The organism is Paenibacillus sonchi (assembly GCF_016772475.1).
Lineage (GTDB): Bacteria > Bacillota > Bacilli > Paenibacillales > Paenibacillaceae > Paenibacillus_AQ > Paenibacillus_AQ sonchi.
This window is the reverse complement of the sequence record NZ_CP068595.1, coordinates 3,746,625-4,207,997: the sequence shown is the minus strand read 5'-3', so window position 1 is coordinate 4,207,997 and position 461,373 is coordinate 3,746,625. Positions and strand designations below refer to the sequence as shown.

General features: G+C 52.5%; 322 protein-coding genes, 1 tRNA gene, 25 pseudogenes and 1 riboswitch (2 of these 349 running past the window's edge). Of the genes and pseudogenes, 74 read left to right on the top strand and 274 right to left on the bottom strand.

Annotated elements, in window-relative coordinates; all coding sequences use genetic code 11:
• From JI735_RS18520 to JI735_RS18510, 3 genes are all read right to left on the bottom strand, one after another.
• Positions 1-527: the 5' portion of a hypothetical protein gene (locus JI735_RS18520; RefSeq protein WP_039838128.1), read on the bottom strand. The gene continues 19 nt to the left of window position 1, outside the view; 527 of the gene's 546 nt are visible here — the first part of the coding sequence; the start codon lies at positions 525-527; its stop codon lies beyond the left edge, outside the window.
• Between the two features lie 130 nt (positions 528-657).
• Positions 658-1,077, bottom strand: coding sequence for a DUF350 domain-containing protein (locus JI735_RS18515; protein ID WP_025708003.1), 420 nt, complete (start codon positions 1,075-1,077; stop codon positions 658-660).
• A gap of 31 nt (positions 1,078-1,108) precedes the next feature.
• The gene (locus JI735_RS18510; RefSeq protein ID WP_202676280.1) at positions 1,109-3,475 is read right to left on the bottom strand and encodes an endonuclease MutS2; all 2,367 of its coding nucleotides are present in this window, start codon (positions 3,473-3,475) and stop codon (positions 1,109-1,111) included.
• 153 nt (positions 3,476-3,628) lie between these two features.
• Here JI735_RS18510 and JI735_RS18505 point away from each other — a divergent pair, with 153 nt between their 5' ends.
• The gene (locus JI735_RS18505) at positions 3,629-3,976 is read left to right on the top strand and encodes a phage holin family protein (protein WP_020432741.1); all 348 of its coding nucleotides are present in this window, start codon (positions 3,629-3,631) and stop codon (positions 3,974-3,976) included.
• Positions 3,977-4,056: 80 nt separating this feature from the next.
• Here JI735_RS18505 and JI735_RS18500 read toward each other — a convergent pair whose 3' ends face one another.
• Positions 4,057-5,085: a GGDEF domain-containing protein gene (locus JI735_RS18500; protein ID WP_202676279.1), complete on the bottom strand. Its 1,029-nt coding sequence runs from the start codon at positions 5,083-5,085 to the stop codon at positions 4,057-4,059.
• Between the two features lie 317 nt (positions 5,086-5,402).
• Here JI735_RS18500 and JI735_RS18495 point away from each other — a divergent pair, with 317 nt between their 5' ends.
• Positions 5,403-5,795 carry a cupredoxin domain-containing protein gene (locus JI735_RS18495; protein WP_039838133.1) on the top strand — a complete coding sequence of 131 codons (393 nt, stop codon included), beginning with the start codon at positions 5,403-5,405 and terminating at the stop codon, positions 5,793-5,795.
• A 648-nt stretch (positions 5,796-6,443) separates the two neighbouring features.
• On the opposite strand, the gene tnpA (JI735_RS18490) is transcribed toward JI735_RS18495, so the two are convergent.
• From tnpA (JI735_RS18490) to pheS, 4 genes are all read right to left on the bottom strand, one after another.
• Positions 6,444-6,878, bottom strand: a complete 435-nt coding sequence (gene tnpA / locus JI735_RS18490; RefSeq protein WP_202677603.1) for an IS200/IS605 family transposase — start codon at positions 6,876-6,878, stop codon at positions 6,444-6,446.
• Between the two features lie 240 nt (positions 6,879-7,118).
• Positions 7,119-9,290 (bottom strand): cell division protein ZapA, encoded by a 2,172-nt coding sequence (locus JI735_RS18485; protein ID WP_202676278.1) that lies wholly within the window; start codon positions 9,288-9,290, stop codon positions 7,119-7,121.
• A gap of 196 nt (positions 9,291-9,486) precedes the next feature.
• Positions 9,487-11,934 (bottom strand): phenylalanine--tRNA ligase subunit beta, encoded by a 2,448-nt coding sequence (gene pheT / locus JI735_RS18480; RefSeq protein WP_039838249.1) that lies wholly within the window; start codon positions 11,932-11,934, stop codon positions 9,487-9,489.
• Positions 11,935-12,272: 338 nt separating this feature from the next.
• Positions 12,273-13,307 (bottom strand): phenylalanine--tRNA ligase subunit alpha, encoded by a 1,035-nt coding sequence (gene pheS / locus JI735_RS18475; protein WP_039838247.1) that lies wholly within the window; start codon positions 13,305-13,307, stop codon positions 12,273-12,275.
• A 1,000-nt stretch (positions 13,308-14,307) separates the two neighbouring features.
• Between pheS and JI735_RS18470 the strand changes: the two genes are divergently transcribed.
• Positions 14,308-15,912: a diguanylate cyclase domain-containing protein gene (locus JI735_RS18470; protein ID WP_051052183.1), complete on the top strand. Its 1,605-nt coding sequence runs from the start codon at positions 14,308-14,310 to the stop codon at positions 15,910-15,912.
• Positions 15,913-16,048: 136 nt separating this feature from the next.
• Here JI735_RS18470 and JI735_RS18465 read toward each other — a convergent pair whose 3' ends face one another.
• The 20 genes and pseudogenes from JI735_RS18465 to JI735_RS18380 form a co-directional block, all read right to left on the bottom strand.
• Positions 16,049-18,028 (bottom strand): pullulanase-associated domain-containing protein, encoded by a 1,980-nt coding sequence (locus tag JI735_RS18465; RefSeq protein WP_233475960.1) that lies wholly within the window; start codon positions 18,026-18,028, stop codon positions 16,049-16,051.
• Entirely contained in the window at positions 18,004-18,183 is a 180-nt protein-coding gene (locus JI735_RS36025) for a hypothetical protein (protein ID WP_233475959.1), read from the bottom strand. Before JI735_RS36025 ends, JI735_RS18465 begins: the two co-directional genes overlap by 25 nt.
• Positions 18,184-18,188: 5 nt before the next feature.
• A complete protein-coding gene (locus JI735_RS36020) occupies positions 18,189-18,446 on the bottom strand; it encodes an early set domain-containing protein (RefSeq protein ID WP_233475958.1) in 258 nt (85 codons plus the stop codon).
• Between the two features lie 381 nt (positions 18,447-18,827).
• Positions 18,828-19,970: a DUF4367 domain-containing protein gene (locus JI735_RS18460; RefSeq protein ID WP_039838246.1), complete on the bottom strand. Its 1,143-nt coding sequence runs from the start codon at positions 19,968-19,970 to the stop codon at positions 18,828-18,830.
• The gene (locus JI735_RS18455; RefSeq protein WP_202676277.1) at positions 19,921-20,508 is read right to left on the bottom strand and encodes an RNA polymerase sigma factor; all 588 of its coding nucleotides are present in this window, start codon (positions 20,506-20,508) and stop codon (positions 19,921-19,923) included. Before JI735_RS18455 ends, JI735_RS18460 begins: the two co-directional genes overlap by 50 nt.
• Before the next feature lie 135 nt (positions 20,509-20,643).
• Positions 20,644-21,246, bottom strand: coding sequence for a hypothetical protein (locus tag JI735_RS18450; RefSeq protein ID WP_202676276.1), 603 nt, complete (start codon positions 21,244-21,246; stop codon positions 20,644-20,646).
• A 527-nt stretch (positions 21,247-21,773) separates the two neighbouring features.
• Positions 21,774-22,568, bottom strand: a complete 795-nt coding sequence (locus JI735_RS18445; protein WP_039838241.1) for a DUF4367 domain-containing protein — start codon at positions 22,566-22,568, stop codon at positions 21,774-21,776.
• Between the two features lie 269 nt (positions 22,569-22,837).
• Positions 22,838-24,550, bottom strand: a complete 1,713-nt coding sequence (gene ptsP, locus JI735_RS18440; RefSeq protein ID WP_202676275.1) for a phosphoenolpyruvate--protein phosphotransferase — start codon at positions 24,548-24,550, stop codon at positions 22,838-22,840.
• Complete coding sequence (locus JI735_RS18435; RefSeq protein WP_039790804.1) at positions 24,543-24,818, bottom strand: HPr family phosphocarrier protein; 276 nt, start codon at positions 24,816-24,818, stop codon at positions 24,543-24,545. The genes ptsP and JI735_RS18435 overlap by 8 nt, the downstream gene beginning before the upstream one ends.
• Positions 24,819-24,911: 93 nt before the next feature.
• Positions 24,912-26,975, bottom strand: coding sequence for a glucose-specific PTS transporter subunit IIBC (ptsG, locus tag JI735_RS18430; RefSeq protein WP_202676274.1), 2,064 nt, complete (start codon positions 26,973-26,975; stop codon positions 24,912-24,914).
• A 322-nt stretch (positions 26,976-27,297) separates the two neighbouring features.
• Entirely contained in the window at positions 27,298-28,167 is an 870-nt protein-coding gene (gene glcT, locus JI735_RS18425; RefSeq protein ID WP_039838233.1) for a glucose PTS transporter transcription antiterminator GlcT, read from the bottom strand.
• A 135-nt stretch (positions 28,168-28,302) separates the two neighbouring features.
• Entirely contained in the window at positions 28,303-29,928 is a 1,626-nt protein-coding gene (locus JI735_RS18420) for a hypothetical protein (RefSeq protein WP_202676273.1), read from the bottom strand.
• Positions 29,912-30,628 (bottom strand): ABC transporter ATP-binding protein, encoded by a 717-nt coding sequence (locus JI735_RS18415; RefSeq protein ID WP_233182405.1) that lies wholly within the window; start codon positions 30,626-30,628, stop codon positions 29,912-29,914. Before JI735_RS18415 ends, JI735_RS18420 begins: the two co-directional genes overlap by 17 nt.
• Positions 30,629-30,713: 85 nt before the next feature.
• Positions 30,714-32,256 (bottom strand): annotated as a pseudogene (locus JI735_RS18410) (flotillin family protein).
• Positions 32,256-32,792, bottom strand: coding sequence for an NfeD family membrane protein (locus JI735_RS18405; RefSeq protein WP_020428142.1), 537 nt, complete (start codon positions 32,790-32,792; stop codon positions 32,256-32,258). Before JI735_RS18405 ends, JI735_RS18410 begins: the two are co-directional and overlap by 1 nt.
• 428 nt (positions 32,793-33,220) lie before the next feature.
• The gene (locus tag JI735_RS18400; RefSeq protein WP_020427311.1) at positions 33,221-34,384 is read right to left on the bottom strand and encodes an iron-containing alcohol dehydrogenase; all 1,164 of its coding nucleotides are present in this window, start codon (positions 34,382-34,384) and stop codon (positions 33,221-33,223) included.
• A gap of 226 nt (positions 34,385-34,610) precedes the next feature.
• Positions 34,611-34,832 (bottom strand): hypothetical protein, encoded by a 222-nt coding sequence (locus tag JI735_RS18395; RefSeq protein WP_233475957.1) that lies wholly within the window; start codon positions 34,830-34,832, stop codon positions 34,611-34,613.
• Between the two features lie 789 nt (positions 34,833-35,621).
• Positions 35,622-37,202 carry a UDP-glucose--hexose-1-phosphate uridylyltransferase gene (locus tag JI735_RS18390; protein WP_039838227.1) on the bottom strand — a complete coding sequence of 527 codons (1,581 nt, stop codon included), beginning with the start codon at positions 37,200-37,202 and terminating at the stop codon, positions 35,622-35,624.
• A 64-nt stretch (positions 37,203-37,266) separates the two neighbouring features.
• Positions 37,267-38,253, bottom strand: coding sequence for a UDP-glucose 4-epimerase GalE (galE, locus tag JI735_RS18385; protein WP_039838226.1), 987 nt, complete (start codon positions 38,251-38,253; stop codon positions 37,267-37,269).
• Position 38,254: 1 nt separating this feature from the next.
• Positions 38,255-39,433 (bottom strand): galactokinase, encoded by a 1,179-nt coding sequence (locus JI735_RS18380; protein ID WP_039838224.1) that lies wholly within the window; start codon positions 39,431-39,433, stop codon positions 38,255-38,257.
• 235 nt (positions 39,434-39,668) lie between these two features.
• Here JI735_RS18380 and JI735_RS18375 point away from each other — a divergent pair, with 235 nt between their 5' ends.
• Positions 39,669-40,526 (top strand): AraC family transcriptional regulator, encoded by an 858-nt coding sequence (locus JI735_RS18375; protein WP_039838223.1) that lies wholly within the window; start codon positions 39,669-39,671, stop codon positions 40,524-40,526.
• 997 nt (positions 40,527-41,523) lie between these two features.
• Here JI735_RS18375 and mgrA read toward each other — a convergent pair.
• From mgrA to JI735_RS18355, 4 genes are all read right to left on the bottom strand, one after another.
• Positions 41,524-42,525: an L-glyceraldehyde 3-phosphate reductase gene (gene mgrA / locus JI735_RS18370; protein ID WP_039838568.1), complete on the bottom strand. Its 1,002-nt coding sequence runs from the start codon at positions 42,523-42,525 to the stop codon at positions 41,524-41,526.
• A gap of 391 nt (positions 42,526-42,916) precedes the next feature.
• On the bottom strand, positions 42,917-43,654 hold the full coding sequence (locus JI735_RS18365; RefSeq protein WP_039838569.1) for an NAD-dependent protein deacylase: 738 nt from the start codon (positions 43,652-43,654) through the stop codon (positions 42,917-42,919).
• 32 nt (positions 43,655-43,686) lie between these two features.
• A complete protein-coding gene (locus JI735_RS18360; RefSeq protein WP_039838570.1) occupies positions 43,687-44,460 on the bottom strand; it encodes an HAD family hydrolase in 774 nt (257 codons plus the stop codon).
• A 32-nt stretch (positions 44,461-44,492) separates the two neighbouring features.
• Complete coding sequence (locus JI735_RS18355; protein ID WP_051052233.1) at positions 44,493-45,233, bottom strand: alpha/beta hydrolase; 741 nt, start codon at positions 45,231-45,233, stop codon at positions 44,493-44,495.
• 204 nt (positions 45,234-45,437) lie between these two features.
• Here JI735_RS18355 and JI735_RS18350 point away from each other — a divergent pair, with 204 nt between their 5' ends.
• The gene (locus JI735_RS18350; protein ID WP_039838572.1) at positions 45,438-46,478 is read left to right on the top strand and encodes an acyltransferase family protein; all 1,041 of its coding nucleotides are present in this window, start codon (positions 45,438-45,440) and stop codon (positions 46,476-46,478) included.
• Between the two features lie 302 nt (positions 46,479-46,780).
• Positions 46,781-48,466: a dihydroxy-acid dehydratase gene (ilvD, locus tag JI735_RS18345; protein ID WP_020426883.1), complete on the top strand. Its 1,686-nt coding sequence runs from the start codon at positions 46,781-46,783 to the stop codon at positions 48,464-48,466.
• A gap of 926 nt (positions 48,467-49,392) precedes the next feature.
• On the opposite strand, the pseudogene JI735_RS18340 reads toward ilvD, so the two are convergent.
• The 7 genes and pseudogenes from JI735_RS18340 to JI735_RS18305 all read right to left on the bottom strand — a co-directional run bounded on the left by JI735_RS18340 (position 49,393) and on the right by JI735_RS18305 (position 61,692).
• Positions 49,393-51,698: pseudogene (locus JI735_RS18340) on the bottom strand (glycoside hydrolase family 3 C-terminal domain-containing protein).
• Positions 51,699-52,163: 465 nt separating this feature from the next.
• Positions 52,164-55,541 (bottom strand): response regulator, encoded by a 3,378-nt coding sequence (locus JI735_RS36010; protein ID WP_233475954.1) that lies wholly within the window; start codon positions 55,539-55,541, stop codon positions 52,164-52,166.
• Positions 55,542-55,614: 73 nt separating this feature from the next.
• The gene (locus tag JI735_RS18325; RefSeq protein WP_039838581.1) at positions 55,615-56,445 is read right to left on the bottom strand and encodes a carbohydrate ABC transporter permease; all 831 of its coding nucleotides are present in this window, start codon (positions 56,443-56,445) and stop codon (positions 55,615-55,617) included.
• Between the two features lie 49 nt (positions 56,446-56,494).
• Positions 56,495-57,370: a carbohydrate ABC transporter permease gene (locus JI735_RS18320; RefSeq protein WP_039838582.1), complete on the bottom strand. Its 876-nt coding sequence runs from the start codon at positions 57,368-57,370 to the stop codon at positions 56,495-56,497.
• 101 nt (positions 57,371-57,471) lie between these two features.
• Positions 57,472-58,794, bottom strand: a complete 1,323-nt coding sequence (locus JI735_RS18315; RefSeq protein WP_202676272.1) for an extracellular solute-binding protein — start codon at positions 58,792-58,794, stop codon at positions 57,472-57,474.
• 288 nt (positions 58,795-59,082) lie between these two features.
• Complete coding sequence (locus JI735_RS18310; RefSeq protein WP_039838585.1) at positions 59,083-60,099, bottom strand: glycoside hydrolase family 130 protein; 1,017 nt, start codon at positions 60,097-60,099, stop codon at positions 59,083-59,085.
• Between the two features lie 213 nt (positions 60,100-60,312).
• Positions 60,313-61,692: a polysaccharide deacetylase family protein gene (locus JI735_RS18305; protein ID WP_039838586.1), complete on the bottom strand. Its 1,380-nt coding sequence runs from the start codon at positions 61,690-61,692 to the stop codon at positions 60,313-60,315.
• Between the two features lie 242 nt (positions 61,693-61,934).
• Between JI735_RS18305 and JI735_RS18300 the strand changes: the two genes are divergently transcribed.
• On the top strand, positions 61,935-63,134 hold the full coding sequence (locus JI735_RS18300) for an AI-2E family transporter (protein WP_039838587.1): 1,200 nt from the start codon (positions 61,935-61,937) through the stop codon (positions 63,132-63,134).
• Here the strand turns inward: JI735_RS18300 and JI735_RS18295 are convergent.
• From JI735_RS18295 to JI735_RS18260, 10 genes are all read right to left on the bottom strand, one after another.
• The gene (locus JI735_RS18295) at positions 63,095-64,654 is read right to left on the bottom strand and encodes a peptidoglycan D,D-transpeptidase FtsI family protein (RefSeq protein WP_233475953.1); all 1,560 of its coding nucleotides are present in this window, start codon (positions 64,652-64,654) and stop codon (positions 63,095-63,097) included. The two genes, JI735_RS18300 and JI735_RS18295, sit on opposite strands and share 40 nt — an antisense overlap.
• Entirely contained in the window at positions 64,552-64,899 is a 348-nt protein-coding gene (locus JI735_RS36005) for a hypothetical protein (protein ID WP_233475952.1), read from the bottom strand. The genes JI735_RS18295 and JI735_RS36005 overlap by 103 nt, the downstream gene beginning before the upstream one ends.
• A gap of 1,015 nt (positions 64,900-65,914) precedes the next feature.
• Positions 65,915-67,981 carry a methyl-accepting chemotaxis protein gene (locus JI735_RS18290; protein WP_051052234.1) on the bottom strand — a complete coding sequence of 689 codons (2,067 nt, stop codon included), beginning with the start codon at positions 67,979-67,981 and terminating at the stop codon, positions 65,915-65,917.
• 43 nt (positions 67,982-68,024) lie between these two features.
• On the bottom strand, positions 68,025-68,987 hold the full coding sequence (locus JI735_RS18285; RefSeq protein ID WP_039838592.1) for an acetylxylan esterase: 963 nt from the start codon (positions 68,985-68,987) through the stop codon (positions 68,025-68,027).
• 299 nt (positions 68,988-69,286) lie between these two features.
• A complete protein-coding gene (locus tag JI735_RS18280) occupies positions 69,287-70,312 on the bottom strand; it encodes a glycoside hydrolase family 130 protein (RefSeq protein ID WP_039838601.1) in 1,026 nt (341 codons plus the stop codon).
• A gap of 108 nt (positions 70,313-70,420) precedes the next feature.
• Entirely contained in the window at positions 70,421-71,254 is an 834-nt protein-coding gene (locus JI735_RS18275) for a carbohydrate ABC transporter permease (protein ID WP_039838593.1), read from the bottom strand.
• Positions 71,255-71,259: 5 nt separating this feature from the next.
• Complete coding sequence (locus JI735_RS18270) at positions 71,260-72,141, bottom strand: carbohydrate ABC transporter permease (protein ID WP_020428272.1); 882 nt, start codon at positions 72,139-72,141, stop codon at positions 71,260-71,262.
• A 137-nt stretch (positions 72,142-72,278) separates the two neighbouring features.
• Positions 72,279-73,652, bottom strand: a complete 1,374-nt coding sequence (locus JI735_RS18265) for an ABC transporter substrate-binding protein (protein ID WP_202676271.1) — start codon at positions 73,650-73,652, stop codon at positions 72,279-72,281.
• 302 nt (positions 73,653-73,954) lie between these two features.
• The gene (locus JI735_RS36950; RefSeq protein WP_267918910.1) at positions 73,955-74,083 is read right to left on the bottom strand and encodes a hypothetical protein; all 129 of its coding nucleotides are present in this window, start codon (positions 74,081-74,083) and stop codon (positions 73,955-73,957) included.
• Positions 74,084-74,087: 4 nt separating this feature from the next.
• Positions 74,088-74,849 carry a response regulator transcription factor gene (locus JI735_RS18260; RefSeq protein WP_039838603.1) on the bottom strand — a complete coding sequence of 254 codons (762 nt, stop codon included), beginning with the start codon at positions 74,847-74,849 and terminating at the stop codon, positions 74,088-74,090.
• Positions 74,850-75,125: 276 nt separating this feature from the next.
• On the opposite strand from JI735_RS18260, the gene JI735_RS18255 reads away from it, so the two are divergent.
• From JI735_RS18255 to JI735_RS18245, 3 genes are read left to right on the top strand one after another with little or no spacing between them, the layout of a single operon-like run.
• Entirely contained in the window at positions 75,126-76,076 is a 951-nt protein-coding gene (locus JI735_RS18255) for a glycoside hydrolase family 113 (RefSeq protein WP_039838596.1), read from the top strand.
• A 22-nt stretch (positions 76,077-76,098) separates the two neighbouring features.
• Positions 76,099-77,319, top strand: a complete 1,221-nt coding sequence (locus JI735_RS18250; RefSeq protein WP_202676270.1) for an AGE family epimerase/isomerase — start codon at positions 76,099-76,101, stop codon at positions 77,317-77,319.
• Positions 77,319-78,494 carry a glycoside hydrolase family 130 protein gene (locus tag JI735_RS18245; RefSeq protein ID WP_039838606.1) on the top strand — a complete coding sequence of 392 codons (1,176 nt, stop codon included), beginning with the start codon at positions 77,319-77,321 and terminating at the stop codon, positions 78,492-78,494. The genes JI735_RS18250 and JI735_RS18245 overlap by 1 nt, the downstream gene beginning before the upstream one ends.
• Before the next feature lie 392 nt (positions 78,495-78,886).
• On the opposite strand, the gene JI735_RS18240 is transcribed toward JI735_RS18245, so the two are convergent.
• From JI735_RS18240 to alaS, 13 genes are all read right to left on the bottom strand, one after another.
• Complete coding sequence (locus JI735_RS18240; RefSeq protein WP_039838607.1) at positions 78,887-79,951, bottom strand: substrate-binding domain-containing protein; 1,065 nt, start codon at positions 79,949-79,951, stop codon at positions 78,887-78,889.
• Between the two features lie 18 nt (positions 79,952-79,969).
• Positions 79,970-80,914 (bottom strand): ABC transporter substrate-binding protein, encoded by a 945-nt coding sequence (locus JI735_RS18235; protein WP_233475951.1) that lies wholly within the window; start codon positions 80,912-80,914, stop codon positions 79,970-79,972.
• An 8-nt stretch (positions 80,915-80,922) separates the two neighbouring features.
• Positions 80,923-81,294, bottom strand: a complete 372-nt coding sequence (locus JI735_RS36000) for a hypothetical protein (protein WP_233475950.1) — start codon at positions 81,292-81,294, stop codon at positions 80,923-80,925.
• Positions 81,295-81,321: 27 nt separating this feature from the next.
• Positions 81,322-83,193: a sensor histidine kinase gene (locus JI735_RS18230; RefSeq protein ID WP_039838608.1), complete on the bottom strand. Its 1,872-nt coding sequence runs from the start codon at positions 83,191-83,193 to the stop codon at positions 81,322-81,324.
• Positions 83,194-83,396: 203 nt separating this feature from the next.
• Positions 83,397-85,634, bottom strand: a complete 2,238-nt coding sequence (locus JI735_RS18225; RefSeq protein ID WP_039838611.1) for a methyl-accepting chemotaxis protein — start codon at positions 85,632-85,634, stop codon at positions 83,397-83,399.
• A 255-nt stretch (positions 85,635-85,889) separates the two neighbouring features.
• Positions 85,890-87,221: a peptidase U32 family protein gene (locus tag JI735_RS18220; protein ID WP_202676269.1), complete on the bottom strand. Its 1,332-nt coding sequence runs from the start codon at positions 87,219-87,221 to the stop codon at positions 85,890-85,892.
• Between the two features lie 263 nt (positions 87,222-87,484).
• The gene (locus JI735_RS18215; RefSeq protein WP_039838615.1) at positions 87,485-88,417 is read right to left on the bottom strand and encodes a peptidase U32 family protein; all 933 of its coding nucleotides are present in this window, start codon (positions 88,415-88,417) and stop codon (positions 87,485-87,487) included.
• A gap of 65 nt (positions 88,418-88,482) precedes the next feature.
• Positions 88,483-89,523 carry an endolytic transglycosylase MltG gene (gene mltG / locus JI735_RS18210; protein ID WP_083886923.1) on the bottom strand — a complete coding sequence of 347 codons (1,041 nt, stop codon included), beginning with the start codon at positions 89,521-89,523 and terminating at the stop codon, positions 88,483-88,485.
• 155 nt (positions 89,524-89,678) lie between these two features.
• On the bottom strand, positions 89,679-89,987 hold the full coding sequence (locus JI735_RS18205) for a DUF1292 domain-containing protein (RefSeq protein ID WP_020428256.1): 309 nt from the start codon (positions 89,985-89,987) through the stop codon (positions 89,679-89,681).
• Positions 89,980-90,288, bottom strand: a complete 309-nt coding sequence (locus JI735_RS18200) for a DUF1292 domain-containing protein (RefSeq protein ID WP_019912423.1) — start codon at positions 90,286-90,288, stop codon at positions 89,980-89,982. Before JI735_RS18200 ends, JI735_RS18205 begins: the two co-directional genes overlap by 8 nt.
• Positions 90,289-90,301: 13 nt before the next feature.
• Positions 90,302-90,718 carry a Holliday junction resolvase RuvX gene (gene ruvX, locus JI735_RS18195; RefSeq protein WP_039788023.1) on the bottom strand — a complete coding sequence of 139 codons (417 nt, stop codon included), beginning with the start codon at positions 90,716-90,718 and terminating at the stop codon, positions 90,302-90,304.
• On the bottom strand, positions 90,718-90,993 hold the full coding sequence (locus JI735_RS18190) for an IreB family regulatory phosphoprotein (protein ID WP_020428254.1): 276 nt from the start codon (positions 90,991-90,993) through the stop codon (positions 90,718-90,720). Before JI735_RS18190 ends, ruvX begins: the two co-directional genes overlap by 1 nt.
• A gap of 391 nt (positions 90,994-91,384) precedes the next feature.
• On the bottom strand, positions 91,385-94,018 hold the full coding sequence (alaS, locus tag JI735_RS18185; protein WP_039838616.1) for an alanine--tRNA ligase: 2,634 nt from the start codon (positions 94,016-94,018) through the stop codon (positions 91,385-91,387).
• A gap of 106 nt (positions 94,019-94,124) precedes the next feature.
• On the opposite strand from alaS, the gene JI735_RS18180 reads away from it, so the two are divergent.
• On the top strand, positions 94,125-94,268 hold the full coding sequence (locus JI735_RS18180) for a hypothetical protein (protein WP_157771485.1): 144 nt from the start codon (positions 94,125-94,127) through the stop codon (positions 94,266-94,268).
• A gap of 316 nt (positions 94,269-94,584) precedes the next feature.
• Positions 94,585-94,658 (top strand) — tRNA-Pro (locus JI735_RS18170).
• Positions 94,659-94,782: 124 nt separating this feature from the next.
• On the opposite strand, the gene JI735_RS18165 is transcribed toward JI735_RS18170, so the two are convergent.
• Both JI735_RS18165 and JI735_RS18160 read right to left on the bottom strand, forming a co-directional pair.
• Positions 94,783-94,944, bottom strand: coding sequence for a hypothetical protein (locus tag JI735_RS18165; RefSeq protein WP_157771486.1), 162 nt, complete (start codon positions 94,942-94,944; stop codon positions 94,783-94,785).
• A gap of 313 nt (positions 94,945-95,257) precedes the next feature.
• The gene (locus tag JI735_RS18160; protein WP_233475949.1) at positions 95,258-96,103 is read right to left on the bottom strand and encodes a hypothetical protein; all 846 of its coding nucleotides are present in this window, start codon (positions 96,101-96,103) and stop codon (positions 95,258-95,260) included.
• 174 nt (positions 96,104-96,277) lie between these two features.
• Between JI735_RS18160 and JI735_RS18155 the strand changes: the two genes are divergently transcribed.
• The 4 genes from JI735_RS18155 (at position 96,278) to JI735_RS18140 (ending at position 99,901) form a co-directional block, all read left to right on the top strand.
• Positions 96,278-97,219, top strand: coding sequence for a zinc-binding dehydrogenase (locus JI735_RS18155; protein ID WP_039838618.1), 942 nt, complete (start codon positions 96,278-96,280; stop codon positions 97,217-97,219).
• Positions 97,220-97,380: 161 nt separating this feature from the next.
• Positions 97,381-98,328 carry a LytTR family transcriptional regulator DNA-binding domain-containing protein gene (locus JI735_RS18150; RefSeq protein ID WP_202676267.1) on the top strand — a complete coding sequence of 316 codons (948 nt, stop codon included), beginning with the start codon at positions 97,381-97,383 and terminating at the stop codon, positions 98,326-98,328.
• Between the two features lie 132 nt (positions 98,329-98,460).
• Entirely contained in the window at positions 98,461-99,156 is a 696-nt protein-coding gene (locus JI735_RS18145) for an ABC transporter permease (protein WP_039838621.1), read from the top strand.
• A gap of 61 nt (positions 99,157-99,217) precedes the next feature.
• Positions 99,218-99,901: a CPBP family intramembrane glutamic endopeptidase gene (locus JI735_RS18140; protein ID WP_039838623.1), complete on the top strand. Its 684-nt coding sequence runs from the start codon at positions 99,218-99,220 to the stop codon at positions 99,899-99,901.
• Between the two features lie 489 nt (positions 99,902-100,390).
• On the opposite strand, the gene JI735_RS18135 is transcribed toward JI735_RS18140, so the two are convergent.
• The 11 genes and pseudogenes from JI735_RS18135 to JI735_RS18105 all read right to left on the bottom strand — a co-directional run bounded on the left by JI735_RS18135 (position 100,391) and on the right by JI735_RS18105 (position 121,030).
• Positions 100,391-101,581, bottom strand: a complete 1,191-nt coding sequence (locus JI735_RS18135) for an Acg family FMN-binding oxidoreductase (protein ID WP_083886924.1) — start codon at positions 101,579-101,581, stop codon at positions 100,391-100,393.
• Between the two features lie 11 nt (positions 101,582-101,592).
• A complete protein-coding gene (locus tag JI735_RS37910) occupies positions 101,593-107,403 on the bottom strand; it encodes an SDR family NAD(P)-dependent oxidoreductase (protein WP_411830132.1) in 5,811 nt (1,936 codons plus the stop codon).
• A 75-nt stretch (positions 107,404-107,478) separates the two neighbouring features.
• A pseudogene (locus JI735_RS37905) lies at positions 107,479-110,684 on the bottom strand (beta-ketoacyl synthase N-terminal-like domain-containing protein); the annotation flags it as partial.
• A gap of 77 nt (positions 110,685-110,761) precedes the next feature.
• Complete coding sequence (locus JI735_RS18125; protein ID WP_233475948.1) at positions 110,762-111,820, bottom strand: MFS transporter; 1,059 nt, start codon at positions 111,818-111,820, stop codon at positions 110,762-110,764.
• Positions 111,821-111,961: 141 nt separating this feature from the next.
• Positions 111,962-115,782 (bottom strand): annotated as a pseudogene (locus JI735_RS35985) (amino acid adenylation domain-containing protein).
• An 18-nt stretch (positions 115,783-115,800) separates the two neighbouring features.
• Positions 115,801-116,010, bottom strand: a pseudogene (locus JI735_RS37900) (phosphopantetheine-binding protein); the annotation flags it as partial.
• A 515-nt stretch (positions 116,011-116,525) separates the two neighbouring features.
• Complete coding sequence (locus JI735_RS35980; protein WP_233476491.1) at positions 116,526-118,091, bottom strand: condensation domain-containing protein; 1,566 nt, start codon at positions 118,089-118,091, stop codon at positions 116,526-116,528.
• Positions 118,092-118,440: 349 nt separating this feature from the next.
• Positions 118,441-119,262 carry a M4 family metallopeptidase gene (locus JI735_RS18115; RefSeq protein WP_233475947.1) on the bottom strand — a complete coding sequence of 274 codons (822 nt, stop codon included), beginning with the start codon at positions 119,260-119,262 and terminating at the stop codon, positions 118,441-118,443.
• Positions 119,263-119,360: 98 nt separating this feature from the next.
• Positions 119,361-119,510 carry a hypothetical protein gene (locus JI735_RS35975; protein ID WP_233475946.1) on the bottom strand — a complete coding sequence of 50 codons (150 nt, stop codon included), beginning with the start codon at positions 119,508-119,510 and terminating at the stop codon, positions 119,361-119,363.
• A 59-nt stretch (positions 119,511-119,569) separates the two neighbouring features.
• A complete protein-coding gene (locus tag JI735_RS18110; protein ID WP_039838641.1) occupies positions 119,570-120,568 on the bottom strand; it encodes a S8 family peptidase in 999 nt (332 codons plus the stop codon).
• A 33-nt stretch (positions 120,569-120,601) separates the two neighbouring features.
• Positions 120,602-121,030 (bottom strand): endonuclease, encoded by a 429-nt coding sequence (locus tag JI735_RS18105; protein ID WP_202676266.1) that lies wholly within the window; start codon positions 121,028-121,030, stop codon positions 120,602-120,604.
• Positions 121,031-121,737: 707 nt separating this feature from the next.
• Here JI735_RS18105 and JI735_RS18100 point away from each other — a divergent pair.
• The 3 genes from JI735_RS18100 to JI735_RS18090 all read left to right on the top strand — a co-directional run bounded on the left by JI735_RS18100 (position 121,738) and on the right by JI735_RS18090 (position 125,580).
• The gene (locus tag JI735_RS18100) at positions 121,738-123,303 is read left to right on the top strand and encodes a S8 family serine peptidase (RefSeq protein ID WP_051052238.1); all 1,566 of its coding nucleotides are present in this window, start codon (positions 121,738-121,740) and stop codon (positions 123,301-123,303) included.
• Entirely contained in the window at positions 123,300-124,709 is a 1,410-nt protein-coding gene (locus JI735_RS18095) for a M14 family metallopeptidase (RefSeq protein WP_051052239.1), read from the top strand. Before JI735_RS18100 ends, JI735_RS18095 begins: the two co-directional genes overlap by 4 nt.
• 289 nt (positions 124,710-124,998) lie before the next feature.
• Positions 124,999-125,580, top strand: coding sequence for an LOG family protein (locus JI735_RS18090; protein ID WP_020427795.1), 582 nt, complete (start codon positions 124,999-125,001; stop codon positions 125,578-125,580).
• A 794-nt stretch (positions 125,581-126,374) separates the two neighbouring features.
• Here JI735_RS18090 and tyrS read toward each other — a convergent pair.
• The 8 genes and pseudogenes from tyrS to JI735_RS35970 form a co-directional block, all read right to left on the bottom strand.
• Positions 126,375-127,634, bottom strand: a complete 1,260-nt coding sequence (tyrS, locus tag JI735_RS18085; RefSeq protein ID WP_039838643.1) for a tyrosine--tRNA ligase — start codon at positions 127,632-127,634, stop codon at positions 126,375-126,377.
• Between the two features lie 485 nt (positions 127,635-128,119).
• Complete coding sequence (locus JI735_RS18080; protein ID WP_202676265.1) at positions 128,120-128,911, bottom strand: hypothetical protein; 792 nt, start codon at positions 128,909-128,911, stop codon at positions 128,120-128,122.
• 39 nt (positions 128,912-128,950) lie between these two features.
• Positions 128,951-129,804 (bottom strand): annotated as a pseudogene (locus tag JI735_RS18075) (ABC transporter ATP-binding protein).
• Between the two features lie 22 nt (positions 129,805-129,826).
• Positions 129,827-130,818, bottom strand: a pseudogene (locus JI735_RS18070) (FecCD family ABC transporter permease).
• A gap of 47 nt (positions 130,819-130,865) precedes the next feature.
• A complete protein-coding gene (locus JI735_RS18065) occupies positions 130,866-131,861 on the bottom strand; it encodes a FecCD family ABC transporter permease (protein ID WP_039838652.1) in 996 nt (331 codons plus the stop codon).
• Entirely contained in the window at positions 131,858-132,892 is a 1,035-nt protein-coding gene (locus JI735_RS18060; RefSeq protein WP_039838653.1) for an ABC transporter substrate-binding protein, read from the bottom strand. The genes JI735_RS18065 and JI735_RS18060 overlap by 4 nt, the downstream gene beginning before the upstream one ends.
• Before the next feature lie 111 nt (positions 132,893-133,003).
• Positions 133,004-133,999, bottom strand: coding sequence for an ABC transporter substrate-binding protein (locus JI735_RS18055; protein ID WP_267919291.1), 996 nt, complete (start codon positions 133,997-133,999; stop codon positions 133,004-133,006).
• Positions 133,957-134,577 carry a hypothetical protein gene (locus JI735_RS35970; RefSeq protein ID WP_233475945.1) on the bottom strand — a complete coding sequence of 207 codons (621 nt, stop codon included), beginning with the start codon at positions 134,575-134,577 and terminating at the stop codon, positions 133,957-133,959. The genes JI735_RS18055 and JI735_RS35970 overlap by 43 nt, the downstream gene beginning before the upstream one ends.
• Positions 134,578-134,826: 249 nt before the next feature.
• On the opposite strand from JI735_RS35970, the gene JI735_RS18045 reads away from it, so the two are divergent.
• On the top strand, positions 134,827-136,479 hold the full coding sequence (locus JI735_RS18045; protein WP_039838655.1) for a cellulose binding domain-containing protein: 1,653 nt from the start codon (positions 134,827-134,829) through the stop codon (positions 136,477-136,479).
• Positions 136,480-136,766: 287 nt separating this feature from the next.
• Entirely contained in the window at positions 136,767-138,266 is a 1,500-nt protein-coding gene (locus JI735_RS18040) for an amidase (RefSeq protein WP_202676263.1), read from the top strand.
• 246 nt (positions 138,267-138,512) lie between these two features.
• Here JI735_RS18040 and JI735_RS18035 read toward each other — a convergent pair whose 3' ends face one another.
• The 11 genes from JI735_RS18035 to JI735_RS17985 all read right to left on the bottom strand — a co-directional run bounded on the left by JI735_RS18035 (position 138,513) and on the right by JI735_RS17985 (position 155,237).
• Positions 138,513-138,968: a GNAT family N-acetyltransferase gene (locus JI735_RS18035; protein ID WP_157771489.1), complete on the bottom strand. Its 456-nt coding sequence runs from the start codon at positions 138,966-138,968 to the stop codon at positions 138,513-138,515.
• 585 nt (positions 138,969-139,553) lie between these two features.
• Entirely contained in the window at positions 139,554-141,881 is a 2,328-nt protein-coding gene (locus JI735_RS18030; protein ID WP_202676262.1) for a glycoside hydrolase family 95 protein, read from the bottom strand.
• 150 nt (positions 141,882-142,031) lie between these two features.
• Positions 142,032-143,174 (bottom strand): SGNH/GDSL hydrolase family protein, encoded by a 1,143-nt coding sequence (locus tag JI735_RS18025; protein ID WP_202676261.1) that lies wholly within the window; start codon positions 143,172-143,174, stop codon positions 142,032-142,034.
• A gap of 266 nt (positions 143,175-143,440) precedes the next feature.
• Positions 143,441-145,108, bottom strand: a complete 1,668-nt coding sequence (locus JI735_RS18020) for an extracellular solute-binding protein (RefSeq protein WP_039838665.1) — start codon at positions 145,106-145,108, stop codon at positions 143,441-143,443.
• A gap of 91 nt (positions 145,109-145,199) precedes the next feature.
• Positions 145,200-146,105 (bottom strand): carbohydrate ABC transporter permease, encoded by a 906-nt coding sequence (locus JI735_RS18015; protein WP_039838666.1) that lies wholly within the window; start codon positions 146,103-146,105, stop codon positions 145,200-145,202.
• A 15-nt stretch (positions 146,106-146,120) separates the two neighbouring features.
• On the bottom strand, positions 146,121-147,068 hold the full coding sequence (locus JI735_RS18010; protein WP_083886927.1) for an ABC transporter permease: 948 nt from the start codon (positions 147,066-147,068) through the stop codon (positions 146,121-146,123).
• A gap of 720 nt (positions 147,069-147,788) precedes the next feature.
• A complete protein-coding gene (locus JI735_RS18005) occupies positions 147,789-150,077 on the bottom strand; it encodes a helix-turn-helix domain-containing protein (RefSeq protein WP_039838668.1) in 2,289 nt (762 codons plus the stop codon).
• A 308-nt stretch (positions 150,078-150,385) separates the two neighbouring features.
• On the bottom strand, positions 150,386-152,953 hold the full coding sequence (locus JI735_RS18000; protein WP_233475944.1) for a X2-like carbohydrate binding domain-containing protein: 2,568 nt from the start codon (positions 152,951-152,953) through the stop codon (positions 150,386-150,388).
• On the bottom strand, positions 152,941-154,272 hold the full coding sequence (locus JI735_RS17995; protein WP_202676259.1) for a glycoside hydrolase family 27 protein: 1,332 nt from the start codon (positions 154,270-154,272) through the stop codon (positions 152,941-152,943). Before JI735_RS17995 ends, JI735_RS18000 begins: the two co-directional genes overlap by 13 nt.
• Before the next feature lie 447 nt (positions 154,273-154,719).
• Positions 154,720-155,061, bottom strand: a complete 342-nt coding sequence (locus tag JI735_RS17990; RefSeq protein WP_233476490.1) for a MarR family winged helix-turn-helix transcriptional regulator — start codon at positions 155,059-155,061, stop codon at positions 154,720-154,722.
• A complete protein-coding gene (locus tag JI735_RS17985; protein WP_202676257.1) occupies positions 155,061-155,237 on the bottom strand; it encodes a hypothetical protein in 177 nt (58 codons plus the stop codon). The genes JI735_RS17990 and JI735_RS17985 overlap by 1 nt, the downstream gene beginning before the upstream one ends.
• 198 nt (positions 155,238-155,435) lie before the next feature.
• Here JI735_RS17985 and JI735_RS17980 point away from each other — a divergent pair, with 198 nt between their 5' ends.
• Positions 155,436-157,067: an MDR family MFS transporter gene (locus JI735_RS17980; protein ID WP_039838675.1), complete on the top strand. Its 1,632-nt coding sequence runs from the start codon at positions 155,436-155,438 to the stop codon at positions 157,065-157,067.
• Between the two features lie 74 nt (positions 157,068-157,141).
• On the opposite strand, the gene JI735_RS17975 is transcribed toward JI735_RS17980, so the two are convergent.
• A complete protein-coding gene (locus JI735_RS17975; protein ID WP_051052243.1) occupies positions 157,142-157,615 on the bottom strand; it encodes a MarR family winged helix-turn-helix transcriptional regulator in 474 nt (157 codons plus the stop codon).
• A 91-nt stretch (positions 157,616-157,706) separates the two neighbouring features.
• The gene (locus tag JI735_RS17970; RefSeq protein ID WP_039838676.1) at positions 157,707-158,141 is read right to left on the bottom strand and encodes a MarR family winged helix-turn-helix transcriptional regulator; all 435 of its coding nucleotides are present in this window, start codon (positions 158,139-158,141) and stop codon (positions 157,707-157,709) included.
• Positions 158,142-158,276: 135 nt separating this feature from the next.
• Here JI735_RS17970 and JI735_RS17965 point away from each other — a divergent pair.
• Positions 158,277-158,731 (top strand): annotated as a pseudogene (locus tag JI735_RS17965) (CBS domain-containing protein).
• A 129-nt stretch (positions 158,732-158,860) separates the two neighbouring features.
• Here the strand turns inward: JI735_RS17965 and JI735_RS17960 are convergent.
• Positions 158,861-159,463, bottom strand: a complete 603-nt coding sequence (locus JI735_RS17960) for a TetR/AcrR family transcriptional regulator (RefSeq protein WP_039838678.1) — start codon at positions 159,461-159,463, stop codon at positions 158,861-158,863.
• 167 nt (positions 159,464-159,630) lie between these two features.
• On the opposite strand from JI735_RS17960, the gene JI735_RS17955 reads away from it, so the two are divergent.
• The 4 genes from JI735_RS17955 to JI735_RS36940 all read left to right on the top strand — a co-directional run bounded on the left by JI735_RS17955 (position 159,631) and on the right by JI735_RS36940 (position 162,762).
• Entirely contained in the window at positions 159,631-160,524 is an 894-nt protein-coding gene (locus JI735_RS17955) for an ABC transporter ATP-binding protein (RefSeq protein WP_039838680.1), read from the top strand.
• Positions 160,521-161,333, top strand: a complete 813-nt coding sequence (locus JI735_RS17950; RefSeq protein WP_046502036.1) for an ABC transporter permease subunit — start codon at positions 160,521-160,523, stop codon at positions 161,331-161,333. The genes JI735_RS17955 and JI735_RS17950 overlap by 4 nt, the downstream gene beginning before the upstream one ends.
• Before the next feature lie 222 nt (positions 161,334-161,555).
• Positions 161,556-162,356 (top strand): ROK family protein, encoded by an 801-nt coding sequence (locus JI735_RS36945; RefSeq protein ID WP_267918909.1) that lies wholly within the window; start codon positions 161,556-161,558, stop codon positions 162,354-162,356.
• 22 nt (positions 162,357-162,378) lie between these two features.
• Positions 162,379-162,762 (top strand): ROK family protein, encoded by a 384-nt coding sequence (locus JI735_RS36940; protein ID WP_267918908.1) that lies wholly within the window; start codon positions 162,379-162,381, stop codon positions 162,760-162,762.
• Here JI735_RS36940 and JI735_RS17940 read toward each other — a convergent pair.
• The 27 genes from JI735_RS17940 to JI735_RS17810 all read right to left on the bottom strand — a co-directional run bounded on the left by JI735_RS17940 (position 162,752) and on the right by JI735_RS17810 (position 200,534).
• Positions 162,752-164,446, bottom strand: coding sequence for a DUF6138 family protein (locus tag JI735_RS17940; RefSeq protein WP_233475943.1), 1,695 nt, complete (start codon positions 164,444-164,446; stop codon positions 162,752-162,754). The genes JI735_RS36940 and JI735_RS17940 overlap by 11 nt on opposite strands.
• 884 nt (positions 164,447-165,330) lie before the next feature.
• On the bottom strand, positions 165,331-166,350 hold the full coding sequence (locus tag JI735_RS17935) for an SGNH/GDSL hydrolase family protein (protein WP_202676256.1): 1,020 nt from the start codon (positions 166,348-166,350) through the stop codon (positions 165,331-165,333).
• On the bottom strand, positions 166,347-167,735 hold the full coding sequence (locus tag JI735_RS17930) for an FAD-dependent oxidoreductase (RefSeq protein ID WP_202676255.1): 1,389 nt from the start codon (positions 167,733-167,735) through the stop codon (positions 166,347-166,349). The genes JI735_RS17935 and JI735_RS17930 overlap by 4 nt, the downstream gene beginning before the upstream one ends.
• Positions 167,736-167,797: 62 nt before the next feature.
• The gene (locus tag JI735_RS17925) at positions 167,798-168,811 is read right to left on the bottom strand and encodes a glycoside hydrolase family 130 protein (protein ID WP_039838689.1); all 1,014 of its coding nucleotides are present in this window, start codon (positions 168,809-168,811) and stop codon (positions 167,798-167,800) included.
• Between the two features lie 46 nt (positions 168,812-168,857).
• The gene (locus JI735_RS17920) at positions 168,858-169,757 is read right to left on the bottom strand and encodes a carbohydrate ABC transporter permease (protein ID WP_039838690.1); all 900 of its coding nucleotides are present in this window, start codon (positions 169,755-169,757) and stop codon (positions 168,858-168,860) included.
• A 102-nt stretch (positions 169,758-169,859) separates the two neighbouring features.
• The gene (locus tag JI735_RS17915) at positions 169,860-170,759 is read right to left on the bottom strand and encodes a carbohydrate ABC transporter permease (protein WP_202676254.1); all 900 of its coding nucleotides are present in this window, start codon (positions 170,757-170,759) and stop codon (positions 169,860-169,862) included.
• A gap of 71 nt (positions 170,760-170,830) precedes the next feature.
• Positions 170,831-172,255, bottom strand: coding sequence for an ABC transporter substrate-binding protein (locus JI735_RS17910; RefSeq protein ID WP_039838694.1), 1,425 nt, complete (start codon positions 172,253-172,255; stop codon positions 170,831-170,833).
• 128 nt (positions 172,256-172,383) lie between these two features.
• Positions 172,384-174,009, bottom strand: a complete 1,626-nt coding sequence (locus tag JI735_RS17905) for a response regulator (protein ID WP_202676253.1) — start codon at positions 174,007-174,009, stop codon at positions 172,384-172,386.
• Position 174,010: 1 nt separating this feature from the next.
• Entirely contained in the window at positions 174,011-175,759 is a 1,749-nt protein-coding gene (locus tag JI735_RS17900) for a cache domain-containing sensor histidine kinase (protein WP_233475942.1), read from the bottom strand.
• A 211-nt stretch (positions 175,760-175,970) separates the two neighbouring features.
• On the bottom strand, positions 175,971-176,996 hold the full coding sequence (locus JI735_RS17895) for a CapA family protein (protein WP_051052246.1): 1,026 nt from the start codon (positions 176,994-176,996) through the stop codon (positions 175,971-175,973).
• Between the two features lie 62 nt (positions 176,997-177,058).
• Positions 177,059-177,931, bottom strand: a complete 873-nt coding sequence (locus tag JI735_RS17890) for a PhzF family phenazine biosynthesis protein (RefSeq protein ID WP_039838700.1) — start codon at positions 177,929-177,931, stop codon at positions 177,059-177,061.
• Positions 177,932-178,334: 403 nt separating this feature from the next.
• Positions 178,335-181,547: a glycosyl hydrolase gene (locus JI735_RS17885; protein ID WP_202676252.1), complete on the bottom strand. Its 3,213-nt coding sequence runs from the start codon at positions 181,545-181,547 to the stop codon at positions 178,335-178,337.
• Positions 181,548-181,579: 32 nt separating this feature from the next.
• Positions 181,580-182,581: a glycoside hydrolase family 130 protein gene (locus JI735_RS17880; RefSeq protein ID WP_020429622.1), complete on the bottom strand. Its 1,002-nt coding sequence runs from the start codon at positions 182,579-182,581 to the stop codon at positions 181,580-181,582.
• A gap of 121 nt (positions 182,582-182,702) precedes the next feature.
• The gene (locus JI735_RS17875) at positions 182,703-183,539 is read right to left on the bottom strand and encodes a carbohydrate ABC transporter permease (RefSeq protein WP_039838703.1); all 837 of its coding nucleotides are present in this window, start codon (positions 183,537-183,539) and stop codon (positions 182,703-182,705) included.
• Between the two features lie 13 nt (positions 183,540-183,552).
• Positions 183,553-184,455, bottom strand: coding sequence for a carbohydrate ABC transporter permease (locus JI735_RS17870; RefSeq protein ID WP_020429624.1), 903 nt, complete (start codon positions 184,453-184,455; stop codon positions 183,553-183,555).
• Between the two features lie 106 nt (positions 184,456-184,561).
• Positions 184,562-185,959: an ABC transporter substrate-binding protein gene (locus JI735_RS17865; protein WP_039838704.1), complete on the bottom strand. Its 1,398-nt coding sequence runs from the start codon at positions 185,957-185,959 to the stop codon at positions 184,562-184,564.
• A 62-nt stretch (positions 185,960-186,021) separates the two neighbouring features.
• Positions 186,022-186,654 carry a hypothetical protein gene (locus JI735_RS17860; protein WP_202676251.1) on the bottom strand — a complete coding sequence of 211 codons (633 nt, stop codon included), beginning with the start codon at positions 186,652-186,654 and terminating at the stop codon, positions 186,022-186,024.
• A gap of 136 nt (positions 186,655-186,790) precedes the next feature.
• Entirely contained in the window at positions 186,791-188,416 is a 1,626-nt protein-coding gene (locus tag JI735_RS17855; protein WP_039838706.1) for a response regulator, read from the bottom strand.
• The gene (locus JI735_RS17850) at positions 188,403-190,232 is read right to left on the bottom strand and encodes a sensor histidine kinase (RefSeq protein ID WP_202676250.1); all 1,830 of its coding nucleotides are present in this window, start codon (positions 190,230-190,232) and stop codon (positions 188,403-188,405) included. Before JI735_RS17850 ends, JI735_RS17855 begins: the two co-directional genes overlap by 14 nt.
• Positions 190,233-190,250: 18 nt before the next feature.
• Complete coding sequence (locus JI735_RS17845) at positions 190,251-190,910, bottom strand: SGNH/GDSL hydrolase family protein (protein ID WP_039838710.1); 660 nt, start codon at positions 190,908-190,910, stop codon at positions 190,251-190,253.
• Between the two features lie 743 nt (positions 190,911-191,653).
• Positions 191,654-192,319 (bottom strand): SGNH/GDSL hydrolase family protein, encoded by a 666-nt coding sequence (locus JI735_RS17840; protein ID WP_202676249.1) that lies wholly within the window; start codon positions 192,317-192,319, stop codon positions 191,654-191,656.
• 208 nt (positions 192,320-192,527) lie between these two features.
• On the bottom strand, positions 192,528-193,862 hold the full coding sequence (locus JI735_RS17835) for an erythromycin esterase family protein (protein ID WP_039838713.1): 1,335 nt from the start codon (positions 193,860-193,862) through the stop codon (positions 192,528-192,530).
• A gap of 335 nt (positions 193,863-194,197) precedes the next feature.
• A complete protein-coding gene (locus tag JI735_RS17830; RefSeq protein WP_039838714.1) occupies positions 194,198-194,608 on the bottom strand; it encodes a GNAT family N-acetyltransferase in 411 nt (136 codons plus the stop codon).
• A 233-nt stretch (positions 194,609-194,841) separates the two neighbouring features.
• Complete coding sequence (locus JI735_RS17825; protein WP_051052248.1) at positions 194,842-195,291, bottom strand: DUF3888 domain-containing protein; 450 nt, start codon at positions 195,289-195,291, stop codon at positions 194,842-194,844.
• A gap of 278 nt (positions 195,292-195,569) precedes the next feature.
• Positions 195,570-195,965, bottom strand: a complete 396-nt coding sequence (locus tag JI735_RS17820) for a VOC family protein (protein ID WP_039838715.1) — start codon at positions 195,963-195,965, stop codon at positions 195,570-195,572.
• A 343-nt stretch (positions 195,966-196,308) separates the two neighbouring features.
• On the bottom strand, positions 196,309-197,706 hold the full coding sequence (locus tag JI735_RS17815; protein ID WP_039838716.1) for a helix-turn-helix domain-containing protein: 1,398 nt from the start codon (positions 197,704-197,706) through the stop codon (positions 196,309-196,311).
• A gap of 149 nt (positions 197,707-197,855) precedes the next feature.
• The gene (locus tag JI735_RS17810; RefSeq protein WP_202676248.1) at positions 197,856-200,534 is read right to left on the bottom strand and encodes a YhgE/Pip domain-containing protein; all 2,679 of its coding nucleotides are present in this window, start codon (positions 200,532-200,534) and stop codon (positions 197,856-197,858) included.
• 223 nt (positions 200,535-200,757) lie between these two features.
• Here JI735_RS17810 and JI735_RS17805 point away from each other — a divergent pair, with 223 nt between their 5' ends.
• On the top strand, positions 200,758-201,291 hold the full coding sequence (locus JI735_RS17805) for a hypothetical protein (protein ID WP_039837992.1): 534 nt from the start codon (positions 200,758-200,760) through the stop codon (positions 201,289-201,291).
• A gap of 701 nt (positions 201,292-201,992) precedes the next feature.
• Here JI735_RS17805 and JI735_RS17800 read toward each other — a convergent pair.
• From JI735_RS17800 to JI735_RS17780, 5 genes and pseudogenes are all read right to left on the bottom strand, one after another.
• Positions 201,993-202,955, bottom strand: a complete 963-nt coding sequence (locus tag JI735_RS17800) for a glycoside hydrolase family 43 protein (protein ID WP_039837993.1) — start codon at positions 202,953-202,955, stop codon at positions 201,993-201,995.
• 208 nt (positions 202,956-203,163) lie between these two features.
• The gene (locus JI735_RS17795) at positions 203,164-204,585 is read right to left on the bottom strand and encodes an alpha-N-arabinofuranosidase (protein WP_202677663.1); all 1,422 of its coding nucleotides are present in this window, start codon (positions 204,583-204,585) and stop codon (positions 203,164-203,166) included.
• A gap of 83 nt (positions 204,586-204,668) precedes the next feature.
• Positions 204,669-205,583, bottom strand: coding sequence for a carbohydrate ABC transporter permease (locus JI735_RS17790; protein WP_020429503.1), 915 nt, complete (start codon positions 205,581-205,583; stop codon positions 204,669-204,671).
• A gap of 54 nt (positions 205,584-205,637) precedes the next feature.
• Positions 205,638-206,514: pseudogene (locus tag JI735_RS17785) on the bottom strand (carbohydrate ABC transporter permease).
• Positions 206,515-206,594: 80 nt separating this feature from the next.
• On the bottom strand, positions 206,595-207,797 hold the full coding sequence (locus JI735_RS17780; RefSeq protein WP_051052142.1) for an extracellular solute-binding protein: 1,203 nt from the start codon (positions 207,795-207,797) through the stop codon (positions 206,595-206,597).
• Between the two features lie 467 nt (positions 207,798-208,264).
• Here JI735_RS17780 and JI735_RS17775 point away from each other — a divergent pair.
• Together JI735_RS17775 and JI735_RS17770 are read left to right on the top strand one after the other, a co-directional pair.
• Positions 208,265-209,217, top strand: a pseudogene (locus JI735_RS17775) (ArsR/SmtB family transcription factor).
• 148 nt (positions 209,218-209,365) lie between these two features.
• On the top strand, positions 209,366-209,524 hold the full coding sequence (locus JI735_RS17770; protein WP_020429499.1) for a hypothetical protein: 159 nt from the start codon (positions 209,366-209,368) through the stop codon (positions 209,522-209,524).
• Positions 209,525-209,883: 359 nt separating this feature from the next.
• On the opposite strand, the pseudogene JI735_RS17765 reads toward JI735_RS17770, so the two are convergent.
• Together JI735_RS17765 and JI735_RS17760 are read right to left on the bottom strand one after the other, a co-directional pair.
• Positions 209,884-210,132, bottom strand: a pseudogene (locus JI735_RS17765) (DUF2975 domain-containing protein); the annotation flags it as partial.
• 104 nt (positions 210,133-210,236) lie between these two features.
• Positions 210,237-210,905 (bottom strand): TetR/AcrR family transcriptional regulator, encoded by a 669-nt coding sequence (locus JI735_RS17760; protein WP_051052140.1) that lies wholly within the window; start codon positions 210,903-210,905, stop codon positions 210,237-210,239.
• Between the two features lie 19 nt (positions 210,906-210,924).
• Here JI735_RS17760 and JI735_RS17755 point away from each other — a divergent pair, with 19 nt between their 5' ends.
• Positions 210,925-211,917, top strand: coding sequence for an aldo/keto reductase (locus tag JI735_RS17755; RefSeq protein WP_039837998.1), 993 nt, complete (start codon positions 210,925-210,927; stop codon positions 211,915-211,917).
• A gap of 86 nt (positions 211,918-212,003) precedes the next feature.
• Here JI735_RS17755 and JI735_RS17750 read toward each other — a convergent pair whose 3' ends face one another.
• The 13 genes and pseudogenes from JI735_RS17750 to JI735_RS17695 all read right to left on the bottom strand — a co-directional run bounded on the left by JI735_RS17750 (position 212,004) and on the right by JI735_RS17695 (position 222,900).
• Complete coding sequence (locus JI735_RS17750) at positions 212,004-212,774, bottom strand: class I SAM-dependent DNA methyltransferase (RefSeq protein ID WP_039837999.1); 771 nt, start codon at positions 212,772-212,774, stop codon at positions 212,004-212,006.
• Between the two features lie 129 nt (positions 212,775-212,903).
• The gene (locus JI735_RS17745; protein WP_039838000.1) at positions 212,904-213,839 is read right to left on the bottom strand and encodes a CvfB family protein; all 936 of its coding nucleotides are present in this window, start codon (positions 213,837-213,839) and stop codon (positions 212,904-212,906) included.
• Entirely contained in the window at positions 213,836-214,183 is a 348-nt protein-coding gene (gene rsfS / locus JI735_RS17740; protein WP_039838002.1) for a ribosome silencing factor, read from the bottom strand. Before rsfS ends, JI735_RS17745 begins: the two co-directional genes overlap by 4 nt.
• A complete protein-coding gene (yqeK, locus tag JI735_RS17735; RefSeq protein WP_020432883.1) occupies positions 214,180-214,758 on the bottom strand; it encodes a bis(5'-nucleosyl)-tetraphosphatase (symmetrical) YqeK in 579 nt (192 codons plus the stop codon). The genes rsfS and yqeK overlap by 4 nt, the downstream gene beginning before the upstream one ends.
• The gene (locus JI735_RS17730; protein WP_039838003.1) at positions 214,730-215,332 is read right to left on the bottom strand and encodes a nicotinate-nucleotide adenylyltransferase; all 603 of its coding nucleotides are present in this window, start codon (positions 215,330-215,332) and stop codon (positions 214,730-214,732) included. The genes yqeK and JI735_RS17730 overlap by 29 nt, the downstream gene beginning before the upstream one ends.
• Positions 215,333-215,394: 62 nt before the next feature.
• Positions 215,395-215,688 (bottom strand): ribosome assembly RNA-binding protein YhbY, encoded by a 294-nt coding sequence (yhbY, locus tag JI735_RS17725; protein WP_039838004.1) that lies wholly within the window; start codon positions 215,686-215,688, stop codon positions 215,395-215,397.
• 133 nt (positions 215,689-215,821) lie between these two features.
• The gene (aroE, locus tag JI735_RS17720) at positions 215,822-216,691 is read right to left on the bottom strand and encodes a shikimate dehydrogenase (RefSeq protein ID WP_202676247.1); all 870 of its coding nucleotides are present in this window, start codon (positions 216,689-216,691) and stop codon (positions 215,822-215,824) included.
• A 22-nt stretch (positions 216,692-216,713) separates the two neighbouring features.
• Positions 216,714-217,832: a ribosome biogenesis GTPase YqeH gene (gene yqeH / locus JI735_RS17715; protein WP_039838009.1), complete on the bottom strand. Its 1,119-nt coding sequence runs from the start codon at positions 217,830-217,832 to the stop codon at positions 216,714-216,716.
• A 5-nt stretch (positions 217,833-217,837) separates the two neighbouring features.
• Positions 217,838-218,365 carry a YqeG family HAD IIIA-type phosphatase gene (locus JI735_RS17710; RefSeq protein ID WP_020432894.1) on the bottom strand — a complete coding sequence of 176 codons (528 nt, stop codon included), beginning with the start codon at positions 218,363-218,365 and terminating at the stop codon, positions 217,838-217,840.
• 89 nt (positions 218,366-218,454) lie between these two features.
• Positions 218,455-219,645: a DUF4129 domain-containing transglutaminase family protein gene (locus JI735_RS35965; RefSeq protein ID WP_233475941.1), complete on the bottom strand. Its 1,191-nt coding sequence runs from the start codon at positions 219,643-219,645 to the stop codon at positions 218,455-218,457.
• Entirely contained in the window at positions 219,611-220,696 is a 1,086-nt protein-coding gene (locus JI735_RS35960; protein WP_233475940.1) for a hypothetical protein, read from the bottom strand. Before JI735_RS35960 ends, JI735_RS35965 begins: the two co-directional genes overlap by 35 nt.
• A pseudogene (locus tag JI735_RS17700) lies at positions 220,693-221,942 on the bottom strand (DUF58 domain-containing protein). Before JI735_RS17700 ends, JI735_RS35960 begins: the two are co-directional and overlap by 4 nt.
• A gap of 1 nt (position 221,943) precedes the next feature.
• Complete coding sequence (locus tag JI735_RS17695) at positions 221,944-222,900, bottom strand: AAA family ATPase (protein ID WP_020432898.1); 957 nt, start codon at positions 222,898-222,900, stop codon at positions 221,944-221,946.
• Positions 222,901-223,113: 213 nt separating this feature from the next.
• Here JI735_RS17695 and JI735_RS17690 point away from each other — a divergent pair, with 213 nt between their 5' ends.
• Positions 223,114-224,040, top strand: coding sequence for a hypothetical protein (locus JI735_RS17690; RefSeq protein WP_039838011.1), 927 nt, complete (start codon positions 223,114-223,116; stop codon positions 224,038-224,040).
• 565 nt (positions 224,041-224,605) lie between these two features.
• Here JI735_RS17690 and JI735_RS17685 read toward each other — a convergent pair.
• From JI735_RS17685 to JI735_RS17665, 5 genes are all read right to left on the bottom strand, one after another.
• Positions 224,606-226,057: a methyl-accepting chemotaxis protein gene (locus tag JI735_RS17685; RefSeq protein WP_039838014.1), complete on the bottom strand. Its 1,452-nt coding sequence runs from the start codon at positions 226,055-226,057 to the stop codon at positions 224,606-224,608.
• A 586-nt stretch (positions 226,058-226,643) separates the two neighbouring features.
• A complete protein-coding gene (gene spoVAE, locus JI735_RS17680) occupies positions 226,644-226,994 on the bottom strand; it encodes a stage V sporulation protein AE (protein ID WP_039838012.1) in 351 nt (116 codons plus the stop codon).
• Entirely contained in the window at positions 226,991-228,025 is a 1,035-nt protein-coding gene (gene spoVAD, locus JI735_RS17675; protein WP_202676246.1) for a stage V sporulation protein AD, read from the bottom strand. The genes spoVAE and spoVAD overlap by 4 nt, the downstream gene beginning before the upstream one ends.
• Complete coding sequence (spoVAC, locus tag JI735_RS17670) at positions 228,022-228,522, bottom strand: stage V sporulation protein AC (RefSeq protein ID WP_039838016.1); 501 nt, start codon at positions 228,520-228,522, stop codon at positions 228,022-228,024. Before spoVAC ends, spoVAD begins: the two co-directional genes overlap by 4 nt.
• A gap of 126 nt (positions 228,523-228,648) precedes the next feature.
• Positions 228,649-228,819 (bottom strand): hypothetical protein, encoded by a 171-nt coding sequence (locus JI735_RS17665; RefSeq protein ID WP_157771455.1) that lies wholly within the window; start codon positions 228,817-228,819, stop codon positions 228,649-228,651.
• A gap of 112 nt (positions 228,820-228,931) precedes the next feature.
• Here JI735_RS17665 and JI735_RS17660 point away from each other — a divergent pair.
• Positions 228,932-230,043, top strand: a pseudogene (locus tag JI735_RS17660) (M42 family metallopeptidase).
• Between the two features lie 901 nt (positions 230,044-230,944).
• Here the strand turns inward: JI735_RS17660 and JI735_RS17655 are convergent.
• The 14 genes and pseudogenes from JI735_RS17655 to JI735_RS17600 form a co-directional block, all read right to left on the bottom strand.
• Entirely contained in the window at positions 230,945-232,090 is a 1,146-nt protein-coding gene (locus JI735_RS17655) for a mannitol-1-phosphate 5-dehydrogenase (protein ID WP_039838019.1), read from the bottom strand.
• Positions 232,090-232,524: a PTS mannitol transporter subunit IIA gene (locus tag JI735_RS17650; protein ID WP_020432921.1), complete on the bottom strand. Its 435-nt coding sequence runs from the start codon at positions 232,522-232,524 to the stop codon at positions 232,090-232,092. Before JI735_RS17650 ends, JI735_RS17655 begins: the two co-directional genes overlap by 1 nt.
• Before the next feature lie 16 nt (positions 232,525-232,540).
• Positions 232,541-234,610, bottom strand: a complete 2,070-nt coding sequence (locus JI735_RS17645; RefSeq protein WP_325175520.1) for a BglG family transcription antiterminator — start codon at positions 234,608-234,610, stop codon at positions 232,541-232,543.
• A 98-nt stretch (positions 234,611-234,708) separates the two neighbouring features.
• Positions 234,709-236,168 (bottom strand): annotated as a pseudogene (locus tag JI735_RS17640) (PTS mannitol transporter subunit IICB).
• Between the two features lie 482 nt (positions 236,169-236,650).
• On the bottom strand, positions 236,651-236,890 hold the full coding sequence (locus JI735_RS17635) for a hypothetical protein (protein ID WP_202676245.1): 240 nt from the start codon (positions 236,888-236,890) through the stop codon (positions 236,651-236,653).
• Between the two features lie 151 nt (positions 236,891-237,041).
• Positions 237,042-237,491: a group II intron maturase-specific domain-containing protein gene (locus JI735_RS35955; protein WP_233475939.1), complete on the bottom strand. Its 450-nt coding sequence runs from the start codon at positions 237,489-237,491 to the stop codon at positions 237,042-237,044.
• 16 nt (positions 237,492-237,507) lie between these two features.
• Positions 237,508-238,095: a group II intron reverse transcriptase/maturase gene (gene ltrA, locus JI735_RS35950; protein WP_233475938.1), complete on the bottom strand. Its 588-nt coding sequence runs from the start codon at positions 238,093-238,095 to the stop codon at positions 237,508-237,510.
• A complete protein-coding gene (locus JI735_RS35945; RefSeq protein ID WP_233475937.1) occupies positions 238,080-238,334 on the bottom strand; it encodes a TetR family transcriptional regulator in 255 nt (84 codons plus the stop codon). The genes ltrA (JI735_RS35950) and JI735_RS35945 overlap by 16 nt, the downstream gene beginning before the upstream one ends.
• Before the next feature lie 638 nt (positions 238,335-238,972).
• On the bottom strand, positions 238,973-240,265 hold the full coding sequence (gene ltrA / locus JI735_RS17625; protein ID WP_202676244.1) for a group II intron reverse transcriptase/maturase: 1,293 nt from the start codon (positions 240,263-240,265) through the stop codon (positions 238,973-238,975).
• Positions 240,266-240,903: 638 nt separating this feature from the next.
• On the bottom strand, positions 240,904-241,944 hold the full coding sequence (ltrA, locus tag JI735_RS17620; RefSeq protein ID WP_233475936.1) for a group II intron reverse transcriptase/maturase: 1,041 nt from the start codon (positions 241,942-241,944) through the stop codon (positions 240,904-240,906).
• Positions 241,945-242,783: 839 nt separating this feature from the next.
• The gene (locus JI735_RS17615) at positions 242,784-243,647 is read right to left on the bottom strand and encodes an aldo/keto reductase (RefSeq protein WP_051051553.1); all 864 of its coding nucleotides are present in this window, start codon (positions 243,645-243,647) and stop codon (positions 242,784-242,786) included.
• A gap of 442 nt (positions 243,648-244,089) precedes the next feature.
• On the bottom strand, positions 244,090-244,404 hold the full coding sequence (locus tag JI735_RS17610; RefSeq protein WP_039833524.1) for a DMT family transporter: 315 nt from the start codon (positions 244,402-244,404) through the stop codon (positions 244,090-244,092).
• A 1-nt stretch (position 244,405) separates the two neighbouring features.
• Positions 244,406-244,750: a DMT family transporter gene (locus JI735_RS17605; RefSeq protein ID WP_051051552.1), complete on the bottom strand. Its 345-nt coding sequence runs from the start codon at positions 244,748-244,750 to the stop codon at positions 244,406-244,408.
• A 61-nt stretch (positions 244,751-244,811) separates the two neighbouring features.
• Positions 244,812-244,918: riboswitch (guanidine-I (ykkC/yxkD leader) on the bottom strand.
• Positions 244,919-245,142: 224 nt separating this feature from the next.
• Positions 245,143-245,823, bottom strand: a complete 681-nt coding sequence (locus tag JI735_RS17600; RefSeq protein ID WP_411830131.1) for a beta-galactosidase trimerization domain-containing protein — start codon at positions 245,821-245,823, stop codon at positions 245,143-245,145.
• On the opposite strand from JI735_RS17600, the gene JI735_RS17595 reads away from it, so the two are divergent.
• From JI735_RS17595 to JI735_RS17585, 3 genes are all read left to right on the top strand, one after another.
• Positions 245,728-245,934 carry an AraC family transcriptional regulator gene (locus JI735_RS17595; protein ID WP_085979243.1) on the top strand — a complete coding sequence of 69 codons (207 nt, stop codon included), beginning with the start codon at positions 245,728-245,730 and terminating at the stop codon, positions 245,932-245,934. The two genes, JI735_RS17600 and JI735_RS17595, sit on opposite strands and share 96 nt — an antisense overlap.
• Positions 245,935-245,948: 14 nt before the next feature.
• Complete coding sequence (locus tag JI735_RS17590; RefSeq protein WP_202676243.1) at positions 245,949-246,209, top strand: hypothetical protein; 261 nt, start codon at positions 245,949-245,951, stop codon at positions 246,207-246,209.
• A gap of 291 nt (positions 246,210-246,500) precedes the next feature.
• Positions 246,501-246,875, top strand: a complete 375-nt coding sequence (locus JI735_RS17585; protein ID WP_202676242.1) for a hypothetical protein — start codon at positions 246,501-246,503, stop codon at positions 246,873-246,875.
• Positions 246,876-246,935: 60 nt separating this feature from the next.
• Here JI735_RS17585 and JI735_RS17580 read toward each other — a convergent pair whose 3' ends face one another.
• From JI735_RS17580 to JI735_RS17565, 4 genes are all read right to left on the bottom strand, one after another.
• Entirely contained in the window at positions 246,936-247,247 is a 312-nt protein-coding gene (locus JI735_RS17580; protein ID WP_267919289.1) for a DUF5680 domain-containing protein, read from the bottom strand.
• 38 nt (positions 247,248-247,285) lie between these two features.
• The gene (locus JI735_RS17575) at positions 247,286-250,111 is read right to left on the bottom strand and encodes a glycoside hydrolase family 3 protein (protein ID WP_039833513.1); all 2,826 of its coding nucleotides are present in this window, start codon (positions 250,109-250,111) and stop codon (positions 247,286-247,288) included.
• Between the two features lie 372 nt (positions 250,112-250,483).
• Entirely contained in the window at positions 250,484-251,083 is a 600-nt protein-coding gene (locus tag JI735_RS17570; protein WP_233475935.1) for a hypothetical protein, read from the bottom strand.
• 270 nt (positions 251,084-251,353) lie between these two features.
• Positions 251,354-251,542, bottom strand: coding sequence for a TetR-like C-terminal domain-containing protein (locus JI735_RS17565; RefSeq protein ID WP_267919288.1), 189 nt, complete (start codon positions 251,540-251,542; stop codon positions 251,354-251,356).
• A gap of 370 nt (positions 251,543-251,912) precedes the next feature.
• Between JI735_RS17565 and JI735_RS36935 the strand changes: the two genes are divergently transcribed.
• Together JI735_RS36935 and JI735_RS17555 are read left to right on the top strand one after the other, a co-directional pair.
• Positions 251,913-252,035, top strand: coding sequence for a hypothetical protein (locus tag JI735_RS36935; RefSeq protein ID WP_267918906.1), 123 nt, complete (start codon positions 251,913-251,915; stop codon positions 252,033-252,035).
• A 45-nt stretch (positions 252,036-252,080) separates the two neighbouring features.
• Entirely contained in the window at positions 252,081-252,488 is a 408-nt protein-coding gene (locus JI735_RS17555; RefSeq protein ID WP_039833511.1) for a cupin domain-containing protein, read from the top strand.
• 30 nt (positions 252,489-252,518) lie between these two features.
• On the opposite strand, the gene JI735_RS17550 is transcribed toward JI735_RS17555, so the two are convergent.
• Positions 252,519-253,451: an AraC family transcriptional regulator gene (locus tag JI735_RS17550; protein WP_051051549.1), complete on the bottom strand. Its 933-nt coding sequence runs from the start codon at positions 253,449-253,451 to the stop codon at positions 252,519-252,521.
• A gap of 85 nt (positions 253,452-253,536) precedes the next feature.
• Between JI735_RS17550 and JI735_RS17545 the strand changes: the two genes are divergently transcribed.
• Entirely contained in the window at positions 253,537-254,787 is a 1,251-nt protein-coding gene (locus tag JI735_RS17545; RefSeq protein WP_233475933.1) for a sugar efflux transporter, read from the top strand.
• Complete coding sequence (locus tag JI735_RS17540) at positions 254,768-255,169, top strand: LytR/AlgR family response regulator transcription factor (RefSeq protein ID WP_039833509.1); 402 nt, start codon at positions 254,768-254,770, stop codon at positions 255,167-255,169. The genes JI735_RS17545 and JI735_RS17540 overlap by 20 nt, the downstream gene beginning before the upstream one ends.
• Before the next feature lie 491 nt (positions 255,170-255,660).
• On the opposite strand, the gene JI735_RS17535 is transcribed toward JI735_RS17540, so the two are convergent.
• Together JI735_RS17535 and JI735_RS17530 are read right to left on the bottom strand one after the other, a co-directional pair.
• The gene (locus JI735_RS17535; RefSeq protein ID WP_039833508.1) at positions 255,661-256,455 is read right to left on the bottom strand and encodes an SDR family oxidoreductase; all 795 of its coding nucleotides are present in this window, start codon (positions 256,453-256,455) and stop codon (positions 255,661-255,663) included.
• Positions 256,456-256,468: 13 nt separating this feature from the next.
• On the bottom strand, positions 256,469-256,777 hold the full coding sequence (locus JI735_RS17530; protein WP_039833507.1) for a DUF1330 domain-containing protein: 309 nt from the start codon (positions 256,775-256,777) through the stop codon (positions 256,469-256,471).
• 136 nt (positions 256,778-256,913) lie between these two features.
• Between JI735_RS17530 and JI735_RS17525 the strand changes: the two are divergent.
• A pseudogene (locus JI735_RS17525) lies at positions 256,914-257,827 on the top strand (LysR family transcriptional regulator).
• Here JI735_RS17525 and JI735_RS17520 read toward each other — a convergent pair.
• The 6 genes from JI735_RS17520 to JI735_RS17495 all read right to left on the bottom strand — a co-directional run bounded on the left by JI735_RS17520 (position 257,814) and on the right by JI735_RS17495 (position 262,679).
• Positions 257,814-258,647, bottom strand: coding sequence for a metallophosphoesterase family protein (locus tag JI735_RS17520; protein WP_039833506.1), 834 nt, complete (start codon positions 258,645-258,647; stop codon positions 257,814-257,816). The pseudogene JI735_RS17525 and the gene JI735_RS17520 sit on opposite strands and share 14 nt — an antisense overlap.
• A gap of 128 nt (positions 258,648-258,775) precedes the next feature.
• Positions 258,776-259,795 (bottom strand): alpha/beta hydrolase family protein, encoded by a 1,020-nt coding sequence (locus JI735_RS17515; RefSeq protein WP_039833505.1) that lies wholly within the window; start codon positions 259,793-259,795, stop codon positions 258,776-258,778.
• Positions 259,795-260,475, bottom strand: coding sequence for a GNAT family N-acetyltransferase (locus JI735_RS17510; protein ID WP_233475931.1), 681 nt, complete (start codon positions 260,473-260,475; stop codon positions 259,795-259,797). The genes JI735_RS17515 and JI735_RS17510 overlap by 1 nt, the downstream gene beginning before the upstream one ends.
• Positions 260,472-261,236 carry a MerR family transcriptional regulator gene (locus tag JI735_RS17505; RefSeq protein ID WP_039833503.1) on the bottom strand — a complete coding sequence of 255 codons (765 nt, stop codon included), beginning with the start codon at positions 261,234-261,236 and terminating at the stop codon, positions 260,472-260,474. The genes JI735_RS17510 and JI735_RS17505 overlap by 4 nt, the downstream gene beginning before the upstream one ends.
• A gap of 209 nt (positions 261,237-261,445) precedes the next feature.
• On the bottom strand, positions 261,446-262,012 hold the full coding sequence (locus tag JI735_RS17500) for a TetR/AcrR family transcriptional regulator (RefSeq protein ID WP_039833502.1): 567 nt from the start codon (positions 262,010-262,012) through the stop codon (positions 261,446-261,448).
• A 46-nt stretch (positions 262,013-262,058) separates the two neighbouring features.
• Positions 262,059-262,679 (bottom strand): GNAT family N-acetyltransferase, encoded by a 621-nt coding sequence (locus tag JI735_RS17495; protein ID WP_039833501.1) that lies wholly within the window; start codon positions 262,677-262,679, stop codon positions 262,059-262,061.
• 340 nt (positions 262,680-263,019) lie between these two features.
• Between JI735_RS17495 and JI735_RS17490 the strand changes: the two genes are divergently transcribed.
• The 4 genes from JI735_RS17490 (at position 263,020) to JI735_RS37380 (ending at position 266,058) form a co-directional block, all read left to right on the top strand.
• On the top strand, positions 263,020-263,214 hold the full coding sequence (locus JI735_RS17490; protein ID WP_202676241.1) for a hypothetical protein: 195 nt from the start codon (positions 263,020-263,022) through the stop codon (positions 263,212-263,214).
• Positions 263,215-263,428: 214 nt separating this feature from the next.
• Positions 263,429-263,950, top strand: coding sequence for a DUF3231 family protein (locus JI735_RS17485; protein WP_039833500.1), 522 nt, complete (start codon positions 263,429-263,431; stop codon positions 263,948-263,950).
• A 261-nt stretch (positions 263,951-264,211) separates the two neighbouring features.
• The gene (locus JI735_RS37385) at positions 264,212-265,018 is read left to right on the top strand and encodes an alpha amylase N-terminal ig-like domain-containing protein (protein ID WP_325175519.1); all 807 of its coding nucleotides are present in this window, start codon (positions 264,212-264,214) and stop codon (positions 265,016-265,018) included.
• On the top strand, positions 265,015-266,058 hold the full coding sequence (locus tag JI735_RS37380; RefSeq protein ID WP_325175518.1) for a glycoside hydrolase family 13 protein: 1,044 nt from the start codon (positions 265,015-265,017) through the stop codon (positions 266,056-266,058). The genes JI735_RS37385 and JI735_RS37380 overlap by 4 nt, the downstream gene beginning before the upstream one ends.
• Here the strand turns inward: JI735_RS37380 and JI735_RS17475 are convergent.
• Positions 265,988-267,262: an erythromycin esterase family protein gene (locus JI735_RS17475; RefSeq protein ID WP_039833499.1), complete on the bottom strand. Its 1,275-nt coding sequence runs from the start codon at positions 267,260-267,262 to the stop codon at positions 265,988-265,990. The genes JI735_RS37380 and JI735_RS17475 overlap by 71 nt on opposite strands.
• 351 nt (positions 267,263-267,613) lie before the next feature.
• On the opposite strand from JI735_RS17475, the gene JI735_RS17470 reads away from it, so the two are divergent.
• The 3 genes from JI735_RS17470 (at position 267,614) to JI735_RS17460 (ending at position 269,200) form a co-directional block, all read left to right on the top strand.
• The gene (locus tag JI735_RS17470; RefSeq protein WP_202676240.1) at positions 267,614-267,757 is read left to right on the top strand and encodes a hypothetical protein; all 144 of its coding nucleotides are present in this window, start codon (positions 267,614-267,616) and stop codon (positions 267,755-267,757) included.
• A 169-nt stretch (positions 267,758-267,926) separates the two neighbouring features.
• A complete protein-coding gene (locus JI735_RS17465) occupies positions 267,927-268,829 on the top strand; it encodes an IS4 family transposase (RefSeq protein WP_202676239.1) in 903 nt (300 codons plus the stop codon).
• Between the two features lie 23 nt (positions 268,830-268,852).
• A complete protein-coding gene (locus JI735_RS17460; protein ID WP_202676238.1) occupies positions 268,853-269,200 on the top strand; it encodes a hypothetical protein in 348 nt (115 codons plus the stop codon).
• A 331-nt stretch (positions 269,201-269,531) separates the two neighbouring features.
• Here the strand turns inward: JI735_RS17460 and JI735_RS17455 are convergent, their stop codons facing one another.
• The 4 genes from JI735_RS17455 to JI735_RS17440 form a co-directional block, all read right to left on the bottom strand.
• Complete coding sequence (locus JI735_RS17455) at positions 269,532-269,834, bottom strand: spore coat protein (RefSeq protein ID WP_039836712.1); 303 nt, start codon at positions 269,832-269,834, stop codon at positions 269,532-269,534.
• 16 nt (positions 269,835-269,850) lie between these two features.
• Positions 269,851-270,039: a hypothetical protein gene (locus JI735_RS17450; RefSeq protein WP_039836711.1), complete on the bottom strand. Its 189-nt coding sequence runs from the start codon at positions 270,037-270,039 to the stop codon at positions 269,851-269,853.
• A 52-nt stretch (positions 270,040-270,091) separates the two neighbouring features.
• Positions 270,092-271,330 carry an LTA synthase family protein gene (locus JI735_RS17445; RefSeq protein ID WP_051051971.1) on the bottom strand — a complete coding sequence of 413 codons (1,239 nt, stop codon included), beginning with the start codon at positions 271,328-271,330 and terminating at the stop codon, positions 270,092-270,094.
• Positions 271,331-271,395: 65 nt separating this feature from the next.
• Positions 271,396-272,670 carry a bacillibactin exporter BcbE gene (locus tag JI735_RS17440; protein ID WP_051051969.1) on the bottom strand — a complete coding sequence of 425 codons (1,275 nt, stop codon included), beginning with the start codon at positions 272,668-272,670 and terminating at the stop codon, positions 271,396-271,398.
• A 167-nt stretch (positions 272,671-272,837) separates the two neighbouring features.
• On the opposite strand from JI735_RS17440, the gene JI735_RS17435 reads away from it, so the two are divergent.
• The gene (locus tag JI735_RS17435) at positions 272,838-273,470 is read left to right on the top strand and encodes a LysE family transporter (protein ID WP_039836710.1); all 633 of its coding nucleotides are present in this window, start codon (positions 272,838-272,840) and stop codon (positions 273,468-273,470) included.
• On the opposite strand, the gene JI735_RS17430 is transcribed toward JI735_RS17435, so the two are convergent.
• The gene (locus tag JI735_RS17430; protein ID WP_083886798.1) at positions 273,467-274,915 is read right to left on the bottom strand and encodes an amino acid permease; all 1,449 of its coding nucleotides are present in this window, start codon (positions 274,913-274,915) and stop codon (positions 273,467-273,469) included. The genes JI735_RS17435 and JI735_RS17430 overlap by 4 nt on opposite strands.
• A 137-nt stretch (positions 274,916-275,052) precedes the next feature.
• On the opposite strand from JI735_RS17430, the gene JI735_RS17425 reads away from it, so the two are divergent.
• Positions 275,053-275,832 (top strand): helix-turn-helix transcriptional regulator, encoded by a 780-nt coding sequence (locus tag JI735_RS17425; RefSeq protein ID WP_051051963.1) that lies wholly within the window; start codon positions 275,053-275,055, stop codon positions 275,830-275,832.
• A 56-nt stretch (positions 275,833-275,888) separates the two neighbouring features.
• On the opposite strand, the gene JI735_RS17420 is transcribed toward JI735_RS17425, so the two are convergent.
• The 3 genes from JI735_RS17420 to JI735_RS17410 form a co-directional block, all read right to left on the bottom strand.
• Positions 275,889-278,831 carry a glycosyl hydrolase 115 family protein gene (locus tag JI735_RS17420; protein WP_083886797.1) on the bottom strand — a complete coding sequence of 981 codons (2,943 nt, stop codon included), beginning with the start codon at positions 278,829-278,831 and terminating at the stop codon, positions 275,889-275,891.
• Between the two features lie 965 nt (positions 278,832-279,796).
• Positions 279,797-280,495, bottom strand: coding sequence for an SDR family oxidoreductase (locus JI735_RS17415; protein WP_039836709.1), 699 nt, complete (start codon positions 280,493-280,495; stop codon positions 279,797-279,799).
• A gap of 26 nt (positions 280,496-280,521) precedes the next feature.
• Complete coding sequence (locus JI735_RS17410) at positions 280,522-280,977, bottom strand: VOC family protein (RefSeq protein WP_039836708.1); 456 nt, start codon at positions 280,975-280,977, stop codon at positions 280,522-280,524.
• Between the two features lie 191 nt (positions 280,978-281,168).
• Here JI735_RS17410 and JI735_RS17405 point away from each other — a divergent pair, with 191 nt between their 5' ends.
• From JI735_RS17405 to JI735_RS17390, 4 genes and pseudogenes are all read left to right on the top strand, one after another.
• On the top strand, positions 281,169-282,050 hold the full coding sequence (locus tag JI735_RS17405; protein ID WP_039836706.1) for a carbohydrate ABC transporter permease: 882 nt from the start codon (positions 281,169-281,171) through the stop codon (positions 282,048-282,050).
• Positions 282,050-282,889: a carbohydrate ABC transporter permease gene (locus tag JI735_RS17400; protein ID WP_039836705.1), complete on the top strand. Its 840-nt coding sequence runs from the start codon at positions 282,050-282,052 to the stop codon at positions 282,887-282,889. Before JI735_RS17405 ends, JI735_RS17400 begins: the two co-directional genes overlap by 1 nt.
• Positions 282,890-282,927: 38 nt before the next feature.
• Positions 282,928-284,192, top strand: a pseudogene (locus JI735_RS17395) (ABC transporter substrate-binding protein).
• A 310-nt stretch (positions 284,193-284,502) separates the two neighbouring features.
• Positions 284,503-284,685, top strand: a complete 183-nt coding sequence (locus JI735_RS17390) for a hypothetical protein (protein WP_039836698.1) — start codon at positions 284,503-284,505, stop codon at positions 284,683-284,685.
• Between the two features lie 17 nt (positions 284,686-284,702).
• Here JI735_RS17390 and JI735_RS17385 read toward each other — a convergent pair whose 3' ends face one another.
• Complete coding sequence (locus JI735_RS17385; protein ID WP_039836697.1) at positions 284,703-285,479, bottom strand: NAD-dependent epimerase/dehydratase family protein; 777 nt, start codon at positions 285,477-285,479, stop codon at positions 284,703-284,705.
• Between the two features lie 131 nt (positions 285,480-285,610).
• On the bottom strand, positions 285,611-286,195 hold the full coding sequence (locus JI735_RS17380) for a TetR/AcrR family transcriptional regulator (protein WP_039836695.1): 585 nt from the start codon (positions 286,193-286,195) through the stop codon (positions 285,611-285,613).
• A 203-nt stretch (positions 286,196-286,398) separates the two neighbouring features.
• Here JI735_RS17380 and JI735_RS17375 point away from each other — a divergent pair.
• Positions 286,399-287,924 (top strand): annotated as a pseudogene (locus JI735_RS17375) (DHA2 family efflux MFS transporter permease subunit).
• Between the two features lie 170 nt (positions 287,925-288,094).
• Here JI735_RS17375 and tnpA (JI735_RS17370) read toward each other — a convergent pair.
• The 9 genes and pseudogenes from tnpA (JI735_RS17370) to JI735_RS17320 all read right to left on the bottom strand — a co-directional run bounded on the left by tnpA (JI735_RS17370) (position 288,095) and on the right by JI735_RS17320 (position 301,476).
• Entirely contained in the window at positions 288,095-288,529 is a 435-nt protein-coding gene (tnpA, locus tag JI735_RS17370) for an IS200/IS605 family transposase (RefSeq protein WP_039836700.1), read from the bottom strand.
• Positions 288,530-288,860: 331 nt separating this feature from the next.
• Positions 288,861-289,295 (bottom strand): IS200/IS605 family transposase, encoded by a 435-nt coding sequence (gene tnpA / locus JI735_RS17365; RefSeq protein WP_202677613.1) that lies wholly within the window; start codon positions 289,293-289,295, stop codon positions 288,861-288,863.
• Between the two features lie 622 nt (positions 289,296-289,917).
• Positions 289,918-291,091, bottom strand: a pseudogene (locus JI735_RS38145) (IS3 family transposase).
• Positions 291,092-291,532: 441 nt separating this feature from the next.
• A complete protein-coding gene (locus JI735_RS17345) occupies positions 291,533-295,387 on the bottom strand; it encodes a GH32 C-terminal domain-containing protein (RefSeq protein ID WP_202676235.1) in 3,855 nt (1,284 codons plus the stop codon).
• A 144-nt stretch (positions 295,388-295,531) separates the two neighbouring features.
• Positions 295,532-296,418: pseudogene (locus JI735_RS17340) on the bottom strand (ROK family protein).
• Positions 296,419-296,422: 4 nt separating this feature from the next.
• Positions 296,423-297,919: a glycoside hydrolase family 32 protein gene (locus tag JI735_RS17335; RefSeq protein ID WP_039833711.1), complete on the bottom strand. Its 1,497-nt coding sequence runs from the start codon at positions 297,917-297,919 to the stop codon at positions 296,423-296,425.
• Between the two features lie 31 nt (positions 297,920-297,950).
• Complete coding sequence (locus tag JI735_RS17330) at positions 297,951-299,564, bottom strand: ABC transporter substrate-binding protein (protein ID WP_039833710.1); 1,614 nt, start codon at positions 299,562-299,564, stop codon at positions 297,951-297,953.
• 59 nt (positions 299,565-299,623) lie between these two features.
• Positions 299,624-300,505, bottom strand: coding sequence for a carbohydrate ABC transporter permease (locus JI735_RS17325; RefSeq protein ID WP_039833709.1), 882 nt, complete (start codon positions 300,503-300,505; stop codon positions 299,624-299,626).
• A gap of 17 nt (positions 300,506-300,522) precedes the next feature.
• Entirely contained in the window at positions 300,523-301,476 is a 954-nt protein-coding gene (locus JI735_RS17320; RefSeq protein WP_020432432.1) for an ABC transporter permease, read from the bottom strand.
• Positions 301,477-301,888: 412 nt separating this feature from the next.
• Between JI735_RS17320 and JI735_RS17315 the strand changes: the two genes are divergently transcribed.
• Entirely contained in the window at positions 301,889-302,926 is a 1,038-nt protein-coding gene (locus tag JI735_RS17315; protein WP_039833708.1) for a LacI family DNA-binding transcriptional regulator, read from the top strand.
• 139 nt (positions 302,927-303,065) lie between these two features.
• Here the strand turns inward: JI735_RS17315 and JI735_RS17310 are convergent, their stop codons facing one another.
• Entirely contained in the window at positions 303,066-304,202 is a 1,137-nt protein-coding gene (locus JI735_RS17310; protein WP_233475929.1) for a serine hydrolase domain-containing protein, read from the bottom strand.
• A gap of 43 nt (positions 304,203-304,245) precedes the next feature.
• Positions 304,246-306,219 (bottom strand): beta-galactosidase trimerization domain-containing protein, encoded by a 1,974-nt coding sequence (locus tag JI735_RS17305; protein WP_202676234.1) that lies wholly within the window; start codon positions 306,217-306,219, stop codon positions 304,246-304,248.
• A 166-nt stretch (positions 306,220-306,385) separates the two neighbouring features.
• Here JI735_RS17305 and JI735_RS17300 point away from each other — a divergent pair, with 166 nt between their 5' ends.
• Positions 306,386-307,249 (top strand): helix-turn-helix transcriptional regulator, encoded by an 864-nt coding sequence (locus JI735_RS17300; RefSeq protein ID WP_202676233.1) that lies wholly within the window; start codon positions 306,386-306,388, stop codon positions 307,247-307,249.
• A gap of 60 nt (positions 307,250-307,309) precedes the next feature.
• On the opposite strand, the gene JI735_RS17295 is transcribed toward JI735_RS17300, so the two are convergent.
• Positions 307,310-308,194, bottom strand: coding sequence for an AraC family transcriptional regulator (locus JI735_RS17295; protein WP_051051580.1), 885 nt, complete (start codon positions 308,192-308,194; stop codon positions 307,310-307,312).
• A 118-nt stretch (positions 308,195-308,312) separates the two neighbouring features.
• On the opposite strand from JI735_RS17295, the pseudogene JI735_RS17290 reads away from it, so the two are divergent.
• The 7 genes and pseudogenes from JI735_RS17290 to JI735_RS17260 all read left to right on the top strand — a co-directional run bounded on the left by JI735_RS17290 (position 308,313) and on the right by JI735_RS17260 (position 314,901).
• Positions 308,313-309,444: pseudogene (locus JI735_RS17290) on the top strand (glycoside hydrolase family 88 protein).
• Positions 309,445-309,534: 90 nt separating this feature from the next.
• Positions 309,535-310,452, top strand: coding sequence for an alginate lyase family protein (locus JI735_RS17285; protein ID WP_202676232.1), 918 nt, complete (start codon positions 309,535-309,537; stop codon positions 310,450-310,452).
• Between the two features lie 409 nt (positions 310,453-310,861).
• Positions 310,862-311,785, top strand: coding sequence for a helix-turn-helix domain-containing protein (locus JI735_RS17280; RefSeq protein WP_051051579.1), 924 nt, complete (start codon positions 310,862-310,864; stop codon positions 311,783-311,785).
• A gap of 276 nt (positions 311,786-312,061) precedes the next feature.
• A complete protein-coding gene (locus JI735_RS17275) occupies positions 312,062-312,334 on the top strand; it encodes a YidC/Oxa1 family membrane protein insertase (protein ID WP_083886471.1) in 273 nt (90 codons plus the stop codon).
• A 273-nt stretch (positions 312,335-312,607) separates the two neighbouring features.
• Positions 312,608-313,576 (top strand): helix-turn-helix transcriptional regulator, encoded by a 969-nt coding sequence (locus tag JI735_RS17270; protein WP_039833700.1) that lies wholly within the window; start codon positions 312,608-312,610, stop codon positions 313,574-313,576.
• Between the two features lie 334 nt (positions 313,577-313,910).
• Positions 313,911-314,145, top strand: a pseudogene (locus tag JI735_RS35935) (aminoglycoside 6-adenylyltransferase).
• A gap of 501 nt (positions 314,146-314,646) precedes the next feature.
• Complete coding sequence (locus tag JI735_RS17260) at positions 314,647-314,901, top strand: hypothetical protein (protein ID WP_039833699.1); 255 nt, start codon at positions 314,647-314,649, stop codon at positions 314,899-314,901.
• Between the two features lie 147 nt (positions 314,902-315,048).
• Here JI735_RS17260 and JI735_RS17255 read toward each other — a convergent pair whose 3' ends face one another.
• From JI735_RS17255 to JI735_RS17240, 4 genes are all read right to left on the bottom strand, one after another.
• Positions 315,049-319,575: an OmpL47-type beta-barrel domain-containing protein gene (locus JI735_RS17255; RefSeq protein WP_202676231.1), complete on the bottom strand. Its 4,527-nt coding sequence runs from the start codon at positions 319,573-319,575 to the stop codon at positions 315,049-315,051.
• A gap of 69 nt (positions 319,576-319,644) precedes the next feature.
• On the bottom strand, positions 319,645-320,514 hold the full coding sequence (locus JI735_RS17250) for a carbohydrate ABC transporter permease (RefSeq protein ID WP_020432009.1): 870 nt from the start codon (positions 320,512-320,514) through the stop codon (positions 319,645-319,647).
• 19 nt (positions 320,515-320,533) lie between these two features.
• On the bottom strand, positions 320,534-321,433 hold the full coding sequence (locus tag JI735_RS17245; RefSeq protein ID WP_039833695.1) for an ABC transporter permease: 900 nt from the start codon (positions 321,431-321,433) through the stop codon (positions 320,534-320,536).
• A 23-nt stretch (positions 321,434-321,456) separates the two neighbouring features.
• Entirely contained in the window at positions 321,457-323,022 is a 1,566-nt protein-coding gene (locus JI735_RS17240) for an extracellular solute-binding protein (RefSeq protein ID WP_039833694.1), read from the bottom strand.
• Positions 323,023-323,329: 307 nt separating this feature from the next.
• Between JI735_RS17240 and JI735_RS17235 the strand changes: the two genes are divergently transcribed.
• The gene (locus JI735_RS17235; RefSeq protein ID WP_202676230.1) at positions 323,330-325,915 is read left to right on the top strand and encodes a helix-turn-helix domain-containing protein; all 2,586 of its coding nucleotides are present in this window, start codon (positions 323,330-323,332) and stop codon (positions 325,913-325,915) included.
• A 557-nt stretch (positions 325,916-326,472) separates the two neighbouring features.
• Here JI735_RS17235 and aroA read toward each other — a convergent pair.
• From aroA to JI735_RS17190, 9 genes are all read right to left on the bottom strand, one after another.
• The gene (aroA, locus tag JI735_RS17230; RefSeq protein ID WP_083886469.1) at positions 326,473-327,843 is read right to left on the bottom strand and encodes a 3-phosphoshikimate 1-carboxyvinyltransferase; all 1,371 of its coding nucleotides are present in this window, start codon (positions 327,841-327,843) and stop codon (positions 326,473-326,475) included.
• On the bottom strand, positions 327,800-329,038 hold the full coding sequence (locus tag JI735_RS17225; protein WP_039833685.1) for a Coenzyme F420 hydrogenase/dehydrogenase, beta subunit C-terminal domain: 1,239 nt from the start codon (positions 329,036-329,038) through the stop codon (positions 327,800-327,802). The genes aroA and JI735_RS17225 overlap by 44 nt, the downstream gene beginning before the upstream one ends.
• Positions 329,039-329,056: 18 nt before the next feature.
• Positions 329,057-330,235 carry a glycosyltransferase family 4 protein gene (locus JI735_RS17220; RefSeq protein WP_051051576.1) on the bottom strand — a complete coding sequence of 393 codons (1,179 nt, stop codon included), beginning with the start codon at positions 330,233-330,235 and terminating at the stop codon, positions 329,057-329,059.
• 21 nt (positions 330,236-330,256) lie between these two features.
• Positions 330,257-330,691, bottom strand: a complete 435-nt coding sequence (locus JI735_RS17215; RefSeq protein WP_039833684.1) for a hypothetical protein — start codon at positions 330,689-330,691, stop codon at positions 330,257-330,259.
• Complete coding sequence (locus tag JI735_RS17210; protein WP_039833683.1) at positions 330,684-331,022, bottom strand: carbohydrate-binding module family 20 domain-containing protein; 339 nt, start codon at positions 331,020-331,022, stop codon at positions 330,684-330,686. Before JI735_RS17210 ends, JI735_RS17215 begins: the two co-directional genes overlap by 8 nt.
• 58 nt (positions 331,023-331,080) lie before the next feature.
• On the bottom strand, positions 331,081-331,428 hold the full coding sequence (locus tag JI735_RS17205; RefSeq protein ID WP_039833682.1) for an alpha-amylase family glycosyl hydrolase: 348 nt from the start codon (positions 331,426-331,428) through the stop codon (positions 331,081-331,083).
• Between the two features lie 71 nt (positions 331,429-331,499).
• Positions 331,500-331,832 carry an alpha-amylase family glycosyl hydrolase gene (locus JI735_RS17200; RefSeq protein WP_157771277.1) on the bottom strand — a complete coding sequence of 111 codons (333 nt, stop codon included), beginning with the start codon at positions 331,830-331,832 and terminating at the stop codon, positions 331,500-331,502.
• Positions 331,833-331,847: 15 nt separating this feature from the next.
• Positions 331,848-332,987, bottom strand: coding sequence for a DUF1611 domain-containing protein (locus JI735_RS17195; protein WP_039833679.1), 1,140 nt, complete (start codon positions 332,985-332,987; stop codon positions 331,848-331,850).
• A gap of 20 nt (positions 332,988-333,007) precedes the next feature.
• The gene (locus JI735_RS17190; protein WP_039833677.1) at positions 333,008-334,150 is read right to left on the bottom strand and encodes a DUF1611 domain-containing protein; all 1,143 of its coding nucleotides are present in this window, start codon (positions 334,148-334,150) and stop codon (positions 333,008-333,010) included.
• A gap of 198 nt (positions 334,151-334,348) precedes the next feature.
• Here JI735_RS17190 and JI735_RS17185 point away from each other — a divergent pair, with 198 nt between their 5' ends.
• Together JI735_RS17185 and JI735_RS17180 are read left to right on the top strand one after the other, a co-directional pair.
• A complete protein-coding gene (locus JI735_RS17185; protein WP_039833676.1) occupies positions 334,349-335,260 on the top strand; it encodes a LacI family DNA-binding transcriptional regulator in 912 nt (303 codons plus the stop codon).
• Positions 335,261-335,309: 49 nt separating this feature from the next.
• Positions 335,310-336,575, top strand: coding sequence for an MFS transporter (locus JI735_RS17180; protein ID WP_039833675.1), 1,266 nt, complete (start codon positions 335,310-335,312; stop codon positions 336,573-336,575).
• Between the two features lie 112 nt (positions 336,576-336,687).
• Here the strand turns inward: JI735_RS17180 and JI735_RS35930 are convergent, their stop codons facing one another.
• The 8 genes from JI735_RS35930 to JI735_RS35915 all read right to left on the bottom strand — a co-directional run bounded on the left by JI735_RS35930 (position 336,688) and on the right by JI735_RS35915 (position 343,108).
• Positions 336,688-336,978, bottom strand: a complete 291-nt coding sequence (locus JI735_RS35930; protein ID WP_233475928.1) for an ABC transporter permease subunit — start codon at positions 336,976-336,978, stop codon at positions 336,688-336,690.
• A complete protein-coding gene (locus tag JI735_RS17175; RefSeq protein ID WP_233475927.1) occupies positions 336,909-337,529 on the bottom strand; it encodes a carbohydrate ABC transporter permease in 621 nt (206 codons plus the stop codon). The genes JI735_RS35930 and JI735_RS17175 overlap by 70 nt, the downstream gene beginning before the upstream one ends.
• 23 nt (positions 337,530-337,552) lie before the next feature.
• Entirely contained in the window at positions 337,553-338,431 is an 879-nt protein-coding gene (locus JI735_RS17170; protein ID WP_020428886.1) for a carbohydrate ABC transporter permease, read from the bottom strand.
• A gap of 74 nt (positions 338,432-338,505) precedes the next feature.
• Positions 338,506-339,831 (bottom strand): ABC transporter substrate-binding protein, encoded by a 1,326-nt coding sequence (locus tag JI735_RS17165; protein ID WP_039833674.1) that lies wholly within the window; start codon positions 339,829-339,831, stop codon positions 338,506-338,508.
• Positions 339,832-340,184: 353 nt separating this feature from the next.
• Positions 340,185-341,294 carry a response regulator transcription factor gene (locus tag JI735_RS17160; protein ID WP_039833673.1) on the bottom strand — a complete coding sequence of 370 codons (1,110 nt, stop codon included), beginning with the start codon at positions 341,292-341,294 and terminating at the stop codon, positions 340,185-340,187.
• Positions 341,272-341,532 carry a sensor histidine kinase gene (locus tag JI735_RS35925; RefSeq protein ID WP_233475926.1) on the bottom strand — a complete coding sequence of 87 codons (261 nt, stop codon included), beginning with the start codon at positions 341,530-341,532 and terminating at the stop codon, positions 341,272-341,274. Before JI735_RS35925 ends, JI735_RS17160 begins: the two co-directional genes overlap by 23 nt.
• Positions 341,517-342,113: a sensor histidine kinase gene (locus JI735_RS35920; RefSeq protein WP_233475925.1), complete on the bottom strand. Its 597-nt coding sequence runs from the start codon at positions 342,111-342,113 to the stop codon at positions 341,517-341,519. Before JI735_RS35920 ends, JI735_RS35925 begins: the two co-directional genes overlap by 16 nt.
• A complete protein-coding gene (locus JI735_RS35915) occupies positions 342,086-343,108 on the bottom strand; it encodes a cache domain-containing protein (RefSeq protein WP_233475924.1) in 1,023 nt (340 codons plus the stop codon). The genes JI735_RS35920 and JI735_RS35915 overlap by 28 nt, the downstream gene beginning before the upstream one ends.
• A gap of 188 nt (positions 343,109-343,296) precedes the next feature.
• Here JI735_RS35915 and JI735_RS17150 point away from each other — a divergent pair, with 188 nt between their 5' ends.
• From JI735_RS17150 to JI735_RS36930, 3 genes are all read left to right on the top strand, one after another.
• Positions 343,297-344,313: a LacI family DNA-binding transcriptional regulator gene (locus JI735_RS17150; RefSeq protein WP_039833671.1), complete on the top strand. Its 1,017-nt coding sequence runs from the start codon at positions 343,297-343,299 to the stop codon at positions 344,311-344,313.
• A 60-nt stretch (positions 344,314-344,373) separates the two neighbouring features.
• A complete protein-coding gene (locus JI735_RS17145) occupies positions 344,374-346,668 on the top strand; it encodes an alpha-galactosidase (RefSeq protein ID WP_039833670.1) in 2,295 nt (764 codons plus the stop codon).
• A 119-nt stretch (positions 346,669-346,787) separates the two neighbouring features.
• Positions 346,788-346,916 (top strand): hypothetical protein, encoded by a 129-nt coding sequence (locus JI735_RS36930; protein WP_267918902.1) that lies wholly within the window; start codon positions 346,788-346,790, stop codon positions 346,914-346,916.
• 229 nt (positions 346,917-347,145) lie between these two features.
• On the opposite strand, the gene JI735_RS17135 is transcribed toward JI735_RS36930, so the two are convergent.
• Entirely contained in the window at positions 347,146-347,379 is a 234-nt protein-coding gene (locus tag JI735_RS17135; RefSeq protein ID WP_039833668.1) for a hypothetical protein, read from the bottom strand.
• A gap of 161 nt (positions 347,380-347,540) precedes the next feature.
• Between JI735_RS17135 and JI735_RS17130 the strand changes: the two genes are divergently transcribed.
• Positions 347,541-348,893, top strand: a complete 1,353-nt coding sequence (locus JI735_RS17130; RefSeq protein WP_039833667.1) for an outer membrane protein assembly factor BamB family protein — start codon at positions 347,541-347,543, stop codon at positions 348,891-348,893.
• A gap of 130 nt (positions 348,894-349,023) precedes the next feature.
• Here the strand turns inward: JI735_RS17130 and JI735_RS17125 are convergent, their stop codons facing one another.
• The 3 genes from JI735_RS17125 to JI735_RS17115 all read right to left on the bottom strand — a co-directional run bounded on the left by JI735_RS17125 (position 349,024) and on the right by JI735_RS17115 (position 350,695).
• Positions 349,024-349,587 carry a DUF4367 domain-containing protein gene (locus tag JI735_RS17125; RefSeq protein ID WP_233475923.1) on the bottom strand — a complete coding sequence of 188 codons (564 nt, stop codon included), beginning with the start codon at positions 349,585-349,587 and terminating at the stop codon, positions 349,024-349,026.
• Between the two features lie 71 nt (positions 349,588-349,658).
• A complete protein-coding gene (locus tag JI735_RS17120) occupies positions 349,659-350,156 on the bottom strand; it encodes a hypothetical protein (RefSeq protein WP_202676227.1) in 498 nt (165 codons plus the stop codon).
• Positions 350,138-350,695, bottom strand: a complete 558-nt coding sequence (locus JI735_RS17115; RefSeq protein WP_039833689.1) for an RNA polymerase sigma factor — start codon at positions 350,693-350,695, stop codon at positions 350,138-350,140. The genes JI735_RS17120 and JI735_RS17115 overlap by 19 nt, the downstream gene beginning before the upstream one ends.
• Positions 350,696-350,932: 237 nt before the next feature.
• Between JI735_RS17115 and JI735_RS17110 the strand changes: the two genes are divergently transcribed.
• From JI735_RS17110 to JI735_RS17100, 3 genes are all read left to right on the top strand, one after another.
• Positions 350,933-354,520 carry a M14 family metallopeptidase gene (locus tag JI735_RS17110; RefSeq protein WP_051051572.1) on the top strand — a complete coding sequence of 1,196 codons (3,588 nt, stop codon included), beginning with the start codon at positions 350,933-350,935 and terminating at the stop codon, positions 354,518-354,520.
• 348 nt (positions 354,521-354,868) lie between these two features.
• Positions 354,869-355,477, top strand: a complete 609-nt coding sequence (gene loaP / locus JI735_RS17105) for an antiterminator LoaP (RefSeq protein ID WP_039833665.1) — start codon at positions 354,869-354,871, stop codon at positions 355,475-355,477.
• 7 nt (positions 355,478-355,484) lie between these two features.
• The gene (locus tag JI735_RS17100) at positions 355,485-356,273 is read left to right on the top strand and encodes a 4'-phosphopantetheinyl transferase family protein (RefSeq protein ID WP_083886459.1); all 789 of its coding nucleotides are present in this window, start codon (positions 355,485-355,487) and stop codon (positions 356,271-356,273) included.
• A 69-nt stretch (positions 356,274-356,342) separates the two neighbouring features.
• On the opposite strand, the gene JI735_RS17095 is transcribed toward JI735_RS17100, so the two are convergent.
• The 50 genes and pseudogenes from JI735_RS17095 to JI735_RS16880 form a co-directional block, all read right to left on the bottom strand.
• Complete coding sequence (locus tag JI735_RS17095) at positions 356,343-356,951, bottom strand: GNAT family N-acetyltransferase (protein ID WP_051051571.1); 609 nt, start codon at positions 356,949-356,951, stop codon at positions 356,343-356,345.
• Between the two features lie 12 nt (positions 356,952-356,963).
• On the bottom strand, positions 356,964-358,394 hold the full coding sequence (locus JI735_RS17090; RefSeq protein ID WP_233475922.1) for a condensation domain-containing protein: 1,431 nt from the start codon (positions 358,392-358,394) through the stop codon (positions 356,964-356,966).
• Complete coding sequence (locus JI735_RS17085; protein ID WP_202676225.1) at positions 358,349-359,587, bottom strand: condensation domain-containing protein; 1,239 nt, start codon at positions 359,585-359,587, stop codon at positions 358,349-358,351. Before JI735_RS17085 ends, JI735_RS17090 begins: the two co-directional genes overlap by 46 nt.
• Positions 359,588-359,714: 127 nt before the next feature.
• Positions 359,715-362,771 (bottom strand): non-ribosomal peptide synthetase, encoded by a 3,057-nt coding sequence (locus JI735_RS17080; protein WP_202676224.1) that lies wholly within the window; start codon positions 362,769-362,771, stop codon positions 359,715-359,717.
• A 127-nt stretch (positions 362,772-362,898) separates the two neighbouring features.
• On the bottom strand, positions 362,899-365,433 hold the full coding sequence (locus tag JI735_RS17075) for a non-ribosomal peptide synthetase (RefSeq protein ID WP_202676223.1): 2,535 nt from the start codon (positions 365,431-365,433) through the stop codon (positions 362,899-362,901).
• A 43-nt stretch (positions 365,434-365,476) separates the two neighbouring features.
• Complete coding sequence (locus JI735_RS35910) at positions 365,477-366,232, bottom strand: thioesterase domain-containing protein (RefSeq protein ID WP_233476486.1); 756 nt, start codon at positions 366,230-366,232, stop codon at positions 365,477-365,479.
• Positions 366,233-366,431: 199 nt separating this feature from the next.
• A pseudogene (locus tag JI735_RS17070) lies at positions 366,432-369,769 on the bottom strand (non-ribosomal peptide synthetase); the annotation flags it as partial.
• Between the two features lie 26 nt (positions 369,770-369,795).
• Positions 369,796-370,977 carry a DegT/DnrJ/EryC1/StrS family aminotransferase gene (locus tag JI735_RS17065; RefSeq protein WP_039837510.1) on the bottom strand — a complete coding sequence of 394 codons (1,182 nt, stop codon included), beginning with the start codon at positions 370,975-370,977 and terminating at the stop codon, positions 369,796-369,798.
• 20 nt (positions 370,978-370,997) lie between these two features.
• Complete coding sequence (locus JI735_RS17060) at positions 370,998-371,918, bottom strand: ROK family protein (RefSeq protein ID WP_039837509.1); 921 nt, start codon at positions 371,916-371,918, stop codon at positions 370,998-371,000.
• A complete protein-coding gene (locus tag JI735_RS17055; RefSeq protein WP_411830130.1) occupies positions 371,915-372,556 on the bottom strand; it encodes a Gfo/Idh/MocA family protein in 642 nt (213 codons plus the stop codon). Before JI735_RS17055 ends, JI735_RS17060 begins: the two co-directional genes overlap by 4 nt.
• The gene (locus JI735_RS17050; RefSeq protein ID WP_202676221.1) at positions 372,456-372,995 is read right to left on the bottom strand and encodes a Gfo/Idh/MocA family protein; all 540 of its coding nucleotides are present in this window, start codon (positions 372,993-372,995) and stop codon (positions 372,456-372,458) included. The genes JI735_RS17055 and JI735_RS17050 overlap by 101 nt, the downstream gene beginning before the upstream one ends.
• Positions 372,996-373,043: 48 nt before the next feature.
• Positions 373,044-374,135: a hypothetical protein gene (locus tag JI735_RS17045; RefSeq protein WP_039837507.1), complete on the bottom strand. Its 1,092-nt coding sequence runs from the start codon at positions 374,133-374,135 to the stop codon at positions 373,044-373,046.
• A 24-nt stretch (positions 374,136-374,159) separates the two neighbouring features.
• Entirely contained in the window at positions 374,160-374,801 is a 642-nt protein-coding gene (locus tag JI735_RS35900) for an acyl carrier protein (protein WP_233475921.1), read from the bottom strand.
• The gene (locus tag JI735_RS35895) at positions 374,690-375,907 is read right to left on the bottom strand and encodes an SDR family NAD(P)-dependent oxidoreductase (RefSeq protein WP_233475920.1); all 1,218 of its coding nucleotides are present in this window, start codon (positions 375,905-375,907) and stop codon (positions 374,690-374,692) included. Before JI735_RS35895 ends, JI735_RS35900 begins: the two co-directional genes overlap by 112 nt.
• Entirely contained in the window at positions 375,907-378,879 is a 2,973-nt protein-coding gene (locus JI735_RS17035; RefSeq protein ID WP_202676220.1) for a type I polyketide synthase, read from the bottom strand. Before JI735_RS17035 ends, JI735_RS35895 begins: the two co-directional genes overlap by 1 nt.
• Positions 378,876-381,599, bottom strand: coding sequence for a KR domain-containing protein (locus JI735_RS17030; protein WP_202676219.1), 2,724 nt, complete (start codon positions 381,597-381,599; stop codon positions 378,876-378,878). The genes JI735_RS17035 and JI735_RS17030 overlap by 4 nt, the downstream gene beginning before the upstream one ends.
• Positions 381,518-383,518: a type I polyketide synthase gene (locus JI735_RS17025; protein WP_202676218.1), complete on the bottom strand. Its 2,001-nt coding sequence runs from the start codon at positions 383,516-383,518 to the stop codon at positions 381,518-381,520. Before JI735_RS17025 ends, JI735_RS17030 begins: the two co-directional genes overlap by 82 nt.
• A gap of 4 nt (positions 383,519-383,522) precedes the next feature.
• Entirely contained in the window at positions 383,523-383,894 is a 372-nt protein-coding gene (locus JI735_RS37890) for a phosphopantetheine-binding protein (RefSeq protein ID WP_411830129.1), read from the bottom strand.
• Between the two features lie 294 nt (positions 383,895-384,188).
• A pseudogene (locus JI735_RS37885) lies at positions 384,189-386,773 on the bottom strand (non-ribosomal peptide synthetase); the annotation flags it as partial.
• A 117-nt stretch (positions 386,774-386,890) separates the two neighbouring features.
• Positions 386,891-387,079, bottom strand: a pseudogene (locus tag JI735_RS37880) (acyl carrier protein); the annotation flags it as partial.
• Between the two features lie 5 nt (positions 387,080-387,084).
• Positions 387,085-389,772 carry an SDR family NAD(P)-dependent oxidoreductase gene (locus JI735_RS37375; RefSeq protein ID WP_411830128.1) on the bottom strand — a complete coding sequence of 896 codons (2,688 nt, stop codon included), beginning with the start codon at positions 389,770-389,772 and terminating at the stop codon, positions 387,085-387,087.
• 90 nt (positions 389,773-389,862) lie between these two features.
• Positions 389,863-391,490, bottom strand: a pseudogene (locus tag JI735_RS35885) (type I polyketide synthase); the annotation flags it as partial.
• The gene (locus JI735_RS17000; RefSeq protein ID WP_039837487.1) at positions 391,483-396,240 is read right to left on the bottom strand and encodes an SDR family NAD(P)-dependent oxidoreductase; all 4,758 of its coding nucleotides are present in this window, start codon (positions 396,238-396,240) and stop codon (positions 391,483-391,485) included. The pseudogene JI735_RS35885 and the gene JI735_RS17000, both read right to left, overlap by 8 nt.
• Positions 396,237-400,985 (bottom strand): type I polyketide synthase, encoded by a 4,749-nt coding sequence (locus tag JI735_RS16995; protein ID WP_051052071.1) that lies wholly within the window; start codon positions 400,983-400,985, stop codon positions 396,237-396,239. The genes JI735_RS17000 and JI735_RS16995 overlap by 4 nt, the downstream gene beginning before the upstream one ends.
• Positions 400,975-401,859 carry an ACP S-malonyltransferase gene (locus JI735_RS16990; RefSeq protein ID WP_202676213.1) on the bottom strand — a complete coding sequence of 295 codons (885 nt, stop codon included), beginning with the start codon at positions 401,857-401,859 and terminating at the stop codon, positions 400,975-400,977. Before JI735_RS16990 ends, JI735_RS16995 begins: the two co-directional genes overlap by 11 nt.
• On the bottom strand, positions 401,745-402,251 hold the full coding sequence (locus tag JI735_RS36925) for an ACP S-malonyltransferase (protein ID WP_202676212.1): 507 nt from the start codon (positions 402,249-402,251) through the stop codon (positions 401,745-401,747). Before JI735_RS36925 ends, JI735_RS16990 begins: the two co-directional genes overlap by 115 nt.
• A 71-nt stretch (positions 402,252-402,322) precedes the next feature.
• Positions 402,323-407,017 carry a non-ribosomal peptide synthetase gene (locus tag JI735_RS16980; RefSeq protein ID WP_267919287.1) on the bottom strand — a complete coding sequence of 1,565 codons (4,695 nt, stop codon included), beginning with the start codon at positions 407,015-407,017 and terminating at the stop codon, positions 402,323-402,325.
• Entirely contained in the window at positions 406,978-409,311 is a 2,334-nt protein-coding gene (locus JI735_RS16975) for an acyltransferase domain-containing protein (protein WP_202676210.1), read from the bottom strand. The genes JI735_RS16980 and JI735_RS16975 overlap by 40 nt, the downstream gene beginning before the upstream one ends.
• Positions 409,308-410,576: a type I polyketide synthase gene (locus JI735_RS16970; RefSeq protein ID WP_202676209.1), complete on the bottom strand. Its 1,269-nt coding sequence runs from the start codon at positions 410,574-410,576 to the stop codon at positions 409,308-409,310. Before JI735_RS16970 ends, JI735_RS16975 begins: the two co-directional genes overlap by 4 nt.
• On the bottom strand, positions 410,569-412,293 hold the full coding sequence (locus JI735_RS16965; RefSeq protein WP_325175629.1) for a beta-ketoacyl reductase: 1,725 nt from the start codon (positions 412,291-412,293) through the stop codon (positions 410,569-410,571). The genes JI735_RS16970 and JI735_RS16965 overlap by 8 nt, the downstream gene beginning before the upstream one ends.
• A complete protein-coding gene (locus JI735_RS16960) occupies positions 412,290-414,863 on the bottom strand; it encodes a type I polyketide synthase (protein ID WP_202676207.1) in 2,574 nt (857 codons plus the stop codon). Before JI735_RS16960 ends, JI735_RS16965 begins: the two co-directional genes overlap by 4 nt.
• Positions 414,864-414,881: 18 nt before the next feature.
• Positions 414,882-415,538 carry an HAD family hydrolase gene (locus JI735_RS16955; RefSeq protein ID WP_039837483.1) on the bottom strand — a complete coding sequence of 219 codons (657 nt, stop codon included), beginning with the start codon at positions 415,536-415,538 and terminating at the stop codon, positions 414,882-414,884.
• Positions 415,531-416,004, bottom strand: a complete 474-nt coding sequence (locus JI735_RS16950) for a phosphopantetheine-binding protein (protein ID WP_202676206.1) — start codon at positions 416,002-416,004, stop codon at positions 415,531-415,533. Before JI735_RS16950 ends, JI735_RS16955 begins: the two co-directional genes overlap by 8 nt.
• A gap of 32 nt (positions 416,005-416,036) precedes the next feature.
• Positions 416,037-423,935, bottom strand: coding sequence for a type I polyketide synthase (locus JI735_RS16945; RefSeq protein WP_202676205.1), 7,899 nt, complete (start codon positions 423,933-423,935; stop codon positions 416,037-416,039).
• 149 nt (positions 423,936-424,084) lie between these two features.
• A complete protein-coding gene (locus tag JI735_RS16940; protein ID WP_051052068.1) occupies positions 424,085-424,807 on the bottom strand; it encodes a thioesterase II family protein in 723 nt (240 codons plus the stop codon).
• 299 nt (positions 424,808-425,106) lie between these two features.
• Complete coding sequence (locus tag JI735_RS16935) at positions 425,107-425,409, bottom strand: phosphopantetheine-binding protein (RefSeq protein WP_039837471.1); 303 nt, start codon at positions 425,407-425,409, stop codon at positions 425,107-425,109.
• Positions 425,410-425,474: 65 nt separating this feature from the next.
• Positions 425,475-426,503 (bottom strand): hypothetical protein, encoded by a 1,029-nt coding sequence (locus tag JI735_RS16930; protein ID WP_039837469.1) that lies wholly within the window; start codon positions 426,501-426,503, stop codon positions 425,475-425,477.
• Positions 426,504-426,772: 269 nt separating this feature from the next.
• Positions 426,773-427,645 (bottom strand): excinuclease ABC subunit UvrA, encoded by an 873-nt coding sequence (locus JI735_RS35880; protein WP_233475918.1) that lies wholly within the window; start codon positions 427,643-427,645, stop codon positions 426,773-426,775.
• A complete protein-coding gene (locus JI735_RS16925; protein WP_233475917.1) occupies positions 427,584-429,197 on the bottom strand; it encodes an excinuclease ABC subunit UvrA in 1,614 nt (537 codons plus the stop codon). Before JI735_RS16925 ends, JI735_RS35880 begins: the two co-directional genes overlap by 62 nt.
• On the bottom strand, positions 429,197-431,797 hold the full coding sequence (locus tag JI735_RS35875) for a condensation domain-containing protein (protein ID WP_233475916.1): 2,601 nt from the start codon (positions 431,795-431,797) through the stop codon (positions 429,197-429,199). The genes JI735_RS16925 and JI735_RS35875 overlap by 1 nt, the downstream gene beginning before the upstream one ends.
• A 47-nt stretch (positions 431,798-431,844) precedes the next feature.
• The gene (locus tag JI735_RS35870; protein WP_233475915.1) at positions 431,845-433,446 is read right to left on the bottom strand and encodes a type I polyketide synthase; all 1,602 of its coding nucleotides are present in this window, start codon (positions 433,444-433,446) and stop codon (positions 431,845-431,847) included.
• A 28-nt stretch (positions 433,447-433,474) separates the two neighbouring features.
• Positions 433,475-440,278, bottom strand: coding sequence for a non-ribosomal peptide synthetase (locus JI735_RS16915; protein ID WP_233475914.1), 6,804 nt, complete (start codon positions 440,276-440,278; stop codon positions 433,475-433,477).
• Between the two features lie 183 nt (positions 440,279-440,461).
• Positions 440,462-448,114 (bottom strand): SDR family NAD(P)-dependent oxidoreductase, encoded by a 7,653-nt coding sequence (locus JI735_RS16910; protein WP_039837476.1) that lies wholly within the window; start codon positions 448,112-448,114, stop codon positions 440,462-440,464.
• Between the two features lie 37 nt (positions 448,115-448,151).
• The gene (locus tag JI735_RS16905; RefSeq protein WP_039837463.1) at positions 448,152-448,964 is read right to left on the bottom strand and encodes a transglutaminase domain-containing protein; all 813 of its coding nucleotides are present in this window, start codon (positions 448,962-448,964) and stop codon (positions 448,152-448,154) included.
• Positions 448,957-453,507 (bottom strand): non-ribosomal peptide synthetase, encoded by a 4,551-nt coding sequence (locus JI735_RS16900; RefSeq protein ID WP_233475913.1) that lies wholly within the window; start codon positions 453,505-453,507, stop codon positions 448,957-448,959. The genes JI735_RS16905 and JI735_RS16900 overlap by 8 nt, the downstream gene beginning before the upstream one ends.
• Complete coding sequence (locus tag JI735_RS35865; RefSeq protein WP_233475912.1) at positions 453,444-455,249, bottom strand: condensation domain-containing protein; 1,806 nt, start codon at positions 455,247-455,249, stop codon at positions 453,444-453,446. The genes JI735_RS16900 and JI735_RS35865 overlap by 64 nt, the downstream gene beginning before the upstream one ends.
• Positions 455,250-455,284: 35 nt before the next feature.
• On the bottom strand, positions 455,285-456,403 hold the full coding sequence (locus tag JI735_RS16895; protein ID WP_233475911.1) for a KR domain-containing protein: 1,119 nt from the start codon (positions 456,401-456,403) through the stop codon (positions 455,285-455,287).
• 26 nt (positions 456,404-456,429) lie between these two features.
• Positions 456,430-458,664, bottom strand: coding sequence for a KR prefix domain-containing protein (locus JI735_RS16890; protein WP_267919286.1), 2,235 nt, complete (start codon positions 458,662-458,664; stop codon positions 456,430-456,432).
• A gap of 47 nt (positions 458,665-458,711) precedes the next feature.
• Positions 458,712-459,461: a beta-ketoacyl synthase N-terminal-like domain-containing protein gene (locus JI735_RS16885; protein WP_202676202.1), complete on the bottom strand. Its 750-nt coding sequence runs from the start codon at positions 459,459-459,461 to the stop codon at positions 458,712-458,714.
• A 10-nt stretch (positions 459,462-459,471) separates the two neighbouring features.
• Positions 459,472-461,373, bottom strand: partial view of a non-ribosomal peptide synthetase gene (locus JI735_RS16880; protein ID WP_051052065.1) — the 3' portion only. 747 nt of this gene lie beyond the right edge of the window; 1,902 of the gene's 2,649 nt are visible here — the last part of the coding sequence; its start codon lies off the right edge, out of view; the stop codon is at positions 459,472-459,474.

Below are 461,373 nucleotides of genomic sequence, written 5' to 3'. Positions count from 1 at the left end.
AGATTGCGCACCAGCTGAATGCGGTCTTCCTGCGCCAGACTGTGCTGCACATGGAAGCATGAAGGACAGACGAAGAGATTAAGCGCGAATGGCGGTTTCAGCACCGGCCCGCCCAGCTCTTCCGGGGACGACGGCTCAAAACCCTCTACTTTTTGCGTGCCGGACAGCAGCATCAGCTCATGGCACTGCGGACATTCAGGCGCTTCCAGCTGAGCTGCCAGAATAGCCGCCACTTTGGACTCGTAGTGCTTCAGGTCATAATCTTCACCGAATTGAACCAGGGTATTGAAGATCGGCACTACACTTTCCTTATCCTCATCATCCCATAGATTGTCGTCACTAACCGAATCTTGGTCCGGCTCCCCGGCCATTTCCGGTTCATCTTCATCTTCCAGGTCATCGATCCCCAGGGTCACCGTACGGTAGCCGCTAAGCTCATTGTTGCAATGGGGACAGGTATCCTCCGGCCCGAACTCCTCGTCCCATACAATCTCTGTATGACACCAAGGACAAACTGTTGTTTCCATCTTGACTATCTCCTTCTTACCTCACATTTGAATTCAGTTGATCATTAGATAAATTATACCGGCCGCCAGAAAAGTCAGGGCAGAAAGGAACAGAACCCGAACCAAGATCTTCATGTTTTCTACCCCCGCTTCAGAAAATTGCAGCACCAATGACATAGGAAAGGGACACGGAAATTATCATGGCAGTCAAGCCCACAGCCCGGTTATCTTTGGCGATCTCATCGTCAATGGAAAAAACCGGAGTCAGAAACTCGAACAGGAAATACGCCAGAATCAGCAGCAGAAACCCCACAACCGACCATTTCATCGTTTCGTAGATCGAGACGCCTGCTGAAATGCTGAAGCGCAGAATATTGCAGATGCCGAAGATTTTGCCTCCGGTTGCCATAGCCACCGCCACGTTCCCCTTGCGGATTTCTTCCCAGCAGTTATATTTGGTCACCATTTCAAAGAAAGACAGGAATACCACCAGGCCAAGAATGGCCACAGTGAAGTAGCCGAGCAGCGCTCCCAGCGGATGATCCAGCAAAAGATCAATATTTTCTTGCATCCTTCTCCCTCTTTCTGCTGGACTCCAGCCGCTATTGCAGTTCAGCCACGGTTACACCCGCGCCGCCTTCATTGTAATTTCCGAGCCGGTAGCTCTTTACATGCTTATGCTTGCGCAGATATTCCTGAATACCGGTGCGCAGTACTCCGGTTCCCTTGCCGTGAATGATGGAGATTTGCCCCAAATTGCCCAGAAAAGCCTCGTCAATGAAGCGGTCTGTTTCCATGATGGCTTCCTCCAGATTCGTCCCGCGCAGGTCCAGCTCACTGCGGATGTTCTCATCACGGGTACGTTTTACCGTAGTTGCCCGGCGGAGCGCAGGAGGCGGTGAATCCGGTGCGGAAGCCAGAAATTCCAGATCCTCCAGATTGACCTTCATCTTCATAATGCCAAACTGGACAATGGCTTCCTTGGGGCCGCTAAGCTCCACAACATAGCCTTTCTGGTTCACATTCTGCACCTTCACCTCATCGCCGGGCTGAATCTTCCGCGGCGCCTTGACGCTGCTGCGGGCCGCTGTCTTCTTGCGGGGCGCGGGCTCCGCTTCATCCAGACGGCGGCGGGCTTCAATCAGCTTATGCTCCTTGACGGAAGCCCCTTCCTCCAGAGCCAGGCGGCGCAGGTCGCTGATGATCTGCTCCGCTTCCTTGCGGGCCTTGTCAAGGATGGCGCTGGCGTCCTTCTCGGCCTTCTCCAGCCGCTTGTCACGCTGGCTCTCCAGCTTCTCCAGCTCCAGCTGCTGCCGCTTGCGGAATTCCTCCGCTTCACGGCGGACCGCTTCGGCGCGTTCACGCTCGTTCTCCGCACCCAGGCGGTTTTCTTCCAGCGAGGCAATCATATGCTCGACGCGCAGGTCCTCTTCCTTGACCTCTCCGCGCGCGTGTTCCAGTATCGCATTCGGCAGGCCCAGACGCTCGGCAATAGCAAATGCATTGCTTCGTCCAGGCACACCGACCAGCAGCCGGTAGGTGGGGCTTAAAGTCTGTACATCAAACTCCATGCTGGCATTGATGACGCCTTTGCGTTCATAAGCATAGGCCTTCAGCTCACTGTAATGGGTGGTGGCCACCATCCGGCATTCCGTCCGGTGAATATTCTCCAGAATCGCAATCGCCAGCGCCGAGCCTTCTGCGGGATCGGTACCTGCACCTACCTCATCCAGGAGAATCAGACTCTTCGGAGTCATTCTGCGCAGAATGGAGATAATATTAGTCATATGGCTGGAAAAGGTACTGAGGCTCTGCTCAATACTCTGCTCGTCGCCAATATCGGCATAAATAGCATCAAATACACACATCTGGCTGCCTTCTTCCGCCGGGATGAACAATCCCGACATCGACATCAGGCTGAGCAGGCCAATGGTCTTCAGCGTCACCGTCTTACCGCCCGTATTGGGGCCGGTTACGATGATGGAGCTGTACTGGTTGCCAAGCTCCACGTCCAGCGGCACGACCTGCTCCGCCGGAATCAGCGGATGCCGGCCCTTGCGCAGCTTGAGGTAGCCCCGGTCATTCATCCGCGGCTGGGTCGCCTTCATGTCACGGGCCAGACGGGCTTTGGCGAAGATGAAGTCCAGCTCGCCCAGGATATCCACATCATAGGCCATTTCCTCGGCAATATCGCCAACGAGCGCGGTCAACCGATGCAGGATGATCTCAATCTCCCGCTCCTCGCGCAGCCGGGTCTCGCGGAGCTTGTTGTTCATGGCCACAATCGATTCGGGCTCGATAAAGAGCGTGGCACCGGAACCCGACTGGTCATGAACAATGCCGCCGAAGTGGGCGCGGTATTCCGCTTTGACCGGAATGACGAAGCGGTCACCACGGATAGTTACCAGCTGGTCCTGCAGCATTTTGGCTACCGAGGAAGAACGGATCATGGAATCCAGCTTCTCCCGGATACGCGTCTCGCCTCCACGCAGCTCGCGGCGGATGGCGGCCAGCTCAGGGCTTGCCGTATCCAGCACATCAGCGTTCTCGTCAATGCAGGCGCGGATGGCATCCTCCACATGCTTCTGCTCCGAGAGCAGATCGCTCTGCGCGAACAGAAGCGGGATATTCTCATCTTCATGCATCGCCGCCAAAAACCGCTTGACCCTGCGCGCCCCGCCGATCGTGTTCCCCACAGACAGCAGCTCGCTGGTCCCCAGCAACCCTCCGATGGAAGCACGCTTCAAGGCCATCTTGATGTCCGTTACGCCGCCAAAGGAAGGAATGCCCTTCAGCCGGTCTACGTTCGCCGCCTCATCCGTAGCCTGAAGCAGCTTTTTCACGCCTTCAAAATCACCGGATGGCTTCAGACTTTCCGCCTCTAGCCGCCCCATCGGGGTCTGCGTATATTGCGTCAATTTATTTAAAATCTTGCGATATTCAAGCGTATGCAAAATTTTGTCGTCCAATTACAGTCACAGCTCCCTTCATAGATGGTTACATTATACCTAATTCAGCCGGGTTTCGCTATTTGGGTATGTTTTCAGGGAATAGAAATTTTGCGGCAGGCCACAATAACAACTGCACATATCCTTATGCGAAGGCCAAAGGAGGTTAGTTCAGTGAGATTTTTAGGTCATGTGGTCCGTTTTATCGTGGCAGCGATTGTGCTGATGGTGGTTGGCTGGATTGTTCCGCAGTTTACGGTTGGCGGTTTCTGGAGCGCGCTTGTTCTTGCCCTGGTCATCGCACTTCTCGGCTGGGTGATTGAGGGCATCTTCGGCAAAAAAACAACGCCCTTCGGCCGAGGCATCGTCGGCTTCCTGGTCAGCGCACTGGTCATTTGGATTGCCCAGTTCATCGTGAGCGGTGTCAGCGTCACCGTCCTTGGAGCACTTCTGGCAGCACTGGTCATTGGGATTATCGACCTGTTCCTGCCGGTATCCACACCGTTTGAAGCCGGGAAATAACAGCAAACTGCACAGCTTTCTGCAGACACAAAACCCCCTGCTCCGGAATTCACCGGAAATAGGGGGTTTGTTGTATTCTTTTAGGCATAGGAGAGAATATTGTCATCGTCATGGGCAGCGGAAGCAGTAACTACGGCATTCTTACCCGAATGTTTGGCGGCATACAAGGCATGGTCCGTCTTGCGGAACAGTTTCTCCTTGCCGTCCCCGAGCTGGTAGTCGCATAACCCGATACTGACGGTAATCGGCTTGCCCCCGGCATAAGGATGCTCCATCGCCGCAATCTTCAGACGCAGTTCCTCGGCAGCGGCGTAGGCTTCGTGAATGCTTTTATCCGTAAAAATAACCGCAAATTCTTCCCCGCCGTATCTGGCCGCAAAATCATTTAACCCGATCAATCCGCCTACCTTGGCTGCAACCTCCTTCAATACAAGGTCCCCGACCCAGTGGCCGTAGGTATCATTCACCCGCTTGAAGTTATCTATATCGAACAATGCGAGCTGCAGCCTGAGGCCATTGCTCTCACACTGCTCCAGCAGCGAAACCAGATATTCGTGAAAGGTCTTATGGTTGTACAGTCCAGTCAGCGCGTCAATCTTCAGAAGCTTGTCGGAAATCGCCCGCTCCACCATCAGCTCCTGCTCGGACTTGGTCAGCTGCTCCAGATGCTCGCGCACCTCACGGGCACGGATGATAACCGCCTGGGCCATGACAACGAACACGATAAACACACATTCCACCATCAGAAACTCCAGCAGCGGCTTGTCCAGCAGCCTCTGCTCCAGCCCCAAATAAATCGCGGCATAGAACAGCAGGCTGAAGGCTCCCAGAGCATTAAGCAGCCGCTGGTCAAAATAGACAAGTGAAATCATTATAGGCATCATAAGAGTCATCTGTGCACCGTCGACAAATGGCTCAAGCACAAAATACATCAGATAAGAGACCGCAAATCCGCAGACCACAACCGCCTGCTTGTGGTACAGCGAGGTCGACCGCAGCCACATTTCCGCCGTGGTCATGGCAATCACAATCATCAGATTGCAGCCGATGAACAAATGGCCTTTACTGGGAAGCAGGATGGATCTGACTTCAATGACATGATTCGACAAAACATATAAAAGCTGGGCCACCAGCATACAAAACACTATGATCCAGTAACCGGTCAATATTTTACGGTGCCATTTCTCCGTATTCGGCGAATATTCGGCGATATTAATATGATCCCCTACTTCTCAACCTAATGATATATAGCATTAAGTATAATAAATTTTAATGATTATTGCATCATATTTTTGCATATTTCGACAAACTTTGGAGTCCCTTCGACAGTAGAAAAAACCTCATTCAATTTCTCAAGACATCTTTGCCGAATTAAGTTATGCTAGGGGCACGCAAGGCTTAATATGATTCCAGGAGGAGGATAAAGATGATCCGAAGATTTGCCATGCTGCTGTCCATCGGCTCCCTGCTTATTCTCGCGGCTTGCGGCGGGACAGGCAATAACACCGGGACCGCAAACAACAAGGATGGAGCAGCTGAAGCCGGCCTCACCGCAGACGAGGAACTCATGATTTCGGCAACCAATTACAGCTTTGACCAAAAAGAATACCATTTGAAAAAAGGGGTTCCGGTCAATATTGTGTTTAAAAATGAAAGCGGCAATCATGGCATCCTTGTTCCGGAGCTGAACCTGCGGCTGGACGGAAAAGATTCCTCACAGGTCATTGTCCCGGAGGAAGCCGGAACGTTCGAAATGACCTGTGCGATCATGTGCGGCTCAGGCCACAGCGGCATGAGCGCCAAGGTGATTGTCGAGTAGGGTGATGGCTTTGAGAGTTAGGGGCCGGAAAGTATGGAGCTGCCTCTTTCGCTTCTGAGGACAAGTAAACAGTAATTCCGGACAGGAGAAACGTGTCCCAACACCATGAACAAATAAGGCTACGCCGTCCTTTACCGGATAACGTAGCTGCTTGGGATTTCAATTTAGCGTTTGCCTGCGGGGCCATTCCTGAGTCCAGCGGCAGTTCCAAGTGGAAAAAGGATCACTAATTCAGCTTATATCGCTTCCTAAAGGAGTAAATTGTCCCATTAAGTTCCCTTTTTCCACCTAAATCCCTCATTTGTTGATTTGGAGGGGAAATAAGTTCCCTTTTTCCACCTAGCGGTTGTTTCACCTGTTTAATAGCCAGCTTGAGTTGGAAAAAGGCTATCGAAGCTGGCTGATTTTCCGCCTAAATGTGCGAATTCACGTCGGTCTATTTACCCCCTACCTTATGCATCTTATTTCCTTAGATGGAGGCAATCATAATTAAGAACAAATCATAACCACCCGTCCAACGGGTGGTTTGCTCTGAGGCTATAAGCCTCTGGTGCCGGCTAGCGTCTAAAGGCGCTGGCTTTCACTTCGTTCAAGCCACTATGCCTTTGCCTCTTTTGCCTACCCCTGAAGGGGTGCTTGGACTACCAGCTACCCCTTAAAGGGGTTTTCATACTCTTTCACACTCAGCTTATCCAGTGCAATATCGTGACTTTCCTGCTCCTGGATATACTTTTTAATCGTTGCTTCATTGAGACCTACCGTGCTTACATAGTACCCTTCTGCCCAAAAATGGCGATTCCCGTACTTATACTTCAAGTTTGCATGCTTATCGAAGATCATGAGCGCACTTTTCCCTTTCAGATATCCCATAAAACTCGAGACGCTCATTTTCGGTGGAATACTCACCAACATATGAATATGATCGGGCATGAGGTGTCCTTCGATAATCTCTACTCCTTTGTAGCCACAGAGTTGCTTTAGGATATCTCGGATACTTTCTTTGTATTGATTGTAGATCACCTTTCGTCTATACTTTGGGGTGAATACGATAGGGTACTTGCACATCCACTTGGGTTGTGCCATGCCTTCTCTGGCTTGTGCCACAAAAACCACCTTCTCCTTTCGTTAGACATAGTAGCTTGAACACTCCTATTATAACGATCGCATCAGGTGGTTTTTTGCTATAAGCATCACTACACCACCCGCATAGCAGGTGGTTTTTTGTTTCGCACGCTTCGCGTACTCAACTGGCTAAAGCCACTAATAAAGCGGGCCCCAGGCAGTAGGAACTGCCTGGGGCCCTTCTCTTCATGCGTCCGCCATTCAACTGTCCTGTTCGATCAGTTGAATCCATTCATTATATTCACGCTGCAGCTTGGCATATTCCGCCTGCAGGCTCTGGTGCTCCTGGGACAGCTTGTCTAGTTCCCCCTGCCGCATTTCAGACTGCGCCTGCATCAGGCGCAGCTGGCCCTGGACCAGCTCATAGCTCTCGCCGATCTCGTCGAGCTGCTGCTGCACCTGGGAGTGCTCCCGGTTCATGGATTCAGCTTCCGCTTCCGCCTTGCTCGCTTCCTGCTCCCAAATCTCGATCTCTTCGCGGAGCTGCGCTTCCGTCTCGCTCCACTCCTGCTGGCTCTGCAAGAGTTCCTCGTATTTACGCTTCCAGGAAGCTTCGACCTCGCGGGTCTCCCGCAGCGCTTCCTGCTGCTCTGCCGCCGCAGCGGCGGCTTCACGTCCAGTCTCGTACAGCTCTTCCAGGCGGCGGGCCGTTTCTTCGCCTTCCGCCTCCAGCAGCTCATATCTTTCCTTCAGCTGCTCGCCATCCTGCAGCACCTCGTCATACTGTGCGATAAGCTCTTCGTAACGGCCCCGCAGCGCGGCCAGCTCCTTGCGGGCAGCTTCCGCCTCCGCCTGGTGTTGCCGGCTCTCGGCTTCCGCTTCAGCCCGCAGGCCGGATTCACGGTCAAGCTGCTGAACCATGCCGTCCGCCTGCCCGCGCAGCGTATCAATCTCTGTCTGCAGCGCCGAAGACTTCTCTTCCGCTTCCAGCAGCTTCATTTCCAGTTCTCCGATATCCTCCATGTGCTTGTCGGCCAGCTCATGCCAGGTGGCGGCTTCCGAAGCAGCCTGGGTAAGCTCACCTCCCAGCTGATGCAGGCTGCTCTTCGTTTCTTCCAGTGATTGGTGAAGCACAGCAGCCTCTTCCTGCTTCCTGCTATGACGCTGGCGCAGTTCCTCCAGCTCATCACTGAGAAGATCTCCAAGCTCATTGGCAGAATGCAGCTCAGCCTCTACCCGGCTCAGGTTCTCTGCGGTTCCCCGCAGCGATTCCTTAAGCCCGGCAGCCTCCTGCTGCACAGCCTCATAACGCTGGCGGAGCGCCTCAAGCTCTTCTTGCCGCAACGCTCCCTGCTCGGCAGCAGCACGAAGCTCTTCCGTCAGCTGCTCTTCACGCTTCAGCACCGCCTCGTATTGGGCGAGCAGCGTCAAACGGCCCTCACGCTCGCTCTTCAGTCCAGCTTCGGCCGCGCGCAGCCTGGATTGCAGCTGCCCGGTGCCGCCGCGCAGCTCGCCAATCTGCTTCTCCATCTCCTGCATTTGCTGCTTATGGCGGTGCTCCTGCGTGCCTTGCGACTGCCGCAGCTCCTTGTTCTTAGCAAGCTCTTTCTGCAGCGCCTCACGTTCCTCCGCAAGCTCCTTCTCAAGCGTGGATTTGGTATCCGCCAGCTCCTTGCTGAGCGCCGAACGGATCTCCACAATCTCCCCTCCGAGCGAATCGCGGGTCTCTGCAAGCTCCTCCTGAAGCCGGGACAGCGATTCCGCCTTCTCCTTGTCCAGCGTTTCGCGCAGATGCTCCAGCTCCTGCTGATGAGCAGCCTTCAGCTCTTCCAGCTGCTGCAGACGGGCCGCTTCGGCGGCTGCCAGCTCCTGCCGGTGGCTCTCACGCCCGGCTGCCTGCTCCTGCTCATAGCGCTCCCGGAGCGATTTCAGCTCCGCTTCACGGGCCTTCAGCTCTTCAGCCAGCTGCTCACGGGCCGCGGCCGCAGCCGTCTCCGCTTCCAGCAGTGCCTCGGCATGAAGCTTCCGCTCCTGCTCCTGAATCTCCAGGTGCCGCCTGCGCTCCTCTTCGGCTTCAGCGGCCAGGCGGGCCGCTTCCTCCCGGGCTGCCGCTTCCAGCCGTTCATATTCTTCCTGCCGTTCTTTCTGCGCCTCCGTGAGGCGTGCGACTTCTACACGCAGCTCCGTGCGTTCCCCGGTCAGCATGTTCAGCTCGTTCTTAAAGTCCTGTACCTGAATAGCCTGTTCCGCCATATGTACGGCAGCAAGCACTGCAATCCGCGGGGTATCCAGTCTCGTATGTGATTTGGAAATTGCCCGCATATGCTCGTCTACATAACGGGCAACCTGTTTCATATATTCAGTGCTGCTTCCGACAAGTTTATAAGAAGTTCCATATATCTCCACGGCGACACGAGTCCGGTCCATAGCCACAGTTGTGCCCTCCTTTGTATGTGTGCGGATTCTAAGCTGGTCTCTCTGCTCCTATTGTAGCGTGATTCATTCTCTTTTGCCAAAAAGCGCTGATTTCATAGATTTTCCGGTAACTGCCGCAGCTCAAAAAAAGTGAAAAAAAGCCGCTGCGAATTCCGTTTGTAAATGGATTCGCTGCGGCTTTGCACAATTCCTGCTACTTTCTTAATTCTGCGCCAAAAGTTTGCTGAAGTGCGGAAACTACCTTGTCATGCACCTCTACAACCTCTTCGTCGGTCAGTGTATGGTCAGTATGACGGTACAGCAGCGAAATGGCTATGCTTTTCTTGCCGCTCTCCATCTTGCCGCCTGTATACACATCGAATACCTGAACGTTTTGCAGCAGAGTCCCGCCGTTCTCACGGATGGAAGCCAGCAGGTGCCCGGCAGGCACTGCGGAATCCACTACAACAGCGATATCCCGCTCCATTCCCGGGAAGCGCTGCAGCTCAGTGTACTGCAGATTGGTGCGTGCGGCGCTGTAGAGCGGCTGAAGCAGCAGCTCGGCCACGTAGGTATCTTCCAGGTCCAGCTCACGCTGCAATTCCGGATGGAGCTGGCCGAGGGTTCCCAGCTTCATGCGCCCTTCAGGGCCCTGCAAATAGATGGAGGCGGAACGGCCCGGGTGGTAATTCTCCGGCGCATCGCCTTCATAGCTTACGCTGTCGCCAAGGCCCAGATAGTTAAACACGGTTTCCAGCGCACCTTTCAGGTCGAAGAAATCCACAGGCTGCTCTTCCACATTCCACTGCTTGGATGCCCGGCTGCCGCTCAGCAAAAGGCCCAGCACCGGCAATTCACGCGGCTGGCGGGTCAGCTGCTCTTCGTCCGTGAAGAAGACATTCCCGATCTCGAACAGCGCCAGATCACTTTGGCGGCGGTTCGTATTATAGCGGGCAATGTCCAGCAGCTGGGGAATCAGGCTGGTGCGCAGAACGCTGCGTTCCTCGCTCATCGGCATCGCCAGCTTCACCGGTAGAAGGCCATCCGCAAGTGCCGGGAACAGCTTGCTCTGTTCCGGCTGAATGAAGGAATACCCCATAACCTCCTGGAAGCCCCCATCTGCCAGCAGGCGCCGCAATTCACGGCGCTGGAACTGCCGGCTGGTCAATGCTCCCGGTGTAGTCACACCCTCAATCAGGGTTGTAGGAATATTGTCATAGCCGTATAAACGGGCGACTTCTTCAATCAAATCGACATCATAGCTGATATCACCGCGTCTTGTCGGCACCTGCACCTCGACGAGCCCTTGATCCGCATCTCCGCACTTGAAGTGCAGACGGGTCAGCAAGGTTTTCACTTCCAGCAGCGACAGGTCTGTACCGAGATAACGGTTCAGCTTCTCCAGGGATAAGGTCAGCACCTTCTCCTCCGCAGCCGCAGTCCCGGCCTGCATAATCCCCGTGTGCACAGTGCCTCCGGCATAACGGGCAATCAGGGCAGCGGCACGGTCCAATGCGGGGATCACGGCATTCGGATCAACTTCCTTCTCGAAGCGGAGGGAAGCTTCGGAGCGCAGGCCCAGCTGGCGCGAGGTTTTACGGACCGTTCCTCCGTCGAACTTGGCTGATTCCAGAACAAGGTTCACGGTAGCTTCCGTTACTTCCGTCTCCAGACCGCCCATGACTCCGGCCAGAGCCACAGCCTTGCCGGCACCGTCGGCAATAACCAGCATCTGCGGCTCCAGCTTGCGTTCCTGCCCGTCAAGCGTGGTCAGCAGCTCGCCTTCGCGGGCAAACCGCACACCCAGCACTCCACCTTCCACTTTATCGCCGTCGAACGCATGCAGCGGCTGTCCGTACTCCAGCATCACATAGTTGGTAATATCCACAATGTTATTGATCGGACGCACACCCGCCGCCATCAGGCGGTTCTGAATCCAGAGCGGTGACGGGGCAGGCTTCACCCCGGAAATATAGCGCACTGAGTAATGCTTGCAGTAATCTTCATTCTCGATCTTGACCGAGATGGAGTCAGAGGCTAAACCGCCTGCTTCTACCAAGTCCGCTGCCGGATCCGGCAGCTTGAGGTCACGGCCCAGAATCGCACTCACTTCATAAGCGGCCCCGATCATGCTGAGGCAATCGGAACGGTTCGGGGTCAGATCGAAATCCAGGATCTCGTCGTTCAGACCCAGCACCTTCAGTATATCCTGGCCAATATCCGTGTTCTCGGGCAGTACCAGAATACCTTCCTGAAGCTCCTTAGGGAGCAGCTTGTCATTAAGGCCCAGCTCTTTAGCGGAACAGATCATGCCCTGCGACAGCACGCCGCGAAGCTTGGCCTTCTTGATCTCCAGGCCCGGCAGCTTGGCGCCCACCAGGGCAACCGGAACCTTTTGGCCTGCGGCTACATTCTTGGCTCCGCAGACAATCTGCAGATCCTCGCCCTGTCCGGCGTCCACGATGCACACATTCAGCTTGTCGGCGTCAGGGTGCTTTTCTTTCGATTTCACATAGCCGACAACAATGCCGGAAAGGCCTTTATTGCGGCGCTCCACACCGTCGATCTCGATGCCGGCGGTGGTGATTCTATCTGCCAGCTCAGCTGCGGTCACGCCTTCAAGCGAGATATAATCCGCGAGCCAGGAGGTTGATACTTTCATGTTCGCACACTTCCTTTTTGTTTCAGATGTATTTATCTACGTGCCGGGTTTGCCTGGATATGGGGAAACAGAGAGCAGCGAGCGGAACTTTTAATTCTATTTAAAAATACGTCTGTTAATAGGGTCCCTGCGTGGAATGTTTGGACTTCCGGCCGCTGTTGTATCCAGATTTCTTGATTTATACCGCTCTTAGCGGATGAAATCCGGATACAAAGGCGAACGCTAACGCTCCTCCAGTTCCAAACTTCCCCTCCGGTCCATTTTTAACAGATTGTTAAACAGAAACAAAGATCCTCGACAGTTGCTTCTGCCCCCAGTCCCGCAAGCCCGCCAAAAATCTAAATCCCCTTGAACTGCTTCACAAACGCCATATCGTTCGTGTAGAAATAGCGGATGTCATCGATGCCGTATTTCAGCATTGCAACCCGCTCCACGCCCATACCGAAGGCAAAGCCGCTGTACTCGGCAGGATCATAGCCGCCCTTTTCCAGCACGTTCGGATGAACCATGCCTGCGCCGAGAATCTCCAGCCAGCCGCTCTGCTTGCAAAGGCGGCAGCCGTGGCCGCCGCATTTGAAGCAGCTCACATCCACCTCAACACTAGGCTCCGTGAACGGGAAGAAACTTGGACGCAGGCGGATGCCTGTGTTGGGTCCGAACATTTCCTGCACGAACTGCTGCAGCGTGCCCTTCAGATCGCTCATGCGGATATGGCGGCCGATTACAAGACCTTCGATCTGGTGGAACTGGAAGGAGTGGGTCGCATCGTCGTCATCGCGGCGGAATACCTTGCCCGGGCAGATGATTTTGACGGGTGTTTCCCCCTTCATCGCCTGCATGGTGCGGATCTGCACCGGAGAGGTCTGTGTGCGCATCAGGATATCCTCCGTCAAATAGAAGGAATCCTGCATGTCGCGGGCCGGGTGGTTCTTCGGCAGGTTGAGCGCTTCAAAGTTATAATAATCCGTTTCTACCTCCGGACCTTCAGCCACCCGGTAGCCCATTCCGATGAAAATATCCTCGATTTCCCGGACGACCCGGCTCACAGGGTGAATCCCGCCTTGCGGCAGTCTGCGGCCCGGCAGGGTTACGTCTACCTTTTCAGCGTTCAGCCGGTTTAGCGTTTCCTGCTGCTGGAAGGCCTCCTGCTTCGTGCTGATAATCTCCTCAATGGCGCTCCGCACCAGATTGGCCACCTGGCCGATCACCGGGCGCTCCTCCGCGCTGAGCCCGCCCATGCCGCGCAGGACTTCTGTAAGTTCACCTTTTTTCCCCAGATACTTTACGCGCAAATCATTCAGAAGCTGCGGATCGGTAACTTCCTGCAGCTTCGCCAATGCTTCGACCTTCAATGCTTCAAGCTTTTCCTTCATGGCCGTGTACTGCCTCCTTATCATGATGTTATTCAACAAAAAAAGGCCTTTCCTCCCGGTAAGGGACGAAAAGACCGTGGTACCACCCTTGTTAGACCGCCCTGAACCGCATACCCCAAGAGCATTATTCCCCTTATGGCATGACAGAGACCTGTCTCACTTTAGCAGAAATAACGGTCTGCGGCCGGTTTCCCCTACGCTTTCCTTCCATATAGAACGGAAAAAAATTCAGGGAACTGCTCCGGAGTGAACTTCGGCAGCTCTGCTCTCCTAGAAACGCTCTCAATCTGCGGCGTCTCCTCCCTGTAAGCCAGGCACTGCGTACTCTTCTCCATCAATGCATTTCACATGGATGCTGCTGAATCAATGGCATCTTCTGCTTAAGAAGATATGTCCATTTATTATATGCATAATCAGCCGTTTTGACAAGTGGGACAAATTCCGGCCGACTTATGCCCTGGGCAATGACTAGCTGGATTACTGTAACCAATTTAAGTGTAAACCACATTTTACTGGGGCTTGCGGTATAGTTCTTTCAAGACTTCTGCCTTATGCCTAAGGCAACCCGGGACCGATATCAGCGGATTATTCCGGGGAGGGTATCGTTTGCAGCTAAGTTGGGTAATAGGACTCAAGGGCTGGAATATTCATAGGGTAGCAGGTTATACATACTCTTTTAGAAGATAAGATTTGTGGAGAATGGCCTATTCTTGGTCCGAAACAGCGGAAGTCTCTGAGATTATTACGCGGTATCCATTAAATCCCGGGCAATTGCCCCGCATGAGTGCTTCCTACATACTGATGAGAAGAAACTTCGATCATACCGGGAGATTCCCATTTCTGCCACCTCAACCTTCCCCAGCTCTGTATGACTCGCTTGGATCGTTATCTCTTCAATGTCCTGCACACATAGCAATTGGTCCCCAATATGGATATACTTCGCGTGTTCATGTACACAGCAATAGAGAACACTTAATTGTTATTGCAGGGGGTGGATGAAGTGGCAGGTTTTCCCGAGTTCAAAAACACACGCAGATTAATCCTTTTATTCACCGCTATCTCCGTTCTTCTGGTCGGCATCAGTGTTGCTTCCCTTTTGTATCTGAATCATACGATGAACAAATTGTCCGACTCTTTATACAGCGATGTCTATCAGAATTCCCAGCTTATTCTGAACGCCGACCGCGACCTGTACCAGGCCTCCCTGGCCTTCCATACGGCGATGAACGGGAATCTGACCAGCGGGGAGTACAGCAGGCTGTCCCGGGATTTTCAGGAGAACAATGCCCAGGCAGAGCGGCGTCTCCGAATGGCCGGCGATAACATCAATTCCGTGAAGAACCCGTTCAGCAAGATGAAGCAGAGCGAACTGGTGCTAAACAAGCTGAGGGAGGTACTGGACAGTATTGATGCCCCTTTTCAAATCTGGAAGGATACAGGCACGAATCTTATGGCCCAGCGGGTCCGGAGCGGCTGGAATCCTGAATCTTACTCTGCCCTGGAAGCCAATGTCCTTCTAAAAAATGTGCGGGAGCCTCTCGATAATTCCGAGCGGTTGATTGACGCCTACGCCCGCCAGGTTACCCAGGAATTCCGGGACCAAAAAAGCTCATTATTCGCGCTGTATTCACTCTTCCTGTTTTTACTGGTTCTTGTCATTATCTATCTCTGCCGCAAGCTGATTGACCTCCAGAACGAAATGCTTGAGGAGAAGTCGCTGTATCAATTAATCGGAGAGACGATGTCCGACTTTATTATTTTGACCGACTCAAACGGGCAGATCCTGTATGCTTCACCCTCCCATTCAAGCTTGCTCGGCTATCTTCCCGGCAGGGGGACTCCGCTTTCCAATTATATCCGCGAGGCGGAAATCACCTGGGTGAAGCTCAAAAGTGTAGTACAGTCCACTCCGCGGATTTCCGAGCTGCGCATGCGTGCAGGGGATGGCCACTGGGTATGGCTGGAAACCAAGGTTACCCCCATTAAGGGGGGCGGCGCTGTTCCTGCGCAGTTTATGCTGGTCTCCCGCGAGATCACCGAACGGAAGCAGCATGAAGAACGCCTGCATAAGCTGGCCTTCTACGATCACTTGACCGCCATCCCCAACAGGGCCCATTTCAAAATGTACATGGAGAATCTGATCAGCCAGCCGGAGGAACGCAAACAGGAAATTGCGCTTGCCCTGCTCGATTGCGACCGGTTCAAGCAGCTCAATGACACCCTTGGCCATCTCGCCGGGGATGAATTCCTGCAGCTGCTCTCACGGGAGCTGCAGCAGACCGTGAAGGGCACCGGCCAGGCATTCCGGATCGGTGGGGATGAATTCGCCGTCGTGCTTCACCGCTTTGCCAGTCCCGAGATGCTGGATGAAATCCTGGACCGGCTGCTGCAGCTTTTCAATAAGTCCTGGTCGGTCAACAAAGGCTCCAGCTTCCATACTTCAGCCAGCATCGGCGTCGCGCTGTATCCGCAGCACGGCAGCAGCATCAATGAGCTTCTGCGCGCCGCCGATCTGGCGATGTACCGTTCCAAAAAACACGGCGGCAACGAAGCCAATCTCTACAGTGAGCTTGTGGATGAAGAATATAAGGACCAGCCTAAATAAACTTTCCCCACACCAGGCCTTACCTGAAGTCTGCTCAGGTGCATGGCGTAGAGAAACCCTAAAATATTACAAAGGAGCTGTTCTGCCAGCCCCCTCTAAGAGGGAGGCCGTACAGAACAGCTCCTTTGCTTGCAGCCTAACTGGTCATCTGCAGCGGATCATTCTTATCCCCGCTGTTCTCCTGCCTACGGTCGCGGATGGTCACTTTAACCCTTTCCCTGCTGCCGGAGCAGTCGATGAAACGGTCTCCGGCGCCGTCTTTCTCTTCCCAGTCATTCAGCCGGAGAATATAGCCTACCGACGAAGTCTCCGGGAGCACTTCGATCCGCGCCACCGCACCACCGTCTTCCATCTGCCGGAAATCATGTTGTCCATCCTGAATGCCTGTACCCCATACCCATAGATTCCAGCCCCGATAATCGCCATCCGGACGTTCATAACGGATTTCAACCATCTTGGACCTTGGCTCAGGCTGGCCGTATTTATCGTAGAGTACCATCATGGACAACCCTTCGATCTGTACCTCCGGGTCCTGGACACTGCGGAAGGCATCGGCCCTGGCAGCGGTATGGTCAACGACAATATTCCAGCAGCTGTCCGTTTCAGGAAGCCTTTGGCTGACTGGTCCGGGATTGGCATTAAAGATCACCACGATATTATTCCAGACGTCACCGCCTGCGTTATTCTTCAGCAGATAAGCTACGACTCCGCCGTCACAGCGAAGGAATTCCAGAGAACGCTCAATTTCCTGTCGTCCATGCAGCCGGAAGGCCGGATGCCCGCTGCGCAGCGCAATCAGCCCTTTATAATACTCAAAAACAGGGAGGAACTTATCCTTGTTCTCCCAGCGGATGGCATTAACCGCATCGGGACTGCGGTAGCTGTTGTGGTCACCATACTTGCTGCGGAGGAGTTCATCACCGGCCTGCAGAAATGGAATCCCCTGCGAGGTCAGGATAATCCCGTTGGCCAGCAGTGTCCGGCGCACCGTCTCATTGCCGAGAATGTCATCCGGATCAATCCCAATGTAAGGATCAGCTGCGGCAACCGCCGCTTCCACGGAGCCTCCGTACTTCAGCCGCCCATTTTCCAGTTCAGGCAGCCTTGCTGCCTGGCGCAGCCCTTGGGTGGCAAGCACCTTATCCCACAAATTCAGATTGTCGTGGGCGGTAACATAATTCACCGTCTCCACCGGGGAGTCGGTGAATTCATGAATCGCTCCTTTGATTCCGGAAGCAACCGCACCTTCCTTGCCATACTCTCCGGTTGCGAACCCTTTGCCCCAGCCGTCGCTGTCGCCTTTGATCGCAGAACGGAAATTGTCATTGAAGACGGCATAACCCTTGCCTTTTTGCACACCCTTAAGAGTTTTGGTTGCCAGCGGAGAGTCGCCTCCGGTCCACGGTTCACCATAGAGCAGAAGATCGGAGTTAACCTCCAGCCGCAGCTCTTCCGCAATTTCACGCATGGTCACACTGTCCATCAGTCCCATAAGATCAAAACGGAAGCCGTCGATGTGATATTCAGAAGCCCAGTAGGCCAATGAATCCTTGATATATTTGCGTACCATCGGACGTTCCGTAGCCAGCTCGTTGCCGACACCGGAGCCGTTGGAGAGTCTGCCAGTATAGTCATGCCGGTAGAAATAGTCCGGCACCAGCGGCTGAAAAGGCCCTTTTTCCACAGAATAGGTATGGTTGTATACGACATCCATAATCACAGATATGCCCTTACTGTGCAGCGCCTGCACCATTTCCTTCATTTCACGGATACGGGTGCCTGGATCAGACGCGTTGGTGCTGTAAGACCCCTCCGGCACGTTATAGTGCTGCGGATCATATCCCCAGTTATATTCGGTAAAAAAAGGCTCGGCAGACCGTTCGCTGTTCACTCCGAGTTCGTTTACGGTCTGAAAATCGGCTACCGGCATCAGATGTACATGGGTGATGCCCAGCTCAGCCAAATGATCAATCCCAATAGCTTGCCCTGCGGAATTTGTCAGCCCGAATTCAGTGAAAGCCTTGAATTTGCCCTTGTACCGCATGCCCGAGTCCGCAGCCGCCGAGAAGTCCCGCACATGCAGCTCATAAATCACAGCATCGGCGGGATGCGGCAAGGCCGGGATACATCCCGGTCCCAGCCTTCCGGGTCAGTGTCCTGCAGATCCACAATGGCCGAGCGTACACCGTTTGCCGACACCGCCTTGGCGTAAGGATCTGCGGCTTCATTAAGCGTGCCGTCTTCAAATACGGCACGATACATGTAATACATGCCCTTCAGATCTTCATGGAGACGGGCCTGCCAGATCCCCCCTCCTGACGCTGCATGTTCACGATCCGGCCGCTGTCGCGGGCCGCCTGTTCTCGGCCGTACGCAACCGCGCTGCCACCGGTCTTGTACAGCACGAGGGACACGGTGAACGCTGTTGGCGCCCATATTTTGAACACCACGCCGTCAGCTGCATAGCTCAGCCCCAAATCCTTACCTTCATACATCTCTTCCAATAATTCCGCATTTATAATATGGCTGTTCATTTCCATTCACCATCCCTACTGCTCCTGATCCAAACCCGCGGGCCGATAAGTCCATATATTTCCACTTCGTACTAGAATAAACCTTGCAGCGCAGTCCGGCGCCCCCTGCAGCAAACTACGAGCCGGCAGAGAATTGGCTTTTTCTGCTTATCCTATAATATGTCACAACATGTTCACAGGCTTGGGTTCCCGCAGACCCTTTTGCCTACTCTATATATCGACGCGAAATGCAGTCCAGTTAATCTTATAACGTAAAAGCCGCTTTTTTCAAGAGATGCACGTTCAACACTGTATCCCTCGGAGGAATAAAACACAAAAAAAGAGTTATCCCAAAGCCTTTGACAGCTATGGAATCACTCCTTTCCAGGTTCAATGAGGCAACTATTTAAACATACTGGCCGCGATCTTGAGCATTTCTTCTTTTGACAACTTGCTGTTTCTATTATCGGACAGACTGTAATACGTGCCGGACTTCGGTTCCAGCCAATACAGGCTATGTCTATAGTCCCACCAACTGTTGCTTGCACTCTTCGTGTAGAGCAGTTTTCTACCCTCCATTTGTATTGTTTCAACTACAGAATGGCCCAATCTCTGATGTTCGATTTTCCTGCGACCTTCTACCCGATCTGCTCTAATCGTTACTAACTGGTTGCCGTCTGCATACGTTAAAATAGAGTAAGCCTGTTCATTAAATTCACTTCCTTTTTTCCATTTTAGTTCATACCCGTCTCCCAAATCCCGAGCTGTAAATGCATCGAGTTTCTGGACCCTTTTCTTGGACGAGTCTACATTTGCAGTGCCTGAGGAATAAGGGTAGAAGAAGCCTTCCTTGAAAGAAAACCCATTTGGCAAATAATCAGGCTGCTCCAGCATTGGAGTGGCCATTTCCGCTTGCTTGGACAAATATGCAGGATAGTCTTCATAGCGAAAAGGAACGGAGTGGGTGAAGACCACGTCTTCCCCGTTAACCGCAGCTTTCGTCCTAATCACAAAACTGGCCTTTTCCCCTGGGAGCAGCTGCTTGTCCAAAAATGCAACAGCTAGCTTGTTCTTCTCATTACGTATTTTCTCCTCGGTACTCAGCGGTTCCTGCGGTACTCCTTCCGGCTTTTCTTTCATACTAAAGCGGAAACCCGACACAGGATCAACCAGAGGCTCATAGGCTATTACTGTATAATGAATGTCTCCCTTCTGCTTCATTTCGCTTTGACTGTCTTGCAGGTATCCAACAGCCAAAGACAAGAGCAATAGAAAGGGCGCAGCATAGGCCAGCCCCCGTTTCTTTAGTACACTGCGTTTGGAGGGAGATATCACCACCACCGTTTCTCCTACTTTTTGCATGGTGTCCGGCATGTAATCATTCACTATTCCATTCTTTCCCATCCGATGTTCATCTCTAAGGCTGCCGTATTTTTGCTCGATAACTTCCATTACGGATGCGTGGACATTGATAGTTTTTGCCCCAACGGCATTGTCATATTTCTTTAGGCGCTGCTCCGCCAAGGTTAATCGACTTTCGGGCATGGCTCTCCCCCCTGATCTCCATTGTGTTCTTCATTTTCTGTCTGACACGCCCATACTTCTTCGTGACAGCATCCATACTTTTGCCGAGAATCTCACCAATTTCTTCGAATGTTTTTTCTTCAAAAACACGCAAAATGAGCAGATTACGTTCCTCCGTCGTCAACATGCTCAAGGCATCAGCGACCGGTTCGCTGACCATCTTCTTTACTACGCTCTGCTCGGCACTCTCTGCGGTAACTTCTTGCCTGAACAACCAGTTGAATTGCTGCCGGATACGACGCTTGCGAAGCAGGTTCAAACAATGGTTATAAGCCACTTTATACATCCATGATGTGAATGTAACCTTAGGATGATAAGATTTTATTTTCTCAAAAACTTTTAGCATAATGTCCTGGACTGCATCCTCGGCCTCATCTTCGTTGCGTAACAACCGTAGGCAGTATATATAGATCCGTTGCTGGTACTCATTTACAATATTTGCAAACAGGTAGATCTCTCCGGATTGTATTCGTCTAATGGTCTCTTCGATTGCTTCCACGGGCTCACTCCCTGTAGCTACCAATACAACAATTGCAGCTTGTTTACAATACAAGAAAGGGCAGAGCAACAATTTTTACAATTGCTGCATACCCACCCCTTTCTTCTATTTCTTACTCTCTTTTATTCAGATAGCTTATTGTGCATTTATCAATTGCTCGGCTAATGCTATCAAATCTTGTTTGCTTAAACCATTGTCACGGGCCCAAACCCGATAACTGAGGTTCGCATCTTTGTCGTTCCAGCGCACATAGTGCTGGGTCGCCGGAAAACTTCCTTTCGGAAGCGAGGCCCCTCCCGTATAGGTCACTTTCTGGCCGGCTATGGTCAACTCCCCCGGTTTCTCTGACTTCGGATCATCCATAATTTCTACATTTGGACTTTGCACATCGGTATGTTCAATAGCTATACTCAATTGAGTTTTCCCTTTTGCGTATGACATCCTGATATCCTTACGTTTTTCTTGCGTAGTTTTTTCTGTATAGAATTTTTTTCCCGCTGCGGCTGCTTTAACCCTTAGTTGTTTTAATACCTTCTCGTTCTCCGCTGACCAAGATTGGGGCACATGCGTTTGTATGGCGCCGCCAGTAAATTGATAGCCTTCGGGCACAATCAATCCCTTCGGCTGAGGGACACCCAAACTTTCGGCTCGCTCCATAAGTGCAGCATAATCCTTAAACGCCTCATAACCCCCCTCCCCTATCACATAGTCAAAACCTTCCGGCAGATTTTGGGTCATGTTTTTGATATAGATATATTCAATTTCCCCTAGTTGTCTCTTTTTCTGTTGTATCGCCTCCGCCTGTTTTATTATCTCTTTATGCTCCTGGAGTTGCTGCTTGCTGGGGGATAAAGACCGGTTTCCCCAAAAACAGGTGTCGCCGCCATCGCTGTGCCGCCAGCTCCCAACAGTAGAGCCAGACTTGTCAACGCAATCGCTGTTTTTTGAAATTTCATCTTATTCTCCTTCCGGGCTTTGCCCTCGGCATAATTTGGAACCATCCTGAATGATGTACAATTGTCTGTAACGCGTTACATTTATATAACACTTCAGTCTGTGTGTTTCGGACATGTTGTCAAAATTCTGCAAGCGATCATTCGCTACTGAACAAAACCTTAATGGCGAGAGATAGAGTTTGAATGACGCTTGGGGGATTTTCGAAAAGTGCTCATACATGAAGAAACAGGTGACGTCCTTATAAGGAGGCACCTGCTTCTCGTAGAAATATTGGAAGAACCCGTCGAACCCAAAGTCCATGAATTAACTTACTGCGCAGCGATCAATTGCTTGGCTATGGCTTTCAGTTCTTCCTTGGTCAAGCCATTGTTATTGCTCCCTACAGTGTGAGTGAATTTTGCATCCTTGTCATCCCATTGCAGACGCAGATAATCGCCTTCTTCCGTATACGTCACTTCCTGACCGGCTATGGTCAATTTATCCTTCTTCATAGTCTTTGCCTTCATATTCGATGGCTCTGTAAACGTGGGGACAATGCTCACAAAGAAACCAGATTTTCCTTTTTTGTAGGAAAGACTTACGCCGGTACGATTTTTAAACGATATTCTTTTCGTATAAAAGTTTTTGCCAGCTGCCTTGTATTCGGCAAGCAATTGGCTGCTAATCTTCTTATCTTCCGCTGACGATAGCGGGGGTCTACTGGTGTAGATGGAGGCACCTGTAAATTGATACCCCTCCGGAACTTCCGCAAGCTCCAGTCGAGGAATTTGGAGAGCCTTGCTTTTTTTCAAATATTCATCATAATTTTTGATTCCTTCATTGTATTCAAAGATACTCCAATCATCAAAACCTTCCGGTAAATTTATGGTCATATTTTTCACAATGACATAATCGATTTCTCCCGGCGCCCTCACCTGTGCCCGAATGGCCTCTACCCGTTTGTCCAGCTCCTTCTTCTCCGCCAATTGCTTCTTGCTGGGTTTGTAGAGACCGGTTTTGCCTTTGACATAAGTCTCTGCCTGCGCTGTGCCTGCGGTATCATAGGTGAAACCGAATAGCAGCGCCAGACTGGTCATCGCAATTGCTATTTTTTGAAATTTCATCTCATTCTCCTTCCGGGCTTTGCCCAATTACGGAATTATAAACATTCTGACTGACCAACAGTTGTTGTAACGCGTCACGTTTATATAACACTTTGGTGCGCAGGTTTCGGACATTGCACTACTAAATTCACTTCGGCATCGTGCTTCCAGCCATTCGGTCTCTAATACCCAAGCAGCCGCACAAAAAAACCGGCCTCCCGAAGGAGGCCGGCATAAAGTAGTTGGAAAAGTGACTTGCGGATCAAACGGAGTAATTCCTGAAGCAGTAATTATTGGACGCTGCTCTGCACCAGGGCGGCAACTTCCTCGGCGGTGCTAAGCTGCAGCGCCTTCGCAGCCATTTCCTTCATCTCTGCGGCAGACAGCTTGGAGATCTGGCTGCGTGCCGGCAGGATGGAAGTGGCGCTCATGCTGAATTCATCAAGGCCAAGTCCAAGCAGCAGCGGAATAGCTGTGCTGTCGCCAGCCATCTCACCGCACATGCCGGTCCATTTGCCTTGCGCATGGGCGGCGTCAATCACAATCTTGATCAGGCGCAGAATGGCCGGGTTGTATGGCTGATAGAGGTAAGATACCTGTTCATTCATACGGTCAGCAGCCATTGTATATTGGATAAGGTCATTGGTTCCGATACTGAAGAAGTCTACTTCTTTGGCGAACTGGTCGGCCAGGACCGCCGTGGAAGGAATCTCCACCATAATGCCCAATTGAATGCTGTCAGATACTTCCTTGCCTTCTTCGCGCAGCTTGGCTTTCTCTTCCAGCAGCAAATCACGGGCTGCCCGGAATTCGCCAAGCGTAGCGATCATCGGGAACATGATCCGCAGATCCCCGTGGGCACTTGCTCTAAGCAAGGCACGCAGCTGGGTGCGGAAAATGTCCTGCCGGTCCAGACAAAGGCGGATCGCCCGGAAACCGAGGAACGGGTTCATTTCCTTCGGCAGATCCAGGTAAGGCAGCTCCTTGTCGCCGCCGATATCGAGCGTGCGCACCACAACCGGCTTGCCCTTCATGTTCTCCAGTACGGTGCGGTAAGCATTGTACTGGATTTCCTCGGAAGGCAGCTTGTCGCGGCCCATGTACAGGAACTCAGTGCGGTACAGGCCCACTCCTTCGCCGCCGTTATCGATCACACCGTTCACATCGTTAGGTGTGCCGATGTTGGCCGCCAGCTCCACATGCTTGCCGTCTGCCGATACTGTCGGCTCGTCGCGGAGCTTTTTCCACTCGGCGATTTGCAGATCATAAGCGGCTTGCTTGGCTTTGTACTCCGCAACTTCAGCGTCGCTCGGATTGATCAGCACATCGCCGCTCAGGCCGTCGACAATCACCAGATCCCCTGCCTTGACTTCAGACAGTACATTCTTGGTCCCGACTACCGCCGGGATTTCCAGGGAACGGGCCATGATGGCCGAGTGTGACGTGCGTCCGCCGATGTTCGTAGTGAAGCCCTTGACAAAGTTGCGGTTCAGCTGTGCTGTATCGGAAGGCGTCAAATCCTGGGCGATCACGATGACTTCCTCGCGGATCTCGGCAGGGCTGACATAATGAATACCAAGCAGGTGGTTCAGCACGCGTTTGGTCACATCGCGCATATCCGCTGCACGTTCCTGCAGGTACGCACTTTTCATATTTTCGAACATTTCAATAAACTGTGTGGCCACTTCATTTAAGGCGTAGTCCGCATTAACCATTTCCTCGCGGATTTTGTCCATTACCGGACTGATCAGCTCGGGATCATCCAGAATCAGCAGATGGGATTCAAAAATCTCCGCTTTCTTCTCCCCCAGCTCAGCAAGCGTGCGCTCCTTGATGCTCTGCAGCTCGGCTTTGGATTTCTCCAGCGCGTCTGTCAGTTTAGCAATCTCTGCTTCCACGTCGGCGGCAGCCGTTTTTGTAATGGTATAGTCCGGATGTTCCAGGATAAAGGCACGGGCTACGGCAATACCTGCTGAAGCCGCGATTCCTGAAATTTTACTCATGCAGCTCTCCCAGCCCTTCTTTAACCATAACTTCCTGAAGTGCGCTCAGGGCTTCAGCTTCTTCACTGCCTTCTGTAATCAGAGTCAGTGTATCGCCGGCTTCAAGACCCAAAGACAATACGCCGAGAATGGATTTAAGCGTTACTTTTTTACCTTTGGCTTCTGCAAAGGATTCAGTGCCTTTGAATTTAGTTGCTGTATTTACCAGCGCTGTTGCCGGGCGTGCGTGAATTCCGTCTTCGTCAATAATTCTGAATGTTTTTTGCATGATAATATCCAACTCGCTTTCTGTAGGTTTGTATTATATGGTAAAGGCCGCGCTCCCTTTAATTATAAAGGAAGCGCTTCGCCAATGCACATTTTACATGATGCTGATGATATCTTTGTCGCCGATAGCGACTTTACCCGGCTTCTTCAAAGTGACCGCTGATCCTTCCGGCAGATTGGAGAAAATCACTGGTGAAATCACAGAAGGCGCATTTGCCTTGACGTACTCCAGATCAACCTCCATGATCGGCTGTCCTGCGGCAACCAGATCGCCTTCTTCAACCAGGACTGTAAAACCTTTCCCTTTGAGTTTAACCGTGTTGACGCCGATATGAACCAGCACTTCCTTGCCGCCATCGGACATGATGCCGACCGCATGCTTGCTCGGGAAGACGTTGAACACTTTGCCGTATACCGGCGAGGCAATCTTGCCGTCATCCGACAGGAATGCAAACCCGTCACCGGTCATCTTCTGGGAGAAGACGGCATCCGGCACCTGGGTGATATCGAGCAGTTCTCCGTTGACCGGAGACACGATATCTTCAGGAATAATGGCTGCGCCTTCTTCACCTGCCTGCTTCTCAAGCTCAGGCTGCGGTGCGGCCGCTGCCGGTGAAGCGGCAGGCGTTCTGCCGTCCATCACATCCTGGATCTGCGATTTGATCGTATCGGACCGGGTTCCGAAGATCGCCTGCACGTTGTTGCCGACTTCAAGCACGCCGGATGCACCCAGCTTCTTCAGGCGGTTCTTGTCAACTCCGGCTTTATCCTTGACCTCTACACGAAGGCGTGTAATACAAGCGTCGAGGTGGGTAATGTTTTCTTTGCCGCCAAGCGCGGACAAGATGTTGCGCGGCAGATCGTCGCCGCTTCTGGATACATTCTCAGTGTCAGTCTCTTCAACATCATCGGACGGATCTTCGCGGCCCGGTGTTCTGAGGTTGAACTTCCGGATTACAAAGCGGAATCCGAAGTAGTAGATGACCGCAAGCACAAGACCTACCGGGATAACCAGCCACCATGCCGTACGGTTAGGGATAACCCCGAAGAGCATATAGTCGATGAACCCGCCGGAGAAGGTCATCCCGATTTTGACATTCAGGATGTGCATGGTCATGAAAGACAGACCTGCGAATACGGCATGTACTGCGAACAGCAGCGGAGCCACGAACAGGAACGAGAATTCCAGCGGCTCGGTAATCCCGGTCAGGAATGAAGTCAGGGCCGCAGAAATCATCAAGCTGCCGACCACCCGTTTATTTTCGGGTCTGGCTTCATGATAGATTGCCAGTGCCGCAGCAGGCAGACCGAACATCATGAATGGATACTTACCTGTCGTAAATGTACCCGCGGTAAACTCAACACCATCGCGGAGCTGCTGCATGAATATCCGCTGGTCCCCGCGAATCAGATCGCCTGCTTTATCCACATAGCTTCCAAATTCATACCAGAATGGCGAATAGAAGATGTGATGCAGGCCAAAAGGAATCAGTGAACGCTCGATGACCCCAAAGATGAACGCCGACAGCGTCAGGTTCGTGTTGATCATACTCTGCGATACATAGTTCAGGCCGTGCTGAATCGGCGGCCAGATCAGTGTAAGCAGGAGACCAAGCAACAGTGATGTTACTGCAGTCATAATGGGTACAAAGCGTTTACCCGCAAAGAAGCCGAGATAGGACGGCAGCTCTATGCGGAAAAACCGCTTATACATGGCTGAGGCTAGAATACCTACCAGAATACCGCCGAAGACACCCGTCTGCAATGTTGGAATGCCGAGCACACTGGAGTAGGCATAATCCTTCCAGGAAAGCACGTAAGCATTCACACCGACAACCGTCCCCATCGTTACGTTCATAACGAGGAACCCGATGATGGCGGCCAGACCGGCGACACCTTCGCCTCCGGCCAGGCCGATGGCTACACCAACCGCGAACAGCAGCGACAGATTGTCAAAAACAATTTGCCCGGAATTCATCAATACGGTAGCAACGGCTTGAACCACATCATTTTCCAGCGCCGGAACGTATTGGAGGAAATCGGGGTTAACCAGCATGTTGCCGATCCCAAGAAGCAGGCCCGCAGCAGGCAGAATGGCAACAGGCAGCATAAGTGCCTTACCAACCCTCTGCAGTACGCCAAACAGCTTTTTGAACATGGAGTTCACTCCCTTACACATTAATTTCGTCCAAACAGAAGCCAAAAAAGGCATGAGCAACACAGCATATTGGTTGTCTTTCTAACACAAGGTTAGATTACCCCGACTTGGGGCTGAACAACCAAAATACTGTAAATCACTCATGCCTGATCGAATCAGTTACACGCTTTGAATTCTGTTTTGTTTTACCAGGGAACATTGTAGCACCGTTTTTTTGAACATGCAAGCTAAAAAAACGAAAGCCGGGCTTGGCTCCAAATATAAGAATGCATATGAAGGCGCATCTTTCAGAAGACAGCAAAACCGTCCCTTTTTGTAATGCTTAATCCGGCTGCTGCATGTCTGCTTCATCCTCTTTTTTCTGGGCAAGCCGCTGCAGATGAATCGTCAGATAGCTTACTTCTGCCGAGTATACAGGAATACGCACCCGCTTCTCGATAACTTTGGTCAGCTTCCAGGCCAGCATATACATCTCCGGATATTCCCGTTTCATCAATCCATCGAGCGAGGAGGTTTCCCGGACCGTTTCGCCCCGGCGGAGCCGCTCCAGCACGAAACGCAGATGGGTCACCAGCCGGGAGTAATCCAGGGAATCGCGCGGAATATGATATTCCAGATGATCCTCCACCAGATTCACCAGATCCCCAATCAGCAGCGAATGCTCCTTGACCTCGGAAATATGCCGGTTGCTGAGTGCGCTGACAATATGCAGGGCGACAAAACCAATTTCGTCTGGAGGCAGTCTTACCCCCATCGCCTCGTTAATCCTCCCCACCGCATACTCCGCCAGACTGTACTCTTCAGGATAAATTTCTTTGGTTTCGTACAGAAACGGATTATGTATGGCAATATTCTGCTCGTTACGGCGGATGGCGAAAGAGATATGATCGGTTAACGCAATATGAATATGCTCATTCAGCGGCTGGCGGCTGCTCTGCAGGATATGCAGCACAATCTCTTGCACAACCTCAATCAGCTTCTCGTCCACCTGGGGAACGAGCTGCTTATATTGTTCCTGCTCTTCCTGGTTACGCAGAATAAACATCTTCTCCACGGAGGACAGATTGATCAGATCGCGTACTTTACGGTTGAACCCGATTCCCTTGCCAATGACAACTACCTCGGCATATTGGGGATGCTGGGCTATAATCACGTTATTGTTCAGTACCTTAGCTACTGTTATGCTGCTCACTTCCGACACCTCTTTTACTTCTGAATACCCTTTCTTTTTAAAGCAGCCCGTATAACGCCGCAGCATCTGTAGATTATACTTGAGCTATCATCATAACATCAAGAATTCCATTTTAGAAGAGGCTGGAAGGAGATATCATTTCACGCGGAAGGTTCTGGACGAATATTTGTATACCAAAAACAAGGCAATCAGCATATAGGCCGCAGCCGCAAGCAGCACGACCATAGCAAACCGGGCCGGCGAGCTCTGAAACTGCATGCAGACGACGCCCACCGCCAGAACAATACTGTTCACGATACTGAAAAACGGATTCTTCACATTCAGCTCCGTGCTGTAGGGCTGGAAGATATAATACATAAACAAATGATGCACAGAAAAAAACAGTGACAACCCCATAATAGCACCACTGACGATCAGTGCTTCCCCAACACCCCAATGCTCCCCGGACAAGAAAAGGAGCAGATTCACGCCCACACAGATAGCTGCGGCCGGAATAAGATTAAGGCCGCTGATGCGGAGCAGACGGGTGCGGAAATTGGTCAGAATCGCTGAACGTTCGCGGTAAAATCCATACCGCAGCAGACTGAGGTCACAGTTAAAGAACATCGCTTTGCAGACCCGTTCCCCGATGGAGGTGAAATTCATGGCAATGACCAGGACAGGGAGGCTGCTGATTAAATACCGGGCCAGCTTCGAGAAGGTGTCCGGGGCGGCGAACATCGCCAGCAGCCCGGCAGCAGAAAGCGCGCCAATGATCACCAGCCGCCGCTGAATGGGCTGAATCAGGAAACGTTTATGCCGGGAGAAAAAAATCGCGTTCAAGTAGGCAAAACCGCTTTTCCCCGCAAATTGGCCAGGTCTCAGCTTCTCTGCCGAGAAGTCCTTCTCCTTAGTCTCGACCTGCTTCATGTTTGCCTCTTTCATCATCCTTCCCATGTCCAGCAGCGGATCATCTATTTTGGTGACCGCGTCCACTGCGTTCCGGTAGCCGGCATACCTCGCAATATACAAAGCGGATACAGCTCCCAGAACCACAAGCGCCAGGCTCAAGGGAAGGCTAAACAGCATGTTATCCATATCAAGCAGGGAGCTCCTCATGTACAGCGGGACATAAGCCAGCAGATATCCTGCACCAATGACGGCCCAGACTAGGCCGTTTTTTTTCACCAGAACAATTTCCTTCCGGTCAAAAATCCATAAATGCAGCGCTTCACCAGCTATACGCCATAAGGACAGCAGTAAGGACAGCAGCAGACCCTGCCAGAGCGACGCGCCATAGACCCGGGCAAATACCAGCATTGCAGGAATAAAATAAACAAAAAAAGTCAGCGCCCGGAGGGCCATCACAGCATGCATGTATCTGTCCGCAGGCAGCCTCATAAGCTTGACACAGATATATTTATCCCGCTTGGGTTCCAGAATAATAGCATTCGACACAGCCCCCACCCCAAAGCTTAGCAGAACCAGAATATACAGATACAGATCGTACCGCTCCGCAATCGGCAGCTCCTTGACGGCAAGCTGTACAGGCAGGTACACCACAAGCCCCAGATAGGCAAACTTGGACAGAAAACCCCAGATCATTTTCAGGATAAGGACCGCTATGGTGAATGTTTTTTTGAGGGATGCCTTGGAGTACACGCTGTCATTCATCAGTTTACCGATAAGAGGCAGCCTTCCAAAATAGTACAGCAGTCGGTTCGCCCCCGAGGCCCCGCGGATCTTCATTATGGTATTCAGCGTGCTAATCATGGCTGCCATCCTTCAGCAGTGCGATAATCTGCTCCTCGAATTCCGGACTGTGCAGAGTGTCTGCGGGAATCTCCTGAAGCACACCGTTATTCAAAATGACCAGCTCATCGCACAGATCGGCGGCGAGCTGCAGAATATGGGTAGAGAAAATAATAATATGGTCCTGCTTCATCTCACGCAGCAGCTTCTTGATCTCCAGCGCCACCACTACGTCAAACGAGGTAAGCGGCTCATCCAGCAGGATCAGCGGCGGACGGGTGATGATAAAGCACAGCATTTGGATTTTGTTCTTCATGCCGTGGGAATAACCTTTGATCAGCCTGTGCCGGTCCTCTTGCTCAAACCGGATAATGTCAAAATAGTCGTCTATGGTTCTGCCGGACTGTATTTTATCCTGGTTGATGTCCATATAAAACTTCACAAATTCATAGCCTGTCAGGAATTCCGGAAGGATCGGCAGAGAAAAGACATACCCGATCTCCTCCTCCCGCAGCGGCAGGCTTACTTCATTTCTCCGTAAAAAGGCTCCACCGCTGTCCATCCGGGTTTCTCCGCTCAGGCAATTGAAGAGCGAAGTCTTCCCGGCTCCGTTGCGCCCCAGCAGGCCGTAGATTTTGCCTTGTTCAAAGGTAAAATCGATGCCTTTCAGCACTGTCTTGTTATCAAAGCTTTTGCGGATATTATCCAGAATCAGCTGCAACCGGGCCACCTCCACTTCTCATAACTGCCGATGTTTAAAAGAAAAGGGACAACAGGCGAAAGCCGGTCATCCCCTGGATCTTGGTGCTTATTTACTATTCTTCGCGTTTCTCAGCCAGTGCTACAGGAGCAGAAGCTGCAGGCTGGGTTACAGCCGGACCGGAAGATGCCGGGGTGTGCGTATTCCCTCTGGTCAGTCCCTTGATCAACGCCTCCACATCAATCCCGGACACACTCTTCAGCATTTCAGGAGCCGTGGACATCAGCTGGGTCACATAGTTGCTGACCCGGGCCGCCCCCTCCCCGTTGCCGGTATCCACCACCGTAAGCTTATCGATCGAAGTGAGCGGCTCAGCGATGCGTCCGGCCAGCTCAGGCAGCATTTTCACGATAATATCGAGTACAGCGGCCTCGCCGAATTTCTGGAACGCTTCCGCCAGCTTCTCCTTGGCTTCCGCTTCCGCAAGACCGCGCAGCCGGATCACCTCGGATTCCGCTTTACCTTTGGCCAGTTCAGCATCCGCCACCGCCTGGCCTTCCAGCCGCTTCTGCTCTGAAGTCGCCCGGGCCTGGGTTTCAATGCTGTACTGCAAGGCATCCGCTTCGCGCATTCTCTTCGCCTTGTCGGCTTCCGCCGCCTGTTCCACCGCATAGCGGTCCGCTTCGGCTTTTTTCTTCACTTCCGCATCATACTGCTTCTCACGGACCTGAATTTCCTTGGCCTGGAGGTCAATCTCACGTTCCTTGCGGACCAGTTCGACCTTCATCTGCTCCTCTACCACTGTCTGTTTGGCACGTGCCTCCTGAATGTGGTACGCCTGGTCAGCTTCCGCCTTCGCGGTATCCTGATCGCGCTTAAAAGCGGCAACCTTGAGCTGGTTATCCTTGGAGGCTTCGGCAATGTTCGTGTCGCGCAGCAGCTCGGCCTTCTGCCCCTGTTCTTCGGCATTGGCCTTTTGAATCCGCGCATCCCGCAGCGCTTCCGCTTCGGCAATCTCTGCATCCCTTTTAACAGCCGCAATCCGCGGCTTCCCGAGCGCTTCCAGATATCCATGCTTGTCGCGCACATCCTTTATCGTGAAGGAGACAATCTGCAGCCCCATTTTTTTCAGATCACGTGCAGCTACCCCTTGAACCTCCTGGGCAAAACGGTCACGGTTGCGGTAGACCTCCTCCACGGTCATCGAACCGAGGATTGCCCGCAGATGGCCCTCCAGCACCTCCTGGGCTTCGCTCTTCAGCGCATCAATCGGCTTGCCCATGAACTGCTCGGCTGCGGTAGCCACATCCTCGGTGGAGCTGCCCACCTTGATAATGGCCACCCCGTCGGCAATGACAGGCACCCCTTGCTCCCGTGTACACCTCCGGTGTCGTCACATCGAGCTTGTGGGACAGCAGCGACATGAATTCCGCCTTCTGGAAGACCGGAAGAATAAATGCCCCGCCTCCGCGGACGATCTTGATTTTGCGGCCGGAGCCGTCATCGGATATATGATTGCTGCCAAGGAAGGAACCGGTAACGATCATCCCTTCATCGGGGCCTACCGTCTTGTACCGCGCCCAGAAGGCAATCCCGAGCACCAGAAGCACCGCAATTACCACAGCCGGAATAAACAAAAAATCAGGCAAACCAAACATTACGCATCCACTCCTCTTCGCTGTTCGAATTCAGACACAAGCGCAACACCATCTTCGACATCGACCACTACAACCTTAATTCCGGCAGGCAGAGGATGATGATCAAAGCTGGCCGCCGTATGCAGACTGTTGCCTGCACCGAACTTCACCATAATCTCGCCGTAGCCCTGTGCCGGAACGGGGACGGTAATTTCCCCAATTTTGCCGGGCAGTTCACTCATGGAAAACCCGCTGGACATTTCGCTCTTGTTCACAGGCTTCACTACGCCCAGATACATGACCACGCCCATAAACGCCGCCGTCAAGAGAGACAATGCCAAAACCGGCCCCTTCTCCAGACTGCTGTAGCGGGTCAGCAGAATGCCTGCTCCCCCGAAAACGGTGATGCCTCCGGCCAGAACCGCAGGGCTGATAAAATGAAAGGACACCACATCAAAAATTCCGTCCAAAGCACTACCGATCAGATCTCCCAAAAGTACGCTGACTACGGCAAAAATGACGCCAAGCGCCAAACAGCCCAAATACAGCGTTTCCATATCGTTCTCCTCCCGTCTTTACTTCCGGACTGTCATAATAGCTTAAACGTATAAACCATGTCCTTGGTTTCACAATCTTGGGTATTTATCTCAAGAATGTATGAAATCAAGGAGTAACCATACAGAAACGCCACATAATCAACCTCATCAGCGGGGCCATCCCTGAGGTCCAGCCGGGCTTAGCCGGGACCCCGATAAAATAACCCCATGGGGCCTTTGCATAGAAGCGATTCAGATACTTTGCGGGGACCCAATGTACAAGTAGAAACGGCTACGCCGTCCTTATTAGGACGGTACCCGTTTCAGCGAGAAATAGAAGGATAATTTATAGCGTGAAGCATAGAAATTCTTATATTTTAAAAAAAGCCGCCCCCTAAGGGGCAGCTCTTGTTCATAGTCACTGAACGGCAGCGGGCTGCCGGATGCTTTTACAGTGCCATTGTATAAATTTCTACAACGTCTTCACGCTGCAGCTTGCGGAAATTGCCGAATGGTCCAAAGCGGACGGCTTTGTCGGCCATACTGCCGATTTCACTGCCGTCGATATCGTAGTCGCCCAGTGATTTTGGCGCGCCGATGGAATCCCAGAAACGGCGCAGCGCTTCAATGCCCTCCAGGCCAACTTCTTCATCGGATCTGCCAGCAGCCTCAATGCCGAATACGTTCACAGCCAGCTGGCGGAAACGGGCAGGATTCGTGCTGAGATTGTATTTCATCCAGTGCGGGAAGAGAATCGCCAGCCCGCCGCCGTGCGGAATATCGTAAACCGCCGATACGGCATGCTCAATATTGTGGGTAGCCCAGTCACCGGCAAAACCCATGCTGACCATTCCGTTGAGTGCCATGGTCCCGCAGTACATGATCGTTTCACGCAGCTCATAGTTGTTCAGGTCTTCAATCAGCTTCGGCGCTGTGTCAATCACCGTGCGCAGCAGCGTCTCACAGAACCCGTCCTGGACCGGAGTATTGCCATCGGTATGGAAATAATGCTCCAGCACGTGGGACATGATATCTACCATGCCGTACACGGTCTGGTCACGCGGCAGGGAGAAGGTATTCTCCGGATCAAGGATCGAAAAGGCCGGAAAGGCGTGCACACTCCCCCAGCCCATTTTTTCTTTGGTGACTTCATTGGTAATCACGGAGCCGTTGTTCATTTCAGAGCCTGTAGCAGCCATAGTCAGCACTGTACCCAGCGGCAAAGCTCCCTGCGGAGCCGCCTTGCGCTCCACAAAGTCCCACATGTCTCCATCATACTTCGCACCGACTGCAACCGCCTTGGCGCAGTCCAGCACGCTTCCGCCGCCGACGGCGAGAATCAGCTCAATATTCTTCTCGCGGCACAGGGCTACACCTTTATGTACGGTGGACAGGCGCGGATTCGGTTCTACGCCGGACAATTCCGTAACTACAGCACCGATGGCCTTCAACCCGGTAATTACATTATCGTACAGACCGCTGCGCTTGATGCTGCCGCCGCCGTACATCAGCAGTACATTTTTGCCGTATTTCGGTACTTCGGTCTGAAGCGCGCTTAAGGTACCTTGTCCAAAAATCAACTTGGTAGGATTATAAAATTCAAACTTGCGCATAAGGATGAACCCTCCGTTATTTCAGGAATGTGATGCAATAACCTATTATAGACCTCTCGCCCGCAGCATTCAAACCAGCACTTCATAACATCCGCCGGGTGTAAGAAAATAAATAAGGGGTACGCTTCGCCTCCCCCAAAACATAGCACAAAAACGGCTGTGCCGTCCTCCACGGGACAGTGCAGCCTTCTTGTTTCTAGCGGTTACCAGGGAAATGACTCCCCCCTCAGACCTCGGCCTTCAACGCTCCAACAACGGCATTTCTGCCGTTGTTTCCGGGCAAACCAGCCTTCGACGCCCCAACAACGGCATTTCTGCCGTTGTTTCCAGGCAAACCAGCCTTCAACGCTCCAACAACGGCATTTCTGCCGTTGTTTCCGGGCAAACCGGCCTTCGACGCTCCAACAACGGCATTTCTGCCGTTGTTTCCGGGCAAACCGGCCTTCACGCTCCAACAACGGCACATTTCTGCCGTTGTTCGTTACAAATGGGTCCAAAGTAATTATTCTACAACTTTAAGTATAATTTTATCCACATGCGGAAGTAATCATAGTTTCCTATACAAGAACAAAATCACCCAGCGGGGTGAAAAACAGCCCGGAGCTTATGACCACAGCGATTTCCTCACCGTGTCAAAATCGACGGGGCACGTTAGGGGTACGTTGGGAGCACGTTGGGGGTACGTTGGGGGTACGTTGGGGGTACGTTGGGGGTACGTTGGGGGTACGTTGGGGGTACGTTGGGGGTACGTTGGGGGTACGTTGGGGGCACGGATGGTTGTACCCTTAGGCAAAATTAGCGTCATTTGGCCTCTTGACGATAGATCCACGGGTGATGCGGACAGGAGAGCCTTTATTTTGCCGATTCAGGCGGCTCAGCAGGCTATGCGGACTGAGATGCCTTTATTTGTGCCTTTCCCCTTTATTCCAGGCTCAAATGAACGATATAACGGCTTCTGAGTCCGTATCCGTCAGGAAAGCAAGCTTTCTTGCAAAATAGGGCCTTCTCTGTCCGCTAATTCCGCCGGTGGAGCCTATTCCGACTGCACCTTCCTATTCTTCTGAAGCTTCATAGATCTCCACTTTGTTTAGCATTGCATAGTTTCCTATACAAGAACAAAAATGCCCCCGCGCCGCAGCGGCCGGGGACATTTCCTAAAGCAGAGCTATACAATTAGCAGAGCCTGCACGGCTTCGCCGAAGCCCTGTACAGCCACAGGAACTGTGCAGACGCCGGCTCAGCGGAAGCCCAGACTGTGGGCAAAACGGCGGAAAGCCGCCTGGCCTGCCGGTGTCCGCTTATAGACACCCGCATGCTCCAGAATGTGGGTGAACTTAATGCCGACCTCATTCTGCACGGTCTTGACTGCCTCTTCACGCTCCATAGCAGTGCCGAAGCGTGCGGCCAGCTCCTGAATCCAGGAAGCATGCTGCGCCAGCGCATGATCTGCCTGGGACTGCACGGCTTCCAGCAGAGCTGTATCTCCGGCGAGAATTCCGGCGATGGCATCCAGCTCCTCCTTCAGGCGGCCGGGTAGAATGGCCAGCCCCATTACCTCGATCAGGCCGATATTTTCTTTTTTGATATGGTGCATCTCCCGGTGCGGGTGAAAAATCCCTTCGGGATGCTCCTCGCTGGTCCGGTTGTTGCGCAGCACCAGATCCATCTCAAATCCGCCGTCTTCCGACCGGCGTACGATCGGAGTGACGGTATTATGCCGCGTCTGCTCCCCGTCCACCTCACTTGCGGCCAGGACTTCCGCTTCAGGATCACTGTAGACTTTCCAAGCTTCATAGAATTCATTACCGCATTCGAGCAGCACTGCCGGATCGGCTCCCTGCAGACGCAGCACCGACATTGGCCACTTCACGATGCTGAGGCTGACACCCGGATAGGCAGCGTGGGTGAAGGTAATCTCCTTCGGTGCTTTCTGGATCGGGAAAGTATGGCGCCCGCCCTGAAAATGGTCATGGGTCAGAATCGAGCCGCCAACAATCGGCAGATCGGCATTGGAACCGATGAAGTAATGCGGAAAAGCTTCCACAAAGCTAAGCAGGCGCTTCAGCGAATCTTTCGTCAGCTTCATCGGCACATGATCGTGGTGGAACACGATGCAGTGCTCATTGTAGTAGACATAAGGAGAATACTGGAGGAACCAGTTCTCGTTGTTCAGCTTCAGCGGAATAACGCGCAGATTCTGCCGCGGCGGGTGATTGAGCCTTCCGGCATAACCAACATTCTCGCGGCAAAGCAGGCATTTCGGATACACCGGCGGCGGAAGCAGCCGGGCCATGGCGATTTCCTTCGGATTTTTCTCCGGCTTGGACAGATTGATCGTCATCTCAATGCCGCCGTACGGGGAATCCTGCAGCCAGAACACATTTTTGGAGATACGGTCCATACGGATATAATTGGAATCAATGCTCAGCTTATAAAAGCGGTCGGTTGCCGCCTCAATGCCCTTCTCCGCGGAAAGCCTGTAGAACTCGGCATTGACCTCGGAAGGGCGGGCCATGAGGAGGCCCATGATTTTGGCGTCCAGCAGGTCGCGGTACGTATCGGTATTCTCGGGAATCAGACCGGTTTCAAAGCCGTAGTCAATCAGAACATCCAGCGGAGCCTGTGGGCTCTCAAGCGGAGCCTCTGTGAATTCTGCAGCATACGGCTCGCTGAAGCCGAACTGGTCCAGCAGCGCATTGCGGCTGTAGTCGGCATCCGCAGGCTTAATCAGCTGTTGATGACTGGCAAACAGCACCAGCTGTTCGATCGCATGCAGCGCCTTCTGCGCGGCGGGAGCGGCACTCTTTTCGTTATCCATTTCATTACTCCTTCATCTGGCTGTGCTTACCCTAATGGTACAGATATTCGGCCGTGTCGGATATCTATTCCCCATAGCCCTGCGGATTGGCCGAATGCCAGTTCCAGGCGCTTTGGATAATGTCTTCGACATCGGCGTGCTGCGGATTCCAGCCAAGGACAGACCGGGCTTTGTCGGAGGAAGCGACCAGTACAGCCGGATCACCGGCGCGGCGCTCCTGAATCACTACCGGAATATCCAGGCCGGTTACCTTCTTCGCCGTTTCAATAACCTGCTTGACGGAGAAGCCCAGCCCGTTGCCCAGGTTGAAAATGTTGCTGGCACTGCCGCTGCGCAGGTAATTCACTGCCCGTACATGGGCATCCGCCAAATCGCTGACATGGATATAGTCGCGCACACAGGTGCCGTCTTCTGTCGGATAATCGTCACCGAACACCGCAATGCTCTCGCGCTGCTTCAGCGCGGTCTGCAGCACCAGCGGAATCAGATGGCTCTCCGGACGGTGGTCTTCCCCGATTTTCCCGCTGGCATGGGCACCTGCGGCATTAAAATAACGCAGCGCCACATACTTGATGCCCAGCACCTTGTCGAACCAGGCCATCATCCGTTCCATGGTCAGCTTGGTTTCACCGTACACATTGGCCGGTTCCGTGCGGTCGGTTTCCTCAATCGGCACCTTCTCCGGTTCGCCGTAGGTTGCGGCTGTGGAGGAGAAGACGATTTTATCCACACCGGCCTGCTGCATGGCTTCCAAAAGACACTGGGTGCCATACACATTGTTGTCGTAATATTTGACCGGGTCCTTCATGCTCTCGCCAACCAGTGAGCTTGCGGCAAAGTGAATGACGGCATCGATTTTGTTTTCCGAAAAAAGCTTATTCAGTGTTACCTTGTCACGCAGGTCGCCCTCATACAGCTTGCCGCCCAGCAGCGCCTCGCGGTGTCCTGTCAGCAGATTGTCGATCACCACAACCTCTTCGCCCCGCTCCAGCAGCTCCGCTACGGTATGTGAACCGATATACCCTGCTCCACCTGTTACCAGAATCGCCATCTTACTCCACTCCCTTCAGTTCTTCTACACCATTGCCAATCCCGCATACATAAAACTCGCCGATTAAACCGGTTCTGGTTCTGTAAGCTTCTCCTACTTCACGAATAAATCGTTCCACGTCATTCTCATGCACCAGCGATACAGTACAGCCGCCAAAGCCTGCGCCGGTCATCCGGGAGCCGAGAGTGCCGGGAATCTTTTGTGCTTCTTCCACCATGACATCCAGTTCTTCACAGCTGACTTCATAGAGGTCGCGCAGCGAGACATGGGAATCATTCATATACAGACCGAACTGCTTCAGGTCGTTCTGCTTCAGCACTTCCACGGAGTCGAGCACACGCTGGTTCTCTTCCACTACATGGCGGGCGCGGCGCCGTACCGTTTCGTCGGTGATTTTGTCCTTGTGCGCTTCAAACTGCTCAGGCTTCAGCTCTGCCAGGTAGGACAAGCCCGGAACCTCCTGCTTCAAAATCGCCAGGGCCTCTTCGCATTGGCTGCGGCGCTCATTGTATTTGGAGTCCACCAGACCTCTCTTCTTGTTCGTGTTGCTGATCACCAGCTTGTAAGAGCCGGTCACAAAAGGAATCAGGCTGTACTCCAGCGTGTCACACATCAGCAGGATCGCCTGATCGCGCTTGCCGTTGGCCACGGCGAACTGGTCCATAATCCCGGAATTCACGCCCACGTACTGGTTCTCCGCACGCTGCGACAGCAAGGCGATTTCCACAGTATCCGTATCTCCGCCGAGCAGCGTCAGGAAGGCGAAACCGGTAACCACTTCGATGGAAGCCGAGGAGGACAGGCCTGAGCCGTTCGGAATCTCGCCATGGAACAGGAGATCATAGCCTGCAGAGACCGGAAGATCTTTTTTGGCCAGTTCCACCATCACACCTACCGGATAGTCCACCCATTCCCCGGTTTTGGCTTTGCCGATTTCACTGTAGTCAATGGAAGCTTCATATGGAAAATTCGTCGATGCGAACTGAACCCTGCCGTCGCTGCGCGGCCGCACGATCAGTGTAGTCCCAAAGTCCAGCGCTGCCGGAAACACGTATCCCCCGTTGTAATCCAAATGCTCTCCGATGAGATTCACCCGCCCCGGAGCATAGAATATACGCACCTCCTCTGTGCTTTTTCCGTATTTCTCGATAAATTTGACTTTCAGATCCTGTAAGCTCATTAATGCCACTCCATCCTTTCGCTGCTTCTTGCTTGAACTTTGGAAAGCGTATTGCTTCGTTTATGCTTACATTATAATAAAATCAGACTTGCCCTGATAATGCAATCATGTGTGTAATGCATGGACAAATGTGACTTTCCGAAAAAGTGGCGATATAATCAAAAGGTAGTTTCCTCACCTTATCCACCCGTCTGCGCGGTTATGGCAGCGTTAACTCAAGAAAGGCGGTTCCAGCGTGGAACATACTTATTCCGTAGGATCAAATCCCGTGGTTTATGACCGGCAGCATCTGCATGTGCTTTTTGCCGGCGAGAGCCAGACTCTGCCTCTGCATCAGGCCGGTCCCAAAATCTATGATTATTACCTCATGCATTTCATTGAATCCGGCTTCGGAACCTTCCGCACCGAGGAGAGGAAGTATGAGCTTGGGCCGGGTGACTGCTTCCTGATTCATCCCGGACAGCTCGTCAGCTATGTCTCGGACGAAGATCAGCCCTGGCGCTACCGCTGGGCTGCCTTCACGGGCACGGACGCGGACGCGCTCGTGCTGCAGACCGGCTTCACTCCGCAGAAGCCGGTCCTGTCCACCGCCGAAGGCAGTGTATTCCCCGGCGCCCTGGCCGGGATGATGCGTGCCTTCTATGCGGGCATGGAGAGCGCCCATCTCACCTCGCTGGGCTATCTCTATCTGCTCGTCGGCGAAGCAGCCGAACTGCTTCTCGCCTCTTCCCGGCTGCCCGGTGCGGAATCGCAGGTTAAGCGCACCGTGAAGCAAATGATCCACTACATGGCGGCCCAGTACGCCCATCCCGTCTCCATTGAGCAGATGTGCGCCAGCCTCGGCTACAACCGCGCTTATCTGTCACGCATCTTCAAGCAGGAAACGGGCCTGTCGCCCGTGACTTACCTGCTGAAGCTGCGCATCGAGAAATCGCGGCTGCTGCTGCGGGAGCGCCCGGAGCTGTCCGTCGAGCAGGTTGCGGCCTCGGTCGGCCTGACGGATGCCCTGTACTTCTCCCGGCAGTTCAAGCGCTTCTGCGCGCAGTCCCCCACCGCTTACCGTATTGCTACGGCAAGGCATGGGGAGAAGTAGATGGCGGCCCCGGGGGACGGCCGGGGCTCGCGGGTGGCCGGGGCTCGCGGACGGCCGGGGCTCGCGGGTGGCCGGGGCTCGCGGACGGCCGGGGCTCGCGGACGGCCGGGGCTCGCGGAGTTTCTGCCAGCCCACCCTTGATCCAGTTCATCCTGTTCATAATCGCCAACATTGGCTGAACGCTAAGTAGATTTGTACTTACGCCTTTTTGCTCAGATTACTCCCGCTTGAAACTCCACTTGCGGGAGGGTGCTAAGTGGAAAAAGTAAAACTAATCCGCCGGAAATCTGGCGGGAACAGGGTTTAGTGGGATTTTGTCCACTTAATTTAAGCAGTTTCATCACATCCGGACGTTTATGGGCGAATTAGTGGTACTTTTTCCCACTAAATATAGCCCAGCAGACAGTTACGCCGGATTAGTGATACTTTTTCCACTTAAAGTGCCCCGGCGGACAGTCGTGCCGGATTAGCGGTACCTTTTTCCACTATGAGTGCAGCAGCAGATAGTTACACCAGGAGTGCTAAGTGGAAAAAGTAAAACTAATTCGCCGGAAATCTGGCGCGAACAGGGTTTAGTGGGATTTTGTCCACTTAATTTAAGCAGTTTCATCACATCCGGACGTTTATGGGCGAATTAGTGGTACTTTTTCCCACTAAACGTTGCCCAGGAGACAGTTACACCGGATTAGTGATACTTTTTCCACTTAAAGTGCCCCGGCGGACAGTTACGCCGGATTTACGATACTTTGCTCCCACGAGGACCAGCAGACAAACAAGCCGATTAGCGATACTGTTCACGAGCTAAATACGCACGGAGACTAAAAGTCCCGATGATATGTACTTGCGTTAGCAATGCAAGCAGCTCATGCAAATACTTTCGCATGACCGGTCACCGGCCGGACAATCCGCAGTCTGCACGAAAAGCCCGTTTCCGGATCGGCAGGAAGCGGGCTTTTCAGGTGTGATGCTGTTTGTATACAGAGCTACTTATTCTGAACTACTCGCTGTCCGTCTTCAGGATCGTCTCTATCCGGTCCAGCTCCTCCTGCGAGAACTCGCCGTGGGATAATGCGGCGACATTCTCTTCGATCTGGCTGACGCGGCTCGCGCCGATCAGCGCAGAGGTGACCCGGCCGCCGCGCAGGGTCCAGAGCAGCGCAAACTGCGCCAGGGACAGGCCGCGCGAGACGGCAAGCTGGTTGAGCGCGTGAATTTTGCGCAGCACCTCGGGGGTAATCCGGCTTTCGTTCAGAGAAGCGGACGGCCCTGCCGCCCGGGAATCCTCCGGAATCCCGTTGAGGTATTTGCTGGTCAACAGACCCTGAGCCAGCGGGGTGAAGGCGATGCTGCCGATGCCATGCTCCTCCAGCACATCCTGCAGCCCGCCTTCGATCCAGCGGTCCAGCATGGAGTACCGGGGCTGATGAATCAGCAGCGGCGTGCCAAGGCTGGTAAGAATACGGACAGCCTCCGCGGTCTGCTCTGCCGTATAGTTGGACAGCCCGACATACAGCGCCTTGCCGGAACGGACCGCAGTATCCAGAGCGCCCATCGTTTCTTCCAGCGGCGTCTCCGGGTCAGGCCGGTGCGAATAAAAAATATCCACATAATCCAGCCCCAGCCGCTTCAGGCTCTGATCGAGGCTCGCCAGCATATATTTACGTGAACCCCAGTCCCCATAAGGGCCGGGCCACATATAATACCCTGCCTTGGTTGAAACAACCAGCTCATCACGGTAGGGAGCCAGGTCGCGGGCAAGCACCTTGCCGAACATTTCCTCCGCAGACCCGGCGGGCGGTCCGTAGTTATTGGCGAGATCAAAATGGGTAATTCCGAGATCGAACGAGCGGGTAATCATCTCCCGGCCATTTTCATAGGTATTGATGCCGCCAAAATTATGCCAGAGTCCGAGTGAAATTGCCGGAAGCTTGAGGCCGGATCTGCCCGTGCGGTTGTACCGCATCCCTTCATACCGTTCATCGTTAGCCACATATACCATTCTTCATCCCTGCCTCTCGTTTCTCTGATAGACGCGATACCCTATTTTAAACCGCTGAAGGTAAATGTAATCTATATAAGTTGAACTATAGTTTAACATTGTGGGGTATGGTCGTAACTACGGGGAATGTTTGGACTTCCAGCCGCTGTTGTCGTAAGAATTTCTTGATTGAACCGCTTTTAGCGGTTGAAATCCGGTGACTGATTATGCTTCCGAAGCGAGCTTTCCTACGGAAAGCTTTCAGGCGGACGCATTCGCTCTGTAAGTATCCAAACTTCCCCTCCGCACTTCTACCCTTTTTATGAATTTTTTAAGTTCAACTTATATAGTGAGAAGCAGGCCGGTTATAAATATATTGTCTTCCTGCTTCCCGGCATGGCTGCCGGCCGGCTTACAGCAGTTCCTGAATCTTCCCCATCACAGCACCGATCCGGTCCGTAATAATCAGATCGGCCTGATGATCATACGGAGTCGGATCCCCGTTCAGCAGCACGGTATGCCGGCCCCGGAAATAAGTAATCAGGCTGGCTGCCGGCTGCACCGTAAGCGAAGTCCCGCCGATGATGAGCAGATCCGCGGCTGCAATGGCCGCGACCGATTCAACAAGGACATCATGATCCAGCTCCTCTTCATAGAGCACCACATCCGGCTTGATTATCCCCCCGCATTCCGTGCAGCGCGGAACTCCGGCCTCGGAGGCAAGCACTTGGTCCAGCCCATAATAACGCGAGCAATCCATGCAGTGGTTGCGGTGAATGGAGCCATGCAGCTCCAGCACGCGCCGGCTTCCGGCGAGCTGATGCAGGCCGTCGATGTTTTGCGTAATGACCGCTTTGAGCTTGCCGTCACGCTCCAGCTGGGCAAGAAGCTGATGCGCCCCGTTCGGCTTCGCTTCCGGGTGAATCATTTTGCTGCGGTAAAAGTCAAAAAAAATGTCCGGCGAGGACATAAAAAAGCTGCGGCTCAGCATTACCTCTGGCGGATAAGGAGAATTGTGCTGTGTCTGATACAGCCCTGCCGCCGAGCGGAAATCCGGTATTCCGCTTTCGGTGGATGTTCCGGCCCCTCCAAAAAAAACTATGCTCCCGCTGTCCTTAATCCAGGAAACCAGTGTCTGCAATGGGTCCATAAGCCTGCACGCATCCTTTCTATAGATCATATTCAGATTGTGAGACGAAGCTGATGATAGCCGGAAATGACAGTATCCGCATCCAGCAGGTGAGCGGTGCTACCGGCTGGTGATATGCCAATGGACAGGCGCAGGCCTGCGCCTTTGCCCAGCTGCATATCGGCATTACTATCGCCGATAATCACTGCCTCCCCCGGGTCAAGGCCCAGCTCCCGGCAGGCGGTCTCCGCCATTTCAGGTGCAGGCTTGCCGTGGGTAACACGGTCTCTTGTAACTACCGTGTCAAAATAGCTGGTAATCCCCATCCATTCCAGCTGCTCACCGGTGGTCACAGCCCCATCGGAAGTAACAACGCCAAGCTTCAATGAAGCTGCGGCACACTGCCGGAGAAACGGCAGCAGCTCCGGCAATGGATGTGCCGCCCGGAGACGGCGCAGCTCATTCATCGCTTCCTTGCCGATGGCAGTTACCCTGGCAAGCGCTTCGTTCCAGGGGACTCCCGCCGTATACAGCTGCCAGGCCAGGATGCCATTTGTCTCCTCCGCAGTAGCCATGGACAGCGGCCCGGCAGGGTCATAGCCGATCACCCGCCCGGCGTCGTCATGCACCGTGCCAAGCACCCTGGCGAGGCCCGGGCCGGAGCCAGAGTTGTCTTTTCCGATTAACGCCAGCTGGTTCTCCAGCCCCTTCAGCATCAGATCAGCCCAGGTTCCCCAGGTCGCGAGCAGATCCAGCAAGGTGCCGTCCTTGTCGAACAATATGCCCTTGCAGGGTATGGCCAGATCATTTACATGCAGTACAGCCATTCTTCAGCTCCTCTCCTAATTACAGGGCCAGCTTAACGCAGATTGCCCATCCAATCCAGCATCGCTCGCGCGGTGAGGGTCTGCTGCTCTTCCTCGGAAACCGCAGCTTTCCCGTCGCCCTTCTGCTCGCCGTAACTTCCGTACTGGGCATGATTTCCGCCTTTGACCGAATAATATACCGTGTTGCCGGGCAGATAGGAACGGCCTTCATTATACTTTTTCTGGTCAACCACCTGATCCTCCGTACCCAGTATGGACAGAACAGACAGCGTAGTATCCTTCAGACTGCCCTTCTCATCCGGGTAGGAGGCCAGAAAATATACCCCCTTCAACTGGCCCGCATGCTCCGCCGCATAACGCGAAGCCATAACACCGCCCAGCGAATGGCCGCCCAGCACAAAAGACAGCTTCGGATGCACGCGGATAATCTCTTCGGCCGCATCGCTTTTGATCAACGCGAGGTTCAGCGGCATTTTGGCGATATAGAACGGGTGACCGGCAGCGGCGATTTTTTTGGCCAGAGGAGCATAAGCCTCCGCCGCAATCAGCGCCCCCGGGTAAAAAATTACGGCCGCTCCAAGAGTGACCGAAGGCTCAAATGAAATCCAGTTATCATTTTGTTCCACCCGGACGCCGCCTGCGGAGACCAGCGCACTTTCAGCCCTTTCCTCCGGCGCATAAGGTGTTAAATATCTCCATAGAAAAAAACCTGCCGCAATCAGAATGGCAAAAATACCCAGTAAGACACGGCGCTTCGTTAATTTTTTCCCCATAATGCTCACTCCCGATGACTGCATACAGAAAATTATAGAGGAATCAATGCATTCAAACAACCTTCAACACATCGCCACAATTATCCGCTATGATAGCGCTTACCAAACCGCTATTTGTGATGTAATTCACAATTGTTTTTCCGGAAATCTAGTATTTTAAAATTAAAGTAATTTGCTTAGCGCAAGCCTATTGGAGGTAAAGTCATGGTAGCTAACAGTTCACTTACAGCACGCGGAGAAACTTTTTTTCTTAACCTGCGCTTCATGCTTATAGTCACCGTTTTTGCCGGCAATGCCATTGAACCTCTGATTCAGTCCTTGAGCGGAATGCACAGCCTGTACTTGTGGATTTTCAGTTTCCATATGCCGCTGTTCGTGCTTGTTACAGGCTATTTTGCCGGAAAAAACCTCACCGGAGCCGCCGGGCGCAAGGTGCTGCTGCAAATCGGACTCCAATACCTCATTTTTCAGACTTTGTACTCCGTGTTGGATGCATCTGTCTTCCATGTAGCCAATATCCATCATTCCTTTTTCGCGCCTTATCTGCTGCTGTGGTTCCTGGCCAGTCATGCCTGCTGGCGCCTCTTGATGCTCGGCATGGGCAGATGGAGCAGGGCGGCACAAATTATTTTCTCCGTTTCAGCCGGTATCGCTGTTGGTTATTTGCAGCTTGACGGTATCTGGTTCAGCATCAGCCGCACCTTTGTTTATCTGCCGTTTTTCGTGATCGGATACCATTTCTCCTTTGAGGCTTTTGTCCGGTTCTACAATAAATATGTCAAAATCGCTGCCGCTGCCGCATCGGTACTGCTGCTCCTCCTGCTGGGCATGCTCGGTTCGGAGCTTCCGCTGGGCTGGCTGTACGGCAGCATGACCTACATGCAGCTTGACGCGCCTGAATGGTATGCGGGTGTGTACCGGCTGGGAATGTACGGGCTGCAGCTGGCCGCTTCGCTCGCTTTTCTGGGATGGGTGCCTTACCGGCTGAGCCGGATGACCGATTGGGGCCGCCGCACCCTTTATGTTTTCCTCCTGCATGGCTTTGTGGTCCGCCTCGCTGCCGTGTCGGGAATATACGCTTATCTTGGCAATGCCGCCGGAGCAGCACTTGTGCTGCTGTGCGCTGTTGCTTGTACAGTACTGCTGGCCCAGCCCGCAGTCAAACGATTGCTGCATCCCCTGGTCGAGCCTTCTGTGGACTGGATGATTTCCCTGCAGCGTGCTGCCCTGCGCCGTTCCCTGTAACATACTTCCAAATCAGCCTATCCCCTCCGGGATGGGCTTTTTCCGCGTCCGGCAAGGGAATCTTCTAATGACAAACTTCACATTGTCCGGTAGAAAAAAGCGGTTTTTTGTGATAGACTCTCTAATAACGTTCGTATTATATCCGCTTATATTTTATAGAAACGGCTTCGCCCTCTTCTATTTTTCTGCAGGAAGCTGGACCCCGTTCTTTCTATAAGCCGCAGATACGCAGATTTTGGGATTGCATTGCGTTAATGCGGCACTATATCCGGTTCACATTTAATTAGGAGGGGAATGTCATCATGGCAGTCAAGAAAATGCGTTCAGACATGATCAAAAAAGGCTTCGACCGTGCTCCGCACCGCAGTCTTTTGCGGGCAGCAGGTGTAAAAGAGGAGGATTTCGGCAAGCCGTTCATCGCGGTCTGCAATTCCTATATCGACATCGTGCCTGGCCACGTGCATTTGCAGGAATTCGGCAAAATCGTCAAGGAAGCGATCCGCGAAGCCGGCGGCGTTCCTTTTGAATTCAATACCATCGGCGTCGATGACGGGATCGCCATGGGACATATCGGGATGCGTTATTCCCTGCCAAGCCGCGAGATCATTGCCGATTCCCTGGAAACCGTTGTTTCCGCCCACTGGTTCGACGGCATGGTCTGCATTCCCAACTGCGATAAAATCACCCCGGGCATGATGATGGGCGCCCTGCGCGTCAATATCCCGACGATTTTTGTCAGCGGTGGTCCCATGAAAGCCGGTGTGGACAGCAAGGGGAAAAAGCTCTCCCTGACTTCCGTATTCGAAGGCGTAGGCGCTCACCAGGTCGGCAAAATCAATGATGATGAGCTGCTTGAACTGGAACAATACGGCTGTCCAACCTGCGGCTCCTGTTCCGGGATGTTCACTGCGAACTCCATGAACTGTCTGGCCGAGGCACTGGGCCTCGCGCTGCCGGGCAACGGCACCATTCTCGCTGTAGCCGAAGAACGCAAAGAATTCGTCCGCAAATCGGCAACCCAGCTCATGGAGCTGATCAAGCTGGATCTGAAGCCGCGTGATATCGTAACCAAGGAATCGCTCGACAATGCCTTTGCCCTTGATATGGCTATGGGCGGCTCCACCAATACGGTGCTGCACACCTTGGCACTGGCTCAGGAAGCGGAAATTGACTACCCGCTGGAACGCATTAACGAAGTCGCTAACCGCGTGCCTTACCTGTCCAAGCTGGCTCCGGCCTCCGACATCTTCATTGAAGACGTTGACCGGGCAGGCGGCGTGAGTGCCGTGCTGAATGAGCTTTTGAAGAAGCCGGGCGCGATCTTCGGAGATTGCATGACAGTTACCGGCAAAACGCTGGCCGAAAATGTCACCGGGCATGAAATCCTGGACACTACGGTTATTCACCGCCTGGACAACCCGTATTCCGAAGTGGGCGGACTCTCTGTCCTCTACGGCAATCTTGCACCTGAAGGCTCCATCATCAAGGTCGGTGCGGTGGATGCTTCCGTTGGCGGCTACCATAAAGGACCCGCCATCTGCTTCGATTCCCAGGAGGAAGCGCTGGAAGGCATCGCCAACGGCAAAGTCAAGGAAGGCCATGTAGTGGTTATCCGTTATGAAGGTCCGAAGGGCGGACCGGGCATGCCGGAAATGCTCGCTCCAACCTCGCAGATCGTCGGCATGGGTCTTGGCGCCAAGGTGGGTCTGATCACCGACGGCCGCTTCTCGGGCGCATCGCGCGGCATCAGCATCGGCCATATCTCGCCGGAAGCTGCCGAAGGCGGCCCAATCGCCTTTGTCGAGAACGGCGACATCATCGAGCTGGACCTCAACAACCGCAAGATCGAGCTGCTGGTTGACGAGGAAGTGCTGGCTGTCCGCCGCGCCGGCTGGAAGGGCTTCGAGCCAAAGGTAAAGACTGGCTATCTGGCCCGCTACTCCAAGCTGGTAACCAACGCCAGCAAGGGCGGCGTGCTGAAGATCTAATCGGCACCGGGCCGGGCTAACGTTTCAATGCAGGAAGCACGGAACTGCGAGGGCCTCTTGGCTGGTGTTTCAGCCAGGAGGCCCTCGTTCTCTGCGGCCCCGCAGCAACGGCGATTTTGCCGTTGTTACGGGGCTTTTACTGTGGTGGCGGGGCCAAACAACGGCGGGGTTGCCGTTGTTGCGGGCGTTCGGCGCGGCGGAGGGGTGGCGTAAGAGGTGCATAAGAAGCATACGTAACTTCTCGGGGCTTCGTTAGCTGGTTAGATGGAAAAAGTACAACTAATTCGCTCGAAAACGCTGCGCTCCGCAGGCTAAGTGGAAAAGGGACACTAATTCGGCCCTTTTCTCTCCTGGCGGAGTGAAGTTGCCGAATTAAGTTTCCTTTTTCCACTTAAACCTCGCGAATGTTTATTTTAGGGAAAAATAAGTTCCCTTTTTCCAACTGCTCACCTGCCGGCGGGCCAAACAACGGCAGTTTTGCCGTTGTTGCGGGGTTCGACGCGACAGCGAGGCCAAACAACGGCGGTTTTGCCGTTGTTGCGGGGGTTTGTCGCGGCAGCGGGGCCAAACAACGGCAGATTTACCGTTGTTGCGGGGGTTTGTCGCGGCAGCGGGGCCAAACAACGGCAGTTTTGCCGTTGTTGCGGGGTTCGACGCGGCAGCGGGGCCAATCTCCATGTTACACGGAGAGCAGGACTGTTGTGTTAAGACTGGCTCAGTAGACTGAGCCAGTGGTCGAGTGGTCTGTAGGCAAAAAACAGCAGTTAACCAAAAACTGCTGCAGCTTTTAAACAAAAGATGATATTGTTGGAGCGGATAAAGATGCCCTACAGTCACTATGACTGTAGGGCATCTTCTGTAATATACTGCGTCAATATCAATGTTGACAAGGAACAATCTTGCCTCCCCCTGCCAATCGGCCAAAATCAGCCCGTGATTACAAGCTCCGCCGCTTGGGTATCAGCAGAGCTTCCTCCTGCCATAACCGTAGCCCGGCAAGGCACGGGAGCAAACTTCATCGCAGTATTCCACACGCCTAACTCTTCTACACCCAGGCGGAAGGTCACGGTTTTCTCTTCATTAGGCTGCAACGTGATTTTGTGGAAGCCCTTCAGTTCCGCTATCCGGCGCGTAATGCCGGACTCGCGGGCACGGATGTACAGCTGGACGGTCTCCATCCCCCTGGAGGTTCCGGTATTCCTCACTTTGATGCTGACGGCTACTTTACGGCCTGCATTCAGATCGCCGACTGAGATTGAGTCCGCCGATAATACCACGCTGCTGTATTCAAATCTCGTGTAGCTGAGCCCGTGTCCAAAAGGATACAGCGGTGCAGACGGCATGTCCACATATACACGGGGGCGGCCAGGGTCCTTCTGGTTGTAGTATACCGGCAGCTGCCCTGAAGAGCGCGGCAGGGACACCGGCAGCTTGCCGCTGGGATTCACATGGCCGAACAGAATTTCGGCGATAGCCTGTCCGCCTTCTGCCCCCGGATACCCGGTGCAGAGCAGCGCACCAGCCAGCGGCGCCAGCCCGTCCAGGGCATGCGGGCGGCCCTGGATAATGACCGCCACGACCGGCGTGCCGGTGGCGGCAACCGCCTCCGCGAGCTGCTGCTGGATGCCGCCGAGCCGCAGGTCGGCCAGGTCAACCCCTTCCCCGCAGTCCATTTCGGACGGACTGCCTTCACTGATAATCGCGGCGCCGTTGGCTTCGAAGTCGCCGCCGAACTGCCGTGCGCTGCTGCCGCCGAGCACCAGCACAGCTACATCCGCGCTGCGCGCCAGCTCCACCGCTTCGCTCAGCCCTGCTGTGGAAGACTCGCGGATGCCGCAGCCGAGGGCATACACGACCTCGGCACCGCCTGGAGCGCACTGCCGGATGCCCTTCAGCACTGTCGTACCGCTTCCTTCGCGTTGTATGCTCGTATAATCGCCGAGCTGATTATACAGCCGGTCCGCGTTGGGACCGATGACAGCAATCCGGCGGTGTTGAGCCGCAAGCGGAAGCAGGCCTCCCTCATTCTTCAGTAATACAACCGATTCCCGCGCCACCTGCAGATTCAGCTCACGGGTATCCGCATGGCCCACGGCAGTAAGGGCCAGTTGCTCATCTGTATACGGCTGGTCGAACAGGCCGAGCCGGAACTTCAGCGCCAGCACGCGTGCAGCTGCGCGGTCAATATCTGCTTCGCTGGCCAGCCCCAGCTTCACCGCCTCCTCCAGCGTGGTGAACGCCTTGTCCCACAGGCTCAGATCGACCCCGGCGCTCAACGCCAGCGCTGCTGCCCCTTCATAGCTGCCGGTGAGCGCCACCAGACGGTCGATGGCCTGGCCGTCAGCCATAACAATGCCGTCAAACCCCCACTCCCCGCGCAAAATACCGCTGAGCAGCGCCTCATTGGCATGGCAGGGAATGCCGTCGATTTCATTGTATGCGGCCATGAATCCCGCAGCACCTGCCTCTGCTCCCGCCCGCGCTGCCGGGAGATGGATCTCGCGCAGCTCGCGCTCCCCAATAGCTGCCGGTCCGGCGTTCCTTCCGCCCTGCGCAGCCCCCTGGGCGCACAGGTGCTTGAGGATCACCGCCACCTTGCCCGGCGAACCCAGCTCTCCGCGCGTTCCCTGCATCCCGCGCACCGCCGCTGCCGTAAAGGCAGCGGCCAGAAACGGGTCCTCGCTGTAGCATTCCTCGGAACGCCCCCAGCGCGGATCATGCAGAATATCCAGCGCGGACAAGAGCCCGATGTGGGCGCCGCGGCTGCGCAGCTCCAGGGCCACCCGGCTGTAGGCCTGCTCCATCAGCTGCGGATTCCAGGTCGCCCCGACCGCCAGATTCACCGGCAGCAGCGTGCCGTCCAGCGCCTGATGGCCGTGCGGACACTCCTCGCTGAGCAGCACGGGATACCAAGCCGTGCGTGCTCCCGAATATAACGCTGCACTTTGTTCGCAGCGGAGGCGCTGTCCGCAGCCGTAATGCCATTGCTGTAATCGACGCCGGACCAAGGGTCGCTGCGGAATAATCCATACAGCGCCCCCATGCCTCCCCCGGCAGCGACCTCCTGCCGGAAAGCCTCGGTAAGCACCAGCTCCCCGTTCTCCCAGGCGTAAGCATCCCAGCCGTACATCCGCTGGTTAAGCTGGCCTATTTTTTCACGCAGCATCATGCGGGACAGAAGATCCTGAACCCGCTCCTCTACACTAAAAGATGAATTCTTGTATACTTCCATCTATTTGTTCCTCCCGTTTGTTGCCCTCATCTAAACTGAACGCTAAAGATTAAATTTGCAAAAATCAGCAAGGAAGCAGACCTTCTGCACTTTAATTGGGGCATTAGAACACTTTAATTAGTTCACTTTAATTAAGCACTTTAATTGAAACACCTCAAGTAGGTCTGTTTACTGCAGACTCATTGGAGCTGCTCCTTCCAAAGTCCCTATAAAGCCCGAATCAAAACATATTCTATTGCACTTTCTACAGCAGGTGGCCCCATAATGCGCCGAAAAGAGATTCTATTGCACTCTGTACAACAGAATCCCGTCCAAAAGGTGATTTTGATCAGATATCCGAAAATCTATTGCACGAAATACAGCAGAATGCGATTCGGCGAAGAATAATGGGCATTCTATTGCAGAAAGTGCAATCATTCAACAAATCCCCTCAGAGTAGGAGTAATCTGTCATGCCGCCACAGCCCTACAAGTCCTTGCTCGCCCTGAGTCCCCGGTATTCCTTGGGAGTCATGCCCGTATAGGATTTGAATACCGTCACGAAGTACTTGTATTCTTTGTAGCCCACCTGGTCGGCAATTTCGAACACCTTGTCGTGTGTGGACGCAAGCAGCGCCTTGGCCTGCTCGATCCTCAGCTCGTTCATATATTCGGTGAAGCCTTTGCCCGTGCTCTGCTTGAAAATATAGCTGAAATAGCTGGGCGTGATCTTCAGCCAGGCTGCGACCTCCGAAGCCTTGAGATCGGTGCGGTACTGCGCTTCGATGTAACGTTTAGCCTTTTCGACGATCCAGTAGGAGCGGTCTGTTCCATTCTGCTCTATCAGCTCCAGCAAATCAGCCATGTCCTTTCGGATCAGCTCCTCCAGAGCTTCGTAAGAATTATACAGATACAGGTCCGGGACCTGACGGCCGTAATCCATTCCCGTGATTCCGCTCTTGCGCAGCCGCTGGCGCAGCAGGGCGAACAGTTCCTCATACACCGTCATAATTTCATGCAGCAAATACGACTCGCGCCTAAAAAATTGCAGCATCTCCGACACCAGACCGCCCGTTTCCCCGGCATCCTGCTTGAATAAAGCCGCGACCAGCTTCTGCACCATATCTGCAATATCCAGGGCAGCCGGCTCCCGGGCGCCGCTCCGCTGCCGGACTGCCTCTTGATCTAAAACAACAGCTTGCCCCAACACGGAATAACGCAGCAGTTCCGCGGCTTCGGTACAGCGGTCAGCCGTCTCTGTTGCGTCTGCATAAACCTGTGATACACCGCAGAACAGCCCCGCCCCGGGGATTAGCTCCTCCATAAGGCGGTCCAGCAGTACCCGCCATTCCTGCGGCTCCATCCAATGGTCCGAGACCCCCAGCGTGATCAGCAGATTCTCGTGATCGAAGATCGAGACCAGCCTCAGGCCGGGCAGCGAAAGACGCTGATGAAGACTGCTGACCCATTGCTCCTGCAGCTGCTCGTATTCCTCCTGGCCGAGTTCCGCATAACGCTCGTGAAAAGACCCGAGCTGTGTCGCCAGAATTCTGAACTGCGCTCCCTGCAGTGATGGCGGAACAGCCCTGCGGTAGGCTATGCCATGCCTGGCCATATTGGTCAGCCAGAGCTTGACCTCATCCTTGCCGCCCTCCTGCTGCCGGCGGCGGATTTCATCCGCCAGCTTGCCCACTACCCCGGTAAGCTCGTCCACATTGACCGGCTTCAGCAAATAATCGTTCACCCCAAGCCGCATGGCCTGGCGCGCATAAGCGAAATCTTCATAGCCGCTGATGATGACCATCCGCACCTCAGGGTACCGCTGTCCTACTTGCTCGGCCAGCTGCAGACCGTCCATCCCCTCCATCCGGATATCAGAGAGCAGGAAATCCACTTCAGTATTTGCCATCACCTGCAGTGCTTCCTCCCCGTCATAGGCCTCGCCAATCACCTCAATCCCAAGCGCAGCCCAGTCGATGGTCAAGCGAAGTCCCTTGCAAATGATCGGCTCATCATCGACAATCAGCATTTTAAGCCCATTGGCATTCCCTTTTCCGTTATTGCTCATGATCTTCACCCCCTCTCCTTCGGCCCGCTGCAGCGGGAGAGTGATGCGGATTCCCGTGCCTTCATCCGAAGTATAGATGATCTTCAGTCCGAACTCCTGTCCGAAGAAAATGGACAGCCGTTCATGAATATTATGCAGCGCGCCCCCGTGCCCGGCTATTCGCTCTGATGGCCCAGGCTTCAGGGCTGCCGCAACCGCCCGTGCCCGGTCCGCCGTCATCCCCTTGCCGTTATCGGTCACCTCAATCCTGATTTCATCCCCGGCTGTATAAGCCTTCACTTCGATCCTGTTCACAGGCCTGCTCCGGTCCCAGGCATGCTTAAGCGCGTTCTCCACCAGAGGCTGAATGGTCGCCTTCAGGGTGACAGCGTCCTCAATCCCCGGCTCCAGGTGCAGCGAATAAGACAGCTTGTCCCCCAGCCGGTACTGCTGTAAATACAAGTAGGCCTGGACAAATTCCATTTCCTTGCCCAGCGTCGTCTGGTAGCTGCCATTATTGACGCTGGCCCGAAAGAACCTGGACAGCATTTCGATCAGCTGGCTGGACTGCTCCGCCTGCTCCAGACGGGCCGTCCAACGGATCATATCCAGCGTGTTATAGAGAAAATGCGGGTCCATCTGATTCTGCATCAGCCGCAGCTCCGATTCCCTCTCCCGCAGCTCAAGCTTATATTTATGTTCAATGAGCTGCTGGATCGTCATAACCATCTCATTAAACTTGCTGTTCAGCTCGGCGATTTCATCCTGTGAGTCGATAGGCACCCGCGCGCTGAAGTCCCCGCCGGCCACCCGCCCCGTTTCGATTTTCAGTCTTAGAATGGGACGGATAATGGTGTAGTGGAACCCGAATAGTGCGGTGAGCGCCAGTACCAGTATGGCTGTCAGGATGATAAGCATCACGATCTTGACGCCGCGGAATTCCTCCGCCATTTTGGCCTCAGAGATCATGACAACCACTTTCCACTCGGAATTTTCGATTTGATTGTACATCGTCAGGTACCGCTTGCCGGCAACCGTGTAGGCTGCCAGCTTGTTTGTGCCGGTGGTAAGCGCATGCATCTGGGATGGGCCGGGAACATAGCCACCCGGAAGACGGTTGACCGATTCCAGGATCAGATCCCCTGCCCCGCCTACCATGAACACGCTTCCGTAGTCAGCAGCCAGCACGCCTTTTTCAAGCTGTGCGGCTATGGAAGCCTCATCTAAGCGGATGGTCAGCATGCCGAGGGGTTTCGTGATCTCACTGAAGGAGTTCAGGATACGGATCATCGACAGCACCCGGACCTGCCCGTTCCAGGAGCTTTTCAGCGGATAGCCTTCCGTCCAGTATATCCCGCCTTTGCGGGCCACCGCCTCACGTTCCCACACCCCTTCATCCCCGCTGAACGGCTCGCCCATCTCGATGGAATTGCCGTTGAAGCCGGAGATGACGATGGAGCGGATATAACTTTTCGACATCAATTGAAAGGTCAGAAAATCTTCAATATTACGTTTGTATACCGCCTTCTGTTCATTCCCAAGCGGTGGATAGCTGCGGAGAAAGTTCCGCATATCGGGACTCAGGATAAAATAATCCGCGATGTCCTCCACCATTTTGGTCTGCTCGCCAAGCTGGCTGGTCACATTGTCAAGGTTGCGCCTGGTCGAGCTGATGAACTGCTCGCGCAGGACCTTGTTATATTTATATTGCACAATGACCCCAACCCCGATGGTCGGCAAAATGACAAAGAGCAGAAATATGACCAGCGCCTTGCGCTTTAGACCGAAATTACGGGGCTTTCTCCAGCGTATCTTCATCCTTTAAGACTCCTTTTTCTCTCCACCGCCTGCTTCTTTGCAGCTGCCAGCCGATGGACCGGAGTCTCCAGGCTCAGCCCTTGACGGCCCCTGCGGTCATCCCGGTTACCAGCTGCTTTTGCAGCAGCAGATAGAAGATCAGTATGGGAACAAGCGCGATAGTCAGCGCCGACATCTGCAAAGTATAACTCGCCGTCTCCACGCCTACAAAGTTCGCCAGACCGAGAGGCAGCGTTTTAAGCGAATTGGAGGTGATCAGCACCAGCGCGAATAAATATTCATTCCAGTTGTATATAAAGTTGAGTATTACCACTGTAGCCATCGCAGGGCGGGTAATAGGCAGAATAATAGACCAGAAAATGCGGAATACCCCGGCCCCGTCCATGATGCCCGATTCCTCCAGATCCTTGGGAAACCCCCGCATGAAGCCCTCCAGGATAAACACCGTCAGCGACAGGTGAAAAGCGGTGTAAGGCAGGATAAGCGATAAATACGTATCAATGAGACTTAATTTTTGCATAATCAGAAAGATGGGAATCAAGGTGGCGTGAATCGGCACCAGCATCCCCAGCAAGAACAGCGCATACGTAAACCCGCGCAGCCTGAAGGTGAACCGTGCGAGAAAATAGGCGGCAAGCGAGCCCAGCAGCACAGTTACGAGCAGCGATACGAACGTAATCAGCAGACTGTTCAAAAAGTATATATTCATATTGGCAACTTCCCAAGCTTTGGTATAGTTCGAGAAATGCAGTGTGGTTGGAAAGGAAAACGGGTTCGCCGCATATTCCTGCTCTTCTTTAAAGGAGTTGACGATCATCCAGAAAATCGGAATTATATTCATAATAGCGAACAGGCTTAAAAATGTGTAGGCGAAGATTTTGAACAACGGCGATTTTTTCTTCATTATGTCTTCCTCCTTTCATAAATAACCTTAGTTTCTGATAAAATCATCCTCAGGCATCCTTCTCCCGGCCGATCCGGTTGACGATGCTAATCACAATCAGACTGAACAGCAGGATCAGAATGGATACCGCACTGCCGTACCCGTAGCGCAGATTCATGAACGCACTGTTGTACATATAGAGCGTCATGACTTCGGTCTGATGCGCCGGGCCGCCGCCGGTAAGCACCTGGATCAGATCAAACACCCGGAAAGAGTTGCTGATGCTGTACACCACCGCAACCATAATCGTGCTGCGGAGCATCGGAATAGTGATATGCAGCGTGCGCCGGAAGCCTGTTGCGCCGTCCAGCTCTGCCGCTTCATTGACTTCATCCGGAATATTTTGCAGGGCGGCGAGGAAAATAACCATGTACAGCCCGCAGTTCTGCCAAATGTACGCCACACTGATCGACAGCATGGACCACTTCATGTCGCCCAGCCAGTTCTGCTGCCAGCCCCCCAGCCCGAAGAACGCCAGCATGCTGTTCAGCATTCCGTATTCTGTGTTATAAATCATGCCCCAAATTAAGGAAACCATGACAGAAGAAATTACAACGGGCATAAACCCTACGGTACGGAAAAAGCCGGAGCCCTTCAGCCCCCGGTTCAGCAGCAGAGCCATAATCAGGCCCAGCGGAATCTGCCCGACCAACCCGGTAAGCATAATCACAACGTTATTCTGAACCGAAAGCCAGAACGTATCATCCGTGAGAATACGCGAATAGTTGTCCAGGCCGATAAAAGTCATCTTGCCGATCCCGTTCCAGTCCATCACCGAGTAGTAAAGCGAAATGCCGATCGGTATGATCGCAATTCCAAGATAGATGACCAGCGCCGGAAATAATCCGATAAAGATCGCCAGTCTAGTTTGCTTAAGCGTATGCACAGGGCATCCCCCTTCCAGTCGATTCCTCTTCTGCTTATGAAACGGAGAAACGGCTTCGCCTGTTGACTCCACAGACGGACTCCGTTTCTCCCTATCCGGTCCTAGTTCAGTTGGTCAACCGCTTCCTGCGCATCCTTGGCGACCTGTTCCGGTGTGCCGCGGCCCACGGTGAGCGCCTGTATACCATTCTGTACTACATCCACCACCTGCGTCGGGATAATGCTGTCAAATACAGGGGCCGTGCCTTTGCTGGTAAGCTCCAGCATTTCTTTCAGATACGGGCTGGCATCCTCGGGAATTTCTACGGTGGCCGGTACCACTACCCCGTTGCGGATCAGCTCCTTGTACAGATCCTCGCTCACAAAATACTTCATGAACTCCTCGGCTGCCGCCTTGGTTTTCTCATCCAGTCCGCTCTTGATCGCAATGCCGTACTGCACTACACCTGCGCTCTTGACCGGGTCGCCTTTGCCGCCGTTCACACTTGGGAAGAGGGCAATGCCGAACTTGCCGCCTTCGTCATTATTGATGCGGATTCGTGCGTCTACCGTCGAGGAGGAGATATGCATAGCTGCTTTTCCCTGGATGAAATAATCCTGTCCCTGCACGGAATCCATATTGTTGGCATCGGTATTGAAGGCATCCAGCTTGGTCAATTCATCGATGACTGAAATGGCTTTGACAAAGTCAGGTTCTGTAAACTTCGCTTCCTTCTTCATCACCTTGCCGAGGAAGTCACTGCCGGTGAAGCGGTCCCCGATAATGGACAGGTAGGAGGACTGCAGCGGCCATTGCTCTTTGTTGCCCAGTGAGATTGGCGTAATGCCGGCAGCCTTCAGCTTTTTGACCGCATCGATCAGTTTATCGTAGGTATCCGGGAACTCCGTATAGCCAACCTGGGCGAACATATCCTTGTTGTAATAAATAATGTCCACAAAAGTTTGCTTCGTCGGAATCGCATATTGTTTGCCGCCAATGTTGAACCCGGCCAGAGCAGTCTCGGGCAAAATCGCCTTCCAGTTGTCCATCAGACTGTCAATCGGCTCCACCAGACTTCCTTCCACCAGCGGCTCCAGATCCGCTCCGGGCCAGACGACATTGATGTCCGCCAGATTGTTGGCGGCAGCCAGTGTGCGCAGCTTCGTTTTGTATTGTGCGGACGGCACACCGTCCTGCTTAATGACGATATTCGGATGCTCTTCCTCGAATTTCGCGATCCGTGCCTTGTACACCTCATTGTCCACATTGGGCGATGTCCAGGGATGCATCATGTTCAGGGTGACGGTTTCTCCCGCATTTCCGTTTCCGTTCCCGTTCCCGCTTCCGCTGGCGTTATCCGCACTGTTGCTGTTGCCGCAAGCGGCCGTGAACAGGGCCAGTACGCCCGCCATACCGAGTAATGCTGCTTTTTTTGTCTTGTTCATTGTCACTATAATCAACCCTCTTTCTCATAAGTTTAACGATACGTTAATTATAGAAGCTATCGGCGGCTCCCTATATCCCACAAATGTTAGATTATATCCTTGATTATTCAGATGATTTGCAATAAACCGCTAAAAACTGCCAAAATTCTCGAAAATAAGTCATGTTATATTACACTAAATGTAATGTAAATAACAATTTTCTTTCTTTGTTTTCACAGTAAACGCTTCCAATACAAGGGTTTATATAACCGCTTGAAAGGGTCAAGCGGTTGTAGGTTACCTCTGCTGCTACAGCACAGCCGCCCCTAGCAGATGCTCCAGCATCTCGGAGAGCGGAACCGTAGCCAATGCGATCGCCGTATCGGTTACACCATAGTAGATATGCAGAATGCCCTCATCCAGCACACAGCCGGTCGGGAAAATCACGTTGGGAATCTGATAGCCGAATTTTTCATAATAAGTCTCCGGCTCCATAATAAATTCCTTCGTTCTGGCGATTACCTTGGACGGGTTCTCCAAATCCAGCAGCATCGCGCCCAAACGGTACACCGTATCGCTGTCTACGCCGTGATAGAGCAGCAGCCAGCCATGTTCCGTGCGGATCGGCGGGGTGGACGCACCGATTTTTTTATTTTCCCAGCCGTTTTCCGCTTTGGCCAGCAGGGTTGGCGCTTCCCAGCTTTTCAGATCATCCGAATAGGAAATCCAGATAGCCGCCTGCTCTGTTCCGTACGCCTCACCGATATACTCCTCCGGCCTGCGCAGCAGCGCGTATTTGCCGCCGATCTTCTCCGGGAACAGCATATTATTGCGGTCGTTGATCTCCAGCGGTGTAGTCGTGCTTACATATTCCCAGTCGGTCAAATTGCGGGAAGACATCAGGATGGAGCGGGTCAGCCAGTGCCCCTCTTCCTCTCCCCAGCCATCGGGATATTCGGGAATGGAGCGTTCAGGAATACCGGTTCCAGTCGGGTAATAGTTCATCGCACAGGGACGAAGCGCAAACGTCATGTAGAACATGTCTCCGATCTTCACGATTCTCGGGTCCTGCACGCTGCCATAAGGAAAGCCGAGCATATCGGGAGTGACTACCGGCTCCTCCTTCACATGTGTAAAATGCACGCCGTCTTCGCTTTCCAGCAGGCCCAGAAAATTTTTGCACGGGGTCAATGAGCCAGCGGTCCGCTCAATCATATAAAACTTGCCGCCGTCCTTGATGACTGCCGGATTGAACACAGTCGCCAGCCTCCAGTCATATTTGCCCGGAACGACAATCGGATTCTCCGGATGTCTGTTGATTTTCATTGCTTTGCCTCCTCAGGGTAGCCTCTACTTCGATTGATTATTCCAATTATAGCCCGCCCCCGGGGTGCAAAATATCCTCCATAGTTTAGAAATCATCCGAATAATAGCGCTAGTTTGCCGGCTTGTTCCTTAAAAATCAAAAAAAGCTCCTGCAACCTGAGGTCACAGAAGCTTATCTTATAATTGCTGTTTCATTTCAATTAACAGTGATCATTAGTGCACAACCGTGGCCGCCGGCAGCTCGGCTTCCAGAGACAACTCCTCTTCCCGCAGCTGTTCACGCGGCTTCACCTGTTTCTGCGGGCGCTGCTGGTTCATCTGGTCAAGCAGCTGGGAGACGGGCATCAGCATCATTTTGGGAACCAGCACCTCGCTCCGTTCCTTCAGCCTTGCCCCGCCTGCCGGATGGATGACACTCAGCAGGATGCTCAGGTAAAACTTGGTCGACCGCGCAAACCACCCTTTCGGCAGATCCAGCACCATGAACCCGAATTTCTCCGGTCCGCGGTTGATCATACTGACACCGTACAACGCTTTCGCTTCGGCCAGGTCTATATCCGCAGCAATCCGCTGCGCCAGCACCGGCATATCCTTCTCCATCCGGCGGATCATGCGGATCGCCAGCTGCGCCGAGGAACGGGAATGAATGCCAAGCTCGAACAGCTGCCTGTTGTCGATATGCAGTTCAATCACCTTGTCGCCTTTGGTCAGCCGTTCGCCGCCTTCCATCTGTACAGGCTCGCCCTTATATTTGCGCATGCGGTAATGCAGGAACGGATCTGCCGGTGAGATGGTCTTAATCCGCAGCATCAGCTGGAATACCTGTTCCCAAGCCAGCCATAAGCCGACAAGGAGCCTTTTGCCAAAAGAAAGCTTTTGAACCGGAGAGCTTTGCACCATCCTGATCATCTCATCGATGCGGATGCTGCGCAGCCCGCGTTGTTCCGCCTCCTGCAGCATCCGCTCCAAGGCGACCAGCATATGCTCCGGCGCATTCGGGTCCGCCCCGAGTGTGGTGCCGCAATCATGCAGCAGCATCACTTCGCCTGGATTCAGCTTGGCAAGCAGCTTTTCTGTCAGCCGGTCTGCGCCGAGCTTTTCCTTCCAGTCGCCGAACATTGCCGACCATAGTACGATCTGCACCTGGCGGCGTTTCGAAAAATCGAACAGATTAACGATCCCCCAGGGGGGACGGTAATAAGTGCTCCGTTCACCGGTAATACTGAAAATAATGTCATCTGTGTGCTGTATCTGGCGTTTGACGGTAGCCGGACGCATCAGCCAATTCGTCTTGTGAACGTAATTATGGATTCCGATCAAATGCCCTTCAGCATGCATGCGCCTGATTATTTCCGGGTTCTGTTCAGCATGGGAGCCGACGACAAAAAAAGTGGCTTTGGCACCGTAGCGTTTCAGCAGATCAAGCAGCAGCGGTGTATAAAGCGAGTCCGGACCATCGTCAAACGTAAGCGCAAATTCATTGCGGCCAATCCCTTTGCGGAAGACGCGATATCCGAATATCCGGCTGATCATCCCAGGGATAAAGGCATAAAATGTTGAAATATAAAATAACCAGAGCAGCAAAGTCTGCATATAAATTCCCCGCTTTTCCAGAGTTGACTTTGGCTCGCGTTGGGTCTGCAAGCAGATTCAGTGATACGGCCAAGTAGAGTGAAGTATGCCCCGCAGTTTTTAAGTAGGCAGATTCCCACGAAAAAACGTTACCCCCTATTTTAACACAGGTATCAAAGAAAAAGACGCTTTTTTGTTAAAATCGTGTACAATGAATTAAAGCTGAATTTGTTATTTTATCTAAAAAGGAGTCGTTCATATCCATGTTGCCGCTGTACAAAAAATATTGGCGCACCATATTCGACATCGGTTTAGTCGTGCTTACCGTATATCTTGTGATGCTCGCTTTCAGTACGGTGTACCGGCTCGCCGCGCCTGTGTTCTTATCATTTTTTGTATTTCTGATGATCGAGCCGCTGGCCCGTTTTCTGAACCGCCGGGGAATGGCCAAACCGTTTGCTTCCGCGATTTCAGTTATCCTGTTCCTGATTGTGCTGCTGGGTGTGTTGTTCGGCGCCGGGCTGCTCATTACGATGCAGGCTCTTAAGTTCCAGGATGATCTGCCCAGATATACATATATAGTCCAGCAGCAATTTGCTGAGACGACCAATTATTTGCAGCACAAAGTTGAGGCGCTTCCGCCGGACCTTACCGACAAAATCAACGGATATTTTAAGCAAGCCACCAATGTGCTTTCGGGCTGGCTGGTAATCTTCCTTAAATATATGATCGGAGTGCTTGGCTCCTTCTCTTCATTTATGGCTAATTTTGGCATCGCGATTATTCTCGCCTTTTTTCTCAGCATGGAGATTAAGGACTGGCGTAAAATCGCCCATGACAAGATGCCCAAAACATTTAAGACAGCTTATGCTTTTCTGCAGGGAAATGTCTTCAAGGCCATCGGGTCCTATCTCAAAGCACAGCTGATTCTAATCAGCATTACCTTCGTCATTGTCCTGGCCGGGCTCTTTATTCTTAGAAGCGGCAATGAAATCACTATGGCTTTGGTCTGCGCCATATTTGATGTGCTGCCGCTGCTCGGGGTGTCAACGATACTGATCCCCTGGATTGTATATCTGTTCATTATCGGCAACACCACGCTGGCCATAGGCCTGATTGTGCTGCTTGCGGTGGTGCTGATTGTGCGGCAGCTGCTGGAGCCGAAGATCACCGGTAATTCCATCGGCGTATCCTCCGCCTTCCTGATGCTGTCGTTCGTTATTCTGTCCAGCTCCATCTTTGGCTTCGCGGGCTTGATTCTCTCGCCGATCCTGCTCATACTGCTCAAGGAACTGCTTCAGCAGGGCTATCTCCAGCGCTGGATTTTCCTGCCGAAGGAAGAGTTCATTGTCTCGCCATTCGCAGCATCAGGCGAGCCGTCCACTCCGGGAGGCGAGGCCGTGTCGGGTGATCCCGATGGGACTCACGCGCCGGAGGATTCCGCCAGCAGATCAAACACCTGACCAAACAGCCTGGTGGCCGCATGCGGGCTCCCCGGGGCCACATTCTCCACCAGGACGGACACCGCAAATCCGGGATGCCCGGCCGGTCCGTAGCCGATGAACCACTGGTTATTGCGCGGCATGCCCTTCACCCATGTCTGGGCTGTACCTGACTTGCCTGCAAGGGGCCATTTCGTGCCCTGCAGGCTTTTGCCGGTTCCTGCGGTCACAACCTTCCGCAGCAGGGAGAGCAGCACATGGGCTGTCGGCGGCGAGATTCGGCCCTGGGGAGACGGGGCTAAGTGGCCTGGAAGCTCTTTCAGCGTCTGTCCGTTGGCGAAGGCCACCCGCTGGAGTATACGCGGCGCATGGACTTCTCCGCCGTGCAGCAGCGTAACCAGCAGGTTGGCCGCCTGAAGCGGCGTGACCCGGACATCGCGCTGGCCAATCGCCGTCTGCACCCTCGCCCCGCCGTCATCGGGCAGCAGAGTGGTAAAGATCGCCCCCGGCTGCTCCCCGGACAGCGGACGGAGCAGCGGCAGGCCCAGCGTATTCTCCGCTTGCCAGCTGATATCCCGGCCCAGCCCCAGCGCCAGTGCGGCGGACTGCAGTTGGGCTCCGCTGAGCCGCTCAGCCAGGGAGGCAAATACGGTATTGCAGGACACGGCGAACCCTTGCGCCATGGTAAGGGAGCCGTGTCCTGTCCCATTCAGGCAGGACAGGCCATATTTACCGTAATGCCCGGAGCAATAGAACTTTTCCTCAGGGGAAGTCACACCGGCTTCCAGTGCCGCAGCGGCGGTTACAATCTTGAAGATAGAGCCGGGAACCGCGGCCTGAAGCGCCCGGTTGTTCCACTCGCCTCCTTCCGGCGAAATCTGCGCCGGATTATAGAACGGCAATGAAACCATGGCTTCAATATCACCGGTGGCGGCATCCAGCACCACTACAGCGCCTTCTTTGACTCCGGATTTCACAGCCAGCTTCTCAATATTCTCTTGAAGCTTCTTGTCTATGGTCGTGTACAAAGACAGCGGATAATAAGGATTCCCCGGCGCTCTCACTTTAATGGGACTGTCAGGAAGACGGCTGCCGCGCGCATCCACCTGGGCATAAGCTTCAGTATGGCCCACCCCCTGCATAAGCGGCTCCAGCGTCCTCTCCAGACCGGCGGTTCCCGTCCAGGGAACTCTCAGACCGGTCGGCGATTCCTTCGCCTCCGCCGCTTTAGCTTCCGACAGGTAGCCCAGCCATTGGCGGCCTGTCGCTTCCCCTGTATACCGGCGGGCAAAAGGCAGCGCCCGCACACCGCCGACGGCCAGCGCTTCAACCGCTTCAGCCTGCCCCGGTGTCAGCTCCAGCGGATTTTTGCCGCTGCCTGAAGGCCAGAGCAGCGGCTCTTTCAGCCCGCTGCGTTCAGCCTGAAGCTGCTCGTAGGTCACTCCCAGCACTGTGGCAAGCTGCCGCAGCTTCTCCTTGCCGGCAGCACTCTCCTCTGCGTCCGCTTCCGCTTCGTCCCGGGAAAAAAAGCCGCCGTCCACACCGTTTCGCCGGCCAGCGGCTGGCCGCTGCGGTCGTACAGCCGCCCCCGGCCGCTGTCGAGCACCACCTCCCGCTCACTCTGGATCGCGGCCATCTGGGCCATGGAGTATTCCGCCCCCGGTACTTTGCGGTCCTTCAGAAGCAACTGTACCCAAGCCAGCCGGACGATCAGCACAGCCACCAGCAAACACAGGATAAGCGAGCCCCAAAAAATACGTTTATGAATAAGCTTGTGCAGAGCCATTCCTCCAGTCCAATGATACCTTATTCGGCAGACGGGCTTCATGGCATCTATTATGCCCACGTTGCGGATTTATTACCTGACTTATTGCCGGCTTGGTTGTCCGGTGATGCATGCCCGGTGTCCTTTTAAAAAAAGCCCCGATCATCAAGGGTTTCTTGATCATCAGGACTCATATTTATTCCGTGATAGGGTTCAATTAAAATACTCTTTAGAACACCATTTAATCTGCTCTTCCCTGCTCTTCTCATGGAGGATGATTAACTGATTCAATACGTATATCCGCTGAACAATATCTTGGGCGATATAAAGTTGCCTCTTGTAATGATTGATTTTCCGCTGATATGGACTTGGAGACTTCCTGTTTTTTTCATAGATTAAAAGCAGCTGCTCATGAAGGTCGTATACCTCTTGGTACGTCAACCCAATCCCCCCCATTAACCACACATTACGAATAAAACCTTTTAACATTATCGACGCTTGAAATTAAAAGTATACCTAGGGACGAACACATAGCTTAGGCGAGTTAAAATATTTCTACTTGGACCAAGCGGTAAGTTTAAGTGGAAAAAGTAAACTTAATTCCTCCCGATCCGGTTTCCTGGGTAGTGCTAGTGGGAAAAAGGATAACTAATTCAGCCGATGCGCCGCTTTTCAGGTCAATTTGCTTGAAATAACTCTACTTTTTCCCACTAATTCCTCTTTATGAGGATATTTTGTTCAATTAAGTGTACTAATTCCACTATAGCTTCCTTTAAGCCCCGTCCTCTCAGCCGCCTTCAATTTCTTCCCAGCCCACTCCAGCAAAGAAGATTCCACAGGTCAGCTTGATATACCCCACTATCACTAATCCCTTACTTTCCCTGCATCTTATCCAACTTGTACAACACAAGAGGAAATCCCAAAATAATAACAAAAACCGCCTCTCCCTGTTGGAAGAAACGGTCCGGGTTATAGATTTGAGTGGGTACTCTTAACATTTCATACGGCAGCAGCTGCACATCACTCAGCAGCCTGTTTACACCGTGAACTTTGAGAGTCTTTCCTTCAGCATCGAAGAAGCATTCTCCAACTGGGCAGAAAGGTCCACGAGATAATCACTCACATTCTGCTGTTCCCCGCTGAGAGAGGCCACTTCCTGTGAAGCAGCCGAGGATTCCTCGGCAAAAGAGCTGACGTTGCTTATCGCATCCGACAGCACATGCTGGGATTGATTCAGCCCCTCAATTGAGGCTCCTACAGAATCCAGACGGGAAATAAAATGATTCATTTGTTCCTGTACAGAGACAAAGATTTCGCTTGTGTCGCGGACTGAAACGATCTGCTCGTCAAACAGGGGCGATACCTCTGACAGCGCAGCAACAGTCTCATGCATATCCGTCATGATCTTATCCGTTATTCCCGCCGCCATCGCAATGGAGCGTTTGGACTGTTCGGCCAGCTGGCGGATTTCATCGGCCACAACTGTAAACCCTCTGCCCGCTTCGCCTGCGCGTGCAGCTTCAATGGAGGCGTTCAGCGACAGAATATTCGTCTGCTGCGTAATGCTCTGCATAGCCTCCAGCACTTTCATGACGGAGGAAGCGGTATCCTTCAGGTCATTGACCTTCATCACCAGCTTATCGGTCATGGTGCCTGTGGTATGCGTTTGGTGCAGCAGTTCCTGCAGCTTCACGACACCTTCCTCACTGGATTGTCCCACATGATGTGCCATGCTGCCCATCTCGTGGGCAGCAGATATCACCATATCCATCCGTTCGGATATCTGCGCCGTCATCTCATTGCCGCGGTCCGCTTCCAGCGCAAGGCTTCCGGCTCCTCCGGCAATCTCTTCGGTCGCCGCTGCAATATCCCTGGCCGACGCAGCCGTCTTGCGCGAAGCATTGCCCAGCGCATCTGCTGTTTCGAGGACCTCGCGTGCCGTCTCGTTGGTATGAACCACCAGTTCCGTGATCCGCTCCATCATCACATTGAAGGAAGACGACAGCTGGCCGATTTCATCACGGGAAGCAACGCTGGTCCGCACCCGCAGATCGCCTTCCGCCCCCTGGAACATCAGATCCCTGAGCCGTGAGAGCGGCCGGGATACCATTCTGACCATCCATAAGCCGATCAGAATCGCGATAAGGGCTGCGGCGGCAACAGCAATATAGGTCGTTCCCAGAATACGGCCTGCATCTTTGACCAGATTCTCCGAAGGCACAACGCCCAGTACTCTCCAGCCCGAACTCTGCAGTGTGCCATATACGGCGAGAATGGATTTGCCTTTTTCGTCCTGGGTCGGCAAAGACCCCGAAGCTTCGGTCAGACCTTTGAACAATGTTCCGCCCAGGCGAAGATAAGAATCCGTCTGCTGCTGGGAGGAAGCAATCAGCTCGTCCTTGCTGGTCAGAAGCTGGATGTAGGAATCCAGCCCGAGGTTGACCTTGCTCAGCTGGCTGTCCAGTTCTTTGGTACTGATATCACAGACAGCGATATAGCCTGTCCCGCCGGATTCATCTGCCATGGATTTGGCAAAATGAAATACGCCCGATGTATCCCCCTGCTTCAATCCTTGCGTAATCCACAAGCTGTGGGGCTTCTCTTTCAGCTGCTTGAACCAGGATGCCTCCCGGATTCCTTTCATAAAAGCGTTATCTTTTGTTCCCGTAGCAGACACTGGAAGCTCATCCTTCAAGGGTACCAGATATACGGCCTGCACTCCCTTTACCGAAGTGATCCAGCGGTCTAATTCACTATTAATCCGTTCCGTTTGACTGTTCCGTTCAGCGCTGCCGGCAGTGGAGATACTTCCTTGACGAATTGCCTCCTGAATATCCCTGTTGTAAAAAAGCTGCCCCAAACTGTCTTCAAAACGCAGCAGGATTACGTCAAGCTTCTCTGCCGTTTGTTCAACGGTCTGCTGATTGGATGACAGGGCGTTGTTCTCAATGGTTTGTCTGGCAACGGAGTACGAGGTATACCCAAGGGATAATACAATTCCCATGGTCGCGATAAAAAACACGAGAAAAAGCCGCACCCCCAGCGACTTGGAGGGATGCAGCCGAGTAAGAAATCCTTTGCTGTCTGCTGCCTGTTTACTCAAAAAAATCACCGCCAGATCTACAATATTCTTGCACGGCCCCCCGTTACAAGGTCATGAAGGTCTGTAGCGCCCGATCGGAAAGATATGGAAGATACTCATGACCATATTCATGATATACCATCAGCTCTTTTGTTGCTGTGATTTTATTATATGCAGCGAATTGCGTCGAAGGCGGGCAGACCGTATCTGCAAGTCCGGTCACCCACAGCACTTTGGCCTGGATCCGGCCTGCCAGATTCTGAATGTCGATGTACCCGAGCCGGTTAAAAATCGCTACCTCCCGTTCATGATGAGGATCAAAAAAGCGGAAATAATAGTGAATCTCCTCATAAGCAGAAGTCGTGATATCCAGCTCCCACGCCCGTTTGTAATCGGAAAGGAACGGATAGACCGGAACGGCCAGCCTGATCCGCGGCTCAAGGGCAGCGCAGGCGACCGTAAGCGCTCCGCCTTGGGAGAGGCCGAATGCCCCGACCCGTTCAGAGTCCACTTCCGGCATATTCATCAAAATCCGTGCGGTCTGGGCGGTATCCAGAAACACGTTCCGGTAATACAGCTTGTCCGGATCCGGATCATCGATCCCCCGGATAATGTGGCCCCGGATGGTTGTGCCTTGCACCTTAAGGTTGTCTTCGGACAACCCGCCTTGTCCGCGGCAATCCATTGCGAGCACACTGATGCCGTGCGCGGCATAAGCAACCTTCTCCATCCAGTCGCCGCTGTCGCAGGAATAGCCGTGGAACATGACCACGCCAGGCCCTTTCGCCTGCTCCGCCTTCTTCGGTCTGACATATTTGCAGTGCACTTTGGCACCGCCCACGCCGGTAAAATACAAATGAAAGCATTCGGCCAGCTCGCTGGTAAATTCCGCAGGCACCAGTTCGTAGTCCAAGGTCTGGACATCAAGATCACGCAGGGCGCGTTCCCAGAATGAATCGAAATCCGCAGGCTTTGGGCTGGAGCCTTCGTAGGCTTTTAGCTGGGTCAGGGATCTTTCAGACGTCATAAGAAATCCTCCTTAATGTTGGATTATATTGTGTTGGAGACACTACCGGAGTTCGGATAGACTATGATAATTAAGAAAAGTGAATTTGAGCAAATTCTATTGCAGGAAGTGCAGCAGATGGCCTGGTCAGCACAAAAAAAGGGCATTCTACTGCACATTCTGCAATAGAATGCCCCAGCGCAACCGGGTAAAGCGACAGTTAGCAGGTAACACTTCACCAGGCACATTATAAACACACTTCACAGGACATACTCTAAAACTTCCCTAAGACGGCCTACAGGTGTTCCATATTTGCCTGCTTAGATCTTGCCCAACCCGGCGTCGTCGCCGACTTCCTCATGGGTTGCGATCACGTAGTTAACGATTTCTTCGACGGTAGTGTAAGCAAGACCTACATAGGTGTCGGCGGCGCCATAATAGATGGCGATGCGGCCGGTTTCAGCATCATTCAGGGTAGCGCAAGGGAAGAGCACGTTGTTCACGAAACCTCTTTCCTCGTACCATTCTTCCGGGGTAAGCACGAAGTTTTTGGAACGGTATTTGACCTTGGACGGCTCATCCTTATCGAGGATGACCGCGCCCATGCTGTACACAAGGCCGTTGCAGGTTCCGGTAACGCCGTGATAGAACATCAGCCAGCCTTCGGTAGTTTCGATAGGTGCAGGGCCGCCGCCGATTTTGGTGCTCTGCCACCAGCCTTGCCCGCCTTTGGTCATGACATGGCGGTGTTTGCCCCAGTACACGAAATCCGGGCTTTCACTCAGGAACACATCGCCAAAAGGTGTATGTCCGCTGTCGCTCGGACGGGACAGCATCACGAAATTGCCATTGATTTTTCTGGGGAACAGCACACCGTTGCGGTTGAACGGCAGGAACGGATTTTCCAGACTGATGAAGGTTTTGAAATCCCGGGTTTTGGCTACACCAATCGCGGCTCCGTAGAAATCTGTACACCAGATGATGTAATACGTATCTTCAACCTTGACCAGACGCGGATCATAAGCGTAACGCGGCATATACGGTTCGCCGGCTTCGTCTACAAACTGAATCGGTTCATCGTCAATTTTCCAATCCAGGCCGTCCACACTGTGACCCATGCGCAGATGAGGACGGGTGGTGTTGTCTTCAACACGGAATACGCCCAAAAAGCTGCCTTCATAAGCCACAACAGCACTGTTGAAAATACGCGCGACACCCTTAGCCGGATTACGCTTGATTACCGGATTATCACTGTGTCTCCATACCGGATTGTCATTGCCGGCCGGTCTGTCCTGCCAAGGTATATTGGGAATATTCTGGCTTGCCGTCAGCTTAACTTCTTTCATCATTACAAATCCCTCCAAATTTTAGCAGCGCATGCTGCGGTTATTATTTTCTTACAAAACTCGGATATTCTGAATGCTCTGCTGCAATCATCTGCGGTCTGTCAGGCCTTATTTTACCGACCCTTGCGCAAAACCGTTGTAGATGTATTTCTGCAAAGCGATAAAGGCGATCAGTGTCGGTATAATAGCGATCATAATGGCGGCGCAGATAACCTCCCACTGTGAACCGTACGGACCCTTGAATTTGAACAGCGCGGTGGAGACCACCTGCAGGCTGCTTTTAGGCATGTACAGGAAAGGTGTGTAAAAATCGTTATAGATGTTAACGCCCTTGACGATAATCACAGTAACAATGGCCGGACTGAGCAGCGGGAGAATAATTCGCCAGTAGATTGTCCAGTAAGACGCTCCGTCCAGCATTGCCGATTCGTCGAGCGATTCGGAAATGGAGTCCAGGAACTGCATGAAAATATAAACAGCAATAATATCCGTACCCAGATACATCAGAATCGGCGCCCAACGGGTGTTGAACAATTCCAGCGAGTTGATGATCTGGAAGGTAGCCACCTGGGTGGTTACCCCGGGAATCAGCGTGGCAAGCAGAAAAGCGCCCATGAGCAGCTTGCTGCCCTTGAATCTGAACCGGGCCAAAATGTATGCCATCATAGAACCGGTCAGGGTAGCACCCGCAATGGAAATGAGCACGATGATAATCGTGTTCATGAAGCCGAGCAGCATATTCCCGTCGATAAATGCTTTGGAATAGTTAGAAAAATTCAGCCAGTTTTCCGGCAGGGTAAGCGGGCCTGTCGACGCATATTCTTTATTCGTTTTTAAAGAGGCAAAAAAGACGACGACGATCGGCACCAGCGCCATCAGCGCTCCCAAAACCAAAGTGAGGTATTTGAAGAAAGAGGCTAAGTTATATTTCAGAGTATGCATAGTTCTTACTTCTCCTCCTTAATCAGAACACGCTGCAGAACGGTGACAAGAACCACAATTCCCAGAAGCACTACGGCCATTGCCGAGGCTAGTCCCAGCTTGCTGTATTTAAAGGCCACATCGACGGTCTGGATGACAAAAGTGCCGCTGCCATTGGAACCGCCAGTCATGACATACGGAATTTCGAACACACCGATCGCTCCGCTCACCGCGAGGATCAGATTGAGCTGCAATATGCGTTTGATGCTCGGAATAATAATGTGTCTGAACTGGTGCCAGCGGTTGGCGCCGTCAATTTCCGAAGCTTCGTAAATATCACCGCCGATAGAGGAAATCGCCCCAAGGAAGATGATAAAGTTCATCCCCATGTATCTCCATACCGAAGCAAAGGCGAGGGAGATATTGATCAGCTGGGGATTCAGCAGCCACTTCTGCTGCCAGGCTCCAAGCCCGACGAGATCAAGGATGGTATTCAGTGTTCCTTCCGGCTTGAAGAAAAACAGGAAGATAAAACCGATAGCCACGCCGTTCAGCAATGTCGGAAAGAACAGGATTCCTTTGAACCAGTTCTTCATGCGGACGTTAAAGCTTAGAATGGTGGCAAAATAAAGCGCCAGCCCCATTTGGACAAAGGTGGCAAAGAAATAATACAAGCTGACCTTGAACACGGCGAAATACTCGGGTTTGGTGAAGATCGTTTTGTAGTTGTCAAAGCCGACATACTCCATATTTTTACTAAATCCATTCCAGCTTGTGAAGCTGTACTGGAACATTTTGAACACGGGCAAATAGGAAAACGTCAGCAGCAGGACAACGGGAACCAGTGAAAATAAAAAAATGATCAATATACGTTGATTTTTGTAGCTCATGTTGGACAATTTGGGCACTCTCCACACCTCCTAAGAACACATGCTTACTACTCCTAACCCTTCTCCGTCGCATAAGTGAAGGGGAAAATGCCTGCTAAGGCACCTTCCCGTTCTTTTGAGTCTGTCCTCACTTCTGCGGTAAAAATTATTAAGTCTTATTTGCCAGAGGTAATTTTAGCTCTTGCCTCTTTCCACTTGTCATTCAGGTCTTTCATAATGTCATCAAAGGAATCTTTGCGGTTACCGATGGCGGCTTCGATAATGACTTTCTTGAAGTCAGGCTGCCAGAGGCCGATTTCAGCTTGTTTATCAATAGCGTCAACCCAGCCTTCTTCACCGGCTTTGGCAGGGGCAAGGGTGTCAAACGTAACATCCGTGCCTTCAAATTGTTTCAGCATTTCCGGAAGCTCAGCGCCTTTAACCGGGCTCATACCGCCGCCGTCATTTGTAGGATAGCCTGATTCGTTAATGAACCAATCCACCCAGGCTCTCGCGGCTTCCTTATTCTTGCTGTGGATGCTTACGCCGAGCGTATAATCGTCAGACAATGGAACAAGAATTTTTTTGGCGTTGGTCGGGAAAGGCATAAAGCCTACATCATCCGGGTTGGCGGCAACCCCTTTGATCTGCCCGATAGCCCATGAACCAAGCATCATCATACCAATTTTGCCGTTAGCCAAATCGGATTTGGAGGATTCCCAGTCCGTTGTAGTTGGATCTTCTTCGATCAGACCATTTTTGGCTGCGTCGTACATTACTTTGTACAAGTCATAGTGAGGCTGGCCTTTAACGAAGTTATCATCAGAGGCTACTTGTCCGATGTTGACATAATCCCGGTCACCGGCTACGGTAGCCAGATCCGCTTCCCATTGGGTCAGCGTCCAGCCAGCCGCATAGTTCGTGTAGAGCGGAATTGCGTCGGTCTTATCCTTAATGCTTTTCAGAGCTGCGTTAAACTCATCAAAGGTTCTGGGGATCTCCGTAATTCCGGCATCTTTGAACACTTGTTTGTTGTAGATAACCCCGGAGTAGTTAACCGTAGTTGGAATTCCATAAGCGATTCCGTCCACTGCGCGTTCTTCCAGACCGGTATATTGCTTCTCCAGATCGGACATCTTACCCAGCGGCTCAAAGAAGTCTGGCAGATCTTTGATCGCTACGCTTGTAGGCAGCAGCAGCACATCGCCATAGTCATTGGTGCTCATGCGGATTTTGATCTGATCCTCGTAGCTGGACAGCGCTTCGAAGTTAACTTTGACATCCGGATATTTTTCATTGAACTTTGCGGCGAAATCCTTGAATACGGTATCAACAATATCCGTTCTCTGGGTGATAACCGTGATCTCACCTTTGATATCTTGAGCTGCGCCGCCTTCAGGGGCTGCTGTCGCCTCGGTGTTTGTTCCGGTATTGCCTGCATTGGTTGCTGCTGCATTGCCGGCGTTATTGTTGTTCGATGAACAGCCTGCGAACAAGCCAGCCATCAGTGTCAATGCCGCCAGGCTGGTAACTGCTTTGGTTTTCTTCATTGTTTGTTGACCCCTCTCTTCATTTTGAAACCTGAAATAACCATAACAAAAAGCTAACAAAAATCACCACAAATCAACGATGTATACTTCAGAAAAGACGATTTGTACCCGCTTCCGCTTGAAAAGTGATGATGTTATCGCTTACAAACCTATTATAAATCGTTTCCAAACCTAAAACGATGGTTTCAATTGTTTTTTCTGGTCTTCAATTTGTTATTTTTGTTTTCATTACGTTCTATTTGTTATCTATTTTAAATGAAAAAAAGGCAAACTCCCATTTCGGGAAATTTGCCTGCACCAGATCAGATATTCAGTTCCGCGTGTGCCTCCTCTCCGAGCCAGGCCCCCTGCCGGACAGGCAGATTTTGCAGCTCGCGGATTGGACGCGCCTCTGTTTGTATTTTTAGCAGATTGCCTTCTGGCAAGCTCATCCTTTTATCTGCTGCGGCTCTTATAATCCTTCGGCGTCATGCCGCACATTTTTTTGAACAGCTTGTTGAAGTAGACCGGATCGCTGTAGCCGACCCTTTCGGCAATTTCGTAATTTTTCAGATCGGGCTGTCCGATCAGAAGCTCCTTGGCCTTGGCGATGCGGATGCCGATCAGGTAGTCCGTTATCGTCTGGCCTGTCTTATATTTGAACAGCCTGCTGATATAGCTGGCATTCATCCCGACCGTCTCTGCCAGCCGTTCAAGCTCAAAGTTCTGGCCATACTCCTTCTCCAGGATGCTCTTGGTCTGCTCAACCACGTAGTGCTCACCGCCCTCACCGGCCTGGTGGGGCGCTTCTTCAGGCTCCGCTGCCGCCGGCCGCAGCTTCTTATTCTCCTCCACACTTTTCAGCAAATCGTACAGCTGCGCCTTCTCAATGGGCTTAAGCAAGTAATCGAGCACACCATGCCGCATGGCCCGGCGGGCATATTCAAATTCACTGAATCCGCTCAGCACGGCTATGGGGAGCTGCTTCAAATGCCCTCTTACCTCTTCAATCAGCTTAAAACCGTCCATTCTCGGCATCTTGATGTCTGTAATAAGCAGGTCGATATCGTCCTGGCTGAGCTCCCGGAGATGATTCCATGCCTCCAATCCGTTGCCATAGGAACCGATAACCTGAACTTCCAAATCCATTCTGGAAGTAATTTTCTCAAGCCCACGGCGAATCACTTCCTCATCGTCCGCAATCATGACCCTGATCACCAGCAAATCGCCTCCAGTTTCGTTAAAGCTACAAATGATTGCGCTATCATTATCAATTATAAGCTTCATTTTCTTATTAGCATATGTACTCTATTGTACTTTTATAGTCTTCAGTTTACTTTGCCCCATTTTCTGCTTGAAATCATGCCTAAAAAAGGTTATAACTTAATTGTGTATTGTTATTATTAAATAACAAAATTATAATAACAATATAACAAAATAACTAAATGTTTCGAGGCCTAATTCCTACTATTCTAATTAAGCGAGGTAGCTGAGATGTCACTGCAGAATGAATATGTCGGAGGCGTTACCTGGGGGTTCATGGGCAGACGCGGAACCTGGGCTAATGATGCGGCCAAGACTTCAATGGAGCTTATGCAATCCGTGACTGGAGCGAACTGGACCGCTATCGCCTTCAGTGCGATCCAAGCCACTCCGCAATCCACAGAAATTCCTTATTGGGAGGAACCCACGGTTACCGATGATGAGGTCCTATGGGCGATCCGCACAGCAAAGTCACTTGGCCTGAAGGTATGCCTGAAACCGATTGTGAACTGCGCAGACGGCACTTGGCGCGCCCACATCAACTTCTTCGACAAAGATGTTCCGTGCGAGCCCAAATGGTCGGATTGGTTCAGCTCCTACACTGCTTTTATTCTGCATTTTGCCGCGATTGCCGAAGAAAGCGGTTGCGAAATGTTCTGCATCGGCTGCGAACTGGTCATGTCCGACAGACGCGCCGCGCAGTGGCGGGCCTTGATTGCTGAAGTCCGCAAGGTGTACCACGGAATTCTTACCTATAATTGCGACAAGTATCAAGAGGACAATGTGACCTGGTGGGATGCCCTTGATGTCATTTCCTCCAGCGGCTACTACCCCGGGCAGGATTGGGAGGCACAGCTTGACCGGATTGAGGCTGTAGTGAAGCAGCATAATAAGCCCTTCTTCTTCATGGAAGCCGGCTGTCCGAGCCGGACCGGCAGTGCCGCAATTCCGAATGACTGGTCCCTGAAAGGCGAACCGAGCGAGGACGAACAGAAACGCTATTACGAGGCGATGTTCCACAGCTGTGAGCGCCGGGAATGGGTCCAGGGCTTCATGCTCTGGGATTGGCCGGCACAGCTCTACCCGCTTGAAGAGGCTGCGGAGAATGATGATTACTGCATGTATGGCAAATCCGCAGCACATATCATTAAAGAGTACTACAGCTCCAAGACTCAGAAGTAATATAAAGGAGTGAACAAGCAAAATGAAAATTTCAACTGAGGAATGGCGGAGACAGCTGGAGAATGAGCTGAAGGGTAATATCCTGGGCTTTTGGATGGAGCACACACTGGACGAAGCGCATGGCGGCTTTGCCGGTGAGATTGACAACCAGATGAATGTCATAGCGGACGCGGAGAAAAGCCTTGTGCTGAATGCGCGGATCCTCTGGACCTTTGCGAGCGCTTACCGGTTATATGGCACTTCAGAATACTTAGCTATGGCTGAACGCGCCTACGACTACCTCATGCAGCACTTCACAGATACCGAATACGGCGGATTGTTCTGGATGGTAGACGCCCGCGGAGTTCCTTCCCAACCGAAAAAGCAAATCTATGGCCAGGCTTTTGCCATCTATGCACTGGCCGAGTTTCACCACGCTACCCGACGCGCCGATGCCTTGCAGCAAGCGGTTGACCTGTTCCATATTGTAGAGAAACACGGCTATGATCCTATTTATAAAGGTTACATTGAAGCCCTGTCACGTGAATGGCAGGTGACGGATAACCTGAGTCTCAGCTCCAAGGACATGAACGAGAAGAAATCCATGAATACTCATCTGCATGTGCTGGAAGGCTATACCGGCCTGTACCGGGTCTGGAAATCGGAAGAGTTGAAAAGCAAGCTGGCGGAGCTGATCGAAACCATGCTGGACCATATTATCGATGCGGACGGCAAGCACTTCCACCTGTTCCTGGACGAAGAGTGGCATGTGAAATCGCAGAGCATCTCTTATGGCCACGACATCGAAGGCAGCTGGCTGCTGGTTGAAGCTGCTGAGGTGCTTGGAGATGAAGCACTGCTGCAGCGCGTGCGCAAGGTAGCCGTCTCTATGGCTGAGGCCGTGCTGGCGGAGGGCATTGCGGAAGACGGCGGAATCTGGAATGAAGCGGACGGCAGCGGTCACATTGACAAGTCCAGAGACTGGTGGCCGCAGGCCGAAGCCGTTGTCGGCTTCTACAACGCCTATCAGCTGACCCATGAGACACGGTTTCTGGAAGCTGCGGAGAACGCCTGGATTTTTACTGACCGATATATCGTTGACCACAAGCTTGGCGAATGGTACTGGGGCGTTGATGAAGCGCTGCAGCCGCTGGCCCGCGAGCCCAAGGTCAGCGCCTGGAAATGCCCTTACCATAACAGCAGGGCCTGTTTCGAAATGATCGGGCGGCTTACCCTGAATTCCACCATAAAGGAGATAAAATAATGACTACAATTTTTCAAGAACGCAAACAGAAGCTGACTGAACGCTATGAGGCGCTGATCGGGCGCAAAAATGAAAAGGTTCCCTACGGCAACGGCATCTACGACCGCTACCAATATCCGCTGCTTACTGCTGAGCATGCGCCGCTGATCTGGCGCTACGACTTCAATCCGGAGACCAACCCTTATTTCGCGGAAAGAATCGGGGTTAACGGCATCTTCAACCCTGGTGCCATTGAACTGGACGGCAAGTTCTATATTGTGGCCCGGGTAGAAGGCAATGACCGCAAATCCTTCTTTGCCGTTGCCGAGAGCGACAGCGGTGTAGACGGCTTCCGTTTCTGGGATCATCCTGTAGTGCTTCCCGAAACTGAGGACCCGGACATCAACGTGTATGACATGCGCCTCGTGAAGCATGCCGACGGCTGGATCTACGGCCTGTTCTGCACCGAACGCAAAGACCCGGATGCCCCGCATGGCGACCTGTCCAGCGCAGTAGCCCAGTGCGGTATTACCCGCACCAAGGATCTGAAGACCTGGGAACGCCTCGCTGACCTGAAGACGGGGTCCGCGCAGCAGCGCAACGTCGTGCTGCACCCTGAGTTTGTAGACGGCAAATATGCCTTCTATACCCGGCCGCAGGATGGCTTCATCGACGCCGGTTCCGGCGGCGGCATCGGCTGGGGATTATCCGACACGATCGAAAATGCTGTAATTACAAGCGAGACCATCATGGACCAGCGCTATTACCATACGATCAAAGAAGTGAAGAACGGCCAAGGTCCGGCACCTATCAAAACGCCTCGCGGCTGGCTGCACATCGCCCACGGCGTCCGCAACACCGCTGCCGGACTGCGCTATGTGCTGTATGCCTTCCTGTCCGATCTGGAGGAGCCTAACAAGGTCACGCACACGCCAGGCGGACACTTCATCGCTCCGGATGGTGAAGAGCGCGTCGGCGATGTATCCAACGTTGTCTTCTGCAACGGCGTGATCGCACGCGACAACGGAGACATTTACATCTATTACGCATCGTCTGACACCCGTATCCATGTCGCCACCACAACGGTTGACCAGATGCTGGATTATGTCCTTAATACCCCGGAAGACCCGCTTCGTTCCTATGCTTGCGTACAGCAGCGGATTGCTCTAATCGACAGCAATTTGCAGTTGAAGTAGTTGTGGAGTGAACTTGAGGGGGGACATTTTGGGATTTCGCCGTAACTGCGGGAATGTTTGGACTTCCGGCCGCTGTTGCTCCGTAAGTATCCAAACTTCCCTCCGTTACTTCACCCTTAATGTTGACTTCTCAAGTTCTTTTATAGGAGAGTAAGAAGTAGTAAAAGGCGGCCCCTGGAATTCATCCACTGGGGCCGCCTTTTTATGGGTCAGAAGCTATAACTGCATTTCACAGTATTATTCCATTTTTTAATTGCACAGAATACACCTATCCGGTTTCCAGCGGCAGAAGCAGCAAAATCGGACGTTTCTATTGCACTTTCTGCAGCAGATCGGCTATCCGGCATCTTATGCGTCGCAGGTCATGCCGGCATCCCACGAAGTTAACAAAGCTACTTCCCCGGACCCGCCACCGAATCCCGGTGAACAATATCAGCGGCGATCAGAATCTTCTCCAGCGGCGCAGACGGATTCTGAATCCGGTTCATCAGCTTCTCCACGGCGGCACGGCCCATTGCCTCCTTCGGTACATGCACGGTGGTGAGCGGCGGAATCCCCCGCATGGCATCCTCAATATTGTCAAAGCCCGTTACCGAAATGTCAGCGGGAATGGCTACGCCTTCTTCCCTCAGCACTTCACAGATAATGAGCGCCGTGGAGTCGTTGGCACAGACGAGTGCGCTCGGAAGGGTTTTGGCTTTTTTGCGTTTGGCCAGCCAGAGCTTAAAATCGTCACGGAACGAGCCATCCTCCATCCCCTCCAGCGTCAGCATCTCATCATCGCCAGCCGGAGTTTTCATATCGTTTTCCTCCAGCGCACTGCGGAAGCCGATCCAGCGGTCACGGAAGCTGCGCGAGTAGCGGATATTGCCGATAAAATGAAACAACGTATGCCCGATACCCATCAGATGGTTGCTCAGCCGGGTCATGGAGTCGATATTGTTGGCGAACACGGTATCGCTGGGAATCAGCGGGTCCTCATGGTCAATGAGCACCATCGGCAGCCCGATGCGGTGAACCTCCAGCAGGAGGGAGGTGGAAATCTGCCCCACCCCTACCAGACCGAGCAGCCCGCTAGGATTAAGAATATTGATAAAATTATCAGCACGGTGCTCCGAGACAATCACCATCCCCAGACCCACCTGATCGAGCGCCAGCGCAATGCCGTCGACGATTTTGCCCCAATAGAGGGAATCCTGGGTCTGCGACCGGATATTCGGCATCAGCACAAGCACCGACTGCTTGTTGCGGTCACTGCCGGCTGCCGGGGACGGACGTTTAACATTTTGCACATAAGCATTTTTCTGCGTGAAATACCCCAGCTGCGATGCAGCCTGAATGACCCGCTCCCGGGTGGTTTCGTTGACGCCTCCTTTGCCGGAGAGTGATTTGGAGACAACAAACTTGGAGACGCCGAGATGGTCGGCGATTTTTTGCATGGTCACTTTTTTTGCCACTATACATACCTCCAGAATTTATCTTGATTGCACGGCAGACGCCTGCGGCACGGAAGAAGCCTGCTGTCCCTCCCGCGCTTCCTTCCATTTCTCATTTAATTCGTCAAAAGATTTCTGCAAATCCGGCGCGGCGAGCAGCTCCTGAATATAATCGCCCGACCAGAACGACAGCTTCGCCCGGTTCGCCATGTCGATAAAAGCATCCGTCTGTACAGTAGCCTCAACCAGCTTGGGATGATAGGAGAGAAACTCGCTGTATTGCGGCAAGGCTGGCTCTTCCGAGCTGTCAGAGGGAAGGAAATTCGCTGTATAGGAGGTTTTTTTCAAAAAATACTCCACCCAAGCCATGGCCAGCTCCTTATTCTTGCTGAATTTGCTGACCCCTATGAACCAATCCGGATTCAGCGCTGCGTAGTGGGTAGGCTTGTTATCATAAGGAAACGGGAAGAAGCCTATATCCTCGGACTTCGCACCGGCATCCAGAATCTGGCGGATTGTCCAGTTCCCCTGCAGGTACATCCCCGCTTCCCCTTGGGCCAGCTTGGTTTTGGAAATCTCCCAATTGTTGGAGAAGAGCTGGTCCTCCACGTACCCTTTGGCAACCATTGTCCGGGCGATCGCAATGGCCTGGCCCCATTCATTGTCAATCTTCCAGGGATTGTTCTCCTGCACCATGTTGTTCAGATAATCCGGATTGCCCGTCATATAATTAACAAGGTTGTTGCCCCATTCCCGCAGGGGCCAGACGGCACCGTAATTCATGTACAGCGGGATGATGCCTGCCTGCTTCAGCTTGGCACTGGCTGCGTAGAATTCATCGAGTGTTTGCGGCACCCGCTCAATCCCCGCTTTTTTAAAAGCCTGCTTGTTGTAGACGATACCGCTGGTAGTCGAGCCTGTCGACAGCCCGTATCTTTTGCCGTCATAGATGTTAAAGGTCGTGAATTTCTCCTGTGCAGCCAATTCTGCGGTCAGCGGTTCAAAAAAAGCTTAAGCTCCTTTGCCGGCAGATTCACCGGAAGCAGCAGCACATCTCCGGCATCCTTGGTGGACAGGCGGACCAGTATGTCGGTGGCATAGTTGGACAGACCTTCGAATTCCACATGGGCTTCCGGATATTTCTTCGTGAACTCATCGGCATAGCTTTTGAAAGTCCCATCCTCAATCAGATCAATCCGGTTCGTCAGCATCACGATGGTCCCGGACAATCCGGACGGGCTCCCGCCGGTGCCGGGAGACGGCGAAGGCAAAACCTGATTATTGCTGCGGCTGTCACAACCGGCCGACATCAGGAGCAGCACCAGGATGGTAAGCATGGGCCAACGTAACTTCATCCGTTTCAAGCGGATTCCTCCTCTATTCTCTTCCCTTCAATCCATAGCGCTCTGGACCTGCAGGGGCAGGGACAAAATAACATCCGTCCCCTCGCCAGGCCTGCTGAAGACCTCAATGCCATAGGCCGCTCCATAGTGAAGCTGTATCCGCTGATGCACATTTTTCATGCCTATCCCCCCATTGATGCTCTTCTTCGGAGGCATCTCATGCTTCAGGCTGTCATTGAGCTTGTCCAGCGTGGCCTGCTCCATTCCGCAGCCATCGTCGCGGATATGGAACAGAAGCTTCTGCTCTGTGACCTCGCAGGTGATGCTCAAATGCATCCGGGGTTTCGTGTCATCCAGTCCGTGATAGGCCGCATTCTCAATAATCGGCTGAAAAACCAGCTTAATCATGGAGTAGTTGTCCAGCGCCGCGGGAACATCGATATCCAGGACAAACCTTCCGGGATAGCGGCAGCCCAGCAGTTCAACATAATTGCGGACATACAGCAGCTCTTGCTTCATGGTTGTAGTCCCGGACAGATCACTGGTGCTGTAACGCAGGAGCTTGCCCAGAATGGAAACCATATCGGCAGCCTCCACGTCATCATTGATCTCTGCGGTCATACGGATAGACTCCAGTGTGTTGTAAATAAAATGCGGATTGATCTGGCTCTGCAGCGCCTGCAGCTCCGCTTCCTTCTTCTGCTCTTCAATCCGGTAGATATCCTGAATCAGCTGCCGGATGCGGGCAAGCATCCGGTTGAACTGATGGCCCAGCAGTCCGATCTCATCCCGGCGTCTGACGCGGAAAGTCACATCCAGGTCGCCGTTCTGTACCCTTTTCATCAGCTGGATCATTTGGGTCAGCGGCTTCGTCAGGGCAAAGGACAGGATGATCGAAATGATCAGCGCCAGCACAATAATAATCAGGGTTGCGGCAAAGGTCGCATTGCGGGTAAGCTTCACCCCGCGGGTAAGCTCATCCACAGGAATAGAGATGATGACCTTCCAGTTGGTCTTGGCAGAGCTTGAATAAATATTAAGCTGTTCCTTGCCGGATACGGTATCATAAAAGCTTCCGGCATTGCCCACAGCCTGCCGGAACAGGCTCGTACGGGAAATATCGGTGGTCAGGAGCTTCCGGCCGCTGTCATAAATCACTTTGCCGTCCTCATCCACAATGATTGATTTGCCATGGGTTACAGTATCCAGCTCAGCCACTTGATTTTCCAGATTGCTGATGTTGGCTTCGACTGCGATAAGTCCGATCGGATTCCACAGCCCGTCGACAATTTTGCGGACCACAGTAAAGGCATAACGGGTGCTCTGCAGATTGCTTGTGTACGCCTGAGTGCCAAAGAGCAGCGCCTCGCCGCTGGAATCCCTCGACTGCCCGCTCCAGAACTTGTAGCTCTGCTCCAGATCCAGCCGGACACCGCCGTCTTTGGCAGAATAATATCCGTTGCCGTACCCGTCAAAAATATACACGGAATTGGTGCCCCGCTTAATATTGTTAATAAAAGAAATATTGCCTTCAATGCCCCGCTGAATGGACAGCAGCAGATCGAAGTCTCCCGGAGCCACCGGGGTGCTGCCTCCCTTGCTGTCCATCATCCGCTTTTGTTCATAATAGCGGTTCGAGCGGATCAGGTTCTGCTTGATATCGTTAACATATGCCGGCATGGACGAAATCCGTTTCATATCCTCTATATAGTCATCAATGGAATCCATCATCTGATCAATCAGCTTTTCCGAATAAGCTACGGTGTTCGCCTGTATCGATTCGGAGTAGCTTTTGAAGCTGATCACACTGATGACTGAAAGCGGAAGCGTAATAATAATCAGAAAGACCAGGAGCAGCTTGCGTTCCATGGCCATGTCTCCGATGTAGGACCACCAGCTGTGACTGCGTTTTGCTTTCATTGGGTCCTTCTCCTCGTTTCAGCGTTAACCTAACTTTTCCACAGAACATAACAATTACCTAACAAAATAATTATACGTGTTAGTCTGCCGATGTACAAGGAATTTGCTTCAGCACATATGGCGATCCTGTTATCCAAAAGCGCCCCGCTGCCAGTTGCTGGCTGCGGGGCGCTTCAGGACAAGAGTTCCGGACTCCTTGATTTCTATTTGATCGTAAACAGTGACAGCTTGTCTTTGAGCTGGGTCGAGGCGCCTTCCAGTTTTCCGGACAGAGCAACGAGCTGGTCACTCACATTCTGCTGTTCATTGCTCAGGGAAGCAACCTCTTCCGAGGTGGCTGAAGACTGCTGTGCCACCGCGCTAACATTGCTCATGGCATCGGACAAGACACCCTGGGAATGATTCAGGCTGTCGATAGCTCCGGTGACCGATTCCAGGCTGGAAATGAAATCATCCATTTGACCTTGTACGGATACAAAGATCTCGCTGGTGCTCTTCACCGAGGTCATCTGCTGCTTAAAGAGCGGTGCAACCTCAGACAATACAGCCACTGTCTCATTCATTTCAGTAATAATCTTATCCGTAATTCCGGCTACAACGGCAATGGACTGTTTGGACTGGTCGGCCAATTGGCGGACCTCATCGGCAACGACCATAAATCCGCGTCCCGCTTCACCAGCTCTTGCTGCCTCAATCGTGGCATTCAGCGACAGGATATTCGTCTGCTGGGTGATGTTCTTCATCACGTCCAGCACTTTGATGACCGAGGATACCGTTTCTTTCAGATTATTGACCCGGTCCACCAGCGCAGTGGTCATCTCTCCGGTGCGGCTGGTCTGCGTCAGCAGCTCTTCCAGCTGCTTCGCCCCTTGGCCGCTGGCTTCTCCCACGCCGCGTGCGGCTTCGTCCATCTCGGCATTTGCGGCGATTACGCTCTGCATCTGAGTTCCAATCAAGTCGGTAAGCTCATTGCCGCGCTCGGCCTCCTGAGCCAGACTTCCTGCACCGCCGGCAATCTCTTCGGTCGCTGCAGCGATTTCCTTCGCGGAGATCGCTGTCTTGCGGGAAGCATCGCCAAGCTCGCCTGCGGTTTCCAGCACTTCACGGGCAGTATCCGTTGTCTGGGCAACAAGCTCCGTGATCCGCTCCATCATTGTATTAAAGGAAGCAGACAATTCACCGATCTCATCCTTGGATACATATTCGGTGCGTACGCTCAGGTCGCCCTTTGCGCCTTCGACCATCAGATCCTTCAATCGGGCCAGCGGCCGGGCGATCATCCGCACCATCACAAACCCGACCAGAACGGCCAGCACCGCTGCAGCTATGGCAGCCAGGAAGGTGGTGAACAGGATTGGAGTCGCCGCCTTCACCAGCTCACCGGTAGGAACAATGCCTGCCAGCTTCCAATCCGCTTTGACCATGGGACTGTAGACCGCCAGAACATCTTCTCCGTTGGCATCTTCGGCATCCTGGCTCTTATTGTTAATTTTGCTCTCCTTGATAAATCCAAGCTCTGATGGCTTGCCATCCTCTTCAGGATTGGACGAAGCAACCACCGTCCCGTCCGGGGAAACGAGCTGAATCCGGGAACCATCCCCAAGGGTAACACTGTCGAAGGCTTCCTCCAGCAGGGTATTCTTCAGCTCAAGCAGAATGACATAGCCTGAATTGGCTCCGAGGTTTTTGAGCGCTCTGACCATCGCAAAATTTTTCCCGTTTTCTCCTGCTACAGCCGTAGGGAACCAATAGTTCTGTGCGGATTTGGCTTCTTTCGAATAGTAGCTCTGGTAGTTTTCGGCATTCGCAACCGCTGTCTTGTACCATTCCTGGTCTCTGACGCCGTCCAGCTTCATGCCGGAGCTTCCGCTTGAAACAATATCGTAATCCTTGGATGTTGGAACCAGTGTAATCGCAACGATATTAGAATCCGTAGTCGTTTGGCTGGAAAGCTTCTTACTGATCGCATCCGTAGCCACGAATCGATCATAACTTGACGATGCAGACACCAGGTCTGTCAGATTATTCTGCATTTGCGGATCAAAAAAGAGCTGCATCGCCAGGCTCTCATATTGTTTGAGCGTAATATCAAGCTTCTCCGAGGTCTGAATAATGGTCTGGCGGTTCGCTTCCGACACATTTTCTTTAATCGTGTTTTTAGCCTTATTATAGGACAACAGCCCTAGAGCCAGTACAACCACTACAATTGAGGATAAAAAGATCAGGAACAGCTTCACCCCAACCGACTTATTCGGGTTCACTCTCTTGACCTGACGAACCGAGCCATGCAGCACGCCCTTGAAGGACAAGGCAGACCCTTTTCCATTGGCTGAGGCCGCTTCCTTAACTGCTGCCTGTCCTACATCTGCCTGGTTTGCCTCGGATTTCTGGACGTTTGACGGCGGTTTCTTACTGGTCTTATTTTTCTTTGTCAATTTCATCCTTCTCTCTTTCTTCTCTTCCCCATTGCTGTCCCGTTTAGGAGCAACCATTATAATCACCTGCCAGTTAGATTAAAAGACATATGTAAGCGTTCGCTCTTCTTTATATCGGCAGACTGGGTATAATTACTTAGATTTCTTTAGAAATTACCACAGATTCTTTATATATTTTAGCGATTTTCCACTTTATTCTATATACAAAAAGGAGTGCCCCTCCTCTCCGAGGTGCACTCCTGCAAAAAAACTCAAAAAGCACTATTTTTTCTTCCGCATCATGTCGAAATAAGCAACCGGCTGGTCCACCTTCATGCGCACCCGCTGCAGCGGATGGCGGGCCGCATCCAGCGGCTGGCCGTCCTCATCCCAAATTTCGCCTACCGTCTGCTTGAAGAACGTGTTGTCAGGACCAAAGAACTCCACTTCCTGTCCCGGCTTGAAGTGGTTGCGCTGCTGAATAAGCGCGGTTCCGCCAGCAGCATCATACTCCAGCACCAGTCCGGCAAAGTCATAAGGGGCCGCCTTTTCCTCAGGCTCATAAATATGATCCTCGTGATCCGGCGTATCATAGAAAAACCCTGTATTCAGCGGGCGGTTCGCCGCTTTTTGCAGCTCTTCCAGCCATTCGGGCTTGAGCACATACCCTTCCGGGTCGGCCATATAAGCATCGATCGCTTTGCGGTAAGCGTTGACGACTGTTGCGACATAGTGGATGGACTTCATCCGCCCTTCAATCTTGAAGCTGTCAATGCCGGCCTCAATCAGCTCCGGGATACTCTCCAGCATGCACAGATCCTTCGAGCCCATCGAGAATGGATTATCCTCCGGCTGATGCAGCGGAAGCTGGGTGACTCCCGGCTGCAGCGGCAGTGGCGGCTGCTGCGCCTGGGCCTGGTCTTCTTCGGATACCCATGTGCCTTCAGGCCGGGCATCCTCGAACAGGTCGTATTTCCAGCGGCAGGACTGGCAGCAGCCGCCGCGGTTCGAATCGCGGTCCGTGAAGTGGTTGGACAGCACACAGCGGCCGGAGTAGGAGGAGCACATCGCTCCATGGATGAAGCTTTCGATTTCGATATCGACATGCTGCTTAATTTCAGCGATTTCCTCCAGGCTCGTTTCACGGCCAAGGACCACGCGCGGCAGCCCTTCTTCCTTCCAGAAAGACACGGCCTGCCAGTTGAGTGTGGACTGCTGGGTGCTCAGATGCACCTCAAGGCCCGGCACCAGCCGGCGGGCGGTATCCACTATGACCGGATCGGCCACGATAATGGCAGCGATCCCCACTTCATAGAGATTGCGCAGGTATTCTTCAATCCCGGCGATATCTTCATTGTGGGCATAAATATTCGTGGCGACAAAAACCTTGGCGCCGTATTTTTTGGCAAACTCCACGCCCTCGCGCATTTCCTCGAAGCTGAAATTATCCGCTCCCGAGCGCAGGCCGTATTTCTGTCCTCCAATATATACTGCATCCGCACCATAGTGTACGGCGAATTTCAATTTCTCCAGGTTACCCGCCGGAGCAAGGAGCTCCGGTTTGTCCAGACGGTAACGTTTGCCCTTGTATTGCGGCTTGGTCATGGTTCCCATTCCTGTTCTCCCCTCCATTGTCTCAGCTCATAAAAGCTTGAATGCTCTGCATTTAGGTGTTGCACGCAGCTGCGGGGAATGTTTGGACTTCCGGCCGCTGTTGTCTGCAGATTTCTTGATTGTATACCGCTTTCGCGGTTGAAATCCGCAGACAAAGGCGGACGCTACCGCTCCTCCAGTTCCAAACTTCCCCTCCGCTGCTGCACCTTAATGTTAACTTCTCAATCTATTTTTAAATAGCTGAGTCATTGCTTATTTATATTTTAATACACCTGCTCCTTGTAAAAGAAGCCGAAGGACAGCTCGCGCTCAGGGTCCTGCAGCGCCCGGATGCCATCCATCCAGCTCTCCTGGAAGACATAGCCCTCCGGGTCAGCCGCGTAGAGGTCAATCGTATGACGGTAAGCCTTCACGACGGCTGCGTTGTAGGCAACCGGCTTCAGCAGCCCTTCAATCTTCAGGCTGTGCACACCGGCCTTCAGCAGAAAATGCAGATCCTCCAGGATGCAGATATCATCAGAACTCATAATATGCGTGCCGTTCTCATCCTCATAGATCGGGAACTTTTCATTCGGGCGCTCTGCTTCGATCAGGAACAGGCCGCGCTCCTTGCCCAAGCTTCCGCCATCGCTCGGACGGCCCTGATGAGACATATAGCTTGCGACCAGCTTGCGCTTGGAGTGATAAATATTCGTCATGCCATGGACCTGCACCTGGGCTTCAACTTCCAGCAGCGGCACCATTTCCGTCATTTCGTCCATATTCAGCTCACGGGCCAGAACGACCCGCGAAGCGCCCTTGCGGCCCCAGTAATTGGCTGTGGCGTAGTTGGTTGAGGTCATTTCCGCGTTCCAATGCAGCTTCAACAGCGGGGCTTCCCTCTTTACGGCGGCAAGCACTGCCGGATCGCCGAATTCAATGCCGTCTACACCCAGCTCCCCAATCGCTTGTACATAAGCGGGAAGCTCGTCCAGCAGGCGGTTCGGCATCAGGCCGCCGAGGCCTGCATAGACCTTGCGGCCCTGCTCATGAGCCAGCTTAACGACCTTAGCAGTATCTTCCAGCGAGAAGTGGCCTGCCAGACGCATGCCAAAGCGGTCATCGCCAATCAGCAGCGCATCGGCTCCGGCTTTCAGCAGTACAGCCGCTTCTTCCAAGGAAGCCGCTGTCGCCAGCAGCTCCGGTTTGTTATTCATGTTGCACCCTCCTACTTCACGGTTATGTTATAACCGTATCACACTCTATTTTAATGGGTTACCAGCTAATTTTGTTCACTTTTTTTGATATTGGCTAAATGTTCCTTGTAGGTTTTGCCGAATAAATGGCCTTGTGAGCCGTCCTTTTTCGTCACATAGAAATAATAATCCGAAGCTTCCGGCTCAAGCGCAGCCTTGATGGAAGCAAGTCCGGGGCTGCTGATCGGCCCCGGCGGGAGCCCTTCATTTTTATACGTATTATAAGGGCTGTCTACCTTCAGATCCTTCTCATACAGCCGCTCCTTCTGCTTATCCAGGAGGTACTGGACAGTTGCGTCGATCTCCAGCTTCTGCCCTTTATCCAGCCTGTTATAGATCACCCCGGCCACAATCGGACGCTCACGGTCCACTACAACCTCCCGCTCCACAAGCGAAGCCACCGTCAGCAGCTCATGCAGGGAAAGTCCGCGTTCCTTGAGCTTGGCCTGCCAGCCCCCGACCGAGTCCAGCTTCTTCTCAAGCTGCTCCAGCATCGCTTCAACAACCTGCTCCGGGGTGCTCTCCTTCACCAGCTCATACGTTTCCGGGAACAAGTAGCCCTCCAGGCGGTGCCGCAGCTGGCTGTCCTCAGGAATCCCCAGCCTGCTTACGGCTTCAAGCCCCGCCCCCGAATCTATTATTTTCAGGAATACTTCAGGCTTCTGATTCCAGGCGGCAGCAAGCTTGTCGGCAATCTGCCTGGCGGTATATCCTTCAGGAATCGTAAAGACCACTGTAGCCTTCTTCACCACGTCCCCTGCATTCAGACGGGCAATAAGTGCATCATAGGTATCCCCGGGAGCAGCGGTATACGTGCCGGCCTTGAAGCTGGAGCCTTCCTTGACCCATTTCAAGTAGCCTTTAAAAAACAAACCTTTGCGTATAATGCCGTTTTCTTCGAGCAGATCAGCAATTTCCGAGCTGCCCATCCCCTTCTCTATCGTAAACGTTACCGGTTGGCCCGGCTCCACGGGCTGCATGCCATTCCAGACGTACCAGGCTCCCCCTCCCCCCAATGCTGCCAGCAATAGGATGATAATGAGCACCGTACGGATTGCGGCTTTCAAATGTCACTCCTCACTTTCCGACTATAAAGTATAAAATTGTATTGTCTCAAATTCAACATATATTTTGCGGACATACGCTTTACAAGCAAAAAGAGCGCGGAAAAATCCCGCCCTCTTCCGTGCCAAACTTTGATAAAAGCCTATCCATCTCCAGCTTAATCGCTCTCGTCAGCGGGAAAAGTCAGCTCGTCATACAATTCGGAGACATCTTCCCATTCCTCATCATCCACGATACTCTCCAGTTCAGGAAGCCCGTCAGGAGATACCACAATCCGCAGAATCTCCTGTTCGGCGCCTTTCCCGGAACCGGCCAGCACCGCATACGCGCGGCTGCCGACTTCAAACTCGGCAATAATATCGTAAATGGAAGATTTGCCCTGCTCGTCTTCCAGTTCTACTGTTTCTCCATATGCTTCTTTGAGTTTGGAAGTCCAAACCACCTGATCGGCGGAAAAATCAGTCATTCCCCGCTCCTCCGTCCAGCTCATCCACCAATGTATTGAAGGTCTCCTCAACAATCGCCCATTCCTCGTCATTCTCGATCATAAAGAGCTGAAGATCGTCACCGTCTTCTTCATAACGGAACGCGTACACTTCATCGCTCTCTTCATCCTCGGAATCCAGCGGAACCACCATCATATACTTGGCATCCGAACCGTCAACTTCAAACTTCATAATGACCTCAAATTCCTCTTCATTACCTTCCTCGTCGGGAATATAGATAATTTCCGGTTCTTCTTCTTGGCCAATCTGCTCGTTTGTCAATCCAACACACCCCTCACCTTTTACTGTTAGCATCCAAAAAATTTTGCAAAATCAGGGCTGCGGCCATTTTGTCCACAATCCCTTTGCGTTTCTTCCGGCTGACGTCCCCTTCAATCAGCATCCGTTCGGCGGATACCGTCGTCAGACGCTCATCCCAAAGGTGTACGGGCATTTTGAGCTCTTCCCGCAGCTGATCGGCAAATTCGATACAGATCTCACCACGGGGTCCTACTGAGCCGTTCATATTCTTCGGAAGGCCGACCACAATCTCTCCAATCTCATGCTCCTTGACCAGTTCGCGGATACGCTCAAACTCATTGCCGTTTCCGCGCCGTTCAATCGTCTCCAGAGCTTGCGCCGTCCAGCCGAAAATATCGCTTGTGGCGACTCCGATTCTACGGTCGCCGTAATCCAGACCCAGCATCTTCATCATTTCGGATTATCCACCCGGTGATTGACGAGGTAGAATCGAACCAGTTCCTCAATCAGCTCATCACGTTCTTTTCTCCGGACCAAACTTCTCGCATTGTTATGGCGCGGAATATAAGCCGGATCTCCGGAAATAAGATACCCTACGATCTGATTGATGGGATGATATTCCTTCTCCACCAGCGCATCGTATACTGCGAGCAGGATTTCCTCGGAAGAAGCTTCCTTCTCATCGCCCTTCACATTGAATTTGACCGTTTTGTCCATGGAGTCCATTTGTGACACCTTCCTTCTGCAAAATCACCCGCTTCTTGGGCGGCTTCGCAAAGTTGCTGCTGTACAGCTGACTTGCTGCCCTCATCATAACATATTCATAGCCCAACCAGGAAATCCCACAACTGTGATAACGCTTTTTTTGGCATTTCGTCTACAAAATTAGTGATTTTTTTGGTTTTTAAGCTATTGCAGATTATCGCTGAAAGTGAATATTACCAAAAAATATACATTTCCCCGCTTCTCCTGAACAAAGCAGCGGTACCGAGAAATCACCCTCAGTACCGCTGCGGCAAACCTGAAACTCCTGTCGTCTTCATCCCTTGATCCAAAGCTGCAAAACCCCGAAATTTCTGGTGTTATGCAGCAGCTTCAGAAGCCTGCTTCAGCAGCTTTAAGCCAATGCGGCTACAAGCTCTTCTGCCTTCATAAGGGCTTCGCCCAGCTTGGAAGCGTCCTTGCCTCCGGCTTGCGCCATATCCGGACGTCCGCCGCCCCCGCCGCCGCATACTGCGGCGATTTCCTTCACCAGCTTACCGGCGTGGAAGCCTTTTTGGACGAGGTTCTGCGGAACCGATACGACAAAGTTGACTTTGTCGTCCATAGCTGCGCCCAGCACCAGCACGGCATCCGGCAGCTTGGATTTCAGTTCATCGGCCGTGGAGCGCAGTGCGTCCATATTGCCGGCTTGAACGGCAACCGCGAGCAGTTGTGTTCCGCTGCCTACTGTTTTCACACTGCTGGTTAGCTCGGCTGCAAAGGTAGCGCTCAGCTTGGACTGCAGGGATTCATTTTCGCGTGACAGTTCACGCACCTGGGCATGCAGGGCTTCAATCCGCTTCGGTACATCGTTTAATGAAGATTTCAGCAGTCCTGCCGATTGCTTAAGCAGATCCAGCTGGCTTTCGGTGAACTGGTACGCATAACGTCCGGTGACCGCTTCGATCCGGCGTACACCGGAGCCAATGCCGCTCTCGCTGACCAGCTTGAAGATACCGATCTGTGAGGTGTTCAAAACATGGATACCGCCGCACAGCTCCAGGCTGTAATCGCCTACCTGGACCACGCGGACGATATTGCCGTATTTCTCACCGAAAAGTGCCATCGCCCCCATAGCTTTGGCCTCGTCAATCGGCTTGTTCTCAATGACCACATCCAGGCCGCGCCAGATTTGCGCATTTACCCGGTGCTCGATGTCGCTCAGCTCTTCCGGCGTAATGGCTCCGAAATGCGAGAAGTCAAAACGCAGACGTGCGCCTTCTACTAAAGAACCGGCTTGATTCACATGACCGCCGAGCACTTCTTTGAGCGCTTTGTGCAGCAGGTGTGTTGCCGTGTGATTCTTCACAATGTCCTCGCGCTGCTCACGGTTCACTTCAGCACGGACGCTGTCGCCTACTCTCAGCTCACCGGCTTCTACAGTGACCAGGTGAACATGCTGGCCATGCGGAGCCTTGAACAGCCCGGTTACCTTGGCCGTGACCGAACCTCCGGTCAGAAGGCCGGTATCGCTGACCTGGCCGCCGCTTTCGGCATAGAATGGCGTTGATTCGAGAATTACCTGGCAGTCGGTACCTTCGCCTGCGGTCTCCGCCAGTTCGCCGTCTACAACAATAGCCAATAGTTTAGATTCTGCTACGGTGTCATTATATCCAACAAATTCACTTTTAACCGTCAGCTCAGCCAGCGGTCCGCCTTGAACCTTCATGCTGCCGCCGTCCTGGCGGGCGGCTCTGGCACGGTCGCGCTGCTCCTGCATCGCAGCGTCGAAGCCTTCCCGGTCCACGGTAAGGCCTTGCTCGGAAGCAAAATCCTCGGTCAGGTCAAACGGGAAGCCGTAGGTGTCATACAGCTTGAACGCGTCTGCACCGGCGATGGCACCCCGCCCGTCAGCCTTAGCCTTGGCGCTGATTTCGCCCAGAATCGCCAGACCGTCGGACAGCGTTTCGTGGAAACGCTCTTCTTCGGTGCGGATGATTTTGGCGATGTATTCGCGGTTCTCGACTACGGACGGGTAGTAGACCCCCATCACTTCGCCTACGGTTTCGGTAAGGTCGAACAGGAATGGACGGTCCAGACCCAGCGTCTTGCCGTACCGCACTGCACGGCGGAGCAGACGGCGGATAATATAGCCGCGGCCTTCATTGGAAGGAAGCACACCGTCACCCACGGCGAACGTTACCGTACGGATGTGGTCGGCAATGACCTTCAGCGCAATATCCTGCTCCAGATTGTCTTTGTAGGTGACACCGGCAAGCTTCGCAGTCTTCTGAATAATCGGCTGGAACAGATCGGTGTCGAAGTTGGAATCTACATCCTGCAGAATGGATGCAAAGCGCTCCAGACCGGCACCTGTATCAATGTTCTTGTTCGGAAGCGGCGTATAGCTGCCGTCTTTGTTGTGGTTGAACTGCGAGAATACGAGGTTCCACACTTCGAGCCAGCGTTCATTTTCCCCGCCCGGATACATTTCGGGATCGGACAAGTCGCTGCCGTAGGCTTCGCCGCGGTCATAGAAGATTTCCGAGCAAGGACCGCAAGGGCCTTCTCCGATATCCCAGAAGTTGTCGTCGCCCAGCTTGATGATGCGCTCTGCAGGCAGTCCGACTTTTTCATTCCACAGCTTGAACGCTTCTTCATCCTCGGCATATACCGTTACGGAAATACGGTTCGGATCAAAGCCGATCCATTCCTTGCCGGTCAGGAACTCCCAAGCCCAGGTAATCGCTTCTTCCTTGAAGTAGTCGCCGATGGAGAAGTTGCCCAGCATCTCAAAAAACGTATGGTGGCGGCGCGTTTTACCGACATTCTCGATATCATTGGTGCGTATGCATTTCTGCGAGTTGGTCAGCCGCGGATTCTCCGGAATTTCCCGCCCGTCAAAATAAGCCTTAAGCGGCGCCATCCCGGCGTTGATCCACAGCAGCGACGGGTCATTATGCGGCACGAGCGATGCGCTCGGCTCGATGCGGTGCCCTTTGCTCTCAAAAAACTGCAGCCATTTGGAACGGATTTCACTTGCTTTCATCATGTACAGCCCCTGTCTTAAAGTTATTGAAACAAGCAGAAGCGGCTTCACCGTCCTTTTAAAGGACGGTACCGTTTCAGCGAGAAATATAAGGAACATTTATTGCGTGAAGCATATAAACTCTTATATTTACACAAAAACGCCCCTGAATAAATTCAGGGACGATGATTATCGCGGTACCACCCTGGTTATCGCCATGATCCGTGATGTTACGGAGATGAAACTGACGATCGCCTTGTGCGGCTGTTAACGGGCGCCCCCGGCGGGATTTCCCGCACTCCGAAATCAGCTTTCCGCCGGCCTGTCTTCAAGGTTCTCACAGCCATTGCGGCAACTGCCGCAAAGGAACCTCTTCTCTGATCAAGCCATTCTCCGGCGTACTCCATTTCATCAATGTGTTGTCCGATTTGCATTTTAACATTTCAAGTATAGCCAGCGCCCCTATATCTGTCAATCTCGGGCAGAGAACCGCGCAGAAAAAGATTATTTACAGCGCTTCCTTACAGGCGTATAATGTGGATTGTTTAGAACCCTTCTGCGGTTAACAACGGGTGAACCCGTACTGACGAGACGTGGCTCAGCTTGGTAGAGCGCTTGCTTCGGGAGCAAGAGGTCGCAGGTTCAAATCCTGTCGTCTCGATTTCCAAGTCATATAACCACTTCCTGAATGGATGTGGTTTTTTTGTTGTTAAAGAGTCAAGTAAACGCCGAGAACACTATGCCAAGATGATTTAGAGTTATAAAGCAAAAAAATAAAAAGAGTTTCAAATCTTCAGCAAAATGCTGTATATTGTAGCCAAAGGAGTCGTGCTGGTAACACGCCCCCTACGAGCAATAGAGCCGCTTCTAAGGGCGTTCAGCTTCAGTGGAATGACGGATACAAATAGACCGATTCCTTGTCCGGGGCGGTCTATTTTAACTTCCACAAGGCATCCCTCCCTTCTACGAGAGGTAGCCGATACGCCCCTATAAGCCTATTCTATTGCTTCTGTGTTTATATCATATTCGTAGATGAGTGGCATTTATTTCTGCTCTTTTTTGATTAGTAAAAAAACGGGGGGACGTTAATTTCCCGAAAGAGCTTTTTATGATGATTTATGAGAAATGCGAATTAATAGCTATGACCCCGCATTCTTCGACAAAGGAGTTTTAGCGACTTTGAATAACCACTTTATGGCACAAAAACACCGCCCATAGTCCTAATAAGGCGGTGTTTTTGTAATGTGATAGCTTCACATTTTATCTTGGCTCTTCATTCACATGACATCCCAGTTCTTCAAATATCCGGCGTGCAGCGTCATCTACGGGTAAAAAGACCTGCACTTTGGGAGTCATCAAACTTCCCGTAGTAATCGAAACCTGCTTATACTGAATGGGGATGAACTCGCCGTTACTCTCACTTCTGGTTAATATGGTCTGCGTCAACTCCCCATTGTCTATATCCCCGGTGACCAAGGCGTCCTCTAGCCATTGCTCTTCAGAAAGATAATGTTCAAATCGGTTTAAGACCCTTTGATACCAATCGTCATAGCGGGAAAGTATATGATTGTTCTTAAACAGCCTAATTCCTTGGACAGCATGAGTTTTCCACTTCTCAAAGGATGAGCGGTCAAATGTAGAACGGAGGTATACAGGCAGATCCGGATTAAAATGCAAGTCGATCCGATTCATCAGATGGTCGTAAGCATGGCTCTCAGGAAAACCAAACAAGCGGCGAAAAGACTCATTATATCCCTTAATATCTTCTGTATGTGTAACAATCATCGCAGGATAAGGCAGCACATTCATCGTATGCTGCGCCTGTCCAATTGCCTGCTCTAATGCGTTCCCGGATATCTCTGTCCGGATCGGCAGATATCCGGCTGCCAGCAACAAATCGTTGCGCCCGTCAGAGCTAAGTTCCAAATAATCGGCAATGGTGAGAATACGATTACGATCCGGTATACGAAGAGAGCGGCCAACTAGCAAATTCTTATATGTTGCACAGGCCTCATCGTTCAACTCCTGTTGAGTAAATCGTTTCCAAGGCATGTATTTCCCCAGAGATGTCTCCCGTTGGCGGACAATGCGAAATTGTTCAATCATGTATAAAAGCTGCTGTAGTCTCGTATTTTTTGTATGCACATCTATCCCCTACTTATGACAAGGTGTAGTTCTACACTTGGTTTGAAAATCTCCTATGAGTATACTCTTGAATGAAAACTAAGATCAAGATAAGCAGAGCTTACCAAGGTATCCAGAACAAAGGAGAGTTGATAAATGATACGTGCGATAGTTAGTGATCCAAATTCCCCGTCTAATTTAACCATTCAAGAGGTAGCCCCTCCTCAAGCACAGCCTTGGGAATCTATTGTAGAGGTGCATGCCATTTCTCTGAACCGCGGGGAAATAAAAGATGCCGTCAACCAAAGGACTTCTTCCCGGCTTGGCTGGGATTTTGCCGGAGTGGTAGCAAAATCAGCTGAGATGGGGAATGGTCCCAAAGCAGGAGCACGTGTGGTTGGTTTATTACCCATGGGTGCCTGGGGCGAACGGATTGCCGTCCCTTCCTCTGCTCTTGCTGAAATTCCTGACAACGTTAGGTTTGCTGAAGCCGCTGCTCTGCCAGTTGCTGGTTTGACAGCACTGAATGCACTGCGAAAAGGAGGTCTGCTGCTTGGCAAGCGCGTGCTCATCACAGGATCGACGGGAGGCGTTGGATTGTTTGCTCATCAGCTGGCCAAATTATCCGGAGCCTTCAATGTCGGAATAGCCAGTACAGAAGAAAAAGCTGAACTCGTGCTGGAAGCCGGAGCTAATGAAGTCCTTGTTGGTGCTTCAGTTCCTTCACATGTGAGCCAATTCGGACCATTTGACTTAATTATTGACTCAGTAGGCGGCGATACACTTGCTGCTTTGGTACAGCAGCTTGCCCTACAAGGTTCCTGCATAGCAGTGGGATTTTCCTCATCACCTTCGTCAACACTTGATATGAGTAATTTCATAACCAGCGGTGGACGAACGCTGTACGGATTTTTTCTCGGTGAGGAGCTCACACGTCACCCGGCTGCATCCGATCTGGCTATTCTGACTAACCTGGTCTCAACCGGTTGTTTGAAACCGAAAATCGCTGTCGAAGCACCATGGACAGAAATTAGCGGCGTTGCCCGGCAACTCTTGGACAGAAACATTTCCGGCAAGGCAGTGCTTCACCTTAAATAAGTAGAACTCCCCATTTCTCACTTTACCCGACCATTTCATGCAAATAAGCAGAACTATTCGCTCAAATTTGCGTGGCACAGAATAGCCGCTCTTGCGTATTAATAGTGTTATTTTATAAAAAACCAAAAAACTATTAATAGTAAGGATGGGATGGTAAAGGAATGGCACCTTTCGTCATTAATCAAGAGATACTAACCAGCGGGGCGTTCTCCCCGTTTTACCTAGCCGTAGGCGATTGCCAAGCTACGGCTATTTACAGTGATCCCGATATACAGAATGAACTGGTAAAGGACCTGCGCAGCAGTACAGACATCCCGGTTTTTGATCATCAGGATGGATTGTATATGCGTCTTACGGTTGAAAACAATATTGCCTTTTTCCACAAATGGTTCGGGTGCAGGGAGCCGCTATCTGAAATTCTTGTCCGGTTTGAACTGCAACACGATGCGAAGAAACCGCTGAACAAGTGTTCGAAATCCGAAATCCGGCGCGTCTGCTTTGCCAAATATTATATGAGTGGCGTTCCATCAGCGGTGTTCTGCGAGCCCATCCACGGCGTCGATATTAAGACCATCCATACCTTTGTCCGAATGCTTCAAACCATGAAAGAACAGCCGGCAGCCGTGCTTATTTTAGTATCCAACCTGGAACACGCACTGTTAGTTGGGGACGTTGTATACAAGCTTCAGCCAAGCGGCATCAAGCCCATTGAAACAGAAGAGGACGCCGCAACGCCTGAGCCAGAAAGCGCAGCTGCGCCGGCGTTTGCAAAGCTGTTCAAGATTTCAGCAAAAGTGGACGAAAAGATGATTTTGTTCGACCCGCCTGAAATTGATTACATCGAAAGCCAGGATGGCAAGGCGATGATCGTCATTAACAACGAGAAATATGCGTTGGATGCTACCATGATGGAGATCGAAAAGAAATTGGAGGCTTACGGATTTTATCGCTGCCACCGTTCCTACATCGTGAATCTGCAGAAGGTACGCGAGATTATAACCTGGTCAAAAAATGCCTATTCGCTCCGGATCGATAACAAGATTCAATCGACTATTCCGCTATCACGAACCAAAATTCAGGATATTCAGGAGAAATTCAACCTGGAATAGGTACCGTTCGCCCTCCAGATCGTACATTACGATGCAAAAAGCCGGTATTTTGCCGCTCTTTACGATAAGATCAGAGCAGTTCATCGAAAGGGAGGCTTCGAGGGACAAATCTTCTGGAAAGGAACTGGGATAGTGAGCATTCGGCGAATAAGTGCCATTTTTGAAAAAGATATCAAAGACCTGATGAAAAACGCAGAGTTGTTAGTTATGTTGACGGCTCCAATCCTGTTCTCTTTAATTTTGAACCGGTCTATTCATGGGAAAATTACGATTACCATACTCTATATGATAATCGGGGGGATTTTCACCTTGGTTACGTCAGGCACCATTATGACTATGATGGCAGAGGAAAAAGAGAAGAAGACATTGCGTGGATTGATTCAGTCTCCTGCTTCGCTTCTGGATATTATTATTGGGAAGAGTCTGGTCACCCTAATAGGAACTTTGATTACCCTTACAGTGTCATTGCTCCTCGTGGGGATTGAGCCGGTAATGAACTTCAGGGCTATCATTGGACTAATTTTGTTGCTCTTGTTCTTTTTGTTGATTGGCATCAGCATGGGGTTATTCGCAAATTCGCTTGCCTCCGTATCCGTTTATTTGATACCGATGACTTTTTTGTTCGGTTTCACACCGCAGATTAGCACTGTGGGCGCTCTTGATAAAGGCAGCATAGCAGTTACCATCATCGATAAGTTTCCGATTGTGCAGGCGATGGAAACCCATAAAACCAGTTCGTGGCTACCACTCGGAATCCTGGCCATTTGGGTCATTGGCGCTGCAATCATTACGTATGTTTGTTTTCGAAAGGCTATGACGGACAACTAACTTCAATTTTAACTGGAGGTTTTTATTATGAGTAAAAGCTTGTGCAAACCAGAGGCTGGAAATGAGTAGCCCTTCCAAGTCCACTATCCCCCAAGCCCGGCCTGGCTGGCCTGAGATCCTAACTGCACTGGCTCTCTATCTGATCGGCATTGTTATGCTCGGTCTTTGGATGTCGCAAATCCCTGATGAGCAAGCCATCTTGCGAATTAACATCGGGGGTGTAGGCAATGGTCTCGTTGGCCTCGCCGCCTTGTTCGCAGCCTACGCCCTGCGGGTTCGCGATCTGCGCGCTTTTGGTTTCCGGGTGCCCGAACGGAAATGGCTGCTTGTGGGAGCCGCCCTCGGTGTTGCCGCGTTCGGCGGATGCTTCATTATAGAAGGGGTGTATTTTCACTTCATCACCGAGCCGAACAACCAAGCAGACTTTCAGACGGCGGCGCAAGGCGGCGCGCTCTCACTCTTCATTCTGATTATCAGTGGCGCCATCCTCACACCGCTCGGCGAAGAGTTTGTATTCCGTGGCGTTATTGCCAATGCGCTGAACCGTTACGGAGCATGGGCCGGCGTGGTCGGCAGCGCTGCGATCTTCGGCGTCGTTCATGGATTCAACGTCATCCTGTTCGACGCATTCATGGTCGGCATCCTGACAGGCATACTGTTCCGTAAGACGGGCTCCATCTGGCCCGGGGTCATGGTGCATATAGTGTATAACGGCCTCAATCTTCTCTACTATTCTACGCTATAGATCTAATTCCATGTGACATTGTGGCAGAGACACACAGCCCGGTCAGCTGCGCGCGGCCGGGCTGTCCATGCCTCTTTTCCTGACAATTGGGAAAGTACCTTTGCAATGTCTTCGAAAGTATACAGCTCACTTCCAATTTCTACACTCGTTTTTTTAAAATTCAAAAGGAATCATGTAGTTTCTCCTTGCCTGCGTGCTCTTTCTATATAGTTGGCGGCCAACATATCATAATAGCGAAAATGCCATCCACATCGTCATATTCACTTAGGAACTCGTTAAAATAGGCATCGTCGCCCACACCTTATCCACAGCAAAAAAACACAATAAAAGCCAGCTGTTTCTGGCTTCTATTGTGTTTCCGGTGGTCCGGCCGGTGATCAATTATTCCGGTTTATCCGGTTGGCAATGCCATGTCAATTTACGCTTCCACAGGAGAAGCGGCGCTCTAAAGTTCCTTGAACATTAACAGAAAGCGATAGTATGCCCCGCTCAGTCTGCAATCAGGTCGGTAACCTCCCTTCTCATGCTCAGCGGCGTATCCTGTGCCGGCTGGCCCAGGCGGATCAGAAACTGGATTGTTTCACCACCCGGAGCATACTCCTGATGAATCCGGGTATACGGCGCCTTCATCTCCGGATACTCCTCCAGCACCTGGCTGAGCGGCTGCATCACCAGTCCCTGCTCATGTCCGGCGAGAAGGAGCCGGCTGTAGAGCATGCCTGCTTTTACCTGACTTGTGCGGCTGTTGTCCTTGCTGAGAATCAGCGCATACGCCGGAGAATGTTCGGCTGCCGTCCGGGCCGCATCGACAGCGAGCTTCGTCGAAGCTTCCTCATTATTAAAGGATGGGACGATCGTAATCATGCCTTGCAGCAGATGCTTTTTCACGCCCGTGGTTCCTTGCCCCTCAAACGAAAAACCGGACCGGTATTTGTTCTTCTGGCTCTCATTCGAACGGAAAATATCTGCTGACTCATCATTCATGCGCTTAAGTCCGGTTTCGATGTCTGTACCCTCCAGACTGTATTCTCCCAGCTTCTTGATGTCCTCCGGAGCATCCAGGAAGATTAACTTCAAACCCTCATCCGCATTGGTCTGTTCCAGACGCTGGCGCTTCTCTGCAGTCAACGGGTCGGGCTTATAAGCCATCCGGTTGGTATCCGGCAAAAACATATAATCAAACAACGGATTAGCCACAGGCTGTGCCTTGGACAGTGTTATTTCCGCTACAGGCTTCTGGTCCATACTCCCGCTAAGCTTCTGCTCATCGTATTCCCCTTCCGGAAAAAGCCTGATCGCCGCCTGATAGCCCAACTGTTCTCCGCCAACCCTCAAATATTCCAGAAAGGTACCCTGGGAAACCATGGTTTGCCGGGCCAACGGGTCGGATTCCAGCGCGAGGCGTGTACTGTCCGTATACAAAGTGAACTTAAGCGGGTTCTGCTTGTCAAGACGAATCTTCCAGGGCTGCAAATTGTGTCCGTTGGGAGCAAGCAAGCCATAGGCCGCAAGCTTCACTCTCGGATCTTCGAATTGGTCAACGTAATCACGTTTCCAGGGGTCCAGATACTTGGCTTTCTTAAATACGCCGCTCGCCGTGAATACCGCTCCGGCAAGCAGGATAAGCAGAATAACAACCGATAATAGGATAATCATAGATATTTTGGCGCGCTTGCTCATGGCCATCTCCTTTATACCTCTATTTTTTTGAGTCCTTTTCTGGAATTCGGATCAGCGTATGGAGTCCCTGATGCTTGAGGCAGCAGAATTTCATCCTCGAACGACGCCTTATAGGCCGCATATTCAAATGGATAAGTCGGCAGGGGCAGGGTTCGCCCGCTTGGAACTGACAGTCCTGCCGGATCAAACGGCACACCCAGCACGTACAGCTCTGCCATGGCCCGCAGCAAATGCTCCACAGGGTCATGCTCAAGCAGCAGGCAGAGGGTATGCACTCCCCGGATGCCCTCAAGGGGCAGGCTGTTCCGGCGGTTTTGGCTGCCGCAGTACAGCAGCGTATCACCCGCTTCCAATGAGTGTTCATAGTCTGTAAGCTCCAGACTGTTCACCATGGACTCTGCAATCTGCGGCCAAAGACCATCCATGAACGGCTGATCAACGGTTCCTGAAGGAATGACCACCGCACACTTCACAAGCCCTTCGGGAAGAGGTGAAGAATCTCCTGCCGGTTCCCGTCCGTCCTGAATGAACAGAACAGCCTGGCGCAGCGTGATTCGCCCCGTAAGCATCAGGGCTGCGGGAATGCCGGCCCCTTCGGCCAGAATAGCCGAAGGACGGATGCCAGCATCGAGAAGCAGCTTGCCAAGCGCAAACTGGGTAGCCAGGCATTCGATCTGTTGGCTTGCTCCACCCGCTGCCTCCATGACCTCCCGGTAAGCCAAGCCGAAGCCAGGGAACCGTGCGCTGACAGCATCCAATTCTTGGCCGTTCAAGGCCTTTCCGCCGTCAAGCACCCATTGGACCGGAGTCGTTCTGTTCGGATTAGCCCGGCCTCTGAGGATCCCGGGCAGGCTCCCGCCCTCTTCGACAGCCGAGAGAATGCCGGACAGGTGCTCCCTGGAGGTTACGACAGCCGCTGCCTTAATCGGCAATTCCTTCTGCGAACGGTTCATCGCACGGCAGACAGCAGCGGCGCTAAGCTCTTGATTATCCGCAAGATAAGCCCGGAGCCTGCCGGCAACCTGTCTGAGTCCAGGTTCGTTTCTGCCCGTAAGCAGCAGAAGCTGCGGGGCAAGCTGCGCCGGATCAGGGAAAACAACCATCTCCGGCGGCGCCTGCTCCAGAATTACGTGGGCATTGGTTCCGCCAAAGCCGAAGGCGTTCACGCTGGCCCGCAGCGGGGCGTCTCCGGCGGCTTCCCACCGCCGGGGATGCTTATCGACGACATAAAAAGGTGAATGTTCGAAATCGATATTAGGATTAGGCTGCTCGTAATTTACCGTATGCGGAAGAATCTGATGCTTCAGAGACAGCACCACTTTGATCAGACTGGTCACCCCTGCGGCAGATAACATATGCCCGACAGAGGATTTTACGGAGCCGATGCCGCAAAACTGCTTCTTGTCCGTAAAGCTGCTGAACGCCCGGGTCATGCCTTCAATCTCAATCGGATCTCCCAGTGGTGTGGCTGTGCCATGGGTCTCGATATAGGATACCGTCTCCGGATGAATGCCGGTCCGCACAAACGCCTCGCGGATTACCTCCGCCTGCCCCTGCGGCCGGGGCGCAGTAATTCCCTGGGAGCGCCCGTCATTGTTGACCGCCGAGCCCTTGATCACCGCGTGGATATGATCGCCGTCCCGCAGTGCGGCATGAAGCGGCTTCAAGAGCACAGCGCCTGCCCCTTCTCCCAGCACCATTCCGTTCGCCCGCTGGTCAAACGGATAGCACTCGCCTGTTGGAGACAGCGCGGTTACCCGGCTTCGAGACACAAACGGCGTCGGGCTGAGGTTCAGATTCACCCCTCCGGCAAGCGCCATCTCCGACTGTCCGGTCCGCAGGCTCTCGCAGGCCATATGGATGGCCACCAGGGAAGAGGAGCAGGCGGAATTCACGATCAGGCTCGGCCCGCTCAGGTTGAGGCAATGGCTGACCCGCGCGGCCACTTCATTCAGGCCGTTCCCTGCGACGACATCGGCGACCAGCCGTGCAGGCTCCAGCACGCCGGAGATCCGGGCGAGAATTTCCTGCCGCTCAGCAGGCAGCATCCCGAGGAAGGCCGGACTGTCCAGCAATCGTTCCTTAATCAGCATATAGGAACGGTAATTGGCAAAATGCTCCATGTAGGTGTTCTGCTCACAGCCTGCGAACACCCCTATTTTGCGGGTGCGGTATTTCCCGCCGTATCCTGCCTGCTGCAAGGCCTCCCAGCAAATCTGCAGGAAAATTCTCTGCTGCGGATCTGCAGACTCCGCTTCCTTGGGCGACATGCCGAAGAACAGCGGATCAAAATCATACGGGGCATCAATGAACCCTCCCTTGCCGGTATAGGAGGTATGAAACACGCCTGCATCCTCGTTCACGTGCTTGTCATCCGACCATCTGCCGGGAGCCACTTCACGGATGGCGCTTCTGCCGCTGTACAGCAGCTCCCAGTATTCCTCCAGGCAGTTAGCCCCCGGTATGCGCAGACCCATGCCGATGATGGCGATGTCCTGCCGCTCTTCCGGGCCGGGTTGAGCAGCTGGGCCCGCTGTTTCCAGGGCTGTAGCGGCATAAGCCGCTGAATCCTCCGTCAGCTGCTCCGCAATATACGAGGCCAGGGCTTCCGGCGTCTGATATTCAAAAATCAGGGTCGGGTAAAGCTCTGTACCCAGTTTGCCGCCAATGTCGGCAACCACCCGCGTCGCCCCAACCGAATCCAGGCCCAGCTCCGTGAAATTCATGCCCGTTTCCAGATGGCGGACGGATATCCGCAATTCCTCACCGATGGCCTGATAGACAATATCTCTGATTTCTCTCGCGGAGCGATGGATGAACTTCCGTTCCGCCAGCCGCGCAGGGTCCTGCTGGCTGGGAGGAAGCGCGGAAGCTTCCTTTTGCGCCTTCGGCTCCACGAGATCGAGCACATGGACGATACCAGACCCGGCAGAGGACAAGGCTCTCAGGAAAACAGCCGCTGCTGCTTCATGGGCAAGCGGCTGCAAGCCTTGCCCCTTAAGGGCCAGCTCAACCAGCTTGCCGAAATCCGTTCCGGCTCCTGTATCCTTCCAGAGGGAGTAGTTAATGGATAAGGAACGCCCCGGCGCATGATCCCCTGCCCGGTACATGCAATAGCCGTTCAAGAATGCGTTCGCTGCGGCATAATCTCCAAGCCCCGAAGCCCAGGCTTTGCGGGAAGCCGAGACAGAGGACAAGGCGGCAAAAAACCGCAGCGGCTCCTGCCGGGTGACGAGGTCCGCAATAATCGTGCCTTGCCACTTGGGAGCCAGCACCTGTTCGATCTCGTCCTGGCTGCGGGCCAGCAGCTTATGCGGAGCATATTCCATCTGTCCGGCTGCATGAATAACCCCATGCAGCGGTCCATAGACGTCATGAATGCGGGCCAGCAGTTCCTCCATTTGCGCACGGCTGGTGACATCCACTGCCGCATACATCACCTGCGCCCCCAGCTTCTCCAGCTCCAGGAGCAGTTCAGGGTTGGCCGGAACCGGCCTGCGGCCGGTAATCACCAGATTGATCCGTGCCTGCCGGGCAAGCGCTTCGGCAATCCGGCTGCCGACAAGCCCTGTGCCGCCGGTAATCAGGTAGGTCTCGCCGCTGCTCGGCTCAAACACTTTCCCGGCAGCTTGCTCCGGCATCCGTTCCAGGCTCCGCGAATACGCGGTGCCGCTGCGGATCGCAGTGACAGCTTCCCCGTCTGCCCTCAGCAGCAGGGAAGCGTGCAGGGCGGCGGCAAATTCCCGGCCTGAAGGATAGTCCTCCCTGTTCATATCCAGCACCGAAACATGAATCCCTTCATGCTCCAGATCAATAACCTGACCCACTGCAGCCGCTGCCGCCTGAGCCGGATTGCCTGCTTGCAGATCCCCCTCGAGCCTGAACGCCTTATTCGTCACAATGACCAGCCGCACATCGCTCAGCCCCTGCAGCACCAGAGCCTGGCCGAGGAAATAGAGGCTCCAGATTCCGTCGTTCACCGCCTGGATGTCCGTTAAAAGCTCAGCGGTCCCAAGCTTCTCCCGCGCATAGTTGGACAAATGAATCACGGCGGAGACCGCGCCCGGCAGCTGGCGCAGCATGGCGCTGTAATCCTCCGCCCTGTCCATCCGAATCGTGAAGCTCCGGTCCCCGTCATAATGCGGTTCATTGCCGAAGCTTACATAAAATACAGGATTGCGCTCAGGGTCGAGCAGGCTCTCCAGTTCGTTTCCGAACTCCGTTTCCCCCTTCCACACCAGCACCGCCCCGGCCGCAAGGCTGTTGTCTTCCGCAAGCGGTTCAGGTCTCCATTTCCATTCATAGAGCCACTTCCTTGCATTTACAGCAGAGTCTGAGCCGGAGGCATCTCCGAAATCGGGCTTGAAGATGGTATGCTCAAAAGGATAGACCGGCAGGGGGACTTTACGGAAAAGACCGCCTTGCTCCACAGCCGCCCAGTCCAGCCTGGAGCCAAGGCAATGCAGCTGGCCGAGCAGGCCAAGCCAGGTGTCCCATGGGTCCTTCTTGCGGCTAAGGGCATGAAGCACCTGCGGTTTGCCCGGGTGCCGCAGCCCTCCGGCCATTCCGGCGAGGATGGCGTCGGGTCCGCATTCAATCAGAACCGAGACCTCCTGATCCAAAGCGTAAGCAAGGCTCTGTTCAAAGCGGACAGCCTCCAGGATATGCCGCAGCCAGTACTCTGCCGCAGGCGGGCCTTCGATCACTTCGGCCGTGACGTTGGAGATCACCGGAATCAGCGGCGCATGGAATACAGTGGCCTCCAGCTCCTTCCTGAACGCCTCCAGCATCGGAGTCATCAGCGGAGTGTGGAAGGCCTGGGACACATTCAGCCGTTTGGCCCCGATTCCCTTGGCCTGCAATACGGCGAGGAATTCCCCGACCGCCTCGCTGCTGCCGGAGACCACCTGATGCGTAATGTTGTATCCGGCAACCCATAAGGAACCGGCAAAAGGCTGCAGCAGCTCTTCCAGCGCGCTGCCTGAAGTGAATATGGCAGCCATGGCTCCGGCAGCCGGAAGCCCGCTCATGAGCCTGCCTCTTGCGGCGACCAGTCTCGCCGCATCGGCAAGGCTGACGATGCCCGCAAGGCATGCGGCGGTCCATTCTCCGATGCTGTGCCCCAGCATATAAGCAGGCTGGATGCCCGCATCCAGCAGCAGGCGTCCAAACGCATAGTCCAGCGTAAAGACGGCCGGTTGGGTAAGCTGCGTCTGGGCAAGTTGTCTGTCATCGGCCTCCCCGCCATAGATGAGTTCCGTCAGCCTCAGGTCCAGATAGGGCTCGAAGGCTGCGGAGCAGGCGTCTACATTTTTCCGGAAAGCGGGAAGTCCTTCATACAGCGCTCTGCCCATGCCTGCATACTGCGAGCCTTGTCCGGTGAACATCAGGGCCATTGCGGGTGAATGAGAAACCGGGGCAGCGGCATGGACTCCGGTCTGCAGCTTTCCGATGAGGTCCTGAACCGAATCCGTCACGGCATGGAAGCGGTGCGGCAATGCGGTTCGCGCGGCATTCTCGGTGTAGCAGACATCTGCCAGCGGATAGTCCCCGTGCTGCTCCAGAAATGCCGCAAGCTCCAGCATCTTCTGCTGCAGCGCATGCTCAGTCTGCGCGGACAGCCCTATAACATGCTTCGCGCGAACCGGCTGCTCCGCTTCAATTGCCGAGGCCCGTGCAGGCGCTTCTTCAACCACCATATGGCTGTTGGTGCCGCCGAAGCCAAAGGAATTGATCGCCGCTCTTCTGGCCTTTCCTTCGGCCACCGACCACTCCTGGGCTGCAGCAAGCAGATAGAACGGCGTCTTCTCAAATTTCAGCATCGGGTTCGGAGCGGAGACATTGATCTGCGGCGGCATGATTTTGTGCTGCAGCGCCAACACCACTTTGATGAAGCCTGCAATGCCCGCCGCTCCCAATAGATGGCCAATATTGGCTTTCACCGACCCAATGGCAACAGACTGCCCCAGCAGCCCCCAGCGCTTGAAGGCACTGTCCAGTGCCCTAACTTCGCTCGGATCGCCGATTTTGGTGCCTGTTCCGTGAGCCTCCACATACTGCACATCCGCCGGACTGAGATTGTGCCTGATGTACAGAGATTCTATCAGCTCCCTTTGCCCGTCCGGATTCGGGGCCATTACGCCGATGGAATGCCCGTCATTATTGATTCCGCTGGCCTTCAGCACCGCCAGCACCGGATCGCCGTCTCTCAGCGCCTGCTCCAGCGGTTTCAGCATCACCAGTCCGGCACCCTCGCCCGGAACGAAGCCGTCCGCGTCAGCCGCGAACACGCTGCTGCGTCCAGTGGGAGACAAGGCTTCGGCGCTGCTGAAATATTGATAGGAGGTCGGCGTCAGCATAAGATGAATGCCGCCGGCAATAGCGGATTCGCATTCCCCCTGCGGATGGAGTCTGCAGCCAGATGCAGCGTGACCAGGGAAGAGGAGCAGGCCGTATCTACCGCCATGCTTGGCCCTTTGAAGTTAAATTCCTGGGAGGTCCGAGCCGGAATCATATTGATGATATTATCCACCAGAAGATTCGGATGGGTTCCCGTAACCCCCAGCTTCCGCTTCCATTCTTCCATAATACGCTCCTGCTGCACGCTCGTCAGTGTAGAAAAGCTGTCAAAGCTCTGCAGATTCATCCGGTTCAAGGTGTTCAGGTGATATTCGAAATAGGAATTACCGCCCGCTCCGACAAACAGCCCGACATCCCTGCCATTCATCTGCTGCCTTGAATATCCGGCCCGTTCAATCAGCTCGTATACCAGCTCCATCACGATCCGCTGCTGCGGGTCCATCACCGCCGCTTCATCCCCGGAGATGCCGAACAGAGCGGCGTCAAAGCCATAAGGGTTATCAAGGAACCCGCCATTGCGGCAGTAGATTTTGCCGAATTCCGGTGTAGGGCTGTAATAATCGTCAATATTCCAGCGGTCCCGCGGCACTTCACCGATGGAATCCTTCCCCTGCAGCAGGTTATGCCAGAATTCCTCCGGACTTGAAGCACCCGGGAACCGGCAGGCCATCGCAATCACAGCAATAGCTGCATCGCCGCTGCCGCTTCCTTGAACAGCAGCGGATTGCCGCTCCCCGGCAGAAGGCGGATTGCCGCCCATATTCACCCTGCGGGCCAGATAGCTGTCCATCTCCTCAATGGTGCGGCATTGGATCAGCAGATCATGGGTCAGTTCAATGTGCAGCTCATCCTCCAAAGCACCCAGAATCTGTATCGCCTTGAGCGAGGTGCCTCCCATGGACATGAATGATTGGTTATACGGAATCGCTGCAGGCGGACGGCCTAGCACTTCAGCCCAGACGCTGCGGATTTTGTCCAGAAAGGCTCCGGGAGCCGCCACAGGGAAAGGTGCCTCAAGGGACGGTGCCTCCAGAGAGTAATCCCCCTTAGTCTCCTCTGCGAAAAACGCGGCGGAATACGACTTATCCTGGAATTCCCCCTTCCGGAAGGCCTCTACAAGAACGAACCGCTGCACTTTGCCGCTTGTCGTCTTGGGGATGGAGCGGATAAGGGACACATAGTCTACAGCGATGCCGATGACCTCATTCACATGACGGAGTATTTTGGCGTAGAACGGCTTAACCTCTTGTTCCTGCAGCCGTACCGTTGAGAAGAGCCCGACTCTCTCTTGTCCTTCCTGTTCATCATGCCAGCCGCACACGGCAATCTTGCCCGGCTCGACCCCGTCCAGCTCCTCAATTACCGCTTCAATATCATGCGCAAAGAAATTCTGGCCGTTGACAAAGATAATGTCTTTAATTCTTCCGATTACCGATAAGCGCCCGTTCAGAACAACGCCGGTGTCGCCGGTCTTCAGCCACCCGTCCTGATAAGACCGCGCGGTAGCCTCCGGGTTATTGATATAGCCCGAAGTCACATTGCGGCCGCGAATCTGAATTTCTCCCACCGTTCCTTGGGGAACGACTGCACCGGAAGCATCGTCCACGATCCGGATTTCCATGCCCGTCACAGGGTAGCCCTCATCGGCTATTAATGAGGCATGCCGGTCATTCTCGCCGATGGCCTCAATCCGCGATTCACCGACCAGCCGCTCGCGGTTGACAGAATGGACCAGCGGCTCTTCGCCAGGCCGGGGGAAGCTGACCGCCAGGCAGGCCTCCGCCATTCCGTATACGGGATACATCGCACTGCGTTTTAGCCCGCTATGCACGAATTTGTCCATGAACTCCCGCATGGTCTTAACCGATATAGGCTCGGCACCGTTATAGAGCAGCCGGAGCGAGCTTAGATCCCAGGACTTCAGCTGCGCTTCCTTCACTCTGCTGCTGACAAGCCGAAGCCCGAAATTCGGGCAGCCGGTGAAGGTAATCCGGTGCTTGTCGATCATATCCAGCCACAGGGTCGGCCTTTTTACAAATTTCATCGGCGTCATATTGAACTGGTTAATCCCGCAGGCCACCGTCGACAGATGGAAGCCAATCAGTCCCATGTCGTGGTGATACGGCATCCAGCCGAGAGAACGGTCATCTTCCGACATCCTTGAGCTGGTGATAATCGATTCAATGTTGGTTAGGAGGTTATCATGGGTCAGAATGGTGCCTTTCGGCACACTTGTGCTCCCGGAGCTGAACTGAATCATCGCCGGAGTATGCGCCCCGGCCAGCATAAGGGTCCCGGTCTGCCCGGCTGTATCCAGCTTTGCGGCTTCCAGAATCCGCAGGCCGCTGATGCCGAGCGTTGTCTCCATCTCATCCCTTGCCTCTGCGAGGCTGTGGTCCGAGATGATCAGCGGCCGTTCCAGAACCTCCCATATCGCCTGCAGCTTGCTGAGGGAGGTATTGATGACCTTCGAGGACGCAGGATAGGAGGCCGGTACGGGGATGATCCCGCCCAGGATGCATGCCCAGAATGTAAGAACGAATTCCCGGCTGTCCTCCAGCAAAATAAGCGCATACTGGCCTGGTGTAAAACCTTGCTCCTGCAGCCCGCCCAGTCGGCGGGTTGCGCCTTCAAGGAGGGCCAGATAGGAGAGAAAGAACTCTGAATTGTCATTCTGCAGGAAGGTAATGCCCCGGTCTTTATTGCCGGACACGTGAATCAGCACATTGGCCAGATTCTCCATTTCCGTAAATCTGCCGGTGATGCTTTCGCCCTTCAGGATGGAAAGTTTGGTTTCTGATTTCTTCCGTTTGGAACTGCTCACAATAATTCCTCCTTCGTTACCCTTACTTTCGATCCTTTTCTTGTTATTGCCGCATGGGCAAGGAACAGGCAGAACAGAAGCACACATACAGTGAATAAATGCTGATTGCCCCATGCATTCATGGCTATTGAGGATAAAAACGGACCTGCCGCTGATCCAAAGCCATAAAATGTGGTAAACAAAGCGTTCCCTGAGGATCTCTCCGCTGGCGTCAGTACCTGGGCCGTAAGCGCCATCGCCAGAGGGTACAGGGGGCCGATGATGAACCCGGAGGCAAAGGAGAACAGCAGTCTTAAAGGCATGCTGCCGGAGTTCACAATACCCAGTAGGGTAAAGATCGAGATAGCTACACATAAAATCAGGCACCTCTTGCATCCGATCCGGTCAGCCAGATAGGTGACCGGCAGCAGGCCGAGGATGCTGCCGACGGCAAAAATACTTAACCCATACCCCGTCTGGGCAACGGCAACATGCTCACGGATCAGATACAGGGGATATAAGGCCACCACAATCGTTTCACCGAAGCCGTAGACAAAAGCGCCGAACAGCGGCAGGTTGATTTTGGACAGCACCTTTTTCCCCGCACGCCCCGGAATGACCAGTGTACCCGGCAGCTTGAAATGGATAACGGCTGAAGCAAGCACCAGACAGAAGCTGCTGAACGCAAACGGCAGCCAGGCCACCTGGTCATAGACCATAGGCGCAAGTGCAGAGCTGGCAATCAGTCCAAGCGCAAAACACAGACTGTACATTCCGCTGACCATCCCCAGACTTTTCTCACCCGTAAGACTGTGGAGCGCCGTCTGAAGTCCCATCATGTTGCAGCTGATGCCTATCCCCATCAGTGACATCAGCAGCAGCCAGACTGCATTCACAGTAAACAGCGGGAAGAGCGCCGAGCAGACCGCTGTAAGCAACAGGCCTGACGTAATGACCCTCTTCATATCGGTGCCTCTCATCGTTCTGTCTGCAGCCATGGAGCCGAGCGCCATGAAGAAAAAGTAGGAGGAGGAGATCACCCCTATCCATATTTCTTCTCCGTGATTCGCCGTCATGTGAGTGGTGGAGAGCGGATTAATGACACCGACAGAGGTGCCTACCAGTAGGGCGATACCGTAAATAACGGCTTTCCCCCTCCAAAAAGATCACCCAGCTTCCCTGTCTTGTGCGTCTTTTGTTCCATCATGCCGCCTCCATTACGGCTGCCTGCGCTGCACGGCCTGAAGCATCTGCATCTGCTGTGCCCCGAACCAGTGCATATCCTGCTTGCCGTAGACTTGTACAGCCTCGCCGGTAATATAGTCCGCACGCGGAGAGGCCAGGAACACCACCGAGTCCGCAACCCCGGACGGCGGAATTGCCCGCTTCTTGAACGCCGCCGGCGCCATATCGGTGTCCACGAGCGCCGGGCATACAGCGTTCACCTGGATGTTGCTGTTCTTCAGCTCTTCTGACAGTGCACGGGTCAGTCCGAGCACCCCGTGCTTGGATGCCGCATATGCACTCATCATCGGATAGCCGATAAATGAGGAATCCGAGCCGATGTTGATAATCTTGCCCTGCTTTTGCTTGATCAGATAAGGGATCACCGCGTAGCAGAAATGATAGGTTCCCAGCAGATTCACCTGAATGATCGACTCCCACACCCCCGGACTCATGTCGGCCATCGCCGCCATGCCGGTAATTCCGGCACCGTTGACAAGAATATCAATACGGCCGAAGCTTCCAATAATCTGTTCAACCGCCTTATTGACGCTTGGAGCGTCACTCACATCGGCGGATACGGACATGGCCTTCACCCCGAGCCGGCGGATTTCATCTGCGGTTTCCCGGAGCTGCTGCCCGGATCTGGATACCAGCACAATGTCGGCCCCTTCACCGGCCATGGACAGGGCTATGCTCCGTCCGATGCCTCTGCTGCCGCCCGTTATGACCGCTACTTTGTTGGCCAGCAGTCCTTTTCTGGGAGCCGGGGGCAGCACCGGGGTATCCTGGATGGACTCCAGAAGCTCAAGGGCTTGCTCCCTATACTGCTCAGCCAGACTTTGGATCGTAGCGGCAGCATAAAGATTGGCCGAGTACTCGATCTCAACGGTCAGCTTCCCTTCTTCAATGGAGAAAAAGAATTCAATGACCGATATCCGTTTTTGACCCGGCAGTGAAAATCTGCGGTCCATGCCTTCTCTGGAAAATTCCAGGCCCGGCAGGCGGGGGGCATCCCGGTTTCCGAGATAGTTCGCCCGGATTGGAGTCAGCTTCACATCCGGGTACATGTAGCGCGGCAGATTCTCGGATACCAGATCATAGCTCACTCCGCCAAGCGGCACATTTTCAAGGCCTTTGCGGATGCTTGCGATCAGATTGCTCCAATGGCTGTCCTTCTCCACATTTATGCCCAGCGGAAAATTCACGGCAAAGTTGCCCGGTGTTTGCATGAAATTCTGTCCGCTGCCCAATTCTCTTCCGTGCACCCGATGGCTCACCACAACCTCCGGCTGTCCGAAAAAAACGCTCAACTCCTTATAGAGGGGAGCCAGTAAAATCGGATACACATTGCTGTTGAAATGCTTCTTGGCCCTGGTCAGAAGCAGCGAGGTCTGCTCCCGGTCAAAAGTGAAGCGCTGAGTCGCAGCAGACTGTTCGTCGTTGGGGCCCTTGATGAAATCTGCCGGCAGCCTGCACACGGATTCAGGAGGGAAATGTGTGGACCAGTAGCCTGCGTACTCTTTCCCGTGGATTCTTTTTTCTCCTGGACCGCCCGGACAAAATCGGCAAACGGTTTGGCATCGGGAAAGCTTATGTGCCGGGCTCCCGGACTCAGCGAAGCGTAAATCTGCCAGACCTCCTGCAGCAGCAGCTGATTCGTGACCACATCCGAAATCAGGTGATGCCCGACCGCCGCAATCTCATAGACCGCTTCCGATACCTGAACGACAATGATCCGCCATAACGGCCATTGGTCCACCCGGAACCCTTGAATCGCTTCTGTCAGAATCGCCCCGATTTCTTCATTTCTTTCAGCTTCTTCCATATGGCTTCCATCATAGAAATCCACATTGCTCCCCAGCTCTCCTTGCAGGAACCTTTGTTCAAAGCCGTTATCCTTCCGCTCCAGAATGCTTCTCAGCGCGTCATGGCGCCGGTTCAGCATCATGACAGCCTGCTTGAACTGCTGTAAATCCAGCGGCTGCTTGTATAGGAAGCGGGTATAGCCCGCCCAGCAGTATGGATCATCGAAATAATTCATCAGCCAGCTCTGCGCCGGCGCAAGCGGGAGCAGGTCCCCTGCGTTCAGCGGCTCACGCTCCGCCGGAGGAACCTGGAGCTCTGAAGCTTGAGGCGTTTGAGGCGCTTGCCCTGTCCCGCTGAACATAACACTCAGCGCCTTGCGGTCCAGCTTGCCGTTCGGATTCTTGGGCAGCCTGGGCAGCCATTCCACCCGATGTGGAATCATATAATACGGAAGCTTGCGGACGGCGAAGTTTTTGATCTCCTGGTCCGGCACCTGCTTGCCAGCCAGGCAGGCAAGCAGCAGCTGTTGTCCGGGCGCGGGCTGCGTGACAATCACCGCCGCCTCGGCCACATGGTCATGGCTGCCCAGCACAGCTTCAATTTCGCCCAGCTCCACACGGAATCCGCGCAGCTTCACCTGGTTGTCGGTGCGTCCATGGTACTCATAGCTTCCGTCCGCCCTTTTGACCGTCAAATCACCTGTGCGGTAGATAAATTCTCCCGGAATCTCCGGAAACGGGTTGGGGTGGAAGGCTTCGCGGGTTTTTTTCGGGTTGTACAGATACCCTTTGGCCAGTTGAATGCCGCCGATCCACAGCTCGCCAAGTTCACCCTCCGGCACTTCGCGCATGTGCTCATCCAGATTTTTGATATACACGCCGGGAATCGGCTTGCCGATAGGAATGCTCCTCTCGCCTGCTGAACCCGGCCGTTGTGAAATGATATGGAAAGTAACATCGATAGAAGCCTCGGTAGGACCATACAGATTAGCCAGCTTCGTCTTATTTCCATAGCGGTCCATCCATTTCTGCACCGGGCGGAGCGGCAGCCCCTCTCCACTGAAAATCAGCCAGCGAAGCGCAGGAAATGTATAGCTCTCATCCTCCAATGAATCTACAAATTCACCGAACAAGGAGGGCACGAAATGCATGACATTAATTCCGGTGTCCGTCATCCACCGGGCCAGGCTCCAGGGATTCTTGACAATTTCCTGCCTTACGGGGCATACCGTTCCGCCGTACATCAGCGGCCACAGCAGCTCCCACACGGAAATATCGAAGCAGCAGGAGGTCTTCTGGGCCACACGCTCGCCAAGCTGCAGGCAGAAGGTCTGCTGATGCCATTCCAGCCGGTTCATATAGCCGCGGTGATTCAGCATGACTCCCTTGGGCTTCCCGGTTGAACCCGATGTATATAGAACAACCATCAGGTCATGAGGGGCGCTGTCCACCCGCAGATCACCGGCGGGGCAGCTCTGCCACTCTTCCGTTCCCGTCTGTTCAAAATGGCCGTGGGTTTCATACCCTTCATCGAGAAAGATCACTTTCCGGATAGAAGGACTCTTCTGAACTATAGGGTCTGTCTGCTTTTGCAGCGACTGCTCTGTGAGCAGGATACTGAGCTGCGCATGCTCCGCAATATATTCAATCCGGTCAGCGGGATACATCGGATCAAGCGGCACATAAGCCGCACCCGCCTTCAAGATTCCCAAAATTCCGATCAGCATAAGATGGCCAGGGAACGTCAGAATGCCGACCAGGCTCTGCGAACGCACCCCTTGTGAAATTAAATAATGCGCAAGCCGGTTGGACTGTTCGTCCAGCTCACGGTAGGTAACCTCCCTGGTGCCGTCTAATATCGCAACTGCATCGGGAGTTGCCTTGCACTGCCGGGAAATATGGAGATAGGGAATTTCTGCAGCAGAGTCCCGGTCTGCCGGTTCAATCGCATTATTAACATGTGAAATGTGGGTAATGATTTCATTCAGAGTCCTGCATTCAAGCAATGACGCCTTGTCGGCATGCCCGAATACTTTACCCAGCCTGGTAATCAGCCGGATGCGCTGCAGGGAATCCATCCCGAGTTCTGCCTCCATATCCTTGAGCAGGGCTTCCTCGTCAAGCGCCGTTCCGGAAATATCCCGGACTATTCCGTACAGCCTTTTTCTTATTTCCGCACTATGCGGCCCTTCGGTATCTGCTGCGGCAAGCACCGGCTTGCCCACTGGTCCCATTCCGGCAAGCTGGCTGAGGTTATCCATGAACCTGTCCATATGCTCCCCGATATAATCATCATCAAAAAAGCTGCTGTCATAGTTGGCCGTGATCATCAGCCTGCCTTGAAACAATTCAGCCAGGCAGTCAATCGTTCCCGGATTGGTTCCTGTATAAGCTTCATAATCGTAAACTTCGTAATCCCCGTATCGCGTGTGTATGGATGTATTGCCTACAAATGAAAGATATAGGTTTGATTTCAACGTAGAGCGGATCATGGAGGCCACCGCTTCCGGCATAACGCCGTTCTGCAGATGGATGGTGTCTTTAGCATACTGCGCAGCTCTGTAGGTCTGCGCCCTGTCTATGCCTGAGGATAGTTGATTGGTGAATTCTTCATGTGTCCTGTTAATTAATGATTCCCATTCTTCATTTGCATCCCCGCAGGTGAAGCTGAGTGCAAGATTCTGGGCAAAGGCGCTGAGCACCTCCGAAGCATCCGTGTGGGGGTAGAGCCTGCCGCCTGTCGGAAGATTCAGAATAATCCGATTCCGCTCTTCCCCTGCTGCTTGATCGTCTTAAGATAGGCGCTGACCAGAAGAATAAAAAGAGAAGTGCGCCAGGTCTTGGTAGAGGCAATCAGCCGTGCTGTTATTTCCTCGCCGATCCAGTATTTGCGGGAATGAATTACGGCTCCGGCAGCACCTGCTGCATTTGCCTTGCGGCTTGCCCCGCCGGGGTTGAAGAAGTAGGCTCCGCGGCCCTGCTGCTGCAAATACCGGTCCAGCGCCTCCATCTCTTCCGGGGCATTCCAGGCATTGATTTCAGATACAATGCGGTTATATTCCCCGGCTGGCAGCGCGGGCCTCAGCTTGGCTGCTTTGTTGTGCGACCCGGCTCCGTAAATCTCCAACAGTTCTCTCAGAATCTGCTGGTTGCCCAGACCGTCCGAGATCATATGGTTAATATCCAGAATCAGCTCGTATTCCAGGTCGGCCGTCTGGATAACTGACAAAGAATGCAGCGGCCAGCGGGTGATATCCAATTTCTCATTCAGCGAGGCTTCGAACCTTTCCGAGATCCACCGGAGCCTCGCTTGTTCATCCAGATGTCTGATATCCAGGACGGGAATTTCCGGCGGCACTGCAGCCTTCAGTAATTGGAGGCGATACCCCTTCAAGCTCGCGTTCGCCGGCTCCGTGATGAAGACAGCCCGCAGTACAGGATGGCGGCGGATCAGCTCGCCCCACGACTTCCGCAGGTTGTCGGCATCCAGTCTCCCCCTCACGCGCACCCCTGACGTTATGGTCAGGTTGGCTACCGACAAATAAGTAATCAGAAATAAATATTGGGAATGTAATATTTCAAGAAATTCAGGCTCATTTTCAGGAATCTCCGCCACAAAAGTGTTCCCGTCACCTGCAACCGCCGGCGTACCGCTGTTTCCCTCGTTGCGGACGGCCAGCATTTCCACGATATCTCCAACCGTATGCATGGACATGAGCGACGCCGCTATAGTGCTTTCGCTGCGTCCGCCGGCTGAATCGGCAGGGAGCAATGAAACCATCTCGCTCATTAAGGTAATCATTTTAATGGAATCCAGGCCCAAATCCCGCTCCAGATCCATATCGGTATGCAAATCTTCGGACTTATGTCCGGTAATGCTGGAAATCAGCCTGCAAACCTCTATTTTCAACTGTTCGCGCAGATCAGGGGGAGCGGAATGAATCTGGACTGCAGGGTGCTCCGGCCAGGTATCCTCTTGCACTTGAAGCACAGCACTGGCCGCAGTCTGCACCTCTGCCCCTTGCTGCCGGGCATGTTCCCATTCCTCAAAAATCTGCACAAGCTCGCCGACGGTTTGCAGACCCATCAAGACAGTCACCGGGTATGCGGCCGTAAAATCCTCCATTTGCTCTGCCGGGACCAGTCCGATCAATTCATTCATTAAGGTAATCATTTTGATGGAATCCAGCCCCAGATCATCTTCCAGATACATATCCGAATTCAAATCTTCGATCCTATGACCCGTTACATTTGAAACCAGCTGATAGACCGCTTGATTAGTGCCGCTTGAGGCACTTGATGAACGAACAAACATTTTGCTCACTAAGCCACTCCCCCTCGCATAGGTAATTTTTGTTACAAATAATCTTATATAAGATTTTTACCTTGCAATGGGATTTTGTGTCAATGATGTTTTACCTAAATTCTCTTATTTTATAAAATTTAACATCTATTTTACGATATGGATGTTTTCCAATAGTCCGATAGGGTACAAACATTTTGAACCTGTTTAAAGTGGCTGCGGTGGCTGCCGTATAATCAGTAATTGCGCTGGTGTCAACCGTTTGCCTGAAATATATAGCTTAACTATTTAAGACAACTTAAAAACACCGGCTGCCTGAATAACAGCCACCGGTGTCTTGGATCAAGCTCTCATTTCATCCTCAGGCATGAACAGGCAAGAGAATACCCACCTCACTGAACGCGCTTGTCACAACCGAGATTGCGGATTGTGGTAGTTCCCCTTGCCGGATCAGCTTCTCTGCTGCGATAAGAAGGGCCTTAAGCAGATCAACAAACTTAGCGTCACGGCGTATGGTTCCACGGTCATGCAAAGCTGTGTACCATAAAAGCGTTGCCGGGTCTGTCCCCAGCTGCATCGCAGCGAGAAAAAAGGCTTTATTCGGTATCCCACTGAAATAATGCACGCCGCCTCCGTCATCGCTTAACGGAATATCCATATACTTGCTGAAATGGGCAACCTGCCTGTCCCCGAAATAGGCCGTTCCCGGCTCCTTCATGGATCGGAGAGCTTTGCCTCGAAATTCAGAACCAACTATTTCATCACCGATGAGCCAGTCGGCTGTTTGTGCTGTTTGTCCTTTTACATACTGCTGCACAGCAGTTCCAATGACATCTGAGAAATGCTCATTTAGCGCTCCGGATTGTCTCGTATAGTCAAGATGATTGACATATTCGGTAACACCGTGCGCCATTTCATGGGCCACAACGTCTATACTCCTTCCCAGATTAATGAAGCGTTTTCCATCTCCGTCACCCAGAGCCAATTGATTTTGGCTGGGTAACCACACTGCATTATTGTAGTCTTTCCTAAAATGAACATTACTGATGACATCCATGCCATTTCCATCAATGGAATTCCGGTTTAACATCAATTTGAAATACTCCAGCGTTTTGCCGCAGAAATCGTAAGAAAGGTTTACAACCTGATCGCTGTTCGGAGGGTCTCCCTCCTGGCGGGCCAACTTATGCTGGAGCTCTCCTGTGCCCTGACTGTCATACACACCGCGTTTGGGGTAAACACTGGCATTAGCTTCTAATGTATTATTTCCCGCCTGACTTTCTATGTTCTTTTTTTTACCTGGTCCTCCTTCATAGCCAATTCCTGCATACCAGCAAGTGTTCGCTTGGCATCCTCATCCCCTTTTTCCGCTAATTCCTCCAGTATATATTTAGGAATGAACCCTTCCTCGCGTTCAAAATGTTCGCTCATATTGATGCTCCTTTGCAGTTTTTGGGCTAACGGTGAGAAACCTCCTTATGCTGCATAGCCTACGAATACTGGGTTAAGTCTGGTTTATTGTTTCTCCAATACTCAGCCAACAACTCCCGGGCAGTTAAAAAAAGCAAGCCGTTGCCTTCTGATGTTTTGGGACTGCCCAGTGGAAGGGTGCATCTGACAATCTGCGCATACAGCTCATCTTCAGTTAATGTGCGGTTGAATTGGGTTTCGCTTTGATAATAGTTGAGCACAAGGGCCAAAGCCCCTGCAACATGGGGAGAAGACATCGAAGTACCCGAAATTACTTTATAGGGCTCGTTGCGATTGGGGACCAGATCAAGGGGATAGCAGGACAATATATTGACACCGGGGGCCGTTATATCGACCTCATTATTCTCCGTTAAGAAATGGGCTTGCTTTCCGCTAAAATCAACTGCACCTACCGAGGTGCATTCATTGTAAGCTGCCGGATAACGTTTTTCATTCTTTTCGCTGTTGCCTGCCGCACAGACTACAATGATGCCTTTGTCTACAGCCCGCTTGATGGCTTCGTGCATAGCCTCATGCCCAGCTCCGGCGGAGAGAGACATATTGATAATCTGAGCCTGCTGCTCAATGGCATAATCAATCGCCTCTGCAATCCATTCGGGACGGCCGCTCCCTTCACGGTTCAGCACCTTCAGGATTATTAGACTTGCTTCCGGCGCCACGCCTACCACGCCGTTGTCGTTTTTGGTAGCGGCAATTGTTCCGGCCACATGGGTTCCATGTCCATTGTAGTCCTTGAAGCTCTCTTTATTTCCTCCGTCATCATCGGTAAAATTCCGTCCCCCGACAATCCGGTCCTTCAGATCTGGGTGATCTTTATCGCAGCCTGTATCCAGAACGGCAATTTTTACACCTCTGCCATATTGTCCTTTCTCCCAAAACGCCGGTGCCTGGATCATTTGCACCCCCTTTGGGATTTCTTTAATATGGCGCGTTACATCCGCTGTTTGAAAAGGCTGAAGCTCTACTCCATCGCTGATGAGTGTACTTGTTGAAGACATTGGATTACCTCCATTATGCTTATTTTCACTTAATTATTGCTGAGATGGCTTATACACACTGAAATCAATCCGATCAGCCAGTTCGGGCAGATCAATAAAAGGATTCCGGTTCCCCTGGATTTCAAAAATGGCCTGATTTCTGTGTTTTTCAAATTTCAGTTTGGGCGGGAAAGCCTTGTGCCATTTCAACAATACGTCCATATCCTGCTTCATAACATACACTTTCTCAATTTTAGAGGGGTAGCGGAGAATGAAATAGAGCATCGCTCTCGCCACTACACCTTTGGCATATTCAGGCTCGAATTGTCCATCTGTCGCTCCGTCACCGCCTTCACCTTTTCCGCAATCACCCCGTACTGAATCCGTTCTGAACTGATCGGGATTGAAGTCGGAGAAGTCGGAATATACTTTATTCCCTCTAAATGAATTGCATTGTACATCACAGTAAAACAGGTGATGCATATCCCCCGCATTGGTTCAGCTTTGTCAAACCATGATTGAGGCACGACATGTTCAATGTTTACGTTATGCCCAAGTGAATTTATTTCATCTGCCGCAGCAACCATGGCCTCGTCTTCTTCAATAACCTTATGTGGTTCGGCTTCTTTGCCGGAATAAATGCTTCGCAGGAGTCCGTCATCGTGCAGATCAACCCAGGTTTTTAGATAATCGTCGCTTTTTTTGTAATTGATCTCATTCTCGTGTTTACTCGTAAGCAATTTGTTCAAGGCATTAAACAGAGCCTTTCCATCCTGCTCATTCCGGTTCAGCTGCGCATAAAACTGCTCTATATCCGCTTTGTCTTTGGCAGCGTCAAAATACTCCCTGGCCTCTCTGCGGAATTTCTCCAGATTGGCATCCAGAATTTGCAGCTTGCTTGCTGTGTTCACAGCCATATCGTTCGGACGAATAGTTGTACCCATCATTTACATCTCCTTGTGTTTAAAAATTAAATGCAACATCAACAATCTCATAGCCTTGTGCTGTGCCCAACCTATATTCCTTCAAAGTGTTTTGTTTTATAAATTAAATTATTGTATTTATATCAAATAATTAGAAATTATTTCAACCTTAATCCAAAGTTAATGATTTGTATGTTGGCGAATACTTCGTAAAAGAGTTCACAATAATAATTTTTGAATGAAATATTCTAGAGGAGTTGAAATGTTTTGTTAAAAGATGATTTTTTCTATTCGCAGGGAAAACGCGTTCCACTTACCAAAGCTAAGAATGTAGTTGCAGTAAAAGAGCCCCCGGAAAATGAACACAACGCTAGGACTGAATCCATGACCACAGACCGCAAAGCCATTGTGAACATTCCCCAATATGGAATCCGCATCTATGAAGGCGGGACAAGCAGCCGCAATTTTACTGCAGATACTGCAGACAGTGATGAGCTGCCGGTCTTTGAACAAACAGCCGGTGATTACATGATTGCAACAAATGAGTTTCACGCCAAGTTCAAACCGGAGGTCACTGAATCCCAAATAAACGAAATGAACCAGAAATTCGGTGTAAAGATTGTGGAGAAACTGCCTTACGATGAACATCTGTACAGACTGGAGATTATTCCGGGTGAGAACAAGCTTGGTGTAGTGGAAACAGCCAATGCCTATTATGAATCCGGTGAGGCAATTGAAGCTGAACCCAATTTTATCCGCAAAAAACATGTAAGAGACACCACGTCTAATGTCATTTTAGCGGAACAAGCCAACGTAACCGAACGCTCAGGGAGTGATTACCTTCCGGAGCAATGGCATTTGGAGCATACAAAAGTCACTGATGCATGGGAGGTTGCCAAGGGTGCAGGTGTTACCATCTGCATTATGGATGATGGAGTAGAAACCTCTCACCCGGAATTTCAGAATCGGATTGTGAAACAGCGTGATTACAGTGACCCTAATCTCCCGAACGATGGAAATCCGAATTTCACATCTGATAATCATGGCACTTCTGTTGCCGGAGTCGCCGCCGCTGCTGGTGTTAAGGCATATGGAGCTGCTCCCGCCAGCCAGATAATAGCCATACGTTCTCCTGATTACTTGGGCGTGAATGCTGAAGCCGAAATGTTCGACTGGGCTGTAAGTGAAGGTGCAGATGTGATCAACTGCAGCTGGGGACCACCAGATACTAACAATCCTAATACCGATGGGGAATATCCGTTGCCACTGCTCGTTCGAGCAGCCATTCATAACGCAGCAACAAGAGGAAGGAACGGAAAAGGGGTAGTTATCTGCTGGGCAGCCGGAAATGGCGACCAATCGATGTCCAGTGATCAATATGCTGCCAACCCCGATGTATTGGCGATCGCTGCATGTACAGATAGCGGTGAAAGATCCTATTATAGTGATTATGGCAATGAAGTCTGGATCTCCGCTCCTTCTAATGGAGGAAGCAAGGGGATTATTACAACAGACCGTTCAGGCAACAAAGGTTACAACCGCGGAAGCAGCTCCAGCGATCTTCAGGATTCTAACTACACGGGAAGATTTGGAGGAACATCATCTGCTTCTCCTCTTGTAGCTGGTATCGTTGGTTTGATGTTATCGGCAAACCCGGCTCTCACCTTGCAGCAAGTAAAAGAAATCCTTGCCCGCACAGCAGATAAGATCGGTGATCCTGCATCGTATGCCCGCGAAACTGCTGTAGGCCGGCATAGCGATTTGTATGGCTACGGACGGGTAAATGCACTAAAAGCCGTGCAAGAAGCTAAACGGCTGGGAACTGGCATATGAAGCTCTTCTCAACGCTGATCATTACGAATTCCTTAGAAAAACTGCAGGCGCTAAACCAATTCGATCTAGATCTGAATCGTCATTCTGCTGTAGTACAGAACGACCAACACTTCTCTATTCAAGGAATTCTTAGTGAGGATCAAATTCATCGAATCCGCCAAGCCGGATACTTCGTTGAAGTAAAAGAGGATCTGACCAAGCAGGCCGCCGATCGGCTTCAGGAAGTTTCTCCTGTCAACCGTTTTGCTGATCCTGCAAATGCAACAGAGGCCAAGGAAAGAACGATTCTAGGCTATCTGACAGTTGAGGAAATTGATAGCTTCATTACGGGCCTGCAGCAGCAATATCCGGAAACCGTTACTTTGATTGATCTCCCGCATCCAACTTGGGAAGGCCGCAAATGCCGGGCTCTCCGGCTTCGGACGACAGTTCAGGCAGATCGGACAGGTGTGCTCATTTTAGGAAATGTACACGCAAGGGAATGGGGTGGCTCCGATATTTGTATACATTTTCTGACGCAAATACTTCGAGCTTATCACGACAAAACACCTGTTACTTATGGTGGTAAAAAATATGAGCATGAGCAAATCAGAACGTTAATGGACCGGTTGGACATCTATGTATTTCCCGAGGTGAATCCAGATGGCAAGGTCTACTCTCAATCTGCAGATTTAGCGGAAAATCATCAGAACGTATGGTGGAGAAAAAATAGGCGGCCTAACGGTCCGCATCTGCCCATGGGTGTTGATCTCAATCGTAATTTCGACTTTCTCTGGAGCAGCGAAATTGGTTCATCTAACGATCTTTCAAGCTATATTTATAAAGGTCCTTCCCCCTTCTCTGAGCCGGAGACGCAGAATGTAAAGTATCTTTTGGATATCTATGACAACATTCAATACTTCACAGACATACACAGCTTTGGAGGATTAATCCTGTATAACTGGGGAGATGATAATAACCAGAGTAATCAACCGGAACAGAACTTCAAAAATCCAGAGTTTGACGGCAAACGAGGCAAAGTGGAAGGAAACGATAGCGGCGATTACAAGGAATACATCGAAGTTCAGGATGAACACATAGAGATCAAGCTGGCCCATCGAATGAACGACGCTCTGCGTTCGGTTCGAAATCGAAGCTATACCGTTCAGCAGGCAGTCGGACTATACCCAACTTCAGCTACTTCAGATGATTACGCTTATAGCAGACATTTGATAAATCCGGCACGCGCTAAAATTTACTCGTTTACGATTGAATTTGGCTCACCCGATGGGGAATTCGTTCCTCCCTACCAGGAGATGAGAAAAATCATGAATGATGTTAGTGCCGCTTTAACAGAAATGTGCTTGTACGCTGCTACCCAAATTAAAGAGCAGAACAATCAAACTGTAGAAAAAGCAATCCGCTGAGATCTAATGAAAATCCAATAAATCAAACAATAAAAGGATTGCCGGAGAACAGCGGCAGTCCTTTTATTGTTTCATATGGACTTACATGTAAATACCCACTATCGATTCCAGCGCCGGTGCCAGCTCCCCATTCCTCTCTTTCTTCTCCAATAAAGAAGCCCCATTCCTTACTCCCATTCAGACAGAAGGAAGTGCATTAAGCTCATCAATGTGCTACCGTTAGAAGTGTACTCCTGGAGACGGCTTCCGGTGAGTTGATCTTACTCAAGCAAAGGAGAGTTATTCACCTATGAAAAGCATTGCTGTTTTTTGCGGGTCACGTGATGGAGCTTCACCCGTCTACAAAGAAAGCGCCCATGCGCTGGGAAAAGTGCTGGCAGAACACGGCATCACCCTGATCTACGGCGGGGCGACTGTCGGCCTCATGGGTGAGGTGGCGGACGCCGCTTTGGAAGCCGGAGGGGACGTGATCGGGGTCATCCCCCATTTTCTCAAAAGCCGGGAAATCGAACACAAGCATCTCACGGAACTGATTCTGGTGGATTCGATGCATGAACGCAAATTAAAAATGTCGGAGCTGGCTGAAGGCTTCATCGCTTTGCCGGGCGGCCCGGGGACGATGGAGGAGTACTTTGAGATTTTTACGTGGGCGCAATTGGGGCTGCATCAGAAGCCTTGCGGAATTTTGAATGTACATCATTATTATGATCCGCTGATTGCCCTGTTTGACCAAATGGCCCGGGAGCAGTTCATGCCGGACAAACACCGGTCCATGGTCCTCACCGATGTCTCTCCCGAGGGCATGATCCGGCAATTCCTGAACTATTCCCCGCCGCCGGTGAAGACGTACCTCACGGATGAGCGTACCTGATTAGTGCAGAACACATAAGTCCTTATAGTCCACAATAGACCGGGTCCGCCGGGTTAAGAAAAATAGCATTGCTTAGATCTCATATTGTTACACCACATGCACAACGCTTGATCGGATCGCGTGGTTAAGACACGCACTGCGGGCCGTATGATTATGGTGTGGGTCATTCTGCGGACACGCTGAGCTCCCTTCGCGATCGATCCGCAGCCGTTACGGACCGGAAAGCCGTTATTGATAGAAGATTCCTCTATTCCGCAGGACAGCGGACTCAGTTGCCTTTATTTGTCCCTTTCCCCTTTATTCCAGGCTCCATCGAACGATATAACGGCTCCTGAGTCCGTAACTGCTGATAAAACAAGATTTTTGGCAAAATAAGGGCTCCTCTGTCCGCTTCAGTCCGCGGATGGTGCCCAATCCTCCTGCATCGCTTATATTCTCTGAGGCTTCCAAGTATAATTACCTATACAAGAATAAAACGGCTACGCAGTCCTTCATTGGACAGTGTAGCCGCTCTTCATTTCATTCCTCTTTGACCCGGTCAGCAGCTCAAGTGAAAAAGGTGAACTTAATTCTTCCCCAGTTTTCCGCGCCTGTCCAGATTCTGCATTCCCTACTGCAAAGCCATGTGATCCACACTTTTTGCATTGTATAATTTCCTTGTACAAACAGGAACGGCTTCGGCGACTGTCTAGGGACAGTGTCTTTTCAGCAAGAACATACAGGGCCGCCCCATCCGCAGAAAAGTCCCGCGTCTGTGACAGCCCTATGCCTGCTGCTGCTATTCCTTGTGTGCCTCAGGCCAGCTTGACCAGGCTGTAATTCTTCTTGCCCTTGCGGATGATTATGAAGCGCCCGCCGATGGCGTCTTCAGCCGTCACTTCCGTCCCGAGTTCGGTGACGCGCTCCCCATTGAGCGAAATCGCTCCCTTGGTGATATCCTCACGCGCCTGGCGTTTGGACGGCTCAATGCCCAGATCGACCAGCCAATCCACGATGTTCTTGGATTCCTTGCCGGAGGTGTAGGTCGGCATTTCCTTGAAGCCTTCCTCGATTTCTTCCGCAGTGAGGGAGCGGATGTCGCCGCTGAACAGGGCTGCGGTAATACGCTTCGCCTGTTCCAGCAGCTCCTCGCCATGAACGAAGCGGGTCATTTCCTCGGCCAGCGCCTTCTGCGCTTCGCGCTTATGCGGCTCGGTTTGCACCTTTTCCGCCAGCGCCTCGATTTCCTCCCGGGTCAGGAAGGTGAAGTATTTGAGGTATTTCACCACATCGCGGTCGTCGCTGTTGGCCCAGAACTGGTAGAACTCGTATGGGGTCGTTTTTTTCGGATCAAGCCAGATCGCGCCGCCTGCGCTTTTGCCGAATTTCGTTCCGTCCGATTTAAGCATCAGCGGAATGGTCAAGCCGAATACTTTGGCGTCCGCCCCTTCTTTTTTACGGATCAGGTCCAGACCGCTTGTGATATTGCCCCATTGGTCAGAGCCGCCGACCTGCAGCTGCACATCCTCATGCTGGTACAGGTGCAGGTAGTCCAGTGACTGCAGAATCTGGTAAGCGAATTCCGTGAACGAAATCCCGCTGTCCAGACGGCTGGAGACAACATCCTTGGCAAGCATGGTGTTGATGCTGAAGTTTTTGCCATAATCCCTCAGGAATTCGATGACGTTAATCTTGTGGGTCCAGTCATAGTTGTTGACCATACGCACCTGATTGTCGCTTTCCGTCACAAACAGCTTCTTCATCTGCGCCGTCAGGGCGTCCACATTCGCCTGCACCTGTTCCAGCGTCTGGAGGGAGCGCTCACTCTGCCGTCCGCTCGGATCACCGATCGTTCCCGTAGCCCCGCCGATCAGGATCACCGGACGGTGTCCGGCAAGCTGGAAGCGTTTCAGCACCATAAAGGGGATCAGATGGCCGATATGCATGCTGTCGCCCGTAGGATCAACACCGCAATAGAGTGACACTGACTTGGTATTCGTTAATTCCCGCAGTCCTTCCGCATCCGTCTGCTGGTTAATCGCATCGCGCCATTCCAATTCATCAATAATGTTCAAGCTGATACAGCCCCTTTGTCCATATTTTCGTATCCATCCGCTGTACGCTGAAACAAGCAGCGCTGCACTCTAATTCCGGTAGCTCAAGCGAGTTGAAACGGCTACTCCGCCCTATAGGGATGCTTTGGTTTCATCGTGAACCATAAGGGTCACAGGGGGTGTGAACCATAGAGATCCTTATCTTTCCGCACAAAAAATCGCCCCTTGTCTATTCAGACACAGGGACGATTATAATTAACCGTGTTACCACCCAGATTGCACGAACGGCCTGACGGCAGAGTCCGCACCACTCTTAAGCGAGGTATCGTTCGCTTGATTTCCGCTTGGCATTACCCAAGATACTCCAGAGTGTAATTCGCAGTCCATGTGTGTGCCAGGGTTCCATCCCCCAGGCTTTCTGTGACAGGGACAAAGGCTGCTACTGTCTCGTTCAACGTATGTCAGCTATATGATTACTGAAAGTATAGTCAATTCGAAATTTGTTGTCAATGCCGGGCCCGGTAGCTTTCCGCCACAAGAGTTCTTTGCTCCTCATTCAGACGCGGGCAGGTGTAGCAGTAGCCGTAATCCTCCGTCATATAGTTCAGGCAGCAGGCTGTCTTCATCAGAGGCAATCTGTTCGGGTCGACCAGCGGCTCCAAGGCGCGGATCTGAGCGGCGAACGGGTTTCTGGGACGGCCGAACACGGACCGGGCCTCTAAGCCTTCTTGTAAAAAACGGTAATCGTCAGAGATTCTGGCCTTGATCCGCTCCCTTCGTTCCTCCTCCAGCAGCTGCCGGATATCACGGTAGAACCAGGTAGGCAGCTGGCCCCACAGCTGGCTGATATGCAGACCGCTTGCGGCGGACAGGCTCTCCAGCAGCGGCCTGGCCTGGCCGCCATAGAAGCCGGCCAGCACTTCGGCCAGCCATTGACGCCGCGGCAGCTCGCCTTCAGGGCTCTCGCGCTCCCGCCAGTGCAGCGGGCGGAAGGAGAGGTCAGGCCGTTTGCTGCTGAGGCTCATCTGCAGGACAAGGTTGTCTAGTGAGAAATCGGGGGTGCTGTCACGGACTGATACACAATATTGGAGCGCGAGCCCCGCCCCGCCGAAGCTGACGGCGGTAAAAGCTGCCGCCGGCTGCCTGTTGTCCGCCCGCAGCAGGCTGCGGTAATGATCCAGAAATTCTTCCATCCGCGAAGCCTGCAGCAGCTCTGCTGCCGGAATGACAATGGCTTCAGGCTCCGCTGGAAGCAAGGTAATGCCGTACCGCTGCTCCAAAAAATCCATAATGCCCATATACTCAGCTCCTTAGGATGCTTCTAATCTATCCGGGTTTCAGCCCCGCTGCAGCAGTACTTTCTCCTGCGGCAGAGGCAGAGAACCCGTTACGGCCTCTGCTGCTATCCTTCTCCCTTTCCCGTGGGGAATGCAGAGCGGTGTTCCGAACAGCGGATCGCGGATCACCTCGCAGTCGAGCTGGAACACCGCTTTAACCGTTTCAGAAGTGATGATGCTCTCCGGCGCCCCTTCGGCGTAGATGTTCCCCGCATGCACAGCCACCATGTGATGGGCGTACCGGCAGGCCAGATTCAGATCATGCAGCACCATGACAATGGTCCGCCCCTCCCGCTCGTTCAATTCATACAGCATATCGAGAATCTCCACCTGATGCGCCAGGTCAAGATAGGTGGTCGGCTCGTCGAGGAGCAGCAGATCTGTCCCCTGTGCCAGAGACATCGCAATCCAGACCCGCTGCCGCTGGCCGCCGGAGAGGGAATCCACTGTGTGATCGGCCAGATCCGCCACCTGAGCTGCTTCCAGCGCTGAGCGCACCATGGCCTCATCCTCTCCCGACCATGCCTTCAGCCAGCTTTGGTGCGGATACCTTCCCTGACGGACCAGTTGCCGCACAGTCAACCCCTCGGGAGCCGTTGGCCCTTGCGGCAGAATCGACATCGCCTTGGCCACCTCCCGCGTGGACAAGCGGGCAATGCGCCCGCCGTCCAGCAGCACTTCTCCCCGCCCGGCTTCAGCAGCCGGGCGAGCGTGCGCAGCAGCGTCGATTTGCCGCAGCCGTTGCCGCCGATGAGCACGGTGATCCGCCCTTTCGGGATTTGCACATTCAGATTCTGAATTACAGTCTTGGAACCGTAGGATACTGTTAAACCACGTGCTTCCAGTGTCGCCAATGCCTCTCCCCCTTTACTGTCGCTACCATTGATTCCGGTTCCGGAAGAGCATGTAAATAAAGAACGGCGCTCCAATTCCTGCTGTAAATACCCCTGCCGGAATATCCAGCGGATAGAACAGCGTCCGGGCAATCAGATCCGCCAGAAAGACAAGCAGCCCGCCCGTCAATGCCGACATCACCAGCAGCCCGCCGAACAATCTTCCGGTCCAGCGCCGGGCCAGATGCGGAGCAATCAGACCGATGAAGCCGACAGCACCGGCTACCGAAACGGCAAAGCCGGCCAGTGCTACGCTGATCAGCACCAGCACAAAGCGGTGCCGCTGAACGGTGACCCCCAGGCTTCCGGCTACATCATCGCCCAGCTCCTGGGCGTTCAAGCTGCGGGCAAAATACAGGGCCAGCGGAATTCCGGCGAGCACAGCCGGAAGCACTGTGAGCACGTTGTCCCAGGAAGCCCCGTACACACTGCCCGTCATCCAGAGATAGGCTTTGCTGGCGGAAATCGCCGGGCTCATGACAATCATCAATGTCGTGGCCGCTTTCGCTGCGGCCGACAGGCCGATGCCGATCAGCACGAGCCTGATGGGCGTCACCCCTTTTTTCCACGACAAGCCATAGACCAGCAGGGATACAATCAGCGCTCCCGCTACGGCGGCGGCGGGCAGCAGCTTGATGCTCACACTGCCGCTCAGGAAGGTGATGAAGGCTACGGCTGCCGCCGACGCTCCGCCCGTAATCCCGATAATATCCGGCGAGGCCAGCGGATTGCGGATGACCCCCTGCAGAATCGCACCGGATACGCCCAGTGCCGAGCCGACAAGCAGTGCGGTAAGTACCCGCGGCAGCCTCAGGGTCATAATAATAAAGTCATATTCCCCTGGCTGCTGCCGAATATCGTCCGCAGCACATCCGGGGGTGAAATATAACCGTTCCCCCACCCGGTTCCCGCAGCAACAGCTGTAACAAACAGCGCAAACCCGATTGCCAGCGCCCATACGGTTGTACGCTCCATTTGAAAGTACACGCCGCTTTTCTTCGTGCGCGGATTAACCAATCTGATCATCTCCATGCACCTCCCTTGCGGGCCACATGAATAAAGAACGGCACCCCGACCGCAGCCGTCATCACCCCGATGGGAACCTCCGACGGCTGAATCAGCAGCCGTGCGGCAACATCCGCCAGCAGTAATAATCCCGCTCCCAGCACGGCAGAGAAAGGCAGCACCCAGCGGTAATCATTCCCCGCAAGCCCCCGGGCCATGTGGGGCACGAAGAGGCCTATAAAGCCGACCGCTCCCACCATCGCCACCGAACCGCCTGCGAGTACAACGATCAAGCCGCCGAGCAGCAGCTTGACGAGCAGGGTCCGCTGGCCCAGGCCTTTGGCGGTATCCTCGCCGGTTGTAAGGAGATTCAGCGCACGGCCCAGGCTCACCGCAATCAATCCGGCTAATACGATGAATGGAAGCAGAGGACGCACATTCTCAAGCGAACGTCCGCTGATCGATCCGGCCAGCCAGAACAGCACATCCTGCAGGCCTGAGTCATTCATCACCAGCAACGCCTGTGTACAGGAGGCGAATAACGCGGTAATGGCTGAGCCGGCCAGAACCAGCTTGACCGGTGTCAGCCCGTCGCGTCCCAGCGATCCAAGCGCATAGACGATCACAGCAGCCAGAATGGCTCCGCCAACAGCGTAGAGAGAGAGGACAGACAGCGGCGTTGCCGGATTCACCAGCACTGCCAGCACAACCAGCAGGATGGCACCGGAGCTGATCCCGAACACATCCGGCGAAGCCAGCGGGTTGCGGGTCATCGCCTGCATCAGGGTGCCTGCCACGGACAGTGATGCACCTACCGCCAGCGCAATGACAGCACGCGCCAGGCGTTCCGTGCGCACAATCAGCTGATCGACGGCACCCGCATCATAATCGGTAAAGGCCAGAACCAGCGTGCTCCAGGACATTACCGTCCTTCCCAGCATCAGGCTGGCGGTGAAGGCCCCGCACAGAAGCAGAACCAGGATCAGCAGCAGCAAGGTGTTGCGCTTGCTCATTTCGGCAAATCAAACATTTCATACAGGCTGTCCAGCATCAGATGGGCCGACAGGATGCCACCTGCCATATTCCAGGCCACCTCATCCACCATATGCACCTGATTGTTCTTGACCGCATCCAGGTTCTTCCACAGCGGATGGCTCGTCCAGTCCGTATACAGCTTATTGACCGCAGCTTCATCTGTACCGGAATTGAAGTTAAAAATCACATCGGCATTCATATCCGGGATGCTCTCCTTGGAGGTCAGCTGCACGCCCCAGGTGTCAGCGTCATGGCCCTCCGGTCTCGTAAATCCAAGCTCCTTCAGGATACCCCCGGCGTACCCCATGTAGAATATCCGCGCATGGTCTTCCCGGAAGTTGGTGATTGTGGCCTCAATCGGCAGCCGGTCACCCATCTTCTGCTTGAAGTCGGCCACCCGGCTGTCCCATTTACCCATCAGCTCAGCCGCTTTGTCCTGCTGGTTCAGCACCTCGCCCATCAGCTTCACGGTCGACTTCCAGTCGTACACCTCACCAGTCATCACTGTAGGCGCAATCTGGCTTAGCTGGTCGTAGATCGCTTCATGCCGGATTTTGTTGGCAAAAATCACATCCGGCTTCAGCTTGTAAATCTCCTCCAGATTGGGCTGAACCTCGGTTCCAATCTGGGCAATATCGCCCAAATCTGCACGCAGATATTCATAGACCGGCTTCTCCAGCCACGACTCCACAATTCCGACAGGTTTGACCCCATAAGCAACTGAAGCATCATTCGCCCCCTGGTACAGGCTGACGATTCTCACAGGAGTGCCTTTAATCTGCGTCTCTCCCATTTCATGCTTGATGGTGCGCACCTCTTCGGATGCCGGTTCAGTACTGTTCTCAGCCGGGTTCGCAGCGGCCTGTGCAGCAGCCTGCTCTGAGGCCGGCGGTGCGGATTCCTCAGCCGCGCTTCCCGGATTCTGCCCGCAGCCTACGGCAACCAGCATAACCGCGAACAGCATAGCGGCCATCCACGCTTTTTTCCAGCTATATCCGGTACGTTTCATTGACTTTACTCCCCCGTTTTCTCTATAGTTATGAGAATTTTGTAAATGATATTGATTCTCATTATTAATTATAGAAAAAGAGCGTGGGGTGAACATAGCCGTTTGCGTTCATTATTTGGACAATTCCGTCCTCCACAGCTCCAGGAGCTTATCCAGCAGCAAATTATGCGAATATGCGGAGTACAGGGTATATAAATGCTGTTCCTCAAATAAGGAGTAGACCTTGCTGCTGCGCACCGCTTTCATAGCCATCCAGCGGGGATCGCTTTCAATCTGCCGGATTTTTTCCCGGATTGCCAGCTTCGTCAGCGGGCTGCCGTCGTTGCGAAAGCTGGTCAGCAGCAGAATGTCCGGATCATAGCTATAAATCTCACTATAGTCAATCTCCCGGTACAACCGGATGTCGCCAAGGCCGTCAGGGGCCTGAAGCCCCAAATCCCCGTACAGGACCGCACCTACATTTCTATGGCCGAACAGGCATATTCTCCCGTTGCCTACCCCTACAATGAGCACCGACTTGCCCTCCGTAAAAGGTGAAAGAGCCGCTCGCGTCTGCTGTGCCTTAAGCTCATAATGCTGCAGCCAGTCCTCGGCTTCTTTTTCCCTCCCGGTGGCAATCGCCACCTTGCGCAATTGTGTACGCCAATCCTCGAAAAATGGAATCGTGACCGTCTGGGCAATGTGCTCGAACATTCTGGATTTCTGCTGCGTCTCCTCGTCGTACACCTCACAGGTAAAAATAAGATCCGGCTCCACCGCTGCCAGCTTGTCCAGATCGGGACGGAAATGGCCAATGTCCCGTACCTCCTTCAACCTGAGCGGGTAATAGCTGTTGACCAAAGCGGCATACGGCTTGATGCCCAGCGCCAGCAGATGTCCGGTCAAATGATGCTGCAGGGAAACAATCCGCTGTGCAGCCTTAACCTGGCGGACATAATGGGAGGGGGACACTCCTGTCGCTGTCCTGAATTTACGGCTGAAATAGAACTCATCGGCAAAACCGACGCTCTGGGCAATGGCGCGGAAGGATTCTTTGGTGGAGAGCAGCGCCTGCTTGGCGTGCTTCAGCCGGATTCCGGTGAGGAATTCAACCGGTGTCTGGCCCAGCTTTTTTTGAATAACCTGGAATAGTAATCGGCGCTCATCCCCGCCACTTCTGCCAGTTGTTCCCGGCTGACGCTGCGGTGATAATTGCGGTGCATGTATTCAACGGTTTGGGCAATAGCCCGTTCCTGAGCGGATTCATTCGGGCCGGAGGACCCTTCGAACAAGGCAAGCAGCAGTTCCTGGAACAGGATGTTTGCCTTCATGCGCTGCGGCGCATCTCCATCCAGCTTTTCACTGATTTCCATTCCGATATCCATCAGCGAGCACCCCGGGACTGGACTGAACTCAATGGGCTGCTCCAGACAGACCGGAACATGCCGCCCGCCCGGGCTCTCCTGAAGCATAGAAAAACTTAATACCAGAATTCGCTCCCAGCCCCCGGTGAAGGCTGAAAGGTCAGCCCCTGGCGGAATAATCATTGCGGTCTGAAGCATTTTCGGACGGCGGATAGGCCGGACAAAACTCTCCGTTTTACCGGACAGCAGCAGCAGTGAATGAAGATAACCGGCCCCGCCCGGCGAAAGCCGTCCGGAAAGCCTGTAGAGATAGCCGGACATCTCCAGATGCATGTCGTTCATATTTCGCCCTCCATTTGAGAATAGTTCTCACTACATTTTAGGTTTAATCGCCTGCTATGACAATCCTTTTTAAATTTGAACTTTTTTTATTTTGTTATTATTTTTTTATAGTGATTACAAAACAAATATTCATATGTTATATTGGATATATATGGGTATTGGAGGTGGTCTGGCCGCGTACCGCACACACTTCTGGGAGTATGCAGATATAGATAGCAAATCCAAATCCGTTATAAGGAGGAACTATCCATGCAAGCGAGTAAGCACTGTTCAATCCGGATCATTGGTATTTTGGCTCTAACGTTTATCCTTATCCTCTCCCTCTCGATCCCACAGAAGCAGGCGGCAGCAGCAGGAACTTCAGTCAAGGGTTTTCATGTAAGCGGTACCAAGTTAATAGATGCCACTGGCAGCCCTTTTGTCATGCGAGGCGTAAATCATGCGCACACCTGGTACAAAAACGACCTGGCGGCTGCCATTCCCGCGATTGCGGCTACTGGCGCAAATACAGTCCGTATCGTACTCTCCAATGGGGGCCAGTGGTCCCCTGACAGCTTGTCCGATGTGCAGAACATCCTGGCGCTCTGCGACCAGTATAAGCTGACCGCCATGCTTGAGGTGCATGATGCGACGGGTTCTGATAACACTTCCACGCTGAACGCAGCCGTCAATTATTGGATCAGCATCAAGGATGTCCTCATCGGCAAGGAAGACCGGGTCATCGTCAATATCGCTAACGAATGGTTCGGCTCCTGGAGCACGCCGGCCTGGGCCAGCGGCTATCAGTCCGCCATCCCGGCCCTCCGGGCAGCCGGCATCAAAAATACTCTGGTCGTCGATGCTGCAGGCTGGGGACAGTACACATCCTCTATTTTTACAAGCGGGAATGCCGTGTTCAATTCTGATCCCCTTGCGAATACGATCTTCTCCATTCATATGTACGAATATTCCGGCGGGTCAGCCGCCACGGTAAAAAGCAATATTGACAATGCCCTGGCCATTGGCGTGCCGGTCATCATCGGGGAGTTCGGCTGGAAGCATTCGGGCGGAGACGTCGATGAAGCAGCCATTATGAGCTATTCGCAGGAAAAAGGGGTCGGCTGGCTGGCATGGTCCTGGTACGGAAACGGCGGCGGGGTCGAATATCTCGATTTGGCGAGCGGTCCCGCCGGCACCCTGTCGGATTGGGGGAAATCCGTTGTGAACGGCCCCTATGGCACAAAGGCAACTTCAGTGCTCAACAAAATCTACACCACTCCTGGTTACGTGCCTGTACCCGACAACGGGACAACACCTACACCTACACCTTCACCTTCACCAACGGCTACCGTGACACCTACTGCAACACCTACGGCTACAGCTACACCAACTGCAACTCCTACTGCTACACCGACCGCGACCGCTACGCCGACTGCAACCGCTACACCAACCGCGACTCCAACAGAAACACCCGGAGCGCTTGCACTGTACTACCGGGCGGCGGATACGAATGTGAACGACAACCAGATCAAGCCCCATTTCAATATCACAAACAACGGCGGTTCCGCCGTCAGTCTAAGCGGGCTGAAGCTCCGTTACTATTTCACCAAAGACGGGGTACAGGCGCTAAACGGCGCAATAGATTGGGCACAGCCGGGTACGGCCAATCTAACGCTTACCTTTGGAACGGCAAATGCCGCGTCTGCAGATTCCTACGTGGAAGTCGGCTTTACCTCAGGAGCGGGAAATCTCCAGCCCGGAGAACAGACCGGGGATATTCAGCTTCGTTTGTTCAAAAGCGACTGGAGTCATTTTAACGAAAACAACGACTACTCCTTCGATGCCTCCAAAACAGCCTACAGCCTATGGGACCATGTTACCCTGTACCAAAACGGCACTCTGGTTTCGGGTGTACAGCCCTAAGCACGGGCGCATATAATCTGAGTTTATATAAATCCCTCCACAAAGCGTGAAAAAAGGGGAGTACCAGCAGCGGCTTGCGGCTTGCGGTGCTTCCCTTTTTGCGCACAGCCCGCACCAGCCGGAACAAGAGCCCGCCTCCGGTTCTTCAAATCAAGGCCGTCTGGTGTATAATGCAAGAAGCATCACTGCATGCCCACCAGATCACGGTACATACAAGACACGATTTCCAATACTAAAGATCAGCGGACCCGTGCTTAAAGCGTCCCTGCCGAAAAGAGGTTATCATCATGACATTATCCGCTTATTCCACTTATGATGCGCTGGGGCTTGCCGCGCTGGTCCGGGCCCGCGAAGTCTCGCCGCGCGAGCTTGTAGAAGCCGCATTCGCCAGACTGGACGAAGTGAATCCGCTCCTGAACGCCGTTGTCCGCACCCGCCGCGAAGCGGCTCTGAAGGAAGCCGACACGATGCCGCCCGATGATCCGTCCCGGCCGTTTGCCGGCGTCCCCTTTCTGCTGAAGGATATCTCCCAGGCGATCGGCGGCGAACCGCTGACCTCCGGCGCCCTTCTGCTGAAGGACAATATCGCGAAGCGGGATTCCAATTACGTCGCCCGTATCAGAGCCGGGGGCTTTATTCCTCTGGGGCACACGAATACCCCCGAATTCGGGCTGAAAAATATCACCGAGCCGCTCCTGCACGGGCCTGCCCGGAATCCCTGGAGCACGGACCGCTCGCCGGGAGGCTCCAGCGGCGGGGCCGCCGCAGCGGTAGCCTCCGGTATCGTACCGGCGGCGGGTGCCAGCGACGGGGGCGGCTCGATCCGCATCCCTGCCTCCTTCACCGGCCTGTTCGGGCTGAAGCCGACGCGCGGACGCACGCCGGTGGGGCCTGGAGTCGGCCGCCAGTGGCAGGGGGCCTCGATTGACTTTGCGCTGACGCGTTCCGTGCGCGACAGCGCGGCCATGCTTGATCTGCTGCAGACCCTGCAGCCGGAGGCCGCGTTTCAGACGCCGCTGTATCCGGGCGTCTATCGGGACGACCTTATGAGGCCCCTGCAGCGCAAGCTGCGGGTTGCTTATACAACCGCGTCCCCTGTCGGAACGCCGGTCTCCGGCGAGGCGGTGGCTGCGGTGCTGAAGACCGTAAGATGGCTGCAGGCTGAAGGCCATGAGGTTGAAGAAAAGCTGAGTCCGGTAAACGGCGTGTGGCTGATGGAGAACTACTATACGATGAACGCCGGAGAGGTAGCAGCGATGTTTATGTCTCTGGAGAATGATATGGGACGCAGCATAGCGGCACATGAAGTGGATATCGTGACCTGGGTGCTCGGCGAAGCCGGTAAAAAGGTCACGGCAGCTGAATTCGTGCACAGCCTGAACGAATGGGATGTGGCCGCTGCGCAAATGGCGGGCCTGCTGAGCCGCTATGACCTGTATATCACACCTGCCAATGCGGACTCAGCGCCTGAGATCGGAGAGCTTACCCAGCAGCCGGAGGAAATAGAGGCTTTGCTGCATATAAGCGAGCTTCCGAAGGAAGCACAGCAGCGGATGATCTACGAGATGTTCGAGCCAAGCCTGACCTATACACCTTTTACCCAACTGGCCAACCTGACAGGTCAGCCCGCAATGAGCGTCCCTCTGCATCTTACACCGGCAGGCCTGCCGATCGGGGTTCAGGTGATGGCTTCCAAAGGCCGCGAGGATCTGCTGCTGCAGCTGGCCGCCCAGTTGGAGCAATCGGAGCTATGGGTGGGGATGAAGGGGAATCCGCTGTTTCCTTAACTCATATGATTGCATTTTGTGCAATAAAAAGCGTATATTACTGCGGTAAATCTCGATCTGCTGTATTTCGTGCAATTGATTTCTGTGATTTCGCCTCCACAGGGCCTTTTCTCAGAAATCTGCTGTACAGAATGCAGCAGATTTTGTTTTCCGGCTGAGCCGGGAGCATTCTGCTGCTGAAAGTGCGGCAGATTGCCCCGGTAAATCACTTCACTAGACAGTCAGCGGACCCTCTAGCCGGAATTCTTAATTTAGTCCCAGCCGCAGACATTTCATATTGGAATACCGGTAGCCCGCAGCCTCGTAAAAATGCAGCGCCCGTGCATTACCGGCGTCAGCGAGCAGCGTGATCCGCAAAAAACCGTTCGCCTTCGCATACTCGGCAATCCGGTCCATGAAAAACCGGCCGCTCCCTCTTCCGCGCTCAGCCGCAGAGACAATAAAATCCTCCAGCATGATGACCGGCCCGCCTTCAAAGGTGCTGAAGCCAAAAGCCAGGTTCACCATCCCCACTACTTTTACATCTCTCTTCAGCAGCATTAGTACGCCCCGGTCCGGATGGTTCAGAATCAGCTCCAGCCCGGCCTTCTGCTTATCCGTATTGATGGCACCGGCAAAATCGGCCTCCAGGGCGAACAGCTCGCTAAGCAGCGCGCTCATGGCTTCCAAATCCTCTATTCCGGCTGAGCAAATTGTCAGCAAGGTTTCATCCTTCCCTTCTCACGCTAATTTGGTTTCTCCTATGATAAGGGATGTTCAGCCTTTTCACTGTGACTTTTGGGCAGTGCAGGATGCAGGCACCCCGCCCGGTTACATTGTGGAAAGACCTGCGGGCTGGACTGCCACAGGTGAAGGGAATGCTTCTGCAGACCAACAGCTCTTTCAATTGACCGTCATTAGTTGTAAAAAGGACACTTAAATCAGCTACACCAGCTGAATCCGCTGTGCTAAGTGGAAAAAGTATCCTTAATTCTCCCGGATCCACCAGCCGGAGCCGATTTCGGCGAAATTAGTGGTACTAAATCCACTTAGCATCTGCAAAAAGGCCGAAGAGGCACAAATTAGTGGTACAAATTCCACTTAGCACAGCCAAATCGAACATGGAGAAAAACACATGCGCGAAACCGCGAGTAAAGGGGGATTAACAACAGCAGCTTTGCCGGGAAATCAGCTTATAGCAGACAACAGCAGCTTTGCCGGGAGATGCAGCTTATAGCCGAGCACTTATACTGGACAAAGCCGGCAGACAGAGAAAAACGGGGGCAAGATCACCCCTCCCCGTTCTCCCTACAGCCGCTCCAAACGGCGGTTTAATGTATAGCTTCCGCCAGCTTCGGCATAGAAGGTGATCCGGTGTCCACCCGAGCGGACTGTTACCATGCCCGGCGTGAAGGTGCGAAGCTGAGCTGTGCTTAACTGGCCTTCCTCCCAGAATATATCCACTTCGGCATTCCCCTTGGCCCGCAGCCCGGACACCGAGCCTGTATTCCATGCCTCAGGAAGTGCAGGCAGCAAATGAATCTCATGCGCGCGGCTTTGCAGCAGCATTTCTGCAATGACTGCCGTCCCGCCGAAATTCCCGTCGATAACAAAGATATTGCTCTCCGCTCCCGCAATGCCCGATTTGGAGTAGGTGAACAGATTATCGAAGCACAGGCTGCCGATCAAGTGGGAGACATGCTTGTAGGCCTTCTCCCCGTCATGCAGCCTGGCAAAGCCGAGCCCGAACAAGGCTGCTGTGAATTCCACATCCTCCAGCTCATCCTGGAGCATCCGGTTCTCCAGCGTGACTCTCACTGCCCTGCTAAGCTCCGGTGTCCGGTCCGGTGTAATCTGATTGCCGGGATACAGGGCAAACAAATGGGACAGGTGCCGGTGCTCCGGCTGCGCCTCCGCATAATCCTCCAGCCATTCCTGCAGCTGCCCTCTCTTGCCGATTTGAAGCGGCGGCAGCTTGAATATCGCTTCATGCAGCTTCTGCTGCAGCTCTTCGTCCCTCTTCAGCAGCTCCGCTGACTTTAGGCAGAATTCGAACAGCTCACGCACCAGTATTTGATCCATGGTTGGTCCCATAGATAACTGCTGGGCACCCTCACCGGGATCGCCGGGGTAGAAACTGTTCTCCGGCGAGTTGGAGGGTCCGGTCACCAGCCAGCCGTACTTGGGATGAATACTCATGTAGTCCAGGAAGAAGACCGCAGCCTCTTTGAGCACAGGATAAGCGTGACGCTCCAGAAATTCACGGTTCCGGCTATATTCATAATGCTCGATCAGGTGTGTCGCGAGCCACAGCCCGCCTGTGACATTGAGCCCCCATGAAGTCTCCCAGCCCGGAAGCGTGAACCCCCAGATGTTCGAGAATACATGCGCGACCCAACCTTCGCTGCCATATAAATTACGGGCGGTGGATCTTCCCGCCTGTGCCAGATCTTCAATATAACGCATCAATGGAAGATGGCTGTCCCCCAGGTTCGTAATCTCCGTAGGATAATAGTTCATCTGGGTGTTGATGTCCAGGTGATAGTCGCAGCTCCAGCCCATCCGGCAGGCTTCCCCATCATTCCAGATGCCCTGAAGATGCATAGGCAGCGGAGAATCCCCCCGTGAGCCGGCGATAGTCAGATAACGTCCGTATTGCAGGAACAGGGCGAACAGCTGCGGATCATCCGCACCGCCTTCCTTGGCTAGTAATTGAATGCGTTGATCTGTAGGGAGACTGGTCTTGCCTGAAAGACCCAGCTGTATATTCACTTTGCTGTATTGCTGTGTGTAATCTGCGATATGTTCCTTTCTAAGCTGGTCATAACCTTTGGCAATCGCCTGCTCAAGCGTATGGCAGCTCTTCGCTTCCCAGTCCGCCCCATTACGGCGGTAATCGGTGCTAACGGCAAAATAAATCTGTGCCTCATCCGCTCCAGTGACCGTAATCCGGCCATCCCTGCTATGAACCGTACCGCCGGATACGGACACCTTAACCAAACCCTTGGCCCATACTCCGCAAGCCCCATTGCTGTGTATGGCTTCTATCGCCCGGCCTTTGAATTCCAGTGTGCCGTCGTCCACACCTGAGACTGAGAACGATGCAGTCCCCCCCTTCAGACCCAGTGTAAAAGATACGCCACCCGGATGACCGCTCCAAATTCTAGAGGCCACCAGATGATCCGCATGCGAGGCGAAGACCTCACGGTACAGTGTTGATCCGTTTCCCTGACAGACCGCTCCTGCCACTGCGCTTGTCAAATCCAGCTCTCGCCGAAAGCTTCCGGCTTCCCCGGACTCCTGATTCTGCTCTGCAAAAGCAATGACAACCTCGCATACTCCGAGATTCGTGCCGAAATTCTGCTTCTTCGGCTGCAGATACCGCTTGGCAAGACGGTCACCCGCCTCATAATCTCCGGCAAAAAAATGCCGCCGCATTTCTTCCAGCACATCCTTGCCCCCTGCAAAAGCCGGCTCCGGATCGGGCTGTCCCGACCAGTAGGTGGCCTCGCTTATGCTCCACACCTCACGGTTCGGGGCAGCCATCACCACTGCGCCTATCCTTCCGTTGCCCAGAGGCAATCCCTGGGACCAGCCCGATGCAGGGGTCGAATACCACAGCTTAAAATCGTTCATCCCATATTCTCCTGTCTGTATGATAGTCTGTACAATCCCAGTACGCAGCTTTTCAAACCTGCATCCAAAATCTGCAACGATCTTCCGATCCATCCCCTCATTTAACGACTCTTGTCAGTCTCTACTCCTAGCGCAGCGGCAGGCACCGTTTCAGCTGCACAGCATCTTCAGCACCCGAAGGCCGGTACCTGTGCTGCGGCTGTCCTTGCGCTCCGTATTGCGGACCTTAATAAGCAGCCCGCCGCGCTTTTCCCGCAGAGGAAACAGCGCCAGAACAGGCCGGTACGCTTGCAGGCACCAGTCATCGAACAGATTCACTTCAGTAAAAGGCCCGCCGTTCAGCGAGTATTCGAATATCCCTGTGTCCGGTCCGCACAGCAGAACCAGTCCGGCACATTGGCCGGACACCGTAAAGGTGAAGGCCGCCTGCGGATCATCTGTCCACGCATGTGCTGTGGAGAATCTCCAGTTCATCAGCGGCTCATCGGGCTGCAGCTCCCCCATATGAAAAGCTGCGGAATAATGGGCGGTGCTGAAATCCAGCATCCGGCCATATTCATAGTTCCGGCTGTCCAGGGGAACGGGGAGCGTGGTCCGCTCTTCAAGCCCGCCGACAGGCAAAACCCTGTCCTGCACAAGCGCCTGCTCCAGATAACCCCGCACCAAGCCGGCATACAGCGCATGTCCCGCGTCCAGCGGGTGATAGCCGTCGGGGGCAAACTTCTTCCAATCCAGCTCGCCCGTGTGGATCATCGTATACACTCTGGCGGCGCAATCCACTGAAGGAATGCCGTAATATTCAGCCACTTCCTCATGCACCGCGATGTTGAACGGCTTATAGCCGGTCAGGTTTTTGTCAGCCGCTGTGTACACGAAGCACAGCTCTGTCTCCGGCGACAGCCGCCGGCACTGGCGGACAATCCCTTCCATGCCGCGTACGGATTCCTCCCGGTCCTCCCCGTCATTGACACTGAATTCGACAAACAGCAGGTCGGCCGGACCTTCGCGAAGCAAATGCTCCTGCAGCCGGTGCGCCCCGAATGTAGAGGTGGTCCCGCCGACTCCGGCATTGATGCAGCGCACCGGATGGCCCGTGTATACACTCTGCAAATATTGTCCGGTCAACGCGCGCCAACTGGTTGCACCGGCATCCGAAGCGCCTGCCCCCTCTGTAATGGAGCCGCCCAGAAAGGCGACTGTAATCGGGGCGGTTCCTGCAAGCTTGCTCCGCATGCCGGGCAATCCCCGGCGCGGCGAAATACTGGAGCTGCCGACGCTGTTCTTATGAACCATGACTTCACCTCCGGTTCAAATACATAATAAATAGATTGAAATTGAAGAATCGATGAAGAGGCAGCCATCCAGTTCAACTTATATTGAAACAGCAGTGCCGGCCTTGACAGGCCGGCACTGCTACGCGAAGCACAGGCGCTCGTGCTGTATTCAGGATGGCTTCTGTAAGACCAGAGTCGGCGCTTATGCTGCATTCGCCTGCCTATGGGAAAAGGTTTGGCCGCTGGACGCAATTCAGCGCCCTGGCGGACTCCCCCATACAAGCTTTATTTTACTGAAGCGTCATATGCTTTTTGCAGAATTTCCAGGTAGCGGTCCAGCTTCAGGTCTTTCAGGCCTTGGACATATGCATCCCAGTCCTTATTCAGATCCTTGTTGCCGGTTATGAATTGCAGCTCGTTCTGCTCAATGTAGTTTCTCAGGTTGGTCTGCAGCATGCTGGCTTCATCAATCTCTGACGGATCAATCCAGATCGACCAGATCGGGAACAGCTCCTTGGGCTCATGGCCCTGGTACAGCAGGGAAGCATTATACAGTCTGCGTTCGTACCCGTTGGAGGCATAGATGTCCGTCGCCTGGACGAAGGTGTCGCGGTATTCCTTCGGCATGTAGAAATGCCCCATTCCGCTCCAGCCCGCATTGCGCGGCGCTTCGCCTTCCGCCATCGGAATCTGCTTGATCACTGGTTTGACATCCTTGCCGAGCGCAACATCGCCTTCAGCCGGATCGGTCCAGTCAATGCCCTTCATCCCGCTGGCCGCATTCGTCTGGCCTTCCGGTGTGAACATGTAGTCCACCATCTTGATCAGAGCCACTTTTGCTTCTTCACTGGCTTTGTTGGTGATGACGAACTTGGCTCCCGGCGATACACCTCCGGCGTCATGGGTCGTGTACGAGATACCTTTGGGGCCGGTAAGCGGAGCCAGCGGATTGTAATGCGCCGAGCGGGTATTGCCCGGGTCGATGTTGATGAAGATCGCCGGATGCATGCCCGCGCCTGCGCCGAGAATTTCCGCATCCGCATTTTCACCGATTTTTTTAAAGGCTTCCGCATTTTGGGTAAAGGCTCCCGGATCAATCAGACCGGCATCATACAGCGACTTGATATAGCTCAGGCCTTCCTTCCATTCCGGCTTGATGGCGGCCGATTCGACCTTGCCATCCGTCATGTTCAAGTAATTCCGGTCATCATCATAAACGAAGCTGTTCATGAGATAAGGGATAATGCGCACGCCGAAATCTTCTGTCGAACCGCTCAGCGGCACTTCATCGGCCTTGCCGTTGCCGTTCGGGTCCTTTGTCTTGAAGGCTTCCAGCATTTGTTTGAACTCCTCCGTGGTTTTCGGCTCTTTCAGATTCAGCTTTTTCAGCCATTCGGTGTTGATCCACATTTTGTTGGGATACGAGCAGTGGAAGCATTCAGCATAGGCGCCCAGCCCGTAGATATTGCCGTCCGGCGCCGTATTGAGCGTTTTCATTTCAGGATGTTTTTCCATGGCCGCTTTGATGTTGGGCGCATATTTGTCAATCAGGTCATTCAGCGGAACCAGCACGCCCTGCTGGCCGTATTTCAGCACATCGCCCTGGGAAAATTCATCAATGTAGGCGGTGAGCAGATAGGCATCGGGATAGTCGCCGCTGGCCAGTGAAATTTGGCGTTTCTCCTTGGCACCGTCGGAGGGATTGATCTGCCAGTTGAACTTGATGCCGAACTTGTCTTGAACAAATGCCGTGAATTTATTGGTCGGGATATCAATCCCTGATTCCTGTACGGCAAACACGCTGACCTCTACAGGCTTGGACGCATCTGCGGCATTTCCGCTGCCGGCTGCTGTGCCGGACGGGCTTTCTGTATTGTTTTTGCCCGAGCAGCCGCTGACCACAAGGGAAAATACCGTTACCAGCATTAACAAAGCCAACAAACTTTTCTTCAAAGCCGATCAACTCCCTTTTTTAAGTTGGACAGGGTGGATATGTGTTGCTGCGAAAAAAACGGCCTCACCCCCTTGCCGGTTATAGCTTCTCTTACCCCTTGACTGAGCCGACCAGCATGCCCTGTACGAAATACCGCTGCACAAAAGGATAAATGACAAGCACAGGCAAGGTGGCGACGACAATCAGCGCATATTTCAGCAATTCGGCCATCTGCTGCCGCTCCACCATCGCCATGGCATCCATAGCCCCGGCAGTGTTGTTCTGGATAATGATACTGCGCAGCACCAGCTGCAGCGGGAACAGATCTGCCGACTTCAGATAGATCAGGGCGTCAAAATACGAATTCCATTGCCCCACAGCATACATTAGCACCAAAACTGCGATAATTGGCTTGGACAGCGGCAGCACTACACTGCGGATGAACCGCATATCACTGCAGCCGTCAATCTCGCTGGCTTCCAGCAGTTCTTCGGGGATGGAGGATTGGAAAAAGGATCTGGCGATAATCACCTGCCATACCCAGATGGCATTGGGGATAAGCAGCGCCCAGCGCGTATCGATCAGATGCAGCTCTCTGACGACCATGTAGGTGGGAATCAGCCCGCCGCTGAAGATCATCGTGAAGGTAATGATCATCATCAGCGCATTGCGGCCAAAAAAAGCTCTCCGCGACAGCGGATACGCGATCATAATCGTCAGCGTCACACTGATCAGCGTTCCCGCTGCCGTATAAAAGATGGAATTCGCGTACCCGCTGATAATCTCATGCGTGCTGAACAGCACCTTAAAGCCCTTGAAGGAGATATCAACCGGCCAGAGCCAGACCCGGCCCGAGGTGACGGCCGCCGGACTGCTGATGGAGCTGCTGATAATGAAAATAAGCGGATACAGCACAACGATGACTACAAGGATGAGCACAGTGTACACTATAGCCAGAAATATCCGGTCACCGGCGGACTCTCTAATTTTTTGGGGAACTGCTGCCGAAACTGCCATACAGGAACTCCTTTCTTACCAGATGCTGTTATTGGTGATTCGTTTGGCCAGTCCGTTCACGGTAACCAGCAGAACCAGATTAATGAGTGAATTGAACAAACCGACTGCGGTCGCGAAGCTGTAGTTGGCGTTCAGCAAGCCGATCCGGTAGACGTAGGTGGCAATGATCTCAGAATTGGCAATATTCAGCGGATTCTGCAGCAGATAGACTTTTTCAAAACCAATCGCCATTACGTTGCCCACATTCAGGATCAGAATAATCACAATCGTCGGCACAATCCCGGGAAGATCCACGTGGCGGATCTTTTGAAACCTTGAAGCCCCGTCCACCTTGGCCGCCTCATACAGGGTCGGATCAATCCCGGCCAGTGCGGCCAGATAAATTACGGCGCTGTAGCCCGCGGTCTGCCAAATATCGGACCAGACATAAATCGAGCGGAACATGCCGGGCTCGCCCAGGAAGTTCACCGAGTTCAGGCCGAAGAAATTCAGCGCAATGTTGGCGAACCCGAGACGCGGTGCCAGGAACAGCATAATGATCGAAACCATGACCACAGTGGATATAAAATACGGCGCAAACGATACAAGCTGGACAAACCGTTTGAACCGGCCGCCACGGATTTCATTGATCATCAGCGCGAGCAGAATTGGGATCGGAAACCCGGCCAGCAGCAGATAACCGCTCAGCAGAATGGTATTCTTCACGAGTGTCCAGAACAGCGGATTTTCAAAAAACAGTTCAAAGTGCTTGAGGCCTACCCAAGGGCTGCCCCAGATCCCCTTGATCACGTTATAATCCTTGAAAGCCAGGACAGCGTTCGCCATCGGGTAATACTTAAAGATTACAAAGAACAGCAAAGGCGGGATCACAAGCAGGTGCAGCTGCCAGTGTTTCATTATTTTTTTTCCGGCGGTATGCAGCCAGCCCTGGCCTTTGTTCCGGGGCACCGTGCGGGTGCTCATAGCTATTTCTTTATCCAGTTGAATCCCCCCCTTAAAGTTGTTGCTCCATTGATTTCACTTCAGCCCAACTTGCTTTGGAAGCATACGGCTTGGTGTCTGACAGTATGTGTGATAGCGCTTTCTACACGAGTTGATCATAGGGGATACCGGCCGGTCTTGAACAGGTACACTTCCGTATTTTGCGTACAGATTGCCCGCTTTATGGGGGCAACACTTCCTGGGACGGCCTGAATTCCGCATTTTTGCAAGCGGATACATTTTTGGAGGCTCCCGCCCGAACAGAAACGGCTGCACCGTCCGGAATGGACAATACAGCCGTTTTTTCCTGGGATGGCCAGGAGACCCTGCATCCCTCTTACCGGAGGACCGCTGCTTCCCTCCGCTTCCCTCTGTCATCCCAACTCCCCCAACCAGGAGAGGAGGTAAGCCCAAGTGGAAAAAGTGAACCTAATACCGCCGAAAACAGCAATTTTGAGGGTTTAGGTGGAAAAAGTACACTTAAAAATGCCATATTCTCCTGCCCGGAGGGAAATGGGCTGGATTAGTGATACTTTTTCCACCTAGTCTGCCGAGAGCAGGGTGCTCGGGCCAATGAGTGATACTTTTTCCACCTAATCTGCCGAGCGCAGGGTGCTCAGGCCAATGAGTGATACTTTTTCCACTTAGTCTATCGAGCACAGGGTGCGGGGGCTAGTTAGCGTTACTTTTTCCAACACTTTTTTATTCGGCATGTGATTGTCTGTAGGTGCTGGGAGAAATGCCGGTTAACCGCTTGAACGCTCTGCGGAAGGAATGCGAGCTGTTATAGCCTACCCGTGCTGCAATCTCATCCACCGTGTACCGGCTCTCTTTCAGCAGGATTGCCGCCTGATCCATCCGGACCTTGACCAGATGATCGGAATAATTCACGCCGGTCACCTCCTTGAACAACTGGGAAATGTATTTTTCCGGCCGCTCCACATGTTCGGCTACCCGGTACAGAGTCAGTTCGGAGTCCGAATACATCTCCTCGGTGTACTGGTAAATCTGCTTAATAATCTGAGTGTGCGCATCTTTCTTTTTATTGCTGATATACCCGCATAACCCCTCCATGATGGCATGAAATCCGGCCTGGATGTGGTCCAGCGGCTCCGTGGAGCTGATGTCGATGATCCGCCGTTTGGCACTTTCGAACAGCGGGGATTCCATGAAGGTTTTTTGATCCAGCAGCTTGAGGAAGGTGCCCTTCATCTCCCCGATCAGCTGATGCTTCATCTCAATGGACAGCTCCCGTTCGCCAAGATTCTGCGCAAAGATCGCATCGATAATGCGGGTGGCTTCGGCCAGCTCCCCGGCGCGCAGAGTGCTCATCAGCCGCTGCTCCGTATCCAGCGGATAGTAGTAGGTCGAGTTCTTGATTCCAGCCTCATGATTCCAGGTGATGCCTTTCTTGTTCATATACACGGCGTATTCCAGCGCCTGCTTCGCCTGCTCAAAGGACCCGCTGACCTCTGTAACCGAAGCGAAAAAGCCCCCGAACCCGGCCTGAACCGAAATCCGGTATTCCTTCAGGACCAGTTGCGCCAGGTTCTCCATAATGTGTGTAACCGCCACTTCCTGGTCCGCCGCGAATTCCCCGGAGCCCGAGAAAAACAGGCAGACCATTTTGTCCGAGCCCATGTCGGCCATGGGGAGCGGTCCGGTCAGCGCAGCAAGCGCCTGCTTCACCAGCAGCCGGGCGGCGTTCAGCTCATTGAGAATCTCCACGCTGTCCATGCCGGAATAACCGTTGATCTGGATGATCCCGGCATAGCCGGTTCCCTGATTCAGCCCGATGTCCGCCTGGGCGGCAGCAGAGACAATTTCCTCCCGCGACTCAAATTCCCCGGCGATCAGCCGCTTGATAAAAGCATCCCTGACCAAGGGGAGCTGGCGGTGAAGCTCGCTTTCCAAAAGCTTGTTCTTGGTAATCATATTGGCAATATTCCCGCTCAGGAAGTCGAACTCACTCTGCTCCGCCGTCTCTTCCTTGCCAAACTGCTCCTTCATCACACTGAGCATCCGGTTGATCGGAGCGCTGTTCCGGTAAGCAAGCACAAGACCGGCGAGCAATCCGAGGAACAACGCGCCTCCGGTGATCAGCCAGGACATGTATTTGATTCTGTTGGCATTCTCCAGCAGAATGCTGCGGGGAATGCCCGCCTGGTACACCCAGCCATTCGTATCTGAACGGGTGGTAATCACGAGATCATCCTGGTAAAACTGGCTCACCTTGCCCTTGTCGAACGAGGAATCCGCGTTCAGCTTGTTCATATACGGCTCATCTTTCCCTTGCAGCACGATGGTCTTCCCGGCTGCATCGCTGATATGAACCCAGCCCCCGTAACGCTCAGTCAGGCCGGACAGCAGGCTGGCAATGATTTTCTCATCGATAATCACGACCACAACAGCAGGGGATGAATCATTGAAGCTGTCGAGCGGCAGCGACTGCATGTAGGTAATGACCGAGGTTTGTGCACCTTTGCTGACAAAAGCGCTCAGCGGCCTGATTTCACTCCGGTGGGTTTTCTCAAGCACCTGCTTCTTCCACTCGGCCTGCGGCAGATCGTTATAGTGAAAAATCTCATAATAATGCTCGGGGCGGTAAGAGGAGCCTGGAGTTAGAACCAGATCGTAATTGGCGAGATAAATGTAATAATCCTGCAGAAAATCATTCGTCTGGCCGAAGGTCAGAACATTGCGCATGGTCCTCCAGATTCCGTAAACATTGGTCTCCCGGCCGCGTTCATTCAGCAGCACGTTCAGTTCGGGATTCACCGCCAGCTGTCTGGTCAGCCCCTCCACCTCAGCCATCCGGCGCTCCAGAATTTCCTGGCTTTTTTGCAGCTGGATCACACTGTTCTCAATGGAGATGGACTCGGTTACAGCGATCGATGTGCGGTAAGACATGTAGCCGCCTATGCTTGGAATAATCAGAATAACTATGTAGGAGATTAGAAATCTGCGGAAAACCTTGGAGTATTTGAGCATCGCTTGATTCTCCTCTCAGTTGGTAGCGCTCACATAGCATAAGCTTAAAACAATTTGCCACACAGTCAAGTCTTTGTCTGCTCTATCAAGAGTCCGCATCACCCGAAACTTTTGCTGCGCCAGTTCCTTCTCATACTGGTTTCAAGTCATCATGCGCCGGTGTTCATTGCCTGGGAAATGATCTGCAAGCTGCGGCGAATTTATCCAGACTCCCTATATTTCGAAAAGGAGCCGTCGCCGGCTCCCTTTTATTCTTTCCGCTGCTTCTGTCTGTTCCCGTTGGATCAGCATCCCAGGAAGCTGCTTGTCTAATTGCTCATCTCTTCGCCGCCCCCGGCTTTAGCCTTGTAAGCATGGGCAGTGGAAGCCTCCAGAATATCCGCAAATGCCCAGTGTGTAAGCGGCACATCGCTCCATGGGGAGGCTTCTGCTCCGAAGAGCGGGCCTCTGCCCAGTGCTCTGTTAACAGCTGTAACTGCCTCGGCACGGGTCAGCGCCTTGCCGGGACGGAAAGTGCCGTCGGTATAGCCATTCAGAATACCTGCTCCCTGGGCCTGAAGAATGGCGGATAATGCCCAGTGACCGGCGGCAACATCCGTAAATCCTTCTCCTGAGACATCACTGCGCTTGCTCAGTTGTGCGGCCAGACTGGCCATTTCTGCACGCGTAATGTGCTGTTTCGGCTTGAAGCTGCCATCGGGATAGCCGGTCATCAAGCCCGTTTCCGCTGCGCCCGCTATAGCTTCCGCCGCCCAATAACCGGAGGGGACATCGCTGAAGGCTGCCGCCGCTTTTGGCTTCTCTCCGGCGGCGGCCTTGAAGAGCAAAGCCGCCATCTCGGCACGGGTAATCTTCTGATCCGGTTTGAAGGAGCCGTCCGGATAACCGCTCATGTACGCCGAATGCTTCATCACCCCATCTTGCTCAGCTTGCGGCGAAGCACTTGGAGCAGGGGTGGCCGGCGGAGTCGTGGACGGAGACGCAGATGGGGCTGCTGTAGCCACCGGTCCCGGATTGACCGAACCCGGCGTTTCCGTTGAGACAACTGGCGGTGCTGGTGTTGGCGTCGAAGTTGGCGTTGGCGTTGGCGTTGGGGTCGGTGTTGGCGTTGGTTGTTCACCCGGATCTGTGCCCGCTGTGCTGACACTGAACTTCAGCTGGTCTGCGAACATCAGCGCGCCTGATTTCTTTACGGCCTTCAGCACGTGAACACCGTCTGTCAGCTTTTCCAGGCTGAACAACCTCTGCAGAATCTGCCGGTTATCGCTGTAGGCGCTTACGGTCTGAACGGATGCTCCGTCCAGGTAGATTTCCATATCTCCCATATCGGGCCCTTTAGGTCCAAGCAGCTCGATTCCGGTGCCGCTGAACGTATACTCGAAATAATCACCGTCCGTTTCCGTATAGTGAACATCATTCTGATAATCGCCGGTAAAGGCGAATTTCAACTGCAGGCTGCCCTCGGACTGCGCGGCGAGATACGCCTGCTTGAGCGTTACTGTGTCTCCTGTAAGTGTATAATCTGTGCCCTCCACCAGCTTATAGGTGCCCTGGCTGATGCCGCCGAACAGCTCCGGCTGACGCAGCAGCTTCACTTCGATATCTGCGGAGGCAGCTCTGTCAAAGGCGGCTTCCACCGGGCTCACCAGGTCGGGAATTTCCACCTTGAGCATATCCAGCAGCATGAAGGTGCCTGATTTTTTCACGGCCTTCAGGGTATGGAAGCCTTCGGGCAGACCTGTAATGCTGAACAGGTTCTGCTGGGCCTGCCGCCCGTCATGATAAGCGCTGACTGTTTGCTGGAACTGATTGTCCACATAAATATCCATGTCGCCTTGAGAAGTATCTCTTTCTGTATACAACTGGATGCCTGTGCCTCTAAAGGTGTATTCGAAGGAATCGCCATTTGTCTCGGTGTATTGTACATCATCCTTGTAATCGCCCATTCCTCTGCCGGTACTGCGTGACCAGGAGCCGTTGTAGGCAATCGCCGGATCGTCATTGTTAATCATCGAGTAGCGGACCGAAGCGGAGCCGGTGATATTCACCGTCAGCACCTCGCTTGCACCTCCGTCGAAAAAGAACGTGAGCTCCGCAGTGCCCGATGGCAGATTAAAAAGATACTCCTTCCTGATCTTCACAACGCCTCCGCTGGCGGTATAGTCGCTTCCTTTTACCAATGCAGTGCCGCCGTTTTTGATCTCCAGCAGGGAGTCGCTGCCCGCAGGCAGCGTTACCGCTACATCAGCCTGCTTGTCAGGCGCCTTGTCGAAGCTTCCCGTAACAGAGTCAAGCAGTTGATTGACGCTGATCTTCAGCGCATCCAGCAGCATATACTGGCCTGAGCCTTTGACCACCTTGAGTGTATGTTCCCCATCCGCAAGGCCTGTGGCACTGTAAACCGCTTGCTGGGCTTCCTTGGCCCCTGGGGTATAGGTGCTTACCGTCTGCGGACTCGCGGCATCATCCAGATAGACCAGCACATCCCCTTGCGAGGAATCCTTCTCCGTCAGCAGGTCAATGCCCGTGCCTTTGAAGGTGTACACGAAGGAATCGCCGTCTGTCTCAGTGTAGTGCACATCCGCCCCGTAATCTCCGGCGGTTCTTCCGGACTGCGAGGACCAGGAGCCGTTGTACACAATTCCGCTGTCATTGTCGTTAATGTACACCGAACGGGTAACCGGGTTCGGTGGAAGCTCTCCACCCGGCTGGCCGTCCCCGGGAGCTCCCGCCGAATCCGTGATCTTCACAGTGATATCCTGTGAACCCGGTGTCTGCTCCTTGCCTCCATTGCGCTGCCAGGAGCCGGTGTACCGGACATTCGTATCATCATCGTTGACGGTAGAGATGCCGCTCTTGGCCGTTACCTTGAGCATCCGGGAAGCATGGGGTTCCAGCACCCCCCGCTGAAGCCCGTATCGAAGGTGCCCAGCTCACTGTGGCTCCACAGATCGCGGACCGAAGCCGGCCCCGCAAGGCCAATGTCGCTCCATTTCACATCCACTGCGGCGCTGCGGCTGCCGAGGTTGAACAAGGCGACATTATAGGTTCCGTCTCCATTGTTGGCATACCAGACCTGCTGCTGGGTATCCATCGACAACGGGTGAGCCGGATGCCCGGCCTGATTAACGGCGATTACCTCGTCGTTGGTCAGCAGCTCCAGGCCATAATCATCCAGCCGGGTCATATCGTTGCCGAGATAGAGCTGTGCCGCAGAAACCGCCCAGAAGGTCATGGCCGTCTTCCGCTCATCCTTCGTCAATCCGTCCATAGCGCCGTTCCCGACATTCAGGGAATCAAAATCATTCCAGCCGCCGGGACCGGCATCCCTCCACCAGATGGCCGCATCCGGGAACAGCCTGGCAATATTGGCCCACTGGGTCAATCCGATGTTGCTGTCATAGGATTCCACATCCCACTGAATCCGCCAGCCGTTGGCAAATTTTTTCCAGAAATCCACATAGTTGTGGTCCAGCGCCCATGAAAGCTCGAACCAGATATCATGCCTCGCCAGCGCCTTGGACCAGGCCTCGACATCTCCGCGTGCATCACGGCTGAGGTTGTTGATCCCCGATCCTGGAGTTACACTGTCGAACTTCAAGAAGTCTATGCCCCATTCCCCAAGAAGATCGGCAATGGAGTCGATATACTTCTGGGCGCAGGGGTTGCTGAAGTCGATTTTGTAGGTGTAGGAGTTCCAGTAATCCATAATTTTCAGCGGCTGTACCGCAATATCGCGTACCCGGCATTCCCCGTTGGTACCGTAGATTTCAAGATCGTTGTTGTACGCTTCAATCGACAGGCCCGGAATCAGGTAAATGCCGATCTTCTGCCCGTTGTTATGCACATAATCAATAACCTCCTGAAAACCGTCCGGATAACGCTCAGTGTTAGGTAAAGGCCGGCCGTATTCATCCATGCCCCCATTCCAGCCCGCATCAATATTAATATACTCATAGCCGTGCTTTTGCAGCTTCTCATGCATGGCGTCGGACTGTTTTTTGATGCTCTCCGCCGAGATCCAGCTGCCGGATGGGTCATACACCTGCATGCTGTAGCTGCTCCAGCCCATATACGGCTTCTGTGCCAATGATTTGTCCGCCGCCTCCGCCACGTTCCTTGTGGTTCCCGCCACTCCAGACTGTACAGCCACCATCATAAACAGCAGCAGACTGATCCCGATCCTTTTAGCCAAAGACTTCAAATCTCCCAGCTCCCCTCGCAGTTTATAAAGCGCTTTCCAATTCTGCCAGACTCATCCGCATGGAAATCCGCCCCTGGATGGTAGCGCTTTCCATACGAGAAGATCATAGGGGGAGCCGCCCCGTTTGAATAGGTACAATTGCGGTGTCCAGCGTACAGCTCTCCCGGTTCCCAGGGGGCAAATCCCGCCAAAACAGCCAGAATTCCTTACAAGGACTTACACCTCCCATTCCCCCGCAGCCCGAAATCACCGAATTCAAAGGTATTTTTACCTCTCATTTCACCGTACAGTGGGACTACGTGCTTACCTGCCATTAAGTTTTCGTCCGCCGCCGCTTGTCCCAATCATCATTTTCTATACAAAAAACCCCGAGAGGGATTAATCCCCTCAGGGTTCCGAACTTCCATCAAGCACTCACCAATCAACACAACTGTACAACTACACCGGCTCTTCGACAGGATGCTCCTCCGCAGACTGAAGATTATCGAGCAGCCGGGGCTTCACTTCGTTCACCACTTCCTGGAACCGGTCACACAGAAAAATCAGCTGATCGATTTCCTTCCGGCCTACTTTCTCGATGATCTCATTTAGAACACCGGAATAACGGGCCAAATTCATCTGCAGAACGGCCTGGCCCTTCTCCGTTAGACAAATGTAGATCACTCTGCGGTCCGATGTAGACATCACCCGCCGGGTATATCCTTTCTCTTCCATGCTGCTGATCATTTGCGAAGCGGTAGGCCTGCTGATCAGGAGCAGCTCGCTTAATTTGGAGATCATCACCCCGGGGAGGCTTCCTTCTCCTGTTCCGCTTTTTGCATGCTGGCGTTAATCACGAACATTGTCAAAAATTCCGCACGCGGAATTGAGGCAAACAGTTGGGTACGCGTAGTCAGACGTTTTATATTTTCCAGTGCAATGAGCAGCTTTCTCTCTTGACTGTCCTGGGTATCCATAAGGCACCTCCGGTTTATGGTTGGGAGCAGAGGACGGAAAACAACCTCATTTTATTTAGATTACCTACCTATTTCACAAAAATCAAGAACAACTCATCTAAATTTAAAAAATTATTTAGTTGTACTATGCTTTTATTTTTTGTATGATACATAAAAGATAGTTAGCCTACCTAATTAGAATAAAGGAGAGGAATCATTGTGGAGCATCTCACGCAAAAGAAAAAGGTTACCATTATGATCGCATTAATGGCAGCCATGTTTTTCGCGGCAATCAACCAGACGATTGTGGGCACCGCGATGCCGCGCATTATTGCGATGCTGGGAGGGATTGAGCATTACACCTGGGTCATCACCATCTATATGCTTACCTCCACTATCGCTACGGTGCTTGTCGGCAAGCTGTCCGACATTTATGGACGAAAGCCGTTCTTGCTTGCCGGGATTATTATTTTCGTGATCGGGGCTTTTCTGTCCGGACTGTCGGCCAACATCTTTCAAATGATCGCTTACCGCGGGATTCAGGGGGTCGGCGGCGGGATTCTGATGTCCGCGACTGTAACCGCCGTAGGGGATTTGTTTGCTCCAAGGGAAAGAGCCAAGTGGACGGGAATCATGATGGCGATGTTCGGATTCTCCAGCGTCATCGGGCCAACCCTCGGGGGCTTCATGATTGACCATATGGCCTGGAAATGGATCTTCTGGATCTTCCTGCCGCTGGGCCTTGTGGCCTTTGTCATGATCTGGAGAATGTTTCCTACAACCACACGCGCCGCTTCCGAATCCATCGACTATCCGGGATCGCTCTTCCTCTCGCTCAGCATTGTGGCCCTGCTGCTCGGATTCTCCTGGGCAGGCACCCAATATGACTGGGGATCGCCGCAAATTCTCAGCCTGTTCGCAGCTGCGGCAGTCTTCGCGGTCATTCTGATTCTGATCGAGCGAAAAGCCAAAAGCCCGGTGCTGCCGCTCTCGCTGTTCAAAAATTCGATCATATCCCTGTCGATGATTATCGGCTTTCTGATGAATGCCGGCATGATGGGGGCTATGATCTATCTGCCGTTCTTCGTTCAGGGCGTAGAAGGTGTATCGCCTACCAATTCCGGCTTTATCAATATGCCGATGTCGCTGATGATGATTGTGCTGAGCACACTGGTCGGCCGCTGGATTTCCAAATCGGGAAAATACAAGCGGTATGCGCTGATCGGCATGCCGTTTATGGTCGCGGCGATGCTGATCATGGCCTTTATGAACAGTATTGCGATGGCCGTAGCCAGCATGATCATCTTCGGGATTGGTCTGGGTCTTGCCATGCCGGTATTTACGTTGACCGTGCAGAACGCGGTTGCACCGGCTATGCTGGGTGTCGCTACTGCCACCTCAACGCTGTTCCGCAACCTGGGCGGCACGATCGGTATTGCCATTATGGGCACGGTCATGAACACGACTCTGTCACATAAGCTGGAGAATGCGGTTCATTCGGGGCAGGGTCCCGATATGTCCAAACTCGATGCCGAATCCGCCCGGCAGCTGTCGGCATTCATGAATCCGCAAATGCTGCTGGATCAGCCCAAGCTCAAGGAGCTGCATGCGACACTGCCGGAACAGATCCAGCCTCTGTTCAACCAGCTGATTGAGATGCTGCGGTCCGCTCTGAGCGATTCCTTGACGGTTGTCTTCCTGAGCGGTACAGCGCTTCTGGTCATTGCGGCACTTCTGGTGGTATTCCTCAAAGAGATTCCGCTGCGGTCCAGCGAAGCCAGAACAGAGGCCAAAGCCGGGGAAAAAGGCGTAGACAGCAAGCTGAAGGAACAGGCGCCTGCTGTGCAATAAGCACAGATAGCAGTCCTTCGGGAGAGATGTCCTCAACAGCGAAAGCTGCGGGGCATCTCTTTTATATGCGGGGGTTAAAATTCGTCCTGCCGGTTATTCAACTGTTCAAAATATTCATACACGCCGTTCAGCAGCTGTCTAAGGGTGTCGCTCGGCTCCTTGCCCAGATAATCAATCATTCCCTTAAAGGTTTCATGGGTTCTCACCGTAACCAGCTCCGCCAGGCGCTCGCCCCGGTCTGTCAGTGTAATCTCGCTGATCCGGCGGTCCTGGGCATCTGTAGTGCGGATGGCGTAACCCTGGGAAATCAGACTGTTGACCATTTGGGTAACCGTAGGAGAAGTAACCTTAAGCTGCTTGCTGAGATCGGAGACGGTCTGTCCTTTCCTGTCTTCCCGTTCATTGCCCTGTCTGATCGATACCAGCATCCGGAGCTCGCTCGGCTTCAGACTGGATATGGAATTCCTGCGCCAGTTCAACCGGGAAAATTGCTGGAACGCTTCTATTAAAGCATCAATATTCTCATAGTCGTCCATTTCGTCTGTCATCGGTACACCTCATATGCTCAATTATCATAAGTAATTATAGCCTAAACGCTTCGTAAAAAAAAATTCGCCCGCACGCAGGGGCAGGCTTGTCTTATTCTGATGCTTCTTCAAGAATGGCCATATTAAATTTCCGCAATAACTCTCCAAAAATCACGCGTTCCCCATCGCTCCAGCTGCTGAGCATTTTGCCGATGCTGTCCTGCCGCGCCTTCTTGTTCTCGTTCAGCACTTCAAGGCCCGCTTCCGTCATCTCCAGCGAATAAGCCCGCCCGTCAACGGGGTCAGGGATACGCCTTACATACCCCTTTTGCTCCAGCGCTGCGGCCTGTCTGCTGACCGTCGAAATATCCAGGTGGAATTCATCAGACAGCGCCTTCACCCCGGCCGAGCCGTGGGAGTCGATTTGATACAGCAGCAGATAGGCGGAGCGGTCCAGATTGCCGATCTTTTTATAAGTGGTCATGGACACCAGGCGGCGCACCAGAATGGCCATCTCCAGTTCTATGACATCAACTGTATTATTCATGACGTTGCATCCTTTCCTCTCGAGTTGTATCTACATATTATGATCATTGACATTACCATTCCCGCTTGTATAATACAAGTATATACTTTCATTATACAAGTTATTTTCCGGAATGATAAGCTGCGGAGGGACATTATGAAAGCTCATGAGTTTATGATCAGACAAGTATACAAAGTCAAGGAAGCCGATACGGTTCGGACCTTTATCGAACGCTGCATTCAATTCCGGATCAGCGGCATGCCTGTGGTCAATGATAGAAATGAAATCGTCGCCTATTTAAGCGATGGGGATATCATGCGTTATATCGGCAGACATGAAGATCTGATCGTCGATTCTTTTTTCAGATCAATGTATTTGTGGGGGATAATGAGGAATTCGAGGAGCGGACCCGCAGACTGCTGAGCCTGAATGTAATGGATATCGCCAAGAAGAAGGTCATCACTGTTCCCTGGGACGAAGATATTGAAAGAATTGCAACCATTCTCGGCAAAAAACAGATCAAAAAAGTCCCGGTCGAGCGGAACCGGGTGCTTGTCGGCATTATCAGCCGCGGCGATGTGATCCGCCATAGCTTCAAAACCCTGCTCTAACCCGGACCGGGCCTTCCGGCCGGTGCGGCCTCCGGCTGCCTGTCAACAGATGTACCTGTTCAGCCGGAGCCGCTTCAGCTTTTCCTGCTTCATGTCAGCCCCGCACCCCACACTCTAGAGGCTTCTTCCTTATTCCTCCGGCCCCCAGCCGCACAGCCCATAGAAAAAAATATGGAACAGCTCATCCAGAAAATTTCCCTTGTCCGCATGCTTCGCCACACTGTCCAGCATTTCCCCGGAGCTCTTGATATACATCTGGATCATTACCAGCACCGCTTCCACGGACACCTTTTGCGAAATTTCTCCGCTGGCCTTGCCCTCCTCCACCATTTGGACCATCAGCGGCGTCACCCTGTCATCATACTGCTGCTGGATATACTGGTACATAGCCTGATCGTCGAACATGATCTCTTTGACAAGCGCGGGATCCAGGGTAGAGTAGGTTTCCTTATCCTTGAAAATAAAATAAGTGATCCGCTCCTTCAAGGTTTTCTGCTGCCGCATCTCTTCTTCGAACTCCAGCAGGGATTCCTCCACAAAATCCTTGAAGGATTCGCTGATCAGCGCCTCCTTGCTGCCAAAATAATTATAAATCGTCACCTGGGACACCCCTGCCGCCTTGGCAATATCGGCGATCCGCAGTTTTTTGATCTCCCAAGTCTTCAGCAGCTCCATGGTTGTCTTCATGATTTTGCTTTTGATCAGGGCTGCTCTCTTCTCAAAACCGTTCATCTTCGTCCTCCTAAGCGGCTTGTATAGAAAATATGCTATTCCAAAAATAATGAAATATAAAATACAAATAATTTCATAATTATATTGACTTCGCGTAATCCCGGGACTATTATAACATATGAAATATCCAAGCGTTAATATTTCATATTTGTTGCGGAGGTGGCGTCATGCTGAAGGTTGAAGGGCTCAGCAAGCGGTTTTCAAATGGCAGAGGCATTGACAATGTATCATTCACGGTTCATCAAGGCGAGGTGTTCGGATTCCTGGGACCAAACGGGGCAGGGAAATCCACAACCATCCGTCACATCATGGGGTTCATGCAGCCGGATCGCGGCTCGGTTACGATCGGCGGGCTCGATGCCTGGAAGGGGCAGGGAACGGTGCAGAAGCTGGCCGGGTATCTGCCGGGAGAGATTAACTTTATCGACGGCATGACCGGCACAAGCTTTCTCAATTTCATGACCTCGATGCAGGGAGTGAAGGACACCTCCAAGCGTGACCGCCTGATCCGGCGCCTGCAATTCGATGCCGCGACACCGATCCGCAAAATGTCCAAAGGCATGAAACAGAAGGTCGGCATTGTGGCCGCCTTCATGCACAGCCCGAAGCTCATTATTCTGGATGAGCCGACCTCCGGTCTGGACCCGCTGATGCAGCGGGTATTTATTGAGCTGGTATTGGAAGAAAAAGCAGCGGGAACCACCTTTCTCATGTCCTCTCACAGCTTTCAGGAGATTGAACGCACCTGCGACCGGGCTGCGATTATCAAGGACGGCCGGATTGTCACCGTCAAAAATATCCACGAGCTGCAGTCCATGCAGCGCAAGCTGTTTGAGGTGGTCTTTGCAGCACAGGAGGATGCCGCACAGTTTGCCGCTTCGGGTCTGCAGGTCGAATCACAGGAAGGCAACCGGGTACGGATCGCCATTCAGGGCGATTATGCGGCATTTACACAGGAGCTGGCCCACTATGCCGTACGCAGCATCGACATCTCTACGCAGAATCTGGAGGACATTTTCATGAACTATTATGACCGGGACCGCGAGGTGAATGCAGAATGAACTTTTCACTCTATAAAGAAATGATGCGGGTCAATTTGAAGGGAATCATGAACTACGCTGTGGGCTCTGCGTTTTATATGCTGTTCATGATCTGGCTGTATCCCGGCCTGGGCGGCAGTACAGCAGCCATAGATGAACTGGTTAAGGCGATGCCGGAAGGCGTAGGCAATGCGTTCGGGCTGAACAGCGGCTTCGCGAGCGCGGAGGCTTTTATCTCCGGGGAATATTACGGGCTTATTCTGGTCCTGATCCTGTCCATCGTCTGCGTGCAGCTCTCCACTCAGCTTATCGCCCGGCTGGTGGACCGGGGTTCCATGGCCTATCTGCTGGCTACTCCGACCACGCGCCGCAAGGTAGCCTTCACGCAAGGCCTGGTTCTGGTCACCTCTCTCTTCATTATATTGGCGGTCACCCTGCTGTCGGGGTTTGCCGGAAAAAGCTGGTTTCTCGGCACCAAATATGAATTCGATATGGGCCGCTTCACCCAGCTGAATACCGTGGCCTTTCTGCTGTTTTTCGCTATCGGCGGGCTATGCTTCCTGATTTCCTGCGCCTGCAATGACGAAAAGAAGGCGCTCGGAATCTCCGGTGCGGTCACCTTCGGCTTCTTCACGCTCGACCTGCTCGGCAAAATCAGCGGTAAGCTTGACGTGCTGCGCTACTTCACCCTGTTCAGCTTCTACCGCCCCGCCCATATTGTGCAGGGCACAGCCGAAGTTATGCAGATTTGCCTCTGGCTGCTGCTGATCGGCCTTGCGGCTTTTGCCGCAGGCATCCGGATCTTCCGGCGGCGGGACCTGCCGCTGTAAGTGGATCAGGCAGCGCTGCTCAGGCGGCGCTGCTTAAGCAGCGTTGCTTAGGCAGCGTCTGCACCGGGCAGCACACCCCGCGGCCATGGCCCGTTCGCCGTTTCACTTTCGCTGAAATGTATCATTCAGTTGCGGCCCCCTCCTTTTTGTGTCATTGTAATATCAGGTTTAGAATTCCCCTCTTTACCTGATCGGGATACTTATTCATAAGGAGAGACCTTTGTGCTGCCTATTCATGAACTCATACCTAATTCCAGAACCAAAGAGATGTACTTATCTGTCCGAAAAAAAGGGACCGTATCCAAACAAACCCTGCTGGAGGAAAGCGGCCTGACTGTCAGCACCTTGACCCGGATTCTTGATGAGCTGCTTGCCCAGAACCTGCTGCTGGAGGTAGGCTTCGGGGAATCCACGGGCGGCAGACGGCCCACCCTATATGAAACCAATCCCGCCTATGGCTATGTCTTCGGCCTGGAAATCTCCCGGACGTTTTCCAGGCTCGTGCTTGCAGATCTCCATCTAAAGCTGCTGGATGAATATTCATGGCCTATGGATGAGCAGGCCACGCCGGAACGCCTGATTGAATCCGTTCATGCCCAGGTGCTGCGCATGCTGGAGCAAGCCTCCATTGACATCAGCCAAGTTATCGGGCTTGGCATTGGAGCCGTCGGCCCCTTGGACCGCAAGGAAGGAAGGATTCTGCAGCCAGCCGGCTTTGCAGCTCCGGGCTGGTCTCAGGTGCCGGTCAAAGAACGGCTGGAGCAGCTTCTTGATGTGCCGGTGTGTCTGGATAATGGGGCCAATACCGCGCTGCTTGGCGAATATTGGGCCGGCGGCGACCGGCGGCAGCATCAGCTGCTCTATCTCCATGCCGGCATCGGGCTGCGCTCCGCGATTATGAACGAAGGCCGGATTCTCTACGGCGTCATCGACACCGAAGGGGCCGTCGGCCAGATGATCATTGAGAGCTCCGGCGTTCCTTCCAGCGTGCCGGGCGGCAATTCCGGCGCATGGGAATCCTGATGTTTCTATCCGCACCCTGGAAATGCAGGCCCGGGAGGAATGGAAACGCGGCAGACCCACCTTGCTCCGTGAGCTGGCTGACCGCCCGGAGGACATTGAATTCGCACATATAGTTGAAGCGCTGCAGGCCGGGGATTCCGTGGTGAACGGAATATTCGGGCAGGCGGCGGTCTATTGCGGCATTGGTCTGGCCAACCTGATTAATATACTCCATCCGGAGGAGGTCATTCTGGGCGGCCCCCTGTTCTCAGCTGCGGATTTTTTCTACCGGGAAGCCACAAGGACCGCCCTTGAGAGGACCTACTACCGCGAGCAATACAAGGTCCGCTTCACTCAAGGTAGCTTAAGCGACACTGCTGTCGCCGCCGGGGCAGCCGCCCTCATACTGAACCAGCTTACCGGTTGAGGATGGTATGATCCCCCAAAGCCGTAAGGTTAGCCGCGGCTGGCCGCCTGTGCCAGCTCAGATAGCCATTTCCCCGCTCCCCTTCGGCTTTGGCGGCGATTTTTTTCAGCTTGTCTGTTCCGCCCCAGATCAAATACACAATATGCTCCACCTCATGGCGCTTTAGGCCGCGAACTTGATCCAGCAGCAGCCTGAGAATCCTGTCGTCCCCCAGATCGGCATCGATCTTCAGCTTCATCGAATCACCGCTATGCAGCATACACTTCACCAGTGTAGGAAGCGTATCCGCGTTAACGCCATGCCGACCGGCCAAAGCGGCCGTAAAGCCGTTCTGAACGGACTGGTGTTCTTCGTCGACCTGCTCCATATATTGTTCTACTAATGGAAAATACGCCCGGTCCGCGAGACCAAGGCCAAAAACCGCGTAACTGCCCGGCATGCAGCTTTTTTCCCCTTCAGTATCCGTATACCATTCGAAGGTTTCCATCGCCACCCCGGCATACTCCTCCAGCAAAGGCTGCAAATTCGGATACTCCAAAGCGTTGGCAAAGAAACGGTGCGTGCCCGACTTGGCCAATCCTTTGACCGGCAGCCATTGCTTGACGGAGGATTTCAGCTTGATTTGATAGCTCTTAGGGAAACCCAAGCTTAGCAAGCGGATAAGAAACCGGAGCGCACGCGCGTAGCTTTCCTCCGTTTCTTGCTTAATGGCTATGGTCACCTCGGCAAATACATCGTTGGCTGTGCATTCCGCCAGTTCACCGCGAAGACAGACATCTTCCCGGGCGAACGTTCCGCTGCCTTCCTCAGTCAGACGTTTGGCCCGGGTACTTCCCAACTCGATAGCGCAATTCAACATAGACAGCCCCACACTTCTGCTATAGGAAGGCTCATATTTCAGAATCAAGATTGCGGAATACAGGACCAGTTCGATGAGACCTTGCTCGGGATTGTCCAGCCGGGCATCACTTTTTCGCTTGTATTCCTTCTGCCACTCTGATCCTATATTATCGAAATAACGGGGCAACCAGTGATTCTCCACCCAATTCCGCAAGGCCCCGCTCAGATTACTCCGGTGCTCGGCAAGATGTTTGTTTCCTTTATTCACTTGTTGAATGTTCTCAAACACAGAAATGATCCGGCCAGGGTCCATCTCCGGGAACAGTCCCTCATCCAACAGGTGTCTGGACAGGAAAAAGGTCTCCAAGGGTTTGGTCGGATATTTTCCCGCTTCGAGCTTATTCCCGACATAGGCGGAGATACGTTCCAGCAGCAGTTTCTTCTTCGTCTCGTCGACGTATTCAAGAATACGAACGTTGACCCCGCCTTCCCGCACCTGGAACTTGCCGTTAAAAGTAAATTGATAATCGGTTAATGCCGGCGGCATCCCGTTCAATTTATGCTGCATATAGGAAGCAAGCTCAGGGACGATCTGCTCCCGCACTTGTTCCCCGGTCAGCCACTCGCTGGGTCCGGCCTTGCCTCCCGGCACCGTAAGATCGAGTTCCCCATCCGTCACATCCACCCTGCCCTTGGCATATTCAAGCAGAGCGCCACTGTGAATCCCCACCTGCAGCGTTGTGCGTTTCACGATTTTGTCCGCGTCTATATTGCTAATATAGGCTGCCCAATTGTCAATCTCCTGTTTCATTTCGTCCAAAAGCGTTTCCAGTGTGTGATCCATAATCATCCAAAGCTCCTTTATGCAGAGTTATAGATTTATTTGCGCCCCCATACGGCTAAAATAGCAACAGCCAAAAAAGCAGCACGGCCAATGAATGCCGTTAGCACTTCCGTACCCCTTTCTATTATTTCACCCAATCTTTGTGTAAAAGTATAGCATAACAGCCTGCCCGTTAGCCTAATCATTCGTCTTTCATGGGAACAAAGAGAAGGACAAACTCACCCTGGCGGGTGAATAACAACACGGGGCTTACGGCCGCAGGGATACCCAACTGTTCCAAAATCAACGGGGCACGCTGAAAACGGATCGTTGTATGACAGACAGGCTTAGCGTCCTTTAACTTGCTTAGATCTCATATTGTTATACCACATGCACAATGCCCGCCCAGAATTCAGTTAAGACATACATTGGGGGCCATATGATTATGGTGTGGGTCATTCTGCGGACACGATGAGCTCCCTTCACGAGCGATCCGCAGCCGTTACGGACCGGAAAGCCGTTATTGAAGGAAGATTCCTCTATTCCGCAGGACAACGGACCGAGATGCCTTTATTTGTCCCTTTCCCCTTTATTCCAGGCTCCATCGAACGATATAACGGCTCCTGAGTCCGTAACTGCTGAAAAAGTAAGATTTTTGGCAAAATAAGGGCTCCTCTGTCCGCATCAGTCCGCGGATGGAACCCCATCCTTCTGCATCGCTTATATCCTCTACGGCCTCCAAGATATCCACATTTTTTTACACTGTATAGTCTCCTATAGACTGTGCCGTCCTTTCCTGGGCAACACAGCAGCGCACCCACAACCGTTCCCGTCACCTTATGCTCAGAAAAAAGCAGCAGGCATACGGGGTCTCCCGATACCTGCTGCTTTTTTCAAGTTGAAGTTCAAATTTCACCTTTGGTCTGCTGCAGCTGCCTTGCCTGAAGAGCGGTTTGCTGCAGTGCGCGGAACCTTCTGCCCAGCAGTTCGCAGCCTTCGGCTCCCGGATGCAAGCCGTCCGGCAGGAAGGCTTCGTCCTCCGGCCCAAACCAGCTCAGGCCGTCCAGGTCATACAGCTGGCGGTCCCCCCGTTCCCGCAGCAGCTCCACGGTCTGCCGGATATCTTCGCGCATCATGGGCAGCGTGAAGCCGAGCGGGTTAGGCTCCGTTTCGCGGACGGTGCCGTAAATCGGGGAGATGACCAGCAGCGGAGTCTCCTTGTGTCTGTCGCGGATCGTTTCCAGCAATCCGATCAGCAAAGGCTTGAACATCCGCGGGCTTAGGGTACCGGCGCCATAGATGTTCACCCCCACGCATATAGAGATGAAGTCGGCCGGCAAATCCCGGATCAGACGACCGATCATCGGCTCCATATGGCAGTTGCCGGAGAAGCCGAGATTGGTCACATTCCAGCCGCAATCAGCGGCGGCGATGGCCGGCCAGGCACGCGAAGGGCTGGAAGCTGCCACACACTGGGTAATGGAGCTCCCATAGGTGATCCAGCGGGGACGGCGATCCGGCAGCGGATCACCAGCAGCCCCGCTGCCGATCCGCAGGCCCGTTACCGTCATCCCGATATTTTGCGGGAGCCAGATTTCCAGATCGTTGATGCCTGCGGGAAGTCCGCTGAACAAGGCTTCGGTTGCTCCTGCGGGAAGGCTGAGGGTCAGGAACAATTGCCCTGCCACCAGGCAGTCCATAGCAGCTGCATCCGCAAGGGGGAGGAACGATACCGCTACTTCTGCGGAATCACTCCGCAGCCGCAGGCGCACACCGGCACAAATCTCGGCTTTGCCTCCGATTCCCTCCGGTGCATACAGCTCATAATCCGCGTAGGGAATACGCCACGGCTTGATTCCATCCTCCCGGTGCTCCAGTGAAACCGCACCGTGGAACCATTCATCCGTTAAGGGAAGCTGTTTCACAGCGCATCCCCTTCCTTCCTGCCGGTGTGCTCCGCAGCAGGCACGAAGTTCTCGCCGAGCCAGACATCCTGCTCCAGCAGGCGCTGCTGAAGCTCGGCGACGGAAATGCCGCGTGAGCCTGTGCCGTCACGCAGCGCCAATGCGGCGGCTGTCCCCGCAGCCTGACCCATGGAGAAGCAGTTCGGCATCACCCGCAGGGAGCCTTGAACCGCCCGGTCCGAGGACACGGAGCGTCCGGCCACCCAGAGGTTGTCGATGCCGACCGGCAGCATGATCCGGTAAGGGACGCCGTGTGAGACGCCCGGCGGCAAGTGGTTGAAGGTCATCTCGCTTTTGCTGTTGGCGAGATGGATGTCGATATAATACGCGTTGCGGGCAATGTCATCCGGGAAGGAGCGGGCAGCAATGAAATCATCGACGGTCAGGACGTAGTCCCCTTCGATGCGCCGGGTCTCCCGGATGCCGAGCTGCTCCCCGCTCGCCACCATATGGGCGTGCTCGAAGCCCGGCACATAGCTGCGGAAGAACTGAAGCTGGCGTTCTGCCGTGCGGCGCCCTTCAATCGCGCCCCGCGTCAAATCCTCCGCAAGGGTGCCGTCTACGCCGAACACATGGCCGAAGTTGACCCCTACCAGATAATCGCTCACCCACGCCAGGCCGGAGATGGACTTGCGGCCCTCCGGCAGCGCGCCATCGGCTATCGCCCGCTCCACCGTTGCATGCAGCTGGCCCGTATCCCCGCTCTCCTCCAGGAAGCGGCTGAACTTCGGACGGTCAACATTGGCGAGGAGATAGCACATGCTGCCCGGCTGAAGCTCACCCGCCTCGCCGCCCTTCTGGAAGGGCACCCCGGACAACGCAGCGATGTCCCCGTCCCCCGAGCAGTCGATAATATAGCGGCAGCGGATGAAGGAGCGCCCCGTTTTGTTGACGACAATGACGCCTTCGACCGTTCTGTGGTCCTGCGACATTACTACATCGCAGACAAAAGTATGATAGAGCGGCGTCACGCCGCTTTCCAGAATGGCGTCGTCATAGACCCGCTTCAGCACCTCCGGATCAATCGGCACCCAATCCAGCATGTCCCGGTATTCTTCGCGGTAGCCGGGATCGCAGGCCAGCTTCATCCGCTCCATCAGCTTAAGGCCTAAGCCGCGGATAATCGGCTTCTGCTTGTCTGTAAAGGGACAAAAGGCGGGGACAAGCGCAACTGTGCCCATTCCGCCGAGAAATCCCCTCTGCTCCACAAGCAGGGTGCTCGCCCCGCCTTCCGCAGCAGCAATCGCGGCGGCGATGCCGGATGCTCCTCCGCCAATGACCAGTACGTCTACTTCGCGGGTAACCGGCACACTGGCGGATGGCAGGGTTATATGTCCGTAATGCATAGAATCATCCTCCAAATCTATATTAGCTGAACTTGAAATTCACATCTCTGGTGAATCGCATTCTATTTAACAGTCCCGCCCTCCAGACAGAGACGCAGCAGATCATCGACATGTGCGGTGGCCAGGCATTCAACAGTATCGGCGGCACCGTAGTAGATTTTGACTTCCCCGGAATCCTCCAGAATCATGCCCCCGGGGAAAATAACATCATTACGGAAGCCGCCGCTGGTTTCATAGGCGGCTTCCGGCGCGAGCAGCGGTGCAGCCGCCCTGCCGATAACCCGGCCAGGATCATGCAGATCCAGCAGCATAATGCCTGTGGTGTAGCGTTTTTTCCAGCTGTCCTCCCAGCCGTTTTTGCCCCGGCTGCGGTCCAGATCGACCGCGTGGAACAAGGTTAGCCAGCCTTTGTCCGTCTTGACCGGCGGTGCGCCGGGACCTACCTTGTCATTGGCATAGGCCACATCCTCAACCGCCAGCAGCAGGCGGGAATTCCCCCAGTACTTGAGGTCAGGCGAGTCGCTCATCCACATATCAAAACGGTCAATGCCGCCCCGGCTGTACACCGGCAGCGGACGCTCCAGCCGCACATATTTGCCCCCGATAAGCTCCGGGAACAGCACCATATTGCGGTTGTCCGGCAGGGACAGGCTCAGCACCTCGAAGGAGCGGAAATCCTCCGTCACCGCGATGCCGCCGCGCAGGCCATGCTTCGTATCCACTGCAAAACACATATAGCATTGCCCGCCGATCACCGTCAGACGCGGGTCATACACGCGGATAACCTCTTCATCATGCCAGGACCAGCATGGCTCCGGCTGCACCTCCCACTTGATTCCGTCATCGCTGAAGGCCAGGCCGAGATTCGTTGTGTGATGGGGGGCAACGATTCCTTTGGCCTCATCGCCGTAGTCATTGCGGAAGACCATCACATATTTCCCTTTAAATTTCGTGACCCCTGCATTGAATACCATAGCCGGACCGTAAGGGACATCGCCGGGAGCCAGAATCGGATTCGCAGGGTGCCGGGTAATGACCGGACTGGAGAATAAGGGGCCAACTGTAAAATTGCTCATATGATAATGCTCCTTCTATATAGAATTGAACTGAAATCTGTAGCCTTCAGCCTTTGACCGAACCGGCTGTCACCTGAATAAACGTCTTGTTCGCCAGAATATAGGCAAGCAGCATCGGCAGGATGGATAGGCACGCACCCGCCATCATCAGGTGGATCTGCATCGCCGCAGACGAGCCGTAGCGGAGATTGGCCAGCCCTACGGTCAGCGTCTGGAGCTGCGGATTGGTCATTGTGAACACCAGCGGCAGAATGTATTCGTTCCACGCATGGCGGAAGGCGAACAGCCCGGCCACGCCAAGCCCCGGGGTCAGCAGCGGCAGGATAATGCGGAAGAAGGTGCGGATAAACCCGGAACCGTCTACCATCGCTGCTTCATCAAGCTCGCGGGGAATGGCTTTGAAGAAGCCTTGCAGCATAAAAAACGTGCTGGAATGAGCGCTGACCAGGATCAGGATCACGCCCCACAGCGTGGTATTCAGGTGCAGCGCGACCATCAGGTCAAACTGCGGGCGCAGCACGATGGCTCCTACGGATATGAACATCATCGATGCCTGAACCGTCACATACAGGGATTTGCCGGGAAAATCGCGCCGGTCCACCACATAAGCCGCCATCGAAGCCACCAGCAGCGTGCCGACGGTAACCATGATGCTGACAAAAGCGCTGTTCCAGGTGTAGCGGGCGAAATTGGCCTGCTTCCAGGCTTCGGCATAGTTGGCGAATTGCAGCTTGGACGGCAGCAGGCTGCCGCCGGTCATCATTTCCGCTCCGGTCTTCAGCGAGCCGGATACGGTCATGACCAGCGGAAACAAGGTCAGAACCGCTGTTGCCAATAAAAACAGCCACATGACCGTACGGCCGAGAATTCTGCCGGCATTGCCGGAGGGGCGGGCAACCCTCTTTTCCCGCACAGGGGGCTGTTGGGATAACACTTGTTCGTTCATCTTGTCACACCTCCAGTACGCCTGCAGCCGTTCATTCATAGTTCTGACTGCGGCGTTTTTATCAGATAGTAAGAATATTCGCAGATTTGGTGTCTAACGCGACTAATACACCTTGTTCATTTTGCGGCTCAGGAAGAAATACAGTCCGGTAATCGCTCCGACGATGACTGCGCTCGCGAAGCCTACGGCACTTCCGTACCCGAGCTGCTGGGCAACCGGTGAACCGGTGGATACCGGGAACAGCAGTTTATACAAGTAGAGGTACATGACCTCGGTTTTGCCGATCGGTCCGCCTTCCGTGATGACCATGATGCTCTCATAGCCCTTCAGGGAGGCGATAATCGCCAGCATGATGACCATCTGAGCAACCGGGGCCAGCATCGGAAGCGTAATGTTCCAGAACCGTCTTCCGGCGTTCGCGCCGTCAATGGCCGCGCTCTCGTATAAATCCTGCGGGATGCTCTGCAGTCCGGCCAGGAACAGCAGCATATAGTTGCCGACCGCCCCCCATACCGCCACGAGAATGACCGTGAGCATGGCATGCTTCGGACCCAGCCAGTCAACGGGCTGAGAGACCAGATGCAGCTTCATCAGAACTGTATTAACCATCCCGTTATAGGAATTGAAGATGTTATAAAAAACAACGGAGATGACTGCGGTACTGATCACCGTGGGCATAAAATAGATCCCCCGCAGCAGATTTCCGCCGCGCAGCCTGCCGTTCAGCATGACCGCCAGCAGCAGCGACAGCGGCAGCGTCAGCAGCAGCTTGCCTCCGGCAAAAATAAAGGTATTGCCGACAGATTCCCAGAACAGGCCGTCACGCATCAGCCGCCGGAAATTGTCCAGGCCCACGAACAGCGCATCGCCGTATCCGGCATAATCGTAGAACATGTAGCGCAGCATCCAGAACAAAGGGTATATGCCGAGCGCAACCGTAAGAATAATGCTCGGGATCAGAAACAGGGAATTTTCCCCCAGCCGTTTCCATTTAAAGCTCATGATTCATTCCTCCTTCGGGAAAAGAAAAGGGGCATCCGCCAAGAAGTGCGCGTCAGCCCCATCCTTGCCTGTTATTCACCCTGCGGTTTGGCTGGATCAAAGGCAGGGTCCGGCGTTACTTTAACCTCGCCCTTTTCTACAGCTTTGGACAATGCGGCGTTATATCTTGTATTCAAATCCTCGGTGATTGCCTTGGCATCTCCCCCGGTAAGGATGTATTTGAAGAATGCATCCGCATAGGTAGAGCCTTCCGGAGTGACGCTTGGCGTTGCCGGCCAGAGAGAGTCATGTTCTCCGACCAGGAAACCTTCCATGCCCTTGATGTCCGGGTTTTTCGCTTGTTCCACAATGCTTGGCACAACGGCAATCCCGAAGCCTTTTTCATGATAGGTCTTCAGAACCTCGTCGCCGTACATGTACTGCATGAACTTCCAGGCCGCTTCCTGGTGAGCCGATTTGGCGCTGATGCCGAGCCAGGTACCGGCGGACACGATTTCGGAAGTTCCCTTGATCTGGCCGTCAAGCGTGGGCGCCAGAGCCCCTGCCCAGTTGATTTCTGTCGGGAACTGGTCCTTGTATACCCCCGGCTCCGTCGAGAAGGAGAGGTACATGCCGATTTTGCCTGCCGCGAACTGGGCGCGCAGCGGATCGATATCCAGCGTTTCAGCGCCTGGCAGAACACTGCCGTCTTTGTACATTTGCTTGAAATATTCAATGACCTGCGAGTAAGGAGCGAAATCAAACTGGCCCGTCTTTAGATCAAAGCCTAAGCCCTGATAACCGCTCAGCGAGAGAATCTCCCGGATGGAACGGTCGAAGGCCTGCTTCGGATTTTTGAAGTTCAGCGCGAAGCCGTAAATGCCCTCGGTTTTGCCGGCTTCAGTAATCTTCTTGGCGTCGTCCACCATTTCCTGAAGGGATACCGGAGGATTCTGAATGCCGGCTTTGGCAAAGATATCCTTGTTGTAGACCAGACGCATAGTCAGACCGGTATTGGGCAGAGAGTAGAGCTTGCCGTCAAAACGGTTGACGTTGTCAAGCATGAGGCTGCTGAATTTGGTTTTCATATCATCGGTAAGATAGGAATCAACCGGCGCCAGATATCCTTTTTTGACAAACTCGGAGGTGTTGGCGCTCTTCAGCCGGAGCACATCCGGCGCCTGGTTGCTGGAGAAGGCAATATCGACGCTTTGCGTATAGTTCTCGGACATGACCGTCAATTCCACCTGAATGTTGTCGCTATTGGTTTCATTGAATTTGTTGATCAGTTCCTTGATATATTCCTGGTCATGACGGTCGTCGGTCCAGTACTTGAGCTGTACAGGCCCGCTTTTGGCCGTATTGCCGCCTGCTTCGGCTGAGGGACTTGCTGTGCTGCCTCCAGCCTCTCCATTCGCCGCACCGCTGTTGCCGCTGTTGTTTCCGTTACCGCCGCAGCCGGCGATTCCGGCTGCCAGCATGAGGCTCAGGCTGAGACCCAACCATTTTTTCTGCATACGTTCTACCCCTTTGATTAACATTTGTATTGTGAACTCATCTATAATTATAGGCCCCTGCCCGGAGGAAGGGAGTGAGGCAGACTCACTCTCCAGGGATAGAATTCTATGGTCTGTGAAGCTGTCCCTCACCTCTCCTGCTGGTCCGGATGATAACCCGCCCTGAACTCCGTCGGGGTCTGGCCGGTGATCTTCTTGAACATCTCGCTGAAATATCGGCGCTCCTCGTAGCCCACGGCTGATGCCACTTCCTGCACCTGCGCTCCCTCCACCAGCAGCGCCTTCGCCTTCTGGATGCGCTCCGAGGTCGTAAACTGCGTGACCGTCATTCCGGTCACCTTCTTGAACAGGCTGGAAAAATAGCTGGCGCTGAGGTGGACATGGGCCGCACATTCGCCGACGGTGATATCTTCCGGCAAGCGGCTTTTGATGTAGTCAATGGCTTCATAGATCACCTTCTGCCCTTCGGACAGGCTGTTCTGCCGGACCAGTCCGGCTCCCTCTGTGCACAGTGCCAGCAGCTGCCGCTGCAGGGAGGCCAGCGGCAGCCCCGCCGTTCCCTGCACCGCCCTGAATCTCTGGATCAGAGGCTGAATGTCCCGGTACGGGACCAATTCATAAAAGGTGCGGATGGCGGATGCGGCCAGCTCATCGTAAAGACTGAGGAGATAATCGGGATTCTGCCGGGAGATCAGGCTTTGCAGAGTCTCCGAGATGGCAGACAGAATCGTGCCCGTCCGTCCGGCATTGCCGGAACGCAGCGCCAGCAGCAGCTCATCCTTGTATTCCAGTGCCAGCGGCTCCTGGCTCCCGGTCTGGTGCAGGTCGTCATACATAATGGCCGCGTTGCCTTCTGTGAACAGATGATGGGCCAGCGCCCGGTGGGCCTGGCGGTAAGAATCCGGCAGCTCGCTTGTCTCCTCCACTCTGCCGCCGACCCCGACTGATACCGTGAACTTGGTATAACGCTCAATATTCCTGCAGCACTGCTCCGCAATTTCAATAGGACTGACCGGGCCGGTATCGTTCATCACAGCCAGGTACCGGTTATGGCGGGCCCGGAACACGGCACAGCTGGCATATTCCGCAATCGTCTCCTGGGTAATGTTGAGCAGGGAGAAGCGGATCAGCTCTATTTCACGAATCGGCAGCTCGGCCACCTGCTCCTGAAAACGGTCAATCTCAATCAGCATCACCACGAATCCGCGCGGATCCAGTTCAATATTCAGAAATTCCCAGCGCCCTGCCGCCTGTTCCCAGGATGTACGGTGGCTCACGAGCAGTGTAAAGTATTCCTGGCGCAGCACCGGCATACTCTCGCGCAGCTTGATCTCCATTTCTCTGAGGCTGAGCCGCCTGGATCTCTCCTCGAGGATCTCGGCCTTGGCCCGCAGCACCGCCGCCATGATATCCTCTTCTGAGAAAGGCTTCACCACAAAATCAAAAGCTCCCAGCTGCACAGCCTGCTGCGCATATTCAAAATCGGCATAGCCGCTGATCAGGATCACCTTGCAGCTACGGTTGTCCTCCAGGACCGCACGCAGCATGCTCAGCCCGTCCATTCTGGGCATCCGGATATCCGTGATGACCAGATCCGGCCGCACTTCGGCGATCAGCTTCAGCCCCTCCTCGCCATTGCCCGACACCCCCGCAACCTGAATCCCCTGATCCTCCCAGCTCATGGCGGTAAGGCCATCCACTACGCTTTTAATGTCATCGATAATGCAGAGACTGACCGTCTCGTGATTGTACATGCTAATGCTCCCCTTTCTTGGGTACAGAAATCCGTACTTCCGTTCCGCGCCCCGGTGCGCTGTCCACGCAGAATTCCGCACTGTCCCCGTAATAGAGCTGAAGCCGCCGGATCAGATTGGACACGGCATACCCCTTCTCCGATTCCTGCCAAAAAAGCGCGCGCACCTGGTCCTCCTCCATGCCGCTGCCGTTATCACGCACGGCAAGCTCCCAGCGTTCCCCGTCCCCGGCAATTTCGATTTCGATACGCCCTCCGCTTTCGAGATCACGGAAGCCGTGCAGAATGCTGTTCTCTACCAGCGGCTGCAGAATGATCCGGGGAATGGACAGCGCAGCCAGCTCCGGTTCGCGGACATGAATCTCATAATGGAACAAGCCTTCATAACAGCTCGACTGCAGCTCCAAATACTGGCGCACATGCTCCAGTTCCTTGGATAAGGTTGTGATTTCCTGGCCCTTGTTCAGCCCCAGCTGGAACAGGCGGGAGAGCGACATGACCATTTTCTGCGACGGCTCAACCTGCTTCAGATTAAGCTTCCAGTAGATCGTGTTCAGGGTATTGTACAGAAAATGCGGGTCCATCTGTGCCGACAGCGCCTTGATCTCCGCTGAGCGCTTATGTGTTTCAGCCTCGGTGACCTCCCCGATCAGCACAACAATCTGTTCCAGCATCCGGTTGAACCGGAAGCCGACCTGGGCCAGCTCATCCCCGCTGCCGCTCTCAAAACGGGCTGACAGATCGTTGCTCTCCACCCGTTTCATCACCTTCATCAGCCCCTGCAGCGGCACCAGCAGATAACGCGTAAATGCCCCGGAGATCAGTGTAGTGACGGTGAAGGCCGCCAGGGCTACCGCGCCGATCAGCCATTTGACATAGACCATATCCTTCAGCACACTGGCCTGGGACTGGATGGTGGTCATCGTCCAATCCGCAATGCCGAGATGGGCATAATTGAGCAGATAGGTTTTCCCGTCCAGGTCGAAGGACTGGTTGCCCTCCGGGCTTTTCATCATGCCGCTGAGATTTCCGCCGTCTACCGCCTGCCGGACGAGCGGTTCTTTTAGCGGGTATACCGTCTTCCCTTCTGCATTCAGCAAAAAACTGGCCGCTCCAGCCCCGGTATCCCCCTGCACCAGCTTGCGGAAGCCGTCTTCACGGATATTCACGACAATATAGACGCCGCTGACCGGTGTGTCAAAAATCGGCTCCAGGATCAGCGAGATAACGCGGTCTTTGCCGGAGAACAGCATATCCTCATGGCCTTCTACCCAGAGATTTTTTTGCTCCTGTTCGATGCGGCCGTATAGAAAGGTATCCTTGAACGAGGTGAGCCGGTTGCGGTTCATCGACGATGGGTAGAATTCGCCAATTGGCGTAGAAACATAAATGGACTGGATCAGCGGCTCGGCAATCCGCGCCTGCGAGAAAACGTTATCAAGATCGTTCAGATGCGTGTAATACCGGCTGGTGTCCCCGGCAGCGGCATCCTTCAGCATGTCATGAAAGGGCTGGCTGATCATAAATGTCATCATGATCAGCATCAGCTTGTTCAGTTTCTCATCCACAATCTGCGCGGATCTTACGACCGTATCCTGTGTAAGCTTCAGGGCATTTTTTTCCAGGGTGGCCGCCGAGATGTAATAGGACAGCCCTCCGGTCATCAGCACCGAGAGCAGGATGACGGCCAGAAATGCGATTTTGAGTTTGCTGCGGAACGATTGCCTGCGGAGATAGTCCAAGCTTTTCACGCCTTCCCTAAAAGTCTCTATGCTACGATTATGTCACTCCAGGCCCCAATTCGACAATGTGCGGCGCAGAGGACAGTGAAATGACCGTATGCGTGCCGTGGTTTCACCGTATGCCCCCCTTAACAGGAACAGCGGCAGCCACGGACAATAACGTCCTGGACTACCGCTGTTTTATCTAACTATGATGTTCCGGTGAGCAGACCGGGGGATGTTAATGACGGCGCTTTTCCCTCTTCAGAATGGACTCGGTATGGTTCAACATCCGATTCAGGTGATTCCGCCGGCCTGTTCTATCCGGTACGCCCGTCTTCAATGCATCGCGGATGGGGACAACCTCAGTCATTGTGCTGCCGCTTGCCATTCTCCGATCCACGCCAGTCGGGATGTAATTGACGTTAGCGATATTCGTGTTTCCTTTTTGATCCTTTTGAATGGTGAGATTAAGAATGATTCCGCTTTGTGTATAAGGAATATTCATAAGTTTAGTCGACACAAAGTTCCCCAGCGAATAAATCACAAATTTTTTCTTTCCCCGGGATTCCATGGGCTGGAGAACATGCGGATGAGATCCCAGAATGATGTTGGCGCCATTTTTAAAGAAGAGGTTCACCAGCTGTTTTTGCCTCTTGTTGGGAGTATAGTGATATTCGTTTCCAAAATGCAGATACAGCAGGACCAGATCGGCTTTCTTTTTTAATTTCCGGATCTCCCGGCTGATTTTGCCGGTTTCTATCCGATTGACGAGCCACGGCCGGTTCGCCGGTACGGGAATCCTGTTGGTTCCTGCCGTATAGGAGAGGATTCCGATCTTAATCCCTTTTACGTTTTTGATCAGAACTTGCTTGGATTCTTCCAATGACCTGGATGTACCGGTATGGCTGATTCCATTGCGGTCCAGCACCTGCAGCGTCCGGATCAGACCCGGGGTTCCATAATCCATGCAGTGATTGTTCGCCGTCACTAAGACATCGAACCCGGCTTTTTTTAGCGCCGGGGCCAGTTCATCCGGGCACTTGAATATCGGGCCGGAAGACCGCAGCGTTCTCCGGGAGTTTGGCCCGTTTCCGGCAAAGGTGGTTTCGAGATTTCCGATCGTCAAATCTGCCTGTTTCAGATATGGGGCCACTTTTGCAAACAAGGCGTCGAACGAATAGGTGCCGTCTGACCGTCTGGCCTCCGAAATAATGTAACGTTTGACCATAAGGTCTCCCACAGCGGCTACTTGTATTTCCGTCATTCCATTCACCCTTTTGGCTTTTTCAATAGGATATGACAGAAAGCTGTTATGGGTTAATGTACTCAGATGACGATACTTCTCCGTTCAATGCCGGCAGCAATCCCGCCCACCTGAACCCGGGTAATATCTCCGCAAGCGTTCAGACTTAAACCAGCCTTAATCTCGGAAGGGCAGCCCATCGGATAGCCTTGCCTGAACACCGCTTGTTGAGCCTGCTGTATGGAAAGCTGCCCGTATTTATACAAATAACTGAGCAAAGCGCCGCTTGCAGTACCAGTAGCGCTCTCCTCGGGAATGTCATACAGCGGCGCAAAGTTCCGGCATTCGGCAGCGGCGCCATCCGGGGTATCACGTGTGAACAGGTGGCAGCCGATGACGTTATACTTCTCGCTTACAGCAGTTATAGCGGCAAAATCCGGCTGTATCCCGGCTAACCGCTGACGGCTATTGACCGGAACCAAGATATCCGGGAGCCCTGTAGAGACAATCTGTATGGGCAGCTCTTCAGCTAAATCCTCAATACCGATGCCAAGTGACGCCGCAATTTCTTGCCTTGGCAAGATATCACCGAACTGCGGCAGCGCCTGCGACAGATAGACCTCCCCGCCACGGCTGATGCTGACCTCCAATAATCCGGCTTTGGTCTCCAGGGTATAGGTGCCAGCCGGTTCCAGACCCAAGGAATACATCAGATAGAAAGCGGCAACCGTCGCGTGCCCGCACAAATCCACCTCACTGGCAGGGGTGAAATAACGGAGCTTATAGTCGGCAAGCGCCGATTTCCCTATAAAAGCGGTCTCTGAAAAACCCACCTCTTTCGCCGTACGCAGCATTTCCGCTGCATTCATTGAACCGGCATCCAGCACCACCCCTGCGGGATTTCCGCCGCTGCCATCTTTGGCAAAAGCATTTAAAGTGTACACTTCCACATTCATGTCCTGTTCATCCTCCCTCTGCGGTTTCCAAGTGGCATAAGGCTGCTGCTTGTCCTAGAATGAGAATTATAGTTCATTATGGAAACGGGGACAATATGCGAAAAAAACGCATCGCGTGCGGGCTAAATAGACTTTATAGTTTTTGGCCGCACGCGCCGAATTCAGAGGTATTTTTACCTTTCACTACAGTTAGAACTCGTGGGCAAGCTTAAAAGAAGACGAACATGAACTTTACCAGCAACTCAATCAGCAATCCGCTTCTGCACCGGGGAACTAGTACTGTATCGTCCAATCCGCAATACAGCCAAAGAGCCGCTCCGTGCAACCGGAGTGGCTCTTTGGCTGTAGCTGAGGTTAGTTTCCATCTAACAGGTTATTTTCACGCAACAATGGGCAGTCTGTACTAAGCCTGCTCTACATAGATAAGCGGAGACGCCGCCAGTCCAAACTTTACAAAAGCGTACCGCGTCTGATACACATGCGTATCCTTATCCAGGTCCTTGTCGGTCCAGCCCGGCTTATCCTTATAACTGTCCGGCCCAACCTTGTAAACTTCACCTTTGATATGATGATGCGGTCCCAGCAGATTGCGGCAGCTGCCCGTCAGCTCCAGTTCAATGACGTTGCTCCCGCTGTGCAAAAAGGAAGAAATGTCTGCGTCATACGGCTCCCACAGGAAGCTGCGCACCTCCGCTCCGTTGATGAACAGCTTGGTTACTATTGCGTCAGGTGGGGCTTGAAAGAACCATTGTGCTCCCGAAGCCTGCGCTGCATCAAGTTTCAGCGTCTGCCGTAAACGGAGGCTGCCGGAGAAGAACGGGAAACCCTGCCGGGTCAAATCCCCCGTCTGTACCTGCCGGGCCGGTTCCATCAATTGAAAAGGCCCTTCAGTACATACCGCTCTCCGCTCCCCGTCCGTGAACCCCGAACCGGAATGGACTCCAAAATCGCCGAGCAGATAAATGCTCTCCAGCTCCTGATCGATCGTCAGTTTGTTGCCTTCTGCTTCAAATGCCTTGGCCCGCGCCAGCCGATCCGCGATTTCCTGCGAGCTGTGGAATTCCATTCTCAGGACAAGCGTGTTCCGTCCTGCAGCCGCCAGGCCGCTAATATCAATGGTTCTGAACGAGATATCCCGCCACCAGCCGCTGCCGGCCGTCTCTACCCTGGCCCCGTTCAGCTCAACCTCCAGCTCCTCCGGCCGTTCGATTACGAGATACAACTCCCGCTGCCTCGCGGTATCGAAGCCGACGGCAAATGCAAATTCCAGTTCCGCCGTCACCGTCCGGCCATAAGCCAGCAGCTGTTCCTGGATAAATATCACAGGCTGCAGCTCCGACCATTCACCGCCATCTACCCGAAGGCGGGCGTTGTCCAGCGTCAGGCTGTTGAGATCGGCATGCACAATTTCCCATTCTGCTGCAAGCTCCACCGGCGAACGTTCTTGGTTATCCGGTTGTTCCCGTACACTCCCGTCGTCCCCGGTGATTGGGGCTGAACCCGTAAACGGATCGACCTTCAGCATATAGGACTGGCCGGGATGCAGCGGGAGCTGGAGGCGCACGCCCTGTGGCTGTAGTTTCTGCCCCTTCTGCTCCTGCCCCGCCTGCACCTGCTCCTGTTCCGGTAGTTCCTGCTCCATTAGATCACGCTCCACCTGCTCCTGCCCCATTAGATCACGCCCCAGCAGTTTCTGCTCCAGCGGACGGATCTCTCCTGTTTCCAGATCAATCAGTGAAACTGTACCCTGGCGGGTCAGCTGTATATTCAGCAGCGGGTAGAACTCCGTGCCGGAGTTCACCACATAATGCAGAATCGAACCTGCAAGCTCCAGCGTCCGCACATTGAGTGTATCCGCAGCAACGGGTTCCCCGTTCCCGCCGGATATCTGGAGGAATGGTCCTGCCCCGGCAGACACCGCCCGGCACAACGCTTCGCAGCTCCATTCCGGCAGGACCGCTGCCTGCATGAAGCGTGCGAACTCTGTATCCTCCTGCCCGTCAACCAGCACCGGATAAGGCTCAAAAGCAATCAGCGTCCCGCCCTGCGCAGAAAATTCCCGGAGCAGCTCTGCCGTACGCCGGTCCACCGTCACACTTGGCGGCACTATGACTACGCGGTACGCCGCTTCGCCGACAATGAAGCTGCCGCCGCTGACCCGGCCATGTCCGGCGATAATGCCCTCGCTGCCATAGTCGTGCTCAATCAGGCTTTGGCACAGCCATCTGGTGAGCCGGGCGAATGCCTCATGATAAGGGATCACGGCGGAATAATCTCCGCCGCGCTGCAGCGTCCAGGCTGTGCGCACCGGATGCAGCAGAAGCACCTCCGCCTGGCCGGCGCCTTCGGACAGCAGCAGAGACAGCCGGGCAAAATAGTCGTTGAAGCCTTTATAGTCACTCCACCATGGCTGCTGATAGAACAGGGACGGCGGGTAATCCCGCTTGCGCAGCCCCCTTAAGGAATAGCCCTGCAAATGCTGGCACATCAGATTGATGCCATGCACGAACTGCCACTCGCCGATCCGCTTGAGATCGGCGAAGCTGACGTTCCAGCCGGAGCAGCCGAAGCTCTCGGTGATGGCCCGCTTTTTGCCGAGCTGGCGGGCCACCGAGCTGACCTGCTTCGGTACCATCGCATCGTTTCCGACGAACCGGCCCAGCCAGTCGCAGCCGGGAATCTGCAGATGCTCATAGAAGGCCATCGGATCGCCGACGGAGGTCACTTGATGCATCAGCTCCTGCTCATCGACGACATGTCCGGTCGCCGACCAGCCTTTGCCTGCGCACCAGTCGCCGATTTGCTTGGCGTAGGCCTGCGTGAACATAAAGGTTACGGTCTCCCAGTAAGCGTATCTGGCCCTGCTTGCGCCCACCGTATCCAGGAAGAGAGCCGGCAGAATCTCCTTCACGCTGCCGCCATGTCTTCTGATGAACATATCCTCCAGCTCAAAAGACCAGGGAAGCGCACCGCGTCCAAACTGCGGCTCATCCGTGAATATACCGCTCAGCTCCCCGCCGTATTCTTCTCCGAACTGCTTCCAGTAGCGCTCATAAGTGTTGTCGATAAATTCTTTTACAGCCATGGAACTGAGCGTATCCGTATAGTAAGGATTCACATCATAGCTGATTCGAAGATCAGCACGGGCCTCTTCACCCGGAGGCAGCAGCCGGTAGTCCGCTCCTCCCTCCGCACCAGCGGCGTACCAGCCGATGATCCGTTCCGCTGGAACATCCTGAAATGGAGCCTGTTCACAGACCAGCCGTTTCTGCTGATAGTACAGTCCTTTGGCGGGAACCTTCCCGTCTGCAAAACCGCTGGGCCAACCGTTCTCGTCATAGAACCAGGCGTTCATCCCCAGCTCGCGGCTTTTCTCAATTGAAGTGCGGATGGCCTCCATCCATTCTTCGCCCATGTACGGCGTTTGCAGCCCGCCCCGGGCATGCATGAAAAAGCCGCCAATTCCCGCCCGGTGCATCTCTTCAATCTGCCGCTCCAGCTCCTCTTTCTCAAGCAGGTCATTCCAGGACCAGAGCGGAACGGAGCGGTAGGCGGCAGGCGGGTTTTTCAAAATATCCCACGGGTTCAATATCCTGTCATTATCTCGGTTCGTCATCCTGTTCGTCTCCCCGCTCGTCATCCTCGCTATCAGCCTTTAAGGCACAGGGAGACCAGATCATCTACATGCGCGGTAGCCAGGCATTCAATCGTATCCGCAGAGCCGTAGTAGATTTTGACTTCGCCGTTATCCTCCAGAATCATTCCGCCCGGAAAAATAACGTTGTTGCGGAAGCCGCCGTCAATCTCATAGCTGGTCTCTGGTGCGAGCAATGGCTGTTTATACATGCCGAGAATCTTTTTGGGATTGTCCAGATCCAGCAGCATGATGCCAGCAGTATACCGCTTCTTCCAGGCTGGCTCCCAGCCGTGCTTGCCGCGTGAAGGGTCAATATCCACCGCATGGAAGGTCGTCAGCCAGCCCTTATCCGTCTTCACCGGAGGCGCGGCAGGACCCACCTTGTCATTGGCGAACGGCACATGCTCCACAGCGAGCAGCAGGTCGGAATTGCCCCAATATTTCAAATCGGGAGATTCCGAGATCCAAGTGTCAAAACGGTCCTTGCCGCCCCGGCTGTACACAGTAAACGGACGCTCCAGGCGGACGTAATTGCCGCCTATTTTTTCCGGGAACAGAACCATGTTGCGCAGATCGGGCGAAGACAGGCTGAGGATCTCAAACTCCTCAAAATCATCCGTCACCGCAATCCCGCCCCGGATGCCATGCCGGGTATCCACGGCAAAACACATATAGCAGCGGTCCCCAATCACCGTCAGGCGCGGGTCGTAGGCGCGGATAATCTCTTCGTCATGCAGCTTGAAGCATTTCTTGGGACTGGCCTCCCAGTGGATTCCGTCATCGCTGAAGGCGATCCCCAGGTCGGTGGTGTGATGCGGCTCAATCGTCTGATCAGCAAGCGAGCCATAATCGTTGCGGAACACCATCACATACTTGCCTTTGAATTTGGTCACACCTGCATTGAACACAAGCGCTGTGTTATAGGGAACCTTAGACGCGTCCAGCACCGGATTGCCTTCATAGCGGTGAATCACCGGACTGGATGTTAGAATTGCGGGAACCTGAACTGTCATGCTGTAAACCTCCTGATTATTGACTAGTAGGATTAGTCAGAGTCTCAAAAATACTTCTATTTCCACTGTTATACGCAGTACTGATAGTTAATAGCATGTCAGCGAATGCCGGAGCGGGCGCTTATCCCTTCAGGGAACCGGCCGTCATCTGCATAAAGGATTTATTGGCAAACACATAGGCTATGAGAATCGGCAGAATGGACAAGCAGGCACCGGCCATCATGTAATGGGTCTGCGAGGCAGCGGAAATGCCGTATTTCAGGTTCGCCAAACCAACGGTAAGTGTCTGCAGCTCCGGCTTCGTCATCGTGAACACGAGCGGCAGCAGGTATTCATTCCATGCGCCGCGGAAGGTGAACAAAGCTCCAACACCAAGGCCGGGACCCAGCAGCGGCAGGATAATAGTCCAGAAGGTGCGGGCCAGCGAACTTCCGTCGATCCGTGCAGCTTCGTCTAGCTCACGCGGAATGCCTTTCATGAAGCTCAGCAGGATAAAAAAGATCGAAGCATGCGCGGAGATCAGAATCAGTATGACACCCCACAGCGAGCTGTGCAGATGCAGCTTGACCATCAGATCGAACTGCGGACGCAGCACCACTGCCCCAACGGCGACAAACATCGTGAACGACTGCATGCCAACATAGATTTTTTTGCCGATAAAGTCCATCCGGTCTACCACATAAGCAGCCATGGAAGCTACCAGCAGCGTGCCGGCTACCGTGGACAGTGACACGATCAGACTGTTCACCGTATATGTGGAGAAATTGGCCTGGTCCCAAGCTTCGGCGTAGTTGGAGAAATGCCACTTGCTTGGCAGAAAGGTTGCGCCTGTAGTCAATTCACTGTTTGTTTTGAACGAGCCGAGTATGGTAATCACAACAGGGATCAAGGTTACAAAGGCGAGTGCCAGCAAAAAGATCCATAAAACCGTCTTTCCCGTTATCTCTTTTGTTCTCATGTCACATCTCTCCTCAATCGATCCGATTCATTCGTCTGGAGGCGTAGAAATAGATCAGCGATATCATTCCCACGATGACTGCAGACACGAACGCGACTGCACTGCCATATCCAAACTCCTGCACCTGGGTAGAGGCTGCGCTGCCGCCGACCGGAAAGAACAGCTTATACAGGTAAAGGAACATTACTTCCGTTTTACCGGCAGGACCGCCTTCGGTGAGTACCATTATGCTCTCATAGCCCTTCAGCGCATTGATAATTGCCAGCATGATGACCATCTGCAGCACAGGTCCGAGCATCGGCAGGGTGATGAAGCGGAACTGCTGTATTTTATTGGCTCCGTCCAAAGAAGAGCTCTCGTAAACATCCTCGGGAATATTCTGGAGTCCGGCCAGGAACAGCAGCATATAGTTGCCGACAGCGCCCCACACCGCTACCAGAATGACCGTAAGCATGGCATGCTTCGGACCCAGCCAGTCAATGCCGGAGGATGAAATGTTAAATTTGATCAGGAACTGGTTCAGAATCCCGTTATAGGAGTTGAAGATGGTAAAAAAAACCACAGCCATGACGGCTGTACTGATTACCGTAGGCATAAAAAAGACTGCCCGCAGCAGCTGTCTGCCCCTGATCTTGCGGTTCAGAATCGCTGCCAGCAGCAGGGACAGCGGGATCGAGAGCAGCAGCTTGCCCCCCGCATACACAAATGTATTCACGACCGAGTTCCAAAACTCTGTGTCGCGCAAAATCCGGCTAAAATTATCGAGGCCGATGAACCGGGCTGTTCCATAGCCCTTGTAGTTGTAGAACATGTAGCGGAATGCCCAGGCAATCGGGTAAATTCCCAGCACCAGCGTGAGCAGTGCGCTCGGCAGCAGAAAGCTGTAGGCAAACGCGGCATTCTTGGATTTGTTCATGGGTTCTTCCAGGCTCCTTTCCTGTCTTACAGCAGACCGGTGAGGATGGGGGAATAATCCCCTCCCCAGGTCATCTCTATAAACCGCTTGAATTAGCTTGGCTTAACTATTTGGCAAATTTGCCGGCAAGCGCGGCCGGGTCAAAGCTTGGGTCCGGTTCTGCTTTCAGGCCGTCATTCTTGATCGCATCATCCAGTGCAGCGTTGTAGCGCTTGTTCAGATCGGAGATGGCAGCATCCAAATCTCCGCCGTTCAGCATGTATTTGAAGAAAGCGTCATCTGATTTCATGCCTTCTGGCGCCACCGATGGATATACCGGCCATACACCGTCATATTGGTTCGGCAGGAAACCTTCGATACCGTTGACCTCCGGGGTTTTGGCTGTAGCGCTGATGGAAGGAACCATCGAGATGCCAAAGCCTTTTTCCTGATAGGTTGTCAGCATTTGATCGCTGTACATGTACTCCATGAACTTCCAGGCAGCATCCTTATGCTTGGACTTGGAGCTCAGAGCCAGCCATTGTCCGCCGAGGAAGCCGGAAGCGCCCTTGACCTTGCCGTCAATCGTTGGAGCGGGTGCCGCAGCCCAGTCGATTTTGGCCGGAAACTGTGTGCTGTAGACCCCAGGCTCTGAGGAGAAGCTGAGGTACATCCCGATCTTGCCTTCGGCAAACTGTGCCCGCAGCGGGTCGATATCCAGCGATTCCACACCCGGCAGCATGCTGCCGTCGTCCCTGATCTGCTTGAAGGCCTCAATAATGGGCTTGAAGCCGCTGAAGTCAAAACGCGCTGTCTTGAAATCATAACCAAAGCCGCCGAACCCGCTCATCTCAGCAATGACGCGGGCCGAACGCCCAAATGCGCTGGCTGGACTTTTGAAATTCTGTGCAAAGCCGTAAGCGCCGTCCGCTTTGCCCGCAGCAGTCAGCTTCTTGGCGGTATCCACCAATTCCTGCAGAGTGGTCGGCGGATTCGTAACCCCCGCTTTGACAAACAGATCCTTGTTGTAGATCAGGCGCATGGTTGTCCCGTAGTTCGGCAGGCTGTAGCGTTTGCCGTCAAAGGTGTTCAGATCCGTCATCTCCGGAAATTTCGCCTTCATGTCATCTGACAGATATTCATCGATTGGAGCGAGATACTCTTTTTTATAAAAGGTGCCGATGGTGTTCTCCTTCACCCGGATTACATCCGGAGAGTCGGCAGTCTGGAAGGACAGGTCCAGTGCAGTATCGAAATCGTCACCCTTGACAACCAGCTCCACCTCAATGCCGTCGGTATTCGTTTCGTTGAATTCGGCTACCTTCTCCTTCACAAATTCAGCGTCATGGCGGTCACCCGTCCAGTAAGTGATTTTGGTTTTTTCGCCCGATGCCGCTCCCGCGTCTGATGCTTTCCCCGCGTTTGAGGCCTCTCCGGAATTTTCAGCGGTATTGGAGTTGCCGCAAGCGGCCAGGCCGAATGCCAGTACCGCGCTTAGTGAAGTCAGAAGCAGTTGTTTCTTCATTTCTGTTAGCCCCCTTAAATGTTCAAAGCTGTGTTTGCCTTACACCCTGATTATAGGGCAGGCTATGCATCTGCATAATGCGGGTAAACCCACATTAAGGGCAGAAATTTGCTGGACTCCATGCCAAACGGGGATGAACCCCGCAGCATCAGCGGATCGTCCATCCCTGTGGATTCGTACATTGAAACAGGCTGGGCCGCCGGGGGCTTCGCTGCGCCCGGCGGCATTGGCTCGCTGGCAATGGCGCAGCGGCGGCGCCAGGTGGCAGCGCTCTTGGCGGCAGCTCTCTTGGCGGCAGCATGTCCAACAACGGCATTTCTGCCGTTGTTTCCGCTTGTTCCCGCTGCGACGCCTCCAACAACGGCATTTCTGCCGTTGTTTCCGCCTGTTCCCGCTGCGACGCCTCCAACAACGGCATTTCTGCCGTTGTTTCCGCCTGTTCCCGCCGCGACGCACCCAACAACAGCATTTCTGCCGTTGTTTCCGCCTGTTCCCGCTGCGACGCACCCAACAACGGCATTTCTGCCGTTGTTTCCGCCTGTTCCCGCTGCGACGCACCCAACAACGGCATTTCTGCCGTTGTTTCCGCCTGTTCCCGCCGCGACGCACCCAACAACGGCATTTCTGCCGTTGTTTCCGCCTTTTCCCGCTGCGACGCACCCAACAACGGCATTTCTGCCGTTGTTTCCGTGCAATCAACCGACGTTCCATGCTAACGTTCTAAGAGAAACTACCTTTGATTTCCCCTCTCACACGCTGCAACACAAAATGAGAGGTAAAACTATCTTTGGTTTCGCTTGCACAAGCAACCTGCATGGCTGCCGCTTTACTTCACCTGCCGAGATAAGAAATCTTGAACTCCGACGGGGTCATGTCAGTGTATTTCTTGAACACCTCGCTGAAGTAGCGGCGGTGCTCGTAGCCGAGCTCCATAGCGATTTCCTGCACCTGCATCCCTTCAATCAGCATGGTCTTGGCCTTTTCCATCTTCTCGTGCATGACGAACTGCTGAAAGGAGATGCCTGACACCTTCTTGAACAGGTTCGAGAAATAACCCTGGCTGAGGTTGATCTGCTTCGCCACCTGCTCCAGCGTCAGGCTGGTGTGCAGATTGGCGCAAATGTAGGCCTTGGCCTGCTGGATAATCCGGGTGGATTCGACCGAACGCTCCTCCTCAATCCAGCGGCAGGCCTCGGCGCATAATCCTTCGAGCAGGGAGCGGATCTCCTGCAGTGAAGGATGCAGGCGGTTCTTCAGCTGGTTCACCTGCTGCTCCAGCGGCTGGACCTTCTCATAGGGGAACAGCTCCAGCATGACCCGGCAGATTTTGAAGGACAGCTCGTAGCCGATGTTCTCCACATACTGCGGGGCAGGCAGCGGGTCGAGCTGCAGCAGCTCATCAAAAATCTGCTGCAGCACCAGCAGGCTTTTCTCACGGTTGCCTGAACGCAGTGCAAAAAGAAATTCCTGTTCGGCGGTAACGGAATAATGGCTCGCGGCCCGGGGTTTATGCACGATGCTCGCGTAACTGTACACAGCGTTTCCACCGGTATAGAAATGGTACGCCAGCGCGCTGAGCGCCTGTGCGTAGGAATCCGCCAGCTCATGGATCGCAGCCACGCAGAGTCCCACCCCGATCGAGACCGTGCAGCGGGAATAACGGCTGACATTCGCACAGCAGGCTTCCGTGATCAGCCCGGCAGCATGGGGGTCACCCCCGTTGATGATGCAGACATAGCGGTTCGTCGCCTCGCGGAAGATGACTCCCTGTGTCCAGGCCTGGATCGTCTCCTCCAGTATATTTTGCAGACTGAAGCGGATCAGCTCGATTTCCTGCACCGGCTGGCGGCCGTATTTCTCGGCAAAATGGTCAATCTCCACGATAAACACTGTGAAATTCTCCTGCGCCAGCGGAATGCCAAGATACTCCCAGCGGGCTTTCGCACTCGACTCCGTTGTCCTGTGCTGCATCAGGAAGGTTAAATACTCCTGGCGCAGAATCGGCAGGCTCTCTTTGATCTGGGCCTGCATGGCCATGATCTTCTCCTGCTCTTCGCGTTCCTCCAGGCACAGCGCCTTGGCTTTCAGCACGACGTTCACTATCTCCTCCAGCGAGAAGGGCTTTTTGACAAAATCCATCGCCCCAAGCCGAATCGCCTGCTGGGCATAGGAGAACTCCGAGTATGCGCTGAGAATAATAATTTTACAGTGCGGGGCAAACTCCAGAATCGCCCGGGTCATCTCCAGGCCGTCCATACGCGGCATGCGGATATCTGTAAGCACAATATCAGGCTTCATTTCCCGGACCATCTGCAGCCCTTCTTCCCCGTCGAGCGCTGTGCCGGCCACCTCGATGCCGTACTCCTGCCATTGCGGCTTGCGGGTGATCATGTCCACCACACTTTTAATATCATCGATAACGCAGATTTTAACTGGTTTCGCTTCAGGATATTCCATAATTTCCTCCCTCTTCCCTCAGCGGGCTAAGCGGTATCCACAGATCTGTGCGCGAGCCCACGCCCGCCTGGCCGGACAGCTCCATCCGTGCCTCATCGCCATAATACAGCTGGAGCCGGTGCCTGATATTGACCAGGGCATAGCCTTTTTTCGAAATCTCCCGTTTGGCCATTCCCTGCTCCACTTTGGCGGCATCCATGCCTTTGCCGTTATCCTCCACCACAATATGCAGCATGGACTGCTCCAGCGAAATCCGCACATGGATGCAGCCGCCGCTCCGCCGGTCCGAGAACCCGTGCTGGATGCTGTTCTCTACAAGCGGCTGCAGCAGTATTTTGGGAATGGGGAAGGACAAAAGCTCCTCCTCTTCGGCTTCGGCATGATACTCGAACAGATTCTCATAGCATTTTTGCTGGATGGCGCAATATTGCTGCACATGCGAAAGCTCGTCCTCCAGCGTAATCAGATCCTGGCCGCCGCCAAGCCCCAGCTGGAACATTTGCGATAAAGCGAGGATCATCTCGTTAACATCATCATTTTCGCCCATCACGGATTTGCAGTAGATCGTATTGAGCGTGTTGTACAGAAAATGTGGCTCCATCTGCGCAGTCAGCGCCCGGATCTCCGCATGGCGTTTGCCTTTTTCCTTCTGGCGCACATCTTCGATCAGCGTTTTGATCTCCGTCATCATCCGGTTGAACTGAAACCCCACCTGGGCGATTTCGTCGTTATATTTACTCTCAAAAGAAACGCTGAGCTGGTTCTCCTCCACCCGGCGCATCAGCCTGCTCAGCTTGAACAAGGGCCGGAGCAGTGCAGCCGTCAGCTTGTTCGAGAAAAACCACGTCGTCAGCAGAAAGACAAGAATCACATACAAAACCGCCCGCTGCACACCCTTGAGCTGTCCCAACACCTGATCCTTGGACTGCATCCCGGCGAGAATCCAGTTCGGCGCAACCGCCGACTGCTTATAGTTGACCAGATAATTCTCACCGTCAAAAGGATAAAAGAAATTGCCCTCGCTGTCCGCCGTGCTGTCCTGCAGAAATTCCGGGTCCTTTGGGGGCTCCCCCTTGGCAGGCCAGCCTGTCTGTACTACCGTCTCTCCTTCCGTATTCAGAAGTAGATATTTCCGGTCATTTCCGGATGTGCCCTGACCAAGCAGTGAGGTGATTTTATTCTCCCTGAGGTTGACCACAATGAAGACGTTGGTAATAGGCGTATTCTCATAAATCCCCCGCACGACAAAGGAAACCACCCGCTGGCTGCCGGTGAACAGCCGGTCGTAATGGCCTTTGGCCCAGTAACCGCCGGGGCTTTTTTTGCTGTTGTCGTACAGCTCCGAGCCGTAGAACGAGTTATCCTGCGCACGGACCTGGGTGGTGGAATAAAAGTCGCCGATCGGCGTCGCTATGAGAACGTTCTCAATCATCGGCTCATTGAAGGTGGCCTGCGAGAGAACGTACTGCATTTCGGATAAATGAACATAATAGTTCGTCACATCATGAGCCTGCACATCAATCATCATCTGCCTGTAGGCATCGCTCAGCATCAGGGACTGGACCGACATCGCCACATCATTCAGCCGGTAGTCCAGCAGCTGCAGGGTTTTGTCCACCGTCTCCTTGCTGGTATCAAACGCATTATTCTGAATTTCCTTCCCGGCTATCCGGTAGGTCAGAACGCCCATGGCGCTGATTGACAGCGTTATCAATACGATAAAGGAGATAAGCACCCGCTGCTTGATGGACACCTGATAAAAACGTTCACTCCACTTGCTCCAGATCAGGCCGCCCCATTGTCTCAGAAGCTTCATGGATGCCTTCTCCCCTTCCTACAGCAGAAATTTCGCCAGCTCCCCGGCAACCAGCGCATGCCCCCGTGCATTCGGATGATTCACATAGGACAACAGATCCTCAAGTATGCCTCCGGCGTCCACATACGACTGATAAGCTGCAAAACTGTCGCATAACCCTACCTTGTATTCCTGCGCCAGGTGCCGGATTTGCTCCGTATGCTGCTGCAGGGACAACCAGCTCTCATCCCCTGTACCATACGACCGATCCCAGGTTGGTGTCAACAGGATTACCTTGATTTCCCTGTCCAGCAGGAGCTCAATCATTTCCTTCCAGGACTCCTGAGCAGCGGACAGTCCGATTCCCCGGTCATTCAACCCGTAATCAATGGTCACTACATCCGGACGATGGCCGAGTACATCCCCGGTGATTCTAGTCCGTCCCGACAGTGAGGTTTCTCCGCCAATGCCGGTAACAATCACATTCAGCACAGCATACGGATAATGCGCTTTGACCTGCTTGTGCAGCAAATGGGGGTAAGCGTTAAAGCTATCAACAACGGGGGTGGCAAAATATCCCGACGGAACGCTGTGCCCGTGGCAAACGATATTCAGTGTGCGGTTATCGGGCCATTGCTTGCCCAGTTCTTCCTTCATATCCTGCAAATAATGGTTGTAGTTGTATCTGATACTGTCCACAAATATGCCTCCTATCAAAATTATCACTTAGGTTTATAGGCTGCCGGCCTATCCCCATGTTACTCTTACTTTTTCTGAAGTCAACATAAAAAGAACTGCAATGTTGTTTTATCTGTATTCCAAACATATATAATCCGGGATTCAGTGGGTGCTCCGCTTCACTCCGAAAAATGGCGGCAAACCAAACAGAGCCCCCCTCCAACAATAAGGGACGCTCTTATTTCCTTGCTATTCCGGTAAGCTTATTTGTCAGCGCCTTCTGCAAAATGCAGCAAATAACGCTGCCCGGCTTCTCTCGAAGGTGGCGATACTATTCGCAATGATACATTCCAATGCGGTCCCTTCGCATGTTACAACCAGCGTTCACATGCCGGCGCACTTGACCCGAAACTTTCCATCCTGGGCGGAATAATGGAGATGGGCGTCGGACAGGTCAGGATACACGTCCCCCGCGGGCGCTGCCATAATTCCGGTTACCGGCTAGAGTGTCACCTACAGGATCCCTTCGAGGCGCCTAGATCACCTATGAGTCACCTGCCGAGAAATCCCGGTGTGATTGCACTTTGTGCAGCAGAATGCACCGTATGCTGCCGGAAATCGCATTCTGCTGTATTTGGTGCAATTGATTTCCGGATTTCTGCTCAAAAACACCTCTTCCGCAAGATTCTGCTGTATGAAGTGCAACAGATTTCTAATTTCAGGCTGATTTAGGAGTAATCTGCTGTATGAAGTGCAACAGAATCTTAACCGTTCAAAATTCCGCTCTTCCCGGCAGCACTCAGCCATTCATTAGCAATCAGGTCATGGCCGGCATGCGTCGGATGGACGCCGTCCCAGAGCCAGTAGGCGGCATCCGCTCTTGACGCCGCCGCAGCGAAGGCGGCCTGCAGCGGAACATGCAGCGCGCCAAACTCTTCTGCCAACGCACGGACCACCTGCTGATAATGGGTCATATGCTTCGACCATTCGTCCCAGGCTTCGGCCGGAGCTCCCGTCTTCAGGATAAACGGCTCGCACAGCACCAGCTTCGTCTGCGGCAGCACTTCGCGGGTTTCCTCCAGCACATGGCGGTAGGCCCGCTCAAAACGGTCCGTTACCCCGCTGGGCTCGCCCTTCATTATTCTCCAGAGATCATTGACCCCGATCAGAATACTGAGCACATCCGGCTTCAGATAGATTGCGTCCTCATTCCAGCGGGCATAGAGATCTGAAATCCGGTCCCCGCTTATGCCCCGGTTATAGAATACCGGCTTCTGCTCCGCCAGCTCATTGCCCAGCCTGCCGCCGATGATATACGCATAGCTGTGACCCAGAATATGATTAGGGTCCTCGTCGCGGCCCCGGTTGCCGTCTGTAATCGAATCTCCTTGAAATAGAAAAACCTTGCTTTTGCCAGAAAAAGTAGACATGAATACTCATCCTTTGATTATGATTTAGTGGTTATTCGCCTGCGGTTACCCATTCGTATTCTACCGTGATCCTGGCCTTCTCTTCAATGATCTGCGTCCCAATCCAATTGTATTGTGGCTCAAGATATCTGATTTTTCGTATAATGTCTACAAAAATAGGCCAACCAGAAATCTGGCTGACCTAATAATACGAATCCGCATCGACAACTTATCGGTTCAGTTGAGACGGATTCACTTTCTGAATTTGAACAATGATGTCAAATGTTTTACCTAATGATAAATCAATAGTTGTCGGGATATCTGGACCTACGGTAGTTATTCCAGCGAAAACGGGATGCTGCTCGTTTAGCCACGTTTTTGTCATTCCGCTTGCCTTACGTAAATCAACAAAAAACTGGTCGTAATTGACTTGTCCAAACGAATAGTTAAAACTACTCGGGTCATTTAATTTTAATGTTCCATAAGGCCCAAATTCTTGGTTACTGTTATAAACATTGTAACGTCCCTCATAGACAGATGTTCCAATGGATACATACCGTTTTCCATAATGTTCCGCTAAATGCTGCCCAGCTACTTTAGGGTATACGAAAGGGAGCATATTTGTTTTCGAAACGTGTCCATTATGGCCCCACACGATTGTTTTTCCTACATGTTCTTCTGTCCACTTCGCATTTTCATACATGGCTATATCATGTTTCAAATAAAAGTCTTTCGGGTTCTCAGAAGCCACCATTGTCGTAAATTGCTCGATAATACGGGCATTTTGTTTGATCCATGCGAACTCTTGGGATTTTCCATTCAGCTTATTTTTATTTTGTTCTAATATAGTGCTGATTTGTTTCGCATCTGAAACATATTGCTCCTTTTTTTCTTTCTTAAGGCCGCTAAAAGTATCCATATCCTTTGTTACAGGAATAAGGCCTTTCATCTTTTGTTCGAAACGAGTGGCAAGTTTTGGATCGTATTTTTTTACATACGCTAGGATATTGTTATAAACACTCTCGTTTACGTTTTGGATATCCATCCCGATGACCCGTATTTTGGATTTATGCTTTGGATCAGCATTATATTGGCGAATCCATTGAAGCAGATCTATGATTTCTTTCGTGTTAAATGTAGGCGATAGATATTGGCTTGGGTCCCCTTTACCCGTAAGAACATAGCGGTCGAGTCCCAATGCTCTGTCCCATCCCTCTTCTAACACTAAGGCCTTAAAGCCCATTTCATGTACCAAATAATTAACAATGCGGTGTTTCATTGTAAAAACTTCATGAGCTCCATGCGTCGCTTCACCTAAACCAACAATTGTAGCTGCTCCTATCATATTCTTAAGCGGACTTAAATCCTGAAGAGATGCTGTTGGATCCGTTGTCTTCAATGGCTTTGCATGCTCTTCTAACCATTTTATCTGTTCGGCTATCTGATTTGTGTTGTAGGGGGCTGTAACAGAAACTTCTGCTTTCGAAGATGCATAAGTACCTCCTGTAAAACTAGTGAGAGTGATAATAGAAGCAGCAATTGCGATACCCATCTTTTTTTTCATAAAATCCTCCTGATATACTTTTAAATTGGTTTGTTAAGATATATATATTTTAGCTTCTAAAATTCTCTTATTTCTTACTAGATTCTTAATTAAACCTTACGATGCTTATGTATATACAAAAAACAAAGCAGCTGCAATCCTTATAGTTGAAGGATTACAACTGCCTGCTTGACGGGGCCAGTTCACAATGGAGGAGTCTTTTGTTGGGGTTTATTTATATAAATGCTTTTCACCAGGGACCTGGAAAAACTCGTCATCTTGCATATGCTGTTCTCCACTGATTTCCCTTATTCCATTGTAAATATTACCATTAATATCTTTTATATACAGATTAGTTAGCCTAAGTTTTTTGCGAGGAGTATTTCCAATGGTTGTGTATCAAGTATTAAACATCCTGCATCTTTGTAGCCTAGTTTTCTATAAAAATGTTGGGCTCCTTCATCTGACTGAGTGGACGTCATAATCAGATTGAAGCCCTTTTGTTTCATTTGTTCTTCCCAGAAGAAGACAACTTGCTTTCCTGCTCCCTTGTCTCGATATTGTTCATCGACCCAAATCATGTTCATGAAAGGGGTGTTGTCCCAAAAGTATCCATACCTCATCCATCCGATATTGCTTTCATCCTGACTGCGCAGAATGTATATCTCATTTTCTTTTATTTTTGACAGTATTAAGCTCTCAGAAATATGATGGTCACGTTTTCGTATGTATTCATAGTCTGAGTCTGTTGCAAAGACAATCTTCAACTTGATCCCTCCTTTATGCCTCATAAAAATCTAATAATATTCTAACAAAACTCAATAGGGGACGGACAATAAATAACGTCTTTAATTAAACTATCCTGCTCGTTAGCTGAACAAAAGCAGCCGATCACGTTTACTGACCGGCTGCCCTATCGTGTTTGAGCTTTTGTTTCCCGTTAGCGTAATACAAAAAGTCGTTCTTCTATCCTTAGGAAGTTGTACCTTTGATAGTGAAGTTATTTCACAGGCTTCTTTAAAATGTTCTGCCAATGAGGAGGGAGTCCATAACTCTTTAAGTGGGTGTAATTAACCAGTTTAACCTCAGGTCCCACTGAGATTTGAAACGTTAACCTGTCTTCTCCGACAGAAATATGTGGTCCGACAACAGGCGTTACATCGAGCGTTATTGATAAGTTGAAACCACGAAACCCATTTATGCTCATTGAGTCGACCACATTAACGAAATATGGATATACTAGCGGCGGTTCCACTAATAAACGTCGATAATAATCCCGGACAGCATCATTAATATATGGAGTTAAAAAATTCAAAAGCATATCCTGCAATCTCAGCTCCTCTGAGTCCTCCTGAACGCGATAACTAGCTTCTGCGTTTGATTGCAAGGGAGATGACAGGCTCAATGTCACAGTTAGAACCACAGCTATAATGACTCTTATCATAATCATTGATTACACCTCATCCATGTTTACAGATAGGGTGTCCAATTTTTGAATATGAATGCTTCATCAGGCACTTTTAACATACCGATGTCGACTAAATGTTTGAGTACGAAGGCACGTATTGTTCCCGATGCCATGCAGTTTCGTGGCAGCTTCTTTGATTCTTTCGGACGGTTGCGGAATTGCCGCATGCAGACGTTCTCGGGTTTGCTTACTTGCAATAAACAATGTTAACTTCAAGGTCAGATTCTGTTCGCCTAATTCTCGTAGCTTAGATTGCTTTCTTAAAAGATTAACTCACAATCTTTATGCTCCCATACATCAAATAAGTTTCCATCCAGGTCCTCAAAAACGAAAAACTTTCCGTAAATACCTTCATTGCTGATTTGTCTAACAGTAACGCCCTCTGTTGTTAGTCTCATGTGTAATGATTCAATATCATCTGTAAAAAATGTTACAACCCACCTTGACCGTCCGTTTACTTCAAAAACCGCCCTTGTGTCATTATCAGATTCAATTAAATCAATGATTGGACGGTTATCCCTGAATAAACTTATATAATTCCCTCTATCGTTTCTAATGTTAAAACCAAAGTGACTGACAAACCATTCTCCAGATTTTTTTACATTTTTAACCGGAATTACATTATATGCGATTCCTAAGATTCTCCCATTTTCCACAATGCTCAGCCCCTGTCATTAACTTATCTCCAAATTATTTCAAGGTAAGTATCGTACTATTCATCATCCTGTAATAATGACAAAATGGCCCCCTGCTTTGGTTCCCGTATCCGGATCAGCTCCATCCCGTTCACGGGTGCAAAAGTAATGCCCCGAATACAATAAAACCTCTCTTGTGAAAGAGAGGCTTGGTTTGCTTTTGAACAATCAACCGCCTGACAAAATCACCTTACTTCAGTCATAGACCTATTCGGCGCCGATTCCATGTGTCAAAGGCTCAATGCTTGAATGGGCGGAAGCGGTTTGCATCACCAATGCCCGGGCTTCTACAGCCAAAACAATGCTACCTATTGCCAGCAGCAGAGCCACTTTTCTTTTCATCAGTCTTCTGCACCTCACCAATTAGAAGTTTATATCGTTCCCGGTCTTCGGCGGAGCTGAGATGTCTGTACTGCTCAAATAATGCTACACACCCAACAATAGCGCTGTCACTGTTCATTCTAACAGAAAGGTCCAGATTTTGAAGCAAATAAGCGAGCCCCCTGTGAACTCTTTGAGTTTTTAAATAATATACAGACAGCTCATATAATAGAACCGCATATTGATCTTCGGTGACCTGCACATTTCGTTTCCCCATCAGGGTCCGTTGCTCTTTCAAGCCCGCGTGGGGTTCGAAGCGCTCAATAATAGAATCCACGTTCAAGCCAAAGCGGTTGGCCGCTTGCATGATTTTGGTCAGGCCCGGAATGATCTCGTTCTCTCTGGTGCTGATAAAATCGACATAGCCGGCAAGCACAGCCGTCTCTCCTGACATCAGGCGGTACAGATATGTATTGGCTTCAGCCCATTCCCTGAACTGCTCCATGATCTGCCGGGCCTCCTCCGTTCTCTCCTGGACCCAGCTGAAATCGGAATAACGCGAGACATAGTGGAGGGCCTGTCCGTAATCCCCGTGTTCAGCACAAACAGCCGATCGCAGCAGATACGAATACAGAATATAGAAGCAAAGAGGTCTGGCGGTTTCCTTATGTGCTGCACGGCGGCTGACTTTATGATATTTATTGTGGTACTGGATGGACGCTTTGTGTCCCATTTTTTCCGCCAAAAAATCAACTGTATCCCAGCGGTGCAAGGAAGCGTAAATATTCGCCAAGTCCTTCAGTGCATTCAACTGGTCCGCCTCATCCAGACGTTCCACAAAATATTCAAAATGCACCGCCGCGCGCAGATTGGCTTCCTGGTCTTGTCCCAGCGCAATCTTGAACAAGCGGTATTGGCATAAGGCCAGCCGCTCTGAATGCTGATACTTCTCACTTTCCGCCACGCCTTCGTACAGCAGCGCAGCAGCCCGGCGTTTGCCTTGCGCGAACCATTCCTCCCCCATTTCAAATACCGCCTGGGCATAGGATATATTATCCATAATGGTCCGCACTACCTGCCGGATGCATTCCAGCTTGTCCAGCTCCGCACAGCGCTGCAGAAAGGGTCCCAGCCGCCGCCAGTCAGGGGTGGAGTTGACCACATATTCATCTATATATAATTCATACCATTCACCTTCGGGAAGTCCCATTCCCGCTGTAATCCGGTCCAATTGCTTCACGGCAACGGGACGGTTCCCATTAATAATGCTGCTGAGCGTACCGGAGTTCACACCCGATATTCCGGCAAATTGATTGATGGTGATGCCTTCTCTCTTCAAGTAAACGTCAAGTTTTGCTTGTATTGTATTTTTGAATTGCAAACAAACACCGTCCTAAGAACCAGATATTTGAACGATAATCCAGATATTCCTATATCTTAGGTTCTCCTATGGCACAGGTCAATGTTCATTGGCAGGTTGAACACAGGTTGACAGGAAAGAATTAGGTGTTCCAGGATCAGGCCAGGGTTTTAGGAGATCAGCTTGGACGCCTCTGCCTGTTCTGCCGCACGCCGGATGAACCGTTCCAGCGGCTTCTGGAGGGTAAGCGCCAGCACCAGGGCAAGCATACCGAACAGAACCAGATACAGAGCGTCACGGACAGCTACCTCCGGCAGTATGCCGCCAACGGCTTCTCTCAGCAGGCTGATGGCATAGGTAAAGGGCATAAACGGGTTCAGGATTTGAAAAAAGCGCCCGGTGGTGCTGATCGGAAAAGTCCCGCCCGAACTGGAGAACTGGAGCACCATGAACACGATGGCTATACCTTTGCCGAGATTGCCGAAGACGTAGACCAGTGTAAATACGATCGTCACAAAAACGATGCTGATCAGGACGGCAAACAGCACGAACCACTGCTTGTCGGCAACATAGCATTTCAGCAAATACATATTGCCCAATACCGCTATCAGAGCCTGAAAAATGCCTACGGTCAGAAAAGTCAGCAGGCGCCCAAAATACAGCTGGTGCCGCCGGTATGGGATACCACCGGTATCCACACCGGTCCGCAGCAGGGAAATCAGCAGGGTGCCGCCTACCCACAAGGAGAGCACTACGTAAAACGGTGTCATCGCCGATCCGTAATTGGGGATGGGATACAGCGCCTTTTCCTTCAGAACCACAGGGCTGGCCAGAAAATCGCTGGTGCCCTTGATATCCCCGCCCAGCAATTGGGCGATTTCCTCCAGGTTGACCTCCCGCTTGACCTTGCGGACCGTATCGGCGGCGCGGCGGACAGCATGCTCCAGGGCGGGAAGATCATTCCGCACCAGCTCGGCCGCCCGGTTCACCCCCCGGTCTGCCCGGGGAAGACCGGCGGTGATCCACGCTGACGCGCGGCGGAATTTCTCCTCCGCCCCCGGCAGGTCCTTCCGGGCGAATTCAGCCGCCGCATGAATGTGTTCCCCGGCAGCAGGCAGCCCATTCTGAATGCGCGGCAGCACATCCGTCACGAAGCCGGTGAACGCTGCCAGCCTGCCGCTTATGCCGGCTGCCGCCGCGCTGACCTCGCCCGCTGCCGCGGGCAGCTTGTCCCGCAAGGCGGCCAGGCCGGTCTGCCCGTACTGGATGGCGGTTCCCGCTTCATCCAGCACCGCGCTCAGCGCCGCCAGCCGCTGCGGCGCCTGCTGCAAGGCCGTGGCGGCGGTCCCCGCCACGGCTGTCAGCTGCTGCAGCGTGCCCTGCAGCGCAGACTGCCCCTCCGCGCTGTAGCGCGCGAGGATTCCGCCCAGCGCTGCTGCGCCCTTGGCGGAATCACCGCCAAGCTGCGCCAGCGCAGCGGGGTCCAGCCCGCCGCCGTCCCGCAGCGCGGCGGCGAGGCGGGCCGCCTGCGCAGCGCCGGCGGCCCAGGAGGCCCGCGCCCCGGCCAGGGCGCGGAACTCGCTGCCCGGCACGGTGCCGGGCGCGAGGGTGTTCAAGGCGGCGAAAAGAGCCGCCGTGTGCTGCAGCGCGCCGCTTCCGGCGGTCAGCCGGTCAGCGGCCAGCTGCAGCCGGGAAGCCGCCGCTGCGTCCGGCGGCGCGGTGCCTTCCGCGAGCTGGCTGGCCAGCAGCGCTGCGCTGTCGGCATTCTGCTGCAGCAGATGGAGATTCTGCTGCAGCACCTGCGGAACCGCGGTGAAAGCCGCGCGGTTCTGCGCCAGATACTGCTGCAGCTCCTGCCCGAAGGCAGGCCCCGCTGCCGCGATCCGGTCGGTCTGCGGCAGAGCCCGGGCAGCCGCAGCAACAACCTTCCCGGCCTCCTCCAGTCTGTCCGAGGCCCGGTCCAGGGCCTCCCCGACCCGGCTGAAGCCGGCATCCAGGCCGGACAGCAGCTCCGCCGCGCGGGCCAGATCCGGGAGCCTGCCCTGCAGCTCCTGCAGCCTGCCCGCGGCATCGCTGATCTGCCCCCAGTGCTCATCGAGCAGCTCGGCCGCCTTGCCCGCCTGCTCCACTTCCGGCAGCTTATCCGTAAGCGCGGCAATCCTTCCGGCCGAATCCGCAAGCTGCGGCCAGTCCTGCTGCAGCTTGAGCACCAGCCTCCCTGCCTGTTCAATCTCCGGCAGGCCTGCCTCCAGCTGGAATAACCCCTGCTCCACCTTGCGGATAACCGGCAGCTCGGCCTGGAATTCGCGGTCGATGGCACTGAGGGCCGTCAGCACCGTGCTGCTGAGGGTTTCCGTGAACCGCTCACTGATCTGCGCGGTAATCGTAGAAGCCCCTTTCGCCGTAATTTTGGGCGCAATCGCGTTGATTTTTTCATTTACGGTATAATCCACCTCCGGCTTCACAAGTTCCCCTTCGAGAACCCCCGCCATCCGCTGTGAGAATTCTGCCGGAATGACGATGCTGGCATAATAATCCCCGCGCTGCACCCCGTGCTCCGCCGATTTAACATCCGTGAACCGCCAGCCCAGCGATTTGTTGCTCCGCAGGCTCTCCAGCACCTCATCGCCGATGTTGAAGCTTTTGCCATCGACTGCAGCTCCCTGATCCACACTGGCCACGGCGATTGGAATGCCGGATGTATTGCTGTAGGGGTCCCATACCGCAGCGACATTCACCCAATCGTAGACCGAGGGAAGCAATGCGAGTGCTGCTATCAACAATAGGGCCACCGGTGCTTTGAACAGGCCCGCCCAATCTTTTTTATAAATCCGCCACACTGCCGCCATGTTTCACCACACCTCTATACTGTAATCTGAATAGTTTAATATGCCCTGGAGCAGTTCTTTTTACTTCCCTTACTTTCCCGCATCACAGGCCCGAAACTTTTTGCAACATTTTTTCGCGATCTACGTTTATAGAGGTATAATACCCGTTTGAGAAATACTGCGAAGGGTAATTAGGTATATAGACGTATACCGTGTCATATTTATACCAAGGGGGAATTCTAACATGTTCAAACAAAAATCGGTTTATCTGTTTCCTGCTCTGGTTCTGCTGTTCCTCTCCCTTGTGACTACGGCAAGTACAGTAGGTACACGCGCAGAAGCGCAAAGCGGCGATATAAGCCAAAGTCAGGAATTGACGGTTTACATACACGCGCTGAAGTCCAAAGACGGACATACGGTCATGACCGCCGACCAGATCGAATGGTATGAAGGCGCTGAAGCCGACCGCATCTTTGCCGAACGGGAGCCAGACGCAGCGGCAGAGCTTGGCGGTACGCCGGACGGCTACTATATCGTAAATGACAGTGACTCGCTTACTTCCTATCCCATTGCCGATAATGCTGCGGTAACGATGCAAATTTACGATCATACCGGGCACATGGAGGATCTGGATATCAACTGGAATGAGCACATATCTCTTGATAAGTTCATCAGCGAATTCGCCAAAACCGGCATCATCGACCTGAGCCAGTCCCCTTACCACATCACAATCCAGGCTGGCAAAGTTACTTCGATCGTACAGCAGTACACTCCATAATCTTCAGAGTCCGAACACCAAAAAGCACTGCCCTTCGGGCGGTGCTTTGTTTTGCTTTGCTTTACAGCATTAATTGCACTTCGTACAGTTAAAAGCTGCCTTTTGGCAGTCCAATAGGTTTTAATTGCACTTTGTACAGTTATTTTTGTTGAAAAGGGCTAAGAGTGGGCTGCAGGCGATTTTTAATTGCACAAACTGCAGCTAAAGTTCGAACATATCTATTACAGCTCTTTTTAGTTGCACAAAATACAGTTACTTTAGCCATAAGCCGAAGGTTGGAGCTGCTTCTCAGTTACTTTAACCACACGCTTAGGGTTAAACTGCTTCTTTCTAGGTTATTTTATCCGTACGCCTAGGGTTAAAGCTACTTCTCAGTTACTTTAACTGTACGCCAGGGTTAGAGCTACTTCTCAGTTACTTTAACCGTACGCCAGGGTTAGAACTCCTTCTCAGTTCCTTTAACCACACGCTTAGGGTTAAAGCTGCTTCTCTGTTACTTTAACCATACACCGAGGATTTCAGTTCCTTTAGCCATACGCACAAAGGATAGAGTTGCTCCGGAACAAAGCAAAAAGTGTCCCGCTCCCCTTATCAGGGAAGCCGGGACACTAATCATAAGCCGTTTAGCTATTCATTTTGCAAAATGATGAGGCCGCAACTGGTAACCTTACTCCCTGCCATCCTTTACCAGCACGCCGATCTTACTCCCTGCCGTCCTTTACCGGCATGCCGAAGTTAGGCGTACCGTCCTCATTCCACTCCAGCACCTGGGCGCGGGTGTGGCGGTTCGGGTCGTAGAGCGGATCACCGGTAATTTCCTTGTAATTGCGGGCATGGTAGATCAGCACATCTTCCCCGTTTTCGTTAACTGTGAAGCTATTGTGCCCCGGACCAAATTGTCCGTTCGCTTCACTCGTCTGGAATACCGGCTCAGGGTGCTTGCTCCAGGAAGCGGCATCCAGCAGATCGCTGTCCTCATCTGCCGTCAGCAGTCCCATGCAGTAATTATGGTCGGTCGCACTGGCTGAGAAGCTCATGAAGATTTTGCCGTTCCGCTTAAGCACCGCTGCGCCTTCGTTAACGCTGAAGCCGATGATTTCCCAGGGATGCTCCGGCTTGGCGATCATCGTCTGCGGGCCGGTCAGGGTCCACGGGTTCTCCATCTCTGAAATGTACAGGTTGGAGTTCCCCGGAATATCCGGGTCCTTCTGCGCCCATACATAATAGAGCACTCCCTTGTGCTGGAAGGCCGTCGCGTCGAGAGCAAATGACTCCCAGGCCGTCTTCACCTGGCCTTTCTCCACCCAGCGGCCCTCCAGCGGATTCGCCGATTCGTTCTCCAGCGCATACATGCGGTGATCGAACAGCCCCTCCTTCGTCTCCGTCGTCCGGGCCGCCGCGAAGTAAATGTACCATTTCCCGTGAATATAATGGATTTCGGGCGCCCAGATATTGGCACTGAGCGGTCCCGTCTCATATTTGCGCCAGGCGACGACAGGTTCAGCGTCTCTTAGTCCTTCAATGGTTGCAGCCCTGCGCACTTCGATCCGGTCATATTCGGGCACCGAAGCTGTGAAGTAATAATAGCCATCCGTATGTTTATAGATCCACGGGTCCGCACGCTGCTCCACAAGCGGATTGCTGTATTCTTTTTTCCTGCTCATAATGGTTTCTCCTTTTATCTATATAAGATGAACATTTCTTGATTTGAACCGCCTTTAGCGGTTGAAATCCGGTGACTGATTATGCTTCCGAAGCGAGCTTTCCTACGGAAAGCTTTCAGGCGGACGCTACCGCTCTGTAAGTATCCAAACTTCTCCTCCGCACTTCTTCCCTTTTATGAATTTTCCAAGTTCATCTTATATATTTCTCTTATTCTAGGGTCAGGACAACTACGGATGCCGGAGGAAGCTGACAGTCCAGCACCCCGTCCTTCAGCGAAGCACCTTCGAAAATAGCCGGAGCAACGGTTGCCGGGGCTTCGAAGGTATTGTGCGCATTCAGATCGGAATGGGTCAGGATCTGCCCGGCCACTGTTCCAGCCGAAGTTCCGGCAAGTTCAATACGGAGTCCAGCGCTGTCCTCATGGCTCAAATTGCACAGGGAAATGTACACCCTGCCGGCTTCATCCCGGGATGCAGATACGCTAAGCTGTGGAATGGACTCCCCGCCCATGCTGTACACCGGACTCTCCATAACCACCTCAAGCAGCTCGTTATCCTGATGCACCTTATACATGTCAAAAACATGGTAAGTAGGGGTAAGCAGCAGCTTGTCGCCTTCGGTTAAGATAAGCGCCTGCAATACGTTAACCATTTGCGCGATATTGGCCATTTGTACCCGCTTGCTGTGATTCTGGAAAATATTCAGGTGAATCCCTGCCACCAATGCATCGCGCAGCGTATTCTGCTGATACAGGAAGCCCGGATTTGTTCCCGGCTCACTGAGGAACCAGGTTCCCCATTCATCTATAATCAATCCTACCCGCTGCTCCGGATCATACTTGTCCATGATATTGGAATGGCGGGTAATCAGCTCATCCATATGGAGGGATTTCTTCATGGTCTCGAACCATTCGCCGTTGTCGAAGCCAAGTGCAAAACGCTTTTCTTCCCAGCTGCCGGGAATCGTATAGGAATGCAGACTGAGACCATCCATGTACTGTCCGGCTTCCCGCATCAGCACTTCCGTCCAGTTATAATCGTCCACATTGGCGCCTCCGGCAATTTTGTAGAGCTTGTTATCCCCGTAATTGCGCGCATAGGTCTGGTAGCGGCGGTACAGGTCCGCATAATATTCCGGACGCATGTTGCCTCCGCAGCCCCAGTTCTCATTCCCGACGCCAAAATACTTCAGCGCCCAAGGCTGCTCGCGCCCATTCTCAGCCCGCAGTCCCGCCATCGGGGATTCACCGTCAAAGGTCATATATTCCACCCATTCGGACATCTCCTGCACGGTACCGCTGCCTACATTGCCGCAGATGTACGGCTCGCATTCCAGCAGCTCGCAGAGCCGGAAAAACTCATGCGTGCCAAAATGGTTGTTCTCGACGACCCCGCCCCAGTGGGTGTTGATCATCCGCTTGCGGGTTTCTGGAAGGCCGATACCGTCCTTCCAGTGATACTCATCGGCGAAGCAGCCGCCCGGCCAGCGCAGCACGGGAATATCGAGCTTGCGCAGCGCAGCAATCACGTCGTTACGGATACCGTCCGTATTGGGAATAGGCGAATCCTCGCCTACCCAAATGCCCTCGTAAATACATCTGCCCAGATGCTCTGCAAAGTGCCCGTAAATATTTTATTTTACTCTTTGGCATATCCGACAGGATTCTAGCTTTTGTAGTCATCGTTTCTCTCTCCTTGGCTGTCTCTATTTTTTTAACCCTTAATGCCTGAATTCAGATTGATGGATTGGACAAAGTACTTCTGCGCGAACAGAAACAACAGCAAAGTTGGAATAATCGCCAGAACCGCTGAACCCATCAGCTGACCAATCATACGGTAATTTCCATAGATATCTTGAAGCAGCAATAACCCTGCTGTAACCGGCATTTTGTCCACATCTGTAAACACAATTACCGGCCAGAGGAAGTCATTCCATGATCCGGTGAAGGAAAATAAGGCGCATACAATCAATACCGGCTTGATCAGCGGCAGAATGATCGAGAAATAAATCCGGAAATGACCCGCACCGTCCACGTGAGCCGATTCATCCAGGTCCTTCGGAATTCCGTTCATGAACTGCCGGACCAGGAAGATATTGCCCATGCCCGCCAGTCCCGGGATAATCATGGCCCAGGAGGTGTTGACCCAGCCCAATGCGTCAATAATTTTGTATGAGGGAATCAGATTCACCACACCAGGAAAAAATGAGATGCCGAGCAACGTAAAAAAGAGCGTATCTCTGCCTTTAAATTTCATCCGCGAGTAGCCATAGCCGGTAATGGAGATGACCACAACCACCAGAAGGGTATGCATGGAGGCAATAAACAGCGAATTCATGAGCCACCGCAGAATCGGTGCGGTAGAGGTATTCTCCAAAATCGCGACATAGTTGTCAAAAATCCATTCCTTGGGGAATAATCTGAACCCGGAGGAAACCACCTCAGACTGGGAACGGAAGGAAGTCGTGATGCCAAAGACCACGGGAATGATCCAAATGATACAAAGCACGATCAAAAACAGATAAGAGATATACTTTGAGATGCTGATTCCCGGGCTTTTACTTTTTACTGTGCCCTGCTCTTTGAAGCGGGGGCGTTTATCGTATTGCTGCGCCACCTGATTGGACATACGGGTACACCTGCCTTTTCAATTTCCATTACTGGTTCCTTGCCCTGCCGAACATTAAGCCGCATTCCGGTTCATGACGTAATATTGCAAAGCCGAGATGACCAGTATGACCAGTCCCAGCAACACTGCCATAGCGGACGCCATACCCGCAATGGACTCTCCATTGCCGAACGCCAGCTGGCGGATATACATCATAAGCACATGCGTACTCTGGCGCGGTCCCCCGTCTGTCATCATCAGCGGCTGACCGAATACATTGAAGGCCCCTGCTGTGGTCATGACAAAGGTGTAAATCAGCGGGAAACGGATGGAGGGCAGCGTAATGCTCGTAAATCTGCGTATCGTTCCGGCTCCGTCCATCTCTGCCGATTCATACAAATCCTGCGATACGCCGCTTATGGAGGCACGGTAAATAATCATGTTGCCGCCGACTCCCCCAGATCGTGATGATAATAATGAGTATCCAGGCATACGGCTGGTTAGCCGGCCAGGAAACATCCGATCCAAAAACATTGCCGGCCATCCCAAGCTGCTTATTGAACAGCAGCAGCCAGATCAGCGCTCCCGCAGATATGGAAATCAGTCCCGGAACGTAAATAATGGACTGGATCAGGCTTTTCCCTTTGACTTTTTTGTGTTCAAGTGCTACAGCAACAAGCAGCGGAATCACGATTAACAGCGGGACACTGAGCAGAACAAAAATAAATGTATTCTTAAGCCCGTTGTTGAATTGCGTGTGAAAGGTGGAGCCGCTGTCAAAAAGAATGGTTTTATAGTTGTCGAGGCCCACCCAGACCGGCTCGTTCATCAAATTCCATTTGGTGAAGGAAGCATAAATTCCGTAAAAGGTTGGCAGCAGGATAAAAACAGCAAATAAGATGACATGTGGACCTACAAAGAAAGCAGGCGCGAGATTCAGTTTCTTTTTCATAGGCATTCTTTTCTCCTTTGGCATGAAGCAATGCTCCGGATGGCGGTCCATTGCTCCATGCAATCATTTCCGCTTTTCGTTTACTTCGCTGCTCCGCCCGTTCCTTCGGCGATTTTATCCTCCACAAATTTCTGCATCGTCTGGAGGGTTTCATCAATATCCACATTGCCGCGTACAATATCCCCGCAATACGTATCTACGGCTTCCGCAATATACGGATAATATTCGTAAGTGTAAATGTAAAGGGATTCAACTTCTTTTTCATTGGAGGTGAAGAAGGATTGGATATAATTTTTGAAATCAGGACTTTCATTGACTTGCTTACTGGCTACGATCTGTCCCGCTTTAGCCCACTCGATGGAATTCTCGCGGATGAACTCCAGGAAATTGCCGATGCCCGCGACCTTTTCTTCGGATCTGTCTTTATTCTTCATCATCGAGAACAGGTGCGAGGACGATCTGTTGGTGAACTTATCCGCAGTAGGCGAATATACATTGGTTACTCCAAAATTCAAACCTTCCACCCCGGCATGTGCCGTAGAACTCCAGGTCCCGTCCGTAGAGAACAATACGTTCCCGGATTGGAACATCAGGTATCCGTCTTCGCCAAACGGCGTCATCAAGCCCGCGTCGTTGATCTTTTTTACATTCTCAAATGCCTGCTTCATCACCGGAGTATTCACGGCAGGCTTGCCATTCTCCTGGATGTCTCCGCCGAGGTCCTGAATCTGAGCAAGGATGACCCAGCCCAGCAGCGCATCATTAACAACATAATCCCCTTCATCCAGCTTTCCTTGCAGAGAGAGCATTTCATCAATTGTCACCACATTATCGTCGAGGAAGGATTCCGCATTGTATTTCTTAAGCAAATCCTTGTTGTAATACATAACATTACTGTGGATATCGAGAGGTACTGTATATTGAGTGCCGTCAATCGTGCCTGTTGACCAGGCTTGCGGCAGATAATTTTCCTGTTTGATCTCAGGCTGGGCGGTGGTTACTGCCGTCATCGGCTCAAGCACCCCCTGCTTGACATAGCCCGGAACACGGTCAGCATGAATAATAGTCAAGTCCGGAACACCTTTGCCCGAATTCAGCACTGTGGAGAGCTTGGTGTACATATCAGAGGTGATGACATGCTTTACCTTAATTTCCGGGTTAGTGGCATTGTAATCATTAACAAGCTGGTCCATATAGGCACCGTCATCACCGGTTAGCGGAGTCCAGAAGGTAATCGTCTTGGAGTTGTCTTCCCCGCATCCCGCTAATAACGTTGATAACATTAGAACAAGTACTAATACTGAAAACCCCCATTTTTTCTTCACACTTTCTCCTCCTAATGAAATAATTTTAGTGAATCATCTACAAAAATGTTTTTGCAAACAATTAACTCGGACGCCTTCTTTCACACATTCATTAAATAATTAAAAAACATTTGAATGTATTCGCTTACAGGTATAAAATAGCATACAAAGGGCACCTTGTAAACAATAATATCTAAACCTATTTATATTTATACAAAATAAAATAAAAAAATAAGCTCATTAGCAGAATAAACCGCTATTTTCGCGCGTAATCCCTCATTTGTATTTAGTTTATATTGAATTAAAATCGATTTTTCGTTTGAAATATAATTAATTTTTAAATTATTAGACAAAAAAATGGAGAATACTTCCCTTTTCAGCCTGATTAGTTTATAATTTTATAAAATAGTTTCGATAATGACGTTAGCGGAAGAAGGTACTTAACCATGATTTATATTAAAGATCTAATGAGCGGGATTGATATCTTCAAAGCGCTCAGCTCCGAGATCCGGATTCAAATTCTGGAGCTGCTCGCCACCAATCAGGCCCTCAATCTCAATGAAATTGCCAAGAAGCTGAATCTCAGCAATGGAGCCATCACCATGCACATCAAGAAGCTGGAGGAAAGCGGCCTGATCGAGATTAATACTTCCGTAGGCAAGCATGGCATCCAGAAGGTGTGCTATTTGAATAAGGATAAGCTAATGGTGGATCTGCGGAGCAAGGAGACTGACAATCTGTACGAGGTCGAAATCCAGGTTGGGCATTACAGCAACTACCACGCAGTGCCGACTTGCGGACTGGCTACTAAGGACAGTATCATTGGCGACTTTGATGAACCGCGCTATTTCGCCGATCCCCAGCGGATTGATTCCGAAATCATCTGGATGGCCGAAGGCTTTTTGGAATACCGGATTCCGAACTACCTGAAGGCAAATCAGACCTTCCGCGAAATTCAGTTCTCTATGGAGATTGGTTCGGAGGCTCCGGGATTCAGCGACAATTATCCTTCGGATTTGTATTTTTATGTGAACGGCATCGAAATTGGCTTCTGGACCAGTCCCGGCGATTTCGGCGCTGCCCGCGGCACCTTTAACCCCGACTGGTGGCCCCCCACCTGAACCAGTACGGCATGCTTAAGCTGATCCGCATCAACAATGAAGGAAGCTTCATCGACGGCTGCCGCATCTCGGATATTACGCTGGACGATATCAAGCTGGATTACAAAAGCGAGCTGACCTTCCGCATTGCCGTCACCGACAAGCCGGTCAACAAACGCGGACTGACCATTTACGGCAAGCATTTCGGCAATTACAGCCAGGACCTGCTGGCCCGTGTGCTCTACGATGTTCACGAGGTCGAAGACGTCTCCGGCCCCACTCCAACCAGCGCGGAATAGGCTGCGCACCGCAAAGACCATATGCCGGGCATGCTGCCCGGCATATGGTCTTTGCGCTTTTATGGAAGCCATCTCCACAGTATAAAGTCCCGCACCTTAACCCACACTAACCATGTCTTTCAAACCAGCTTAAGAGGGAGTGTTTCGGATGCGTGAAGGTTTGATTCCCACCGTTCTTGGAACTGTAGTCACCGCTTCAAGCGCAGCTTTTTTAGGCAGCCGGTATAAGATGGCCGCTACAGGTATTCTTGGATTTGGCCTCGCCCACATCGTGCTGGGAGCCATCGATCTGTTCGAGCACCGCTGAAAAAGGTTGAAAGATGCCGGCCCGTCCTGGGCCGGTTCTTATTTTTGCACAGCACACCACATTTTCTTCGGCAGTTGAATATGAACTTGAGGCATACGCATCCCGGATTGTTGTACTATAGGCAAGGCGTATTACGTGCAGGATTATCGACCATTTAATGTGTTTAAGACATGGAGGTTGACCGTGCAATTATCTCCCGGGTCCTCTGAGGCACTTTACGTGGTCCACTCACGATTGGAGTTGTTGATTTAACGGGGGTTATGAATTGGAGATTACTCAGCTTTGAAAAACGTTTAATCACATCAATATTAATGATAATCGTCATATTCCCCACCTCAGCCCGTCAAATCATTTTCTGATTATATGTTAATCGCTTCTTGTAGAAGCCGTTGGAGGATAGCAGCAAAAACGGTGATAACCAACGAAGCAAAAATGATAATGAGCCCCATTAATCCAATAGGAGGGTCCACTTTCTTCGCTATAAAACGAAAGAGTGGCAAACCTAATACATATAAACCACTGATTGTAATCGCACAGCACTTTATGTTCTTTAACGCCTTTACAGATAATTCCGAGAACGCTGTGTTCTTGTCAATGTCCGCTTTCAATAAAAAACCTCGTACATCAGATAAATTGACCAACAGCAATTGCTTCAGTAGGCAAGTCTGTATTCCTTGCTTTTGACATGGACAATTAATCCTCAATGCTAAGTTTAATACAAGTTTTTTGAAATTTTTTGTGCCATATGCTCAATTCTAGGGATCATCAAGTTGTCATCTATCATTTTAATTTTATCAGGTTTAAACAACTGAAATTTCTTTAGATTGTAATAGTCAAATAGCACCTGATACACGGTCAAATGGTTCTCCATCAAGTACTTTACATCTAAAATGTTACTTAGAATCTCATCTTGCATAATGATAAGCCTGCCATCAATCTTATTAAAAAAACCCTCTTTTATTCCATCATCATAAAAAGCCAATTCCTGATCTTCTCGTTGCTTCATGGCTTCTTTTAGTCGCTCATAGTTCTCAGGGTAACTATTTTCAAGTTCCCTTAGGAAAATGTCTGTGATGTACTCTTTTAATAAGATTGTTTGTTCAAATGTTTGCTGAAATCGCTGAACGAATACTTGATTAGAGTCAGAATCTTCAATAATCTCGTGGATGTATTCGACAAAAGAACTCACAATAAACGTAATAATATCTTCTTTGGTGGAGAAATATTTATATAAAGTCGCCCTGCTTATATCCATAATTTTTGAGATTTCGTCCATTTTCAAACCTTGAAACCCATTTTTTCTAACGTGTAATAACAATCTGATATTATGTTTTTTGTTCCTAGGCTTTAAACACTCGGGTGATAACAATCTGATTTTCATTATTTAGGGAGGAACAAAAATGCAAACTCGAATTCTTGGTCAACAAGGTTTAAAAGTCTCTTCTATTGGTTTGGGTACTATGGGGATGACAATGGCATACGGTCCTTCAAATGAAAATGAAGGAATAGCGACTATTCGTCGAGCTTATGAGCTTGGAGTTAATTTCTTTGATACGGCAGAATTATATGGATATGGAAATGGTCACAATGAACAGTTGCTGGGTAAAGCTGTGAAGGATTTTCGTGACAAGGTAGTACTGGCTACCAAATTTGGATTTGACATGACTGCCGAGCAGCTCGGAACACGTTTTAACAGCCGTCCGGAAAATATTCGTAAAGTAGCTGAGAACAGTCTTCGCTATCTGCAGACTGATTACATTGATGTTTTCTATCAGCATATCCCTGATCCTGATGTTCCTATCGAGGAAGTAGCCGGGGTCGTTGGAGATCTTATCAAAGAAGGGAAAGTTAAATATTTCGGTTTGAGTAATACGGGTTCCAAAACAATCCGTCGAGCTCACGCTGTTACCCCAGTGTCTGTGCTTCAGACTGAATACTCCATATTCGAACGCGAGATCGAGGACGATATACTACCAACTTTGAATGAATTGGGTATAGGTCTAGTACCTTACGCTCCATTAGGCAGAGGATTCCTGACAGATGCAGTTAAACCATCCCACGAGTACCCCGAAGGAGATATGCGTCGATTCGATGAGCGTTGGCAAGGGGAAAACTATATCTACAACCTAAAAGCAACTGAACAACTTAAAGAACTTGCTTCTAACAAAGGTATTTCTGTAGCAGAATTGGCACTAGCTTGGCTTCTTAACCAAGGAGAGAATATCGTCCCAATCCCTGGTACACGCAGTGTTACTCGGGTTGAGCAAAACATTAATGCTGTTAATGTCAATCTTACAGAAGCTGATCTTCAACGTATTAAAGAGATCCTCCCACATGGATCAGCAGGTAGCCGGTATCCAGCTGGAATGATAGAGAACTTCACAAGAGATTGATAGTTTTTATAATAAGGCGTGCCTCCGGGCACGCCTAAACAGCAAAAAGGCCCTCCCTGAATGGTAGGACCTTCATCAGCTATTGTTTATTTGACCGCTACATAGAACAGCCGTCCGGCGCTGTCGTCGGCCTCCACCCACTCAAAATCGGCGTAGACCTTCACTTCACTGAAGCCTGCCTTCCGCAGCTCTTCTGCCATCCATTCCGGGTCATAGGCCCGCTGGATGTGCGTCTCTTCAAAACGGCGGTATAGGCCGCTCCCTCCTTCTTCACGGGCGAAGATGGACAGATGATGCTCAATCTCCCGGCGCGGGACATCCATTTCACAGGTCCAGATATACGATACCGCAGGCTCGTCCAGCACAAACGGCTGCTCCTCCTCATAACGGATGAGTGTATTCGGATGATGCACATCGAACAGGAAGGTGCCTCCGGCCTTAAGACCGGCATAGGTGCATTCAAATACGGAGGTGATATCCCGCTCTTCCAGCACATAATTCAAGCAATCGCAAAAGGAAATGACTGAATCGACCGGTTCCGGCAGCTCCCATTCCTTCATGTTCTGCCGAACCCAGCGCACACTGCCCTCGCGCAGAAAACGCCGCCCCTGCGGATGGCGCTCCATCTTCATCTGTGCCACGGAGAGCATATCCGAAGACAGGTCAATTCCCGTCATGTGGTAGCCGGAGGCCGCGAGCGGAATGGTGATGCTTCCGGTTCCGCATCCCAGCTCTGCAACCGTCAAGGGCTTGCCGTATTTGCTCCATGCCGTCTCCGCAAAGGCCAGCCAATCCGGATACGGCATATCCGCCATCAGTTCATCGTATACATATGCAAATTTCCCATAGGAAGACACTGGCTTACACCGACTTTCTTTCTGTAAATCGTTGATCGTGACTGCAGAGAAGGTTGAGGCTTCCGGCCGTTGACGCTCCTTAAGTCCCTGCGGCCTTATTACGAGCAGGCCATCAGCTTACAGTGCCCGTTATGATTCGGGCACCCCGTTGTCCTTGGACTGTCCTTGATCCGCTCCATCCTCTTCGCTGCGGGCCAGATAGGTCCAATTCTCCTTTTGCGTAACAAGACCTTCCTTCATCAGCTTGCCGAGGGCACGCTTGAATGCCGACTTGCTGATGCCAAACCGCTGCTTGATGATCTCCGGCGGTGTGGCATCCGAATACGGCATCGCTCTGCCCGGACGTTCCTTCAGGAAGTCCAGCAGCGCGGCGGAATCAACATCCCGGCCGATTTCCTTGCGCTGCGACATGGACAGATTCACCCGGCCGTCCTCACGGATATGGGAGACGCGGGCCTCGAACTCCTCGCCGAGCCGCAGCAGGCGGCTGCGTTCGGAGGAATGGACCATGCCGATGATTCCAAAGCCCAGCACACCGCCGTCCACAAGCACAAAGGTCCCCATCTGCAGCGGCTTGTACACGCGGGCCTTAACCGTCTGCCCCATCCAGGAGGCAGGCGCAGGAAGAGCAAGCGGGGCAAGCTCCTGCTCCCCGGCCAGCTTGGCGCGCAGACGCCCCTGCTTGTCATGCTCCATGAGCACAAATACCTTGTCGCCTACCTGCGGACGCAGCTCAACCAGCTCCGGGAGCTCACGGATCGGCAGCAGGAGCTGCCGTCCCAGCCCCATCTCCAGGAAGCAGCCCAGGCGGGGATGAATGTCCGCCACTTCCAGCAGGGCCATCTCGCCCAGGGTCAGGAACGGCTTCTTCATTGTGGCCGCCAGGCGGTCCTCCGTATCGAAGAAGATGAATACCTCCACCTTGTCTCCAGTCTTAGGCTTGCTGCCAACGAGTTCCGTATAGTGCAGCATGACTTCCTGGCCACCCGCGCCCAGGAAGTACCCGTAAGGGGACACCTCACGCAAAACTTCCAATGTAACCGTAGTTCCGGCAATCAGACTCATACGGTTTCCACAACCTTGGCGTCGGACCACAGACGCTCGATGTTGTAATATTCACGCTCATCGCGGTGGAAGACATGCACAATCACGTCTCCCAGATCCATTAGGACCCAGCGGGCTGCATCCATGCCTTCAATGCCGCGGATTACGCCGCCGGCTTCATGAACCACCTTGCGTACTTCTGTGGCAATAGCCTGTACCTGTGTGTCGGAATTCCCGTGGCAGATGACAAAATAGTCGCTGATCGGTGACACGCTGCGCAGGTCAAGCGCAACCACATTCATTGCTTTTTTATCTTCGGCGGCCTTAAGGGCCAATTGCAAAAGCTTGCTTGATTCTATCGTCATATTTTATCCTCCAATATTCTTACTAGGTCGTTGCGGGCCAGTACGGTGAGCGGAAACACAATCTGCCGCTTCTGCAGCAGCAGGCTGATCGTGGAGTCGAATCCGGCCAGCAGCCCTTCCTCCAGACTTGCCTTGGACAGCTTGCGGATATGATCTACCCCCGGAAAATCCCGCCCCGGTTCAATATAATCAGCGAGACATACGATCTTCTCCAGCAGGCCCATGTTCTCGCGCCCGGAGGTATGGTACCGTATAGCATCCAGCACCTCAGGATCGGTAATCCCGTATTCATCCCCGGCCACAAAAGCGCCTACCTCCGCATGCCACAGCTGCTTGTCATAGCTCAGCAGCTCGGCGGACAGCCCGTTTGCCTCAATGATCTCCTTCATTCGTTCGACCGGCCAGTATTTGGCCACATCATGCAGAATCGCCGCCGTTTCGGCACGGACGGGGTCACCGCCGTAACGTTCTGCCAGCTTCACCGATGTCTCCATCACGCCCAGTGTGTGCTTCCAGCGTTTGTCGGGCATCTGTGCGGAGACGGCTTCAATCAGCGCTTCGCGGCTGAGTGCCATACAATCCACTCCTTTGAACATAATCATATACAGCATCCGGCACCATATAGCGGATAGACTTGCCTTCGGCGGCCCTGGCCCTAAGCATCGTTGAAGAGATATCCACGAGCGGCATGTCCGCCAGCAGCACTTTCTCGGCAATGAAGCCGGGTAAGGCCGCAAGATCCAGCGGTGTGCCAGGCCGTCCTACCCCGATAAAGGTCAGGCGCCGCACCAGTTCTTCAATTCCGTGCCACTTCGGCAGATACTGGACCATGTCCGCGCCCACAATGAAAAAAAATTCATGCTCCGGATATTCCTTCTGCAGCAAGGTAATCGTTTCATAGGTGTAGGATACGCCGCCCCTGGCGATTTCGAGGTCCAGAATGCCAAAAGCGGCATGATTCCTGACAGCACCCTCCACCATGGCCAGCCGTTCCTCGCCCGACGCACCGGCCTCATGCTTATGCGGCGGAATATGCGAAGGCATGAACCATACCTCTTCCAGTGCGTAGGACTCCCTGGCAGTCTCCGCTGCCATCATATGGCCGATATGAAGAGGATCAAAGGTCCCTCCCATAATTCCAACTCTCAAGAGGTCTACCTCCTCTTATTATCAGGGTAAACTGCACGCTCCCGCAAGCTGCGGAGCCGCTTTTAGCGGGGCAGCTCGATGGTTTTGTTGTCGCGTGATTCCTTGTACAGAATGATCGTCTTGCCGATGACTTGCACCAGTTCAGAACCTGACTGCTCCGCAAGTGCGGCGCCGATCTCCTTCGGATCATCCGCATTGTTGTTCAGCACGCTGATCTTCATCAGCTCCCGTTTTTCAATCGCTTCTTCAATATGGCGGACCAGATGGTCGTTGACCCCGCCTTTGCCGACTTGAAATACGGCATCCAGATGATGCGCCAGCGAGCGGAGATAGCGTTTTTGTTTTCCAGTTAACATAAATGAACAAGCTCCTTAATTAACAAATATTATTACCCTAATTGCAATAAACTAATGAACCCTATTTGATGAAGCTGGCGGAAAAGATATCCCTGTAGAGAAGATATGCAAGCAGCACCGGAAGAGTTGAGGATTAGGCGCTGCCGCCGAGACAATCTATAATTGTCTGCCGCATGATATCCACCGGAGCGCTCCGGCCGGTCCAGTACTCAAGCGAATAAGCTCCCTGGTAGACGAACATGCCCAGGCCGCCGTGTATCCGGCAGCCCCGCTGACGGCTCTCCGTAAGCAGCCTGGTCTGCAGCGGATTGTAGATCAAATCACTGACAATCATGCCTTCACGGAGTAAGGCGGGGTCGATTGGCATAGCGTCTATATGGGGGTACATGCCTACGGAGGTCGTATTAATTACAATATCCATATCCGCAATATGGGCTGCGATCTCATCGTTTCCGATGCCATTAACCGTACCTTTGCCCTGAAAAGCCTCCGCCAGCTGCTTCGACTTCTCCACCGTCCGGTTGGCAATCACCACTGCCGCCGGATGTTCCAGCAGCAGCGCGGCAATAATCCCTCGTGCCGCCCCGCCGGCCCCGATGACAAGAATCCGGGAGCCTGCCAAATCCGGCGTTGCTTCCGCTTTCAGCGAGCGGACATAACCAATCCCGTCCGTATTGTATCCGGTCAGAATGCCATCGTCATTGACCACCGTGTTGACCGCTCCGACAGCCACCGCGCTGTCATCAATCCTGTCCATATATTCCATCACCGCTACCTTATGCGGAATCGTCACGTTCACCCCGCGGAATCCCAATGTACGGATTGCCTCAATGGCTTCACCCAAGTGGCCGGGGGCAATATGCAGCGGCACATAGGCTCCCGGAATGCCGAGCGCCTTCAAGGCCGCTGTATGCATAAGCGGGGATTTGGTATGGGCGATAGGATCACCCATTACCCCCAGCAGTATATCCTTGTTCCAGTACTGGCCGTTTGCAGTTGTCACAGCGTATTCGCCCTCCTATAGATCAGATCAGCGATGGGCGGGTCAGAACCTTAATGCCCTTCGGGATATGAACAGCCACAACCGCTCCGCCTGTTCCGTTCACTTTGATCCAGCCCAGGCCGGAGATGAACAGATCACTCTGGCTGTTCCGGCCGATGCGGAACTCGTGGCGCTGCCACTGCGGCAGCTTGTCCATGTCTGCGGTTCCCGGCGGAGACAGCAGTTCTCCCCGGTGCTCCTGATAGAGGGAATCCGCACGTTCCAGCTTCGTGCGGTGAATCTTCAGCGTTCCGCTGATGTAGCAGGTGAAGGACTGACGTTCCCCCTTCACGAAATCAAAACGGCCCAGCCCGCCGAAGAACAGCGACTGTCCCTCGTTCAGCTGATATACGGCCGGCTTCAGCGGATTCTCGGGCATCACTGCTCCCAGATCCTTGCGTTCCACCAGTTCACTGTAGCGCCAAGGGTATACAATCCCAGGTGTGTCGATGATATAGTGCCCGTCATCCAGAGGAATCTTCACAGTATCCAGCGTGGTTCCCGGATAACGGGAGGTGGTCAGCTCCTGCTCCAGATCGCTGTAATCGGAGATGAGCCGGTTAATCAGCGTAGACTTGCCGACATTGGTTGCGCCGACCACATACACATCGCGCTGTCCGCGCAGCTCAGACACTGCCTCCAGCAGACGGTCAAAGCCCTGGTTGCGCTTGGCGCTGCAGAGCACAATCTCCGCCGTCCGCAGGCCATGCTCCTTGCAGCGCTGCTGCATCCAGTTGCGCAGCTTGTTCCAGTTCGTCACCTTGGGCAGCAAATCGCTTTTATTGACTGCCAGAATGACCGGATTATTGCCCACAAACCGCTGCAGGCCGGAGATCAGGCTGCCCTCAAAGTCAAAAAGGTCGACAATATGAATGACAAGCGCATTTTTCTCGCCGACGCCGCTCAGCAGATGCAGGAACTCATCCTGATCCACGGATACGGAAGAAGCTTCATTATAGTTCTTAATACGGAAACAGCGCTGGCAGATCACGGGCTCCCGCTCAAATGCCACCCCTGGAATATAGCCCGGAAGGTCCTTATCCGCGGTCTGCAGCTTAATGCCGCAGCCGCTGCATTTCTCAGGGCGCTTCGTTTCATTCATTGAATTCATTCAGGTTTATCCTCCTCGTGCCACAATCCTTGCTTGCGCAGCCGTGTCGTTGCAATCCGCTCCACCCTGCGGTTGATTCTCGTGCCGATCCCTTCATCCTTAACGGAGATAGGCAATACCAATACCGTATACAATCCCAGCCGGTTGCCGCCGTAGACGTCGGTCAGCATCTGATCGCCGACCACAATCGTCTGTTCCGGCGTTAGCCCCATCTGCTTCATTGCTTTCAGGAATGGAGTATTGCTGGGCTTGCGGGCCTGATGCACGAACTCAATATTAAGCGGCGTGGCAAAGCGTGACACCCGGTCCATGTTATTGTTCGACACAATAATGAGCTTGAAGCCAAGCTCCTTCACCTTTGCGAACCATAACAGCAGCTCGGGGGTCGCCAGAGGCGCTTTGGCGCCAACCAGCGTATTATCCAGATCCGTAATGATGCCACGGTAGCCCAGAGCGTACAGCTCCTCAAGAGCAATATCGAATACCGTGTTCACCCGGAGTTTGGGCACTAACCTTTCAAACAATACGTTCACCTCGATTTCTTACGAAAAACTATATCATACTCTTTGCGCTTCGCAAATGAATCTGCAGCGGCCATGGTATGCCCGCTGCATCACTTGCCGGACCTGATGCTTTTGCGCAGCCGCAAAGCTTCAGTATACACGCTGCGCCAGTCTTTGTCTTCAATAACCTCGGGGCTGTATTTTGCCCGTTCGAACATGCGCAGCAGCGCCGTGAGATTGCCGGAAGCCGCAGGGCGCTCATGGCTCCAGCGGTCCACGGATTCGCGGAGTGTTTCATGCTCTTCCTTCAGCATGCCCTTCCTGCGGGCATACCTTACCCAACGCGCGGTTTCCGCTTCAACTTTTTGAACCGCCGACAGCGGCTGGCCGTTGCGCAGCCGCTGCAGGAAGAAGCGAAGGGTGAACCGGCGCTGCCAGAGCAGGAACCCTGCCCACGCCAGGAGCACAGCCGCAGCCGCTGCCACGATCCATATTTTCAGATGAAAGCCCTGCTCCTGCGTTCCCTTATTCACTTCTACCTGTTCCGGCCGGGGTTGGTCTTCTTCAGGTGCGGCGGTCGCTTGCGGCGCGGTATCTTCGCTTTGTGCCAGCAATGGAGCCGCGAACCCCGGAGTCGCCTCGACCGGAATCCAGCCGTAGTCCCCAAAATAAACCTCCGCCCAGGAATGGGCATCCGCGTTGGTAATCGTATAGTTATTATTAAGCACAGCGCCTCCCTGCTGAACGGCAAGGTTGTCCGGAAGCTCGGCCTGCTCGCCTGGCGCATAACCCTTCACCCAGCGGGCCGGGATATCCAGTGAACGGGCCATGGTCACAAGCGCAGTGGAATAATAGTCGCAATAGCCTTCCATAATCTCGAACAGGAAGCTTTCCACAAGGTCTTTGCTTTTGCGCCGTGACAGATCCGGCTGATTGGTGTAGGGAAAGGACTGCTGCAAATATTGCTGCAGAAGCGCTATTTTCTCATAAGGCGTCTTCCCCTGCGCTGTAACCTTTTCCGCCAGCTCTCTGACCCGCTCCGGGAAATTTCCGGGAAGCTGCAGATACTGCTGATCCATATCCAGCCCGCCATAAAGCTGCTCATAGGTCTGCTTGTTCAGTTCCTGTATGGGAATAACAGGCACCTGGGAGGTCAGCACATATTCTCTCGGATACGCTCTGCTGTTCTCCACAGATTCCCACAGCAGCTCGCTGCCCTCGCTTCTCCAGAGCAGACTGCTGCTGGAATCCGCGCCATTCACCGAATTAACCTTGGAAATGGACAGCCCCCCGAACAGCACCGGATAAGAATTCCCCCAGTATCTTTACGGTCTGCTTCAGCTCCCTTGTCTGGACCTTGGATCCCCTATCCTGCTCCAGCGGCTGCCCGACCACGCCCCCTTTCAGGTCTCCTCTGGTGAACGGGTTGTCGTCGCTCCAGCCCGAGCCTGAATAGACGCTGCGGGTCTCTCCGCGCATATACGTGCGCAGATCCGCGGTTACAGTCATCACTGGCGAATAATCGAAATTGAAGCCACCGCCCAGATTATTGTCATCCGTACTGTACCCGGAGGTTGTACTGCCTGCAGAGGCTGTACCGTTTCCGTTATCGGACGACCCGGCGGTTTTGGAACCCGGACTGGTTCCGTTGCCGTTCCATTCCTGCCATGCGGTATAAGGGTCCGTCAGCGTCGGACGCACTTCAGGCATATTTACACCGGTAATAATCACTAAAGAGAAGATAATGGCTACATTAACCGCGATTTTAAAAGGATATTTCAGCAGCTGGGTCCAGCCGCGCGGATAATGCAGCTGAAAGCTTCTTAAATGCTGGGTAACCAGCCAGCCCATGCCGGCAAATACGGTCCAGGCTACCTCTTGCCATAGAATAGAAGAAGTAAAAGAGTCCAGCGCAGCAAACGCCGAGATGTTCATTCCAGTAAACATCAGGATCCGCGGCTTCGAGGATACCCACCAGGAGGACAGCAGAAGCAGAACAAGCGCCCCCAGCGCGAACCAGATGTACGGCGTCATTTGCAACATGATATCGGGCAGCCTCTCACGAAGCCCCGGCAGCCAGGGATCGGGAACATAGGTTCCGTAATGCAGGATCATGCGGTAGGTAAGGTATACCCCTGCAACAGCTTCAAGCAGCAGCCGGTAGATCATTTTGACAGGTATAAGAATTTCAATAACTGCCGCAAAAGTCAGGGTAAGCAGTACCGCGGCGGTTGTTACTTCCAGCCAGTAAGGCTCTGTGTAGGAAACCCACTGCCGGGCAATGACCATCAGCCACAATAGGCTGAAGGAGTGATGCCATGACGATTTGATTCCATTCCACCAGCGTATCATATGGCTCTGTCACCTCCGAGCACCGCGGGGAGCTCCTGCAGCGAACTCACACTGTAGCCTGTTATGCCGCGAGATGCCAGCACATCCATCCACTCCTGATTGCGGTTCTTGGCCGCCGGGTTCCGCACATGAATCTGCGAAGGCGTCATCCCCCGGCTCTCTGCCCAGCGCATCACATCCAATACAGACTGTCCCGACTGCGGGCTGATCAGCACAAAATAGGAGCCTTTGGGGAACAAGCGGTACGCCTTTTCCAGCCGTGTGATCAGCGGTCCCCGGCCTTCAGCATTGATATCGATTAAATATTGGATCATTTTCTGGCGTTCCGCACTGCCCTCCGCTGGACTGAACACCTTCGTATTCTTATCCAGGCAGCACATGCCGATGCCGATCCGCTCCCGGATGCCATAGCCCAGCAGCGAGGAAGTGACCGAAACGGCAAGCTCGAACTGATTGCTGCTGCCATAGGCCGAAGCGCTGCCGTCCAGGACCAGCACGGTTTTGGGAATGGATTCATGCTCGAATTCCTTCGACTTCCAGTCGCCGGTCTTGGCCGTCGCGTTCCAGTGAATGCGGGTCAGCCGGTCACCGTAGACGTAATCACGGACGCCGTTGATCTGCGTCGTCTCGCGCCGCGAGGGAACCAGGGAAGCCTGGGCCCGGCCAGCCGGGCTCTCCGCTCATAGAGCTGCCAGCGCGGAACGAATACGGAGCGCGGCAGAACGCGGAACTGGCCTTCGGCGTGAAACGTTCCTTTGTGCTCTACAAGACCGAAGATATCCTCCGCGAGGATATCCGTACTTTCAAAAGTATAATGACCCCGTTCCAGCGCCGGAGTCTGAAAATGCAGTTCCCCCTTGCCCTTCAGGCTCGGGATAAGACTCTCCTCGAACACCCAGGATTCCCCGTTGTGGCGCTTCAGTATTTCTCTTACCACTACATACGGCAAGGGCAAAAACCCCGGAATGGTAATGTTCAGCTTCACCCGCAGCAATCCGCCGGCATATAATAAATCAGGCTTGTCCTGCTCGGAATACAGGCTGCGCGTGCCTCTGGCCCGGCGGACGCCGCCCAGGCCCCCGATGATTAAATACAGCAGCAGCACTGTGACCATAATAAACAGCATGAAGGAAGTTTTGCCGCCCTGAAAAAGTACATAGAGCAGCGTGATGCCCCAAATGGCAAGAACCCCGGCCAGTTTGCCGGGCTGGATAACCGCCGCAGCCCCGGATAGATAGCTCTTCATCTCACTGCCTCATCGTGACAGGCACGTGAATGCTCTGCAGCAGCTTCTGCAGCAGGGTGTCCACATTGACGTTGTCCAGACGCGACTCCGGACGCAGCAGAATACGGTGCCCCAGGGCATAAGGGGTCAGAATCTTTACATCATCAGGCAGCACATAATCGCGTTCCTGCAGAAACGCATAAGCCTTGCAGGCCATCATGAACGAGAGCGAGGCCCGTGGACTTGCCCCGAGCAGCACCAGCGGGTGCTCCCGGGTCTGCCGGACCACATCCAGCAGATAATTCAGGACAGGATCGCTGATATAGACGGAACGGATTTCCTCCTGAATGGCGGCAATCTGGTCCATGCCGGTAACGGGGGTCAGCCTGTCCACCGGCTGGCCCTCCTGATGGCTCATCAGCAGATTCTTCTCGGTGTCTGCATCCGGATAACCCAGGCTGATCCGCAGCATAAAGCGGTCAAGCTGGGCTTCCGGCAGCGTATAGGTGCCCTCGAAGTCAATCGGATTCTGCGTCGCGCAGAGCATGAACGGATGCGGAAGCGGATACGTCTCTCCATCCACAGTTACATTCCGTTCCTCCATCACTTCAAGCAGTGCAGACTGTGTTTTGGTGGTGGCGCGGTTGATCTCATCGGCAAGAAGAATATTGGTCATGACCGGGCCCGGACGGAAATGGAACATTTCATCGCGCGGATGATAGACGGACACCCCGGTGATATCACTTGGCAGAATATCCGGATTGCACTGGATCCGGCGGTATTCACCGGACATGGATCTTGACAGCGCCCGTATAAGCTGGGTTTTGCCCGTTCCCGGCACATCTTCGATCAGAACATGTCCGCCGGCAAGCAGAGCAGTCAGCAGCAGCTCTATTTCAAATGATTTACCAAGGATGCAGGATTCCAGATTATTGCGTACAGCGTTCATAATTTGCATGGATTCTTGACGTACGGGCATATGGGGTAATCCTCCTAAGTCAGAATAAGCAGTAATATTTACATTTTACATGATTAGGGGCCCCAAAGTACATTATTGGAGATTACGATCTTTAAGATACGCAGGCAGGCCGTCCCCAAAAATCAATAACTCCCATAGAGGAAAATTATACTTTTAATAGAAAGTATTATGAGTCCCGGTTTTGGCATAATGTTTGCGGAAAGAAGTGAAGTTATGGATACATTTTATTCGCTGTGTCTTCAAGGGGATATTCCCCAGGCTATGGATTACCTGAAATCCTTCCAGCCCAAGACCGAAGAAGTCACAGCAATCGAGCAGCGGTTTACAGAACGGTTTTATTTAAAAGACTATGAAGAGCAGATTGAATGCCCGGATAGCTGGATCAAGAGTGTCATTCTAGCTTACCATGCTTATTTCCGTACAGTGTTGACACGCTCCGAAGAAGTATCTGCCGCCGAGGAATATCTCAAGAATGCTTTGGCTGCATTAGTACAGCTGGAGAACACGCCGGACCTCGATGCAATTGAGCAGAAGCTGACCCTTATCTTCGCAGAAAAAGGCTATTATTTCTTAGGAGGTGTCACGCCTCCCTATAGAGGCCCCTATATCTGGCGCACGATGGAGAGCGCGGATTTTGAGGTTGAGCTTCCGTCCGGGCAGCAGCACGTTACGGTCTATATGATGTCGGACTTTCTGCTGGAGGGCTGGATAAGCTTCGCTACATGTGAGCATAAATGGGTCGGTGGATGGGCCGACGTGGAGGGGCTGTATTGCAATTTCAAGCGCTATGGCGATCTGCAGTCGGAAGAATTTCAAATTTCCTTTTTGAAACACGAAGCGCAGCATCAGTATGACTACAGCCAGTTTCCTGACATGAAATCCACAGAGCTGGAATATCGGGCCAAATTAGTCGAGCTATTCTATTCCAAGGATCATTTGATTCTAAAAAAATTTTTGCTGCAGGCCAAAAACGATCCGGATTTCCCTCATCCTTATGCGTCTTATCTAATGATCAGCAACCTGTCGGCCCTGCTTTTTAACAAAGACTATGAACCGGAACCCCGGCTCTGGCTCGATAAAGATTATAAAGATATCAGCGCTTCGGCATTGAAGCTTCTCGGGAGCCGCCTGCCTTTGTAGCCGGACGGGGTAAACTGACCAGCGGCGGGGCTAACCCGCAAACCGCGCGGCAACAACGGTATTTCTGCCGTTGTTTCGGGACTAACCCGCCAGCGGCGCGGTAATAACGGCATTTCTGCCGTTGTTTCGGGACTAACCCGCCAGCGGCGCGGCAATAACGGCATTTCTGCCGTTATTTTGGGGCAAACCCGCTAACGGTTCGGCAACAACGGTATTTCTGCCGTTGTTTCGGGGCTAACCCGACGATGCGGACAGGAAATCCGTTATTTAAGCGGATCAGGCGTTTCCACAGGACAACCGGACTGAGTGATTCCGCTATTTGTCTCATTTCCCCTTATTCCAGGTCCAAACGGACGATATAACGCCTCCTGAGTCCCAATCAACAGGAAAAACAGATCTTTTTTGCAAAACAGCGTCTCTCAGTCTGCTTCATGCGGCAAACGGGATTCAACCGAGCGGTATGCGGGGTTGAGAAACCGGCGCTCTCCTCATAGCCGTATGCAGCAAAAACACCTTAAAAACAAAAGAAGCCGGACGGGTCCCCCCAGCCAGCCTCTTATATCCTCTATTCTTTCTTAGTATCTGCTTTTTCGCCCGAAACCAGTTCATTGAGTCCCACAATCAGGCTCTCCAGCTGTTTGAAGCTCTCCACCATGTGATGGGTAATGTTGCGCTGCTCCTCCACTCCTGCCAGAATTTCTTCCGTTGCGGCGCTGGACTGCTCGGTAACACTGGAAAACTCCGTAATTTCTCCGACCACCTTTTCGGAAAAATGCTTCATGCCCGCTGAGCTTTGCTCCACATCCCCGGCCTGTGCCAGCACCTTGTTGGCGTTAGTCTGGATGGACTGGAATACCTTCTCTGTGTTCTGTGCGGATTCACTGCCCATATGCAGAATCTCAAGGCTCTGTTCGAACTGTGCAATCAGACCTTCCGTCTGCTGCCGGAGGCTGGCGAGTACCTCGCTGATGGAATCCGCTGTCTGTCCGGAACTTTCGGCAAGCTTGCGCACCTCCCCGGCCACTACGGCAAACCCCCGTCCATGCTCCCCGGCCCGTGCCGCTTCTATAGAAGCATTCAATGCCAGCAGATTGGTCTGCCGGGAAATTTGCATAATTCCGTCGAGCATCGTGTGCATGTCCAGACTCCGCTCGGAGAATTCCTGCATCTGCCCGGAGGTGTTATTCATGACTTCCCGCAGTTCAGCGAATTGACCCGTAAGCAGGGAAATATTGCTGCTGCCCTGCTCGCTGACCTCTGCCGTATCTGAGGACAACTGCTTCATCTCCTGGGAGTAGCCGGCCACATCGCGGATGTGCTGATCCGACACGGAAATGGACTCGGTGATGTCCGCGATGCTGCTCGCCTGATATTCAATGCCTTTGGATACTTCCTGAAATCCGATAACCACTTCATTGGTGATGGCATCGACCATCTCCACTTCCTCTTTGAAATTCCCGGTAAAAGCATACAATCCGTCTACCGCCGTTTTTACACGTTCCATCAAATATTCCACCTGCAGGCCCGAAGCTTCGACCTCTTGCCGGTGCAGCTCACTGCGAAGGAACAGCTTGCGGTTCACAATGGATACGCCGAGCATGACGGCGCTGATCAGCACAAACATGCCAAATCCGCCCAAGTAGGCCAGGAAATCCGGATTGGCACCACCCGCTGAATGTCCCGTAACGGTCTGAATGAAAATATTAACAGCATTCGCGCCCGCCGCAATCGCAAAATAATGATAATTCGGGTAAAACAGCAGCATCGAGCAAAACAGCAGCGCCACCGGAATGTTAACCTCACCCTGATTCAAATAAACGGATAATACTCCAAGAATAACGGTAAACACCCAAGGAATGATGAGGGTTCCTTTTTTTCTGAGATGAAGCACGGTTAAAACGGCACTCAAGGGAACAACAAACGCATTTGTTATCCACAAGTCTGACGATTGGAAGGCTACAATCACGCCTAACAGGGCCACAACCCAAAAAGCGCAGATGATAATCTTGTTTCTCATCCAAATAATTTCGGTTAATCTATGATTCTGCAACGCTCGCACTTCCCCCATCTTATTATGATGCTTTTCTTACTTTGTTTATCGTCATTATTCGACATGTTTTTAACTGTAATGTTGATCATTTTACATGCCTTTTAACGTAGTAAGAGAAATATGGATTATAATGTAGCCCAACCCTAATCCTAACTATTCTTTTGGAAAAAAATTTGAGGTTTTCAATAGGCAAAACTAGCGTCATTTGGCCTCTTCGGGATCGCCGCAGCTGTGCGGACAGGAGAGCCTTTATTCTGCCGATTCAGGCGGTTCAGCAGGTTATGCGGACTGAGATGCCGCTATTTGTCCGATCCCCCTCATTTCAGCCTCGAATAAACAAAATAACGGCTCATGAGTCCGTATCCGTCAGGTAAGCAAACTTTTTGGCAAAATAAAGTCTCCTCTGTCCGCTAATTCCTCCGATGGAGCTTATTCAGCCTGCACCTCCCTATTCATCTGAAGCTTCATAGATATCCACTTTGCTTAGCATTGTATAATTTCCTAAGCGACATAAAAAGCCGCCAATTGGCGGCCTTTAAGATAAAAAAATTTGCTAGCCCTTCGGGCGCACAACGAGTGCGGCCAGGAAAGAGAATACAATGGCGGACGATATCCCTGCACTGGTTACATCAAATATGCCGGTAACGACTCCAATCCAGCCATCCCGTTCCAGCTCGGTTAACGCCCCGTGCACCAGGGAATTCCCGAAGCTGGTAATCGGCACACTCGCCCCGGCACCGGCAAATTTTACGAGCGGATCGTATATGCCAAAGGCATCAGCGGCAGCTCCGGCCACCACAAGCGTACTCATGGTATGGGCGGGTGTCAGCCCAAGCACATCCATCAACAGCTGGCCGATGACACAGATGGCACCCCCAACCAGGAAGGCCCATAAATAGATCATGCTTCATCACCCCCCATCTCCAGGGCTACGGCATGGGCTACACACGGAATCGTCTCTCCCTGCTGGTAAGACAGCGGCGAGAGCAGTGCGCCGGTGGCTACAACCAGCACCCGCTTCAGCTCTCCTTTTTTCATCCGCTTGAGGATATGCCCGTAGGTTACCGTTGCAGAGCAGCCACAGCCGCTGCCCCCGGCGATTACATATTTCTGCTTGTCCAGATCATAGATCAGCAGGCCGCAGTCATTGAATTCCGTCTGTTCCATGGGGATGCCTTCCTTGGCCAGCAAATCCTTGGCAATCGGCAGCCCTACGCTGGCAAGGTCTCCGGTAACAATCAGATCATAATACCCGGGCGAAAGGGCAGTGTCGCGGAAATGCGCGGTAATCGTATCGGCAGCGGCCGGAGCCATAGCAGCCCCCATATTAAAAGGGTCCTTGAGGCCCAGGTCCATTATGCGGCCCATCGTTGCCATAACGACATGCGGCCCTGCTGACGTGCCGTCATCCCGGCCGATAACCGCACAGCCTGAGCCTGTAACGGTGTATTGGGCGGTTGGAGGCTTTTGCGAGCCGTATTCCGTGGGATAGCGGAACTGCTTCTCGACCGTACAGTTATGGCTGGACGTTCCCGCCAGTGCATATTTGCCGCCGCCGGAATCCACGATCATTGAGGCAATGGCTAAACTCTCCATAGAAGTGGAACAGGCTCCGAATACTCCCAGGTAAGGCACACCCAGCTGTCTCGCCGCAAAGGAACTGCTGATAATCTGATTCATCAGATCGCCCCCGACGAAAAATTCCAGTTGTTCCTGCTCCAGCGAAGCATTGATGAGTGCCAGCTTGGAGGCTTTTTCGAAAAGGGCGCGCTCGGCTTTCTCCCATGTTTTCTCGCCCATTTTCAGCGAATCATAAATAAAATCAAAATCTGAAGTCAGAGGCCCCTCCCCTTCCTCTGGGCCAACAACTGCAGAGGAGCCGAGAATAACCGGACGGGTTGTATACTGCCACGTCTGGCTCCCAAGCTGCTTCATAGGTGTCCACCTCCAAAGCCCAAAATGGCATAGATTACGCCTACGACAAATGCGGCGACTACCCCGAACACAATAACAGATCCTGCCAGCTTGAACATGTTGGCTCCTACCCCTAGCACAAGTCCTTCCGCCCGGTGCTCAAGCGCTGCGGAGCACATGCTGTTGGCGAACCCCGTGACAGGAACTGCCGTGCCTGCACCGCACCATTGCGCAAGCTTGTCATATACGCCAAAGCTTGTTAGAATCACGGAGATTAAGATCAGTATGGCAACAGTCGGGCTGGCAGCTTCCTTTGAAGTCATATCAAAGCCTGCCATAAATGCCTCCTGAATGCCTTGTCCAATCAGACAGATCAAACCGCCCGAGAGGAAAGCGCGGATACAGTTTTTGAACACCGGACGGGACGGAACGTAAGGCTTGGACAATTTTTCATAATCGTTCGGGGTCAGAGTGTCAAGCTTCAGCTTAACCCCTGATTTTCTGGTTTTTGCCGGCAAATCGGGACACCTCCGTAAAAAGGATGCGAAAGAGAGTCCTGCGCCCGTAAGACTCAGGCCTCTCCCTTCGTTTAGAAGTTTTTCCTTATTGTTCGCCATTTGCCGTTCCGTTATGTCCCGCCAGTTTCAGGTAAAATACAGCAGCACAATGACCAGCACGATGAACAGAATCAAGACAAGCACAGCTTGGCGCTCAGCAATATAACGCGGGCTGTATCTCCGGCGTATTCTGCGGGCGCCCTGCCTGCCGGATACACTGTGGGGCCATGCCCGGGGAACGCTTCCTGCCACCCTCATCCGCTTCGCTTCCTTTCCCGGCCCCTGCCTGCAGAGCCATTATTGCATAGTATTCGCAGCAGTAGTGCCGGGTGTTCATTTTGCCCTCCAGTCATGGACAATTCGAGCTGCAATGTTCATACTAGATGACAGTAAAGGAGCGATATGCACAATGAATCCAGAAACACTTGATCTGTTCAAAACACTGACTGAATTCCCCGCAGCCCCCGGCTTTGAACGCGAATTGCGCGCCTATGTCAAGGATGCACTGGCACCCTATACCGGCGAGTTCGTACAGGACCGGCTTGGCAGCCTGTTCGGCGTGCTGCGCGGGGAAGAGAACGGGCCCAAAATCATGGTTGCCGGGCATTTCGACGAAGTGGGCTTTATGGTTACAGGCATTACCGATAAGGGGATGATCCGTTTCCAGCCGCTGGGCGGCTGGCTGGCCTCGGCGGTCGCCTCACAGCGGCTGCAGATTATCACCCCAAAGGCACACTCACCGGCGTTGTCGGCAGCACTCCGATCCACCTGCAGAGCGAGGAAGAACGGAAGCAGCCAGGCGACATCCGTAAAATGTACATCGATATCGGTGCAGACAGCCGTGAAGAGGCGCAAAGCTTCGGAGTAGCTCCAGGGCAGCAGATCGTCCCGGTCTGCCCGTTCACTCCGCTGGCTAATCCCAAGAAAATTATGGCCAAGGCCTGGGACAACCGTTATGGCGTAGGTCTGGCGATTGAGCTGGTTCAGGCGCTGCACAGCAAGAAATTGCCGAACACAGTCTTCGCCGGGGCAACCGTACAGGAAGAAGCAGGACTGCGCGGTGCGCGTACCGCAGCCAATCTGCTGCAGCCGGATATTTACTTCGCCCTCGATGCCAGCGCCGCCGCTGATATGACCGGCGACCGCCAGGCTTTTGGCCAGCTGGGCCAGGGTGCGCTGCTGCGCATCTACGATCCGACGATGATTACACACCGGGGATTAATCGAGTATGTACAGGATATGGCGGATACCCATAAGATCAAATACCAGTATTTTGTCTCGCAGGGAGGCACAGATGCCGGTCAGGTGCATGTCAGCGGAATCGGCGTGCCGTCTGCTGTCATCGGTATCTGTTCACGCTATATCCATACCGCTTCCTCCATCATTCACAGCGATGATTACGCGGCTGCCAAAGAGCTGCTGATCAAGCTGGTGGAAGGGCTGGACCGCACAACACTGCACACCATACTTGAGAACAGCTAGACTGGAGAATCTGCAGCTTAATAGGGAACCGGCTGAACCGGAAAGTCTGCAGCCTAATAGAGTGCTGAACCGGCTCTCCCACTCGCCTGAAAGGGACAGTGTTCATTAATTGCACAACGGGCTGACCAGGAATAGCTTTCCCGGCCAGCCCGTTTTTTATGGATAAAGATCAATCAGTTTCGCGAACGCACCTCAGCCCGATCGGTGAAAGCCGGTTCAGGGTGAGGATGAAATGAACATGGCGGGCCTGCTTGCTTACTGAAGCCATCTGGCAAAAGCGGCGGCATAGTCGATCAGGCTGATAATTATGATGTAGAACAGAGTAAGAAAAGCCAGGCAGCGAGACCGGCAGTTTTCCACCTTAACTGCATTTCCTACAACTAAAAACTCATAATTAAGCGCTGAAGCAGATTTAACTGCAGTCAGTGCAGTTATTTACTCCACATTCAATCGATAAGGAAGCATCTGCGATTTTTAATTGCATCAAATACATTTAAAGTTAAAATCAGTTGGTTATTTGCTCTTTTAATTGTAGGAAGTACAGTTAGCCCGTTTGAGTCAGGACAGATTGCTTAGACAGATCGCTTAATTGGTTAGGCCAATCTTAAATCCGCTCAATTTACCTTCAACTGTAACATTAATCGTATAATTACAATTTAGAATTTTATTGTTAGAGTATTACCTCAAACCGCAATAATAAAAAGGTTCTGCGCTTCAGCCGATGCGAGCTGATTAAAGCGCAGAACCCTGTCTCAAAATAAACCACTTTATATGTTTTCACCTTTAAAGTGCCCATTTACTTCCCGCGAAACGGTACATGTAAGGCTATTTGGAGCATCGCCGCTAACGGAGGCATACTCCCTTCAAAAGGACGGCGCAGCCGTGGCTGCTTGCCTGCCCTTTATTTCAATTTACCATACTCCGACATTACGGACTGGTGCACCGCATGGTCTGCAGCAATACCTGTGTATTTTGTTACAGCGGCTTCGGCGCCTAACTCTGCAATCGCAGCCTGAAGCTCAAGAGCTTCAGGATCATCCTGCACATCAAACAGCAAGGCTCCCGCCATGGAACGGGTCAGGGCCGCATAGCCCAGTCCTCTGTCATACGCTTGCAATGCCGGAGAGACCAGGCGGTCATTCGGGGACAGCTTGCGCAGCGGCGAGCGGCCGACACGGGACACTTCATCCGTCAGCGCCGGGTTGCGGAAGCGTTCCAGGATTTTGTCGATATACTTGCTGTGCTGCGCCTTATTGAAGCCATGCTTCTGAATCAGCACTGCACCGGTTTCCTCCAGCACTTCACGCACCTGTGCAGTCAGGGCTTCATCGGCCATGGCCTGCTGGATCGTCTCATAGCCCCGCAGGTAGCCCAGATAGGCAGCCGAGCAGTGTCCCGTGTTCACCGTGAACAGTTTGCGCTCAATGTATGGCTCAAGATTGTCCACATAATGAACCCCCGCTACAGGCACATATCCGGGAATCATCTGCGAGGAGTCAATAACCCATTCGTAGAATGGCTCCACCACTACCTTCAGGATATCCTCATGCTGCTGCAGCGGCACAATCCGGTCCACAGCCGCATTCGGAAAAGCAACGGAGTCATCCGCTTTGGAGCGGGACTCCCCGTCCAGCTTGGCATACACCAGCTCTTTGAGCTGGGCGCTGCCGCCGATGGCATTTTCGCAGGCAATGACATGCAGCGGAGCGGAGGAGACTGCCACCCGTCTGCGGATGCCTTCCGCAACCACACCGGCAATATGCTTAAGGATGGTCACTCCGACAGCCGTTGTGACCAGATCAGCTTCAGCAATGGACGCCGCCACTTCCTCCGCATGGGTCACGCTGCTCAGCGCAGTCACATTTTTGACGATCACGGTTTCCTGGCCTTCGCTGGCCAATGTCACCGGATATTCCTTCCGCTCCTGAAGCTGGGATACAAAAGCCTCATTAACATCTACGAAGCATACCTCATACCCTGCCTGCGACAGCAGCAAGCCGATAAAACCTCTGCCGATATTGCCCGCACCGAAATGGACCGCTTTCATTACTCCAGTCCTCCTTCGAAGATTGCAATGACATCAGCCGGGGTAGGGGCATTCATCACCCGTTCAATCGCATCGTCTTCCGTAAAAATCATCGCCACATTCGTCAGCACTTCCATATGCCCGTCTCCGGCGGCTGCAATGCCAATGACCACAAAAGCCGGCTCATCCCCGCCAAAATCCACACCGTCCGGAAAACGGATTACCGACAGCCCGGTGGATTTGATAAAAGGTCTGGCTTCCTTGGTGCCATGGGGTATCGCCAGCCCTCCGCCCATATAGGTGGACACCACCTCTTCGCGCTCCAGCATCTTGGGCACATATTCCTCTGTTACATGTCCAGCATCGACAAGCAGCTTTCCAGCCATAGTGATCGCTTCGTATTTATCTTTGGCGGCACCGTTCATAATCACTTTATTTTCAGACAGTATACTCATATGGTTCCTCTCACTTTCACATTTTATTTTCAAAAAAATGAAGCAGCTCCGACGATAAATACCGCCTGATCTCGGGCTCTGTCCGTTCCTCCAGCAGTTTGACCAGCTCCGAATTCAGCAGCAGGGCGCTGATCTCGCTGAGCACCTCCAGACTCTCCCTGGACAGCCTGCGCGGAGCCAGCATCAGCAAAATAACGCGGACCTCGGTTCCGCCCTCCAATAGCACCGGCTGACTCAGCCGGTACAGTGTCAAGGAGGACATATGGACATGGCTGCTCCGGGTGTGGAACAGCGCAAGCCCTGTATCCGGAATCACCTGGCTGGCCATCCGCTCCCGCTCCAGCAGGCGCTCCAGCACGATACCGGCGTCACCGACCACACCGCTGCCATTCAAAAGCTCCAGCATTCCGGCCAGCGTACGGGATAAGGACAAGCCGGTATTGTCCAGCGGGTGGAAGCGGAACCGCTCCAGCAGGCTGACCGCCTCATCCAAAATTCCCTTGTAGCTCTTCAGCCGGTCCAGCGCGGCTTCCTCACGGACCGGCTGATCAGACTCGCCGGGTGAAGCCGGTTCCCGGCTCTTCAGCGTGATATTTTGGATATATTTCAGCAGCTTCTCTATTTCTTCCCCTGTAAGCAGGGGGCTGATTTTGATATAGCGTTCCTTGTCGATCGGCAGGTCAATCGTAGAAATAATCAGATCATAATCCGTACCGGGCAGACGCGCGGCCTCATACCAGGAGATGTTGCCGAGCACCTCAATCTGCGGCATTTCCTTGGCCAGCCTTGTGGCGAGCAGCCTGGAGGAGCTGAGGCCGCTGGCACAGACCAGAATTGCCCGGACACTTCGCTTCAGCTGGTTCAGCCTCTCCATGGATGCGCCAAAATGCATGACCAGAAAACCGATCTCTTCGTCCGGAATCGTCAGCTCCAGCTGGATATCCTGGGCAGCCGCGCGGACAATGTTGAATAAATAATCATAATCCTTGCGGATGGGCCCAAGCAGCGGATTACGGATACGCGTGCCTTCCCGGATCCGCTTCAGCGCCGGGTCCATATGCTCCAGCAACCCTTCACGCAGCGAACGGTCCCGCTCAAAAGGCAGCCCCGTGCGCTTCGCCACACTCTCTGTCAGCCTGTATACGATCTCCATCAGCTCCATATCGCCGTAAGCGACGCCGCTTGAGGAGAACGACTCCTGTACCCGGTCGAACAATCCGGCCATGTAGAGAATCTCCGCGCGGGCAAACTCCTGTCCGAGTGCCGCTTCCAGCCGCTTCGCGAACTGCTCCGCTCCGGCAATGCTGCGGTGATCGGATACCCGGGAGAATCCGGCTTCTTCGCCGCTGTTGATCCCCCGGCCGATCTCGATCCGCCGGGTGGTCACAGCCAGACCCAGCAGCATTTCCATGTAGACGATTTCGGGAAGCTCCGCGGTCCACTTCCATTCCATGTCCCACAGTATGCTCTCCACAGTCATCAGGCTTACTTTGCCTACGGTAGTCAGCAAAAGGCGGAAAACCGGGTTGCTCTCGGTCCGCGGCGTATGTCCTACCAGATCGGACAGGTCCAGATACTCAGCGGCCAGCCGGCAGATGGCCCGGCGCTTGTCGGCTTCCTGACCTGTAATCTCAACACCGTACCCCCGCCTTCGGACCAGCTCCAGACCGAATTTGCGGACCCACGGCTCCAGCTCATCCAGGTCATAGCTGATCGTCGCCACCGTTACCTTGAGCGAATGGGCCAGCGTGAACAGCTTCACCGGTTCTTCGGCTTCCAGCAGCGTGCAAAGCTCATAAATTTTGCGGTCCTCCCCGGAGTATTCCGCAGGCTTTTCTTCCCGCAAAAACAGACGCAGCTCCGCAAGAGCGGCCTCAGATCCGCTCAAGGCGATGCCTTTTCCCGATTTCCTGATCAGATCAAGCCCGAAATCCCCCAGCAGCCGCTCAATATCCTCCATCTCCCGGTGAACCGTCCGCACGCTTACCCCGGTCGACTCGGCGATTTCTGCAGCAGTGATCTCTTCCTTCACACCCAAGAGAATCCATAGAATCTGGCGCTGTCTTGCGGTAATTTTTTTCATCATCTGCGAACCCTCGCCTTAACTGGAGATAAACGCTGGCCTTGTCTGAGGGCCAGCGTTTGTCTCCTAATTTAGCTGAATACAGATTGGCCCTGCTTTCCTTACTTCAAACGTTCCACCAGCTCGTCATATTTCGGGCTCTTCAGGAAGTTGTCTATCGAGATATGCTCTGCGTTCGGATTGCTGGCAATCGCCCGGTCCGTCAGTGTTTTCTGGGTGACTACAATGTCAGCATCCACAGGGATTTCACTGACTGCAGCGTTCACAACCGTGATGTTGACGCCTGCATTCTGCAGCTTCTTCCGCAGAACGGAAGCGCCCATTGCACTGGAGCCCATACCTGCGTCACAAGCAAAGACGATCTTGTTGACATCTCCTTTGTTGCGTACGTTGGCTGCTACATTAGGAGTGATTACATTTGCTGTCGTTGCATTTGTGTTGTTAGCCGCAGTACCGGCAGCTTTCATTTCACGCATTTTTGCAGAAGCTTCTTCCAGATCCACGTCATCCTCGTTGTTCTTGCTGCTGGTCTTAAGCAGAAGCGCAGCGAGCAGGAAGGAAACAACGGTTGCTACAATAACACCGGCGAACATCGGTCCATAACCGCCCTTAGGCGTCATGGCAAGGTAAGCGAAGATACTGCCCGGAGATGGCGAAGAAGTGAGTCCCGCTCCAAGAAGCTGGAAGGTAAAGGTACCGCTTACACCGCCGCCGATGACTGCCAGAATCAGACGCGGATTCATCAGGATATACGGGAAGTAAATTTCATGGATACCCCCAGGAAGTGAATGATCACCGCACCAGGTGCGGAGGATTTGGCCGAACCTTTGCCAACCAGCCAGTAAGCAAGCAGGATACCAAGACCTGGACCCGGGTTGGATTCCAGCATGAACAGGATGGATTTCCCGATCCGCGCCGATTCTTCAGCAGCGATGGGACTCAGAATTCCGTGGTTGATCGCATTGTTCAGGAACAATACCTTTGCCGGCTCGATAATGATGTTAACCAGCGGCAGCAGGTTGTGATTGACAAGAAATTCAACACCGTTAGACAAAATATTGGTCAGCCCCTGAACCAGCGGCCCGATCCCTTTGTAGGCTCCCAGCGTCAAAATACCGCCGATAATCCCGAGCGAGAAGTTGTTGACCAGCATTTCAAAGCCTGCCTTGATTTTCCCTTCAACTGCACGGTCGAAGAGTCTCAGCACCCAGCCCGCCAAAGGCCCGGCAATCATGGCTCCAAGGAACATTGGAATGTCTGATCCGACGATAACCCCCATGGTCGCAATCGCCCCGATGACACCGCCGCGCTTCCCGTTGACCATCTGCCCGCCTGTATAACCGATAAGCAGCGGCAGCAGGAACTTGATCATTGGGTCAACCAGCATTGCCAGATCTTTATTGGGTAACCAGCCGGTCGGAATAAATAAAGCCGTAATTAACCCCCAGGCGATAAAAGCGCCGATGTTCGGCATAACCATACCGCTGAGCATGCGGCCGAATTGTTGGACCTTCACCCTTACACCACCGGATGAAGTTTGCGTTGTTGCTGTTGTGGCCATTTAAAATGCCCCCTTATGTTAGTGAATGGGATGCCCCATCTTGAAGCGTTTTGAAAGGTTATCCCTTATGCAGACATCGTAAATCAAAGCGCTTTCTTTGTCAGCAAATTGAAAACACGGTTTCGTCATGAACATTGTTGACAACATTTAAGAGTTCCTGCCAAAGGGCTATTTACCGGCATTTTTTCTCCTCCGAACGGCCTAATGTGCAAAAACGGAAGCCTGCATTTTACCGCAAGGCCTCCGCCATTAGATTCATTATTCAAATGTAAAAACCGTTATTCGCAACCGTATTTTGGTAAAATCTGGCCTCCCTTGTTCTGGCGGGTGTCTTTGTAACCCACATGGATCAGACCAAGCCGCATCGTGTAGCCGTAGGTCCGTTCAAAGTTCTCCATCCTTTTCCGATCCGCCGCGCTCCCTTCACCGGCTCGTCATTATAGGATGCACCATTCTACGTAATAAAAACCGGAATATCTCCATCAATTCATGAATGCGGCTAAGAACGATGTAAAATCCCTGCGGATAGATCGGCCAGCCGATATCCGTGTGCCCATCCCCACATTCACCGTACTGATCTGCATTAGCCCGTCTTCGCTGTCATGCCGGGCAGCAGTCCCGTTATAATAGTTGATGCCCAGCTTATCAAGCGGCCCGCTGATCAGCTGCATATCACCTTCCGCAATCTGCCAGGAGCGGATAGAGCTTAGCGACGCGCTCAACAACGGTACTTTTGCCGTTGTTTCCTCCTCTGCCGGCCCCGACGCGCCCTAGAGTAAAGGGCTGGATTTAAACCAGCCCCTCCTCATCAAACCGTACGTGAGGTTTTCCCTCATACGGCTTTCCGATGTTTGTCATTCATGGGCATGCAGATCACAATAGCGTTTTCAGTCCATACATGTTGGCAATATACTTAACCTCAGATAATGAACTCATCCATCTTCTACGTTGTCTCTTCTTCGCATACCACCGGGTTAATCTCTGCAAAATATACCAATCCAGCTTAGTTAACCTCTTTTGGCTATAGTTCGTGTAGTAGTAATTTCTCCATCCTTGAATTTTTGGATTGAGCCATTCCACCTGTTCCGCGAACGATCTTGAGCGCATGCTCGGCGGTGCTAATCTGTTTTTGACCACGCCTCGGATCCGTTCCTCTGCCTTCTTCGTTAGCCACTGTTGCGTGGTATAATATACCTTCCCTTGAGAAGTTTCTGCTTTCGTTTTTCGGTGGTGCATTCCTAAAAAGTCGAACCCTTCGTCTCCTGTCCACAAGCCTACAATTCGGGTTTTCGTCGGGTGTAGGGTGAGTTCCAGACGTTCCATGATTCTGCGTATGAGTTCATACGCATGTTCGGCGTCCTTTTTTGGTTTTGCAGACCACTACAAAGTCGTCTGCATACCTTGTCAGCTCTCCCAATCCACTTCCGTGTTTCTCCCACAATCGGTCAAAGTAGTGCAGGTAGATATTCGCCAGCAGCGGTGAAATGACGCCACCTTGCGGAGTGCCTAAATCAGATCGCTTTACGTTTCCTTCTTCCATGACTCCCGCCTGTAGCCACTTCCGTATTAATTTCAGGATCCGCCTGTCATTGATACGCATCTGTATCAATTTCATGAGCTTCTCTTGATTAATATTGTCGAAGTAACCTTGGATATCGACGTCGACTACCCAATTCCCTTTGCGGTTGCAGGCTTTCCGAATTCGTTCCAACGCTCCTTTCGCACTTCGTTTCGGACGAAATCCGTAAGAGACTTCTTCGAAGTCTGCTTCGAAGATGGGTTCAATTACCAGCTTAGTTGCCATCTGTATGACTCGGTCGCGAACAGTGGGTATGCCCAGCGGTCTTAGCTTCCCGTCTTTCTTTGGGATAAAGTGCCGCCGTACGGGCTGGGGATAGTAGTTGCCTTCTTTCAATCTCTCTCGCAAGCCTTGAGGAAGCTTGTTTCTCCTTGTTCCTCAATATCTGCGAGCGTCACGGCATCTACTCCTGCAGCCCCCTTATTCGCCTTCACCCGTTTCCAGGCTTCGCACAGCACGTCCCAGCGGTGGATTTTGTCGTACAGGGCATGGAATTTACGCTTGCTGTTCTCCTTGGCCGCATGACCTAGCTTTTCTTGGAGTTCTTGAACTTTTTCCTTTGGTGTCGTTAGCCCTTTGGCATTCACTCACTCGTACCTCCTCCAAAAGCATAAACAAAGCAGGGCTCCTTCCCTCCCTAAGGTTATGTTGTCCTTAGGTTCTTCGGTACTATGAGCCCCTCGGACTCCCTTCCCACAGACGGTTCACTTCGTCTTCTGGACTTATAGAGCGTCTCTTTACGGGTTCCTACAAAAAAAAATTCTCCCGTGTGGGGGAGGGTCTCCCCAGTTCACTGCACTATCTTTCAATCCATGCCGTTCCCATTACGCCGGAGGGTTCTTCACTGCTGTTCCAAGTTCTGCACAGTTTCCTTGGCCTTCGTCCATAGTTGCGGGACTCGGCTCCCTCTGTTCCCCTTCGCAGGGCCTTTTTGACGACGCGGCAGGATTCACTTGATGTTGCGGCCTGGATTGTTGCTCGCCCAGTCTCTGACTGATACTTTTGTCGATGCGCTTTTACACACAGATTTCGCCATATGCAAGCATCCTAGCTACAAAGGTGGCTTGGTCCCTCCCTTGGTTGGACTTTCACCAACTAGATAATGCGTACTTCTGGGCACGCCTAGAGTAAAGGGCTGGATTTAAACCAGCCCCTCCTCATCAAACCGTACGTGAGGTTTTCCCTCATACGGCTTTCCGATGTTTGTCATTCATGGGCATGCAGATCACAATAGCGTTTTCAGTCCATACATGTTGGCAATATACTTAACCTCAGATAATGAACTCATCCATCTTCTACGTTGTCTCTTCTTCGCATACCACCGGGTTAATCTCTGCAAAATATACCAATCCAGCTTAGTTAACCTCTTTTGGCTATAGTTCGTGTAGTAGTAATTTCTCCATCCTTGAATTTTTGGATTGAGCCATTCCACCTGTTCCGCGAACGATCTTGAGCGCATGCTCGGCGGTGCTAATCTGTTTTTGACCACGCCTCGGATCCGTTCCTCTGCCTTCTTCGTTAGCCACTGTTGCGTGGTATAATATACCTTCCCTTGAGAAGTTTCTGCTTTCGTTTTTCGGTGGTGCATTCCTAAAAAGTCGAACCCTTCGTCTCCTGTCCACAAGCCTACAATTCGGGTTTTCGTCGGGTGTAGGGTGAGTTCCAGACGTTCCATGATTCTGCGTATGAGTTCATACGCATGTTCGGCGTCCTTTTTGGTTTTGCAGACCACTACAAAGTCGTCTGCATACCTTGTCAGCTCTCCCAATCCACTTCCGTGTTTCTCCCACAATCGGTCAAAGTAGTGCAGGTAGATATTCGCCAGCAGCGGTGAAATGACGCCACCTTGCGGAGTGCCTAAATCAGATCGCTTTACGTTTCCTTCTTCCATGACTCCCGCCTGTAGCCACTTCCGTATTAATTTCAGGATCCGCCTGTCATTGATACGCATCTGTATCAATTTCATGAGCTTCTCTTGATTAATATTGTCGAAGTAACCTTGGATATCGACGTCGACTACCCAATTCCCTTTGCGGTTGCAGGCTTTCCGAATTCGTTCCAACGCTCCTTTCGCACTTCGTTTCGGACGAAATCCGTAAGAGACTTCTTCGAAGTCTGCTTCGAAGATGGGTTCAATTACCAGCTTAGTTGCCATCTGTATGACTCGGTCGCGAACAGTGGGTATGCCCAGCGGTCTTAGCTTCCCGTCTTTCTTTGGGATAAAGTGCCGCCGTACGGGCTGGGGATAGTAGTTGCCTTCTTTCAATTCTCTCTCGCAAGCCTTGAGGAAGCTTGTTTCTCCTTGTTCCTCAATATCTGCGAGCGTCACGGCATCTACTCCTGCAGCCCCCTTATTCGCCTTCACCCGTTTCCAGGCTTCGCACAGCACGTCCCAGCGGTGGATTTTGTCGTACAGGGCATGGAATTTACGCTTGCTGTTCTCCTTGGCCGCATGACCTAGCTTTTCTTGGAGTTCTTGAACTTTTTCCTTTGGTGTCGTTAGCCCTTTGGCATTCACTCACTCGTACCTCCTCCAAAAGCATAAACAAAGCAGGGCTCCTTCCCTCCCTAAGGTTATGTTGTCCTTAGGTTCTTCGGTACTATGAGCCCCTCGGACTCCCTTCCCACAGACGGTTCACTTCGTCTTCTGGACTTATAGAGCGTCTCTTTACGGGTTCCTACAAAAAAAAATTCTCCCGTGTGGGGGAGGGTCTCCCCAGTTCACTGCACTATCTTTCAATCCATGCCGTTCCCATTACGCCGGAGGGTTCTTCACTGCTGTTCCAAGTTCTGCACAGTTTCCTTGGCCTTCGTCCATAGTTGCGGGACTCGGCTCCCTCTGTTCCCCTTCGCAGGGCCTTTTTGACGACGCGGCAGGATTCACTTGATGTTGCGGCCTGGATTGTTGCTCGCCCAGTCTCTGACTGATACTTTTGTCGATGCGCTTTTACACACAGATTTCGCCATATGCAAGCATCCTAGCTACAAAGGTGGCTTGGTCCCTCCCTTGGTTGGACTTTCACCAACTAGATAATGCGTACTTCTGGGCACGCCTAGAGTAAAGGGCTGGATTTAAACCAGCCCCTCCTCATCAAACCGTACGTGAGGTTTTCCCTCATACGGCTTTCCGATGTTTGTCATTCATGGGCATGCAGATCACAATAGCGTTTTCAGTCCATACATGTTGGCAATATACTTAACCTCAGATAATGAACTCATCCATCTTCTACGTTGTCTCTTCTTCGCATACCACCGGGTTAATCTCTGCAAAATATACCAATCCAGCTTAGTTAACCTCTTTTGGCTATAGTTCGTGTAGTAGTAATTTCTCCATCCTTGAATTTTTGGATTGAGCCATTCCACCTGTTCCGCGAACGATCTTGAGCGCATGCTCGGCGGTGCTAATCTGTTTTTGACCACGCCTCGGATCCGTTCCTCTGCCTTCTTCGTTAGCCACTGTTGCGTGGTATAATATACCTTCCCTTGAGAAGTTTCTGCTTTCGTTTTTCGGTGGTGCATTCCTAAAAAGTCGAACCCTTCGTCTCCTGTCCACAAGCCTACAATTCGGGTTTTCGTCGGGTGTAGGGTGAGTTCCAGACGTTCCATGATTCTGCGTATGAGTTCATACGCATGTTCGGCGTCCTTTTTGGTTTTGCAGACCACTACAAAGTCGTCTGCATACCTTGTCAGCTCTCCCAATCCACTTCCGTGTTTCTCCCACAATCGGTCAAAGTAGTGCAGGTAGATATTCGCCAGCAGCGGTGAAATGACGCCACCTTGCGGAGTGCCTAAATCAGATCGCTTTACGTTTCCTTCTTCCATGACTCCCGCCTGTAGCCACTTCCGTATTAATTTCAGGATCCGCCTGTCATTGATACGCATCTGTATCAATTTCATGAGCTTCTCTTGATTAATATTGTCGAAGTAACCTTGGATATCGACGTCGACTACCCAATTCCCTTTGCGGTTGCAGGCTTTCCGAATTCGTTCCAACGCTCCTTTCGCACTTCGTTTCGGACGAAATCCGTAAGAGACTTCTTCGAAGTCTGCTTCGAAGATGGGTTCAATTACCAGCTTAGTTGCCATCTGTATGACTCGGTCGCGAACAGTGGGTATGCCCAGCGGTCTTAGCTTCCCGTCTTTCTTTGGGATAAAGTGCCGCCGTACGGGCTGGGGATAGTAGTTGCCTTCTTTCAATTCTCTCGCAAGCCTTGAGGAAGCTTGTTTCTCCTTGTTCCTCAATATCTGCGAGCGTCACGGCATCTACTCCTGCAGCCCCCTTATTCGCCTTCACCCGTTTCCAGGCTTCGCACAGCACGTCCCAGCGGTGGATTTTGTCGTACAGGGCATGGAATTTACGCTTGCTGTTCTCCTTGGCCGCATGACCTAGCTTTTCTTGGAGTTCTTGAACTTTTTCCTTTGGTGTCGTTAGCCCTTTGGCATTCACTCACTCGTACCTCCTCCAAAAGCATAAACAAAGCAGGGCTCCTTCCCTCCCTAAGGTTATGTTGTCCTTAGGTTCTTCGGTACTATGAGCCCCTCGGACTCCCTTCCCACAGACGGTTCACTTCGTCTTCTGGACTTATAGAGCGTCTCTTTACGGGTTCCTACAAAAAAAAATTCTCCCGTGTGGGGGAGGGTCTCCCCAGTTCACTGCACTATCTTTCAATCCATGCCGTTCCCATTACGCCGGAGGGTTCTTCACTGCTGTTCCAAGTTCTGCACAGTTTCCTTGGCCTTCGTCCATAGTTGCGGGACTCGGCTCCCTCTGTTCCCCTTCGCAGGGCCTTTTTGACGACGCGGCAGGATTCACTTGATGTTGCGGCCTGGATTGTTGCTCGCCCAGTCTCTGACTGATACTTTTGTCGATGCGCTTTTACACACAGATTTCGCCATATGCAAGCATCCTAGCTACAAAGGTGGCTTGGTCCCTCCCTTGGTTGGACTTTCACCAACTAGATAATGCGTACTTCTGGGCACGCCAACCAAAAAAAGGCCGTCCCCAAACTCCCGGGACAGCCTCTCCATAACCAAACTCAAATCATATCCAGCGGCACCTTCCAGGCCGGCTGCGGAAAAGCATCATCGAGCTTCCAGCACTCCTCTTCGCTCAGCCGGATCTTCGCGGCTGCGGCGTTTTCGGTGACATGCTTGCGGCTCGATGCTTTGGGGATGGCAATTATATCGCCTTCCCGGATGCTCCAGGCCAGCATGATCTGCAACGGGGTTGCCCCATGTTTCTCTGCTATCTCGCGTACCGTCTCATTCTCAGCCACTCCTTTGCGGAGCGTGCCTGCCTGGGCCAGCGGCGAGTATGCCATTACAGGGATCTTGTGGGTACGCTGCCATGGCAGCAGTTCATGCTCAATGCCCCGGGAGCCGAGATGATAGAGGACCTGATTTACAGCACAGCGGTCTCCACCAGGAATGCGCAGCAGCTCCTTCATATCCGCGGTATCGAGGTTGGATACGCCCCAGCGGGCGATTTTACCGGAGGCTACGAGCTGCTCCATCCCCTTCACCGTCTCTTCCAGCGGGACTTTCCCCCGCCAGTGCAGAAGGTACAAGTCCAGATGATCCGTCCCCAAGCGCTTCAGACTCTCTTCACAGCTGCGGGTAATCCGGTCCAGACCGGCATTTTGCGGGTGCACCTTGGAAACGAGAAAAACCTGATCCCGGATGCCCCGGATGGCTTCACCCACCATTTCCTCGGAACGGCCGTCCCCATACATTTCGGCGGTATCAATGAGATTCATGCCCAGCTCCACCCCCAGCCTGAGAGCAGCTATTTCTTCGTCACGCGTGGCTGAGCTGTCGCCCATGTTCCAGGTTCCCTGGCCCATTTTTGTCACGGCGGTTCCGTCCTTGAGTGTGATAGTACCGGATATATTGGTGTTCATGAACAAAGTCTCCCTTAACCATTAAATTGGATTACCTTATTATACCTACTATATATACTTACCATGTTACCTCAATCGAAACATCGTACAGGTATCCATTTCGTGAAAACTGCTGCCGCATAGCCTGCTATGACCATCCGAAAGTATGCAACAGACAGCTTGTTAAGACAGCAATTTTGCCCCGTAACAACCTTTACTTGGAAAAAGTGAACTTAATTCTCCCTTAGCCCGCTCCCCGCAAGCGCTAGTTGGAAAAAGGATAACTAATCCGGACGGTTCCCACCCTTTTGGATGAATTCGCTTGATTTAAGTTTACTTTTTCCCACTAATCCCCCCTGCAGATAGCTTTTGGGCCAATTTAAGTGGACAAATTCCAACTTCTCTTCCCTGCTGCACCCTGCGCGGGCGCGGGCCTGTTCATTTCATTGCCTTCACTGCAAAATCAGCCTAATAATTTGAGGCCGACCGCTGCTCCGAGAATCATTACGATGCAGATGATCCGCCGTAATTCGCGTCCTTCCCCATAAAGCAGCATACCGAGCACCGCTCCCCCGGAAGCGCCAATCCCTGTCCATACCGCATAGGCCGTCCCCATCGGGAGTGTCTTCATCGCCTGGGACAGCAGCAGCAGACTGCCGCCAAAACCCAGCAGGAACAGACAGAAGGTCTGCCAGGTCCGGTCCCGCTGCAGCTTGCCGAGCATAGCCACTCCGAGCATCTCGCAACAGCCTGCGGCAAACAGCATCAGCCAATCCATGTTACGACACCTCCTTTGAATGGAAATTTCCGGTAACCAGCTTCAATCCAATGACTCCGGCCAGCAGCACCAATATCAGCACCAGCTTGATCAACCGGAACGGTTCACCGAACCAGAGCATATCTGCCAGGACAGTACCGGCTGTACCTAATCCGACAAATACAGAATATACCGTCCCTACCGGCAGCTTTCTGCTCGCCGCGATTATGGTATAGAAGCTGACCAGCAGCGCCAGCCCCGTAATCAGCCATTCCCAGGGAACTGAAGCATGCTTCAGTCCGATTACCCATACTACCTCCAGGCAGGCGGCACCTGCGATTTTGAACCATGCGCTGTTGTTTTTCATGCTTGAATTCCCTCCTCTTATTCAAAAAAATAAACCCGGAAGGCCATCGTCCAACGACGATACCTCCCGGGCTTTTATCCCTCCGTGTAGACACGGAAATATAATTCCGTGCGTTTTCCCTCGGACCTGCCGGCCTAAATGCGCCGCGGAACCCTAGAAAACTAAAAAAGAATTATTATATTACAACGTATGTTAGCAAATTCCCGGGCGAAAGGCAACCCTTGTTTCCGGAGCAAATTCCTCCCCGTCTACGGACTACATCGGATGTGTCCATTAACAGCGCTATGGGGAGCTTTCATCAGCATCACATAGACTCTTCCATCCGCACTGTTAATCAAGGCTCATTCCTTGAGCGCTATGTCCGGGGCTTATTCAGCAATCGCCCTGGATGCCTAATGCTCCAACAGAATGGCTACCCCCCATGGAGCCAGTTCAAGCTCCTCCTTCGGCGCGATTTCCCGTTCCGACTGCAGCTCTATCACAGGGCCGTGCGGATAGACCAGTGACTGCGGAGTGTCAGAGTAGTTCAAGTAATAACGGACCGTCTGGTTCTGCGGATTAATGCCTGTTTTGACGATCAGCGGAAAAGCCAGCTCCTGGTCGGCTCCCCATAACCCTGCCTCCTGTACCACTGCTTTCAGGATGCTGTCTGCCATCTCTCTGCTGGTCATGCAGCCGATATAGGTTGCACTGCCCTGGCCGTAACAGTTCCGTGTCACTGCGGCATATTCTCCCCAGTGCGGATGATCATACCGGAGCAGCACCTCCGCCGTCGTCGGCGTGATCAGCTCCATCCAGGTTTCCACGCTGTTGTTCTCGGCGCTGACTGCCGCATACCCGCTCTTCAGCCGCACCTCATGCGGCGTCACGAACAAGCTGTAGCCGATGCCGCAGGCCTCGCTGATGATGCCCGGCTGGACGGTGGTACGCACCTTGACGGTTTCGTCCGCGAACCCGCTTTTGAAGGTGTACACGGCATGGCCGCCTTGCTTCACGTATGCATTCAGCCGTTCCAGTGCCTCATCGGAGACCGCATACAGCGCCGGAACGATAATGAGACTATACTCGGTCAGTCCCTCATATCCCGGCTGCATTTTAACGACCAGAGCTATTTCACCAAAGTATTCAAGAAATATACCGGCATTACCCCCAAGAAGTTCCGGCATGACCGGGGGATCACCTGATTGCTGCAAAGGACTTGCCTGTAGCTGGTTCTTTGGGTTCTTTGGGTTCTTTGGGTTCTTTGGGTTCTTTGGGTTCTTTGGGTTCTTTTATTGCAATTCCTTTCAATTGGAGTGGAAATGCAATCCATCCTGCAAATTCATCTCACGCCTATAGTTGCTTCTCTAGGGTGCCGCGCTGCGGCATGGATTCTATTGCACTTTCTGCAGCGGATTATCCCCAAATCAGACAAAAAACAGATTCTGTTGCACTTTATACAGCAGAATCCTGGGAATAAGCTCTTTAGGAGCCTAACTCAAGAAATTGCACAAAATACAGCAGAATGCCATTTTGCCGCAGCATATTGAGATTCTATTGCACAAAATACAATCAAGCTGCAGTTTACTGTCGTTTCTTTTCCTCACCCGTCTGTGTAGATTTACAATGACCTCACTGCTCACCTGCCATCCCTTACTCTTTCACCTAACCGTAATGCAGATTCTGCCACACTCTCCGCACATGATAGAGGCATGTCTGCAATATTATGGTACAATTCTGATAAGTGACCTTAAATTTAGGAGGGATCGGATTGGGTATTGGCATAATTTTTGTTGTAGTGTTCGTTTATATCGTCGCTAAGGCCATTCTGAGGGATAACAACAAACGCGGTACCAGCGGGAGATACAGGAATAATTCCGCCGACAGCTTCTTTTTCACAGGAAACGGAGCGGACCTTACTCCGGGAGACAGTCATAAACATCATCCCGGACATTCTCATCATGACGGGAACAACAGTAATGACAGCCACAACAATCACAGCCACGGCGGGAGCAGCTGGGGCAGCGGTCATGGCAGTCACGGCGGCTGGGACAGCGGAGGCCATAGCGGAGGCCACGACAGCGGGGGCTTCGGCGGTGGCGATTCCGGCGGCGGAGATGGCGGTGGCGGCGGTGGCGGAGACTGAACCTCACAGACTTAAGAACCCGCTGGCGGAATGCAGACAGCGGGTTCTTTTTAGGCAAGATTACTGAATTAACCCGCCATGAAACCTGCACTCATAGACTTTGACTGCCCCGTTCCAGATTTCCTCGTACCCGCTGAACCACTCGAAATCACCATCCACCGTACATTTGTATGTGAAACCGTCTCTCCGGTAAGTCTCTGGGCCTCTGAAGGGTTTGTCCTCAGGCACATGCTGCAGAGCGTCCTTCAAAAAATCGCCGCTAAAGCCATCCGCAAGCACCCGTCCAGCATAGTTCAACGCCCAGACCGGTTTGCCATCCTCCCACAGGGCTTCTTCCCCGGCAAACTTTTCGGCCCCTAGGTAGGTATCTATATATCACCAGAATATACAGGGCCATGCTGTATTTCATTCTACGCGCTGAAATGGAAGCGGCTCAGCAGAACCTCGCCGCCAAAGATCAGATAAACATCCGTCTTCCCCGCATCAATGCCTACTAGAACGGACTGGCTTTTCCAGTCCTGAATTACACCGCCAGCCGGAATCTCCAGCTTACCTGCCAATTTCCCCGCCGGACCTCCGGTCCGGATCTCCAGGCTGCCGCCTGTGGCCGAGGATACAAGGCCCTGGAACTCCGCTGCACCCTGTGCGAAATCCACATCCTTGAAGGCGATCCAGGCTCCGTCCGCTGCCGGGTGAATGGATGCGCCGCCCGCCTTGCATTCATCCAGATATACTTTGTCATAGTCATCGTAGTTCTCGGCTTTGACTGTGCTATACAGATTACGCGGAGGTACAGCATCGCCCTGCACATGCACGCGGCCGGTCAGTTGAATGTCGCCCGAGGAACGGCCAATCATAATCTCGTATTCACCTGTTTCCACACAGTATAACTCCCGCGTCACATCCCAGAAAGCCAGCTCGGCCACCGGCAAAGTGAATGCAACCGTCCGGGATTGCCCGGCGGCAAGATGAATCTTTTGGAAACCCTTGAGCTGCTTCAGCGGACGCTTCACCCGGGAGGACAAGGCGCGGATGTAGAGCTGAACCACTTCGTCGCTGTCTACCGTACTGGTATTTTTAACTTCCACTGACAGGTTAATCATTCCATCCGGCTGCAAGTCCCCCTCCGCCAGCGACAGATTGCGGTAAGCTACCTGGGCATAGGTTAGGCCATGACCGAACGGATACAGCGGCTCGCCGTCAAAGTACATGTAGGTTCTTTTGCCTTTGATAATATCGTAATCCATGAGGTCAGGAAGCTGATCTACGGAACGGTACCAGGTCATATTGAGCCTGCCTGACGGACTATAGTCACCGAACAGAACATCCGCCACCGCGTTGCCCAGCTCCTGTCCGCTGTGGGAGGTGTACAGCACCGCCGGAATATTGTCATCAATCCATGTAGAGGAAATCGGGTAGCTGCCTACAATAACTACTACCGTATTTGGATTGGCCTCGTACACTGCCTTGACCAGACGTTCCTGCTCTTCCGGGAGCACAATATCCGGTCTGTCGATTTCTTCCTTCCCGTTCAGCAGCGGATGGTTGCCGACGAACACGACTGCCACCTCTGCGGCTTGAGCCGCCTGGACTGCCGCTTCCACACCGTTGACAACGATATTTTTATGGAAGGTGCGGTCTCCGGCACTGGCATCCTGCTCACCAGCCTGAAGAGTACCATCTTCCGCGCTAACAGAGATCAGCTTGTCATCCCAGGTGCGCAGGCTGACTGCTCCTCCGTCTTCCGGCACCAGATTCAGCGATTCCTTCACATACCAGCCATAGATTTCATCCGCAGAAGCTCTCAGGGTGCCGGCATCGCTCAGCGTAACATATTGCCCCCGGCTGGTGGCTTCCAGCGTATGGGCCGTCCAGCCCCAGGCCGTATGGCGGAACAGTTCTCCGCGCTCCGGCACATCATGCAGCACCGCCAGCCTTCCTTCTTCCCCGGTCATTCCCACGGCCTTGCCGCTGGCTGCCGATGTCAGAAGAATGCGGTCGTCCCCGCTCTCAAAAACAACCTGCTTCCCGGCCAGCTTCTTGGTCACACCCTGCAGCGGAGTCACGCCATAAGCCAAAGTGCCGGAGTACCAGTCTCTGAAAGCTTCATCCGCCAGCGGCCCAATGACTGCGACCTTGGACAACTTTTTGGTGCTGAGCGGGAGGGCCGCATTGTCATTCTTCAGCAGGACGATGGACTGCTTCGCAGCTTCCAGGGACAGCTTGCTGTGTTCCGTGCTGAGAATGACAGAATCGTCTATGGCTGCGTACGGATTGCCTTCTTCAGGATCGAACTCGCCCAGCCGGAAGCGGACCCGGAACGTATTGAAAAGCGCGCGGTCCAGATCCTCCTCAGTCAGCAGACCTTCGTGCAGCGCCTGATGAATAACCTTAATCGTCTCCTCCGTTTCTTCAGTAACACTGTCGATGCCGTTTTTGATTGATTCTGCCATAGACCGGGCGAACGATTCGTAATATTTGTGGTCTTTTACAATCCCGAACAAATCTCCGGCATCGCTTACAATAAAACCATCCATTTCCCATTCGCCCTTCACAATCTCCATGACCGCCGGATGCAAAATCACCGGCACCCCGTTCACCGAATTGTACGCCGTCATCATCGACTGCGCGCCGCCTTCCTTGAAAGCAGGCTTGAAGGCCTCCAGATAATACTCGCGCATATTGCGCGGATCAATGCTGGACGAAGCCACTCCGCGGTCAATCTCATTGTTGTTGCCGAGGAAATGCTTAAGTGTTGCTACCGCTTTCAAATACTTGGGATGGTCGCCTTGAATGCCCTTCACAAGCGAAGTGCTGAGACGGCCCGTCAGCTTGGGGTCCTCGCCATAAGCTTCTTCCGTTCTGCCCCAGCGCGGGTCGCGCTCCATATCTACTGTAGGCGCCCACAGAGTCAGGCCATTCACTGCGGGATTTTTGCGGTAAAATGCTCTGGCTTCATCCCCGATCGCTTCACCGATCTTCTGCAGCAGCTCCGGGTTCCAGGTGCAGGCCAATCCGCCCGGCTGCGGAAAAGAGGTGGCTGCGCCAAGCCAGGAAATGCCATGCGCCCCTTCCGTACCATGCTTATAGCCGCCTATTCCTAAACGTTCGATGGCTGCTTGGTATTGGGGCATCAGGCTTACCTTCTCGTCCAGCGTTAATCTGGAGAGCAGGTCCTGCACACGTTCATTCAGCTGCAATTCCATTTGTTGAAAGGGAAAGGTTCCGGTTTCCATTGAGCAGACACTCCTTTTGATCTTAATGATAACGGTTTCATCTATCTTTCCTATCATAAAAGATTCCCGCCGGGAGCAACACCTGAACAATTGACAGAAAAATCAGTTCAAAATTAGAGATTCGGGCGGAGAGCTGCGTCTCAGTCTGAATTTAAGGCGGGCGGGTTAACAACGGCATTTCTGCCGTTGTTTCCGGGCATGACGCCTGCGGGCGCTCCAACAACGGCATTTCTGCCGTTGTTTCCGGGCATGACGCCTGCGCGCGCTTCAACAACGGCATTTTTGCCGTTGTTTCCGGGCGTGACGCCTGCGGGCGCTCCAACAACGGCATTTCTGCCGTTGTTTCACTTACCTATGACAGCCAGCCCCCTTTCACCACAGCTGTTCGTCGGAGAAGGAATGAATCGCCTCATATCGGCAAACTCTCCTGCCACTATTCGTAGGCACAGGTCTGAGCCTCCCTTTTGCACAAAGCGCCTGCAGCATATTTCGAACCGTCCGCAGGTTGACTCCAAGCTCCTTGACCACGTCAACCGGGCGGATCAATCCATCCCGGGAAACCGCAAGCCGGATCATCTCCCGCTCCAGACGAGTAAAATGCTCCATTGCGTTATTCCCGCTGATAAACGGGGCCACCAGGGACCTTATCAGCGAAATTATAAGCTGCGGGCTCGCTTCGAGGTCATCATAGGGAATCGAAACTACCCGATAGCCGGCAATTTGCAGAAATGTTTCCCGGTTGAGCTCTTGCCGGTAACGGGTACGGTCCATATTCTGCACATGCGGGCCGTAGCCCTTCACTTCGAACGCGAATTTCACTTGCCCCGGCCTCCAGACAAGATCAACAAAATAGGGCCTCCCGCGCCAATCTACGACCTCATATTCGGGGTGAAGGTTCTGTAGCGTTCCCATCATCGGCCACCATACCTGCTCCAGAAACATGCGCTCTCCGTGACCATGTCCCCGTTCCAAGCGATCCCTTCTTTCTCCTTTCCTACGGTCCAAGTGATATTTGAGCCAAGTGCTGTGTTCTTTTTGAAATCCCATAACATGCAATCTCCTTCCCGTGGACGCAAAAAAGTCCCGGACCCATGAATCCATGAGTACGGGACGTGCTTCGTCCTTTTGGAAATAAGTATAGGCGGGCGGACAGCAGCTGTCAATGAACCTGCTCAGTAAGCAAACTCTAATCCGGCCGACCTTGATCCTGTAACAGATTAAACCTGTTTGGGAGAATAGCCGCTACACAATTCTTTCTAACAAAATCCCTACTTGCTTTGCCATTTCTGTAGGCGAATGGGGCATCCCGTGCGTAATCCACCATTCAACCACCCCTACATAAGCAGTTCCCATAAATTGCAGCATGACCACTTCTGTTAATTCCAGATTCCGCTCTTCGGAAGGGTCCACCTCTTCATTGAACTCTTCGATAATAAACTGAAGAAAAAGAGCCTTCCTTGAATTAATTTACACTTGTCAACGATGTGTCGAGTAATCGACGAATCCGCTAAAATTAACGATTGTATGCAAATGAGATTGATCTATTATATACATATGTCGATTAGTCGATCAATATCGATTATTATTGGCAAGTCGTGGTTAGAGACGTGAGGATCGGCATACTCAGCCTTGGGTGCAGTTTAGCCTCCAGCCTTGGAATGAATTCCGTGAGGAGAACCGTTATTTCGCGGAGAACAAAGAAGTATGGAGTAACTGTAGCTCAACTTAGCCCTGCAATATGATATCCAGCTTGGTCTTGTAGTCATTCCTAAGACGGCGAATCCGGATCACATGAGAATCAATGCAGAGCTTGATTGTTATCAGCGGTGCAGATATGGAGACGTTGAAAAATGTTGAGGACATCGGGAAATATGGCGAGCATAGCTTCTTCCCGGTCTTTGAGGAGAAAAACAAAGTAAATTGATCAGCCCGACGATCTTATATTGATGCTTGTATTGGAGGATGCAAAATGACAAAACATGAGGAAGTCAAAAATGGCGTGATTTTCCCCAAGGGAGAGAGGAATGAAGCTTTTGCCAAATACTTTGTCGGACAAAGTTACCTAAAAACGTTGGTTGCCGATCCTAAAGTTAATGTTGGGGTTGGAGTCGTGACCTTTGAACCGGGTTGCCGGAATAACTGGCATATCCACCGTAATGGGTTTCAGCTGTTATTAGTAACTGGCGGTGAAGGCTGGTACCAGGAAGAAGGACAACCAGCCCAATTGCTGAAAGCAGGTGATGTTATTGTTACCCATGATGGTGTTAAACACTGGCATGGTGCAGCAACTGACAGTTGGTTTGAACATCTTGCAATCACTGCAGGTACACCGGAATGGCTGGAGCCAGTCTCAGATGAGCAGTATAACAAGCTTTAAGTCTTCAATGAACGTATCATTGGGCAACCCTCAAGTCGTCAAAAACTTCCGCGCATCTTCCGAAAGTCCGGAGAGGTTCTGATCCCCGCCGGGAATGACATAGGTGCCTTCCAGCATAGAATCAGGCGGCCGGTTGCGCGCTTCCTTAGGTGAGATGCCGTATCTGGCCTTGAACACCTTGTGAAAATAGGAGTACGTGCCAAATCCGCAGGTCCCGGCGATATTTTCCAGGCTTAAGTCGGTATAGCGGATACGTTCCATGGCGTTGGACAGCCGGATCTCCTGGGTATAGCGGATAATCGTAAAGCCGGTCAGCTTTTTAAAAAGATGGACCGCCCGGGACACGCTCAGCCCGGCAGCCCTGGCAACCTCTTCCACCCGCAAGCGGCGCAGCGCATTAACATTAATGTACCTCCGCATGAGCACCACCAGCTCATTGGAACGCCCCTCCGGGTCCTGCCGGGAGACGGCATCTACCGCTAAGCGGTCTAGCGACAAGCATAAAGCGCAGAGCAGATGCCGGATCAGTTCAGGATTCCTCTGCACGATCCGGTGCTGCTCGATATAGAGCTGCTGCCATAAGGACAGCATTCCGGTATCCATATGTATCCGCTGCTGGATCGGACGGGACTGGGCCTTCCACCACTCTTCGATCCATGAGCCTTCGCACAGCAGATAGTAATCGCCGCTCTCAATCTTCCCGTCCATTTCCTCCACCTCTAAATGGTACGGTTCTCCGGGGCGGTAGATCAGCAGATCTCCAGGTTCAATGATACTCATTTTCCCGTTCACCAGCGCTCTGCAGCTGCCCACTACCTGCAGCCGGAACAGAAAAAAAGGCGGTGGTGTAAAGGAGGTTTTAAATGGAAGGGTATGAAAAGAGTACGCGCAGGCATGCAGCCTCAAATCCATGGTGTTCACCGTCCCAGCCAAATAGTAGAGATTTTCGAGCAGATAAAACATTCTTTAATCATCGGCAATTAACTATACTATAACCAAATGAAAGATAAAGCTGCAAGCTGCTTCTGAAGGAGATACTATCGCTGATATGTTGAAACGAACCCGTAATCTTTTCCTGATTCCAGGCTATCCCGTCTTTTTGAGCTGCATGATGCTGCAGGGGATGGCTATATCCATCAGCTCCCCTTTTTTGGCTGTTTACTTCACAACTAAGCTTGGCGTATCCGCAGGCACCTTTGGTATTTTCACAGCAATAACCATCATAAGCGGCGTATGGCTCAGCATGTGGATTGCCCAACGTTCCGACAGCGGATTGAACCGTAAAAAGCTGATGGTCACCGCCATGTTTTTTAATGCGCTTGCTTTTGCCGGCTACCTCTTGATCCATGAGTTCTATGGGCTGCTGCTGTATATGGCCGTATTCACAGCTCTTGGCGCTCCGGCCATGCCACAGCTGTTCGCCAGTGCGCGTGAGGCTGTTAATGCCAGCAAGTCCGCAGATCACGCTTTTGCCAATTCTACGCTTCGTTCCATGTTTTCACTCGGTTTTATTGCCGGTCCGCTGGCCGGCTCAGCTCTGATCCATTATTTCGGATTCCCGGGGATCTTCATGAGCACTGTGCTGATTTTTTTGATGAACGCCCTGCTGATTATGATCTTTGTAAAAGCCCCTGCCGCTCCGCCGCAAACCGCGGGCAGCAAGCAGCAGCAGCGGGTCAGGCTCCTTCAGAACTCCCGGGTCCTGATTCCCTTTCTGGTATTGACGCTGCTCTATTCCGGGCATTGGATCAACAACTTGAACATTTCCTTGTTTATTACAGACACGCTCGGCGGGGACACACAGAATGTGGCATCGGTATCGAGTATTTGCGCACTGCTTGAGATCCCGCTGATGCTTGTACTGGGCCTCCTGTCCGCCAAATATTCCGCCCGCCTGCTTATGGTCTGGGGGATTGCGCTGGGAGCGGCTTACTACATTGTCGTGCTGTTCTCAACTTCATTGTGGCAAATCCTCGCCGGACAGGTGCTGCTTGCCTTCTTCGTAGCAGTTATTTCTGCCATTGGCATCAGCTATATTCAGGATTTACTCCCGGACCTGCCCGGATATGCTTCAACGCTGTACACCAACTCCACTACCATCGGAAGGCTGTTTGGAAGCCTGGCTGGGGAGCGGCGGCGCAGTGGTTCGGGTACAGAAACGCCTATTGGGTATGCCTGCTGCTGGGAATGGTCTCTCTGGCCTTGCTTGCACTCCCCGGCATTCGGCGGCAGAAGAGGCCACCCATTCAACCAGTATCACATAACAGGAGGAATCTGCAATGAAAATCATACTTGTTGACGACAACCCCCAAATGCGCAGTGAATTGAAGCTTTTGCTGGAGACGCTGCCCTTTGCATATGAAGCGATTCTGGAAGCCGCCTGTGATTCCGGGGCCATCCGGCTGATCGAGCGCCATAACCCGGATATCATTGTGACGGATGCCAAGCTGCTGATCAGCGAAGCAAGTGCGCTGGAACGGGTGAATGCCAGCCAGACTCATGGCACAATCATTGTCACCAGCAGCTATGAATTTATCCTCGATGCCTTCTGTAAAGGCGGGATGGACACTCTGCTCAAGCCTGTTGCCAAGGAAGAGTTGAAATATGCTGTACTTAGAGCGGCCAATGGCATAAGGCAAGAATGCTTGTATGGTGAGCCGGGGGTTACTCCTGCGAGGTAGTGGATTGGAGGGGAAGGGCCCCTGATTGCAAGCAGCAAAAGCCGGCTATAGTGGAAAAAGTAAACTTAAATCTCCTCATCCCCTTCTCCAACAAACGCATGTGGGAAAAAGTACACTTAATCCGGCCGATTTGCCTCTTAGGAGGTGATTTCACTAAAAATAAGTCTACTTTTTCCAACTAATGCCTCGGTGTAACGCAATTTAAGCCCATTTAGGTTCACTAATTCCACTTAAGCAGCCACTCCCTTTTGTGGGCGAACATACTTCAGCCCGCTTCTGTCCGCTTCTGTCCGTTTCAGCCCGCTGAAGCAGCCCAATCCTCTGCATCGCTTATATCCTCGGAGGCTTCCAAAATCTCCGCATTTTTTGACATTGTATAATCTCCTATACAAGAACAAAACCAGCCGTCACCGGCTGGTTTGCAGCAAATCCACTCCCTCTTCTTCTAACGTTTCTATTAGATTTCCCTCCAGAAAACGCTAATCCCCCAGTTACACCGTCGGAATCGTTCCTCCGTCAATCACATATTCACTGCCTGTAATCGAAGCTGCCCGGTCAGACACCAGGAATGCCACCAGCTCACCAACCTCCTCCGGCAGGCCGGGACGGCCAAGAGGGATGCCGCCAAGTGAATCCATCAGCTGCTGTAAGGCAGCCTCGCGGCTTCCTGCCGTCTGGGCAATCCGGTCAATCATCGCTTCCGCCGCCTTGGTCTGGATAAAGCCCGGAGCCACGGTATTAATGCGGATGCCGCGCGGCGAAAACTCATTGGACAAGCCTTTGCTGTAGTTGGACAGAGCTGCTTTGGCTGCGGCATAGGCCAGTGTAGTTTCATACAGCGGCAGACGTCTCTGAATAGAGGAAATATGGACGATGGCACCGGAGCCCTGCTCCAGCATCATCGGCAGCAGCCCTCGGTCCAGCCGGACGGCGGCGAGCAGATTCCAGTTCAAGGCCTGCAGCCAGTCTTCATCGGTCAGGACTAGCGCCCCGCCCGGAGGCGTGCTGGAGCCTCCCACATTGTTCACCAGAATATCAATCCCGCCGAGCACTTCTTTTACCCCGTGAACGACCTGCTCCACTCCTTCAGGTGTGGCAATATCCGCCTGCACGAACAGCCCCGGCTCCTGAAGATCAGCAGGCAGCGTGCGGGCTGTCGTCAGTACTGTTGCTCCGCTGGCTGCCAGTCTTTTGGCAATGGCTTCTCCCATGCCCCGGGTTCCTCCGGTCACCAGTACTCTTTTCCCTTCAAATTCATGTAACGGGTCTTTATAAGCTGCTGCCATTTCTGCTTCCTCCTTATGATTGTGATGCGGCTGCGGGCACGCCTTCAATAATGATCCCGCGGTAGGTCCCGCCCCGGAGCCGATGCTGTACCGCCTCCTGGTAAGCGGGACTGTAATACCAGACCTTAGCTTCCTCAAAGCTGGGGAACTCAAGAATAGCCGCTCCTTCAATAGCGGGACCCTCGATCACTTCATGGGTTCCATACACCGCAAGCGGGGTTACGGGATGGCCTGCCAGACCGCCAGGCGCTTTTTGTGAATAGATGCGGAGCTCTTCCGGGTTATGGCTCTGCTCACGGATAAAAATAACATAGGCGCTCATTGCTCCCCTCCGTTCATGTCCTGTAAGTGGTTGTACTGCTGTGTCTGCTTGTCAGGCACAACGTTAGTTTACATCGCCTTTTCATATAAGTATAATTTATCTTATTCATTTGATTGATTACTATTATTCATATAAAATGGAGGGGCTTCTTCTGGAACTCACACAATTGGAATACTTCATTACCGTCGCCAAGCTTCAGCATATGACCAAGGCCGCCAAGGCCCTTAACCTGACCCAGCCTGCCTTAAGCCATGCCATTTCCAAGCTGGAGGATGAATTGGGGCTGCCGCTGTTTGACCGGGGCGGGCGAAATATCCGGCTTAACCGTTACGGGGTGCAGTTCGCCAAGCGGGTGGAAGAGGCGCTGCGCAGCATTGAAGGCGGGATGCAGGAGATCAGAGAGTGGTGCGATCCGGATACCGGCCTGATCTCCATATCCTATCTGAACATTCTTGGAGTGGATCTGGTGCCTAACCTCGTCCAGAAGTATATGCAGGAGCACCCTAAGGTCCGTTTTGATTTGTTTCAGGGCAACCTTGGGGATCTGGATGAGCATTTCGAGCTGGGCAGCTCGGACCTGATAATCACTTCCCGGGAATCCACCGTGATGAAGCACGAATGGCTGATTATTCAGAAGGTACCGTTATATATCGTTGTTCCTGCCCGTCACCCCTTTGCCCGGCAGTCTTCACTTAGTCTTACCAAGCTGTCCGGCGAACCTTTTGTCGGTCTCAAAAAAACTGCGGCCTCAAAGCCACCATCACCGCCCGCTTCGAAAATACCGGATTTCAGCTCGCTTCCACCTACGATGCAGAGGATCTGGTCACAGTAGCCGGCTTCATCAAAGCAGGACTCGGCGTATCTGTCCTTCCGCAAACGCCGGGGCTCATGCTGGAGGGGCTCGCCTGGATTCCGATAGCCGAGGAAGGCTGGGTATGGGAAATCGGCCTCAAATGGAGAAAAGACCGCTACCTTCCGGCAGCGGCCAAAGCATTTATCCATTTTATTGAACAGCTGCAGTCCAGCTCCGCCACAACTACACAGCCTTAATCCGAAACGCTTCAATACTGGCTTGATTCCCGTTGATCGTCAAAGCTGCATCATAGTAACCCCGGTCCCCGTTCGGCTTGCATTTATAATCCCCGGAGCACCCGCAGACGAAAAACTTAGTTTGGGTAAAGCCGGGGTAGATATTGTTAAGCTTGCGGTAAAATAAATGTCCATGGTGGGTAAAAATCGCCAGCACCTTGTCTCTCGCCTTGGCAGGAATCGAAGCAAAAAATCTGCCCGTCTCGGCCCCGCTTAACACATGGCTGGACTCAACCGTAATCCCGCTTACCTTCAAGGGCCAATGAAAATCAATAATATAATAATGCTGGTCATCCAGATTCGTAAGCAGATTTATACTGGCTGGAGTGAACCGTCCGAGCGCACAATCCAGCCACACATACTTCACCTTGCCCTGTGTCCCCGGAAAATTCATTTTCCCTGAGACGGCCCCCAGATATTTGGTGAACAGATTCACCGTACTTGCCTCCCAATTGCCTATCGAAGCTTTGTAAGGAATATTGCCAAGTGTGCTGGTCACGGTATCCTTGAAGTCTTTGTAAAAAGCATCCGCATGATTCCCATGATCCGCACCTGCCTGCGCGTTGTCGCCTCCGAATATCACAAACCTCGGCTTCACGCCAGCGACCGCTTTAGGCAGAAGATTCTTGAAGATGCTGGAGCTGTTCCCATATCCCACATGGCTGTCCCCGATCACCGCAAAACGGATAATCTGGGCTTTGGCCGATGGGCCGGCTGTCCGTGCACGTGCAGTTCTGGAGGACAGAGTTCTTTTTTTGACAGGTGAAGCCTGCTTTTTCATCGCTTTTCCCGCCTCTCTCTTATCGGTTAATAATATGTAATAGTATGTATATTCAATACCAGGTTACATATCTTGGACAAAAAGAGGCGGGGCCGGAGAAAATAACAGCCAGCAGCCAAGCTGTATTCCTATGTTCCGGAAGTCCGTTTCATTTCCTGCAGAAACTGTTCAATTTGCTCCATATACCCGTTAACCGTAATTTGTCTTGGCGCGAACAGGCTGATGAGTACGGCACGCAGCCTGGAACCGGCGGTTCGGGTAGCCAGCATGGAATGCTCGGTATCCGGGAAAACCTTAACCGTGAGCAAGGATGCGCTTACTTTTTGGCGGTATATCTGTTCCGTTTCCTTCCAGTCTACATTCACATCCTCCTCCCCCAGCAGCAGAAGCACAGGAGTTTTGAAGTGCTGCAGATCGGCGGTTGCGTCGGCTCTGAAGTTTTTGCTCACAAAAGTCCAGCGCTCCCGGGACATCACATCGTCCTTATGTGCGGCCTGTACATATTCCTCATACGTAGCGCCCTCTTTCAAAAGCTCCTTCACTTGCTGTTCATATGATACCCGTGCAGAAATTTCATCCCCGGAGTATCCGTCCTTTGCCATCTGCCTGCGTGTATTATACTCGCCCTGGGTTAGCCAGTTGATCGCCGGAGATACCAGAATACTGAAGGCAAGCGGCTCCTTCCCCGCAAGCTTCGGGATCACCCATCCGGCCTGGCTGGCTCCCCACACCCCGATCCGTGAAGGGTCAATCATCGGCTGTGTCCTGGCCCAGGCCAGCGCCTGGCGCGCTTCGTCTACCCGGTCATCGATGCTCTGGCCGAGCCAATTCCCCTCGGAGCCGCCAATGCCTCTCTTGTTCAGCGACAGCGAAGCATACCCTTGCGCAGCAAGCCTCTCCCATAGCGGCTTATAGCCGTCATCATGGGAAGCATTAATCGCTCCATCGCCGTGAATGAACAGCACAAGCCCCAGCTTGCCGGCCGCCTTCCTGGGCAGGACAAGTGTGCCGGTTAATTTGCCCTGCGGAGAGGAAATCTCAATGGACTGCTCCTTCATATCAAAAGTGTTCTGCTCCAATACATAGAGCAACGCGCCTGCGCAGATGAGCACCAAAACGATGAGTGCAATTCCCATTTTTCTTTTCATCAGGGCTCCTCTTGTTCAGAAACTATGTTTGTTTGCTGCAATGGCAGGACCATATACGCCCATCTCCATTCATGAAAAAGAAGAAGCCGCACCAAGCTGCGCTTTTCCGCCTGTGTGCGGAAGGAGATTTGCTCATACAGACGCTTGGCGCCCAGGTTATGTCCGGAGACATGCAGGCTCAGCACGTTCAGGTGCGGATCACTGCAGGCATAATGCTGTGCCCAATGCAGCAGCTGCCTGCCTACCCCCTGCCCGCGGGCCGCCGGATGAACGGACAGATCCGCGATATAACATTCCCCCTCCTGCGGTTTATGGTCCAAAAAGTGCAAGGCGGTCAACAGCTTGAACATCTTCCTTTTCCCATCCCGGGTGATGTTCTTCATTGGCGGAAGCCGGGCAGGTTCATTGTCCATAGCCGGAATATTGTCTGCCTCCGCTTTCCGCTTGAGGCATAACGTACCAATGACTTCCCCTTCGTGAAGCGCAACCAGCCTTTGGCTCGCCGGCTCTTCCGGACAAGCATCCAGCAGCTGTTCCAACAAAGCCGCCAGCCCGCCCGGCTCAAGCCTCGTCAACGGATAAAACTTGCTGTGAAACGCGTGCACAAGCAGATGGCTAACCTGCCGGTTGTACTTGGCCTGCATTGGCGCAATGGTGATGTGATTTTGTGCCATAGTCATACGGTTCCGATCCGCTGCAGCAGCTCATAATGAAGCCTGTCCTGGCTGAACAGGGAAAGGTACGATTTCTCAATGAGCACAAGAGGTCCTGTCCTATGAAGGGTTCTGTCTGCGGCATACGCACTGAATTGCTCCATCCGCTGCTCCAGTTCGTCCTCACCGGCTGCGAGGAATTGGAAGCAAAGATACTCTCCGGCTGGCAGCAGCAGACCGGCTTCCTCCGTGGCTTCTGTGCAGAGTACAGCAGGACCTTCCCCCTCGAACACATAATGAATATCCGCTTCGAACAAGTTGAGCTCGGGACCGGCCTTACCGGCAAACTGCCTGGCAGCCAGTTCAGTCTGTGGACTGAGCATGAACCAGCGCCGCAAATTCACGGCCTCCCGCCATTTAACCCGGTAAGCCTCCATCTCTTGACCGAAGTCGCGATGCTCTTGAAGTACCTTGCCTATAAACAACTGAAGCTGCTGGAGCCGCAGAATCTCCGCTTGCGTATTCTCCAAAGAGGTCTGGAGCATTTGCCGGATCTCGTCCGGGCCAAAATCCGTCATACATGCCTTGACCGCCTGAACCGGCAGCCCCAGCTTCCGCAGCAGCAAAATATGGGCCAGCTGATAGATCTGTTCCATGCTGTACATCCGGTATTGGTTGCCGCTAATATAAGCTGGCAGCAGCAAACCCTTGTCTTCGAAATAGCGGATCTGATGCACGGACACATTCATAAGCTGGGCCAGCTCACTGATGGTAATCTCATTTCTCATGTCCCTCACTCCTTCCTCACGGTGCTTCTTTAAGATACACCTTAGGTCTGGCCTAAGGTCAACGCCAATGTCACAATCTTTTATTGCAAAAGGTTCTTTGCAGAGACCCTAATATATCCTTACAGAAATATTAAAAAGGGCATGCCCGCCGGATACTTCCGGTGAACATGCCCTAGGCGGCCTTCCGGCCAATCCCCGTCATTTTATGATTACAATGGTTCTGCTTTGATCAGGCCGTATAAAACAATATCACTCATAGCCTTGATGCCGGATTCGAAGCTGACCTGATGGCCCGCAATAAACTCATAGTCCAGCAGCTTCTTCAGAGTCTCATTCAGCATAAGCTTAAGAATGACGGTGTCCACCTTGTGCAGCTCGCCGCGGTTCATCCCTTCCTCCACCAGTTCAATGACGCCATCCCAGATCCTATCCAGGTGATGATTCACCTTCTCGTAGAGCCGGGGATAATACCGCTGAAAGTCATCCATGTGCCGGATAATCGTGCCAATCGAATAGGCGTCGGGGATATTCTGAAAATAAAGCCGTATCTTCTCCTGAACCGGGAGTCCTGCATCTTCCAGGATTTCCGTATCGGATTGGATAATCTGCGAAAAGACAAAATCAATCGTTTTCTCTATCATTTCATCCTTGCTCGAAAAGTAGGTATACACTGTGCGTTTACTCGTGCCCAGTTCTCGCGCCAGATCCTCTGTGGTAAACCGCGTGCCTTTGGCTCCAAAGCATTTTAAAATTTTCAAATAGACCTGGTTGTCCATGTCCTTGCCAGTCCACCCTTCATCTATACCGTCTACACCTGAATTTTCAGGTAAGGATGCGCGGGAGGGGTTTTACCATACGGTACAGATAATACGGTTTCTTCTCGATGGAATCCGTAATCCGGTATCCCAGCCGCTCATACAGCTTAATGGCCCGGAAGTTCTCTTGCCGGACGGTCAGGGAGCATTTGCCGTAGTTGCTTAACCTGGCTTTGTCCTCTGCATAATGAATTAATTTGGAACCTACCCCGTACCCCCGGCTTTCCGGCAAAGCTGCCAGCGCTCCGATATGGTATTCATCCGCTCTTCCCTCATTCAAGCTTACCATAGACCACAGCTCCTGCAAATGCAGCAGCGAATGCTTGATGAGCTTCCATTTCCGCAGTTTGAGCAGCTCCCGGGCGGTGGGCCAAGCCAGCTTATCCATCACAGATACCGGGTAGCAGGAGACGATTCCTATCGTTCTGTTGTCCAGCCTTGCTTCAAAAGCATATTGATGGCTGAAGCGGTTTTTTCCGAGGACCCATAACTTTTGCAGGGTGTTCTCAATTAATGCTTTATCTGCCGTTCCGATCACCGGGTAAGCCATATAATCCAGTGCCATTCCCAGGAGTCTGCCGCCGGACGCCGATTTGGGGCTGCCATGTGTGATTGAAATATGATCCATATAAAAGCTCCTTCCGTTTCACAATTATAATGGTACTATAATAGTTTTTATAGTACCAAAATACCTGAATCCCCGCCTTTTGTCAAACAGAGCCTGTTAACGGGTCACACCAAGGATTCACATCCGGGTCTGCAATGTTTCCTGCTACGTCCAATCATTTACATGCCAAAATACATAATGTATCAGGACCAATATTGTAATAAGAAGCTGAGTACCGGGCCCAGATTCTCGATTTCAATAAAAGCATTACCGCCAGCTTCAGCCATTAACGGGCTTTTACCGCTCCATCGACGGGGGAGCAACCTGGTCAACTACCGTATTGCCGCAAGCACCAGGCTACATGAGCGCAGAAGCCCCGACGATTGACTATACCTTTCCCGACACGTTCATCGTGGCAGTTCATTACTTCAATGAATTTATGGATGGAACGATCGCTACGCCGAGTCTTTCAATGCCGGCGTCTCCTTCGCCAACCGGCGGATATCCGACGTTTCCACCAATCCCAACGGCAATTTTCCTACGCCTGTTCCGCTGATCGGCGACTATATCACTGCGGCCACCAAATTCCCGGATACGCTGGCTGCCGTCTGGAACGATTCACGGCTTGGCAAGCAGGATATCATTTTCGGAAACTAAAGGTTTCACATGAATTAGTTTGCTCCAGGACATACTATGCAGCAAGTAGAAACGGCCGCGCGGGCTTTTGATGGCGCGGGCTTTCTAAAATTAAAGATAAAAGGAGCATATGTATGTCTGGGATTTTAGGCGGAAATGCAAAAGATGAACCGATGCATTATGGAGAAATCTATAATGTCTGGCAGGCTTCGATGGTCGCAAAGGGGGCTATTTCCTTTTACCGTGCCTTTCTGAACCATGCGGGTGACCATGATCTGAAAAAAATCCTGAGCGCATTGATTGATCAGGCTGAACTGGAAGTAAGCGAATGCGACAAATTATTGACAGACAACGGTATCGGCACTGCTCCGGCATTGCCCGACAGACCCCAGGCCAAGCTTGAAGACATTCCCGTGGGGGCAAGATTTACAGATCCCGAAATTGCCGCCAAAATTGCCGCTGATGTGGCCACTTCCCTGGTAGCCTGCAGCCAAGCGATGGGACAAAGCATCCGTGAGGATGTCGGCGCCTTATTCGGCAAGTATCACATGACCAAAGCAGCCCAAGGAGTCAAAATTCTGAATATGCTTAAAGAAAAAGGCTGGCTTATTCCTCCGCCGCTTCAAGTCAAAAGACAAGAAACTGTGAACGCTTAAAACAGGTTCAGCCCTTTCGTTTCCAGGCGGGAACAGAAAGGGCTTTGTCTTTTATAGCCTCTAAACTCAACGGGCAATCTCCGCTGTAATAATGTATTTGCTCCCCGGAATAACGGGGTACAAGATCATTAGCCGCCCAAGTGAAACCCAATCTGTTCAAACGGCTCAGCGCTGGACTGGGTCTTTTTGTGTGAACCGGGAGTTTACTTTTGAGTGGGACGGCTATAATATACTTCATTCGAGTGTTTGGGAGGGACTTCTATGCATACCAGAGAACAAGCATTCCAAGCGGCAAGCAACCGTACAACGATTCAGCGTGAAGCTCTACATCATGTTCCCCACAGCAACTGGGCGTATCTCTATGACAAGGATACCTTCCATCTGCGCGTCCGGACAGGGAAAGCGAATGTGGACCAGGTCTTTGCGCTCACGGGCGACAAATATGACTGGGAGCATTATCATGAGGAGCACAGGATGCAAAAAATAGCATCTGATCAGTTCTTTGATTATTGGGAAACGGCTGTGAAGCCGGAAAACAAGCGTTTCTCTTATGCCTTTCGGATGCTGGCAGGAGACGAGACCCTCTGGATGACGGAAACCGGGTTTTTTACGGAACCGCCAGCACCGCCCGAAGGTTACTATGAACGGCCTTACATCCATGAGGCCGACCTGTTCAAAGCCCCCGAATGGGCCAAGTCGGCCGTGTTCTATCAGATCATGCCGGACCGTTTTGCCAATGGAGATCCGGGAAAGGACCCGGTGAATGTGGCGGCATGGGGAGATACGCCCACAGCGGAAAGCTTTTTTGGAGGCGATCTGCAAGGCATTATGGATCATCTTGATTACTTGGCCCGGCTCGGGATTACCGCCATTTATCTGACGCCGATCTTCGAAGCGCCAAGCAATCATAAGTATGACACTACCGATTACCGGAAGGTCGATCCGGATTTCGGTGATGTGGAACTGCTTAAGAAGCTGGTGGCCACCGCCCATGCCAAGGGGATCCGTGTGGTTCTTGACGCCGTATTTAACCATATCAGTGCACAATCCCCCAATTCCAAAGTGTGATTGAGGAAGGGGAACACTCGGAATATGCCGGCTGGTTTCATATTCATAATTTCCCTGTAAAGGTTACCGGCGGGAAGCCCAATTATGATGCCTTTGGTTTTTTTGCGGACATGCCTAAGCTGAATACGACGAACCCTGAGGCCCGGAAGTACCTGCTGGATACCGCCGGCTACTGGCTCAAGGAAGTGGGGATTGACGGCTGGAGACTGGATGTGGCCAACGAAATTGACCATACGTTCTGGAGGGACTTCCGTAAGCTTGTCAAAGACATTAATCCGGAGGCTTTTATTATTGGTGAGGTCTGGAGCGACTCCATGCGTTGGCTGAACGGAGACCAATTCGATTCCGTGATGAATTACCCGTTGACCAGCCGTTTAATTGAATATCTCAACAACGGCGATATAGACGCCGGGCGTTTTGGCGGGCAGCTCGGGAATCTTCTGATGCGTTACCCGCAGCAGGCCAACGAGGTGCTGTTCAACCTGCTGGCCAGCCATGATACACCGCGGATTCTCACACAGCTGGGCGGAGACCCGAGAAAGCTGAAGCTGGCCACCGCCTTCCTGTTCACCTTTACAGGCACTCCCTGCATCTTTTACGGCGATGAAATCGGTCTTGAGGGTGAGGGTGATCCGGATTGCCGCAAATGTATGATCTGGGAGGAGGAACGCCAGAACCGCGATCTCTTCGAAAGCTACCAGTCTCTGATCCGGCTGCGCAAGGCGTTTCCGGCTTTGCAGACCGGCCGTTTCCGCATCCTGACGGCTAATCCGCAGGAACGCGTTTTCGTCTATGAGCGGGTGGATGAGGATGCCCATTTCGTCATTTCACTGAATCCCTCGGAGCAGCCTGCCACCCTGCGCCTTCCTCTTGAAGACCGCTTTCAGGATGCCCTGAACGGTGAGAAGCTTATTCCTTCGGAAGGACAGGTGGTGCTGGATCTTGCTCCATACGGCTACAAGATTCTGATCAAAGCGACGGACCGGCCGCCAGCCCTATCTCAACCGGCGCCAACGCGCGGGTATGATCCAGATAAATAAAAGCGTCATAGCGTTTGGGAAGGATTGAGGGAACGTAATTGCCCCGCTCCCTTTCAGGATGGTAGACAACACCAATGGCCCGGTGTCCGATTGTCTTCTGGTTCAGTACAGTCTCTTCCCGGCCGAACAAGAGCAGCTTGTCCCCGGCCCCATCCCGGTGCAGGAGCTCCTCCCAGCTGTTTTTAATGGCTGGGGGCACCTGCATGATTTCTGGCGGAGCCCCCCAGGCTCTTCCTGCAATTACCGTTCCCCGGTATGTGCCGAATCCCACCGCATAGACGGCGCTGCCATATTTTTCACGCAGCAGTTGTCCCACGTTGACCATCTGTTCCTGCTCCATATCCGTTGCCCGGGCGTCACCGATATGAGTGTTATGCTCCCACACTACCGCCCGGGTAGCTTCACCGTGAAACTCCATCAGCTTGTCCAAGGCTGCAACCATATGGCGGTCCCGGATATTCCATGAGGCGGCGTCGTGCCGGATCATCGTCCGGTAATACGATTCCCCGCCCTGTATGGTCATCGCATTAAGCTCAGCGCTTAACGCATTTTCCCGGTCAGCCGGATGAACGTCTTTCCATTTATCCTGGAGTTTGCTTAACAGTGCAATGACTTCGTCCTCACAGCCCTCCCCATACAACGACGCTGAAATCCCATACGACTGTTCATCCCTGCCAAAGGGCTCGAAGCATTCAAAAGCCTGTTTGGCCGCTTCCAGGTCCGGACTCCCCTTGGACGAGAGATACTTGAGGATTTCATCCATCGATTCCCACAGACTGTACATATCTATGCCGTAGAAGCCGGCCTTCTCCCTGTCCGGGCGTCCTTCATTATAGCTGCGCAGCCACTCGGCCAATTCGAGAATTTCGCGGTTCGCCCACATCCAGGCGGGCCAGCGGGTGTAATCGCTTAGCGCCTCCCGCGCATGGGAAGCGGCATCGGGGTACCCCTTGATATAACGGTTCAACGTGTAACAGGACGGCCAGTCACCTTCTACTGCGATGAACCGGAAGCCTTCCTCCGCAATGAGCCGTTTGGTTATTTCGGCGCGTACGCTGTAGAACTCTGAGGTCCCATGCGAAGCTTCCCCCAACAGGACATAACTTGCATGTTTAGCCTCAGCGGCCAGACTGTCCAATGCTTCAGCACTGCCAAAAGGACGCGCCAGCTTCCGAATGGCCTGCATAAGGGTTGAATCATCCATGTGTCTTACTCCTTTGGCTATCGATTTATTTGGTTCTAGCGTTACCTGGAGAACGACTCCCCATGAATCCGACGGCAACTCTTTAAGTGGAAAAAGGGACACTAATTTGCCGGAGTACCCTATCCTCGAGCAGATGAAGTGGAAAAATGGACACTAATTCAGCCCATTTCGCCATTGGACAAGAAAAGTAGCCCAATTAAGTTTACTTTTTCCACTTCACTCTCAGGATTTCTTAATTTCCGGAAAAATAAGTTCCCTTTTTCCAACTAGCACCTGCGAAGAAGCCGGTAAAGACGGATCGCCCTACTCCTTCGCGATCAATCCGCAGCCGTAACGGACAGGAGAGCCGTTATGGATAGAAGATTCGGCTATTCCACAGGACAACGGACTCAGGTGCCTTTATTTGTCGCTTTCCCCTTTATTCCAGGCCCCATGAACGATATAACGTCTCCTGAGTCCGTAACTGCTGAAAAAGTAAGATTTTTGGCAAAATAAGGGCTCCTCTGTCACTAGCGTTGCATAAAAGCTCCCACAACATTTGATTTAGATAAATTAACTATATTTGTGAAATTTTATTTTATTTTCATGGGCATAAACTGAAAAATCCCCTATTGTAAAGATGTAGGTCGTTATCCAACCCCAACTTTACAAAAGGAGACTCACCATGGATAACATACCTAAAATGACCGTCATTCGTCAATGCCTTTCTTTATTGCCTACCTTGTCCCCCACTTGCGTCCCTTTGGACTATGGGGTAAAAAAGCTGCGTACCCTCGCACTATTGCAGCTTTCGGTAACCGCTCATCTTTTGCGCTGGGAATCCTACCGCGAGTATGCGTGGCAGCTCGACGCTTCCCCTGATCTGCAGGAACTCCTAGGGCTTCCAAGCATTAGTGCTTCACAGGTCAGCCGGCGGATGAATCAGTTGCCTACGGCCTTGCTGGAACATCTGTTTTATGCCCTAACCCATCTTATCAAAAACCTGTCCCGTCCTGCCTCGAGCGGGCTGCTTCAGCGAGTCGGGCGGTTACTTCTTGTGGATGCCAGTTGCTTGAAACTTCCTGCCTTTTTGTCTGACTGGGCCCGGGTGACGCGGGACCGCTGCGGCGTTAAAATTCATGTCTCGTACGCGGTGACTTCCCCGGAACATACCTTCGTTCAGCACATGGTGCCTTCCACGGGGAATGTGAGTGACTACGAAGGATCGGATCTGTTGCTGCACGAGGAAGAGGTCACCTATGTCCTGGATCGCGGGTACGTATGCTACGAGCGGATGGACCGCTGGATTGAAGGTGGGCTGAATTTTGTGATGCGCATCGCCGACCACCATCAAGCCAATGTGCTCCACGAGCACCCCGTTCCGGAAGGAAGCCGCATCCTGCGGGACGCCACCGTCCAAATGGGGAGCGGATATACGGCGATGGAGCAACGCGTTCGTCTCGTCGAATTTACGGATGAAAAGGGACGATTGTACCGAATTGTGACCACGCAATGGGAGGCCTCCGCCGAAGATATCGCAGAGATATACAAGCACCGGTGGCTGATCGAACTCTTTTTAAGTGGCTGAAGCAGCATCTGCGGTTGGTTCGCTTGCAAAGTACCCAGCCGCAGGGAATCTGGAATCATTTGTACCTCTCTCTGATTGCCCATGCGCTGACACTGTACATTCGTTACACGCAAGCGCCGGAGAAAACAGAATGGGAAGTCCTCAAACGATTGCGAATTCATGCGGCCAAAGAGCACACGTGGGAAGAATTCATCCAGGAGCTCAATCGAAGGCCGACCCGAACGTCCAAAGGACGAAGAAAGACCGGGGCGAAGCGCAGAACACCGACACTCGACCATCCAGTAGCCTACACCAAAGCAGTCAACGAAAAACGGATCGTGGATCGGAAGCAGAAAAAAGCGGGTATCGAGCAGAACAAGAACAACAAATAAAGAGTGTTATGGAATAATATGGATGACAATGACCTACGCTTAAGAAAGGTCGTTCATTTTCTTCTTGACTGAATATATTGTGAAAATAATCACTAAATTCAATTGTCATTGCGGTTAATGTCAGTGTTTATGCAACGCTAGTGCTCCTCTGTCCGCTTCAGTCCGCGGATGGAGCCCCATCCTTTTGCATCGCTTATATCCTCTGAAGCTTCCAAGATATCCACATTTTTTTACTCTGTATAATTTCCTATACAATAAAAAATAAGGACCGCCATTTCAGTAAGCTTGGCGGTCCTCCTCTCTGACCAGGGTCTAGCTGCCCGGGCTGAAGCTATTGAACATTGGGAAGGGACAAAGCCTTGTCTGCATTCTGGATATCCATTTGCAGTTGTTGAGCCGGATCGTAGGCATTGTAGAACCCATTATTGCTCATGTAATTAAACACACGTTCGTGCAATCCTACAGCCTTGCCGAATTGTGCATTTAATGTACTTCTTACTTCCGGACTGGCGGACTCGGAGATAGCTGCCGCATAACTTTTCAGGCCGCTTTTGCAGGCCATCAATAAATCAGTGGCAATGACCTGATCCGTCATCGCGTTCATTCCTGTTAGATTTTCTACAATTGGATTCATCTTCTGCCTCCTAATTTTAGACGAGCAAAGCTCTGATTTGCTGAATGTCTTCAATACCTCCGCGGATGTCCTCCTGAATGATTTCTTTCAGCCCTGCATCCGACACCAACGGCAGCATGGTCTGACTTTTGGTCAGACAATTTGTTTTGAAAGTAAGCAGCTCATGCAACTCCAGCATTTCATGAACACCTAAACGGTTCGCCATGATATTCCCCTCCTTTCTCCCCAATTGTTATATCCCAAAGCCAAAATTATATTCACCGGAGCGGAAGATGCCCTACATAGTTGTCCGACCGTTTCATCCGGTCCATAATTAGGTCATAGTCTTGCTTATAGGGTGTAATATCCTGAACCCGCTTATGGGTTCTAATCAGGGTGGCTGTCCCATCCGTAAAGCCTTTTTTGCCGGGTACAAAAAGCACCTCGTCATTGAAGAAGGAGCCTGTGGGCAGGTAATAGCGCATGCCGACAATATTATGCCCGGCATTCATCAGATCCTGCCCAAAAGCCGTAAATCCCTCTTCCCCAAGGTCTATGCCCATAATATTGGCGATTGTCGGAAGAATATCAATTTGGCCGCCGGTCTGATCTACCGTTCTCCCTCTATGCTGGCCCGGCAAATGAATCAAAAGCGGCACATTAAAGGTGCTGATATGCTTATGATAGGGAATGTCCAAGCTATCACTGATCTTCTGGGGATTGTACTTTTTCTTATTCAGCCCGAAATGGTCTCCGTACACCACAAAAACACAATGATTCCACAGACCGGTTTGCTTCAGCTTACCGATGAAGGTCCCCAGGGCATAGTCCGCATAATGGACGGCCGTAAGATAATCCCCGAGGGTTGTTCCGTGTAACGGGCCACTCAGCTTCAGCCGCTTCCTCTCTTCCGGGATGGTATACGGAAAGTGGCTGGAGACGGTCACAAACTGGGCATAGAACTTCTGATTCTGCTTAGCCAGAGCATTCAGCTTATTGAACCCTACACGGTACAGCTCCTCATCAGAAGGCCCAAACCGGTTAAACTTCTCTTTGCGGAAATAGGGCTGATCATAGTAGGTATCAAAGCCCAGCGCAGGGTACATCTGATTCCTGTCCCAGAAGCTTACATCATTCACATGAAAGGTATCCGCAATATACCCCTGCTTATGCAGCAGCCTTGCCAGGCTGGGCAGCTTCCGGTTTCCGTATTTCGATGACATGGGCGCCGCGCCCACAGGGTAAATGGAGGTATTCACTGTAAACTCGGCATCCGCCGTATTTCCGCGTCCGATTTGCTGAAACAGATGGGGGAAATATAAGCTTTCTGACTTCAATGAATTCAGAACAGGAGTCAGCGGCTGGCCTTCAACCGATTGGTTCAGCAGGAAATTCTGGAAAGATTCCAGCTGAACCAGGATGAGAGGGCATCCTTTTCCGGCTCCGTAAGCTTTGGGGCCATCTGCATTCGGTTGATGCCATATCACAATGGTAATACCCACGAGGAATACGGCCATGATTATACAGGTTCTCCGAATAGAGAATATACCCAAGCTTCGCCTCTCCTCTCCATCCTGATCGCTTAGCGTGCGCGCTGCCGCAGCAGCGGGTTGCCTCTGACCCTCCCGGACTTCAAGGGCTTATCCTCCTTATTCCCGCCTTCGCTCGGCTTCACCGCGATCAGCGTCAGCAATCCGCCGACTGCGCCGGCAGCCGCCATCGTCCCGAACAGCACCCAGTGCCCCCGGGTCATCAAAAGCGAAACAACAGGCGGACCCAGTGCCACACCGATAAACCGCATACTGCTGTATAAAGAGGTAATCGTCCCCCGGTTTTCCTTCTCAATGCTTTCCGTAATCAAGGCATCCATGCAGGGCAAAGCCACCCCAATCCCGATTCCGCTTAGACTCAGAAAACCAACCATGAAAAAAATATTATTATTGAAGCCGGTAATGATCATGGCTGCCGTCAGCAGCACCATGCCCCCAAAACCAAGCCATTTCATAAGCGCTTTGTTTTGCCCGATGATTTTGCCGCTGCCATAAGAGGCCAGACACAGCAAAGCCAGCGGAACCGCCAGCACAAAACCCTTGGAGGAGCCGTGGAGATTGTATTTCGCTTCCAGGGTTTCGGATAAATAAAACAAGACCCCGAACGTAACAAACATACAGATTCCGCCTATCGCAAAAATGGCATAGAGCCAGCGTCCCCTTTCATGCAAAATATCCTTGACTTCCCCTAAAAACCGGCGCAGCGCTTTCTTCTCCGGCTGCTCCCCGGCCTCCGGTTTCTTGACCAGGAACACAACCAGCCCAAACGAGATCAGGCAAAGAATGGGGATTGCCATAAACGGGGCATACCACACCACTGTCCCCAAATAAGCGCCGAGAATGGGGCTGAGCACCTTGCCAAAGGTATTGGAGGTCTCCACGACACCCAGGCCTTTGCTGACTTCCTTCTCATCCTTGAACAAATCGCCAATAAAAGGAATAACAATCGGGAAGGCTCCTGCAGCCCCGATCCCCTGGATGAAGCGCCCGGCCAGTATGACCCAGTAGGCACTCACTCCATCCATAAACCACGCTGCGGCAACACAGCCGGCTCCGCCTAAAGCGGCAATAATCAAGCTGGGCAGAATAACCTTTTTCCGCCCAAAACGGTCGGATAAGTACCCGGCAATCGGAATCATCAGTATTGCAATTAGTCCGTAGACGGTGATAATCATACTGACCTGAAAAGCGCTGATCCCTAGCTCATTGGAGATTTGCGGCAGGATGGGCAGCAGCATCGAGTTGCCCAATGTCATGATCAGCGGGATGGAGGCCAGTGCCGCCAGAGCCCCTTTCTTTCCCTTCATGGTAGAACCACCTTTGTCGTTATTCACATGTTGATATTGTGGTTTCTTCTGGGCGATTTATACACACATATCCAGGAAAAATGTCCCTGAGAGCCTATTTTTCTTGTCCTATAACCCTGCCTGGAAGAATAAACTAGCTACAGAATAGTAAAAGGAGGGCGGGGACTATTAATGTATTCATAGGGTATATCTTTTTGGGGCTCTCCCTTTCGGCTCCGATTGGTCCGATTAACGCCGCACAATTGGACAAGGGTATCCGCGGGGGCTTTCTGCATGCCTGGTTAGTGGGGCTGGGAGCTATAAGTGCAGATATCATTTATATGCTCCTGGTATATTTTGGAGTCATCCATCTGCTGGATGCGCCGTTTGTCCGGGCTTTTCTATGGCTGTTTGGGTTCTTTGTGCTGGTATACACAGGTGTGGAAAGCATCAAAAGTGCAGGGATGATTACTGCTTCGGAAATGAGAGACAGCGAAGCCTCCCTCGCCAAATCTTATCTGGCAGGCTTCCTGATGTCTCTATTTAATCCGCTCTCCATCCTGTTCTGGCTGGGAATTTACGGCTCTATCCTCGCCAAAGCGGTCAGCGAATATCCTCTTCAGCAGCTGCTGATTTACAGCGGGGCTATTATTCTGGGAATTCTTCTCTGGGATGTATGCATGGCGGCAGCCTCCAGCGTGTTCCGCAAATTGCTGACGGCACGGGTGCTTAAGGCCATCTCCGTGCTGTCCGGCCTCTCACTGGTCGCCTTTGGATTTTATTTTGGAGTACAAGCCGTGCGGATGCTGTTTTTCCATTAGAGCCTGCTCTTGCGCTTGAGAATGCCTATGATCCTGAAGCGCGGTCCTCCTGCCAGCCCGTCATGCCGGGCTTCCGCGTGTTCATGTGCAGGTCCGTCTTCAGAAGATGTGGCCTGGCCTTTGCTGCGGACCTTATGAACAATGAGGTCAGTCCCTACAATCAGCGCTACGAGCAGCAAGCTGATGTAGAATCCAGGGCGGCTGAGCTTGTGAAAAAGAGTCCCGGCAACGGCCAGAACGATGAGTACCAGCCCGGTCCAGCGTTTCAATCCGCTCCATTTCACAGGCTTCAGCAGCTTCCCTGAAGACAGCAAAATAAAAGACCAGTTATATAAAAGCATCAACCCGGCTGCCGTAGTGATGTATTCATAGACTTTCCCCGGGAGCAGCAGAGACATCACGATTGCGGCAATTAACCCCCCGGAAATCAGACACAGGGCGTACAGCGGATATTTTCCCTTCAGCTTCCTGGAGAACAGCCGGGGCGCATCGCCCTCCTGTGCCAAGGTAAGCATCATTGATGTCACGGCGTAGAGCGAAGCGGTCATCGTTGAAAATCCGGCGATGATCAGTACACCGTTGAACAAATGCGGCACAAAGGCCAGATGATCGCTTCTTAAGGCAAGCACAAACGGGCTTTCTTTGGGATTAAAAGCGCTTAAAGGCACCATGGTCACCGCCAAGCCGATCGAGATGACATAGACGGCCGTCAGCGTCAGCAGCATCACCTTTCCCGCCTTCGGCGCCTCCTCCGGTTTGTTCAGCCGGTAAGACATAATTCCCAGTACTTCAATGCCGCCATAGGCGTAAAAAGCAAACAGAAATGCCGACCACAGGCCTATCCCGCCGGCTGGAAACAATGCCTTAGCCGTAAGCGGAAGCTTTGGTGTATATTTGCCGCCCCCGATCCATCCCGCCAGCAAAGCCGCTGCCAAAACCATAAACATGAGGATGGCCGCCACCTTGATGACCGCCAGCACATTTTCGACACGGTCAAACCCTTTATTGCCGAAGAAGACAATCAACAGCCCCAGCAGGCCAAAGCCTGCGGCGAAGATCCACATAGGCACTGCCGGAAACCAGAACCGGGAAAAAATAGCCAAGGCGGTCAGCTGGCTGCCCATGATCAGCAGCTCCGAGAACCAGTACACCCAGCCGCTGGCAAAGCCCGCCCAGCTCCCAAAGGCTTTTTTGGCATAGGAACGGAAAGACCCCTGCTCCGGATGATCCGCCGTCATTCTGGATAAGGCGTCAAATACAACATAAGTACCTGCGGCGGCAAGAATATACACCAGCAAAACCGCCGGTCCTCCAATGGAAATCGCCAGACTGGACCCCAGAAAGTAACCGGTGCCAATGGTACCCGCAACGCCCAGCAGACTTAGCTGCCACCATTTCAGTTTTTTGCCGTCTTTTTCCTTCCCTGAAGCTTTATCCAAATCCATTCATTCCTCGCCTGTTTGGGATTTTAAATGCTCACCATCCTTAGGCTACCCACACCTGTTAGTTTTCATTATCGGCCAGGCATTTAACATTACATTCCATGATGCTATGATGATGTACGGAAGGAGGAATAGCTCTGATGAACACTAGCCAATATGAGAACCTTGTGCCGAATGTTTTTCTGTTCGTCGACCGCAAATGCTTTCCGGACTGGGAGATTGCCAGAAGTCAAATTGATTTCCATGATCTGACGTTCATCCTTGAAGGCCGGGCGGATTATTACATTAACGGCCAGAAGTTTACCATAGAGGCAGGCGACATGCTCTACGCGCCTTCCGGCAGCATCCGCGAAGCCCGGACCTGCAAACAGTCTCCAATGCATTCCAATGCCTTTAATTTTTGCTGGGAAGGACCGGATAATCATGTGCAGCTGCCTTTTCAGACGGTTACAAGAAACTGGAGGACCAAAGAAATTATGGACGATATCCGGGAATTCTCCCATGTGTGGATGGGCAAGCAGCCGTTCTACCGGATGAAGGCCCGGGCTGTTTTCCAGCTGATCGTGTACCGGCTGCTTAGCATCGCCCACCATCAGGAGGCGCCGCTGGTTGATCCGAGAGTCCATAAAGTGATGGCCTATATCATGGACCACTATTCGGAGAACGTGACCATTGCGGACCTGGCCGCAGGGGTCGGCCTGAATCCCGTATACCTGGGTAAGCTGTTCAAGCAGAACACTGGCCTGACCTGCAAGGAATTCATGAATAAAGTGCGGGTGAACAATGCGGAGATGATTTTGTCGGCAGGCGGTTTCAATGTGTCGGAGGTCGCAGAGCATTGCGGGTATCATGATGTTGCTTATTTCAGCAATGTATTCAAAACCATAAAGGGCTATCCCCCGTCATCGGCGCTGAAATAACGGAGGACATCTCGGCAAGGAGAACATCTTCTGCTCTCCCGGCTGCCCAATAATTATTAATGTCCGGTATACCCCGTACAGAAGCTCTCTTCAGGTCCCAGGTATGAATAAGGCAGCGGACCAGCGGACAAAACCAGCTTTTGCAGCACCAGTCCCGCATCCAGGCCGTAGAAACGGAGGGTATGCAGCCCTTTGGCCAGCACATGAGCAGTGGCCGGGGTATGAATATTGTCCATCACGCCCCGGCACCACGGTTCATTATCATGATTGCCGCCCTCATAGCCCACCGGCAGGGCGTCTGCAACCACCGGCGTTCCGTTATCCAGGCTTACTGCATATTTCAATCCGCTGGCCGGTGAGAGATGATTCGTCGGGGCAATATAGGCCGTCAGGGTGTATTCCCCATCCTTACGCACCAGAATCCGGTACTCCAGATAAGGCGCCTGCTCCGGCTGGGCAAAAGACACGCCGTCCGGGAACATTTTGACCGAGGATAACGAGCGCCCATAGTTCCCGATGATCTTCCACTCAACCCCGGATCTTGACACCCGGCTTAGCGCATGTTCCGCCTCTATGGATACGCTCTGATGAGCTTCAATAAAGGTCATCGGCGGCACATCCTGAAGGCTGGTCCAGTCCACAGCCACCTTCACCTTTACGGCTGCTCCCGCACCCGAGAGCGTAATTTCACCAGAAGCCGCCTCCCGAGGCCCAAGCTTTTCCCAATCCACAACCGCCTGAATGGTCGTTCCCGTGTCAATCCACCCCCGGGTTTGCTCCAGCTTGATCCAATCTGCGCTGCACTCCGCCTGATACTCAAATCCCGTTTCTCCGCCATTGCTGATCGTAATGTCATAGGTTTCTTTCAGCAGATTGGTAAAGGCCGGGAGGCAGGCCGTCCCTGATACATATCCTTGCTCTGTCCCCTCTACATCAACAATCATCAGCGGGCCTTCGACAGGAGTTAACGTGCTCACCTCCGGATATTTCCACCCTTCGGCATCCCAGTGGACATAGCCTACATGAGCCGAGCTCATCATGCCCTGCCATTTGCCTCCAGAGATGCCGGTATTATAGACCTGCTGCAGATGTTTATCCCGCTCGATGGCTTCATTTGTCAGATTGGCATAGGTGTTGGCAAGCACGCTGCCCCTTTGTGCATATAATTTGTTCAGTCCCGCGAAGATGTTCATTTTGACCACATTGGCTGAAGCTGCGGCAGGATAGTAGACAAGCTGATAATAGGCATCCTTGTGCTGTTCGGCAATCAACGCGTACCAAGTATCCGCAGCCTGCTCAAGCTCTGTCGCCTGCTTCAAGACCCGCCCGGCCTCATGATAATGGAGCAGACTAAAGGTTGCGGGCGTGACGATTTCCGGTTTGCGCCGTCCGTTCATCCGGGTGTAACCGGATAAGATCTGCGCGGTTCCTTCTACTGCATCCGGCTCCAGAGTATGGCCGAACTGCTGCTCCACCCACCGCTTGGTATACTCCCCGGTCCGGTTAGCCGCACCCGTGCCCCAAGCCTCAAAGTCATAGGCCAAATCCAGAAAGTAGGATACCGGCAGCTCCATCGGCTTCAGATCCCCGGCATTGACGATCCATACATCCCGGATGCCATAATTGAACGCCATGGACATCTGCTCCCACACCTTCTCCAGCGGAATGGTATTCACCCATTCATAGGAAAACGGACCGCCGTGATAGTCAAAATGGTAATACATGCCCCAGCCTGCACTGCGGCGCTGTTCGTGGGCTTCCGGGATTTTGCGGAGATTGCCAAAATTGTCGTCCGCAAGCAGAATGATAACATCATTTAAGACGTCCCAATCCTTCAGGCCCTCCACCCCGGCAGTACCATACCAATACTTCTCCACTTCCTTGTAGACGGCGAGTATTTGTGGCATATGGTCGAGATTATATTTCCTCAGCAGCGCTTTTTGCGTCAGGATGATGTCCTTAAGCAGCTCAATATTCTCCCGGTCGGAGCCTTCCAGTGCAGAATCAGCTTCGCCCCGCATGCCGAGGGTAATCAGGTTGTGGAAATTCCCGTTGCGCCTGATCCCATCTTCCCAAAAAGCGGTTATCGCTTCTTTGTTCCGGGCAAAGTCCCACAGGTTGCTTGTTCCGTACTGATGGTATACCTTTTGCCATTCGCTGCCTGCCCGGAACAAGGGCTCATGATGGGAGGTTCCCATAATAATGCCGTATTCCTCAGCATGCCTGGCGTTAGCCAGCGGGCTGCTTTTGCCGTTCAGGCTGAACTCGGCGCTCCACATCGCAGGCCATAGATAATTCCCTTTCAACCGGAGAATCAGCTCAAATACCTTGTCGTAAAACTCTTCATTAAAATCCCCAAACGCATGGGTAACCCAAGAGCCAAGCGACGGCCAGTCGTCATTGAGAAAAATACCTCTGTATGTCACGGATGGCTCCTTAGAAGTTATATTCAGCAGGTTGGTAGAAATAGCCAGCAGCGGTTTCTTCTCCGGGACAACATCCGCCCAGTAGATCCAAGGACTGACTCCGATCCTTTCCGAAATGGAATAGATGCCGTAGATCGTCCCCCGCTTATCGCTGCCCGCAATAATGAGCGCCTGCCCGACTCCCGCAACAGGCCGTTCAACCACCTGAATCCGGTAGCACTCCCGCTTGCCTTGAATCCCGGATACCTCCAGGGTCCCGTCCGCAATCAACCGGTCAATAAGCTCATTGCTGCCGATAGTCCCGGCAATAACGGCCGTTCCAGCCAGCTCACCGGTTTCTGTGCAAAGGTCAGGTTGGGTACCGGTCACCAGGTGTACATCTGCCGCAAAAGATCCGGCCACCCGGCGCAGCCCGGTATAATCCTCCCCCTTGGGATCTATGTAAATTGGAGTTGCTTTTCCCTCCTTCACAAGTGTAAATTCCTGCAGCGGCGCGGATTGTGGCTGTTCCGCTTCCCGCGGGTTCCCCGGTGCTCCGACCGCCGGTGTACCCAATGCGTGATTCGGTATCATCGAAATCTCTCCCCTTGGCATTGTTAATTTCGTAATGTAGGCATTTCCTATGGCAAACTCTAAGGATAACGCTTTCGCTCCGCAGTTAACGAAACTAGATATCAGATTCATCCTACATAGGCACATTATAAAGGTAAGCGGTTTCAGCCTCCATGCGTAAACTAGCAACTTTTTGTAATAACTAAATAGAAAGAAGTAGAAACGGCTACGCCGTCCTTATTAGGAGCCTATGCTTCCGAAGCAGCGATACAGAGTATCGCTTTCAGGTACCCGTTTCAGCGAGAAATAGAAGGATAATTTATTGCGTGAAGCATATAAATTTCTATATTTGAACAAAATCACCCTGGCGGGTGAATAACTCAGCATGGGGCTTACGGCCGCAGGGATTCCTACCACTCTTAAATCAACGGAGGCATGCTGAAGGCGGACCGCCCCATTCCTTCGCGAGCTATCCGCAGCCGTTACGGACAGGAAAGACCTTATTGAGAGAAGATTCGTCTATTCCGCAGGACTAACGGACTGAGATGCCTTTATTTGTCCCTTTCCCCTTTATTCCTGGCTCCATCGAACGTTATAACGGCTCCTGAGTCCGTAACTGCTGAAAAAACAAGATTTTTGACAAAATAAGTGCTCCTCAGTCCGCTTCAGTCCGCTGCTGGAGCCCCATCCTTCTGCATCGCTTATATCCTCTGAGGCTCCCAAGATATCCACCTTTTTTTACACTGTATAATTTCCTAATACAATTAAATTAGGGGTAAGTCGCTTCCCCCAAAGCATATAAATTCTTATCTTATAAAAAAAACGGAGCAGCCCTTAACAATTGCTGTAAGGGTTTCTCCGTATGGGTGGATTAGTATAGATGCGGCGAAGATGGGGGTGGATGGGATAGGCGAGTCTGGGGGGGGCGAGTCCAGATGGGGTAGTCTGGGATTGGTGCGTTCGGGTTGGGCTTGTCCAGCCCCCTTCTAGATATCCATGTCCTTGCCTGTATAGTCCACGAACCTGAATCGGCCTTGCGGAACAGTGCGCTGTTCTATCAGGCTGATAATGCCCCGGGCGCTGCGGCGCGGGTCTGTCGGTGCCTCTGCCCCGCCCATGTCCGTATGCATCCAGCCGGGATGCACACTGAGCACCTGTATGCCGCGTTCCTGCAAATATACATGCAGCTGCTGTGAGAACATATTCAGTGCCGTTTTGGAAAGGGCATAGGGATAGTCACCAGGGTACGCATTGGAGATACTTCCCGCTTCGGAGGAGATGTTGATGATCGAGCCTTCCGGTTCCGTGAGGAGCGGCAGTAAATGCTTCACCACCCGCATCGGCCCGTACAAATTAATATCCATCGTGGTCAGCATATCCTGCAGATCCAGCGCTTCAATCTGTGTGTCTCTGGCGGTCAGGACCGCCGCATTATTAATAATCGCGCCGAGCGTCCGTCCTTGCCCTTTCAACGCCGCGGCCAGCGTAGCAATTCCCGCTTCGTCCGTCACATCCAGTGCGGCTATGATCAGCTTCGCTCCATGGATTGCAACAAGTTGAGCCAATGCCTCCGGTTCCTGCCCGGGATGGCGGACTCCGGCGATGACTCCATGCCCGCGCTCCAGCGCTTCGGCAGCCAGCTCAGCACCCAGCCCCCTCCCGGCACCGGTAATTAGAATATTCAAAGTGCATCCTCCTGTCTTTACATCCGCTAGTTGTTGTCGTTCTCCAGCAGTTCCACCAGCACCTTCAATTCCTTGAACGTATCCATATAAGCATAACGCCCTCCGGTATACTCCCCCTTCTGCTGGAGCGGGAAGCCCTTGCCTTCAAGCAGCATGATCTTTTCCTTCATTCCTTCAACGACAAAAGCAATATGATGCGGACCTTCCCCATGCTCATTCAGGTAATCGCGCCACGTGCTCGGGTGATGATCGGGTTCAATCAGCTCCAGCTGCAGGGAACCCATATCGAAAAAAGCGAGCTTGGCCCGCGCTTCCGTCTTCCCGCCGTTATACCGGGTCTGAGCAATATCTGCCGTATCCGTCACAACAATATCCGGCTTTTCCAGTCCAAAAAAGTCTGCATATGCCCCGCTAACCTTCTCAATGTCGTTCACCAGAATTCCAATCTGTGTAATCACATGATTGCCCAGCCATCCTGACATGCATCATAACCTCCTTCTATTCTGACCAGTCTACCATACCTGCACGATGAAAAGGCTGTCAAGCCTGTGGGGGGAGGGCGGTTGCGGGCGGACCAGAGGTCAAATCTGGTAAATATTAGATTTTTTGTTTCGGTTCATTGGCGTCCGGTTATTTAATGGAATGTCTACAATACATCAAGGGGTGAAGAGCGATGGACCTTAAAAGAAGATCACGCCTGATGCAGCAGTTTATTTTTGTCGGGCCAACTTCGCTGTTTTTCTTTGTGATTGTACTGGTTCCATTCTTTTTGGGGCTTTACTACTCGTTTACCAGCTGGAACGGAATCTCGCGGCATGTCGAGTGGACCGGGCTGCGGAACTATATCCATATTTTCACCAAGGACCCTTCTTTCCTGAATTCATTCTGGTTCACGGCCAAGTTCACTTTTTTCGGCCTCGTGCTGACGAATCTGCTTGGCTTCATGCTCGCTTATGTGCTGACCCGCAAGCTGTTTACGCGCAATGTGCTGAGAACGGTATTTTTTGTCCCCCATGTCATTGGCGGCTTGCTGCTCGGGTTCATCTGGCAGTTTATCTTCGTCAGAGGGTTCGCCTCGGTGGGGCAGGCTACCGGCTGGTCCTTTTTTAATCTGCCGTGGCTCGGTACGGGAGTTACATCGTTTTGGGCTATAGTAATCGTTTTTGTCTGGCAAAATGCGGGTTATCTCATGGTGATCTACATCTCGGCCATCAACAACGTTCCGCAGAGCCTGATCGAAGCCTCCAAAGTGGACGGAGCCGGACGGATGCAGGCCTTGCGCCATGTTACCATTCCGCTGGTGATGCCGGCTGTAACCGTTTGCCTGTTCCTGTCCATCTCCTGGTCCTTCAAGCTGTTCGACCTGAACCTGTCGCTGACCAAAGGCGGCCCCTTCAAAGCCACCGAGTCAGTCGCGCTCAATATCTACAACGAGGCCTACACGATCAGCAGGTTTGGGATGGGTTCGGCCAAAGCGATGATTTTCTTCGTTATTGTCGCCGTCATCTCGCTGCTGCAGGTTAGGGCAACCAAGAAAAGAGAGGTGGAGCTGTAATGGAGACAACCGCCAAGAAATTCAATGTCCCCCTGCTGCTGACTGAACTGCTGATGATTCTGCTGGCTCTTGTCTTTCTGGTTCCGTTTTATTTCCTGCTGGCCAATTCGGTCAAAAGCTACAGCGAAATTCTGTCGGATTCCTCCGCGCTGCCCACCGTGTTCCAGTGGAATAACTACGCCGAAGCCTGGAAAGCTACTGATTTCCCGCACGCCTTCCTGAACTCTTTGGTCGTCACGGTGACCAGCAATGTGCTGCTGGCCTTTCTCTGCTCCATGTGTGCCTATAAAATGGTCCGCAACAACAGCAGGTATAACCGCATTCTTTATGTGGCTCTCGTGGCGGCGATGGTCATTCCTTTTCAGGCGATTATGATCCCGCTGGTGCAGATCGTCAGCCGGCTGGGTGTGATGGATTCGACGGCCGGCCTGATTCTGGCCTACTTGGGTTTTGGTGCTCCCATGACCGTCTTTCTTTTCCATGGATTTGTGAAATCCGTCCCGATCGATATCGAGGAGGCTTCGCGGGTGGATGGAAGCAGCCCTTACGGCACCTTTTTCCGGGTCGTTCTGCCGCTGATGCAGCCGATCATCGTTACCGTCATTATCCTGAACACCCTGTGGATCTGGAACGATTACCTGATGCCTTCGCTCATTCTGCAGGCCCCGGCGCTCCGCACCATTCCCATCGCCACCTACACTTTCTTCGGGCAGTATACGAAGCAGTGGGATCTGGCGCTTCCAGGTCTGGTGCTCGGGATTACGCCGGTGGTCCTCTTTTTCCTGCTGATGCAGAAGTATATTATTGAAGGCATTGCCCAAGGCTCTGTCAAGGGCTGAGAATAGCAGTAACTTTCAGGCAGAGAGGATGAATGAATATGAGAAAAAGCCGTGGACTTCTCCTCGCCTGCTCCCTGCTGCTGGCTGCGCTGACAGCCGGCTGCGGACGCGGCACGGACGAGGCGGGCGGAATCAAAACCGTGCATATCTACCAGTTCAAAGTCGAAATATCCGAAGCGCTGGCTAAGCTGAAGACTGAATTCGAGAAGGAACACCCGGACATCCGGCTGGAGATTCAGAGCGTCGGCGGCGGCAGCGACTATGGCGCCTCCCTGCGGGCGAAGTTTTCTTCCGGGGATAAGCCGGATATCTTCACCATCGGCGGCAATAATGAACGCGATATGTGGCTGGAATATCTGGAGGACCTGAGCGGGGAAGCCTGGGCCAGGGATGTGAAGCCGCTGGCCGCTGAACAAATGACCGTAAACGGCAAACTGTACGGCATGCCGATGAATTTGGAAGGGTACGGCTTCATTTATAATAAGGATCTGTTCAAGCAGGCCGGAATTACCCAAAAGCCGCTCACCCTGACCGCGCTGCGGGAGGCGGCTGAAAAGCTGAAGGCCGCGGGCATCACACCTTTTGCCAACGGGTATCAGGAATGGTTCGTGCTCGGCAACCACAATGTGAACATAGCCTTCGCCCAGCAGCCCGATCCTGAAAGCTTCATCGCCGGTCTGACGGACGGCACCAAGCACTTTGCCGGAGATCCCGTGTTCTCCAAGTGGCTTGATCTGCTGGACCTGACGGTAGAATACGGCAACAAGAACCCGCTCTCGACTGACTATAATACCCAGGTCACTATGGTGGCCAGCGGGGAGGCAGCGATGATGCAGCAGGGCAACTGGACCCAAGGCCAGATCGACGGCATTGACCCGGATCTGAATCTGGGCATCCTGCCGATGCCGATTGACGATACGCCGGATGACAACGACAAACTCTATGTAGGGGTCCCAAGCAATTGGGTCGTCAACAAGTTCTCCCCGTTAAGAAGGAGGCCAAAGTCTTCCTCAACTGGCTGGTCACTTCCGAAACGGGCAAAAAGTATATCACCAAGGAATTCCAGTTCATTCCTGCGCTCGACAGCATTCAGGGAACCAAGGAGGATCTGGGTGCCCTTGGTTCAGAGGTGCTGGAATATACGGATAAGGATCAGGCCTTGACCTGGAACTGGTCGCGTCTGCCTAACGGCATGCCGCAGGAATTATCCAGCAGCATCCAGGGTTATCTCGGCGGCAAGCTGACCAAAGAAGGAATGCTGAAGGAGTTCCAGGTCAACTGGGATAATCTCAGTGTGCAGTAATGGAGGTACGGCTGGACGAAATCCGGTTGTTGATTTCAGAGTGCCAAGGAGCATCCTGGGCGTGATTTTTCCTTCTGATTGTGCCTGTACTTTCTTTTGAGCGTGACTGATCGTGACACCATTTCCACTACCTTCTGCTGTACAGAGTGCAATAGATTCTATTTTTCCGCTGAATTTAGGAGAATCTGCTGTATAAAGTGCAATTGAACACTCCATGATCTTTATTTGCAGGAGATTCGAATCGACTCGGCGCATAAGCGGCTCGATAGGCCATCTTAGCTTTTCAGGCCAGCATGAAAGAATTATATGCTTGTACGCTTGCGGTATTCTGCCTGTATTCAGCCACACCCTGCTGCTGCGGAGAGGCCAAGTCGTGCAAAGCGGCCTGACCTCTGAAATTCTGACAGCCGGGGTGCTGAGCGATTTCTTTGAATCCGAAGTGATCGTGGAACGGCATGTAGACCGGGTCTATGTGCGTGCCGCTCAAAATTGACCGGCAGGACTGATTTCTTACAGCTCTTGTCCTCCCTGATAGACCGTTTCGTCCTGACGAACCTCCCTGCCCGCTGCTTTGGCTTGCTCAAGCAGCTTGGTAGCGTCATCTTGCGGCCTATATCCGATTAAGTCCTCCAGGTAACCGATGTTGTAATAGTTGTCGCTATTCGCAGAGGTACCGTATAGATTCAAATATTTCAGCCCCTCATCCGCTTCAATGCAGCAAACGATCAGTTGCAGCATGTCGCGTTCAGAAATCCAGATATGCCCCGCGCGTTCCGAATGAGGACGGTCGTCCCCGGGAAAGTTGCCGATTCGGATATTGAAAGATGAGATTTTGCCTTGGTCGGAATATAGGCGACCAAGCAGTTCAATATAGCATTTGCTCAGCCCGTAAAAGCTATCCGGCCGGTAAGGGTCCGTCGGCTCCGTTTTTTCATCTGTCTTATAAAAGCCGGTAGCATGGTTGGAACTGGCGAATACCATGCGCCGCACTCCGTTTTGCACCGCCGCTTCAAACAACTTGTACGCCCCACTCACATTTCCCGGCAGCACCTTTCCCAGGAAATCTTCATTATCCTTGATCCAGGCGAAATGAAGCACCGTATCGACACCCTGTGTCAACTCCGCCAGATGTGCTTCATCTGCGACATCCATTTGGAGGATCCCTTGTGATTCATCTGCTTGTATATCCGCACCCGCAACATCATACCGGCCGTTTTCCTGCAGCCCCCGGTAAATCACATTTCCTATTCTGCCCGCCGCTCCCGTTATCAATAGTTTACGTTTCACTGGTCACAAGCCCCTTTCCCGTTCCCGCCTTACACGAACTGGTTAACTGTTAGTTATTACCCGCAGGGATAAGGAAATATACAATGAATTCTACTATGATATCGCTGCAGCTCCTTACAATTTATTCGGATTTATTTCGAGCGGAGCGAAGTGATCTGTTTCGCAAGATAAGAAGGCGTATACGGCATGTCATTCCGCAGCCAGGCGATAATTGTACCAATCAAGGCGGCGGAGCCGTACCAGGTCGCAACATCCTTCTGTATAGATACTTGGGAAGTGTCGGCGGCACCCACCCTTTTCTCCACCCGTGCAGCAATCATATCAGCAATCAGATTGAACAGGCGATCCGAAAAAATCGAGCTTCGTCTTGAGGTAAGCACCGTCTTGTAGAATCTCGCATTTTCGGCAATATACTTAAGCAGGTTCTCAAGGACGGGCCAGTCCTCATGTTCTCCCGGCTCCGAATTCCCCGCATCATTGCTGTTCACTACCCTGGTTATGTCCTCGACCATTTCATCCGCCATCTTTTCCAGCATATCCGGGATATCCTTATAATGAAGATAAAAAGTAACCCGGTTAATTTTGGCCCGCTCTGCAATCCGGTTTACCGATATTTTCTGGACATTCATTTCTTCCATCAGTTCCACAACAGCATCTTTAAGCAGCTCACGCGTTCGGACTACACGGGGATCCGTACGGGGCGTTGTATGATTCATCCTGCTCTCTCCATTCTTCTACCTTTTACAGGTAGACTACATTTTCTTCAAATTTGTAGTTTTTCAGGCTGAAAAGCTACATATATCAACCGATTGTAAACTAATAAACACTTTCACGAAAATCGTTGCTTGCTTGCATGAAAATTTCATCTATAATCAACTTTATACATTGTAAACTATACAACACATTGTAAATTTAGTCTATGATCGGCGATTTGAAAGGATGGAGTGGAGTGAGTAACAAGACAGAAGCAATAAGCAGTTCCGTGAAAAAAGGCCCCATATTGTTCATTATGATTTTGGGCGCCTTTCTGGCGACACTGAACCAGACGGTTATGAGCGTTGCCACGCCGGAACTAATGCATGATTTTAATATTACGGCTGCTACGGCGCAATGGCTGACCACCGGCTATATGCTGGTTAACGGGGTACTCATCCCGATTACAGCCTTTCTGATGCAGCGGTTCACCACGCGTGAGCTGTTCCAGAGCTCGATGTTTATATTTTTGGCCGGAACGGTTGTATCGGCCCTGGCATCCAGCTTCCCCATTCTGCTGACCGGGCGAATGATTCAGGCCGCCGGCGCCGGGATTATTATGCCGCTGCTTACCAACGTCATCTTAACCCTCTTCCCCGCGAAAAACGGGGAGCAGCCATGGGTATGGTCGGGTTAGCCATTATTTTTGCACCTGCAATCGGCCCTACGCTGGCCGGATATATTTTGGAGCATTATTCATGGGAGACTATGTTTTACGGGATGCTCCCGCTGACTGCCATTGTAATTATCTGCGGATTTATCTATTTGAAGAATGTAGCGGAACGCTCGTACCCCAAAATTGACCTGGCCAGCGTCATCCTCTCCACCATCGGCTTCGGAACATTGCTGTATGGCTTCAGCCGGGCAGCCAGCGCCGGATGGTCGAGCGCAGAGGTAATCGCTACTCTGGCAGCCGGTGTCCTGTCGCTCGGTTTGTTCACCTGGCGGCAGCTGGCTTCTTCCAGACCGCTGCTTGATCTCCGGGTCTTTAAATACAACATGTTTTCGTTAACTACTATTATTAGTATCGCAGTTACGATCATCATGTATGCGGATATGATGCTCCTGCCTCTGTATCTGCAGAATGCCCGCGGCTATACAGCGATGGAATCCGGCTTGCTGCTGCTTCCCGGCGCGCTTGTCATGGGGCTGCTGATGCCGGTCACCGGCAAGCTGTTCGACCGGTTCGGAGCCAAATGGCTTGCCGTCACCGGTCTGCTGATCACCATTGTAACGACTCTGAGCTTTGTGAACCTGACGGATTCGACCAATTACACGTACCTGGTGCTGATGTCAACCGGCCGGCGGATCGGGATGGCATTGCTGCTCATGCCTATTCAGACCTTAGGCTTGAATCAACTGCCTTCCAAGCTGAATGCGCACGGAACGGCGATCTCCAATACGATCCGGCAAGTAGCGGGTGCCGTTGGAACTTCCCTGCTCGTCACCGTGATGACCAGCCGTACCACAACACACTTGATGGATATGATGGCTGCAGGGGGAGCAAAAGGGGCCTCTAAGGAACATATGATTATGGAAGCTTCTATCCAGGGGATCAACGATGCCTATCTCGTCATTGTAGGTATCGGCATTATCGGCTTGCTGCTGGCCTTCTTCATCAAACGGGTCGGGCAGGCTTCCGAGCAGGAGCCCGGAGCGCAGCTGAAGCAGGCTATTGCTGAAAAAGCGTGAGGGCTGCAAAAATGGCTCCAGAATCAAAACCACCCGTCCAACGGGTGGTTTGCTCTGAGGCTATAAGCCTCTGGTGCCGGCTAGCGTCTAAAGGCGCTGGCTTTCACTTCGTTCAAGCCACTATGCCTTTGCCTCTTTTGCTTCCCCTGAAGGGGTCCTTGGACTACTGGCTACCCCTTAAAGGGGTTCTCATACTCTTTCACACTCAGTTTATCCAGCGCAATATCGTGGCTTTCCTGCTCTTGGATATACTTTCTAATTGTTGCCTCATTGAGACCTACAGTGCTTACATAGTATCCTTCTGCCCAAAAATGACGATTCCCGTACTTGTACTTCAAATTTGCATGCTTATCGAAGATCATCAGCGCACTTTTCCCTTTCAGATATCCCATAAAACTTGAGACGCTCATTTTCGGCGGAATACTCACCAGCATATGAATATGATCCGGCATGAGGTGCCCTTCGATAATTTCTACCCCTTTATAGCCACAGAGTTGCTTTAGAATATCACGGATACTTTCCTTGTATTGATTGTAGATCACCTTTCGTCTATACTTTGGGGTGAATACGATATGGTATTTGCACATCCATTTGGTGTGTGCCATACCTTCTCTGGCTTGTGCCACAAAAATCACCTTCTCCTTTCGTTAGACATAGTAGCTTGAACAACTCTATTATAACGAATGAGTTTAGGTGATTTTTTGCTATAAGCCTGGACTACTCCACCCGCATAGCAGGTGGTTTTTTGTTTCGCACGCTTCGCGTACTCAACGGGCTGAAGCCCCTAATCATAACCACCCGTCCAACGGGTGGTTTGCTCTGAGGCTATAAGCCTCTGGTGCCGGCTAGCGTCTAAAGGCGCTGGCTTTCACTTCGTTCAAGCCACTATGCCTTTGCCTCTTTTGCCTACCCCTGAAGGGGTGCTTGGACTACCAGCTACCCCTTAAAGGGGTTTTCATACTCTTTCACACTCAGCTTATCCAGTGCAATATCGTGACTTTCCTGCTCCTGGATATACTTTTTAATCGTTGCTTCATTGAGACCTACCGTGCTTACATAGTACCCTTCTGCCCAAAAATGGCGATTCCCGTACTTATACTTCAAGTTTGCATGCTTATCGAAGATCATGAGCGCACTTTTCCCTTTCAGATATCCCATAAAACTCGAGACGCTCATTTTCGGTGGAATACTCACCAACATATGAATATGATCGGGCATGAGGTGTCCTTCGATAATCTCTACTCCTTTGTAGCCACAGAGTTGCTTTAGGATATCTCGGATACTTTCTTTGTATTGATTGTAGATCACCTTTCGTCTATACTTTGGGGTGAATACGATATGGTACTTGCACATCCACTTGGGTTGTGCCATGCCTTCTCTGGCTTGTCCCACAAAAACCACCTTCTCCTTTCGTTAGACATAGTAGCTTGAACACTCCTATTATAACGATCGCATCAGGTGGTTTTTTGCTATAAGCATCACTACACCACCCGCATAGCAGGTGGTTTTTTGTTTCGCACGCTTCGCGTACTCAACTGGCTAAAGCCACTAAACAAAAACGGCTGTGCCGTCCTCCACGGGACAGCGCAGCCGTCTTGGTTCTAGCGTTACCTGGAGAACGATTCCCCATGAATCCTACGGCAACACTTTAAGTGGAAAAAGGTTAACTAATTTGCCGGAGTACCCTACCCTCGGGTAGATGAAGTGGAAAAAGGGACACTAATTCAGCCCATTTCGCCATTGGACCGGAAATGTGGCCCAATTAGATTTACTTTTTCCACTTAAACCTCAGAATTTCTTATTTTTCGGAAAAATAAGTTCCCTTTTTCCAACTAGCACCTGCGAAGAAGCCGGTAAAGACGGATCGCCCTATTCCTTCGCGATCGATCCGCAGCCGTTACGGACAGGAGAGCCGTTATGGATAGAAGATTCGGCTATTCCGCAGGACTAACGGACTGAGTGTGCTTCTGTCAATAGAGTGGACACAGTAAAATCAGTTTGCGAGTGCAAGATTGCTGTAATATAATGCCTCAAAGCGATCCGGTGAAAGATAACCCAGCTTACTGTGTATTCGTTTTCGGTTGTAGAAGAACTCAATATACCGGAACAACTGGTTCTGTGCTTCTTTTTGCGTTTGGAATTTTCTGCGGTAGATGAGTTCTCGTTTGAGAATACTGTGAAACGATTCAATGCAAGCATTGTCGTAGCAGTTCCCTCGGCGGCTCATGCTGCGAATCATATGGTATCCCTTGAGCTTCTTCCGGTACTCTACAGAGGCGTACTGACTTCCGCGGTCGGAATGGTGGATCAGTCCTTTCCCGGGCTTCTGTGCGTTGTAGGCCTTGTCCAGGGCCGCTGAAACCAATTCGACTTTCATTCGGTTGCCGAGCTGCCAGCCGACAATCTTGCGTGTGTACAAATCTAAAACGCTCGCCAAATAGATCGTGCCTTGGCGTGTTCGGATATAGGTAATATCCGTGACCCATACTTGGTTGGGTCTAGTACACACGTCGAAATGTTGGTTTAGCCAATTCGGGGCAATCGGGAAGTCGTGGTTCGAATCAGTCGTCTGAACTTTAAATTTCCCCATTGCTTGGGAACGAAGATTGTGCTCTCGCATGAGTCGGCCTACCGTTTTCTCCCCACGGTAAACCCTTCTTGCTGGAGCTTCTTTGTGATTTTGGGGCTACCGTAAATTTCACCGTTGTCATGAAAGTGGTATTCAATGCGCTGTACGAGCCGTTCCCGATGCTTCATGCGCTCACTGGGAGGGGTCGCCCGCCACTTGTAATATCCACTTCGGGAGACTCCGAGTACGCTGCACATCTTCTCAATACGGAACACGGAGCGATGTTCCTCAATAAACTGGAACTTCAGTCCCGGTCTTTGCTGAAGATGTGCATCGCCTTTTTTAGGATGGCGACCTCCTCCTCCAGATCCTTATTCTTTTGCTCGAGATCCGCAATTTGTTGTTCTTGGGCACGCAGTTTCCCGCTCCCTACAAACGGTTCATTGGGGAACTGCCGAAACTTCATCATCCAATCTTTGAGCGTTCCTTTCGGAATGTTGAGTTCTAGGGCAATCTCGTCCATGGATTTCCGTTGTTCTTGGATGTACTTTACGGTTTCTTCTTTGAACTCTTTGTTATATCGCTTCCGTTCGACCACGGTTACCACCTCTTCTAAAGTTTATTCTATTATCTATGGGGGTGTTTCCCGTGTCCACTTTTTAGTCTAATTCAGAGATGCCTTTATTTATCCCTTTCCCCTTCATTCCAGGCTCATTCGAACGAAATAACGACTCCTGAGTCCGTAACTGCTGAAAAAGTGAGATTTTTGGCAAAATAAGGTCCCCTCAGTCCGCATCAGTCTGCGGATGGAACCCAACCCTACTGCATCGCTTATATCCTGTGTGGCTTCCAAGATATCCACATTTTTTCACACTGTATTACAGTTAAATAAGGGGGAAGTCAGTTCCCCCAAAACATATAAATTTTTAAAAAAGAGATCAACGGTAACTCCGTTGATCTCTTTTTGCCGGCTTGCTCTACTTTTCTTGACCGGATTTCGCTGCCGGCCCTTCACACTCATTCGTCTTCTCTGTCCGCTTCACTCCGCAGACGACCTGATTTCTTCTGTGCCTTTGAAGCTTCCATGTGAATCAGGGTTTATTCTCCACTTCTGACGCATTTCATCTGTTCGATACTCCTCTAAAGTAAGTTTGGAGCCATCCCCGGATATGGCCAGAGCCAGATGTTGGTGAGCAGAGATAATGGCAGCCGAGCCATCCTCATTCTTACGGATGATCCACCGCTGATTATTGTAGCCCAGATAAGTATAGAGCTGAATGGTATTCCGTCCTGTGTCCAGATCAAGCGCCTGTCCGGCGGTCGTGCGGATGGAGTAGGAGCCTGCTTCATCTCCTGTCGGCACAAACACCCATTTCTGATCCGTGGCTTCATTGGCATTCCGCACTTTAACAGCTTCGCTATTTGTCAGGCTGTCTGTATACAGGGATCTCCCGGATGCAGTATTCACCAGGCTTGAGGTCATCAAGTCCGCTGGCGCTCCCCCGGTCACCTTTACATTCTGAAAAGAAGCCTCCCCGCCAAAAACATGAAGCCCGAAATGGCCCTCCGCAAACGTACCGTCCTTCAGGTCCATGATCTGCCGTCCTCCCATATACACGATGATGCGCGGGCCTTCCGCTTGAATCTTGATGTTGTAGGTTTGACCCGGCAGGATAAAGGCCGGAAATTTCGCCAGAACCTGCCGATCCTCGAACCGCCCGTCGAGCTTGTAGAACAGGCGGACAGACTTCATGTTAGGGTCCAGATTCAAGTAGTAGCCGCTGCGCCCATCCCCGCTTGCACGGAACAGAAGCGAACCTGCCCCGCCGGATTCACCAAGCTTCATGCCGGCTTCATACGTAAAATTACCCGCCTGCTCTTGGGCCATGTTATTTGCGTCGCTGGAGTATTTCCCGCGCATGCCATCCCCTGTGGCGATCCATGAAGCCATGGACAAGTCCTTGGTCCAGCCGCTGAGGTTGGTATGAAATTCGCCGCCGTATACTTTTACCACCAGGCTGGCAGAAGCCTTGCCGTTCGGGGTGGATACCGTAATGACGGCCTCCCCTGCTTTTTTCGCCTGAAGGGTTGCCTGGGAAAAATCCGCTGCACTGATACCAGCCACCTCTTCATTGCTCGACTTCCACCTCAGCGGGTGAACACCGCTGCCGGGCCCGTTCTCCACTGCCGCCTGCAGCGTCACGCTGTCCCCGGCCTCCAGTTCACGGTCAGCGGTATCCATAGTAATCCGGGTGGCTGCGCCGCTGTCTGAATTCCATACCGGTCCCAGCTTATTCACTTTCAGCGATATCACCTTCACCATGCCCCCCTGGCTATAAAAGCTCATTGCCCTGCTGGCCGGGTCAGGAAAAATGACTTCAGAGAACACCGCCTTGCCCCCATTGCCAAAAACTTCAACAGAAGATTCATCCACCAAAATCCGCAGCTTGATCCGCTTGTTCTCCGCTGTCATAGCCGCTTCATGCCTTGTACTAAAAAGACTGGAGAAATCGGTTACCCCGGAAGCGGACCGGTCAACGAATAGCTGGCTTTCGCCTACCTTGTAGCCGACAACCGTCTTCTGATCCGCTCCTTCGCGCACGTTAAACCCAAACTCTGTTGCGGTGCTGCCGTCCGGGATCTCCAGTTCGGCTTCAATTTCATACGCACCGGCTATGAGACCCTTCAGCAGGTTGGGAGAAGAAGAACTGACCCTCTTATCCGCTGCAGTGAACAGCCTGCTCCGCAGCTGCTCTATTTCCTTAACCGGACTCTGGGCAAGCCGAAGCCCCTCAGGGGTCATGACCAGGGTAACCTCTCTTGGAACCGTCAGCTCACCCTTCCAGCCTGAAGTCGGGAAAGCAAACGGATAATCCCAGTTGGACATCCACGCCAGCATCACTCTGCGCCCATCCGGCATGTCCGAGAACGACATGGAGGCATAATACTCTTTGCCAAAGTCTGTCCGCAAGACCTTTCCGGCCGGATTGTCGTTCACGAATTTACCTTCAGCCGTCAGACTCCCCACAAAATATTCCGAGTCCGAACCTCCAGTTGCCGGATTCGCGCCCGTGCTGATCATGAGCACCCATTTCTTCTGCGATGTCCCCTGTACAGTCAGCGGGAACAAGTCCGGGCATTCCCATACACCGCCCCGGACATAATCCCCATACCCCCAATTATCGGTCAACGTCCAGTCCAGCAAATTGGTTGAGGTGAAAAACCGGATATGATCGCCACCGGACACCACCATCACCCAGCGGTTATTCTCGTCATCCCGGACCACCTTGGGATCGCGGAAATCCCAGCCTCCCGGATCTTCTCCGTTTTTGCCGGGGTTCTCAATCACAATCGGACGGTCCTTGGCATATTCCCAGGTGCGCCCCTTATCCTTGCTGTAAGCCAGGCCAATCCGCTGGTTGCCGTTCGGGCCATCCGGGTTATAGGAAGTATAATAGGCAATCAGGCCTTTGCCGCCCGAATCTGTGAACAGACCTGATGCATTCGCTGCATCCGCTACAGCAGCCCCGGACCAGACATGCCCGTAATCATTCCATGGAAGGGCGACCGGCAGGCGTTTCCAGTTCAGCATATCCTTGCTGACGGCATGAGCCCATGTGCCTCCATCCTGATGGAAAAGATGGTATTCGCCTTCGAAATAGACCAGCCCGTTCGGGTCACTGGCGGAACCGCGGACCGGCGAATAATGATACCGGGGACGGAAAGTTTCATTATAGTAGCTGTCCGCGTCCGTGAGATAGGTTTCCTGAAAGTAAGCGTTTCCCGTTTTCACCACAAGTCCGGCGTGTCCGGTTGAATACGCAGTGTCTTTTATATCTATTGCCGCCGGTGTATACCCGTCGATGAACACTTGAATCCGGCTGCCCTTGGCCTTGATTTCCACCTGATGCTTGGCTCCGGTTCTGCTCGGATAAGTGTGCTCTGAGCTTGCAACTACAGTTCCGTCCGCTTTTGTCAGCTTGACACGGACCTGGTCCCCTTCCTTGGCAAGGGTGGCTTCATAGCCGCGGACGCCATCGGCAGAGGAACGGAAAGCCAGTGCCGCAGCAGCATTGGAACCCAAAGAGACGGTTCCTTCATATACCAAATCAGCGGCTTGCCTGGTATAGATCCGCTGTGCTTTGCTCCCTTTTACAGAAGTACCTTTTTGACCCCTGAGGTCAGGCTGCCACTGTCCTTTATTCATAAGCACCGGACCCAGGTTTCCTTTCAGATCACTTACCGTTATATTCTGGAACAGAGCAGAACCATCCCGCACATGGAGTCCAAGACGGCCGGAACGGTATGTACTGTCCTGAATCTCGATCACAGGCTTGTACTGATTCCCCCAATATACCTTCAGCGATGACCCTTCAGCCTTTACTTTGAGATGATAGATTTCCCCTTCCTTGAGGGAAACCTGTCGTTCTTCGTATAATTTGCCCGCCCCGCCTGCGGCATCTTTCAGGCGGATCAACCCGGCCCCGGGTGCAAGCTGCAGCATATACGAATTCTTCCCGCCATCATCCGAACGGAAGATCAAAGAAGTATCCGCTTTCAATTCCTTGAGCATCACATCGGCTTCGTACAAAAAATCCTCTGCCGCTGTTTCGGAAACAGCCATTACATTTTGCTGCGGATCGGATGTCAGCAACAGCCCTTCTGCGGTATTCTCCATCTCTCCCTTTCCTTTGACTTGCCATCCTGTCAGATTTGTTATTACATTGGCAGCGTTCTCATTAATAGCAAGCCCCTCCTTGTCCGTTTCCCCTGTCCCCTGATCTGCTGGCGCAGCCCAGCCTGTGGCAGGATTTGCCGCATACATGCCCGATGAAACCGCCACGGTTCCTATAACCAGCAGAAAGCACAGTACTGTCCTGAATTTCTTCCTCATCTGTTGTCCTCCATTTCTCGTCTGCGCAATGTCCACCCTCTTATTAAAAAGCTGGCCAGTTACAGTTGCATAACTGGCCGGATGCATCTATTTTGGGATTTGAACGTGATCACTTTATCCCTTTTTCTAATTTTCAAGTTCCATCTATATAGAACCCTGATTGTTCCATGCCGCAAGCCCCAAGGCCAGAGCCCCGTATAATCCCGCCTGATGGCCGAGACCCGGTGGAACAATATACTCATCCATGTGTTCCAGAATGGCACTTGAGCTGACATAACCGTTCAGGCTCTGGAGCACCGCCTGCCGGATCAGCGGGAACAGCTGCTGCTGCTGCATAACGCCGCCGCCCAGAATAATTTTGTGCGGAGAGAGAAGTAAAATGGCACTGGTTATGGACTGGGCAATATAGAAGGCTTCTATTTCCCAAGCGATATGGTTCTTCGGCAGCTCGTGGCCCTTTTTCCCCATCTGGCTTCAATGGCAGGACCTGCCGCCATCCCTTCGAGGCAGTCCCCATGATACGGGCACACACCTGCAAATTCATCTTCAGGATGCCGTCTGGTCAGCACATGCCCGCCCTCAGGATGTACCAGGCCATGGATGATTTTGCCTTCCGAATACACGCCGACACCAACACCTGTGCCTACGGTATAGTACAAACAGCTGGACAATCCTTGCGCAGCCCCCCACTTGGCTTCGCCATATGCTGCTGCATTGACATCGGTATCCCAGCCAAAGGGGACCGGAAAGGCACGCCGTAAAGTCCCCAGCAGATCGTAATCCGACCACCCCGGCTTAGGGGTTGTCGTAACGTAGCCGTAAGTCGGACTCTCCGGGTTGATATCGATCGGACCAAAGGAGCCCACTCCGATCGCCTCTACCTGTTTGTCTTGAAAATATTCAATCACCCGGGGTAGGGTCTGAGCCGGATGTCCGGTTGGAAGGCTGAGCCGGTTCAGGATTTCCCCGTTTTCATCCCCGATCCCTAACACGAATTTGGTTCCGCCTGCTTCAATGGCTCCTATACGCATTCCGTCAGCCCTCCGATTTCCGGTCATCGCCAATTGCGGCAGGCAGAGCTAATTTGTAGACCTCCAGTGAAAGAAACGGCGTCTCTTCATGTTCGGCAAATGCAGCAATACCCGCAGATTCAGGCTTAGGGAAGATAAGATCTGTAATGACCGCCTGGCCCCCATTGCCGAACACTTCAACTGAAGTACGGTCGACATAAATGCAAAGATCATGGATCTCTCCCGGAGCCTGCAACGCCGCCGAATGACGTCCGGGGAACCGCTCATGGAAACCGGTCAGGCCGGAAGCCGCCCGGTCTACATACAGCTCTCCGGTCTGCGCATCAATTCCGGTCACGGTTTCTTCCCCCGTCCCGACTCTTACCTTGAATCCGGCAGACATGCCACGGGGCAGCTTCGCGGCGATCCCGTAAGCATCCAGCTGAAGACCGGCTAAGGAAGCATTGATTTCCTGCACAGTAACGTCTTTGAGTGAAAGCACCGGGATGCGGGCCGCCTCCAGTTCTTGGGCCGGCTTCTGAACGAGCAGGATTTTCCCTTCTCTGGATTCAAGATACAGCTCTCTTGGCAGGGTCATCGCTCCCCGGAACTCTTCTGCCGGAGTCTGCTGTGCATACATCCAGTTGCTCATCCAGCCGATAAACAGGCGTCTTCCATCCGCTTCAGGCACATCCGACCAGCTTACTCCTGCGTAATTGTCCCTTCCATAATCCAGCCAGCGGATCGTCCGGGAATCCTCGTCCGGAGTAAACACGTATCCATCAAAATTACCAGTGAAGTACTGCGTTCTGGAGCCTTCAGCAAAAGCGGGGTCCGCGCCGATACTCACCAGCATCAGCCATTTGAGGTTCGATGTGTCTCCATCCACTTGCAGCGGGAACAAGTCCGGGCATTCCCACACACCGTCATGAGAGCCGATGCCCTTGCCGAATTCACTGGCAAATGTCCAATGGATCAGATCCGGGGAATGATACAGGCATACCGTTTGACCGCAAGCAACGATCATTACCCATTTGTCTGTTTCCGGGTTCCAGAACACCTTCGGATCACGGAAATCGATAAAGGCATCATCCTCCAGCACGGGATTGCCTTCGTATTTGGTCCAGGTTCTGCCGTTATCATGGCTGTAAGCGAGACTTTGGCGCTGAACTGGTGGTTGCCCTTCGGGCATATCCAGGTGATGGGTAAAGATGGAAACCAGTCCCGGCTTATCCGCAAAAAATCCCGTCGTATTGTTCCAGTCCACAACAGCACTTCCCGAGAAAATCATCCCGAGCTCATCCGGAAAAAGTGCGACAGGCAGCTCTTCCCAGGTGACAAGATCCTTGCTGACCGCATGGCCCCAGTGCATGGCCCCCATGGTCATTCCATCCGGATGATGCTGGAAAAACAAATGATATTCTCCTTCAAAATAGACCATCCCGTTCGGGTCGTTCATCCACTTGGCCTTGGGCGAGAAATGATAGACCCCCCGGTAGTTTTGTTTTGTGCTAGCTGGCATGATGGCTCTCTCCTTTTCTCCACTCTATTGTTTATTTTTTGGTTGCTCTGTCATAACCGTCTTGTTTGATTTTCAGCCATTCCTGCAGGCCAAGACGGTCCAGCTCTTTCAGATATTCTCCCCACTGCTCATTCACTTTGCCGTTCTGGTACCATTCTGTACGCATTCTAAGGACGTAGGCGAACAAATCCGTTTCAATCGTCGTCAGGCGGTCCAGCTCTTCAATCGAATTGAACACGCTTGGCATTACATTCTCCGCTTTCATCTTTGGCGCCATGATGTTTTTGATAATATCCATTCTGCCTTTGGCATCATCCGGCATGGTGGTATATTTGCCATAGTAGGAATCCAGGACAGCCAGCGGCCCGCCGATGCTTGTTTTCTCGCGAAGCTCAACAGGAGCCGCACCTTCCAGCGGCAGATGCTTCAGCATGCCTTTGGCCTCATCCAATTCGAAGATGTTCTGCTGCGTTTCATCCCCGTAGGTGCCCCAGTTGTCCTGTACGGATTGGAGCGGATCATACAGCTGGTCCACCCATTTCGCCGTCGTTTCCAGGTTTTTGTTGGCGCTCGTCAAGACCATTTTGCCGCGGCCAAGACCCAGCCCGTTGGTTCTCGTTACGTTAACTTCACCATCCGGGCCGGCGAGCGGCGGCATTACATCATAGGCATCATTAGCTCCGGAGATGTTAGCTTTATCCCAAGAGAAGTACAGGCCGTAGCGTTGCTCCTTCCCTTTGGCCAGATACGTACTCCAGTCCTGCGTGTAAGCCTCGATGTCAATAAGCCCTTCTTTGTACAGCTCATTAATAAATGAAATAGCGTTTTTGTAGCCTTCTTCCGCAGCGGTAAAGATCACTTTGCCGTCATCGCTTACCACCGCATGGTCGGGGTTCTCCCCAAGCCCGAAGGAAGCAAAGAGGAAGGCCAGATCTTCCGCACCCGGCTTATTGATGAAGGACAGCGGGATTTCATCCGCCTGGCCGTTGCCGTTCGGGTCCTGGGTTTTGAACGCGATCAGCACTTTTTTCAGCTCATCCGTCGTTTTCGGCATCTCCAGGCCCAGCTTCTTCAGCCATTCGACGTTAATCCAAGGCATGCTGTCTACAGCCTGAATCCGCTCTTTGCCGTTGCCCAGCTCTTCAATCCAGGGAAAGGCATAGATATTGCCGTCCGGCGCCGTAATCATGCTCTTGTATTCAGGAGCTTCTTCCAGTACCTTTTTAAAGTTGGGCATATTCTTCTCGATCAGATCGTTCAGCGGAATGATCGTACCGTCTTTGGCGAGCTTCAGCAGTTCATAATCACTATAATCAGCATTAAAAATTGCATCGGGAAGGTCGCCGCTGGCCACCGCCAGGTTTCTTTTTTCCACAAATACGTCCTTGGTGAAGTTTTTCCAGTTAATATGAACATTTGTTTTTTCTTCAAGGCGTTTATTGATCAGCTTGTCATTCGGGTCGGCCGGGGCCAGCGGGGAGCTTTGGGTAATAAAGTTCAGGGTAACTTTGCCGCTGGGGTCTTGTTCTTTACTGGCTGCACTTCCTCCTCCGCCGCCGCTGCATGCACTAAGGAACATGAGAGAGGCAAGCACAGACGCTGAAGCTGCTTTGGTTACCACTTTTGATTTTGTCGGTTTTTTCATGGACACATGACCTCCTGAGTAGGATGAATGTAAATCTGTATCTATGTTCAGCCCGTCCCCTATTTCAGGGAACCGAGCATGACACCTTTTTCAAAATACTTCTGGAAGAAAGGATACATAATAATCAGCGGCAGACTCGACACCACAATGGCAGCATATTTGATGATCTCGGACAACCGTTTCATTTCCGCCATGGCGAGCTGGTCACTGATCATGCCCGGATCGACCTGGTTCTGAATCAGGATGGAACGCAGTACAAGCTGCAGCGGATGAAGGTTCGGATTATCCAGATAAATCATGGCATCAAAATAGGAATTCCACTGGCCAACAAAGGCGTACAGGGCAAGCACGAAGATAATGGGTTTGGAGAGCGGCAATACAATGCCGATGAAAATCCGCCACTCGGATGCCCCATCCACATTGGCTGCCTCCCTCAATTCATTGGGCACACCCTTGAAAAAGGTACGGGACAGGATAATGTTCCATACGTTGACTGCACCGGGAATGATAACGGCCCAGACGGTGTCGAGCAGGCCCAGATTTTTGACCAGCAGGTAAGTCGGAACAAGTCCCCCTCCAAAAAACATCGTGATAATGAACAGCGTCATAAAAAAACCTCTGCCCTTCAGCCTGTCATCCGACAGGGCATAGCCTGCGCAGATAGAGACCAGAACAGTAAGTATGGCAAATGCCACAGAGTAGAAAACAGCGTTTCCAAAACCGCGGATCATCGCCGGATTGGTCAGGATCATTTCGTAGCCGTCTAAGGACCAGTCCGAGATTTTGAAGGATAATCCTTGGCTGAGCAGTACCGACGGGTCCATGAAGGAAGCAATCACCACATAAACGAGCGGAAGCACCACCACCAATACAGCGAGCGTCAAAAACGTGGCATTCAGCGCGAGAATAAAGCGGTCCAGCCGGGAATGTTTGATGAACATGAACAGGTGCTCCTTTCTTAGTAAAGGCCGTCGCCCTCATTCAGCTTCTTCACAATGAAGTTCACTGTAATGAGCAAAACAACGTTGATAAGCGAGTTGAACAACCCTACTGCGGCTGAGTAGGCGTAGTCGCCCGACTGCAAGCCAATTTTGTACACATAAGTCGGAATGATCTCGGAAGTCGGCAGGTTGGTCGCCGTCTGCATGAGATAAGCCTTTTCAAATCCAATCGACATGATGCCGCCCGCAGCGAGAATAAACACAATGGCCATAATCGGGCGAATGGTCGGAAGATCAATATGGCGTATTCTCTGCAAAAGATTGGCGCCGTCCAGATTTGCTGCATTATGTAGCTCGGGATCAACGTTGGCCAGTGCCGCCACATAAATAATCGAGGCCCAGCCTGCACTCGTCCAGATATCCGACAAAATGTAGATCCAGCGGAAATACTCGGGACGGGACATGAACATCACAGGTTCACCTGTAGCCCAGGTAAGGAGCTGGTTGATCGGCCCTGTCGGGGACAGGAAGATAAACAGCATCCCCACCACAACCACTACGGAAATAAAGTTAGGCGCATACAGAAACAACTGTATGTTCTTTTTGATTGCAGACTTGCGTACCTGATTCAGCATCAAGGCCAGCAGGATGGGAACGGGAAAGCTCAATATCAGACCGAAAAAGCTTAATTTAAGCGTATTCATAAAAATGACTTCAAAATTGGGGGAAGAAAGAAACTTGTTGAAGTTGTAAAAACCTACCCACTCACTGCCCAGGATTCCTTTGATGGGACTGAAATCTTTAAAGGCGATGATCGCGCCATACATAGGGCCGTATTTGAAAATAAGGGTTAGGATCAACGCCGGAGCGAGCATTAAATAAAGAAAGTAATGCTTCTTTACAAAATTCAGCAAGGAGCCCGAAGATCTGGGTACCGTACTTCCGGCATTCGCTTTTATTGTGTTTTGCAATGCCTTTGCCTCCATTTCTTTTACAAATTTAATTTGTGATGCACATGCAGCTCACCGATTCAGCGGCCTTCAAGCCCTGCTGCATTTACAATTTATCAGACAGTTCACCATACGTCAATAAATTTTGTAAAAATATTTTTGTTCATTTGACAATAAAAACAATTCAAAATCAGCTATTTCCCTTTATAAAATAACAAATTGTGGGTGAAAAGTAGGGTTTTTTTGTAATTTTCGGCTTAGCACATTGATGCAGCGTAGTGATTCGTATGGCATTTTTGCACATATGACTATCGTAAAATGTAAACTGATTTGTTCATTTGTAAATTTTATATTGCTATTTTTGGAAAACTATTATACATTTAAGAAAGTTAAGACGATGAGAAGATATGATATAGAGGTGAACGTACAATACATGGCTAGAGATAGAGTAACCATACAGGACATCGCGGATGCTTTGGGAATCTCCAGAAATACGGCCTCCAAAGCTTTGAACGGGACGAAGGGCATTCCCGAGGAAACCCGGAATAAAGTCATTAAAAAAGCCAGAGAAATGAGATACAAGCAGTTTTCCTTTATGGAGGACGAAAGCAAGTTGTCCAAGAGCTCCAGAAACATCGCTTTATTGACAGAGAACTTGCCCAACACCTCCCATTTCGGCTCGACCCTGATCAGCGGCTTGGAGAAACGCATCAGCGCCGAGGGCTATAATCTATCCATTCACATCATCCGGGACATCGAGCAGCAATCTCTGGCCCTTCCCAACAACTTCGATATCTCCAATGTGGACGGGATTATCTGTATTGAGCTTTTCAATCTCGAATACAGCAATCTGATTACAAGCCTTGGTATTCCAACTATTTTCATCGATTGTTCTGCACATGTCTGCTACCCTGAATTTCAAGCGGATGTGCTGTTGATGGAGAACGAACACAGTACTTATCTGGTTACCAAGAAGTTAATTGATGGCGGTTACACAACACTCGGGTTTATCGGGGACTATAATCACTGCCGGAGCTTTAACGAAAGATGGGTGGGGTTCAACCGTGCTTTAACGGAGTCCGGCATCCAGCTGAATCTCTCACAGTGTGTTCTGGATGAGGATCAGAACTTTTTCTCCAGCCCTAGCTGGGCGGATGAAAAGCTTAAGGATATGCCTGAGCTTCCTTCGGCTTTGGTCTGTGCCAACGACTATATTGCCGTCAACTTCATGAAAGCATTGAAGAGTCAAAACTATACCATTCCCGGGGATATTGTGGTCAGCGGTTTTGACAACGGTCCGGAATCAAAGATCATCGAACCTCATCTGACCACCGTTCACATCTACAGCAACGAAATGGGTGTTACCGCCGCTGAAATGCTGCTGTCACGGGTCAGCCATCCCGGACAGCCTTACCAGGTTTCTCATATCTACACCAAACCCATATTCAGGGACTCTACCTCCTTGGAATAATGGTGTGAAGTCTATGTTTCCTATGTTTTCAGGGACGCAAAAGAGGCTGGCCCAAAAGCCATAAAACGGCTACTTGGGTCAGCCCTTGTTGTTTTTCAAGGTAAAATGGAAGTGTCGGCGAAAACAAAAACCAGGTTGGTTACAAACAGGCGTACACGATATTTCTCAATCGCGGATGCACAAAAGGCTCCTGATTGTTCAGCATATGCTGCGCATACATAACGGTCAGCTGCGAAGCCGGATCGATGACGGCCAGGCAGCCGGCGGCGCCGCTCCAGCCAAATTCGCCGAGCGGGCTCAGCGAGCCGCTGCGGGCCTGGGAGATATGGGTTCTGACGCCCAGCCCATAGCTGTAGCCTTTCAGCTGTTCCCAGGAGAAATCGCCGCGCATGCTTTCGGTCAGCTGCTCGGTCCGCATCAGCTCCACCGATGCCGGTGACAGAATACGCACACCGTCCGGGCTTGTTCCCTGATTCGTCAGCGCATTCAAGAATTGCGCGTAGTCGGTCACGGTAGACAGCAATCCCGCCCCTCCGCTCTCGTACTCGCTTCCTAGCCGGAACCCGTTCCCGTCCTTCCGCACGGGCTTGCCGAGCTCATCGCTATATTCGTACTGCGGTGCCAGACGGCTCCGCTTCTCGTCCGGGAGATCGAAGCCTGTATCGGCCATGCCCAGCGGCCCGGTAATTTCCTCCCGGATATACGTGCCAAACCGCCGGCCATCCACAGCCTCCACGAGAGCTGCAAGGACATCATGGCATAAGCTGTAATTCCACCGGGTACCCGGCTCGAATTGAAGCGGCTCCTTGGCAAGGGCCTCTGCAATGGCACGTGTCGGCATTTTGCCGCCTGTGCGGCTTACTGCTTCCTTAATGGAAGGCAGCCCCAGATCATAGGAGAACCCCGCCGACATGGTGAACAGATCACGCACCGTAATCGGATGCACCGCCCGCTCAAGTGCGAGTTCGCCTCCCGGCAATCTTTTCTTTACATTCATTTCAGTGTATTCCGGCAGATAGTCTGACAGCCGGTCATTCAGCAGGAAGGCACCCTTCTCCAAGAGTTGGAGAGCTGCCGTGCAGGTCATGATCTTGGTCAGCGAGTAGAGATTAATAATCCGTCCATCGTCGATTGGCGTCTTCTCTTCCAGGCTGGCATAGCCGTTACGGTAACGGAAAACCGGTTCGTTGCGGTGCATAACAAGCACCTCCGCCCACGGGATACGCCAGGAGGTGATGCGGTCGATAAATGAAGATACAGGTTCAAAGTTCATCATTCGTCATCCTCTTTTTGCAAAGTATAATTATCAAAATTGAGGCTCATTCATAATCAAGAACCACCATTTGATGGCACTCCAGCACGGGTACCGTGTAGTGAACGTTCTGTTCCTCCCGGCTAAAAGAGAGCGGTGTCATCTGCGGAGCCAGATACACATTCTGAACCCGGCCCTCTGTCCGGACAGACACCTGGACATCGTATAGCGGGATAATGTCCTCGATCACTTCGATGTTCTCGCCTCTGCGGACCGGCGACGCATACAGCAGATGATTGACCAGGCGCTTCTCCTCCTTCTGTTCCTGCAGCGTGACGACGCCCTGCGCCGGGAGATTTGTATGCAGGGTTTTGTCAGGAAGCAGCCGGTTCAGCGCGTGCAGAACGGTTTCCTTCACAATCAGGCTGCCTTTGGCAGCGTAATCTTCAAATACATTCCAAGCGATATAAATTCCATTGCCGTTTTCGACCATGCCGGGTCCACCATTAGTGTAACTGCTCGGGCTATGCTGGTGTGAGCAGAAGGTAAATACATCGCGGTTAAAATACGGGTCTTCACGGCGTCCAAGCTCTGTGCCGCCGGCAAGCTCGATCTTCTGCCCCTGGGCATAAAAGATGAAGGAAGCCTCCTGCAGGCTCCCGGGCTTGAAGGCAGGACGGAAATAATCGGGACGGTAAGGATTGGCTTCCACATGCCGCGCCCCGAAATCGACCGCAAACTGCGTCCCTTCCGGATCAAGCCCGGACCAGCCTGTCGCCAGAATTTTACCGCCCTGCTGCAGGAACAGCTCCAATTGGCCGCGCAGCCCTTCATCCACAGCCACATAATCCGGCAAAATCAACACTTTATAGGCTGTGAAATCATGCTCCTTGTCGATAACGTCAAACAGGAATTTCCCCTCCAGCAGTATGCGGGCGGCGCCTGCATCCGATGGCGGCTTGCGCCCGCCGGTCTGTGCCTGCGGGTGAACACCAGCCGCTTCGAGCGACAGCAGCGCGATATCCGCAACATTCGTCGCCTGAGTGCACCATGCTTCTTTGCGCTCGACCTCACGGTAAGCTTCTCCGATCAGGGCATAGGTCGCTTCATCCATATGTCCGTCGGGATGCAGCTGATCACCGATTGAACATCCTGCGCCGTTGGCAATGCTGAGTGCGGTTTCATAACGGAGCGCGTTCGGATGCTTATAGCCGCCGAATTCTCCCCAGGACGTATGGAATTTCCCGGTCATGCCCAGGAATTGGACGCCCAGCGTCTGCGCATATCTGGCCGACAGCGGGAAATGATCATAACCCCAGCCGCCTGTCGGCAGCGATTCCAGCTCCAAATGGTCATTCATAAAGGCCAGATCCCGGCGGCCGCGCGCGATATGTCCGCCATTATGGAAGATCGGCAGCCCCGGCTTGATTGCTTCGGCCGCTTCCTTCACCCTGGCCGTATAATTGGCATAGGTTCTCTCCCAGAGTCTGCGCATCGCCTGCTCATCCCGAGGATCTCCGCCCTCGCGCCGCACGCTTTCTATACAGCTGTGACAGTAACATTTGCGCACACCGACAATATCGAAGAACAGGCCGTCCAGATCATAGCGCGACACGACCTCACGGGTCTGGGCAATCAGGATATCCAGGTAAGGCGTGTTCATGCAGAACTGGTGATATCCCGGTTCCAGGAAGCCTTTCACCCAGTTCGTCTGATCGTTTTCGTCCCGGATAAGCCATTCCGGATGGCGCCTGGCCAGCTTCTCATCCAGACCGGCCGACAGATATACCGGCGTCTTTACGTTAATTTCATGGGCGGCTTCAATCTGGGCTCCAAGTAAATCGAAGCTCAGCCCGGGATGAATCTCATTGGCCTCCGACGGATGATAGGCCCAGCCATGGTGGCATTTGGAGAAGACTGTGACAGAATCCACGTTGCCCAGCTTCAGCATCTCCTGAAACTGTTTTTTGTCAAAACGGGCTCCGATTGGTGTTATGGCTTCGGAGGTGTGATAATCGAGATGAACCTGACGAAATCGCATGTTTTCCCTTCCTTTCCGGATCTTATACCTTCAGTATAATGACTTCTTCCGGGATCTGACAGGTCCTGAATCGACTTATAGTAGCACATTTTCTACCTTATTGAATTTCACCATGCTACAATGAAACCATAGATAACAGGTTCTGAAAGGAGCACCCTGCAATGAATTGCCTGGAGCTTGCCATCCCCCGCTGCCGCAGCTGGTGACCATCGGCCATGCCTTTTGGCCGCCGGGGCAAAAGCATGAAACCCGTTCGTTCGATGTATATGACATGCTGTTTGTCATAAAGGGTACCCTGTATATGACGGAAGATGAGGTGCCCTACGAAATCAAGGCAGGCACCATGCTGGTGCTCGAACCGGGCCGCAGACATACCGGGCATCGTCCTTGTGAAGAAATCACGGAAATTTACTGGATTCATTTTGTTCATCCGGCACCGGTCCGGACGGTTGACAGCGGAAAAATCCCCTGGTCCTTTCCCTATGTCAAAGGGACAAATCTCGATGTGGCTCCGCAGCAGCAGGTGATGTATATTCCGAAGTTTACCGTTTTGCATCCTCCCGGCGTTCTGCCGTTCCTGGAGCAGATGGTGGAGCTTCATCAGGCCTTGTCTCCGGCAAGCTCCTTACCGCTGCAGACGCAGCTTGCCGGTCTTCTGGTCCAATTGCAGGCTGCCGCAAAAATGCAATATGCCCCCCGCGCAAGACAGCTCTGCGATCAGACAATCGCCTACCTCCAGCAGCATCTGACCCGGCCCTTCGACGCCAGGCACATGGAGCAGACGCTTCATTTCCGGTTCGACTATCTCGCCCGGTGCCTCAAAACATACACAGGGATGAGTCCGCTCCAGTATCTGCATGATCTGCAAATCAAGAAGGCCAAATCATTGCTGGAAAACATGGAGCTTTCCGTATCGGAAGTAGGCCGGCAGGTCGGCATTGAAAATGCCAATTACTTCATCCGGCTGTTTCGGAAACTAACTGGAGTCACCCCCGGAAGCTACCGCCAGATCAGGAACGGAAAGGCTTAAAAGCCGGGATAAATCCGGCTTACCCGGTGCCGGGATAAGGCTGGCGCGGAAACCCGTCCGCTATTTGGCCGTATGGTGAAGCGCCGAACGGTAGTCCAGGGGCGTCATGCCTTTGTGTTTTTTGAACAGCTTGCAAAAATAAGGGGCGCTAAGCCCCCCGACCTCGCGGGCGATTCTCTGTACGGACTGCCCGGAGTTCCCCAGCAGCACGCAGGCTTCACGGATTCTTCTGGCCGTCACATAATCCGTAAGCGATACCCCGGTGTACTGTTTGAACAAATGGGATACATAGTAGGAGGACAGATGCAGCTCCCCTGCCAGCAGCTCCAGACTGAAGGGCTGCCGGAAATGGCCTTCGATCCAATCCATAACCGATTCGATATGGGCCGTTGTTTTAACGGACCAGCCCTCCGGCGGCAGTTCCTCCCCGGAGATAACCGCCAGCTGGAGATACCGCAGCAAGGAGATCAGGAACAGGATGCGGGCCTCCTCCTGCCCCTCCCCCGGTTCAAGTACGGCCCGAACATGACTCTCCACCGCTCCCATCAGCCGGCTGTCATCAACAGCAAATCTGGGCGAAGACAGCGTCCCCCTGGACAGAAAGCGGAGAAACGCCTCCAGCTTGGGATATGGAGCCAGAAACGGCTCCAGGTACCGCGGCTCAAAGGTCAGATTTGTCCGGACATAGCGGACATCCCGGGCATCCCTTGGGGCGGGAATCTCCACCTTGTGCAGCTGGTATGGCTGGAAGCAGAATAACGATCCTCCTTGCAGTTCATAGGTGCGCCCCTCCACCTCCACGATCCCTTGCCCTTCATGGATAAATAACAATTCCAGACCCTGATGCGCATGAAATTTATGAAAGTGATCCTCCTGCAGCTCATCCCGGAAAGCCAGAAAAAAGCTGCTGTGACCCGGATCCACATGTTCAATATGTGACGCCAACGCGAACGCCTCCCCCGTTGCTATAATCGCAATTTGGTTACATTTTAGCACAACCGGCAATCATTCGTCCGGTTATATAATAGAGGCAGCATGATAACGCGAAATGGAGGATACCACTATGTGGGCACAAGCCATCGAGGACGCCTTGCGCGTAGTTTCACACAATATTGAGCGATTTGGAGACAAGTTCCCCGTTACAAGCACCCAAGGTGACCGGATCTACCGGCTAACCCCGGGTAACGACTGGACCGAGGGCTTCTGGACCGGACTGCTCTGGCTGTCTTATGAATACTCCAAGGACCCCCGGTTTCGGACGGCCGCTATGACAACCTTGGACAACTTCCGGGAACGCCTTGAGCACCGGGTGGGCCTGGAGCATCATGACATCGGATTTCTCTATTCTCCCTCCATCAAAGCCCATTGGATTCTGGAACGGGATGAAAGCTCCCGGTCCGCCGCCTTGCAGGCAGCGGATGTTCTGCTGGAAAGATGGCGCGAAATTCCGGGAATTCTCCAGGCGTGGGGCCCCAAGAATGATCCCGAGAACGGCGGCCGCATTATCATCGATTGCCTGATGAATTTGCCTCTGCTGCATTGGGCTTACCAGCAGACCGGCCGGGAGGCCTACCGTCAGGCCGCTGAGCAGCAGACGACCATGAGCCGCCGTTTTCTGGTCCGCGGAGATGACTCCACGTACCATACCTTTTACTTCGATCCGGTGACCGGAGACTCAATCCGTGGAGGGACCCACCAAGGGAGCCGCGACGGCTCGACCTGGACCAGAGGCCAAGCCTGGGGTATTTACGGTTTCGCGCTGGCCTACCGGTATATGCGGCAGCCCGGGCTGCTGGAAACCTCCAAGCGGCTCGCCCGCTATTTTGTAGACCGACTTCCTGAGGATAGCGTGGTGTTCTGGGATTTCGATGTGCCGCAGATTCCCGAGACCAAACGGGACAGCTCCGCTGCAGCCATTGCCGCATCGGGCATGCTGGAGCTGGTTGAGCTGCTTCCAGAGCACGACGCTGACCGGGAATGGCTGGCACAAGCAGCCCGGAGAATCGTTGCCTCCCTTGCCGCCAACTACTCGACGAAGGGGGAGCCGGATGCACAAGGACTGCTGAACCGAGGTTCCTACGCCGTCCGGCTTGGTATTTCGCCTGATGATTATGTGATCTGGGGAGACTATTTTTATCTGGAGGCCTTGATGCGGCTGGAGCGGCGGAGTGCCGGGCTATTGGTATGAACGGTAATGACTTTGAGCCAGAAACCGAAAGGATAGATGCACACTTATGAACACCCAGCCTGCATTACAACAGCTGCTGCAAGTTGCAAATGACAGTATGTCCGTTAGCTGCCACGCCGTTCCGGCATGGAATATTCCCGGCTTTTATTTCGACATGGCCGGCCATCAGGCAGCCAAACGGTTGATGGAAGAGGATGCCCAGGCGGCCTGCATGGCGGCATTGGCCTTCCGCCACACCGGCAGGGCCGAATATGCGGATAAAGCGCTGGAATTGATTGATGGCTGGGCGGCCATCAACAAGGTGCTGACCGGCGATGACGGCCCGCTGGTCTCCGCCTATTTGGGAACAGGGCTGATCCAGGCAGCCGGGCTGATCCAAGGCTATTCCGGCTGGCGCAAGGAGAACAAAGACCTGTTCATTGCCTGGATGACTGGTGTGTGCCTGCCCGAGTGGGATCGCATTCCGCTCCGGAACAACTGGTGGAGCTGGAGCTTGTATGCCCAATTATCCTTGTTCCGCCTGATGGGCGACCAAGCCCGTTTTGCGGAAGAAGTCGCCAACCTCAAGGAGCATATAGACAGCTCCCTAGAAACTTCCGGACTCATTCCGGAAGAAACAACAAGAGGATGCAATGCGATCTGGTATCATTATTTCTCCCTTGCTCCCCTCACGGCTGCCATCAAGCTAGTCGCTGACACTACCGGCGAGAATTTGTTCCACTGGACCTCTCCGGGCGGAAAAAGCGTCAAGAAGGCACTCGATACCTTCTTTTATTATGCCGACGGGCGCATAGCGGAATGGCCTTACGGCGACGCTCAGAAATTCCCGGCTCCGCTGGCTTCCGATACATGGCCGCTGGATTTGTACGAAGCCATGTCCAGGGTTTACAGCGATCCTGAATATGAACGTTTCGTCTCCCCTTATCGCCCGATAACCGGGAATAAGAATATACACAGCGGATATTATCAGTCCTACGCCTGGATTTTTCCCGAGCTGCAGTTCACACCCGGATAGCCAGACGTTGCGTTGACAGACGCTGCGCCGCCAGAGCCTTGGACAATTTCGTCCAAGGCTCTGTTTTTTACAAGATGGCATGATCTATTATACAAAGTGCAATCACAGAAAATGCGGTCATCAGAAGTATAAACCCTTCAAAGCACACAGCCCCTCCAGCCTTATGATAATCGGACATCCACACTGAGAAATCAAGTTCAACTTAGATAAGTTTACTTTTTCAGACTGTTCAGAAACACTATTTAGACTGCCGGCCCTTCATTAAGTTAACGGGCAGCAGTTTAGCGATAAACTCAACCCTAAAGCGAGTTCGGCTATCCTAGGCGGTTATAGTTTCCAAAATGAAACCTTAATATAATAAAAGTGGAAACAGCGCTGTTCCAATATTTCTGGGTTGGAGGATGACAAGATGAATATTATATCGGTTGGTCAAAATATCAGGAAATTGCGTGATGAAAGAAATATTACACAACAACAACTTGCTGATTCACTCGGGATAACCTTTCAAGCGGTAAGTAAATGGGAGTGCGGTACTACGGTTCCAGATATTGCAGTGCTACCAGAAATAGCAGATTATTTTAGCGTAACAATTGATGATCTTTTTAAATCTAATATGCCAGCTTATCGTAATAAAGCAGAGCGGCTTATGTCGAAATACGAAAGCGACATTAATAATTCGGAAACTTTTGAATTAGCAAACAAGGAATATACTAAACTTATTTCAGAGAAGAATGCTGCAGCGACAGATTTAGGTAGTTATGCTTATCTAAATGATCTACGTTCACAGTACTACTTGAAAATAGCAGAATCATATTACTTACAAGCGAACGAGGAAGGTAGAGAACAAAAAGATGTATCGTTTTATAAAAACCAAAGACAATATATACTTTTTCTTTCTCGGCTGGGCAGACATGAAGAGAGTATAAATCGGCATGTTTCTCTCCTGGAACAAGAACCGAATGATCCTATGAATTATTCATCTTTAGTGGCGGCATACAAATGCGCTGGTGATAATGAAAATGCAATAAAAACCGCAGAAAAAGGACTTTCTATTTTTCCGAATGATGCGATACTGCACGTATATGCAGGTGATACCTATAAACATCTTAGCCAGTTCGATAAAGCTTCAGAGCATTGGAACAAGGCATTTGAAATTGATCCTGAAATGATCGATGCACGTTATTCTTTAGCATTCCATTTAATGGAGATAGGTCAATATGAGAAGGCTAAGGAAGCTTTTGTTCAAATAAAAGAGTGGAATAATCAAAGAGGATTCGATATCGAGAACAGATGGGTAAACGTTGAGTTAAATAAACTAGAGACAAAAATATGATTTCAAAGTTGGTTCAATGAAACAAGTGCAGCTTGCAATCCCGGTAGCCGCTCTATTTTGCATTAAGTTGAAGGGTAGATTATTTCAGTAAACCAAGTGTTAAAGGAATTATTGATGCTCCTAACAAACAAGTAATTAATTGAGTTGGTTTTGACCTAGGAGATATTTCAGACTGGCCATATACCGAATTGGGGCAAATAGCTATTAAACTAACAGGCAGGCTAGTGAAACCACACAGTTTTTCTAACGTATAATCGTTATTCAAATTTTCCCAGTATGACTGCCGCTGCGGTGTATTACCTTCAGTTCCGCGTGTCTCAATCCGTTTCAGCCCAGGCTCAGCAAAATCAAAATAACCAAATGGCTTTCATTGGATGGTTGTCACCGGTCATGATGGGTTTTTTTTCTTTTCAGATGCCCGCCGCGTTACCATTATATTGGGCGGTTGGCGGTATATTCATTATCGTGCAAACGATCATACTCAATAAAATGTACACGAAGCCAAATGCAGCGAGTAAAAACCTACCTATTGGTATAGAAGATTTATAAAATTAAACCAGTCATAAAACAATACTAAAGTACAAGGCATCTGAGGCGTGACCTCAGATGCTCTGTTTTTTATGTTGGCGGCTAGTTAGCGGGAGACAGCGCGGGGAACCGTATCATAAGTAGCGGCAAGTTTTCAATGAAAAGATTGCAAAGATTTCAAAAGCTTATTCGAATGAAAAAAATATCTTCTCTTTTCCGCAAGTAGAATCAAGCAATGCAATTTCCATTACTCTACAATGACTATAGAGTGGTTGAAACGAGGTGAACAGTCGAATGTACGAGTGGCACAAGCAAATCCAAATAATCGTTAATGAAATTGACGAGTGTATTAAGAATCGTAACAGTGAAGCAATAACGCTACGATTTCTTTCTCGCAAGTTAGGTTATTCCGAATTTCATACTACGAGAAAATTCAAGGAAATATCGGGTATGCAATTTAGGGATTATCTGCGGCATAGAAAATTAGCCTTTGCACTAAAAGAAGTTCGGGATAGTGAAAGAAGCATTTTGTATATTGCTTTTGATTATGGTTTTTCATCACATGAAGCTTTTACCAGGGCTTTCAAGGGAACATATGGTGTAACTCCAAGTGAATACCGAAAAAAGCCCATGCCTGTCGCCCTTCGTACAAAAATAAACTCTTTTGACCGCTACTTTTTCGGATTTGGAGAGATTGGTATGATCAAATCTGCAGATGATGTTAACATTTATTTTGTAACCATTCCCGCACACAAATTTTTGCACATTAAAAACTATGAGAGTAATGGGTATTGGGATTTTTGGCAAAAGCAAAGTCTTATTCCGGGACAGGACTGCGAAACAATTTGCGGCTTACTCGATAGTATCAAGGGCAAATTGGATGACGATGGCGGGAGTGAAGCTAACGGCGGCAGCGGTCAGATTATGGCTTACATTAATGACCCGGATGGCAGACTCTGCGATTGGGGTATTGCACGTACAGAGTGTTTTGGTGTACGTCTTCCTTTTGATTTTAAAGGTGAAGTACCACCACAAATGCTTATGATTGATGTTCTCGAAGCCGAGTATATTGTTTTTGAACATGGGCCATTCAATTATGAGCAGGAAAATCGTAGAGTAGAGGAAAAGATGGAAAGGGCAATGGCAACTTTTGATTTTGCAGACACGGGTTACTGCTTTGATACTTCTCCTGGGAGAATTATTTACGTTTATCACGATCCGGAGCGGTTTTTGAAGTATATCAGGCCAGTACGGAAGTTATAATCAATAAAAACCACCTGCCCAATGCGATAGGTGCTTTACTACATCTGATAACATCCTGACACCGCTCCTTCACAGATAATGACCTCCAAGCCAGTCAAAACGGATTAAGCAGGTACAACCGAGGATGGGGAATGACGAATCCATGTTTTACGAAACCATCCCGCCAATACTCCTGTATGCGTCATGGTTGACAGACCATGGGGTCTGAAGGCTAAAAAAACTGAATATGGTGAGAAACGTTCCAGCGATGGAACTGACGAACAACCGAACAAACACAGGAGGCTGCGAATGAGAACAGAATCCGAAGTTATCGATCAACTATTACAATTTGCTCATGCCGCTGAGAGGGTTCGGGCTAGTGAATCCGAATGTGACTAAGGACATCTTTTGCGATTATGATCTAATATTTGTTGTCACCGAGCCTCGGTATTATGTTGATTATCAGGATTGGATCATTTGGTGAACTGATTATGATGCAGCAGAACGATATTAAGACGGACTGCGAGGACGAATACATTTTTCTTATGCTTTTTACGGATGGAGTAAGAATCGATCTTTCATTCCGCTGAGCGGATACCGTCAACCAGCACATTGAAGATAGTGCAACTGTTATCCTGGTATGTTGGAGCGGAGCATAACTGGGCGTCTCTGGGGTCAGCCTCAAAATGGCTGAAAAGACTATCTTCCTGAGCAGCTATGGCACTCATTCGAGTGTACTTACAGCGGTCCGGCTTCCACGGAAATATGAGAATCCCTTTTTGTTACGATTCGGCTTGCCAAAGAAGTAGGTCAGTCGCTTGCGGACAAGCTTAACTATGAATACCCTATCCGCGATCATAGCAACGTGTTGGCCTATTTGGAGAGAGTACGGGTGCTCCCGAAAGACGCGACGGAAATCTAGAGTACCTGATGAGCATCGGAAAAACGGCATTTCCACAATCATGGGCAAATGTTAGTACCACAATTATATTTAAATGGTGATTGTTCTAAGGCTATCGAACTTTATAAAATGGCATTTAAATCTGAATTAGATTCAATTATGTACGACTCTGAGAAGGAACCTGAGAAATTTGTTATTCATTGCGGAAATGCACATTCTTGGAACTAGGATAATGCTTAGTGATTTTGGTGGAACTAAGGAGGCAACTGGAGATTCCACTATGGAAATGGTCGCCGTTTTTGAAAATGAAGCAGGTTTAAGAGAAGCTTACCAAGTAATAAATGAAGGCAGCAAAACAATTATCCCGATTGGTCCAATATTCTTTAATGAATGTTTAGTCTCATATATTGATAAGTTTGGCGTTCGATGGTGTTTCATGGTATAAGTATGACAACCAATTCGACTCCATTTTTTTTAAAAAGAAGTTATGACCGAGTAACGCAAGCCGCAAGGTTCACCAGCCCCCCAACACAGAACGGCTGCGCTGCCCGTGAAGGACAACGCAGCCGTTTTTAATTACCCGGTCCCGAGCTTAGTCCTGCGTCCCAGCCCTTCCCAGGATATCGTTCGCATCCCGCAGCAGATAGGAAGCGGCTTCGGACTGGATATGCTTGCCGTTTTGGGCCTGCACCTGATGAATGAAGGCCTCCACTTGACCGTGGTCCAGTTTCGTGCTCAGACTGTTCGCAATGCCGTGATTGTCAATCCACGATTTTTGCCTGAACAGGCTGACCAGCGCTTTCAGTGAATGAACGTCGGCATAGGTTGAGAACGTCACTGTGCGCTCCTGCGTGTTTCCCGCGCCATCGCTGGCGGACACGGCCAACGTGTGGCTGCCAAGATCCAGCGTGTACAGCGGAACCGAAGTCCCCTGCTCTACCGCTTCACCATCCAGCAGCGCAGCGGTCTTGCCGTCAGCCACCCCGGATATGACATCGGCGGCGGTCCACGATAATGTCAGCGTTTCCGTGCCAGCATAAGCTCTCGCGGCCGGCTCCGCAACGGTTAGTTCAGGGGCGCTGCCATCCAGCTTGAAGCTCAAGGTCTGGATGTCGCCCGTATTTCCGGCGGAGTCAACCGAGCGGTACTGTACCGAATAGCGGCCATCCCGGCTGAAGGTTATCGGCCCCTGGTATGGCAGCCAATCTGTACCGCCATTTACGGTGTATACAGTGTCAGTCACACCAGAATCCGTATCTGAAGCTTTCAGCTCTATTGTCACCGGGTGTGTATACCAGCCGTCCGAACCGTCAGGAAGTGCAGGGGTCATAACGGCTGTAGTTACGGGAGCGGCCCGGTCAATCATTGTAAACTTGACATCGTCAATCCACATTGCGCTGAAGCCGCCCACGTAGAAACCTACCGTTCCTGACGGGTTATGGGCAGAATCTGTACCATCCAATCTCAGTTCACCGTTCACATATACGCGGATGCTGGAACCCTCGGCCAGAACACGGATGTTGTATTCCGTATCCGGCTGCAGGTCTGCGGCTGCAAAATTCTTGGTTTGAAGCACCGTCCAATTCGGACTGTACAAAATCCACTGCGAGGTGCCATCCGCCAATTTTTTGTATGCGATCTTGCCGGAGTTGCCGGAAGCGGTACGGTCATACACATAAAATGTACCCGCCTCCGGCATGTCCGCTGGTGTTTTTAGCTTGAAGGTCAGATCGTAGTCCGTAAAAAGCTTCGGATGAAGCGCGGAAGCCCCCTTCAGTATTTTGTACATTTTGTTTCCGTTCACCGTCACAATGCTGCGGTTCGGATCTACCGGCCATCCGTTCGCTCCTGAATCGTAATCCGTGAAGTGAAGGATATTCGAAACCACGATCCGGGCTGAGGCTGAAGCCGACGGATTGACGGACGAGGCAACGGTTACCACAGCCTCCCCTGTGCCCAGAGCCGTGACGGTTCCGTTCCCATCGACAGAAGCGATCTCCGGATGGCTGGACTTCCAGACAACAGCACGGTTCTCGGCGTCCGACGGGTCGAACTGGACCTGCAGCTGCTGCTGCTCATTCATCACCATGTTGACGCTGCTCTTATCAAGCAGCAAGCCAGCCACATCCTTTGTCGGCACCGTAAATTTGATGTCGTCGAACAAGAGATAGTCGAAGCCGCCGGCGTAGAAGCCGACTTTGCCGGAAGGATTAGAGGTCGGATCAGCGCCCTTCAGCTTGAGCTTGCCATCCAGGTAGACACTGATCTCGTGGCCCTTGACAATGATCTTCATGTTGTAGACGGTATCCGGCAGCAGGTCCTGAGTGGCCAGCGTATTCTGCTTCACCGTACCCCAGGCCGCATTATAGAGAATCCAGGAAGAGGTTCCGTCGGCCAGCTTCTTGTATCCGATTCTGCCTCCGCTGCCGCCCGGATTCAGCCGGTCGAACACATAGAGCGTCGCCGATTCCGGGATCGCCGGAGGCGTCTTCAGCTTGAAGGTCAGCTCGTAGTTGCTGAAGTCGTTCTCGTTCAGCGTTGTCGCACCCTTCAGCAGCTTATACATATGGTTGCCGCCGTCAGTCTCCACAATGGTCCGGTTCGCATCCATCGGCCAGCTGTTCCGGCCGTTCTCAAAAGTCGTTTCATCCATTATCCCGTCTCCGACCTCGACCGTCACCTGGACTTCGTCCTTCAAGAGAGGGTTGTCTGCGGAGGCCGCCGTGATGACTGCATTCCCCAGATTAACCCCCTTCAGCTTGCCGTCTGCGTCCACCTTCACTACGGAAGGATCGCTGGAGGTATACTGCAATTTATTATTCGTTGCATTCCAGGGAAGAACCGCCGAGTACAGGGTATATGATTTTCCGATACCCAGAGTTATCGCATCCTCATACAGCACGACTCCTTTGACAGGGATCACATCCGGAGCCAGATAAGGGCCGGCCTTGCCTATGACTCCCATCTCGCTGAAGGGAATCGTCTGGAAGCCGGGAATCTTTTGGAACACCTCGGCATCCGCCTTCAGATTCAGATCGCCGCCCGCCAGGTTTACGAATCCCGGATCGCGGTCCGTCACCCAGTTGTTCGCGTATTGAACCAGTTTTAACTTATCGTAAGCTCCATTCTCATTTAAGTTGGGGCCTCTCGTTTTGGTCGGATTGTAGATCACATTGTTCTGGAATGTGTTGGTGTCAGGATAATACCGGTTCTCCGTGAAGAAATCGGCCAGCTCCGGGTACTTGGTCAGATGCGGCATGCCGGCGAAGTTGTTGTATTTTTCGAACAAGGCATGCCACGGCTGCATATAGTTTTTGTTGATCTGCTGCTCCGGTCCGTCACCCAAGTACATATCCGAGTACTCATAAGGAACCTTGGAATCAATAAAGAGGTTGTTCTTGGTGCGGATATGCGATCCGCCGTTGTTCAGAATGGCGGAATTGCCCATCCGGTAGAAAATATTTTGTTCAATCGTCATCCCCATCGTGAAATTGTCCGGATAGACACCCTGCACACCGGCTTTGCTTTCCCCGATATGGTGGAAGTAATTCCCCCGGACGACCGAACCCCGCTCCTGCGGCGCAGCGCCCAGATTCATGTAGATCGCGCCGAGATCCGAGAAGGTTTTGCAGACATCATAGATGTTGTTGTATTCCACTACCTGGTCGTTCCCAAAGATCAGAATGCCGGGATGCGGGGCATCGTGAATTTCATTATGGGAAATGCGGTTGCCTGCTCCCGTCAGAATCACAGCAGGGTTGTACGCTTTATGGTAATAGGCAAAATCATGGATATGGCTGTTCTCCACCACATTATTGCCTGGCGCAAGCGTCAGCCTGTCCCCGCCGTTCAGTATGACTCCCGTTCCTCCGACATGATGGATATGCGTGCTGACAATCGCATGGTTAACCCCTGTGCCCTTGGCGAAGTCATTGTACAGCCAGCGGCTCTGGGTATTGATCCGTACGCCGCCTTCGGTGAAGTTGCGGATTTCGCAGTGCACCAGCCGGACACTGTCGCCGCCCATGATGACCGCCCCCGAATCCCGCCCATTCTCCAGAATCAGATCCTCAAAGGTGACAAAAGACGTATTTAACGTACTGATCATGGGGGTCTTCAGCATGGACACGGTAATTTCCGGATTCGCCGCCTGGAAGGCTGCTGTGGGCATGAAATACAGCTTGCCTTTGCTCCGGTCAATATAATACTCTCCCGGCATGTCGATTTCTTCCAGCAGGTTCTGGGCGAAATGGAAGTCCGGGTACCAGTTTTTAAAAAGTCCGCTCATCTCCCCGTAAGCCAGCGTGATGGACTTGTTCTGCGTATCAATCGAAGCGATTTTGTTATATGACCATTCCCAGCTGTAACCGAAGATCCCGTCCAGCCAGATATCATCCGCCTGGGTCCAAAGATCAGGCCGTTCATAGGTGTACGTAAAGGTGCCTCCGCGTGTCTGCAGATCAGCATCTTTACGGGTCGGACCGGGGTCAATAATATTGCCCATCTGGACCGTCCCTTTGTTGGGCCACCGGGCCAGGGTCATCCCTTCGCCTTCGATGTACAGCTCCATGGGCGGAGTCTGGCTAACATCGTTGGCTTTGTAATATCCATGGCGGCTCATGACCCCGTAATCGGTAATGCCATGCCCCTTCAGGTCTGCCTGCAGAACTTTGGATCTTGCGTCTGTGCTGATGATCCGGTTCAGGACCGACGGGTCTGTCACCGGGGTGAACCACCCTTTCTGGAGCTGCCGGCCACCGCTCAGCCTCACGGATTCGCCAGGATAAGCCTTATAGGTAACCGGTTTGTCCGCCGTCCCCGAATCCTGCTCCTCCAGCAGGAAGCTTCCGGTCCGGTTGTATGTGCCGCCCCGCAGATACACGGTAACGCCGCCGTCAGGCAGCCCTGCGCCCTGCTTCAGCTGGCGGATGGCATCTCTGGCCTTCTCCAGGGTAAGGAAGGGCTTATCCTTGGTCCCTGAATTGGAATCGCTTCCATTTTCAGATACATAATAGACTGCTTCGGAACTGTGTGACTCCTCTGCTTGAATCGCCGCGGCCGGGAAACATCCTACTATTAACGCAATGATCGATAAGACAATGAACGTTCTTTTCTTCATTTTATTTACATACCTCCTTATCGATTGGAGTATCTGAAAGGGAACCGTGAGGTTCCCTCGAAGCGGAGCTTACCCTTTCACTGAACCAATCATCGTTCCTTTCTCAAAGTATTTAAGCAAGAACGGGTAGAGAACAAGCACCGGCAAGGAGCATACGATCACTGATGCCATCTTCAGACTCTCCGGTGCGGGAGGTGTCAGATTCGTAGCTGTAGTGAACGGGTCCAGCTTATTCTCAATGAGAATCTGCCGGACGACTTGCTGCAGCACGTACTTCGACTGATCGGTGACATACAGCAGATTATCCATAAACGCATTGATGTGGTGAACGAGCGACCAGAGCCCAATCGTCACCAGGGACGGGATGGAGAGCGGCAGCACAATGCGGAACAGGATCCGCATGTCCCTGGCTCCGTCGATGCGGGCCGCTTCGATCAGCGCATCCGGTATGGACCGGAAGAATGAGAGCATCACCAGAACCTGGAAGGCATTAGCTGCCGTAGGCAGTACATAAACCCACCGCGAATTCAGCAAATGCAGTTCTTTGATGAGCAGATAGTTCGGGACGATGCCCCCCTCAAAGATCATAGTGAACAGTATCAGCATGATCAGGACACGCTTCATAGGAAAATCCGGGCGTGACAGCGGATAGGCGGCGCAGACGGTGACCAGCAGCGTCAAGAGCGTTCCCACTACCATGCGGAACACGGTATTGGCATAACCCGACCAAATGAACGGATATTCCAGCAGCTCCCGGTATGCCCTCCATTCGAAGTCCCGCGGAAAAAAGTGAAATCCGCTCCGGAGCGCTTCCCCGCGTCCGCTGAAGGAAACCGCCGTAACATGAATGAATGGGTATACGACGATCAGCGCGAGCAATGATAACACCAAATAGATGATAGCGGGTGTAATAAGATCCTGCCATTTTCTCGTCTTCATGACTGACTTCCTCCTGCTCCTACCATAATCCGTTTTCCCCTTTGCTCAGCTTCTTCACGGTCAGATTGGCACCCAGAATGAGCACAAGTCCCACAAGCGACTTGAACAAGCCGATAGCTGCTGTGTAGCTGTACTGGAATTGCTGCAGGCCGACCCGGTAGACGTAAGTATCAATGACGTCGCCCGTTTCAAAGGTGACCGGGTTAAGCAGATTGATGATTTGTTCAAAATTTGCACTTAAGAAACCGCCGAGGCTGAGGATGAACATTATCGATACGGTAGGCATGATCGACGGGACATTGATCCGGATGATCCGCTGCCAGCGGTTCGCCCCGTCGATGATGGCCGATTCCTGAATTTCCGGGTTAATCCCCGACAAAGCGGCGAAATAGATGATGGAACCCCAGCCCAAGTCTTTTAGTATGGAGGAGCCTACGACGATGGACCGGAAATATTCCTTTTTGCCCATGAAGAAGATAGGCTCCTTTCCGAACCAGCCCATGATGTCAGCCATAATCCCTGTAGTCGGCGACAGAAAATAGATGAGCAGACCCGACATGATTACCCAGGAGACGAAATGGGGCAGATACATCGTCGTCTGAATGAATCTCTGGAAATACCGGGAGCGGACCTCGTTCAGCAGAATCGCCAGAATAATCGGAGCCGGGAATGCAAAGACCAGCTGATAAAAGTTCAAAAGCAGGGTGTTTTTAAGAAGACGGTAAAAGTCGCTGCTCTGAAACAGTTCCTGGAAATGCTGAAATCCTACCCACGGACTCCCCCATATTCCATCCACGACCTTGAAATCCTTAAATGCAATGACCACGCCATACAGCGGACCATATTTAAAAACAATGAAAAACGCAAAGGCAAACAGAAACAGCGCCAATAATTCTCCATGCTTTCGTATGGTTTTCATCTTACACTCCCCTGAAACCCTATTTATTTTTTGAATTGAGCCTGGTACATCTCGTTGGCTTCTTTGGTCAATTCATCGCCGCCTCTGGATTTCCATTCCGCAACGAACTTATCAAAATCTTCGAGCGGAATTTCACCGCTGATGATCTGGGCGAAATATTTCTGCATCAGTGAAGTCAAGTCGTTTTTGTATTTCCCGTCGGAAGGCAGCGCCGAGAACAACAGCGCATCCGTCTGTCTGGGAGCGGAGGAATAGGTTTTGATCGCTTCATTCAGAGCCGGATTGGAATACTTCTCGCGGTATGCCTGCGTCGTGATGTTGCCGAGCGAGAAGAGCCGGATGCCGGCCTGGTCGCGTTCCTCTGCCTTCTCGAAGCCGGCCTTAAACTGGGTGGCTCCTGAAGTCGCCCCGCTCTCCGTAAAGTCCCAATGGGTTCCCTTCACCCCGAGGCTGGTCATATTGATGGTTTCTTCGTCAGTGCTCTCTGCCCTCAGAATCTCGAACAGTTTGTTGAGCTTCTCCGGCTGGTCCTTCACTTTGTTGCTGATCACGATAAAGTTGCTCTTCACTCCCCAATCCCACGAGCCGTCGCCGCCGGGACCCTTCGGATTCTTGGTGAACACCAGCTCCGCACTCGGATTCAGGGACTTCATTTCCGTCACGGTCGCTGCATCCGGGAGCGCACCCTTAGCAATCTGCTCCTCGATCACACCGATCCGGTTATTGTAGAGTTTTTTGCGGTAGGAATCCTGGGTATCGGTGATAAATTCAGGGTCAATAACCCCGTCAGCGAACCACTGCCGCAGCTTAGCCAGGGCTTCCTTCGTCTCCGGCATGACAGAGCCGTTCATGATCTCCCCGTTCTTCTCATGCCACATCGTCGGCTCTACACCGAACGCACCGAAGATGGAGTAGAAGCCGGATGACCAGGTGGAGGTTGCCGTACCTGTCAAGCCGTACGTATCTTTTTGGCCATTTCCGTCCGGATCCTTCTGTGCAAAGGCATAGATGGCCTTCTCGAACTCATCCAGCGTCTCGGGAGCCTTCGTTATGCCTACCTTATCCAGCCAATCCTTGCGCCAGAGCATCCCCAAATCATATGGCTTCAAATCGATGAACATGGGGATGGCCCATAGCTTATCGTCAATAGTCACCGTTTGGAACAGCGCATTGTTTTTTTCAATATCCGCGTAATATTCCGGCATCTTTTCCTTCAGCATGTTCTGGTCCAGGTTCATCAGGACGCCCTGGTTCTGATATGCCGTCACATTGGCGGGATCGCCAAGCATGAAGATATCGGGAACTTCACCGGAGGCAATACTGGCATCAGTTACCTTTACCGGCTTGATCTTTACATTGAACTTCTCTTCCAGCCACTTCTGGACTTGGGAGTTTTCTACAACCCCCGGAGCCTGGAGATGGATGCCCCAGGTAATTTCCACCGGAGCTTCTGCTTTTGTTCCGGCATTTGCGCCTGCACTGGCATCCGGTGCCGCCGCATTGTTCCCGCCGTTGCCGCCGCAGCCGGCCAGCAGGCCCGCTGTCAACATTGCGGGTAGAAGGGTTTTGCTGACTTTCTTGAGTTTCATCACTGGTAGTCCCCCTATTAAAACAAGTATGTTCACCGCCATGTTCACTTCCGCCCGGCTTTGGTCCGGGTGATGGTAGCGGTTACAACATTTACGATAAGCTTCTCCGCCAAAGTACACAATCCTCTGTTTCGATTCTTTTTATGTTTTTGGCCACTTCTGCGGCTGAAACCGCATTATGTTTTTCTGTTTTTTTAATGTTTTTCCGGCTTCCCCTTCCCGGAGGACACTTCTGTGATATAATCCCCATATTGATGTTTTGTTTTTGCCGCTTGAATTTGAAAGCGTAATCATCTTAAGAAGTGGAGTGAGTGCATTGCCGGGATACCGCTCGATCAAACATAACACGATGTTCGTCAAGCTGCTTCTTTCCTTGACCGCAATTGCCGTGATCACCGTCATTCTCATCTCCACGGTCACTTATTCCATTTCGGCGGACAACAGCATCCAGAATGCCATCGCATACAATGAATCGATCCTGACCCAGCAGCAGGAGCTTATTCACAAAGAGCTGACCGCGATCAAATATGCCGCCTCCGGCATGATCACAACCCAGTCGTATCTGTACCATACTAATGGCAGCCGCAAGCTGAGTGTAAGCTCCATGATTGATTTATCCAATTTTGTGGAGGCGCAGAAAAAAATCAGTCCCTACATTGATTCCATCTATTTGTATTACGCTCCTTTGGAGCTTGTCCTGACATCGCGTCCCGAAATCCGGACCTCTCCTATCTCCACTTTTGCCGACCGCTCCTGGCTGGAAGTCTGGAAGCAGCAGTCCGACAACCGCACGCTCTGGTTAACCGGACGGATGGACGGCTTCGAGCCGGATCAGCCTGCCGCCAGCCTGCTGCAAAAGATGCCGTTAATCGGTCAGGTGAACGGCGCCATCGTGATGAATCTGAAGCTGCAGCTGCTGTTCGATGACTATTTGAGCCATTACCATAATAAAAAAGGAGCCACTCTTGTATTAGGGCCCCATTCTGAGCTGCTCTATTCCGATTCTGCTGACGGGGATTCCCTGCTGGCGCAGCTGGACCCTGCCCGCCTGACCGGCGGAAGCGGCTACTATATGGATGATTCCGACCGGATCGTCTCTTACACCACCTCGGAACTGACAGGCTGGAGATTCGTTGATATCACCAAACGCTCCAGCCTTCTGCAAGGGATGGACCGGATCAAGTTCATTGTCGTCACTGTTGCGGCTACCTACCTGACGGTGGCATTTGCGATTTCTTTTTATTTGTCCAGAAGATTGTACCGCCCGCTGCAGAGCGTGATCTCCTATATCGGCGGTTCCGAGGCCGGCCATCGGGGCGGATCAGGCGGCCCCCTTCCCGCCGGCGACGAAGCGGGCTTTATCCGTCATATCTATGATCAGCTGGTCCGCAACTGGGAAACCCTGATGACGGAGAAGCGGAAGGTGGATTCCCTTCTGACCGATAACCATACAGCGATCAAGGAGAAATATTTGAACGGCCTCATTCAGGGAGACAGCACGGATCAGGCAGCGGAGCTGCTGGGGCTCCGTCTGGATTTCACCCGGTTTGCCGTGCTGACCCTTGAGCTGGAAGAGCCTTATCCGGTAAAAGGGCCTGACGGTATCCAGTTCTATCTGTTCCGTTACGGGCTTATGGAAGAGCTTGGAGCCGATATCGACGGCGAAATTTTCGCCAAGGATGACAAGAGGACCGTTATCCTGCTGAGCGTTCCTCCGGCGGAAGACGATTTCCCGCTGGAACAGGCCAAGCGGCTGAAGCAGCTTCTGCTGACCCGGTACAGCATGAACGTGACCATTGCCGTCAGCCGGAATTATAGTGGTGAACAAAGCGTGTGCTCAGCCTACGAAGATACCCTGGAAGCACTCCATCTGAAAATGTACATCGGCAAGGGGGAAATTCTGCCCTACGGCATCCTGGGCGATTGGAAGTCACAGGAAGAAGCTTATTATTATCCGTATGAGCTGGAAACGAAGCTGCTCCAGGCCTTGCTGCAGACAGACAAGGAGCAATGCTTTGGTGCCATCCGGCAAATCACCCGGACGGCGATTGACAGAAAGCTGGGGAAGGCGAATATCCAGCAGCTGTTTTTTCAGCTGAGCGGGGAGATCATGAAGACGCTTGTCCAGACCCGTGGCGACATGTCCGCCGTCTTCGGGGACAGACCGGCTTACGCAGATGTGCTGTCGCGTGCGGAAACGCTGCCGGATATGGAAGAGTGCCTGCTGGACATGTGCGGCAGAATCATCGCCTACCACAAGGAGAAACGTTCGAAGATGACGGATGTGACCCTGCAGCTGGCAACGGATTATATGGATGTCAATTTTAATAAAAATATTTCTGTAGACACGGTTGCTGAACACGTGCAGCGCAGCTCCTCCTATCTAAGCCGTATCTTCAAGGAGTCTACAGGGATGACGATTAACGATTATTTAATCCAGCTGCGGATCAAGCGGGCCATGGAACTGCTGCAGCTCGATCTGACTATCGAGGAGATCTGCCGGGATGTCGGGTATGCGAATGTAAGCTATTTCAATAAGATCTTCAAAGCCCGGACAGGGCAAACTCCCGGACAATACCGGCAGCAGCAGGCAGCAGACCGGCTGCTCTCCCAGGGAAGGAGCAGGCGGAATAGCTGCTGGCCTGCTGGCATCACTGCCGCAGGGCAGCGCCGTTCTTCACGGAACGTGCAGCCGCTTCCGGATTTCATCCTCAAGCGCGAACAAAAACGGCTGTGCCGTCCTCCATGGGACAACGCAGCTGTCTTTGGTTCTAGCGTTACCTGGAGAACGACTCCCCGTGAATCCTACGGCAACTTTTTAAGTGGAAAAAGGTTAACTAATTTGCCAGAGTACCCTATCCTCGGGCAGATGAAGTGGAAAAAGGGACACTAATTCGGCTTATTTTACCATTGGACCAGAAAAGTAGCCCAATTAGATTTACTTTTTCCACTTAACTCTCAGGATTTCTTAACTTCCGGAAAAATAAGTTCCCTTTTTCCAACTAGCACCTGCGAAGAAGCCGGTAAAGACGGATCGCCCTATTCCTTCGCGATCGATCCGCAGCCGTTACGGACAGGAGAGCCGTTATGGATAGAAGATTCGGCTATTCCGCAGGACTAACGGACTGAGATGCCTTTATTTATCCCTTTCCCCTTCATTCCAGGCTCCATCGAACGTTATAACGTCGCCTGAGTCCGTAACTGCTGAAAAAGTAAGATTTTTGGCAAAATAAGGTCCCCTCAGTCCGCTTCAGTCCGCTGATGGAGCCCTATCCTCCTGCATCGCGGATATTCCTGTGAGGCTCCCGGTATATCCATATTCTCCCACACTGTATTACAGTTAAATAAGGGGGAAGTCAGTTCCCCCAAAACATATAAATTCTTATCTTTCCAAAAAACCCGGCACCGTATCTTACAGTGCCGGGGGCTTTTCAAGCGGAACAGGCCGCATCATTCTGCGGGCAAAACATCGATATGCGCAAACTGCGAAAGATCCTCTACGAAGCCCGGATAGGAAACGTTGATACAGCCGCAGTTGCGGATGATCGAAGGCTCATCCAGGCTGCTGGCCAATACAGCTGCGGTCATGGCGATCCGGTGATCACCACAGCTGTCTACGGTGGCAGGCGATAGAGGCCGGCCGCCATGAATGACCATCTCGTCTTCACTGCAGGAGGTTTCCACGCCAAAAGCTTTTAGCACCCCTGCGGTGGTCTGAATCCGGTTCGTATCCTTGTCTCTTAATTCCCCGCAATCGCGGATCACAGTGTCCCCTTCCGCAAATGCCGATACCGCTGCCAGCAAAGGAACTTCGTCAATCAGGCTCTGTATGCGCCCGTTGCCTTCAGCTAAGACAGAGGACAACCGGGTTCCCGGTGTGCAGTAGATATCTGCAACCGGTTCCCCGGAGATCAGCTCCGCTTCCGCTTGCAGCGTTAAATGAAGTCCCATCTCTGCAAGCAGCCGGATAAATCCGCTCCGGGTTGGATTGACACCCACCTGCTTGATCAGCAGGCTGCCCTTGCGCTCCGCTCCCCGAATAGCGTATGCAGCCAGCAGAAAAGCCGCCGAGGACATATCACCCGGAACCATTACATCCTTGGCATAGAAGGCATTCCCTCCCTTCAGGAAGGTAACATCGTTATCGGATTGAATATCTATGCCGAAATAATGCATCAGGCGTTCGGTATGATCCCGGCTTTGGCAGCGTTGCCGGTAACGTGTGATTCCCTCTGCGTATAATCCCGCGAACAGCAGGGCTGACTTTTCCTGTGCGCTGAATACAGTGGCTTCCATGTCTATGGGGGACAACGGGGACGCTCCCTGAATCCGTAAAGGCAGGCAGCCTTTGGCCCCAAGATATTCAATCACCGCCCCCATGTCCGTCAGCGGCTGAACAACCCAGTCCATGGGTCTTGCCGAGAGCAGTGCGTTCCCGCCCAGTTCCGCTGCAAAGGACTGTCCCGCCAGTACAGACAACATTAAACGGGCCGAAGTGGCCGTATTCCCGACCTCAAGCCTGCCAGCCGGTGCCTGCAGGCCCCGCAGCCCTTTTCCATGTACGGACAGATCATCCCCATTCCATGCAATCCTTACACCCAATTGGCGCAGAATCGTGATGCAGCTCTCAATGTCACGGGAACGCAGCACGTTGTACACCGTACCCTGGCCTTCGGCGATAGCGTTCAGGACAATGGCCCGCTGGGAGATGGATTTGTCTCCCGGAACCGAATGGAATTCGAAGGAGCACACCTCCCGCTTCGCCTTAATCTGCAAATCACATTTGGCCGGCAGGCCGACCCTGTTTCGGACCAATCCCAATTCTGATCACCTCGTCATCGGAAAGTATTTGCGAATAATCCATATCTCTGCCGGGAGCCAGCGGAATCCGCCGGCCGCCCATCGCCGCATAGCTGCGGTACCGCTGCCGTTTCCGCTCCAGTCCAAGATTATTATCAAACGTGTAATCGACCAGCTGGGCCGCATTCCGGCGCACCGCAAGCTCAAGCAGGCGGGCCCCTGTTTTCGTCCGCACCATTACCGTGGAGGATGCCTTAGCAGATATTCCTTCTTTGCTGGAATCAAAAATATTGGGATCTCCATCCGAAATCGAAATATCGGCGATCCCTGACCACCAGTCCGGGCAAGCGAGGCAGCGGAAGGTTTTGAACTTTTTGAATTCCTCCACCAGCCGGTAAAAAGGCAGATAATACTCCTGCCCCTGCCGGGTCCTGACCATGAATTGCCCCGGATATTGCCCCTCCCGGTAGCGCATCACAGCAACGTCAGCCAATTCAATCCCCAAGATCTCCGTAATCAGATGCTCGGTACCGCCCAGTGAGGTGTTGGAGGCGCATCCCAGCTCAATCGTGAACGCTACTTTGTCTGCCAGCACAGAGGACGGCAAGTGCTCCGGCAGATTCAGCAGCTTGTGGATTCCTTGAATCTGGCAAGGCACGCCTATAATGCCGATCTTGTCATATCTGCTATCCTGCAGCAGATCCAGGTTGGGAGTGATGCAGTAGCTGGTCTGCGCACACTCGATAATCCGTTCCACCGAATCGGCCAGGTAGGCCTTCGGCACCCAGGGACGCTCCTCATCTCTCCCCACAACAATCACTGCGTCAGCAAGCTTCTCCTCCAGTGCGGTAGCCGCCAGGATCGTTCCCGCCCCGCCGGCTGCCGCCCGGCCGAGAATTTCCGGGTCCGCCGCCGATAACTGATGGGTAGATAAATAGATACCGGTCCAGCGTTCAAGCTCCGAACGGTTGCGGCCAAAGATGCGCCGCTCGGATTCCATCACACCTGTATCATAGCCCGGACACACCTCCGAGCAGAGATTGCAGCTGCCGCAGGTGTCCGCCGCCTGGCTCTCCAGACCCTGAAAAACCGGAAGCGAAACGGAATCGCCGTTCATCGCAAGCAGGCCTTGGGGACATACTGCAGCACACAATCCGCAAGACGCGCAGAGCGATAGATCAATAATCTCTTCCTTGAGCGTTATAAAAGATGTCATCCCGGCATCTCCCCTTCCTTATAATCTCACGCCGCTCAGCGTGGAATAGACTTCTCCGGTTCTGTCCGCAATGGGCTGCCAATCATACCGCAGCAGAACTTCCCTCCGGGCTGCTTCCGCAAGCAAGCTTCCCTCATCAGAATCACGGAGCAGCTGCAGAATCCGGGCCGCCAGCATGCCAGGGTCTCCGGGCACGCTGGTGAGTCCGGTCCGCCCATGCTTAACAATCTCGGCCAGCCCTCCCGCTTCTGACACAATTACCGGTGTACCGCTCCCCATCGCTTCCAGCGCCACAATGCCGAAGGGCTCATACAAACTGGGAAATACGCAGACATCGGCAATCTGGAGCAGAAAGCTTTTCTCCTGGCTGTCTACGAAGCCGGTGAAGCGTATGCTTGTCCCCAGCCCAGCCGCACTGTCCTCAAGCTCGGCGGACATCGGTCCCCGGCCTGCGATAATACAGGTGCAGTGCGGAAATTCGCGCAGCACCTCATGCATACTTTGCAGCAGCACCTGTACCCCTTTTTCCTTCACCAGTCTTCCAATGAACAGGACAATCTTGCCGCCATCCTGCGCGTAATGCTCCCTTCTGAAGGAATGTGCCGGAATCAGCTCCAACGAACGGAGATCAATGCCGTTAGGGATAATCTCCGTCCTAGACTTGTCAAGACCATGCACAGTGCAGACCTCCCGCTGCATATGCAGGCTGCATACAATGACCTTGTCTGACGAAGTGACCAGTTCATGTTCGATGGCATGATTCGTGTGCTGCTGAGGCGTGAACAATCCCTGATTCCTCCCAAATTCTGTAGCATGGATCGTTGTCACAAGCGGTAATCCCAGCCGCTGATGCAGCAGAAGGGCGGCATAGCCGACCAGCCAATCATGCGCGTGAATAAGATCGAGCCTTACGTTCCCGCTGAGCCGGGAGGCAACGTAATCTACAATTGCCAGATTGAACTCAAGCACCCAATCCTCGAAATCGGTCAAGTTCTCATAAGAATTCACACGGTGCACGTATACGCCGTTCTCCACTTCCAGAACGGGCCGTCCCGGGGCGCTATTGGTAATTACATGGACCTCGGCCGGCCCGCAGGCCAAATGCCTGGACAATTCATAGACATGCGGGGCCATTCCTCCGATCACCACAGGCGGATACTCCCAGGACAGGATTAAGACAGATGTGCTTGATTGCATAGGTTGTCCCCTCCGAATCTCTCAATGTGCAGAAAGTGAATACCCCGTGAAGAATTCCCACCATGTATTTTGCTCCAGCAGCGGAGGCGAAGCATGATCTCTTTGGAAGGAGAACCAGTCCGAATACATCGGGCTGCCGTCATCACAAATAAATAACACATTAGATCTCAAAATTGGTACAAACGTTTGCACTTTTTTAATAATCCCTAAATCCGCGTAATAGTAGCGGCTGCCCGGCCCGGGAACCCGCATCTCCAGCGTTTGCCCGAGCGGCCTGTCCACCGGAAACAGAAACTGCGCAAATTTGTTCTCGGAAGAGAGGGTGGTTAGCCGGACAGCCTGCTGCAGCTCAAGCCAGCTGCTTTTAAAATGCCAGGCAATCAGTCGTCTTCTCTCTTCATCCAGCGCAGTTTGAAAGGTCAGGTGTGTTCCGTCAAACTGCAGTCTCTCATCCATATGCAGCATCTCCTTCGGACAATTGAAAGGATTCTTGGCAGCCTCCCTGCCACTCCGCTATCATTTCGGATACACCCTCCGCAGGCGTATGAAGGCAATGAGCCTCTCCCTGCTCCAGGCGCACCATTCCGGAGCCGCTCCTAAACATAATTTTGAACTCGATCCGGGAATCCGCCGGCAGGCTGACATCGCAATACCAGGTTGGATACCGGTAGACGATCTGGTTGTAAAATGGCCCTGCCGCCCTCTCCGCCTGCCAGGCTCCAAGCTCATACACATTCCCCGTCACATAGACCCGGGTACCATAATCAGTGTGTACGGTCTTGAGCACCAGCGTTCCGTCCGCACCTTCAGTTCTTCCGGGAGCCGGAACTTCTGCCCCCCTTCTGTCAGACCCTGTACAGGATGTATGCCTGCCGGAACCGCCGGGCGGTCTGGAAAATATCCTTAAGGAGGCTGGAGTAAGCACCTTGCGGCAGGGAAGTAGTCAGCGGAGGCAGGATTTGCGCATTGTCTTCCTGGTTAATTAGGATCAGTGCCACATCCCTCTTGCAGCTGCGCTCAAATACCGCCTGCGGGTTCATTTGATCCAATCCGGCAAGGTCATACAGGTTGCGGTACAGCGAATCCTCGGCATCCCGGAACGCGGTGCCGCCATTATGCAGAAACACACGCTCCATATCTCCCGAGTACGCTGCTACCAGCCGGCCCGCACGGTATATTGCACCATTCTCCATGTAATCTGGCCGCAGTTCCAGTGCCGGGGAGGTATGATTGGACGTAAAAAATAATTACTTTCAGTCCATGCTCATGCGTTAGTGCTCAGCAGGGCTCTGAATGTATCCATTGAACCAAAATAAGGATTAGGCCGGAGGAAGTCTCTGGGCCAATATCCATGATAGGAGGCTGTGCCTTCCTCATCCTCCATACATACATGAATATTCTCTGCCGGCTGGGAGATCAGGATCGCACTGAACCCCATGTCCGTGAGGTATCCGTCCTGAATCCTGGCAATAATCCCTGCCCAGTCGCCGCCGAGATATTTTCGCAGATTGCCTGCACCGGAACAGCTCCGCCCGAGGACGGCCTGCGGGATTGCCTTCACAGAACCGGTCGGTGACAATCTGATAGATGCATTCACCAGGATGCAGCATAATTACTCACCGGAACCGGCCGGAATGGCATCCGCTTCCTCCAGGAGAAGGTTCAGCGCCGCTTCCGCCTGTTCGATGAAGAGGACATAAATTTGAAATTTCTGTTCCAGTTCAAGCTTCCGGGCCATTCTCCGTTCGTGGGGATAGATTTCGTATTGCCCGTAAGAGGTTTCCAGCTTATCCGGCAGCAGCAGGGCAAGCGGCCGCCTGGAGTAGATTCTTAACATTTCAATTGCATCATGAATGGCGCCGTCATCATCATAACCGGCAATCAGCAGAACATATTCCGGATCAAATGCCCGCAGCATCGCATATCTCAGGGAATTGAACGCTATATTCATAGTGGGAAGAATGGAGCTTTGCCCCGCCATAATGATCCAGTCACTGCCGCTGTCCTGGGCCTGATGAATCACTGTGTCGATATAGTACGGATACTGCTCCAACGGGCGTTGTGCCAGGAACTTGAAGATATCCCCTTCAGGCTGCCCGAACAGGAACCCGGTCGGCTCTGTGATGAAAGCTGTCGCCGGAATGCCCTCCGCTGCGAATTGCCTGTAAAGATTCATCTGCACGGTAAACTTCCCGATGCACCCCCGGGTGGCAAAAATCCCGACTCTCTTAATCGACCTGGGACGGGAAAACATCAAGGCTTCCTTTTGGAACTGTTCCAGATAGCGCTCAATATCCGTTCCGCCCGTGCCATAGCGCTTATCCATCTCCTGAAAAAGCTGCTCCCGGGGACTGTGAACCACATCGATCTGTATTTGCTGCTCCGCCATCCAGTCCAGGGTAGCCCGGTCATAAATTTCATGCACACTGATCACCTTTAAGCCCCGGCCGGATGCGTATAAGACCAATTCCCGCCATAATCCGGCAAGATCATGTTCAGCGAATACACTTGAATTCCCGCCAAAAGTGGTGCCGGGATCATTCAGAATCAGGGTGTCCGCGTCCTTCAGACCGTCCGCCATTGACGAATGGATCAGAATCCCCGAATGCTTCCCGTCCACCTGCGCTCCGGCATCCTGCCCGTCTTCCTCCACAAAGTCGATGACCGATACGATCTCGACATCCAGCAGGTCACGGAAGCGCAGCAGGCCCTGCGTGATTTTATTGAAGGGATACAGTACAACTCTCTTCATATTCGCCGCCTCCCCCCGGATCATAATCTGACAGTCTTTTTATAGTTAGCCAGCTTGCCTGCCAGCCTGCCAATGTCCAGCACCGATTCCACATGCGCGGCATCAAAGCGGCTGCGGATTTCTTCCTTGCGCTGCTCTATTTCTTCAGGAGTCTTCGAGATGTATACTCCAAAATCAATTTCGTATTTATCCGGGATCAGAATGGCAAACGGCCGGCTGGCATTACCGTAAATGCGGAGAATATCGAGGCTGTCCCTGATCTGCTCATCATCATCGTAGCCTGCAATCAGGATCGTCAAGTCCGGCTGCAAGGCCCGTAAATAAGAGACTTTGGTCGCTGCAATCACGAAATTCTCATTCGGGAGCAACGAGCCTTGACCTGACAGCAGGACATAATCACAGCCTGCGCTCTCCGCTTCCCGGACAGCTGCGTGAATGTAGTACGGATATTGGCTCAGCGGATTATGGGCAATAAATTTCATAATATCACCGCCCGGTTGGTTGAAGAGCGCAGCCGTAGGCTCGGTTATAATCGCCTGTACCTTCTCTCCTGCCTGCCGAAGAGCCCGGAACAATGACATTTGAGCCGTGAACTTCCCGAGGCATCCTCTTGTTGCGAATATCCCCACCTTGCAAATATTGCGGTTATAAGCGGTTATTTGTGCGTCTATATCAAAATAGGATAAATAAGTGGCTACTTCATCTCCAGGGGAAGGAAATATATATTCTGTATGGAGCCGGTGCTGCAGACTTGCGGGGATTTGCGGTAGAATCTCAATCGTAATTCCATTCTTAAGCAACCAATCCAGGGTAGGGCGGTCAATAATTTCGTGCACACTGATGATCCGCAGCTTATGCTCATGGGCAGAGGCAACCAGCAATCTCCACAGCTGACTGAGGTTATGCTCACCATATACGCCTTCGTTATTCCCAAATGAAGTTCCCGGATCATTCAGAATCAGGGTATCCGCTATGCCGAACACCTCTTCAAAATTGTCCGTGATTGGGATTCCTGCCGCTCGGCCTTCCACCAGTTCAGCGGCGTCCTTACCCTTATGCAGGACAAAATCAACAACCGCCCTTACCGTAAAATCTGTTAAATCCCTGAACCTGATGATCCCTTGCGTAATCTTGTTGAAGGGATACAACACCACATTGTCCATGCATAACCGCCTCCCGTAATAGAGTAAAGGATAGACAACAATCGGTAGACTTAACCGATTAAGCTGATACTACAATAATTTACATATTATATCAATACCAAGAAATAAAAGGTTTTTTATGACACGAATTTCGAGGATTGACTCCCGGCCTAAGCTAATGTTAATCTTTAGGAAATTGACAGATAGGAGATTGGATTGTTGAAAAAAACAACTATGAAGGACATCGCCATCCGTGCCAACGTATCCGTTGCCACCGTAAGCTATGTGCTGAATCGTGTGGATAATCAGACCATTCCTGAGAAGACACGCCGCCAGATCCTGCAGCTGGCCGATGAGCTGCATTATATTCCGAATCTGGCAGCCCGTTCACTCGCCAACCAAAAAACCGGTCTGGTAGGTGTATTGGTCCACAGATCCAGGCAGTTGCCATACTGGAAGCTGCATGCCCAGCTCGCCTTCATTCATACTTTGGAGCAGCGGCTTACAGCAGCCGGGTATCATACGCTGCTCTATTCTCTGGATACCGGCAACCCATCGCTGGACATTATTGTAGAACGCAAGCTGGAAGCCGTATTTCTTATTGATGCACAAGACGCCTCCTTCTACTCGATTTCCAGACACTTTGTCGAGGGCATTCCCCTGATCCTGATCGACAGCATGATTGAAGATAAGCTGTTCAAGCAGGTGGTATTCAATTACCGCTCAGCGCTTGAAAAGGCTCTGCCGGGCGATTTGTCGCAGGTCTGTTTAATTATGGAGAGCTTCAATAATTCACTTCTAACCCGCTATATCCGCAGCTGTGTTCCTCTGCCGGACGATGCTGTCTTCGAGATCCGCGAGCTTCAGGATTTGTTTCCGGCGATGGCTCACCACCGCTTCAAGCAGGCGATTGTGATCAATGAATTCATTGGCAGCTATGTGGAGAAGTCTGGAGACTTCGAGCATCTGACCGTAATCTGCACCTGCAATTCCCCGGAAATGCTGGGGGAGCGTGTAGAGAAGATTCTTTTTCAGGGAAACAAAGCGGAGGTCGCATTTGAACTCATGCAAGAGCTGTTGTACCATTCGGACTACTCCGAGCAAGAGAATAACTGTTATTATGTAGACTAAATTTTTTTTGACAGTCAACTTAAACGTTTAAGTTGAAAGGAGGATAAACATGACAGAACCCGTTATAGCCAGCCAGGCAGCCCCTGCGGTACACTCCTATCCAAAACTGTGGGCCAACAAAAAATTCATGCTGCTGCTCTGCTCTTTTTCCATTTCCCTGTTCGGCAATACCTTTCACAGCATCGCCCTTAGTCTCTGGGTGCTCCAGACCACCGGCAGCGCCAAAATGGTGGCTGTACTGACGATTATTAACCTGTTGCTCAGCTCGCTGCTCGGGTCCATTGGAGGAACGTTCGCGGACCGGACCAACCGCAGAAAAATCATGCTGGTTACAGATCTGGTCAGCTGCTCACTGGTAGTCATCCTTGCCCTCGTCATCTCTGTTCCTTCCGCTTCCTTCATTATTGTAGCTGTGCTTACAGCGCTAACTACGGTGTCAGCCCTTTTCCAGTCCCCTGCCTATCAGTCCTCCATTGTCACCGTTGTCGGCAAAGAGCATGTCCAGCAAGCCGTTGGCATGCTTAACCTGTCGGAGAACATCTGCCGGACGGTTGGCTTTTCCGTAGGCGGAATCTTCGTAGCGGCTTTCGGTGCGGCAGATGCTATTTTATTCGACGGAGCCACGTTTCTGGTCTCCTTCCTGCTCGTTCTTGCTGTCCGTTCCCTGCCGATGCCGGCACGCGCCAATCCAGAGCCCCAACAGAAAAAGAAATTTATTCAGGACCTTGGAGAAGGCATACGTTATATCTGGAAATTCCCCTTTGCCAAGGCAGTCATCATTATGCTTCCGACGCTCACTCTATTCTTCATGCCCTCAATGATGCTGACCCAGGTCATGGCCGTCAACGTCTGGAAGTCCAGTCCCTTTCAGTTCGGACTCATGGAAGCCTGTATCCCTCTCGGCTATATGATCGGCTCAGGCCTGATTATGATTCTAGGCTCCAGAATCAGACGGCGGGGATTACTCATTATGACCGGCCTGCTCTGTCTGGGCCCGATGTATATCCTGTTATCCTTCATCACTTCTGCGGCCGCAGCCATTCCCGTCGTGCTGCTGATCGGATTCATGTTTTCGTTCTGCACACTCCTTATCAATATCATCCTCAGGCTGGAAATTTCCGAAGAAATCCAGGGCAGAGTTTTTGGCGTACTGGGGTCAATTATGAGTGTAGCTCCATCAATCGGCCTATCCGTTGTCTCCTATCTCTCGGATCATTTCAGTCCCGGCCCTGTTATGGGGTCCATCGGACTGCTGCTGCTCCTGTTCGCCTTATATACCTCCACTAAGCTGAAGATCATTCGAGGATATAAGTGAGTTATTAATAAGCTATATAGGCTCCAAACCCAAAAAACCTGGCTCTCAAGATTCTTCACTCCTTGAGAGCCAGGTTCTCCGTATAGGTTGGCAACGGCCGCCCGGGCGGCTGTCATCCTTTTACCGCTGAGCCTACCGTCATGGCCCGCTCCACCTGATCGCTGAGAAGCAGATAGACCAGGACCATCGGAAGCGATGCAATAGTCATGACCGCCCCCATTGCTCCCCAGTCGGTACTGTACGAGCCCTGGAAGAAGAGCAATCCCAGCGGCAGTGTCTTCATGTTCTCGTCCGAGATTAGAATGTACGCCAGAGTGAACTCATTCCAGTTGTTCAGGAACTGGAAGATGGCAATCGTTGCGATGGCCGGCAGCGCCAGCGGCAGGATGACCCCGAGAAACAACCGGTAAATGCTTGCACCATCGATGCAGGCTGCCTCTTCAATTTCCCGGGAATGCTGACCAGGAAGCCGTAGAACACCATGGTTGAGAACGGAAGGCCGATGGCAATGTAGGGAATAATAAGAGCCCCATAGGTGTTGGTGAGATGGAAATCCCGGACCAGCAGCGCAAGCGGGATCATAATCACCTGCAGCGGCATGAACATACCGACAAGCATATAAGTTCTGACAGCCGAGCGGAATCTCCACTGCATCCGGGCCACGGCAAAGGCGAACATAAGCGCCAGAAGCAGAATGAAGAGCGTGGATATGATGGAAACGACAAAGCTGTTCCAAAAGTAACGCGGAATATTGAACTGCGTCCAGGCATTGATATAGTTCTCGAAACGAAAATGAGTCGGCAGGCCAAACGGATTGGTGACGAAAATTTCGTCATTGTTCTTCAGGGAATATGAAATCATCCAGAACAGCGGATAGATGGATACGGCAAAATACAGCCACAACGGAATTTGCAACAGGAACTGCCCGATGGACCGGAATGTTTTGGGGCTCATATGGTTTATGGTTCTCCTTTCCATTATGCATTCTGTCCACGGTCGAACACCTTGTTGATTACAACCGTCGCAATAAGCGAGATCAGCACCAGCAATACCGATACAGCGCATGCGTATCCGTAGTTGCTCTCCATAAAGGCATACCGGTAAATCATGAAGGTCATCGTGTAGTTGGTGGTGCCCGGGCCTCCATTGGTCATGATCAGCATCTGTACGAACGCGCCGATCCCGGAGGTGATCGCGATGGTGAAGCAGAATTTATACGTTTCCCGCATCAGCGGCAGCGTAACATGCCAATGCGCCCGCCACTTTCCGCAGCCATCGATGGTCGCGGCCTCGAAGTAATCCTCCGGAACAGCCTTGACACCGGCATACAGCAGGGAGAACTGATAGCCCATAAACTGCCAGGCGTTTACAAAAGCGATGGCAATGATCGACTGTGTCGGTGAGCTCAGCCAGTTCTGCCGGTAGGGAATATTCAACAGCTCGAAAAGCTTATTCACAAGACCGTTGGTCGGGTCGTACATGGCGATCCACAATTGGCAGACAACCGTGACCGACAGCACTACGGGTATGAAATAAGCAGTCTTCAGCAGCTTGCGTCCGCGGGTCCGCGGATTGGCGCAAACGAGCGCCAGTACCGTACCAAGTCCAATCTGGAATCCAGCCAGCACCAGGGCAAAGATCAGCCCGTTTTTCAGGGAAGTTGAGAGCAAAGGATCGTTAAACAGCTCGCGGTAATTGGCAATTCCGGAGAAGGCTGCCGTGCTCAGCCCGTCCCAATCGTAAAAACTTCTGACAACGGTCTGCAGCACAGGATAAATAAGGATCACGCTATATAACAACAGGGCAGGGAGCAGAAACAGCGCCAGCGCCGATTTATTTCCCAGGTATTTATTCATGCGGTTCTTTCCCTCCTTGTTCCGTTAAAGCTGAACCCCCGGGCGAAGGCCGCAGGGGTCCGGCAGGTTCCCGCCTACTGGTTTTCCTTGCCCAGCGTACGGTTCAGGTTCGTGATAAAGTTCTCGGTTGCAAAACCGTCCACCAGCAGGTTCTGTGTGTTGTCGTTGATGGCATTCTGAATTTGCGTATTGCTTAGCAGCTTTGCATATTCTTTGGCGTTCGGCAGCAGCTCCGTGGCGATCCGCTGCATCATAACCGGCACGTCAGCCGCAATCGGCTTGTCTGTCTTCGGCGAAATAATCGGGCTGCCCAGCTTCGAATATTTATATTCAGCTGATTTCGCAGCAAGGAACGCTGCCACCTTCACCGCAGTCTCCTTATTCTTGCTGCCGGGCGAAACGGCGTAGCCCTGCGGAGATCCCGCACCGTCGATATTATATTTGCTTTGTTCATAGGTCGCTTCATCTTTGGCCGGCCAGTACATCCAGTCAACCTGGTCGCCAAGTTTTTCTTCCGAGCTGTAGATTTCCCATTGGCCGTTGACGAACATCGCGGACTTGCCCTGATAAAACTGCGAGGACGCCTGGTCATAGTTCGTGTTCGTCGCGTTGGCGTCGAACAGTCCGGCTTCCTGAAGCTGCTTCATTTGCTCTGCGGCCGTAACAAAAGCCTGCGGCAGCTCCGTTACCCCCTGTGCCTCCAATGCGCCAAAGCCAGCAGCCTGTTCCCTGGTGACGAGACCGTTATAGAATGCGGCTGAAATCCATTTTTCCTTCCCGAAGATGGACATCGGGATGTAGCCCGCTGCTTTCAATTTTTTGGCCGCTTCAGCCAGCCCGTCAATGGTTTTGATCGGCACTGCAATGCCAACCTTGTCGAAGATCGACTTGTTATAATAAATCAGCTGAAACTCAATGCCGGTATCGGGATAAGCGTACACATGGCCATCCGGGGCAATCAGGCGGGATTCCACGCCCGGATTAAGATTTTGCTTATACTGTGCGGTCGATTCATAATCGTCCAGTAGCTCTACATTTTTCGATTTGGCAAAGGTCTGCAGGGTCGGCCAGTCAGTGAAATAAACATCAGGCATGTTCCCAGTGGCCGCATAAGTCTTGAGTTTCTGGTTACCATCCTGCACCGCGGAATCCAGCTCGATCTCGACGTCCGGCATTTCCTTCTTCAGTTCTTCCACTGCATAGTCGAAAGGGCCTTTCGTATCTTCATCAAAGTGCTGGGCGTATACCTTCAGCTTGACCTTGCCGCTGTCAGCCGCCGCAGCCGGGTCCTGATTTTGGTCAGAGGCTGTGTTGCCGTTGCCGCCGCCGCAGGCAGACAGCGCCAGCATCATGGAAAACGCTATCATTAGTGCGCTTAAACGTTTGTGCTCAATTTTCATTGTGTATATCCCCCTCATTTGTGCAGCTACCCCTCATGCGAGTGTGTGCCGTAAGTCTGTGACCTGCCGGCCACATTCACATTATAGCCTCCGGCCAGCCAGAACATTAAGGGATAAAACGGGTCTTACCCGTAAAAAACGGGACAAAACAAGTAGAAACAGCTAGGCCGTCTTTATAAGGAGCCTATGCTTCCGAAGTAGCGATACAGAGTATCGCTTTCAGGTACCTGTTTCAGCGGGAAATAGAAGGATCATTTATAGCGCGAAGCATACAAATGAAATGCTTATATTTAAATAAAGCGGTCCCCGTCCGGGAACCGCCAGCATTTTAAACGGGAACATCTGAAGCAGGGCTACTTCCTGACCAACTGCTCGTATTCTGTCGGGGTCACGCCGAAGCGCTTCTTGAAGCTTTTGCTGAAATAATTCGGGTCCGCATATCCGACACTCTCCGAAATATCGGCCAGTTTACGGTTGCCTTCCAGCAGCAGCGCTCTGGCTTTTTTCATGCGGATATGCGTAATATGGTCGACAATCGAATACCCGGACTCCTTGCGGAAAACACGGCGCAAATAGCTGGGATCGACATATACGCCGCCTGCCACCTGTTCGGCTGATAGCTCTGCGTCCGCATAATGCTGCTCAATATATTGGATAGCCGCAGCAAACAGATTCGAGGCCTTCGTGGGCTTCACATCTTCTGTCAGTTGTATCACCCTGCGGTACAAGGCGGTCAGCCACTCTTCAGCACCCTCCCAGGACCCGCATGCCTTTAGCCTCTCGAAAGGTGACTTGTCGCCTTCGCTGTCCCACACCCGGCTGTAGGAGAAGCCCCGTTCACCCGCAAAGGTTAACACCAGCGAGACAAGCCCCATCATCATTGCATCCGCATATTCGCTCCCCCATTTGCAGCTGCGGAGCTGGCGGATCGCCTTGCGGACTTCCTCCAGAATATCCGCATCTTTCATGCGGAGGCCAAGCACAATGACGTCGCGGATGCTGCTGAGATCCGGCGCCTCTTGTCCGGGTGGGCATACCGGCCCGTTCTCTCCAGCCCCTTCCTGCTCAGCCTCCCGCTCACGGGGCAGCTGCGGCAATTTCGGCCGGATACGGGCCAGCATAGCGGACATCTCCTCTTCGTTAAACGGCTTGAGCAGATAATCCTGTACGCCTGTCCGTACGGCTTTTTGCAAATACTCAAATTCGTTGTGACCCGAAATGAACACAATCACGATGCGTTCAAAGCGGTCCTTCAGCTTGACCGCCAGCTCAATGCCGTCCATAAACGGCATATTAATATCAACCAGCGCCAGATGGGGCTGATGCTTCTCCGCCTCAAGCAATGCCTCCCGGCCGTTCCGCGCTTCGCAGCATACCCGGAAGCCGTGCCGCTGCCAGTCCATCTTAAGCCGCAGATAGTCGCGGAACAGCGGCTCGTCATCAACGATCATCACCTTGTACATCCTGTTCATCCCTCTTTTCAGTTCCAAGCATAGGCAATGACAGCTCCACCACGGTCCCTTCATCAACAACGCTGCGGACAGTCAAACCATATGGCTCCCCGAAGTACAGGTTCAGCCGCTGCTGGACACTGTAGGTACCGATTGAACGGGTCTCCTCCTCCGGTGAATAACCGGACATGATGGCCTCTATCCGCTCCTCATCCATGCCAATGCCGTTGTCCGTCACTTGGACAAGCACCTTGCCGCCGGTACTGCAGGCCTGGATGCGGATGAAGCCCTTGCTCCCTTTTTCTTCAACCCGTGATAAATCGCATTCTCGACAAGCGGCTGCAGCGACAGCTTCGGAATCGGCGTGCCCGACAGCTCAGCCGGGATGTCAATCTCATAGCGGAACACATCCGGGTACCGGATCTGCATAATGGCCAGGTAATCGTCCGTAATCCGCGCTTCCTTCTCCAGAATGATGAGCTCCCTTCCCTTGTTAAGCACCATCCGGTAAAAATCCGCCAGCGCTTTGGTCGTATCCCGGGCCTCTTCATTGCGGTCGAGCTCGTTCAGGACATAAATGGTGTCAAGCGTGTTATATAAAAAATGCGGCTTGATCTGCGCGCTGATCAGGGCGAGCTCATACTCCCGCTTGCGTTTCTGCTCTTCGGTCACCTTATTCAGCAGCTCCCGCACGCGGCCGACCATGAAATTGAAGGCCTCTGCGATCGTTCCGATCTCGTCTTCCGTTCTCGCGGCCACAACCGGGCGGAGATCACCGCTGACCACCTGCCGCATCGCTCGGGTCAGCCTCTCCAGCGGACTGGCAACCATCCGGGACAGGAAGCTTGCCCGAACAGGGAAAAGATCAGGCACAAAGCGCCTACCAGCGCCGTCAGCCGCACATTCTGCTGCACATCGGCTGTGAGCAGCTTAAGCGAAACCACATTGATCAGCTCCCAGTCCATCGGTCCGAAACGGCTGACTGTAACCAGATTGCCGTCGTCCTTGTAAGAGAAGCTGGCGGCTCTGTCCGCTCTCTCACGATCCCCGATTCTGGCTGCCATCGATGGCTCCAGCGGCTGAAGCAAGCTGCTCTTATCCGCCGCAGCCACAACGCGCCTATGTTCATCCACGAAATAATAGGCCTTGGAGGCCGCCGGATCGCTGGACTGCAGAAACGCCGACAGCTGTTCTTCCCGGACAATCAGAAACAGGGTGCCTAAAGGCTCGCCGGTATCGATATTGATGACCATCTTCCCCAGTGTAAGCACAGGAGAATCCGGATCGGAGGTCAGATAATTCCGCTTCTCCATGCCGAACCAATGCGAGTTTCCGTAGCTCCCGGCCTCTCTCACCGTGATCAGCATACCGCTTGCGGCAATGCCCTTAGCCTCTTCCTCCCCGCCGGATGTATAGGAGGAATAGACGGTTCCGTCTTTGCCGACGAACACAGCGGCATCCACCTCACGGAAGATCGACAGGTCGATCGACAAGCGGCTCTGCATCAAGTTGGCAAAGCGGAACTGCTCCAGCGGAACCGCCTGAACGGCCGGATATGATTCGTAAAGACGGTTGATGTTGGTAACCATAATATTCGCCGCAGTCTCTGCGCTGCGGAGGATATAATCGGTACGGGAGAGGATCAGCTGGGATTCGTCGGCTACGTTGCGTGTAGTCCGCTCAATCAGGGAGCGGCTGAACAAGTGGCTGGACAGGGCGCCCAGAATAAGCAGAGAAAGAATAAGCAGGGGAAGAAATATCGCAATGACCTTGCTTTTGAACCGGAGCCGGCCAAACCATCTCCGGATGAGTGCTGTAAATTCCAAGCCTGTCCCCTCCGCCCTCCAATGAATATTCAACATGGTATCACAATTGCCCGGGGTTTAGAAGCCGCCGGGGTTGACGATATTTGGGAGTGCATTCCAGAAATATAACCACTTGAAAGAACGGAATGTGGATGGTAGGATAGAAGCGATATTTAGTAAATTTATTAACTAAAAAAGGCGTGAGCGGCTTGCCAACGATTAAAGACATCGCCCGCGAGGCCGGCGTATCGGCCGCGACGGTATCGAGAGTGTTAAATAACGACCTGTCCCTCGCCGTCAGCGAGGTTACGCGGACCCGTGTGTTTGCCGTCGCCGAGCAGCTGGGCTACAAGCCCTCCCGGTTAAAGCAGCTGAAACGGGATACCGAGCGCAGCGGCAAAACCGTCTCGCTCCTGCTCAGGTGTTCGGTCGAGGAGGAACGGGATGACCCGTATTACGGCTCTATCCGCCGGGGGATTGAGCTCCGCGCGGAAGAGCTGGGCATTGTACTCGGCCAAACCCTGCGCGGGCATGGACAGCTGCCTGCCCTTCGGGCCTGCGACGGCCTTATTGTTGTAGGCGGTTTTAATCCCCGGGAGCTGGAGAGCCTGCACGCTGACCCCAGCACGATTGTGCTTGTCGACCAGTATGGGGAGCAGACGGATTATGACTCTGTGCGGACGCATTTCCGCCAGGCCGTCGAACAGGCGCTTGGCCACCTGATGGCTCTGGGCCACCGCGATATTGCATTTATCGGCGGCGGAGGGGACGGGGAGCGGCGGGCGCATCATTTTGAGCGGATCATGCTGGAGCGGGGCTGGTTCGACGACCGGCTGGTGCGGACGGGAGGCTGGAGCAGCGCCGACGGCTACCGGATGATGAACGAGCTGCTGGAAGGTGCGAAACGGCCGACAGCCTGCTTCGCGGCCAGCGACCCGCTGGCGGTCGGCGCCCTGCGGGCCCTGCACGGCCAAGGCGTACGGGTGCCGGAGGAGATGGCGATCGTCGGCTTCGACGATATCGAGATGGCCGCCTACGTCCAACCGCCGCTGACAACCGTACGCGCCTATCCCGAGCAGATGGGCAAGGCGGCGGTCCAGCTGCTCGTCGAGCGGTTCGAGGGACGTGAAGCGCCTTCACATACGATCACCGGCACGAAGCTGATCGTCAGGGAGAGCTGCGGCCGCCTGATTAAGCCGCCGCCGCGATGCACACCTCACCCATGACCAAAGCAAGGACGGTCCCCGCCAAGAGACCGGATCACATTCACAAGGAGAGTAATAAGCATGAATATTTTCGCAGACGAAACGCTAGGCCTGTTTCATCTTCAATCCAAAGATACCAGCTATATCATACAGCTGGTTGAAGGCTACCCTTCCCATGTATACTGGGGCGCACGCCTCCGGCACGACAACAGCCTGGCTGGCGTGCTGGAGCTTCGCGAACGTTCCTCTTTCTCTCCAATCCCGCTGCTGTCGAACCCTTCCCTCTCTCTGGATGCCCTGCCTCAGGAGTACCCTCAGTACGGGACAAGCGATTTCAGACGGCCGGCCTATCAGGTTCTGCTGGCTGACGGCACCCGGACCACCGAACTTAAATACGCGGGCTACAGAATTACTCCCGGAAAACCTGCACTCGAAGGGCTGCCTGCACTCTATACCGAAACAGATCACGAAGCCAAGACGCTGGAGCTAACTCTTAATGACGACTATACCGGCCTGACCGTTAAGCTGCTGTATACAGTCTTTGCTGACCACAGCGCCATCGCCCGCTCGGTCCGGTTTGAGCATAACGGACAGGCACCGCTCCGGCTGGAGCAGGCACTCAGCGCCTCGGTTGATTTTGCCGATTCGGCCTACGATACGCTCCACCTGAGCGGCGCCTGGGCGAGAGAGCGCCATGTTCAGCGCCGCCGCCTTAGCGCCGGGGCCGCAGTTTCGCTGGAGAGCCGCCGGGGCTCAAGCAGTCATCAGGCCAATCCCTTTCTCGCACTTCTCCGCCCCGGCGCGGATGAAGACCAGGGAGATGTCTATGGCTTCAGCCTTGTATACAGCGGCAGCTTTGCGGCAGTTGCAGAGGTCGAGCAGTTTAACCAGACCCGTGTGAGCATTGGGATTAACCCGTTCGATTTCTCCTGGCTGCTGGAGCCGGGCCAATCCTTCCAGACCCCTGAGGCTGTGCTCGTCTACTCCGGCGAAGGACTGGGCGGCATGTCGCGCACCTATCACCGGCTTTACCGGACCCGGCTGTGCCGCGGCGTTCACCGCGACAAGACCCGTCCGATCCTCGTCAACAACTGGGAAGCGACTTATTTCGATTTTGATGCCGACAAAATCGCAGCCATTGCCAAGGAAGCGGGGCCGCTGGGCATTGAACTGTTCGTGCTCGATGACGGCTGGTTCGGCAAGCGCGACAGCGACAACAGCTCGCTGGGCGACTGGTTTGAAGACCGGCGCAAGCTGCCCGGCGGACTGGCTGACCTCGCCGGCCGGGTAAACGCCGAAGGCCTTCAATTCGGACTGTGGGTCGAACCGGAGATGGTGTCACCCGAGAGCGAATTGTACCGTAAGCATCCTGACTGGTGCCTGCACGCCGCGGGACGCCGCCGTACGGAAGCGCGCAACCAGCTCATTCTGGATCTCTCCCGTCCCGAAGTATGCGATTATCTGTATGAGACATTGAGCGCTGTTTTTGCCAGTGCGCCGATTACCTATGTCAAATGGGACATGAACCGCAATATGACGGAGATTGCCTCCGCCTCTGCCAGCCCGGAGCGGCAAAAAGAAACCGCCCACCGCTATATGCTTGGCCTGTATGATTTGATGGAGCGCTTGACCTCACGTTTTCCGGACATTCTGTTCGAGAGCTGCTCTGGCGGCGGCGGCCGTTTTGACCCGGGAATGCTGTTCTATATGCCACAGACCTGGACCAGCGACAACACCGATGCGATTGAGCGGCTGGCGATCCAATACGGCACCAGTATGGTTTATCCGGCCAGCAGCATGGGCGCCCACGTCTCTGCGGTACCAAACCATCAGGTGGAACGGATCACTTCTCTCGCTATCCGGGGCGATGTGGCGATGAGCGGCAATTTTGGCTACGAGCTGGACCTTACCGCCTTCACCGGGGCAGAAAAGCGTCTGGCAGCCCGGCAGATCGCCCAATACAAGGAAATACGCGAACTGGTGCAGCAGGGCGATATGTACCGGCTGCTGAGCCCTTTTGAAGGGAGCGGCGAAACGGCCTGGATGTTCGTGAGCGAGGACAAAACAGAGGCCTTTGTAGCTTATTTCCGTGTGCTCGCAAAACCTAATGCGCCAATATCGCGTCTTCCGCTTAAAGGGCTGGACCCTGAGCTGGATTACGTGATTGAGACAGGCGCCGCATCTGATGATGGCGCGGCGGATCACAACGGAGCGGAAGGTTCTGCACCGGCGGGAGCCTCCGGCTCCGCCTTCCAGGAAGGATTCGGCGGCACGCTTCACGGCGGCGACCGCCTGATGCGTATCGGACTTGTCGTTTCCGATCTGCACGGAGATTTCGCCAGCTGCACCTACCGTCTGAGAGCTGCGCAGCGCTGATCCGGCGCTTCGTGCATTCAGCGGCAGAGGGCATGTCCGCAAGGGACTGCCCTCTATCATGAATGTTCGCCCTCCAGGTTAAACACAACCCGATAATGGCCCCCTGCTTCCACAATAATGTGGAGCAGGAGGCCATTTTTTTCAGCCATAACGGTATCCAAAGGACCGATGTGGCAGCCGGAATTGAAGGGACGCCGCATCAGATTGGCGGTAAGCATAGCATGCCGGTAAGCAGCAATTGGTGGTAGGCATCTGATTGGTGGTAAGCGTGAGCTTGCCCGGTCCGTCACCGTAACCCATAACCGAGACCGTCCTGCTTCCCGTTTGGCTTACAGTACAGCCACCTTTTGTTTTATGGGTCTGCTATCCGTCACCACCGGCTCTTGTTTTATTCGTCCGCAACCCGTCACTTGCATTCACCTGGCCTCTCCTTCATTTCCGCTTCAGAAGTGGTTCCAATGTCCATGCTCCCCCTGGTCAGGCGGTCGCTTCATGGCGCATGGCTCCAGTTGGCTCCCGCAGCCTAATTTCTACGCCAGAACAAGAACGGTTCTTCAACAACGGCACTTCTGCCGTTGTTTCCGGGCAAATCAGCCGGCGACGCTCCAACAACGGCACTTCTGCCGTTGTTTCCGGGTAAATCAGCCGGCGGCTCTTCAACAACGGCACTTCTGCCGTTGTTTCCGGGCAAATCAGCCGGCGGCTCTTCAACAACGGCACTCCTGCCGTTGTTTCCCAGCAAACCCGACGGCAGGCTGCCATTTCCTAAATCCTTAGCAGGCCAGATGTAACTTTTTTACAAACAATGAGTCTATATAGTAGAGGTTCCAGAATAAGCGCTCTGGTTACAACTTAGAGAAGGAGGATTCGAAATGGGAAAGGGACAAATTTTCAAAACTCTCAGCGGTGCCATCTGTGCTGCACTGATGCTGCCGCTCGGAGTAGGCGGAGGGACAGCCCAGGCAGAAGAAGCAGCAGTAAGCATAAGAAATCCGTATTATCAGCAGGTGGAGGCACCGGTGGTACAACCTGCCTGGTCCCTGTCGGTTGCTAAGCCCAAGGTGGTAAATAACCTGGAGCCGGTGACAGCTGTCGCAGAGAACGGCAAGGTATTTATGTTGCAGCCAAACGGCAAGCTGGCCGCATTGAAAGCAGCAAGCGGCGCCAAGCTGTGGGAATACGGCAGCCAGCTGGCTCAGCGGATGGTGTACAGCAACGGCGCCATTTACGGAATGACCACTTCGGGTGCGCTCTACAAGGTCAAAGAGGACAATGGAAGCAAAGTTTGGTCCGCTGCACTAGGCTACGGAACTGCGGACAGCATTACGGTAACCGGGGGAACGGTGTATGTGACCCAAGGACAAAAAATGGCTGCGGTAGACGCGGCAACCGGCAAGATCAAATGGCGGATTGCCGAAGATCCGAACAATTACTATTATGGATCAAAAGCGCTTGAGGCGGAGGGGGTTGTCGTTAGAAATTATGCCGTATCCGGCGCAATAACCGTGTCCCTGGTAGCCGTCTACGATAAAACGACCGGCACCAAGCTGTGGGAGGCTTCCAGGCAGCTGGCTCCGCTGGCCATCAAGGATGGCATTCTCTATTCAGAGCGTGAGTTATTCATGCTGGACGATGATCCGGTGAACCGAAAAATCCAAATCGCCGCCTTCAATCTCCGTACCGGAGCACTCAAGGGGGAACGAACTTACAGCTGGACAGACAAGGCGGCAACTGACGGAGTGTATCACGGGGGCGGCTCCTATAGCTCTGCCTTCCTTAACGGGAACGATCTGTACATTCACCAGGGTCAGCGCCTGGTTCTATACGATTTCTGGAACTATGTGTCCGGCGCAGAGCCGGTGAAGAAATGGGCACAGGAAAGCTATGATCAGCGGAATCCGCTGAACCTTGTGCACCAGGACCGGATCTATTTCACCGATGAGCACAGCCATGGCCTGATTGCCATGAAGCTGGCTAACGGACAATATGCACGCTTCGATCAGGGAGAGAATAATACAGTACAAGCGGCTATATTCGGGAAAGGGGTCTATGTCGGACAGTCCGACGGACTGCTGCATGCCTATGACCTCATAAGCTCAAAACCCGTATTTACCGTCCGCACCGGATCACCTGAATTTGCTCCGCTGCTGAAGACTGGCGGCATGCTGTTGGTTCAATCAGGCGGCATGCTGCATGGGATCAAGCTGCCAGCTTCCCTGAAATAAAGAGGGGCCACAACAAAGAGCCTGCGCATGGCAGGCTCTCTTTTTGCCTTTTTGAAATATATCCGGTCAATCTATATAGGCTGAACTTTAGTTTTACATTGCGGGGTATGGCCGTAACTGCGGGGAATGCTTAGTTCATCATACCGGCAGCAATTCGGATAACCTCCTCTTTAGTCAAGGAAGACTCCGGCGTGGTAGTCAAATTGTATAACATATTGTTTTCCGGGTCCGCCCAGACAAGTTTGTATTTATAACCCAATTTTACTTCCCCGTTTTTGGAGTGATCCATATAAATCAGTTGGGTTCCGTTGACCAGAATGTTCTCCATGATTGTATTTTTGGTCCACAACAAGCTTTCTATGATTCCGGTTTTTTCCTTGAGGCGTTTGACCGAAATATTCACTATAGTCTGACCTTTTTTGTAACTCAACCCGGAGTTATCAAAATTAATGCTACCCAGAGGCTCTTTTCTCCAGGAGACCCGGTAGCCGCCTTCCAGCTTGATTCCACCGCTCAGGGCCAGCAACTCCTTCTCTTTGATCTCAAAATAAGGTTGAATCACCGCCTGGTCAAAAACGTACCCTTCCGGCATATACTCCGGCTGTTTCAAATTCGGCGCTTTGTACTTCTTCGCCTTGGCAACATAGCTGGAATAGTCCTTAAATAACATCATGCGGTTAACAACGCCAATCATGGGAGGCTCACCCCCAGCCTTCTCCTGTCTGAGCACATATGAAGCGAACTCCCCGGGCAGCAGCAATTTCTCTACAGCCTTGTATGCCTCTGAATATTTTTCCTGAAACAGCCTTTCTTCTTTGCTTTCCTGCCTCTGGGGAGCTTTTTCCTCCGAAAGGTGTATTGGTTTGTTGGATCTTGCCACCTCCCCCCTTCCTCCGCTACCACAAGCGGCTGGTAGGGCAGTACTTCATACTGGAATTTGGCGGCTTGCCCAGGGCCTTCGACAAATAAGGAGTAGCCGCCTCCGAGCAAGGCAATCAGGATCAGCACCGCTGCCCATCTCCCCGCATGCCGCCTCATCGTTCGCTTGCGGTATCGCTCTGCCTCGACTACCGGCTCCATACTCTGCATAATATCGGGGGTGTTCCCCGCCTGCAGCTGAGATGCATGCTCCATCATAAGGCGGTCATTGCCAAGTCCGATGGCTTCCATTACAGAATCATGAACATCAACCAGCGGAAGCTGGTCAGAATGATCCCCCTCCTTCAGAAACAACTCTTCGGAAGTCAATTCGTCCTTGCACATAACTGCTTCTCCCTCCTCACAATGGATTCTCTCAGCTTGCTCCTTGTCCGCTCGTAGCGTTTCCTTACTGTAACCGTACTTTTACCCAGAATTTCAGCAATCTCCGCAAATGATTTATCTTCAAAAATGCGCAAAATCACCAGATTCCGTTCCTCGATGCTGAGCTTCTGCAGAGCTGCGGCGACAGATTCGCTGAACAGCCGGTTTTCTACCACTTGTTCAGCACTCTTAGCCGTTACATCCGGTCTGAGCAGCCTTCGCAGCTGATTCTGGAACTTTTGCCGCCGCAGTTGATTTAAGCAATGATGATAGGACACCCTATAGAGCCACGAGGTAAAATTAACCTGCAGTTTGAAGTCCCAGATGTTCTGGTAAGCCTTAATGAAGATGTCCTGAACCGCATCCTCCGCCTCTTCCCTGCTGTTCAGCAAACGAAAGCAGTAGACATAAATCCGTTGCTGGTAGAGTCTGATAACCTCTGAAAAAAGATAGACCTCTCCCGCTTGTATCCGCTTTATCTTCTCTTCTATAGAATCCACAACTGTCTCCTTTCTGCTGTCAATACAGGTATAACACTTGAGCCGTCTGTTGCGTGACATTTTTTTGTGTTCCTGCTCCCGGTAATGGACGCAACCCGATGAGAGAATATATTTTTTGGATCTAATCTATGAAAAAGCTTCCGCTTTTGAATAAAATGCTATATTATATTGTTCAAATGTATATTAAAAAATATTTATGTATATTAATTCACTGCGAGAGAACTTGGGAGGTAAATGATGTCTAAGAAATTATTATCCTTATTAATCGCGTTAACCCTGACGTTGTCCGGAATCCTTCCGGCAGCCTATGCCGGTGAAGTTGCAGCTGAGGCACAGCCGCAAGTTCAGACCGCCCCCGCATCTGCAGCTTCCGGCGCTTCGTCTACGGTTACCGCAGAAGTCTATCAACCGGCTGCACCTACAGTATCCACAGAAGTCTACCAAGCCTCGATGACCGAGGCCAGAACACTGCCTATTACACTGGCCCTTCCTGAGGGTGTAACAGCAGACCAGCTTACCTGGAACTTTGGCAGAACGGCGGAAGAGATGAAGCCGCTGGCACAGTGGAAAAAATGGAACAATGCTTCCAGTGTTAGAGCGTATACAGGAGATCCCTTCATAAAAGTAAGCTATGAGCCTGCTTCACCTTCTACGGTAACGGCTCTGGTATACTTCGATATGCCTTTCGGCGTCAATCTGTCGATTAGCGGCATCCGCGCCGAATATGTGAAGCTTGCAGGTACATACAACCTGACGGCAACCGCTCCTGACAGTCATGTGCTGGTACAGCAGCAAGTGAAGCTGAACCCTTATGATACCTATCATACATATGATGAGATCAAACCGGCGATTGATAGAATCACCGCTGACAGCAACAATAAATACGGCCGTTATGTGGAGTATCAGCAGATCGGAACGTCCACGCAAGGACGGGCGATCCACTTCTCCATCGTAGCCAAGGACAAAGCGTCCGTAGACCAATATTTGAACGAAACGCTGCCGCTGATGAACAATGACCCTGCTGCATTGCAGGAGATGATCAAAAACGGCCAGCTGCAAAATTATAAAGTGCCGATCTGGCTGAACAACATCCATGCGGATGAAGCCAATGGTGTAGATGTAATTATTAAGTTTTTGGATACGCTGATGACCCAGAAAATCGTAAACTATGATACCACCGACGCCAAAGGCAATGTTGTTCCGGTGGCACTGGATATCGACAAGGCGCTGGACAACGTGATTTTCCTGCTTGATTATGTGGAGAACCCGGATGGCCGTGCGCTCAACACGCGTGCAACTTCAACGCTGCTAGACCCGAACCGCGACAACTCCTACCAGACACAACCGGAGACTCAGGCAGTTACAGCGCAAATCGCCAAATGGACACCGCTGAGCTTCCTGGATATGCACGGTTTCGTGAGCGGCTTCCTGATTGAGCCCTGCACACCGCCGCATGATCCGAACATCGAATACGATCTGGTTCTGGACAATATGCTTGAACAGGCTACAGCTATGGGGAATGCCGGAATCGCTAATACCAAATACAATGCGTACCATATTCCTTATCTGGAAGCCGAGAAGCTGAAAAATGATCCGAATTATAGCAATCCTTACGGCAATGCGACCGGATGGGATGATGCTTCGCCGGCTTACACCGCAGTTTATGCGATGCACCAAGGGGCGCTTGGACACACCATTGAGGTGCCGGAGCTGAACGAGGATTCTCTGGATGCTTTCTACTATGCAGCACTGGCTGCTACCCATTATGTGCAGAATAACAAAGAAAAGCTGTTCCTGAACCAGCTGGAAATCTTCAAACGCGGCATGAACAATGAAGACCACAAAGAGGTCGACAAGTATTTGGTAAATGCGAAATATGAATCCATCGGCCGTAAGCGTGCAACGGAAGCAACGAACTTTTTCCCTGAATATTATGTGCTTCCAGTAGCCAAGGATCTGCAAAAGAACGAACTGGAAACGTACAAAATGGTGCAATACCTGCTTCGCAACGGAGTGAAGGTAGAGCAGACTACTACGCCAGTAACTGTAGATGGAGTCACTTATCCGTCAGGAACCTATGTAGTGAACATGCATCAGGCCAAACGCGGCTACGCCAACCTGGTTCTGTATGACGGGCTGGACGTATCCGACTTCAATGAAATGTATTCCGACACTGTGCAGAATTTTGCCGACATGCGCGGATTTGACCGGTACATCAGCCGTACAGCCGGCGCATTCACCGGCAAGACCCGGCAAGTCAGCAGCATCGCCATTCCAACGACAGATCTGAATCAATACCGGTTTGAGCAAAATTATGTCATCCGCAACAGCAACAATGATGCGATCAAAGCGGTTAACGAATTGCTTGCGAACAAAAAAGCGGTAACCCTGCTCTCGAACGGCGGACCCGGCTATGAAAAGGGCAGCTTCCTGGTCTCCAGATCGAACCTGAAAACTGTAGCGTCCAAATATCTCTTGGACCTTGTGCCGTTCAGCGCATCAGCGGACAAGACAGGCAAGCTGCTCAAGCCGGCGAACGTAGGCATTGCCGGAGCACCTTCATTCATCCTGGCTGATCTTGGATTCAAGGTGACTACCGATACGGCTGCGGCTGATGTGCTGGTCAATGCGGGCACCAGCCTGATTGCCGGCGGTAAACCGTTCATCGGATATGGGCGTACGATGCTGGGCAGTATTAAATCCCTGAAAATTTTGCCGGGCCTGGATTACTCCAATCCGGTCAACAAATCTAATAACCCGTCAGCACATGAGGGCTTGTTCAAAGCAACCGTCTCACAGGACAGCGTAATTACAGCTCCTTATGCAGACAACGAATACCTGTATACCGTATCCGCCGCTTATATCACAGCTGTGCCGGAAGGTGCTGAAGTACTGGCGAAATACGGAACAGGCGAAGATTTCTTCAAAGCAGGCTGGTGGCCAAACAGCGATACGGCAAAAGGTCAGGTTCTGGCCCTGAATTACCAGAAGGATAACGTCCATGTAACCTTGTTCGCAAACGATCTGCTGAACAAATATCATCCGCAGAACCAGTTCAGATTGCTGGCGAATGCGATCTATGCATCGTCTCCGGCAGCTACGGAAGCAGACGGCATGGATAACGGTGCACTTGAGCCTGAACCGGCTTCACCGTCGAATCCGGGTTCAGGTGCACCTGCTGCAACCGCAACACCAGCGCCAACCGCAACACCGGCACCAACCGGAGCTCCGGCTGCACCGCAGCCAACCGCAACAGCTGCACCAGCTCCGGGGGTCCACTTCACAGACCTGGGCAGAGTAGCATGGGCAGTATCTGCTATCGAAGAATTGACGGCGAAAGGTATCCTTAACGGCGTTGGCGGCAATGCGTTCGCACCGCTCAAAGAGGTAACCCGTGCCGAATTCATCACGATGATTGTCCGTGCCTTTGACCTTCAGACAGAGAATGCTTCGGCAACTTTTAGTGACGTATCTGCTGCGGATTGGTCCTACAGCTATATTGCTGCCGGTGTCAGCAATGGCCTGATCAACGGTGTAGGCAACGGGAAGTTCGAGCCGAAACGCTCCATCACGCGGGAAGAGATGGCGATCATCGCCGCGAACGCACTGACGAGGTTCAAAGGCAAATCGGTTACCAATGCCGATGCTGCGCTTGCGAACTTCAAAGACAAATCGAGCATTGCCTCCTACGGTAAAAACGCAGTAGCGCTGCTTACCCAGGAAGGCATTGTGAAAGGCATGACCGTTAGCACCTTTGCGCCAAAAGGTATTGCCAACCGTGCGCAAGCCGCTGTCATTATCAGCAATATCATCAACCTGCAATAATCCGAATGGATTATTGGCAGTGAACGTGAACAGGGATGCCCCCAGCCGTAAAGGCTGGGAGGCATCCCTGTTTGCTGTAGAGCCGGGTTCAAGCTACAACAGCCCGGCCAGTTTTCTTAACACAATATCTTCGGTCGGACGAATCCTGATCCACACTTGGTCCCTATAAAAACATGACAATTTTCGACATTTTAGTGCGATATGACTATTTATTGATAAATTATGATAATTATTGGAGGATATCCACTGCTTTCGACGAATTAATATCAGCAGTTTATTATTTTCAACAAATCCATTTATAGACTTTATTCATTCAGATGATCCTCTCTATCCTGAAAGGAGTCGGCTATGAACTGGTACATTTTTTTTGTGAAGACAGGCGATGAACTTTGTGTAAAAGACTGGTTGAACAACACTTTTGACAGAGAAACACTGTATTCTATCGTCCCAAAGAGAATAGTTCCCGAAAAAAAGAATGGAAAGCTTCTATACGTGGAAAAAAATTTGTTTCCAAGCTACATTTTCGTAAAAACAGTCATGGATTTCTCCACTTACTATCTGATCAAAAGGAATTCCAAAATCATCAAGATGCTAAACTATCTGAACAAAGAAGATTTAACCTGCCACAGAACAATTGCCGCACACAATAAACAGTCTGCTGTGACTACAGTAGATAAAGAGGAGCTTTACTTCAAAAAGATTCCCGAGGAAGAAATGTCGATTATTTTAAAGCTTTTGAATCAGGAGGAAGAGATTAACTTCTCCAAGGTCTACACCATCGAATCCAAGGTCTATGTGGAGTCCGGACCGTTAAAGGGACTGGAAGGCATTATCAAAAAAATTAACAAGCATACACGCCGGGCGAAAGTCCTGGTATCGCTCATGGGAGATCAGCGTATCATCGAACTCGGTATTGAACTCATAGAACCTGTTGGCAGCAGAGAATTAATCATGTAATCTTTGGATGAAGCAGATACTGCCTTTCTCTATGCGCTCAGGCGAACGCCGGAAGGCTACCCTTAAGGGAGGTTCAACCGTGTTACAGATCTATGCAGTCGCTATATCCCATTTCCCAAATACTCAGCTTATCCCCCTGCTCTCCTGTGTATCCAGAGAAAAAAGTGAAAAGCTATCCAGGTTTCATCACCAGGAAGATCTGATTCGGGGGCTGATTGGGGACCTGCTTGTCCGAAAAATGATTTCGGAAACATTTGCTGTGCCGGTAAAGAGGATTGTTTTTGGTACGAATTCATACGGCAAGCCCTATTTGGCTATACCTGACAACAGCAGCTTTCATTATAATGTATCGCACTCTGGAGACTGGGTGGTCTGTGCCATAGATGACTGTCCAGTCGGGATTGATATTGAAAAAATACAGCCTGTTCAACTTGAGATTTCCAGACGTTTTTTTGCCCGGGAGGAAGTTGAATTTATCGAGAAGGCCCCCTCTGATGAACAAAGGCAAGAACGGTTTTTTGCGGTTTGGACGGCAAAAGAAAGCTATATCAAGGCGATCGGCCAAGGCCTCTCCCATTCCTTGAACAATTTTTCAACAGTTCGGGAAGGAAATGTCGAAGGCTGGCGGGTATTTGATCATTGGAACTGGTATTTGAAGGCATATAACCTTGATGACAGGTACGCTCTTGCTGTTTGCGGACAGAAGTCCCAGGTTTGTGAGACGGTCAGGGTGATTTCCCCCGATGACATTATCCGGTACGTTCTGGGCGATCCCCGGCAGCAAAATATCCATTAGAACTGCCGGACGTTACGTGAATAACAGGCTCCGTCGAATGATGACGGAGCCTGTTCACTGTCATCTGGGCTAAACCCTGCTGGAAGCAACGCCAAGGTCTGGATTCCGCTCTTTTTTATACTCTTCCTGCAATAATCCATAGATCTCCACATCAACGATGCCTTTACCGGACCATAACGTGGCCTGCCTTAATGTTCCTTCATACTTGAAGCCGTTTTTCAATAATACGCGTTTGGAAACATCATTTGCCGGCATCACTTCGGCTTGAATTCTGTTCACTTCCACTTCCTGAAACAGGAAACGGACAACGCGGCTGACTGCCTCTGAAGCAAGCCCTTTTCCCCAATGCGCTTCCGCTAAAAAATAGCCGATGGTTATCATATCTACTTTTTGATTAAAATCAAAAGCTTCTATGATCCCAACCAGTGTATCCTTGTCGTTATTGGCAAAGATCCCCCACTTCAATCTCGATTTTTTATGAAAATCTCTTTCAAAGTGTCCAATCATCGTTGCCACGGTAGCTTTATTATGTTTGGGTATAATACCGCAATACTCAAAAACCGTATCATTGTTATAAATGCCAAACACCTCTTCAAGGTGACACTCTTCAATCTTTTGGAGTGTTAAATGCTCAGACACAAGCACTGGAAATTGGCTGAATAAATGGTGTGTATTCACTGCTGTCCCCTTTCATGTTGACGGAAGCACGCTCTGTCTTTTCAATAAATCTCCCAGACCGGTTTCCAGATTACTGGTAATCACCTGTATAATTTCTATAAAGCCGCTAATTAGCTCACCGATAGTTTCTTCTGAAAACAACGATTCAAAATAGGTTATTTCTAGCCCCAGGCTGCTGTTCTCCTGCACTACAATGAAGTGAAGATCGAATTTGCCCGGGACACTGTCGTGCCCGAACGGAACCATGTCAATTGCGTCAATTTGTTCTGCTGCCTCCATTTCGGCAAATTGAAACATTACATTGAATAAGGGCCGTCCCTGGAGATAGTGGGAACCATTCAGTTTCTCCACCAGACTGTCAAGCGGATAATCCTGATTTTCATAGGCTTCAATCAGCTTTTCTTTCACCTGATGCAAATATTCCTGAAACGACAGCTTGCGACAGGCAAAAAAGCGGACCGCCAGTGTATTGACCAACATCCCGACGATGTTGTCCAAGCCCTCATGATGTCTTCCCGATGTTGGCATGCCTACGATGATATCCTCGCAATCCGACAGCTTCGACAGTAAAGCGGTGAACGCAGCCATCAGCACCATAAACAGCGTTGATTCTGTTGTTTGTGCCAGACGGTGTAGTGCACAGGAGGTTTGTTCATCCATGGCAAAATAGGCGGTCCGGGAAGGATCTTCCCCTGCCCGGTGTTCCGTCCGGCGGCCAGCCCATGGAAGCGCGGGGACAGGCTCATGGAATACTCCAAGCCAGTACTCCTCCTGTCTGTTCCATTGCTCGGTGCCCGCCAGTTGACTCTGCCTTATCGCATAGTCTTTATATTGGAGCTTCAGGACCTCCAATTCTTTGTTCTCATACAGAGCCGCCAGGTCCCTCAGCAGAATGCTTACAGACATACCGTCTGTTATGATGTGATGCATATCGATAATCAGTACGGTTTCTTCCCGGTCTGTAAGGCGTATGAGTGCGGTCCGGAAAAGAGGCGGCTTATCGAGACGGAACGGTCTGACAAAGTCCTGGATCAGGAGTACCGTTTCTGTTTCGCTTAGCTCATATACCGGAAAAGCAAAAGAAACGGCAGGATGGACCTTTTGTCTCAGCATGCCGCTGTCCGCGTCCAGCTCGAAGGTGGTCCGCAGCGATTCATGCCGGTTGACCAGCTTCTTCAGGGCCTCTCCAAGCCGCCCGGCGTCAAGCATACCCTTAATTCTGCGGATGACAGGAACATTGTAAGCCGTGCCTCTTCCCGATAGCTTATCCGCCATAAATATACTTTTTTGCGCCGGGGAAGCCGGGTAATAAGTTCCCTGCTTGCGTTCTGCTCCCGACAGCATATCGATCTCGGACAAACGCTGGTCCAGGTTACCGGACATATGCTCCACGATGTTCATATAATGGTGAAGGAACCGCTCCATCGTGTCTCTGCGGAACAATTTCGTGCAGTACTCCAGGCTAAGTTGAAGGCTGCCGTCTTTTTTTCGGCGGCCTCCAGCGTAAGATCAAATTTGGCAATGCCGTTATTGACCGGGTAAGCCGTCATCTGCACGTTTTTGATATCCGGGGTATACCCCTCCATATTCTGCAGGACAAACATGGTGTCAAACAATGGATTCCGGCTGAAATCCCGGGGCAGCTGCAGCTGCTCAATCAATTGTTCAAACGAGAATTCCTGATGCTCATAGGCTTTCAGACAGCTCTCCTTCACTTCGGCCAGGAAGCTCCGCACGGTTTTGTCCCGCTGCGGGAAGTTCCGCAGCGCCACAGTGTTGACGAACATCCCCACTACAGGTTCAAGCTCCGCATGCCTTCTTCCTGCAAACGGCGAACCCACGATGATGTCCCCTTGCCCCGTATATTTGTGCAGCAGCACATCATATGCGGCCAGCAGCACGATGAACAAGGTCGTGTCCGTGGCCTCCGCGAGCCGCTTCACCTCTCCGGTCCGCTCTGCGTCCAGCCGGGCGTGTAGCTTATCCCCTTCGAAGCTCTGCACCACGGGCCGGGGATAATCCGGCGTCAGGTCCAGCACCGGCAGTTCTCCTTGGAACAGCTCCAGCCAATACTGTCCCTGCTCCCGCACCGTCCCGCTCTGCCCGGATTGCCAGCTGGCATAATCCTTGTACTGCATCCGCAGCGGTTCCAGCACCGCCCCTTCATAGAGCGCCGTGAACTCCTTCAGCACGATATCCTGGGACACGCCGTCGGTGATCATGTGATGCATGTCCAGCAGCAGGAGATACTCCTCGCGGCCTGTCCTCACCACCTTGACGCGGAACAGCGGGCCTGTCCGCAGTTCAAACGGACGGACAAACGGCCCGATCAGGGAACGGTGATCCCCGCCGGGCACGTCCTCATACTCGAAAAATCCCCTGGCCCGGGGCCGCACGTGCTGGACCACAGTATCGCCGATCATTTCGAAGCAGGTCCGCAGCGATTCATGCCGCTGGCTGACCGCCGCAAACGCCGCCTCGCAGCGGACCGGGTCAAACGGTCCCTGCACCTGCGCGGCCCAGGTGACATTGTAGGCGGTGCCGATCGCCTCGAATTGCTGCAGGACGTACAGCCGCTCCTGCTGCGACGAGAGGCGGTAATACGCCTGCTGCGGGTCTGCCCGCGGGATGGACATGAAGCGCTGCTTCGGCGCTTCCCGGATTCCCCGGCAAGCTGCCGGACCGTCGGCGACCGGAACAGCTTCTGAATCGGGAGGCTGACCCCGAACGCCTTCTTGATGCGGGCAAGCAGCGCAATCGCCTTCAGGGAGTGGCCGCCCAGGCGGAAGAAGTTATCCTCCGGGCCGATCCCCCCACGCCCAGCACCTCCTGCCAGAGCATGGCCAACTGCTGCTCGATCTCGTCCGTGAGTGCGGCATCGTCCCCGTCTGCACCGGTTCTCCCGACCGGTTCCGGCAATGCCCGGCGGTCTATCTTTCCGTTGGGCGTCAGCGGCATGGCCTCCAGCAGCACCACGTGCTGCGGAACCATATAGGCGGGCAGCTGCTCTTCCAGCTCCCCGCGCACCTGCTCTGCGGTGGTGCCGGGTGCTGCCACCACATAGGCGCACAGTGTGGTGTCCCCCGCCGCATCCTGCCCGGCGGTTACCACCGCTTCATGTACCCGGGGGCTGTCCAGCAGCTTCCGCTCAATCTCCTCAATCTCTATGCGGAACCCCCGCACCTTCACCTGGTGGTCCACCCGGCCGATGAACACCACATTGCCGTCCGGCCGCCGCTTCACGATATCCCCTGTCCGGTACACCGTCTCTTCCGGCAGGTCGCCACTGTGCACGAAGCGTTCCTTCGTCAACTCCGGCGCATGATAGTAGCCGCGTCCTACGCCGGCTCCCCCGATGCACAGCTCCCCTTCCACGCCTTCAGGGACAAGCTTCAGTTCTGAGTCCACCACATACAGCCGCACGTTGTCAATCGGTGTGCCGATGGGCAGCTCATCCCCGCCTGTCCAGTCTTTAGCCCGCAGGCGGTAATAGGAAGCGATATCCGTACACTCGGTCGGGCCGTAGGTGTTAATGATTTCCGCCCGGCACTGCCCGCTGCGCAGCCAGGGTCCCAGCTTGGTCATATGGATCGGTTCTCCGCCGAGAAACACTGCGCGCAGGCTGCTCAGTTGGCGGTAACCGCCGTCTGCCGCGCACTCCACCAGCGGGTAGAATGCGCTGGGCGTGCAGTTAATCACCGTGATGCCTTCCCGTTCGATGGTCTCCGCCATGTGCTCATAATCGTACAGGCCCGGCTCGAACAGCACCAGCCGGCCACCGGCCACCAGTGCCGCATACAGATTTTTCTGCGCCAGATCGAAGCTGGCTGAGGCAATTTGCAGGATGCGGTCCTTCGCGGTGAAGGCAAACTCCCGTGTGTACCAGTGGAGCAGATTAACAAACGAATGCGAACGGATCATGGCCCCCTTCGGATTCCCTGTCGAGCCTGACGTATAGAGCACGTACATCAGCCGCTCGGGCCGGTAGGCAAGCGGCAGGTTTCCGTCCGGCAGCTCCACCGCCAGCAGGTCCTCAATGGACACGGCTTCGGTTTCGGTCTTAGCACCAGCTTCGGTCTCCCCTTCGACTTTAGCATCAGCTTCGGCTTCGGCAACTGCCGCACGGTCCCTGAACTTGTGCTGCATAAGCAGCAGCTTGGTACGGGAATGGCGCAGCAAGTAACGGAGACGCTCCGCCGGATAATCGGGATCAACAGGAGTGTAGGCCGCTCCCGCCTTGAGCACCCCAAGCAAAGCCGCCACCAGCTCCAGGGACCGCTCCGCCATGACGGCTACTACGTCCTCTTCCCCGATTCCCCTCGCGTGAAGCGCCTGCGCGATGCGGTTGGACTGCCCGTGAAGCTGCCGGTAGGTCAAATGCTCCGCTCCCAGCGAAACCGCAATCTCCTCCGGGCGCTTCAGGACCTGTTCCTCCAGCAGCATGGCGATGCTCTTTTCGTAAGGATAGGGAACCGCTGTACCGTTCCATTCATGAACCAGCCGCTTGCGTTCTGCTTCCGACAGCATATCGATCTCCGACAGCTCCCGGTCCAGGTTACCGGTCATATGTTCCACGATATTCATATAATGGTGAAGGAACCGCTCCATCGTGTCTCTGCGGAACAATTTCGTGCAGTACTCCAGGTTCAAGCGAAGGCTGCCGTCTCCGCTTTCAGCGGCTTCCAGCGTAAGATCAAATTTGGCAATGCCGTTATTGACCGGGTAAGCCGTCATCTGCACGTTTTTGATATCCGGGGTATACCCTTCCATATTCTGCAGGACAAACATGGTGTCAAACAATGGATTCCGGCTGAAATCCCGGGGCAGCTGCAGCTGCTCAATCAATTGTTCAAACGAGAATTCCTGATGCTCATAGGCTTTCAGACAGCTCTCCTTCACTTCGGCCAGGAAGCTCCGCACGGTTTTGTCCCGCTGCGGGAAGTTCCGCAGCGCCACAGTGTTGACGAACATCCCCACTACAGGTTCAAGCTCCGCATGCCTTCTTCCTGCAAACGGCGAACCCACGATGATGTCCCCTTGCCCCGTATATTTGTGCAGCAGCACATCATATGCGGCCAGCAGCACGATGAACAAGGTCGTGTCCGTGGCCTCCGCGAGCCGCTTCACCTCTCCGGTCCGCTCTGCGTCCAGCCGGGCGTGTAGCTTATCCCCTTCGAAGCTCTGCACCACGGGCCGGGGATAATCCGGCGTCAGGTCCAGCACCGGCAGTTCTCCTTGGAACAGCTCCAGCCAATACTGTCCCTGCTCCCGCACCGTCCCGCTCTGCCCGGATTGCCAGCTGGCATAATCCTTGTACTGCATCCGCAGCGGTTCCAGCACCGCCCCTTCATAGAGCGCCGTGAACTCCTTCAGCACGATATCCTGGGACACGCCGTCGGTGATCATGTGATGCATGTCCAGCAGCAGGAGATACTCCTCGCGGCCTGTCCTCACCACCTTGACGCGGAACAGCGGGCCTGTCCGCAGTTCAAACGGACGGACAAACGGCCCGATCAGGGAACGGTGATCCCCGCCGGGCACGTCCTCATACTCGAAAAATCCCCTGGCCCGGGGCCGCACGTGCTGGACCACAGTATCGCCGATCATTTCGAAGCAGGTCCGCAGCGATTCATGCCGCTGGCTGACCGCCGCAAACGCCGCCTCGCAGCGGACCGGGTCAAACGGTCCCTGCACCTGCGCGGCCCAGGTGACATTGTAGGCGGTGCCGATCGCCTCGAATTGCTGCAGGACGTACAGCCGCTCCTGCTGCGACGAGAGGCGGTAATACGCCTGCTGCGGGTCTGCCCGCGGGATGGACATGAAGCGCTGCTTCGGCGCTTCCCGGATTCCCCGGCAAGCTGCCGGACCGTCGGCGACCGGAACAGCTTCTGAATCGGGAGGCTGACCCCGAACGCCTTCTTGATGCGGGCAAGCAGCGCAATCGCCTTCAGGGAGTGGCCGCCCAGGCGGAAGAAGTTATCCTCCGGGCCGATCCCCCCACGCCCAGCACCTCCTGCCAGAGCATGGCCAACTGCTGCTCGATCTCGTCCGTGAGTGCGGCATCGTCCCCGTCTGCACCGGTTCTCCCGACCGGTTCCGGCAATGCCCGGCGGTCTATCTTTCCGTTGGGCGTCAGCGGCATGGCCTCCAGCAGCACCACGTGCTGCGGAACCATATAGGCGGGCAGCTGCTCTTCCAGCTCCCCGCGCACCTGCTCTGCGGTGGTGCCGGGTGCTGCCACCACATAGGCGCACAGTGTGGTGTCCCCCGCCGCATCCTGCCCGGCGGTTACCACCGCTTCATGTACCCGGGGGCTGTCCAGCAGCTTCCGCTCAATCTCCTCAATCTCTATGCGGAACCCCCGCACCTTCACCTGGTGGTCCACCCGGCCGATGAACACCACATTGCCGTCCGGCCGCCGCTTCACGATATCCCCTGTCCGGTACACCGTCTCTTCCGGCAGGTCGCCACTGTGCACGAAGCGTTCCTTCGTCAACTCCGGCGCATGATAGTAGCCGCGTCCTACGCCGGCTCCCCCGATGCACAGCTCCCCTTCCACGCCTTCAGGGACAAGCTTCAGTTCTGAGTCCACCACATACAGCCGCACGTTGTCAATCGGTTTGCCGATGGGCAGCTCATCCCCGCCCGTCCAGTCTTCAGCCTGCAGCCGGTAATAGGAAGCGATATCCGTACACTCGGTCGGGCCGTAGGTGTTAATGATTTCTGCCCGGCACTGCCCGCTGCGCAACCAGGGTCCCAGCTTGGTCATATGGATCGGTTCTCCGCCGAGAAACACTGCGCGCAGGCTGCTCAGTTGGCGGTAACCGCCGTCTGCCGCGCACTCCACCAGCGGGTAGAATGCGCTGGGCGTGCAGTTAATCACCGTAATGCCTTCCCGTTCGATGGTCTCCGCCATGCGCTCGTAATCGTACAGGCCCGGCTCGAACAGCACCAGCCGTCCACCGGCCACCAGCGCTGCATACAGATTTTTCTGCGCCAGATCGAAGCTGGCTGAGGCAATTTGCAGGATGCGGTCCTTCGCGGTGAAGGCGAACTCCCGCGTGTACCAGTGGAGCAGATTGACAAACGAATGCGAACGGATCATGGCCCCCTTCGGATTCCCTGTCGAGCCTGACGTATAGAGCACGTACATCAGCCGCTCGGGCCGGTAGGCAAGCGGCAGGTTTCCGTCCGGCAGCTCCGCCGCCAGCAGGTCCTCAATGGACACGGCTTCGGTTTCGGCTTCGGTTGCGGTTTCAGCCTTAGCACCAGCTTCGGCTTCGGCTTCAGTTTTCGCATCAGCTTCGGCTTCGGCAACTGCCGCACGGTCCCTGAACTTGTGCTGCATAAGCAGCAGCTTCGCATGGGAATGGCGCAGCAAGTAACGGAGCCGCTCCGCCGGATAATCGGGATCAACGGGAGTGTAGGCCGCTCCCGCCTTGAGCACCCCAAGCAAAGCCGCCACCAGCTCCAGGGACCGCTCCGCCATGACGGCTACTACGTCCTCTTCCCCGATTCCCCTCGCGTGAAGCGCCTGCGCGATGCGGTTGGACTGCCCGTGAAGCTGCCGGTAGGTCAAATGCTCCGCTCCCAGCGAAACCGCAATCTCCTCCGGGCGCTTCAGAACCTGTTCCTCCAGCAGCATGGCGATGCTCTTTTCGTAAGGATAGGGAACCGCTGTACCGTTCCATTCATGAACCAGCCGCTTGCGTTCTGCTTCCGACAGCATATCGATCTCCGACAGCTCCCGGTCCAGGTTACCGGTCATATGTTCCACTATATTCACGTAGTGGTGAAGGAACCGCTCCATCGAACCTTGCGAGAACAGGGCTGTATCATACTCCAGTTTCAGTAGAATTCCATCTTCTGTACTTTCGGGCATCAATGCAAAATCATATTTATCCAAACCGGTTTCGGCATCACCCGTCTGGAATAAGGCATCGAACAGGGGGTTTCTGCTTGGATCACGGTCAAGTTCCAGCTTCTTCACCACTTCGGCATAAGGGGTGTGCCGGGGATTACTGGCTTCCGCACAAATAGCTTGAATACGATTTACATACTCCCGCCAAGTTGCAGCCCAATTCACTTGCCCCGCCAGAACGGTGAGGCCTGCGCCCCCTTCCCAGCCGGACTGCTGAACCGGACCGCAAGCCCATCCGACATAGACGGTATCCTGTCCTGTATATTTAGAGAGCAGCAAGATGTAACATGCAAGCAGCGCGGTCCCGGCAGATACCGCTTCGCTTTCCGCTAAGCGCTCCAGCCTGTACGCAAGCTCCCCGCTTGTCCGGAGCATGACAACCTCTCCTGCAAAGCTTCTGGCAGCCGGACGGACATAATCCAATGGCATATTTAACGCATGCATGCCGTTGCCTATAAGGTTATTCCAGTATTCGCCAATTTGCCCGTCACACGCCGGCTGCCCGGGCTGCACTTGCAAAGGTTCCTCTGTATGGCCGACACCTGAAGGCTCCTGTTTCATGATTCGCTCTCCTTTGGCGGTAAAATAGGCATACGCTTTGCCGCTACTCTGTATCCTGAACACCTACGGTTTCAAAGACTTCAGCTAAACCGGCAAGATCCGGTTCCCTGAAGACAGAATAATGATCGCCTTCAACTTCCCGGAAGATGACGGGACGGTAAAAAAATGCGTTCCAACCGTTCGCTTCGACCCCTCTTGATTCTGCCGCCTTAATCAAATACGCCTGTGCGAATACCTTTCGCGCCGGATTGTAATGAACATAGGCATTCTGCAGGTCGAGAAACAGATTCACATAATGGTAGAAGTCGTTTGTGTTGCGCTGCGCATACGCTGGAATTGCCCGCATAATGTCCACGGGGACCAGCGCTTCCAGTGCCTCATAGCCAAGGCCGCTTTCTTCCATGTGCCGGGCAAGCTTCTTGTATAAACCGTATAATGTGGTTTCATCCCTCAGCCCGGTTATCCATTCAAAAGCAGGCAGTGCCCCCTCCAGCTGCCGCCTGAAGCTTTCAATTTCTGCCTCATCGGGTGTCTGCAGATGCTTATGCATTCCCGGGTGGGAGGAATCAATCAAGGCGAGCATGTTCACCTCATCGCCTTCAGCTTCAATCTGCTTGGCGGTCTCATAGGCCAGCAGGCCGCCCAAACTCCAGCCGGCCAGCGAGTACGGGCCGTCCTCCTGAATTTTTTTGATTTTGGCAAGATAAGATTTGGCAAGTTCCTCCACAGTGACGCCGTCCCGCCATTGACGGCCGGTGGTCTCCGCCGGAACACCGTAGCAGGTATACTTGTCGCCCAGACGGGCCGCAAGCCCGAAATAAGCGTCGATGCTTCCGCTGATATCGTGAATAAAAAAGAAAAGGAGCCTCCGGCGCCCCCTTATGGATCAGGATCAGATCATGTTCACTGCTTAATGGCGCTTGCGAAACCTCAGTCCGGATGTATGCCGCTATTTCAGCAATCGTCTGTTTCGTATAAACTTCGCTCACCGGCAGATCTATCCCCATCTCTTGACGGATTCTGGCTGCCATCAGGATAATCCGCAGGGAATTGGCTCCAACCGAAAACAGATTGGTACGGACGCCAACCGCTGCGAGATGCAGCACTTCCCGGCAAATTTCTGCCAGCTTAAGCTCGATCTCATCTGCAGGCAGCTCGTCTCCGGCCTGATTGGCTACAATCTCCGGCACCGGCAAAAGCTTCCTGTCGGCTTTTCCGCTGGAATTGAGCGGAATCTTTGGAACCTCCATGATATAATCCGGCACCATCAGCCGCGGAAGCTTTTGGCCGAGATAGCTTCTCAACTCCCCGGAGTCCAGCCCGTGCTTAGGCACATAATACAGGCAAAGCGCCTGATCCCCGGCGCTGATCTCCTTGACGGCTGCAACTGCAGCCTCAACCTCATGCCATTGGAGCGCTGTATTTTCGATTTCCCCCAGCTCGATGCGCACCCCGCGGATTTTTACCTGTTCGTCCATTCTGCCCAGGTACCCGATATTCCCATCCGGCATCCAACGGGCCAAATCGCCTGTCCGGTATATTCGATTGCCTTTGACCCAAGGGTCCTGACAAAATTTGTCCGCTGTCAGACCGGCGCGGTTCACATAACCGCGTGCGACCCCAATTCCGGAAATAAGCAGTTCGCCGGGAACTCCGATGGGCTGCAGCTCATCTTCCCCGTTAACAATGTACAAGCGGATATTGTCAATGGGTTTCCCGATCGGGATGTGGGTATGGGACTCACTTTCCCTGGCGCCTGCGGAGCAATCAAACCACGAGACCTCCACAGTGGCTTCCGTCGGGCCGTATAGATTGATCAGCCTGGTGGTGTTGGCCGGAAAGAGGGTTTGATTGAACAGGTTCACGGTGCCGGGAAGAAGCGTTTCTCCGCTCACGAACAGGTAACGCAGACTGGACAGCCGTTCCCCCTCCGCTGCCATACGCGGCCCCACATAGGACAGAAGGCCGTTCAGCAGTGAGGGGACAAAGTGTACGAGCGTAATCTGTTCACGGGCAATCGTTGCCAAGAGCATTTCAGGGTCCTTTTCCGTGCCGGGCGGCAAAAAACAAAGGCTGGCCCCGTTATAATACCAGCCGAAAAGCTCCCAAACGGAAACATCAAATGTATAGGGTGTCTTTTGGAGGATACAGTCCGCTTCTCCGATCGGAAACTGCCTGTGCATCCAGGCAATCCGGTTGATCACGGAACGATGCTCGACCATGACCCCTTTGGGCGTACCAGTGGAGCCGGAAGTATAGATAATGTATGCCAGATCTCCGGGTCCGCTTCGCGGTGCGGGATTGCTATCGTCTCCCTGGTAGAGCGCCGGATCTTGGATATTGAGCCACCGGCATTCCGGTTTCAGGCCGTCCGGCCTGGTTGCCGAATCAATAAGTACAACTCCTGCCTGACTATCCTCCAATACAAAGGACACCCGATCCGGCGGATAGTCCGGACCTATTGGCAGGTATGCTCCCCTGCCTTCAGAATCGCCAGGAGGCCGACCATCATCTCAAGGGACCGCTCCAGCCATATTCCGACAACCGAACCGGCACCCACCCCATTATCCATAAGCACCCGCGACAATTGGTTGGACCTTTGGTTCAGTTCCCGGTACGTGAGCGAGCGATCCTTATATTTGACCGCAATGCTGTCTCCGGATTTCTCTGCCTGCTGTTCAAAAACCGCCTGCAAGGTTTGCTCCACGGCAAGCTCTGAGGCGGTATCGTTAAATATATGCATAATCTGGTGCAGCTCTTCGTGTGACAGCAGACTGAACCGGCCCACCTTGCGCTCCGGTTCTGACAGGACCGCTTCCAGCAGTCCCATAAAGTGGTCCCCCATTCGCTCTATCGTGCCGGGATCAAACAACTCAAGATTGTATTCCATGTTCAGGCACGCGTCCCCGCCATCGAGCATGTAGAAGCCGCAGGCGATATCCAGCGTATTCCGGGTCTGCACCACATCGTCTTCCCCAGGGATAAGTGATTCTAATATCGATTCCAGCTCTGTATGAAAATTTAATGAGACACGATACAGCGGGTGTTCTGTCCTGGAGACCCCTTTCTGGCGGCAAATCTCTTCCTCTATTTCATTGACATCGCATTCCTGGTGCTCAAGTACGCCGATGAATTGTTTCTTTACCTGTTCCAGATATCCGGAAAAGGTCTGATCCGCAGCCACCTGAAACCGGATGGGTAACGGACGAATAAACACACCGATGCTGTTCTCTAATCCGTTGTACCTGCGAGAGGAGAGTACCCCGAGCGAAATATCGGACTGTGCAGTATATTTAGAGAGAAGCAACCCGTACACGGCGGTCAAAAAAATACTCGGAGTGGCCTGATAACGGGTGGCTGTATTATAGATTTGTTCAATAAGCACGCGCTTCAGACGGATATTCCGGACTCCGTAGGCCGATATCAAACGATTGGAGCGCGGTCGGTCAAACGGTAAATTCAATTGCGGATGTTCACCGGCAAACCTATCCAGCCAGAAGGCCCGTCTTTTTTCATACTCCCCGGTTGCTTCCATCTCCTTTTGCCATAGGCAATAATCGGCATATTGCAGATGGAGCGGCGGCAGCAGTTTTCCCTGCCGGATGCATTCCAGTTCCTGATACACCAGCTTAATGGAATACGCATCAAAGATAATATGATGAAAATGGATAAGCAGCAGACAGCCTTGTTGGGGGACACGAATAAGTCCAATACGAAACAGAGGAAGCTCATGGAGCGAATAGGGCCTGTCGAATTCCCCTACACAATTGCGGATAAATGCCTCCTGCCGTTCTTTCTCCTGAGGCGCTTCCCAGACCCTGACCCGGAACCACTCGGTTTCGTCATGCACCCTTTGCACGACTTCCTCATCTCTGATCTCGAATGTAGTCCGCAGCAACCGGTGCCGCTTAATGATAGTGTAGAAGGCCTGCTCCAGATCGTCCGGGTCAAGGTCATCATCCAGTTTGCGCATATCCATGACATACTGCTCTATACCGCTGGCCGTGGAGAAATACATGTTTTTTTGTGTCCAGGAAACCGGGTAATAGGCTCTTTCCAAGGCAGGTTTAATGACTGAGAGCTTGTCTTTCTCTGAACTGCAAATATAGTCAGCAAGCTCCTTGATCGTCAGGTGTCCAAAAATATTCTCCAGGGAGATTTCGGTATCGAACTCGATTCCAATTCTGACCTCAAGCTCTAAGGCTTTTAATGAATGGCCGCCCACTTCGAAAAAATGATCGTTTATCCCAACCTCATCGATTTGAAGGACTTCTCTCCAAACCGCTTTGAGCTTTTCCTCGATTTCATCCCTAGGGGTCTGGATCGTTCGATGCATAGTCAGAATTCCTCCTTATAGACCGCTTAAATTCTCGCTGCAACACCCGCTTGAATTTCACGGATCGTCTGCGCAATTCCTCTCGTCGCCTCCTCATCCCCCAGCAACGCGCGGTGATGAATCCAAATCACTTCCTCCGCTACCTTCTTGGAGGCCGGGCAATCCAGTTGATTCGGGAAGGAATAGCTGTCGTCCAGGCTGGCGGCGAACTCTTTGAAAATAGGCGTATCGTGGATTTGGGCATAGGCAATATATGCAGGGATTCCTTGCTCATTCAGCATCTCAACAAACCGCTCTCTGCTGATTCCGCCGAATTTCCCCGGATTGTAGTAAAACATGTACATGTAATGTGTATGAAGCGTACATGCTTCCAGGCGGCCCTGCGGGACGATCCCCTCAATAGTTTGGATTTCCTCATTTAGAATCTGCGCATTGCGCTCACGCCGTTGGTTTTGTTCAGCGAGACGCCCTGCCTGCGGAAGCAGGACAGCCGCCTGGAACTCGGAAAGACGGTAATTGGTTCCTTCGACGAGATGCTGATATTTTTTGTCTCCGAAAGGACGGCCTACATTGTGATACAGAAAGGCTTGATCGTACAGCTCCTGGGAATTGGTGATGAGCGCCCCGCCTTCCCCGGCCGTCATCAGCTTGAATTGCTGGAAGCTGAAAACCCCTGCATCCCCGATGCTTCCGGCACGTTTGCCCTTCCATTCCCCGCCGTGCGCATGGCAGGCATCTTCCATGATAAACAGGTTGAACTCGCTGGCAATGTCCAGCAGGCGGTCCATATCGCACAGATGGCCGGCCATATGAACGGGAATGATGCCTACCGTTCTTTCGGTGACGGCTTCCCTTACTTTCTCCGGATCAAGGCAAAAAGTGTCGGGATCAATATCTACGGGAACCGGGATGGCACCAAGACTCATCACCGGCAATGCTGTTGAGATAAACGTAAATGCAGGAACAATGACTTCGTCGCCTTCCTTTACCTTGAAGCTCTTAAGGAGAAGGTCGATAGCGTTGGTACCGTTTGTCACGCCCAGTGCATACTTGGCATTATGCATTTCTGCAAATACCCGTTCAAACTCCTTCACCTTCGTCCCAGTCATGCGCCACCATTGATTGCTGTACAACGCTTCCAGCAGTTCCTTTTCTTCACTTTCAGTGGCCATTGGCCAGTTTGGGAATCGGTTTGTCAGGTTACTCATTGTGAACACCTTCCATTTCTTTATTTTTTTATGGATACTTGTTGCAGACCATAAGCAAGACCGCCCCAAAGCGCAGCATCGTCTCCGAGGACAGACAGTGATACCTGTACGTTTTTTTGCGGCAAGGTTCCCAAGAACTGCTGGACGGTCTTCTCCAAGGAACGATACTCTTCAGGAAACCTGCTCACCATTCCGCCGCCTACCACCACCGAAACCGGGTCCAGCAAGCGGACGGCATTGGCAATCCCGATGGCAAGCAGCCTGATCGAATCTTGAATGATCCTCCGGGCCGCTTCATTTCCTTGGGCAGCCAAGCGGAACACATCGCTTGCTTTCGTAATAGGCAAGCCTTTGGCCGCCGCCATCCGCTCAATCGCTCTTCCGGACGCATACAATTGCAAGCAGCCGAATCCGCCGCAGGGGCAAGGCTCTCCATTGGGGTCCACCGTAATATGGCCCAGTTCACCGCTGGCTCCCCTTGCCCCTTCATATACGTCCCCCTGCAAAACCAGGGCGCTGCCAATTCCAGTTCCCACTACTACATACAGCAGAGGACTCACGGGATGGGCCAATCCAAAGCGGTATTCGCCCATAGCCGCCAAATTGGCATCATCAAACAGAATGATGGGCTTGCTTGTTGCGCTTGTGAATGCTTCACGAAAAGGAAACCCGTTCCAGGCAGGGCGGTTCGGCCAGGTGATGATAGTTCCAGCCGCATCGTGCAGTCCTGCCAGACCGGCCACCACGGTATGAATCGCCCCTTTCCGGGCCTGCTCCCATCTGCCGATGACACCGGCGAGCTGCGAGACCGCTTCAAGCGGTTCCGTCCCAGCTCCCAGGTCAATTTTGACGGAGTCCTCCATTCTCATAACCTTCCTGTCGAAGATGGCCAGCCTCGCCGCCGAGCCTCCCAAATCGATTGAGACCAGAGCATCGGTCATGTGGCCACAAGCCCTTTATGTGCAGATTGATAGAGAAGCTGAATCAGCCGGATGGCTTTTTCCCCATCCTCTGCGGTAATGTCATGCTGCTTCGCCTCCCGGATGCACTCGGCGAAATGGCATGCTTGCCGCCGGAAATCAATGAGCACATCCGTTTTCGGCGGGAACGTAAACCACTCCGGCTCTTGGCCTGCCGGGGTAAACTGCAGGGATGGCTGTTTGTACAAGCCCTGATTGCTGAAGCCAAACAGGGTCCGCAGGCTCAGGCTGCCCCTGCTGCCTTTCAGGTGGATCTCCACAAAATCACCCTCCACATCATCCTGCCAGCTCACATGAATCCGGCCCAGCATTCCGTTGGCGAATTGAATCATCCCCATAGCCGTATCTTCAACCTCTAGCGTCACTGATTCAGCGCTGCCGAGCCAATTGGAATAATCCCCCTCCTGAGCCGGCCGGGAATGGAGACCGGCCAGACAAGCAACCGGCTCCGGGGCATCCGTCAGAAAGAGCATCTGGTCAATCATGTGGCTGCCAAGGTCAATAAGCACACCGCCTCCAGACATCTTTTGCTGCGTAAACCAGCTTCCGGGGCGGGAATCCCCTTTTTCTGCGCCAGATGACCTCACATATCTGTACATCTCCAATCTGTCCCGATGTGATTCTTGAGCGCAATTCACGGATATCGTCCCGGTAACGGTTCACGAATCCCATTAACAGCACAGCCCCTGAAGATTCAGCGATCCTTCGCAATGAGCCGGCTTCTTCGGCGGTTGTGGTCATAGGTTTCTCGCACAGAACATGGATTCCTTGCTGCAGAAAGTGCTTGGCCAGTTCGTAATGCGTGTGATTGGGCGTGCACACAAGGACAGCATCTAATGGGATCTCATCGATTTCAGAAAGGCTGGTGCACGCCTTCGCGCCTGCCTGTTCAGCCAAATGAGCGGCCCGGGACGCATCCGGATCATAAACAGCCCTAATCGATACGCCCTCCAGCGATAAAAAGCCGGGGAGATGGCCATGCTCGGCAACCCAGCCTGCTCCGATCATTCCAATGGAAATAACTTTTGTATTGGACACTGCTCTCATCCTCTCATGTTTGGGACAAATGTCATTGGGAAAGCCGGATTAGGCCAGGACTGCCCTGGTTTTGTCTATTAAGTCTCTTTCCTTGTCATACAGCTTGGCGAGCAGCCGTTTCAATGCGTCCATTTCACTCTGGGCCATCCAGTTCAAGTCCTTCATATATTTGAGTTTGTAATAATACTTAATCAGGGTGTTTCCGTATACATTCCAATCATTGCACAGCTTTTTGTATTCATCCGTCAGACTTTGGAGCCGCCGTTCATCAAGCCCGTTTTTCCGGTAAAAAAGAAACGGCAATTGAATCGTTGACCTGCGGTAATAGTACGGATTCTTGATGGCTAACGCCCTGTATTCGAAATCATCCTTGAGAAGGCCCAGCAACCGCTGTTCCAGCGTTTCCGCAAAATCCCGGATCACAGACAGTCCATACGACACCGTTACTCCAGTATCTGCTGAAGACATTACGTGATCAATAAACGGGCCTTGCTCTTCTTGTAAAAGAAATTCCAAGCTGCTGTAAATCTGCTCCTTCGTATAGCTGGAGAAAAATTGCAGCTCCTGATCCTTTTTACGGACCAATATGAGATGATAGGTGCCGGTTTCGGACCTAACTGCGGCCATTGCCTCGTCAAAACGGTCATAAGGGAGCAGGTAGCTCTCCATTGTACTTGGCTGTATGCAATCTTCAATCAGCAGATAAGCGTTCGCTTCATCATCGTAGCCATATATAAATGCGGGGTGCTTAAGATGATTTTTACCCGCGTCAACGCCGGAGGGATAATAGAAACGGTCCACATCGGCAAAGATATAAAAACCCCTGTGCAAGCAGTCTTTGATGATCTGATGAACAGGGCCTTCTTTATCCGGCGTTAGAGTTTCATAGTCCAGATAGGGAGAGAAATCGAGCGTCCTCACCATATCAAGAAGCGGCGTGACAATGTTGCTGCTGCCGGGAGGAAACTCTATGCTCTCATTACTGTTGTCATGTGAAAATAACCGGTACCTTGCCTTCGCCAGACAGGGCACATATTCAAAGTCTCTGTCATGCACCATCAAGATGGAGATCAGGTTGTTACTCACACAATCCATCCATGTTCCATTAAAAGGCTCCACTTGGAGTGAAAACTCTTTCAATACGGTTCACCTCCACTATTCCGTCTACAGCTTTCTCTCTACGGTCTCACTGATCTCCTTGATCAACGCCTCTGCTTCTTCCGCTGTAACAATTCCGTTCTCCAAATCGCTCATAACTTGTTCTATGGTCATCTCCCGTTGATGCGGAACCGTTCTTTTGCGTTCCAGAAATGCAGCCATGTCATGAACCGTAGGGTAGGAAAAGACATCCGAGATGGCAAAAAGGCCAGGGAAAACCGCATCCAGCTCCTTATGAAGCCTCACCGCAAGCAGGGAATTCCAGCCCAGGTCCTCAAAATTGGCAAAAATGCTCAGCTCCTGCACGTCCAGCACCCTTGCCAGAATTTGCACGATTTCTTTATGACTCTGGGTCATTTGGAGCTGATTCGCATCCTTAATGATGATCTCTGTCCGGTCTGGCATTCCGGCAAGCTTCTGCGCATTGTGCAGGGATTTTCTCAGCTGCTTGTTCAAGCTCTCGGACAGCACATAATCATTCATCAGACTCTGCCCGACAGTTTCCCGGACAAGCTGGCGTTTCAGCTGGCCCACGATCACCCGGCTCCGGCCCGCTTGCAGCAGCTCAGTGTAAATGGCCACACCCTGCCGGGGCGTGAGGCTCTCAAACACACTGTGGCGGTTATCGACCTCATACGCCTGGGCCATCCCCACCTCCTGCCACAGCGGCCAATTGACCGTGATCCCCTTCCTCCCTGCTTCCTCATCCAGTCGGCATACAGATCCAGATAGCTGTTCGCTGCCACATAGTCGCTTTGCCCCATGCCCCCCGTTACCGTGTTCATACTGGAGAACATCATGAAGAAATCCAGCTCATCCTCCCGTGTAAGCCGATCCAGCACCCACGTTCCGGTGACCTTGGCCGACAGGACCTCCCGGATTTGCCCGGCGGTCTTCCGGACCAGCAGCCCTTCTCCGGCCACTCCCGCAGCGTGAACGACCCCGCGGATGGCTCCCGATCCGCTGCGTATCCGCTCCAGCAGGCTCCGCATTGGCCCTTCCTCCGCGACATCTGCGGCATGGATCTGCACCTCGGCCCCATTTCGTTCCATCTCTTGAACCGCTGTGATTTGCCGGATTCGCTGCTCCTCGGCTCCTGCCGCAACAATCTCTGCCCAGCGTTCCCGCGCAGGCAGCTCCCGGCGGCCGATGAGGTGAAGCTTGACCCGGTTCATCCGGCTCAGCTGCTTCCCGATTTCCAGCCCCAGGCCCCCGGTCCCGCCGGTGATGACATACACCCCGCCTTCTTGGATGCCGGGATGCGCTTCATCCGGCGCAAGCGATGCCTCCCGCAGCCGTTCCACATAACGCTGTCCGTTCCGGTACGCCACCTGATAGGGCGCTTCCCGGCGGCTGAATTCGTTCACAATCCTCTCCGGCGGGGTGAGTCCGTCGACATCCACCAGGCGGATGTGCACCCGGGGAAATTCTTCCCGCGCCACCTTGCCCAGTCCAAGCAGGCATCCGTGATGCGGACGCAGGACCGCTTCCTCTCCCGTGACCTGATTCGCCTCGTCGCAGACGAGAACAAGCTTCAGGTCCCTGGAAGAAGGCTGCACAAACAGGCTGTCCAGCAGGGAATACAGACTGTAAAACCCCCGCTCTCCAGCCTCATGCAGCTCCGCCTCCGTTGCAATCTCCCCTCCGGTGAGGCTCAGCAGATGGATAATGGTTCCCATATTCCCGGCTTTCAGCCGGTCCCACAATGGCTGATAATCTTCCTGGCTTCGAAGCTCCCTGCCGGAAATCTCCATCACCTGTCCATACTGTGCACGAATCTGCTCCAGGAGCCGGTCTGCAATCTCCCCTCTCCTGTGAAGACCGCGACCGTCTCCCGGGAGGTCTCGCGGTCAGCATCGGGTGAGAGTTCACCTTCTTGCACCATCCAGTCCTTTTCGTAATACATCCCTGCCGGTCCTTGGGCCTGCACTTGCTTGATCGTATAGCCTTCAATTTCGGCAAGCACCTCCCCTGCCGGATTCAGGATGTCAATATCAAAGGTTGCCGTCTGATTCCCCTGTCCCCGGTCCTGCCTTCTCACCACGCTGTAGATGTCAGCGGGAATCCGGCCATAGACCCGGATTTCCTGATAATAAAAAGGCAGATACAGCTGGTCGTCGATGCTGCGGATGGCAATATTGACTGCATTGTCAAGCAGCGCCGGATGGTAATGGTAATGAGCAGCCTCTTCCCGGAACGCTTCGCCAAGCCCGACGGCCACCAGGCATTCCTCTGCCCCCGCCCTCAGCTCCTTGATATTGTTCCATCTTGCTCCGGTGGTAATATAACCTCCGCTGGTTTCGACACCCGTTATCTTTGGATACGTGTGGAAGGCTTCCAGTAGAGCAGGGAGGTCGTACGGCTTGCGGTCCCGCGAAGGACGGCATAGTTTTCCCTCCGCGTGTCTACGCCAGGTGCCGTCTGTGCGGTCCTTGCTCTCGATATAGAACTCGCTGTCGTCCTTGTCATTGCTCACGACGATCTGCAGGTCATGAGTGTCCTCTTCTTCCTGCATCGAGAACGGCTGCAAAAAGGCGAGATGCTTGATGATAGACCGCCCGCCCTGCCGCCTCCCGATCTCCAGCAGCAGCTCGATGTACGCTGTACCGGGCAGCACATATTCCCTGCCGACCTGATGTTCATGCAGCACCCAATCCGCTGCTGCTGAGAATGTTGCGGTATATACCACCTGCCCGGAGGTTTCGCAGACATTCCCCCGAAGCAGCGGATGCCCTGGCGCCTGGGGCAAATGCAAATGCTGCGGATGCCCCAGGCCGCGTTTCTCTGCCCAGCACCGGATGCGGTGGAACGGATAGGCCGGCAGGTTCAGCCGCCGGCAGGGTAAACCTTGATACATCAGGTTCCAATCAATGGCCGCTCCTGAAACATACAGCTCTCCTATGGAACGATAGGAAGCCGGACCCTCCTGCGGAAGGGCGAACGTTTTCAACAACCGGGCTGCCTCAAGCGTTAAGGATTGCTTTTCCCGTTCCGTCAGCCTTCTTGCCGGACCTGGCTCATCCGGCGCTATCCCGCCGTGCGCCGCCACCTCATGGCTTTGGCAGAGAACGTCCTCGCCGGAAGCGAGATTGTGTTTCTGGAGGTGCTCCAGTTTCTGAAGCAGGTCCGCATATCCGGTGAAGAGGATCACCAAACGATGGTTATAATGCCCGCGGCCCGTACTGGCTGTGTAGCACAGGTCTTGCAGATTGATCCCGGCATGGCGGGAGATATAGCGTGTGTAATCCTCCACCAGCCTTAAGAGTACCTGATCGTCTTTTGCCGATAACGGAAGTAAATACAGCGGTGCCTGATCGCGTGTATCTGCCAGCTTCCGGGTGTCCGGCGCTTCCTGCACGATCATATGGCAGTTGGTCCCGCTGAAGCCAAACGAACTGATTCCGGCCACCCGGGGAGCCTCCGCCGCCGTCCAATCCTGAAGCCGGTCGTTCACATAAACGGGGGAGGCAAAGAAATCGATAAAGGGATTCGCCGCAACAAAATTAAGACTGGCCGGAAGCTTCTGATGCTGAAAGGCCAGCATTATTTTTAACAAGGAAGCCAGCCCTGACGCGCCTACCGTATGCCCAATGTTGGTTTTTACCGTGCCAATCGCACAAAACTGCTTTTTCTGCGTGTAGCGTGAAAAAGCCTTGGTGAGGCCATCGATTTCAATGGAATCTCCCAGCTGGGTTCCAGTGCCGTGCGCCTCTACATAAGTGATCGTCTGCGGATCGATTCCGGCCTCTTCCCAGGCTTGGCAAATAACCTCTTCCTGTGCGCGGGCATTGGGGGCGGTGATGCCGTCTGACGCTCCATCGTTGTTCACCGCACTCCCCTTGATGATCCCGTAGATGTGGTCCCGGTCCCGGATGGCCTGCTGCAGCGGTTTGAGAATGACGGCCCCGACTCCTTCGCCCCAAACCGTGCCGTTCGCCTGCTTATCGAATGTCCGGATAAGATAATCCTGCGATTCGACCAGATCAAGCATCGGGTTTTTCACCGGGCTGTAATTGATGTGAATGCCCCCGGCGATTGCCAGGTTGCACACGCCCGACTGAATGGCCCGGCATGCCTCATGAACGGCTACCAGTCCGGAAGAACAAGAGGTATCGATCACAAGACTGGGGCCTTTCAGATTCAGCCCATAGGAAATCCGGCTTGAGAGAATGGCCGACCACGTGCCGGATAACAGCAGCGGGTCCTGTTCTGCGGCATTGTCTCTGTACCATTGGCCCCAGGTATGGTCTGTACCGATATATACGCCGGTATTGGTCCCGCTTAAATCTTTGTAATAGTAGCCTGCATCCTCTATGGCCTGATAAGAAGCTTCCAGCATCAATCTTTGCAGAGGGTCCATAAATTTAGCTTCGGCAGGAGAAAGTTGAAAAAAAGCAGGATCAAACTGGTCGATCTGCTCCAGGTACCCGCCTTTAAAAAACAATTGATCTGCCTCTATATCGTCGAGCAGACCTTCACCTATGCAATCGCGGACCCGTGCATCGGGAAAATCACCGATACCGTTCCTTTGCTGCTGGAGACATTCCCAGAATTGTCCCAGATCCTCCCCCTTCGGAAATCTGCCGGCTATGCCGATAATGGCAATTTCCTTTTCCTTCACCGGTTCTTCATGCTTCTGCTGATGCTCCAGCAATACGGCAGCATCGTTTGGGGTCAGCTTTTGGGAGGCTACCAGTTCAAAAATCAGTTTTTCTGCTGCTGTCATGACACGCCTCCTGATTTCGTTTTGTACGTTTCAAGGGCTTCGTTCATCGAAATCTCCTGGTTCGCTAACCGCTGCAATAATGCCAGTGTCGAGGGTTCTGCCGCAGATGTCCCATTCTGCTGTTGCTGCCTTGTATCCAGGTAATCCGCCATTTCCGCAATGGTTGCATAAGTGAACACATCCGAGATATTTACGATCTTGCCGTATTTGGCTTCCAGCCGTCTGAATAAATCGACGGCGAGGATGGAGTTGCCGCCCATATTGTTGAATTTGGCAGATAAGCCAATTTCATCGACACCAAGCACCTGTCCCCAGATCATGGCGACTTCCCTTTCGGTGGCGGACAGCTCCGCTTCATCCTTGTCAAGAATGCGTACAGGGAGAGGGTCTGAAACCTGCCGCTCCGTTTCCTCCTGTCGATGCTCTATACGGGTGCGGAAGGCACTTGCCAACGTATCCGACAGCACGTAATCGTTCATCAGGCTCTGCCCGACAGTATCCCGGGCAAGCTGGCGTTTCAGTTGGCCCACGATGATCCTGCTCCGGCCACATTGCAGCAGTTCGGCATAAATGGCCGCACCCTGCCGGGGCGTGAGGCTCTCAAATACGCTTTGGCGGTTATCGACCTCATACGCCTGGGCCATCCCCACTTCCTGCCACAGCGGCCAGTTGACCGTGATCCCTTTCCTTCCCTGCTTCCTCATCCAGTCGGCGTACAGGTCCAGATAGCTGTTCGCTGCGACATAATCGCTCTGCCCCATGCCCCCCGTGACCGTGTTCATACTGGAGAACATCATGAAGAAATCCAGCTCATCTTCCTTCGTTAGCTGATCCAGCACCCACGTTCCGGTGACCTTGGCTGACAGGACCTCCCGGATTTGCCCGGCGCTCTTCCGGACCAGCAGCCCTTCTCCGGCCACTCCCGCTGCGTGAATAACGCCACGGATGCCGCCCGATCCGCTGCGTATCCGCTCCAGCAGGCTCCGCATCTGCCCTTCCCCGGCGACATCTGCGGCATGGATCTGCACCTCGGCCCCGTTTCGTTCCATCTCTTGAACCGCTGTGATTTGCCGGATCCGCTGCGCCTCGGCTCCTGCCGCAACGATCTCCGCCCAATTCTCCCGCGCAGGCAGCTCCCGGCGGCCAATGAGGTGAAGCTTGACCCGGCTCATCCGGCTCATCTGCTTCCCGATTTCCAGCCCCAGGCCCCCGGTCCCGCCGGTGATGACATACACCCCTCCTTCTCGGATGCCGGGATGTTCTTCATCCGGCGCAAGCGATGCCTCCCGCAGCCGCTCCACATAACGCTGCCCGTTCCGGTACGCCACCTGGTAAGGAGCTTCCCGGAGGCTGAATTCGTTCACAATCCTGCCCGGAGGAGTGCGTCCGTCGACATCCACCAGGCGGATGTGCACCTGGGGAAATTCTTCCCGCGCCACCTTGCCCAGTCCAAGCAAACATCCGTGATGCGGATGCAGGACCGCTTCCTCCCCCGTGACCTGATTCGCCTCGTCGCAGACGAGAACAAGCTTCAGGTCCCTGGAAGAAGGCTGCACAAACAGGCTGTCCAGCAGGGAATACAGACTGTAAAATCCCCGCTCTCCAGCCTCGTGCAGCTCCGCCTCTGTTGCAATCTCCCGTCCGGTGAGGCTCATCAGATGAATAATGGTTCCCACATTCCCGGCTTTCAGCCGATCCCACAATAGCTGATAATCTTCCCGGCTTTGAAGCTTCCTGCCGGAAATCTCCATCACCTGTCCATACTGTGCACGAATCTGCTCCAGGAGCCGGTCCGCAATCTCCCCCTCTCCTGTGAAGACTGCGACCGTCTCCCGGGAGGTCTCGCTGTCCACATCGGGTGAAGGGGGACTCTCTTGCACCATCCAGTCCTTTTCGTAATACATCCCTGCCGGTCCATGGACCTGCACTTGCTTGATCGTATAGCCTTCAATCTCGGCAAGCACCTCACCCGCCGGATTCAGGATGTCAATATCAAAGGTTGCCGTCTGATTGCCCTGTCCCCGGTCCTGCCTTCTCACCACGCTGTAGATGTCGGCGGGAATCCGGCCATAGACCCGGATTTCCTGATAATAAAAAGGCAGATACAGCTGGTCATCGATGCTGCGGATGGCGATATTGATCGCATTGTCAAGCAGCGCCGGATGGTAATGGTAATGAGCAGCCTCTTCCCGGAACGCTTCGCCAAGCCCGACGGCCACCAGACATTCCTCTGCCCCCGCCCTCAGCTCCTTGATATTGTTCCATCTTGCTCCGGTGGTAATAAAGTCTCCGCTGGATTCGACGCCCGTTATCTTCGGATACGTGTGGAAGGCTTCCAGTAGAGCAGAAAGGTCGTACGGCTTGCGAGCCTGCGAAGGAAGGCATAATTTCCCCTCCGCGTGTCTACGCCAGGTGCCGTCCGCGTAATCCTTGCTGGTGATAATAAACCCGTTATCACCGTTCCCTTTTTTCAAGGTGATCTGCAGCTCGCGAGTCTCCCCTTCCTGCACAGAGAACGGCTGCAAAAAGGCAAGATCTTTGATGACGGACCGCCCGCCCTGCTGCCTCCCGATCTCCAGCAGCAGCTCGACGTACGCCGTACCGGGCAGCACATACTCGCTCCCCACCTTATGCTCATTCAGCACCCAAGCCTCCTTGGCCGACATGCGGACTGCATAAGTGACTTGCTCCGGTGTTTCCCCGGCAACATGTGCAAGCAAAGGATGGACATTCCCCCCGAAGCGGAGCGCTTGGGTTCAGCCTGTGCTTCCGGTTTGAGCCAGCAGCGCGTTTTCTGAAAAGGATAGACCGGCAGGCTCAAACGATTACAGGCCTTACCCTTGTACATATCCTCCCAATCGATTGTCCCCCCGGAGACATACAGTTCCGCTATAGCAAGATAGGAGTTCTCTTTCTCTGAGTGCTCCATTCCCTTCAACTGCTGGGCTGACTGAAGCGCCGGTGTCAGTGCCTGCTTCTCCCGTTCTGTCAGCCGCTCCAGTTGGTTAAGCAGATCTTGATACCCCGTGAAGACAATTGCCAACCGGTGGTTGTAATGCCTGCGCCCCGTACTGGCGGTATAACAGAGATCTTCCAGATCGATCTGGCTGCTTCCATCTAACAACCGGATATACGCTGCAGCCAGTTCCCGCAGCACATTTTCTTCCTTGGCGGACAGCGGGAGCAGGTACAGCGTCTCCCCATGATGTTGCTTCTGCGGGGGCGGCGGCGCTTCCTCCAATACCATATGACAGTTGGTTCCGCTTAGTCCAAACGAGCTGATACCCGCAAGCCGCGGCACTCCCGGGGTTGTCCATTCCTGAAGCCGGTCATTTACATACACGGCAGAGGTGCTGAAATTGATCGTCTGATTGGGTTTCATGAAATGAAGTGAAGGAAACAGCTTTTTGCTCTTAAGGGAATAGATCACCTTGACAAGCCCGGCAATCCCCGCTGCATGATCAAGATGGCCAATATTCGTTTTCATCGATCCAATGGCGCAAAACTGCTTTTTCTGCGTATAACGGGAAAAGGCCCGGTCGATTCCTTCGATTTCGATGGGATCACCAAGTCTGGTTCCTGTGCCATGTGCTTCGATATAGGAGAGGTCTTCCGGATTGATCCCGGCCTCTTCCCACGCCTGGCAGAGCACTTCTTCCTGCGCTTGGGAATTGGGGGCCGTGATGCCAATGGAATTGCCGTCCTGATTGATCGCGCTGCCTTTGATAACGGCATGGATATGATCCCTGTCCTGCAAAGCTTTTTTCAAAGGCTTCAACAGAACGGCTCCGGCTCCTTCGCCTTTTCCGGTTCCATTGGAGCTGTCATCGAAGGTTTTAGTTTTCTCATCGGATGACTCAATGCCGATTTTCAAATGGACATGGCTCTTTAACGGGAACAGCTGCAGCTTGATCCCTCCCGCCAATGCCAGATCGCAGGAGCCTTCGATGAGCTGTCTGCACGCAAAGTGAACGGCGACAAGCGACGACGAGCAAGCTGTGTCAAATACAACCGCCGGTCCCTTCAAATCCAGGTGGTGGGAAATCCGGCTGGCAATGACTGATTTGATATTCCCGGGAATGGCTACGCCCATGGCTTCCGGTACGAGCATCTGAATGCCTTTCTTATATTCCTCGCCGAAATCCGAGCTGTAGCCGATAAAGACGCCTGTTTTGCTGCCTGTTAATTGGGTTCCCCCATAACCGGCTTCCTCAATGGCCTCCCAGGCCAGCTGTAAAAACAGGCGTTGATTCGGGTCCATGAGGCTTGCTTCTCTGGGGGAAATATTAAAAAATGCAAAATCAAAGGGATCGATCTCGGATAGATATCCGGCCTTGTCATACTGTGCGCGATCCTTCTCTACCTGAAACAGGGGGAGAAACAGGTCGGCCTGTTCCTTCCTGCCGGCAGGGAGTTCCTGAATGGAATCCACACCCAGGGTAAGGAGCTGTTCTACTTCTGATGTGCTGCCGGTATTGCTGAAGCGGGAAGCCACCCCGATGACTGCAATGTCTGTATCCGCCTCTTTTCCCTGATCCTGCCGGAGGTATTGAATCAGGTGCGCGGCAATGCTTTTATCCAGATGCCCGGACCCGACTTCTTGTAAGATATAGGAATAGATCTCGTCCTTTTTTTCCACGACCTCACTCTCCCAGTTTCTTTAGGATTTCCTCGACGGAGGTTTCGCCTTCGCTGTATTCATCCAGAAGCTGCATGATATCGCTGATGTCATCCTGTGTTTTTCCGGTTTTGGTTTTGGCGTCAGCCTGTCCGGGTTCCTGAGCATTCCCCTGGATGTAATCTGCCATGGCGCGGACCGTTTTGCACCGGAACAGATCAATGACCTTGACCCGCTTCATGTATTTCTGTTCGATTCTGGCTTGAAGCTGGACGATCAGATGCGAATTTCCGCCGATATCGAAGAAATTTTGTTCCGTCCCGATGTTGTCTATTCCCAGCAATTCGCGCCACACCTGCAGCAAAAATTCCTCCGCCTCATTCTCCGGCAATTGCATCTCCGCTTTTTCAGCTTCAGCGGGTTCCATCAGAAGAGGCAGCGCCTGCAGCGCTTTTCTGTCGATTTTACCATTGGATGTAGCGGGCAGGGCTTCCAAACGGATAAACCGGGAAGGGATCATATACAAAGGCAAGGGTTGTTGTAAGCAAGCTTGAATCTCCCGGACCGGGATGTCGCGTGCCGATGTATAGTAGCAGATCAGTTTGTTCGACTCTCCTTCGTTTACCGCAACAACAGCAGCCGTCTTCAGCCCTTCCAGTCTGTAGAGGGTATGTTCAATTTCGCCTGCTTCAATCCGGTAACCCCTTACCTTGACCATTCCATCTTTCCGGGCAATATATTCGAGCTGGCCACCCATGCCGTATTTACCTATATCTCCAGTGTGGTATACGATCTGATCCGTAAATGGATGGGTACGGTACACACCGGCTGTTGTCTCCCCGTCTCTGAAATAGCCCGGCGTGACACCGGCTCCGCTGATGCAGATTTCACCCGGAATCCCTGGCCCGCACAAGTTCCCGTCCTTATCCAGTATGAAAATCCGGTTGTTGGAAATCGGTTGGCCGAGCGGCACTATCGTTTTGCCTGTCAAATCGCTTGCGGCTTCATAACATGTCGCCCAGATCGTTGCTTCCGTAGGACCGTACAAATTGTATAGTTTGGCATGGGGAAAGCTTCTCCGGATATCTCCTGCCAGCTTAGGGCTCCAGGCTTCGCCGCCAACTGCAACGGTATCAAAATGCTGCAAACACGCTATCTCCTTCTCATCCTGCGAAGAGAGTCCGAACAGAAATTGATTCATCAATGCAGGTACCGAGTGCCAGAAATTAATCTTATGTTGATTAATATAAGCTAACAATAGTGCAGGGTCTCTGAGCCTGTCTGAAGATACAACATGCAGGGTTGCCCCGCTGGACAGACAACCAAAGATTTCAAAGACTGAAATATCAAAGCTGATCGAGGTGACCAGCATCATGTGGTGCTGCGGTCCCAATTGGAACTGCTGCCGGCTCCACAAAAGATAGTTGATCACATTGGGCTGACTGACCATGACTCCCTTAGGGGTTCCCGTGGAACCTGAAGTATAGATGATGTACATCAGTTCAGAAACGGCTTTGGGCCGGATACGGGCCACAGGCTGCTTGCGGATATCAGAGTACTGATAGCAGGATAGATGATCCGCTGTTCCCGCCGGGGTGGAATCGCCTGCAACATCGATGACCGCCTTCAGAACATCACCGGCTAATTCCAGCAGCTTGGGAATAGACGCACCGTCCGAGACAACGGTTCTAAGCCCGCTGTGTCTGATCATATACGCGATCCGCTCAGGCGGGAAATCCGGATCAAGCGGGACGTATGGACGGCCAGACTTGAGAATGCCAAGAAGCACAGCAATCATATGGATGCCGCGTCCCAGATAGACGCCAACCGGATCGGCCGGTTCCTGCTCAAGCTGCACCAGAAAGGCTGCCAGTTGATTGGACAGCTCATCCAGTTCCCTGTAGCTAACCTGTTCTCCCTCAAAGACCACAGCCGTTTGGTCAGGGTTCTGCTCCACTTGCGCTTCAAATAAACGACAGACCTGATCCGGCGGATTCATGGGAACCGGTAGGGGATTGAATTCGTTCATAATCTCCGCTTTGTGACGGGCATCCAACAATTCATAACGGCTAAGCTGTCCCTCAGGGTCCGCGATGACCTGGTTAATCAGATGCGTTAAATAGCAGGCATAGTTTTGTATTGTCTCTTCTGTGAAAAGTGAGGTCTTGTACTCCAGCCTGACTTCGATTTGTCCGCCATCCATTTTGCAGATACAGCTCAAATCGTAGAGGCTCATTCTGTCATTGTCCTGGGGAACATTATCGTATAGCTGAAAAATGGTAGAAAACACAGGGGTTCTGCTCGGGTCTCTTTCCGGATTCAGCTTCTCTACCAGCGTATTGAACGGATATCTGCCGTTGGCATAGGCTTTTAGGCATTTCCGTTTGACCTCCTCCAATACCCCGCCAAAGCTGCTAAGCTCCCGGAAATCCACACGAATGCATACCATATTCATAAATAATCCGATGATATTCTCCCATTCCTGCTGCTCTCTTCCTGAAACCGGGAACCCGATGATAATGTCCTCTTCCTGGCTGAGTTTCTTCAAAAAAGAAAATAGATGGCCAGAACAGTCATGTACAGGGTCGATGAGCGGTTTCTTGCCAGCAAGCGCAGCTGCCCGGTAACCTCTTCTGAAACCGTGAATTTAATATAGCTTCCGTCATAGGCGATGGAATGCGGGCGGTCATAATCGGTTGGCAGTTCCAGAACCGGAAGCGGCTGGGCCAGCTCTTTCATCCAGTATTTTTCCATGTTCAGGTAATCCCCTGACCCGATCCAGAGCTTCTCCTGCTCTACCCAATCCACAGGCTGCAAAGCAATCGGCGCTAATTGAATGGGGCGCTTGGACCGGATTTGGTCATACAGCTCCATCCATTCGCGGAAAAACACCCCCATGCTCCATCCATCCGAAATGATATGATGCATATTGATATATAAGAGATAATCGCTTTCCTCATACCGGTGCAGCTCCGCCCGGAACAAATTTTGCTCCAGCTCAAAAGCGGTTGTATTCAGTTCCTCCAGCCGTTTTGACGAGAGCAGCTTCTTATGCGGTTCCTGTGCATAATCCGTAAAATGGATCACATGGCTTTTGTCCGGCACAACGAACTGCTTCGGAACCCCGTTCATATTTTTGATTACGGTCCGCAGCGAAGAGTGGCGCCGGGTCAGGAGGTCGAGCCCCTGCTGCAGGACCGCCAGATCAACCGCCTCGCGGATCTGCTTGACAACCGGTAAATGATAAGCCGTAGTCTGGGGATCATAGTTTTGCAAAAACCAAATCCGGTACTGTGCCTTGGAAAGATCATAACCGGCGTTTGGAGCCTCTGAGCCTGCCGTCTTTGCAGGTGCCTCATTCCGGGAAGGAAGGGATTGCTCAAGATAAGCCGCAAGCTCGGATACCGTTGGATATTCAAAAATTTCGGCAATACTCAGCTTTTGGTGCAGCTGTGTATTGAGGAGGTTAGCCATCTGCGTAGCCATGATGGAATCTCCGCCCAGCTCATAGAAATTTTTCGATATATCCATTTCCTTCAGCCCGAATGTCTTCGCCCACAATTGCGCTACTGCTTGTTCCATTTCACTTATCGCGGCCCCGCTTTTGCCGATAATTGCAATGGTATCAGCCGCCGCTGCAACGGGACGGGGGGTGCAACCCGATTGCCGGTTCTCCTCAGATCAGGTGATAGCTGCAGTGGAAGTTTACCGGTAACAGTTTCATCCAACTGATCCAAACGTATGTCCGCAATGATCACGCGGGGTTCCTCCAACTGGAGGGCCCGGCTGAACGCACGAACCGCTGCATTGGTCTTCAACGGCCGGTATATTCCGCTCCCCAGTGCGCCGTTATCCAGCGCCATGCCCGTCTCTTCCCAGGCAGTCCAGTTAAGGGTAAGCCCGCGGACACCTTTTCTGCGTAAAAAATGGGCAAACCCGTCAAGGTAGCCGTTCCCCGCTGCGTAATCACTTTGGCCGGGACTGCCTTCCAGGGTGGCTATTGAGGAGAACAGAACAAAAAAGTCCGGCTGCTCCTGCAGCAAGCTGTACAGCAGATAAGTGCCCTCGATCTTGGGTGCTGTCACCCGGGTAAAATCAGACCAGTCTTTGGTGAACAGATAACCGCTGCCGGCGATTCCTGCCGCATGGATGATCCCTTTGACCGGTCCATACGCTTCTCTTAGCTGCATCAGGCAGTGTTCAAGCTGCTGCCCATCACTGATGTCGCACGGACATACCATGACCTGGCTGCCTGAGCGTTCGATTTCTTCCAGAATCTCAATTTTCCGGCCTGTTCCCGTCTCTGCTCCGCTTTGCCTGATATCCTCCCATGCCTCACGGGGCGGCAGGCCGCTGCGGCTTAAGAGTCCGAGCTTGACCTTGCTCTTCGAGGACAGGTACCTGGCAAGCTCCAGCCCGATCCCGCCGGTTCCGCCGGTGATTACATACAAACCGCCTTCCTGCAGCGCAAGCGGCTCTTCCGGCTCTTCCTCTGCATAGCGGGCAAGCTCCTCGACAAATCGCTCATTCTCGCGGTAGGCCACCTGATACGCAGTGCGCTCCCCGAAGATTTCCTCCAGTACCGCTCCCCATTCTGTCTCATCATCGAGGTCTATACTGCGGCACTTCAAGTTAGGATACTCCGTATCCGCAACCTTCCCCAGATTGAAGAAGGCCGCATAGCAGGGTTCAAGCTCTTTTTCGCCCCCGGTGACCTCATAGCCATGTTTGCCAAGCAGCACCAACTCGATCTGCTCTTTGTATTTCGCCTGAACCAACGCTTTTATGATAAAAAACAGGCTTTGGACACTCTTTTCCTGGACCGCCTGCAAACTGGAGAAACTGTCTGCCCTGCAGCCTTCGTCAAGGGCATAACCATGAATCATCCGGCTTACGTTCCGGCCCTGCAAATCGGCAAACAGTTGAAGATAATCCGCTACTTCATTACCTACTACATAACGGCTGTTCTTCTCTTTACGATACGCATCCCCTTGGACGACCTGAATCAGCTCAACGTCTCCTGCCTCCATGTGCCTGATGAATTCCCGGGTTGCCCTGCACTCGTTTCCGAACAGGAGTACAGTCCCCCCTATCCGGCTTCCTCCATCCGGCCGAGGAGACTTCACCCAATTGATCCGGTAGAAAAGGTCTTTTGAAATCAGCGCCGGAGCAACTTTCTTCAAGGTATAATTCTCCACTTCCGCAAAAACATTGCCGGCCTCATCGATCAGGCTGATATCGTAGGAGGCCGTCTCCCGGTGATCTATGCGCATCTCCCTTTTCCGCACATAGCTGAAAAAGGAAGCCGGCATCACACCAAAGATGCGGATGGATTCATAATAGAAGGGAAATGCCGGCATATCAGCCGCTTCTTCCCTTTGTCTCAGCAGATGCCAGAAACTGAGCGCCGTGTCCATAAGTGCAGGATGAAGCGAAAATTGTTCACGTGCTGAAGCCCCATCCGTTGATTCGATATGGAGCACAGCGGCACTGTCGTTCTGGTAAAACCTGCGGATGCACTTCCAGCTTGGTCCATACTGAATTCCCGCCGTAAGAATCGGAGTAAATAGTTCAACATTCTCTTCGTTCATCTCCTGAATCAGCGGTTCCAGCGCAATTACAGGCATCTTGGGCTCAGCCTGCGGATAGATCTCCCCTTGTGCATGGATGATCCAGTTCTCCGTGTGTCCGCCTTCCTTCATACTGGCTATCGTAAAGGCAGCATGATCTTCCTCCTCACGAATAATCGTATGAACAACCCTGGTCTCATCCGGCGGGCAGATCAGCATATTTTGCAAGGTGACCTGCCTCAGCACTACATTCTCCCCGGCAAAGAAATACCCGCTTGCGGCCTTGGCCATTTCGAGATAGGCCACTCCCGGCCAGACACCATTCCCGAGAATACGGTGCTCTTGCAGAAGCCAATGCTCTTTGCCGGACAGCGTCGCGGCGTATATCCGCATTCCCGCTGTTTTGACGGTACACTCGCCCAGAAGCGGCCCCGGAACACCCGGGATTGCTCCTTCATTTGGCGCAGGTGCCGGCCAGTGCCTTGTTTTGGTAAAAGGATAGACCGGGAGCCGGACAGTCTGTACGGCTTGTCCGGTCCATAGTGCGTTCCAGTCGACGCGCGTGCCCTGGACATATAATTGAGCCAGCTCTTCAAGAGAGTCCTCGGCAGCCTGTGCAGGGTTTTCAGCGATTTGCCGGACCAGCCGGTGGGCTTTGTCATAGGCGGCCCTCGTTTTGGCCTCCGACAGGTCCTGCTGAGCCATATTATTTTTCGCCTTTTGCCTGATGGGGAAATACCCGTAATACCCGATGGATTCAGGAAGCTGTTCCACATCGTTCAGAAGGACCGCAGCGATTGCCCGCCATAACTCAGAGGCATCCTTGGCGATAATGGCCAGCCGGTGGGCGAAATGCTCGCGGCCAAGCTGGGCCGTATAGACGAGATTCTGAAAATCCGCGTGCTGATGGGTTTGCAGAAATTGAGAATACCTTTGCAATAACTCCAGCAAACCGGACTTCGTCTTTGCAGATACGGGAAAAATCCGCGGTTGCTCCGGTTCCGCCCGCACCGTCTGCTGATCTTCCTGCTGCCATTCCTCCAGAAGCACATGACAGTTCATGCCGCTAAAACCAAAAGAACTGATGCCCGCGCGCCGCGGCCCCTGGGCAGCTTCCCAGGCAAGCGGCTTGTCCACCATATAGAATGGCGACTGGGAGAATGGAATATATGGATTCGGCTCTTCAAAGTGGATCGTGGGAACCAGCTGCCGGTGCTTCATGGACAGGATGACCTTGATAAGGGAGGCCATTCCCGAAGCACCCACGAGATGACCGATATTGGACTTTACAGACCCAAGTCCGCAAAATTGTTTTTTATTCGTATATTGATCAAAGGCCTGCTTCATCGCCTTCACTTCGATAGGGTCTCCAATCACAGTTCCTGTCCCGTGGGTTTCGATGTAAGAAATGGTTTCCGGATGTACTCCGGCCTTAGTCCATACATCAATCAGCAGCCGCTCCTGAGCTTCCGGATTGGGAGCTGTAATGTAGTTGGATGCTCCATCGCTGTTCACCCCGCTGCCTTTGACCACTGAGTAGATCCGGTCCTTGTCTTTGAGCGCTTCGCGCAACGGCTTGATCATGATGGCAGACAGCCCTTCTCCCCAAGTCGTTCCCGTAGCATTTTTATCGAAGGGGCGCACCTTGCCGTCATTGTTTTCCACAATTTTGAACGAAGAGTTGGCAAGCGGCAGCAGGTTGAGACTGATTCCGCCGACAATGGCCATTGTACATTCCTTATGCCTAAGTGATTCACAGCCCTGGTGCAGGGCAACTAATCCGGAGGAGCATGCGGTATCAATGACCTGATTGGGGCCGGTCAAATTAAAGAAAAAGGCAATCCTTCCTGAAATAAAACTGGGAAGATTGCCGGTCATAGCCAACTCGTTGGAAGAGTCGATGAATTGCTGATACAGTCCGGAAGAGTGGTGGTCCCTTCCAATGAATACTCCTGTTTGTGTCCCGTATATTTTTTCACCCATATATCCGGCATCTTCAATCGCTTCAGCGGCAACCTCCAGCATCAGGCGCTGATGCGGGTCCATGAACTCGGCTTCCTTGGGGACAGGCGAAAATATTCAGCATCGAACGAATCAACTTCTTCCAGATAGCTTCCTTTGCCGTATACGGGCGTCTCCATCACTTTTCGCAATAAAGGATCGATATCCTTACGTCTCTTCAGCGGAAAATCCGTGATGCCATTGATTCCGTTAAGCAGGTTGTCCCAGTACTCCTCAAGCGTGTCGGCAAAAGGAAAGCGGCAGGCGATGCCAATGATGGCGATATCATCGGCTGTACGGTTCTCCGCTTCCGCCGGGCCGCTGTTTAATTGGTGCAGAATTTTCAGCGCGAGCTTTTGGTCCAGACGGTTGGCCTTGACGCTCTCCAGAATTTCGGCATTTAACAGATCGATGTTACTCATCAATACGATTCCTCCGTTGGGATAAAAGCTCCACCAAATCTTCTACGGTTCGTTCATCGGAAGTAAGCTTGTCCATAATCGATTGCAGCTGCACATCAAGCGAATCCCCGGAAGGAGGACCCGGATTTGCGGCTGCGGATTCGGCAGGTTTCACTTGCTGCCGGCCACGCTGCTGCTTAATATAGCCGGACAGCTCGGCTACCGAAGAATACGTGAACAAATCCGGCAAGTCGAGGATGCCCGGAAACTCGATTTCCAGCTTTCTGAGCAGTTGGGTTGCGATCAGAGAGTCCCCGCCAACATCCAGAAAGCTGCTGTAGATATTCACAGACGGCAAATGCATCGTTTCTGCCCAGATTCGTGAGACGGCTTGTTCGATTTCATCATAATTCCCGTCGGCACGGCCCGTGATGGTAAACGGGAAGGTGTCATGGACAGTCTGCTTGGGGACGCCCAGCCTGCGGATCAGTCCATCCTCTATCCTTAATAAGGAGCTTTCCTGCACGGCTGCAAGCATATCCAGGTTGAGTGAACCGATCATCACCTGGCTGCAGTCCATGGCTATCGCTTGTCCAAAAGCGGCTATCGCCTCATGCGTTTTTAACGGCTTGCAGATGCCGCTGCCCGTTACCGCACCGTAGTCTACAGCCATGCCAACCTCTTCCCAGACTGCCCAGTTCAGCGTGGTTCCGCGAATCCCTTGTCTGCGCAAATAGGGGGCAAATCCATCCAAATAGCCGTTTCCCGCGATATAGTCGCCCTGGCCCGGACTTCCTTCCAGTGTTGCAACCGAAGAGAACAGCATGAAAAAGTCGAGAGGCTCCTTGATCAGGCTATGCAACAGATAAGTACCTTCTATTTTGGGTTTTGTGACCCTGCAGAATTCCGCCCAGGTTTTGGTAAACAAAAATCCGCTGCCGGCCAGTCCAGCCGCATGGATGACTCCCTTGACCGGACCGAAGGCTTCCCTCAGCTTATCCAGACCGGCAGCAAGCTCCTGCTCATCTGTGACATCGCATGGACACACCATCACCCGGCTTCCCGAGCGTTCGATCTCCTCCAGAATCTCCATTCTCCGGCTTCGCTTCCCGTCATTTCCGTTCTGCCCGCTGCGGCTTAACAGACCCAGGCAAATCTTGTTCAGGGAGGACAAATACCTGGCGATTTCCAGCCCGATCCCGCCGGTTCCGCCAGTAATCAGATACAAACCGCCTTCTTGAAGCTCTGGCGGCTGTCCGGACTGTACCGGTTCCCCTGAATAACGGCCAAACTCCTGAACATACCGTTCATTTGCCCTATAGGCAACTTGATAGACATTCTGTCCATCCTCTATTTCATCCAGTATGGCTGCCCATGCTGTCTGATCGTCCAGGTCAATACTGCGGCAGCTCATATTCGGATACTCTGCCGCCACGGCCTTCCCGAGATTGAAAAAGGCGGTCTGACAAGGTTCAAGCGCTTCCTCATGCCCGGTAATCTCAAAGCCATACTGCCCTAACAGCACCAGATCAATCGCCTGCTTGTATTTGGCTTGGACCAGCGACTTCACTATATAGAACAGACTTTGGATGCTCTTCGCCTGAAGTACTTGCAGATGGCCGGGTCCGGAGGTTTCACCTCCCGCATCCAGAGCATAGCTATGAATGATTCTGCTGACTTTCCGGTCCTGCAGATCAGCGAACAAGCGTTGATAATCACCTTCCTCATTGCCGACCGTGTAGCTGGAGTCCTGTTCCCGGCTATACGCCTCACCGTGACGGACCCGAATCACCTCTGCGCCCCTTGCCGCAAGCAGCCGGATCAATTCGGCGGATCGTCCTCTTTCGTCTCCAAACAGAAGGACAGTGCCGTCTGCCATGTTTCTTCCAGCTGCCGTCCGTGGCTCCTTCACCCAATGAAGCTGGTGGAACAGATCCTTGGTGACCATTGCTGCGGGCACTTTTTTCAAGGTGTAGTTCTCAACTTCCGCGAACACGTTCCCTTGCTCATCTATCAGGCTGATGTCGTAGGAAATAGTCTCCTTGTTATCTCCCCCGGCTGCTCTTTTCACTAAATAGCTGTAAAAGGAACCTGGCATGTTGTCATAGAACGTGAATTTCTTGAAGGAAAACGGAAGATACAAATCACGTAAAATAAACATCGTGACTGCATTCAATCCTGTATCGAGCAGAGCCGGGTGATAACCGTATGCCGAAAAATCCTCCGCATAGCGTTCTCCCAATTTCACGTGAACCAGCACACGGTCATTGCTTTGGGACAATTGCTGGATGTTGTTCCAGCGCGGACCAAAAGCAGTGTCGCCCGCAATACTGTCAAAATCCGGTTCAAATTGCTCCCACTCGTTATTTTCCAGGAGCTGTTGAATATCTACTCTGGCAGCCCCGGCGTGCTTGAAAGGTGCGATTTTCCCTTCGGCATTCAGGCTCCACTCATTATTGCTCCCCGCATTGCCGGGGATGGCGCGGCTGGCGATTTGCAGCCGGAACTGGCTGTCCTGTTTTTCTACCAGCGTATGGACTTGATACCCTTCGCGCTCACCGACAATCAGGGGGTTAATAAAACGAAAATCCTGCAGGCTGAACGCAAGGTCTCCAACATGGCTGCGGCCGGTCTGCCGGGCCCATTCAATCAGTCCCGCCGCCGGTACGATATGGAATCCCATCATCAGATGCTCCCGCAGCAGCCATTGTTCTTCCACCCGCAGCTCAACTTCATAAACCGATTGCTGATAGGTTTCCAATACTTTGCGGCCGGGTAAACCTTCACTTGAAGGAGACAGGAGCGTGCGGATTCGTGGCGAATGGTCTGCCTGCGGCCAAAAGCTTGTCTTTTGGAACGGATACACAGGAAGTGGAATCCGCTGGTACCCGCCGGGCTGGTACCAAACTTCCCAATCGATCTCGGCTCCTTGAACGTACAGGCCGCAAATGTCCGAAACTGCCTGAATATCCTGACCGGAATAAGCCATAAGCGCTGCACGTGCCTGTTCATGCAAGAGATTCAAGCCGGACTCGGTTATCTCCCCGGTGCTTTTGTCCTTTTTGCTTTCCGGGACAATTTTGAATTCGCCGTAATATATCCCGTCGCCCGTGTGTCCGGCTATTGGATGCTCCTGGATGATGCGATACAATTTTTCCTGCAACTCCTGTATATCCTGGACGATTAGAGCCAGCCGGTACGCATAATGCCCTCTTCCTGTCGCAGCGGTGTAACAAAGGTCCGCCAGCTCCATATCCCCGGCGCGCTGCATATGCTGCAGATAACGGGACACCCACTCGGCAAGGACCGTTTTCTCTTTGGCTGAAACCGTAAAGATATGATACGGGCAGCTTGCCGGAGCATGTTTTGGGCTGACCGGAGCTTCCTCCAGCACGAGGTGGAGATTCGTCCCGCTGAAGCCGAAAGAGCTGATCCCTGCCCGCAGCGGAATGTCCTCCTGCGCCCGCTTCCACTCTTGCAGCTTATTGACCATGTAGACCGGGGAGCCTACAAAGTCGATAAACGGATTGGGATCATCAAAATGCAGAGTGCTGACGAGTTTCTGATGCTTGAGTGACAGAATGGCTTTCATCACCGAGGCAATTCCCGAAGCCGCCGCCAAATGGCCAATATTCGATTTCACGGAGCCGATGCCGCAGAACTGTTTTTTAGAGGTGTATTTTCGGAAAGCATTGCTGAGCGACTGGACCTCAATCGGGTCTCCAAGAACGGTACCGGTCCCATGCGCTTCATAAAAACCGATGGTTTCAGGCGCAATCTCCGCATTTATCCAAGCTTGTGTGAACAGCTCTTCTTGTGCAAGCGCATTGGGTGCCGTAAGCCCGTTGGACCTGCCGTCGTTATTCACAGCGCTCCCTTTGATCACCGCATGGATAGGATCGCGGTCCTCAATCGCTTTATCCAGCGGCTTCAGCAGCAATGATCCGATTCCTTCTCCCCACAAGGTTCCATCCGCCTGTTTATCAAACGGCTTCAACAACTGCAGCTTGGATTCCACCAAACCAAACGCCGGATTTTTCATAGGAAAAAAAACCAGACAGACTCCGCCTGCAATCGCCATGTCGCACTCGTTGTTCCGGATCGCCTGGCAGGCATCATGTATGGCCAACAGTCCGGATGAACAAGCCGAATCCAAGACGATGCTCGGACCCTTCAGATCCAGGAAATAAGAGATGCGGCTGGACAATATCCCCGTATAAGACCCGGTTAGAGCAAGCTCATCCGTCTGATCCAGCAAGTGTGTGTACATGTTCCCTACCGTATGATCTCTTCCGATAAACACTCCCGTTCTGGTGGATACCATCCGGCTGCCGCCATACCCGGCATCTTCAATGCTCTCCATAACTGTGGTCAGCAGCAGCCGCTGGATAGGGTCCATCATTTCCGATTCTTTGTTGGAAATTTTGAAGTACCCGGAATCGAACTGATCGATCTGCTCCAAATATCCGCCTTTTTCATACGTGATCTTCTGGAGCGAGCCTGGCACACTCTTCTGGATGAAACCTTCGACGCCCTTTTGTCTGCCCTCGGGGAAATCGCCGATGCAATCAACCTCATTCAACAGATTATTCCAGTATTCATCCACATTGGAAGCCCCCGGAAAGCGCCCTGCCATCCCGATGACCGCAATGTCCTTATGCTGCTTCTTCACGCCCGCCTGTTTGATTTCTTTTAGAATAACCTTGGACTTGTCGACGGATAACTGCTGATCCTTGATCTGCTGATAAATGTACTTTTTGGTTTCCTTCATTCGTCTTCTCCCAGCAATCGCTCAACCTCATCTACATCCAATTCGCCATTGGCTAAGCGATGTAATATCTGGTCAAGGTTGTGATCCTCTTCCTCCTGGCTAGGATTCGCTTTAGCGGATGAAGAAGGTTGAGCTTGCTCCATTCTGGAATATACATATTCAGCCATCTTGTTAATTGTGGGATACGTAAAAATATCCGAGATTCCCAGCATGCCTGGAAAAGCTTTTTCGAGTTCCTGCAGCAAATACACAGCAAAGATCGAATTGCCGCCAATAGAGGTAAAAGCATCGTCCAGCCCAATGGATTCTGATTCCAGCAGGGTCACCCACAACTGGCGGATCAGCTCTTTTATGGACTGCAGCGAGCGGTTACTGGTTCTTCCTTCCGGCAGGCCGGCGGATGCTTTGGCAGAGGGGGCGGTCTGAACAACAAGTTGCGGTTCCACGTAATTCATCAGCAGGTTATTGCCCTCATAAAAGAAGCTGCTGCGGAAATTCTTCACCGCATTTTCTTTGTTGATGGTTCCGATCACCACCTGCTTCTCGCCTGAAGCCAAGGCAGCGTCAAATGCGGACATCGCCACGCGAGTAGGCAGCAAATTGAAGATCAGCTCTTGATTGAACGTTCCATAATCATAGGCCATGCCAATCTCTGCCCAAGGTGCCCAGTTGAGCGTGATGCCGTTTTGATTGGCGGGCAGACTGTAAACAAAGCTATCCAGAAAGCCGTTGGCCGCCACATAATCCCCTTGTCCGGGTGTGCCCTCCAGCGAGGACACGGAAGAATAGCAAACAAAAAATTCCAGAGGTTCTGTAATCAATTCCGCCAGATAGATGCTGCCTGCGATTTTGGATTGAATAACCTCGCGGAAGCGCTGTTCCTCCCTATTGAACAAGAATTGATCTCCGGCTACTCCGGCGGCATGCACTACGCCATTAATGCTGCCAAACCTGCTTCGTACATCCTGCAGCACATTTTCCAGTTCGGTTCTGCGTGAAATGTCTGCTCTATAGAACGTATATGTACTGCCGTTCTTTTGGATCTGCTGCAGGATTTTGATCCGCCGTATAACCTCATGCGCTTCTCCTTCTTGAAGAATCTCCTCCCATTCCGCTTCATCCGGGAAGCCGGAGCGGCTGACCAGTACCAGATTGACCGGTTTCTTATGCGCGAGATGAGCTGCGGTGGACAGCCCCAGGCCGCCTGTTCCGCCCGTGATCAGATAACATCCCGAGCCGGACAGAATCAGCTCTTGAGGCAGCGGATTGGACAGCGGAAGCTCCATCATCCTTTGGCCGTACCGTTCGCCTTTTCTATATGCGGTTACGTAATGGTCAGGCAGGTTGTCCAGCTCAGCCAGAAGCGCAGTGACCTCCGTTTCGGGGTCCAGATCAATACAGCGGCAGCGCAGATGGGCGTATTCGCTGCTGACCACCTTGCCGAGATGGTAGAAGGCGCTGTGCATCGGGTTCAGCGAAGGCTCGTTCTGTGTAACCTGATACGCCGAATCAGCAATGAGGACGAGATCGATTTTCTCCCGGATATTATGGGCAACCAGGCTTTTGGTCAGATAAAAAAGACTGAACAGCCCCTTGTTCATCTCCTGCTCTACATCGCTGCCTGAAAGAGAAGGACTAGGACTCCAAGAGAAGCAGTGGAGAATCCGCTGCACCCCCCTTGTCTGGATCTCCCCGCACAACCGGTCAAAATCCTGTTGGCTCCCGCTGATCCGGTAATGATGATCATCCTGTTTGTTGAAGCGCTCACCCATAACTACCGAAATAAACGGTATGTCTCTCTCTTGCAAAGCAGCCAAAAACCTATGGGAAAGCGGATCTTGTCCGGCAAAAACAAGCGTAAGCGGCATACTGCCCTCAGCTTGCTCCCGTTCATGAAGCGGCGAACGCTCCCACCCCAGCCGGTGGAACATTCCTTTGGGCAATACCGGAGCGGAAGAGAATGCTTCGATATGCACCCGTTTCAACGAATATTCTTCAATCTCTGCAAAGACATCCCCGGCTTCATCGAACAGCACGATATCGAATGAAACCGTTTCTTGCAGCTCTGTGGTCTGGTTATTTTTCATCTGCAGCATGCTGTAAAATCTGTGCGGCATGCTGCCATAAAACTTGATCCGCTTATAAGCAAACGGCAAAAATAACCCGTCACGAATCTGGCTGATGGGAATATTAACAGCACAATCCAGCAAGGACGGATGCATGGTATAGGCGTGGACTTCTGCGGCAAAAGGAGCCGGCAGTTCAAAAAAGGCGGCGATGCGGTCAGGCTCCACATAAATCTCTTTCATGCACTCCCAATGAGGGCCGGTCTGGACCGGAGCCTCTGCTCCGGGTTTATAGCCGGCAACGGATTGTCTCTTCGATTCCTGCAGAACCTCCGGGAGGGCAATCCGCCTCTTTGGCTCCTCCCTGTGCAGGATGCTCACTTTTCCTTTACAGTGAACCACCCATTCATCCGGCAGCTCCCCGGAAAGGGAGGTAACCATCACATCGGTCCCTGACTTTTGCTTAGTCAGCACAATGTGGACACTCTTTTGTTCATGCTCCTTCATCTGCAGCGGCTGCAGGAACATGAAATTCTCCATGATAAGCCCGCCCTGTTCAGGAACAGTTTGCTTCAGGATTTGAGCGGCGAGCTCCAGATAAGCGGTTCCGGGCAGCACATAATGGTCCATGATTTTATGTTCAGCCACAACCCAGTGGGTATCGCAGGAGAACCGGGCTTCATAAATTTCTACCCCGTTGCTGCGGACCAGACATTGACCGGCAAGCGGTCCCGTCTTTGGCATATACGCTTTGGGTTCGATCCAGCAGCGCGTTTCCTGAAACGGATAGGCAGGCAAGCTGATTAGCTGATAGCGTCCGTCCGCATACAAGCTTTGCCAAGGAATCGCTTCCCCCTGTACATACAACTGTGCCAGCTGCTGCAGAAGTGAGCCGCGGTGCTGATCAACTGCAGCCCTCATCTTCTGGACGATCCCCTGTATATCAGGAGAGGAACCCGGGATTTTGGCGTTAGCCTGTTCATGGCCCAGACGCACATAGACATGTTCCATGGAGATCTTCTCTGCTCCCGCTTGCTTAAGCGACTGGAGCTTCTCAAGCAAATCCATTCGGTTTCTGAACACGATTGCCGCCTTATGCACATGATGGTCCCGGCCGGCATTCGCCGTATAGCACAAGTTGTCCAGATCAACCGCCTCTGACTGATTGATGAATTGGTGATACTCAGAGACGAGCCTGCGCAGCACATCACTGTTCTTGGCAGATAACGTCAACATGTTCCAGCGGTCTGCGCTGCGGTTCCCTGCACGCTCAACCGCCGCTGTCTCTTTGTATTGCTCCAGGATCATATGGCAGTTCGTCCCGCTTAACCCGAAGGAATTGATCCCGCATCTTCGGGGATGCTCACCGCTCTCCCAGGCGCGCACCGCATCATTCACGTAGACCGGGGAATCGGGGAAACTGATATTCGGGTTCGGGGATTGGAAATGTATCGTCGGCGGCAATGTCTCATGCTGCAAGGCAAGAATACATTTCAGCAATCCGGAGATCCCTGCCGCATGGTCCAAATGTCCGATATTCGTTTTGATGGAGCCAATCGCGCAAAACTGTTTTTTTCTCGTGTATCTGTCAAAAGCCCTTGTAATTCCGTCAATCTCCACAGGGTCACCCAAGCGGGTTGCCGTCCCATGGGCCTCAATCAAAGAAATGGTCTCCGGATGAACCTCCGCATCCTTCCATGCCCGGATAATCAGCTCCTCCTGGGCTTTGGAGTTAGGCGCGGTAATGCCAATCGATTGTCCATCCTGATTGACTGCACTTCCTTTGATGAGGGCATAAATATGGTCTCCATCCTGTATCGCCTGCCGGGCATCCTTCAGCAGAACGACTCCCGCACCTTCCCCAAGGCCGGTTCCATCGGCATTCTGATCAAAGGTTCTCGTTCTGAACCCGGAGGAGACGATGCCAATGCCGGTGCTCGATTGTTCAAAGGGCTGCAATTGCACCTTTACTCCCCCGGCAAATGCCATTCCGCACTCTCCGCGGCGGATGGACTGGCAGGCGAGATGAACGGCGACCAGCGAAGAGGAGCATGCCGTATCGACAAGCATGCTGGGTCCGTGCACATCCAGCCAATAGGCCAAGCGTGCCGGGATAATCGATTTGATGTTGCCCGTCATCGCCAGATCAGCCAGCTCTGCACTCTCCCCGCTGAGCAAATGCTTGTATTCTCCCCCGAAATCGCTGCTATACCCTAAAAAAACACCGGTTGGGGTTCCGCCCAGTTTGCCTTTTCCGTATCCGGCATCCTCCATTGCCTCCACACAGCATTGCAGAAAGAGGCGCTGATTGGGGTCCATCAGCTTCGCCTCCTTCGGTGAAATGGAGAAGTATTCACAATCGAACCCGTCAATCCGGTCCAAATACCCGCTTTCCGCATACGCCGCCTGGTCCTTTTGACAATCCTTTTTCAGCAAAGCGGACATGACCTCTTCATAATCCTGTTTGCGGGACAAGGGGATTTGGCGGATCGAATCCCTGCCAAGCGTAATATTGGTCCAGTACTCCCTGGCGTTGTGAGCTTCAGGCATCTTCCCTGCCAGCCCAATGACCGCAATGTCTTTGCGGAGGGCTTCCTCTGATTCAGCAGATTCACAGGAAAGGGGGAGCTCCTCTTCCAAATCGAGTTGAATCTGATTGAACAGAGGTTTATTTTTCATACACCGTTTCCTTTTCGTCAAACATGATCGGGGCAAAGTCATCAAATAGATGTCTGTTCTTGGTTTCATCAAAAATTTGCGTGAAGCGTTCCCTTTGCTCTTCCAGCGGCACCTTTTTGGTAACAAAAACCGAGCGGAGCATCTCGATGGCCTCTTTCATGTCTTCCGCAGACTCTTCGCGGCCTTCTTCCTCCAGCCGGTTACTCAGTGCCTGCACCTTCCGGTAAGGCTCAATCACGCCCCGTTGGTACTCCGCCTCATCCCAGTTCTGATTTCGTGTACACACAGCGATAGCTAAAGAACGTGACACCAGAGTAGGGCGTTTTTCGGCGATTTGCTCATCGATGATTGCCATGATCTCCTGGTTATGTTCCTCATAAGAAAAGGCGCGTACATGCGAGAAATCACGTTTGATCAGATTGGTCAAAGCCGACTTCGGACCCAGCTCGATAAAGGTGTTCACGCCTTGGCGCAGCAAATAATCAATCGTTTCTTTCCATCTCACCGCACTGACCATTTGCATGCTGAGCCGGGCACGAATTCCCTCCAGATCGGAATAAGGCTTCGCATCCACATTGGACAGAACCGGCCAGTTGATGGCGGACATATCCGTAGCGGCCAGGACACGCTGGAATATTTGATTGCTGATTTCAAGATAAGGTGTATGGAAAGGAGCGGAAACCTGGAGCGGAATGCTGATCGCCCCGATTTTCGCCAGATTTTCCGCTGCCTGCGTGACCAGTGCCTTGGAGCCGGAAATCACCACTTGATTCGAGGAATTGTAGTTAGCCACCACGATTTTATCCTCGTCATTCGAAAGCCTTGCACACTCCTCCTCCACCAGCAGCGGATGCAGACCGTTAATGGCAGCCATCCCCCCTGTCCCTCTGTTGTAGCCTGCTGCATCAGGGACGCTCTCTCCATTACCAGCCGCAGGGCATCTTCATACTTAAACACACCTGCACATGTAAGTGCTGTAATCTCCCCTAAGCTGTGGCCGGCCATAAAGGACGGGAAAAACTTTTTCCCCTTCCAAATGGATTGAAAAATCGCATAACTGTAGGCAAAGATCGCCGGCTGGGCAAATTCAGTCCGCGTTAATTGGTCCAGATTTCCTTCATTGATGACAGCAAGCAAATCGTAGCCGAGGATATCGTTGGTTCTGCTAAAAATCTCCCTTGCTTCGGCAGAGCTTTCATACAGGGCTTTGCCCATCATATTGTACTGGCTTCCTTGACCTGGAAACAGCAAAGCAATTTTTATCATCTGTGTATCCTCCCTTTATTTACCTTGGTCCAGTCCATCGTCAGGTTGAAAACTCCGAGGATAGCCCGGCCTCATGGAATGTAGAGCCGACTCGCTAACTGATTGGCTAATTGTGTGAAACCTTGAACTACTTTGCTCAACGCCGCCGCTTTCCACAGCAGTCCGTCATAATCAAGCTGCACGATAATTTTCTCCTGCCGGCTGATCTCCCATGTCCAGAGCGCATTGAACGGGAACGACAAGCCAGCGGCCGCAGAAGAGGTCAGCGGGAATAGCAGGAACAGATTCTTCTCGTCCTTTTCCTCAATCCGGATGTTCTCTGCCGGGGAATGTTGACTCTGAATATCACTGACCTTGTCCCTGATCTTTATAAAGAGCGAATCAAAGTCTTCCAGCTCTGAAAAATCAATGCACGCCTGGTGTACTCCGTGGTTACCATCCAGAAGAGTGATTTCGATCATTTCTTCGCGGGAGATCTGATTCAGTACATAATACAGAAGCGACAGGATGACCTCTTCCGTCCTCATCCCGTGGGAATTAGCGATATGGACAAGCCCCTGTGCCGCTGCCGGTTCTAATTCCAGCCTCAGCTTCATCTGCTCATTCCTGTCATTCGCCGTCAGATAGTATCCGGAAGGCATTTTTATTCCCTTTAGCAACAAGGAAGCCTCAGGAGTCATCTTCCTTTCCATAAAGCCGGCCAAACGTTCAATGGTCGGATGTGAAAAAATATCGGCAACCTGGAGCGGTACGCCGAAGGCTTCCCTCATTTGTTCCTGCAGCAAAACCACGGTGATGGAGGTTCCGCCAAGGTCGAAATAAGAATCTGTGATACTGATGGTTTCTTTGTGCAGCAGCTTCATCCAAATGGAGCTGATCTGCTTCTCCAGCTCCGACACCGGCTCCTTATACGCCTTCGCGGACACCAGGAGTTTTTGCTGCATCGTCCGCAGTTTTTTCTTATCGGTTTTCTGATTGGCACTCAGCGGGATTTGATCAATGATGAAAAATTGCACCGGGATCATGTAGGACGGCAGTCTTTCCAGCAAATAGCTTTTCAGCTCATCGATATGGACCGCTTCCGGTCCGGCCGGAACCATGTAGCTGGTTATAGACTTCTTATCGCCAGACTCCGGTTCTTCCTCGTTCGGCACGTTGGATTCGAGCACCACCACATTGTCTTTGATCCCCGGATAAGCGGCAATGACGGCCTGGATCTCTGACAGTTCAATGCGGAAACCTCTAATCTTCACCTGGTCATCCATCCGGCCCTCGCATTGGAGTGTGCCATCCGGCAAAAAGCGGGCGAGGTCACCTGTCCTGTACATCTTGGGATACAACGTGCTGAAGGGATTGCCGACAAAGTTCTTCTCGGTTAACTGCTGATGGTTGACATATCCGTCTGCCACCCCGGCTCCGCCGATATACATCTCTCCGTAGACTCCCAATGGCACCGGGTTCCGGTTCTGATCCAGGATGTAAATTTGTGTATTATCAATCGGCTTTCCGATCAGGATTTGCCCGGCATTGGTGATCTCGGCGACGGTTGACCAGATCGTTGTTTCGGTAGGCCCGTACATGTTCCACAGCGAGCCTACTTTGGGAAGCAGCTCCCGGGCTACATCCGGCGGCAGGCTCTCCCCTCCGCATAACGCCTTCAGCCGGCTGCTGCCGGAATAGCCGGACAGCAGCAGCATCTTCCATGTGGCCGGTGTTGCCTGCATCACCGTAATTCCGTGTGCTGCGAGCAGCTGCCCCAAGACTCTGCCATCGGCTGCTTCCCGGTTGGTCGCCAGGACAACGAGCGCTCCCGTGACCAGCGGCAGGAATAATTCCAGACCGAAAATATCAAACGAGAGGGTAGTTACCGATAAAAGCTTATCCTCCGCTGTCATCCCAGGCTTTTTGGCCATGGAGAGCAGGAAATTCGTCAATGCGCGGTGCGGAATCTTCACCCCTTTCGGTTTGCCGGTGGAACCGGAAGTAAAGATCATATAGGCCGTGTGTGAAGCCTCCACCCCGTTGCCCGGATTGGCTGATGACTCCTGTGATATGGCCTCCCGCTCCCGGTCCAGCAGGATCATTCTCCCGCATTCCAGCTTCGCCTGCTCTGTTAAGCCACTGGTGGACAGCATGACCGCCAGCCCGGCCTCCTCCTGGATTTGGAGAATCCGCCGGATTGGAATGCTTGGATCAACCGGCACATAACAGCCTCCCGCCTTCAGCACAGCGAGGATGGCGACAGCCGCATCCGGGGAGCGCTCCAGGTATATTCCCACCGGCGTTCCCCGGGTAACGCCGTTCTTTTGCAAATAATGAGCCAGCTGATTTACAGCGTGATTTAATTCCAGATAGCTCATGGCGGTTAACCCCGCGGCAACGGCAATCTTCTCCGGATGCTCCTCGGCCTGCCGCTCAAATAACGAAACGATATTGTGCCCGGGCTCCACAATGCTTTGTGTCTGATTGAAGCCAAACAGGATTTGTTGTTTTTCAATATCTGTCATCACTGCAATTTCGGCCAGCGGTCTGGCCGGCCCGTGCAGAACCTGCTGCATGAGATGTTCAAAAAAACCGGCAAACCGCTGCATCGTTTCCTGGGCCAGCCGTGTGGTACTGTACTCAATTTCGCAGCCGATTTGCGGCCCTTCTTCCCAAGCGGTAAATCTTATCGTAAACATCGCAGTCTTGTGTCTGTAAAAAGAGGTGATCTCCCGCACGCCGCCGATTTGATTCGTCTTGTCGTATACCTCCCGGTAGCTGAACATCGTTTCAAACAAAGGATTACGGCTTAAATCCTGTTCCAGGTCCAGGCTGCCTATCAGCTCTTCAAAGGGATAGTCCTGATGATCCAGAGCGGAGGACAGCGTCTGCTTGACTTCTTGCAGAAATTCCGCAAAAGAAGCCTCGGCTCCCATGGACAGCTTCAACGCAACCGTGTCTACAAACGGGCCGATGACATGTTCCAGATCCGTATGCTTTCTGCCGGATACCGGGGTACCGATGATGACCGTCTCCTGCTGGCAGATCTTAAAAAGAACCACTGCATAAAGCGCCAGCAGCCCCATATTTAAGGTCACGCCCTCTGTTTTCAGCAATTGCTTAAACCGTCTGCTCGTGTCGGCATCCACATCGAACCTGATAAAGTCGCCTTCAAAGCTTTGAACGAGCGGCGGCTTGAAATCGAGCGGCAGCTGCAGCCTGGTTTCGCCGGCCCCGTCCGCGAATTGATCCAGCCAATATTGCTGCTGGCTTACGAACGCCGGACTGCCTTTCATTCCGGATTGCCACGCTGCGTAGTCCTTGTATTGCAAAGGCAATACGGTCAAATCCCTGCCCTCATACAAAGCAAGGAAATCCTTAATCAACAACCGGTATGACATCTCATCCGATACGAGGTGATGCATGTCGATCAGCAAAATACGCTTGTCCCGCAAATACCCGACCCGCAGCAGTGGAGCCTTCTCCAGTTCAAACGGACGAATAAACCCCGCGATTACCGCATCCATGCCGGCTTCGTGTTCGTCCAGCTCTTCGATGGAGAACTCAACACTCTGATGAACCGTTTGAACCGCTTCTTCGCCGGCAAAGCCGAAGGAGGTCCGCAGGATTTCATGCCGCTGCAGGATCTTCTGGAAGATTTGCCGGAGCAAGCCGATACCGATGTCGCTTTCCAGTTGATAGATTCCCGGATTGTTGTATACCGTCGTCATAGAATGCATCTTTTGCAAAAAATACACACGTTTCTGAACGGAAGTCAGCGGATAATATTCTCTACGCGCCACAGGCTTGACCCCGCTTGACATGATTGGCGTTGCTTGCTCCATATAGCTGCTGATGCCTGCCACAGTGGGGTGGTTAATAAAATACGCCATTGGGATACGCTCATTCCATTGCTTTTGGACCCTCGCCAGAATCGAGAGAGCCATCAGCGAATCGCCTCCCAATTCAAACAGGCTGTCATCTATCCCGACCGACTGCACCCCGAACTGCGCTTCCCATAACTGTGCGATCTCCCGCTCCCGCTCATTTCGCGGAGAGACATACTCCGTTGTCAGGCTGGGCCGTTCAAATATCCCCGCATCAGGCTGCTGATGAGAAATGCTCTCCACTCCCTCAAAATCAAGGGGAGAACCGGCCTGCTCATGTAACTGGACCCTCTCGTTCATATCAAAGGCAGAAATGATGACCTGAGGCAGAGCGAGATTCCCAATCCGCGAAAAAATCTGAATACCTTCTCCTTCTGTAATCGCATGCTCCAGTTCCGATCCCGTCAGCTCCTTATGCAGGGCTTCAATCCTTCTCGACATCCCGGTCTGTCTCCAGCGCTCCCAGTTGACTGACAAGACAGGAAAACCGGGATTTTGGGCATGGGCATAGAAGGCAAAGGAGTCAAGGAATGCATTGGCGGCACAATACCCCGCTTGCCCAATTGCCGGAAGATAGGAGCTTAGGGATGAGCATAAAATAAAAAAGTCGAGCGGCTTCCCCCGCAGAGCCTCAAACAAGCTAAGCGTGCCGTCTACCTTAGCCGCCAGCATATTTTTGGAGCTCTCCCGGGTGGAGCGTTGGATGAGCTCACCATCTGCAACTCCGGCAGCATGGATAACCCCCGTCAGCTCTCCCACCGAATGCTCAACCTGTGTAAGCAATGCCTGAACTGCAGCCGGATCACTAATATCCGCCTGCAGAATATGAACGGTGCCTCCGGAGTTTTCTATTTCCGTTAGCTTATGGATCTCTTCTGCAAAATGGGGGCGCTCCATTCTGCCCACTCTTCTTTTGGAGGAAATGGCGTTCGGCCTACTAAAATCAATTCCACCTGGGCTTGCTGTGCCAAAAATCCGGCAACAGCAAGACCAATACCGCCAAGCCCGCCTGTAATCAGGTACTTTCCGTGCGGCTGTATCTTCATCGCATGACGGGTATCCAATGTGACCGCATTACAGGTTGGCACCCAAAAGCTATTATTTCTATAAGCCGCAACGCTCTCCCACTTTGCCGCAGCAAGCTGAGAGACTAACGAATCGATCGTATTGTCCAAACGGGAGTCGTCCGGCAGCAGCTCCATGTCCAATAAGCTGCAGCGTACCGATGGATACTCAAGCGGAATGACTTTCACAGGTCCCAGCATTGTTGCCTTATGCGGAAATGCACCGTCACCCCCCATCACTTCACAGACACCGTTGGTAATAACTCTCAATTCAAGCGGATGCTCGCCGAGCTGCTGTCCGCACGCTTTGGCAATCGCAAGCAGGCTATAGTAGCCATCGTCCAGACCCGCATCCGGGACAAGAGCATGAGCTTCCTTCTGATCAAACGATAAACTCCATAAATGAATCATTTCATCCGGGATAAACGAACCGGCATGCAGCTCCTGAAACAGCCATTCGTAATCCTCATCCCGGGCGGGATTGATCACAAGCTCGTCCGCACTCCATTTGGCACGCTGCTCACCCTTATAAACCGTAATGCTTCCTTCGCTGACTGTTTTCCACTTATCGGTAAACTTTTGACCTGCGGAACTGTGGTCACCAAAAATAAGCCTGCGCCTCTCAGACTTGGCTTGAGACGGGGCGGCTTGACTGACCGGTGTGAGCCGTTTCCAGGAGGGCACATAGTACCACTCCTCTATGTTTTTCCGGTTCATGCGATAGGGCTGACTGCCTGCCCGGCCTGGAAAAGAGGGCTCCTCCAGCCAGAATTTCTTCCGCATGAACGCATATGTGGGCAGCGGTATGCGTCTGCCCTGCGGGTTGAATGTGTTCCAATCTGCGGAATAGCCATATTGCCACAGCTTGCCGATCCGGTCATACAAATGATGCTGCTCGGAAACCTTGCTGGTGCCAATCGGAATGAGGTTGAGCACCTGCACATTGGGACCTTGACCAAACGTTCGTTTGACCAAGGCGCTTAGATCATGCCCCGGGCCAATCTCAATAAAAAGGGTGCGTTTATCAGCCAAATGTTGGACCGCTTTCACAAAGGAAACCTTTTCCTGCAACTGATCGATCCAATACTGGCTCGTAGCAAGTTCTTCCGGCCCGGCCCAGTCTCCGGTCACACTGGACATCAACCGCAGCTTCATCGGCTGGTACTGCACCGGCTGTAAAGCTGCCCGGTATTCATCCAGGATGGATTCTACTCTCGACGTATGAATCACCTTGGACATAGGGAGCGGTGTGCAGACACATTTGCTCTGCTTCAGCTTCTCTTCCAGCTCAAGCACCGAATGTGCGGGACCGCCCACCACGCACGATACCTGATTATCAATGGCAATTTCAAGAGAATCGCCTAACAGCGGCAGAACCTTATCGGGCGGGAGCGGAATACTGAGCATAATTCCATCCGGCAGCTGCTGAAAGAGCCGGCCCCGTTTGAGAACCAAAGGAATAGCCTGCTCCAGGGTGAACAACCCGGAAACCGTACCAGCAATATATTCTCCGAGACTGTATCCAATCACAACATCCGGCTTGATTCCCCATTCCATGAGCAGGCCTGCCAACGCGTATCCGAAAATAAAGAGGATGACCAGGCTATGGTCCAGCCGGGCCATGAATTCCCGCGCCTGCTCTGCCTCTTCTTCGCTTGGAAACAGGATAGCCCGATAGTCAGTTTCCGAATGGACCCGCAGGATCGCGAAGCACTGATCCAGATATGTGCGGAATATCGGCTCGTTGTGATAAAGCTCCCTGCCCATATTGACATATTGGGCGCCCTGCCCCGGGAACATGAACACAATTTGTTCAGGCGCTTCTCCCACACGGTGCACCTGCGGCTGCCTGGCATCCTTCTTGCGTAACCCTTCGATCAGTTGTTTCCTGTCCCGGCAGATGATCTGCTTGCGGAATTCGAAAGGTTTTCTGCCTGCCTGCAAGGTATAGGCCACATCCCGGATACGGATGTCCGGATGCTCTTCCACATGGTGCGCCAGATTCTCTGTCATGTTCTCCAAAGATTCCATGCTCTGCGCGGACAGCAGGATCAGCTGCGGCTGTAAATCCTCTTCCGGTTCCTCCACGGGCAGGGGAGCTTGCTCCAGTATTAGATGTGCATTCATCCCCCCACACCGAATGAACTGACTCCCGCCCGCAATGGATAGGGGGACAACGGCCAATCCAGCAGTTTGGTATTGATCGCAAACGGATATTTTTCCATTTCCAGAAGCGGATTACTTTTCGCAAAGTTAACCATTGGCGGAATCTGCCGGTGCTTCAGCGCCAGCACAGCTTTCATGAATCCCGCAACCCCGGAAGCTGCATCCAGATGGCCAATATTGTTCTTGACGGAACCCAATATGCAAGGGGACTGCCTGGTGTGAAAAACTTTCTGAAGCGCAGTAAATTCAATGGTATCCCCAAGCTGAGTTCCGGTGCCATGCGTCTCGATGTAAGAAATGCTGTCCGGCCCGACTTCAGAAACTTGCAGTGCGCTCTCAATGACTTCCCGCTGGCCCTCTACACTGGGTGCCATATAACCCGCTTTACGGTTCCCGTCGTTGTTGACCGCGCTGCCCTTGATGACCGCCCAGATGTGATCCTTATCCGCAAGCGCATTTTCCAAAGGCTTCAGCACAACGGCGCCGGTCCCGTTCCCGAACAGAATGCCCGAGGCTTGTTCATCAAAGGCCCGGATATGCCCGTCTTTGGATAGAAAATGGCCCTCTTGATATAAATATCCGCTCCGATGCGGAATTAAGATCGAGCTTCCGCCTGCAATTGCCATGTCACATTCGCCGCTCAGCAGACTCCGGCAAGCCGTGTGAATGGCAGTAAGCGATGTGGAGCAGGCTGTCGTGATCGTCATGCTCGGGCCTTTCAGATTGAACTTGTAGGAAATCCGGGAAGCAAGAAAATCCTTATTGCTCAACTGAATCTCGGAAAAGGCGTCCCGGTGCTCCCCTTCATAGGAATAGACTCTCGCATTCCAGTTGTAGTTGCTGGACGCCCCGGCAAACACGCCAATCAAGCCGGGATAAGTATCGGGGACGTACCCTGCATCCTCCAGCGATTCCCAGGCCACCTCATGAAACAACCGCACCTGCGGGTCCATCACCAGCGCATCTTTGGGGCTGTAGCCAAAAAATCTTTCATCAAAATACTCAAACCGGTCCAGAACCGCGCCCGCTTTTACATAGTTCTCATTGCTTAGGAACTCAGCCGTGACCCCTTCACGCCTCAGCTCTTCATCCGTAAAAACGGTAACTGACTCCAGTCCGTCCTTTAGATTGTTCCAGAATTGTTCGCGGTTGTCTGCTCCCGGAAACCGGCATGCCAAGCCGATAACGGCTATCTCTAATCCGTTGTAATCTGATGGATCAGCCATTTTGCAGCTCCCTTCCTTTGTTCCGCAGCATTTTTAGTTTATCCATCCCTTTATTGACGATTTCGGTGCGGTCAAACGCCTGAGTACTGCGCGCTTCCTTTTCTTCGCCCTGCAAATAACCCGCCAGTTTCCTGATCGTCGGATATTCATACCAGGAGGAAATCAGAATGGGTCTGTTGATATGCTGCTGGATGGAGTCATTCATGCCTACAATGTCGATAGAGGTAATCCCTGCATCAAAAAAGTTCTCGTCTGCACCCATGCCGGAAAGGCCTGTTGCTTCCCTGATCCTCTCTTGCAGCAGCTGTTCGATGGACAGCTCCTTGTGGCTTTCCCGTTGGCTGCCCGGTTCATTATTCCGCGATTGGTTCACCCACAAAGCGAGCCTGGGCTCAAGCTCCGTAGTCGAAACCACAATATGTTCCGTCTTGTTCATAACCTGGAACAGGGCTTTTATAACCGCTCCGCCTTCCGCCGGATGAATAAACTGATCCAAGCGTTCATTGGCGGCTGTGCCGCCCGCCTTGTCAGAAGCTGAAAAGTTCCATGCATCCCAATCCACAGCCATCCACCTGGTCCGGTTCTGCTGCTGGTTCATCATCTGAACAAAGCTATCCATGAATTGGTTGGCAGCCGTATAGGCGGCTAAACCGATTCCGCCGAGAATCGTGGAAATCGATGAATTGACCATGCAGTATTCTATTTCTTTCCCGCGGATTATCCGCTCCAGAATGATAAGTCCCCTTATCTTCGCCTCAAACTCAGCTTCGCACATTTCCCGGGTAATGCCCGATATAGAGTTGTGGAAGAAATCGCTTACTACCGTACCTGCTGAATAGATGACTCCCTGTATTTTACCGTGTGTATGTTCTATGCTTGTAAACAGCCCGTTCATCCGCTTCTCATCGCTTACCTGCACTTGATAAAGAAATACCTGGGCTCCCAGTTCCTGAAGTTCTATTATTTTGCGGATTTTTTGATTGATGATGTCGTTCCCGGGATACAGGGCAAGCCGTTCTTGCCACTCCGCTTCTGGAGGGAAGCTGGTTCTTCCCGTCAGGATAAGGGTTCCCGCACCTTGTTCGGCCAAAGCCTGTGCCGCAGTCAGGCCAATACCGCCTAATCCTCCAAGAATCACATGTACCCCATCCCGCTTCTGCTTCAAATCTGCCGGATGATCCATCTGCATGGGCTCAAAAGCGCGAACCCATTTCCGTCTGCCCCGAACCGCCAAAAATCTTTCCGGGCCGGGCTTGATGAACTCTTCAAGCAGAAGCTCCAAGGCAGCTTGATCATACTTGCCGGTATCTTCCCCGGCCATCTCTATTAATGCTGTGCGAACATTTTGTAATTCCTGCTGAATCACATGTACTGCACCGGTTGCCGCTGCATTTGACGGGGTCAGGACTTCATTCCCCATAATGGATTGAAATGCGGAAGTCACGACCGTCAGTTGGATCTGCTGGTGAATCCCGATCATACCAAAGGACTTGCCCATATGCAGCAGGCTGTAAAAACCGCCGGAGTCCGGCATGTATTCCCGGCTGCTCCACATATGAACGATTTTCCATACGGGCTGGGCCGTCTGAAATACCTGCCGGAACAGCTGGAGGTAGTGCTCTGCATTGTCCGGATCAATTTCGTATTGATCCCGGTGAATCCGGCCAAAACCGGCCCCCATCTTCACCGTACACACTCTGTTCCCTTTTGCTGTCAGGGCTTCTTGTATCCCTTCCCCAATCCGCTGTCATCTATAAACAACAGGAATGTGTCCGGCCCTCTATCCTCCAGCCTGGAGTCCGGTGAGGCATAATACTGTTTCCAGACCGGACGGTACAACCACTGTTCAGGCGTTTTTTTTCGCGGAACGGTTTGAGGGACTTGTTCTTTCCTTTCATGCCAATACCGCTGCCTGTCAAAAGCATAAGCAGGGAGTGTGACGCGCTTTCTGCTCTCTTGGAAATAGAACGGCTGCCAGTCTACTGTTCCGCCATCCATCCATATTTCTCCTAATTTACTATAAAAGATAAAATCAGCCGGTTCATCGGGAGCTTGTTGACGCAGTAAAGAAACGGCGCCCATACCCTTCAATGCCCCGTCTGTTCCGCTTTCCATGCCTAGCTTAATAAGCAGCCGGTCTTGCTCCGGCAGACTGGGCGCTTGAGGCCAATCGGAGGCTGGTCCGCAGGACAGCCAAAATTCCTTGTGGCGGAGCATTTCTGTGCTTACCCGAATTCCATCGGCGATCATTTCCGCTTCCGGAGTCTGGATGGGCAGGATCTTCAGCAAAGAAGCCAGCTCTATTTCAAGCAGGGATTGTTGCTCTCCTGCTGCATTAAGCCATGTCTGCCTGATAAGGATAATTCGGATCAGGTCATTCATGCTGAGTGATCCGGAGACATATACCGCCGGGAACACCCCATTTCCCTCTGCGATAAGCACTTCCTTCCGGATGCCCAATGTAACCAGATAATCGGCAAGCGCACATTGATAGATAAACTGGCCCAGCTCCGTATACAGGCGTTCCTGGTTTCCATGGCGGGAAGCCGCCAGGATTTGCTGCAAATCCAGCCCGGCCAGCGTGTGGAGGATACGCTCATCACTAAAATACGTTTCTATAATAGACGCAAAACGTGTTTCTCTTTGATATAATTCATAACCAACCCTTAACATATCCCGCTGCTCTGCCGGAAAGAAAAAGGCTACGGGCACCTCTTCCCTCCCCTTGCATTCCGCTTGGCTTGATCCGGTCCTGAGCCATTTCGCCGCCTCTTCGAGCGAGGAACTGACTACCATTTTGCGGTAAGGAAAATGCTTGCGGCCGGTTTGCAGCGTATAAGCAACATCGGCAGGATGAAGGGTGGAGTGATTGCCGAAAAAATCAGCCATGTTTCTGCAGGTATCCTCCAAAGACTTCAGCGTTTTGGCCGAAAACAAAAAGACATGATTCTGTTTGGCGGAAGCATCTGAAGCTATGGAAGGCGCCTCTTCAAGAATAATATGGGCATTGGTTCCTCCAATGCCAAAAGAGCTTACTCCTGCCTTGGGTGCAGCACTTACCTCTTTCCAGGGCCGCGATGCTGTATTCACATAAAAAGGGCTATCCTCCAGGGAGAGCTTCGGATCGGGCGTTTCATGGTTGATGCATACAGGGATCACCTGATTCTTCATAGCCAGCGTAGTTTTTATCAGCCCGATGATGCCTGCAGCCGTATCGAGATGGCCTATATTCGGTTTGACTGAACCAATCGCGCAAAACTGCGCCGGGCCCGTTTCGGCCTGATATACTTCCTTAAGCGCCTTGATTTCAATGGCATCCCCCAGTTCCGTCCCGGTCCCGTGGGTTTCAATGTAGCTGATCTCCCGGGGAGCAACGCCGGCAACACTGAGTGCCTCATGAATCACTTGAGCCTGTCCCACCGGACTTGGCGCAGTAAAACCAATCTTATGATCACCATCGTTGTTGACGGCCGTGCCGCAGATTACAGCCTGAATGTTATCCCGGTCCCGGACTGCGTCCGCCAGCCGCTTTAACACAACGATTCCGAGGCCATTCCCGAATACAGTCCCCTTGGAATCCTTATCAAACACACGGCAATGCCCATCCGGCGAAACCATGCCTTCCTTTTGATACATGTAACCGGCCCTTTGCTCGCTCCGGATGGTGACCCCGCCGGCCAAGGCGAGATCACACTCCCCGTTCAGCAGGCTTTGACTGGCCATATGGACCGCTACCAAAGAGGACGAGCAGGCGGTTTGGACATTGACGGAAGGGCCGCGGAGTCCCAGCTTATACGAGACTTTTGACGCTAAGAAGTCTTTTTCATTGCCGATTCCAATCTGCACATGCCCAAGTCTGCCCATCAATTCGGGATCGGAATACAGATTCAGCACGTAGGAGCTGATACATGAACTGGCATATACCCCCACCGGATATTTTTCCAGGTCCTGCACACATCCGGCATCCTCCAGTGCCTCCCAGGCACACTCCAGAAACGCCCGGTGTTGGGGATCGGTAATTTCCGCATCCTTTGCCGTGTAGCGGAAGAAGCCGGCATCAAAGCAGTCGGCATTCTCGATAACCGCGCCCCGCTTCACATACTGGGGATGGTTCAGAATATCCGCTGAAATGCCGCTTGCGGTCAGTTCCTCATCCTTGAAGGTCCTGATGGATTCAACCCCGTTTACAATCTGATGCCAAAAGGCTGCGGGAGTATCGGCTCCGGGAACACGGCAGGCCAGGCCTATGATTGCAATTTTTGACTGCATCGCGTCATCATCCAACAATTCAATCCCTCCCGCTGCTTATAATGAAACTTCGGTGTGCAGAAAAAGAGCCTGCAGCCCATGGCGCAGTTCCTCCACGTTATACGCGACATAACTGGGGGCTTCCTGCCGGAGAATTTCTACCGGATTATGTCCCCAGGCAACGGCTATGCTTCTCATCTTCGCCTCACGCGCACAAATGATATCGTTCTTGCCATCGCCCACAAAAACCGAATGCTCCACTGTCGTATGCAATTGATCGATCGTACACAGCAGGCTTTCCGGGTGCGGTTTGGGGTGGGTGACATCATCGGAGCAAACCACTGCATCAAAATAGCCGGCCAGTCCGTGTTCTTTCAGTGTTTGCAGAGTCCGGAGGCGGTCCTTCCCCGTGCAAAGGCCGCAGAGCCATCCCGCATCCTTGATGTACCGGAGCAGCTCCTCCATGCCGTCTATGATTTGAATCAGATGAATATTTTCTCTGGCAATCCTCCGGTAATGCTCTGTCATGTCAAGCGAAAGGCCCATCTTGGTAAAAATGTTGGGTATGGAATCCCCGCTGTGCCCAAGGAACTCCTCAAAAGAGGGGAGCGGACCATCGGAAACCAGCCGGAAGCTCTCAAAAAAGGCTTTACGCTGTACTTCCAGTGAATCAATAATTACTCCATCGAAGTCAAATACTACTGCGTTATTCATTATTCAGCTCCCCTTTTCTGCGGTTTCCCATCAGGCTTCTTCTCAGCTCTCCGCGCTGCTTGCTTTGGTTCAGGTAATCATTGTGATTATGCTTGTCTTTTAAGAACGAGGCCAACGAGCTGATGGTAGGATATTTAAAAAGATCCCCCATCTCAATGGTCAGCTTAAGCTCCTTCTCCAGATTGTTCTGGACCTGCATGAGCAGCAAGGAATGGCCGCCGATTTCAAAAAAGCCGTCATCTACCCCGATGTGCTGGATGCCCAGTACCTCTCCCCACAGCCTGGCCAGCATGTTCTCCATCTCGTTGCGGGGAGGCACATATTCATGCCGGAGGTCCTTGGGCGGAATGGCAGCCGGCACCGGCAAGGCCTTGCGGTCCACTTTATTCGGACCAGTCATGGGAAAGGACTTCAGCTCTATCCAATAACGGGGGATCAGATACGCAGGCAGCTGTTCCCGCAGCATGCGGATAATGTCCTTCTCTGCGGCCGGTTCCTTCAGAACGTAATAGGCGGCAATAGCCTGCTCCCCTCTTGATCCAACATCGCTGTGATAATACTCTGCTGAATAAAGGGGATGTGATCGAGCGTGCTTTCGATTTCGTTCAGATCAACTCTGTAGCCCCTGATCTTCAGTTGGGCATCGTTTCTCCCGTGGTATTCCAGACAGCCATTGGGCAGCAGCCGGCCATAATCTCCGCTCCGGTACAGCCTTTTCGCTCCGCTGTCCGGACCGGAAGCAAACACCTTCTCTGTGGCCCCGGCCTGATTCCAGTAACCAGGGGAGAGATATTCGCTTTGATAGACGAGCTGCCCGACCTCGAATATTCCGGCCTCCCTGCCATTCTCATCGACAATCTGTACATCAATGCCATCGACTGTGTACCCGGCCGGAAGCTTGGCATGATTCACTTCACTTTCCTTATCCAGCATGTAAAAGGAAATCACCATCAATTCCGAACACCCCAGAAAGTTAACAAACAAGCAGTGTTCGGCGCAGTTCTTCTTGTACAGCTCAAAATCCGCTCTGGTAACCACTTCTCCGCCCAATAAAATCATCCGAAGCGAGGCCAGCCTGACATCTCCGGGCAGATTCTTCATTAAAAACCGGAAGACGGATGGAACAGAGTGATAGATGGTAATCCCTTCGGAGTTCAACCAGCTGCTCAATCTCTGTATACTTGCGTCCAGTTTAAGATCGCATAAATGCAGCGTTGCCCCGTTCAGCAGGCTTGCCAATATATCCAGAATGCCGATGGCATGGCTGTAGGTTGTTAACAGGGCCATCCGGTCTTGATGATTGACAGCTAAGGAATGCGTAAACTGGGCAATGTAATAGGCGATGTTTCTGTACGATTGGACTACCCCCTTCGGTATCCCCGAGGAGCCTGATGTGTACAGGATAAAGGCCGTTTGATCACCATCCGGGTAAACAGAGGGATTCTCCGCAGAGATACCGTTCAATCCCTCCGCTGTATTGACAATCGTTACTTTTGTATTGAGTCTTTCCGCCAGTTCACGGGCAATGGACTCATTCTCAGAATCAGTGAGGATGAGGGTTGCCTGCGCATCATTGACCATATAAATCAGGCGCTGCACCGGAGCGCTGCGGTCCAGCGGCACAAAAGGAATTCCTGCTTTTATTGCCCCTGCCAGCGCTGCAACCATTTCAATTGTATTCCCGAACAGTAAGGCTACCGGGCGCTCTACACTTTCCTGTCCTTTCAGCTCCCGTATACGGCGGGCGATCCGGTTGGCTTGTTCGTTAAGCTGGCGGTAATTCAATGATTCTTCACGGGATTTGACAGCAGGATGGGCCGGATATGCAGCAACCTGCTTTTCGAACCGCTGTACCAGATTCTCTGCCGGATCATTGTAATGGAAGGCTTGGAATCGGACAGGTGGTGAAACATTGCCTCCCGCTGGCGGGATGTCTTTCTGCCTGAATACCGGCAGCTCCCCTATTGTCCTGCCGGCCTGCTCTGGAATGGCCTCAATCAATCTGCGATATTCCTCAAAGATGTACTGCACGGTTTCCCGCTTGAACAAATCCGTCCGATAGAAGCACTCCACGTAAATTCCGGAAGGAACTTCATATAAATGAATATTCAGATCCGCTTTCGTCGTTTTGGGTGTCAAGGGATACGGCGACAGCTTCATGTCATGCAGATAACTTGCTTCCGTCTCCGTCTGATTTCTCATGCTCTGATAATTGAATATCGTGTCATAGAGAAAGGTCCGGCCCGGGTCCCGTTTATAGTCCAGCTGGTCCACAATCATTTCAATCTGAAAATCCTGATTTTCCAAGGCTTCCAGCAGGCTTGCCCGTACTTCCTGTAAAAAGGCGAGGAACGGCTTGTCCCTCTCCGGTTGATTCCGCAGCACCAGCGAATTCACAAACATGCCTACCATTTCTTGTACGTCTTCGTGATTGCGCCCGGCCTGTGGAATGCCTATCAGAATATCGGATTCTCCACTGAGCCGTGCGAGCAATGCATAATACGCAGCCAGCATGGTCATAAACCAGGTCACCTGCTGCTCCTGGGAAAACTTTTTGATGCGCTCACTGGACGGGCGGCCAAGCTCCAACGTGATCCTGTCGCCTTGAAAGCTCAGTGCAGCCGGACGCGGATAGTCTGTCGGCAGTGTCAAGACAGGCAGCGGCCCCGCCAGCTTTTCCAGCCAGTAGGCCTCTTTGCTCCGATAAGCTTCGGAAGTAATGAATCCTTGCTGCCACTCGGCATAATCCTTATATTGAATGGCTAATGGCGGCAGCATTTTCCCCATATACAGATCAGCAAAATCTTTGACCAGCAGATTGACCGACGTGCCGTCTGCAATGATATGGTGCATATCGACGACGAGGATGCTTTGCTGCTCCCCGGCTTGGAGTAAGCCGACGCGGATGAGCGGTGCCCGGGCAAGGTCAAACGGCTGAATAAACCTTTCCACAGCTTCTTCAACCCCATGCAATTTCACCACCGTCCGGATCAGCTTAAAGTCAACATGAGGGTGGATGATTTGAACGATCCCGCCGTCTTCAGCCCGGAAGGAAGTCCGCAAGCTTTCATGACGGTTGATAATTTGGGCAAAAATCTCCTCAATTTGCCCGGCATTGATGTTCCCTTCCAGCAAGACGGAAGTGGATTCATTGTATCCCACCGTATCCGGCATAAGTCCCTGCAGGAAAAAGATCCGTTTTTGCGCCAATGAGGCCGGGTAGCGGCTTTTGGGGTTCACTGGAGCAATCTGCCGTTCATTGGCGCGGCTGGCGTTCCGGATGAACCGGGCAACACTCTTAACCGTTTTATTCTGAAAAAAGTCTGTCAGGGTCAGGCTGCAGTCAAATTGCTTTCTGATGCTGGATATCACATGAATGGCTTTGAGCGAATCTCCGCTCAATTCAAAAAAATCATCCTCGATGCCGATGGGCTGAAATCCAAGATGATTTTCATAGATCGCACACAATTTTTTCTCGGTATCCGTTCCGGCAGGAACATAAGCCACCGGCAGCTCGGGCCGTTTCCCCTGGGACTTTCGGGTCGCCGGCTCTGGGTTCTTGCCCGGCTGACCGGTACTCTTATCCCCGCGCAGCCGTGTTTCCAGCGGTGCCGCAGATACGATGATCGTGGCAGCTTCCGCCGCAAGCGCCCGGCCGAATATGTCCCGCCCTTGCTCCGGCAGGATTCCTGTTACGGCAGCTGCATTCCCGGCCGGGGACGGGGCCAGCAAATGATCTATATCGATGGCAGCATGCTGCGGCTTCCCGTGATTGGTGCTGATCCGGCTCGTCAGCGCATCGGATACGGCTACCATGGTGTAATTCCTGATATCCATAATGACGCTGCCTTGTTCATCCATGATCTGAATATCAAAGCTGGCCAGTTCCTCTTGAGGCAAGGAGCTGTCAAGGTACTTGCTGTAGCTGTATACCCGGCTCGTCAACGCCCCATAGACGGCAAGAGATTCATAGGACAACGGAATATACAGATTGGTCTGGTTAATGAAGCCTAGTAAAAAGCTTGTTGCGGAATCCAGCAGTCCGGGATGCAGATGATAGTCTTCCAGATCACCCTGATACTCCTCCGGTAGCTCAATGATAGCCAGGCCTTCCTGGTTTCCAGCCATGACCTGGCGAATATTGCGCCATCTTTTTCCAAAGCTCAGATGGCCCCCATGCTTGTGATTATCAGCTTCTGTAAACATAACGTTCTGCTGGACACAGCGCGCCTTCAACCGTTCAAGGTCTACGGTGTTGCCCTGCGGCTCAACGGAACCAATTCTCCCCGTAACATGCGGCACCCATGAAGCTTCTTCCGGAAGACGGCCATACAGTGTAAACTCATTCTGCTTAGTGAGGATAAGCACGATTTCCTTCTCTTCTTCCGCTTGAACCAGGATGGGCGTGTGGAACTGTATATTGTGTAGAAGGAAAGGCTTCTTCAGCCTGGTGCTTTCAACAGCCTCCCGAACCATTTCCAGTACAGCAGTACCTGATAATACGCCGTATTCCTCCGTGCGGTGATCCTGCAGCACCCAATGCTTACGCAGGCTCAGCTTCGAGTGGAAGATGTCCCTCTCTCTCAAATGAAGGCAGGAATCGAACAACGGATGGGCAAGTTCTTTCCGGGGAGCCGGAGCTGTCCCTGCATTTACCGCCATCCCGACATCCTTCCACACATCCCATTTGATGCTGGTTATCCGGTGTTTGCCAAAGCGGTTCCAATATTCTGCGTATGCATCAACAAAAGCATTGGCTGCATTATAATCGGACTGACCAATAATCGGAAACAGTGTGCTGACCGAAGAGCATACCGCAAAGAAATCCAATGGATGATCCTGAAGGATCTGATTCAAATGCATGCAGCCCAGCGCTTTGGTCAGGATGACCGGGTCTGCGGTCTCCTTACTCTGCTGCTGAATAAAGCCGCCGCCAGGAAGCCCTGCGGCATGGATGACGCCTTGGATGCGCCCAATCTCCTGCTCGACCTGCTGAATGGTATCGGCAAGACGATTGAAGTCAGAAACATCTGATTGATATACGTATACCTGTGTTCCCCTTTGTTCCATTGCCTGAATTCTTCTGATTTTTTCCGAGACAGGATCATGTTTGGCCTGTTCACGAAGCCAGCTTTCCCACTGGCTTCGCGCCGGAAACGCTGAACGGACAAGGAGGACGAGGCTGGCATTGCAATTGCGGGATAGATATTCGGCCAGTTCCATTCCGATGCCGCCGCTTCCCCCTGTGATCAAATAAACCCCTTGGTCGGAAAGCACAGGCATGGTGTCCGGGCCCGGTTCAAGAGGTTCGTACATGGGCAGCCATTTGGAATTTCCGCGTATAGCGACAATCTCGTCCCGGCTGCTCTCCGCTTCCCGGAAAAGGATGTCGGCGGCTGCGGACAAGCGGAGCTGTTCTTGATCCGCAATCTCAATGAGCTGGCATTGCAGGCCCGGAAACTCCAGGGGAATTCCGCGAATAAGTCCCAGAAGTGTCGCATTCCACGGGTTTATTTCTTCATTGCCCAGCACATCAAAAAGATGATTCGTGACCACATTCAGTTGAAGCATTCCGTTAGCATTGCACTCATCTATAGCTTGAATGAGAGACAATAATCCATAATAAGTTTCTTGCAGCATAAGATCTTCCTGGCCGTGATCCCATGACTCCATGCCCTGATCGTTTAGCGCAAAATAGAGGATATTCTGGGGGAACGCCTTTGTTTGCTTTTGATACGCTTGAATCATTTGGCTGTAGGCGTGTTTACTGCTGTTCTCCAGTTGGATTGTGGCGCCGCCAGCCGTAACAGGGCTGCAGGCTTTTGCCACAAAAACCGGATGGTCAAAGTAACGGCTGCATATTTCGATGGTGCGCTCATCCAAGGCGACATCGTGAACAATAATCGCTGAGGGCTTGATCCCCTTCCTGCTTTTCACGCTGGAAAGCGCCGCTTTCTTCCAGGTGGCCGTATAGCAGCAATCCGCCGCAGATTTCTGTTGGCCGGTCTGTCCTTTTACCTGCTGCAGCAAGGAATGTCCCAGCTGTGCCGGGTCTTCGTCAAGGAAATAGCGGTTTCGCTCAAACGGATAGGCGGGCAGCGGAATCCGGCCCTTATTTCCTGCCTTCTCAAGAGCTTCCCAGCGAATGCCCAGCCCTGCGCTCCATAGTCTCCCTATCCATTGCTGAAAACACCCGTCCGCACTAATACCGTCCGCACCTGGATTGAAGGAAATCAGCTTAGAGCGGGGTTCATCTATTGCTTTCATTAGCTCGTGTACTTCTGTTCCTATATAAGCAACAAGGGTTTTGGGGGTGTTCACGAGGTTCACCATCCCCGTCGTTAACGAAAAAGAATAGTTCCGGACGTTACTCCAAAAATCCGGTTCCTTCAGCTCTTCCAGCGATAGCTTGCCGCCGCTTGCCGCCGAAAACATCGGGACACGGGGGTTATGGATCGGATGAGCTGTGACGGCTGTGCTCTCTCTGTCCATGCATGCAGTGAACGAGTGTTGAAGTGCCAAAGCCTCTGTCACAGCGGCAGCTGCAAGGCTGCCCCGCTTGATGCCAAGCAGCCCCAAAGGTTTATGGTTACATTGCAGCATGATGCTTACCACAGCATAGACGAATAGAAAATGAATAGCCTCACGCTGCAGCTGATTTTTTTCACCCTGGAGAAAAAGTGTGCGGAAGTCTATCCCGCTGTGAGCTCCCAATTTGCCCATAGCTGTGTCTGCCGCCTGGCGGAACACCGGATGGCTCTCATATAAAGAGACCGCCTGTTGAACAGCCTGGATATTACCATCGATATCCGGCAAGACGTAAAGAACAGCGCATTCGCTTTTGTCTACTGACTGGACGGTAACGTTCTTGTCCTCAAGCTTGCTTGCCAGTTCCTGAAGACTGCCCGCAACAATATAAGCACGGTTTGGCATAGCCCTTCTCCCTGTTTGCAGCGTATAGGCGGCATCGGACAGACTCAGCTGGGGACAGCTTTTCAAGTGCTGCTTGAAGCGGCTGATTTGCTCCTGCACGGCGGTTGGGGTCTTGGCAGAGAATACAAACAACCGGGGAGCCTTCTCCTCAGTTGCTGGTTCTAATGACGGAGGCTCTTCAAGAATGACATGGGCATTGGTCCCGCCGATGCCAAAAGAGCTTACGGCGGCCCGGAGCGCCGTGCCTGCGGTTGTCCAATCGGCCAATGCATTATTTACATAAAAGGGGGTATCCTCAAACTCAATTTTGGGATTCGGGTTGTTGAAGTTAATCGTGGGAGGAATCTGCCTGTGCTCAATCGACAGAATCGTTTTGATCAATCCTGCAATCCCTGCCGCTTCATTCAGATGGCCGATATTCGACTTTACAGAGCCGATGGCGCAATATGCTTTATGGCCAGTGCCATAAGCCCGTTTCAGTGCTTCGATCTCGATGGAATCCCCTATCTTCGTGCCCGTGCCGTGGGCTTCCACCATAGTAATCGATTCGGCCTCCACTTCAGCCATTTGGAGTGCCGCTTCAATCACTTCTCTTTGTCCGTTGATGCTCGGCGCGGAGAACCCCGCTTTCCGGTTGCCGTCGTTATTGACGGCCGATCCTTTAATCACGGCGTAAATATGATCGCGGTCCTGAATGGCATCCTGCAGGGTTTTCAGGACGACGACCCCTGCTCCATCGCTGATAAGCGTTCCCTGTGAAGCGGCATCAAAGGTGCGGCAATGGCCGTCCGCTGAATAGATGAGATCCTCGACGTAGTAATACCCCTTCTTGGAAGGGAGCGACAGGTGCACACCGCCCGCCAATGCGATGTTGCATTCACCGTTCAGCAAAGCCTGGCTCGCCAGATGGACAGCAACCAGCGATGTGGAGCACGCCGACAGAACGGTCACGCTTGGCCCCCTCAGTCTTAATTTATAGGAGACCGACGTACATAAATATTCACGGAAGCTCATGTTAAACGTAGGGTGCTCGTCAGCCAGAAGCTGGCGAAGCTGCCAGTTGGCATTTTCGGTGCTGCCCGCGTACAGCCCGATTTGCCCCTTGTATGTATCGGGATTATACCCGGCATTGTCTAAAGCATTCATCACACATTCATGAAAGATTCTGACTTGAGGGTCCAGTACCGTCGCTTCAAACGGCGTATAGTCAAAAAAGGAGGCATCAAAATATTCAATGTCTTCCAGAATGCCTCTTGCCTTCACATAATTCGGATCATTGCATAGAGCCGGGTCGATGCCGGATTGAATCATTTCCTCATCGGAAAAAAATTGAATCCCTTCGACTCCGTGCTTGAGGTTATTCCAAAATTGCCCGGCGTCAGCAGCTTGCGGAAATTTACAATCCAGGCCGATGACAGCAATTTCCAATCCGGTATACATTTGCCCACTGTTTTGATAACTCATAGTAACCCCCAGTTCCTTTCCTATAACTCTGCGGAAGAGGTGCCTCCAAGGCCTTAGAGCTAACCCGTATCCTTCGTTAGCACTGTCAGCAGCACAGCATAAATAACCCTTCACCATATACAGGCGAGGGTTATTTATGCTGGCACATTCTATGCAATTAGTGTTCTGTTAATGAGGTCGATGACCTTCTTCTCTTCCTCGTTGATGAAGAAGTGCCCGCCCTGAAACGTAACGATCGAGCAGGATTGGGTCGTGTACTCTTTCCACTGCCGGATATCACCTATGCTTGTGATCTCATCCTCATCGCCGACAAGAACAGTTATATCCATATCCCATTTCTCTTGGGGGGCTTCAGTGATATAGCTCTCTACATTCTTGTAGTCAGACCTTAGGACCGGTGTGAAAATTTCCATCAGTTCTTTGTTCTCCGAAACCTGCTTCGGAGTTCCGCCAAGCCTGATGACTTCCTGCCAGAATTCATCATCCGGCAAATGATGTATCTTCTTCTTATCTTGAATATGGGGCGGGTGCATGCCGGACAGAAAAAGATGCTGCGGTTTTTCCCAGCCGTTGGCCTGGATTTGTTTCATCAGTTCACATATATATAACGTCCCCATGCTGTGTCCAAATAAGGAATAGCCCTTGTCGCCTATTTGATCCATAATCGCAGTCGAGATATCCATCACCCCGTCATGCAGCGAAGGATAAAATGGTTCTACAAACCTTCTTCCCCTCCCGGCCAGCTCTACGGGTATCAGCTCAATTCTTGAGTCCAGCTCTCGTTTCCACTTTGTAAATACGGTAGCAGAACCACCTGCGTACGGCAAACAAAACAACTTCATCCCATCCAAAGAACCGTTGCTCGTACCCACTGCGTATTCTCCTTTTTAGACAACGTCTTCAGAGGCATAGCTTCGCCATTTCGTGTATCATGCATCATACACTACTACTCTACCATTTATGGCCCCTGCGTCATTCTAAAGTGCCTAAGCTTCAATAGAACAGTCTGGTTATTTTTGTGAGAATAAAGCAAAAACCTCCCCTATAACTCTACTGTTGTCAGGACAGGTTTTACTACTATGAGTATCTTTATCTATCCAAAAAATTGTCGACTTGGAACCCTTAACCAACATATTATCGTACGCCTATACCCTTGTCAAGAAATTGCAGGTCACGACGCTTTATTCACTTCCCGCTCAATATAAGCAACCAGATCTTGCAGTGAATGGAATAATTGAATGTCCAGCATGTCATCCTCAAATTGAATCTGAAACGCATTTTCGATCTCAACCACTAACCGGATGAACCCCAGTGAGTTAATTCCTGCCTCCTGCAGGCTGATTTGCTCCCTGGAAAAATCAATTCCGTTGGTCTGCACAGCTGCATCGCCAGCAGTATCGCCAGCTGCCACCACTTGCATCTGTTTGAGATAAATTTGCACCAATTGGGCTTCAATCTCGTTTTTGGTTATCACGCTTAGAATCACTCCCCTTTTGGATTTTATCTACAGCCTTTGAGCGGGATGGATCATGACATGGCTTAGAAGGAATACACTTTGTTTTGAGACAGGTGATCCAATTGCTTTTCCATAAACAGCTTTTCCTTGGCCGCTATTTCTTCCAGATACCCCATGATTCTGACAAGCGATTGCGGAGTGTTGTGCAAATAATATTTCAGCATCAAGTTTCGCGCGTTTAAGGCCAGCCGTTCCAATTCCATGGCAGAAGCAAGCACATCATCAGAAGAAATAAGCGGCTGTGTAAGCCCTTGCATGTATCTGATGCGGGCTGTCATCAAGCTCTTATGCTCCCACAAGCTGTGAATATGCCTGACGTCGAAGCCGGTTTGCCCATTCAGCAGTTGCTCGAAATATTGCAGCAGAGAGGCATAGGTCTTCAACCCGTAATCACAATGATTCCAAGGGGAGGCAACCATCCGGAATCGGGCCGATGTATTTCTGGAGAGCAGGTAATCTTCAAGGGTTTCCTGAACCAGGGCCAGATCAAAATCATAATGTCCTGATTCATTCCATTTATACAGAAAGATCCGGTCGCACACCGCCTGATGATCGATAACATCAATGTTGTGATACGCCTGCTCAAAGTCGGTAAACCGTACGCTGGTGGAAGCAAAGGTATGCTTATCGGTAAAGCCCATAAGCTGAAAGGTCTGTTCCTGCATATCATAGCCGTGGACCAATACATCATGGGAAAGATGGCTTTTGCGGTAAACTTCCCGGTCCGGGATAAAAAACTCGTCTACGTTCAGATTACAATACATGCCTTCATCGAGACAGTCCCGGATAAATTCAACAATATTCCGCTTAATGATGCCCATTGTGCCTCTTTGCAGGCGTTCGACATGCAGCCATGGATTTAAGGTATGGTCGTGAATGTAAAAAGTAAAGGGGATGGGCGGATCAGGTCTTTTATCATAACACACTTGTATATAGTTGCTGTAGAACCAAGGCAGACTTTTGTCGTGTGCAAGCACGATGCTAAGCGGAAAAGCAAAAAACTGGTATCCCCAAATAGGCGGCTGTACCACCGGTAAAAGCACTTTCTTCATTCATACTTCCCCTTTCAGTTTCGAATGAGAATGGTAAGCTTTGGGAGCTATATAAGTTGAACTATAGTTTTATATTGTGGGGTATGGTCGTAACTACGGGGAATGTTTGGACTTCCAGCCGCTGTTGTCCCCAGATTTCTTTGATTGAACCGCCTTTCGCGGTTGAAATCCGGTGACAAAGGCGGACGCTACCGCTCTTCCAGTTCCAAACTTCCCCTCCGCACTCTACCCTTTTATGAATTTTTTAAGTTCATCTTATATAGTTGGGGCTATTCCAAAAATGGGCCGATCATCGAGCCGGCATTGGCTCTCACTTCTTCAGGTGTTCCGGTGGCAACAATCTCCCCTCCCTTGTGTCCTGCGCCCGGCCCTAACTCGATGAGATAATCACAATAGGAAAGAACATACGGGTCATGTTCGATGAGAATGACGGAATGCTTGCCGGCTACCAGTTTGCTTAATATCATCAGCAATTTTTCGGCATCGTAGTAGCTGAGCCCGACAGTAGGTTCATCCAAGATATACAGATAGTTGGCTTTTCCGCTTTTCCCGAGCTCTCTGGCAAGCTTTAAGCGCTGCACTTCTCCTCCGCTCAGTGTTGTGAGACTTTGACCCAAATGAATGTAACCCATGCCCATCTCTTCAATCGCAGTGAGCAGGCTGCTGATCTTGGGCTGGTCCTGAAAAAATGCCTGAGCTTCCGTAACAGACATCGCAAGGATATCAGCAATACTGCGCTGCTTATACTTCACCCGCAGCACCTCATCCTTAAAGCGTTTGCCTTGGCAGGACGGGCATTCCTCGCTAAACACAAGCTGGCTCAGCCATCTCTTGATGTGCCCGTACCCATTGCACATTGGGCATGAGCCCATGGAGTTAAAGGAAAAATGCCCTTTCGTAAATTGCTGTGCCGCCGCCTCTTCCTGGGTGGAGAAAATATGGCGGACCGGCTCCCAGACCCCCAGAAAGGTAGCCACAATCGAATTCTCATGCCTCCGGGCCAACTGCTGGGTGACGACAACAAATCCGTCTATATTCCCGGCGCCTTCCAGCTCCGCCTCTGCGCTGGCCTGAACGGTGTCATTTTCGGTCTCGTTTTCGGCTTCGTCCGCCCGCTTGTTTCCCGGTGCACGCGCCTTCAATGCGGCCTGCAGCTTCAGGGATCAATGTATCGATCATCAAGGAGCTTTTTCCGCTGCCGGACAAACCGCATATTCCTACGATAGACTGCAGCGGGATATCCACGTTAATATTCTTCAGGTTATTGGTTTGGGCATTCCTGATGGAAAGCCTGGGCGTGGTGGCATCCGCTGCAACCGCATATTCTTTGGGCGGCATCGGTTTATGAAGCAAATACTTGGCTGTTATGGATTCAGCGGAATCAATAAAGCGGGCATAGTCCCCTTGATAGACGATAGTTCCGCCCTGCTCACCCGCTTTGGGACCAAAATCAATGATATATTCAGCCTGCCGGATCACACTTTCGTCATGCTCTACGACAATTACCGTATTTCCTTGCTCCTTCAAGCTTTGAAAGCTTTCGATAATTTTGGCCTTCTCCACTTCGTGCAGGCCGGCCGTCGGTTCATCAAAGATATAAATAATCGAATCCACTTTGGCTGAAAGATGGGACATAATATGCAATCTCTGAATTTCCCCGCCGCTAAGTGACGGAATTTCCCGGTACAGATTAAGGTAAGATAATCCAACGGTCTCCATACAGGCCAGCTTGCTGAGAATCTCCTTGATCAAATGCATCACAAAAGCAGTATGCGGCCTTACGTCCAGATAATGCTGAAAAAACGCTGTAAGCCCGAGCACATCCATCCGGCAAAGCTGGCCAATATGCTTATTCTCCAACGTGACGGATAGCGCTTTTTCCCCGATCCGGTACCCGTGGCATCTCGTACACGGCCGGGTAATGTGGAGATCAGGAAACTGCTGCAGATTCACTTTTTTCAGCTTCTCCTCAATAACTACATTCACGCCATAAAAGATAAGGTTCCCTTTGCTTTGCGTCCGTTTGGGCCGGTAATGCATAAAAACGTCCCTGACCTCTTCAGATAATTCAGAAACCGGCGTCTCCGGCGCGAGATTATAAGATTGGATAAAGTTAGCAAACCTTTTCGTGACATATTCCTTTTCTTCTTTTTTGTGCTGCGGAAATTCATAGGCGAACTGATGCCATACTTCGATCGATTCGCTGTCAGGGGGCAGAATCTTCGCAATATTCACCTCAGTGATCGTTCCTCTGCCGCTGCAGGCCGGGCAGGACCCATGAGGGGAGTTGAACATAAACATCCCGGGGACATAACCCCGCAAGGAAGCCTCTGTCTGCTCACTCCCCTTCTCTGCCCCTTCGTTCACATAGATCAGCGCCATCAGGTTCAGGAGCCGGGTGGCTGTCCCTACAACCGACCTTGGGTTCAGGTTGCTCACGGTTCTCTGCTGCACGGCAATCGTCGGACTAAGCCCCTGAATCATATCAAACGAGTCATAGTGCAGGACGTCATGGGAAATGCCCAAGGCCTCCAGATACAGCCGCTGCCCTTCATGATGGAGCGTATCAAAGATAAAGCTGGATTTCCCCGATCCGCTTATGCCCGTTACGACAATAAGCTGTTGCTTCGGAATCTTCGTTGTGATGTTTTTGAGATTATGCAATTTGGCATTATAGACCTCAATATGTTTCATTACAAATGTCCTTTCTGCTCTCCCTCTGGATGGACTAACTCCCCAAGTGTTGACACACGGGGAATCTTGGCTAGCTGCTGCCGGATATCCAGCAGCAGGTTAGCGATATGGTCATGATCATACACGCTGCGGTTGTATTCGATCCGGAGCGTAAACCGCTCTTCACCCGGATTGACAAACAGACGCAGGGGAAGCTGCAATTGGCCGATGCTCTCTGCTTGAAGCAGGTTCTGCCCGCTTCCGCTCTCTGTCTGGTTCACGTGATACGGAAAATTGGTGTAGACCAGACTCCGTGTGTTGGCCACCCTCTGTAAATAGTTGACGGGAAGCCCGGACCACTGGCTTATCTGCTGTAACGTAACATGCTCGTGGCGTCTGAGCTTCAGTAATTTTTTTTGCAGCGCCTGAAACCAGTCCAGGACACGCTCCGCAGGAGCGTATGTCAAGCGGACAGGCAGGCTGTTCGTAAACAATCCCACCATGGTATCCATATGCTCCACCTCCGGGACTCTTCCGGAAGTAATCATTCCGAGCATGAGGTCCTGCTTCTTGAGCAACCGGGCAAGCACCAGACCCCACACGCCGAGAAACAGCGTATTCATCGTGATCTGTCCTTTCCGGGCATAATCTCTTGCCGCCTGCAGATCACCGGGAGGAATATCCGCACTCTGAAAAGCGCCTTCGTAGTTCAGAGAGGAATTGTCGTTCGCTAACTCCGGCTGCGTTTCCATACTGAAATCCTTCATTTCTTCTGTCCAGCACTGCTTCGCTTCCCCGATATCCTTTGTTTTTTGCCATTGCATATAGGTTAGATAAGGAGTAGCTGCAGTTTCGGGCAGAAGCCTCCGGGATTCGCTCTGCTCATAGCTGTCCCATACTTCCCGTAAAATAATATTCATGCTCCAGCCGTCAAACAAAGAGTTCTGGTAGGACCAGACAAATTGGTAGCAGGCCTCCCCGAGCTTCATAAGATGGAAACGCATTTGCGGAACCTCATCCACTTTAAAGCTTCTTTTGCTTTCAAGGGAAAGGAACTCCTCCAGTGCGAGCTGCTGCCCTTCTTGGGAGAGCCCGGTCCAATCCAGCTCGTGGATGGTGATTTCAGCCTTTTTTTTGACAAACTGAACCGGATTAGAAATTCTTCTCCAGACAAAGCCTGTCCGCAGCAGGGTGTGACGGTTCACCACTTCGTTCCAGGCGGACTGAAAACGGCCGCGGTGCAGCTCTTCGAAAATCTGAAACGAAAGCAGGTTCACCGTGCCTAAACGGGCGTTGATGATATTGTGGTTCAACACCAGAAGCTGCATAAATGACAGCGGATACACACTTTCGACTTCTTCGGCAGATAAGACCTCCGCCAACAGGCTCTGATCGGAGGTACTGACATCAAAATAATGAATGCCCGCCCGTTGTTCCGGCACAGGCTTTTCTTCTTGCAGGGAAGCCATCGGTTGCTCCAGGATTTTATCCGATAATTGCTCTATCGTCGGGTATTCAAAGAGCAGATCTGAAGCAAACACAATGTCAAAATCCTTCGCACGCGAGGCAAACTGGATAGCCGTTACAGAATCGCCCCCAATTTCGAAAAAGTCGTCCTGACTGCTGACCGGTTGTGTTCCTAATAATTCCCCCAGGATGCTGCACAGTCTGGAAACGATATACGCTTTACGCTTCTCGGGTACATCCGGGAAGGAGACGGCAGAATTGGGGGTGAAGCTGGCAAGCAGCTCCTGAACTTGCTGCAGCTGAGACGAATCCAGCGTATAGCCCGTGCTGCCAATCTGAACGAAATGGTCTCCCCGGTTCATTACCATTGCTGGCTCTTCGTGAAGTTCACCTGCCTCAAGGCTGCCCTGTTCACCAGCAGCAGCTCTGTCAATCCAGTAAGTCTCTCTATCAAAAGCATAGGCAGGCAGCGGAATTTTTCTTGCCTGCCCGCCGGATTGAACGTTCTTCCAGCAGACCTCAACGTTCTCCAGCCACAGCCTTCCCAGCGAGCCTTGAAGGACCATGTGAACCGATTCGTTGTCTGCTTCCCCGGGCAGGGAATCCAGCAATAGAGCGGTTTGATTTTTTTCTTGGATGGTCAGGTCCAGCCTATCCGGACGATGGTGTCCCGGACCGATTTTGATAAATACCGGATTTTGGAGTGCGGCAAGCTCTGACACGCAAGCCAGCAGATTGCTCGACTGGTTCAAGGCCTGTTTCCAATAGGCCAGGGAGGTTGCCTGCCCTTCTTCCAACCAGGTCTGCGATATATTGGACAGAACCGGGATGGCTGGTTGTCCCAGCACCATGCCTTCCGGAACCTCCCCTTGGAGGAACAATAATTTCAAGGCATCCTCACGTGCAAAAACATTCGCCAGGCAAGCGCCGACATATTCACCGATCCAGTCCCCGGCCACCGCTTGCGGGAAAACGCCCCAGTGCTGCCATAGCTGTGCCAGGGAATAACCAAATATGAAAGACAGAAGCAGTCCATAGGGCTCCTGGCTGGAGGCGAACTCCGCTTGTCCTTGAACGTTATCAGCTTCAGGAGATATCCGCTTTGTGAGATCAAGCTGAAACATCCGTTCCACCATATGAAAACTTTCGTCCATTGTTTTTCGGAAGAAAGGCTCTTGCCTGTACAATTCCCGAACCATGATTACGGGGGCGCCTGTTCCAAAGAGATCAAGAAAACAACGGATTTCTCCTGCTTAACCGCCCGCTGGTCCGGGCAGATGATCCGCTGCTCTCCATGGTTGCCGCAAAGAAGAAAGCCCCGGTAGTCAAAATGCTCCCTTCCCGTCTGAAGGGTATAAGACACCCGTGCCGGATCGGCCTCCGGATTGGCTTTGAGGTATGCCAGCAGATTGTCAAGATTGCGCTGCCGGGCCTGCTCCGTTTTTCCCGAGAACGGCAGCAGATAACTCGCCTGTCTGCCTGGTTCCGGACGGAGGTCCGGGGCTTGTTCGACAATGACATGGGCATTGGTGCCTCCGATGCCAAAAGAACTGACACCCGCCACCCTTTTCTGTCCACCCGCGGCCCAGGTCACCGGACTCTGATTCAGCCGGAACGGGCTGTCCTCCAACTCCAGCTGCTGATTCGGGCTTCGGAGGTGCAGGAGCGGCGGGATGAGATTCTGCTGGATGACCAGAACCGTTTTGATCAGGCCGGCGATGCCTGAGGCGGTGTTCAAATGCCCGATGCTGGACTTGACGGAACCAATGTAACACGCCTTTTCCTGAGCCCGGCTTTTGAACACTTCCTTAAGGGCCGCAATCTCTACCTGATCGCCCAATTTGGTTCCGGTGCCGTGCGCCTCGATATATCCTATATCATGCGGCGTCACTCCGGCCACTTCCATAGCCTCCGAAATCACTTGTACCTGTCCGTCAAATCCCGGTGCCGTAAACCCGATCTTGCCTGCCCCGTCATTGCCGATGGCTGACCCGCTAATCACGGCATAGATATAATCCTTGTCCGCAATGGCTTCCTCCAGCCTTTTGAGTACAATCACACCAACCCCGTCGCCGAACACGGTTCCTTCCGCTTTTTCATCGAAGCAGCGGCAGTGTCCATCCGGCGATTCGATGCCGCCCGCTTTATAGAGGTATCCGCTCTTTTCTAAAAATTGAATGGAAACGCCCCCGGCCAGCGCCATATCACACTCGCCATTCAACAAGCTTTGGCATGCGATATGCACACTCACGAGGGAGGAAGAGCAAGCGGTCTGTACGGCAAAACTGGGACCGGTCGCATTCAGTTTGTAAGAAACCCGGGTTGTGAGGAAGTCCTTATCATTGGCTACCTCGATTTGCCGGTGGTCCAGGATCTGCAGCAGCTCAGGATGGCTCATAATATGGGTGATATATTTATTTGCACCAACCCCTGCGAATACGCCAACCGCCCCGTCGTATTGGGACAGGCTATGCCCGGCATCCTCGATTGCCGTCCAAGCGCATTCCAGAAACAGCCGCTGCTGCGGGTCCATGATTTCCGCTTCTCTTGGGGTGTATTGAAAAAAGGCGGCATCAAACCGCCCGATGTCTTGTAAACGGCCGGAAGCCGGTACATATTCGGGTTTCTCAAGCAGGGCCGGATTCACTCCCGCCTGCCGCAATTCCTCTTTCGAGAAGAATTGAATCCCTTCCGCACCTTGAACCAGGTTATGCCAGAATTCCCCGATATCCCCCGCTTGCGGGAACCTTCCAGCCATTCCGATGACAGCAATCTTTGAGTTAAGACTAAGATCATTTTCCATGGTCATGTTCCTTTCACAGGAGCGGAGGTCAACCTCTCATGTTCCGCAGTCTTTTTCTCATGTCCGCTCTTTTTTGGCCGGTTTCCACACTTGATACTTTTACCGTATGCTCCTGCAGGTAATCAGAGATCTTTTCAATCGACGTATATTTGAACAGATCCATCATCGGGATGTCCTGGAAAAATTCCTGTTGGATCATCCCCTGCATCTGTACAACCAATAGAGAGTTCCCGCCGATATCAAAAAAGTTCTCCTGAATGCCGACAGCAGGGATGCCCAGCAGTTTTGTCCACATCCCGGACAGCTTCTTGTCCACCTCGTTCCGGATTCCCGCTGCCTCTATGCTGCCCGCAGTTTCCCTGACAAACTTCTCCATCGACCTCCAATCCATTTTTCCGTTTGGCGTGAGCAGGAAGTGCTCGACATGGAAAAATTGGGCGGGGATCATATATTCAGGAAGCCTTTTCCTTACCGCATCCTTTAGCTGGTTCTGCGGAACCGGCTGGTCTCCGGTATACAGGCAGACAATTTTGCTGGTTTCCCCATCCTTCACGGCTGTTACAGCAATCTGCTGCAGACTGGTCAACTCTTTTAAGGCCTGCTCAATCTCCCCGAGCTCAATACGGTATCCTCTTACTTTGACCAATTGGTCCCTTCTGCCGGTGAACTCCACATTCCCTTCCGGCAAATATCTTCCCAAATCTCCCGTCTTATAAAAGATTTGTCCATTGCTCTGAGGGATAAAGGCCATTCTCGTCTTCTCATCATCGTTGTAATATCCTTGGGTCACATTGTTCCCCGCGATATAAATTTCCCCGGCGACTCCCGGCGGACAAACATTGCCGTACTGGTCCAGGATGATTAGCCGATTGTTGGCAATCGGCCTGCCGATAAGCATGACCGGATGCGACTCGTCGATCTCCAGGCCCGGCTTGTAGCTGGAGACCCATATTGTCGCCTCTGTCGGGCCGTACATGTTGCGGATTTCCGCTTCCGGAAAGGTCCCGCGCAGGCTTGCCGCCAATGAAGTACTCCAGGCCTCCCCTCCAAGCATTAAGTGCCTAAGCTGTTGTGATACCGGCGAGTGACGATACCGGTCCGGATGATGCCTGAGCAATGTCATGAGCTGGACCATCAGGCTGGGAACTGAATGCCAGATAGTGATATGCTGGGCTTCCATATAGGCCAGTAAGCATTCGGTGTCCTTCAGATGCTCCATAGATGCAATGCAGAGCCGGGCTCCGCTTAACAACGCAGCGAATATCTCGAACACTGAAATGTCAAAGCTGATTGAGGTTACCAGCAGGAGTGCATCCGTAGGCTGAAGCTGCAATTCTCCAATGCTCCAGGCAACGAAGTTCAAGACATTGGAATGGGTAACCAATACGCCCTTGGGCTTGCCTGTAGAGCCTGAGGTGTACATGATATACATCCGATCCGATCCATGGCCCCCGGTTCGCGGATTCTCTCTGGAAAGCTCATCCTCATAATCCGCAAGGTACATCTGGCTTACAGCACTCTGTTCCTTAACCGGACTCAGATTGATGATCTGAATCCCTTCATCATGCGCGAATGCTGCCACGCTCTGGAGATAACGGTTTTCGGTCAGCAGCCATTTGGTGCCGCTGTGTGCAAGAATATAAGCGATCCTGTCTTCAGGATAACCCGGATCAAGCGGCACATAGGCTCCGCCCGCCTTCAGAACCGCTAATATACCGATGACTGTGCTAAAGCTCCTGTCCACAAAAATCCCCACAGGGGTATTCCGCTGAACCCCGTTATTCATCAGCATCCAGGCAAGCTGATTGGCCTTCCCGTTCACTTCCCGGAAGGTCATCTGCTGTTCCTCATACACTAAAGCGATGGCATGCGGATTTTTTTGCACCTGCGCTTCAAAACGTCCGTGGATCGTCTGGCCGTCTTCCAGGTCCGCCTGCTCTCCTTGAAAGCGGCTTAATAGCTCAATTTGTTCCTGACGGGTCAACAAGGTAATTTCCCGGAGGAGACCTTCCGGCTTGTCCACAACCTGTCCGATGATATTCAGAAAGTATCCGGCAAACTGTGAGATGGTGCTGTCTGTATACATGTCCGAATTGTACTCGAACGAAATCTCGATTTGCTGATTGGTTTCCTGGGCCAGACAGCTTAATTCGAACGGGCTGATTCCTTCATTTTCCAAATATAATTTATCATAAAACTGGAACAGTACATTGTAAATGGGATTTCTGGATAAGTCCCGGTCGGGATTTACTTTTTCCACCAATAAATCAAAAGGATACTGGGCTTTATCAATGGCGGACCATACCTTGTGCTTCACGGCATCCTGTAAATCCATAAAGGTGGTGATTCCCTCAAAGTGAATGCGGATGCATAGGGTATTAATAAATATGCCGGCGACGCTCTCCCACTTCTGTTCATTCCTTCCTGAAGTAGGCACGCCAATAATAATATCCTGCTCCTGCGACAGATTGTGCAATAACAGAAAATATGCGCTCAAGAGAAAGTTGTTGGCCGTAATCTGCTGAGTTTCAAGATGGGTCTTCAGCTTTCTGTACAGCTCCCCGCTAATCGTAAATTTGTGAAAGCTGCCTCTATACGTCTGGACAGCAGGCGCCTTGTGGTCTGAAGGCAGGCTCAACACCGGCAACGGCTTGGCAAGCTCCTTCAGCCAAAATTGCTCGTGCTCCACAAACGCTTCGCTTTCCTCCCAGGCTTTTTGTTCCAGAATCCAGTCAAAATAATCCTCTTTCACCTCTGGAAGTCTGGGCGGCTGCTGATGCAGGAAGGCCTGATACAGGCTGAACAATTCTCTGTAATAAATATCAATGCTCCAGCCGTCTGTCAGGATGTGGTGGAAATTGATGTAGAGGCAAGCCCGCTCATCGCTGATCGTGTACAGATAGATTCTATAAGGCGGCATTTCGAGATTGAACGGTTTCATTTTTTGCTGGTGGATATTCATTTTCACAAAAAGCTCCGGATCGCTTTGCCCGGCGGCATCGATATATTGAACGGCCGGCACATACGCCGGGAGCACCTCCTGCACCGGATTTCCGTCCTTCAACACATATTTCGTGCGCATCAGGAGATGTCTTCCCGCCAGGAAGGAGGCTGCCTGCTGCAGCAGTTCCAAGTCAATGGCCATGTCAAAATAGCGGATAAAGGGCAGGTTGTACGCCACCAGGTCCGGATTCATTTTCTGCAAAAACCAGATACGCCTTTGTGCATGCGACAAGGGCATACTTGTTTTTGCGTATTCCGCTTCCTGTTTATTCACCGCCCCGGCTTCAGTTTTTGCGCTCAGCTTTTGCTCAACCAGCTTCCCCAGTGATGCTACTGTCAGATGAGTAAATACATCCTGAATAGTCATAGCCACACGGTACTGCTCATTGATCCGGTTCGCAATTTTGATGCCCATGATGGACGTGCCGCCAAGCTCATAGAAATTATCTTGAATATCGATGTTCGGCGTCTGGAACAGGTTGCCCCAGATCCGGGCAATTTGCTGCTCGATCTCAGAATAGGCCTGATCTGCTCTTCCGGTTAGCCGGACATCGATTTCGGCTTCCGGATGCTTGATCTGCTCTCTAATCGCAGGAGCCAGGCCAACCGGCAAGGGGCGGTTCCAGAACAGGTCATTATTAAACTGGATGCTGCCGACCACAATGTTATTTATTTTTTTGCCCAGGATCTGATCGAAGGCATGAAGCGCGTGGCGGGGCAAAATAGAGCGAAAGGCCACATCCAGGCTGCCGCCTGTATTCTTCGCCATGCCGGTGTTCATCCATGTCGTCCAGTTGATGGAAATCAACCGGGTATGTCCGGTTGGCAACCCGGAAAACGCGTCCAGATAGCTGTTGCCCGCCACATAATCTCCTAAATAGATGCCGCCCACTACAGAAGCAATGGATGAAAACAACAGGAGAAAATCAGGCGGGTTGTCACGGGTCAACAGATGCAGATGACGGGTTCCTTTGATTTTGGCAGCGACGGAGGCGGCGAACGCCGACCCGTCCTTCTCAATCAGCAGACCACTGCCCGGAAGGCCCGCTGCGTGGATGATCCCGTCTATTTTTCCAAGCTGACTTGTAATCCTGCTGATTACCGGGGACAATTCGTCCAGCTCGGCAACGTCCGCACTGTATGTAAATAGCTGTGAGCCGTTGCTCTCCAGATGCTTCAGGCTGCGGATCAGCGCCGCTCTCTCGTCCGGTTCCTGAGCCGATTGGATCAGCTCTTCCCAGGTTTCGCGCGCAGGCAGCCGGGAACGGCTGATTAATACAAGCTTCACTTTGTGCTGCAGGGCAATATGCTGTGCCAGCTGCAAGCCAATTCCGCCCGTTCCCCCGGTGATTACATATACACCTTGCTCCTTAAAGCCTGTCATACTATTGTCGAAGGCGTCCAGATCAACAGGCGTTAATTGCGGGTAATACTTCTTTCCTTCACGAATGGCAATTTGGTAATGGTCTGATGGTCTAAATATCTCTTCGGCGAGTTCACGGACCGGTGCCGATTCATCACAATCAATGCATCTGCAGTGAAGTCCGCTGTATTCCTCGCGGATCACTTTTCCCATTCCGTAGAGCGATGCGAAATATGGATAAATCTTCCGGTCTGAAGGCAATACCCTTTGACCATTCTTCCCGGCTAGGATAAACTCTGTCCGGCTCAGCTCCTGTTTGACCCATGCCTTTGTCAGATACAGCAGCGTATGCAAAGTACGGGTTAATCTCTCCTCCTCATCGCTAATGCTCCCGGTATCACAGTCTTCCATTCCGGTAGCCAAAAGAATTTTGCTGAACTTCATGGCCCCCGTATCTTTCATCAATTGGCAGAAGTCTGCTTCTGTAACGTCCAAGCTGTATAATGCCGGACTCTCCCTCTGGTAAGCTGCTGCAAGCCGGGCATGAATGACATGCGGGCTGTGCCGGGAGATTTCGCCTGCCAGTGCTTTGCCCCAATCCGTCGAATCGGTGAGCACCAGGACTGCCTCTTCGTCCGTATGCAGCGGCGGTGAGGGTTCTGTGGTTACGGGCAGCCATTGAATATGGTGGTAGAGCCGGGACTGCGGCGTTTCTTCATGCGGGTTGGCCGTATCATGGATATCCGGCTGCTTCTCAAGTGCAAAACCGGATTTGGCAGCCGCTGTCGGCCAGAGCTTGATCTTTTCAAAGGGATATGCGGGCAAATTCAGCTTTTGCCGCTTGTGCGGGTAGAGGGCTGCCCAATCGACGGATAATCCGCCGACATATCGCTCAGCCAGCTTTTCATACGTTAATTGCAGATTCTGGCGGTCCGGCTCGAACTCCTCTGCAGCTAACGAAGCTTCCCGCTGGACATTGCCGCTGATATAGATGCCATTCCCGCCGGATATACCGTTTCGGGACGAATCCGCATTTGCCAGCTGCTGCATTAACTCGTCTCTGGTAGCAAAAACGAACGCGGCCCTGCTGTCAGAATGGCCTCTGCCGGTATTGGCGGTATAGCATAAATCCTCAAGATCAATCTGATCATTGTCCTGCAAAAAGGCATAATACGCTTGGATTAACCGGGCTAAGCCATGTGTTGAACCGGCTGACAAGGTTAAGAAATGAAACGGAGACGTGCCTTCCCCTGCTTGATGGTTCATCTCTGGAGCTTCCTCCACCACTACGTGGCAGTTCGTACCGCTGAAGCCGAAGGAATTGACACCGGCCCGCCGCACTGTATCTCTCCGTTCCCAGTCTTTCACCTCCGTATTCACATAGATAGCAGAATGATCGGCGTCAACAAACGGATTCGGGGACTGATAGTTCAGGGACGGAGGGATTTTTTTATGTTTTAACGACAATATAACTTTCAGCAATGATGCTAAACCTGAGGCAGCTACTGTATGTCCAATATTGGTTTTAACCGAACCAATGCCGCAAATATGAGGGGTATTTGTATATTTTTTAAATGCATCGTTAATCGCCTGCAATTCGATGGAATCCCCCAGCAGTGTACCCGTACCGTGGGCCTCCACATAAGAAATCGAGAGCGGATCGATCTTGGCTTTCTCCCAGGTACGGATGAACAACCCTGTCTCAGCCTCCGGATTTGGAGCGGTTAAGCCATTGGAGGCCCCGTCTGCGTTGACCCCGCTGGCCTTAATGACCGCATAGACGGGGTCCCGGTCCTTCAAAGCCTTCTCTAACGGCTTAACCAGCAGGGCTGTGATTCCTTCGCTCCAAATGGTCCCGTCGGCATCCTTGTCGAACGCCTTCACCTGTCCCTGGGAGGTCTCCAGATCATTTAATTTCCCTGTGGCCTGCGGAATCACCATAAGGTTGACGCCACCAACCAGTGCCGTTTCGCATTCTTTGTTCATCAAGGCCAGGCAGGCCTGGTGCAAGGCGACAAGTCCGGATGAGCAGGCTGTATTTACAACAAGGGCGGGTCCCCTGAGGTCCAGGAAATAGGAAATCCGGTTGGCTAACAGACCTACCAAAGAGCCTGTCAGCGAAGAGATATCCTCATGCTCCAAAAGAGCGCGGTAGTGGGACTGATAAGCCGTTTCCAATCCCACGAATACGCCTGTGTTCGAATGCTTCAATGCATCTCCGCCATATCCAGCATCTTCAATCGCATGGTACGCCGTCTCCAAAAACAGCCGTTGATAGGGCTCCATCGCCATGGCTTCCTTCCCGCCGATCCGGAAAAACGGATGATCAAAATGGGCGATTTGCTCCAGATAACCTGCCTGATGATTGGCATGGGCAAGCAGCTCCTCCAATTCCGGGATAAACGGAGAGAGGTCTTGCAGGCGTTCCTCCGGAAAGGCTCCGATGCTGTTGACCCGGCCGAGCAAATTCCCCCAAAACTGCCGGGGGTATCGGCTCCGGGAACACGGCAGGCGATCCCGATTACGGCAATATCCTGCCGCTTTACGTCTGAGGAGCGGTTGACCTTTTCCAGAATGGAGACAGCCATTTCCTGATTCAGGTTGCCTGATTTTAACAACTGTAAAATATGATCATTGATCTCTTTACGGTTAATCATCATCATCCCCCAACTCGTTGTTATCCAGGTACTGCAAAATATTCTCGATCGGCACCTTCCCCTCGACAAACCCGGATAGCTTATCGCTGAGCTCCATCCGCTTTGCTTCCTTCGGATCTGCTTCCCGTGATGATTCGCTTTCGCTTTGTGTTTGCTTAAGGTATTCCGCCATTTTGGCAATGGAGGGGTACGCAAACAATGTCGCGATGTTGACACAACCGGGATAGACGCCGTCAATTTCTTTGACCAGGCTTGCAGCCAGAATGGAGTTTCCGCCTGTTTCCTGAAAAGGAAGATGCACATTGACCTCAGCTACTCCCAGCACCTTTTGCCACATCGCTGCCAGCGAAATTTCGTATGAATTGTAGCTATGATCATTTCTGCCTTTCAGGATAGGGAGGGTGGGCTCGTCTGCTATTGCTTTTTCTTGTGGGTGGAACACTCCGGCTCCCCGGGAGATCATCTGGGGCGGCACGGCAAAAGGCAGCGAAAGGTCCCCGTTCTGGAAATAGCGCTCATTGATTTCACCGACAATAATCCGTGACAGCTTCCGCTGCAAAACAGCATCCAGGATGCTGATCCCCTGCTCCTCTGTCAATCCCAAAAAGGGAGAGCGTCCCTCCTGAATATCATATTTCAGCGTCATGCCGACTTCCTTCCATGCAGGCCAATTGATGGTAACACTCCTGCGGTTATTCGCCTGCCTGTAGTCGCTGAACCCGTCCAGGTACGCATTGGCAGCCGTATAATCCGCCTGTCCCATTCCCCCCAGCAGGCTCGTGACCGAAGAAAACAGCACAAAATAGTCCAGGTTATCTTGGGCCGTATACTGATCCAATAACCAGGTCCCCGTTACCTTTGCCTCAAGCACCCGCTTGATCTCCGGCTTCCCTTTGTTGATCAGCAGCCCTTCCCCGGCGATGCCCGCGCAATGGAATAGGCCATGGATCTGCCCGTATTTGGTGCGGATGGCTTGCAGCACACCCTGCAATTCATTGGGAGCGGAAATGTCTACAGAATACAAATCTACGTCAGACCCGTTAGCTTCGATTTGGCGAATCCTTTGGCTTTGGCTTGGGCCGGGCGGCAGCGTTCCCCTGTTCAACAGGCAGAGATGAACCCGTTGCTTCCCGGATAGATATTGGGCAACCGCCAGTCCGATACCGCCAAGTCCTCCGGTCACCACATAGACGCCGTTTTCTTTCAGGGACACGCCGCCCGCTTCGGCAGCTTCAAGCCGCCGCTCTTCGAAATGTTCGAGATAACGGGTGTTGTCCCGATAGGCCACCTGGAAATCCTCTTTGCCGGAGCAAATCTCTTTCCAGACCGTTTCTGGGGCTGTAGCACTGTCGATATCGATGCAGCGGCATTTGAATTGCGGGTATTCCTGCGGGATCACTTTAGCCATACCGAACAGAACGGCATGATGCGGGTTCAGCACTGGTTCATTCCGGTTCACCAAAAATGTATGGTCTGCAACAAAAAACAGGTTCAGTTCCTGATGATACTGCCCGTTCAACAGCTCTGTTACCAAATGATAGAGGTTATACACCCCCCTGTTCTCCGCAGCATGCAAGTCTTCTATCCCGGCAATCTTTTCGTCGGCGAGGCTCAGGCAGTGTATGACATGTTTGATCCCCCGGTTTGAAAGCTCTTTCAGCAAAAGAGAATACTCCTCGCCTGAACCGATGCTGTACCGGTCAGCAGCCAATTGGTGATAACGGGCTCCCGGCGTGACCTCAATGAGCTCAATATCTTGCTTCCGCAATACGCGAAGCAGCTCCTGGCTCTTTGTTCCTGTTCCGCCCAAAAAGAGCCAGGCTCCTTCATCCGGCTTGATCCCTGCGGGTTGTTCCCGATGATCCGGCAGCCATTGTAAATGATAGTGTTTCCCCGAAGGGGAAAACCCTTTCCGGGCGGGGTCACCGATCCAATGACGAACCGGTTCATAAGCATAGGCGGGCAGTTCGGTTAACCGGTACTGCTGGCCCTGATATAGACGATCCCATTGGATATCCGCTCCATCCGTATACAATCGTGCGATTTTGTGCAGATTGTCCACAGCGGACAGCGTCTCTTCAACGCTCCATTCCTCAATCAGGCTCTCCGCCAGCTTGTTTAATTTGAGCTTGTCCTGCTCAAGCAGGCCGTCCCCGTCAAGACCCTCCTGGTCGTAACTAACCCTGCTGGCCTTGTAATAGATTCTCTGATCATGATCCGCCGCTTGCGGGATGCCCGCCTCCTGCAGATATTTGAACTTGGCGCGCAGCTCGTTTTCGGTCCGGAACAGGAGGACGATCCGATGCTCATAATGTCCCCGGCTGATGTTGGCAGTGAAGCAAATATTTTGCAAATCCAAGGTGACGGTTCCGTTGATCATGTGAAAGTAGCGTTTGATCAATGCGCTCAAGGATGCTGCCGTCTTCGCCGACAACGCCAGAATATGCCAGTCCTGCTTCTCTTCCTGCGGATTGGTGAAGACCGGCGGCTCCTCCAGCAGGATATGGCAATTCGTTCCGCTGAATCCAAATGAACTGATGCCGCATCTGCGCGGAGCGGCCGAGCCGCCCCAATCCTGAAGCTTGTCGTTAACATAGATGGGGGAATCGGCAAATTCTATAAATGGATTCGGATTCTGGAACTGTAGCACTGGAGGCAATTGTTTATGTTTGAACGCCATTATCATTTTGATGACCGACGCCATCCCTGAGGCCCCGACCAAATGGCCGATGTTGGCTTTCACGGTGCCTGCGGCACAGAATTGCCTTTTATTCGTAAAACGTCTGAACGCATTCGTAATGCCCTTTACTTCAATGGGGTCCCCCAGTTTGGTTCCGGTTGCGTGAGCCTCGATATAAGAGATGGTTTCCGGATCAATGTTAGCCGCTTTCCAGGCGGCTACCAGCACCTTCTCCTGCGCTTCCGCATTCGGTGCAGTTATGCCGTTGGATGTTCCGTTGTTGTTCATCTCCGAACCCTTGATTACGGCATGAATCACATGGTTGTCCTGCACCGCTTCCTTCATCCGCTTCAGAATGATCGTCCCTGCCCCCTCGCCCCACATGGTACCGTTGGCCCCGGCATCAAAGGGGCGGATCATTTCGTCGGCAGAGTCAATCAGGGAGTTGCGCTGGGTAGGAAGATACGCCAAGGATACTCCCGCCACAATGGCGATATCAATCTGTCCCTGCTTCAGGGCCTGCGTTGCCAGACATATTGCGGTCAGACTGGAAGAACAGGCTGTATCCACAACCAGGCAAGGACCATTTAAATTGAGATAATAAGCGATCCTGCTGGCCAGAATGCCGGTCGAGCCTGAAGTCACTTTCAAAGGGTCCAGGATATCCACCCGGTTGTTATACTCATTCCGTCCGGTGGTATCCTTTCCGACATACACACCTGTCCGGGTGCCTGACAGGATGGTTCCGCCCAAGCCGCTATGTTCGGCAGCCTGATACACATTCTCCAGCAGCAGCCGCTGCTCCGGGTCCATCAATTCTCCTTCTCTGGGAGAAATGTGAAAGAAGGCGGAATCAAACCGGTCGATCTCCTCCAGATACCCTCCCTGGCAATACGCATGTCCTTCAGGGCTGATCTGACCGGCAGCCAGGTAGCCGTCGGTATCCTTTCTTCTGGACTCAGGAAACGGCCGGATTGCGCCCACTCCTGTCGTAAGATTCCGCCAAAATTGTTCGGCATCCTCCGCCATCGGGAACTTGCAGGCATAGCCTATGATGGCAAAATCATCACTCTCAGCGGGTTGAAGGCGTTCAACGGATGACTGTTCAGTCCATTCTGCCAACAGCCGCTTTGCCTCTTCCTTGGAATATTTACTCCCCTTGAACCCTTCCAGAATACTGTCCAGATTAAGCGCTGCCGGCTGACTGACCCGCTGGCTGTCCAAATACCCGGCCATTTCATGGATGGTCGGGTATCTGTAAATATCCGTAACGTCAAGCGTGCCGGGATGCCGCTCGTTCCATTGCTTGTGCAGATGCGCAGCATGAATCGAGTCCCCGCCCAGCTGGTGAAAAGAATCGAACACACTGATCGTTGTGAGTCCAAGAATATCCGCCCAGACCTGGGCCAATTCCCGATGTGTGGCTGTATACCCTTCCGGCTCTTTCACAGTGACTGGAGTCTGGCGGATAGGCCGCTCCTCCTGGTGTGTCTTTGGGAACAGGGCCTGCTTAATTTCGCCGGCCAGCCGGAAAGGCCACAGGTTCTCCAGTTCAAGCAGCTTGTTCTGAACGTTGAGCTTGCCGACAATGGTCCGGAACATCCCGCGGCGGATAATCAGATCCAGCGCCTGCAATGCCTGGTGGGTGGACAGGAACTCAAAAAAATGCTTGTCCGCCTGCAAAGAAAGCTTAGATGCGGTCGCTTCCCAGGTGGACCAGTTGACGGCCATCACGTTTTTCCCCTGCAGCCTGATGGTTTCCGCCATCCCATCCACAAAAGCATTGCCCGCCGTGTAGGCAAGCGAACCTCTTCCGCCGGTAATGCTGACAGCCGAAGAAAACAACAGGGTAAACCCGGTATTGAATTCTTGGGTAAGATTGTATACCAGCCAGCTTCCATAGGTTTTCACCGCATGTCTTTGTTCAAATTCCTGCCCGCTCATGCCGAAATCCTCGATGTCCCCTACTCCAACTCCGGCACAATGGAACACGCCGTTTATGCTCCCGTGATCCTGCCGGATCTGTTCGACGGTCCGCCGGAGCTGAGCTTCGTCGCAAATATCTACACAATGGTAATCAAGCGTGAAGCCCAGAGCTTCAATAGCCAGAATGCCGTTGATTTTTTTCAATAGCTGGTTATCTTCATTTTCCATAATGATTGATTGCCAGGATTCTCTGTCAGGAATAGCCGTTCTTCCCAGGACGATCAGCTTCACTTTGTTCTTTTGGCTCAGATACTTGCAGACCTCTATTCCCAGTAGTCCCAAGCCGCCGGTAATCAGAAAAGTGTCCCCTGTTTCTATGGTTATGGCCTCGCCAGTTCGTTCCGCAATGTCCGCTCTCTTAATGACTTCAACGTACCGGCGGCCGTGGCGCAGCGCTACTGAATATTGAGCCGATGATACCTCCAGCTCCCCCGGAAGCGCCTCCATATCGGCGGACTCATTGCTGATGTCAATATGACGCACATGGAAGGAACGATTCTCCTGCAGGATCGATTTCCCTATTCCGTAGAGCGTATGGGCGAAAGGGTCGGAACCCGTATCCATTGGTTGCAGGACATGGGCATTCTTTGTAATCAAGGCAATGTCCAGATCTTTATTCATTGTATTGGCGGCCTGCAGAGCTTTCACCAGGTACAGCAGATTCATCACTGTCTGATTGAAGCTTTCCTTGCATTCCTCCAAAGAATCCGGCAACCCCTCCCGGGAAGGCGCTGCATACAGAATTTGCTTCAGTGCCGAAATATCCAGCTCCCCGCACAGGGCGGAGAAATCTTCAACCGAATTGGAGACGTGATAATGCTCAGCGTTTATTTTGTGATAGGGTCTGCCGAGTTCTGCGAGGATGCAGCGCTTTCCCCGTAATTTCCCGAGAAGCTGTGCCTCCCATAGGGCTGCATCCGCCTCATGCACAATCAGCAGAACCGTATCGCGGGCAGCTCCCGTACCGACGGGCAGCCTGCTCTCTTCTACCCATTCCGCCGTATAATACAGCTCATCCTGGAATACCTCTTCCCGCTTCGCTTCAGCCGGCCAGTATTTCGTCCGTTCCAGCACATTGCCGGGCATAGCCAGTTTCCGGCAGCCGGGATAGAGCGGACGCCAATCCATGCTGGCGCCCTTGATGTAGAAGCGGGCCGCCTGCTCCCAGAGCATTTCACTGCCTGCTTTCTTTTGCAGCAGCTCCCTAATCACTTCATTGGCAGTTTTATCCAGTGCAATTTTTTCGCCTTCCCTGATCTCCCACGCTTCTATCTGCGATTTAGTATCCGCAACCACTTCATGGAGCTGGAAGCTGATTCCGGGATGGCTGTTCCACAGGGAGAGCTCCTTTGTCTCCTTAATAATCTTCAGTTTGGCCAGCAAATCTTCATAGCTGCTGAACATGATAGCCAGCCGGTTCGCGAAATGATTGCGGAATTGGCTGGCTGTACAGCACATATCAGCCAGATTAACGCTGCGGTTCGTGAGCAAAAAACGTTGAAGACTCTGCGCAGCCTCTACCAGCTTCTGGCCGCTTCTGGCCGATAAGGTCAGCAGGAAGACGTTATTTTCCGCATTGTTGTCGTATAAAGGCACTGGCGGCTCTTCAAGCAGCACATGGCAATTCGTACCGCTGAATCCGAACGAGTTAATCCCTATCCGGACCGGGTGGTTCCCCTTCTCCAGCTTGCTCCGCTGATCATTGATAAATAAGGCCGAATCGGCCAGATTGATATAGGGACTGGGCGTCTGAAAATGCAGCGAGGCCGGAATTTCTCCATGCTTCAGCATCAATACGGCTTTTATCAGGGAGACGATCCCGGAAGCCCCGACCAAATGGCCGATATTGGTTTTTACCGAGCCTACACCGCAGAACTGCTTCTTGGAAGTAAACGCTTGAAAGGCATTGATGATCGAATTCAGCTCGATTGTATCTCCCAGGATGGTTCCCGTTCCGTGCGTCTCGATATACCGGATCGTTTCGGGGTTGATCTGCGCTTGCTTCCATACCTTTTTCAACAGCTCTTCCTGCGCTTCCCCGTTCGGTGCGGTGATGCCTTTGGAAAGACCGTTGTTGTTGATTCCACTGCCTTTGATGACCGCATAAATCACATCTTTATCTGCGGCCGCCTTGGACAGCGGCTTCAATAGCAGGCCTCCGCAGCCTTCACCCCAGACCGTGCCCTCTGCATCTTTGTCAAAAGCCCGGATTTTTTCTTCAGCGGACTCCACCTGGTCCAGTGATCCATCTTCCTTGACAGGAGGAAAATAAAAAAGGCCGCTGATGCCGCCTACAAATGCCATGTCACATTCATTTCTGCGTAGGGATTCACAAGCAAAATGAAGTCCCACCAACCCGGAGGAGCAAGAGGTATCAAACACAACACTCGGCCCCTTCAGGTTATATACATAGGAGATTCTGCTTGCTAAAATACCCGGCCAGCCCCCCGTTAAACGAAAAATATCGGGAGCGGCATAGTTGCGGTACTCAATCCCTGTTACGTGGTCACGTCCGATAAAAACCCCGGTTTTGGAGCCAAGAATATCCTGCGTCTCATAGCCTGCATTCACTAACGTGTCATAAGCAACCTCAAGCATGATCCGCTGGTATGGCTCCATCGACAAGGCTTCCTTAGGCGAAATGCGAAACATCTCTGCATCAAAAAAACTGATCTCGTCTAAATATCCGCCTTGTTTGAAGCTCCCACCCGCCAAATGCCGTCCGGGGGCCAAGGCCTGTCCATCGTGGAGCCGGTCTTCAGGAAAGGTGTCTAAACAATCTCTGCCTGAACAGAGATTATCCCAGAACTGCTCTACCCGGCCAGCCTTTGGAAACCTCCCGGAGATTCCGACAACCGCAATCTCCTCGCTCCTGTGCTCATTTCCGTTTTGCAGGTAAGTGATGTACTCCGTCGCTTCCTTGGCAGTCAGCTTCTTGGATGCAACCAGCTCGTAGATGTACTTTTTCAGTTTGTCCATCATTTAACACCGTCGCTTTCTTGATCCTTCAGCTCGCCTACCCTTTGAATTGCAGGAATTCATTCTCCAGAAAAAGCGCCTGCAGCTCCTCAAGGTGGGCATCGGGGTCTTGAAGATACATGGAGACTTCATCAAGCAATTGCAGTTCCTCGAAATCCAATTCATCTATTCCTTTTTGGCAAATAGGAGGATAATCCCAGTACCGCAGCTCTTGCCCAAGCACAGCATGCAGATCATAGCAGAGGTTGTTGCGGATGTAATGCATTCCCCATGATTTTTTTACGCCAAAGAGCTGCGGGTTGATTTCTTTGTCTCTGGCCATTAACCAGGCCACTCCGGCCTCCAGGAAATCATCCCCTTGAAGATCGACGATTCCGATATCGGGGTCCACTCTGATCCAGCGCGCCCCGCCTTCGTCCCACACCTCGCAAATCCAGTGATCAATATATTTCAATTGATGCTCTGAGAGATACTTTGCAAATCCGACTCTGCAGCGCACCGGGACGCCCTTGGAGCGCAGCATGGAAATGAGCAGCAGCGAATGGAAGCGGCAGGAGACTATCAACCGTTCCCGGGGCAGCCGCTCCCCGATAATTCCATTGGCATTGCGCTCCACCAAAGCTTCGAGCATGTCTTGAACGGTATAGAATTGTTCGTCTTCATTTTTGGTATAAGAAGTGAGCAAATGTCTTACCTTCTTCACCATCGAAGGATGAATCAATTGACATTTGATCAACTTGCATAACTCGCCCAGATCATCCGGCAGCTCATCAAAAAGATAGCCCAGGCTGAACGGGTCTGTATTCGGAGTATATTCCGAATAAAATTGCAGCACTTGAGATTTATTCACTGTCTGTATGTCCCCTTCGTTTGGCGTTTCGTTGTTTCATCCGCTCTTTTCCTTGATTCCGTGTAACTTGCTGCTCCTGCGGCACCTCATCCGGCTCATTCTGGTCATTCCCGGATAAATACCCGGCCAGTGCGTGAATATTGGCGTATTCGAACAGGGTGAGCAGGGGAATTTCTTTCTGGAATTCCTGCTTCAGCCTGTTGTTTATCATCGCGATCTGGACAGAGTTGATGCCCATCTCAAAGAAATTGTCCAGTGTACCGATCTGGTCCGCTTCGAGAAGCTCTTTGAAGATGTTTACGATGCGCTCTTCAACATCATTGCACGGAGCCGCATAGGCTGACGTCTGCTTATTCCCGGCGGGCTGCAGCTTCAGCAGCGCTTGTACATCCATTTTCCCGTTCGCAGTCAAAGGAAATTGCTCCAGCACAACAAAATAATGCGGGATCATGTAATCCGGCAGGACCTTGGCAATCCGCGCCCGGACTTCATTGATGAATGCTGCCTGATCTGCTGAGTGACTGTCTGGAATCAGATAGGCGCCCAAACGTTTGTCTTCCCCGTCTGCTGCCAGAACAACCGCATGCCGGACCCCTTCGCAGCGCAGCAGCTGTGCTTCCACTTCGCCCAGCTCGATGCGGTAGCCGCCCACTTTTACCTGCTGGTCCTTCCTGCCCAGGAACTCCATGCAGCCATCCCGGTGCAATACCCCGTAGTCACCTGTCCGATAAATGTACCCCAATTCAGGATGATGAATAAAGGAATGGCTGGTTTTATCCGGATCATTCAGGTAGCCGTTTGCCACTCCGCTTCCCCCGATGTACAACTCGCCGGACACCTCAAGCGGGCAATAGTCCATCTGCTGGTTGAGCACATAAAATTGCTGGTTGGCTAACGGCATGCCATAGGGAATGCTTGTCCACTGCGGCATGACCTCGTCTATTGGATAATAGATGGACCATATGGACGCCTCAGTCGCCCCCCCGCAGCTGATCAGCTTGGCTGCAGGGAACAGCTGTTTGACAGTCTCCGGCAAATGCAGGGGAATCCAGTCTCCGCTCAGCAGCACCAGCCGTAAATCAAGGTTCTCCTGATATATGCCCTGCGCTCTTATTTCTGATCCCACCCGGTCCATGATCGCGGGAACAGAATTCCAGATGGTGATCTTCTGGGCTGACAAGGTATCAGCAAGCTGCCGGATGTCCTTCTGATCCTTCACCAATACCAGCGTTGCCCCGGCGGCAAATGCTCCAAAAATATCATAAACCGACAGATCAAAGCAAAGCGAAGAGATGCCCAGTATCCGGTCTGCTGCACCCACCTGAAACTTCTGATTGATATCCTGCACGGTATTGCATGCAGCCTGATGGCTGATCATAACGCCTTTGGGATTGCCTGTGCTTCCCGACGTATAGATTACGTAAGCCAAGCTTTCCGGCAGATGATTGTGACGCTGAAGTTCCGCCGGATGCTGCCCTCTACAGTTCTTCTCGTAATAATCCGTCTCCAGAACAAGCTTGCACTGGCTATGGTTCCGGATATAGTCCAACCGTTCCTGCGGATATTCCGGATCAACCGGCACATAGGCAGCACCGCTTTTCAGGATGCCTAAGATATTGATAAAGGTATCAATTTCTTTCCTCGCTATCACGCCAACCCTGTCACCGGCACTTACCCCAAGGCTCCGCAGGGAACCGGCGACCTTGTCCGCTCTGTCATCAAGCTCTTTGTAGGTAATGCTTGCATGATCGGCTTCAATGGCAACCGCATATGGAGTTTGGTGGACGGCTTCTTCAAAAAGCCCGTGCAAGGTCTTGCTTGGAATCGGCTCTTCCGTCTGGTTATAGGCCTGAATGCTGGCGTAGTCGGAGGCCGGGAGCGCCGGAAAGCCCATTTCCTCACGGGAATGCAAAATGGCTTCGATCCGCGACAGATATTGCGCAAACATGGCATCCATCACGGCAGGATCAAACAGCTCGCTGATATAGTCCCAGTTGATTACCATTTTTCCATGGATCAGCGCCACCTGGTTATCGAGATAGACCTGGGAGGTTTGTGTAATTCCGTTGGTGCTCTGCTCTTCATCTGAGGCTTCGCCATGGTTCTCCGCCGCTTCCCCGCCGTCTTCACCATTGTCAAACAAAGCGCTTGTGAACACAATCGGCAGCAGCGCCTTGTTCCCCAGCTCTCTCCTTTTGCTGATTTCCCGCATCACATCAATGCCATCAAAATGGCGGTGGGCCAATGCTTCCATCAGCACCCGCTGAATGTTGCCCGCCTTCTCCCAGAATGAATCCTTGGGATTCATACGGACCTCTAACAACAGGAGGGAGGTGAAGTCCCCGATCAGCTTGTCCACATCAGAATGCAAGGGCAGCCGGTTAAAGAGCGTCAAGTTCAAGCCAAACTGGGGCTGATTGCTCCAATTCGCCAGCACTTCGGCATAGACGGTGCATAACACCGCCGAAGGGGTCAGATTATGGTTTTGCGAAATCTGTTTGAGCTGCCGCCAATGCTGCTGCGAATAATGCTTCGACTTACGTTTGAAATAAGGATTTTTCACGTGCTGCGGCTGTGTCAGCAGAGGGAGGCCGGGAGCTAAAGGGAAATCCTCTACTTTTTGCAGCCAGTATTCCTTGTCCTCCAGATACCACTTGCCGGATTTCATCTGCTGGTAGCCCACAAGGTAATCCCGGAAGGTAATGGACAGCTCCTCCAGCTGCAATGAGCGGTCAGCATACAGCGCCAGGATTTCTTCCTGCAGGATCTCCAGACTGTAAGCATCCATGATCAGCAGATCAAAGCTGATGCACAGCAGGCTCTCCTCCGGTGAGAGGCGGAATGCCACAATCTCAAACAGCGGCCATAAATTCGGGTTGAAGATATGATGGGACATCCGGTCTCTTTCTTTAGCAATTCTCTTGTTTTTTGCTTCTTCAGCGTACCCGCTCAGGTCGTATTCGCAGATAGCGTATTCCGGCACTTCCGGCAGAATCTGCTGTGTGGCATCCGGCAAATACACGGTGTGAAGCGCGGGATGTCTTTGAATCAGCGTATTCAGGCATTGGTTCAGCCGGCGGATGTCCAGCTCTGTTGCCATCTCCAGATACGAGTGGGTCGAAACGCCGCCCAGTTCAAAATGGCTGCTTCTGCCCAGGTAATACGCCATTTGCACATTCGTTAACGGAAACGGTTCATGGTGGTTGGCAGGATCTGCAGCAATGAACGGCAATTCCTCCTTCCGTTCCTCTTGTATTGCCTCTTTGATGAAGTCGGCTATCCTTTCTATCGTCTGCCGTTCTATAAAATGTGTAAACTGAAAGGACACCGGAAAACATTTGTTGATTTCATAAACGAGCTGCATAATTTGAATGGAATTTCCGCCCATTTCAAAAAATCCGTCCTGCACACCGGCATCCCCGATACGCAGTACTTTCTTCCAGATTTCAAGCAGCTTCTCCTCCACCTCATCCTGCGGCTTGCGTGTTTCGCCTGGTTGAACCGGCATAACCGTTACAGGAGGCAGCGCCTTGACATCAAGCTTGCCGCTGATCATGAGGGGAATCTTGCCGATCTCCATAAAATGCTGCGGAATCATATAGACCGGCAAAAACTTCAGCAAAAACTCCCGCAGCTCCGCGCCTGAAACGGTGCGGGCTGTTGTATAATACGCAACCAGCATGGGTTCGTCCTGGTCATCCCGCTGGGCACGGACCACGGATTTTTCAATAGCGGGATGGGTATCGAGCTGCTGTTCGATCTCCGCCAGCTCGATGCGGTAGCCCCGGATTTTCACCTGAAAATCTGCTCTTCCCAAGTATTCAACCGTACCCTCTTCCGTCCACTTGGCTATATCTCCCGTGCAATAGATCTGTTCACCCGGACGGTACGGATTGTCAATAAACCTCTGGGCAGTCAGCACCGGGTTGTTCTGATAGCCACGCACAACACCGTGGCCGCCGATATACAGGATGCCGTGAACGCCTATGGGCTGAGGCAGAAGCTCATCATTGAGGATATAAACTTGTGTATTCTTGAGCGGTTTGCCGATGTTTACGGGACCTGCCGTCACCTCTTGTGCTGTAGACCAAATAGTGGTTTCCGTTGGGCCATAAAGATTAAATATCCGGCCGCCGGGCAGGATGCTTCGCGCCTGCTCCGCCAAGGCCTGCGGCAAGGGCTCCCCTCCGATCAGCAAATACCGCAAGGAGCCTAGCGCCTTCGCCAATTCTGCATCAGCAAGCAGGAGCTTCAGACGCGACGGCGTGGTTTGCATTACGCTGATCCCGGCTTGTTTTACCAAGGCGAGCAATGCGTGCACATCCTTTTGCTGAAGCTCATCGGCAATGACCACCTGATATCCGGCTAACAGAGGCAGGATGCTCTCCAGCCAGAAAATATCAAATGAAACCGTTGTTAACGATAAAAACGTCTCACCCTTCCCGAAGGACAGCACCTCCGATATCGCTGATAAAAAATTCAATAAGGAGCGGTGCTCCACCAGAATCCCTTTCGGCAAGCCGGTAGTTCCCGAAGTATACATGCAGTACGCCAGATTACGGCTGCTGTGCACCGGCGGCACTGGAAGGGGGCACCGTGATCCAACTCCAGGCTGCGCATATCCATAACGATACGATTTCCCTGGTTCTCTACAGACGTGTTGGTCAAAATGACTTGAGCCCCGGCGTCATCCAGCATATAAGCGATTCTATTCGCCGGGAGGCTCGGATCAATGGGCAAATACGCCCCGCCGGCCTGTAATATGGCTAATATTCCGGCGATCATGTCAACCGAACGCGTGGTGATGAGAGCAACGATCTGATCGGGACCGATTCCTTGGGCCTGCAAGGCATATGCCGCCTGCTGCGCCCGGCGGTTCAGTTCATCGTACGTTATGCACTGATCGCGGAACGTGACAGCCACCTGGTGCGGATGCTCTTTCACCCTCGCTGCAAAAAGCTGGTGAACGGTCAGGTGCTCCGGATATTCACCCGCAGTCTGATTGAACCGGTTAATTAGCCGGTCCGTCTCTTGATCATCGGGCAGATGAATCAGACCGGTCTTCTGCGCGGGGTGCTTCAGCACTTCCAGAAGGATTGTGCGGAAATACCGGATCAAGCGCATGACCGTTTCTCTTGTGAACAGGTCCGTTGCGTACTCCAAAGTGAAAACAAGCTCGCCTGCGCGTTCCTCGCCGTCCAGTGTCAGATCAAAACGCGACGTTGTTGTTCTATACGGATAAGGCTTCATTTCCAGCTCATTCAACTGGACCTGTCCGGCTTCCTGCTGCTGTGCCTTGGCATTTTGAAAAGCAAACATCACATCAAACAAAGGATTTCGCCCAAAATCACGTGTAATCTGAAGCTGGCTGACAAGATCCTCAAAAGGATAATCCTGGTGTTCCAGCGCATTGGAAATGTTCGCTTTCATGGCATGCAGGATTTCTGCAAACGTCAGCTTGGCGGAAATCCGGCTTCTAATCGGTAGGGTATTCACAAACATGCCGATTACATGCTCAATATCGCTGTGATTTCTTCCCGAGGTCGGCACCCCTACAATGATTTCTTCCTGATCACTCAGCTTAGCCAGCAATATATTCCAAACTGCAAACAATACCATATACAGCGTAGCTTCCTGCTCGGCTGCCAGCTGCTTAATTTCCAGTACCTGCTCTTTCGGAATGCTGAACATTTCCGCAGAACCGTGGTAGGTCTTGAATGCCGGACGTGAATGGTCTGCCGGCAAATGGAGCAGCGGGATTTCCCCGGAGAACGTTTCCAGCCAATACGCCGCAGCTGCTTCATTAGCGGTATTCGCCTCATCCATCCGCCATTCCGCGTAATCCTTGTATTGTATGGTTAATGGCGGCAAGGCGCCGAGCTTCCCGTCATTCTGGTATAGGGTGGTGAACTCGTCGATCAGGATGGCATTGGAGGTCCCGTCTGTGATGATATGATGAATATTAAACACAATAAGATGACGGTGTTCACTTTCCTTAAAAACACCAATTTTCCATAACGGCGCTGCCGCCAAATCAAATGCCTGTATCCATGCTTCAATGTGCTTATCATTGACCGTTCCCTTGATGTCCACAACATCAAGAGTTAGCTGAACCTCTTCCTCAATCCATTGCACCCATTCCCCGTCAATTCTCCGGAAGCAGGTCCGCAGGCTCTCATGTCTGCGAATCAGCTGCTTCAGGCAGGCCTCCAACTTGCCGAAGTTCAAAGGCCCGTTGACTTGCAGCGCAATGATATTGTTGTACTGTTTATTTTCCTTCTCCATTTGGCTGAGGAAATAGAGCCTTTTCTGTCCCGGAGTTAACGGATAGCCCTCTTTTTGGGGGCGCGCTTAATCCGGGCATAATCCGTCCGGTTTGTCTCCCGGATGACACGGCTAATTTCACGGATCGTTGGTTTGTGGAAAAATGCAGGGAGCGGGAGCTTGACTCCAAGCTTTTTGAAAACCAGTGAAACAATGGTGATCGCTTTAAGGGAATCGCCGCCCAATGCGAAGAAATCCTCATCGATGCCGATGGCCTCAATTCCCAGGACTGTGCTCCAGATATCCGCAATCTGTTGGTGCAGCCCGGCTTCCGTGAGCAGACTGCTGCTGCTGACTGCTGCAGGTGCAGCTTCCGTGGCATGGGCTGCCGCCTCCTGCTCCAGGATAACCTCCACGCTGATGTTGTTGCTCTCTTCCATCAATGCCGGCAAATCGAGCGCAGACACGATTACCCGGTTCATTTGGTTCTCCATGATATACCGGAACACATTCACACCTTGCTCTGTCGTGATCGCCTCGGCTTCAAACTGAAGATCGTTGACCTCCTTGTGCAGGCCGCGGCTCTTCTCCATCGCTTTGACGGACATTCCCGCTTCCGCCCAGTCGTTCCAGTTAACCGTTGCTGTAAAGCCTTCCCGGTGCTGTAAGCGGTAGTGTACAAAGGCATCCAAAAATTCATTTGCCGCATTGTATCCCACTTGCCCGAACTTGCGGCCATAGATATAGTTGCCGATGGATGAAAATAAAACAAAAAAGTCCAGCTTACGGTTGCGGAAAAGCGTATCCAGAACAATGGTCCCTTTAACCTTGGGCAGCAGCACCTCGTCGGTCATCGCTTGTGTCCTTCTCTGAATGACTCCGGCATAATCCGCAACTCCAGCCGTGTGCAGGACACCGGTAATCGGACCCAGCCGCGCTTCCGCCCGGGCAACCACCTGCTGCATGGCGCTGAAATCTGAGATATCGGCGCTATGCACCTCAATTACCGCCCCTGCCGCTTCCAGCGCCCGGATAGTTCGAATGATCCGGGCTACTTCTGCATCGTCCGGGCGGTTCACCCACTGGTCCCATTCACTTTTCGGCGGAAAAGCAGAGCGGCCCACCAAAACCAGGCGGGCTGTATACTGCGTGGCTAAATATTCCGCCAGCGCCAAGCCCATTCCTCCCAGCCCCCCTGTAATCATACAGACGAGATTGTTCTTAAATAGCGAAACCTTGCCGGGGCTGGCCAACAAAAGCGGTTTTTGGACCGATTCGATCCACCGGCTTTTCCCCGGTATGCGACTTGCTTGTTCGGAAACTCAAACTGGAATTCCCGGAGCATTTGCCGGGCCTGCTCTCTTTGCCGTGCGGCATCACCTTCCGCCAGCGGGAAATCCACATGGCAAACCTTGATATTCGGATATTCGTACGGAATAATTTTGCTGGCACCCAGCAGCAGCCCTTTCATGGGGCACAGCATTTCTTCTTGTGTTATTGAATACAATCCATTCGAAGCGATCTGCAAGTGTACCTCTTGAGCCGCAGCCGCAGTGCCTAAGAATTGGACCAGACGCAAAATATGATGCAAAAACAATTGCTGGCCGGTTTCGATATTGGCCAGCTCCGGCTCCATCGGAGAGGTGACCGTCCAGAGATAGCAGATGTGATCCGGAACCGCATCCAGGCTATGATACAGCCGGTCCATCTCTTCGCTGCGCAGCGGGTTCACTCTGTAGTGATCTGCCGTAACTTGCTGGTAATGCTCTGCAAGCTCAACCATAATGCAGCGGATCTGCTGCTGCCTGAGCAGATCGCCCAGCGCTTCCCCCAGACCGGCCGCGTCACAAAAAATGAACCAGACTGCATCTCTGGGGAGCATTCTGCCTTCATAGTTGGGAAGAGCAGCGCTTTCCCAGGCGGGGATATAAAACCACTTGCGGATATCGTCTCTATTTGCCGGGGTCCAGCCCTTCCCGGATGGAGGACGATTGAGAAGATGGTTAAGGTTGAACAGCTCAGGATCTACCGGGAACTCCTGGCGGTCAAAGGCATAAGTAGGCAAAGAGAGACGGTTCCGCTGCTCGTGTTGATATAATTCCCGCCACTTAATGTCCTGGCCGTACAGCCACATAGTACCTACAGCAGCCATAAGGGAGTAGGTGTTCAGCTTTTCCAGGGCGACGATTTGGGGCTTGGAAGACTGCTTGTCCAAAAAGGGCTGTGCCTCATCCCCTGCGCCCAGCACCAGCCAAATCTCTTCCCGCCGGGAAATCCTACGGCCGGCTTCCGGCTGCTCCATCCCGCAATCGTCCAGACTCAACAGAAAGGAATGGACAGCCTCTTCAAGCGAAAGCTCTCCCGACAGGCAGGCCGCCAGCCATTGGCTTTTTCCCCTCCCGATCACAGCTTCCGGGTGCAATCCCCATTCGATGAACAACTTTCCTACTGCATAATAGCCGCCAAACGCAAGAACCGGAGTGTACTCCCGTTTCCGCAGGTCCCCCAGCTTCACAGCAGCCCTGTCCGGAACCAGCCGGTTCATGATTCCCAGCGCCTGATTGAGGAAGCGGCGGGCACCGGGTTCCTCCTGATACAATTGCTCAAGTTCATCAAGCTCACTTTCACTCCATAGGCGCTGCGTAAAGTCCGGGATCACAAAAATCACCGGAGCATTCTCTAGTCCAGCCGTGCCCTTCCTTGTTGCCGTTTCAGCAAACTGAAGGACCCGGCGGCTCTTCCGGTTGACAAGGGCTAACTCCCGTATGGGAAAATGTTTTCTGCCCACCTGCAGTGTATAGGCAATATCTTCAAGACGACTGGGTTCCGCTTTGGAATACCGCTCCAGATCCTTTTTGATCTCCGCCAACGCCGACGGTGTTTTCGCTGAAACGGGAAGCAATTGCCACTCCCGTCCGGCAGAAGCTTCCCGCTGGGGCGGTGCTTGCTCGACAATGATATGGGCGTTGGTTCCGCCGATGCCGAATGCGCTGATTCCGGCCCGCAAGGGCTCATTTTTGCGGGGCCATTCGGTCAGCCGGTCATTAATATAAAAACCCTTTTCAATCACCTTCAGCACCGGATTCGGCGTCTGAAAATGCAAAGACGGAGGGAGCATGTTATGTTTGAGCGCCAGTACTGTTTTGATGAAGGAGGCAATGCCTGCTGCGCTGTCCAGATGTCCAATATTTGTTTTGACTGAGCCGAGCGCACACGCATGTCTTCGCTCCGGGTTATAGCCCAGCTCCAAGGCTTCCAATTCAATCGGATCGCCCAGCGGCGTCCCGGTCCCGTGACATTCGATGTAATCGATGCTGTCCGGCGATACCTCAGCCAGCTTGAGCGCTGTCCGGATAACCTCTGCCTGTCCGATGGTGCTGGGGGCTGTAAATCCCGTTTTTTGTTGACCATCATTATTCACCGCGGAGCCTTTGATGACCGCATAAATCTGGTCACCGTCATCGAGGGCATCCTGCAGACGCTTCAGGACGGCTGCGCCCGCTCCGTCTCCCCCACGATCCCTTTTCCGCCGGCGTCAAACGCCCGGCATTTCCCGTCCGGGGATAAGATCATGCCCTCCTGATATTCATACCCGCTTTTTTCAGGCAGGGTGACCGTGACCCCGCCCGCCAAGGCGATATCACACTCGCCGTTCAGCAGCGACTGCGCCGCCATATGCACGGCAACGAGAGAGGTGGAGCATGCGGTATAGATCGACAGGGCCGGGCCCTTGAGGTTTAATTTGTGCGCGATCCGCAAGCTTAAATAATCTTTATCCAGCAGCTGGGAGGCGGCCCAATGCCCCATGACCTCACTTTTGCCGGACAGGCCCATAAGCCCTTCCCACATATGATTCGGAGATGCCCCCGCAAACAGCCCGATAAGCTGCTGATCCGCCTCCGCCGCGTAGCCGGCATCCTCCAAGGCCGCCCAAATACACTCATGAAACACTTTCATCTGCGGGTCCATCAGTTCTGCTTCCAGGGGGGTGTAGTCAAAAAAACGGGCGTCAAAACAATTGCCTGCTTCCAGATAGCCCTTTGCCTTGACATACTCTGCCTTAGCGGCCAAGCCGGGTTCTACTCCGGCGGCAACCAATTCTTGCTCACTAAAGGTCTGAACCGAATGAACACCGTTCTTTAGATTGTCCCAGTATTCAGAAATCGTACCTGCTCCCGGAAATCTGCCGGCAAGGCCGATGACTGCAATTTCCAAACCACTGTAATTCTGCACAGTATCACCCCTACTTCTTCAACAGACGTAATTTTTGCCTTCTTGCCCGTTTGCCTTCTTCGATGGAAGCTTCTCTTGATTCCGCACTCAGTTCCGTCACAGGGCTGTCCGCCTGGAGGACCTTAGCCAGCAGACTTATCGTTGGATAGGTAAACAAGGTGATCACCGGCACCTCTTGACTCAGTTCTTCTGACAAGGCCTTGCTGATCGTGATCACATCAAATGACGTTCCGCCCAGATCAAATATGGTCGAATGCACACCGATGCGGTCCATTCGGAGGATGGTTTTCCAAATCTCCGCTATTCTGTGCTCCATCTCCGTTGTTGGAGGGGTCAGCACCCCTTTTGCCTGCTGCTTGAGCTCAAGGGTATTAAGCTTTTCGTAGTCTACTTTTCCATTCAGTGTTAACGGAATTTTGGATATCGGCAGCAGGACGGAAGGGATCATATAATCGCTTATGCGTGTTTGCAGATACTGCCTGATCTCCACTGGATCAAACGTTGCTTCCCGCCCCGCTTTGATCACCACATAGGCAACCAGGATTTGGGTCTTTGGCTCAATCTCCCGTGCCGATACTACAGCTTCCTTAATAGACTCTACCGTCAGGAGGTGGGCGGATATTTCGTCAAGCTCGATGCGGAACCCTCTTATCTTCACCTGGTTGTCCCTGCGCCCTACATACTCCATTTCACCGCTCGGCAGATATCTGCCCAGATCACCGGTCCGGTAAAGACGTATCCAACGGTCCCCCATCCTGCGGGTTTGGAATCTGTCTTCAGTCAATTCCGTCCGATTGAGATATCCGCGCGCTACTCCCTCGCCGCCAACCCATATTTCTCCGACAGTTCCAATCGGGACTTGCTCATGCTGCCGGTTGAAAATATAGACCTCTACTGTTGAAAAAGGCACACCGATATTGTTCTGATTCGCTTGGATCTGCTCTGTGCCGATTTCCTTAAAAGTTGTATGTACCGTCGTTTCGGTAATCCCATACATGTTGATGATTCGGGTGCCGGGATATTTCACCTTCCAGGCTTCCAGCTTGCCCGGCTGCAAAGCCTCTCCGCCAAGAATCACATAACGTAAGCGCAGCTTCTCCCCAGTATCCTCCAGCTCTTCTTGAATGAATTGGTAGAAGGAGGACGGCGTCTGGTTGAATACGGTTACGTGTTCGTTCCGGAGCTCCTGCACAATGTACCGGTAATCTTTCTTGAGCAGCTTCGGAATCAGCAGCAGCTTGCCGCCATGCAGCAATGCGCCGAAAATTTCCCACACGGAGAAGTCAAAGCCAAACGAATGAAAAAGCGTCCATGTATCCTGGCAGGTGAAATCAAACCTGTTATGTTCATGAAAAAATAGCCGGACCACATTCCGGTGTTCGATCATGACGCCTTTGGGATTTCCTGTAGTGCCGGAAGTATAAATGATATAGGCCAAGTCGTTAGGATGAATGACATGCTCCAGGTTGGAACTGGAATACTGCTCCAGCATGGGGTCATCGAGAAAAATCACCTCACAGCTTTCACCGGTTCCTGACGGTAAGCGGATTGATTGAACCGTTAGTATCTGCCTGGCTTGACTATCCTTCAGAATATAGTCAACCCTCTGTGCCGGGAGGTCCGGGTCGATGGGCAAATATGCGCCTCCCGCCTTAAGGACCGCCAGGATTCCGATGATCATTTCCAGAGAAGGCGGCAGGATCAAGGCTACAACCGATTCGGCCGTTACGCCTAGCCGGCGCAGATGATGGGCCGCTTGATTCGATTTGCGGTTCAGCTCCTGGTAGGACATGCGCTCATTTGCAAATACTGCCGCCGTATGGTTCGGATATTTAGCAGCACATTCCCCAAAGAGGGCCGGGATCGTTGCATCTTCCGGAAAGCCCGCAGATGTGGCATTGCTGCAGGCGAT

What these genes read in the sequence shown, in the direction of transcription:
- JI735_RS18515 (WP_025708003.1), bottom strand. Translation starts at nt 1,077, where the DNA reads ATGCAAGAAAATATTGATCTTTTGCTGGATCATCCGCTGGGAGCGCTG.
- JI735_RS18495 (WP_039838133.1), top strand. Translation starts at nt 5,403, where the DNA reads ATGATCCGAAGATTTGCCATGCTGCTGTCCATCGGCTCCCTGCTTATT.
- tnpA (WP_202677603.1), bottom strand. Translation starts at nt 6,878, where the DNA reads ATGGCACAACCCAAGTGGATGTGCAAGTACCCTATCGTATTCACCCCA.
- pheT (WP_039838249.1), bottom strand. Translation starts at nt 11,934, where the DNA reads ATGAAAGTATCAACCTCCTGGCTCGCGGATTATATCTCGCTTGAAGGC.
- pheS (WP_039838247.1), bottom strand. Translation starts at nt 13,307, where the DNA reads ATGAAGGAAAAGCTTGAAGCATTGAAGGTCGAAGCATTGGCGAAGCTG.
- JI735_RS36025 (WP_233475959.1), bottom strand. Translation starts at nt 18,183, where the DNA reads ATGTATTACATGTATCGTGCCGTATTTGAAGACGGCACGCTTAATGAA.
- JI735_RS36020 (WP_233475958.1), bottom strand. Translation starts at nt 18,446, where the DNA reads ATGAACAGCCATATTATAAATGCGGAATTATTGGAAGAGATGTATGAA.
- JI735_RS18460 (WP_039838246.1), bottom strand. Translation starts at nt 19,970, where the DNA reads ATGCCCGAAAGTCGATTAACCTTGGCGGAGCAGCGCCTAAAGAAATAT.
- JI735_RS18450 (WP_202676276.1), bottom strand. Translation starts at nt 21,246, where the DNA reads ATGACCCAAAATCTGCCGGAAGGTTTTGACTATGTGATAGGGGAGGGG.
- JI735_RS18445 (WP_039838241.1), bottom strand. Translation starts at nt 22,568, where the DNA reads ATGAAATTTCAAAAAATAGCAATTGCGATGACCAGTCTGGCGCTGCTA.
- ptsP (WP_202676275.1), bottom strand. Translation starts at nt 24,550, where the DNA reads ATGAGTAAAATTTCAGGAATCGCGGCTTCAGCAGGTATTGCCGTAGCC.
- JI735_RS18435 (WP_039790804.1), bottom strand. Translation starts at nt 24,818, where the DNA reads ATGCAAAAAACATTCAGAATTATTGACGAAGACGGAATTCACGCACGC.
- ptsG (WP_202676274.1), bottom strand. Translation starts at nt 26,975, where the DNA reads ATGTTCAAAAAGCTGTTTGGCGTACTGCAGAGGGTTGGTAAGGCACTT.
- JI735_RS18420 (WP_202676273.1), bottom strand. Translation starts at nt 29,928, where the DNA reads ATGGCAGCCATGATTAGCACGCTGAATACCATAATGAAGATCCGCGGG.
- JI735_RS18405 (WP_020428142.1), bottom strand. Translation starts at nt 32,792, where the DNA reads ATGGAAACGCTGTATTTGGGCTGTTTGGCGCTTGGCGTCATTTTTGCC.
- JI735_RS18400 (WP_020427311.1), bottom strand. Translation starts at nt 34,384, where the DNA reads ATGCGCAAGTTTGAATTTTATAATCCTACCAAGTTGATTTTTGGACAA.
- JI735_RS18390 (WP_039838227.1), bottom strand. Translation starts at nt 37,202, where the DNA reads ATGGATAACGAAAAGAGTGCCGCTCCCGCCGCGCAGAAGGCGCTGCAT.
- galE (WP_039838226.1), bottom strand. Translation starts at nt 38,253, where the DNA reads ATGGCGATTCTGGTAACAGGTGGAGCAGGGTATATCGGTTCACATACC.
- JI735_RS18380 (WP_039838224.1), bottom strand. Translation starts at nt 39,433, where the DNA reads ATGAGCTTACAGGATCTGAAAGTCAAATTTATCGAGAAATACGGAAAA.
- mgrA (WP_039838568.1), bottom strand. Translation starts at nt 42,525, where the DNA reads ATGGTATATGTGGCTAACGATGAACGGTATGAAGGGATGCGGTACAAC.
- JI735_RS18365 (WP_039838569.1), bottom strand. Translation starts at nt 43,654, where the DNA reads ATGGACCCATTGCAGACACTGGTTTCCTGGATTAAGGACAGCGGGAGC.
- JI735_RS18360 (WP_039838570.1), bottom strand. Translation starts at nt 44,460, where the DNA reads ATGGCTGTACTGCATGTAAATGATCTGGCCATACCCTGCAAGGGCATA.
- JI735_RS18355 (WP_051052233.1), bottom strand. Translation starts at nt 45,233, where the DNA reads ATGGGGAAAAAATTAACGAAGCGCCGTGTCTTACTGGGTATTTTTGCC.
- JI735_RS18350 (WP_039838572.1), top strand. Translation starts at nt 45,438, where the DNA reads ATGGTAGCTAACAGTTCACTTACAGCACGCGGAGAAACTTTTTTTCTT.
- ilvD (WP_020426883.1), top strand. Translation starts at nt 46,781, where the DNA reads ATGGCAGTCAAGAAAATGCGTTCAGACATGATCAAAAAAGGCTTCGAC.
- JI735_RS36010 (WP_233475954.1), bottom strand. Translation starts at nt 55,541, where the DNA reads ATGAAGATACGCTGGAGAAAGCCCCGTAATTTCGGTCTAAAGCGCAAG.
- JI735_RS18325 (WP_039838581.1), bottom strand. Translation starts at nt 56,445, where the DNA reads ATGAAGAAAAAATCGCCGTTGTTCAAAATCTTCGCCTACACATTTTTA.
- JI735_RS18315 (WP_202676272.1), bottom strand. Translation starts at nt 58,794, where the DNA reads ATGAACAAGACAAAAAAAGCAGCATTACTCGGTATGGCGGGCGTACTG.
- JI735_RS18310 (WP_039838585.1), bottom strand. Translation starts at nt 60,099, where the DNA reads ATGAAAATCAACAGACATCCGGAGAATCCGATTGTCGTTCCGGGCAAA.
- JI735_RS18305 (WP_039838586.1), bottom strand. Translation starts at nt 61,692, where the DNA reads ATGCAGACTTTGCTGCTCTGGTTATTTTATATTTCAACATTTTATGCC.
- JI735_RS18300 (WP_039838587.1), top strand. Translation starts at nt 61,935, where the DNA reads ATGTTGCCGCTGTACAAAAAATATTGGCGCACCATATTCGACATCGGT.
- JI735_RS36005 (WP_233475952.1), bottom strand. Translation starts at nt 64,899, where the DNA reads ATGGCTCTGCACAAGCTTATTCATAAACGTATTTTTTGGGGCTCGCTT.
- JI735_RS18285 (WP_039838592.1), bottom strand. Translation starts at nt 68,987, where the DNA reads ATGACGTCTGAAAGATCCCTGACCCAGCTAAAAGCCTACGAAGGCTCC.
- JI735_RS18280 (WP_039838601.1), bottom strand. Translation starts at nt 70,312, where the DNA reads ATGAAAGAAGTTAAGCTGACGGCAAGCCAGAATATTCCCAATATACCT.
- JI735_RS18275 (WP_039838593.1), bottom strand. Translation starts at nt 71,254, where the DNA reads ATGCATACTCTGAAATATAACTTAGCCTCTTTCTTCAAATACCTCACT.
- JI735_RS18265 (WP_202676271.1), bottom strand. Translation starts at nt 73,652, where the DNA reads ATGAAGAAAACCAAAGCAGTTACCAGCCTGGCGGCATTGACACTGATG.
- JI735_RS36950 (WP_267918910.1), bottom strand. Translation starts at nt 74,083, where the DNA reads ATGAGCTTGCCAGAAGGCAATCTGCTAAAAATACAAACAGAGGCGCGT.
- JI735_RS18255 (WP_039838596.1), top strand. Translation starts at nt 75,126, where the DNA reads ATGTCACTGCAGAATGAATATGTCGGAGGCGTTACCTGGGGGTTCATG.
- JI735_RS18250 (WP_202676270.1), top strand. Translation starts at nt 76,099, where the DNA reads ATGAAAATTTCAACTGAGGAATGGCGGAGACAGCTGGAGAATGAGCTG.
- JI735_RS18245 (WP_039838606.1), top strand. Translation starts at nt 77,319, where the DNA reads ATGACTACAATTTTTCAAGAACGCAAACAGAAGCTGACTGAACGCTAT.
- JI735_RS18230 (WP_039838608.1), bottom strand. Translation starts at nt 83,193, where the DNA reads ATGAAAGCAAAACGCAGTCACAGCTGGTGGTCCTACATCGGAGACATG.
- JI735_RS18225 (WP_039838611.1), bottom strand. Translation starts at nt 85,634, where the DNA reads ATGAAATTGACAAAGAAAAATAAGACCAGTAAGAAACCGCCGTCAAAC.
- JI735_RS18220 (WP_202676269.1), bottom strand. Translation starts at nt 87,221, where the DNA reads ATGGGAACCATGACCAAGCCGCAATACAAGGGCAAACGTTACCGTCTG.
- JI735_RS18215 (WP_039838615.1), bottom strand. Translation starts at nt 88,417, where the DNA reads ATGAATAACAAACCGGAGCTGCTGGCGACAGCGGCTTCCTTGGAAGAA.
- JI735_RS18205 (WP_020428256.1), bottom strand. Translation starts at nt 89,987, where the DNA reads ATGACTGATTTTTCCGCCGATCAGGTGGTTTGGACTTCCAAACTCAAA.
- ruvX (WP_039788023.1), bottom strand. Translation starts at nt 90,718, where the DNA reads ATGAAGATGCTGGGTCTGGATTACGGCGACCGTAGAATCGGAGTCGCC.
- JI735_RS18190 (WP_020428254.1), bottom strand. Translation starts at nt 90,993, where the DNA reads ATGGACTCCATGGACAAAACGGTCAAATTCAATGTGAAGGGCGATGAG.
- alaS (WP_039838616.1), bottom strand. Translation starts at nt 94,018, where the DNA reads ATGAAAGCAAGTGAAATCCGTTCCAAATGGCTGCAGTTTTTTGAGAGC.
- JI735_RS18160 (WP_233475949.1), bottom strand. Translation starts at nt 96,103, where the DNA reads ATGATTGAACAATTTCGCATTGTCCGCCAACGGGAGACATCTCTGGGG.
- JI735_RS18155 (WP_039838618.1), top strand. Translation starts at nt 96,278, where the DNA reads ATGATACGTGCGATAGTTAGTGATCCAAATTCCCCGTCTAATTTAACC.
- JI735_RS18150 (WP_202676267.1), top strand. Translation starts at nt 97,381, where the DNA reads ATGGCACCTTTCGTCATTAATCAAGAGATACTAACCAGCGGGGCGTTC.
- JI735_RS18140 (WP_039838623.1), top strand. Translation starts at nt 99,218, where the DNA reads ATGAGTAGCCCTTCCAAGTCCACTATCCCCCAAGCCCGGCCTGGCTGG.
- JI735_RS18135 (WP_083886924.1), bottom strand. Translation starts at nt 101,581, where the DNA reads ATGAGCAAGCGCGCCAAAATATCTATGATTATCCTATTATCGGTTGTT.
- JI735_RS37910 (WP_411830132.1), bottom strand. Translation starts at nt 107,403, where the DNA reads ATGCTGAAATTTGAGAAGACGCCGTTCTATCTGCTTGCTGCAGCCCAG.
- JI735_RS18125 (WP_233475948.1), bottom strand. Translation starts at nt 111,820, where the DNA reads ATGACGGCGAATCACGGAGAAGAAATATGGATAGGGGTGATCTCCTCC.
- JI735_RS35980 (WP_233476491.1), bottom strand. Translation starts at nt 118,091, where the DNA reads ATGTTTGTTCGTTCATCAAGTGCCTCAAGCGGCACTAATCAAGCGGTC.
- JI735_RS35975 (WP_233475946.1), bottom strand. Translation starts at nt 119,510, where the DNA reads ATGAGCGAACATTTTGAACGCGAGGAAGGGTTCATTCCTAAATATATA.
- JI735_RS18110 (WP_039838641.1), bottom strand. Translation starts at nt 120,568, where the DNA reads ATGTCTTCAACAAGTACACTCATCAGCGATGGAGTAGAGCTTCAGCCT.
- JI735_RS18105 (WP_202676266.1), bottom strand. Translation starts at nt 121,030, where the DNA reads ATGCATCACCTGTTTTACTGTGATGTACAATGCAATTCATTTAGAGGG.
- JI735_RS18095 (WP_051052239.1), top strand. Translation starts at nt 123,300, where the DNA reads ATGAAGCTCTTCTCAACGCTGATCATTACGAATTCCTTAGAAAAACTG.
- JI735_RS18090 (WP_020427795.1), top strand. Translation starts at nt 124,999, where the DNA reads ATGAAAAGCATTGCTGTTTTTTGCGGGTCACGTGATGGAGCTTCACCC.
- JI735_RS18080 (WP_202676265.1), bottom strand. Translation starts at nt 128,911, where the DNA reads ATGGGCATTATGGATTTTTTGGAGCAGCGGTACGGCATTACCTTGCTT.
- JI735_RS18065 (WP_039838652.1), bottom strand. Translation starts at nt 131,861, where the DNA reads ATGAGCAAGCGCAACACCTTGCTGCTGCTGATCCTGGTTCTGCTTCTG.
- JI735_RS18060 (WP_039838653.1), bottom strand. Translation starts at nt 132,892, where the DNA reads ATGAAACGTACCGGATATAGCTGGAAAAAAGCGTGGATGGCCGCTATG.
- JI735_RS35970 (WP_233475945.1), bottom strand. Translation starts at nt 134,577, where the DNA reads ATGAACGACATGCATCTGGAGATGTCCGGCTATCTCTACAGGCTTTCC.
- JI735_RS18045 (WP_039838655.1), top strand. Translation starts at nt 134,827, where the DNA reads ATGCAAGCGAGTAAGCACTGTTCAATCCGGATCATTGGTATTTTGGCT.
- JI735_RS18040 (WP_202676263.1), top strand. Translation starts at nt 136,767, where the DNA reads ATGACATTATCCGCTTATTCCACTTATGATGCGCTGGGGCTTGCCGCG.
- JI735_RS18030 (WP_202676262.1), bottom strand. Translation starts at nt 141,881, where the DNA reads ATGAACGATTTTAAGCTGTGGTATTCGACCCCTGCATCGGGCTGGTCC.
- JI735_RS18025 (WP_202676261.1), bottom strand. Translation starts at nt 143,174, where the DNA reads ATGGTTCATAAGAACAGCGTCGGCAGCTCCAGTATTTCGCCGCGCCGG.
- JI735_RS18015 (WP_039838666.1), bottom strand. Translation starts at nt 146,105, where the DNA reads ATGGCAGTTTCGGCAGCAGTTCCCCAAAAAATTAGAGAGTCCGCCGGT.
- JI735_RS18010 (WP_083886927.1), bottom strand. Translation starts at nt 147,068, where the DNA reads ATGAGCACCCGCACGGTGCCCCGGAACAAAGGCCAGGGCTGGCTGCAT.
- JI735_RS18005 (WP_039838668.1), bottom strand. Translation starts at nt 150,077, where the DNA reads ATGCTCAAATACTCCAAGGTTTTCCGCAGATTTCTAATCTCCTACATA.
- JI735_RS18000 (WP_233475944.1), bottom strand. Translation starts at nt 152,953, where the DNA reads ATGCTCAAGGTAACGGCCAAGAGCGGCATCTCTACCGTCAACGATGAT.
- JI735_RS17990 (WP_233476490.1), bottom strand. Translation starts at nt 155,061, where the DNA reads ATGATCTCCAAATTAAGCGAGCTGCTCCTGATCAGCAGGCCTACCGCT.
- JI735_RS17985 (WP_202676257.1), bottom strand. Translation starts at nt 155,237, where the DNA reads ATGGATACCCAGGACAGTCAAGAGAGAAAGCTGCTCATTGCACTGGAA.
- JI735_RS17975 (WP_051052243.1), bottom strand. Translation starts at nt 157,615, where the DNA reads ATGACAGACGAAATGGACGACTATGAGAATATTGATGCTTTAATAGAA.
- JI735_RS17970 (WP_039838676.1), bottom strand. Translation starts at nt 158,141, where the DNA reads ATGAATAATACAGTTGATGTCATAGAACTGGAGATGGCCATTCTGGTG.
- JI735_RS17960 (WP_039838678.1), bottom strand. Translation starts at nt 159,463, where the DNA reads ATGAACGGTTTTGAGAAGAGAGCAGCCCTGATCAAAAGCAAAATCATG.
- JI735_RS17955 (WP_039838680.1), top strand. Translation starts at nt 159,631, where the DNA reads ATGCTGAAGGTTGAAGGGCTCAGCAAGCGGTTTTCAAATGGCAGAGGC.
- JI735_RS17950 (WP_046502036.1), top strand. Translation starts at nt 160,521, where the DNA reads ATGAACTTTTCACTCTATAAAGAAATGATGCGGGTCAATTTGAAGGGA.
- JI735_RS36940 (WP_267918908.1), top strand. Translation starts at nt 162,379, where the DNA reads ATGCAGGCCCGGGAGGAATGGAAACGCGGCAGACCCACCTTGCTCCGT.
- JI735_RS17940 (WP_233475943.1), bottom strand. Translation starts at nt 164,446, where the DNA reads ATGGATCACACACTGGAAACGCTTTTGGACGAAATGAAACAGGAGATT.
- JI735_RS17930 (WP_202676255.1), bottom strand. Translation starts at nt 167,735, where the DNA reads ATGCATTACGGACATATAACCCTGCCATCCGCCAGTGTGCCGGTTACC.
- JI735_RS17925 (WP_039838689.1), bottom strand. Translation starts at nt 168,811, where the DNA reads ATGAGCAATTTTACAGTTGGCCCCTTATTCTCCAGTCCGGTCATTACC.
- JI735_RS17920 (WP_039838690.1), bottom strand. Translation starts at nt 169,757, where the DNA reads ATGAACGAACAAGTGTTATCCCAACAGCCCCCTGTGCGGGAAAAGAGG.
- JI735_RS17915 (WP_202676254.1), bottom strand. Translation starts at nt 170,759, where the DNA reads ATGAGCTTTAAATGGAAACGGCTGGGGGAAAATTCCCTGTTTCTGATC.
- JI735_RS17910 (WP_039838694.1), bottom strand. Translation starts at nt 172,255, where the DNA reads ATGCAGAAAAAATGGTTGGGTCTCAGCCTGAGCCTCATGCTGGCAGCC.
- JI735_RS17905 (WP_202676253.1), bottom strand. Translation starts at nt 174,009, where the DNA reads ATGTACAATCACGAGACGGTCAGTCTCTGCATTATCGATGACATTAAA.
- JI735_RS17895 (WP_051052246.1), bottom strand. Translation starts at nt 176,996, where the DNA reads ATGACGGAAATACAAGTAGCCGCTGTGGGAGACCTTATGGTCAAACGT.
- JI735_RS17890 (WP_039838700.1), bottom strand. Translation starts at nt 177,931, where the DNA reads ATGAATGTGGAAGTGTACACTTTAAATGCTTTTGCCAAAGATGGCAGC.
- JI735_RS17885 (WP_202676252.1), bottom strand. Translation starts at nt 181,547, where the DNA reads ATGACGAACCGAGATAATGACAGGATATTGAACCCGTGGGATATTTTG.
- JI735_RS17880 (WP_020429622.1), bottom strand. Translation starts at nt 182,581, where the DNA reads ATGACAGTTCAGGTTCCCGCAATTCTAACATCCAGTCCGGTGATTCAC.
- JI735_RS17875 (WP_039838703.1), bottom strand. Translation starts at nt 183,539, where the DNA reads ATGAGAACAAAAGAGATAACGGGAAAGACGGTTTTATGGATCTTTTTG.
- JI735_RS17870 (WP_020429624.1), bottom strand. Translation starts at nt 184,455, where the DNA reads ATGAACAAATCCAAGAATGCCGCGTTTGCCTACAGCTTTCTGCTGCCG.
- JI735_RS17865 (WP_039838704.1), bottom strand. Translation starts at nt 185,959, where the DNA reads ATGAAGAAACAACTGCTTCTGACTTCACTAAGCGCGGTACTGGCATTC.
- JI735_RS17855 (WP_039838706.1), bottom strand. Translation starts at nt 188,416, where the DNA reads ATGGAATATCCTGAAGCGAAACCAGTTAAAATCTGCGTTATCGATGAT.
- JI735_RS17850 (WP_202676250.1), bottom strand. Translation starts at nt 190,232, where the DNA reads ATGAAGCTTCTGAGACAATGGGGCGGCCTGATCTGGAGCAAGTGGAGT.
- JI735_RS17840 (WP_202676249.1), bottom strand. Translation starts at nt 192,319, where the DNA reads ATGTCTACTTTTTCTGGCAAAAGCAAGGTTTTTCTATTTCAAGGAGAT.
- JI735_RS17835 (WP_039838713.1), bottom strand. Translation starts at nt 193,862, where the DNA reads ATGAAAAAAAAGATGGGTATCGCAATTGCTGCTTCTATTATCACTCTC.
- JI735_RS17825 (WP_051052248.1), bottom strand. Translation starts at nt 195,291, where the DNA reads ATGATTATGATAAGAGTCATTATAGCTGTGGTTCTAACTGTGACATTG.
- JI735_RS17810 (WP_202676248.1), bottom strand. Translation starts at nt 200,534, where the DNA reads ATGGCGGCAGTGTGGCGGATTTATAAAAAAGATTGGGCGGGCCTGTTC.
- JI735_RS17805 (WP_039837992.1), top strand. Translation starts at nt 200,758, where the DNA reads ATGTTCAAACAAAAATCGGTTTATCTGTTTCCTGCTCTGGTTCTGCTG.
- JI735_RS17800 (WP_039837993.1), bottom strand. Translation starts at nt 202,955, where the DNA reads ATGAGCAGGAAAAAAGAATACAGCAATCCGCTTGTGGAGCAGCGTGCG.
- JI735_RS17790 (WP_020429503.1), bottom strand. Translation starts at nt 205,583, where the DNA reads ATGTCCAATCAGGTGGCGCAGCAATACGATAAACGCCCCCGCTTCAAA.
- JI735_RS17780 (WP_051052142.1), bottom strand. Translation starts at nt 207,797, where the DNA reads ATGTTATCAACGTTATTAGCGGGATGCGGGGAAGACAACTCCAAGACG.
- JI735_RS17770 (WP_020429499.1), top strand. Translation starts at nt 209,366, where the DNA reads ATGCGTGAAGGTTTGATTCCCACCGTTCTTGGAACTGTAGTCACCGCT.
- JI735_RS17760 (WP_051052140.1), bottom strand. Translation starts at nt 210,905, where the DNA reads ATGAAAATCAGATTGTTATCACCCGAGTGTTTAAAGCCTAGGAACAAA.
- JI735_RS17755 (WP_039837998.1), top strand. Translation starts at nt 210,925, where the DNA reads ATGCAAACTCGAATTCTTGGTCAACAAGGTTTAAAAGTCTCTTCTATT.
- JI735_RS17745 (WP_039838000.1), bottom strand. Translation starts at nt 213,839, where the DNA reads ATGAGTCTGATTGCCGGAACTACGGTTACATTGGAAGTTTTGCGTGAG.
- rsfS (WP_039838002.1), bottom strand. Translation starts at nt 214,183, where the DNA reads ATGACGATAGAATCAAGCAAGCTTTTGCAATTGGCCCTTAAGGCCGCC.
- yqeK (WP_020432883.1), bottom strand. Translation starts at nt 214,758, where the DNA reads ATGGCACTCAGCCGCGAAGCGCTGATTGAAGCCGTCTCCGCACAGATG.
- yhbY (WP_039838004.1), bottom strand. Translation starts at nt 215,688, where the DNA reads ATGTTAACTGGAAAACAAAAACGCTATCTCCGCTCGCTGGCGCATCAT.
- yqeH (WP_039838009.1), bottom strand. Translation starts at nt 217,832, where the DNA reads ATGAATGAAACGAAGCGCCCTGAGAAATGCAGCGGCTGCGGCATTAAG.
- JI735_RS35960 (WP_233475940.1), bottom strand. Translation starts at nt 220,696, where the DNA reads ATGATACGCTGGTGGAATGGAATCAAATCGTCATGGCATCACTCCTTC.
- JI735_RS17695 (WP_020432898.1), bottom strand. Translation starts at nt 222,900, where the DNA reads ATGCCCGTACGTCAAGAATCCATGCAAATTATGAACGCTGTACGCAAT.
- JI735_RS17690 (WP_039838011.1), top strand. Translation starts at nt 223,114, where the DNA reads ATGGATACATTTTATTCGCTGTGTCTTCAAGGGGATATTCCCCAGGCT.
- JI735_RS17685 (WP_039838014.1), bottom strand. Translation starts at nt 226,057, where the DNA reads ATGAGAAACAAGATTATCATCTGCGCTTTTTGGGTTGTGGCCCTGTTA.
- spoVAE (WP_039838012.1), bottom strand. Translation starts at nt 226,994, where the DNA reads ATGATCTATTTATGGGCCTTCCTGGTTGGGGGTGCCATCTGTGTCATC.
- spoVAD (WP_202676246.1), bottom strand. Translation starts at nt 228,025, where the DNA reads ATGAAGCAGCTTGGGAGCCAGACGTGGCAGTATACAACCCGTCCGGTT.
- JI735_RS17665 (WP_157771455.1), bottom strand. Translation starts at nt 228,819, where the DNA reads ATGAGGGTGGCAGGAAGCGTTCCCCGGGCATGGCCCCACAGTGTATCC.
- JI735_RS17655 (WP_039838019.1), bottom strand. Translation starts at nt 232,090, where the DNA reads ATGAAAGCGGTCCATTTCGGTGCGGGCAATATCGGCAGAGGTTTTATC.
- JI735_RS17650 (WP_020432921.1), bottom strand. Translation starts at nt 232,524, where the DNA reads ATGAGTATACTGTCTGAAAATAAAGTGATTATGAACGGTGCCGCCAAA.
- JI735_RS17645 (WP_325175520.1), bottom strand. Translation starts at nt 234,610, where the DNA reads ATGATGAAAAAAATTACCGCAAGACAGCGCCAGATTCTATGGATTCTC.
- JI735_RS35955 (WP_233475939.1), bottom strand. Translation starts at nt 237,491, where the DNA reads ATGGAACGTCTGGAACTCACCCTACACCCGACGAAAACCCGAATTGTA.
- JI735_RS17615 (WP_051051553.1), bottom strand. Translation starts at nt 243,647, where the DNA reads ATGAACACCAATATATCCGGTACTATCACACTCAAGGACGGAACCGCC.
- JI735_RS17610 (WP_039833524.1), bottom strand. Translation starts at nt 244,404, where the DNA reads ATGGATTGGCTGATGCTGTTTGCCGCAGGCTGTTGCGAGATGCTCGGA.
- JI735_RS17605 (WP_051051552.1), bottom strand. Translation starts at nt 244,750, where the DNA reads ATGAAAAACAACAGCGCATGGTTCAAAATCGCAGGTGCCGCCTGCCTG.
- JI735_RS17595 (WP_085979243.1), top strand. Translation starts at nt 245,728, where the DNA reads ATGGCCGCCTTGCTTCACGTATGCATTCAGCCGTTCCAGTGCCTCATC.
- JI735_RS17575 (WP_039833513.1), bottom strand. Translation starts at nt 250,111, where the DNA reads ATGGAAACCGGAACCTTTCCCTTTCAACAAATGGAATTGCAGCTGAAT.
- JI735_RS36935 (WP_267918906.1), top strand. Translation starts at nt 251,913, where the DNA reads ATGCAGAGCTTGATTGTTATCAGCGGTGCAGATATGGAGACGTTGAAA.
- JI735_RS17555 (WP_039833511.1), top strand. Translation starts at nt 252,081, where the DNA reads ATGACAAAACATGAGGAAGTCAAAAATGGCGTGATTTTCCCCAAGGGA.
- JI735_RS17550 (WP_051051549.1), bottom strand. Translation starts at nt 253,451, where the DNA reads ATGTTTTATCTGCTCGAAAATCTCTACTATTTGGCTGGGACGGTGAAC.
- JI735_RS17545 (WP_233475933.1), top strand. Translation starts at nt 253,537, where the DNA reads ATGTTGAAACGAACCCGTAATCTTTTCCTGATTCCAGGCTATCCCGTC.
- JI735_RS17540 (WP_039833509.1), top strand. Translation starts at nt 254,768, where the DNA reads ATGAAAATCATACTTGTTGACGACAACCCCCAAATGCGCAGTGAATTG.
- JI735_RS17535 (WP_039833508.1), bottom strand. Translation starts at nt 256,455, where the DNA reads ATGGCAGCAGCTTATAAAGACCCGTTACATGAATTTGAAGGGAAAAGA.
- JI735_RS17530 (WP_039833507.1), bottom strand. Translation starts at nt 256,777, where the DNA reads ATGAGCGCCTATGTTATTTTTATCCGTGAGCAGAGCCATAACCCGGAA.
- JI735_RS17520 (WP_039833506.1), bottom strand. Translation starts at nt 258,647, where the DNA reads ATGAAAAAGCAGGCTTCACCTGTCAAAAAAAGAACTCTGTCCTCCAGA.
- JI735_RS17515 (WP_039833505.1), bottom strand. Translation starts at nt 259,795, where the DNA reads ATGAAAAGAAAAATGGGAATTGCACTCATCGTTTTGGTGCTCATCTGC.
- JI735_RS17510 (WP_233475931.1), bottom strand. Translation starts at nt 260,475, where the DNA reads ATGACTATGGCACAAAATCACATCACCATTGCGCCAATGCAGGCCAAG.
- JI735_RS17505 (WP_039833503.1), bottom strand. Translation starts at nt 261,236, where the DNA reads ATGAGAAATGAGATTACCATCAGTGAGCTGGCCCAGCTTATGAATGTG.
- JI735_RS17500 (WP_039833502.1), bottom strand. Translation starts at nt 262,012, where the DNA reads ATGGACAACCAGGTCTATTTGAAAATTTTAAAATGCTTTGGAGCCAAA.
- JI735_RS17495 (WP_039833501.1), bottom strand. Translation starts at nt 262,679, where the DNA reads ATGGATCATATTTCAATCACACATGGCAGCCCCAAATCGGCGTCCGGC.
- JI735_RS17490 (WP_202676241.1), top strand. Translation starts at nt 263,020, where the DNA reads ATGAGCGCAGAAGCCCCGACGATTGACTATACCTTTCCCGACACGTTC.
- JI735_RS17485 (WP_039833500.1), top strand. Translation starts at nt 263,429, where the DNA reads ATGTCTGGGATTTTAGGCGGAAATGCAAAAGATGAACCGATGCATTAT.
- JI735_RS37385 (WP_325175519.1), top strand. Translation starts at nt 264,212, where the DNA reads ATGCATACCAGAGAACAAGCATTCCAAGCGGCAAGCAACCGTACAACG.
- JI735_RS17475 (WP_039833499.1), bottom strand. Translation starts at nt 267,262, where the DNA reads ATGGATGATTCAACCCTTATGCAGGCCATTCGGAAGCTGGCGCGTCCT.
- JI735_RS17470 (WP_202676240.1), top strand. Translation starts at nt 267,614, where the DNA reads ATGGATAGAAGATTCGGCTATTCCACAGGACAACGGACTCAGGTGCCT.
- JI735_RS17465 (WP_202676239.1), top strand. Translation starts at nt 267,927, where the DNA reads ATGGATAACATACCTAAAATGACCGTCATTCGTCAATGCCTTTCTTTA.
- JI735_RS17455 (WP_039836712.1), bottom strand. Translation starts at nt 269,834, where the DNA reads ATGAATCCAATTGTAGAAAATCTAACAGGAATGAACGCGATGACGGAT.
- JI735_RS17450 (WP_039836711.1), bottom strand. Translation starts at nt 270,039, where the DNA reads ATGGCGAACCGTTTAGGTGTTCATGAAATGCTGGAGTTGCATGAGCTG.
- JI735_RS17445 (WP_051051971.1), bottom strand. Translation starts at nt 271,330, where the DNA reads ATGGCCGTATTCCTCGTGGGTATTACCATTGTGATATGGCATCAACCG.
- JI735_RS17440 (WP_051051969.1), bottom strand. Translation starts at nt 272,670, where the DNA reads ATGAAGGGAAAGAAAGGGGCTCTGGCGGCACTGGCCTCCATCCCGCTG.
- JI735_RS17430 (WP_083886798.1), bottom strand. Translation starts at nt 274,915, where the DNA reads ATGGATTTGGATAAAGCTTCAGGGAAGGAAAAAGACGGCAAAAAACTG.
- JI735_RS17425 (WP_051051963.1), top strand. Translation starts at nt 275,053, where the DNA reads ATGAACACTAGCCAATATGAGAACCTTGTGCCGAATGTTTTTCTGTTC.
- JI735_RS17420 (WP_083886797.1), bottom strand. Translation starts at nt 278,831, where the DNA reads ATGATACCGAATCACGCATTGGGTACACCGGCGGTCGGAGCACCGGGG.
- JI735_RS17410 (WP_039836708.1), bottom strand. Translation starts at nt 280,977, where the DNA reads ATGTCAGGATGGCTGGGCAATCATGTGATTACACAGATTGGAATTCTG.
- JI735_RS17405 (WP_039836706.1), top strand. Translation starts at nt 281,169, where the DNA reads ATGGACCTTAAAAGAAGATCACGCCTGATGCAGCAGTTTATTTTTGTC.
- JI735_RS17400 (WP_039836705.1), top strand. Translation starts at nt 282,050, where the DNA reads ATGGAGACAACCGCCAAGAAATTCAATGTCCCCCTGCTGCTGACTGAA.
- JI735_RS17380 (WP_039836695.1), bottom strand. Translation starts at nt 286,195, where the DNA reads ATGAATCATACAACGCCCCGTACGGATCCCCGTGTAGTCCGAACGCGT.
- tnpA (WP_039836700.1), bottom strand. Translation starts at nt 288,529, where the DNA reads ATGGCACACACCAAATGGATGTGCAAATACCATATCGTATTCACCCCA.
- tnpA (WP_202677613.1), bottom strand. Translation starts at nt 289,295, where the DNA reads ATGGCACAACCCAAGTGGATGTGCAAGTACCATATCGTATTCACCCCA.
- JI735_RS17345 (WP_202676235.1), bottom strand. Translation starts at nt 295,387, where the DNA reads ATGAGGAAGAAATTCAGGACAGTACTGTGCTTTCTGCTGGTTATAGGA.
- JI735_RS17335 (WP_039833711.1), bottom strand. Translation starts at nt 297,919, where the DNA reads ATGCCAGCTAGCACAAAACAAAACTACCGGGGGGTCTATCATTTCTCG.
- JI735_RS17330 (WP_039833710.1), bottom strand. Translation starts at nt 299,564, where the DNA reads ATGAAAAAACCGACAAAATCAAAAGTGGTAACCAAAGCAGCTTCAGCG.
- JI735_RS17325 (WP_039833709.1), bottom strand. Translation starts at nt 300,505, where the DNA reads ATGTTCATCAAACATTCCCGGCTGGACCGCTTTATTCTCGCGCTGAAT.
- JI735_RS17315 (WP_039833708.1), top strand. Translation starts at nt 301,889, where the DNA reads ATGGCTAGAGATAGAGTAACCATACAGGACATCGCGGATGCTTTGGGA.
- JI735_RS17310 (WP_233475929.1), bottom strand. Translation starts at nt 304,202, where the DNA reads ATGATGAACTTTGAACCTGTATCTTCATTTATCGACCGCATCACCTCC.
- JI735_RS17305 (WP_202676234.1), bottom strand. Translation starts at nt 306,219, where the DNA reads ATGCGATTTCGTCAGGTTCATCTCGATTATCACACCTCCGAAGCCATA.
- JI735_RS17285 (WP_202676232.1), top strand. Translation starts at nt 309,535, where the DNA reads ATGTCCGTTAGCTGCCACGCCGTTCCGGCATGGAATATTCCCGGCTTT.
- JI735_RS17280 (WP_051051579.1), top strand. Translation starts at nt 310,862, where the DNA reads ATGAATATTATATCGGTTGGTCAAAATATCAGGAAATTGCGTGATGAA.
- JI735_RS17275 (WP_083886471.1), top strand. Translation starts at nt 312,062, where the DNA reads ATGACTGCCGCTGCGGTGTATTACCTTCAGTTCCGCGTGTCTCAATCC.
- JI735_RS17270 (WP_039833700.1), top strand. Translation starts at nt 312,608, where the DNA reads ATGTACGAGTGGCACAAGCAAATCCAAATAATCGTTAATGAAATTGAC.
- JI735_RS17255 (WP_202676231.1), bottom strand. Translation starts at nt 319,575, where the DNA reads ATGAAGAAAAGAACGTTCATTGTCTTATCGATCATTGCGTTAATAGTA.
- JI735_RS17250 (WP_020432009.1), bottom strand. Translation starts at nt 320,514, where the DNA reads ATGAAGACGAGAAAATGGCAGGATCTTATTACACCCGCTATCATCTAT.
- JI735_RS17245 (WP_039833695.1), bottom strand. Translation starts at nt 321,433, where the DNA reads ATGAAAACCATACGAAAGCATGGAGAATTATTGGCGCTGTTTCTGTTT.
- JI735_RS17240 (WP_039833694.1), bottom strand. Translation starts at nt 323,022, where the DNA reads ATGAAACTCAAGAAAGTCAGCAAAACCCTTCTACCCGCAATGTTGACA.
- JI735_RS17225 (WP_039833685.1), bottom strand. Translation starts at nt 329,038, where the DNA reads ATGACATCTTTTATAACGCTCAAGGAAGAGATTATTGATCTATCGCTC.
- JI735_RS17220 (WP_051051576.1), bottom strand. Translation starts at nt 330,235, where the DNA reads ATGCAATCAAGCACATCTGTCTTAATCCTGTCCTGGGAGTATCCGCCT.
- JI735_RS17215 (WP_039833684.1), bottom strand. Translation starts at nt 330,691, where the DNA reads ATGGATGAGAGACTGCAGTTTGACGGAACACACCTGACCTTTCAAACT.
- JI735_RS17205 (WP_039833682.1), bottom strand. Translation starts at nt 331,428, where the DNA reads ATGGAGAATGGTGCAATATACCGTGCGGGCCGGCTGGTAGCAGCGTAC.
- JI735_RS17195 (WP_039833679.1), bottom strand. Translation starts at nt 332,987, where the DNA reads ATGAAGAGAGTTGTACTGTATCCCTTCAATAAAATCACGCAGGGCCTG.
- JI735_RS17190 (WP_039833677.1), bottom strand. Translation starts at nt 334,150, where the DNA reads ATGGACAATGTGGTGTTGTATCCCTTCAACAAGATTACGCAAGGGATC.
- JI735_RS17180 (WP_039833675.1), top strand. Translation starts at nt 335,310, where the DNA reads ATGACAGAACCCGTTATAGCCAGCCAGGCAGCCCCTGCGGTACACTCC.
- JI735_RS17175 (WP_233475927.1), bottom strand. Translation starts at nt 337,529, where the DNA reads ATGAGCCCCAAAACATTCCGGTCCATCGGGCAGTTCCTGTTGCAAATT.
- JI735_RS17170 (WP_020428886.1), bottom strand. Translation starts at nt 338,431, where the DNA reads ATGAATAAATACCTGGGAAATAAATCGGCGCTGGCGCTGTTTCTGCTC.
- JI735_RS17165 (WP_039833674.1), bottom strand. Translation starts at nt 339,831, where the DNA reads ATGAAAATTGAGCACAAACGTTTAAGCGCACTAATGATAGCGTTTTCC.
- JI735_RS17160 (WP_039833673.1), bottom strand. Translation starts at nt 341,294, where the DNA reads ATGTACAAGGTGATGATCGTTGATGACGAGCCGCTGTTCCGCGACTAT.
- JI735_RS35920 (WP_233475925.1), bottom strand. Translation starts at nt 342,113, where the DNA reads ATGGTTGCCAGTCCGCTGGAGAGGCTGACCCGAGCGATGCGGCAGGTG.
- JI735_RS17145 (WP_039833670.1), top strand. Translation starts at nt 344,374, where the DNA reads ATGAATATTTTCGCAGACGAAACGCTAGGCCTGTTTCATCTTCAATCC.
- JI735_RS17130 (WP_039833667.1), top strand. Translation starts at nt 347,541, where the DNA reads ATGGGAAAGGGACAAATTTTCAAAACTCTCAGCGGTGCCATCTGTGCT.
- JI735_RS17125 (WP_233475923.1), bottom strand. Translation starts at nt 349,587, where the DNA reads ATGATTGGCGTTGTTAACCGCATGATGTTATTTAAGGACTATTCCAGC.
- JI735_RS17120 (WP_202676227.1), bottom strand. Translation starts at nt 350,156, where the DNA reads ATGTGCAAGGACGAATTGACTTCCGAAGAGTTGTTTCTGAAGGAGGGG.
- JI735_RS17110 (WP_051051572.1), top strand. Translation starts at nt 350,933, where the DNA reads ATGTCTAAGAAATTATTATCCTTATTAATCGCGTTAACCCTGACGTTG.
- loaP (WP_039833665.1), top strand. Translation starts at nt 354,869, where the DNA reads ATGAACTGGTACATTTTTTTTGTGAAGACAGGCGATGAACTTTGTGTA.
- JI735_RS17100 (WP_083886459.1), top strand. Translation starts at nt 355,485, where the DNA reads ATGAAGCAGATACTGCCTTTCTCTATGCGCTCAGGCGAACGCCGGAAG.
- JI735_RS17085 (WP_202676225.1), bottom strand. Translation starts at nt 359,587, where the DNA reads ATGTCCATCCCGCGGGCAGACCCGCAGCAGGCGTATTACCGCCTCTCG.
- JI735_RS17080 (WP_202676224.1), bottom strand. Translation starts at nt 362,771, where the DNA reads ATGTCCATCCCGCGGGCAGACCCGCAGCAGGCGTATTACCGCCTCTCG.
- JI735_RS17075 (WP_202676223.1), bottom strand. Translation starts at nt 365,433, where the DNA reads ATGAAACAGGAGCCTTCAGGTGTCGGCCATACAGAGGAACCTTTGCAA.
- JI735_RS17065 (WP_039837510.1), bottom strand. Translation starts at nt 370,977, where the DNA reads ATGAGTAACCTGACAAACCGATTCCCAAACTGGCCAATGGCCACTGAA.
- JI735_RS17060 (WP_039837509.1), bottom strand. Translation starts at nt 371,918, where the DNA reads ATGACCGATGCTCTGGTCTCAATCGATTTGGGAGGCTCGGCGGCGAGG.
- JI735_RS17055 (WP_411830130.1), bottom strand. Translation starts at nt 372,556, where the DNA reads ATGTACAGATATGTGAGGTCATCTGGCGCAGAAAAAGGGGATTCCCGC.
- JI735_RS35900 (WP_233475921.1), bottom strand. Translation starts at nt 374,801, where the DNA reads ATGGCCCAGGCGTATGAGGTCGATAACCGCCACAGTGTGTTTGAGAGC.
- JI735_RS35895 (WP_233475920.1), bottom strand. Translation starts at nt 375,907, where the DNA reads ATGGAGATTTCCGGCAGGGAGCTTCGAAGCCAGGAAGATTATCAGCCA.
- JI735_RS17035 (WP_202676220.1), bottom strand. Translation starts at nt 378,879, where the DNA reads ATGACAGCAGCAGAAAAACTGATTTTTGAACTGGTAGCCTCCCAAAAG.
- JI735_RS37890 (WP_411830129.1), bottom strand. Translation starts at nt 383,894, where the DNA reads ATGCAATTGCCGGAGAATGAGGCGGAGGAATTTTTGCTGCAGGTGTGG.
- JI735_RS37375 (WP_411830128.1), bottom strand. Translation starts at nt 389,772, where the DNA reads ATGGCTCAGCAGGACCTGTCGGAGGCCAAAACGAGGGCCGCCTATGAC.
- JI735_RS17000 (WP_039837487.1), bottom strand. Translation starts at nt 396,240, where the DNA reads ATGAAGGAAACCAAAAAGTACATTTATCAGCAGATCAAGGATCAGCAG.
- JI735_RS16995 (WP_051052071.1), bottom strand. Translation starts at nt 400,985, where the DNA reads ATGAAAAATAAACCTCTGTTCAATCAGATTCAACTCGATTTGGAAGAG.
- JI735_RS16990 (WP_202676213.1), bottom strand. Translation starts at nt 401,859, where the DNA reads ATGGCTGCCATTAACGGTCTGCATCCGCTGCTGGTGGAGGAGGAGTGT.
- JI735_RS36925 (WP_202676212.1), bottom strand. Translation starts at nt 402,251, where the DNA reads ATGATAAAAATTGCTTTGCTGTTTCCAGGTCAAGGAAGCCAGTACAAT.
- JI735_RS16980 (WP_267919287.1), bottom strand. Translation starts at nt 407,017, where the DNA reads ATGGAGCGCCCCCATTTTGCAGAAGAGATCCATAAGCTAACGGAAATA.
- JI735_RS16975 (WP_202676210.1), bottom strand. Translation starts at nt 409,311, where the DNA reads ATGAATGCACATCTAATACTGGAGCAAGCTCCCCTGCCCGTGGAGGAA.
- JI735_RS16970 (WP_202676209.1), bottom strand. Translation starts at nt 410,576, where the DNA reads ATGGCTGATCCATCAGATTACAACGGATTAGAGATAGCCGTTATCGGC.
- JI735_RS16955 (WP_039837483.1), bottom strand. Translation starts at nt 415,538, where the DNA reads ATGAATAACGCAGTAGTATTTGACTTCGATGGAGTAATTATTGATTCA.
- JI735_RS16950 (WP_202676206.1), bottom strand. Translation starts at nt 416,004, where the DNA reads ATGCTGCGGGAACAGCTGCCTGCGTATCTGATCCCCCGTTATTGGATA.
- JI735_RS16945 (WP_202676205.1), bottom strand. Translation starts at nt 423,935, where the DNA reads ATGAGTTATCAAAACAGTGGGCAAATGTATACCGGATTGGAAATTGCT.
- JI735_RS16930 (WP_039837469.1), bottom strand. Translation starts at nt 426,503, where the DNA reads ATGAAGAAAGTGCTTTTACCGGTGGTACAGCCGCCTATTTGGGGATAC.
- JI735_RS16925 (WP_233475917.1), bottom strand. Translation starts at nt 429,197, where the DNA reads ATGAAACATATTGAGGTCTATAATGCCAAATTGCATAATCTCAAAAAC.
- JI735_RS35875 (WP_233475916.1), bottom strand. Translation starts at nt 431,797, where the DNA reads ATGGACGAAAGTTTTCATATGGTGGAACGGATGTTTCAGCTTGATCTC.
- JI735_RS35870 (WP_233475915.1), bottom strand. Translation starts at nt 433,446, where the DNA reads ATGGAAAATGATCTTAGTCTTAACTCAAAGATTGCTGTCATCGGAATG.
- JI735_RS16910 (WP_039837476.1), bottom strand. Translation starts at nt 448,114, where the DNA reads ATGGACAAACTGAAAAAGTACATCTACGAGCTGGTTGCATCCAAGAAG.
- JI735_RS16900 (WP_233475913.1), bottom strand. Translation starts at nt 453,507, where the DNA reads ATGTATACTTCGGGAACTACCGGCTTGCCGAAAGGGATTCTGGTGGAG.
- JI735_RS35865 (WP_233475912.1), bottom strand. Translation starts at nt 455,249, where the DNA reads ATGGAGAAGGAAAATAAACAGTACAACAATATCATTGCGCTGCAAGTC.